This window comes from Salinicola endophyticus (assembly GCF_003206575.1).
Taxonomy (GTDB): Bacteria; Pseudomonadota; Gammaproteobacteria; order Pseudomonadales; family Halomonadaceae; genus Salinicola; species Salinicola endophyticus.
In genome coordinates, this window is the sequence record NZ_PZJO01000002.1 from 281,334 (window position 1) to 742,706 (window position 461,373).

Genomic DNA, 461,373 nt, shown 5'->3' on the forward strand with positions numbered 1-461,373 from the left:
CTGCTCTTCGAAGCCCGGGATGAAACGGTTGGAGCCCAGCTCCAGCTCGTGCCCTTCGGCTTCGCCACCTTCGAACGGCTCGTCGCCGAGGAAACCCTGGAAGTCGATCTTGACCTGATCGCCCATCTCGGCACCACGCTCGACCGGCTGGAACTCGGCGCGCTGGGTGCGCAGCGTCTCGATCATCTGATCGATGTCGGCTTCGGTGATCTCAGCCTGCGGACGCTCGACCTCGGTACCAGCGATGCTCTGAAGCTCGATCTCCGGATAGACTTCCAGCGTGGCCACGAACTCGAGATCCTTGCCGTCCTGGTTGACGGTCGGTTCGATCGAGGGATAGCCGGCCGGATTGAGGCTCTCTTCGGTGATGGCACGCACGTAGTGCTGGCGCATCAGCTCGCTGACCACCTCGTTGCGCACGTCCTGACCGAAACGCTGACGCACGACGGCCATCGGGATCTTGCCTTGACGAAAGCCATTCAGACGAACGCGCTTGGCGGTGTCTTGCAGACGAGCGGCGACGGCCTGATCGACCTCGCTCGCCGGCACCTGGACGGTGATGCGACGTTCGATCTGGGATGTCGTCTCAACGGAAACTTGCATAGATGATCCTCTACCGACGGGAGCGTTCTGTGATTGCAACTTCAAAAAATAAGGGAGAGATTCTATGAATCCCCATGCCTACTGGCAAGCAGACTTGCCGCCTACATTGGGCTGAAAAGCCCGAAAACCAAGGGGCAGCGACGAAAATAGCCAGAATAAAAGGACGACTCGTCGTCATCGACAGGCAAGCGTCGCCGCCAGACAGCCACGAAACCGGCGTGCGAGCCTCACGGTCACGACACGGACCACCCAAAGGCGTCGCCGTTCAGCCATCAGCGCTTACGTAGCGCAAACCCAAAGACAGCAGGAGCAAAACAGGAGAGGAAGAACCAGGAGGACATCCGAAGGGACAGAAATGGGGTGGATGATGGGGATCGAACCCACGACCACCGGAGCCACAATCCGGGGCTCTACCACTGAGCTACATCCACCATTTCTGAGTGCGTGTCGAAAGTGGGGTGGATGATGGGGATCGAACCCACGACCACCGGAGCCACAATCCGGGGCTCTACCACTGAGCTACATCCACCATCTCGACACTGACATCGCTTGGAACCACCACAACCCATTCAGCGTTTCACGACGTGAAAGCCATCCGGAGAGTGGCGCGCCCAGCAGGACTCGAACCTGCAACCTACGGCTTAGAAGGCCGTTGCTCTATCCGGTTGAGCTATAGGCGCATTCCAATACCGGCTGCCTGTTCATCGATCATCGACCTGCTGGTCGGGGTAGAGGGATTTGAACCCCCGACATCCTGCTCCCAAAGCAGGCGCGCTACCAGACTGCGCTATACCCCGTCGCCGGGCGACACGATCGATGACGCTACGAGCCCCTCGATGCGCTGCGTATTCTACGGATCATTTCTGTCGCGTCAAGCCCTTACGTGAATTTCAGACGATCCCGGGTCGCATCTGGCCTGCCCCACCGTCGCCCCAGTGACAGCCATCCTCAAAGCCTGCGTTGACTGGATCGGCTGGCGTGCGAAAATTGCCGCCTTCGCCGGTCTCTCTGGCNNGCCAGAGAGACCGGCCGCTATTTCCGCCACTCAGAAAGGACAGTCGATGACCGCTCAGTTGATCGACGGCAAACGCATTGCCGGCGCCATCCGCGAACAGGTGACCACCGAGGTGGCCGAGCGCCTCCAGCTGGGACGCCGGCGCCCGGGCCTGGCGGTGATTCTGGTGGGCCACGACCCCGCCTCCGAGATCTACGTGAGCCACAAGCACCGCGCCTGCGAGAACGCCGGCATTCTCTCGTTCAGCCATCGTCTCGATGCCGCCATCAGCCAGCAGGCACTGGAAGCGGTCATCGACGAGCTGAATGCGGACGAGACGGTCGACGGCATCCTGCTGCAGCTACCGCTACCCGAGCACCTGGACGCCAACCCCCTGCTCGAGCGTATCCGCCCGGACAAGGATGTCGACGGCTTCCACCCCTACAACCTGGGGCGCCTGGCCCAGCGCATGCCGTTGCTGCGCCCGTGTACGCCCAAGGGCATCATGACGCTGCTCGAGCAGAGCGGTATCGAACTGCGCGGCCTCGAGGCGACCGTGGTCGGCGCCTCCAATATCGTCGGTCGGCCCATGGCACTGGAGCTGCTGCTGGCAGGCTGCACCACCACCGTGTGCCACCGCTTCACCCGCAGCCTGGAGGAGAAGGTCCGCCAAGCCGATCTACTGGTGGTGGCCGTGGGCAAGCCGGGTCTCATCGACGGCAACTGGATCAAGCCGGGCGCAGTGGTGATCGATGTCGGCATGAACCGCCACGACGACGGCAAGCTGGTCGGCGATGTCGACTTCGCCAGCGCCGCCGAGCGTGCCAGCTTCATCACCCCGGTGCCCGGCGGGGTCGGCCCGATGACGGTCGCGACCCTGTTGCAGAACACCCTGCAGGCCGCCGAACTCCACGACGCCCACTGACCTTCGCCGCCACTCAAGGAATCCCGTGATGCAAACCATCGGCCTCATCGGCGCCATGGAGCAGGAAGTCACCCTGCTCGCCTCGCAGCTGGAAGACGCTCGCGTCGAACGTCACGCCGGCGCCACCTTTCACTGTGGCCGTCGCCACGGTGTCGAGATCGTGCTGCTGCAGTCGGGCATCGGCAAGGTCAATGCCGCTGTCGGCACTACCCAGATGATGAATCGCTTTCGCCCCGATGCGGTGATCAACACCGGCTCGGCAGGCGGCTTCGGCGCCGAGCTGGAAGTCGGCGATGTGGTCATCTCCAGCGAAGTGCGCCATCACGACGTCGATGTCACCGCCTTCGGCTACGCCCTGGGCCAGGTGCCGGGCATGCCGGCGGCGTTTACCCCCGCGCCCGAGCTGGTCAGCGCCGCGCGCGCAAGCATCGAGAGCCTCGGCGAGCTGCGCGTGTTCGAGGGCCTGATTTGCACCGGCGACAGCTTCATGTCCGACCCGGCCCGGGTCGAGGGACTGCGGGCACACTTTCCCGAGATGCTGGCGATCGAGATGGAAGCGGCGGCGATCGCCCAGACCTGCCACCTCTTCGACTGCCCGTTCGTGGTCATTCGCGCGCTCTCGGATATCGCTGGCAAGTCCTCGCATCTCTCCTTCGACGCCTTCCTGGAGCGGGCGGCCACCCACTCGGCGCGGATGGTCGATGCCATTGTCGCGCGACTGGCGGCGTGCTGACGCCACCGGAGAGAGCCAACCACTAAGCGCGGACTGTCGCGCATGAATCCCGGGGCCATGCGCCCTGGACGTGACGAGGCCTGAAGATGACACCGCCTGCACATGACAGGCCCTGAAAACGCAGAGGCCCCGNNCGGGGCCTCTGCGTTACGGGTGCGGCAATGGCGCTCAGCCGCCGGCCGTCTGCGGGTTAATCACCGGCCGTCTCCAGGCTCCAACGGGTGCCCTCACGGGAGTCCTTGAGCACGATACCCAGCGCCGCCAGCTCGTCGCGAATACGGTCGGCGGCGGCAAAATCGCGCTCGCGCTTGGCCTGTGCCCGCGCCTCGATACGCGCTTCGATCTCCGCCTCTGCCAGCGGCAGCGCCTGGGCGCCGGCCTTGAGAAATGCTGCCGGCTCGCGTTCGAGCAGACCCAGCATTCCGGCCAGCCGCTTGAGTTCGAACGCCAGCGCTGCGGCCCGCGGCATATCCGCATCACGCAGGCGATTGACCTCGCGCACCAGTTCGAACAGCACCGACAGCGCCTCGGGGGTGTTGAAGTCGTCGTTCATCGCCGCGCTGAAACGTGCCGCATAGTCCGGCTCGACTTCGCCCTGGCACGGTTCGATGCCATCCAGCGCGTGATAGAAGCGCTCCAGCGAGCGCCGCGCCTCGCCAAGGGAGGCCGGCGCGTAATTGATCGCGCTGCGATAGTGGCTGGCCACCAGCAAGTAGCGCACCACCTCCGCATCATGACTCTCGAGCACTTCGCGAATCGTGAAGAAGTTGCCCAGCGACTTGGACATCTTCTCCTGATCGACGCGCACCGCCCCGGCGTGCATCCACACATTGACATAGGGCTTGCCGGTGGCGGCCTCGCTCTGGGCGATCTCGTTCTCATGGTGGGGAAAGGTCAGATCCGGCCCGCCGCCATGAATGTCGAAGGTCTCGCCCAGGCAGCAGGTGGACATCGCCGAGCACTCGATGTGCCAGCCCGGACGCCCCTCGCTCCAGGGCGAGGGCCAACTTGCCTCGCCCGGCTTGGCCGCCTTCCACAGCACGAAGTCGAGCGGGTCCTCCTTGTGCGTATCGACCTCGACCCGCGCCCCGGCCCGCATCTCGTCCAGGTTGCGGTTGTTGAGCTTGCCGTAGGCGGCGAACCGACGCACGCGGTAGTAAACGTCACCGTTGTCCGCGGCATAGGCGTAACCGTTGTCGATCAGGCGCTGGATCATCGCCACGATCTCGCCGATATGGCCCGTGGCGCGGGGCTCCAGATCCGGGCGCAGTACGCCCAGGCGCGCCTCGTCTTCGTGCATTGCTGCGATCATGCGCTCGGTCAGTGCCGAGATCGGCTCGCCGTTCTCGTCGGCGCGCTTGAGAATCTTGTCGTCGATATCGGTGATATTGCGCACATAGGTCACGTCGAGCCCGGTCTGACGCAGCCAGCGGGTGATCACGTCGAAGGCCACCATCACCCGGGCGTGCCCCAGGTGGCAGTAGTCGTAGACCGTCATGCCGCAAACGTACATGCGCAGCTTGCCGGGCTCGATCGGTTCCAGCGGCGCCTTGCGCCGCGTCAGCGTGTTATAGACCTGCAGCTCGCTCATGCCGTCCCCTGCTGCTTCTGCTGAATCTTGGCCCAGGAGTCCTTGAGCCCGACCGTGCGATTGAACACCAGCTTGCCATCGCGACAAGCGTGGCGGTCGGCGCAGAAGTAGCCCACACGCTCGAACTGATAGCGCGCCTCGGGCGCCGCATCGGCCAGCGCCGGCTCGGCAATGCCGTGCACGGTGACCAGCGACTCGGGGTTGAGATGGTCGAGGAAGTCGGCATCCTTGTCGCGATCCGGCGCCTCGTCGAGAAACAGGTTGTCGTAGAGGCGCACTTCGACCGGCACGCCGTGCTCGGCGCTGACCCAGTGGATCACCCCTTTCACCTTGCGCCCCTCGGGATTCTTGCCCAGGGTCTCGAAGTCGACAGAGCAGTGCAGCGCCGTGATCTCGCCGCCATCGTCCTTGATCACTTCATCGCAGCGGATCACGTAGCCGTTGCGCAGACGCACTTCCTTGCCCGGCGCCAGCCGGAAGAACTTCTTCGGCGGCTCCTCCATGAAGTCGTCACGGTCGATCCAGATCTCGCGGGTCAGCGGCAGGCGCCGGGTCCCCATGTCATCGCGCGCAGGATGCCCCGGCACCTCGAACACCTCGCCATGGTCGGCGGCGACATTGGTCAGCACCACCTTGATCGGATTGAGCACGCACATCGCCCGCGGCGCGTTGTCCTCCAGGTCGGAGCGAATCGCAAAGTGCAGCATGGCGATATCGACCACATTGGCCGCCCGGCTGACCCCGGTCATGTCGCAGAACTTGCGCAGCGAGGCCGGCGTGTAACCGCGCCGGCGCAGCCCCGAGATGGTGGGCATGCGCGGATCGTCCCAGCCGTCCACCACCTGCTCGTCGACCAGCAGCTTGAGTTTGCGCTTGGAGGTCACGGTGTAGTTGACGTTCATCCGCGCGAACTCGGTCTGGCGCGGCTGCGAGGGCACCGGCAGGTGTGCCAGGAACCACTCGTAGAGCGGGCGGTGATCCTCGAACTCGAGCGTGCAAAGGGAGTGCGTGATGCCCTCGATCGCATCCGACTGCCCGTGGGCGAAGTCATAGGAGGGGTAGATCTTCCAGGCATCGCCGGTCTGATGGTGATGCGCGTGGCGGATACGATAGAGGATCGGATCACGCAGGTTGATGTTGGGCGCGGCCATGTCGATCTTGGCCCGCAGCACCTTGGCCCCCTCGGCGAACTCGCCCACCCGCATGCGCTCCAGCAGGTCGAGGTTCTCCTCCACCCCACGTTCTCGGTAGGGGCTCGGCCGGCCCGGCTCGGTCAGGGTGCCGCGGTACTCGCGGATCTCTTCCGGCGAGAGATCGTCGACATAGGCCAGACCTTCGCGCACCAGGTGCTGAGCCCAGGCATAGAGCTGGTCGAAGTAGCTAGAGGCATAGCGCACCTCACCGCTCCAGCGATAGCCGAGCCACTCGATATCCTCGCGAATGGCATCGATGTAGGCCTGCTCCTCCTTGGCCGGATTGGTGTCGTCGAAGCGCAGATGACAGTGGCCGCCGAACTGTTCCGCCAGACCGAAGTTGACCCAGATCGACTTGGCGTGGCCGATGTGCAGGAAGCCGTTGGGCTCCGGCGGGAAACGGGTCACGATCGTCTGGGCCTGCCCCGATTCGATCTCGTCACGAATCTGATTGCGCAGAAAATTCGGGGCTCCGTGCTGGGTATCGTCGTTCTCGACGCGACTCTCGACGCTCATGGAATGCAGACAACCTCTGTAATTCGTCGGACCGTGCAGTGACGGCGCTGGTGAAGGCAGGTTAACACGCGTGACGGGCGGTTTCTCCCGCCCGCGCAAAGCGGCTATTATAGCGCGACGCGCGGTCCCGGCGCCAAGCCAGCGCCGGCCCGGAACACGCCCTTTCGCTCAGGAAATATCATGATCGTTCTGCACACCAATCACGGCATCATCAAACTCGAGCTGGACGCCGACAAGGCGCCCAAGACGGCGGCCAATTTCGAGCAATACGTCCGCGACGGCCACTACGATGGCACCCTGTTCCACCGTGTGATCGATGGCTTCATGGTCCAGGGCGGCGGCTTCGACACCGATTTCGAGCAGAAAGCGACACGGGCGCCGATCGAGAACGAAGCCGATAACGGCCTCACCAACCAGAAGGGCAGCGTTGCCATGGCGCGTACCCAGGACCCGCACTCGGCCAGCGCGCAGTTCTTCATCAACGTCTCCGACAACGACTTCCTCAACCACCGCGACAAGAGCCTGCCGGGCTGGGGCTACTGCGTGTTCGGTCACGTCGTCGAAGGTATGGACGTGGTCGAGCGCATCCGTCAGGTGGCCACCGGGCGCCGCGGCATGCACAGCGACGTGCCGGTCGAAGATGTCATCATCGAACGCGCCGAAGTCGTCTGAACGGCCACCGTTCGCCGCCCCCTAACGCCTTACCGACCGCCACAGCCATCGAGTCCGCCATGCAACTGCTGATCGCCGACCTTCATCTGCAACCCGACCAGCCCGAGATCGCCCAGGGTTTCATCGACTACCTGCGCGGCCCCGCCCGCGAGGCGTCGGCGCTAACCATTCTCGGAGACCTGTTCGAAGCCTGGATCGGCGATGACTACCGCGGCGAGTTCGAGCAGCGCATCATCGCCGAACTGCGCGCCTGCCACGACGCCGGCACGCGACTCGCCTTCATGCACGGCAATCGTGACTTCCTGATCGGTGAAGCCTTCGCCGCCGACAGCGGCTGCGCCCTGCTCGAAGATCCCACCGTGATGGAACTGGGCGGCCAACGCGCGCTGCTGATGCACGGTGACAGCCTGTGCACCGGCGACAGCGCCTATATGGCCTTCCGCCGCCAGGCCCGCGACCCGGCGTGGCAAGCACAGATCCTGGCGCTGCCGGTGGAGGAGCGCCTGGCGCTGGCGCGCAAGCTGCGCCAGCAGTCCGGCGAGGCCAACTCCAACAAGGCCGAGGACATCATGGATGTGACCCCGGCGGCGGCGGTCGACACGCTGCGCGAGCATGAATCGCGGCTGCTGATCCACGGCCACACCCACCGTCCGGCGGTGCACGAGCTGGAGGTCGACGGCGAGCGCGCTCAGCGCTACGTCATCGGCGACTGGCGGCCGAATCAGGGCTGGCAGCTGAGAGTCGAGGGCGACAGCCTGACACTGGAGTCGTTTGCCCTGGCCTGAACCTGCCCTTCCCTCAAGCTGCCCCGCCTGAGCCCGCCCACGGGCGGCGGGGCCAGCGGTTCCCCAGCGCCAACTTCCTGGCGCACCGTTTATCCTGCGACGCCGCTGCCCATGCCGCGGAGCACCTGCCTAGCCCACTGTGTCACCTCCCCGGAGGCGCGTCTCTTGCCGGCCATCCGCGTATCAGCCATGCCGCGCCCGGGTCGAGGCGGCCCGGCGGCCACGTCGGGGGCGCTGCGGCGGACGCGCGTCGGCGCTGACGTTGTCCAGCAGCGTGCGCCAGCGAATCAGTACCGGCGCATCGGAGAGCGCGACCTCGCCCAGGCGATAGCGCAGCGCCTGCTGGCTCTCGGCATCGTCGGGGTTCACCAGCGTCAGCCACAGCGCCAGGCTGTGCAGTTCGAGGTGGGCACAGCTGGCTTCTTCCGCCCAGGTTCTCGCCTCGGCGATCAGCGCCTCGATCTCGGCCAGCGGCCGGCCCTGACGATGCTGGATCCGCGCCATCTGCAGCAGCAGCTGCGGCAGCATGGTCGAGCGGTTGTCACGGGCCTGCTCCAGACACGGCAGCAGGTAGTGCGCCGCACGCTCGAGCTGATCGAGCGCCAGACAGGCATCGCCGTACCATAGCGAGGCGCGCTGGTGGCGGGCCCGGCCGGTGAGTTCGATCAACCGCTCGACCCCCGCCTCGACCTGATCCAGCCCGGCCGTATCACCCGCCAGCGCCTGCCCCCAGCCGAGCACGCAGAGCGCCTCCAGATGCCAGCGCTGCAGATCCCGCGAGCGGGTCATCTCGAAGGCACGCTGGCCGCGCTCCAGGGCCAGATGGACATGCCCCAACTGACGGTAGAGAGAGGCGGCGAAGATCAGCGCCATGGCCAGCGACGCCGGGTGGCGAATGCTCTCCGCCAGCCGGATCGCCGCCTCCATCTGCTGTTCGGCGCGACGGTAATCGCCGCGCAGGCAGAGCGCCCAGCTCTGGTAGCAGCTGGCCGCCACCTGCGGGTGATCGGAGTAAGGCAGCCACTCGAGCACCATCGGCTGGTGCAGTGGATCGATCTGCTCCAGATGCTCGAAGGCCCGCCCTACCTGCCCGCTCCAGTACTCGCCATAGGCGCGGGCATAGAGCGCCAGGCGACGGTAGCGCGGGTCGTCGATCCGCTGCGCCAGCTCGCGCAGGTGCTCGGCCAGGGCGTCGGCATCGCGGTTGGCGTAACGCTGGCTGGCGCCGACCCAGAGCCCCCAGGTGACCAGGAAGGCCTGATCCTCGGCACCCTCCTCCTGGGCGGGGCCATCGCGCCACAGCTGCTGCGCCTCGATGAAGCACGCCTGGGCCGGACGCGAACCATGCCCTTCCAGCGCGTAGTAGGCCTGACCCTGCACCGTCAGCAGGCTGATACGCCTTTCGGCCGCACCGCCCACGCCACGCGCCAGACAGCCCAGTCCGGCTTCGGCCAAGCGCAGTGCGGTGCGATTGGCGCTGGCGCGCAGGGCGCCACGCGCCGCCATCTCGAAGTAGCGTGCGCCGCGCCCCGGGTCACCGCTGCGCTGCAGGTGTTCGGCGAAATCGCCGGGATGGCGGCTGATCCAGGCCGGGCGCTGGGACTCGATCAGCGCTACCAGGCGGCCGTGCAGGGTCACGCGCACATCCTGGGGGCAAGACAGATAGGCGGCCTCGTGCAACAGCGGGTGGGTGAACTGGAAATCGAAGGGGGCGGCCTCGCACGGCTCGATGATCTCAAGCCGGCGCATCTGCTCGAGTGCCGCCCGCAGCGCCGCATCAGTGGTGTCGAGACACGCCCTGAGCAGCGCGGTCTCGAACTGGCGTCCGCACACCGCCGCCATGTGCGCCACGCTGCGATCCTGATGCAGTTGATCGATACGACTGGCGAGCAAGCCGAGCAGCCCGCGCGGCAAGGCGGCGGCATCGAGGGTGCGCCCCTCCCGGCGATCGATCTCGAGCCAGCGGCAGATCTCCTGCAGATAGAGGGGCACGCCCTCGCAGCGCGCGATCAGCTGCTCGCGCAGTAACGGATCCAGCGTCAGGCAGTGGCGCCGGGCGAGCACGTCGAGCATCTCGGCCGACTGCTCGGCCCCCAGGCGACCGAGCGCGATCTGCTGGTCCCAGTTGAGCCGGATCGAGGGCATCTCGCGATTCTGATGCGAGGCCAGCAGCAGCAGCGAGGAGTGGATCGGCAAGCGCACCTGCAGGTTGTAAAGCACCTTGAGTGAAGGCTCGTCGAGCCACTGCAGATCGTCGATGATCATCACCAGCGGCCGGCGCGGCGCGGTCAACCGCAGGATCAACGACTGGGTCAGATGGCTGACCAGCTCCACCGCCTCCTCCGCCGCCTCGCGGCTGGTGACTTCACGCACCAGCACGTCGAGCAGCAGGCGGCGCCGCTCGGCGCCGATCTTGGCCAGGGTCGGCGTGGCATCGATCAACGCCTCCAGGCTGGCGAGCGCCGGCTCTGCGCCGAGATGCCAGCGCAGCAGCGACTGCACCACCGCATAGGGCGTCTGGCTCGACAGCCGTGTGGTCTGGCGCCAGAACAGCGCGACGTCCTCGTGCTGCAGACATTCGCGGAAACGAATCATCAGCGCCGACTTGCCGATCCCGGTATCGCCCAGCACCAGAAGGCTCTGACGCAGCCCCAGCGCAACCCGGGCCAGGGCATCACGCAGCTGGCGCAACTCGGCATCGCGCCCCAGCAGGCTCGGCACTCGGGCCACCCGTCCGCCGTCGCCGGACGCCAACGCCAGGGCGCGCCGCACGACCCGCCCATCGGCGCTCAGCAGACGCGGCGTCAGCCGCGCCTGCAGATCGAACGCCGGCGGCAGGTGCTGGCTGGCATTGAGCGAAATCATCAGCTCCCCCGGCTCGGCCATCGCCAGCATCGCCAGCGCGACCTGGGTGACGTCGCCGAGCGGATCGATGGTGCGGCGCTCCGGCAGCCAGATCACCCGGCCGCTATCCAGTCCCGCACAGAGGGTAAAGGCGGGCGGCGGCGCACCGCCCTCCCAGCACGCCGCGACCTGCGCCGAGAGCCCCTGCTGACAGTGATCGTAGAGCGCCACCAGCTCGGCCAATTGGTGTGTCGGGCCGTGGGTGGCGAAGCAGGCCAGCCCTACCCCGCTACCCACCGCCGCCTGCCAGAAGCCGCCGAGCTGATGACACTGGGTCTCCAACCAGCGGAACAGCTGATCCTGCAGGGTCAGGCAGGCCAGCGCCTGACCGATATCGTTGCCGCTCTCCGGTGGCTTGAGTGCGATCGCCATGATCGCCACTTGACGAAAGTCGATCTCTGCCGCCGAGTAGCCGGCCATCGGTGCCGCGGGAGCCGGCGGCGGCACCGCACGCTCCGCCGCCGGGGTGACGTCCGACCAGTCGCCGGCGAACTGCAGGAACCCGGCGCTGGGCTGCTCGCCGGAGAGCGCCAGCTGACGCAGCAGGGAGTGGAAGCACTCACGTGCGGCGGCCACCTGACCATGACCGGCGAGGCAGCGGATCAGTTGCTCCTGGAACGCCGCATGCTCGGGAAAGCGCGTCACCAGCACCCGCAGTAGCGCCTCGGGCAGCGTCCGTACCTTGGCCAGGGTGCGCTCGGCGTAATCGATTACCCGGTCACGCCAGTCGCCGCGCGCCTGCGTCAGCCAGTGGCTGAAGGCCTCGCACTGGGGCAGCGCCAGCTCCGCCACCAGCTCGCCGCGGTAGTCATTCAAGAGCTTCTCGAGCCGTGCGACATCCGGCACCAGCGCGAGCTCACGCTCGATCTCGCGCAGGTCCCATGCCACCGAGGTCGGCGGCACGCAGGCGATGGTCTGGCGGGTGACCGTCAGCGACGCCTCGCCACACTCGCCCAGGGCGTGACGCAGCGAGTGCAGCGCATGGCGCAGGTTGGTCCGCGCGGATTTGAGGCTCTGGTCCGGCCACAGCAGCGCCGCCAGCTGCGCGCGGCTGACCGGACCGTGCTGCAGCAGCAGATAGACCAGCAGCGCCTTGACCTTGTCGTAGCTGAACTGGGTCAGCGTAGTGGCATCCTGGCGCAGGCCGAACTGCCCGAACAGGGTCAGGGTCGTGGTAGCGGATGGCCGAGTCATGCATCTCCTCGAAGGGGCCCTGCGCCGCGCCCGCGGCTGGCGTCAGCCGCCGTCATACCGCGGCCGGCACTCCGCTATGGAAGCGAAAGTGGGTGTCCGTGTCCTCGATCAGGGCACGCTCATGGGCGGCGAAGCAGGCAATCCGTTCCGCCACCGCCGGCGCGCCGGCATAGCGCTGGGCAAGCCCGATATAGTCCTCGAAATGGCGCCCTTCCGAGCGCACCAGCGAGCGATAGAACTTGGCCAACTGCGCGTCGAGCCGCGGGATCAGCCGCGCAAAGCGCTCGCACGAGCGTGCCTCGATGAAGGCGCCGACGATCAGGATGTCGATCAGTCGCTGCGGCTCGTCGCGCGCCACGTGACGCCGCAGCCCCTCGGCGTAGCGTGACGCCTGCAGATGGCTATAGTCGACCCCCCGCTCCTGCATGATCGCCACCACCTGCTCGAAATGCAGGAGCTCCTCCCGCGCCAGCTGCGACATCTTGGTCAGCAGCTCCGGGCGATCGACATAGCGGAACATCAGGCTCATGGCGGTGGAGGCCGCCTTCTTCTCGCACTGGGCATGGTCGATCAGCAGCAGTGCCGGATTGGCGAGCGCCGCCTCGATCCAGCTCTCGGGGGTCGCGCAGGGCAGGAACTCGAGCAGTTCCCGCGGCAGCGTGGCGTCGGTCTCGGTAGCGGTATAAGCGGTCATGGCGATGTCGTCCGTGGGCAATCTCGGGCGGCCTCATGTTAGGGAAAGCCTGCGCAAATGTCTCCACGTACACCGTCGTCGACGCGGCGAGCCCCGTCACGGGCCGGCGCGTCACCCGCCGAGCGGCGCCATGGCGGGGCTTGCGCGCCTCGCCTTAACATTGTCGACAGTTTCACGTAGACTGCGCAGCGCCCACCGCAGCCGGTCGTTTGCCGCCGCCCTCCCCACCGCTCCCGGCGGGGCCGTCGCGCGCTGCCACCGCCGCTCTCGCTGCGGGCTCTGACATTAGATGAGGGTTCAACCGTGCTCGAAGCTTACCGCCAACATGTCGAGGAGCGCGCCCAGGAAGGCGTGCCGCCGAAACCGTTGACCGCCGAAATGACCGTCCAACTGGTCGAGCTGCTCAAGCAGCCGCCCGCCGGTGAAGAGGCATTTCTCCTCGAACTGATCACCGATCGCGTACCGCCCGGTGTCGACGAGGCCGCCTACGTCAAGGCCGGCTTCCTCACCGCCATCGCCAAGGGCGAGGCGACCTCGCCGCTGATCGACAAGATCCACGCGGTCAAGCTGCTGGGCACCATGCAGGGCGGCTACAACATCGCCACCCTGGTCGAGCTGCTCGACGACAGCGAGCTGGCCCAGGAAGTGGGCGAGCAGCTCAAGCACACCCTGCTGATGTTCGACGCCTTCCACGATGTCGCCGAGCGGGCCAAGAACGGCAACGCCGTGGCCCAGGGCGTGCTCGAGTCGTGGGCCGAGGCCGAGTGGTTCCTGGCCAAGCCGGCGCTGGCCGACAAGATCAGCATCGCGGTGTTCAAGGTGCCCGGCGAGACCAACACCGACGACCTGTCACCGGCGCCGGACGCCTGGTCGCGCCCCGATATCCCGCTGCACGCCAACGCCATGCTCAAGAACCCGCGCGACGGCATCGAGCCGGAAGTGCCGGGCAGCAAGGGCCCGCTGGCACAGATCGAAGCGGTCAAGGCCAAGGGCTTCCCGGTCGCCTACGTGGGCGACGTGGTGGGCACCGGTTCCTCGCGCAAGTCGGCGACCAATTCGGTGCTGTGGTTCTTCGGTGACGACATCCCCCACGTCCCCAACAAGCGGGCCGGCGGGTTCTGCTTCGGCGGCAAGATCGCACCGATCTTCTTCAACACCATGGAAGACGCAGGCGCCCTGCCGATCGAGATGGATGTCGACAAGCTCGAGATGGGTGACGTCATCGACGTCTATCCGTACGAGGGCAAGGTGACACGCCACGACAGCGATGAGGTCATCTCCACCTTCACGCTCAAGACCCAGGTGATCCTCGACGAAGTGCGTGCCGGCGGCCGCATTCCGCTGATCATCGGCCGCGGCCTTACCGAGAAGGCGCGCGACGAGCTCGGCCTACCCGCCTCCGACGTGTTCCGCAAGCCGGAGCAGCCGGTCGATACCGGCAAGGGTTTCACCCTGGCCCAGAAGATGGTCGGCAAGGCGTGCAACCTCGAGGGCGTGCGTCCGGGCATGTACTGCGAGCCGAAGATGACCACGGTCGGCTCCCAGGACACCACCGGTCCGATGACCCGCGACGAGCTCAAGGATCTGGCGTGTCTCGGCTTCCAGGCCGATCTGGTGATGCAGTCCTTCTGCCACACCGCCGCCTATCCCAAGCCGGTCGACGTCGAGACCCACCACACCCTGCCGGACTTCATCCAGAACCGCGGCGGCGTGTCGCTGCGTCCGGGTGACGGCATCATCCACTCCTGGCTCAACCGCATGCTGCTGCCCGACACCGTGGGCACCGGCGGCGACTCCCACACCCGCTTCCCGCTGGGCGTGTCGTTCCCGGCGGGCTCCGGCCTGGTCGCCTTCGCCGCGGCCACCGGGGTGATGCCTCTGGACATGCCAGAGTCGGTGCTGGTGCGCTTCAAGGGCAAGCGTCAGCCGGGTATCACCCTGCGTGACCTGGTCCATGCGATCCCCTACTACGCGATCCAGCAGGGGCACCTGACGGTCGCCAAGTCGGGCAAGAAGAACATCTTCTCCGGGCGCATTCTGGAGATCGAAGGTCTCGAGGATCTCACCGCCGAGCAGGCCTTCGAACTCTCCGACGCCTCCGCCGAGCGTAGCGCCGCAGGCTGTACCATCACCCTCTCCGAGGAGAGCGTGACCGAGTACCTGACCTCCAATATCACCCTGCTCAAGTGGATGATCAGCGCCGGCTACGGCGACGCCCGCACCCTGGAGCGTCGTATTCAGGGCATGGAAGCATGGCTGGCAGATCCCAGCCTGATGCGCGCCGACGCCGACGCCGAGTACGCCGCGGTGATCGAGATCGACATGAGCGAGCTCGACCAGCCGGTGCTCTGCGCCCCCAACGACCCGGACGACGCGCGTCTGCTCTCCGAGGTTGCCGGCGAGAAGATCGACGAGGTCTTCATCGGCTCGTGCATGACCAACATCGGCCACTTCCGCGCCGCCGGCAAGCTGCTCGAGAAGCAGCCTGCGGGGAGCCTGAAGACGCGCCTGTGGCTTGCGCCGCCGACCAAGATGGACCAACATCAACTGACCGAGGAGGGCTACTACGGCATCTACGGCAAAGCCGGTGCCCGCATGGAGATGCCGGGTTGCTCGCTGTGCATGGGTAACCAGGCACGTGTGGCGCCGAAGTCGACCGTGGTTTCCACCTCGACCCGTAACTTCCCCAACCGTCTCGGTGACGGCGCCGATGTCTATCTGGCATCGGCAGAGCTCGCGGCGATTGCCGCCGTCGAGGGCCGCCTGCCGACGGTCGAGGAGTACAAAGCGACCATGGGTGAGTTCGATGCGATGGCGGGCGAGATCTACCGCTATCTGAACTTCCATGAGATCGAGGACTTCCAGAAAGCGGCCGCTACCGTCATTCCGGTCGCCCAGGAAGCCTGATACGACTCTTCCGATGCTCGCAGCTTCATGAAGAGGCTACCGAAACGCCCCGCACCGCGCGGGGCGTTTTTTATGCGCAGTCGCCGCCGCCAAAGCGCAACCCCCGGTGCGTGATCAGGGCGTCAGCAGCCCTTCGATGCCGTGGCACCAGCGTGCCTGCCAGACGTGGGCAGCGGGTGCGGCGCGTTCGATCGCGCTGCGCTCCGCCGGTGTGGCGTAGACGAGGTAGTCGACCTCGAAGCGGTGGCACAGCGAGAACACCTCGCTGGGGTAATAGAGTCGCACGCCCTCGACCTCGGTGGCGTGCTGCCACGGCGCCTCGGTGACCATGGCGATCACCGCGTGAGTCGCGCTGAGGTCACGCAACCAGCCGTAGTGGCGTGACTCGCAACCACACAGCACGACACGCCGTGGGCGACGGCGGCCTGGCAGACGACCGGTGGCCAGGCATCGCAGCGTGTCGAGGGGGCGAAAGAAGTCGATGACGGCAGCGCCTCGTCGCGGGTGGATGACCGCCCCATTGTCACGCGCCCCCGCGCCGGCGACAAACCGGACGACGCAGGGCCGCACCGGGCTTGCGCCGGGACGGGTAGCAAATTAGAGTTTTTAGATAAAAGAACAGCGTTCATCAACGGGATGGAGATGGAAAACATGAAGATCAATACTTGGCTGGCACTCCCGCTGGCGCTGTCGCCGCTGCTGCTGGCGCCTGCCGCCCAGGCCGCCAACGCCGACGGCCTGTATGTCGGTATCGGCGGTGGCTACGGCAAGGTGACCAGTAGCGACAGCGATGTCGGCCACTTCACCGGTGCCAGCGGCGGCGGCTACCATGTGGACGACGACGACAGCGTCTACAAGGCGTTCGTGGGCTACGAGTACAACCCGTACTTTGCCACCGAGGCGTTCTACGCCGACCTGGGCAAACCCAACATCATCCGCGGCGGCAACGTGGTCGACCTCAAGACCCGCGCCTACGGCCTGAACCTGATCGGCAAATATCCGCTGCCCGCCGGCTTCGAGGTGTTCGCCAAGGCCGGTATGGCGAAGTGGAACGTCGATGCCCGGGGCGATCTAGGCACAGGCTCGAACCTCGACGACAACGACGGCATCGATCCGGTCTACGGCGCCGGTATCCAGTACCACTACCAGCATCTGCTGCTGCGTACCGAGTACGAGCGCTACGACTTCGACAGCGACTACAAGGTCGACGCCTACACCGCTTCGGTGGGCTGGCAGTTCTGACCCAGAGCCATTGCGCTACCGAGGCCGCCTGCGGGCGGCCTTGGCGTTTTCAGCGGATGACAATCCCTTTCGGACAGGGGAATCACCTGTGCGACTTGGGAACGCTGAATAAATCGCCGAACGAGATGAAGGGCAAGGCGCCCGGAGCGCAGACTCGCAGCAACGCGTAGAGAACGCCCGCAGGGCGGCCCGTCAGGGCAAGTTGCCGAAGGCAACGCGTCAAGCGAGACATAACATGGGGTTAGGCGAGCTTTCGACCGGGCTGGCGTCCCAGTACCGCGTAACGCAGCCATACGCTGGGGACGCCGAGTCCGTGCAGGCATTTATGCAGTGATTCCCTTGCGCCGATGACACTTTGAAGACAAGACTGACAGGGTCACAAGGAAGATGACCCCACACTGACCAGGACGTCGACGACCGCGACATGCTTGCCCCTCGCCCGCTGATCAAGGACATCACGCGCCAGATCGCCGTACACTGGCGCGCGCTCATCGCCTTTCATCTCTTTTTCACCCTGCTGGCCACTGCGCTCTGGGTGCCGCTCTCCGCAGGCACCCTGGCCGGACTGCTGAAGCGTATCGGTCAGCCGGTGCTCAGCAACGGCCAGATCGTCGATATCGCGCTCTCCGCCTGGGGCCTGTTATGGCTGCTGGCGGCCCTGGGCCTGAGCTTTCTGCTGATCTTCCTGCAGCAGGCGGGAATGATGCGCGTGGTCTCCAGCCGCCACGGCGGGCGCTATCGAGTCGCCATGGGCGCCCTCTGGCATGTGCTACGGCGCTTCCCGGCGCTGGCCGCGCTGGCCTTTCTCCAGGTCGGTGCGCATCTGCTGCTGGCGACCCCGTTCGCCCTCGGCGTGGCCCATCTCTATGCCTGGCTGCTGGGGGACACCGAGCCCTATGTACTGCTTCGCGTGCTGCCCGTGGCGCTGTGGCAGTTCCTCGCTCTGGCGCTGCCGCTGCTGCTGGTCTGGGCACTGCTCGCCGGTACGCTCTATCTGCGCTGGTTCCTCGCCCTGCCGGCACTGGTGCTGGAGGAGCTGGGGCCGATGGCGGCGCTCACCCGCAGCCGTCACTTGACCCGCCAGCGGCGCTGGCGCATGGCGCTGCTGGTGCTCGCCATGGCGCTATCGGTGGCAGTGATCCCGATCGCCTTCAGCCTGCTGTTCAACGCCCTCGGCGGACCGCTGCTGGGACACCTGCCCGAGCGTGCGAGCGTACTGATCCCCGCCATGCTCGCCTACCTGGCGCTCTATATCGTGGCCACCATCGCCCTCACCTTCCTCGGCGTCAGCGCCAACAGCCTGCTGGTCACCACCCTGTTCCAGCGCGCCAGCGGGCGCACGCCGGTACTCGACAGCGAACCCGCACCGCGCCGCTCGGGGGTGATCGCCTGGGGCGCGGAGATTCTGGTCCTGGCGTTCGCGCTGCTTCAGGCGGGATGGATTCTCCAGGGTTTCGAGATCAACGACACGGTCAGTATCACCGCCCATCGCGGCGCCTCGCATCAGGCCCCGGAGAACACCCTGGCAGCGCTGGAGGGGGCCATCGACGCCGGTGCCGACTACATGGAGCTGGACGTGCGCCTGAGCGGCGATGACCAGGTGATCGTCGCCCACGACGACAACCTGCGCCGACTCACCGGTATCGATCGCCGCTTGAGCGAGATGACCCTCGACGAGATTGCCCAGGTCGACGTCGGTGCCTGGTTCGGCGATGCCTTCATCGGCGAGCGCATCCCCACCTTTGCCGCGCTGCTGGCGCGCGCCCGCGGGCGTATCGATCTCTATGTCGAGCTCAAGCCGGCGCCGCGCAGCGCCGACGCCCTGGCCCGCCAGGTGATCGCCCAGCTCCGCGCCAGCGACATGGCCGATCACGTGGTGATCGCGTCGCTCTCGCCGTCGGTGGTAGCGCGGGTCAAGCAGCTGGCGCCGGACATCCGCACCACGCTGTTCCTGCAGTTCCTTCTGCCCGGGGCCCTGGCGGAGACCCCCGCCGACATCATCGGCCTGCGCCATACCCAGGCCAACCCCAGCCTGCTGCGGACGCTGCACGGCAGCGGCCGCGGCGTGGCAGTGTGGACGGTGAATAACCCCGGCGCCATGTCACGCTATATAGACATGGGGGTCGACAACATCATCACCGACCGCCCCGAAGCGCTCAGCGCTCTGCTCGCCGAGCGCCGCGACATGTCCGATGGCGAACTGCTGCTGGTCAAGCTGCGCAATTGGCTAAGATCTTGAAAAAGAAGATGCGTAAAAACACGCTCGTGAACGCCATGCGCGCATGAACGCAAAAAGCCGGTGCGATCTCTCGCACCGGCCTGGATGACGCCACCTCGCGCAGCGAGGTTTGGCCGACAATCAGCCGAGGGTTTCGCCGGCCAGCATGAACCAGGTCTCGAGCACCGCGTCCGGGTTGAGCGAGACCGAGTCGATGCCCTGCTCCATCAGCCACTTGGCCAGTTCGGGATGATCCGAGGGGCCCTGGCCGCAGATGCCGACGTACTTGCCCTGGGCCTTGCACGCCTGGATCGCCATCGACAGCAGCTTCTTCACCGCCGGGTCACGCTCGTCGAAGAGATGCGCAATGATGCCGGAGTCGCGGTCGAGCCCCAGGGTGAGCTGGGTCAGGTCGTTGGAACCGATCGAGAAGCCGTCGAAGTACTCGAGGAACTCGTCCGCCAGCAGCGCATTGGCCGGCAGCTCGCACATCATGATCACTTTAAGATGATTCTCGCCGCGCTTGAGACCGTTGGCCTCGAGCAGCTCGACCACCCCCTTGGCTTCGGCCGGGGTGCGCACGAACGGTACCATGATCTCGACGTTGTCCAGGCCCATCTCGTCACGTACTCGCTTGAGCGCCTGGCACTCCAGCTCGAAACAGGGGCGGAAGTCGTCGGAGAGATAGCGCGAGGCGCCGCGGAAGCCGAGCATCGGGTTCTCTTCGCCCGGCTCGTAGAGCTTGCCGCCGATCAGGTTTTCGTACTCGTTGGACTTGAAGTCCGACAGCCGCACGATCACCCGCTTGGGATAGAACGACGCTGCCAGCGTCGAGATGCCCTCGACCAGACGATCGACGTAGAAGCTGACCGGATCGGCATAGCCGGCGGTGCGCAGGTCGATGGTCTGCTTGAGATCGCTGGAGAGCTTGTCGTAATCCATCAACGCACGCGGGTGCACGCCGATCATGCGGTTGATGATGAACTCCAGCCGCGCCAGACCCACGCCCGCATTGGGCAGCCCGGCGAACGCGAAGGCGCGATCGGGGTTGCCCACGTTCATCATGATCTTGAACGGGATATCGGGCATGCTGTCGACGCTGGTGGCACGGCACTCGAACTCGAGCTTGCCGTTGTAGACGTGGCCCGTGTCGCCCTCGGCGCAGGAGACGGTGACCTCGAGCCCATCTTCGAGCAGCGCGGTGGCATCACCGCAACCCACCACTGCGGGGATTCCCAGCTCGCGGGCAATGATCGCCGCGTGGCAGGTGCGTCCGCCACGGTTGGTGACGATCGCCGAGGCGCGCTTCATGATCGGTTCCCAGTCGGGATCGGTCATGTCGGTCACCAGTACGTCGCCGTTCTGTACCTTGTGCATCTCTTCGGGTGACGCCACCAGCCGGACCTTGCCCTGGCCGATGCGCTGGCCGATGGCGCGGCCGTCGACCAGCACGCGCCCCTTCTCCTTGAGAGTGAAGCGCTCGAGGGTGCCGGCATCCTGGTTGGAGACCACGGTCTCGGGCCGCGCCTGGACGATATAGAGCCTGCCGTCGTCGCCGTCCCGGGCCCACTCGATGTCCATCGGACGGCCGTAGTGCTGCTCGATGGTCACGGCCTGGCGCGCCAGCGCCATCACATCGTCGTCGGAGAGACAGAAGCGCTGACGGTCGGCATGGGCGACATCGACCGTCTTGACCGAGCGGCCGGCGGCGGCGTCATCGGTGTAGACCATCTTGATCCGCTTGGAGCCCAGGGTACGCCGCAGCACCGCCGGCCGACCGGCCGCCAGGGTCGGTTTGTGCACGTAGAATTCGTCGGGGTTGACCGCCCCCTGCACCACGGTCTCGCCCAGCCCCCAGGCGCCGGTCACGAAGACCGCATCGCGGTAGCCGGACTCGGTGTCCAGCGTGAACATCACGCCGCTGGCTGCCGTCTCGGAGCGCACCATCTTCTGTACCCCGGCGGAGAGCGCCACGTTCTCGTGGGCGTAACCGCGGTGCACGCGATAGGAGATGGCACGGTCGTTGAACAGAGAGGCGAACACCTCGTGCACCGCGCGCTTGACGTTGTCGAAGCCGTCGATGTTGAGGAAGGTCTCCTGCTGACCGGCGAAGGAGGCATCGGGCAGATCCTCCGCGGTCGCCGAGGAGCGCACCGCCACCTTGAGCTGCGGGTAGCGCGCCTGCAGGGTCTGGTAGGCATCCGCCAGCGCTGCCTCGAAGGCCGGCGGCAGCGGCGTGTCGATCATCCAGCCGCGAATCTTCTCGCCGACCTTGGCCAGCGTCTCGGTGTCGTCGACGTCCAGCGTGGCGAGCTCGGCATTGATGCGGTCGTTGAGCCCTTCGTGCTTGAGGAATTCGCGGTAGGCGTGTGCGGTGGTGGCAAAGCCGCCCGGCACGGTGACACCGGCGTCGGCCAGATTCGAAATCATCTCGCCGAGGGAGGCGTTCTTGCCGCCCACCCGCTCGACATCGCCCATACCCAACTGATCGAAAGTGATGATGAAGGGTTCCAAGATCCTCTCCTGCTCGTTTCGGCTGACGTTGCGGCACGTCCTCTGCGCCTCGATGGAGCCAGAAGCTAACAGCCGTTCCCGCGCTTAGCCAGCAGTTTAAGGGCGTAGGGTTTGGAGTATTTCTACAAGAATCCGGCCTTTTCCCCGGTTCTTGTAGTCAGCCGACGAATTCGCCCTGGAACCGACACAAGTGGTTGCCCGGACAGGAAATCCGGGTCGACAATGGGCCATCGACGCCGAGGACCGCCCACCATGACACGCACCGCCTTCTTCATCTCGGATGGCACCGGGATCACCGCCGAGACCCTGGGACGCAGCCTGCTCTCGCAGTTCGAGAACACCGACTTCCACCTGGTCACCAAGCCCTATATCGACACCCTGGACAAGGCGCGCTCGCTGGTCGGCATGATCGAGGCCACCGCCGAGCGCGACGGCGCGCGCCCGATCGTCATCGACACGATCGTCGACCAATCGGTCCGTGCGATCGTCGCCGAGGCGCCAGCGTTCATGGTCGACATCTTCTCGACCTTCCTCGCGCCGCTGGAGGAGGAGCTGGCGACCCACTCCACCTACACCGTCGGCCGCGCCCACGCCATGGGGCGTGACGATGTCTACATGCACCGCATCGACGCGGTGAATTTCGCCCTCGACAACGATGACGGAGCGCGCACCCATCAGTACGAGGAGGCGGACATCATCCTGGTCGGCGTGTCACGCTGCGGCAAGACGCCCACCTCGCTCTATCTGGCGCTGCAGTTCGGCATCCGCGCTGCCAACTACCCGCTGACCGAGGACGATCTCGACGAGAACGGCATCCTCGCCCTGCCGGCATCGCTGGCCAAGCATCGCCACAAGCTGTTCGGGTTGACCATCGATGTCAGACGTCTGGCCGCGATCCGTACCGAACGCCGCCCCAACAGCCGCTACTGTTCAATGGATCAGTGCATGCAGGAGATCGAGCAGGCCGAAGCGCTCTACCGGCGCCAGAACATCCCGTTCATCGATACCACACGCTTCTCGATCGAAGAGATCTCCACGCGCATGATGAACGAGACGGGTCTGCAGCGACGCTTCAGCCCGCGCTAGAGAGTACGGCGACAGCGGTCTACGCTAGACAAAAGTGGCAGCAGTGGGCCGCGATGGGCAGAAGCGGCGGTAGCGGGCCGCCATGGACAGAGGCGGCAGCGGGCCGCAGCGCATGAGTTCGCTTCGAGCAGCGGTGCCTGACCGATCGACATGGGCGCGTTGGCCGTTGCCGATATCATTGACCGCCACCGGCCTTTAAAAATCCTCGACGAGCCCCATCTCATTAGCACGCAAACAGCCACTCCTTCTTATTAACCCCACCCATACCGACCGGTATGTGGGAAAGCCATCAGGCGACTGTAAGAGGAACTCACCGTGCCGCTATTACGTTTTGATGTGATCAAAGGACGCGACGAAAAAGCGCTCAAGGCCTTGCTGGATACCGCCCATGAGGCAATGCTGGAAGCCTTCGAGGTGCCGGCAACCGACCGCTATCAGATCGTGCACCAGCACGAGCCCAATGAACTGGTCGTCGAGGACACTGGCCTCGGGTTCAGTCGAAGTGACAACCTGGTGATGATCAGCATCGTCAGCAAAGCCAGGACACAGCCCCAGAAAGAGCGGCTCTACGCCCTGCTTGCCGAACGCCTGGAATCCCAGTGCGGTATTTCACCCCAGGACCTCATGGTCTCCATTACCGAGAATGGAGATGCTGACTGGAGCTTTGGCATGGGTGAAGCGCAATTCCTGACCGGCAAACTCTAAGTCTCCCCCTCATCATATCCCTCGATACGCTCTTCGCCCCAGGCTTTACCAGCGCGACGCGCCTGGCAGGGGCGCCGAAGAGAAGTGACCAGGCAAACAGAGGCAGCGCTACGCACCACGCTGCCTCTGTGTCGTTTACAGGTCCTTGGGCGCGAAGATACCGGGGGCGTTGCGCCAGTACCCCTTGTAATCCATGCCGAAGCCGAACACGTAGCGATCGACCACTTCCAGGCCACAATAGGTCGCCTTGAGGTCCGGCGAGGCCTTGCGATCATGCTGCTTGTCGACCAGCACTGCGGTGGAGAGACTCGCCGCACCTGCCTGACGACAGTAGTCGAGAATCGCCGCCAGGGTAGCGCCCTCGTCGAGAATGTCGTCGACGATCACCACATGGCGCCCAGCCATGGGAATCTCCGGCGACACCCGCCAGAACAGCTCTCCACCGCGGATCCCGCCGCGATAGCGGGTAGCATGGAGATAGTCGACCTCGAGCGGGAAGCCGAGACGGGGCAGCAGATGCCCGGTGGTGATCAGGCCGCCATTCATCACGCAGTAGAACACCGGGAGCTTGTCACCAAGATCATGGGTGATCGCTGCAGCCATCTGGTCGAGAGCCTGCTCTACCTGGGCCTGGTCGATCAGACAGTCGGCGTTGTCCATGACCTCCTGCATCGAATTGAGCGCGTCGGGGAGCGTAGATTGGGTCATCGTATTCCGTATCAATAGCAGCGGGCGGCCACCGGCAGCGCCGGCGCCGCCTCTGGACAGAGGGCGGATCACTCCGCCTCGTTGAGGGCTTCCAGACGGGCATGGGTGCGCCGCCAGCGCGAGATCACCGCCAGCGACTCGAGGCTCGGCCTGGCGCGGGCGTAACGCAGCTTGGCGATCCGCGGCGCCTGGCGTCCGCTGCAGGCATCCACCACTTCCCGCGCTGCCGCGGGATCGTTGCAGATCACCGCCATGTCACAGCCGGCGGCCCAGGCCGCCTCAGCGCGTGCCGCCGGGGTACCGGCAGCGTGGGCGGCGGCCATGGTCAGGTCATCGGAGAAGATCGCCCCCTTGAACCCGAGCTCTTCGCGCAGCAACCCCAGCCAGCTGGGCGAGAAGCCCGCGGGGCGCTCGTCGAAGGCGGGAAAGATCACATGGGCCGGCATCACCGCATCGAGCTTGCCTGCCAGCCGCGCAAAAGGCACCAGATCGTGCGCGCGCAGCGCCTCCAGCGAGCGCGAATCCCGGGCCACGGCGTGGTGCGAATCCTGACGCGCCCCGCCATGCCCGGGAAAGTGCTTGCCGATGGCGACCATGCCAGCGTCATGCAGACCATCGATGAAGGCGCCGGCCAGCGCCGCGACCACCTCCGGGTCGGGGGAGAAACTGCGCGAGCCGATCGCCGGCGACTGGTCATCGTCGAGGTCGAGCACCGGGGCGAAGGTCAGGTCGAAACCGCACGCTGCCATCTCCATGCCCAGCAGCCAGCCGGTATCCAGCGCCAGGGCCAGAGCCGCCTCCGGCGCCTCGGCGAACTGTCGCCCCAGGGTCGCCATCGGCGGCAGCCGGGTCACGCCCTGCTTGAGCCGCTGCACGCGACCGCCCTCCTGGTCGACGGCGACCAGAATGTCCGGTCGGCAGGCGCGAATCTCGCCGATCAGCGCCTGGGTGGTCCCCGCATCCGGGGTATTGCGCGCAAACAGAATGACGCCCCCGACCTCGGGGCGCGACAGCAGCCGCCGCTCTTCCTCGCGCAGTCGAGTGCCCTCGACGTCCAGCATTACCGGACCCAGCGGTTGTGTCATAGCCGTTACCTGAAACCGTGAAGCGCCCGATTCTAGACGACCCGTCGGCGTCATGACAGAGGGCGCTGCCGCTACCGTGTCAGGTCGCTGCTGGCTCAGGCGACTCCAGCGGTGCCAGCATGCCCGCCGCCACCACCGGCTTGAGCCGCCGGATCAGATCGCGCACGGTGACATGCTCGTGGTACTCGTTGTCGGCGATATCGCGCAGCGCATCCAACCCAGAGAGCGTGAACACCACGGTTCCAAGCATGAAGTGGAGGCGCCAGAAGCGCTCCGCCTCCGGCAGCTCCGGCGTGGCCAGCCGCAAGCAGGCGACGAAGCGGTGGAAGGTTTCGCCGTAGTGCGCCTGAATATAGCGCCGCAGATGCCCCTGGGCCTGGGTATAGGCCAGCCCAAGAAGCTTCATGAAGATCTTGAGACTGTGGCGCTCCGCCGGCACCTCGAGCACGCTTTCGGCGAGGCGTTCGAGCAGCACCTCGAGGGGAATGGTCTGCCCGCCATAGTGGCGTTCGAGCCCGTCGAGCGCGTGATTGAGACGCTCGGCGAAGGGGTCGAGGTAACGCGCGAAGACCGCCTGGATCAGTGCCTTCTTGGAGCCGAAATGGTAGTTGACCGCCGCCAGATTGACCTTGGCCCGGGTAGTGATGTTGCGCAGCGACGTTTCGGCGAACCCCTTCTCGGCGAACAGCACCTCGGCGGTGTCGAGAATGCGGGTCACGGTGTCGGATTGGGCCATGGACTACCTCTTTCCTGTCGACATCGGGGGCTGCTCGCTGACACCGAAGCTGCCGGCCGACGCCTGTCGAATCAGCTGAAAAACGCCTGTTTAAAACGCTTTTGAATCTAACCACTCCCGGCGCGGCGGCACAATCGCGGCAAACGTCGAAGGCACCCTGCCGCTCTCTTTTCCTTGCCCACCCTTTTCCCTTTGTCTACCCCTTTCCCTGCCCAGCAGGACTGGATACAATTCCAGACTGTATACATGACCAAGCCCTGACAGGCCCCGGGGAGACGCCCAATGTCGAGACCGCTCACCGCCCGGCAGCAGAACGTCTACGATTTCATCGTCAAGACGATGACCGAGTTCGGCTATCCACCCACCCGCGCCGAGATCGCCAAGGCGCTGGGATTCCGCTCCCCCAACGCCGCCGAGGAGCACCTGCGCGCGCTCGATCGCAAGGGCGTGATCCGCATGATTCCGGGGACCTCCCGCGGGATCCGCCTGCCCGCTGCGGCCGGCGCACCCGAGCCCGTCGAAGCCGTCGAGACGGGGCTGCCGATCGTGGGTAACGTCGCCGCCGGCAGCCCGATCCTCGCCGCCGAGCACATCGACCGCTACTGCCCGCTGCCGGCCGACTACTTCGCCCCCAGGGCCGACTACCTGCTGCGCGTACGCGGGCTGTCGATGAAGGACATCGGCATTCTCGATGGTGACCTGCTCGCCGTGCACCGTACCCAGGAGGTGCGCGACGGTCAGATCGTGGTCGCCCGACTCGACGACGAAGTCACGGTCAAGCGCTTCCAGCGGCACGGGCGCCGCGTCACCCTGCTGGCGGAGAACCCCGACTTCGCCCCCATCGAGGTCGACCTGGAGCATCAGCAGCTGGATATCGAGGGCCTCGGCGTCGGGATCATCCGCGGCGGCAATGGCCTGGGCCTGCAGTAGACGCCAACGGCCATGCGCAAGATCCTCCACGCGGACTGCGACTGCTTCTACGCCGCGGTGGAAATGCGCGACAACCCCGGGCTGCGCGACCTGCCGCTGGCGATCGGCGGCAGTGCCGACAAGCGCGGAGTCATCGCCACCTGCAACTACCCGGCCCGGCGCTATGGCATCCACTCGGCGATGCCCACCGCGCGCGCCCTGCGGCTATGCCCCGAGCTCAAGCTGCTGGCGCCGGACTTCGACCGCTACCGCCGCGTCTCGCATGACATCCAGGCGGTCTTCCACGAGCTGACCCCGCTGGTGGAACCGCTCTCCCTCGACGAAGCCTATCTCGACGTCAGTGAGGTCACCCGCTTCCAGGGCAGCGCGACCTGGATGGCGCACTGGCTCAAGCAGGAGGTGCTCGCGCGTACGGGCATCGTGGTCTCGGTGGGCGTGGCGCCCAACAAGTTTCTGGCCAAGATCGCCAGTGACTGGGACAAGCCGGATGGCCTGTTCGTGATTCCACCCACGCAGATGGCGAGCTTCATCGAGGGGCTGGCGGTCAACAAGCTGCACGGGGTCGGCCCCGCCACCGCGGCCAAGCTGGAGGGGCTGGGTATCGCTACCTGCGCCGAGCTGCGCGCACGGCCGCTGGAGCAGCTGATCGATGCCTTCGGCAAGTTCGGCCAGCGCCTGCACGAGCTGGCCCACGGCATCGATGACCGTCCGGTCAACGTCACCCGCGAACGCAAGTCGGTCAGCGTCGAGACCACCTACGACAGCGATCTGCCGGATCTCGCCCAGTGCCACCAGGCACTGGCACCGCTGATCGCCCGGCTCGACGAGCGCCTGGCCCGCCACGGCAACCCCGATATCGGCAAGCAGTTCGTCAAGGTGCGCTTCCACGACTTCACCAGCACCACCCAGGAGACCGGCGCCCGGGGCGTGATCCATGCACGCTTCCACGAACTGCTGGAGAGCGCCTGGCAGCGCGGCGGCCGCCCGGTGCGTCTGCTCGGGGTCGGCGTGCGCCTGGCCCCGGAGGCCGAGCATCGCCAGCTCAGCCTGTTCGACGGCGAGCAGCCGACCTGACGCCGCAGGCGAGAGGCCGACCACACCGGGGCAGAACTCAGGAGAAGACGACGGTCTTGTTGCCGTGGATCAGCACGCGGTCCTGCAGATGCCAGCGCAGGCCACGTGCGAGCACCGCCTTCTCCACGTCGCGCCCCAGCCGGACCAGGTCCTGGGGCGTATGGCAGTGCGACACCCGCTGGATGTCCTGCTCGATGATCGGCCCCGCGTCCAGCTCCTGAGTGACGTAGTGGCAGGTCGCACCGATCAGCTTGACCCCACGCTCGAACGCCTGGTGATAGGGCTTGGCACCGGCGAAGGAGGGCAAAAAGCTGTGGTGGATATTGATGATGCGACCGGCATAGCGCTCGCACAGCGCCGGCGGAAGGATCTGCATGTAGCGCGCCAGCACCACACTGTCGGCGTCAGCCGCAGCGATCAGCCGTTCGACCTCGGCGAATGCCGGCGCCTTGTCGGCGGGGTCGACGCTCACCCGATGGAAGGTGATGCCGTGCCACTCGACGAGCGCGCGCAGATCGTCGTGGTTGGAGATCACGCAGGGGATATCGCAATCGAGCTCCCCCGCCGACCAGCGGTAGAGCAGGTCGACCAGGCAGTGCGACTCGCGCGATACCATCAGCACCACCCGCTGACGCCGGCGGGCATCGCTGAGTCGCCAATCCATCGCGAACTCGCGGGCGATGCTCTCGAACTCGGCACGGAAGGCCGCGGCGCCGAGCGCCTCCGACTGAATGTCGTAGCGCATGAAAAAGCGCCCGTTATCCAGATCGGAATGCTGGTTGGCCTCGATGATGGAACCACCCTGGGCGGCGATGAAGCCCGAGACCCGGGACACGATCCCGACCCGATCGGGGCAGGAGACGATCAAACGATAATTGTGCGGCATAACTCACGCTGACAGGGTCGAAGAAACGAAAAGTCGCCGCGCAACTGCGGGCGCGACGACGCAACCTGCCTCGGCAGCGGCGGGACAATGCCCGCCGCGATCGGGGCTGCGGCATTGTACCCGATTCGCCGTGGCTGCGGCGCTCGCCTCGCCGGGCTCAGATCCCGGTTTGAGCGGGTCGAGAACGATGCCTTATAGTGAGTCGAGACTTTTCCCGTTAAGGAAGCCGATGTTTCGTCCGCGCGTGCACATTCGCCCCCGTACCTATCCGCCTCTGCTGTTTCATCCGTTGGGCGGTTGCGGTGAAATCGGCATGAACCTTTCGCTCTATGGCTACGACGATCACTGGATCGCGGTCGACTGCGGCATGATGATCCGCCAGGATCTACCCGACTCACCGCTGCAGATTCCCGACGTGGCCCATCTGGCCGCGGAGGGCATGATCCCCGAGGCGGTCTTCATCACCCATGGCCATGAAGACCATATCGGCGCCCTGGCCTGGATCTGGCCCCACTGGGGCTGTCCGGTCTATGCCACGCCGCTGGCGATCGAGATGCTGCGCGCCAAGTTCCTGGAACGCGGTCTGCGCACCGATGCGCTGTGCCCGGTGACGCCCGCCAGCAGCATCGAACAGACGCCCTTCACGGTCAGCTTCGTGGCGGTCACCCACTCCATTCCCGAGAGCTGCGCGCTGGCGATCGAGACGCCGGGGGCACGCGTGCTGCACACCGGCGACTGGAAGCTCGATCCGGCCCCGCTGATCGGTCCGCCGATCGACTCGCGCCCCTTCGAGCGCCTGGCGCCGGTGGACCTGGTGGTGGCCGACTCGACCAATGCCGACGTCGAGGGCCACTCGCGCAGCGAGTCGGAAGCCGGCGCCGCCCTCGAGGCGGTGATCCGCGAGTGCCGAGGACGGGTCGCGGTCAGTTGCTTTGCCAGCAATCTCGCGCGCATCCAGTCGCTGGGGCAGATCGCCGCGCGCTGTGGGCGTCGCGTGGCACTGCTGGGACGCTCGATGGAGCGCATGGTCGCCATCGCCCAGCAGCTCGGCTATCTCGAGGACTTTCCGCCCCCGGTACCAGCCTACGATCTCGGCTATCTGCCGCCCGAAGAAATCCTGATCATCGCCACCGGCAGCCAGGGGGAGCCGCGCTCGGCGCTGTCGCGACTCGCCCAGGGGCGCCACCCGTTGCTGGACCTGGAAGCGGGCGATCACGTCATCTTCTCGGCGCGCGCCATCCCCGGCAACGAGCGCCCTATCGAACGCCTCAAGAACGGCTTCAAACGCCTCGACGTTCACATCCACGACGAGCACTCCGACCCGGCACTGCACGCCTCCGGGCATCCCGCACGGGCCGAGCTGCGCCAGCTCTACGGCTGGCTCAAGCCACGACTGCTGCTGCCGGTGCACGGTGAGCTGACCCATCAGGAAGCCCACCGCGAGCTTGCCGAAACGCTCGGCATCGCAGTGCCCGAGCGGGTCGTGAACGGCGACCTGCTGGCGCTGGAGAACGGCACACTCAGCCCGCGCCGCCATTTCCATCTGCAGCCGACGCTGCTTTCGCCACGCACCCGCGCCGGCCGCCCCGGCGCAGCCACCACCCCTCGCCGCGCCGCCAGCTCGCTGTCGATCGCACTCACGCTGCTGCCGACCGAAACCGGCTGGACGCGTATCGGCAGACTGCTGTGGGATAGCGAGAGCGCGCTCGATCTGGACGAGGAGGCCTTGGCAGACTGGCTCGACCAGCGCATCGACGCCACCCCGGCGGAGTCCCTACTGCAGTTGCGTCAGCAGCTGTTCGCGCCGCTCAACGAGTGGCTGCAGGCACACCTGGCCAAGTTGCCGGAGCTGCATCTACAGCTGATGCCCGCCGACCCGCAGCCAGAACATGAAGTGCGCTCGGCCTCCGGCTGAGCGCTGACCCCGTTTGCGCGCCCCCACCGTCGCGCCGAGGCGAAACGCAGCCATGAAAAAACGCGCCGAGCAAAGCTCGGCGCGTTTCGAATCGACGGCAGTGACGGCTCAAAAGCCGATGACTCCCGCACATAACCGTTCAACGTCGTGATGTCGGCTGGCGAGGTTCCGCCGGGCTCGACGCCGCAGTGTGTTTCAGGAATCGCGGCACCGCTTACCGCTTACCGCACCCTGACGACATCAATCCCAAAGAATTTGCGACTCACCACCACCAACAGCTATCAGACGCTATCCCGCACCCGCCAACATCAACTCCCATCTACCCATCCCAGCACTCAGACTTTGCTGGCATTCTTGGGCGGACGTCCCCGGCGCTTGCGCGGCTGTTCGCCCACCAGGTCGTCCATCGACAGCCCGGCATCGTTCATCGCTTCACGAATCTCGGCGAGCTTGCGCTGCTTGTCGGCCTCTTCTTGCTGACGCTGGTGATCTTCATGCTGTTTCTGCTCGATCACCTCATTGATCACTTCGGACAACTTGTGCAGTTGCTCCATGCTCAGCTGACGAGCAGCAGCGCGCGCCACGTTTTTATTGCGCGCGATACGTTCCAAAGATTCCGTGGACATCGTCCCTCCTTACCATGCGCATTGCCGGCTTTGCGCCGAATCATTTCCAGAAAGTATATTCCCGAGGCATAGTTTGGCAAGGATTTAAATCAAAAAAAGGCCGGCACAAAGTGCAGACCTTTTAATAATCGCTGAAGCCTTTGCCGGGTAGCGAAGTCGATTAGCCTCCCGTCATATTCATGAACCTGACGACCTGTACATCCCCATCGGTAGTGAAGTGATGGCGCTCCGGCTTGAGCGCCATGGCCGCCACGATCTGCGCTTTCAACGGCTCGAGTTCACCGGGATAGCGGCGCAGCGTGTGACGCAAATCGACCGAGTGCTCGTTACCCAGACAGAGCAGCAGGCGCCCTTCCACGGTGACCCGAACACGGTTACAGGTGCTGCAGAAGTTATGGCTGTGGGGGGAGATGAAACCGATTCGGCTATCGCTGTCATGCATCCGAAAATAGCGCGAAGGCCCCAGCGAAGACTCGGCGGAGGGGAGCAGCGCATGCCGGGTTTCGATCCGCGCCTGAACATCGTCGCTGGAATAAAAGGTCTCGCCGCGAGAGTGATCGGAGACATCCCCCAGCGGCATTTCTTCGATAAAGCTGATGTCCAACCCTTCCGTCCTGGCGAAGTCGACCAGATCGAGAACTTCGTCGTCGTTACGCCCCTTGAGAATCACCGCATTGAGCTTGATACGCTCGAAGCCCGCATCCTGGGCGGCGTGAATACCGTCGATCACCTTGGCCAGATCACCGGTACGGGTAAGCCGACGGAAGCGCCCCGGATCGAGAGAATCGAGACTGATATTGAGTCGCGACAAGCCGCCGCGCTTGAGCGCGACCGCGTGCTTGCCCAGACTGGCACCGTTGGTGGTCATGGCCAGTTCGCGCAGGCCAGGCAGCCCGCCGATGCGTTCGACCAGACCGTCGATACCCTGGCGCACCAAGGGCTCGCCGCCGGTCAGGCGAATCTTCTCCACGCCCAGTTCGGTGAAGGCCCGCGCCACCTGCTCGAGCTCCTCGAGGGTGAGCACCTGAGCCCGTGGCAGAAAGGTCATCTCCTCGCTCATGCAGTAGACGCAGCGGAAATCGCAGCGATCGGTGACCGAGATGCGCACGTAGCGCACCCGGCGCGAGAAGTCGTCGATCAGTGCTGTCATGCTCGCTCCCAACGACCGGCATCGTCATGGTCGCTCTGTCGTTCAGAAACCCAGTAGTCCCCACTGGCCGTATGCTCTTTCTTCCAGAACGGGGCCCGCGTCTTCAGCCGATCCATGATGAAATCACAGGCCTCGAAGGCCGCCCGCCGATGCGCACTGGTCACCATCACCAGCACGATGGGATCTCCCGGTGCCAGCCGACCGACCCGATGGATCACGCCGACCCCGGTGAGCGGCCAGCGCGCCCCGGCATCACGAGCGATGGCCTCGAGCGCCTGCTCGGTCATGCCGGGGAAGTGCTCGAGGGTCAGCGCCTGGACGTCGGGACGCTCGTTGACATCGCGGACCAGGCCGGTGAAGCTCACCAGCGCGCCGATATCGCGGCGCCCGGCGGTCAGGCGCTGCTGCATGGCGGCGGCATCGAATGCCGCCTGCTGCACGCGAATGTCGATCTGCATATCTTGCTCCCCGGGCTGCTTTCCATCATGGCGCATGTCGCTAGCCGCCGGTCACGGGTGGAAAGAAGGCAACCTCATCCCCTGGCGCCACCGGCGTCGTATCCGAGGCCATGACCTGGTTGCAGGCCGCCAGTACCCGGCCTTCCCCGAGCAGGGCGTAGCGCGGATCGGCCGTCATCAGCGCACGCTTGACCCCGGCGATATCGGCCACCGCCAGCTGCGCCGGATCGAGTTCGGTCCCGGCTTCCCCCAGGCGCTCGCGCAGCTCGGCGAGAAAGCGCACCGCCACGATCGGCGTCTCGCCGAGGGATGCCCCTTCGTCAAGGACCGCCGGCGCCGTGTCCGCTGTCGCCTGGCGTGAGAAATCTCCCGAGCGTCCGCCACGCTTCTCCTCGAGCTGCACGCCGTCGATGATCATCGCTTTATCCACCGCCTTGCACATGTCGTAGAGCGTCAGACATGCCACCGATACCGCAGTGAGCGCCTCCATCTCCACTCCGGTGCGGCCATTGAGGCGGCAGAACGCTTCGACCCAGACGCAGTTCTGCGCGCTGTCGAGCTCGAAGTCGAGCGTCACCTTCGATAGCGCCAGAGCATGGCACAGCGGAATCAGCTCGTGGGTACGCTTGGCCGCCTGGATGCCAGCGATACGTGCCGTGGCCAGCACGTCGCCCTTGGGCAGGCCGCCCTCGGCCAGCAGCGCCAGCGTGGCCGGCTGCATGCGGATGCGTCCCCGCGCCCGCGCCTCCCGCCGGCTCTCCGGCTTGTCGGCCACGTCGACCATGTGGGCCTCGCCGCGCGCGTTGAGATGCGTCAAGGTCATGACAGGATTCGCCTCGCTTTCAAAGTCTTACGCCAAACCCTCAGCATAGTTAATTTTCCGGCGCTACGCCCGCTCGCCAGTTACCCCGAAGCGGGCCGCGGTCCAGACGCGAGCGACTCGACCCGGACACGCGCGCCGCGGGCCAGGCACAGGCAGGCCCGGCGATGCATCTCACACCGCGGTGCGGCGCTCGGCCCAGGCCAGAATCCAGGCCAGGATGGCCGTGGGGTCGTCGAGGTCGAGCAGCGTCACCCCCGGTGCCACGCGCTCACGCGCCGCGGCGATGGCGCTGGCCGGCTTGAGCGCCACCGCCTCGACCCAGGGATCGTCGATGGCCAGCAGCGGCTCGTCACGCTCGCCACGATAGAGCTCGAGCTTGGGCAGCGGCCACTGCTTGAACCCTTCGACCAGAATCAGCGCCGGACGCAGTGCGGACACCTGCCTCACCAGCGCAGGCAGGTCCGGCTCGTCGCGTCCCGGGGTCTCCATCATCAGCGCAAAGCGCCTGCCGGAGGCCACCAGCATGGGCGCGGCGCCAGCCTGGCGCAGGCGATGACTATCCTTGCCCGGCTGGTCGATATCGAAGGCGTGGTGGGCGTGCTTGATCACGGCCGCCGGCCAGCCGTGCTCGGCCAGCCGAGGCAGCAGCGCCTCGAGCAGCGTGGTCTTGCCGGTACCGCTCCACGCCACTAAACCGAGCAGCGGAATCCCACCGGCGCATGCGGCCAGCGATTCACTCATTTCTCACCCTCATCCCCCCAGGGGGCGCGTTCGGCGCGCTCGCGCTCCTGCGGCGTGTTGAGATTGGCAAAGCTTACGTGGCTGTCGGCGAAGTCGACCTGGCACCAGCGGTGACGCTGGTAGAAGTCGAGTACCCGCCCGGCGCCGCTCTCCAGCCAACCCGCCAGATCTTCTTCGAGCGAGGTACGCATCAGCGCCGTCAACGGTTGCGGCCGCTCGCCGTCATGCACCACGACGATATCGGCCTGCCCCGCCGCCTGTGCCAGCCGCCGGCAGAGATCGCGCGGCAGCCAGGGCGTATCCACCGGAGCCAGCAGCAGCCAGGGCGTGGAGGCAACACGCATGGCAGCCAGCGCGCCGGCCAGCGGGCCGGGAAAATCGGGCTCGCTATCCGCGACCACCGGTACGCCATAGCCACGATAGCGCGGCAGATGGCGATTGGCGCTGATCACCAGCGCCCCGACCTGGGGACGCAGGCGCGTCAGCACATGCTCGATCAACGGGCGCCGGGCCAGCTCCACCCAGCCCTTGTCCTCGCCGCCCATGCGCTGACCGCGCCCACCGGCCAGCACCACACCGGTGATCTCGGCAGCCGCGATCACCGGGTGCCGAAGATCTTGTCGCCGGCGTCACCCAGCCCGGGCACGATATAGCCGTGCTCGTCGAGCTTCTGGTCGACCGCCGCGGTGTAGATCTCGACCTCGGGGTGCGCCTGCTGCACCCGTTCGATGCCCTCCGGGGCCGCCACCAGCACGATCACCTTGATCTGCTGACAGCCGCGCGCCTTGAGCATGTCCAGCGTCGCCACCATGGAGCCGCCGGTGGCCAGCATGGGATCGATGACGATCGCCAGGCGCTCGTCGAGGGCACTGACGAACTTCTCGAAATAGGGCACCGGCTCCAGGGTCTCCTCGTTGCGATAGAGGCCGACCACGCTGATACGCGCGCTGGGAATGAGGTCGGTGACGCCGTCGAGCATGCCCAGCCCGGCGCGCAGAATGGGTACAATGGTGACCTTCTTGCCCTTGATCTGCTCCACCGCGATCGGCTCGCCGCTCCAGCCCTCGATGGTCGCCGGCTCCAGCTCCAGGTTCTGGGTCGCTTCGTAGGTCAGCAGCTTGGCCACTTCGCAGGCCAGCTCGCGAAAACTCTTGGTGCTGATATCGGCAGCCCGCATCAGTCCGAGCTTATGTTGAACCAGCGGATGGGCGATGGGATGAACACTCATGAATAGGCGCCTTCGTCAGCATTGAAAAACACGCCCATTGTACGCGACAAGCGCGCCCCACGGCGACGCGAACTCATCCCGCCGGCGTGGGCCTCAGCCGCCGGGCCGCGCGTGGGTGGCAGCGTCACTCACTCGGGTGTCGCCGGCAACTGCCAGTCGATGGGATCGCGCCCGCGGGCGGAGAGGAAGGCGTTGGCCTGGGAGAAGTGGCGCTGGCCGAAGAAACCGCGATGGGCGGAGAGCGGCGACGGGTGGACCGAGTGCAGCACCAGATGGCGCTGGCGATCGACGAAGCTGGCCTTCTTCTGGGCGTAGCTGCCCCAGAGCAGAAAGACCACGCCCTCGCACTGCTCGTTGACCACCTGGATGGCGCGGTCGGTGAAGCGCTCCCAACCGCGGTTGCGGTGCGAACCGGCGTTGCCCTGCTCCACTGTGAGCACGCTGTTGAGCAGCAGCACACCCTGGCGCGCCCAGTGCTCGAGGAAGCCATGAGAGACTGCCTCGGTACCGACGTCCTGGGCCAGCTCCTTGTAGATGTTCTGCAGCGAAGGCGGCGTGGGCACCCCCGGGCGCACCGAGAAGCACAGTCCGTGGGCCTGGTTGGGGCCGTGATAAGGGTCCTGGCCCAGGATCACCACCTTGACCTGCGACAGCGGGGTCAGCTCGAAAGCCCGGAACCAGTGCGAGGAGTGCGGATAGATCACCTTGTGCGCGGCCTTCTCGGCCGCCAGGAAGGCGCGCAGCTGATGCATGTAGTCGGCGTCGAACTCCGCCCCCAGCTGAGCATTCCAGCTGTCGGGCAGCGGCGTTTTCGCAGGCATGCCGGAGTCTCCCTAGGGGTGGATGGTGGGGGCGGTGCTGTGGTTCGCGGGCGCCGCGCTCACGGCTTGGGCGGGCGCACCTGATCGACCAGCGGCTCGACGTAGGCGTGGCCCAGATCCCAGGGGAACTGGATCCAGCAGTCCTGGGCCACCTCGGTGAGATACTGATCGACCAGCGGCCGCCCTTCCGGCTTGGCGTAGACCGTGACGAAGTGGGCCTTGGGCAGCATCTCACGCACCGCCCGCGCGGTCTTGCCGGTGTCGACCAGATCGTCCACCAGCAGCCAGCCGTCCCCGTCGTGCTCGACCCCTTTCATCACGTCGAGCTCGCCCTGGGACTGCTCGTCATAGCTCTTGATGCACACCGTATCGATCAGGCGCACGTTGAGTTCACGCGCGATCAGGGCGGCGGGGATGAGACCACCGCGGGTGATCGCGACGATCCCTTTGAAGTCACGCTCGACCAGATGGTGGCAGAGCGTGCGCACGTCCCGGTGGAGTTGATCCCAGGAGATCGTGAATAGCTGATGATAACGATTGGCGCTCATGCTCTTTGTCCCACCCGATGATGGCACCGCCGCCGGTGATCGGCGGCGGCGTGAATCACTCGTCTTCGTTGAAACTGCACACGGAGAAGACGCTGTAGCCCGCCTCGCGAATCTTGGCCGACCCACCCAGCTCCGGCAGATCGAGAATCGAAGCCAGCTCGACGATATGCCCACCGCTGCGGGCGATCAGCGAGGCCGCGGCCAGCATGGTGCCGCCGGTGGCGATCAGATCGTCGATGATCACGATACGGTCGTGCTCGCGGAAGGCATCCGAATGCAGCTCGACGGTGGACTCACCGTACTCCAGCGTGTAGGTCTCGCTGATCGTCTTGAACGGCAGTTTGCCCTTCTTGCGCACCGGCACGAAGCTGCAGCCCAGTTCGTAGGCCAGCGGCGCCCCGACGATGAAACCACGCGCATCGATCGCGGCAATGGCATCGACCTCGAGCTCCTGATAGCGGTGCACGAAACTGTCGATCAGCTTGCGGAAGGCGGCGCTGTTCTGCAGAAGCGGCGTGATGTCACGGAAGTTCACACCGGGCTGGGGCCAGTCCGGCACGGTACGGATGACCGACTTGATATAGTCGCCGTAGATACTGCTCATCTAAAGAAACTCCATTGGCCGGAATCGGCGCATCCTGGTGCGGGTCCCCGGGCCGCTGACTCGCGGGTACCGCCCCTCTGGTACTGACATTCTGGCACTGGCCACAGCACACGCCAGAAGACGAGGCACAAAGGCGCTTATGTTACCCAAGCCGCCGCGTCGACGCGACCCATGTGCCACCACCACCGGCGTGCTGGACGCAGGCACTAGCCCCGGGCGGCCAGCACGCGCTCCACCGTCTCGACAATCGCCTGGGTCTGCGGGTCGATCTCGATGTTGACCTGATCGCCGGGCAGGCGTTCGCCGATGGTGGTCCGCGCCAGCGTCTCCGGGATCAGATTGACGCAGAATCGCTCGCCGCGCACCTCGCCGATGGTCAGACTGATGCCGTCGATACCGATATAGCCCTTGTCGAACACGAAGCGCTCGAGCCCCGCGGGCAGCGCGAACCACAGCCGCCGATTGTTGGGCGCTTCGTCGATCTCGGTCAGCCGCGCCATGCCCATGATGTGCCCGGACATGGCATGGCCGCCGATCTCGTCGCCGAAGCGCGCGGCGCGCTCCAGGTTGACCCGATCACCGACCTTGAGCGCGCCGAGATTGGTCAAGCGCAGGGTCTCACGCATCAGATCGAAGCTGACGTGTTCGCCATCGATCGCGGTGACCGACAGACAGCAGCCGTTGTGGGCCACCGATGCGCCCAGCGCCAGCCCTTCGCGCATCGCCGGTGACATTGCCACCACGTGCGTGTGCAACTGCTCGCGTGGTTCGATGGCGACCACGCTGCCCATATCCTGGACGATCCCGGTGAACATCGCAGCGATCTCCTTTTCACAGTTGAAGCCCGCGGTCGAGCCAGCAGTCGAGAGTATATCGAGTGGAAAACCCCAGCCCGACGCCCCGTTTGCCGGACGCGGCCAGAGCGCGCGTAGGGTAGCACGCGAGCGAGCGCGCGACATTGACGCCCATCGCGGAGCCCGCCTACTATGACCGCCCCGTGACATGCCCCATCCCGAGAGGTGGCCAGCAGCGGTGATACGGCTCGTCACGGCGCCACGACATCTGCCCCCACGGGCCGCCTCTGTAACGAACGATAGCCATGAGTCAGCGTTGCAGCCCATGACCAGCTCCTCCCGCCCGGCCACAGCGCGGGCCCGCGCCAGCGAAGCACGACGCCAGACGATTCTCGACGCGGCGCTGTCGCTGTTCTCGCAGTTCGGCCTGCATGGCGCCAGCCTCGACGCCATCGCCGAACTCGCCGGCGTCTCCAAGACCAATCTGCTCTACCACTACGCCAGCAAAGAGACACTCTATCTGGCGGTGTTCGAGCGCATTCTGCAGAGCTGGCTGGTGCCGATGGACCTGATCTGCGCCACCACACCGCCCGAGACCGCCATCCGCCGCTATATCGAGCTCAAGCTCGAGCTCGCGCGGGATCAGCCGCAGGCCTCGCGCCTCTACTGCCTGGAGGTGATCCAGGGCGCACCGCTGCTGGGCAAGGTGCTGGCCGACCAGCGCCGCATGATGGCCGACAAGTCGCGTGCGGTGCAGCACTGGATCGACAGCGGCCAGCTCTCCCCGGTCGATCCCTACCACCTCATCTATCTGCTGTGGAGCACCACCCAGCACTACGCCGATTTCGCGGTGCAGATCCAGGCCATCTCCGGTCAGGATCTCTCCGATCCGGACTTCTTCGCTGCCAGCGTCGACAACGTCCAGCGCATCGTGCTCGGCGGATTGCTGCCGCGGGCAGGGGATGCGTGAGCCGTCATCGTCGGGCAGCCAGCCGCTGTCGCCCTGCCCTGGCCTGATCAGTATACTAGCGCGCTCGTCGACGCCGGGGCGGCCCCTTGGGCCACGCCCCACGGCGTCTTACGCCTCTATATGCACGCCCCCAGGGTAGCGATACGTTTCATGATCACACTTGAACGGGTTTCCAAGACCTACGGCAGCGGCGGCCGCGCGGTGCAGGCGCTGGAGGATATCGACCTCACGGTGCCCAAGGGCACCATCCACGGTGTCATCGGTCTCTCGGGCGCCGGCAAATCGACGCTGATCCGCTGCGTCAACCTGCTCGAGCGCCCCAGCGCCGGGCGCGTCTTCGTCGACGGCCAGGAGCTGACCGCACTCGATGCCGCCCAGCTGCGCCAGGCGCGCCACCAGTGCGGGATGATCTTCCAGCATTTCAACCTGCTGACCAACCGCAGCGTCTACGACAACGTGGCCCTGCCGCTGGAACTGATGCGCGAGTCGCGCGAGGCGATCCGCGAGCGGGTCATGCCGCTGCTCGAGCTCACCGGACTGGCCGACAAGGCGCGCCAGTACCCCGCCGAGCTCTCCGGCGGACAGAAGCAGCGCGTGGCGATCGCCCGTGCCCTGGCCAGCCGGCCCAAGGTGCTGCTGTGCGACGAGGCGACCTCGGCCCTCGACCCGCAGACCACCACGTCGATCCTTTCACTGCTGCAGGAGATCAACCAGCAGCTGGGGCTGACGATCCTGCTGATCACCCATGAGATGGAGGTGGTCAAGAGCATCTGCCACCGGGTCGGCCTGATCTCCGACGGCCGCCTGGTCGAGGAGGCCGACGTGGGGGACTTCTTCACCGCGCCGGCGACCCGCCTGGGACGCGAGTTCCTCAACGACTTCCTCGAACTCGAACCGCCCCAGGCGCTGGTCGAGCGACTGGAAGCCGAGGCAGGCCCGCACACCCACCCGGTAGTGCGCCTGACCTTCTCAGGCGACAGCGTCTCGACCCCGCTGATCTCGCGGCTGGCCCGCGAGCACGGCATCGATGTCAGCATCCTGCAGGCCAAGGTGGAGTCGATCCAGGGCCGCACCCTGGGGCTGATGATCGCCGAACTGATGGGCGGCGCCGAGCAGACACGCCAGGCGCTCGCCACGCTCGAATCCTTCGACCTGCATGTGGAGGTGCTCGGTCATGTCCAGCGCACTGATTGATCTCGTCTGGCAATCCACCCTGGAGACGCTCTACATGGTGGCGGTCTCCGGCCTGATCGCCGCCCTGCTGGGCGTACCGCTGGGGGTGCTGCTCTACGTCACCCGGCCGCGCCAGATCCTGGCCCAGCCGGTGATCAACACCCTGCTCGGGGTGATCACCAACGTCGGCCGTTCGATCCCGTTCATCATTCTGCTGGTGGCAATCATCCCCTTCACGCGGATGATCGTGGGCAGCTCGATCGGCACCAACGCCGCCGCGGTACCGCTGACCATTGCCGCTATCCCGTTCGTCGCCCGCCTGGTGGAGGGCGCGCTCAACGAGGTTTCACCGGGGCTGGTCGAGGCGGCGCAGTCGATGGGCGCCACGCCGCTGCAGATCATCCTCAAGGTACTGCTGCCGGAAGCCCGCGGCGGTATCATCAACGGCCTCACCATCACCGTGGTCGCGCTGGTGAGCTACTCCGCCATGGCCGGCGCGGTGGGCGGTGGCGGCCTCGGTGATCTCGGCATCCGCTACGGCTACAACCGCTTCAACCCCACCGTGATGCTGATCACCGTCGTGGTGCTGGTAGTGATGGTGCAGCTGTTCCAGAGCCTGGGCGACTATCTGGTGCGCAAGAGCGACCACAAGTGACCCCCGGGAGAGCGAGTCGCCCCGGCACACCGGGGCGATGACGTTCACCACCAGCCCTCATAACCAGAATGCATTACCAAGAGCACGGTTATTCCGTTATATTGTTTTGGTAACGTGCGGCCGGGCTGCCGGCCGCCATTCGCTTCATCGATCAGGGAGAGTTTCGTCAATGCCGATTTCACTCACGCGCGCACTCGGCGCCACCGTTCTCGGCCTGGGGCTGATCACCGGTACCGCTCACGCGGCTGACGACACCATCAAGGTGGGCACCATGGCCGGCCCGGAGAGCGATGTCATGCAGACCGCCAAGCAGGTGGCCAAGGAGAAGTACGGTCTCGACGTCGAGATCATCGAGTTCACCGACTACGTCACGCCCAATGCGGCGCTGGCCGACGGCAGCCTCGATGCCAACGCCTACCAGCACGAGCCCTACCTGCGCGCGATGATGAAGGATCGCGGCTACGACTTCGCCATCGCCGGCAAGACCTTCGTCTACCCGATCGGCGCCTACTCGGCCAAGTACGACAGCATCGACGACCTGCCCGACGGTGCCACCATCGCCCTGCCCAACGACCCCACCAACGAAGGGCGAGCGCTGATCCTGATGCACAACAAGGGGCTGATCAAACTCGACGATCCGAGCAATCTCGAGGCCACCCCGATCGATATCGTCGACAACCCCCACGACTACTCGTTCAAGGAGATCGAGGCCGCGCAGATGCCGCGCGTGCTGCCGGACGTCGACATGGCCTTCATCAACTCGACTTTCACCCAGCCGGCCGGCCTGACGCTGGACGACGCGCTGATCAAGGAGGGGGCAGAGTCGCCCTACGTCAACCTGATCGTGGTGCGTGACGGCCACCAGAACGACAAGGCGGTGCAGGAGCTGGTCAAGGCCTACCAGTCCGACGCGGTCGAGCAGAAAGCCGAAGCGATGTTCAAGGGCGGTGCCGTTCCCGGTTGGAAATGACCCCCGCGAACGCCATCTGAGAACCAGCGCCCCGGCGCTGGTTCTTTCGTTGCGGCGCCGCCTCAGGCCCGCCCACGCCTTCACTCACACCCAGGAGCGCCTGTTTGCATGTCCGCTCGAACCGATACCGACTACGCCAGCCTGGCACGCCAGCTACACGCCCTGCTCGATACCCGCGACTGGCTCACCAATGCCGCCCAGACCAGCGCCTTCCTGATGCAGGCGCTCGACGCGCTCAACTGGGTTGGCTTCTACCTGCAGCGCCAGCCGGAAACCCTGGTGCTGGGACCGTTCCAGGGCCAACCGGCGTGCAACCCGATCCCCTTCAGCCGCGGGGTGTGCGGTGCCGCGGCGCGTTCGCACACCACCCAGCGCGTCGATGACGTCCACGCCGTGCCGGACCATATCGCCTGCGACGCCGCCTCCCGCTCGGAGCTGGTGGTGCCGATCGTCGTCGCGGGCCGACTGTGGGGCGTACTCGACATCGACAGCCCCCAGGCGGCACGCTTCAGCGCCGCGGATCAGGCCGGTATCGAAAGTCTGTGTCGGATCTTCGTCGAGGCGAGCGATCTGGAAGAGTGAGCGCCGGGACGCCAGCGCTCGCGCTGGCCCCGGCTGTGGTCTTCAAGCCTTGCCGAGAAACACCTCGAGCTCGTCATCGGCGCGCAGGCTCGACACGCTCTCTTCGTAGAGTGCGAGGAGATCGAGGGCGAGCGGCCGGCGCACGTCGCGCGGCATCTCGCCCAGGGCGTGCTCCTCACGCTGACCGCTGGCGACGTCGCGATAGATGCCGATGGCGAGATGCACCGCGGCGGCGTAGGGCGAGAACGGCTCGGCCTCCAGCGGCGCACTCTGGTAGGTCAGCGCGCGGCAGATGGTCTCGGGAAAACGCCAGCGGCGCCCCAGCTCTGCCCCCACCTCGCTGAAGGTGTAGCCGAACTGGCTCGACTCCAGCTCGCTGCGCGGCGCGCCCTGGGCAACCAGGGTATCGATGCGCGCCATCACCTCGGGATGGGCGATATGCATCAACGCCGAGCCGACGTGGTGCAGAATGCCGCAGGTGAAGGCGGTCTCCGGTGAGAGCCCCCCGATCCGACTATGGCGCACGATCGCACGGGCCAGATTGGCGACCATGAACGAGGTCTTCCAGAAAGCCCGCCGATCCAGCCCCGGCACGTGCTCGATGACACCGACCATCCCCGACGCGATCACCAGCGTGCGCACACGCTCGAACCCCAGCAGCAGGATCGCATCGTCGATCGAGGCAACGTTGCGCCCGACACCATAGCGCACCGAATTGGCCGCGCGCAGCAGCTTGAGACTGAGCCCCGGGTCCTTGCGGATATTGGCCGATATCTGCTGAATGCTGGCGCGATCGTCGTCGAGACTGGCGATCAGCTCGGCCACCACGCCAGGGATGCTGGGCAGACGGTGAACATGCTCGAACAGCGGCTGATAGGTCATCGACGACTCTCCTCTTGGCCGGCATCGACGCAAGGCTCGCCACGAGACCCGCCCACGTTCGCCGACTTTTCGTGCAGAACCTCACCGCGTGGCTGCACCTGTGGGTGCCCGACCCGGGAAGACGGCGGTAACTCACAAAAAAGCCCGCCGGTTTGGGCGGGCCATGATAGCGTTGCTGGTCGTCGTCAGCGACCGTTTTCCGCGCTCAGCTCTCCTGCCACGACTTGACCATCTCGGCGTAGGGAACGGTCTTGCCCTGCGGCTTCTCGTTCTCGAGCTTGGGCTTGGGCGCGCCCGGCTGGTCGAGCCAGTACTGCGCATCACGCGGCTTGTTGAGCTTGGGCCCGCACTGCGGCTGGACATTGGCGCGTTCGAGACGCTCCATGATCCGGTCCTGGGCATCGGCCAGGCCATCGAGCGCATTCTGCACGCTGGTCTCGCCGCTGACCGCCCGCGAGATGTACTGCCACCACAGCTGCGCCAGCTTCGGATAGTCGGGCACGTTGGTCCCGGTCGGCGACCACTCCAGCCGCGCCGGGCTACGATAGAACTCCACCAGCCCACCCAGCTTGGGGGCGGCGTCGGTCATCGCCTGGGACTGGATGTCGGACTCGCGGATCGGGGTCAGCCCCACCAGCGTCTTCTTCAGCGATACCGTCTTGGAGGTCACGAACTGGGCATAGAGCCAGGCGGCCAGGCGGTTCTTCTCCGGGGTCGACTTCATGAAGGTCCACGAGCCCACGTCCTGGTAGCCCTTCTTCATGCCCTTCTCCCAGTATGGCCCCACCGGCGACGGCGCCATGCGCCACTTGGGCGTGCCATCGGCGTTGACCACCGGCAGCCCCGGCTTGGTCATGTCGGCGGTGAAGGCGGTGTACCAGAAGATCTGCTGCGCCACGCTGCCCTGGGCCGGCACCGGACCGGCTTCGGAGAAGGTCATGCCCTGCGCTTCCGGCGGCGCGTAGGCGTGCAGCCAGTCGATGTACTTCTCGGTGGCAAAGACCGCCGCCGGGCTGTTGGTACCGCCACCCCGCGACATGCTCGACCCCACCGGATGACACTGCTCGACGCGAATGCCCCACTCGTCGACCGGCAAGCCGTTGGGCAGGCCCTTGTCGCCCTCCCCGGCCATCGAGAACCAGGCATCGGTGAAGCGCCAGCCCAACGACGGATCCTTCTTGCCGTAGTCCATGTGGCCGTAGACGCGCTTGCCGTCGATCTCCTTGACGTCGTTGGTGAAGAAGTTGGCGATATCCTCGTAGGCCGACCAGTTGACCGGCACGCCGAGTTCGTAGCCATACTTCTGCTTGAACTTGGCCTTGAGGTCGGGGTTGTCGAACCAGTCGGCGCGGAACCAGTAGAGGTTGGCGAACTGCTGGTCGGGCAGCTGGTAGATCTTGCCGTCCGGGCCGGTGGTGAACGACAGCCCGATGAAGTCGTCGAGATCCAGCGTCGGCGAGGTCACCGCGGCAGCATCGCCCTTGATCATGTCGGAGATCGGGACGACCTTGCCGTAGCGCGAGTGGGTACCGATCAGATCCGAGTCGTTGACGTAGCCGTCATAGATGTTGCGACCCGACTGCATCTGGGTCTGCAACTTCTCGATCACATCGCCTTCCTGCAGCAGATCGTGATGCAGTTGAATCCCTGTGATCTCGCTGAACGCCTTGGCCAGCACCTCGGATTCATACTTGTGGGTGGTCAGCGTCTCCGACACCACGTTGATCTGCATGCCGCGGAACGGCTTGGCCGCATCGATGAACCACTGCAGCTCCGCCATCTGCTGCTCGGGACTCAGGGTCGAGGGGGTGAATTCATCCTGCAGCCAGCGCTTGGCCGCATCCTGGTATTGGTCGGCCTGGGCCGCACCGCTGGCGAGTATCAGGCTCAGCAGGCCGAGCGTGAGCGGCCGATAGCTGGCGTGGGCTTGTCTGAACATAGCGTTACCTCGGTTATTGTGTGGTTCTGCGCCCTGGCGGAGGCGGCGACGCGCTGCCGCGCGAGGACTCCGTCAGCGTGTGCTCCATGACATCCAGCTCGGTTTTGCGGTGTTTCACCCCCATTTCAGCAGTGCGATCAAACCCGCCACGCATACCAGCGTGACGATCCACAGCGGCCAGCCGGTCAGCGCCAGTGCCAGCAGATGGGCATAAGCGGCGATCAGCAGGCCGATGAACAGGCGATCACCGCGGGTGGTGGAGATCGGCAGGAACCCCTTGCGTTGGTGCCCCGGTGACACCGTCTGCCAGATCGACATCCCCACCAGCATCAGCGCGATGATCACGAAGAACGACGCCGTCGGCAGCGTCCAGGCCATCCAGCTCATCAGCGTTTCCCCCATAGGTTTTGCACTAAAACTGCCTTCGCTCGTCAATTTTTCATATAGCACCTAGGTGCTGTCTGAAAGTCGACGAGCGCAGGCCAGGCAAGGCAAAAATCGGCGAAAACGCGGAGTTTACGGGTTGTAAATGAGCATTTTGAGCCGATTTTTAACGCCGCATGGGCGAGCGCAGTACTTTTCAGACAGTGCCTAGGACGAAGGCTCGAATCGATTGCCATGACTCACACCCGCCCCAGGGCGAAGCCCTTGGCGACGTGGTTGCGCACGAAGTAGATCACCGCGATACCCGGCAGCAGCGCCACCACCCCGGCCGCCGCCAGTACGCCCCAGTCGATCCCGGAGGCGGAGACCGTACGGGTCATCTGCGCCACGATCGGCTTGGCATCGACCGAGGTCAGGGTGCGTGCCAGCAGCAGCTCGACCCACGAGAACATGAAGCAGAAGAACGCCGTCACACCGATCCCCGGACGGATCATCGGAATGAAGATGAACACGAAGAAGCGCGGGAAGCTGTAACCGTCGATATAGGCGGTCTCGTCGATCTCCTTGGGCACCCCGGACATGAAGCCCTCGAGAATCCACACCGCCAGCGGCACGTTGAACAGGCAGTGAGCCAGCGCCACCGCAATCGGGGTATCGAACAGCCCTACCGCAGAGTAGAGCTGGAAGAACGGCAGCAGGAACACCGCCGGCGGCGCCATGCGGTTGGTCAGCAGCCAGAAGAACATGTGCTTGTCGCCGAGGAAACGATAGCGCGAGAAAGCATAGGCCGCCGGCAGCGCCACCAGCAGCGAGATCGCCATGTTCATCGAGACATAGGTGAGCGAGTTGAGATAGCTGGTGTACCAGCTCGGCTCGGTGAAGATGACACGATAATTGTCCAGCGTCGGCGCCACCGGCCACAGTGTCAGCCCGCCCAGGATCTCCTGGTTCGACTTCAGCGACATGTTGATCAGCCAGTAGATCGGCACCAGGATGAACACCAGATAGAGCAACATCACCAGACTCTTGCGCACGTGCATGGCGTCTCACCCCTTGTCGTCGTTGTGGGTCATGGCGGTATAGAACACCCAGGTCACCAGCAGGATGATCAGGAAGTAGATCAGCGAGAACGCTGCGGCCCGGCCCAGGTCGAACTGCCCCAGCGCCATCTGGGTCAGGGTCTGGCTCAGGAAGGTGGTCGCCGTGCCCGGCCCACCACCGGTGAGCACGAAGGGCTCGGTGTAGATCATGAAACTGTCCATGAAGCGCAGCATCACCGCGATCAGCAGCACGTTCTTGAGCTTGGGTAGCTGGATGTAGCGGAACACCGCCCAGGAGGAGGCGCGATCGATGCGCGCCGCCTGATAGTAGACATCGGGGATCGAGCGCAGCCCCGAGTAGCACAGCAGTGCCACCAGCGACGTCCAGTGCCAGACATCCATGATCAGCACCGTGATCCAGGCATCCCGCGGGCTGGAGGCATAGTTGTAGTCGACCCCCAGACCGTTGAGCAGCGAGCCGTAGAGACCGATGTCCTCGCGCCCGATGATCTGCCAGATCGTGCCCACCACGTTCCACGGCACCAGCAGCGGCAGCGCCAGCAGAATCAGGCTGACCGGGACGCCCAGGCCACGCCGCGGCATCGACAGCGCCACGATGATGCCCAGCGGGATCTCGATCGCCAGCACGCAGAAGGAGTAGATGAACTGGCGCACCAGGGAGTCGTGCAGCCGCGGGTCGCTGAGAATCTCGCGATACCACTCGGTGCCGACGAAGTAGCGCGTACTCGGGTCGAAGATGTCCTGCACCGAGTAGTTGACCACGGTCATCATCGGGATGATGGCGCTGAAGGCGACCAGCACGAAGACCGGCAGTACCAGCCACCACGCCTTGTTGTTATACGGCTTCATCGGACATCTCCAGCAGCAGGTCGTTGGCGTAGAAGCGCATCCACGCCTCGGGCAGGTGCAGTCCCACCGTCTCCTCACCGAGGCTTTTGTACTCGTCCACCCGCACCTTGATGAGCTGGCTCGGGTCCGCCGTGAGTGCCACATCGACGATCTTGAACGACCCCTGATCCTGGATCAGATCGATCCGCCCGGTCAGGGTCGCCGAATCGGCCGGCACCAACTCGACGAACTCCGGACGGATGCCCAACTGCAACCGCGCGTTCTCCTGCGCCGCGAGGCGCGCGTGCCACGCCTCGGGTAGCGCCAGCTCGTTGCCGTGACAGTGGGCGCGCCCGGCCACGATCTCGAGGTCGAGCAGGTTCATCCCGGGGCTGCCGATGAAGTAGCCGACGAAGGTGTGGCGCGGCATCTCGAACAGCTCCCGCGGCGTGCCGAACTGCACGATCTGACCGCCGTACATCACCGCGATCTTGTCGGCGAAAGTGGCCGCCTCGAGCTGATCATGGGTGACATAGACCATGGTCACGTTGAAGCGCTGGTGGATCTCCTTGAGCTTGCGGCGCAGGCGCCACTTGAGCTGAGGGTCGATCACCGTGAGCGGCTCGTCGAACAGGATGGCGGCGACGTCGTCACGCACCAGACCGCGCCCCATCGACACCTTCTGCTTCTCATCCGCGGTGAGATTGCGCGCCTTGCGCGTCAGCAGCGGCTCGATCTCCAGCGCCGCCGCCACCTCGCGCACCCGCGCCTCGACGGTAGCCTTCGGCTTGCCCTGATTGCGCAGCGGGAAGGCCAGGTTGTCGAACACCGTCATGGTGTCGTAGACCACCGGGAACTGAAAAACCTGGGCGATGTTGCGCTGCTGCGGGCTCAGTGCATTGACCACCTTGCCGTCGAACAGCACCTCGCCCTCGGACGGCGCCAGCAGCCCGGACATGATATTGAGCAGCGTGCTTTTGCCGCATCCGGAGGGCCCCAGCAGCGCATAGGCGCCACCCTGCTCCCACACGTGCTCCATCCGGCGCAGGGCGTAATCCTCTGCCGCACTCGGATTGTCCTGGTAACTGTGCGCCAGCTGGGCCAAGCGAATCTCTGCCATGATCGTCTCCTCAGGCGCGCGCCGCGGTGGCGGGGGATGCCGGCGAGAGCAGCAGCTCCCCGTCCGGCTCGAACACGAACATCTCGGCGCACGGCAGATGGATCTCGAGCGCCTGATCCACCGCCAGCTCGTGAATACCGCCCAGATGCGCGACCAGATCGATCTCGTCGTGAGTCATGTGCAGGAAGGTCTCGGAACCGCCGATCTCGGCCACCCGCACCTGCACCGGCAGGCACAGCGCCTCCCCCGTGGCCAGCGGCGCGAGCGAGACGTGGTGCGGCCGCACGCCGAGACGGTAGTGGCCCTCCTCCAGACGCTGCCAGGCCGCCGGCAGCGGTAGTCGCTGGCGGCCGATCCGACACTCGCCCCCGGCGATCTCGGCCGCCAGCAGATTGATCGGTGGCTCGCCGAACAGGCTCGCCGCCTCCAGATTGCAGGGCTGACGGTAGACCGCCTCGCTGGGGCCGCTCTGAACGATACGCCCCTCCTTGAGCAGCACCGTGGTCCCGCCCAGGGCAAGTGCCTCGGCGGGCTCGGTGGTGGCGTAGACCGCCAGGGTGTCACGCGATGCGAACAGCTTGCGCATCTCCACCCGCAGCGACTCGCGCAGCTTGTAGTCGAGATTGACCAGCGGTTCGTCGAACAGCACGAGGTCCGCGTCTTTGACCAGCGCCCGCGCCATGGCCGTGCGCTGCTGCTGGCCGCCGGAGAGCGCCTGCGGATAGCGTCCGAGCAAATGGTCGATGCCCAGCATGTGGGCGGTCTCCTCGACCCGGCGCTGGATCTCGGCCCGCGCCACCTTGGCTTGCTTGAGCGGCGAGGCGATATTGTCGAAGACGTTCAGGGTGGGATAGTTTATGAACTGCTGATACACCATCGAGACGTTGCGCTGCCGCACCGGCACATCGGTCATGTCACGGCCGCCCAGCCACACGCGTCCGCGGGTGGGCGTGTCCAGCCCCGCCATCAGCCGCATCAGCGTGGTCTTGCCAGCCAGCGTATGACCGAGCAGAACGTTGAACGAGCCGCCGTCGAGCTGCAGATTGGCCTCGTCGATATAAGTCTCGCCACGTACCTTCAACGTCACGTTTTCGAGTTGTAATGACATCGGCCGGGAAACCCCTTTGTTTTCTTTTCCGAGCATCGTAAAACAGCCATTCGAAAAAGCCATAGGGCGCGCCAGGCGGTCCTGCCAAGCAATTTCTTAGCTTTTGATTAATAAGGAATTAAAGATCATTGAACCTTAGTATCAGCGACTATTGGACGATAGGAAAACCGCCCTTTTATTACGACTAAAGTCGTTATATCTGTTGGCTTTCGAAAGCCTTTGCTTTTCGAAAAATGACATGAATGGTGCAACGGATCCGTGTTTTATGGCGCCGGGAGCGGGAGAAAGGCGAGGGAAAGAGACGTGCAGAGGGACAGAATGAAGGAAAAGCGCCAAGGGGAAGAAAAAGCATGGCGGGAAAGAGTGAGACGACACAAACGCAAAACCCCAGGCCAAGGGCCTGGGGTTTCGAGATGGTAGGACCGAGCGGATTTGAACCGCTGACCTCCACGATGTCAACGTGGCGCTCTAACCAACTGAGCTACGGTCCTGCAAACGGTGGCAGTGCAAGGCGACTGGTAGGACCGAGCGGATTTGAACCGCTGACCTCCACGATGTCAACGTGGCGCTCTAACCAACTGAGCTACGGTCCTGCTGCTGTCGCTGTGGTGTCATCGACAGGCTTTTGCTGCCTTTGCACCTTGGTTATCCGGCCTGCCTCGCCGTGACAACGGAAGCGAATTCTACCCATGCCGCTGAAGATTGCAACCCTCTACGTATAAAAAAATTCGCCAAGCCGTTGTCTGCCCTGACTTTAATCACCCACGGTAAGCAGATGCTAGCCGCGTCGGGCACTCAACCCGCGGCGACGGCCGTCTCGTCATGGTGCATGACCCGGGCAATCGCATCGAGCCAGCCGGCGTAGAGCGTCTGCCGCGGCGCTTCTGCCATCCGCGGCTCGAAGGTGCGCTCGCACGCCCACAGCCGGCTGATCTCGTCGAGATCGGCGTACCAGCCGATCTGCAGCCCGGCCAGATACGCCGCACCCAGCGCAGTGGTCTCGAGAATCGTCGGCCGATCCACCGGCACCCCCAGCATATCGGCCAGGAACTGCATCACCCAGCTGTTGCAGACCATGCCGCCATCCACTCGCAGACGCTCGATGGGCGTGCCGATGTCGTCATCCATGCAGCGCTGCAGATCGCGAGTCTGATAGCACACCGCCTGCAGCCCCGCCGCCACGATCTCGCCGATGTCGGTATCCCGGGTCAGGCCGAAGATCGCCCCGCGCGCCTGGGGGTCCCAGTGCGGCGCGCCGAGGCCGGTGAAGGCCGGCACCAGATAGACCCCATGGCCGAGCCGGGTCTGCTCCGCCAGCGCCTCGGTGTCGGCGGCCGCCTCGAACAGCTTGAGTCCATCGCGCAGCCACTGCACCGTCGCCCCGGCGACGAAGATACTGCCCTCCATGGCATAGGTCGGCTTGCCATGGAGGCGGTAGGCCACCGTGGTCAGCAGTCGGTTGTGTGAGATCGCCGGCTCGGCACCGGTGTTCATGATCATGAAGCAGCCGGTGCCGTAGGTGCTCTTGCACATGCCCGGCGTGAACCCGGTCTGACCGACCAGCGCAGCCTGCTGATCCCCGGCGATGCCGGCGACGGGGATCTCGCCACCGAGCAGCGCCGCCTCGGTTGTGCCGAAGGGGGCGCTGGAGTCCATCACCTCCGGCATCAGTGAGGCGGGAATCTCGAACAGCGCGAGCAGCTCCTCGTCCCACTGCTGGGTATGGATGTTGAACAGGCAGGTGCGGCAGGCGTTGGTGGCATCGGTGGCATGCACCTTGCCGCCGGTCAGGCGCCACAGCAGAAAGCTGTCGACAGTACCGAAGGCGAGTTCACCACGCTCGGCACGCTGGCGCGCACCCTCGACGTTTTCCAGTACCCAGCGCAGCTTGGTGGCAGAAAAGTAGGGGTCGATGAGCAGCCCCGTGCGCGCCTGGATGAACGCCTCATGATCCTGCTGCATCAGTTCACGACAGTAGTCGCTGGTGCGACGGTCCTGCCACACGATGGCGTTATAGAGGGTTTCGCCGGTGTTGCGGTCCCACACCAGCGTGGTCTCGCGCTGATTGGTGATGCCGATACCGGCAACATCCGCAGCACTGACGCCTTGCTTGTCGATGACCTGACGGCAGGTGCTGAGTACCGTCGACCAGATATCCTCACTGGCATGCTCGACCCAACCGCCGTGCGGAAAGTGCTGAGCGAACGTTTCCTGAGCGACCGCAGCGACCTGCCCCTGGCGGTCGAACAGGATGGCTCGGGAGCTGGTGGTCCCTTGATCGATCGAGAGAATATAGGCAGCCATCGCTTCACTCCTTGCCTCTTCGGCTCGCGACAGACTCGCCCGCCGGGGTAATTGACATGGGCCCCAACCGTATTTTCATTTTCGCTTGGCAACAATATAAATTCGCTTTCCAACACTTAGACCATGGTCTAGCGCCTTGGGCCTCTAAAGGGGACGTCTTGGCCCCCTTTTGTGGCTGCGGGGAGGGCACCTTCTGATAATATTCGAATCACAACATTGGCCGCGCAGATCGCCGGCCATGGCAGGACAGCGCCATCCCCCGCTCGCGTCATGTCGGCACGGCGGCGGCGTTGTCACCGTGTCGCCAGCCGCATCAGGACCCAACATGACCCAGCAGGACCGCCACGACGCCATCATCGCCCTGGTCAAGCGCCAGGGCTACGCTGCCATCGAGCAGCTGGCGACGGAGTTCAACGTCACCCCGCAGACCATTCGTCGGGACCTCAACCAGCTCGCCGAAGAGGGCGCGGTGCGTCGCGTCCACGGGGGCGCCGGGCTGGAGTCGAGCACCGTCAACACCGCTTACCACACGCGCAAGACGCTCAATCTCGAGGCCAAGCGGCGCATTGCCGAGCTGCTGGTCACCCAGATCCCCGACTCGGCGTCGCTGTTCATCAACATCGGTACCAGCAACGAATTCATTGCCGAGGCGCTGTGCCAGCACAGCGGGCTCGAGGTGATCACCAACAATCTCAACGTCGCCGCCATCCTGCAGCACAAGACCGACTTCAACGTCATCGTCGCCGGCGGCCAGGTACGCTCCCGCGATGGTGGCATCATCGGTGAGGCGACGATCGACTTCATCAATCAGTTCAAGGTCGATTACGGCATCATCGGCATCAGCGGCATCGACCGTGACGGCTCGCTGCTGGAGTTCGACTATCAGGAAGTGCGCGTGGCCCAGGCGATCATCCGCAATTCGCGCCAGGTCTACCTGGCTGCCGACCACTCCAAGTTCCAGCGCAACGCCGTGGTACGCCAGGGCAACCTGAGTCAGGTCGACGCCTTCTTCACCGATCGCCAACCACCGGACACCCTGGTCCGCCTGATGCATGAGCACGGCGTCGAGCTGCATGTGGCCGACGACCCGGCAGCGGACCAACCGGCGTCAGCCTGAACCCGCGCCGGCGCCAGCCTCTCCCTGCCCCGAATCGCAGCGCGGCCGTGGCGCCGCCGCGCTCTGACACCACCCCAGGACACGGCTGCTGCCGAGCGTCATCTCACTAGACGCCACGCTGCCACCCTTCTCGATCCGCCTCGCTCCATCCCCCTCGGCATCCAACGCCCTGCCCACACGCGGCTGTCCCGTCTGCGACCAATGATCTAGTCAGAAACCCCGGTTTTCACCGCGAAACCGGTACCTGCCTATTGATGTTCGAAATTGATTGATCTATTTTCGTTTCCGAAAAGGGATCTCACACCACGCGGGGGAGACGGCATGAGTACGGTTGCTCACGACAAGACCTACGACATGATCGTCGTGGGCGGCGGCATCAATGGCACCGGTATCGCCAACGATGCCGCCGGCCGCGGCCTGTCGGTACTGCTGTGCGAGCAGGCCGACCTGGCCAGCGCGACGTCTTCCGCCAGCAGCAAGCTGATCCATGGCGGGCTGCGCTACCTCGAACACCGCGAGTTTCGGCTGGTGCGCGAAGCGCTGCGCGAGCGCGAAGTGATGCTGCGCAAGGCCCCCCATATCGTCTGGCCGATGCGCTTCATCCTGCCGCACCAGCCGCATCTGCGCCCCGCCTGGATGATCCGCGCCGGGCTTTTTCTCTATGACCACCTCAGTCACCGCGACAGCCTGCCCAATGCGCGCTCGCTCAAGTTCGCGGCTGACGACCCGCTGGTCCCGGAGATCAAACGCGGCTTCGAGTACTCCGACTGCTGGGTGGACGACGCCCGCCTGGTGCTGCTCAATGCGCTCCAAGCCCAGGACAAGGGCGCCGACATTCGTCTGCGCACGCGCTGCACTGCGGCAAGCGAGGAGAGTGGCGGCTGGCGGGTGAGCCTGGAAGACCGCCTCTCCGGCGAGCACTATCAGGTACGCGGCAAGGTGCTGGTCAACGCCAGCGGCCCGTGGGTGGAGTCCTTCGTCAAGGGCAGCGCCCAGCGTCAGTCGCGCTACGGCATCCGCATGATTCAGGGCAGCCATCTGGTCGTGCCACGGCTCAACCACGACGAGCGCGCCTACATCCTGCAGAACCAGGATGGGCGCATCGTCTTCGTGCTGCCCTACCAGCAGCACTACAGTCTGATCGGCACTACCGACCGCCGCTACCAGGGCGATCCGTCCCAGGTCGGCATCAGCGAGGAGGAGATCGGCTATCTGCTCGACGTGCTCAATGGTCACTTCCGGCGCCAGCTCGGTCGCGACGACGTCATCGCCACCTACTCCGGTGTGCGTCCGCTGTGCGACGACGAGTCGGAAAACCCCTCGGCGATGACCCGCGACTACACCCTGGATCTGGATACCCACGGAGCCCCCCTGCTGTCGATCTTCGGCGGCAAGATCACCACTTATCGCAAGCTCGCCGAGGCCGCCCTGCGCAAGCTGCAACCGCTGCTGCCGGAGATGCGCGCGGCCTGGACCGCCGAGGCTACCCTGCCCGGGGGCGACATCGTCGGCCGCGAGGCGTTCGCTGACCGCCTCCAGCGCGACTATCCGTATCTGCCGGCGGCGTGGGCGGAGCGCTTCGCCTCCAGTTACGGCAGCTTGTGTCTTCGGTTCTTGGATGGCGTCACCCGCCGCGAAGAGATGGGCGAGGAGTTCGGTGGCGGTCTGACCCGCGCCGAGGTCGACTATCTCATCGCCCATGAGTGGGCTCGCACCGCCGACGACATCCTGTGGCGGCGCACCAAGCTGGGGCTGGTGCTGACGCCGGCCCAGGTCGAGACGCTGAACGCCTATCTGGCAACCCACCCCCGCCTGGCGGCAGCCCGCCCTGCAGACGCCGTGGGCGCGACCTGAGCCTGGCAGACTAGCCCTACCGAGCGCCGTCTCCGGCGCCTTGGAAAAGCGGCGGTGTGATCCCTGCCCTCTGCTACGCTGGAGGCACCCGCCGCTCTTTTCCGAGGACCTCCGCTTTGCAACTCCTGTTCACGCTGCTGGGCTGCCTGGTGCTGATCGTGACTCTGGTGCCCTATCTGCGGATTCGGCACTGGAGCGTGAGAAGCTTCGACTTCCCCCTGCTGCAGCTCGCCTGTATCGCCACCGCGCTGGCGCTGCTCCAGCTCGCCTGCCAGCCGCACGCCTGGTGGCACTGGTGCGGACTCGGGGCCAGTCTGATCGCCGCCTGCGTCCAGTGGGCACGCATCTATCCCTGGACCCCACTGGCACGCTGTGCCGTGGTCAAGGCGCGCGAGCGAGAGGCCAACCGCGAGCTCACGCTCATGGTCTCCAACGTGCTCACCCCCAACCGCCAGGCCCACAAGCTGATCACCCAGGTCGAGCAACACCGACCCGATCTGCTGTTGACGCTGGAGTCCGATCGCTGGTGGGGAGACCGCCTCGACGAGGCGCTGGGCGAGCAGTACCCCGAAGCCGTACGTATCCCACTCGACAACCTCTACGGAATGCATCTCTACTCGCGTCTCGCCCTCGAAGAGGTCGAGGTGAAGTGGCTGATCCAGGATGACATTCCCTCGATCCACGCCTGGGTACGCCTGGACAGCGGTCAGCGCGTGCGTCTGCACGCACTCCATCCGCGCCCGCCCGCGCCCTCGGAGAGCGACGAGTCGCTGTGGCGAGATGCCGAGCTATTGCTGGTGGGCGAGGCGATCGCCGGTGACAAGCATGCGACGCTGGTGGCCGGCGACCTCAACGATGTCGCCTGGTCGCGCACCACCAAGCTGTTCTGCAAGGTCAGCGGCATGCTCGATCTACGCCGCGGCCGCGGTCAGTACAGCACCTTCCATGCCAAGTACCCGTTCCTGCGCTGGCCGCTGGATCACGTCTTCGTCTCCGAGCAGTTCACGCTGGTGGCGATGCGCCGCCTGAAGGAGATCGGCTCGGATCACTTCCCGATGCTGGTGACCCTGCGCCACGACCCCAGCCGCGCCGACGAGAACGAGCCGGAAGCCGCCGATGCCGAGGAGCGCCGCGACGCCGACGACACCATCGAAGAGGCCAAGGAGCGCCACGGCGAGGCGCCAGTATGAGCTGACGCCCCTTGACCGACACCTAAATCCCTGCCGATCCAGACACCAACGCCANNTGGCGTTGGTGTCTGCGTGTATGCCCGACGCCTATTCGGGAATCCCGCCCTCGGTCAGCTTGGCCGGGTCGAGCAGGCGTTCCAGCTCCTCGCGGGAGAGATCGGTCTCCTCCTCGGCCACATCGATGATCGGACGACTGGCCTGGTACGCCTTCTTGGCCACGGCAGCGGCGGCATCGTAGCCGATCACCGAGTTGAGCGCGGTGACCAGGATCGGATTCTTGGAGAGCGGCGTCTCGATATTGTCCCGGCGCACGTTGAAGGTGGCGATGGCGCGGTCCGCCAGCAGTCGGCTGACGTTGGCCAGCAGCCGGATCGAACCGAGCAGGTTGTGGGCGATCAGCGGCAGCATCACGTTGAGCTGGAAGTTGCCGCTCTGGCCCGCCACGGTGATCGCGGTATCGTTGCCGATCACCTGGGCCGCCACCTGGATCGCGGATTCGGGGATCACCGGATTGACCTTGCCCGGCATGATCGAGCTGCCCGGCTGCAGCGCTTCCAGCTCGATCTCGCCCAGCCCCGCCAGCGGCCCCGAGTTCATCCAGCGCAGGTCGTTGGCGATCTTCATCACCGCGCAGGCATAGGTGCGCAGATGCCCGGAGAGCTCCACCGCCGCGTCCTGGGAGGCGAGGCTGGCGAAGAAGCTGTCGTTGGGGCGGAACTCGAGATGGGTATCGCGGGCCAGACGCTCCGCCACCCGCAGGGCGAACTCGGGATGGGCATTGACCCCGGTCCCCACCGCGGTGCCGCCCAGCGCCAGGCGCATCACTCTCTTGAGACCATCCTCCAAGCGCTCGATCGCCTGGCCGATCTGGCTCGACCAGCCGCCCAGCTCCTGACTCATCCGCACCGGCATGGCGTCCATCAGGTGGGTGCGCCCGGTCTTGACCACGTCGTCGAGGGTCTGCGCCTTGTCGTCGATGCTCGAGCGCAGATAGTGCAGCGCCGGCAGCAGTCGCTCACGCACCTGGACCGCCGCGGCCAGATGGATCGCGGTGGGGATCACGTCGTTGCTCGACTGCCCCATGTTGACGTGATCGTTGGGCCCCACCGCGAGCGAGTCGCTGCTGGCCAGATGCGAGATCACCTCGTTGACGTTCATGTTGGTCGAGGTGCCGGAGCCGGTCTGGAACACATCCACCGGGAACTGATCGACATGCTCACCGGCGATGATCTCGTCGGCGGCGGCGATGATCGCCCGTGAGCGCGCCTCGTCGAGCAGCCCCAGCTCCTGGTTGACCTCGGCGGCGGCTCGCTTGATCCGCGCCACCGCGGCAATGAACTCACCCGGCAACGGCTGGCCGCTGACCGGGAAGTTGTTCACGGCGCGCTGGGTCTGGGCGCCGTAGCGCGCACTGGCGGGCACCTCGAGTTCGCCCATGCTGTCACGTTCGATACGCGGTTGAGTCATGACTTCCTCCTGACGATGGCGGATGAACGCCGGTGAAATGTGGCGCCGCCGCCTGGCGACGGCGCCAAAGGGACTCACTCAAGACTAGCAGGCCCTGCGCCGGTTGCTTCTGCCATCGCCCCCGCACGGCCGCCATAGCCCCAGGGCGGATGCCAGAGATCCGCGAGCGACCGCGCGCGCCCCATGAAACGACACCGCCCGCGCCGAGAGGGCGCGGGCGGTGGGGGTTCCAGCAGAGGGCGTGGCTGTGAGTCAATCGAAGTCGATGATCTGGCGGATCGCTTCGCCGCTGGCGAGACGATCGAAGCCGAGATTGATCTCGTCGAGGCGCAGCCGATGGGTGAGCAGCCGCTCCACCGGCAGCCGGCCGGCGCGGTAGAGTGCGATATACTCCGGCACGTCCAGCGACGGCACGTGCCCACCCAGATAGGAGCCCTTGAGGGTACGCTCCTCGGCGACCATCCGCGTGGGGCTGATGGCGAAGCGCACGTCCGGATGCGGTAGCCCCGAGGTCACGGTGGTGCCACCACGGGCGGTACACTCATAGGCGAACTCCAGCGCCTTGGAGACACCGGCGAACTCAGCGGCGATATCCACCCCGCCGCCGCTGATCTCGCGCACCTGGTCGATGGCGTCGGCATCGCCGCTATTGACCACATGGGTAGCCCCCATCGCCTTGGCGGTCTCCAGCTTGTCGGGGGCGATGTCGGCGGCGATCACATGGCGGGCGCCGCCCCCGGCAGCCCCCATCACCGCCGCCAGCCCGACCCCACCGAGCCCGACCACCAGCACCGACTGCCCCAGACGCAGGCCCGCGGTGTGGACCACCGCACCGACTCCGGTGAGCACCGCGCAGCCGAACAGCGCTGCGATATGGAACGGCAGATCGGCGTCGATCCGTGTCAGCGAACGCCGCGAGGCCACGGCATACTCGGCGAAGCCGGAGACGCCGATATGGTGATAGATCTTCTGCCCGCCCTTGTGCAGACGCATGCCGCCCCCCAGCAGATGCCCCGCGCCATTGGCCACCTGCCCCGGCGCGCACAGCGCCGCGCGTCCCGAGAGACACGAGGCGCAGCCCCCGCAGCTGGGCGCGAACGAGAACACCACGTGATCGCCGGGGGCGAGATCCTCGACGCCGTCGCCGACCTCGACCACCTCGCCGGCGGCCTCGTGCCCCAGCACCATCGGCAGCGGCCGCGGCCGATCGCCGTTGATGGTGGAGAGATCCGAGTGGCACAGCCCGGCAGCGCGCATGCGCACCAGTACCTCGCCGCGCCCGGGCGGATCGAGCTCGACCTCCTCGATCGACAGCGGCTGCGACTCCCGGTACGGGCGTGGCTTCTGCATCTCGTGGATCACGGCTGCATGCATTTTCATCGCGACTTCCCTATTCAGTGGATCGACCCGGCACGCCTCGGCACGCCGGGTACGATTGGCCTTCGTGTCTCAAGCGCTTCTCAGGCCCAGTGCTCAACGTTTCATGCATGGCCCAGTGCTCAACGTTTCATGCATAGTACTCGGGCGCGTGACGGAAGGTCGGCCACGCCTCCGGGTCGTGCCCGGTGACCACCAGCGCCCCGGTCTTCTCGGCCAGCGCGTGCAGCTTGCGCACAGAGCGCACCGTATCCACGGTCGAGGCAAGAAAGCCCGGCAGCGCCTTCTCATCCCAGTGATCGGTGGTGTAGGCCGCATCCACCGCCAGCAGCACCGGACCGGTTTCGGGGAGCTGGAGCAGAAAGCTGGCATGGCCGGGGGCATGCCCGGGGGTGAAGATGAAGCGGATGCTGCCGTCGCCGAAGACGTCATAGCCGTCGTCACCATCCTCCAGCAGATGCCACTTCAATCCGGGGCGATCGAAATCGGCACGGATATAGCCGCCGGCGGAAAACCAGTCCGGGGCCATCGCATACTCGTATTCGCACCGCCGCACGATATGCGTGGCGTTGGGAAAGCGCCCGGTGGCCCCGGTGTGATCCAGATGCAGGTGGCTGTGCAGGACATAGCGGACCTCCTCGGGCTCGATGCCGAAGGCCTTCAGTGCCTGAACGCACCCCTCCTTCTCCCGCATCACCGGCCAGTAGACCGCGGTGATATCGCCCCAGTGCTTCTCCGGATCGCTGGCGCACTCGACGGCACAGCCACCATCGATGACCACATGTCCCTGCGGATGCGTGATCAGATACCAGGGCACGGGGATCTCGTACTCATCCAGCCCCGCATTCATCTTGATATTGCACACCCGGCACTTGAGCGTGCCGGTCTGGAACATGTAAAGACGTGGGGTAGTCATGACGCACTCCTGGTTTGAACACACGGAGATGACATTGCCGCTGACTGCGGCACGCGTAGCGCGCAAGGTGCAACGACCGCGAGCGCCGTCGCTCCTCGCAGCCGGGCGACTGAACGTGTCAGAGTAGGACACGGCCAAACGGCATGAACAGCGGACTTTGGTCCCAGACATGCACTCTCTCAGAGGGTGTTTACAAATTCGGCGAGCGAAGGCAAGACAAGGCAAAATCGGTCGAAAAAGCGGAGTTTACATGGGGTAAATGAGCATTTTGAGGCCGATTTTAACGCCGTATTGCCGAGCGCAGGCATTTTGTAAACACTCTCCCAGCACACTCACGGAGACGTCTCAACCATGTGGCACCGTCAGCCATTCACGCTCTCCGCGCGCCCGCGCGGCTTTCATCTGGTCACCGACGAGATCCTGGCGGCCCTGCCACGGCTGGCCGAGATCCGTACCGGCCTGCTCCATCTCCAACTGATGCACACCTCGGCCTCGCTGACCCTGAACGAGAACGCCGATCCCGACGTGCGCCATGACATGGCACTGTTCGCCGCCAGGATCGCCCCCGAGCGCCTCGACGGCCTGCGTCATACCCTCGAAGGCCCCGATGACATGCCCGCCCACGTGTTGGCCAGCCTGTTCGGCACTCAGCTGACCCTGGCCGTGGACAACGGCCGCCTGCTCACCGGTACCTGGCAAGGCATCTGGCTCGGCGAGCACCGCCAGCACGGCGGCGCACGCCGGATCACCGCCACCCTGACGGGCGAGTGACCTCGACAGCCCCGACCGCGAATCCACCCGGAAAAGCGCTCACCGCTACACTCTGGAGCTATGCATGCCCAACATTCATATTCGCCCCGCCACCCCTGACGACGTGACGCAGATTCTCGCCTTCGTCCGCGAGCTCGCCATCTACGAGAAGAGTGAGCACGAAGTCGTGGCGACCGAAGAGAGCATCGCACGCTCGATCTTCGCCCCACAGGCCACGGCTCACGCCCTGATCTGCGAGCGCGACGGCCAGGCCATCGGATTCGCGGTGTACTTCTACAACTACTCCACCTGGCTGGCGAAGAACGGGCTCTTCCTGGAAGACCTGTATGTCACCCCGGAATCGCGCGGCACCGGAGCCGGCAAGTCGTTGCTCAAACATCTGGCGCAGATCGCGGTGGAGCGCGACTGCGGCCGCTTCGAGTGGAACGTTCTGGACTGGAACGAACCGGCCATCCAGTTCTATGAATCGATCGGCGCCAAACCGCAGAGTGAGTGGATCGGTTATCGCCTGACCGGCCAGGCGCTACAGGATCTCGCGGCATCCTGATCGCCCGCGGCCGGCGGAGCCGAAAGGTGGCACCCTCAAGGGCAACGGGCTTCCGACGCTGGCGTTCTCCCCCTGGCACTCTCCCTACCCACGGCGTTCAGTGCGAGTGCCGCGGCACCTCGGCGCCGCGGCAGCCGCGCAGGAAGTCGAAATCACAGCCCTCGTCGGCCTGCAGCACGTGCTCGATATAGAGCTGGCGATAGCCGCCGCTGCTGGCGATCTGGCTTGATGCCGCAGTGGGGTCGGCCACGGCCAGGCGTCGTGCGATCTCGGCGTCGTCGACCTCCAGCTCGAGCTTGCCGCTGTCGCAGTCCAGGCTGATCCAGTCGCCGTTCTCGACCGCCGCCAGCGGGCCGCCGGCAGCCGCTTCCGGGGCCACGTGCAGCACCACGGTGCCGTAGGCGGTGCCGCTCATGCGGGCATCCGAGATGCGCACCATGTCGGTGATACCCTGCTCGAGGATCTTCGGGGGCAGACCCATGTTGCCGACTTCGGCCATGCCGTGATAACCCCGCGGCCCACAGTGCTTCATCACCAGGATGTCGTCCGGCGAGACCTCCAGATCGGGATCGTTGATGCGCGCCTTGTAGTCATCGAAGTTCTCGAACACCACCGCCCGCCCGCGATGGGTCATCAGCGCCGCGGTCGCCGCCGAAGGCTTGAGCACCGCACCGTTGGGCGCCAGGTTGCCACGCAGGATGCAGATCCCCCCATCGTCGCGCAGCGGATTGTCGAGCGGTCGGATCACGTCGTCGTTGTAGAGCGGCGCCTCGCACACGTTCTGCCACAAGGTACGGCCATTGACCGTCAGCGCGTCCGGGTGCGGCAGGCGGTCGGCGTCGCCCAGGCGCTTGAGCACCGCCGGCAGGCCACCGGCGTAGTAGAACTCCTCCATCAGGTAGCGCCCGGAGGGCTGCAGATCGACGATCGTCGGCATGCCGCGCCCCATCCGGGTCCAGTCGTCGAGGGTCAGATCGACCCCGATACGCCCGGCGATCGCCTTGAGATGGATCACCGCATTGGTCGAGCCGCCAATGGCGGCATTGGTGCAGATGGCGTTCTCGAACGCCTCGCGGGTGAGGATCTTCGACAGCTTGAGATCCTCGCGGACCATTTCGACGATGCGATTACCGGAGAGGTGGGCGAGCACGTAGCGGCGCGAATCCACCGCCGGAATGGCGGCATTGTGGGGCAGCGACACCCCCAGCGACTCGGCCATGCAGGCCATCGTCGAGGCCGTGCCCATGGTGTTGCAGGTGCCGGCCGAGCGCGACATCCCCGCCTCCGCCGCCATGAAGTCGTGCATCGAGAGCTTGCCCGCCTTGACCTGTTCGGAGAGCTGCCACACCACCGTACCGGAGCCGATGTCCTTGCCCTGATGCTTGCCGTTGAGCATCGGCCCGCCGGTGACCACGAGCGCCGGAATGTCGCAACTCGCCGCCCCCATCAGCAGTGCCGGGGTGGTCTTGTCGCAGCCCACCAGCAGCACCACGCCGTCGATGGGATTGCCGCGGATCGCCTCCTCGACGTCCATGCTCGCCAGATTGCGGGTGAACATCGCCGTGGGGCGCAGGTTGGACTCGCCGTTGGAGAACACCGGGAACTCCACCGGATAGCCCCCCGCCTCGAGCACCCCCTGCTTGACGTGCTCGGCGAGCTTGCGAAAGTGCGCGTTGCAGGGCGTCAGCTCCGACCAGGTGTTGCAGATGCCGATGATCGGCTTGCCCTGGAACTCGTGATCGGGAATGCCCTGATTCTTCATCCAGCTACGGTACATGAAGCCGTTCTTGTCGGCCCGGCCGAACCACTCCGCAGAGCGCAGTCGCGGGGTCTTGTCAGATGTGTCGCCAGCATCGCTCATCTCGTCTCTCCTTGGTCCGCCGTGGCCGACAACGCGGCCCCGTAGCGTCTGGTTCGGGTCAGGGTCATGCCGGTACCAAGCCCCAGAGGGGACACCCCCGGAGCGGCGTGTACAGGCTCTGGCATGAACGCCTCCTTATGGGTCCTGGCGGTGAGCCGGTCATCCTGGCGTGTCAGCCTGCACATTACGGGCGAAACTCAATAACCAACTAATAGCAAATCAACCATGCATTGATACGCTTTTGAATATCATTTGTGTGACCCGGTCCACCCGCCTGGCGCGCCCCGGCGTCACCTGCGGACACCCTCAGACCAAAGTCGAACCACCAGAGACCAACGTCGTAGGCCGAGTCGTCGTCTCTCAGCCAGCCCGCCGCGACTGCTTCCAGCGGTCGAACATCACCGCCAGCAGCAGGATCGCGCCGCGCACCAGGTATTGATAGAAGGTCGGCACGTTGAGCAGCCCCATGGCGTTCTGCACGCAGCCCATGATCAGCACCCCTACCAGCACGCCGGTGATCGAAGCGACCCCGCCGGAGAGCGACACTCCGCCCAGCACGCAGGCCGAGATCACCGCTAGCTCCAGCCCCTGGGAGGTATTGGGATCCCCCAGCCCCATGCGCGAGGTGAGCAGGACGCCGGCGATCCCCGCCACCAGCCCCTGCAGCGCGAAGACGGTGATCTTGAGCCGGCGCACGTTGACCCCGGCCAGCGCCGCAGCCTCAGCGTTGCCGCCGGTGGCCAGGGTATTGCGGCCGAAGGCGGTCAGATTGAGCACCACGCCGAATACCACGAAGCAGGCGATCATGGTCCATACCGGCAAGGTCAGGCCGAGGAAAGCGGCACTGCCGAGATCGAAGAAGCCGGGTACGGTGATCATCACCGCATCGCCGCCGGAGGTGATGTAGGCCAGGCCGCGCACGAACTCCATCGCCGCCAGGGTGGCGATCAGCGAGTTGATACCGAAGCGCGCCACCACGAAGCCGTTGAAGGCGCCCACCGCGGTCCCGGCGGCGATCCCGACCAGCACGCCGACAGTCACGCTGCCGGTATTGGAGGTGACCATCGCCGCCACCACGCCGGCAAAGGCGACGATCGAGGCAACCGACAGGTCTACCTCACCCAGGGCCAGCACCATCATCATGGTGGTGGCGATGGTGCCGATCAGGGTCACCGAGAGCAGCAGGCCGACGATGTTGCGTCCGGTCAGGAAATCCGGCACCAGCACCGAGAGACCGATGAACAGCAGCACGAACACTGCGATCAGCCCCGAGGTATCGAGCAGGGTGCGCAGCGGCTTGGGCATCCCGCGCCGGCCCACCGCGGCCGGCGCTGCCTGGGAGACGAGTTTGTCACTGGACATGCGGGGTCATCCTCTGGAACGGAAAGGGTCGATGAAGATCGCCGGCGTCGAACTCGATCGGACAGCGGCTCACGCCGGCAGCGCCAGGCCGAGCAGCCGCTCGGGGGTGGCCTCCGCGCGCGGGACGACCTCGATCAGTTCGCCGTCGCGCATCACCCCGATGCGGTCGCAGATCGAACTCACCTCGGCGAGGTCGCTGGAGATCACCAGCACGCTCTTGCCCTGCTCGGCGAGATCGTAGAGCAGCGCATAGATATCACGGCGGGCGCCGACGTCGATGCCGCGGGTCGGCTCGTCCATCACGAACAGCTCGATCTGCTCGGCCAGCCAGCGCGCCAGGATCACCTTCTGCTGGTTGCCACCGGAGAGATTGGCAATCGGCGTGCGCGGACCGGGGGTCTTGATCCGCAGCTGGCGGATATAGTCGCGGGCGTTCTCGGTCTCGCGGGCGACATGGCGGAACACACCCCAGCGGCGGAAGAAGCGCCGGCAGCTGATATTGAGGTTGTCGGCGACGCTGGCGACCGGAAAGATCCCCTGGGACTTGCGGTCCTCCGGGCACATCGCGATGCCGGCACGAATCGCCGCCTGGGCACTGGCGAAACGCCGCGCCTCGCCGGCGAACACCACCTGCCCCGCCGAGGCCCGCTCGGCGCCGCAGACCAGCCGCATCAGCTCACTGCGCCCGGCGCCGACCAGCCCGAACAGCCCCAGCACCTCGCCGCGGTGGATCTCCAGCGATACCGGAGCACGCACGCCGCGGCCCTCGAGTCCTTCCAGGCGCATCAGCACCTCGCCCTGGCGGCGCGGGCGATAGCCGTAGACGTCCTCGATCTCGCGTCCCACCATCTCGCTGACCAGGGTGTCGTGATCGAGCCCGTCGAGGGTCGGATGGGTGCGAATATGGCGACCGTCACGGAATACCGTGACCGCATCGCACATCTCGAACACCTCCTCCATGCGATGAGTGACATAGAGCACCACCCGGCCCTCGTCGCGCAGCCGCGCCACGATCCGCTTGAGATGGCGCGTCTCCTGTACCGACAGCGAGCTGGTGGGTTCGTCGAAGGCGATGATGCGCGCATCGCGCAACAGCGCGCGGCCGATCTCGATCATCTGCTGCTGGCCGATGGAGAGCTCGCGCACCTTGGTCGCGGGGTGAATGGCGCCCTCGCCCAGCTCCTCGAGAATGGCCAGCGCGCGCTTGCGCAGGGCTCGCCGGTCGACCATGCCGTAGCGCACCGGCAGCTGGCCCAGCAGCAGGTTCTCGGCCACCGACAGGTTGGGTGACAGGGTCAACTCCTGGTAGATGATCGCCACACCGCGGGCGAGCGCCTCGCGGGCGTTGGTGAACACCTGGCGCTCGCCGTCGATCCACAGGGCGCCGTCGGTGACCTTGTTGACGCCACTGAGCACCTTGAGCAGGGTCGACTTGCCCGCGCCGTTCTCGCCCATCAGCGCGTGCACCTGGCCGCGATGCGCCTCGAAGCTGACCGCGTCGAGGGCCTTGACCCCGGGAAAGGTCACCGTGACGCCCTCGACGCGCAGATAGGCTGGGGAATTCGCCATCTCGACTCTCCTGGTCGCGGCCTTGAAGACCGCCGGGGTGAACACTGGGGAAATGCAGAGCGACCGATGAGACTGGCCACGGCGGCGCCTGGCGGCACCGCCGCGTCACGCGCTCAGAGCCCCAGGTCCTCGCGCACCTGCTGCCAGTTGTCGCGGGTCATCAGCGTGCCGGTGGTCTCGGTATTGGCCGGGGGTTTCTTGTCCTGGGTGATCCAGGTATAGAGATTGTCGGCGCTCTGACGCCCATGCATGGTCGAACTCACCGCCACGGTGCCGTAGAAGCCGGTCGGCTTCTGGCGCGAGAACTCGGCGAAGGCCGCTCCCGAACCGTTGATCCCCACGCCGATCACCTGATCCGGAGAGAGGCCGTACTGCTCGCTGGCCCGCACGCCGCCGAGCACGCTCTCCTCGTTGAGGGCATAGATCACCCAGTGCTCGAAACGCCCGTTCTTGGAGAACACCGGCGAGGCGGCGGCGAAGGCGCTGCTGGTGTCGGTATTCTGCTGCGGCGCATCGAAGATGTTCTGCTCGACGAAGCCGGCATCGAGCAGCGCATCGGTGGCGCCGTCGGTGCGCGCCTTGGCGGTGGGCAGCTCGTTGTTGCTGATCCGCAGCGCCGCGACCTGCTGCGGGTCCCAGCCGCGCCGCTGCATCTCGGCGGCGATCGCCTCGCCTACCTGACGCCCGATCTTGTAGCCCGACATGCCCAGATGGGGCACGTCCGCCATCGGCTTGCCATCGGCGCCCAGGAACTGGTCGTCCACGGTCACCACCTTCATGCCGTACTGCTTGGCGCGGTTGGCGATCGCCGGTCCCAGGCGCACGTCCGGCGGACAGATCACGAAGCCCTGCGCCCCCTGGGAATTGAGATTGTCGATCGCACTCAGCACCTGCTGACCATCCTCGCCGGACAGCCGCACCACCTTGAAGCCCTTCTCCTGGCCGAGCTTGGTCGCCGCATCCTGCTCATTGATGAACCACGCCTGCTCCGGCTTCTTGACGATAAAGCCGATCTTGACCTCGTCCTGCGCCAGCGCCGGCGTGAGACACAGGCTCAGGCTGACGCCCAGCGCCAGCAACGACGGTATGACCTTGCGATTCATGCGACTCTCCCCCTGCCCTCGTGGGCGCGTGGTTATCGTTATTGGCGCGCCGGGAGCCGGCGCCATACGCGCTCGACGATAAGCGCTGCCGCAATAACCAACTAATAACGAGGAGCCCAATTTGCGATACGCAAATGGATATCCAACGAGAGAGACCTGAGGTACAGCGCGGGGCCGCCACCGGTAGCGGCTCGATGGCGCCAGACTAAAGTCTTCCGAGACTTTCGTTAACAGCGTCAACTAACCCCGGAAAGCCCCGCCTCGGATGAGTCGCCGTTCCAGGCCGGACGAACCGGTGACACGGGACGCGAGGTGTCAGTCGGAAGCGGCGAGGCAGGAGAAGCGATAGCGGGTGCGCGAGCGATAGACCTCTCCCGGCTGCAGGATGGTGCCGGGGAAAGCGGGTTGATGGGGCGAATCGGGGAAGTGCTGGGTCTCCAGTGCCAGCCCGGCATGCCGCCGGTAGGGCTGGCCAGCCTTCCCTCTCAGCGTGCCATCGAGGGCGTTGCCAGCGTAGAACTGGATGCCCGGCTCGCTGGTGGCAACCTCGAGCACCCGGCCACTCTCGGCCTCGATCACCTGCGCAGCGACTCTGAGACCCTGGTTATCGGCCTCATCGCCATCGAGTACGAAATTGTGGTCATAGCCGCCGGCCCGAACCAACTGCGGGTGGTGATGCGCAAGCCGTGCACCGATCGCCGTCGGCGTGGTGAAATCGAAGGGTGTCCCGGCCACCGGCGCGATCTCGCCGCGGGGAATCAGCTGCTCATCGACCGGGGTAAAGGCGCTTGCCGCCAGCATCAGGCGGTGGTCGAGCACATCACCGCTGCCCTCGCCGCGCAGGTTGAAGTAGCTGTGCTGGGTCAGATTGACCGGGGTCGCTCGCGTGGTTTCGGCGTGATAGGCGATCTCGAGGCTGTCGTCATCGCCCAGCAGATAGCGGACCCGCACACTCAGCCGCCCCGGATAGCCCGCCTCGCCATCGTCGCTGACACGGCTCAGTATCAGGCCACTGCCGCGGGCTTCGACGAAGGTGTCAGCCTGCCACAGACAGCGGTCGAATCCCGGGTCGCCGCCATGCAGCGAGTTGGCGCCGTCATTGCTGGCCAGCCGGTAGCGCTGGCCCTCCAGACTGAACTCGGCGCCGCCGATACGATTGGCGTAGCGTCCGATCAGGGCACCAAAGTAGGGGTTGGCCTGACGGTAGGCCGGCGAGAGATAATCGGCCAGCGAATCGAAGCCGAGCACGATGTCGTCGAATCGCCCCTGGCGATCCGGTGTCTTCAGCGAGAGGATGATGCCGCCGTAGTCGGTCACCCGCAGCTCGATGCCGCTGGCATTGGTGATCCGATAGCAGCTGACCGGGCGCCCATCGGGCAGGGTGCCGAAATCACTGCGCTGGATGTTGGCAGGCAAGGACATGGGGACTGGGACTCTTTTGGCAGAGGGAATCCGCGGCGACCGGGGCCGCCAACGGGTTATCGCGCCGATTGAGCCTGTGCCAGACCGCGATCGCTATCGGTAAAACGTCGAATGGAGGCATCACCCAGCGCATGAAATCCCGACCCGAGGCCCCGCTGCCCGCCGACTGGTTCCTGAAAGCACGGCTCAAGTTCCGCCACCTGCAGCTGTTCGTGACGCTCGACGAGTGCCGCAACCTGCATCGCGCGGCGGCACAGCTGGGCATGAGCCAGCCCGCCGCCTCCAAGCTCCTGGGCGATATCGAAGGGCAGCTCGGGGTCAGTCTGTTCGAGCGCCACGCCCGCGGCGTGACGCCCAACTGGTACGGTGAGATCCTGATCCGCCACGCCCGCAGCATGTTCACCTCGCTGGCCCAGGCCGGCGACGAACTCAACGCCTTCAGCGCCGGCAACGCCGGTACGGTATCGGTGGGCACGGTGCTGGCACCGGCGGTCACCCTGCTCGCCAGCGCAGTCGAACGCGTACACCGTGACAGCCCGCACCTGCAGGTCAACATCGATGTCGACGTCAGCCACAATCTGGTGCCGCGACTGCGCGACGGCGAATTCGATTTCGCCATCGCGCGCATCCCCAGCACCCTGCCCGCCGGCGACTTCGTGTTCGAGGAGATCGGCGAGGAGGCGCTCTGCTTCATCTGCCGCCACGACCATCCGCTGACAAGAGTCGAGATACCGACCCTGACCGCCATGCGCGACTACCCCTGGGTGCTGCAGCCGACCGGCTCACTCATGCGCCAGCGGGTGGAACATCTGTTTCTGCACTTCGGCGTCGCGCCCCCCGAGCGCATCATCAACACGCCGGACATCTACATGGCACTGGCGATGGTCGACAAGTCGGAGGCGATCACGGTGACGACCCAGGAGGTCGCCGAGCTGCTCTGTGCCCAGCCGCGCTTCGCCACCCTGCCCTTGCCCGAGGCGCTGAGCGTCCAGCCCTACGGCCTGATCAGCCTGCGCGAGCGCCGTCTCTCCCCCGGCGCGGCAAGGCTGATGCACGTGCTGCACCGGATGATCCGCGACTACCGCAGCAACCCGGGCAAGCGCTGACAAGACCCGCGCTCGCTCAGGGACAGCGACTCAAAGGCGGTCGCTCAAAGGCGGTCACGCAGTCGATAAAAGGTCGTCGCCAGCGCCAGCAGCGGCACTCGCCAACGCTCGCCACCGGGGAAGTGGCGATGGCGGATGGCGGCGAAGTCGTCGAAACGTTCGAACTGCCCGCCGATCGCCTCGGCCAGGATCTGCCCGGCGAGGCCGGCCAGGGCCATGCCATGCCCGGAGTAGCCCTGGGCGTAGTAGAGATTGTGGCCGATCCGGCCCAGGTCGGGGGCACGATTCAGGGTGATGCCGACATCGCCGCCCCAGCGATAGTCGATGCCGACGCCGCGCAGCTCCGGAAACAGCGCCTGCATCTTGTCACGCATGCGCCGATCGAGCCCGCGCGGCTCGCGCCCGGTATAGCTCACCTCGCCGCCGTAGAGCAGGCGCCGGTCGGCGGAGAGGCTGTAGTAGTCGAGCACGAAGTTGGCATCCGAGACCGCGGCATCGGTGGGCAGCAGGCTCGCCGCGCGCGTCTCGCCCAGCGGCTCGGTGGCGATGATGTAGTTGGCCACCCGCATGATGCGTCCGGTCAGCGCCGGTACCAGGTTGCCCAGATAGGCATTGCCGGCGACCACCACCGCGTCGCAGCGCACCTCGCCAGCCGCGGTGGCGACCCGCGGCCTGTCGCCCTGGATCACGTCGAGGGCGCGGCTGCCGGGATGCAGCTCGGCCCCGGCGTCCTGAGCAGCGCGGGCCAGCCCCAGGGTGTAGTTGAGCGGGTGCAGGTGACCGCCACCGGCATCGTAAAGACCGCCCAGATAGCGCGGGGTGCGCACGTGGGCGGCCAGCGCCTCGCGATCGAGCCACTGCTCGCCGTGGTAGTCGAAGGTTCGCGCCATGTAGTCGGCGTGCTCGCGCATCGCACTCAGGTGGCGCGGCTTGACCGCCGCATGCACATAGCCCCAGCGCAGATCGCAGGGAATCGCGTGGGTCTCGATCAGTGTCTGGGTCAGACGCACCGCCTCGCAGCTCATCGCCCACAGCCGCCGCGCCGCATCGCGCCCCACCGCCTTGTCGATCACCGGCATCTCGGTACCGAAGCCAGGCAGAATCTGGCCGCCGCTGCGCCCCGACGCGCCATGACCGATCTCCCCCGCTTCGAGCAGCACCACCCGGTAGCCGCGCTCGGCCAGATGCAGCGCCGCCGAACAGCCGGTGACACCACCACCGATCACGCAGACATCCGCCTTGACCTCCCCCCGGAGCGGCGCGGCGGGGGCGAGATCGACCTGGCGACTCGCCCGGTAGTAGGAAAGCGGCGCCTGGGCCGTGGTCTGGGCTGTCATCGGGACATCGAACTCCACCAGTGGAAAGGGGTGCGGCCAGAGCCGCTACGCGATCCGGACACCGAAACCCATACAGGGGTTCGGGTGCAGGATGCACTTCTACTACACCACTCACGCCGGACACACGACTGAGTCCGGCGCATGAAAGATTAAGCTCGGCTTAAACGAAATGTTAAGATCGGATGAAATCGCGAGGCGTAAGGTAGCGTCGTCAGCCATCGACGATACCACGCTCCGCCCTTGCCACAAGTTAGAGAACGCCCGTGAAACGCTTCCTCTCCGCCGACGCCCGCCCCTACTTCGCCGCCAACGAGCTGACCGACTTCGACGCCCTCTGGTCGCTGTCGCTGACGCCGGTGGACGCCCCCAACCTGGAACGTGGGGGCCACTCGGAGGTGTGCCGCATGACGCTGCAAGCCCCCGGCCTGCCGCCGCGGGACTTCTTTCTCAAGCGCCAGACCAACCATCTCGGCCGCAGTCTGAGCCGCCCCTGGGGTGAGCCCACCTTTGCCCGCGAGGCGCGCAATATCGCCGCCTTTCACCGTCTCGGCATTCCGGCACTGGAGAGCGCCTACTTCGAAGAGCGCCGCCGCGACGGACGCTGGCAGGCGATCCTGGTAACCCCGGCGCTGAGCGGCTACACCGACATGATCGAGCATCACGCCCACTGGGAGACCCTCGAGCCAGCCACCCGGGACGCCATCGTCGACACCTGCGCCGACCTGCTCGGTACCCTGCACCGCCGCCGCTGGCGCCACGGCAGCCTCTACGCCAAGCACGTCTTCCTGCGCCCGTCGGCAGAGGCGGCCAGCGGCTTCGAAGCCCGCTTCATCGACCTGGAAAAGTCACGTCCGCTGCTCAATGCCAGACGCGAGAAGCGCCGCGATCTCGAGGTATTCGCCCGCCGCCTGCCGCAGTGGCGCAGTGCCACCTGGCGTCGCTTCCTCGGCCGCTATCTCGCGCGTCCGGCGGACAGCGCCGAGGTCGAGCGCTGGCTCGGTGCGCTGACGCTGCCCAACCGCTGAATCCCGGCCTGACCGTCAGCGCTGCCCGCAGACCGGGCAGGCCGGGTCCCGCGGCAGCGCGAAGTGGCGCCACTCGCCGTTCAACGCATCGAAGGTGGAGAGCCCGCGGTGCGGGCGGCCGGCGCCACTCAGCCACTTGAGCGCTTCCAGCGCCTGGAAGCTACCGATCACCCCGACCAGCGGTGCGATGACGCCGCTCTCGGCGCAGCTCAGCGCCTCGTCATCGCCCTGCTCGCCGTAGAGGCAGGCGTAGCAGGGGCTGTCGTCGGCCTGGTCGAACACTGCCAGCTGGCCCGAGAAGCGGATCGCGGCGCCACTGATCAGCGGCGTACGGCTCGCCACGCAGGCGCGGTTGATGGCGAAGCGGCTGCTGAAGCGGTCGGTGCAGTCGAGCACCAGGTCGGCCTCGGCGACCGCCGCGGCGAGCGTTTCGCCGCTCAACCGCGACGTCATCGGGACCGCCTCGCAGTCTGGATTGAGCGCGCGCGCCGCGGCGCACGCCGAATGCGCCTTGGACTCGCCCAGACTGGCCTGGGTATGCGCGATCTGACGCTGCAGGTTGGAGAGTTCGACGTGGTCGTCATCGGCGATGCTCAACCGCCCGACCCCGGCGCTGGCCAGGTAGAGCGCCGCCGGCGACCCCAGCCCGCCGGCCCCCACGATCAGCACATGGGCATCGAGCAGGCGCTGCTGCCCCTCGATGTCGATCTCGTCGAGCATGATATGGCGGCTGTAACGCAGCAGTGCTTCATCGTTCATCGTTCGTCCCTTGGCGCCCGTACCGCGCCAGCGGACGGGCTACTTCTCTTCCAGCCGGTCGAGGTCGGGGATCGGCAATGCCAGCTCCTCCTTGACCTCTTCCATGACCACGTAGCTCTTGGATTCTTTCACGCCGGGCAGGGTCAGCACCACATCGCCCAGCAACTGACGATAGGCCGACATCTCGGGAATACGGCACTTGAGAATGTAGTCGAACTGCCCGGAAACGAGATGACACTCCTGGATCTGCGGCAGCTTGGCCACCGCGCGGCGAAACTCGTCGAACACCGCGGGTGACTGCGTGTTCAGGCTGATCTCGACGAACACCAGCAGCTTGGCGCGCAGCGCGCCGGGGTCGAGCACCGCCTTGTAGCCGCGAATGATGCCCGCCTTCTCCAGACGTTTGACCCGCTCCAGGCAGGGCGTGGTGGAGAGCCCCACCTGGGCCGCCAGATCGACGTAGGAGATGCGCGCATTCTCCTGCAGGCAGCGCAGAATGTTGAGATCGATCCGATCCAGCGATCGTGATTTGGCTTTCATTTGCTGTCGTTGTTCCAAGCCGGTGGCAGTATGAGTGACGATTCCCCACCCGCCGCACACGGCGACAGCCAGCATGCCCAGCCATCCGAGATGGCAACGCCAGCCAACGGCGCTTACGGGTAAGGGGGCACTATTACTAACACGATGTCACATGCCAGCTCCAGGCGCGCGCAGGACTTGAGGAAACGCTGTATCAGCAGCGGTCGGAGATAGGTATAGGGAATGGAGAGTGGGGGAATGGCGAGTGGGGAATAGAGGCCGGGTGGATGGAGGTCGGGTGGATGGAGGTCGGGTGGATGGAGGTCGGGTGGATGGAGGCTGGCGCGTCCTCCCCGGCTTGCCGTCGGGTTTCAGCTCCAGCGGCCACCGCTGACCCGCTCGTGGCCACCCAGGTCGGTGAGCGACGTGATCTCGCCGTAGCCCGCGGCGCTGAGCAGCGCACGCACCGCGCCTGCCTGGGTATAGCCGTGCTCCAGCCAGAGCCAGCCACCGGGCTCAAGATGATCCGGGGCGCTCGCCACCAGTGCGCGCAGATCGGCCAGGCCGGCGTCGGCGGCAACCAGCGCCCGGCGCGGCTCGAAGCGCACATCATCCCGACCGAGATGGGGATCATCGGCATCGATATAGGGCGGATTGGAGACGATGATCGCGAAGCGCTCCCCGGCCAGCGCGTCAAACCAGTCGCTGGTGACGAAGCGCGCATTGTTCAGCCCCAGGCTCGCCGCATTGGCGCTGGCCAGCGCCACCGCCTGGGGCTCGACATCGGCCCCCAGAACCCGCCAATCGGGGCGCTCGCTGGCGAAGGCGAGCGCGATCGCGCCGGTACCGGTGCCGAGATCGAGCAGCGCGCCCTGCGCTGCCGTGGCCACCTCCAGCGCTGCCTCGACCAGTCGCTCGGTATCCGGACGCGGGATCAGCGTGGCCGGCGAGGTATCCAGCTCGAGGCCCCAGAATTCGCGCCGCCCGGTCAGATAGGCGACCGGCCAGCCCGCCGCGCGGCGTTCGACCAGCGCCTCGAAGCGCATCTTGCTCGCCGCCGGCAGCTCGCGATCTCCCCAGGTGTAGAGCCAGGTGCGATCCACCCCGTGGGCGTGCATCAGCAACACCTCGGCATCCAGGCGAGCGCTGGGCGAGGCGCTCAGGCGCTGGGCTGCCTGACGCAGCGCCTCGTCGGCGGTCACGCCTCGCCCTGCAGTGCCGCCAGCTGGTCGGCCTGATACTCGTTGACCAGCGGCTGCACCACCTCGTCGAGATCGCCCCCCATCACCTCGCCCAGCTTGTAGAGCGTCAGATTGATACGGTGGTCGGTGAGCCGCCCCTGGGGAAAGTTGTAGGTACGGATACGCTCGCTGCGATCCCCCGAGCCCACCAGCGAGCGCCGGGTATCGGCCTGCTGCTGGCGCTGGGAGTCGACCGCTGCCTGCTTGAGCCGGGCGGCCAGCAGCGACATCGCCTTGGCCCGGTTCTTGTGCTGACTGCGCTCTTCCTGGCACTCCACCACCAGCCCGGTGGGCAGGTGGGTGATGCGGATCGCCGAGTCGGTGGTGTTGACGTGCTGACCGCCGGCACCGCTGGAGCGAAAGGTATCCACGCGCAGATCGTTGGTGTTGATATCGACCTCACCGACCGCGTCGGCCTCCGGCATCACCGCCACGGTGCAGGCAGAGGTGTGGATGCGCCCCTGGGACTCGGTCGCCGGGACCCGCTGCACGCGGTGCGCGCCGGACTCGAACTTGAGCACAGCGTAGACGCTGTCGCCCTTGACCCGGGCGATCAGCTCCTTGTAACCGCCCTGCTCGCCGTGGCTGGCGCTGACCACCTCGATACGCCAGCCGCGGCGCTCGGCATAGCGCGAGTACATCCGGAACAGATCGCCGGCGAAGAGTGCGGCCTCGTCACCGCCGGTACCGGCACGGATCTCGAGGAAGACGTCGCTGCCATCGTCCGGATCCTTGGGCACCAGCAGGCGCTTGAGCGCCTCCTCCTGGGCGGAGAGGCTGGCACGGCCGGCGTGCCACTCCTCCTCGGCCAGCTCGCGCATCTCGGGGTCGCTGTCCTTGAGCATCTGCTCCGCCGCCTCGATATCGCCCTCGGTGCGGCAGTAGTCGCGCCAGGCCTCGACCAGCGGCTCGAGTTCGGCGTACTCGCGGGAGTAGTCGCGAAAGCGCGGCTGATCGGCGATCACGTCGGGCTCGGAGAGCAGCGCGGAGAGTTCTTCGAAACGTTCACGGAAGGCGTCCAGTCGTTCGCGCAAAGACGCTTTCATGCCCATCCCTGTATTTTCATACCGAGTCCTGTGTCGTGGCGGGGGCGCCGACGAGCAAGCTGTCGGCGGCCTGGATGATGTCGTGGCGGGACTGCCCGGAGGCTTCGCGCAGGCGCAGCGTGGGGCCGTGCATCAGCTTGTTGGCGAGCTGATGCGAGAGGCGCTTGATCACCGCTTCCGGGTCTTCACCGCGGGCCAGTTGGGCCAGCGCCTCGCGCTCGGCAGCCTCGCGCAGCGACTCGCCGTGCTGACGGTAGCGCCGGATCAGATCGCCGGCACCGCGCACCCGGCGCTCGTGCAGCCACTGCTCCACGCCGTGGTCGATCAGCGCCTCTGCCTGACGCGCCGCCACCTCCCGATGGCGCCGGTTCTCGGCGATCACCTGCTGCAGGTCGTCGACGCTGTAGAGGAAGACATCGGCGAGATCGCCCACTTCCGGCTCGATGTCGCGCGGCACCGCGATGTCGACCATGAACATGGGCCGGTGGCGCCGCACCTTGAGCGCGCGCTCGACCATGCCCTTGCCCAGAATCGGCAGCTCGCTGGCGGTGGAGGCGATGACGATGTCCGCCTGTTCCAGCGCATGGGGGATGTCGCTGAGCTCGATCGCCCGGGCACCGCAGGTCTCGGCCAGCGCCTGCGCCCGCGGCAGGGTGCGGTTGGCCACGGTCAGTCCCATGATGCCCGCCTCGCGCAGATGCCGCGCGACCAGCTCGATGGTCTCGCCGGCGCCGATCAGCAGCGCCCGGGCCCGGCCGAAGTCATCGAAGATGCGACTCGCCAGGCTGACCGCGGCGTAGGCCACCGACACCGGGTTCTCGCCGATCGAGGTCTCGGTCCGCACCTGTTTGGCAATCGAAAAGGTCTGCTGGAACAGCCGCTCCAGCTCGCTGCCGAGCCCGGCGTGCTGCCGTGCGATCTGATAGGCATCCTTGAGCTGGCCGAGAATCTGAGGCTCGCCCAGCACCATCGAATCGAGACCCGCAGCGACCCGCATCAGATGACGGGCGGCCTCGCGCTCATGGTAGTGGTAGGCGCAGCTCAACAGATCCTTCGCCGGCATGCCATGGAAGTCGCCGAGCCACTCCACCAGTTGACGCTCGCCGTCGTCCACGGTGATGCAGTAGAGCTCGGTGCGGTTGCAGGTCGACAACACCGCCGCTTCGCGCACGTCAGGCAGCGCCCGCAGCTGAGTCAGCGCGGATTCGAGCTGCGCCGGCGAAAAGGCAACGCGCTCGCGCACGTCGACAGCGGCGGTCTTGTGATTGATACCCAGAGCTAGCAGCGTCATGAAATCACGGTCAAAAATCTTGCAAGGGTCGAGGCGCCATCGCCACCTGTCGTCTCAGGCAAGCGGGCGGGTGAGCGGATCCGGCGATGTCAGGTCGCGGCCCGCGCGCTTACCGCACTGCGGCATATCCTGCCCACGGCCATCGACGGCCGCGCCATTTTAGCACAGCCTAAAGACACTTAGCAGGCAACCCGTCCGTGCGCCCCTGCGTCATTGCTGCACGCCCTCGCAACAGGGCGATGCGCCGAGATTGACCCGCGACCGCCAGCCGTTATGCTGAGTCGATCGACTGATCCCGAGGACGGCATGCCCAAACGTCTGTTATACGCCGCCGGCTGCGCGGCCCTGCTGGCCGGCTGTCAAAGCATGTCGGCCGACCCCGCCGCCCCCGCTGACGACCCCATGGCCTCGGCACCGCCGATCACCCGCGGTTTCGACGCCGCAGGTCTTTCGCAGGTGCTGCTGTCGGAGATGGCCGGGCAGCGCGGCGACTTCCATCGCGCGGCCACCGGTTATCTGGCCGCAGCCGAACGCTATCGCAGCGCGGCGCTGGCAGAGCGCGCCACGCTCGCCGCACGCTACACCGACGATACCGCCCTGCTCGCCACTACCGCCTCACTCTGGCAGCAGTACGCCCCTGACGACAGTGCCCCGGAAGAGCTCCTCTCGGGCATCGCCATCGATCGCGGAGACTGGACGGGGGCGCTGCGCCACCGCCTCGAGCTGGCCCGCGACGGTCAGCCGGCGCGCCTGCTCGAACTGATCGAGCTGGCGATCGAGGCGCGCACCCCGTTGGCACCGCTGCGCGACCAGTTGCAGACGTTTCTTGCCACGCACCCGACACAGCTCGACGCCCAGCTGGCCACCGCACGGCTGGAAGCCGCCAGCGGCGACGCCGATGTGGCCCAGCAACGTCTGGCCCGGCTGACCCGAACGCACGCCGCCGAACCGCTGCTGTGGCTGACCCGCGCCCAGATCGCCCTCGAAGCCGGCGACAATGCCCAGGCCGCGGATCTGGCCCGGCGCGGTCAGGCCCTGGCCCCGGACGACGCCCGCTTCGTGCTGGCCCTGGCCCAGGCCGAGATCGCCGCCGGCGATCTCGATGCCGCCGAGACTCAGGTGAACCGGCTGCTGGCCGAGCACGACGACGCCCCCAGCCTGCGTCTGGGGCTGGCTCAGCTCTATCTCGAGGCGGGCGCCCTCGACCCGGCGAAACGGCTACTGCTGCCGCTGCTCGACCGCGACGCCACGCCGCCGGCCGCCTATCTGCTGCTCGGCACCATCGCCGAATCCCAGGACGAGCCCGACAACGCCCTGCTCTACTATCGCCAGGTGCCGCCAGGGCCAGGCTTCGCCGAGTCCCGGGCGCTGGCGACACAGATGCTGGTCGCGGCCGGGCGCCTCGACGACGCCGAGGACTTCGTGCGCATCGAGAGCCTGCGCCATTCGCGTCAGCGTGCACTGCTGACCCAGATAGGCCTGCAGGCGCTGGACGCTGCCGGCGACGGCGAGCGCGCCGACGCCCTGCTCGCCGACAGTCTGAAACGCGATCCCGACAACAGTGACCTGCTCTACACTCGGGCGATGCGCGACTTCGCCCAGGGCGATGTGGATGCCATGATCGCTACCCTGCGCGGCATCATTGCCCGCGAGCCGGACAACGCCGCTGCGCTCAATGCCCTCGGCTATACGCTCGCCACCTCGAGCGATCGCTACGACGAGGCCTTCGGCCTGATCCAGCGTGCGCACCAGCTGGAACCGCAGAACCCGGCGATCCTCGACAGCCTCGGCTGGGTCCACTTCAAGCGCGGCGACACCGACAAGGCGCTGGGCTACCTGCGCCGCGCCTACGCCGGCCAGCCCGATCAGGAAGTCGCCGCCCACCTGGCCGAGGTGCTCGCCGCCAAGGGGCGCGACGACGAGGCAAGAGCGCTCGTCGCCCGCGCCATCGCCGCCAGCGACAGCCATCCGGCTATCGACGCGCTGCTCAGCCGCTACCCCCGTTTGACCCCTTCACCCGCTTCGGATTCGACAGGACGTCCCGATGACACCAGCGTTCCCGGCCACTGACCGGCCCAGAGCTTCACGTGCGACCCCGTTCACTCTCTCGGCGTTCGCGCCACGCCACTGGCGGCTGCTGGGCGCTGCCGCCCTGAGCCTGTGGCTGGCGGGCTGTGCCGGCCAGACCACCGCGCCCAGCGCGCCGCGCCAGGCCGACGACTGGCAGCGCCAGCAGGCCCGGCTCGAAGCGCTCGACACCTGGACCCTGGCAGGCAAGGTGGGCCTGCGCACGCCACGTGACAACACCGGCGCCAACCTCGACTGGACCCAGACGCCGCAGCACTATCGCATGCTCATCAGCGGCCCCTTCGGCACCGGACGCAGTGTGCTCGAGGGCCGCGCCGGGGCGGTCAAGCTGACCACCGGCGATGGCACCTTTCGCGCCAGCTCGCCGGAAGCGCTGATGCAGCAGCAGCTCGGCTGGTCGCTGCCGATCTCGGCGCTCGACTACTGGGTACGTGGCCTGCCGGCACCGGGTGCAGCCCACGACGAGACCCGCGATGACCTCGGCTTCCCGGCGCAGCTGCGTCAGGCCGGCTGGACCATCGCCTACCGCGACTGGACCTACGCCGGTGGGCTATGGCTGCCACGACGCCTGGTCATGACCTATGACGATATTCGCGCCCTGCTGGTAGTCAACGAATGGCAACCCGGGCAGGCGGACACCGCGCCATGACGCCCTGGGTCCTGCCGGCTCCGGCCAAGCTCAATCTGCTGCTGCGCATCACCGGACGGCGCGCCGACGGCTACCACGAGCTGCAGACGCTGTTCCAACTGCTCGACTACGGCGACACCCTCAGCTTCACCCCGCGCGACGACGGCGTCATCACCCTGGGCCCGGCGCTGACCGGGGTCGAGCTGGAGGAGAATCTGATCGTGCGCGCGGCGCGCCTGCTGCAGCGCGAGACCGGCTGCCGTGCCGGCGCCGACATCGTGCTCGACAAGCGCCTGCCGCTGGGCGGTGGGCTGGGTGGCGGCAGCTCCGATGCGGCCACCACCCTGGTTGCGCTGGATCGTCTGTGGCACCTGGATCTGGGGCACGAGCGCCTCGCCGCACTGGGGCTCAGCCTGGGCGCCGACGTGCCGGTGTTCGTGCGCGGCGACAGCGCCTGGGCCGAGGGCGTGGGAGAACGCCTGGTGCCGGTGGCACTGGCCGAGCGCTGGTTCGTGGTGATCCATCCGGGGGTGGCGGTCTCCACCGCGGCGGTCTTTGGCCATCCCGGTTTGACACGTGACAGCGCCACCATTAGTATGCGCCTCGCACTCGACGGGGCCACCCCCGAGACGGTGTGGCGCAACGACTGCGAAAGCGTCGTCCGCGCGCTCTATCCCGAGGTCGATCGCGCCCTCGCCTGGCTTTCCGGCCATGCTGATGCGCTCCTCACCGGGACCGGCGCCTGCGTCTTCTGCTCCTTCGCGGATGAAGCCTCGGCCGATGCGGTCATCGCCGATGCACCCGAAGGGTGGCAGATCTTCAAGGCCCGCGGCGTGGCTCGCTCACCGCTGCATCACGCCCTGGAGATCGCGACGGCCTGACGATGAAAGTCACGCGCCACGGTGCAGGGTTCTCATGCCCCAAGCGCCCATGAGCGTGGTTTTTTGTCCACGGCTAGCCAACGGTCGGCGCTTTTACGCATAATATGCGCTGCCGACGATTGCTGGGGTATCGCCAAGTGGTAAGGCACCGGTTTCTGGTACCGGCATTCCCAGGTTCGAATCCTGGTACCCCAGCCACTTCCTTGACTTTTTGCAAGCCTGCATACGGAACCCGGGACGCGATGGCCACTCTGCCCACACGACTTCCCTACCGGCGTTGCTGCTGCTTTTCCTGTCGTCTCGTGATTGCCGCCCTGCGCCTCCCGCGTCTGGTATCGGTGCTCGTGGCGTCATGCCGCCGGTTTCTCGGCACGCCCTGTCAGACCCCGTCTTCCCCCTGCGGTCTTGCCCGTCTCTGCTCCAATCGAATGTCCCAACTGACCTTCAAACAGCTCTCAAAGGTGGCCGCGCGTGTCTAAATTGATGGTTTTCACCGGTAACGCCAACGCTGCGCTGGCGGCGAAAGTGGCCGAGTGCCTCGACAACCGGCTCGGCCACGCCACGGTCGGCCAGTTCAGCGACGGTGAGATCGCCGTCGAGATCAATGAGAACGTACGCGGCAAGGACGTCTTCATCCTGCAGTCGACCTGCGCACCGACCAACGACAACCTGATGGAGCTGATTCTGATGGTCGACGCGCTGCGCCGCGCCTCGGCAACCCGAATCACCGCCGTCGTGCCCTACTTCGGCTATGCGCGCCAGGATCGCCGCGTGCGCTCGGCGCGCGTGCCGATCTCGGCCAAGGTGGTCGCCGACATGATGGTCAAGGCCGGCGTCGACCGCGTCATGACCATGGACCTGCACGCCGATCAGATCCAGGGCTTCTTCGACGTGCCGGTGGACAACGTCTACGGCTCGCCGATCCTGCTCGACGACATCGAGCGCCAGAACTACGACGACCTGGTGGTGGTCTCCCCCGACGTCGGCGGCGTGGTGCGCGCACGCGCCATCGCCAAGCAGCTCAACGTCGACCTGGCGATCATCGACAAGCGCCGCCCGCAGGCCAACCAGGCCCAGGTGATGCACATCATCGGTGATATCCAGGACCGCACCTGCGTGGTGGTCGACGACATGGTCGACACCGCCGGCACCCTGTGCAAGGCCGCCGAGGCGCTCAAGGGCCACGGTGCCCGTCGGGTGGTCGCCTATGCCACGCACCCGATCCTCTCGGGTCCCGCGGTCGACAATATTAGTGGCTCGGTGCTTGACGAACTCGTGGTTGCCGATACCATACCGCTCTCCGAACCTGCACGTCGCAGTGGCAAGATCCGTCAGCTGACGGTCGCCGGCCTGATCGCCGAAGCCATTCGCCGTGTCAGCAACGAGGAATCCGTCAGCGCGATGTTCCACTGAACCGGGTCATCCCGGGCGGGAACGCGCGCCGACACACAGGCGACTGCCGTGATGGCAGTCGCGCCAATGGAGACGGCACGGCCTGGTCGCGGGCGGTGCCGTACTCCTTTTCTATCGATAGAGGTGACAACTCATGTCCCATTACACCCTGACAGCCAATGTTCGTACGGAGCTGGGGAAAGGTGCGAGCCGCCGCCTGCGCCGCAAGAACGAACAGGTCGCCGCGATCATCTACGGTGGCGAAGCCGCCCCGCAGCCGATCACCATCGACAAGCCGGCCTTCTACAAGGCGATCGAAGACGAAGCCTTCTTCTCCTCGATCATCGATATCCAGATCGACGGCAAGAGCGAGCAGGTCGTCATCCGTGATCTCCAGCGCCACCCGTACAAGGCCCTGGTGACCCACGCTGACTTCATGCGCGTCGATGCGACCCACGAGCTGACCCTGAACGTCCCGCTGCACTTCCTCAACGAAGAGAACTGCAAGGGCGTCAAGGACGAAGGCGGCGTGATCCACGTGCTCAACAACGACGTCCAGATCAGCTGCCTGCCGTCCAAGCTGCCGGAATACCTCGAAGTCGACATCGCCAACCTGGGCCTCGGCGAGACCATCCACCTTTCCGACCTCAAGCTGCCGGAAGGTGTAACCCTGGTCGAGCTGAGCCACGGCGAAGAGCACGACTCCGGTGTGGTCAGCGTGACCCACCCGACCGTGGCGCGTGACGACGAAGTGGCCGGTGAAGGCGTCGACGAAGACGGCGAACCGAAAGGCGAAGCGTAAGCTTCACCGCAAGATCGGAGCAGGCGACGGCATGGGCGACGTGAAAGCGATCATCGGTCTCGGCAACCCCGGATCGGAGTACGAAGACACCCGCCACAATGCCGGCGCCTGGCTGGTCGAGCGCCTCGCACGGGACGCAGCACAGACGCTGCGTCCCGAGCGCAAGTTTCTGGGTCTCTATACCAAGATCCATCTGGGCAGGCACGATCTGCACCTGCTCAACCCCACCACCTTCATGAACCGCAGCGGTGCCTCCGTGGCCGCGCTGTGCCAGTTCTTCAAGATTGCCCCGGACGAGGTGATCGTGGCTCACGACGAGCTCGACATCGCCCCGGGTACGGCGCGCTACAAGACCGGCGGCGGTCATGGCGGCCACAATGGTCTACGCGACATCATCAGTGCATTCGGTAACCACAACGGCTTTCATCGACTACGGGTCGGCATCGGCCACCCGGGCAGCGCCAAGCTGGTGACCAACTATGTGCTCGGCCGCCCCGGCAAGGCGGAGCGCGACGCCATCGACGCAGCGCTCGACGAAATCGTCGTCACCCTGCCCGACGCCCTCGACGGCAACTGGGCCAGGGCGATGAATCGCCTGCACGCCTTTTCCGCCTGACCCCGGCCCCGCCAGCCCGCGCCACGCCACGCCACGCGCGTGTTATCGCCGGCGCCAAGGGTCGAGTAGAATAGCGATCTTTCACGCGTCACGAACTCTCTTTCCAGGAAGCGCTCATGGGATTCAACTGCGGCATCGTCGGTCTGCCCAACGTCGGCAAGTCGACGCTCTTCAACGCCTTGACACGCTCCGGCATCGACGCCGAGAACTTCCCCTTCTGCACCATCGAGCCGAACACCGGCATCGTGCCGATGCCCGACCCGCGGCTCGACAAGCTGGCCGAGATCGTCAAGCCGGAGAGGGTCGTACCCACGACCATGGAGTTCGTCGATATCGCCGGCCTGGTCGAGGGCGCCTCCAAGGGCGAGGGCCTGGGCAACCAGTTCCTGGCCAACATCCGCGAGACCGATGCGATCGCCCACGTGGTGCGCTGTTTCGACGATGACAACGTCATCCACGTCGCCAACCAGGTCGACCCCACCGCCGATATCGAGACCATCAATCTCGAGCTCGCGCTGGCCGATCTCGACGCGGTGGAGCGTTCGATCCAGCGTCTGACCCGGGTGGTCAAGGGCGGCGACAAGGAAGCGATCGCCACCAAGGCGATTCTCGATCGCATCCAGCCCCATCTCGCCGAGGGTCAGCCGCTGCGCAGCTTCGGCCTGGACGAGGATGAACAGCGTCAGCTGCGCAGTTTCGGATTCCTGACGCTCAAGCCGACGATGTACATCGCCAACGTCAACGAGGACGGTTTCGAAAACAACCCCCATCTCGATACGGTGCGCCAGATCGCCGCCGGCGAAAATGCCGTCGTGGTGCCGGTGTGCAACAAGCTGGAAGCGGAAATCGCCGAACTCGAGGACGAGGAACGGGCCATGTTCCTCGAAGAGATGGGCATGCAGGAGCCCGGACTCGATCGCGTCATTCGTGCCGGCTATGGCCTGCTGGGCCTGCAGACCTACTTCACCGCAGGCGTGAAGGAAGTGCGGGCGTGGACGGTCAAGGTCGGCGCCACCGCACCGCAGGCGGCAGGTGTGATCCACACCGATTTCGAGAAGGGGTTCATCCGCGCCGAAGTGGTCAGCTATGACGATTTCGTCTCCCTGGGCGGCGAGAACGGCGCCAAGGAAGCGGGCAAGTGGCGCCTGGAAGGCAAGGCCTACGTGGTCCAGGACGGCGACGTCATGCACTTCCGCTTCAACGTCTGAGCAAGACATCCAGCGGGGCGCCAGCAGCGCCCCGGCACCGCCCGACGGCCGGATTCGTGCAAAAAAAGCGTTGACGTTTCATCGGGTTATGCTAGTATTCGCCTCCGTTGTCACTCACCAAGCGTGACCGCGACGGCTACGTAGCTCAGCTGGTTAGAGCACATCACTCATAATGATGGGGTCCCCTGTTCGAATCAGGGCGTAGCCACCAGACAAGACGCCAAAGCCCANNTGGGCTTTGGCGTCTCTGTGTGCGCCGTTTTCGTATACGCCGCGGTATTGTCCATAGCGACACGGATAGACCGACTCAACCCCAGAGGGCCGGCGCCGCGGGATGCACCCCTGCGGCGTCGTAGCGCAGCCCCGGGTCGCGATCCCGGGCCAGCAGCAGAGGCCCGTCGAGATCGACGATCTCGGCGCCCTGGGCAACCAGCAGCGCCGGCGCCATCGCCAGCGAGCTGGCCACCATGCAGCCGACCATGATCCGCAGCCCCGCAGCGCTCGCCAGCTCACGCAAGGCCAGCGCCTCGGTCAAGCCGCCGCTCTTGTCGAGCTTGATGTTGATCATGTCGTAGCGCCCCTGTAGTGACGCCAGCGAACCGCGATCATGGCACGCCTCGTCGGCGCACACCGGCAGCGGCCGGGGAATCTCTGCCAAGGCCGCGTCATCGTCGGCAGGGAGCGGCTGCTCGACCATCTCGATGCCGAGCTCGCCCAGCATCGGCGCAAGCTGCCGATAGGTGGACAGATCCCAGCCTTCGTTGGCATCGACGATGATCCGCGCCTGCGGCGCGCCCTGGCGCACCGCGCGCAGCCGCTCGAGATCCCCCGCCCCACCCAGCTTGACCTTGAGCAGCGGGCGCTCGGCGTGGCGTGCGGCTTTCTCGCGCATCGCCGCCGGCGTATCCAGCGACAGCGTATAGGCGCACATCTGCGCCTGCGGCGGGGCCAGGCCGGCCAGCGCCCAGACCGGCATGCCGCGCTGCTTGGCTTCAAGGTCCCACAGTGCGCAGTCCAGCGCGTTGCGCGCCGCCCCAGCCGGCAGTCGCGTCTGCAGCGCATGGCGGTCGAGCCCAGCGGCCAGAGCCGTACGCAGAGACTCGACCTGGGCGATGACACTGGCGACCGACTCACCATAGCGAGCATAGGGCACACACTCGCCACGGCCGGCGTGGGTGCCATCGCTCAGACTCACCGTCACCACCCGCGCCTCGCAGCGCGCACCGCGCGAGATGGCGAAGCGCTCCGCCAGCGCGAAACGCACCTCCTGCACTGTGAGGATCGACATCTGTCAGGCTCTCCTTCGCTGCCACGCCCGTATCCCTGTCAGCCGGCGCGGCCGTTATCGGACAAGACCCAGGCTTTATCTGAGAAGTCGACGCGCGATGGCCTGGCCAGAACGCGTCGCCACGGCAAAAATCGGCGACCACGGGCCGAGCTGGCGCTCCCGCCGATTGCCAACGCCCCAAGGGCGAACACAGTCAGTGTCAGACACCGCCTAGTCGTCGTGCGCCGGGTCGAGCACCGCCCGATTGTAGAACGCGGTCAGCGCCCGGATCAGGTAGCCGGGATCGCGGGTACCGGCGGTCTCGCGGATCGAGTGCATGCCCCACTGCGGCACGCCGACATCGATCGTGGGCACACCCAGCTCGGTGGCGGTGATCGGTCCGATGGTGCTGCCGCAGCCCATGTCGGCACGGGTCACGAACTGCTGCACCGGCACGTCGGCCTCGCGACAGAGATCGTGGAACAGCGCCGCCGTGGCGCTGTTGGTGGCGTAGCGCTGGCTGGCGTTGACCTTGATCACCGGCCCTCCGTTGATCGCCGGACCATGATGCGGGTCGTGTTTGTCGGCGAAATTGGGGTGCAGCGCATGGGCGTTGTCGCAGGAGATCATCAGCGAGCGCTGGATCAGGCGCACGAAGCCCTCGTCGCCGGCCTCGCCCAGCGCCGCGTTGACCCGTCGCAGCACGTCGGCCAGAAACGGCCCCTGGGCGCCGCAGGCGCTGGCGCTGCCGACCTCCTCATGGTCGTTGGCGACGAACACCGCGCCCTGGCTGCCATCGCAACCGATCAGCGCCTCCAGGCCGATGAAGCAGGAGAGCAGATTGTCGAGCCGGGCGCTGGCCAGCAGTTCGCCCTCGATCCCGACCCGCGCCGGCGGCTGCACGTCGTGGAACCCCAGTTCGAAGTCGACGATCTCGGCGTCATTGATGCCGTGTTCGGCGGCGATCCACTGCTGCAGTAGACGCGTCACGTCCTCCGCCTGGCCCCCCTGCAGAAACACCGGCGCCATCTGTGTCTGGGCATTCATGGCGCGGCCGCTGTTGGCCTCGCGGTCGAGATGGATCGCCAGACTGGGGATGATCGCCACGGGTTGGGAAACATTGATCAATAACCCTTGCAGTCGGCCGTCGGCTCGACGAACATGCACCCGGCCAGAGAGCCCGAGATCACGGTCGAACCAAGGCGCCAACAGCGCCCCGCCGTAGACCTGCACGCCCAGTTGCAGCCAGCCCTTGTTGACCACCGCCGGCTGCGGCTTGAGCCTGAGCGCCGGACTGTCGGTGTGCGCGCCGACCATGCGCAGCGCCCGTAGTGGCGCGGTGGGCAGCTGCAGTGCGATCAGCGAGCTGTCGTTGCGCGTGACATAGACCTTGTCGCCCGGCACCAGCTGCCAGCTGTCGGTCTCGCGTAGCCGGCGGTAACCGGCGGCCTCCAGCTGGCTCGCGAGATTGGCCGTGGCATGCCAGGGCGAGGGCGAGCGGGCGAGGAAGTCGATCAGACGATCGATGACGGCGCTGTCGGAAATGGCATCGGCGGCGGCGGGGTCGGACATGAGGTTCCTCGAATGGCGGTCGGTAGGCAGTCGATACGACTGCTACAATGGATTTTGGACCTGAAAAAGATTCATGGATCCGGTGGTCTTAAAGGGAACAGCCGGTAGTCTTAAAGGGAACAGAGTGTACAGGAAACCGGGAGTGCTTCATTGATAACCCTGACTGTCGCCGCTCGGCACGCGGCCATGTGTTTGCTACTGCTGGCATGGAGCGTCGTGGCGCTGGCCGGTCCCACCCCAACCGATGCACAGCGCCAGGCGGCGACGGAAGTGGCGGAGGCGATCCAGTATGGCTCGTACGCCGAAGTCACCCTCGATGATGCCTGGTCGAAGCGCGCCTTCAAGCGCCTGCTCGACGTGCTCGACGACCAGCGCGCCTACCTGCTGCAGAGAGACGTCGACGATTTCAGCGATCTCGATACCACGCTCGACGACGCCGTCGAGGATGGCGATCTGGACCGCGTGTATGCCTTCTATTCACGTTACCAGGAGCGTGTCGAAGCACGCCTGCAGTGGCTGGTGTCACGCGTCGATCAGAGCATCGACTACACCTACACCGGTAACGAGCGCCTGGCGCTCGACCGCAAGGATTCGCCCTGGGCAGGCAGCGAGGAGGCCCTCGACGCGCTCTGGAGCAAGCGCCTCGAGAACGCCGCGCTGACCCTCTCGCTCAACGACCAGACGCCGAAGCAGATTCAGAAGACGCTGCACGACCGCTACACCAACCAGCTCAACCGGGTGCGCCAGACCAACGCCGAGGACGTGCTGGTGCTGCTGATGGCTGCGGTCACCGGCACCGTCGACCCGCATACCGAGTATCTCTCGCCGCAGCAGGGCGAGTCGTTCGACATCCAGATGCGGCTCTCGCTCGAAGGGATCGGCGCACTGCTGCAGAACGACGGCGAGTACGTCAAGGTCTCCAGCCTGGTGCCCGGCGGGCCGGCGGACAAGAGCGGCGTGCTGCAGCCGGCGGACCGTATCGTCGCAGTCGGCCAGGGCAACGACGGCGACATGGTCAACGTGGTCGGCATGCGTCTGGATCAGGTGGTCGAACTGATTCGCGGGCCCAAGGGCTCCACCGTGCGCCTCGACATCATTCCGGCCAAGGCGGTCGACGTCACCCGCACCCAGCAGGTCCAGATCACCCGCGACACGGTCAAGCTCGAGGATCAGGCCGCCCACAGCAAGGTCGAGGAGGTCCAGCGTGACGGTGAAACCCACAAGATCGGGATCATCACCGTCCCTGCCTTCTACGTCGACTTCGATGCCTGGCAGGCGGGCGAGACCGACTACCGCAGCACCACCCGCGACGTGGCCAAGGAGATCGCCAAGCTCAAGGCGCAGAACGTCGAGGGTATCGTGCTCGATCTGCGCAATGACGGCGGCGGCGCCCTGCAGGAAGCCAACTCGATGATCGGGCTGTTCATCGACCGCGGCCCCACGGTGCAGGTGCGCGATGCGCGTGGCCGCATCAACCTGTATGGCGATACCGATGCCGGCGTCGCCTATGACGGCCCGCTGGCGGTCCTGGTCAATCGCCTCTCCGCTTCGGCCTCGGAGATCTTCGCCGGCGCGATCCAGGATTACGGCCGCGGTCTGGTGATCGGCAGCCGCACCTTCGGCAAGGGGACGGTGCAGACCCTGAGCGACCTGAGCCACGGCCAGATCAAGCTCACCCGCGCCAAGTTCTACCGCATCTCCGGCGAGAGCACCCAGAACCGCGGCGTCGAGCCCGACATCCTCTTCCCCAGCCTGATCGACCCCGACGAGATCGGCGAGAGTGCGCTCGACAACGCCCTGCCCTGGGACCGCGTGCGTCCGGTGCAGTATCGGCTCTACGGCCAGCCCTGGCGCTACCTGGAGACACTGCAGGACCGCCATGACAAGCGCGTCGCCAATGATCCGGACTTCGTCTATCTGGAGAAGCAGGCGCAGTTGATCAAGCGTCTACGCGAGCAGCAGACCAGTATCAGCCTCAACGCCGAACAGCGTAAACGCGAGATGGACGCCCAGGAGACCGAGCAGCTGGCGCTGGAGAATCAGCGTCGCCGCGCGCTGGGTCTCGAGCCGCTGAAGAGCTGGGTCGATGCCCGTGACCGCTCCGCGAATAGCGACGCCGAAGCCGATACCAGTGACAAGGGCGACAAAGGCGGCAAGGAAGACAAAGGCGACAAGGCCGACGACGTCGAGCCGATCGATCGCGCCGAACTGCAGGAGACCTCACAGATCCTGCTCGACTACGCTCAGCTGATGCGCAAGCCTCCGACGAGCTGAGCAACCCGGCACCCGCTCTCCGGTCAGGATCGCCGTTCGGGTGAGCAGCGATGAACACCAGGCGCCCCATCACTGTATGGGGCGCCTGGCGTTTCGGCCCCCTTTGCGCCCTCTCCTCCCGCCACGCCTCGTCGCATGCCATTCAGGACTGAGATCTCTCGGCCCGGGGGCGGCGAAAACGCTGACATAAGCCAGCGTCAGATTCATGCGATCGGGTCATGCCCCGGGGCAACGCCGCCGCTAGAGTCAGAAGACCCCGCCGGCATCGCGTTCCCGCACGCTCATTACGGGCATCATCACGGGCATGCGCACACCGGCCCTGACACGCCGGATACGCCGCCATGTTCTTCCCCCAACGCACTTATCTGTTCCTGGAAGGCCCCGCCTCCCCATTCTTCGGCCAGTTGGCGCAGCGCCTGCTGGATGATGGGCACCGCGTGGTCAAGCTGCACTTCCATCTCGGTGAGCGCCTCTACTGGCACCATCCCGACGCGCTGACCTTCCGTCATCCCCTGGCGATGCTGCCCCACGTGCTCGGCGAGCTGTGGCGCCAGCACCACGTGACCGACCAGGTGCTGTTCCAGGCGCACTCGCCCGCACATGATCTGGCGGTCCCGCTCGCTCGGCGCTACGGCATCCGCAATCATCTTTTCGATCACGGCTATCTGGGGCCGGGGCGGGTCACGCTGGAGCGCGAAGGCAGCGGCGCGCGTTCGCTGCTGCCGCGGGACCCGTGGTGGTTCCACGCCGCCGCCGAGCGGCTCGACGAGCCGCCCGCACCGGGTGCCTGGCCGGCTCCCGGTGCCCTGGCGCCGCTGCTGCCGGCGCTCTATCGGCTGGGCGCGCAGCTGACCCCACGGCGTCCCCCCGCCAGCGTGGCGGCCAGCGCCGACTACCGCCTACCGCTCCGGCCCGCCATAACGCCGCAGGGGACGCGCGCCGCACGGGGCGCTGCCGACAGCCAAGCGCCCTTCTTCATTCTCTCTACCGGCGGCCAGTTGGGCCGTGACGACAACGCCCCTCAGCGCCGCCATCTCGAGCGCGTGATCGCCGGCTTCGTGCGGATCGCCCCGGCTCGCTGCCGTCTGCTGCTGCTGCCGACCGCTGCCGATCGCCATCGGCGCCCGCCGCGCCGCTGGGCGTCACGCCTGGCACGGCAGCTGGCTCTGGGAGAACGTCTCGGCTTTCTCTCCCCCACCCAGCTCGAGCGACTGCTTCCCCACGCCAGTGGCTGGGTCAGCCAAGGCGAACCCGAAGCCCACCTGGCCCTGGCCGAGGGCTGTCCGCTGTTCGCCCTCAGCGATGCCCACTACTGCTTGCCGGGGCTGGCGGTGAGCGACGACCTGGAGCTGTTCTGGCGCTATCCGCACGCGCCGGATGCCGATCTCTATCGCGCCTTCCGCCGGGTGCTGATCCACGCCACGCAGATCGAGGGCGACTTCCACGCCAGCGCCGGCCGTGATCGTGCGGTAATGGAGGCCACCGAACGGCTCACCGCGAACATCTCACCGATCGAGCGCCTGCTCCACGCCTCCCACGCCCGGGTTGCCTCCTGAACCGCCCCGGCGGCCTTGCGCACCGCTGCCTCCGAGCTGCCGCCCGGCCCTGGCATCCACCCTGACACTCAACCCTGACACTCAGCCCTGAAACGCCAACCGCCCGCCCGAATCTCCCCGGGCGGGCGGTCTCTTGTCGATGCCCCACTCAGCGCCAGCCGTGGCGTGTCAGCGCCGTGCCCACCAGAACGCCCGCGCATGTGCTGGGTCGCCTAGTTCACGCGCCTTGCGTGCGGCGCGGCGGGCCATCGCCCGCGCCTCGCCGGGCTGCTGTACCAGTCGCTGCACCGCCTCGCACCAGGCCACCTCGTCGTTCTCCACCAGCAATCCGTCGACACCATCCTCGACCACGTCGCGATAGGGCGAGCAGCGGCTGTAGATACCCACACTCCCCATCAGCGCGTTATCGAGAAACTTGATGTGCGACTTGCCGGCATTGAACGGCGTATCGACCATCGGCGTCAGTCCGATATCGGCGCTGTGCTGCCCTCGGTAGCGCTGGAAGGCGCGCCAGTTCAACGCCCGCGGCGTCTGTACCCGGGCCAGTCCCTGCAGTGCCCGCGGCGTGTGCTCGCCGAGCATGATCTCGAAGGAGAGATCGCGATGCCGCTGGTGCAGCGCCACCAGCGCCGGGGTGATCGCCTCGAGATCGCCCAGATGCGCGCGCGAGCCGTAGAAGCCGATCCGCGTCAGCGCCGGCGGCGGCGTGAACGCCACCGGCTCGCCGATCAATGGCGGTGTCAGCACCGCCACCGTGCGATGATGGCGGCGTAGTTGCTGGCCCAGCGCGGCGCTGCTGGCGATCACCTCGTCGGCCAGCGCGAACAGTCGCGGCTGCAGATGCGTGGCGACATGGCGCATGCGCCGCCGGTAGCTCGCCGGCAGGCGAGCATCTTCGGCCGCCGCCGGGATGTCGTCGTCGACCAGGTAGCGGATCGTCGCCAGCCGCCCCCGGTTGGCCTCCAGCCAGGAGAGCCAGTAAGTGTTGAGCGAACGGCAGACCAGGACATGGGCGTGGCGCATCTCGCCCACCAGCCACGGCATGCACATGATCGGCAGACGCCAGTAGCTGGTGTCGATACGCCTGACCTCGACGCCCCGAGCCTGCAGCCAGGGTGCCGCCGACCCCAGGAAATAGATGTCCTCGGTCGGGCAACTGCCGTCGCTCAGTACCACCCAGCGTGGATAGCGCATGATCGGGTCCCCTCTCGGATTGGCGGTGACGCTGCGAGTCCGGCAGCGGCCGCATGGCCGCGCCGATCGCGGTTCAGGCCGGCGGTGTGAGTAGCGCGCGGCCAATGTCCAGGCGCGGCTTGACCATCAACTTGGTGAAGGCCATCAGCACCATCTCGTCGATCCCCGCGCCCAGGTGGCGCTTGAGTTCGTCGTAATCCTTGAAGCTCGGCTCCGGCGCCACGCACATCTCGAAGAAGTGCTGGCGATTGACGTGCGGGTTGTCGAGGAAGAAGCGGCTCAGCCGGTTGTGCTTCTCCTGCTTGGCGGCGCTGGCGACGTAGTTGCCGATACGCGCGAAGAACTGCTCGACGTTGCGCAGCGGCAGGTGGTAGACGCACGCCTCCCACTCGCGGGCGAAGGCGGTCGCCTCGGCATCCGGCTCGAGCACGCTTTGATCGCTCTTGGCCATCAGCCAGTGGTAGCCCATGTGCAGGCGATGGGACTGGCGGTAGAGACACAGCGCCTTGGTATCCGATGCCTGCTCGCCCAGCGACCAGTACTCGGCATCCAGCAGTCGCCCGTGGAGATCGGGCTGGGGCGGGATCGGGGTCTTGCAGATCACGTTGATCCAGGGCACGCGGAAGTAGAACCGCTTGAGATTCTCCTCGCCGGGGAAGCGCTGGCAGAAGGCATCGAAGAACGCCTTCACCCCACGCCCGTGGTTGAAGGTCAGGAACTCGTCGGCGTCGAAGCCGTAGACCACGTTGTGGCAGTCACGCTTGAGATAGATCTCCAGCGCCCCCTGGATATAGTCGGCCTTGCGCTTGGAGAAGCCCTGCTCGTCCTCGATCTCGATGAAGCCGATCTCGCGGTCGGGGAACTGTGCCCGCAGCCGCGCCACGCATTCGCGCAGGAAGGTGTGCTCGACATGGCTGAGCACGACCAGACGGTCGAACCCCAGGCGCAGGTGGTGCAGGCAGGCGGCATAGACCACATCCTCCTCGCCTCTGACCATGGTGATGGCGGTGAACTCGGTATGCATGTTCGGCTTCCTGTCGTCAGGGTGGAAAGATCAGCGGTGACGACACCCGGGTCGACGTCGTCTCGGCGTGAAGAAGACACGGCATTCGCTCGCCTTCTCGGCCACGCTCGTGGCCATTTTCAGCGCAGCGAAAAATCCTCATGGGTCAGGGTCAGGTGCGGGTGGTAAGCCGGGTCCGTGAACAGACTCGCCCCCCAGCGGCGACGCATGTACTGGGCTTCGCTGGCCGCCCGCGCGCGCTTGGCCTGGGTGTCGTCGCTGCCGCGCGAGATCGACTCGTGGTGGTAGAGCTCGGCAAACGGCGTCCATAGATTGCGGTAACCGGCGTCGCGCACCCGCAGGCAGAAATCGACATCGTTGAACGCCACCGCCAGGTGGGCCGCGTCGAGACCGCCGACGGCAGTGAAGATCTCGCGGCGCACCACCAGGCAGGCGGCGGTCACCGCGGAGTAGTTCTGGGCCAGGTGCAGGCGCGAGAAGTAGCCCGGCTGATGCCCGCTGAAATACTTGTGCGCGTGCCCCGCCACACCGCCCACGCCGAGTACCACACCGGCGTGCTGGATGGTGCCGTTGGGGTAGTAGAGCTTGGCGCCGACGCAACCGATCTCGGGGCGACAGGCGTGGGTGACCATCTCCGTGAGCCACTCCGGATGCATCGGCTCGATGTCGTTGTTGACCAGAGCCAGCAGCGCCCCGCGGGCCCGCGCCGCACCGATATTGTTGAGCGCCGAGTAGTTGAACGGCCCCGGACAGCGCAGCACCCGCACCCGCGGGTCGGCGGCGATCGCGGCGAAGAAGTCGAGGGTGGCGGGATCGCGTGAATCGTTGTCGAGGATCAGCAGCTCAAGGTTGGGATAGTCAGTGTGCTCCAGCAGTGCCCTCACGCAGGGTTCGAGAATCTCGACCCGATCGCGGGTCGGCACCAGCAGGCTGACCAGCGGTGCCGGCTGTGGCAGCGGCCAGTGCACCCGATAGGTATTGGGGAAGCGTCCCGCCTCGACTCGCACCGCCGGGGTCTCGAGGGCCAGATGCTCGCGCACCGCGCGCAGCCCGGCGGCCCCGGTATAGGTCTTGGCCGCGGCCGCACCGGCGGTCGAGGTGCCGACAGCGCGCCAGTGATAGAGCACCTGGGGCACGTGGACGATGCGCCCAGCGCTCAGCCCACGAGTGCAGCGCAGTGCCAGGTCGTGGTCCTGGCTGCCCTCCAGGCCGAGGCGGAACCCGCCCAGCGCCCGCACCCGAGCGGTGCGGAACACGCTCAGATGCGACAGATAGTTCTGGCCCAGCAGCAGATCCGGGTTCCACGCCGGCTTGAAGTGGGGATCGAAGCGCTCGCCGCGCTCGTCGATCTTGTCCTCGTCGCTGTAGAGCACGTCGGCGTCGGGCTGGCGCTGCAGTGCTTCGGCGATATGGAAGAGCGCATCCCGGGCCAGCTCGTCGTCATGGTCGAGCAGCGCCACGAACTCGCCCTGGGCCAGCGCCAGGGCGCTGTTGCTGGCGGCACAGATATGCCCGTTGTGCTCCCGCTGTACCAGCGCGATGCGCGCCTCCGCGGCGGCGTAGCGCGACAGCGTCTGCATCACCTGCGGATCGCGCGAGGCGTCGTCGGCGATGCACAGCTGCCAGTGGGGGTAGCTCTGCGCGAGCACCGAGTCGAGACAGCGCTTCAGGTACGCGGGCTCGGTGTCATGCGTCGGCAGCAGCACCGAGATCGTCGGCCTCCAGGTGAAGGCAGCCAGACGCGCGGCGATCTCCGCCGCCGCCGGCGTGGGGTGGCGATCGAGCCAGGCCCGGTAGCTGGCGCTGGGGCAGGTCCGGGCGAAGGTCGCCTCGTACTGCGCCAGCGCCAGCTCGCGCCACGCCACCCCACGCTCGCTCGCACGCTGTTTGAGTGCCCCGATCAGCTGCTGCCGAGGGGTCTGCAGCCAGTCCGGGTGCAGGTTGGTCAACCGCTGGGCGAGCCGCTCATGGGCAAACCCTGGGGTCAGCCAGACCAGGCGCAGATGCTCGACGCTGAACTCCCCGGCGCTTTCCAGCGGATCGAAACGGATCGCACGCAGGGTCGGCGGGATATAGCACAGCCGCTTGGAGACGCGCCCGGCGCGCAGCGCCAGATAGAGGCTGTGCGCCTCGTCGAAGCCGTCGCCGGTATCGAAATAGAGCTTGACCGCGGCGCTGGCGCCATCGTGATCCAGACGTACTTCGAGCATGTGCCAGCCGGGCAGCGGCAGTTGGCGCCGCCACAGGAACTGGGGGTCATCGTCGAGCGCCCGCCAGGCGTGGCGCGACGCTGGTGCCAGTGCCTCGAGCCCGGACAGCGGCAGCAGCCGCGGCTGGCAGACCAGGCGCGTGGTGCGCTTGAGCCAGCCCCAGGAGGCCGGTACCGGCGCCAGCGGCGCGGGCGAGCTCAGCGGGCGCAGCATCACGGCGCCAGCGCCTGCGACAGGCGTTCGTCGACCGCGATCTGACAGCGCCCCAGCGACTGCCCGGTCAGCAGTACACGACACTCCACCCGGTCACCGGGGGCCGCCTTGAGCGGCAGATGAAAGCCGACCTGGGCGGCGCGCGGCGCGCCCCAGCGCAGGAAGCCCGGCCGCAGCCCGCTGGCCACGCAGCAGCCGACGCGCTCGTCGTTGACGCGCACCTCCACCTCGACCGGATAGTCATCGACCGCCCACCAGGCCCACCCCACCACCCGGTCCGGCTGACACTGCTGCACGCCGCCATGGGCGTAGGGCCGACCCTCGCGCCACAGCGCCAGACGCGTCTCGAACAGCGCCAGGGCCTGCTCATAGAGGCTGAAGTCGCTCGCGTTGAGCTCGCGTAGCGCGGCTTCGTCGGCGGGGTCGATGGGATAGACGTGGCTCACCGACGCGTGGCCCAGATTCTCCGCCAGACCCGGTATCTGCCAGCCGTAGCGGTCGTTGATCAGCGCCAGCGAGTCGGCGTAGCGCTCAGTGATGCCGACCATGCCCAGCGCTTCGAGCCGGGTCGACTCGAGAAAACGCGCCTGCCGGTTGATCATGTCCTGGCGCCGGTAGAAGGTCTGGAAGCTGTCGCGGTACTGGTGGTGGCGCACGAAGTGGTGATACTCCGAGGCGATACGCTGCAGCGGCTCGCGCACGAAGGTGAAACTGTCACGCAGGCCAGCCAGATGGCCGTACTTGTCCATGCCCACGTGGCCTGCCAGCAGGCGCACCTGGCGCTCGCGCAGACACTGCCACAGCTGCCAGTTGTCACGCCGCTGATGCGCCCACAGCGCCACCTCCGGAGCGGTCTCGCGCTGCTTCTCGCCGTAGTCGTGCCAGACGCCCTCGCTACCCAGCTGGTGGCGGGCACCGAGACGAAAGCTGGTGCCGGCGGTCTTGGGGATATGAACGAAGAAGCGCGGCGGCGGCGGCGGGGTCACCACCGGCAGCAGCAGGCGGGTCTCTTCGCGCAGGCGCGCCAGCAGCTCCGATGAGAAGCCCAGGGTCTCCTGGTTGAGGTCGTGGTTGCGGAAATACTGCATGTCGCGGGTGTTGCCGGCGGGCATGTTGGCACGCCCGCGGCTGAGCTTGGTGTCGATGAACTCCTGGCGCGACTTGATGTTGTAGTGATAGATCTTCAACGGAGACGCGATCACCTCCCGGGTCCGCCCCGAGCGCGGCTGATCGTCGAGGAACGCCACCGGATCGCCGCCGGCGCCGACGTAGCGATAGCCCGGCTCCAGGGTCGCCGCATGCGCGGTCATCGCCTTGACTCGCTGCGGCCTGACGATCGACTTGAAGTGGCAGTTGACGGCATGCGCCTCGTGGCTGGCCTGGGTGAAGCGCTCCAGCACGCCACCGGGCTGGCGTCGCTGCATGTGCGAAGAGCCGAAGATGCGCCAGTTGATCGCCACCGCCCCCACGTCCGCCGGCGCCAGCACCGCAGCGAGCCACTCCAGCGGCCGATCGCAATGCGGATGAACCAGGAACTCGTCGGCGTCGAGAAACGCCATGAACTCCGCCTCGCGCCCCCAGGTTTCCAGGACGTGCGCGTACCAGCTGGTCTGCGCCTTGTCCTCCGGCGTCCAGCGGCAGGTGGTCACCAGGCCCAGTCGCTGCCAGCTCGACAGCAGCAGATCGGTGCCGTCATCGCTGCCGTTGTCGGCGATATAGAAGTGCTCGAAGCCGATCATGCGGTGGTAGGCGACCCACTCGGGCAGGTACTCGCGCTCGTTCTTGACGATCGCCACCATCGCATGGCGGTAACTCATCGCCGGGTCTCTGCGTGCCATCATCTCAACCATGAACCTCCGTCCAGCGTCGCGCCGGGTCTCCCCGGTCCGCGGTCGTCACTCGCCGATGAAAGGGTTGCGACCGACTTCACTGATCAGCCGGCCCCACTTGAGGATCTCGCCCTCGTCCAGTGCCTCGTCACCGACCAGCACCTCGGGGAAGCCGAGTGCGCGCCACTTGTCGCGGGGGTGCAGGATATGGAAGGTCGTCAGGCCCAGGTCGCCCGGCATCTGAGCGTCCGCGACCACGTTGTCGCCGATGTGCAGATGGCGCTGGACACCCTCGGCGGCCAGGTCCTGCTTGACCTTGTGCCATAGACTGCCGTTGTCCTTGCGCGCCTGCTCCGCGCTCGACACCATCAGCCGGTAGGCCGCGGAAACGCCGGCCTTGCGCAGCATCAGGCCGACCTGATCGCGGGTGTAGTAGGTATCCGAAATCACCCACAGCACGTGCCCGGAGGCCGCCAGATGGTTGAACAGCTCGACCATCTCGTCCTTGGGCCGGATCATCTCCAGGTCGAGTTCGAACTCCTGACGCATCCACGCCTGGGCCTGGGCCGGCGAGACCTCCAGGCGCTCGGCGATTTCGTCGTAGATCGCCACGATGTCGACGTCGCCCTGGAAATTGGCGCGCTGGCGCAGGCTCGCCTCGGCCTCGTTGCGCAGCTTGACGAAGGCGCGTGCCGAGACGACCCGGCCCTGCTCGGCGAGCTGCTTGCCGAGCTTGAGCTTGGCGTAGTCGGCGACCATGTATTCGCGCCGCACCAGGGTGTCGAAGACATCGAAGCTGATGTAGGAGTGAGCCTGGATGCTCGCCAGGTGGTTACTCAGCCGCCCGTGATAGCTGGCGGTGATGTAGCCCGAATCGGTGGTGAACTGCCCGGTCGGGGGATAGAAGAAGAGCTGACGATAGCCCCGGTGCTCGACCAGCGGGCCGAGTACCCGCTCCAGCGCGTGCAGCATCGAGTTGTCGTTGGGCAGCGGCTCCGGCGGAAAATCGTCGTAGGACCAGCCGCGATCGATCACGCCACGCAGGGCCTGGGGGCGCGCCCAGAACATCCCGCCGGCGGGATAGCTGAGAAAATCGGGGATCGGCCCCAGCCCCAGCTCGCGCTGCCACGTCTGCATGAAACCCTTGTTCATGGTCTGGTGATTGACCCAGGCCGGCATCATCCAGAAGGTCGTCGGGTAGTAGAGCCCCAGACTCTCGTCTTCGGCGAAGGCGTTGAGCAGGCGCGTGATCACCGAGACATCGCGCAGCAGATACTCGATCAGATACTCCGCCCACTGGGTCTGCTCCTTGCCGGAGTAGAGCGACTTCTTCGAGTGCAGATGGCACAGCAGGTCGTACTCCCCCAACTGGGGGCCGAACTCCACCAGCATCGGGCCGAAGTTGCGCCCACGATTGGGCACCACCCGGGTGTGCAGCGACCGCACCCGCGGATGCTCGGCGAACGCCGCCTGGGCCTTCTCCTCGTGCTCCGCCGCCGCCAGCGTCAGGAACACGTCCACTTCGATCGGGAAGCGCGCGATCGCCTCGGCGAAGCGATCGAGGAAGTCGGCATAGAAGACATGCAGACACAGCGCCACCTTGAGCGTCGATGCCGCCTCTCCCAGCACCACGCTGGACGTCACGATCTGGCGCGGGTGCCAGCGCACCGTGGCCGGCGCGTGCTGCCGCCCCTCGCTGCGTCCGTGCAGCAGATAGTGCTGCAGCGGGCTCTGCTGGGCGTGGAACACGTCCATGTACATGCGGTGGTAGGTTTCGCTGTCGAAGCGTGGCGACGGGTTCACCGGGGCGAAGCGCGACTTGCGCAGATAGTCGTCGAAGGCTTCGCGCTGGGTGGCGAAGCGCAGGCCATAGGTGGCCTGGTACCACTTGGGATCGAACAGCCCGGTGCTCAGCGCATCGATGAAGGCCTGACTGATCAGCGCAGCGTGGCCATCGCCGCCGCCCGCCTGGCCCAGCGGCAACTCCTCATTGGCCGGCTGGCGCTCGCTCAGCGCTTCGGCATCCTCGGCGCTGGTGGCGGTCACCGCATCCACCGGGACCACATCGCCACTGACCATCGACGCGGCCATGTCGACCAGCGCCGGATCAGGCTCGAGCGCCGGCGCGTCGACCACCAGCTCCGGATCCTCGAGAGCAGGCCGCCGCCGGCGCGCGCGCCCCAGCAGATGCGCCTGGAACAGCCATGGCAACAGCGCCGTCACTTTTCCCTCTGGTTTCATGAGATGCCCCTTGCCCTGGTTCAGATCGCGAACATTTGCATCGGATTGATGATGCCGTTGCCGGTAATGTCGTCATCGACGCTGAACAGGTGCCAGACGTCGTGCGGGATGCAGTTGGGCCGCGTGGCGAAGACCTCGTAGAGGTCCTGCACGTCGCGCCGGGTGTAGCTCACCCCATGGCGGCGGCAGTCGATGACATGATCGATCGCGCCATCGAAGACCATCTTGAGATCCTGGAAGTGGCGCTGGGTGGCGGCCTCGCGGCCGTAGAAGTACTCGAAACCGCCGTCGTGCTTCTGGCGGATATCGACCATCTGGCCATGCGGCGCGGTCAGCAGTGACTCGAACAGCAGCGAGCGGTCGAGCATCACGCAACCGTTGCGCCAGCCCACGCCCTCGTGGAAGACCCCCTTCAGATGGGCGTGGTGCGTCCCCACCGCGGCGTCGCCAGGCTTGGTGGCGATGAAGTAGAGCCCCGAGGTGTCGCGCCCCAGGACATGCGTGAGCACCTTCTGGATCGTCCCCGAGTAGCCCAGGTCGAGCATCAGCGGGCGCATGTCGGGGTCGTCGAGCCCGCACTGCCTCAGGTAGGCGCGCAGCGCCTCGCGGGTCGGTTCCACCAGACGGGCCAGCGCCGCCATGTGCGGTGCCAGCCACTGCTGCACCAGCGCCTGGTCCCGCGGCAGCTCACAGGTGAAACGCAGCAGCTCGATCGGCAACGTGGAGAAGATCTCGTGCAGCTGCAGGCCGAAGCGCTTGCGCATCAGGTCGAGTACGCTGCCACTGAAATCGTTGCCCAGCGCCATCGGCATGATCGCCGGATCGCCGAGCATGGCGCGGAACAGCAGCGTGCGAGAGACGCGCAGGTAGATCGGCGCATGGGGCAGCGAGATCAGCGAGGCCCGCTCGAGGCGCTGCAGCAGCCGATAGAAGCACCAGCCCTCCCGCGCCAGACAGACCGGCAGGTGCCCCTCTGCCTCGGCCTCGATGGACTCCGCGTAGCAATGGAGTGCCGGACCGAGAAAGGTCGATCCGAAGTCGTGGAGTGCCCGACTCTTGGCTTGCATGAACTATCCCCTTGGCGTCGCCCGAATGGTGCGTCGTCGTTCGATCCCTGCCGGATCACTGGCCACAGCGTCACGGCGATGAGCTTCATCAAACTCTTGCTACTGGCTTTATTGATACTTTCAAGCGTTAAAACAGACAGCCTCTCTGCGCTAATAAAGACGGCTTTTCTGCACTGGAAGAGACAACCTGCCGCCACCCAGAAAGCCAAACTATCGGCGCCACGGCAGACGCCCAGCTTGCGACCAATCAGTCTCTTCAATCTTTCGACACAAACTCTCGACAATGACGTTACCGATATCGACACCCGCACGATCGAGGCGCACCGCCACCCCGAAAAGAATTGCCTTCGCGATGGAAAATAATCCAGGTCATTGTCATACGACATCTACGCAAAACAGCCGCCACAGATATCGAAGACTGGCATTGTCGCTGACCGTATTCCCGAAATTTCACTAATGATGAACGGCGCGATGGCCATGCTGTCACGGTGGCATCAGGCGCCCTCACTCGCTCACATCCACGCTGCAGGCCGTCACCACAGACTCAAAAATATTTTATTATTCAATGACTTATACACAAAACACAAACGACAGGCAAACGCCTGGCCACAACACACTGAGGGTGCCGTCATCGCTTCATATCTAGACTGTCATGCGGTGCTCACGCGCTTGCCGCCAGTTATCCCTGATAATCTTCAGCGGACTTTCCAGAAACCTTATAGATACCATTACCGAACATATGCTGGCCGCTAGCGCTGCAACACATCGGCCACTTCAGCAGAGAGCCACAACACCTTTCCGCTATCATGCCTCCCTACAACAACCATTCATGGCATGCTATGGGCTCAGGTAACACGCGATAATATCTAGTGCCAGCCATTCACCCAAGGTGGCATTTTCGCCATCAAGAAGAGGTGCTATTTCATGGCCTCCAGAATAATCTCGCCCCCGTTCGAGTAGAAGATGGTTTTACTCATCGATATGAGCGGAATGCGGATCAAGCGAACTCACACTCGTTAGATGAGAAGGCGCCGTTCGAACGGCGCTTTCCGACCTGGGGCCCGCCAGCGCGGGCCCCGCTCATGCCGTCACCTCGGCGAGGGTCTTACCGCGCCCGACCGCGTAGTAGTCGATACCCGCGGCACGCATGACCTCGGGTTCGTAGAGGTTGCGGCCATCGACCACCACCGGATGGCGCAGCTGGTCGCGAATCCAGGCCGCATCCAGGGTGCGGAACTCCTTCCACTCGGTGCAGATCACCAGCGCATCGGCCTTTCTGACCGCCTGCACCCGATCGGCGACCAGGATCAGGTCATCGCGCTCGCCGTAGATCCGCCGGCACTCGCGCATCGCCTCCGGGTCGTAGGCCTGTACCACCGCTCCGGACGACCACAGCGATTCCATCAGCGTGCGACTGGGCGCGTCGCGCATATCATCGGTCTCCGGCTTGAAGGCGAGCCCCCACAGGGCAATGGTCTTGCCCTGCAGATCGCCGCCGAACGCCGCGGAGAGCTTGTCGAACAGAGTCGTCTTCTGGCGTCGGTTGACCGCCTCCACCGCCTCCAGCAGCTCGGCGTTGTAGCCGACCTTGGCCGCGGTGCGCGACAGCGCCTGCACGTCCTTGGGGAAGCAGGAGCCCCCATAGCCGCAGCCGGGATAGATGAAGTGGTAGCCGATGCGCGGGTCGGAGCCGATGCCGCGGCGCACGTCCTCGATATCCGCCCCCAGGCGCTCGGCCAGATTGGCGATCTCGTTCATGAAGCTGATCTTGGTCGCCAGCATGGCGTTGGCGGCGTACTTGGTCAGCTCCGCCGCGCGCACGCTCATGAACATCATCTTCTCGTGGTTGCGGTTATAGGGGGCATAGCACTCGCGCATCAGCTCGTCGACTCGCGCCGCCGCCGACCCGACCACGATCCGCGCGCCGCGGGTGAAGTCCTCCAGCGCCGAGCCCTCTTTCAGGAACTCCGGATTGGAGCAGACGTCGAACGCCAGCTCGACGCCGCGCTCGGCAAGCACGCCGCTGATGCGCTCCTGTACGCGGTCGGCGGTACCCACCGGTACGGTCGACTTGTCGACCACCACCTTGTACTCCTCCATGTGGTGGCCAATGGTCGCAGCCACTGCCAGCACGTACTGCAGGTCGGCGCTGCCATCCTCATCCGGCGGCGTGCCCACGGCAATGAACTGCAGTACCCCGTGGCGCACTGCCTGGGCGGCATCGGTGGTGAAGGCGAGCCGCTCGGCTTCGACATTGCGCAGCACCATCGACTCCAGTCCGGGCTCGTAGATAGGGATCTCGCCGCGGCGCAGGCGCGCGATCTTGTCTTCGTCGATATCCACACAGACCACGCTGTGGCCCACGTCGGCGAGACAGGCGCCGGTCACCAGGCCAACGTAGCCGGTGCCGAATACGGTAATTTTCATCGACATGCATCCTCTTGGAAAAGTGCGCAAGGCGCGGGTAAGACGGTCAGCAGAGACTTTCGGGAAAGGCGTTCAGGAAAGACGTTCAGCAAAGATGTCCAGACCAGGCAGTCGTACAGGAGCCTCGGGAAATCGCCTCCCTGCCACCATGCCCACCCACCGCACCGGAGCGGTCCGCGTGATGGGCGGCGTGGTGAGGGCATAGAGGCGACCAGGGCCCCGCCGGATCAGGCGAAGGTGGGCACCTCGGCGAGCGAGCTGGCCTCGGCATCCTTGGCCGAGAGCACCGGCGCGGCCTCCACCAGCGGCCAGTCGATGGCCAGCGCCGGATCGTTCCAGGCCAGGCCATACTCGTCGCCGGGGGCGTAGTAGTCGGTACACTTGTACTGGAACTCCGCCACCTCGGTGGTGACGTAGAAGCCGTGGGCGAAGCCCGGCGGCACCCATAGCTGCTGCTTGTTGTCGGCGCTCAGCAGCGCCCCGACCCAGCGTCCGAAAGTGGGCGAGCTGCGGCGTAGATCCACCGCGACATCGAACACCTCGCCGCGGGTGACGCGGACCAGCTTGCCCTGCGGGTGCTCGAGCTGATAGTGCAGGCCGCGCAGGATGCCGCGGCCCGAGCAGCTGTGGTTGTCCTGCACGAAGCGGTAGTCGCCACAGTGGGTCACGAATTCGCTATGGCGGAAGGACTCGAGAAAGAAGCCGCGTGAGTCGCCAAATACCTGCGGCGTCATCAGCACGACATCGGGAATCGCCAGGCGCTCGTAGATCATGGTGCGCACTCCCCTCTTCTATATAGATGGCCATCGATGGATGGTGATCGGTGAACGACGCTCCGGCGCAGACCCCGCGATCGGCTCTCGGGTCCTGGGGCGCGGAACTCGGCATTCGGCTTTCGGTTGTCGGGAGCGGACCTGGCAACTAAGCCACCGAACCCGGCTGTGCGTCCTGTAGCCGCTGCATCAGATACTGGCCATAGCCGGTCTTCTTCAGCGCCTCGGCGCGCGCCGCCAGCTGGCGCTCGTCGATCCAGCCCTGGTTCCAGGCGATCTCCTCGAGACAGGCCACCTTCAGCCCCTGACGGTGTTCGATGGTCTGCACGTACTGCCCCGCTTCGAGCAGGCTGTCGTGGGTGCCGGTGTCGAGCCAGGCGAAGCCGCGGCCGAGACGCTCGACCTGCAGGTCTCCGCGCTCGAGATAGGCGTTGTTGACGCAGGTGATCTCGAGTTCGCCGCGGGCCGAGGGTTTGACGCTCTTGGCGATCTCGACGATGTCGTTGTCGTAGAAATAGAGACCGGTCACCGCGTAGGGCGAGCGCGGCCGGATCGGCTTCTCCTCGATCGATAGCGCCCGCCCGTCGGGGTCGAACTCGACCACGCCGAAGCGCTCCGGATCCTTGACCAGATAGCCGAATACGGTGGCTCCGCGCTCCCGCGCCGAGGCGCGCTTCAACTGATCCGAGAAGTGCTGACCGTGGAACAGGTTGTCGCCGAGCACCAGACACACCGGGTCGTTGCCGAGAAAGGTCTCGCCGATCAGGAACGCCTGCGCCAGGCCGTCCGGCGAGGGCTGCACGGCGTAGTCGAAGCGCACCCCGAACTGCTCGCCGTCCCCCAGTAGATGGCGGTACTGGGGCAGGTCGTCCGGGGTCGAGATGATCAGGATGTCGCGGATGCCGGCCAGCATCAGCACCGAGATCGGGTAGTAGATCATCGGCTTGTCGTAGACCGGCAACAGCTGCTTGGAGATGCCCTGCGTGATCGGGTGCAGCCGTGTGCCGGAACCGCCGGCGAGAATGATGCCCTTGCGTGCCATGGTAGAACTCCCTGTCGGTATGGCCGACGAATCGTTGGATCGCACCGTGACGCCGGTGCCAGCGTGACGCCGGGGTCAGCGGCATCGAAAAGAGCGGAAGGAAACGCGCGTCGCCTCAGCCCAGGCGCTCGTCGAGCGTCAGCGCCAGCTGCGTACGCCAGTCCGGCAGGCGCACGTCGAGGGCGCGCTCCAGCTTGTCGAGCGCCAGGCGAGAATTGAGCGGACGCGCCGCCGGGGTCGGATAGTCGGCGGTGGCGATGGCAGCCACCGCCTGGTCGTCGGCCAGCGCCAGGGGCACGCCGCGGGCGCGGGCCAGGGCGAAGATCTCGCGGGCGAAACCGTGCCAGCTGGTCTCGCCGCGGGTCGCCAGGTGGTAGACCCCGCCCGCCAGACGCCCTGCCCGGCGCGCCCGCAGCGCCAGCAGCGACAGCGTGGCGATCAGCCGTGCCGGCGTCGGTGCCCCGATCTGGTCGGCGACCACGCCGAGCCGCTCGCGCTCGGCGCCCAGGCGCAGCATGGTGTCGAGGAAGTTGCGCCCACGTGCGGCGTAGACCCAACTGGTGCGCAGGATCAACGCCTCCGGTGCGGTGGTCAGCAGCGCCTCGTCACCGGCCAGCTTGGTCGCGCCGTAGTGTCCGAGCGGGCCGGTGGCACTGCTCTCCTGCCAGGGGGCCTCGCCGCTGCCGGGATAGACGTAGTCGGAGCTGTAGTGCAGCAGTTCGCAGCCACCGCCGGCGGCGAAGTCCGCCAGCTGCGCCGGCAGCTCGGCATTGAGCCGCTGCGCCGCGTCGCGCTCTTTTTCGGCGGCGTCGACCGCGGTCCAGGCGGCGGCATTGACGATCACCGTCGGCCGCAGGGTATCGAGGGCCGCAGCCACCTTGGCCGCGCTCATCAGGTCGAGCTCGGCCCGGCTAGGGGCGACGATCTCGCCCAGCGGAGCCAGCTGCCGACGCAGCTCGAAACCGACCTGGCCACTGCCCCCCAGGATCAGCAGTGTCATGCGGTCTCCCCCAGGCGTTCGCCCTGATAGCTGCCGTTCTGGACCCGCCGCCACCAGATTTCGTTGTCGAGGAACCAGCGCACCGTCTTGCGCAGCCCGCTGTCGAAGGTCTCGCGGGGCTGCCAACCCAGCTCACGCTGGATCTTGCTGGCATCGATGGCGTAGCGCTGGTCGTGGCCGGGGCGATCGCTGACGAAGGTGATCAGATCCGCGTAGTGCGCCACCCCCGCCGGTTTGGTCGGTGCCAGCTCCTCGAGCAGCGCGCAGATCGTGCGCACCACCTCGATGTTGGTCTTCTCGTTGTGCCCGCCGATGTTGTAGGTCTCGCCCACCACCCCTTCGGTCGCGACCTGGATCAGCGCCCGCGCGTGGTCCTCGACGTAGAGCCAGTCGCGCACCTGCAGGCCATCGCCATAGACCGGCAGCGGCCGTCCAGCGAGGGCGTTGAGAATGGTCAGTGGGATCAGCTTCTCGGGGAAGTGATAGGGCCCGTAGTTGTTGGAGCAGTTGGTGACCAGCGTGGGCAGGTCGAAGGTGCGCTGCCACGCCCGCACCAGGTGGTCGGAGCTCGCCTTGCTGGCCGAGTAGGGCGAGCTCGGCGCATAGGGGGTGCACTCGGTGAACAGGTCGTCGACGCCGTGGAGATCGCCGTAGACCTCATCGGTGGAGATATGGTGGAAGCGGAATGCCGCCGCCTTGTCCGGGTCACGCCCCTTGAGCTCCTTCCAGTACTGGCGCGCCGTCTCCAGCAGCGTGTAGGTGCCCACCACGTTGGTCTCGATGAACGCCGCCGGGCCATCGATGGAGCGGTCGACATGGCTCTCCGCGGCCAGATGCATGACCACGTCCGGGGCCAGCTCGCGGAACAGCCGCGCCATCACCTTGGCATCGCAGATATCGCCGAGCCGAAACTCGTAGCGCTCGCTGTCATCGATCGGCGCCAGCGACTCCGGGTTGCCGGCGTAGGTCAGCTTGTCGACGTTGACCACGCGGTGCGGCGTTGCGCGGATCAGCTCACGGATCACCGCGGAGCCGATGAAGCCCGCGCCGCCGGTGACCAGGAATGTCTTGGCGGAGGTGGTATCGGTGGATTCGTTCATGGTCGTGTTCTCGTTCTCATGGGCGCGCCGGGGCGCCGTTTAGGTGCCTGGGGGTGCGTGACGCCCGCCGGCGGAATCCGCCGGGAGCGCACACGGCATCAGTCGCGATGGTCTTTCACGATCAGAATCAGCATGTTGAGAATCAAAGTGAGGAACAGGGCGATCACCGCGAACACCACCGAGTTGTAGAGCCGCTCGGGCTGTTCGGGGTACTCCGGCAGGGTCGGCTCCTGCAGCACCGAAACCTGCTTGAGCTTGCGTGCCGCTTCGATGCGCGTGTTCTCCAGCGCCGCCAGCGCACCCGAGTAGCTGTCCTGGGCGAACTGCGCCTTGAGCAGCAGGGTCTGGTACTCAGAGGAGATACGGTTGAGGGCATTGCCGGACTGACGCGCCAGGCGTTCACGCTCCTGCACGATCTGGTTGTCGAGCGCAGAGATCTCGCTCTCGATGCGCACCATCTCCGGCGAACGGGTGCTCTGATAGCTGGCCAGCGCCCGCTTGCGCGCCTTGGCGATGGCCAGTTGCCCCTCCAGCCCCGAGACCACCGATTCCAGGCTCTCTACGGTGCCGGTGGGCGACACCAGACCATTGGCGTTCTGGTAGTCGAGCAGGTCATTACGGGTTTGCTGGAACTGCTTCTCGAGCACGGTCACCTGCTTCTCCAGGAACTTGACCTGCTCCTGGGCCAGCCGCTGCCCCATCTCGTTCATGTGACGCTCACCATCTTTCAGCAGCAGCTCGGCGATACGGTGCGCCTCCTGCGGGGTGAACGCCTCGACGTCGATGCGCAGGACCCCGGCATAGTCGTCGAGCTCCACCGAGACCCGCTTGAGGTAGTAGTCATGGAGCTCCTCCAGCGGCGCGTTCTCGTCGTCCAGGGCGCTGAAGTAGTCGGCGCCGGCGTTGGCGTAGTGCTGGCGAAAGTCGGCCTGGGTGATCAGCAGCTTGAGCATGTCCACCGAGCGCAGGTAGTCACGCAGCAGCAGCATGTCGGCGGTGTTGCCGGCGCTGCTGCCGCTGAGCAGCGAGCTGAAGCTGAGCGTGGGGGCGGCTATCTGCGGGCTCTCGAGCACCACGTTGGCGTGGGAGACATAGCGGTCGCTGGCCCATAGCGCCCAGTAGGCGGAGACCACGGCGATCGCCACGAAGCACAGGATCCAGTGCAGGTATTTGCGTACAGAGAGCGGCTTCTTCATGACCGTTTCGCCTTTGCTGAGGTCTTGTCGTGGGAGGTGTTCTTCGGCGGCCTGTCCGGGCCCCGAGCTGCACGCTTGCGCCCTTTGCGGGCGGTGAACTGCTGCACCTGGCGACGCGCCTCATGAACGCGTTCGCGGGCATCGTCGAGCCGCCAGCGCAGGGTCTCCTCGGGGGGGTCCGCCGTCCCCGCGGCGCTGTCGCCGGCGGCATCGAGGGCTTCCCGGGCGGCGTCGAAGCGCGCATTGGCCTCGGCCAGCGCCTGCTTGGCCTCCTCCAGATTGCGGACTGTGGCCAGCCGCGGCGGGACGTAGCCGTCACCGGCGCTGTGGTAGGCCTCGATCGCGTCCTCTATCTCGTCGAACCAGAACGCGCGGCCGCGGTCGAGCAGAATCCCGGCCTGGCAGAACTCACGCAGCACGCCCTCGCCGTGAGAAACCATGATCAGGCTGGCCCGGCCGATGCGCGCCTTGAACGCCTCGCTCGCCTTCTGCTTGAAGTGGCGGTCGCCCACCGCCGTGGCCTCGTCGGAGAGATAGACATCGAAGTCGAAGGCCAGCGACAGCCCGAAGGCGAGCCGCGAGCGCATCCCCGATGAGTAGGTCTTGATCGGCTCGTCGAAGGCGCGGCCGATGTCGGCGAAGCTCTCCACCGCCGCGATGATCTCCTCGATCTCGTCATCGGCACCGTGGATCCGGGCGACGAACTTGACGTTCTGGCGCCCGGTCATCGAGCCCTGGAAGCCGCCGGCCAGACCGATCGGCCAGGAGACCCGGCTGGCGCGCACGATCTCGCCGCGATCCGGGGTGTCCATGCCGCCGATCAGCCGCAGCAGGGTCGACTTGCCGGCACCGTTGCGCCCCAGCAGGCCGACGCTGACCCCGGCGGGAATGCTCAGGTTGATGTCCTCGAGCACCCACTGGCTGCCATGGTGGTTGTGATAGCGCTTGTAGAGATGACGGATATCGATCATGGCTCGCTCCTCCGCGCTAGTGCGCTTTCAACTTGGCGGCGAAACGGATGTGCAGCAGCAGACCCAGCGCCAGCAGCGACAGCGCCCAGAACCAGAGGTAGGTCATGTCGATATCGTCGAGGGTGTGATAGCCGGGGAAGAACGCGACCCGCATGCTCTCCAGACCGTGGACCAGCGGATTCCACAGCAGGTAGTCGCGGTAGGGGTAAGGCACGTACATCACCGGCAGGATCACGCCCGAGAGCAGCAGCAGCGGCAGGTTGAGGATGCGCACCACGCGGCCGAACTCCGGCACCAGGTCGCCGAGCACCGAGACCGTCAGCCCCGCGCCCCACCCCAGCGCCCACAGCGACAGCCAGTCGAGCAGCACACCGAGGGGGTGGTCCGGCATCAGCTCGAACTGGAGCAGGTTGCCGATCAGCATGAACATCAGGAACAGGAAGGACTTGAGCATGCCCTCCAGGAAGCAGCGCACCAGCACGGTATCGACTGGCTTGACCTGGCGGTAGGCGAACAACCCCTTGTTGGCGTCGATCGCCCCCAGCGCACGCATCATGTTCTCGCGGAACAGCCCGAAGCCCATCAGCCCGACGATCATCCACGGCACGTGGTCGGCGCCGGAGATCTCGCTGCCCGACATGAACAGTCCGCGGATCGAGACCATCACGCCGATGATCGCCAGCGGTTCGAAGATCATCCAGAACCAGCCCATGCGGTCGGCCATGGTGCGCGAGATCGCCTCGCGCATGAACATCGCGAACCACACGCTGCGGGCCACCCGCCAGGCACCGCGGCGGCGCGCTCCGGCGACCGGAAGTAGGGAGTCAGCCATGCGCCCGCCCTCCTCTCGCGGCGGCGCTCATAGATCGAGCGCCACTTTGGTCGCCACCGCGACCTGGTAGAGGATCTGGGTGATGCTCGCCGCCAGCTCGATGTTGCTGGTCGGCGCCGCGGGCAGCACGATGATCTCGTCGCCGGCGCGCATGCGGGTCTGGTCGGCGTGCATCACCGCACCGTTGCGATGCACCACCAGCACCTGGTCCTCGTCGGCACGTGGGGTGAAGCCACCGGCCAGACGGATATAGTCGTCGGCGCTCATCCCGGAGGTGAACACCAGCGCCTGCGGAATCACCACCTCACCGCTGAGCAGCACCGAATCGGTGCTCTCGGGGATGGTGACGATATCGCCATCCTGCAGGCGGATATCGGCGACCCCGCTGTCGCGCGCCACCACCAGCCGGCCGTTGGGCTTGACCTGCGCCGCCTTCTGCACGAAGCGCTCGATCAGCTCTGCCTGGCGCACCTGGATTTCGCCCTCCTTGGCGGTACGCGAGGGGTAACCGAGATAGGTGGTCTCGAGCCGGCGCAGGCTCTCCTTGAGTGACGCCGCCTGCTGGCGGGCGACGCTGATCCGCCGGATCGAGACATCGCGATAGCTGGTCATGTCCCGCGGCACGCTGATCGCGTTGAGCAGCTCGCCCAGCTTGGCATTGCGCGGCAGCGCATAGCGCGAGGGGCCGTAGTAACTGCCTTCGACCTGCACCACGATGGTCTCGTCGCGCTGATCGGCGCTGAACAGCACCTCGTCACCACGCCGAACCTGGGCGGCGCGGAAGGCGGCCAGCGGCAGGTAGCGCGATAACGGCCCCTCGGGGCGGCTCCCGCGCAGCAGCACATGCGAGACGCCGGCCTTGAGCCGCGCCAGGTCGAGCACGTCCTGCCCGGTCAGGCTGTCGCCCACCAGCTCGTAGCGATAGTTCTTCTGCACGTCCCCGACCACACTGATCGCCGGACCCCGCGCCTCCACCACCAGGGTGTCGCCATCGCGGAACTGGGGCCGTGCGATCTCGCCGTTGAGCAGGAAGTCATACAGATCGACCACGTCGATCACCCGGCTGCCGCGCTTGATCAGCACCCGGCGATAACTGCCCAGCGCCTGGTCGATGCCGCCGGCCTGATCGAGGAAGTAGAGTACCGAGTCGTTGGGCGTCCCGGCGTAGCGGCCCGGGCTGTTGACATAGCCGGTCACGAACACGCCCACCGGCTGCACGCCCTGCAGATTGGTATAGACGCTGACGTTCTCGGGATAGACCGACTTGACCGCGCCGCGCACCTTGGCGTTGAGCTGGGCATTGGAGATGCCCTGGACCTGCAGCGGCCCGATCCGCGGCAGGAAGATGTTGCCCTGGGCGTCCACCACCAGCACCCGGTCGAGTTCCACCCCACCCCATACCCGAATGGTGATATGGTCACCCGGCTTGATCAGGTAGGCCGGGTTGAGGCCATCGGCCATGGTGCCGCGGAAGCCACCGGTGAACAGGTTCGCGCCGAACGGCGGCAGCGACTCCGGGTCGACCGGCACCTGGGTGCGCGGATCGATCGGCCCATAGGTGCCACTGTCCCAGTCGGCCCGCGGAATCTCTTCGCCGCTGGCCGCGCCCGAATCGGACGCGGTCAGCGGCTGCGCCTCGGCATCACTGCCGAGCAGCGAACTGCTGTCGACGCCGATCGACTGCGCGTGTGCCGCGCCGGCGTTCAGCCACGCTACCGCCACCAGGCACATTGCCCGGGAAATCCATGCTGCGCGCTTCATGTTGTGTTCCTGCCCTAGACTCGTTGTCGGCCGGCGCGGGGGCTCAAGGCGCCCGGCTGCGGCTCGGTTATTGGCCGCGCAGCGTGACCGCGGCCCGTAGCGGCGGCTCGCTGCGGCGGCGGCGCTGGCTAGCGCACCACCTCGGTCACCAGCCGCTGGGTGTACCAGCCGCGGGCGGCGACCCGGCAGGCCACCTCGCCGCTGCCCAGCGCCGCCGGTACCGCCCCGCGACTCACATCGAGCCGCAGGCACTCATGGCCGCTGGCGGCGAAGTAGCGCTCACGCGCGTAGACGGTGACGTTGCCGCCCCAGGGCGACGCCGCCAGCGTGGTCACGGCGCCATCCGGCGCGCGCTCGAGAAAGGCGCTCAGGGCGGGCCCTGCCGGCGTGGCATCCGCCATCGCCAGGGTGTCGGTGGCGCCGGAACGGCCGCCCGGCGCAGCACAGCCGGCCAGGCCGGTGGCCAGCACCAGGGCGGCGGCCAGCCACACCGGTGGTTGTCTGCGGCCTCGCGTCTGGCTGCGGGCTCGCGTCTGGGGTCTGCGTACGCGCTTCGGGTGCTGCATGCGGGTTATCCTCCTGCTTGTCCTGCCTGGCCCGCCGGCCGCCCGGCCAGCGGGAACACATCGAACAACGGTTCAAATGACGCCCTCGCGCCGCAACGCGGCGATCAGCCCGGCGACCGTCAGCGCCAGGTCATCGTGCGAGGTATCGATCTCGAGCTCGGGGTGCTGGGGCGCTTCGTAGGGTGAGCTGATGCCGGTGAACTGGGCGATCTCCCCTGCCCGTGCGCGGCGATAGAGCCCCTTGGGGTCACGTCGCTCGCACACCTCGAGCGGGGTATTGACGAACACTTCGATGAACTCGCCCGGCGCCATCCGCTCGCGCACCCGCTGGCGCTCCTGGCGGAAGGGGGAGATCAGCGCGACCAGCACGATCATTCCGGCGTCGACCATCAGCCGAGCCACCTCGCCGACCCGGCGCATGTTTTCCAGGCGCTCGTGGTCGCCGAAGCCCAGATCGCTGCACAGGCCGTGGCGCAGGTTGTCGCCATCGAGCAGATAGGTGCTGTGGCCCATGCCGAAGAGCTGGCGCTCGAGCGCATCGGCGACACTCGACTTGCCGGCCCCGGAGAGTCCGGTGAACCACACCACGCAAGGCTTCTGACGGTGACGCTCGGCGCGGCGACGCTGGGTCACCGCCATGTCGTGCCACACCAGATTGGCCGCGCTCAGGGTGTCGACGACCATGCCGGCGGCGACGGTCAGGTGGTTGAAGCGATCGATCAGCACGAAGGCGCCGGTGCCCGGGGAGCGCTGATAGCTGTCCAGCACCAGCGGCTGATCCACCTCGATCTGGCAGCGCGCGATCCCGTTGAGCGCGAGCTGCTGCGTGGGCATGTGCGCCAGGGTGTCGACGTCGACCTGATGCTGCAGTCGCACCACCCGCGCGCAGACGCTACGGGTCGCCGCCTTGAGCTCGTACTCGTGGCCCAGCGCCAGCGGCGTCTCGTGCAGCCACACCAGATCCGCGCTGAAGGCGCTGCACGGCGTCAGCTCCGACGCTTCCGCCACCAGCATGTCACCGCGCGAGACGTCGACCTCGGCGTCGAGGGTCACGGTGATCGACTGGCCTGGATAGGCGATCTCGAGATCACCATCGGTGGTGACGAGGCGCGCCACCCTGGCGCGCCGCCGCGACGGCAGCACGCGCACCGCATCCCCCGGACGCAGGGTGCCGGCGGCCAGGGTGCCGCAGTAGCCACGGAAGTGGGGGTTGGGACGATTGACGTACTGCACCGGAAAGCGCAGCGCCTCGAACGGCGCCGGGGTGGTGATATCGATCTGCTCGAGCAGCGGCAGCAACGCCGGGCCACGCTGGCCACCGAGCTGATACCACGGCATGCGCTCGCTGGGGTCGACGACGTTGTCACCCTCCAGCGCGGAGAGCGGCACGAAACGGATATCCGTGGCCGCCAGCCTAGTAGCGAAGTGGCGGTACGCCTCGACGATCTCCTCGAAACGTTCGCGGGAGTAGCCAACCAGATCCATCTTGTTGACCGCCACCACCAGATGGCGGATGCCCAGCAGGTCGCACAGAAAGCTGTGCCGACGGGTCTGCGCCTGCACCCCAAGGCGGGCATCGATCAGGATCACCGCCAGGTCTGCGGTGGAAGCCCCGGTGACCATGTTGCGGGTGTACTGCTCGTGTCCCGGGGTGTCGGCGATGATGAACTTGCGCTTGTCGGTGGAGAAGAAACGGTAGGCGACATCGATGGTGATGCCCTGCTCGCGCTCCGCCTGCAGGCCGTCGACCAGCAGCGCCAGGTCCATGCGCTCACCGGTGGTGCCACAGCGCTTGGAGTCCCGCGCCACCGCCGCCAGTTGGTCCTCGAAAATCATCCTGGCGTCGTGCAGCAGGCGACCGATCAGGGTCGACTTGCCATCGTCGACGCTGCCGCAGGTGATGAAGCGCAGGAGCCCCTTGCGCTCGTGCACCCTCAGGTAGGCCTCGATGTTGTCGGTGATCATCGCTGATGCGTGTGACACGGTGTTCCCTCTCGGTGGCAGGTAGCGCCCGGGCGCCGGCCGGCACGGCTTGGTTGGCTCAAAGATGGTTGGTTCGAACATGGCCGGTTCAGACATGGCCGGTTCAGAAGTAGCCTTCGCGTTTTTTCTTCTCCATCGAGCCCGCCTGATCGTGGTCGATGGCGCGTCCGAAACGTTCGCTGGTGCGGGTCAGCAGCATCTCCTGGATGATCGCGGGCAGCGTCGCCGCGTGGGACGCCACCGCGCCGGTGAGCGGGTAGCAGCCGAGGGTGCGAAAACGCACCCAGCGCTCCTCGGGGACCTCGCCCGGGGCCAGCGGCAGCCGCGCGTCGTCGACCATGATCAGCCGGCCGTCGCGCGCCACCACCGGACGCGGCGCGGCGTAATAGAGCGGCACGATGGGAATCGACTCGAGGTGGATGTATTGCCAGATATCCAGCTCGGTCCAGTTGGAGAGCGGGAACACGCGGATCGACTCGCCCGAGCCGATCCTGCCGTTGTAGAGATTCCACAGTTCCGGGCGCTGGTTCTTGGGATCCCAGCGATGGTGCCTGTCGCGGAACGAGTAGACCCGCTCCTTGGCCCGCGAGGCCTCCTCGTCGCGCCGCGCGCCACCGAAGGCGGCATCGAAGCCGTACTTGTCCAGCGCCTGCTTGAGGGCCTGGGTCTTCATGATGTCGGTGTACTTGGCGCTGCCGTGGTCGAAAGGGTTGATGCCCGCGACTCGCCCCTCTTCATTGATGTGCTCGATCAGTGGCATGCCGACCTGGGCCACCATGCGATCGCGGAAGGCGATCATCTCCTTGAACTTCCAGGTGGTGTTGACGTGCATCAGCGGGAACGGCGGCGAGCCCGGATAGAACGCCTTACGCGCCAGATGAAGCATCACCGAGGAGTCCTTGCCGATGGAGTAGAGCATCACCGGGTGGCGGAACTCGGCCACGACCTCGCGGATGATGTGCATCGACTCCGCCTCGAGCTGCCTGAGGTGGGTCTGCCACAACGTCGTCAGCACGCTCATCCGCGTGCCTCCGGCCGATACCAAGGTGGCGCAGCAGCACCGACGCCCGTGCTAACGCCTGCGGGGATGCCTGGGGACTCAAAGTCATGTACACCGCTGATGCTGGCAGACGCAGACATGTCAATTCCTGTAATCACGGGCCACTCCGGCGCCAGCCGGATCGTGTTGACGTTTCGCTACACGGCAGCGAAAGAGGCAGTCATCAGTGCTATCGCCGGCTCTCTTAAAGTGGCGACCTCGCGCTCTTTTTCGGTGAAACCCTTCGACGAGTCAAACTTCATAAAACCATATTGTTTCTTTTTGTAATTGCAAAAAATCGATTAATGACATGACTCTATCAAGTTCTCGATCAACAAATTAATCGCAAGAATTGAGATTTTCTAAACGAATTCAAGAGACTGTTTTTTATAGCATTTTTAGAAAAAAACAAAAATTGAAGGGGCGTTCCTTGAACACCAGACATGCACTTTCCCCGGTGGTGAATGGGCACCATCCTCTGCGATTCATGAGAAAGCCAGACATCGACGCCAGAACGGCCATGAAAGAAAACGGAGAGCAAGACACCTCAATACATGAAGGCTCTCATACTCGTGCGGTTCGCCTTTTCCATGAGAAAACCTTGATTACATTTACGCCTTCGATTAGCGCGTTAATCGATACACATTGAAACGCCAGCCATCGCCTCCCTTGCTGCAGCGATCTGACGACTGAAAACGCCCCAAATCCAACCCTCGATGCGCTACACTGCGCGCACTCTGCCGCCCGCACACCGGCAATTGCCTAATGCAGGGAAGTTGCGTAGCGTAGCGATCCATTTCGATGACGGTCTGGCCTTTTTCTCGCAATATGAACAACGATCCGACAGTCTCGTCGTCTTCTTCAGTCGGGGCCGATGGGGGCCGCGTGGCCGGCTATCTCTCCCGTGGTCTGGCGCGCTGGCACATCGTGGGGTGTCTGCTGCCGGAGTATCCGCAGCTCAAGCATGTCGGCCCGCGCAGCCGGCGCCCGCTCGATGCGGTCGTCGGCTGGGGGCTCAAGCCCACCGCGGCCCGGGCGCGTCGCCTCGCCGCCCGACGTGACCTGCCCTACGTGGCGATCGAAGACGGTTTCCTGCGCTCGCTGGGACTGGGGGTCGACCACGCCCAGCCGCACAGCCTGGTGGTCGATTTCAGCGGCATCTATTACGACGCCACCCGGCCCTCCGATCTCGAGCGCTGGCTCAACCACGCCGAGTTCGACGCCGCCGAACTCGCCCGCGCGGCATGCGCCATGCAGCGTCTGCGCGAGCTGCGTCTGTCCAAGTACAACCACGCGCCGGACCGCCCCCTGCCTCCGGCCGAGTGCCCGCGCGTGCTGGTGGTGGACCAGACCCGTGACGACGCCTCGATTACCCACGGCATGGCCGACGCTGCCGCCTTCACGCGGATGCTCGAACAGGCGCTGGCCGACCACCCCGAGGCCGAGATACTGATCAAGACCCATCCCGATGTGATCGCCGGGCGCAAGCGCGGCTATCTCACCGAGGCGGCGGCGCGGCCGCGCTGCCGCCTGATGGGCGAAGACATCAACCCCTGGGCGCTGATGGATGCGGTGGAAGCGGTCTACGTGGTCACCAGTCAGCTCGGGTTCGAAGCGCTGATGGCGGGCAAGCCGGTGCACTGCTTCGGTGTCCCCTTCTACGCCGGCTGGGGCCTGACCCGGGACGCGCAGTCATGCCCACGGCGGCAGCGACGGCGCACGCTGGAGGAGCTGTTCGCGGCGGCCTATCTGCGCTACTGCCGCTACGCCAACCCCTACACCGTGACGCCCTCGACCCTGGAGGAGACCCTCGACCTGCTCGCCGACCAGAAACGCCAGCGCGACCGTCTGGCAGGTCACTGGCTGGCATTGGGTTTCTCCAACTGGAAGCGCAGCTTCGTCAGAGATTTCCTGGGTCCGGCGGCGACGGTGCAGTTCAGCCACGAGAAGACGCCGCTGGCGGCGCAACTCGCAGCCTGCGACAGCCTGGTGGTGTGGGGGCAAAAGCTCACCCCGGAGATCAGGGCGCTGTGCCAAGCGCACGGCGTACGCCTGTGGCGCATGGAGGATGGCTTCGTGCGCTCGGTGGGCCTCGGGGTCGATCTGACCCGGCCACTTTCGCTCGCCTTCGATGCCCAGGGTCTCTATTACGACGCCAATCACACCAGCGATCTCGAGCAGCTGCTCGAACACACCACCTTCGATGCCGCCCTGCTGGCCCGGGCGGCGCGTCTGCGCGAACGGCTGATCGAACTCAAGCTGTCGAAGTACAACGTCGTTGGGCGCAGCCACCCGGCGCTGCCGCGCGAAGCCATCGGCACCCGGCCGATCGTGCTGGTGCCGGGCCAGGTCGAGACCGACGCCTCGATCGCCCAGGGCTCGCCGGAGATCAAGACCAATCAGCAGCTGCTGACCGCCGTACGCGAACGCCGCCCGGATGCCTTCATCATCTACAAGCCGCATCCGGACGTGACCTCGGGGGCGCGGATCGGGCTGGTCGACCGTCAGGCCCAGGGTCTGTTCGACCTCGAGCTGGTCGACTGCGACATCATCGATCTCATCGACCTGGCCGACGAGATTCACACCATGTGTTCGCTGACTGGCTTCGAGGGGCTGATGCGCGGAGTCGCGGTACACACCTACGGCTTGCCGTTCTACGCCGGCTGGGGGCTGACCCATGATCGTCTGCACAGTCCACGGCGCACGCGCCGCCTGGATCTCGACGAGCTGATCGCCGGGGCGCTGCTGCTCTACCCGACCTATGTCGATCCGCAGAGCGGCGACTACTGCAATGCCGACACCGCCATCGAATTGATGCGCCAGCAGCGCAGCAAGCGCCGTGGGCTCTCCCTGCGCACCCGCGCCTATCGCCTCTACCGCAACCTGTTTTCCAAAAGGCAATGAGTTGACGACGTCCCGCAAGTGTTTTCTGCTGCTTCAAGGTGTCTGCTCGCCGTTCTTCGACCGGCTCGGCGAGCAGCTCCTTGCGGCAGGGCATCGCGTGATCAAGGTCAACTTCACCGTCGGTGACAGTCTCTACTGGCACCACGGCAATACCTACGCCTACCGCGGCCATGCCGAACGAATCCCTGACTACCTGGCCCGGATCTGGGAGCGTCACGCGGTGACCGACCAGGTGGTGTTCGGCGATCGCCGCCCGGTGCATCGCCGCGCGATTCTCGCCGCGCGTGAACGCGGCATCCGCAACCACGTATTCGAAGAGGGCTACTTCCGCCCCTACTGGGTCACCCTGGAACGCGAAGGCGTCAACGCCCACTCGCTGCTGCCGCGGGACCCGGAGTGGTATCTCGAGGCGGGTCGACGCCTGCCCAGCGCCGGCAAGCCCAAGCCGTTCCCCAACCAGTTCAGCACCCGCGCTCGCCACGACGTGCTCTACCACCTGGCCGGGGTGGCCAACCCGTTCTTGCATCCGCACTACCGCAACCACGCCCTGGTCACCGCGCCGGTGGAGTATGCCGGGTTTCTGCTGCGCAAGGCGCGCATGCCCTACCTCGCGCGACGCGACGACGAGCGCATGCACGCGCTGCTGACCGAGAATCGCCCCTTCTTTCTGTTGCCGCTGCAGCTCAAGAGTGATGCCCAGATTCGCTATCACTCCGACTTCAAGAACATGCAGGAGGTGATCGGCAAGGTGGTGGCCTCGTTCGCCTATCACGCACCCGCCGGCGCTCGCCTGGTGATCAAGAACCACCCGCTGGACATGGGCCTGGCCCACTACGCCCGGATGATCAAGGTGCTGATGAAGGAGTACGATCTGGCGGATCGCCTGGTCTATCTCGAGGGCGGCAATCTGGAGGCCCTGCTCAAGCGCGCCGACGGGCTGGTCACCGTCAACAGTACCGCCGGCAACGTCTCACTCGGCTTCGGCTGCCCCACCCACACTCTGGCCTCACCGATCTACGACATGCCCGGGCTCACCCATCAGGGCAAGCTGGACGATTTCTGGCAGAATAGGCCGCAGCCGGATGCGGCACTGTTTCGGGCCTATCGCCGAACCGTGGCGCAGACGGTCCAGATCAACGGCGGGTTCTACTGCCGCCCGGGTATCGAGCTGGCGGCCGGGCATGCCCTGCAGGTCATGGAACGTGACCGCTCGCCGCTGCAACAACTCAAGGACGAGATTGCTTCATGAGACGTATCGTCATCACCGGAGCCACCGGTGCCATTGGCGCCGCCCTGGCCAAGTACTACGCCGAAGCGCATGCCAAGGGCTGCCGGCTGGAACTGCACGGGCGGCGCAGCGACGTGCTCGAGGAAGTCGCCGACGCCTGCCGGCGACTGGGTGCCGAGGTCGAGACCAGCCGCGTCGACCTCAACGACGACGACGCCCTGTTCGCCTGGCTCGAATCGCTGTGCACGCCGACACCGCCCGACCTGGTCATCGTCAATGCCGGCATGAACATCGATATCGGCACCGACAATCAGGGCGAAGCCTGGGACGACGCCAGCCGCCTGCTCGCGATCAACCTGCGCGTACCCATGGCGATGGGCAACTTCCTGGGCAAGCGCATGCGCGCCGCGGGGCGCGGCCAGCTGGTCTTCATGAGTTCGCTGGCCGCCTACCACGGGCTGCCGGTGACGCCCAGCTACAGCGCCAGCAAGGCCGGCGTGAAGGCCTACGGTGAGGCGCTGCGCGGTTGGCTGGCGCCCTATGGCGTCGGTGTCAGCGTAATCATGCCGGGCTACGTCAGCTCGCAGATGTGCCATGACATGCCCGGACCCAAGCCGTTCCTGTGGCAGCCTGAGCGGGCCGCCCGGCGCATCGCCACGGGCGTGGCGCGCAATCGCGCACGCGTGAGCTTTCCCTTCCCGCTCGACTTCGGCTGCTGGTGGCTGGCCGTGCTGCCGGCGGCGATCTCCCAGCGCCTGCTCAAGTGGCTCGACTACGCCGAGGGCTCGAAGTCATGAGTGCCGGTATCGCTCACACCCTCGGCGCTGTGATGACCACGCTGCTGCTCACCTCGCTGTTCGAGCTGCTGCTCAAGCCGCGCCCGCGCCCGCTGTGGCAGCGTCCCGCGGCGGTGATCGGCGTGCACGCGGCCACTACGCTGCTGCACTTCACGCTGTGGCTGCTGATCGTGCAGCGGCCGTGGTTCGCGGTGGTGATCGCCGGTTCGCTGCAGATGGTGATCGTCCAGGTCAACAACACCAAGTCGGCGTCGCTGCGCGAGCCCTTCCTGTGCCAGGACTTCGAGTACTTCGTCGATGCGGTCAAGCATCCACGTCTCTATATCCCGTTCTTCGGTATCGGCTTGACCATTGCCGCCAGCAGCGCCGGCGCCCTGGCCATCGCCGCCGGCTTCTGGCTCGAACCCTCACTGTTCGCACGCCCCGATGCCCCCTGGAGCCTGTTCGCCACCCTGGCGCTGAGTGCCGCCAGCGCGATCGCCCTGTGGCTATGCCTGTCGCGCCTGCCGGCCTGCACGCTCGAGCCCAACCGCGATTTGGTCGAGCTGGGGCTCTACCCCTACCTGTGGGCCTATGGCAGGCTGCTGCGCCAACCGCTGGCAGCGGGCGGCAACGCTGCGGCCTTCCCCGAACCGGCGACACCGCCCGCCAGCAACACCCTGCCGCACCTGGTACTGGTACAGAGCGAGTCGTTCTTCGATCCGCGCACTTGGTACCCCAGCGTACGTATGGAGATTCTGCGCGAGTATGATGCCCTGGGTGATGAAGCGCTGGCCACGGGTCGTCTCGAGGTCCCCGCCTGGGGTGCCAACACCGTGCGCACCGAGTGTGCGGTGCTCACCGGCCTGACCCCGGAAACCCTTGGCGGCCACCGCTTCAATCCCTACCATCAGCTGGCGCGGATGCCGGTGCGCAACCTCGCCGGTGCACTCAAGGCACTGGGCTATCGTACGGTCTGCGTACACCCCTATCCGGCCAGCTTCTATCTGCGCGATCGGGTCTATCCGCAGCTCGGGTTCGACGACTTCATCGATATCACCGCCTTCGACGAGGCCGACCGCGATGGTCAGTACACCGGCGATCTGGCCCTCGCCGAGAAGGTGCGCGAGCTGCTCGCCGCGGACGCGGGGCAGCCGCTGTTCGTGTTCGTGATCAGCATGGAGAACCATGGCCCGCTGCATCTGGAGACGCCCGACCCCAGGGTGGCCGCCGACTGGATCGAGGGCGAGCTGCCTGCCGGTTACGGTGATCTCGCGGTCTATCTGCGCCACCTCAACAACTGCGACAAGATGCTCGCGCGTCTCAGGGAGCTCCTGACGACAGCCGACAGGCCCGGCATGCTGGCGTTCTACGGCGATCACGTACCGATCATGCCGGGGGTCTATGCCGATCACGGCGAGCCGGATGGTTTGACGAACTATTTCATCTGGCAGACCGACGCCGGGCCAAGCGATAAGATGCGCATGACACTCTCAGCGGATAAGCTGGGCACCACCATTTACCAGACCATCATCGAGCGCACGTAAGCAGGCAATCGACGGGCAAGCATGGCGGCGAGACGCCTGAGCACGTGCACAGGCCGTGAACGTACCAGGCGATGTCGACGCCACGTGGGCGCAGCGCTGCGCCAAGGACCTGGATGCCCCAAGGGACGCTGTCTCCGCCTATCGCACACACGGCGATAGCGCAAACAGCGCCCCGGCGATGACGCAACAATAGCAAGGCGTAGCCCAGGCTACGGAGAAAGGAGTCCCAATGACCCAACGCGTTGCCATCATCGGCGCGGCTCATCGTTTCCCGAGCGCCCCGACTTCAGAACGTTTCTGGCAAGCGCTCAAGAGCGGCGAAGACCTGGTCACCACGGTCGCCGCGGACCGCTGGGACCATGAGGTCTATCGCCACCCCGACAAGCACCATCCCGGCACCAGCTATACTTTTGCCGCCGGCAGTCTGGGCGACATTTCCGGCTTCGATGCGGCTTTCTTCGGCATCTCCCCGCGCGAGGCGGCGCAAATGGACCCGCAGCAGCGCCTGCTGCTGGAGATGACCTGGGAAGCGATGGAGGATGCCGGCATCCCCCCGCAGCGCCTGCGTGGCAGTCAGTGCGGAGTGTTCATGGGCGTCGCCAGTCTCGACTACTCCTATCGCATGGCCGACGACATGTCGGCGATCGATACCTCCACCGCCACCGGCAATACTTCGAGCATCGCCTCCAACCGCATCTCCTATCTGTTCGACCTCCACGGGCCGAGCATGTCGATGGATACCGCGTGCTCGTCGTCGCTGGTCGCTTTCCACCAGGCGTGCCAGTCGATCCGCAGCGGCGAAACCGAGATGGCCCTGGCCGGCGGGATCAGCCTGCACCTGCACCCGTTCGGCTTCATCATCTTCTCCAAGGCGAGTATGCTCTCGCCCACCGGGCGCTGCCAGGTGTTCGACGCCGACGGCGATGGCTACGTGCGCTCCGAGGGCGGCGGCGTCTTCCTGCTCAAGGATTATGACAAGGCGGTAGCCGACGGCGATCGCATCCTCGCCGTGGTCGCTGGCAGCGGGGTCAATACCGACGGCTACAAGAAAGGCCTGACCGTGCCCAATGCCGACGCCCAGGTGGCACTGATGCGTCAGACCCTGGCGCGCGCCGGCCTCACCCCGGACGATATCGACTACCTCGAAGCCCACGGCACCGGCACCGCGGTCGGCGACCCGCTGGAAACCCGCGCCATCGGTGCAGCGATCGGCCAGCAGCGACGCCAGCCGCTGCCCATCGGCTCGGTCAAGTCGAACCTCGGCCACCTGGAGACCGCCTCGGGGGTCGCCGGCCTGGCCAAGGCGATCTACGCCCTGCGCGAGCGCGAGGTTCCGGCGACCATCGGTATCCGCAAGGTCAACCCGCGCATCGATCTCGACGGCTGGAATCTGGAGATCGTCGACAAACCCCGCCGCCTCAAGGCCGAAGGCACACTGACCATCGGCGTCAACTCGTTCGGCTTCGGTGGCGCCAATGCCCATGTGCTGCTGCAGTCGGCACCGGCGATGGCGCAGCCCGCGGCCGCTGATGCCGACCGCCAGCTACCGCTGTGCCTGAGTGCGCGCAGCCCGGAAGCACTGCGCGAATTCTCCAGCCGCCTGAGCGCCACCCTGGCCAGCCACCCCGAAGCCTTCTACGACACCGCCTATAGCCTGGCTTTCCGCCGCGAGGCCCACCCCCACGCCGCGGTGCTGTTCAGCACCAGCGCGGGGGATGCGATCGCGCGCCTGGACGCCCTGGCCGCCGGCGAGAGCGTCCCCGGCAGCGCCAGCGCCGAGCGTGTCGCCGACGACCACGGCCCGGTGTTCGTGTATACCGGCAACGGCTGTCAATGGGAGCGCATGGGGCAGACCCTACTGGCGGAGTCGGCGGTATTCGCCGCCGCCATCGACGAAGTGGATGTGCTGTTCCAGCGCCATGCCGACTTCTCCCTGCGCGATGAGCTGAACGGCACCAATCAGGCCCGCGATGAGTCGGGAGAAGATCGCCTGGCGCGCACCGAAATCGCCCAGCCGGCGCTGTTCGCGCTGCAGGTGGGGTTGACCCGGCTGCTGGCCGCCGAGGGCGTGCGCCCGGCGGCGGTCACCGGGCATAGCGTGGGCGAGGTCGCCGCTGCCTGGGCCTGTGGTGCGCTGACGCTGGAGACCGCGGTCAGCGTGATCTTCCACCGTAGCGCCGGCCAGGGCCGCACCCGCGGCAGCGGCGAGATGAGCGCCGTGGGCCTGGGCGCAGAGGCGATGCAGGGCTGGCTCGACGCGCCCGAGTACGCCGAGATCGTGATCGCCGGGGTCAACAGCGCCAAGGGCGTGACCCTGGCCGGCCCGGCCGAAGCGCTGACGCGTCTGGAGAGCGCGCTCACCGCCGAGCGTATCTTCGCCAAGCGACTGCCCCTCGACTACGCCTTCCACAGCCCGGCGATGGACCCGATTCGCGCCCCATTGATCGACGCCCTTGGCCCCCTTGCCCCGGGCGACGGCGAGCTGCCCTTCTACTCCACCGTCTCCGGCACACGCCTGCCCGGTCGCGAGCTGGGCGCCGACTACTGGTGGCGCAACATCCGCGAGCCGGTGCAGTTCGCCCCCGCTATCGACGCCCTGATCACGGCAGGCGCCCGCACCTTCGTCGAGATCGGCGCGCAGCCGATCCTGCGCCGCTATCTCAGCGACGCCCTCGCCGCCGACGCCCAGCCGGGCTGCGTACTCGGCACCCTGGCCCGCAGCGATGATGGTCTCACTGCCGTCGAAACCAGCCTCGCCGGCCTGCTCGCCAGCGGCAGCGTGTCACCGCGCCACTGGTTCCCGGTAGTCGGCCGCTTCGTCGACCTGCCCCACTACCCCTGGCAGCGCGAAAGCTACTGGGTCAGCCCCACCGGCGATACCCAGGGGCTGATGGCGCGCCACTACGAACATCCGCTGCTCGGCTACCGTCTCGCCCGCCAGGGCTGGGCCTGGGAGAGTCAGCTCGATAGCCGGCGCTTGCCGTGGCTGGCCGACCACCGCGTCGGCGATGCCACCGTGTTCCCGGGGGCCGGTTTCGCCGAGCTGGCGCTGGCCGCCGCCAGCGCCTGGAAGGCCAGCCCACTGCTCGATATCGAGGCACTCGAGATCCTGAGCCCGCTGCTGCTCGACGCCAGCCACGGCAAGAAGCTGCTGCTCGAGCTGCAGGAGGCCGATGGCAGCCTCACCATGCAGACCCGCGAGCCGGCCAGCGACGATGCCTGGACCCTCAACGCCCGCGCCCGCATCGCCGCCCAGACCCGCGGCCTGCTGTTGAGCCGGCGCAGCGCCGGCTTGCCCCAGCGCGCCCCTGACATCAGCCGCGAACGCCACCTGGCGATGGCGGCCCACGTCGGGCTCGACTACGGCCCCGGCTTCCAGGCCATCGACGCCATCTGGGTCGAGGATGACCGCGCCCTGGGGCGCATCGACCTGCCGCCAGCGATAGCCGAGGGGCAGCGCGACTGTCTGCTCGCCCCGGGCATTCTCGACAGCGCCTTCCAACTGTTCATCCCGCTGCTGGCCGATGAGCTCGCCGCCGCCGGCGGGATGGCCTTCGTGCCGGTGCGTCTGGAGCGGCTGCAGCTGCGTCTCGACGCCGCACCGCCGGCGTGGATGGAGGTCCGCCTCACCAGCCGTGCGCCCCACTCGCTGTGCGCCGAGGTGGCGCTCTACGCCGCCGACGGCCAGGCCATCGCGGTGGTCGAGGGCGCCCGGTTCAAGGCTGCACGCCTGCGCCACGCCCCCCAGCACCGGCTGAGCTATCTCGACCACCGCCTGGTGCCGGCACCGCGCGAGGCCGCCAGCCTGCCGCTGGACGACGCCAGCGCCGAGCTCGCCCTGAGCGAGCTGCAGACGCGCTACCGCGAAGTGACCGGTGGCCGCTACGCAGACGAGGTCGCGCCGCTGCTCGACACCTTGGTCGCGACCTTCCTCGATCAGGCGCTGCGCCCGCATGCCGATGCCGACGGCCAAATGCCGCAGGCCCGCTTCGACAGCGGCGCGGCCGATCTGCGCCAGCGCCGACAGCGGGTGATCGAGCTTGCCATGGCCAGTGGCGTGGTCAGTCAGACCGATGCCGGCTGGCAGCTGCGCGAAGCGGAAGAGATCGACGCCGCCACGATCTGGAACCTGCTGATCCGCGACTACCCCGACTACGCCGCTCTGACCCACAGCGTCGGCCGACTCGGCCTGCACCTGGCCGAGTGGCTCGACGGCCAGCTCGATGCCGAGAGCCTGGGGCTGGACAGCGCGCGCATGACCCGGCTGATCCAGGCCAGCGTGGGTGAGCGCGGCTGGTTCGCGCTGGCCGACACCTGGCAGGCGCAGTACCAGCTCTCGTTGCAGCTGCTGCCGCCGCAGCAGCGGCTGATCCTGCTCGAGGCAGCGGCATCGCGGCCGCAGTTGGGTGAACGCCTGCTCCAGGGCATTCCCGGTGACCGCGCGGCGTTCCGCTTTCTTCCACTGCGCGATAGTGCACGCCAGGAAGCCGAGGCGCTGGCCGAGCAGGATGCGCGTGTCGAGCTGATCGCCACCGACGCGGCCGATGCGGATATCGGGGCGACGGTCGCGCTGATCACCCTCGACGGCACCCGCGAAGAGACCGCCGCGCTACTGCGCACGCTGCCGCAGCAACTCGACGAGGAGGCGCAGATCGCGCTGCTGGCCCAGGGCGACAGCGACTGGCGCAGCTTCCTGTCGCTGGCCCTGGCGGACGACACCCTGCCCGCGGCGCTCAATGAGGTGCGCGAGCAGCTCGAGATGCTCGGCTACCGCGGGATCGCCGAGCATGCCCTGGAGAGCGACCATGGCGGGTTGGTACTGCTGACAGCCCAGCCGCCGCTGGCCAGCGCCACGCCGGGCGATGATAACGACGAGCGTGCCGAGACCGCACCGGCACACTGGCTGATCCTGGCCGACGCCGCCTCTCAGCCCCTCGCAAACGCGCTGGAAGCGCGCCTGAACGCCCTCGAAGAGACGGTCTCGCGGCGCAACGATGGTGAACCGGCGGCACTGCTCGCCGAGGTCGCAGCGACCCAGGTGGTCGACCTGCGCGGCCTCGGCAGCGACGCCGAAACACGCTGCGTGCTCGCCATGCAGTGGTTGCAGAGTCTCGAAGCCAGTGGCAGTGAGGCGTCACTGTGGCTGATTACCCAGGGCGTCGGCCCCACCCTGGGCGCGATGGATATCCTGAGCGCCACACCGCCCGAAGACGCGGCCTTGTGGGGCTTCGGCCGCTCCCTGCAGAACGAGGCCGGCAGCCGCCAGGTGCGGCTGCTCGATCTGCCGCCAAACGCAGCGACCAACGAGGCGCTGCTGGACGCCCTGCTGTTCGAGCTGGAGATGCCGGATGCCGAGAGCGAGGTCGTGCTCGACGCCGAGGGCGCGCGCTGGGTGCCGCGTCTCGGGCTCGAGCCAGCGCCGGGCAGCGTCAACGAAGCCGAGCAGCGCGAGATCGGCGCCGGCCACGCGGTCAGCCTGGGCTTCGAGCTGCCCGGTCAGCTGCGCCATCTGCGTTGGCAGCCCCATACGCTGGCCGCGCCTCAGGCGGGGCAGGTCGAGGTGGCGGTCAAGGCCACCGGGCTCAACTTCCGCGACGTGATGTATGCCCTCGGCCTGCTCTCGGACGAGGCGATCGAGAACGGTTTCGCCGGCCCCACCCTGGGGCTGGAGTTCGCCGGTGAAGTGGTGCGGGTCGGCGATGCCGACAGCCCGCTCAAACCCGGCGATGCCGTGGTCGGTTTCGGCCCGGCGAGCTTCAGCGACCGCCTGATCGCCGATGCCAACGCCGTCGCCGCGATTCCGGCGGAGATCGGCTACGCCGCCGCGGCCACCATCCCCACGACCTTTTTCACCGTCTACTACTCGCTCAAGCATCTGGCCCGCCTGCAGCCGGGTGAGCGGTTGCTGATCCACGGTGCCGCCGGCGGCGTGGGCCTGGCCGCGATCCAGATCGGCCGCTGGCTGGGCGCCGAGATCTACGCCACGGTCGGCTCCGCGGAAAAACGCGACTTCCTGCGCCTGATGGGCGTGGAGCGGCTCTATGATTCACGCAGCCTGACCTTCGCCGAAGAGATTCTGCACGATCTCTCGGTGGACAACGGCGGTGACGGCCGCGGGGTCGACGTGGTGCTCAACTCGCTGGCCGGCGAGGCGATCAACCAGAACCTGCGTGTGCTCAATCCGTTCGGCCGCTTCATCGAACTGGGCAAACGCGACTTCTACGAGAACACCAAGGTCGGGCTACGTCCGTTCCGTAATAACCTGAGCTATTTCGGGGTCGACTCCGACCAGCTGATGCGCGAGCTGCCGCGCCTGACCGGCGAACTGTTCGGCGAGATGATGGCGCTGTTCGCCGACGGCACCCTGGCACCGCTACCCTACACCGCCTTCGGCAGCGATCGGGTGGTCGAGGCCTTCCGCTACATGCAGCAGGCACGCCAGATCGGCAAGGTGGTGGTCACCTACGAGCGTCCGCCGCAGATCGCACCGACGCCCAGTGACGATCTCACTCTCACCCTGGATGCCGCCGCGACCTACGTGGTTACCGGCGGGCTGGGCGGTTTCGGCCTCGCCACCGCCGAATGGCTGGCCGCCAAGGGTGCCCGCAAGCTGCTGCTGCTGGGACGCCGCGGCGCCACCACCGAAGAGGCCCGGGCCGGCGTGGCACGGCTGCAGGCCGCGGGTGTGAGCGTGCATGCCGAAGCCTGCGACGTGACCGATGCCGAGGCCCTGCGCGCGGTACTCGACACCGCCCGCGATGCCCTGGGTCCGCTCAAGGGCATCGTGCACGCCGCCACGGTGATCGACGATGGCCTGATCCGCAATCTCGACGCCGAGCGGGTGCGCCGCGCGATGGCGCCCAAGCTCGACGGTGCGCGCCATCTGGATGCGTTGACCGCGAACGACCCGCTCGATTTTTTCGTGGTCTACTCCTCCGCGACCACGCTCTTCGGCAACCCCGGCCAGGCCAGCTATGTGGCCGCCAATCACTGGCTGGAAGCCTTCGGTGCGCAGCGACGCGCCCAGGGTCGCCCCGCCACCGTGGTGCGCTGGGGGGCGATCGAGGATGTCGGTTTCCTCGCGCGGCATACCCAGACCCGCGACAGCCTGCAGGAGCGCCTGGGCGGCGAAGCACTGACCTCCCGCGATGCCCTCGAGGTGCTCGAGCGCATGCTGGTGGCCAATGTCGCCTCGCTCGGCGTGCTCGAGCTGGAGTGGCGCGCGCTGGCGCGCTTCCTGCCCACGGCGGAGACGCCGCGCTACCGAGAGATCGCCCGCAGCGCCAGCGACGACGGCAGCAGCGAAGGCGACGAGGACCTGCAGCAGCTGCTGGCAAGTCTGGAGCCGGAGGCGCTCTACGACACCCTGATCGGGGTCCTCAGCAAGGAACTCGCCAAGATTCTGCTGATCGATGAAGAGAAGATCGACATTCACAAGTCGGTCTACGACATGGGCTTCGATTCGCTGATGGGGGTCGAGCTGGTCACCGCGCTGGAGTCGCGCCTGGGTATCCAGGTCCCGGTGATGGTGCTCAGCGAGGCCGGCACCCTGGCCAAGCTGTGCGACTATCTGATGCACAAGCTGCGTGGCGACGGTGGCGACAGCGATAACGAAGACGAATCGATCAGCAGTCTCGCAGCCCGCCACGGGGTCAGCGAGCTGCAGGATGGGCAAGTCCCCGGAGAGAGCAAACCGTGAGTCAGTCCGATACGCTCAAGCAGCGTCTGCTCGACCAGGCCCGCCAACGGCGCCAGCAGCGCCCGGCGGGCGATGCCCCCAGCCCGCGCCCCGCAGGCGCCGGCGTGGACGAACGCTTTACCCGTTTCGACCGCCACCCTGGCTATCAGCAGTTGAAGCTGATGCGCGAAGGTGGCCAACGGCTAGGTATCCCCGACCCCTTCTTCAAGGTCCACGAAGGCACCGCCGGGGCCACCACCACCATCGGTGGGCGCGAGTGCATCAACTTCGCCAGCTACAACTATCTCGGGCTGGCTCACCACCCCAAGGTGATCCAGGCCGGCATCGAGGCGCTAAAGCGCTACGGCAGCTCGGTCTCGGCGAGCCGACCGGTCTCCGGCGAGCGCCCCATCCACCACGAGCTGGAGCGCGCCATCGCCGAGACCTACGAGGTCGAGGACGCGGTGGTGTTCGTCAGCGGCCACGCCACCAACGTCTCGACCCTGGGCTACCTGCTCGGACCCAAGGATCTGGTGCTGCACGACGAGTACATCCACAACAGCACCCTGGTGGGGGCCCAGCTCTCCGGCGCGCGGCGGATGAGCTTCGCCCACAACGACCCGGCGGCACTCGAGGCCCTGCTGGCGCGCCACCGTGGGCAGTTCGAACGCGTGCTGGTGGTGATCGAGGGGCTCTACAGCATGGATGGGGACGCCCCCGATCTGAAGCGCTTCGTCGAGATCAAGCAGCGCCACCAGGCGTGGCTGATGGTCGATGAGGCGCACTCCTTCGCGGTGATGGGCGACACCGGCCTGGGGCTGCGCGAGCACTGTCAGGTGGCGGCCACCGACGTCGATATCTGGATGGGTACGCTCTCCAAGACGATGTCCGGCTGCGGTGGCTATATCGCCGGCTGCCGCGAACTGGTCGAGATGCTGCGCTACTTTGCGCCGGGCTTTCTCTACAGCGTGGGCATGCCGGCCCAGGTCGCCGCCCCGTCACTCGCCGCGCTCGCGGTGATGAAAGAGGAACCGCAGCGCCTGCGCGACCTGCACACCATCTCGAGCTACTTCCTCGAACAGGCCAAGGCGCGCGGCTTCGACATCGGCGACAGCATCGGCGTTGCGGTGGTACCGATCATCGTCGGCAGCTCGGTGCTCGCCGCCGGCCTCTCGGACGCCCTGCTCCAGCACGACATCAACGTACAACCGATCCTGCACCCCGCGGTGCCGGAAAAGAGCGCCCGTCTACGCTTCTTCCTCAACTGCGAGCACACCCGCGAGCAGATCGACCGCACCCTGGACGTCCTTCAGGTCGAGTGGCAGGCCCGCATCCAGTAAGCAGGCCAATCGCTCCCGCGACCGCGGCGCCACGCCGCGGTCTTCCCTCAGCGCGTATTCCCCCTCGTAGGTGGGGCCAACGCTAGACGCGAACTTTACCCGCAAAGAACAAACCGGCAGCCTTGCCTTTACCGCCTCAATCTCCGAGCAAGCCCCCTCTCCTCGCGTCGAGTCGCCTCACTACATTAGAGCCACCTTGTATTTTATTTCTCGTCCGTCATGCTGAACTCTGCCCCTTATTTGCCGATGACAAAACTCATATAACCGACAGGGAACAGCAGCGATGCGGATCGACATCAAGGCGGCCGTACTCGGCTTGAGTACGCTTACCGCTTGCCCCAACGTGGCCGCCGCCGGCTTCGGTCTGGCAGAGCTGATTCAAATTGGCCAGGCACTGCCCGATGTGCAGAACCAGGATGCCCTCTCGATAGACGCTACTCAGGCCAGCCTGAAACTGAACAACGGCCGTGAATTCACTATCAGCTCGCCCGACGGCCAGACCTCGCTGGCCGACCTGGTCAAGGGAGACAGCGTGGCGCTGGATGTGAACGGCAATCGGGTCAACGTCACGACCACGGCTGCAAGCCTCGAAGCGGGTTATGACAAGGGCGATCAAGCGGCGGTCTACTCGATCTCCAGCGTGGTCGACACCCGGCCGCTGACCCTGAGCTGGGAGGGTACACCTGATTCGATCGCCACAGCCAATCGCCTCTCCGCCACCCTCAACGGCCAGCCCGTCACGCTGGTTCTCCCCGAGGGCCAGACGCTGGACGATTTCAAGGGGTCGACGCCGATCACCCTATTGGACGCCAACGGCAATCCGCTGGTCGAGGAGCGGTCACTCAACGCGCTCTCGCCGAGCCGCCTGCTGCAACTGGCCGCTCGTCTGGGCATGCTCGATACCGACATGGCGCTACGCGGCGCCCAGAAGCAGGCGATGGCGCAGAACTTCGGCATTCTCTCCAGTCAGATCGACAGCGCCATGCAGCCCGGGCGGGCGCGCTCGAATGCCCCGCGCCAGGGCCAGCGCTTTGCCGCGGGTCGTGGCTTCAACGTCTGGGTGGCCAGCGAAGCGAGCGATCTGGAGGGGCGTGCCAACACCACCGCCTATGACGGCGACGGCAAGGCAGCGTTCGTCGGCATCGACTGGAAGCGCAACGACTGGCTGCTGGGAATCGCCACCGGGCACAGCTCAGTCGATATCACCACCACCAACCGGGTCGCGCGTGTCGATCTCGGCGGTGACGTGATCGCCCCCTACGCCGCCGTGGCCGTCGACAATGGCCGCTGGGTGTTCGATGCGGTTGGACTCTATCAGTCGCTGGATGGCCGCAGTCGCAACCGCTATCTGGACGGCGATGTGGATCTCGATGGCGAGCGCTGGGGCGCGCGCGGCTCGACGACCTACTATCTTCCACGCCTGGATCAATGGCAGGTCGGGGTGACCGCCGGCGGCGCCTATCTCAATGACAAGCTGCAGGGGCGCTATCTCGGCACCCAGAGCGATTACGGGGTCGAGCTCGGTGAGCTCTTCGGCGGGCTCAAGCTGGGCTACGATCTGCCCCACGGGCAGCTCTACGCCAGCGTGCTGCACTATCACAACATCACCGCCCACGTGGACAGTCGGGTCAATCTCATCGAGGAGGATGACCCCAGCCGGGAGCAGTTGGGCGTGGGACTGTCACATCAGTTGGGGCAGCGCTGGAATGTCGACTTTGCCGGTGTAGCCGTCGTCGGCAGCAGCGACACCCGCTATCGCAAGGTGCAGGCGACCCTGGCCTACCGTCTCTAGGTACCCTTGCCTAGCGTTTCCAGGGACGGTGCTGAAAAAGACATGCGCTCGCCGAGAGCGGGGATCAGATCACGCCGATATGCTGATCCGGGCGACTCTGCAGGGTCTGGGCGATATCGCCCAGGGCCACCGCCAGCGACTGGCGGCTGATGGCGCCGCCCAGACAGACGCGCACGGCCTCCGGCGGCTGTCCGGAGACGGTGAAGGCGTCGCTGGGTACGACACTGATGTCGAAGTTGCCCAGACGATGGGCAAAGGCCGCCCGGCTCCAGTGGGATGCCAGGGGTATCCAGATATGGAAGGCGTCCGGCTGTCCGCGGAAACTGCCCTGGGGCAGCCACTCGCCGACCAGCGCGTAGCGGGCACGGGTCTCGCTGCGTATCGCTTCCAGCCAGCGCGCCGCGATGCCACTCTCGATCCACTCGGTGGCCAGTGCGGCATTCAACGGCGATGCCATCACCGTGGTCGCGCGCATGGCACCGGCCAGACGCCGCGCCTCGGCCTGCCCCGGCGCCACCACATAGGCGAGCCGCAGCCCCGCGCCCAGACACTTGGCCAGCCCGGCAATATAGTAGGTCGATTCCGGCGCATAGCTCGCCAACGGTGCCACCGGCTGACGCGGCAGCGCGGCGTAGGCATCGTCTTCGATGATCGGCACGCCGTAGCGCCGCGCCACCTCGGCGATCGCCTCGCGCCGGGCGGGCGTCATCGTCCCCGCGGTGGGATTGTGCAGGGTCGGATTGCAGTAGAGCGCGCGCGGCGAGTAGCGGGCGCAGGCGGCGGCGAAAGCTTCGGGATCTATGCCCGCCTCGTCGATCGGCAAGCCGACCAGTCGGATACCCAGCTGCCCGGCCACGGCGCGTAGACCGGGATAGGTGAGCGCGGCACAGCACACCACGGCATCCGGCTCGGTCGCTTTCAGCAGGGTCAAGATAGAGAGCAGCGCACTCTGCGCGCCGGGGCAGACAAGTAACCTCGCCGCCGGCACGTCAGGCCAGTGCCGCGATAGCCAGCCCGCGCCGGCCTCGCGGTCGCGCGTGGAACCGCCGAACTCCTGATAGCGCAGCAGCTCCGGCAGCCGCGGCTGCAGGGCGGCCAGGCCGGCCTGCATCTGCGCCGCCAGCTCGGTGTCGGTCGGCTCCGGCGGCAGGTTCATGCTCATGTCCGCGCCGCGCCGAACCTCCGGCGGCGGCAGCGGCGTAGCCACCTTGGCGGGCCGCGCCTCGCCAAGCACGTAGCTGCCACTACCGACCCGCCCCTCGATCAGACCACGCTCCCGCGCCTCGTTGTAGGCTCGGGTCACGGTGGTGAAGTTGATCCCGAGATGCTCGGCGAGCTGACGCTGGGTCGGCAACTGCTGATTCGGCGCGAGGCGGCCGCTGGCGATATCCTCGGCGATCGCATCGGCAATGGCACGATAGAGCGGACGCGTCGCCAGCGAGAGTCGCGGCACCCACGGCATGACATCTTCGGCCCAGACCGGCATCAGGCGAGATACCGATTGAGGCGGCCGATGCGATAGAGATCGTGCAGGTAGAGATCCAGCTTGGCCACCGCGTGGGTCAACAGGATCACCAGCACCAGCAGCACCAGGATCACCACCGGGTCGTTCATCCAGGCAAAGGTCGCGCCGGGCACTTCGTAAGCAACGGTATAAAGGCTCAGGCCGCCCAGAAACATGGCGATCAGGCAGTCGACAAGCACCACGATCAGCAGGGCCTTGCGCCAGTCATGCGCCACCGGACGGCCGGTCCACAGCGACAGATAGCGAATTTTCACCCCCTGCTCCAGCACGATGCTCTTGCGCCGGCGCAGCAGCGGCTCAGGGTTACGCGACAGCGTCTCGTCACGCTGTGCCGCGCTCACCAACCGCTCGGGAAAGACCCCGCGCAGCGCCGCAAACGCACTCTCTGCCGCGGAAACACGGCTCGCCCCTTCACGCATCGCCAGCGCTTCGTCGTCGCCGACGTTCTGCGCATAGTAGATGTCGTAAACCTGATAGACGGCGAATGCCACCCCCACAAAGATCACCGCCAGCACCAGTATTGTCTGGATCATACCCCGCCCCCCATGATTTCCATCGCACCATCGCTCTTCCCGAGGGCATCGGCGCTATACGCCGCCCCGGGTTCCCGTAGACGCAAGAATATTAGCAGCCATACAAAAACCATTCAATACAGGTATCGATGCATGCATTTATGTATTGTATGCATTCCTGTTTATTGCCTGCACCTGGCCTCGCGCCTGCGCCCCTCTGCTGACGTGGGCATCTTTGCTCGCGAAGGCTTTCCCTCCGCCATGGCATATAGGCAAACATCAGACAACAAAAGAGCCTTTCCCGTACCGGGTCTGCACCCGGCCGGGAAAGGCTCTCGGCAAAGAGGATCCATGGACGCCGACCGCCAGCCTCAACCCGTGATCAGCTTGCCCCTGACCGGCGCAGTGCATCGCGACTGGTATCGCTCATGGCATACGCTACTGCCTGATGCGCCGGATCTGCATGAAGACCTCGGCCGCTTCCAGACCATGGACGGCACCATTGTGCCGCGCCAGATCCAGCAGATGAGGGATACTCCTCGAGTGCGGGAACGCCCGCATTTCGAGGGCATAGGCCTGCAAGGCAGCTTCTTTGATCGCCAGATAGTATGAGATATCGACAGCGTAACTGGGAAGGAAAGGCACCACGCCCGGACTATTCCATTCCGTGCTGGACATCACCTGAAAGGCATAGATCTCTTTCACACTGGCATGCGGCTGCGGGCGGCAGGCGGTCAAGACCGCCTGGTGCGCCACCCGGTGATCCACATTCAAGTCGCCATAGTGGTGCGTGTAGATGATATTGGGCCGCAGCTCTTCGATCACGGCTTCCAGCGGCTGCACCACCTCGATCAATGGCAGGCTGTCCAGGCGATTATCCGGCAGGTCGAGATAGTAATATTTCTCGACACCCAATAGTTGCCGGGCCGACTCCGCCGCCTGCTGGCGCCGCTCCTGATCCGCAGGGTCAGCGCCGGCTCGCGAACTGGTTCCATCGGCCAGAAACAGCGCATAGACGGTGTCCCCTTCCGCCACATGCCGCGCCATGGTACCGCCGCAGCCGAGCGCTTCATCATCGGAATGCGCCGCCACCACCAGGACGATATTACTCATCGATCAAGTCCCAGGACGTGGCCATGCCCCGCTCGACGCGCTGCTTGACGCGCCTGCCGATGAGCTGGTCGAAGTATTTGGGGGCCAACCCGAAGCCCGGCCTGATGCGGCGAATATGGTCAGCGGTAATCCTCTCTCCAGCCTCCAGATCCTTGACGAAATAGAGGGATCGTCTGAAGTGCCGGTTCCCCGCTTCCGAGGGCTGCCGGTCAAAACCGCGCGCCCCCAGGGCTGACCAGGCATCGAAAGACGCCTGACAAAGTTGCTTCAGCTCATCGGGTTCGATGGAGAATTCACTGTCCGGGCCCTTGTCGTTTCGACTCAACGTGAAGTGTTTTTCGATCACGCAGGCACCGAGCGCAACCGCGGCCACCGAAGCGGTCGTACCCAGGGTATGGTCGGAAAGACCGGGGATGGTCCCGAACCGCTCCGTCAACGCTGGCATCTGACGCAGGTTGGCCTGATCCATCGGCGCCGGATAGCTGCTGATGCAGTGCAGCAGCACCAGGTTTTCACAGCCACCTTCCCGGGCGACGGCGACCGCCTCGGCGATTTCCGATTCGGAACACATCCCGGTAGACATGATGATCGGCTTGCCTTTGCTGGCAATGTAACGGATCAGCGGAAGATCGGTCGCCTCGAACGAGGCAATCTTGTAAGCGGGCGTATTCAATGATTCCAGCAGATCCACCGCTGACTCATCGAACGGGGTCGAAAAGACCGTGATGCCCATGCTGGCCGCGTACTCGAATATCGCCTGATGCCACTCGAAGGGCGTCTCGGCCCACCGATAAAGATCGTAGAGCTTGTAACCGCCCCACAGGCCGCCCTGAATCATGAAGTCATCACGATCACAGTCGATGGTCATCGTATCAGCGGTGTAGGTCTGTATCTTCACCGCGTGGGCGCCGTTGTCATGGGCCGTCTTGATCGTCTCGAGCGCCCGCTCCAGAGAGCCATTATGGTTGGCCGACACCTCGGCGATGATATAAGGCGGGTGACCTTCACCGATCTTACGGCCATCAATTATCGCTGCCATCATTGGCCTCACTCGGTCGTTGATACAGGGTGACGGCAGCCGTCAGCTGAGTGCCATGGTGCTGCGCGTCTCTCAATTCGAGTCTGAACTCACCGTAATCCAAAAAGGCATGGGGATAACCGTCAGCGTCCAGCATCCTGATAAAGTCATAGAGACTACCCAGCTCCAGGGCCTTGGGGATTCGGCTCTGTGCCGGCGTCCGGCGCTGGAAAAGGGTCGGCTCACCGGTCTGGGGCGTCGGCGCTGGCCCGGTCGATATCATCCAGAGCATGATATCCACGCTCAAGGCGCCCGCTCTCAGATAAATCTGCTGCGCGGTGCCGGACAATGACAGATCCCTTTTCGCATAGACCGGGCCGGCGTCCATCTCACCCTCCATACGCAAGGCGCTCAGCTTGGTATGACGATGCCCAGCCATAATCAGATTCTGTAACGGGCTCCCGCCGCGACCGTAGGGCACATCGGTCATGTGGAAGCAGACACACTCGTGGCGGTTCCAGATGGATCGCGGAACGATCCAGCTCCAGTGAAGGAAAAAAATATACCGGGGCGTGATCCGGGTTAATGTCTCCACCAGCGACTCCGGGGAGGAGACCCAGATCCAGTGGGCGTCGGCATCCTCGGACAAGGCGTCGAAATAGGGCCGATGCCAGGTCTTGCAGCTGGCAAATAGATAAGTGGTCTCGTTAGCCTGGCCAAACGACATGTTACCCCTCTGCCTTATGGATCTGCAGCGTGTAGACCTGCCCCTCGATCTCGAAGTAAGCCGGGTATCGCTCGTTGTCGACCACTCTCAACAGATCGAACTGCTCGCGTAGTGGCCTATCGATATCCAGGCGACTGTCGCCGGGGCCGCGGCGAGGGTACCAGGAGGGCTCGCCCTGCTGCCGGTGCGGCGTCAGCTCGTCATATCGATCCACGAACCTCAGACACATCTCCAGCGTCTTATCGCCCTGTCGTGCCCGCCACTCAGCGCACAGTTCATTGCCCTTGAGCTCGATGACATCTTCGATCCAGATATCGCCGGCATCGGGTGCTGCGACGGCTTCGATCAGGCAGACGGGGATGCGATTCTTACCTCCCAGTATCTGCCAGGTCATGGGTGCAAAGCCGCGCCCTTGAGGCAGGCGACTCTCATGCACGACCAGGTTGTGCCGGTTTTTCTGCAACACCTCTTCAGCGACGAGCTTGGTGCAGCCGAGCATGAAGTTGATCCAGCCTGGCCGAATGGCCTCGATGCGCTCACAGAAGGCCGCGTCAAACCCTTTCGCCGTGAGTCTATCGACCAGTCTCATGGCATAAGGTGTAATCCAAGACTCATTGTCGACCAGCACGGTTATCGAACTATTTTTCATGCATTAACTTCCCCAAGCGCTGGGCACCCAACCCATCGCCAATCGAAGCGGCCTTTTCGGACATCTCAGCGAGGTATTCGGGCACGGATAAACAGCGACGGATAACGTCATTCAACTGGGTTTCCCCATGTCCGTCTTGCATACGGATGGCCACAGCAGCGCCGGATCTATCCAGCATGGCCGAGATGAAGCGCTGATTCTCGGCGATCACCAGCAGAATGCTCGGCAGGCCCAGACAGCAGCGCTCCCACGATGTGCTGCCGGCAGCCCCAATCGCCAGATCAGCCTCGGCCATGCGCCGCGCCATGTCGCTCACGTTGGTGACGACCTCGGTAGGTTGCTCGAGGCTCTGCGCCAGCCGGCTCACCTCATCGGTCCATGGCGCAGTGGCGCCCATCACCACCGTGATCCGGCACGTTGCGGGCAGTCCGGCATCGCGCAGGACCCGAAGGACATCCGCGGTGACGTTGTCTTTGTCCACCCCGCCCAGACTGACCAGCAACTGTGACAGCCCTGGCCGGGTGGCGCGCCTTTCCAGACTCGGCTGGCGCCACTCGGCGAACTCCGGGCGCAGCAGCGCATAGTCGGGGCCGACCATCAGGCGGCAGTCTGGCGGCACCAGTCCCGCGTAATCCCCGGCGCGCCGTCCCAGATTCTGATCCAGCAGCAGGTCGGCGATGTGCTCACGATCGGCGAGATCATCGATGACCAGCAGCCGCGTACCCGGCGGACGCACTGCCGACTCCCAGCGCGCGTCCAACGCATAGTGATCCACCACCAGCCAGTCTGGAGCGAGCGACGCTAGTATCGCGGTACTCTCCCGAGCGTCCAACGGCCAGTCGACACCCAACCAGGCCGCGTGGGCAGGCCCCTCAATGGCCCCATCCGAGGGCGGTGCCTCGGCGACCGCGGGCGCCGCTAGCCGAAACACCTCGAACCCCTCGGCTTCGATACGCGCGATCAGATGTCCGGGAAGCTCACGACACAGGAAACAGCACCGCGCCGCGTGATGCTCGCGCAACGCCGCAGCCAGCGTCACGCAACGCATGACGTGCCCGGTACCGATTTCCAGCGAGGCATCGACGCGAAAGGCGATGTCAATCAAAACCTTAACACTCTCTGCTGCTGGAATTTTGAGAAAAAAACGTTCTCGCTAGTGCCAGATCGTCTCCATCATCAATATCCACAGCACTGGCTAGAGAAATAGGCTCAAAAGCATGATTCGGACCATAAAAATCACCACACTCAATTAGCTTTGGTGCTTTGGCCAGCCAGATCGCCCCAGTAGGACAGTAAAGTTCAGGCAGATCTTGGGAACGCGAGGCAGCATACTCTTTAAACAAACGGCTTGGCTGTCCGTCCTCACTTAAAGTAGCCGCCCACCATGGATTCATCCAACCAAACTTAAAACAGCTGATTTGAAAGTCACGCCCTTTTTCCATAAAGCTTTCAATAGAAAGTTGAATATCTATAGAAGAGCGCAGAGGACAATTTGCCATGAGCTGCGCTACAATGCCATAGCTCTCGCCCCAATAGTCCATAGCTTGCCGAAGTGCTACAGTTGTCGCCATACTGACTGGTGAATAGTCATCCGCACAATTCACACGTAAAAAAGGCACCTCGGCGCCATATTCTTTAGCAACCTGAGCAATATCCTCATCATCTGTCGAGACCAACACCCGATCAAAGACACCCGATTGCAAAGCCGCTTCAATTGTCCAGCCAATCATTGGCTGACCCATGAAGTCAATAATATTTTTACCAGGAATACGTTTGGACCCAGCACGAGCAGGTATGATGGCAATATGTTTGCTGGCTACCATAAACACCATCCTCCATCGGCCATAATAGTTTGGCCCGTAATTGCAACATTACCGTCTTGAATCATACTCTCCAAAGGCCCTGCCAGATCAGCCTCTCTTAACATACGCCTGGACGGAGACAAGGCCGCATAGCGTTTTTCGAACTCAGTATCAACTCGCCCTTTCACTCCTCCATAGGCAATGCAATTCACTCGAACCTGTTTCTCAGAAAAGCGAACGGCAAGTTCTTTGGTCAAATGCATCAACGCGGCCTTGGCCACTCCATATTGTATTGGCGACTGGTGAGGATATGCGTCGTACAAGTCTGGATTGGCTGCCACGGCGCCATATTGAGATCCAATATTGGTAATGGTTTTAAGATCATTCGACTGAGAATTGTAAAGCGCCACTGAAAGCTCGTAAGGAACGATGACATCCAACAAATATTCCTGTTGAAATTCTTCGCGATCCGTTTGCCCCATTCCGTTAGTCGATAGAGAACTCAGACTTCGCGCATTGTTGACCAAGTGATTGACAATATGACCGGCATCATGCACCTGCTCAATCAGCTTTATTGCCGCATTTTTTTCCGTTAGATCAACAACGAAGCCTGTCAACTCACCCTCGCCTTGATAATTGGCGATCAGTAAATCGGCTCGACTGCGGCTGGTCGAGGTAAAAAGGACATTCCAACCTCGTTCAACGAAGTGGGAGACAAAAACGCGGCCAAACTTTCCCGTACCGCCCGTAATCAAGATTGTCTGGGTCATGATCTACCTTGTTCAATAAGCGATACAACTCTCGAGTGGTGCTCCTTAGGTGACTGCACCGTATTGTTTTCGATCCCCCTCACAAAGTCTTCAAGCGCCTTTTTGAACGCCGGGAAGGCATCCGTAAAAAGGAGTTCTTTCCACCCCTTCGTTCCGTGCAGCCTTATCGATATCGGGGCCACGGCGTCACCAGTTGCTACAAAACTTGTTTGGATGCCGCTTTTCCATAAGACCGACAGCATGGCACCTGTGGTTCCATGGTCGCCACTCACGCGAGAAGAAGTTTCGGGTACATCTTCACTCGGCAAAAATCGTAAACTCGGCTCTATAACATGGACAGCATACTTATCCCAAGATTTTGGCGTCGTAGCAATAATGCTTCGAATTTCGCCCAACGCCAACGATTCCTCAGCACTCAATCTTAACTCATCGCCATAAGAGAGTGCAGAACAGCTAAATATCTGACCAGGGTATTGTTCCAGATCGTAGAGATAGCCCAAGTCATTCAAACTCAATGCTATCGGCTTATCTATATAGACAGGAACTCCCGCCTTGAGAAATGGCGCGGCATATTTGTAATGATTCTCTGCATCGTCTCTTGCCAGCAACAGGCCATCAACCATACCGATCATGTCATTGGGATGACTCACCACTGTTGGTATTCTGGCTGCACTGGCCACTTTATTAGACAGATTTTGGTCCTGAGTCCAGATCGAAGTCACCCTAGCAGAAGATAGCTGGCTTTCCGGCCAAGTCTGACGCTCAAGATAACGAGGTATGACAGGGAACCCACAGGCTTCCATGGCCGCTTTATCGTAACCATTAAAGATCGCCCCCCAAGAATAAGGGTGGCCATTTCCACTCGACAAACCAATCATGCCCAGGTTAAGCATTACAACTTCCACATAGACGGATTAATCAGAGCTTCATCGTGTGAACACAGAGATGCCGGAGGTTTTATTTGATGAGAACATATGCTGGCAAGAATATCTTCAAGCTGGTTTTGGCAAGTCACACCGACGACGACCTTATCTATTTGAGGTCGTTGAACGAGACAACCCAAGCAAGCTTCCAACAGTGATATATTCTCATCACGGCACCATTCTTCGATGCGTAAAAATAGATCAGACCATGGCTTGAAAAATGCAGGCCTATCGTCTTTGCGCATTAAAAGCAACCCTTGCAGGAACGCCGATCGAATATGGACTTCAACCCCTGAGTGCTTCAGCTTATCTAACCACCCGGACTCGCGCATGCGCTGGTCGATAATATTCATCGGCGCCTGCACCATATCAAAATCATATCTTGAAAAAAGTTTCTCCAGCTCTTCTGGCCCGTATACAGAAATACCTATCTTTTTGACAACTCCACGCGCCTTGAAATCACAAAGCGCATTATAGACGTCCTGCCCATTACGCTCCATAAGATCCAAAGGGCGGTGAAGCAAGAGGCCATAGAGGCTAGATCGATTCAACTTCCTCAGAGAATTCTGTATATGGGTAGCCACCCATTCCCCGGCGTTGCTATCGTGAAAATCTCTAGGTGGTAGCTTAGATACCACATCAAAATTCTTGGTACCAACTCGCCCTAACAGAGACTCACTTTCACCATAACTGACCGCGGTATCCAGAGTCGTCACGCCAGCCCCATGCGCAATATCTAAAATGCGCCTCACATCTTGTAACCTCACCTTACCAGCGCTATTAGCAACGCCATAATTCATGCCAAACTGTACGGTTCCGAGCGCTATTTTCATTTCCCCAGCACCTCTGATAGCGCGCGAATTACTGCGTCCTGCTGCGACTCACTCAGGGTCGGGAACAGCGGCAGGCTAATCGCCTCGGCGTAGTAGCGCTCCGCCTGGGGGAAGTCTCCGTCGCCAAAACCGAGCGCTCGGTAATAGGGCTGGGTATGCACCGGGATATAGTGCAGATTGACACCGACACCACGCGAGCGCAGCGCCTCGAACACCTCTCGGTGAGAGGCCGACATCCGCTCCAGTTCGAGACGAACGACATAGAGATGTCGGCCGGAGTAGCCATCCGGATGCTGCCAGGGTGTCACCACTGGCAAATCGGCCAACGCCGTGTCATAGCGCGTCGCCAGGCGATGTCGCTCGGCCACGTAGGCATCCAACCGCTCAGCCTGGGAAACACCCAGCGCGGCCTGAAGTTCGGTCATGCGGTAGTTGAAGCCCAGCGCGATCTGCTGGTAGTACCAGGGGCCGTCGACCTCATGAGTCATGGCGGCCGGATCGCGCGTAATCCCGTGGCTGCGCAATAGCGTCATTCTCTCGGCCAGACTATCGTCGTTGGTCAGTGCCATGCCCCCTTCCGCGGTGGTGATGATCTTGACCGGATGAAAGCTGAACACGGTGATATCGCTGTAGCGACCGCTGCCGATGAACTCCCCCTGATACTTGCCGCCGACCGCGTGCGAAGCGTCTTCAATGATCCGGAAGCCGAAGCGCTTACCCAGGGCATGGATCGCCTGCATCTCGCAGGGCTGGCCGCACAGATGCACGGCAACCACCACCTTGGGCAACCGCCCCTGGCGCTCTGCCTCTAGCAGCTTGGCCTCCAGCGCCTTGGGGCAAAGGTTGTAGGTTCTGGGATCGATATCGACGAAATCGACACTGGCACCGCAATAGCGGCCGCAGTTGGCGGAGGCCACGAAGGTCACCGGGCTGGTCCAGAGCCAATCGCCCTCCCCCAGGCCCAGTGCCAGACAAGCGATATGCAGCGCCGAGGTGGCACTGTTGACCGCCAGCGCATGCCGGGCGCCCACGTGGGCCGCGAGGGTGCGCTCGAACCGCGGCACCTGTGGCCCCTGGGTCAGAAAGTCGGACTGCAACACCTTGAGAACGGCATCGATATCCGCCTGATCGATCTCCTGTCGGCCATAAGGAATCATCAGATGGCTCCGATCTTGTCCCAGTTGCGCTCGATCCATGCTTGCAACTGCGCATCGGTCATCCACTCGGCGTTGTTATGGCTCGAGTAGTTGAATTTCTCCGCCACCCGGGTTCCCCCCTTGATACGATTCACATCCTGATCCCACTTGTTGATTGCGGGCAATATCTTGAAATGATCAGGATACTCGTAGGTGTGAAGCGCATCCTCCTCCCCGATCATCTGCTCGTGCAGCTTCTCGCCGGGCCGGATGCCGACGATCTCCTGCCGGGCGTCAGGCGCCACCACCCGCGCCAGATCGGTCACCTTCATTGACGGGATCTTCTTGACGTAGATCTCGCCACCTTCCATATCCTCGAAGGCGTGCCAGACCAGCTCGACCCCCTCCTCCAACGAGATCATGAAACGGGTCATTCGCGGATCGGTGATCGGCAGCACGCCCTTGTCCCGCATCGAAAGGAAGAACGAAATGACCGACCCCCGGGACCCCATGACGTTACCGTAGCGCACCACGGAGAAGCGCGTCTCGTGGCCGCCGGCATAGGAGTTACCCGCGACGAACAGCTTGTCTGAGGTCAGCTTGGTCGCCCCGTAGAGGTTCACCGGGCTGCTCGCCTTGTCCGTGGAGAGCGCCACCACCCGCTTCACGCCCTTATCGATACAGGCATCGATCAGGTTCATGGCGCCCAGGACGTTCGTCTTGACGCACTCGAAGGGGTTGTACTCGGCGGTAGGCACGATCTTGGTGGCGGCCGCATGGACGACGTAGTCCACCCCATCCAGGGCGCGATAGATGCGGTCTCGGTCTCTGACATCACCGATGAAGAAGCGCACCCGCTCATCACCCGCGAACAGCTTGGCCATCTCCCACTGCTTCATCTCGTCACGCGAATAGACGATGACCTTGCGGGGGTTGTACTGGCTCAGCACCATGTGCAGGAACTTGTGACCGAAGGAGCCGGTGCCACCCGTAACCAGGATCACAGAATCATTGAACATCCTTTTTTACCTCGGGCCGCTTCGCCACACGCCGCCCCACTCACGCAGGTATCGGCATCCTGCGCTCATGCTACTGCCTGGCCCCGCGTTCAAAGCGGCAAACAAACCACCCTCAGGGGAACAAACCCACCTTTCGCGCCCGAGTGACGCCTTCCACCACACCCTCTCCACCGAAATCCCCCCTGCAAGAGCGGGCTTCGCTCGCGAGGGATGGGCCCATCAGGCCGGGCGGTATCCAGAACGCAGAACAAAAAAGAGCCTTTCCGGTGCCGGGTCTCCCCGGTCGTGAAAGGCTCTTTCGGCGGTTTCTCGACGACTGCTTACCACCGAAAACCCCAGGTTTCGGGCTGGCGACGACTCAGATGCGCTTGCGCGGGATCACGTGCCAAGAGGAGCGCCCCCCCTTGGCCGCGGCCCGGGCATCTTCCTTGAGACGCATGCGCTGGAGCACGCGATACTGCAGCCGGTTGAAGTAGTCGAACCCCAGCCCCGGTAGCGGTACGAAAGGATTGGTTCGGCTCATGCCCCATAGCGCCAGGCGCGAACTGCCGGGCTCGGCCTCGCCCCGCGCATGAATGCCGAAGGTGTTGGCGATCAGCAGTGTGTTGCCCTTGACCCGGAACGCCTGCGGCCCGCGATTACCCAGGCGCTGCGCCTCTTCGGCACTGACCCGGAACGAGCCCCGTGCGGTGTAGCTATCCGCGTGTTGGCGCGCACGCACGCTCATCTCATACTCCCACTTCAGCCGCTCCCGGTGCGGCCGGTTGGACCCAGGAACGAACACGAAAGGCCCATTGTGGTCGGTGACATCTTCTAGGTAGAGCCAGAATTTCATGGTCGGCTGGAAGGTATCTACGTGCAGGTTCTTCTGCGGGTCGCGCTTGTGCTCCTCGGGGCGATCTCCATTGTGCACGTTCTCGATATGGCAGATCGGCAGGCGTGCATGCCCTGCGCAGTAGCGGAACAGCCGCTTCAAGGCCGGGTCTTCCAACACCGCCTTCACCTCCGGCAACTGCGCGACCACCTCCGGCGCCAGCAGAATGCGGTGGGTGTCGGTATCGCCCTGGCAGCACTCGCGGATTTCCCCCTCATAGGCGCGCACCGCCGCCACCAGCGACTCGAACTGTGCCGGCGGCAGATAGTTCTCCTTGAGTACATAGCCCTCGCGCTGGAACGCGACCCGATCTACCTTGGGCACGCCGGGCGCGAACATCGCCATGCGCAGGCGCGAAATCCAGTAGGCCAGCCACACCCTGGCCGCGTGCAGGCCCCAGCGGTTGAGCCGCTCACTGCCGAGCACCGGGTTGCCCTTGAACGACTTGGCGCCGGTGAAGAGCTCACCGAGCCAGAGGGGATACCGCAAGACTCGTTTCATGAAGGCGCCCTCCCTGGGCAACACGGTGGTTTATGCAGCGTACCAACTGCTCGGCATCAAGCAGATTGAGAAGATCGAGCTGCAGAGAAGTGATTCAGCACTACTTACTGGGACATCGTCTGCATGACACGGCGATAGCCTGCTTCGGACTTGAACACATCTGCCTTGCCCTGAGCCGTGAGTATGCGATCGGCCAGATGCCGCAAGGCACCCGCCCCTCCCAGCACGGGCAGCACGCCGCTGGCCGCGCTGGCGACATAGTCCGGCGCATCGCTCACCGTATAACTCAGGCCGCAGGCGGCGAAAGCTGGCAGGTCGATGGTGTCGTCCCCCAGGCACACCGTCTGCTCAGACGAAACACCCGCTTGCGCCTGCAATTGACGACAGGCGGCTGCCTTATCCTTGATGCCATATAGCCCCAGTTCGATCCCCAGATCGGCGGCGCGCTTGCGCAAGGTGGCAGAATCTCGGCCCGAGAGAAACGCAACCTGCACCCCACAGGCAATCAGCATCCGAATACCCAGACCGTCGCGCACGTGGAACTGCTTGGCGGACTCGCCGGCTTCGGTGTAGTGCAGCCGGCCGTCAGTGAGGATGCCATCGATATCGGTAATCACCAGCTTGACCTGGGCCAACGGATCGGCGGGCTGATAGGGTTGGCCAAGGAAGTACGCGCGGACACGCTCCAGACACTCGGGGGTATCTACCCCCGGCCCGGTCGGCTCAACAGTCACCGCCCGGATCGTCATGCCGGCGTGCAGTAGTCGAAGCTGCTCCAGCACTTCAGCCCGCTCCACCATCGGTGAAGTCAGACGGCCGTAGGCCTCGAGCACCTCACGCCGATAAGCGTAAACACCAACGTGTTTGAGATAGCTCGCCTCATCGGCCTCGCGGGGGAACGGGATCGGCGAGCGACTGAAGTAGAGCGCGTCGCCGTTTTCCCGTAGTACCACTTTCACGCAGTTGGGGCTCTGCGCCTCTTCCGCCGATACTGGGTGGCACAGCGTGCCCACATGAACCTCAGGGCCAACTCCGGCCATCTCGGCGGCCAGGCGCTCGAGATCCGCCGGGCGCACCAGCGGCTCATCGCCCTGAACGTTGATGTAGAGATCGGCTTCGACCTCGCGCATCACCTCGACCAGGCGATCCGTCCCCGACACATGGTCGGCGGACGTCATGATCGCCCTGCCGCCAAAGCCGGCGACACACTCCACCACCCGCTGGTCGTCGGTCGCAACCCACACGGCATCGACGTTGCTCACCTCACTGGCACGCTCGTAGACGTGCTGGATCATGGGCTTCCCGGCGATCTCTGCCAGCGGCTTGCCCGGCAGACGGCTGGAGCCATAGCGAGCGGGAATGACAATGACGGTTTTCACAAGGCGCCCCCGGCTCAATCGATCTGCAGCTTGGGCAGCGACTTGACCGTGTCGTCGATCGCTTTGATATGAGTCAGGAACGGCTCCAACAGATGCAGCGGCAAGGCACTCGGCCCGTCACACTTGGCGTTGTCCGGGTCCGGGTGGGATTCCAGGAACAGACCGGCGAGCCCCGTTGCCATACCGGCACTGGCCAGCTCGACCACCTGCTGGCGACGCCCTCCCGATGCGGCGCCGCCCGGATCGCGCTGCTGCAGTGCATGGGTCACATCGAAGATGATCGGTAGATCCCCGGAAACCTTCTTCATCACGCCGAAACCCAGCATATCGACCACGAGGTTGTCGTAACCGAAGCAAGTTCCCCGGTCGCACAGCATCAGCTGCGAGTTGCCCGCTTCATTGAACTTCTCGACAATGTTGAGCATCTGCGAAGGACTCAGGAACTGCGGCTTCTTGATATTGACCGGTTTACCGGTCTTGGCCATGGCAACCACCAGGTCCGTTTGCCGCGCCAGAAACGCCGGTAGCTGAAGAATATCGGCCACTTCTGCCACCGGGGCCGCCTGCCAGGTTTCGTGGATATCGGTAATGACCGGCACGCCGAACTCAGACTTGATCGCCTCGAAAATCTTCAGCCCCTCTTCCATACCCGGCCCGCGGTAGGAGTGGATAGATGAGCGGTTAGCTTTATCGAAGCTTGCCTTGAAGACGTAGGGAATCGACAGCTTGTTCGTCACCTCGACGTAGTGCTCACAAGCCTTGAGCGCCATATCGCGGGACTCGAGGACGTTGACACCACCTAGGAGAGTGAAAGGGGTAGAGTTTTTAATTTGCAAATTCATATTACGACCTCAAGACCAAGCAATATTTGAATGAATGATGCCAGCGTAAGCTGCGTATTGAGCTTGCTGAAAATGCTGTTTATCTTTGGTTTGAAATGGTTTGCGAACATCCAAACATGGAATATTCAAGACGGCAGAATGCCCAAAAAGGCGCTGATACTCTTTGGTTCGCGCAACTCTTGACCGATCTCCCGCGTACGTATTGTATGGAAAATTAATAAAGACGAATTTGCTTTTGGGAGCAATAGAAACAAACAAGCTCACCACTTTTTCCATATAATAAGCACCCTCTTCCGGGGCCAAATACTCACCAAGGCTAAAATCTTTAAAGGTATCACCCCAGCCATGAAGAGCAATAAAAAAAGGATCAGGAAAACCAGATGACTCAGAGAAGGCAAGCCTCGCAGCCAAATCCATATAATTGTCCATTACAACCAGATCCGGCTGTGAGCCAAGGGCGTCAAACAATTGCATCCCATTGCTCAGACGGTGTTGACCTACTTTTTCTTTAGTTTGATTTTCAAGAATACGCTTTATATTAGCATCAGCTTTTGCTTTGGATAAATCCAGGCTATCAGTTCTTTGTATTAAATTATTGAGACCATCAAAACCCATTTCTTTCGAAGCAAATCTTTTATAGAAGACATCTGAGCGATTGTGATAAACGCTACTTATAACCTTTCCACCAAAAATTTTTACGTAGTTACCTGCCGTGTATCTTGAAAGACAAGAACCAAAAGTCACGACGTTCATATCTGCCCCCCTAAAGCAAAGACATTCCAGAAGCGAATTTTAACACATTATAGATCAATGGCAGCTGCCGACATCATAGCCGCACCTCTTAACAAATCAAACATCACACGCTCATTACAACGTGTTCCGTTTCGATCAGCCATCAGAGAGTAAGAAATCAAACAGACACGGCAGAGCAATTTCGTTGACTAGAAATATAGTCAATTAAGTCTTCGATTTCACATGCAACTTCTTTTCGCGGATCGCAATAGCGGGAGAGCTCTATGTAAGCAACATGGAATATTTCCACTACGCTTCGCTCTCTCTTTCGGCGTTCAACTACAACCTTATCTGTGGTGACTCCCCAGTTTGAATAAAAAGGAGCTCCGTAACAACGCACCTCTTTGCCCGACATTAGAGCCTCAAACCCAAGACCCGAGGTAACTACGAAGACTTCGTCTACAGCATCCAACAGGCTGTAAGGATTAATATCATAATCGATTAAATAAACATTGCTCATATGCTTAGTGAAGGCCAAAGACTCATTATTGTAATAACTACCTTTACCTCCACCAATTGAATCAGGGTGCTGCTTTATAATTATATCACAGTTCGAACGATCATTAATTGCATCCAGTAACATCTGATTAAAGCTTGTCTCATTAGCCAAGCCTTTCTCGACTGACTGATCGCCTTTTCTTTGGTCAACCAATAGAACTTTCTTTCTTCCTGGTGTTCCTATCGAGAACGGTACAATTGGAGCATGGTTATATTTCGAGATGCGCTCTCGCACTATTCTTCCGATAACTTCCTCAGCTCTTTGCCTTTGTGGCTCTGTAAGCTCAAGGGTTGAATTCAACAATCTTTCCATTCTGGATGCTTGAGTTGCATCGTAGTAACTCGTTGTATCATCCAAAATCAAAGAGAGGCCTGGCTCTCCTTTCAACCCTATGTTAACCGAGCGAATAAAGCCATCCTCGATATAGGCCATTTGACGACCTAACGCATTCTTCACTTGTCTCTGACGCTTTTTAGTATTAGCAGGTGAGATACCCCACTGCAAAAATAGATCAACGCTAGCAAGTTGCAGAATACTTTTCATTCCATGGCCACTAAAAACCCTTTGATTTGCATTTACAAGCTGGGGTAAATATTTCTGTATAGTACTCCAAGAATTTTCCGGAGAGTGTATACCAACAAGGTCAATACGCTCTCTATTGAACAGCTTTTCAAGGGAAGTGCTTTGCATAGAAAAGTCTTCTTTGTTTTCCACAAAACACTTCAAATAATCCTTAATTCTGACGCTCGACAAGCCATCAAAACTGCCATTTGAGAATTGCTTGGAGGCCCATTTTAACCCTTCACTATCAGCCTCAAACCCATTTACCAAATAATCCTCAAGTGTAAGCACAACCTGCTCGTGATTCCGTACGATAGGAAATTTACACTTCTCCCATATTTGCTTGAACTCCACATACTTAGTGGATATTGGCATACGCCCCATTAAAAGCCCCTCAAACAGCATGGTGCTATTAACTGAAGCAACCACTTCAGTGTGATTAAGGGCATCTTCTGGAGACACTAAGTAGCAAACAGCATCATCAACAGCCGCGAAATTTGCTTGGATTATTTTTTGATAAAGCTCGTGGCCGAGAATATCATCCTTCGATGGTGGCAAACGAACGATAAGTTGCATAGACAGCTCTTCAGCTGCTTTCAACAAATCCGATATAGATTGTCGTTGTGATTCTCTAGCCAAACGAGTGTTGAGCTGCGAATCTAGAGGTTGGGAGGCGTAAAGTATCGTTTTTTTGCCTGGGCTCAGCCCAAATAAACGATAGAACTGAGAACGACTAAGCTTGGACCGGTAGTTGATATATTTATCGAACTTGGGGGCACCTACTGCGCGATATCTGTCTTCAGGAAACCCTCTTTCTAGAAAAATACCTTTTTGAAGATCCCCCCACCCTAAAACAACATCAGCAATGGGTTGCGAGGCGAAAGATTTAGGATCCCAATAATATTTATCCCGGCTAACAAATACAGATTCATGGGGTATTAGAATTCTTGGAATTGAAAGCTCTTCACAAAGATAAGAAATAATCCTCATCACAGGCGGCCAGTCGAACGTGAATACAATACCTGCCACTCTATCCATTATCGGCACTAATCGTTTCGCGATCATTTTTCTATACAACTCAGGGTTTTCACGAGCAAACCACAGTACAGATCGACGATTGGAACTAAGATCTCTTATAAAATCAAGCGGGGCTAGCGCATAGTGATAATCACCACCCACAGCATTTATCAACGCATTAGAATGTTCGGTGATCCAAGGAATGTAGAGTATAACAGGCTTACCACTATTAAGCGCATTACGAAGTTCTATGCCCGGATCAGAGCGAAACCATTCTGGAATCTCAATGGACTTCTTGGCTACCGAGTTATTACTTACAGCAGCTTTTGCGCTTGGTTTTTTAGGGGTGTTGGATGCTGAATTTTTATTTTGCCGAGCCAGCTTTTTCTTTTTTGCATCTTTGAAAAACAAAACCGGGTGTTTGAAGAACTTTGTAACTTTACTCATTGTGATCCTCGCTTACGCGTCAAAACTCTTGATAACACCAACTGGCTCATTTTGAAAATCGACAACGATTAACGATGTCAGTCGCTTTTCACGCATTAAATTCTCGCATTCATACATATTAGTACCAACTGGAACTACGGTAGGCATCCTGCCCATAATTTGTTCGGCAATCAAAGCATCGGTGGAATGGTACTTTTCAATAGCACGACGGAGATCACCGTCCGTTATAACCCCGACAAAATTATCGGAGTCCGACCGAACACAAACAATACCAACGCCGCCCTCATTAATTTCGTGGACAACATCTGAAAAGTTAATCTTATCGGAAACCACTGGTATCGGATGCATAAGCTCCTGGACTTTCGTCAACAACTTCCTTCCTAAGGAACCACCAGGATGAAATTTGGCGAAGTCCAATGGCATAAATCCGCGAAGATTCATGAGCGCAATTGCCAAAGAATCACCCATCACAAGAGTTGCTGTAGTGGATGTGGTAGGAGCCAAGTTATTTGGACAGGCTTCACGTTCAACAGAAACATCCAAATGGACATCGGCAGAAACAGCCAGCGTAGATTGACTGTTCCCGGTAATTGCTATACTTTTTGCTTCAATATGTTTTAAATAAGGCAACAACTTGACTACTTCATCTGTTTCACCGCTATAAGATATCAAAACCACTAAATCATCTGGCCCTATCATACCTAGGTCACCATGATAAGCTTCCCCAGGGTGCACAAAAAAACTCGGCGTCCCAGTAGATGCTAAAGTAGCCGCTATCTTTCGACCTATGATGCCTGATTTCCCCATGCCCGAGACAATTACCTTCCCGGAACAATCATGCATCAATTTGACTGCTTCGGAAACTTCTACATTTAGAGAGTCACCAATCACACGCAACGCATCAGCCTGATCATAAAATACATTGCGCGCGGCTTCTAAAGCTTCATCAGGGGTTAAGGACGCTTCGACTTCCATGTTAACCTCAATTTTAATCTCGATGATCTTTAACTATGAGCACGATCATATTTGCGATCAATGCCAAGAATATTGATATCACCGAAAAAACCACAATGTTGTACAACCTCTCAGGTTGCTCCGGATATTGAGGCAGCGTGGGCGATTGCAAAGTTGACAATTGTTTCAATTTCCTTGCAGCTTCAACTTGGGTGTTTTGCAAGGCAGAAAGTGCACCAGAATAACTTTCCTCTGCAAATTTTGCCTGCAATTGCAAACGTTGATATTCGGACGAAACGGCATTAAGCGCATCACCAGATTGCGCTGCGAGACGTTGTTTTTCCTGTCTTATCTGATTTTCAAGAGCGGAAATTTGGCTATTGATTTTTATGATTTCAGGAGAGGTTGCGCTCTGAAAACTGGCAAGAGCAGTGCGCTGCGCCTTCAACCCAGCTAGTTGACCTTCCAATCGAGCCACGACCCCACTCAAACTTTCCACAGTCCCGGTAGGTGAGACTAAACCATTTTCGTTCTGATATGACAAAAGCGCCTGTCTAGTTTCCTGAAACTTGACTTGCAACTGATCCACCTGCTGCTGTAAAAATTTTACTTGTTCTTCAGCTAGACGTCGCCCCATGTCATTCATATGTTCTTCGCCGCGTTCAAGCAACAGCTTGGCAATGAGATTTGCCTCTTGCGGAGTAAATGCTTCAACGTCAATTCTCAATACTCCAGCGTACTCATCCAACTCCACTGAGACTCGCTTCAGATAATAGTCATGCAGCTCCTCCAACGGCGCATCTTCGCTCTGTAAGCGGCTAAAGTAATCACCATTGCTTGCATAATGTCGTCTAAAGCCCGCGTGGTCTACCAAGTACTGAAGCATATCTACGGAACGCAAATAGTCTCTCAATAGCAACATGTCAGAATTGCTGTTAGCGCCACCGCTAAGTAAAGAACTAAAACTCAAGCTAGGTGCGGAGATCTGGGGGCTCTCTAACACAACGTGAGCATGAGAAACATATCTATCACTTGCCCAAACTGCCCAATAAAAAGCAACAAGAATTATGGCCAGGAAGCACAAGAACCAATGCAAGTGTTTTTTACACTTATTGAATAAGTCTAATTTCATGAGCCTTACTTCTTTACTCCAGAAATGGCAAACCGAAAAGAGCAGCTTTAACTATTTCTCATCAAGCTCGGCTTTCAAGCTTCTAAGAGCGTGATGGCGACGCTTAACCTCGCGACGATTCCTTTTCAATGTCACACGCTCAGCTTCAAGATCACGTTTAGAGCTCGGACTTGACTCTGACTCAAGAAGGTAGTCAACAATTATTTGTCGCTTGTATATCTTTGCGCTTTCTCGTCTGAGAGATTTTAGCTGCTCATCCACTGAGGCTAGGTCTGTTGGCAATGCGAAATCGTCTTCGAGATCATAATCGTCATCCTCATCCGCAACGTCCGTTACTAAACCACTTGATTGGTGATATGCGGTTATTGCATCATCAATTTTATCATACCAAGTTGCACTTCCTTCGTTAACAAATATCCCAGCCTCACACATTTGACGAAGACTGCCTTCACCATGAGACACCATGATCAAGCTTGCATGATCGATTCTTTTTTGGAATGCTTCGCGAGCTTTGGCTTTAAAGGCACGATCGCCTACCGCAGTAGCCTCATCAGAAATATAGATATCAAAATCAAAAGCTAACGATAAGCCAAAAGCTAATCGCGAGCGCATCCCCGAAGAGTATGTATTTACTGGATCATCAAAAGCCTTCCCAATCTCAGCAAAACTTTCAACTTCTTTAATAAGACTAGCAACGCTTTTCTTTATTCCATGAATACGCGCCACAAATTTTACGTTCTGACGCCCTGTCATGGAGCCTTTAAATCCTCCCGCAAGACCAATGGGCCATGATACCCGACCACGTCTAACTACACGCCCCCGGTCAGGAACATCCATCCCACCGATTAGTCTTAAAAGAGTAGACTTTCCAGCGCCATTTTTTCCTACAACCCCCACACTTACACCATCAGGGATGATAATATTTACATCTTTTAATACCCACCCCCCACCAAACGGACCATGGTAGCGCTTATATAAATTCTGAATCTCAATCACTTATTCACCTTGCTTTTAGTTTCCAGGCGAAGCGAACATGCATGATAAGGCCTAGCGACAAGGAAGTTAGCGCCCAGAGCCAAAGGTAGATCATGTCGATACCAGGTATCGTATGATAGCTATCAAAAAAACTTAAACGCATACTTTCGAGGCCATGAACAATAGGATTCCACAAAAGATACTCTTGGTATTGCGCAGGCACGTAAGTCACAGGAAAAATGACACCAGATATCAGAAGAAGCGGCAATGTGACTATACGTACAACCCTACCAACTTCGGAAACTAATCCAGAAGCAACTGACAGCAAAACTCCCAAACCAACACCAAGCATCCAGAGACCTATCCAGTCCAACATTACTCCAAAGCCGTGATCTGGAATCAAATCAATTTTGAGAAGAGATCCAACAAGGATAAAAACCAGGAACACAAAAGTACGAATCATACCCTCCACGAAACATCGCACAATAACTGGATCAATTGGCAATATCTGTCGATATGTAAACAGCCCTCTGTTTGCGTCCACAGCCCCCATAGGCCGCATCATTGTTTCTCTAAATAAATAAAAACCCATCAAGCCTACCACCATCCAAGGTACAAAATCAGCTCCAGCAATGTGTTTGCCACCTCGAATGTAGGTGCGGATAAAAATCATTACCGCAATAGTTGCGACGGGTTCAAAGATCATCCAGAACCAAGCCATCCGATCAGACATGGTTCTCGACACCATCTCCCTCAAATACATTGCTGTCCAGACATCCCAGGTGACGCGTAAGGGATGGCGTGGAGAATTCGGAATCTGTTCCGTCTTGGTTGCCATTTAACGATCCTACGCCCGCCGACATACTGTCGCGCGGGCGGTCATCCATTACTTGAATAGAGGTTTATAGATCCAGCGCGACCTTGGTCGCCACGGCCACTTGATAGAGGATCTGAGTGATGCTGCTGGCCAGCTCGATATTGCTGGTCGGTGCGGCAGGCAGCACCATGATCTCGTCACCGGCACGGATCTTGGTATCGCCGGCGTGAACCACGGCACCGTTCTTGTGCACCACCAATACCTGGTCGTCATCCGCGCGCGGGGTAAAGCCACCCGCCTGCTGGATGTAATCGTTGGCGCTCATGCCGGGGGTAAAGACCATCGCCTGCGGAATGGTGACTTCGCCGCTCAGCAGTACGGAGTCGGAGATCTCGGGGATGGTGATCACATCGCCATCCTGCAGGCGCACATCGGCGATGTTATCGCCGCGGGCCACGACCAGGCGCCCGGTGGGCTGGGTCTGGCGCGCCTTCTGCACGAACTTCTGTATCAGCTCGGCCTGGCGAACCTGAATCTCACCCTCTTTCGCGGTGCGCGAGGGGTAGCCAAGATAGGTCTGCTCGAGCCGGTCGAGGCTTTCGTTGAGCGACTCTTTCTGCTGCTCCTTGACGCTCTCGCGGCGGATCGAGATGTCCTTGTAGCTGGTCATGCTCTTGGGCACGCTGATCGCGTTGAGGAACTCACCCAGGTGAGCGTCACGCGGCAGTACGTAGCGCGAGGGGCCGTAGTAGCTGCCCTCTACCTGCACAACGATGCTTTCGGCGCGCTGATCGGCGCTGTAAAGCACCTCGTCGCCCTTCTCGACGTTGGCTTCGCGGAACTCGCTCAGCGTCAGATAGCGCGCGATGGGGCCGCTGGGGCGGCTGCCGCGCAGCAGCACATGAGAGACGCCGGCGCGCAGGCGCGCGAGGTTGGTCACATCACCGCCGGTGAGCTGCTCACCCGCCAGCTCGTAGCGGAACGGCTTCTCAACGTCACCGACCACGGCAACTGCCGGGCCGCGCTGCTCCACTACCACGGTGTCGCCATCGCGGAACTGAGTGTGTGGCATGTTCCCGTTGATCAGGAAGTCATAGAGATCGACCGTTTCGATCGCGCGGCCGTTACGCTTGACCACGATCTGGCGGTAGCTGCCCAGCGCCTGTTCGATACCGCCGGCCTGATCGAGGAAGTAGAGGATGGAGTCGCTGGGGGTGCCGGAGTAGCGGCCGGGATTCTTGACATAGCCGGTCACGAACACGCCCACCGGCTGCACGCCCTGCAGGTTGGTATAGACCTGCACGTTTTCCGGGTAGACGGACTTGATTGCCGAGGTGACCCGCTTGTTGAGCTCGCTGTTGGAGGTGCCCTGAACGTTGAGCGGGCCGATACCCGGCAGGAAAACATTGCCCTGGGAGTCGACCGTCAGCACCTGCTGCATCTCTACCCCGCCCCAGACGCGCAGATTGATCTGGTCGCCAGGCTTGATCGTGTAGGCAGGGTTGAGCCCGTCGGCCATCACACCGCGGAAGCCACCGCTGAAGAGATTGGCGCCGAAGGGCGGCAGCATATTGGGGTCGATCTGCGCCTGGTTGGGATCGAACGGGCCGTACTGGTCACTGTTCCAGTTGGCACGCGGGGTGTCATCCACCGCCTGCTGGGCGTTCTGGCCGTTGGCTCCTTGCTGGCCGTTGGCCCCCTGGGGCTGCATGGTCATGGACTGGGCCTGCTGGCCCTGCGGGAGGATATCGCTACCCGATTCGAAGGATTGCGCGCTCGCCAGGTTGGCGTTCAGGCACGCTACCGCCACCAGGCACCCGGCCCGGAAAAACGATGCTGCACGTTTCATGCAAGACTTCCTGTGGTGTTCGTGCGGCTTCCGCGCCGCCTATATCGTCTTCGACGATACTCGGCTCGTTGGGCGCGGTTGCAGCGGATTTTTGTTACTGATTGCTGGTTGCGGGCAGCACTTGTGTCACCAGGCGCTGCGAGAACCAGCCATTATCCTTGACCAGACAGGCGACTTCGGCCTGATGCAGCGCCGCCCCGCTCTCGCGGGCGATATCCAGGTGCGCGCAGAGCCTGCCGCTGGCAGCGAAGTAGCGTTCCTGAACGATCACTGAGACGTTCGAGCCCCACGGGCTCTTGGGGAAGGCGGCGATGCTGCCGGGCGTGGCGTTATCGAGAAAGGTGGATATCTCGGGGCCGAGCGCGGCACCACCACGCATGTTCTGCACGTTGTGAATGCCCTGCTGGCTCTGTGTGGCACATCCGGCGATGGCGACAGAGAGCACCCCCAGCTGGAAGAATTTCCCGAGCCGGCTAGCGCGGCGGGACACCCCATGGAAAGCGTTTGACATGTTTTGTGATCAACCCGATTGACTAAGACGCCGAGCCTCACCGCACGGGCATATGCCCGATACGCGCGATGGCATCGGCCGGAGGGAATGGATTAGGCCCAAAGCATCAGGGCAGTCCAAAAAAATAACCGGTGGCAAAATCCCTGCCCTCGAACACATTGATACATTTAGTAGGCCGAATCCATGGCCCTTGAGCCACACGATTGTATTGGGCCGGGCCCGATTTGCCTACCGCGAAGGCGAATTCCTCGTATCTGTCATGGCAAGCTCTCCTTCATGAGCAGCGCTCGCTCCTGCAGCTGGCCTGCGTGGGCGCCTGGTCAAGCCAGCGCCGGCGGCCGATCCCTCACGGGCAGTGCTAGCTCCTGAAGGTGGGCCAACCAAACCCAGATGATGGTGACCAGGCCGGGGATGCCTTCTATCCATAAATGCTGATATTTACGCCGTCGTTAGAAGTGCCAGATCAGCGGTATCAGTGTGACGCTGACCACACCGACAATCAGGCTGAGCGGCACGCCTAGCTTGAGATAGTCATGCATGCGATAGCCGCCGGGGCCCATCACCATCAGGTTGGTCTGGTAGCCCAGCGCGGTCATGAAACTGGCCGACGCGGCAATGGTGACGGCGATGACGAACGGCATGAAATCGACCCCGAGTTGGTCGGAGACCGCCATGGCGATGGGGAACATCAACACCGCGGCGGCGTTGTTGGTGATCATCTCGGTGAACAGCACCGTCATCACATAGACGAAGAGCAGCGCCAGCCAGGGGGTGTGGATCTGCCCTACCACCTGCTCGGCGATGGCCTGAGCGGCGCCGGACTCACTCATCGCGGTACCCAGGGAGAACGAAGCGGCTATCACGATCAGCACGGAGAGATCGATATAGCGGCGCGCCTTGCCCATGGTCAGGCAGCCGCTCACCAGCATGGCGCCGGCAGCGAGAAAGGCCGCTTCGAGGATCGAGGTCAGGTTGGTGGCACTGAGCAACACCATGACCCCAAGGATGCCCAGCGAGAGCGGCGCCTTCTGAAAATTGGGCGGTGTGGAGTCGTTGAGCTGGCTGACCAGCAGGAAGTCCTTGCGGTAGCGGTACTGCTCGACGAACTGCTGCCCGGTCTCCAGCAGCAGAGTGTCGCCGACCTGGAACTCGACATCGCCGAGCTTGCCCTCCAGCCGCCGCCCATGACGGGAGATGGAGAGAATCACCGCCTGGAAGCGCGAGCGGAAACGCGATTCACGCACGCTCTGGCCGATCGCGGTGAAGTCAGGGCTGATCACCGCCTCGACCAGGCATCGCCGATGGTGGGCGATCTCCAGCTTCTGCACGTTGCCGTTGGTCGGCACCAGGCCACGCACCTCGCGCAGCTCACGGGCACACTCGGGCGCGCCGACGAAGATCAAGGTGTCATCCGCTTGTAGCCGGGTTTCCGGTGGGACCGCGGCCATCAGCTCGTCGCCGCGCTGGATGTCGGTAAGATAGCCGAACTGCAGGTTGCGCAGCCCCGCTTCGGCGATACTTCGACCCACCAGCGGCCCGCCCGGCTTCACGTCGACCTCGACGCTGTACTCGCGGATCTGGTCGAGCTGCGAGCTGGTGCCGTCACGCTGGGGCAGCAGCCAGCCGGCGAACAGCAGTATGAAGCCCCCGCCCACGATCAGGATCGGCAGACCTACCCAGGTGAGTTCGAACATGCCCAGCGAGATGCCTTGGCGGCTTTGCAGCAGGCCATCGACCACCAGGTTGGTGCTGGTGCCGATCAGGGTGCAGGTCCCGCCGAGAATGGAGATATAGCTGAGTGGCAGCAGCAGCTTGGAAGGTGGAAGGCGCAGGCGACCGGACCAGTCCTGGATCGCGGGAATGAACATCGCTACCACGGTGGTGTTGTTCATGAACGCGCTCAGCACCGATGCCGGCAGCATCACCCGCCACTGGGCCCGGCGCAGCGTGCTCGGCTGGCCGAGCAGCATGCTGGCGATCCACTTGATCGCCCCGGTCTCCTTGAGCGCTGCCGCCACCACGTAGAGCGCGGCAATGGTCATCACCCCGGTATTGGCGAAGCCCGCCAGCGCCTGCTGCGGCGTGAGCACATCGGTGAAGATCAGAAACGCCATGGCGCCGACCAGAATGGCGTCCGGTGCGATACGCGTGAAGACCAGTGTGCCCAGGACCGCCACCACGGCCGCGATGCTCAACCAGGCATCGATACCCATGCCAATTCCCCATCTTTACCGTTATCGATGCTGAAACTCACGGCGTGACTCGAGCGTCATCTCGCCGAATTAACATCATTGAGTTATGACGTTATACCGAATTCAATGAATCCATTTCCTATTTCAATCGAACCGCGATTCTAGGCATACGATTGTGATAACGCTACGTAAAGTGTTCAACCGTGAGTGAATAAAGCGTCAGGATTTGTCTTGTGACTGTCCGCGAAGCGCGACAGGTTCCGCTGTTCACCATTAGCGCCTTTACCGCTGGTGCGCGCGATGGCGGGTTCTATGGATTGGTTCCAGGACGTGGTTCCAAGGCTTAGCTCCAAGGCGAGGTTCTATGGCTTGATCCCATACGTCGCCGGAGAGGCGCTGCCCCGTGAGCGCTATCTCGCTCACGCTTAGGGGGGGCCGCCTCGCTGTGCCGGGTGATCATGCCGGATCAACAAAGACTGGCCGGAGCGTCGCTCCGGCCAGAATACTCATTTACCTCCTGTCAACGCTGCTTGCTCTCAGTGATGGCGTTCAATCAATGCCGGGCTCGAGTGTCAGGATCTGCATCGCGAACGACTCGGGCGTGACAGGATTGCCGGCCAGGTCCGTGAAATGCAGATAGACGCCCGTGCACTGCCGGCGCGTTCCCGAGTTGTTGACGTAGCCGTCCACGTAGCTCCAGCCGTCGAAGCGCACGCCGCGGTCCTCTACCGACACCTGGATGAGAGGGTTGTCGATCACGTACGGGAACACGAGCTTGACGACGCCTTGCTGGGAGACGTCATGCGATTGCAGTGCCCCGAGACCGCGGGAGAGCCCATCCTGACGCCACAGGAAATGCTGCGGGATGCCGGTAATGGCGCGTTTGGTCTCGCCACCGACCACCACGTCGGAGAGCCCCGTCAGGCCGGCAGTGCGCTGGCCGCGCACGTTCTGCGCCAGGGTGAAGCGCTCTTCCAGGTTATCGCCCTTGTCGAACACCAGGGCGCCACTGAAGCCGTTTTCCGCGTCGTCCTCGAGACGCAGCGGCCCACCGCCAGAGCGCAGCGTCATGCCCGGGCGTCCGGTGCTATTGTAATTGGCATCAATGACAAACGGCCCCAGGCCAGCATGGGATGCGCATTCACGGAAAATGCCGGTATCGGTGATACGCACAGCCCGGCCGGTACTATCGCGCACCACAACATCACCGTCGTTGAGAGACACACCGCCCATCTTGCCAGCGTGATTGTCCGTGGCGAACACATCTTCCCAGCCGTAGGACATGCTGTTGCTCGAGGCAAAGCAGCGCATCATCTGCTGGTTTTTCAGCGTGCGGACACAAGGGTAGCCAGCGCCTTCTGCTTGAGAGGCATTGCCGAATGGGGATTCCGTGCCATCCGGGCGGCGCTTCTCCCACCAGTTGCCCACGAAAGTGCCGTTGTAGATGAGCGCGGCCACGATCGCATCGCCACTCATGTACTCGAAAATATTGTCGATGAAAGACGGCCCCTTGAGGTCGCGATCATATACGACGCCATTACCGCAGTTGTTGAATTCGTTGCGGACGAAGCGGGTAGTCGTCGAGACGTCGTTGTTGACGTCGCGGCAGCGCAGCCCAGTGCCGGTCATGATGAAACGGCAGTCCACCACCGAAAAATGCACGGTGATTTTTTCGATGTCGATGGCCGTGCCAATCTGGTCAAAACGCACATTGTGGAACAGGCCGTTATAACCCCGGGCGGCGAAGGCGGTGATGCCACGTTTCTCGCCACCGCCGTAGATGTGCAGATCAGAGATCACAGCGCCCTGATTGGTGAACATCGGGCCGTCGATGTTGCCGGCAGGTCGCAGACGAGAGGCGCCACCATCGCGGTTGCGCGCCAGCCCCCGCATGCTTTTGCCCTTCAGATCAACGGTCTGGGCGATGACATAATCGCCATCGGGGACGAAGACTGTGCCACTGTCAGCAGCGTCGGCCATCGCCTGAAACGCAGCAGCGCTGTTCTGCTTGCCAGAAGGATCGGCACCATAGTCGATAACGGTTTTCAGGTCAGACATTTCATTCTCCTTGGGTTGTACCGCGAGACAATGCTGGCACGGAGTCTGATGTCGTCACCATGAGATGGCGTCGTGATATCGCCCTATACAACGGGCATGGAAAATCCATGAAAAAACACCACCACACGCCCGAATGGGATAACCCAAGACGAACTTTAAACGGCACGTTGATTGGCGGGGACGCCACAGGGACTGAGGGAATTACTCCATAGGCTTACGGGAGCGCCATATGGATTTACGAGATCACCACAGGGATCTAAGAGCACGTTAGGCGGGCAATCAATCAGTGATGCTTTCGCCCTGAACGGGCAAGGTCGCACCTACAGGGGGCCACTTCTGACTCTGGACGGCGATGGCTGGGGTGCTGCCGTTGGGCGGGAGAGCTGCTGGAAGCGCTGGGCCAGGTAGGAGGCGTCCGCACTGCCGATGAAGTCGGCCTGGCGTAGGGCCAGGGAAAGATATGTGAAGAGGCTCCAGCCCAGGCGTAGCTGCCGTGAGCCGCCGATCCAGGCTTCGGCCTGACGCGGCGGTACCCCGAGCAGCAGCCTGGCCAGATCGGCACCGAGAGGCAGCAGGCCGGCGTTGTCCCAGTCGATCAACAGCGGCCGCCCACTGCCCGCTTCGACGATGACATTCTCCCGGTGCAGATCACCATGGGAGAAGACTCGCGGCAGCCCGCCGGCGCTCCACAGCATGGCCAGGATCAGCCGCAGATCGCCACCACGCCGCCCCACCAGCAATTGGCGCCAGCTGCGCGCGATCAGGCGGTCGGCGTGGGTGCGTTCCCGCAGCTGCGACACCAGCGCCGGGGTCGGCTTCAGATCGTTGAGGCGCTTGGCCCACTCGATGGTCGTGCGCATGGCTCGCGTATCGGTCAGCACGTGCTTGTCCAGGGTGATGCCGGCGACATAGTCGGCACACAGCATGATGCCCCCCGCGGCATCGACCCGCAGCGAGATCGCCGGGCAGGCGATCCGGTGAGGTGCCAGCAGCTCCCGGTAGAGACGCGCCTGGCGCCGGGCACGTGCCGCAGGCATGCCCATGGGAACCACCGTGCGCCCGTCAGGCGTCTGCAAGGCCATGGCGGCCAGCTTACCGGTCTGACCGAACAGCGGGCGGAAGGCTTCGATCTTGAACCGGGTGCGCAGCGGCTCGAGCAGCTGGCGATAGGCATCCAGCCCACCGTAGGGCGTCAGCGGCATGAAGCCCGAGTCGTTGGCGCGGCCGCGCAGCGGCTCATCGCCGATCACCGCCACGCCGTTCTGCAGCATGTGGCCGCCGAGACCGAAGCGCACGCGCACCAGATCGCCCGGCTTCAGCGTGAGCGGCGCGCGAAAGCCCACGTGGGGGTCACGCGCGGCCCCAGCGCGTACCACGTCGGGCCTGGGGTCCTGGCAGAAGGCGCTGAAGCGGTCGATATCGTTGACCGAGATCACCACCACGCGGGATGCCCAGCGCCCTCTTCCCGGCAGCGGCTGGGTTCCCCTGCCGACACACCAGCCGGCTACGCCACCGGCATCGATATGGTCCACGAAACCGAACATGTTGCCCCCGCCGATCCGCTGTCATTTCGGGGCAATCTAGCGCGCAGTGCAGCCGCGATCAGGAACCATTTTCGAGATCCATTACCGCGGGGGAGGCCCTCCGTCATGTCGGGTATTAAGAAGTTGAAGCGTTCGTCTTCGCAAATGCATGCGTCTTCACAAAACAGGTGGCCCGGGCAGTAGGTCACGAATGGCAGGTCTACGGATGACAGGTCACTAATAGCAGGTCTACGGGCGCGGGGATCACGGCGGTCATCGAGACGGGAGGTAGACGAGAAAAAACCAGCCCCGGGATCGCCGGGGCCAGGGTAAAACGCGGATCACGCGGTGTCGCGGCGGGCAGCCAGTCTCAGCCGAACTGGTTCATGGTGTTGAGCGTACCGCCAGCCTTGAGCGCAGAGGCGCCGGAGAAATACTCCTTGTGATCGTCGCCGATATTGGAGCCGGCCATGTCCTGATGCTTGACCGACGCCATGCCACGGCGAATCTCCTGGCGCTGCACCCCGGCCACGTAGGCGAGCATGCCCGCCTCGCCGAAATAACCCTGGGCCAGTTCATCGGTAGAGAGCGCTGCCGTGTGGTAGGTCGGCAGTGTGATCAGGTGATGGAACACACCGGCCTGCCGGGAGGCATCGCGCTGGAAGTTCTGCACCCAGCGGTCCGCTTCCGCCGCCAGCTCGGAGTCGTCGTACTCGGCGCTCATCAGCTGGGCACGGTCGTAGGCGGAGAGATCCTGCCCCTCGCTCTCCCAGCGGTCGAAGACCTGCTGCCGAAAGTTGAGCGTCCAGTTGAACGACGGCGAGTTGTTGTAGACCAGCTTGGCATCCGGCACCACCGCGCGGATTCGGTCGACCATGCCGGCGATCTGGCCGATATGCGGCTTCTCGGTCTCGATCCACAGAAGGTCTGCTCCGTTCTGCAGCGCGTTGATGCAGTCCAGCACGACCCGGTCTTCGCCGGTGTCAGAGCGGAAGCGGTAGAGGCCGTTGGCCAGCCGCAGCGGTTTGCGCAGGTCACCGTCGAGCTTGATCACGCTATCACCCTCGTCGAGATCGTCGGCGCTGCAGATCGGCACGGTGTAGAGGAAGCTGTTGTACTGATGGGCCAGATCGCCCGGCTCCTTGCTCACCGGCAGTTTCTGGGTCAGACCGGCGCCCAGTGAGTCGGTACGCGCGACGATCACCCCATCATCGACCCCCAGCTCCAGGAAGGCGTGGCGCACGGCGTTGATCTTGGCGACGAAGTCCTCGTGCGGCACGGTGACCTTACCGTCCTGATGGCCGCACTGCTTGGCGTCGGAGACCTGATTCTCGAGCTGGATGCAGCAGGCACCGGCTTCGATCATCTTCTTGGCCAGCAGGTAGGTGGCCTCCTCGTTGCCAAAGCCGGCATCGATATCGGCAATGATCGGCACGACATGGGTTTCGAAGTTGTCGATTTTCTCGAGGACACCCCGCGCTGCAACTTCGTTGCCCTGCTTGCGCGCCTGATCCAGTTCACGGAAAAGGTGCGTCAGTTCCCGCGCATCGGCCTGACGCAGGAAGGTGTAAAGCTCCTCGATCAGCGCCGGCACAGAGGTCTTTTCATGCATAGACTGATCCGGCAAGGGGCCGAATTCCGAGCGCAGGGCGGCGATCATCCACCCGGAGAGGTAGAGGTAGCGCCCGCGGGTGGTGCCGTGGTGCTTCTTGATCGAGATCATCTTCTGCTGACCGATGAAACCGTGCCAGCAGCCCAGGGACTGGGTGTAGCGGGACGGGTCGCGGTCGTACTCCTGCATGTCCCGGCGCATGATCGAGGCGGTGTAGCGGGCGATATCCAGCCCGGTACGGAAGCGGTTCTGCGCCCGCATACGCGCCACCGATTCGGGGTTGATATTGTCCCAGCGTCCTTCCTGCTCTCGGCACAATCGATTCAATGCATCGAGGTCACTCTGGTAGATAGACATGCTGTACTCCTTGAGGCGTCGGCTTCGTGACTATCGCTGCCGAAATTTTGACGACGAAAAACGCGCGTTTTAATTCGATCAATGCCGCATCAATCGTCGTTCGGCAAGGTCACTATGGAAGCCAGAGGGACAGCATAACAATCAGTACTTCGGTGGCGTGGGGGTAAGGCTTTTACCGAAAAACGCCCGTTTAGGCGGTTTTTGTAGTCATGTATGACGTATGACCCTGGGCCAACCACGAGCGTGAAAATCCGTTCCGGAAACGCCGCAAGTTGGGTGTGACACCACTCGGCGCATGAAAACAAGCGTTTTATCATGACCTTGTGCGCGTGTAGCCCGGATATCCGCGCAGCGGCGAGCGATCCCGACCGGCCATGAAGGCGACAACACCTCTACGACCTTGGTCGAGAGGGAGCTAGCCGATTTTCAAGCGTCGTGACGGAATTTTCCTACGCTGTGGCGCGATATCGCCCTGCCGGCCACGCCTTGGGGCCAACATCGGCACGATATGGGTGACGACATGGGTTAACTGCGGGCGCGAGCATCGTGTGAGAAGAGTCTCTAGCGGCGGGAGAGCGCCCCTCGGCCTGCCTGTCGAGGGGCGCTGGCAGGGGTCAGGTATCAGAAGTGGCGATCTCGAGCCCTTCCCGGGTGACTTCGGCCACCAGTTCCAGCTCCTCGTCGCTGATCACATAGGGGGGCATCCAGTAGATGACATTGCCCAGCGGGCGCAGCATCACGCCGCGCGAGATGGCGTGGCGGAAGACCCGCAGACCGCGCCGCTCGCGGAAGTCGTAGGGGGTGAGGCTGGACTTCTCCTTGACCATCTCGATCGCCAGTACCATGCCGGTCTGGCGCACATCGCCGACATGCGGGTGGTCACGCAGCGGCTCCGCCAGGCGACCCATCAGCGCTGCCTTGCCACGGTTGGCGGCAATCACGTCGTCCTGCTCGAAGATATCGAGGGTGGCCAGGGCGGCGGCACAGGCAAGCGGGTTGCCGGTGTAGCTGTGGGAGTGCAGAAACGCCTTGAGCGTGTCGTAGTCGTCGTAGAAGGCGGCATAGATCTCGTCGGTGGTCATGACGACCGAGAGCGGCAGGTAACCGCCGGTCAGCGCCTTGGAGAGACACAGGAAGTCCGGCCGCACGCCGGCCTGCTCGCAGGCGAAGAGCGTACCGGTACGCCCGAAGCCGACCGCGATCTCGTCGAAGATCAGATGCACACCATGGCGGTCGCAGGCCTCGCGCAGCCAGGTGAGATACTCCGGCGGGTACATGCGCATGCCACCGGCGCACTGGATCAGCGGCTCGACGATCACCGCCGCCAGCTCGTCGGCGTGGCGCGCTAGTGCCTGTTCCATCTCGGCGAAACGCGCCCTGGCCTGCTCGACCCACTGCTCCCTCGGCAGCCCGAAGCCATCCGGTGCGGCCACCTTGATCACATCCAGCAGCAGCGAGCGGTAGGTATCGGTGTAGAGCCCGACATCCCCCACCGCCAGCGCGCCCAGGGTCTCGCCGTGGTAGCCGTTGGTGATGGTGAGAAAGCGCCGCTTCTGCGGCTGCCCGACGTTGCGCCAGTAGTGGTAGCTCATCTTGAGCGCCACCTCGATCGCCGAGGAGCCGTTGTCGGCGTAGAAGCAGTGCCCCAGCCCTTCGGGGGCGAGCCGACCCAGGCGCTCGGAGAGTTCGATCACCGGCTGATGGGTGAAGCCGGAGAGAATCACGTGCTCGAGCTCGTCGAGCTGTGACTTGATGCGCGCGTTGATGCGCGGGTTGGCGTGGCCGAAGACGTTGACCCACCAGGAGCTGACGATATCGAGATAGCGCTGCCCCTCGAAATCCTCCAGCCATACGCCCCTGCCGCGCCGGATCGGCACCACGGGCAGCGTCTCGTGGTCTTTCATCTGCGTGCACGGGTGCCAGAGGCTGGCCAGATCCCGCTGCATCCAATCGCTGTTACGGTTCATGTGTCTTCTCTTGCGGAGTGAAGCCTTGCCGCCCCCGCCCACGCCGTTCGCTCAGCTCAGGCTGCCGAGCAGCGCGTCGAGGTCGAGCAGGTCGGCGGTGGTCTCGGCGTCCGGGCTCTCCAGCCAGGGCACCACGCCCAGACAGGGAGCGCCGCCGTACTCGCCGAGCCAGTGCGCCAGCGCATCGAGGTTCTCCTCCATGCGCGGGGTATCGGGTTCGAGAATGTTGGCGACCCAGCCGGCCACCTTCACGCCATCGCGCTGGATCGCCTCCAGCGTCAGCCGGGCGTGGTTGATCGCGCCCAGACGCACGCCGACCACCAGCACCACGGGCAGATCCAGCGCGATCACCAGGTCGGAGATCGACTCGCGCTCGTTGAGCGGCACCCGCCAGCCGCCGGCCCCTTCGATGATGGTGACATCGGCGCCGCGGTCGAGCAGCGCTCGCATCGGCTCGGCCAGCATCGAGACGCCCAGTGCGATACCCGCCTCACGGGCGGCGATATGCGGGGCAATCGCCGGCGCCAGGGCGACCGGGTTGACGCTGTCGTAGTCGAGCGCCGGGCTGCACTCGGCCAGGATGGTGGTGGCGTCGCTGTTCCTGAGCCCTTCGCTGGTCTGGTCGCAGCCGGAGGCGACCGGTTTGCCGCCGATGACGCTCAGGCCACGCCGGCGTGCGGCGGCCATCAGGCCGGCGGTAATGAAGGTCTTGCCGACTTCGGTATCGGTACCGGTGACGAATAGTGCTTGCATGGGGTCTTCCTCCGCTTCAACGCTGCATCACGACAGTTGCCACACGATAACTGATCGGGATGCCGGCCGGTCTTCGGTATTCTTCGAATGCGGCCTCGAGCCGGGCCAGGCGCTCACGCCCGGTCAGTCCGCGGGGTGGTGTGTGAGCGGAGGGAGCGGTCTCGGCGATCACCGTGTTGGCGCCAATCGCCTTGAGCGCCTGTCGCGCCGCGGCCAGATCGGGATACCAGCAGCGTCGGGTGGTGACGTCATGCAGCCGGCAGCGCCAGCCGGGGCGGGCCAGCGTCTCGGCCAGCGTCTCCTCCGGCAGGAAGCGGTTGACGTGGGCGCGCCCATCGACCGCCCGCCAGGCCCCCTGCCACTCATGCAGGCTGCCGTGGCACAGGGTAGTGAAGGCGAGATGACCGCCGGGACGCAGCACCCGCCAGGCCTCGTCGAGCGCCGCCGCCAGCGAGTCGCACCACTGCAGGGCGAGGCTGGAGGCGATCAGATCGACACTGCCCGCCGCCAGCGGCAGCCGTTCGGCGGCGCCCGCGAGCCAGCGGATCGCCAGCTCAGGGAGGCTGGCCCGCGCGGTGGAGAGCATCCCAGGGGCCAGATCCAGCCCCAGGGTGGTAGTGCCAAAGCGCCGCGCCAGGGCAGCGGTGACATAGCCGGTGCCGCACCCGATATCGAGCACCGTCGTCAGACGGCTCTCCGCGGGCAATTGCGCCAGCAGCGCGTCGGCCACCTCGCGCTGCAGCCCCGCCGCGGCGTCGTAACTACTCGCGGCGCGGGAAAAACCACTGGCGATACGCCGCTGGCGCGCCAGTCTGGGGGCATCCACCAGCGCACTCATGGCTGGCCCCCGGCATCGGCGCGTTCGGCCCGACTCGAGGTGATGAAGGTCGCGATCCGCTCGGCAGTCTCGGTGGCACGCGCCAGCGGGAAGGCGTGGCCCGCCGCCGCGATCCGCTCGGCACGGCCAGACGCCGGCAGGCATTCAGCGACGGCATCGCAGGCGCCACAGGGCACCAGCGCATCATCGGCCGCGAACAGGTGCAGCTGGGGCACGCTCAGTTGCCCCAGTCGCGCGCGCAGATCCAGCGCCTCGAGCAGCGCAAGCCCTGCCAGTGCCTGATCTGGCGGCGTCTGCGCACCGGCGGCGGCGAGCTCGCGGGCCGAGCGGACACGCCGCGGCCGTTGGGTCTCACCGCCCTGGACGACCAGTTGGGCAAAGCGCCCGAGGGTCCGGGCCGGCGCCTGCTGATAACCCTGGCGGAAGGCGTCGAAGGTCTCCATCGCCATCGCGGTTTGCCAGCCCGGCCGCGCCACGAAGCAGGCGTTGGCAGCGAGCGAAATCAGCCCGGGCTTACGCGCACCACGCCTTGCGGCCAGCGCGGTGGCGAGCATGCCGCCCAGTGACCAGCCGCACAGCCAGGCGCCATCCGGCAGCGCACGCTCGAGCGCGGCAAGCCAGGCATCGACGTCGTGACCAGCCAGCCGCCCACCCTCGGGGGCCTCAAGCATGGCGTAGTCGAGCAGCGTGATCTCCCAGCCGGGCAGACGCTGACCCAGTGCGCTCGCCAGCGGCTCGAGCGGCGTTACGCCCAGCGCCCAGCCGGGCAGAATCACCAGCTGCCGGGAATCGTACCGATCGGCTGCCTGCGGGTCAGTCAGACCCGAGTCGTTAAAGTTAGAAGCGCTGGGGTTCGAATCACTGGGATTCGAATCAGAGAGATGTTGAACAGCACACTGGCGGGCCGCGAGCGTCATGCCGGTGCCCTCTGCGGCATCGCCGCCCCACCCTGCCCGATGACCTGACGCCCGGCGTCGTAGAGCGCCTCGCACAGGCGGTCGACATCGGCCAGCTCATGGGCCGCGCTCAGGGTGATGCGCAGGCGCGCGCTACCCACCGGTACCGTCGGCGGGCGAATCGCGCTGCACCAGATAGCGCGCGCTTCCAGCGCCTGGGCCAACGCCAGCGCCGTGGCCTCGTTGGCCCCCTCGCCGTGCTGCGTGATCAGCAGCGGCTGGATCGGTGTCATCGACGGCATGGGCGACAGACCGACCTCGGCAAGCCCGGCGCCGTGCTGGCGAAAGCGCGCGACCAGTGCCTGCAGATGGTCACGGCGCTCCGGCTCGTCGCGCACGATGTCCAGGCTGGTCAAGGTGGCCCAGGCCAGGGCTGGCGAGAGACTGGTGGTGTAGACATAGGGCCGGGCGAACTGGATCAGCGCCTCGATCAGCGTCTCGCTACCGGCGACGAAGGCGCCATGGGTACCCAGCGCCTTGCCCAGGGTGCCGACCAGGATCGGCACTCGCCCCGGTGCCAGCCCCTGGGCGTCGCAGGTCCCCGCCCCGCGCTCGCCCAGCACGCCGAGGCCGTGGGCATCGTCGATCATCAGCCAGGCGTCGTGACGCTCGCAGTGGGTCGCCAGCGCGCTCAGGTCGGCGCAGTCGCCATCCATACTGAAGACGCCGTCGCTGATCACCAGCCGGCGGCGCTCACTGTCGAGCACTGCCAGACGCGTCTCGCAGGCCGCAGTATCGCCATGCGCGAAGCGTTCTAGCCGGGCCCCGGCGAGGCGCGTGCCATCGAGCAGCGAGGCGTGATTCAGGCGGTCATGCAGGGCGATGTCGCCGCGCCCCAGCAGCGCCGAGATCACACCGAGATTGGCCTGATAGCCGCTGGAGAAGAGCAGCGCCCGCTCGCAGCCGGTCCAGGCCGCCAGCCGCCGCTCCAGCATCTCGTGGGCCTCGCTATGGCCACACACCAAATGCGATGCGCCGCCGCCGACGCCGAAGCGCCGGCCCCCTTCCGCCAGCGCGTCGGCCAGCCGCGGGTCGCCGGCCAGCCCCAGGTAGTCGTTGCTGCAGACGTTGAGCCAGTCGCGGCCGTCGCGATGTACCCGCGGCCCCACACCTCGGGTGGTGTGACGCTGGCGATAGCGCACGCGGGCGCGCTGCTCGGCCAGACGCGGCACCAGCGCCGCTTCGAGTGACTCGGCGCCGCGCATCAGACGTCCGCGGCCGCGCCGCTGGCGGCACGCCGAGGCGCGCTGGCATCCGTGGTCAGTGCATCCAGCCGGGCACGCGTTATTTGCGCTTGCAGCGCTGCCTCCTGGGCGGCGTCATCGACCTCTTCACGCTGTTCTGGGTGAAGCCCGAGCCGAGCGAACAGCTGCTTGTCATGACTCGCCTGCGGGTTCTGGGCGGTGAGCAGACGCTCGCCGTAGAAGATCGAGTTGGCGCCGGCGAAGAAGGCCATCGCCTGGGTCTCATCGCTCATCAGCTCGCGCCCCGCCGCCAGGCGCACGTGGGAGCGCGGCATCAGGATGCGCGCCACCGCGATGGTGCGGATGAAATCGAGCGGATCGAGATCCTCCACGTGTTCCAGCGGCGTCCCCTGGATGCGGATCAGCATGTTGATCGGCACGCTCTCCGGGTGGGTCGGCAGATTGGCCAACTGCTGCAGCAGGCCGGCGCGGTCGTTGACGCTCTCGCCCATGCCGAGAATGCCACCGCTGCAGATCTTCATGCCTGCCTGGCGCACGTGATCCAGCGTCTCCAGACGATCGGCGTAGGTGCGGGTGGTGATGATCTCGCCGTAGTACTCCGGCGAGGTGTCCAGATTGTGGTTGTAGTAGTCGAGACCGGCATCATTGAGCTGCTCGGCCTGCTCACGGCTGAGCATGCCCAACGTCATGCAGGTCTCCAGCCCCAGCGCACGCACGCCCTTGACCATCTCCAGCACGTAGGGCATGTCCTTGGCGCTGGGGTGCTTCCACGCCGCACCCATGCAGAAGCGGCTGGCGCCTACCGTCTTGGCCCGGCGCGCCTGTTCGAGCACCGCCTCGACCTGGAGCAGCTTCTCGCGCTCCAGCCCGGTGTTGTAGTGGCCGGACTGCGGGCAGTACTTGCAGTCTTCGGGGCAGGCGCCGGTCTTGATCGAGAGCAGCGTGGAAATCTGCACCGCGTTGGGATCGAAGTGCTCGCGGTGCACGCCCTGCGCTCGGAACAGCAGATCGTTGAACGGCAGCGCCAGCAGCGCTTCGATCTCGCTTCGCTGCCAGTCGTGGCGGGTCGCGGAAGCCGCAGACGCGGTGCGGGTATCTGGGGTGGCAGTCATCGGTGTCAACTCATCCATACCTCACGGGTTGACAGAATGGTGCCACGGCCCATGGTCAACCTCAAGCCAAGACCAAGTTGACCGCGTGTACTTTCCCCCTCCGCGAGCGGCGTTCGTTCCTATGATTTGTCTGAAAAATGCCTGGCGCGCTTCAGCGCTGCCACAGCACCCGTGGCTCCTCCAGCGGTAGCACCACGGCGGCGTGCCAGGGCCTGGCCCGGATGGTGTACGCCTCAGCCGGCCGGTTGGACTCGATCTCGACGACGAACTCGCAGGCGTCCGGTGTCGCCCCGGGCACGGCGTGCATCTCGTGGCAGGCGGCTGGCTGATCAGCGCCGGCATCGGCGTAGAGTTCGACACGCACATCCTCCGGGGTGAGCCCGCCCAGATGCAGCCAGGTCTGAAAACGGTGACCGCCCGCGTGGGTGTCGACATGGCTGGCGCCGAAACGCAGCGCCGGCCAGGCCTGCTCGATGGCGTGGTGCCAGGCGGCGATCTCGCGCCCCAGCTCACCGGCGCCAGCGGCACGCTGCCGATAAGCCTCGGCCGCCGGCCGGTAGTAGCGCTGGTAGTAGTCGCGCAGGGTGCGGCTGACCGAAAAGCGCGGGGTCAGGCTGCTCATGCTGGCGCGCATGCGTTCGACCCAGGCCTGGGGGATGCCCTGCTCGTCACGCTCGAAGAAGGTCGGCACGATCGCCTGTTCGAGCAGATCGTAGAGCGCCAGCGCCTGGGTCGCATCCCAGCCGGGATCGTCACCGTGCTCCTGCTCGTCGCCCAGCGCCCAGCCCACTTCCGGGCGGTAGGCCTCGACCCACCAGCCGTCGAGTTCGGAGAGATTGAGCCCGCCGTTGACCAGGATTTTCATGCCGCTGGTGCCGCACGCCTCCCACGGCCGGCGCGGAGTGTTGATCCATACATCCACGCCGCGCACCAGCTCCTGGGTCAGACGCATGTCGTAGTCGGCCAGGAAGATGACCCGGCCGCGCACGTCGTCGCGGCGCGAGAACGCCACCCACTGCTGGATCATCGCCTGGCCCTCGCGATCCGCGGGGTGGGCCTTGCCGGCCACCAGCAGCTGCACCGGCCGCACCGGGTCGGCAAGCAGCCGCGCCAGCCGCTCGGGGTCGTGCAGCAGCAGGTTGGGTCGCTTGTAGGTGGCAAAGCGCCGGGCGAAGCCCAGGGTCAGCGCATGGGGGTCGAGCACGTGCCGCGCGCGCTCGGTGAGCTCGGCGCTGCCGCCGGAGACTGCCACCTGGCGCGCCAGCAGCTCACGGGCGTAGCTCACCAACTGGGCGCTGGAGGTCTTGCGCAGTTGCCACAGCCGCGCTGCCGGCACCTTGGCCATGGCGCTGCTGAGCTCGCCTTCGCCAGCCAGCCAGTGGGGCTGACCGCAGAAGTGGGTCCACAACGCCTCCGCCGCCGGTGACGCCCAGGTCGGCATATGCACCCCGTTGGTGACGTGCCCGATCGGCACCTCGGATGTTGGCCAGCGCGCAAACAGCGGGCGAAAGATCTCCCGCGAGACCTGCTCGTGGAGCAGACTCACCGCGTTGACCGCATGACAGCCGCGGCACGCCAGATAGGCCATATTGAAGCGCTCGCCGGCGTCCTGGGGGTTGCTGCGCCCCAGCGCCAGCAGCGCCTCGATGCCGATGCCCAGGCGCTGCTCGGCGTAGGCTTCGAGATAGCGCACGATCAGATTGGGTGAAAAGCGATCGAAGCCCGCCTCTACCGCGGTATGGGTGGTGAACAGATTGCCCGCACGGGTGATGGCGAAGGCGACCTCGAACGGCTCGCCGGTGCGCTCCATGCGAGCCCGCGCGCGTTCGAGCACCACCAGCGCGGCGTGGCCTTCGTTGAGATGGCACACCTGCGGCGTGATCCCCAGCCGCTCCAGCAGCTGCCAGCCGCCGATGCCGAGCAGCATCTCCTGGCGCAGGCGCATCTCCTCGTCGCCGCCGTAGAGCTCGCTGGTGATACCGCGGTAGGCGGGATAGTTGGCGATGTCGTTGCTGTCGAGCAGATAGAGCTTGGTGTTCCCCACCCGCGCTTCCCATACCTGCAGCCAGATCGCGTAGCCCGGCAGCGAGACTTCGATACGCAGCCACTCGCCGTCGGCGGTGCGTACCGGCGAAATCGGCAGCTGGCCCGGGTCGTTGTAGGGATAGAGCGCCTGCTGCCGGCCCTGGGCATCGAGGGTCTGGCGGAAGTAGCCGCGCTGATAGAGCAGCCCGATGCCGACCACCGGCAGATGGAAATCGCTGGCCGCCTTGAGCTGGTCACCGGCGACGTTGCCAAGCCCGCCGGAGTAGATCGGCAGCGCTTCGCTGAGCATGAACTCCATGCTGAAGTAGGCAATGGTGAAGGGATCGCTATCACTGCCCAGGGGCGAGGCGGCGTGATGGGTCGCCTGACGGTGCCGCGCCTCGATCAGCGCCTGCAGCTGCTGGGCATTCTCGGCGTTGGAAAGAAAGGTGCGCAGGCGTTCGAGCGAGGCCGCCTGGAGCACTGCCCAGGGGTTGTGGGTCAGCTCCCACAGCCGCCGGTCCAGCGCACGCCAGATCCAGTCGGTCTCCTGGTGCCAGGTGCAGCTCAGGTCGAGCGCCAGTTCGGCGAGATGGGCGTAGCCGGGCACGCCGCGCGCGGCGGCATCGTCACGGGAGGACATCGCATTACCTCGTGGCAGGCATTGACGAAAAACGCGGGCACCCAGCGGCGGCCGGGTACGTGACCCACAGGCAGCATATACCCAAATCGCCGGGGGCAGGAACGTCGCATGCCGCCCCCCGGCCACCCTCCCACCGGCACCGGCACCGGCGCGACATCGATGGCACTATCCGCTGCGCCATATCGATACGGGTCGCACCTGTTCTGCGCGATGACGCACCTGAAACAGTCGTCGCGGCGTTCGCGCTTACGATGACTCGACAACCAACACCATCGAGCGATACGCCCATGAGCTACACCGTTGCGATCGTCTTAAGCCTCGTCGGCTATTTTCTGATCGGCCACTGGGCCGGGCGCCGCGTCAAGCATCTCGACGACTATCTCGTCGCCGGCCGCAATGCGCCCACTTTCCTGATCCTCGGCACCCTGGTGGCGAGCTATCTCAGTACCAGTGCCTTTCTCGGCGAGACCGGCTTCGCCTATGCGGGCTACCCCTTCGTGATGCTGATCTTCGCCGCCATCAGCACCTCGGGCTGCCTGCTGGGTGCGCTGGCCTTCGGCCGCTATCTGCGCCGCAGCGAAGCGCTCACGGTGCCGGAGTTTTTCGGCAAGCGCTTCGCCTCGCGCCGGGTGCAGCGTATCGCCGGGCTCACCACGGTGATCGGCCTGGGTGCCTATCTGCTCGGCGTCATGCAGGGCGCGGGGATCATGTTCGAGGAGCTGACCGGGCTGCCCTACTGGCTCGGCCTACTGCTGGTCTGGCTCACCTTCACCGGCTTCATTCTCTACTCGGGCTCGCCCGGCGTGGTGCTCACCGATACCGTGATGTTCGTGATCTTCTCGCTGGCCGCGGTCGGTGGCTCGCTCTATATCATCACCGACCTGGGCGGCTGGCAGGGAGTGATCGGCGGGCTGCTGGCGCAGACCGACAAGCCGGGTATCGCCCTGTGGCACGGCATGCTCCAGGGCGATGATGCCGCCTTCGCGACCCCGGGCGAGTCCGCCACCTGGGGCATCACCCTGGGGCTGGTGTGGGCCGCAGTGCTGGCCGCGAGCCCGTGGCAGTCCAGCCGCTATCTGATGGCGCGCAACGAGCACGTGGTGATGCGTTCGGCGATGCTCACCGCCGTGGCGCTGGCGATCTTCTATGCGCTGATGATGCTCACCGGCGCGGCGATCAACCTCTACACGCCGACGCTCGACGCCGAGCGTTCGATGGTGTGGGCGGCGCTCAACGTGCTGCCGATGTGGCTGGGCATGGTCATCCTGACCGGCGTCTTCGCCGCCGGCCTCTCCTCCTGCTCGACCTTTCTCTCGATCATCGGCTTCAGTATCGCCAACGATATCCTCCCCGCCTCGCGCAGCGGCGCTGCCGCCATGCGCACCAGCCGCATCGCGGTGCTCGTCTCGGGGCTGATGACCCTGGTGCTGGCACTGTTCCAGCCGCCCGCGGTGATGGCGGTGGTGTGGTTCGCGGCGACGCTGTTCGCCTCCTCCTGGGGGCCGGTGGCGCTGATGAGCATCTGGAGCCGGCGCATCACCGCCGCCGGCGCGGCCTGGGGGCTGAGCGTCGGCTTTCTCGGCAACCTGCTGCTCTCGCTGGCGCTGCAGGCAGAGTGGCTCACGCTGCCGGTCTATCTGCATCCGGTGGTCGTCAGCACCGTGGCCGCCCTGGTCGCGATCGTGATCGCCTCGCGCCTGACGCAGGTCAGTCAGGCGGAGCGGGAGTATCTGGCCAGCCTGCACCAGCCTGGCGAGACGCCCGCGCCGAGCACCGAGTCGGGCACCCGTGGCATCGCCATCGTCACCATGCTGGCGGGGGTGGCGATCGGCGCCTTCCTGTGGCTGCAATACGCCGACACCCTCGCCGGCTATGCCGCCGACTACGGCCTCTCGCGCTCGGCCACACTGGGCGCCTACGCGCTGGCCCTGGGCTGCGGTGCCATGCTGCTGGTGGCCGGCGCGGTGGGATATCGGGTCGCCGGGGTGCACGGCAGCGCACGCCTGGCCGCCGCCCAAGGCAACGCCTAGCCGGGCAGGCGATACCCGACGACGTCAGGGAGCCCGAGCATGATGGTCGGGCGGATCACTCAAGGAGAGAACAGCATGGTGACTTGGGCCCCTCAGGGGCATGCCCGCGGCGTGGCACTGGCCTTCGGCGGCATCGTGGTACTCAGCTTCGACAGCCTGCTGGTACGCCTGGCCGATAGCGATGGCTGGAATATCGCGTTCTGGCGCGGGGCACTGATGGCCCTGGTGGTGGGGCTGTGTTACTGCCAGCGCCGGCGCCTGGCCACGCTCAACGCCCATCGCGGTGCTGCGCTGGTCTCTTCGGCGCTGCTCGCCGCCATCTCGCTGCTGTTCGTGATGGCGGTGGTGCACACGCGGGTGGCCAACGTGGTGGTGATCCTGAGCACCGCGCCACTCTTCGCCGCCCTGCTGACACGCTTCGTGCTGCGCGAACCAGTGGCAGGGCGCACCTGGCTGGCGATCGGCCTGGCGATGCTCGGCCTGGTGATCGTCTTCGCCGGCTCCCTCGGCGGCGACGGCCTGCTGGGCGATCTCTACGCCCTCGCCTCGGCACTGGCGGTGGGTGCCAACCTGACCCTGCTGCGCCGCTACCCCACCCTCGACCGGCTGCCGCTGATCGCCGGCGGCGGCGTGCTCACCGCCCTGGCCGCCTGGCCAATGGCAACGCCGCTGGCACTGGATACCCAGAGCTACGTGGTGCTCGGGCTCATGGGGCTGTTGCAGATGCCGCTGGCCACGGCGCTGATCAATATCGCCACCCGCTACCTGCCCTCCGCCGAGGTGGCGCTGTTCTATCTGGTCGAGGCGATTCTCGGCACCCTCTGGGTCTGGTGGCTGCTCGGCGAAGATCCGCCCAGCGCCACGCTCTACGGCGGCACGCTCACCATCCTTACCCTGATGGCCAACGCCTGGCTGGGCATGCGTGCCCGGCCCGCCCGCCGATGTCGCTGAAAAACGCCGCGATCAAGAGCGCCGCTAGAGCGCCTGGCGGATGCCCGGACGCCCCAACTGCGCCACCATCCACGGGCTGAACACGCAGGGCGTGGCGGCCTGGGCGGCGATCAGATCCTCCGCCGACACCCACTGCCACGCCATCACCTCATCGGGATTGGGCGCCAGCGGCGAGCTGGCGCGAGCCCGGAACACCGGGCAGTACTCGTTCTCGACCACCCCGCTGTCGTCGCAGGCACGATAGCGGAACTCGCTATCCAGCAGCACGATCTCGGTCAGCGTCACGCCCAGCTCGAAGTGGCCTCGCCTTGCCACCGCGGCCTCCAGCGCCTCGCCGGGTAGCGGATGTCCACAGAAGGCGTTGGACCAGACGCCGGGCCAGGCGCGCTTGGTCAGCGCCCGACGGGTGATCAGCACCCGCCCCTCGGCATCGAGCAGGTAGCAGGAGAAGCCCAGGTGCAGTGGCGTATCGGCGTCATGCACGAGCGCCTTGTCGCGGCTGCCGATGGGGCGGTGCGCTTCGTCCAGCAGAACGACCTCTTCGACAGGCATAGGGGGCTCCCGCACGGATGATGATTGATAACGGAGAAAACAGATCGAACACGCCAGGCCCGGCGGCACGAAGGAGTCGAAACATCTTGCCTCAGCGCAGGACGATAGCGCCCGGCATCAACGCTCAAGGGCCAGAAAAAGGCACAAAAAAAAGAGTCTGACGTAAACATCAGAACTCTTGAGATCAGCTATGCCAGACGTGCTGTCGTCTACGGTCTTCGCACCCCGTAAGTCCCTGGCTGCAGCCTTCCCGGCTGCCTTCCCTGCGACACCCCTATCCTTGGGGTGCGCTCACGGTACGCGCTATTCGAAGCGATAGATAGCGAAAACCAAATTATATTTCGATGACACCTGCGATGGCATCCGAGCGAGCCTGCCCACGGCTGCACGAGGCGCAACCGATGGTCGCATCCAGCGCCTGGCGTGGCCTCAGCGAGACACTGAACAAAGCCATCGCCGCCGCTCATGACGCGCGACAGCAATACCGTTCAGTGCCATCGCCAGCTAGGACAGGATCATCGAAAAATAGCCCCCGATCAGGGCCAACACCGTCGTCAGCGCGTAACTCACGGGATAAGGCACAGCCGCCACCGAGCTCCCCGACTCCTCGATGATCGCGTTCAGCCCGGGCGTGCTGTTTCGCCCACCCGTGGCAGCACCGTCGGCGATAATCGAATTGAGTCCGAAAAACTTGAACCCGACCCAGAAGGCAATCAACGGAGGAATCAAGGCCCCCAGCGTGCCGATGAGCGCCAGCCAGACCAAGGTGTCGCCACCCAGTGCGGTGATGACTTTAGGCCCGACGTTCGCGGATAACACCACGACGAAGGCATTCAGCCCGAAGTCCTGGAGAAAACTGCGAGCCCCCTCATGGACCGGCCCGCCGAACTCTGGGTTGCGACTGCGGAAGTAGCTGACGCCCACGCCAGCCAGAATGCACCCTGCCGACGTCCCCAATGAGAATGGGATACCCGAGATGGTCACACTCACAATGCCCACCAGATACCCTACCAGCATGGCCAGCGAGAGATAGAGAACCTCGGATTTCAGGGTCGGCAGGATCGCACGTCCGCCCAGGGTCTTGGCCGCCGCCTTGATCGCCACGTCAGGCCCGGTCAGACGTATCACGTCACCGAACAGCACGACGCTAGCCGGCCCCAGCGGTAGTTCATTACCGGCCCTGAACAGCGCCTGTACCGTCACCCCGCCCGTTCCGCGACTCTCCAGCTCCTGCAGTGTCTTCCCGGAGAGCGCATGGGAGCCGACGTGGATATCGGCCACTTCCAGAGGCACATTGCGGGCCAGCGCTTCATCGGCCTCCGGGCCTATCAACTCCCCCTCTTCAAGGATCAAGTCGTGCACATTCCCACGCACCGTCACGATATCGTTCTTCTCGAGCACCAGATCATCAGATAACTCTAGAACCTGATGGTCTCTCACGACACGCAGAATCGGTACCTGAGGATACTCCTTGGCAAGTTGCGCAAGACTCCGCCCGATGAGCTGCTGGTGAGTCACATAGAAGGCACGAAGATCGTAGGGGGAGAATCCCATGACCAGTGCGCCTGGCGCGCCTGGAACAGGATGGGTAGCACCGCCACTATATTCCCTCTCGGCCTGCTTCGCGTCTGCCTTGGCATCGCGCCCAAAGATCCGCGGCAGATACCGAATCAGCAGGATGATCCCGACGCTCGACAATACGTAGCTAATGGCATAAGCCGCCGCCATATTGGCGCCCACCTGCTCCACTGTCATACCGGCAGGGGGCGTATAGGCACCGCTCGACAGCGCGCTCTGGCCAACGCCGAGAATGGCCGTAATGGTATAGCTACCTGAAATCAATCCTGTCGCATACCCGGGTGCCAACCCGACCCAGGATGCGCCGAAGTAGCAAATGACCCAATTCAGCACCCAGACGATGACACCGACACCGACGAAGGCCAGCCCACCTTTTCGCAGACCCGAAAAAAATTGCGGCCCCACCTTCAAGCCCAGTGCATACATGAACAACAAGAGCATGAAGGATGAGAGAACTCCGGGAATGGAGTAGGTAATGCCATAGACGGCTTCGGCCACCATCGAGATGATGACACCGACCAGCAATGAACCGGCTGTCGAGCCCAGAGAGACGCCCTTGACATCGAGCTTTCCGATCAGATTCCCCAGCGCCAGGGCGAGAAGAATAAACGCGATTGGCTGGTGTCCGAGCAGCGCGAAAAAACCGTGGATTCCACTTTCAGCAGTGGGCCTTACGCTATCGATGATGTGACCTACGGCGTGCCCTCCAGCGGAGGGCGCGCTTTCCTGGGCAACGGCGGTTTCGGTGAAAAGAAGGGCCAACAGGCCTGCGTAGCGAGTCAGGATGCCTGGCGACGTTCGTCCGCGATGAGATGTCTCAACCATGGTGGAACCCCGGTTTGGCCGTCGAATGGGGTACCGGGTTGTCCGATAGATGCTTGATCGCGCGCTTCATATCGTCGAGAAGCAGACGTGCCAGATCGCGACTCACCCCATGTCGGATCAAGATGCGCTGAACGACGGTTTCCTGACGATGCGAAGGCAGCGGATAAGAGGCTATCTGCCAACCGCGCATCCGCAAACGCTCCGACAGGTCATAGAGATTGAAGCCATGATCGGCATCGGTCAGCTTGTAAGCGACCGCCGGCAGTCCGCCATGGCCGTCGTAAACCATGTCGAAAGGCCCCAGCTTGGCGAGTGCCTTGCCCAACCACTGTGCCGTATCGGCGCAGGCTTGCTGAATCGCCGTATAACCATCGCGTCCCAGGCGCAGGAAGTTATAGTACTGTGCGATGATTTCCCCACCGGGACGAGAGAAATTGAGCGCAAATGTCGGCATATTGCCGCCAAGGTAGTCGACGTAGAAAATCAGGTCTTCGGGCAGATCTTCTTTTGAGGCCCAGATGATCCAACCCACGCCGAGTGGGGCCAGTCCATATTTGTGGCCCGAGGCATTGATGGAGCGCACCCGTTCGATCTGAAAATCCCATACAAGGTCACGCTGGATGAACGGCGCGATAAAACCGCCGGATGCCGCATCGACATGAATCGGAATATCCAAACCCAGGTCGCGTTCGATGGCATCGAGCTCGCGCGCCAGGGCCTCGACGGGTTCGTAGACACCGGTGAACGTCACACCGAGCGTTGCCACAACCCCTATCGTGTTCTCATCACAGTATTGTCTAAGATCCGCCGGCTGTAGACCCAGCGCATCGCCTTCAAGCGGGACCTCTCTGATCTCGACGTCGAAGTACCGCGCGAACTTCTTCCAGCAAATTTGAACGGGGCCGGTCACGATATTGGGCTTGCTCGCGTCCTGCCCTGCGGCTTCACGCCGCTGGCGCCATTTCCATTTGAACGCAAGCCCACCCAGCATGGCCGCTTCACTGGATCCTGTGGTCGAACAACCTACCGTTTCCCAAGATTTCTGGGCGTGCCATAAATCGGCCAAAATATGGACGCAGCGATTCTCGATCTCCGCCGTCTGGGGATACTCGTCTTTGTCGATCATGTTTTTATCGACAGCATCCGACATCAACTGCTTGACCTCGTCCTCGACCCAGGTGGTACAGAAGGTCGCGAGGTTCTGACGGGCGTTGCCATCGAGCAGCAGCTCGTCTCTGACGAGAGAGTACGCAGCGTGGGGCTCGGTTCGGCCCTGCGGAATGCGAAATTTAGGCAGGCTTGCTTGCGATGTGTCGGTGGTATAAATATCGCCGATGATCGATTGGTCATCTGAGCCAAGATGATGAATGGGCATACAGTTATCCTCGCGGTAGGTGAAAGATTCCCCTAAACGACCGCGTTCCGACGCCCCATCAGGCCCTTTATTGTTATCGATCTTAAGTTTCGTTAGCTAGAAAAGCCCGTATCCAGCCGGAGGACTCAAAGTCTACTTTGCCGTCAAACATCGCCCTGCGACGCTTAGTAAACTTAGCCGAGCTGCTGAAAATGCTCACTCCTTGGCGTGCACACGCGGTCAATGAGCATATTATCATTTATTGACTAATAGCCGATCAATTAGTTTGCTAATTATAATTAGATGCTGCACGCCCTTCTTGAAGGCCAAAGCCACGATCGTCACCTCTCGAAACGCTCACGCAGCGCAACTTCGGTCAGGCGCCAGATGGCGTCGGCTGCCGTGCATTGATATTTCGAGACGACCGGTCTAAATTGGGCCGCATGCAGACGCCAACGACCCCCAGCAAACGCCGCGGGCGACCACCAAAGGTTCCCCGCGCCAACCCGGACACTCGGGACGCCCTGATTCGGTGTGGTATCGAAGTGCTCACCGAGCAGGGATTCGTCTCGACCGGGATCGACGGCGTGCTGAAACGGGTCGGCGTGCCGAAGGGGTCGTTCTATCACTACTTCGACAGCAAGGAGGCGTTCGGTCACGCCGTGTTGTCGCGATATGCCGATTATTTCGCGCGCAAGCTCGACCGCTGGCTGCTCTCTTCCGAACTGCCGCCCCTCGAAAGACTCCGCCGGTTCACCCAGGATGCCCAAGAGGGCATGGCGCGCCACCACTATCGGCGCGGCTGCCTGGTGGGCAATCTGGGCCAGGAGGTCACGCTGCTACCCGCCGGATTCGATGAACGGCTGGAAGCCATTCTTCAGGACTGGCAGCGCCGGGTCGCCGACTGCCTACAGCTGGCCCAGGCGCAGGGTGAACTGGCCGCCGATACGGATTGCGACATCCTGGCCGCTTTCTTCTGGATCGGTTGGGAAGGTGCCGTACAGCGAGCCCGCCTGACACGCGAGCCGACGCCTCTGGTGCTCTTCAGCCAGGAATTCTTCGCTCGGTTATCCCGCTGATATCGATCCGACGATCGCCCCCCCCCCCTCTCCGACTCATCGTTCAATGCTCAGGAGGTTCACGTGTTCAACGCCATTCTCGTACAGCAGGCCGAAGCCGATCAGCGGAGTCACGCCGCGCTGACGCAGCTCGACACCGACTCACTTCCCCAGGGCGACGTCCTGGTTCGCGTCGAATGGAGCACGCTCAATTACAAGGATGCGCTGGCGATCACCGGTAAAGGGGCCGTCGTGCGCCGCTTCCCCATGGTGCCGGGCATCGATCTTGCCGGTGTCGTCGAGCAGAGTGAACATTCGGCATGGGCGCCGGGCGATCGCGTCCTGCTCAACGGCTGGGGCGTCGGCGAGGAGCACTGGGGCGGCCTGGCACAGCGCGCTCGGGTCAAAGGCGAGTGGCTTACCCGACTGCCCCCCTCTCTCAACACGCATCAGGCCATGGCCATCGGCACCGCCGGCTATACCGCCATGTTGAGCGTGCTGGCGCTGGAGCGCCATGGCCTGACGCCGGACTGCGGCGAGGTACTGGTGACCGGCGCCAACGGGGGCGTCGGCAGCTACGCCATTGCCGCACTGGCGGCACGCGGCTACCGCGTTATTGCGGCCACCGGGCGCCCTCGAGAATCGGCCTTCCTGGAGCGCCTGGGCGCCGCCGAGATCATTGATCGCAGCGAACTGTCAGACCCCGGCAAGCCTCTGGCCAAGGCCCGGTGGTTTGCCGCCATCGACTCGGTGGGCAGCCACACGCTGGCCAACGTCTGCGCACACACCTGCCCGGATGGCCTGGTCGCCGCTTGCGGCCTCGCCCAGGGCATGGACTTCCCCACCACTGTGGCCCCCTTCATCCTGCGCGGCGTCAGCCTGCTCGGGATCAACAGCGTCACCCGCCCCGCTGAGGAGCGTCAGCAAGCCTGGGCCCGGCTGGCCGAGGACATCGATCCCGCCCTGCTCGACGAGATCTCGCACGACATCCGCTTAGGCGACACGCTGGAGGCGGCCGAACGACTCCTGGCAGGGGAAATACGCGGCCGGCTCGTGGTAGACGTCAACGCCTGATTACACACTGGTTGACGAGACGATGACGAGAAAGCGATCAGCCGAGTCACACCAGTCTGAATGCAACTGCATATAGGGCAGGCCCATGGATCCAGCGCTGCCCACTCTCAGTGGAGCAGCATCTTGCGATCCAGCATGTGCTCGGTTCGCATCCCGGGTGAGCCCAATAGCGGGCTCCGTCTCAGACATGCCATTACGTCCTCGGCACTCGGCTGGTACAGCGCTTTGTCAGCAATCCCGTGAGGCACGAACTTGTAAGACTTTTCGCTATTCAAGACCGCAACAACAGGCACTCCCAAGGCACTCGCGATATGCATGGGCCCAGTGTCGGGTGTGATCAGCGTGATGACATGAGTCAGCGCCGCTGCAAAATCACGCAACGGCAGTAGCGGCAAGATCCGGCCCTGGGCGCCACAGGCCTTCGTCAACGCCGAGCGGTGCTGCTCCTCTTCAGGCCCCAACATGACGAGATAGCGCTCACGACTCTCGTTAAGCGACTCGAGCAGGGAAAGCCAGAAATTCAGTGGAAGCCGCTTGTCCAGGTGGCCACCGACAAAAAGACCAACGACCCCACCGCGCGTGGCGCTCGGCAAGAGAGTTTCCACATGGGTGGCCTCGTCTTTCGTCACGAGCATCCAAGGCAGCCGCTGACATGTCAGACCCAGGGCCCGGGCAATGTTTCCTGATAAATCATAAGCATGCCGGGTGGTGTCATCCAGCAACCAGTCATAGGTATGCTGTAAACGCCCAGGCTGACCGAGCAGCCGGTTGGCACCACATAGCTGCAGGAAAAGCCAACTGGTGAGGGAACCTTCTCCTACCTGTATTGCCAGATCGTATCGATTGCGGCGAAGCGCCAGGATCAATCTAATCAGTGCCCAGAGGCGCCAGGAAAAACTACGGCTGTGCGCGTAATAGCGCTTTAAAGGCATATGTTTGAACAGCTGGCTCGTGGTATCCGTACCCAGATAATCGATGGCGATATCCGGCCGGGACGACGCAAAGGCCTCGATCAACCGAGCCCCGATCACCGCGTTGCCCAGGCGAAAATTCGGCCTGACCAGCAGTACACGATGTACGTTCTGCAATGTCTCCGGCGAGACGGCCTGCGATTCTCGCGAAAAACGTGCCAGCAGGCTGTATGCCATCGATTTGCAGCGCCGCTCCAGGCGCTTGCCCAAGCGTCGCATCCCATCGTGACGTCTAACCTGGGTGAGAACGGCACTCATATCGAACTCCAGAGAGAGGTAAACGCCGCCTACCACCGCAGCCAAAGCTTAACGCAGCATTGTCGAAGCAGCATCAGAACGAAAGCGTGACCGTCGTTTCTACCGCAGAGCCCACGAGATGCCGTACCGTATCGGTGCTCGGCATCAATTCTCTTGCTGACACTCTCGAAAATCCAACGGCAGGCGTGTGCAGGGCTCTGTTAGCTCTCTATGTCGTTCTTTTTGTATCGTTCTTCTCTGTGTCGCTTTTCTCTGAATAGCTCTCATCCGTTCAGCTATATACGCCTCGCCTGTGAGTTCTCTTTTACGGAGCGATCCACTTGGAATTTCGTTTTCACGCAGGTGCTGGGCCCAGGCAATAGCCTACGCCGCGGACCGTGAGGATGGCATCTCGGTGGGTCATTTTTCGAAGCGCGTGAATGAATACCTGTATCGTGTTCGACTTGGCACAAAAGCCGGCACCATACAATATCTGTTCCAGCTGAGCTTTCGTGAACACGCGATAAGGTTGAGAGGCCAGTGCCTTCAGAATCAATAGTTCCTTGGCGGAGGGATGGATCGGATGCTCCTGCCACCTCACTTCCATCGTTGTCATGTCTATCCTCAAGCCGCAGGCAGAGATGACTCGACCCGGAGGTTTGTCGGAACGTCTACATTTGCAGCGCACCCGAGCAAGGACTTCCCTGGCATCGGTATCAGCCGTCAGGAAATCGTCCGCACCCGCGTCCAGAAACCGGGCCGCGTGTAATGAACTCATGGCATCGACAATGACGAGAATGGGGAGTTCTAGAAACTCTCGAAGATAACTCAGCGTCTTCAGGCTATCGCTGATATCAGCACCGCCGACCACAAGGATCAGGGCGTTGACATCGCCCGCTTCCACCGCCGGCATCGCCTGCTCGACGCGATGAAACAGCGTGACTCGTTGACAAAGCCGTGCCAGGCAGCGGCGCCACAGTTCAAGAGAGAGGGCACCTTCTCCATGAATCAAAAGATGCAATTCGATCACCCCGAAACCACGGATTGTTATGATTAAATATCAGCAAAACATCTAGATGACTAACCACAATGAAGCGACAGCCAGTTACTTCATCGAGATCATTATATTAAAAAATATCTTATTTTGAGTTCAACGACATCCCCACCACCTGTTATTAAAAATCATTCCCATATCTGGCGCCCGGCAGCTAGTCTTCTCCGCACATAATGTTTTCCTAAGACTGTCTGGGCAAGCTGACGGCAAAATCCAATGAGCGGCCTGCTTCACATGCATAGATTCCCTCTGCCTCGCTGGCTCATGGCTCCTCCCCGCGGAGACATGCTAGTCATCGCTCTCCTGTGGCTGTTGACGGTCACCAGCGCCCTCTCCCGCTCTTTCCTTCCCATCGATGAAACGCGCTACGTATCCGTCGCGTGGGAGATGTGGCACACCCACTCATTCTGGGTGCCGCACATGAATGGCGAAACTTACGCCGACAAGCCTCCGCTGCTGTTTTGGCTGATACATGCGGGTTGGGCCATTTTCGGCGTCACCGAGTGGTGGCCAAAGCTCATCGGACCACTGGCATCGCTGCTCGCATTGGGGCAGCTCTACCGCATCGCGAGGCAACTGGGGTACGCACAGACATCGGCGAGTCTGGCACCACTCGCACTCATGGCGATGCTGATGTGGAATCTCTACAGCGGCGCGCTGATGTTCGACATTCTGCTGACCGCCTGCTTACTGGGAGCCCTCAGCCCACTCGTCTCCGATCACTTCACCTTGCGCAAGGCACTGGTCAGTGGGATATGGCTGGGGCTGGCCCTGCTGGCCAAGGGGCCGGCGGTATTCGTCACGCTGCTGCCGATCGTGGCCAGCATACCCTGGTGGCGCTCGGCACCGCTCGGCGGAGCCGGCTGGCGCCGGCTAGCGCTCTCCCTGCTCATTGGCAGCGCCCTGCTCGCAAGCTGGGCGCTCTCCGCCGCCTGGCTGGGCGGCAGGGATTACGCCCAGGATCTGCTATGGGGTCAGAGCGTCAATCGACTACAGAACTCCATGGCTCATGCCCGCCCTTTCTGGTGGTACTTCCCGCTGTTGCCGCTGCTGACATTTCCGTGGCTGCTGTGGCGCCCCGCTTGGCCCTTGCGCCCACGTCAATCACGCCAGCGACTCTTCTGGATATGGATGATCACCCCCTTCGCCATTTTCTGCTTCATCAGTGGCAAACAGATTCATTACCTCATGCCTATGCTCCCGGCTTTGGCACTGCTCATCATGGATCGACTGGCCAGCAGCCCGACAGCGCCCAATACTGTCGTCCGAACGCGCCTCCCCTCGCTCGCCATCGCCGTTCTGGGCATCGTTGGCTGCGGCTTGAGTCTATTCGGCAAGGGGGCCGTGGGTCCGGATAACCTGTCGACAACGGGCGCCGTCGCACTCGTCCTACTGGCAGTGGGGATATGGCGACAGCGCTGGCCAGATGGCGCTTCTGCCGCACGCGGGCTCGCCGTGGGTACCGCTATCGCGATCTTTGTGGCGACCCAGTGGATGATGGGGCCATTCTGGAGTCGGTATGACGTGAGGGCCCCAGGCGAGCTGCTGGGAACACTGGAGTCGAGGCAACTGCCGGTGGCTTACAATGGTGGCGGCTACCAGGCGACGTTCCAGTTCGCGGGGCGGCTGACTCGCCCCCTGATGACCCTGGACAATGCCGCCGAGGCTCTGTGCCGATACCGTCTCGCCTATCCCGACGGTTGGCTGGTCACGCGCCATCGGGATATCGATCAACTCACCGTAGACGAGGGTGCCGTTCATCACTTCGACTATCGAAGCGGGCAGTTGGACATCCTTCCCATCAGCGCCATACGGCCCGAGGCATTCGATCCAGACTGCGTCGCCCCCGCTGACAGAGCAGAAAAGAAACATCCCATGGATTGATGAGCGAGCGTGCGGCGCCTTCGGCGAGGGCTGGTGTCGAAACCTTCGCCGATTCCGCGGGGCAATGCGGCGAAGAAGAACAACATGATCGACTCACCGGATAACAAGACGCGCCTTATCTCAGGGCGCGTATCTACTTACTTCACTAGACATCATCCATCGATAACCTTCACGAGATTTCGCTTTTTTCGGCAGTAGCGATCAGTTTGTCATAAGTCTTGTGACTCACACTGAAATGGCTCCCTAAAAAAGGGATGCCACCCACAGTGAGGACATCATGACTACACCATCACTATCCGCTGAACGTCGACCAAGCTGGACGAACAAGGTACCAGAAGTCACGCTGGTCTTCTGGCTCATCAAGATGATGTCGACGACCGTAGGAGAAACGGGCGCCGATTTTCTCAACTTCAATCTCGGCTTCGGGTTGACTGCCACCTCGATATTGACCGGGATACTGCTGGCCTTGTTCCTGGCAGCCCAGCTCAAGGCCAAACGTTATATCCCCTGGCTTTACTGGAGCAACGTGCTCTTGGTCAGCGTGTTCGGCACCTTGGTGACCGATAATCTGACTGATCAGCTACATGTTCCTCTGATAGATTCGACACTGGTCTTTTCGACACTACTAATCGCTGTCTTCATCGTCTGGAAACGAACCGAAAGAACGCTCTCCATACATTCGATCACGACCTTGCGGCGCGAACTGTTCTACTGGACTGCCATTCTCGTCACTTTCGCACTGGGCACCGCAGCCGGCGACCTGGTTGCCGAAGATTTTGGCCTCGGTTACCTGCATGCGCTGCTCCTGTTTGGCTCATTGATCGCGCTCACCGCGTTTTCCTGGATCTTCCTGAAGGCCAACGCCATTGTCGCTTTCTGGATCGCCTATATCTTGACCCGCCCGCTGGGTGCCTCTCTGGGCGACCTCCTGACGCAGCCTGGCACCAACGGTGGGCTTGGCCTGGGTAGCACGGGGACCAATGTCCTCTTCATGTGCACCATCATCGCCCTGGTCGGCTATCTTTCTCGACGGGAAAGGCGCGCAAGAGCGCTGGAAACGGCATCATGAGCTGAACGCAATTCTTTCCCGATCTCCCTGTCCCCAGCGACAGGCATACCATGCCTCGAACCTGGGATNNATCCCAGGTTCGAGGTTGAGAGCTCCTCATTTTCCATGGCAAGGCTATCCAGACCACACTGTCCAGACTCGCTACCCAAGCCACCCCACCGAATAACAGAATCGGCAAACAGCTACCGCCGCCGTGAACCAAAGCGGGATGAAGACGGCGGCGGCGAGATGGCTGACAGGGCGCTCGACGCGTTCGTCCGCCAGGCGACGAGTGATCTCAACTCGACTGCACTACGGCAGCAACGCCACCACCGGCGCAGGCGCTCATGACACGCCATCTTTCTGCTCCATACTTCACTTGCAAGGGGAGCCCAAGTCTTGCGCAGCCGTAAGCCAAAGTGCCGTTGCCTCGCTGGAGGTGACCCGATGCGCAGACAGGCCAGCGGATTGACGCAGCAGTCTCCTGGCCAACACCCCACTGGCGTCGCGAGAAGACGGAATGTCGCGCTCCAGCGCTACTACTCCCAGCAGACTATCTCGTTGCTGCCATCTCAATGAGGCGATCCAGAGCGGCTGAGGCGATGGCTGACAGGTACCCGTGAGCGTGAAGTCAGAGGGCCAGACGTACAGGACCAGGCGCCTGCGCGCCCTCCCCGGCATGGCGTAGGTAGCAATCAGCGACGGGGGCCGCCCCTCGTTGAGTCGCGGCAGCGCCGGCAGTGCCTTGTCGGGACTGGCGGGATTCAGCCAGTGCAGGGAACTCATCGCGGTCCAGGGAGTGTCGACCTGCCAACCGGCATCATTCAGACTTCGGCGCAGCGCCCCTAGCCCTCCCGCCCACTGCATGACCATGGGTTCTTCTCTGTCACCGCCCAGATCGATGCGACGCTGCGGCAATTGCTGATACCCACCCTTGGACCAGGAACTCCATGTCATCCGCTGGATGTCAGGTTGCGGGGTATAACGAGCACGATCAGCGGCCAAGTTCTGGTAGAGGTGATACGGCCACACCACGGCCAACGTTAGCAGAACCACCGCGAGCACTCCTCTTGCTTCGGCTGGTGGGGCATGGCGACGCTGATGACTGATCGCCAGCAGAATCACCCATGCCGTACCGATGGCCATCCCCGCGAGGACATCGGCCAGCCAATGCGCCCCAAGATAGAGGCGAGAGAGCGCGATCCACATGACGGTCATCATCGCCGCGCCGATCACCCAGCCACGCTGTCTTGCCGGCAAGCCTCGAGCGACGAGATAAGCCAGAAAGCCATACAGAACGGTATTGATGGTGGCGTGACCACTGGGAAAGGAAAAGGCTTCCCAACCGCTGTAAAGCCCGGCAGTAGGACGCGGCCAATGCACCATCGCCTTGATCACCGGCGTGAATAGCGCAGCTCCCCCTACCGCTGCCAACCAATAGAGCGCCCCGTGCCAAGCGCGGCGAAGCAATAGCCAAGCCGCCACTGCGATGGTGAGGCTGGTGGTCACGAAGCCATCTCCCAGCTCGGTGATCGCCAACATCACGGTGTCACTCCAGTGGGTCCGCAGCGCCTGCATCGCGTGAAAGACCGCCTGATTGGCCCTCACCAGCGGATCTCCCGCCATCAAATTCTCGAGAAGAGCCGTAAACATCCATAGGCAGCCGAGCAGCATGGCAATCGCAGCGACCAGCATGAGCCCTTCACCGCTCAGGCTATTCATCAACCGATAGATGGTGCGCTGAAGTAACGTCGAACGCGGTCTGCACCACTCTGCCAGTCGCCCACTACCAGCTTTCAGCCACGTGACGCCGTGGGGCAGCATCACTCGGCGCGTCATCCACACGACAAGCCAGCTCAACAGCAATAAAAGCCCCAGCATCAGCACCAGCCTGATCGCGACCTGGGCTATGACCTGCAGCGACGCCCCCAGCGCGACACCGGCCAGCACGTGAGTGGCGGCCCACAAGACCGCCGAAGCAACGTTGAAGACGTAGAAACGCCCAGGCGACATCCCGCTCATGCCAGCGGTAAGAGGTACGAAAGCCCGCGGCCCCTGGATGAAACGTGCCAGAAACACCCCTTTACCCCCGTGGCGCTGGAAAAACACTTCGGCTCGCGCGAGCCAACGCGGGTAACGACTGAACGGCCAGTAACCCGCGAGGCGGGCACCGTAGTGATGACCCAGCCAGAAGGAGATCCCGTCGCCGGTGATCGCTCCGAACAGGGCAGCGAGAATCAGTGGTGCACTCGCTAGCGCACCGGTGCTGGCCAGGGCACTGATACCCACGATCAACATGGAACCCGGCACCAGGGTGCCGACGACCGGCAACGCCTCAGCCATGGCGGCCACACCGACCAGGGAGTAAGCCATCAGAGCATGCTGTGCGGCCAGTCGAGTGACCTCGGTAACGATGGCATCCAGCATCGGCGACTGCTCCGGAATCGAGGGCGTGAAACGTTCATGTCCATGGACACGCCACCCTGTCAGCACGACGTTAAGAGCGCCTTATGGCCTTGTTCGGATAGGCAAGAGTGCGCGAATCACCCGGCGCCAGACAGCAGGGAACTCATCGAGACCTTGAGCCCTCTGTGGGTAGCCTCTGATGGGGTAACGGGTAGGAAATAGCTGGGATGTGCTGGAGCTCAACCACTGGAGGTCATGACGCCTTGGGGGAAGGCACCCATCCGGAGAGGATCGAGACCAAGAGCGTTTCATCGCTCATGAGGTCTGACAGCCAATATTACACAAACAGGAAGGGACTTTTACTGGATACCGCTAGCGAGAAGGAATAGCGCCAATCGCAAACTCACTTGTGAGCGATGGCTCCCCGAACAGGACTCGAACCTGTGACCCAATGATTAACAGTCAGTTGGGCAGTTCGGGAGCTAAAATCGCCCTGAATCAGCGACTTAGCGAAAAAGCTTCGGGCTATGTAGTGCGTGTCACGCCTGCACTACATTGGCATGATAAATACTGTAGGGCGGATCCACGCTTGTCAACCTCCAAATCTACTCTCTTCATCCGACTCTGACTTCAAAGGCTCCGGCGGCCATTGAGCGCTTTGCGCATCGCGTCGACACTCGGATGAACGTACTCCATCGTCGTGCGCATGCTGGAGTGGTCGAGAACCATCTGGGTCACACGAATATTACGGTCAGGATCCTCCATCAATTCGGTTCCAAGGGTGTGTCGGAAACGATGAGGGGTAACTCTCGCCCCACAGAAGCCTGACAAGCGCTTGAAGAAATGCTCGATCTGATTGATGTCCATCACATCTCTGCGATGGCGTTTCGAGAAGCGATTGACATTGAACAACTGATCCTCACGCCTGAAACCTTGCCTGTGAGCCTCTAAAAGCAGCTTGCCTATGTAGGGATACAACCCGTCAGCAATGGGTATGACCGACTCAGAGTAGGTTTTTGAGCCCTCCCACGACGTCACTATGATCATTCGCTTCAGATCGACATCCTTTGCCTTGACGTGCAACAGCTGGCTCAGACGCATTCCCGTATAGTAGAAAGTCTCGACAACCGCTTCCCAAAACCAGGCGGGATGCAGCTTAGACGCATCGTCCTGCGCGCATTCAAATCGCTTGCAGACATCCATCACCTCACGTACATACCTCATGGTAAGCGGCATTATCGTTTTTTTTGGCTTTCTAGGCTCCCTTACTCGCACTTTCACGAAAGGGTTATCCTCTCGCATAATCAACTGGTGCCTGATGCCGAAATTATAGAGGGCGGACAAATGTCTCACGTAGTTGTTCCAGCTCACCTCAACGATCCCAGCTGGGTTGTCACGCGTCCGTAGAATGGCCCCGCGCCACTCGCACACCATCTCTCGACTCACCATGCTTGGATAGCATTGTTTTCCAAAATAACGTCGAGCGGCTCGCACAGCCCCTGCGTAACTCGCAATCGACTTTTCCCGCAAGTGCGTATCGGCACAATAGCGGCTTAGCAGCTCCGCGAAGGACACATCAAACATCTCCCACCCTCCCCTCTTCTTTTTCGAGTGTCAGAACCCAATTATCAGGCGGCACCGCCTGTGTCAGCTCACGGGGACTTTTGAGCAGATACCCCATTAAGTACGTCGTTTTATTGGGACCTGCAACAACCACCTTTTGGATATTAACCCCATGGGTTTTGACATGATGACCCAACTTCTGAAATCCACTCTGGACCTCTTTCCAGCGCCTGGTACCACCAAGCTCAGCGCTGGCGAATCTTTTAAAAATGCCGGGACTTACCAGAAAATAGGTACCGGACACGGTGTGCACAACTGCATTGCTATCGTTGACGATAATAGACCGGCTTTCCAACCCCTGCTGGAGCCAGCCCCAAAACCGCTCACCCATTCCTTTCGCCTCGCCAACCTCCCCAGGGGCATCAGGCTCATCTTTATTATCCTGAACATCGAATGTCTCGGAATTCGATTCATCGCCAACTTCCACCTTGTTCTCGAACAGAGAGATAAGCTCGTCATCCAAAGCTGACTCGAGATCGACGCCCGCTTTTCCATCAGACCCACCTGCATCAGAAGAGTCTTTATTTTTCGCAGGCAATGGAGTATTTTCATCAGCACCCACTTCATTAGCCGCAACCTCATCATTTGAGACTGAAGCGGCATCAGCGTTAGATTCAGAACCAAGCGTATCGCAACCTTTCGTTTCAATTTTGCCTTTAAAGGGCTCTGGCTTTGTACCTGTTCCCCAGATCAATGTCGGCGAAATTCTGATCATGCTCAGTGACTGAGACCAATCCCCTTCAGAGACCTCGCACTTCCATACTGACTTTCCCTCACTCACTTCTTCAATCAAACCATGTGCTTGCAACTCCCCATATAACCGTCCAAGGTCGGCGGGTATACTTTTTACTCCTTGAGCATAGAGGTGGGCCTTAAGTTCGTTTATCGCCCTAGGAGATACCAACCAAAGCGCTTCCTTTGTGAGCCAGGCCACGCCCCCTCGTTGGTTAAGCTGAAACTGCTCCTTGACCATGTAGCGCAGCCCGTCAGCGAGCTTGCGTTGGAGCGATTCGACGGGCGCAGCGAGCGCCTGCAGTGGATCACCTCCCATCGCCTTTGAGACGCTAGCGCGATCCGCCTGGTGCACGATTTCCGCAATGATGCCGCCGCGGTCTGTGTGACCAGAGATGGTATAGGTGAGTAGCCCGAACAGGCGGGGCTGCGACAGGAGCCAGTCAAGCACGTGCGGGCCCAGCACTTGCTGACATAGGATCGGGTTTAGCGCGGCGTGCAGGTGGTAGTCTCGACCCGCCCGGTATCGAACTCTGTAAGGACCGGGAATCGGGCCGTGCCAGAGCTTCCAATTCCGTCCATCCTCTAGATGAATCTCGATATCGACGAGCGTCTTCGCCACGTCATGCATCAATGCGGCATAGATGATCGCCGCACTCCATAACTCTCCCGAAGAACTTTGATCTTCGGGCTTGCCCCCCGGGGGTAGCAGGTGACGCTGACGTAGCTTCAGCCCGTAGCACGCCATCTCTAACGCGTGATCGAGCATGCCTCCGGCGTAAGAGTGGTGATGAGACTCCGAGGCGGGAAGCTGCTGCACCAGCTCCGCATAGCGCTGAATCGGTGCAAGGATGTAGTCGTCGAAAGCCTCTTGGGTCAGCGATGTCGTGTCCCAGAGCATTTTGAGCATCTGCTGACGACGCGGTAAGGCGAGGAGTTCTGGTCCACTACGCGGGTACTCCAGCCCCTCCCCCTGCCCCTTCACCGAACGCGCGCGGCCCCACCAGCGAAGTCGCTCAAGCAGCATCGATTTCCCCTCACAGCCGAGTGTTCTCGCGATGAAGCCTTTTTGCTGCAGCAGTGAGAAGGAGAAATGTTAACTCGTCTCGACACGTATTCAGCGCTACATGGGTCACTGGGCTCTATAGACTCTTGCCAAGACCTAGCCAGCTGCTACTACAAGACTCGAAAGCAGCCAGCTCGCCGCGCGCACCGGGTCTGAGCACATCATGACCGACTACGTCTTTGGTCAGCAGCTCCTGTACTTGTATATCGTTCAGCCGACTTAACTATCGCACCAGCGACGCGGAGTGTGGTCAAACCACGGCCGACCTAGCGTCCTCGGTTAGCAAGGTAAACGAAGACCGGTTCAATATGCACTGTGACAGAACGCTCAACGCAGAGGCCTACCAGTACGTGTCTATCCAAAGTCGACCTCCCCATGAGTACTCCACGACCATCCCCGGTAGTACGTGTCGATCTCTACACTACCAACTGTTACATGTAGGATACTCACGGCATTCAGATCTGCATTTAAAATGCAGAATCTATTCCAACGCCGGGCCAAGAAGAATCTTTTGAGCACTAGGGAGTTCAAGCAAAAACGGCACATACCAAGGTTACGGTCAGCGGCAGATTCTAAGCCGACGGCAATGCATAAATCACCACAAGTGAAAAGCGAAAAAAGACAAAAAGCTGCAGGAAGAGAAAAACCTAGCCGCAGCCAACTCTACCTCGCTCAACAGCGGCCGCCTTTGATTGCACGCCACGGCGCAATCTCTGTGAAAGGATACGCCCCGGTGAAAGGTTCAATACCACCTAAAATAGTACGCAGAAAATTAGCTCGATTGAGGTGACAATGACATGCCCAGCGAAGTACTCTGCAGACGACCAATTCCGCTGACCCCCTTCCCTAATACAAACTTAAGTGCGATGAAAATGGCTCAATCTTCAAGCGTATCATTCCGCAGTTCCACTTAGTGCAAGTAGGAGCCGAAGCTGCTCATCATGTGCACTATCAATGTACCGGATAGAATTGAGAGGAGAGCCTCCTAGCTCCGCCCAGCCTACTACTGCCCAAGCACAACTCTGATACTCTGCAGCTCGCCCAAATCTCCGACGACACCAGAATAAGCTGCCACTAGACAGCATAATGCGTAGCGACTCACGCATGACATCGCGAGCGCCTTTATCGATTGCGGGATTTTACTCGGCCGAGTAGCTGTGACAACTAAGTCTTGAAAATCGAAGTCTGAGCACCGCCTCTGCAGTCCATTTGAGACAACGACTGCCCTTCCAGAGGTACCTCACACGTCTGCGCCGTGTAGAGGCAAATGCGTTTCATGAAACGAATAGCATATTTTTTTACGATGTATTTGCAGATAAAAATATTCATTTTTAGAATGAAAGCCTGTGCTGAGGGCAAGGACTTTTTCGATGATCACTTTCAAGCAGCTCGACGCGATCTACTGGGTCAGTGAGCTGGGCAGTTTCGAAGCCGCAGCCAACAAGCTGCACACTACCCAGTCGGCGATCTCAAAACGCATACAGGAGCTCGAGGAAACGTTTGGCGTGGCGCTGTTCGACCGCAGCCGGCGTTCGGCGCGCCTGACCGATAAGGGAGCCGAGCTGCTGACGCTCTCGCGGGAACTGCTGGAGCGACGCGATCACCTGCTCGAGCGAATCAGCGACGAGTCGGTGATCCAGAGCCACTTTCGTATCGGCGTGACCGAACTTACCGGTCTGACCTGGCTTCCCCAAGTGATCGAGAGCATTCGCGGGCGCTTCCCTCGGCTCAACATCGAACCGTCCATCGAGCTCAGCAGCGATCTGTTCGCCAAGCTCGAACAAGACAAGCTGGACATGATCGTGGTGCCCGACGTGTTCTCGGATACGCGCTTCGTATCACAGCCATTGAAGAGCGTGGAGAACGCCTGGATGGCGGCACCCGGCACGGTGGCGGCGGACCATACCCTAACTCTGGCGGAACTCGCCGAGTTCACCGTGCTCTCCCAGGGCAGCCACTCCGGCACCGGCCTGATCTACGAGCGCTGGTTCTCCCAGCATGGAGTGCGGCTGCGCAACACCCTCGTCAGCGACTATCTGCTGGCACAGGTGGGCCTGACCCTGGCCGGAGTGGGCATCAGCTATCTACCCCGTCACTGTCTGCAGTTTCTGATAGACCGCAGGATGCTCCAGGTGCTGAACACCGCGCCCGGGCTGCCTCGCGTGCGGTATTGCGCGCTCTACCGCGCTGATCGCCAGGCCAATCTCAACGACGCGATCGTCGAGCTGGCGAAACAGGCCTGCTGCTTCGACCAGCTCTATTTCAACGCTTACTGACGTCGTTGCTGGCGGATGCCCTCTTCAGGAGGCACCGTCGGCAGGATGCGGGGCGGCCACCGGCGACGCCGCCAGCTGCGTGTCCAGCAGGCGTTCGCTCTTCGCCACCAGCAGCGCGCCGATCACGTCCCCGGAAACGTTGAGCGTGGTGTGTCCCATGTCGACGATGCGATAGATGCCGGCGATCACGCCGACCAGCTCGAACGGCAGGTTCATCAGTTGCAGTATCAACGTACCCATGACGATTCCACCGCCGGGAATGCCCGGCGCCGCCATCGACAGGATGGTACCGATGAAGATCACGTTCACCATCTGCGACAGACTCAACGGAAGGTCGTAGAAGCCCGCGGCGAACACCACCAGCACCGATAGGTAGGCCGCCGCCCCCATCAGGTTGATCGTGGCGCCCAGCGGCAGCATGAACGAGCACAACCATTGCGGCACGCCGAGGCCCTGATTGGTGACCTTCATCGTCACCGGCAACGTGGCGTTGCTGCTGGTGGTCGACAGGGTCATCAGCCAGATCGGCACCATCTTGCGCACGAAGCGCGCATAGGATATCCGTGTGAACAGCACCAGCAGGATCGAGGCAACCACCCAGACCGCCAGCAGCGAGGCGTAGTCCGCCAGCACGAACTTGCCGATCTGGCCGAAGATATCAATGCCGTAGTTGGCGACCGCGTAGGCCATCAGGGCGAAGATGCCGAGCGGAGAGACGGCCATGATCATGTCGAGGATACGGAACGAGACCGCCGCGCCCTCGTCGAACAGTGCGCGCAGCCTGGCGGCACGCTCCCCCAGCATGACCATCGCCACACCGACCAGGATGGTAAACACGATCAACTGGATGACGTTGCCGCTGGCCATCGCCTCGACCGGATTGCTGGGAATCATCTTCAGCAGGAACTGGCCGATGTCCAGGCCCGCCGGCGCGGCACCGGCGGGGGCGCTCGCCGTGAGCTCGAGCCCGTGCCCCGGCTGGATGAGAGAGGCCACCGCAAGACCGATGGCGCCCGCAACAACAGTCATCACCGTATAGACGACCAGCGTCTTGCCGCCTACCCGCTTGAGTTGCTGGACATCGCCCATGTTGGCGATGCCGCCGGCAACCGAGAAGAAGATGATCGGCACGATGAGCATCTTGATTCCACTGATGAAGGCATCGCCCAATGGCTTGATCGCCAGGGAGAAATCAGCGAACAGCAAACCGCAAGCGATCCCCAGCACGAAACCGATGAAAATGCGCGCAGGAAGGCCCCGCGCTCCTCGTATGGCGATTCTCATAAGAACCTCGTTGTCATCATTGTGAATTGTTAGATCGTTGCCGCCAGAGGTAGCTGGAGTCAGCGCAGCGCCCGACACGCCTCCCCGAGCCGCCGACACCCTTCCTGGATCGCCGCTTCACCGATGGCGAAGGAGAGTCGGACATAGGGAGACAGGCCGTAGGCCCTGCCGCTAACCCCAGCCACGCCGACCGATTCGAGCCAGTAGAGCACCACGTCGTCGTCACTCTGGAGCCGCTGCCCCGTCGGCGTCTCTCGCCCGATCAGCCCCTCGACATCGAGATAGACGTAGAAGGCACCCGATGGTGCGAAAGCACTCACCCCGATCACCGACTGGAGCCCTTCCAGCATCAGCTGACGCCGTTCGGCGTAGCGAGTGGCCATCTCTCGCACCGGCGCCTGATCGCCGGCGAAGGCCGCCACCGCGGCGGCCTGGCTGAGAGAACTCGGGCAGGTCGTCGTCTGCGAGATCAGCTTGACGATCGCCCGGACCAGATCGCGCGGCCCGGCGCCGAAACCGATGCGCCAGCCGGTCATGGCGTAACCCTTGGAAGCGCCGTTGACGATCAGCGTGCGTGCCTTGAGATCCGGCGCGACGTTGACCAGAGAGAGATGGCGGGCCGGCGCATAGACGAAGTGCTCGTAGATCTCGTCGGAGATCACCCCGACCCGAGGATGTTCACGCAGCACAACGGCCAGCGCCTGAAGTTCCGCCTCGCTGTAGACCGCACCAGTGGGATTGGACGGCGTATTGAGCACCAGCCAGCGCGTTCTAGGGGTGATCGCCCCGGCCAGCGTCCTCGCGGTGAGCTTGAAGCCAGACGAAGCATCGCAGGCGACGATGCGCGGCACGCCTTCGTTGAGCGCGATGAGATCGGGATAGGAGACCCAATAGGGCGCTGGCACGATCACTTCGTCGCCGGGGTTCAGCGTCGCCGCCAGGGCGTGATAGAGGATGTGCTTGCCACCGGCACCGATCACCACTTCGTCGCGGGTGTAGTCGAGACCATTGTCACGTGCGAGCTTGTCGGCGACTGCCTGACGTAGCGCCGGCGTGCCCGCCGACGGCGTGTAGTGGGTATCGCCCGCTTTCAGCGCCGCGACCGCCGCTTCGGCGATGTGTGCCGGCGTGTCGAAGTCGGGTTCACCGATGGTGAAGTTGACGATGTCCCTGCCCTGTGCGCGCAGTTCGACGACACGGGCATTGGCTTCAACACTGGGTGACGGCTGGATGCGCGCCAGGCGATCGGCAAACGGCTGGCTCATGCGGACGCCCTGCCATAGTCGAGTCCCTGCGCCGACAGCACTGCGTCGAGCCAGCGCTGGTGGTGCGCACCGGTGGCGATCTCCTCCATGATGCCGGCCTCCTTGCGCGCGCTGGCGCGGGCCGCCGCGATCAGTGACTCCGCCTCCGCCTGTGGAAACGTGACCAGGCCATCCGCATCACCGACGACGATGTCGCCCGGATTGACTACCTGGCCACCGACCGAGACCGGCACGTTGAGCGCGCCGGGGCCGTGCTTGTACGGGCCGCGATGCACGGCGCCCCGGGCGTAGCACGGAAGGCTGTCGCCGGCGAACGCCTCGACGTCGCGAATGGCGCCGTCGACCACGAACCCCGCACAGCCGCGCTGCTGGGCGTAAAGCTTGATCAGTTCGCCGATCAGCGCGTTATCGAGATGTCCCCCGCCTTCGAGCACCAGGACATGCCCGGGACGGATCAGCGTCAGTGCCTGGTATACATAGAGGTTGTCACCGGGACGGCACCTGACCGTGAAAGCGGTGCCGACCAGCTTCTTACCATCGTGGAAGGACGTGAGCCCGCGGATGCCGCTCAAGCGGTCGAGATTGTCGCTCAGATGCGGTGTGACGATGTCCTGAAGCGCCTCGACGAGTGCGGGATCGGCCAGGTCGGGGACGCAGGGCGCTAGGGAGGGTGGGTTCATGTCAGACTCCAGGCTTGCGGTTTCGATCACGGTAAGCGGCGGTCACAGACTCAAAAAAGCGATATTTTTGTATCTTTAAACATTCTTTTTGAGAATATGTTGCTCGCACTGTCACGCGAACAGGTTGATGAACAGCGTAATGATCAGTGGATTGAAGATGTTGATGAACACCACGGTGATGATCGGCAATACGAACCAGGCCCGTGGGGCGGGCCCACGATCCTCGATGACCGCGGACATGTTCGCCAGCGCGTTGGGTGTCTGGCCCAGTCCCACACCGCAATGCCCCGCCGCCATCACGGCCGCATCGTAGTCACGTCCCATGCAGCGGAAGGTGACGACATAGGCGTAGAGCGCCATAACCGTCATCTGCGTCAGCAGAATGAGCACCATAGGTAGCGCCAGCCCGATCAACGCCGCGATATTGAGGCTCATGAGCGTGATCGACAGAAAGAGGTTGAGCGCAATGTCGCCGATCACATCGATCTCGGGCATGCGCAGAGGAAACTTGCCGGTATCGGCGAGGTTGCGTACCAGCGCGCCGCCGAACAGGCAACCGACGTAATAAGGGAACTGGATCCCGGTAAAATTGAGCAGCCAGGAAATCACGGTCCCGATGGCGGCGGCGATCAGAATGACTAGGGTCGAGCGGAAAAGCCCAGTGCCGGTCAATGGTGCCGGCACCTCCACCGGCCGGGCGGAATGGCGCTCCTTTCCCTCCGAGCGCAGGCCATGCCGATCGATCAGGCGTTTGGCAACGGGGCCACCGATGAGACTGCCCATCAGCAACCCGAAGGTCGCCGCGGCGATGCCGACCGTCGTCGCGCCAGCTGCACCGGCGGCTTCCAGCGTGGGCCCGAACGCTGCGCCCGAACCGACACCACCGGACATCGAGATGGAGCCCATGGCGACGCCCAGCAACTCATTGATGCCCAGAAATCGGCTCAATCCCACGCCAACGAGGTTCTGGATCACCAGAAAAGCCACCGCGATGACGGCGAGCAGCGCGCCCTGCCGGCCACTGGAGCGAATCAACGCGGCACTCACCGTGAACCCCACGCAGGTGAAGAACAGGTTCATGAAAAAATTCTGCAGGGTCTTGTCGAAATGCACCTCGACCCCGCCCCCTTGGGACATCGCAAACAACAGCACGCTGACGACAAGCCCGCCGATGACCGGTGCCGGAATGAAAAAGCGTCGAAGTACCACCACACGATGCTTCACCGACATTCCGAAAAAATAGACCACCGCCGCGACGCCCGCGGTCTGGATGACATCTAACGTAACGACCATTATCGCTCTCCTCTCGATTTTCGATTAACACGACTCCGGGTGATAGCCGTGCAGTCGAGCGAATTATCGGAGGAAAAATCACAGCAACGATACTGAACTTAAGTATTTGATTGTGCGAGATTTTTTTTGAAAAAAAGGCTCTATTATACACCGCCTTCTCTGTTTATTATGGCGAATTTTATTCTTATAAAAGCATGACTTTTATCGATGATAGCCACTCCACACCTCATAAACATTTGCAACGGTAGACCCCGAGCGAAATATTTATTGAATCACAGAGGCCCTCTAAGTAATCGACAAACTTTAAAATTCTTAGCCTGCCTGGAGACAGATCATCATTTATGAATAAGCGCGCATAGTGATTGCAGACCACTTCGGCACAAGACAATATATATCAATCATCAATTTCACGAATCGTATAGACTTACCTATTTATCCGCACACGCCTGAAAAACCATACTTTTTATAACGACACCGCCATGAAAATCAGAAATAAACTATTTATTTTTATTAGAATATTAACCTTCAGGATTTTCCGCCTGCCTCTGCCACTAAAAAGAATTACCGAACTCTAGCACAGCACAACAATGCCTTTCAGATTTCTCTGTTCAATTAAAACCATCAAGCCGCCTCGCTCTAGCTCATTGGTCATTGGTGACTTCGTCGATCAGATCACATTCCTACAAAGACGTAGAAACAATCCCCACAGGTGCAGCTGCAAGTAATATTTACGATCCAAACAACATGGAGGCAACCAACAATTAAAGCTAGCAGTTTAGATAGGGGACGCCCCCAGCTCTAACAAACCATCGCAGACATACGAGCAGCGTCGGTAACCTGTGTAATGGAGAAACCCTTCAAGACGCATCAAACAGGCTATTAGATGCTGACCACAAGGCTCACCAAACTGACCAAGAATTCAAGAAAATACCTTATTAGCAGTACATTTCGAACCCTCAAATCAAGCCTGATTGAGCAACCTCGCCAGGTGTTGGATTGCCCTGGACCGGTTATAGAAACAGTTCCCGCACCATATACTAGAGATCAGGTATCACCTTGCAACAAGGACGCCGCAATAGCTACTCGTTAGCATCATCGTGGATTAATGCGGCCCTAGCTGACTCTTTGGTAGAGTACACGACGGCCTGCCCCCCCAGTCAAACACTCCATCTTAACTTTCAAAATCTTGTTCTAAGCCTGGATATTCGAATTCTGCTTATGGCGTCCCACAGACCTAAAGCTGATAGAAAATGTAGTTGTGAAAGACAAATGGGACGAACAATTTCACAACAAAAAGCCTCTCTCTTTAATTTCTAAATCAAACATCTTGACAAAGCAGGCACGGCTCGTAGACCCTCATCAACCCCCTTGGCGCTAGGCTTTGAAAAACATACAACCCGAGGGTGGTGCAGTCTCATGGCTTATCAAATCACACCACGGGATTCAAAGTCGTTTATCACCTCATTACAGAAACCTAGCTCCCTCAACAACTTCACGCTGTGCTCGCCCAAAGAAGGAACTCCGCCCATCTGCGGCGTATAGGCATTATTGCGACCAGGGGGAAGTAGCGCCGGCAATGGGCCTGCTGCGGAGGGCACCTCGACCCAGCGGTGGCGGGCCTCGAGCTGCGGGTGCTGCCACACGCCATGCATGTCGTTGACGTGGGCATTGGCGATTTTGGCTTGATCAAGTCGAGCGATGACCTGCTCGGCACTAAGTGCCGCGAAGGTCGTGCAGATTAGCGCGCGCAGTTCCTCACGATTGGCCGAGCGCTTGGCATTGCTGGAAAAGCGTGCATCGCCGGCCAGTGACACATCCTGCAGCACGACCTCACAGAAGGCCTGCCACTCGCGCTCATTCTGTAATCCCAGGATCACCGTCTCTCCATCCCCCGCCGGGAAGGGGCCATAGGGATAAATCGTCGAGTGGGAGGCGCCAGCGCGTGCTGGGGGCTGGGCGCCGTTATAGGCGTAGTACATCGGATAGCTCATCCATTCGGCTAAGCTCTCCAGCATAGAGACATCAATGTGGCTGCCCACACCACTCCGCTCTCGATGGATCAGTGCGGAGAGGACATTAGTGTAGGCGTACATGCCGGCCGCTATATCGGCGATAGAACACCCCGCTTTAGCCATGCCACCCTCACCGGGAAACCCCGTAGTGGATAGGAAACCAGCCTCGCTCTGGATCAGCAGATCGTATGCCTTCTTGTCCCGGTAGGGGCCATCACCACCGTACCCTGAAATGTCACAGACGATCAGCCGCGGAAAGCGTTCGTGGAGGGCCTCGAACGACAGGCCCAGCCGGGCAGAGGCACCAGGCGCAAGATTCTGGACCAGTACATCGGCGTCCTGAAGCAGCCGCTGCATGATATCGTCGGCTTCATCGGCCTTGACGTTCAGCGTCAGACTTTCCTTGGAGCGATTCGTCCAAACGAAATGTGACGCCAGTCCCTCGACGCGCTCGTCGTAGCCGCGAGCAAAGTCGCCGACTTCGGGTCTTTCCACCTTGATTACTCGAGCACCAAGGTCGGCCAATTGACGAGTACAGAAAGGAGCCGCGATGGCATGCTCCAGGCTGACGACCGTGATGCCGTCCAAAGGACGGGATGAGGATGAGCCTTGCATAGTCACTCCTTTTGTCAAGCATTGGCCGAAGAATCTAGGTATTAAGCTCCGCTATCTAGGGCCAACTTTCAGAGCTGCTCGATATTATTAAAAAACTCCCGCCGGCTAAGCCGGCAATTTCCCATTGAGAGCGCGATTGACGCCGACCCGAGAGACACACCGACGGGAGAAAACTCGACTCAGAAAAATCAAGTCATGCGATCAACTATTTCGATAATGGGAACCAACCCAGTTCGTCACGTAGGCGCGCCCTGTCACTGGCCGGACCAAATATGCTGATATTCGTGGCTTAGTATGGGGTAGATGGTTTCCGTAAAGTTCGGCAGGTCCGCCAGCAAGGTCTTGCCCTCGGGGCTGGCGAGCGACGCGTTCAACGCTTCTTCGGAGCGGAACCAGAGTTCAGAAAAACCGTCGTAACCGAACTCGGGAAACTGTTCGCGGCTAACAAGGTTCACCGAATAACGCAACATGCCGGGCAACTGCTTGCAAAGATCCGCATGCACGGTTAGCCAGTGTTTCTCGAACGCCTCCTGTGACATGCCGGACTTTTTGACGACGAGCCCGAGACGTTTGACGCATTGATAAGACATGGTATTCCTCTCTCCGTGATGATGTTTTCGCCCCACCGCCATTGGCCGGCAATGGCCTGTCTGACGGGCTATCGGGGGCGACCTCGCGCAATGACTCAACGATCGGTAAGTGCCGAGCCCCTCTTCAAATCCTGCTGGCCGATGCCGGTGTTGCCTGCCTCCATTTCCCAGGATGTCGGATCCAGATCGAGTCTAGGGTGTTTCCTGACATCGAATATTGGCTGGTCGATGCCCTTTCGTACCTGGTCGTCATAATCCCTGAGGATGGCCAGGCCAGGCTTGAACAGCAAAATCAGAGCGACAAGGTTGGCGACCGCTAGCAGCCCCATGGTCACGTCGGCGAAGCCGAATACCGAACTCAGGTCGCGAGTTGCACTCCAGCCCACCAGTATCACCACGAACCCCCGATAGAGCGTCGTCAGCAAGCGATTGTTGGGGCTGAAGTAATACAGACTGTTCTCGCCTAGATAATAGTTGTAGAGAATTGAGCTGAAGACGAACAACAGCAGCGAAATGCTAACGAATGACCTGCCCCAGGCGCCGACATGCTCGGCCATCGCCGCCTGGGTAAGGGCCACGACACTCAGATCGCTGTCCATGCCGGGGGCATAGACCCCACTGAGAAGGATCAGAAAGGCGGTACAGGAACAGATAAGCAGGGTGTCGATGAAGACCGAGAAGGCCTGCACGATGCCCTGGTTGACCGGGTGGGGGACATAGGCCACCGCGGCCACGTTGGGAGCACTGCCCAGCCCCGCCTCGTTGGAGAAGAGCCCCCGCTTGAGCCCCATCATGATGGCAGCACCGATGCCGCCGCCCACCGCCGATTCGAGACCGAAGGCGCTATGGAAGATCAGTGCGATCACGCCGGGCAGCTTGTCGACGTTCATAACGAGCACGACCAGCGTCACCAGCAGGTAGCCCACAGCCATCACCGGCACCACTACGTCGGAGATACGGACGATGCGCTTGATACCACCAAAGATGATCAGTCCGACGATCACGGCGAGCGTGATGCCTGAGGCCAGGACCGGAAAGCCGAAGGCGTCTGCCAGGGAGGTGGCCGCAGCGTAGGACTGCACCCCGGTGAAGGCGAGGCCAAACGTGAGCAGCAGCAGCACAGCATAGACGTTTGCTAGCCACTTCCAGCGCCGACCGAGCCCTCGGGTGATGTAGTACGCCGGCCCGCCGCGGTAGGTGCCGTCACCCTCGGCTTGCTTGTAGGTCTGGGCGAGGGTGCACTCCAGGAAACTGGTGGCCATGCCCATCAGGCCGACCAGCCACATCCAGAAGATAGCCCCTGGCCCGCCCAAGGTAATCGCCACCGCGACACCAGCGATGTTGCCGCCGCCGACGCGGCCGGCGACGGACAGCACCAGCGCCTGGAAGGAGCTGAGGTGTCCGTTCTGTTCGCGCTTAAAGGCCTGGCCCGAGCCGAGCACGCGAAACATTCGACCGAAGTAGCGAAACTGGACGCCGCGAGAGGCGACAGTAAAGCCGATGCCGACGGCGACCAATAGCACCAGCAGCAGTTTGCCCCAAAGCAACTCGTTGAGCAGATCGAGCATGTGACATCTCCGTTATTATTGTCTTGAAAGGAACGCATCGTCTCTTCTACTGCTGTTGGCGATCTACGACCTGATGGCGATGATGGCCTCGATTTCGACGACCACGCCCAGCGGCAGCGACCCCATACCGACAGCCGAGCGGGCATGGAAACCGGCCTCGCCCAGGACCTCGGTGAACAGATCCGAGCAGCCATTGATCACCTTGGCATGATCACGGAAATTAGGATCGGCGTTGACCATGCCGGTCACCTTGACGATCTCGATGCGCGCCAAGTCGTCGACCACCGACTTGGCAACCGCCAGCAGCTGAAGGCCGACGTTGCGCGCCGCCGCATACCCGTCGTCGATCGAGGTGTCCTGGCCCATCCGGCCGGTGACGAGTGTGCCATCGGCATTGCGGGGGACCTGACCGGACAGGTACAACATGTCGCCCACCTGTTTGACCGGGCGGTACTGCGCCAACGGTTCGGGGGCTGCTGGCAGAACGAGTCCCAACGAATCCAGTTTCTGTTCCGGTGTCATGTTCACTCCTTGCTATCGATGATGGATGGCTCGCGGAGCACGCGAGTGTCTCCGGAGACGCGAATGCTGGCACCCCGCTCTGGCGGGATGCCGGCTTCCAGGCAGGAAGGCACGCCCATGTCCTCCCCCTGACGAATGACGATGGCGCCCTCGTGCGGCCAGTCGAGATCGCGCAGGTAGCCGGCCAGTGCGGCCGCCGCCGCCCCGGTGGCCGGGTCCTCGTAGACGCCACCGAACGGGAACGGATTACGGGCGTGGAAGTGACGTGCGGTATCGGCATAGACCAAGTTGAAGGTAACGAGCCCCTCGCGGGCGGCCAGTACGCGCCCCTGATCGAGGTCATACTGCATCGCCCGCAACCGCTCCCGAGAGTTCAGCGCCAGGATCAGATGGTCGCCGCCGCCATGGGCGATCGCCGCGGGTATCCTCGGGTCGAGATCGTCCGGGCTCAGCCCGAAGAGCGCCAGCGCCTCCTCGAGAAGCAGCGCCGACGCCGGGCCGCTGCGGGTTGACGGCGACTGCAGGGAGGCTCCCCACCGCGTTGCCGAAAGATGGCCCTCGACTGTGATATTGGCCTTGTTGAGTTCGAGCGGAAACAGCCCCGGCCCCTGTTGCCGGGCGAGCGCGGCACCCAGCGCGATCGTGGCGTGACCACAGAAATCGACCTCGACGCCGGGCGCGAAGTAGCGCACCCGCCAGCCATTACCGGTGGGAGCGGCGAATACCGTCTCCGAGTAACCGACCTCTGCAGCCAGTGCCTGCATCCGCTCGGCGGCGGGCAGGTCGTCGCACAGGACTACCCCCGCCGGATTGCCACCACGCCCCTCGGCGGAGAAGGCAGCGATATGCTGTAGCTTCATCGTTCCACGTTTCCTTTCAGGTCATTGACGCCGAACCGCTCCGCACTCTTAACCAGCAGCGTCAGGGTGCGGTTGAGGGGGACAGCGATATCATGCCGGGCGGCGCGCACGACGACCTCCCCGTTGAGGAAATCGATCTCCGTGGGCTTGCCGTTCATCAGGTCCTGGGCTGTCGACGAGTACTGCCCGGCCATCGACGTAGGAATAGCGCGAATAGCATCAAATACCCCATCCGGCACGACAATGCCCTCCGCCTGAGCGACGGCGATCGCCTCGCCGGCGATCTCTTCCATCAGTTGCGGTATGCCGTCCTGCTCCACCATCCGGCCGTAGGGCATGCGGGTAATAGCCGAAAGCGGGTTGATGGCACAGTTCACCACCAACTTGGCCCACAGAGACGCCATGGCGTCTTCGCTGACTTGAGTCTCGACTCCGGCCGCGTTAAGAATGCCCGCCACCTCGTCCGCTCGCTCTCCGGACAGCTCCAGCTCCCCACGCCCTTCGTGGTGCACCACGCCGGCCCCGTTCATGCGGCTGGCCACATAGACCACAACCGGCATCACAGGCCGGCCGAGAAGTGCCTCCAGCGTTCCGGCATTGGAGACACCATTCTGCAGGCTGAGCACGATGCAGGACGGACTCAGATGCGGAGCCATTTCCCGCCCGGCGCGCTCGGTGTCGCCGGACTTCACGCAGACCATCGCCAGTTCGGCCCCCGCGATTGCCGCCGGGTCGCTGCTGGCCTCTGCCGAGGCGACCCGGCGCTCGCCGTGCTTCTCCAGGATCAGACCGTTGCGGGCCACCGCCTCGACGAGGGCCGCACGTCCCAACAGCACGACCTGGTGCCCGGCCAGCGCCAGCATGGCGCCGTAATAGCAGCCGACCGCACCGGCCCCCACGATGGCGACTTTCATGGTCTTTCTCCTCTATGCGTCATTCCAGCTTCGCCCGGCCACTGGCCATCGACTTGCCGGATACACCGTCACCCGTAGTGGTTGACGACCGTCTTGATTCTCGAAAACTCCTGCAGGGCGACAAATCCTTTCTCGCGCCCATGGCCCGATTTCCGCACGCCGCCGAAAGGCAACTCGACGCCCCCTGCAGCACCATAGTTGTTGATGAACACCTGACCACAGTGGAGCGCCTTGGCGACTCGCTTCTGGCGTGCACCGTCACGGGTCCAGAGCGCAGCCACCAGGCCGTAGTCGGTGCCATTGGCGATGGTGATCGCCTCTTCCTCGTCATCAAAGGGGATGACACAGAGGACCGGCCCGAAGACCTCCTCCTGAGCGATGGTAGAAGCCGGATCGCACGGCCCGAACACTACCGGTGCGACATAGAAACCCTCCGCCGGCGCCGCCGAGCCGATCCGCCCCCGGGCGATCACCGGTGCGTCGGCCTCGGCGATGTAACGTTCGACCCGCTGCTTCTGCTTGGCAGAGATGAGGGGCCCCATGATTACCGACTCGTCGGAAGGTCCGACCTCTATCGCCTCGAAGCGCGTTTTCAGTTCCTCCACAACACGATCGTAGATCGAGCGCTGCACCAGCACGCGACTGCCCGCCGAACAGGTTTGCCCCGCATTCTGAACCAGGGCATTGACGAGCACCGGGAGCGCTACCGATAGATCCGCGTCCTCGAACACCAGCTGGGGAGATTTACCCCCAAGCTCCAGAGTACAGCCCACATAGTTCCTAGCCGCCGCGATCTGCACCAAGGTGCCAACCTCCGGCGAGCCGGTGAACGAGAGGAAGTCGACGCCGCGATGCTCGGATAGCGCCTTGCCGACGATCTCTCCACGGCCCGTCACGACGTTGAATACCCCCGCGGGGAAACCGACCTCTATCGCCAGCTGGGCGATGCGAAGGCCGCTCAGGCAGGCATCTTCCGAGGGCTTGAGCACCACGGTATTACCCATGGCCAGCGCCGGCGCCACCGAGCGCCCGATCTGCTGGGCCGGATAGTTCCAAGGCAGGATGACACCCACGATGCCATGGGGCTCGCGGTACATCGCGACGTCGTACCCCTCCAGAAAGGGGATGAGTTCGCCATGGAACTTGTCCGCCGCCCCGCCATAGAACTCGAAGTAACGCGCCAGGATCGTCATGTCGGCGCGCGACTGCTTGATCGGCTTGCCGTTGTCTCTGGTCTCCAGCCGCGCCAACGGCTCCGCCTCTTCGAGAATCCGCGCGGCGAGCCGAGCCAGCAGTCGCCCGCGTTCCGCCGCCGACAGCTTCGCCCAGGGGCCTTCGGTGAACGCCGCTCTCGCTGAGGCCACCGCAGATTCGATGTCCTCGGAATCGCTGTCGGCGATCTGCGCGAACTGTTCCCCGTCGATTGGGGAGACGACGGGCATCAGCCGGCCGCTTCGCGAGGGCACCCACTCTCCTGAGATCAGGTTCAACGGCTCGGGGATGCGCAGCCCGTCCATTGAGGTCATGTCGTTCATGTGTGACTCCTTTTGATATCCTGGTGGCCGCTGCCGGACGACGGCAGCGGTCGAATGTCATTCCGCTCAGCCATTCACCTTTCGCGCATCGACGCTCAGGAGGCCGGCATTGTCGGCACCGAAGGCGCTGCCCGCCCGCTGCCTTGGCCGCTGGCCATTGAAGCGCAACGGGCTGGCCAGCAAGCGCATGTCCGGACGTGAAGAATGTGGGACCTCGGAAATCATCTCGACCTCCTGAACGAACGGATTGTCCAGCGCTTCTTTCACCGTGTAGATCGGTGCGATCGGCAGGATGCCCTCGAAGACCTTGAGCCAGTGCTTGGTGGGCTGACTGGCAAACTCCTGGTCAAGAATCGGAGTCAACTCGTCACGATGGCGGGAGCGCAGGTTCTGATCGGCGAAACGCGAGTCCTCGGCCAGATCCTGGCGGTCCAGTTTCTCCAGCATGAGCTGCCAGAATTGCTCGGTCATGCACATCACGTAGATCCAGCCGTCGGCGGAGGTGAACGTCTGCACCGGCGAAACGGACATGTGGGAGCCGCGGGGCACCCGATTGGACTCAACCCCCTCGTTGAGATACCAGGTTCCAACGTATCCGAGCTGATGCAGTGCAACATCGAACAGGCTGACGTCGACGTCACTGCCCTCACCTGACGTACGGGCCTTGAGCACCCCAGCGAGGAGCCCAGTGACGCCGAGCGTGCCGGTCATAAAGTCGATGATCGACACGCCGAAACGGGTTGGGTCGGCGCTGGGGTCACCAGTCAAGTGCATCAGCCCGGCCTCCGCTTGCATCAGGTAGTCGTAGCCAGGCCAGGCGGCGCGCGAATTGTTGCGGCCGTAAGCGGAGATATGCAGGCAGACCAGTTCCGGGTTCAGGTGCTTGAGGCTGGCGTAATCGAGTCCGATCCTGCCCGGCTGGTCGCCGCGCAGGTTGTTCATAACCGCATCGGCGGTACGAACCACGCTCTCGAAGGCCCGACGGTCTTCCGGGTCTTTGAGATCCAGGGCCAAGCTCTGCTTGCAGGTATTCCAACCCTGGAAGACCAGGCTGTCGTTATTGCCCAGGAAGTGCGGCCCAAGACGCCTTGCCGGGTCGCCGCCGGTCTTGACGTTTTCCACCTTGATCACCGTTGCCCCCAGATCGGCCAGCAACATCGATCCGTAAGGTCCGGCGGCAAAATGCTCGACAGTCACGATCTTCAATCCTTCAAGCGGCTTCATGAGGCCTCCGGCGTGTTTTGGGTAGAGCTGAAATCGGGTGTTTCCTTGGCGAAGAAAGCGCGCACGCCCTCCCGGCAGTCGGCGGAGGTAAACACGGCGTCACTGGACTCCAGCGATCGCGCGATTAGCTCCGGTAAGGACAACCGGGTGGCCTCGTCGATCAGCGGCTTGCACAACGCGAACGCCAGCGCCGGGCGCTTAGCCATCTCTGCCGCCAGCGCCAGCCCGGCTTCCAGCGACTCTCCCTTGGCGGCAATACGGTCGATCAACCCCCACTGCAGTGCAGTATCGGCATCCACCGATTCCGTCAGAAAGATCAGTTGCTTGGTCCGGCCTTCTCCGATCCGACGCACAGCCCGGTATGGCCCGCCGCTGCTAGGGAACACCCCCAGACGCATCTCGGGCAGCGCGAATCGGCTGTCGCTTTCGGCAACGATGAGATCGCAACACAGGGCGATTTCCAGGCCGCCACCAAAGGCGAGGCCGTGAATGGCAGCTACTACCGGTTTGGGAAAGGTATCCAGTTTCTGGAATACCGCGTTCTGGCGGCGCAATTTGCGCTCGATGACCTGCCCGGGCCGATGAAAGTGCTCGAATTCGGCGATATCGGAGCCGGCACAAAACGCCTTGCCAGAACCGGTCAGCACGATTGCACGCACGCTGTCGTCTTGGCGCAGCTTCTCAAGAACGGCCTCGAGCTGTCCGGTCATCTCAATCTTGAAGAGGTTGAGCGGCGGGTTCTGCAACGTAATCGTTGCAATTTGGCCGCTGACTTCACACGCGATATAGGTTTCGGTCATCTCGTTTTCCCTCTCAAGCCGCTGACGGCAACGCATGCGCCAAGGTAAAACGCCTTGCATAGCGATGTTATGGCGTCGCCATATTTCAAACAAACTTGATATTCTTATAAACTGTTTGAAATTTCTTAACAGTCTTCGTAAACGCTTCCTCACGCGCCTGCTTACGGTGCAGGCACGCCGGATGTCGACTCGTTTTAAGGCTTTTTAAGCGGCGCCTTCTGAAGCAGGGCCACTTGCTCAGGCATGAAGGCGCCTCCATCACCACGCTCGACTAGCGCTCCCAGGGTCTCGCGAATAGCCCGGGCCACCAGGCGAGACGCACCAGACTCCTCGGCCATTTGGTCGTAGTAGTCGGCATCTTTGTGGGCATTTTGGATGGTGAAACGCAGCAGGTCGGCATTACCTTCTAGGATGTAGGGCGCGACCCGCTCTAGTGCCGCGCCCCCGGCCCCACCTTTTCTCAAACAATCCACCATGGCTTCCACATCCATACCATCCTTTATGGCGCAAGCGGCCACCTCCGCGATCAAGGTAACGGAGCCCAGCGAGACCATGTTGTGAACCAGTTTCAACTGGTGGCCGCTGCCGACGCCCCCAGCAACGAAGATGTTTTCCGAGAAACTCTCCAGCAGCGGTCGAATACGCTGTATGACCGTTGTCTCTCCCCCAACCAGAAGGTTGAGCCGCCCCTCCTCAGCCTCTTTCGGAGTTCTCGTCATTGCGGCGTCGACAAATTCACAGCCTTCCTCCTTGACCCTATCGGCCAGCACTCGTGTCGAGCTCGGAATCGCTGTTGAACAATCGACTACGATCGCGCCGGACTTCAGCGAAGCCAGTGCGCCACCGCTCCCCACAAGCACATCCTCAACCTGAGGTGTGCCAGTTACGCATAGGACCAATACATCGCAAATGGCTGCCACATCGGTCGCATTGGGCCAGGGAGTGGCGCCTCTCTCGATTAAGTCGACGGTCGGCTGGTTGCCTTGCTGGTCAAGAAAGTGTAGATCCCAGCCTTTCTCGACAATATTCTTGGCAATTCCGTGGCCCATTAATCCGACACCAATAATGCCAATCTTCTTCATTACGCAATCTCTCTAATATGGCGAATTGCAAACTTCATCCCATTATTCCGGCACAACGTCCGGCCAAACCGCCGCAGGCGAAGGTCAGGGCGTCCCGGTAAACCATTCAACCGGGGTCAGGGTGATAGCCGGCACGTAGGTAATGACCATCAGGCTGATAAATACCGCCATCACGAACCAAACCAGCTGCGAAATAATCTTATCGACTGGTATCTTGGCGACGGCGCAGGCGGCAAAGAGATTGACACCGAGCGGCGGCGTGACCATCCCGAGTGCCAGGTTGACGACCACTATCAGCCCGAAATGCACGGGATCCACACCGTAAGCCACCGCCACCGGCGTCAGAATGGGCGCGAGAATCAAAATGGCCGCAGACGTTTCGACGAACATCCCTACTACCAGCAGCAATAAGTTGATCGCTAGCAGGAAGGTTAGCTTCGAGTCGAAGGCGCCATAGAACAGCTCGGCGATATGCGAGGTCAGCCCCGACCTGGCGATCAGGAAAGAAAACAGCGCCGCCGCCGAGATGATCAGCATGATCGAGGTAGTGGAAATGACCGTCGCACGCAGAATGGTTGGCACATCACCCAGGTTCAAGTCGCGGTAGACGAATCGGCCGACCACCAAGGCGGCAGCGACGGCGACGGCGGACGCTTCGGTCGGCGTGAAGATGCCGCTGTAGATCCCGCCGAGGATGACCACGGGAACCGCCAGCGCCGGCACGGCGGCCAGCAATGCCCGGCCGAGCGAAAGCCGGTCCGCGCCGTCGTCGATCCCCACACCGCGCAATCGGCAGAGCGTGTAGACCGTCAGCAGCAGCGCCAGGGAAATCAGGATTCCCGGACCGAAGCCCCCGATGAAGAGCTGCCCCACCGAGGTCTCCGTCGCCACCCCGAACAGGATCAGCGGAATCGAAGGTGGTATGAGGACTCCGAGCTCTGCCGATGTCGCTTGGATCGAGGCAGCCATCGGCGTCGGATATCCATTCTTCACCATGGCCGGAATCAAGATGGCACCGATCGCGAACGTCGTCGCCACCGAGGAACCGGAGACGGCTGCGAACATCAAGCAGGTGATGACACAGGCGGCACCCAAACCGCCTTGGAAGCCGCCCACCAGCGCCTTGGCAAGATTGACCAGTCGCAGCGATATGCCACCCTGGGCCATCAGATTGCCTGCCAGAATGAACAGCGGAACCGCCATCAGCGGAAAGCTGTCCAGACCCGCGAACAGACGCTGGGGAACGATGAGCAGCGGTAGATTGCCATAGACCAGTATGCCAACTATCGACGCCATGCCGATGGAAACGGCGATGGGCACGCTGGCGAGGAGCAGGACCAGCAACGATGCTAAGAGCGCGATATTCATGACTGCCTCTCCTCACCACCAGCGGCTGCGTCCCGCGACGCCTGGGGAGCGTTTGATCGCACCAACTCGGCGATCAGCGAGATGACCGCAAAGCCCGAACCGACGGGAATTGCGGCATAGGCCCACCCGATCGAGACGTTCAGCGACGACAACAACTGTGATGAGACGCGATCAATCAGCATTGCCCCGTAGACGACCAGCACACTGAAAAAGATCAGACTCAGAAGCCGCGTGAGGTTGGCGATGAGGCGGGCATGGCGTTGCGGGAGGGCGCGCTGCACCACGTCCACGGCGATCATGCTGCCGCTGCGGATGGTGGCGGAGACGCCGAGAAAGACGGCCCAAATGATGGACGTACGAGCCGCCGCCTCGGACCAGGAAGAGGGATCGCCAAAGGCGAATCGAGTGACGACCTGGTAGATCGTCAGCCCCGTGGCGAGCGCGAGGAAAGACACCGCCGCCCGGGTCGCGATTTTCGAGGTTATAGCTTCGATAGATAGTATCAGGTTCATGGATAACGCTACCATCGATGGGTTGGTGCACGTCGGCGGGCGCGTGGGGGCCGGTTTACTGTCACCACCACGCACCCTATCCCCGCCGCCGGCCGCGATTACTCGGCAGCTTTGATCTGGTCGATCAGCTCGGTACCGAACGGATCGGTATAGAGCTCGTAAGAAGCCGCTTCGGCGGCCTTGGCGAAGGCAGCCCGGTCGATATTGGTGGTCACCGTCATGCCATGCGTTTTCAACATCTCTACGCCCGCAGCCTCCAGCCGCGTGACCTCCGCCCGAGTGGCCGCCACTGAGGCCTGGGCGGCTTCCCGAAACCAGTGCTTTTCCTCGTCGGAGAGGCCGTCGTAGAGTGAAGGAGAAGCGAGAATGATGGCGGGCGAATAGACATGCCGCGTCGCAGAGAAGTATTTCTGTACCTCCCACATACGTGAAGAGGTAATGACGGTAAGAGGATTCTCCTGTCCATCGACCACGCCTTGCTGTAGCGCCGGGATGAGCTCGTTGAACGCCATCGGCGTGGGCGACGCCCCCATACCGGCAAAGGCCGCCATCTGCAGCCGATTTTCCATGGTGCGAATCTTAAGACCCACCAGATCCGCAGGCTCGGAAACGGCATGCTTCGAGTTGGTCAGATTACGAAAGCCGTTCTCAGACCAGGCCAGCGCATGCAAACCATGCCCGTCGACTTTCTTGAGCAGCTCGTCGCCGATCTCACCATCGAGTACGGTTCTGGCATGCTCGTAGTCCTTGAACAGAAAAGGCAGATCGAAAATCGAGATTTCAGGCACGAAATTGGCCAGAGGAGCAGACGCCACGATGGCGAGGTCGACGGAGCCGATCTGCAAGCCTTCGATCAAATCGCGCTCGCCACCAAGCTGCCCCGCAGGTGCCTCGGTGACCTGGTACTTGCCGTTCGACAGTTCGTTCAGTTTTTCAGCGAAGGCCTTGACACCCAGCCCGTAGTGAGACGTGGATGACAAGGTGTGAGCCATGACGACATTCTGCGCCGTGGCGGCTGTCGCCCACAGGGATAAGACAGCAATCGGTATCCATCTGAGTATCGGCATTACGCCCCCCACAGTTATCCTTGTTATTGGCAAGGCAGAACCAACGGTGCGTTGGCAGCGCCCCTCCATCATGTATATCGAGCTGGCGTCGTGGCAGGCGGCTGGAATACCGCCAGGTAACCCGTGGGCGACCCGGCCACTGGACGAAACTTAAACGGGGGTGAGCATTACAACAATCTGATTAATCTTAAAGATTGATCAGAAAACCTGATAACGCCTCGAAGCCTGCCCGCGAGCCGGGCGGAAAAGGCAAAAGCGGAAATACTTCCAGTCGCCTGGTGGCATCAGCCATCGGGATGCCAACTCGATGGTCGCTTCACCGGCCTTGCGAGCCCCCCTTGACGTCGCCGGGGTTGAGCCGTTTCTCGAATATCTCGGCCAGAGCCGTTGACGGCTCGCTCAGGATTTCCTCCTTGAGTGTCGCGATCCCGATGTCCCTGACGACCCGAGGCTCGACGAGCTTGAGCATACGCATACCCGGTGGCATCTCCGGCGGTACCGCCAGCCTCGGCACGATTCCGATGCCCAGGCCAGACTCGGCGAGATCCACCAGCGTCGCGGCCTGCCTGACGCTGCAGGCGATATGGAGGGGCCGGCGAGCGCCCTTCAGATACTCGGTCAGCAGCATCTGCGACTCCCTGCCATCATGCAGGGTGATGATAGGCATGCCTTGCATCACCAGCAGCGGCAGGCGGGCCAGCTGTTCCAGCGTCAAGGCCTCGGGCAGATCCCGAAAATGCTCGCTGGAGGCCAGCGCGACGAGCGGTTCGCGGAGCAGTCGCCGGAAGGCCATGTCAGACCTGGCCTGCACGAAGGGAGTGACGCCGAAATCGATCTCGCGATCGCGCACGGCGGCCAGAAGATCGCTTGAGGTCACCTCCCTGATATGGATGGAAACCTGCGGAAAACGCTGGCGGAACTCCGCTAGCACTGCGGCGAGCAGATTGGCCGAAACCGTAGGGGCGCAGCCGAAGGCCACCCTCCCTCGCCTGCGCTCGGCGGATTCGTGTGTCTCGAGAATCCCCTCCTCGAGTCGCCTAATGGAGTCCTGGACCCGCTCCAACAGAAAGGTTCCATCGGGTGTCGTGGTGACACTCCGAGTGGTGCGCTCGAGGAGTTTAAGGCCCATCTGCCCCTCGAGTTCGGCGATCTGCATACTGATTGCGGAGGGGGTACGGCCCAACTCCTCCGCCGCACGACTGAAGCTACGCAATTGAGCCACGCGTGCAAAGGTGTGCATGAGTTTCAAGTTAACGTTCATCGCGCACTCCCCTCAACTTCTTCATGCGCCGCCCCCCAGTCGCGCATGGCGGTGATCAGAGGCACCAGCGTCTCTCCGAGAGGTGCCAGCGAGTACTCCACCTTGGGCGGTACTTCCCGGTAGACCTCCCGGTGAATGATGTCATCCGCCTCCAGCTCGCGAAGCTGTAGCGTCAGCATGCGCTGGGTTATCTCGGGCATCAGCCGCCGAAGCTGATTGAAGCGCCGAGTCTCCGACATCAGGTGAAAGAGAATCAGCGCCTTCCACTTTCCCCCTATCACATCGACCGTAAAGGTCACGGGGCAAGCAAATGCCTCCGCCTCGCCGTGAGGAATGCCAAGCTTCATATCTTCTCCCAGGTATAAAAAATGTGCCTACCATACAAAACTGTGCGTACTTACAAAAATCACGTGCAGAGATTAGCATCGATTCCACGCTAAACCCATGGAGTCTCGATATGAGCTTGTTGCTATCCCCGTTCGAATTCAAAGGTCTCAAACTGCGCAACCGCGTGGTCATGTCGCCGATGTGCATGCACAGCGCGGAAGAAGATGGCTTTGTCACGGATTGGCATCGCGTGCATTACGGTGCTCGAGCCCAGGGGCAGGTCGGACTCGTTTTCCCGGAGACGCTTGCGGTGGAAGCCGATGCTCGCATTGGAAAAGGCGATCTCGGCATCTGGAGTGATGCCCATGTCGCCGGGCTGAAAGAGCTGGTGGCGCTACTGCACGGCTTTGGAGCCAAGGTCGGCGCGCAGATAGGTCATGCTGGCCGCAACGCGGACCTGCCCAATGTCACTCGGGTCGCTCCCTCCGCCATTCCTTTCACCGAGGAGTCCCCTGTTCCCCATGCGCTGGAACCCGACGAGATCGCCAGGATCGTGGAAGCGTTCGGCCAGGCCGCAAAACGCGCTGTCGAAGCCGGATTCGACATACTGGAAATCCACACGGCCCACGGTTATCTACTCAACGAGTTCCTGTCGCCACTGGCCAATACCCGTGATGACGAATATGGCGGCGATGCTCAACGCCGGTACCGAATCGTGCGGGAAGTCATCGACGAGGTGAAGAAGTATTGGGGAGAGCGCCCTCTCTTCGTGCGCATTTCCAGTACCGATCATGCCGCGGGCGGGAATACTCCCGAAGCCTTCCTCGAGTACGGCCGCTGGATGAAGGAACAAGGTGTAGACCTGATCGACTGCAGTTCGGGGGGGATCAAGATGGTGAAAGTCGAGTCCTATCCGAACTACCAGGTACCCGCAGCGGAAATGCTGCGCAAGCACCTGGACATCGCCACTGGCGCGGTCGGCCTCATTCAGAATGGGCGTCAAGCCGAGGAAATACTGCAGAATGGCAGGGCCGACTTGGTCTTCATCGGACGCCAGATGCTAAGGGATCCCTTTTGGGTACGCAGCGCGGCGGACGACCTACAGGAGTCCATCGACATTCCCAAGCCCTTCACTCGATATGGCGCTGTTTGGCTGAACACTAAGACCACTGCCTGAATTCATTACTCGGAGAGAGCGGCCCGGGCCCAGTTACTGGGCCGCTGCCACATCCACCGAAAATTTAAGGCTATGTACCTTTGGTATTCTCTCGTGTACGGCCGATCACCGAGACTATTGATCTAACGCAGCGATTCTCCGACCGTTTATCTACAACGGCGAGGTCACCCAAGATCGCCACCTTACGGCCAAAAGCGAAGAGTCGTCATCAAAATCCAGACTTTCTTGCAACATACCTGCCCTCAGCCTCTAATTCTTTAGAAATTCATGCCTAGTTAGCCAATTCGTCCAGGCGCAGGTGGAGCTCCCCCTCTCGGATGGCGATCTCCACCGTGGCTAGATACTGCCCCTGGCATGGCCCCGACACGCAGAACCCGTCTTCCGGCCGGAACAGGGCACCGTGGCCGAAGCAGGTAATATGTCGACCATCGCTACTCATGAATCGGTCCTTCTTCCAGGCCATGCGTGCCCCCGCCACATGCGGGCACGCATTCTGATAGGCCACCACGGAGGCTTCACCCGTCCGGACCACGAATAAGCTGTCCCGTCCTTCGCCGTGCAGATCGAACCCCTTCGATTCTCCGACGGGGATCTCGTCCAGCCTGGCGAGATGCTGCCAGCGTGGCGCCATCGACTTCATTTCCTATTGCCTGGAGGCGGACCTCCCATCGGAGCCCATTTGGGCGTGCTCTGGAACAGGAATAGCTGGGACGTCTCGGCGTTGGAAGGGGCTTCACGCGCCGTCCAGCGCTCGTCGTGCTTGTCCATGTCGGCGTCGTACTCGACATGCACACCCATTGGCGAGTTGAAGTACCAGAACCAGTTGGAGCCGAACTTGTGCTTGCCCGGCCCCCAGAAGCTTTCGTAGCCCTTGTTGATCATGCGGGTACCGGCCAACATCAGTTCGGATGGCCCCTGCATATGGAACGCCACGTGCTCCAGCCCCTGCATGTAATCCGGCGTCTGCAGCAGGAACAGCACATGGTGATCGTCGTTGGCTTGGGGGCGCAGGAACGGGCCGGTGTTGGTGAAGTGATCGGTGACCACGAAGCCCAGCCGGTCGATGTAGAAACGCTGCATACGCTCCATGTCCGGGGTGAAGTACACCACGTGAGACAGCGTCCTCGGTAACGCCGGGGCCGTCTCGTCGGCGCCGATCTGATTGGCGCCCCGCCCCGGTGCCGCGCCTGGCGAGTTGATCCGTTCGGGCGGCAGGTCGAGCTGGCGCCGTACCGTGACCTGGAAGGCAATCTCGAAGCCCGCGTCGTCCTGGCAGCCAATTCCGCCCCCCGGCAGGGCACGCACCTCGCGGTCTCGCGAGAGCTCCTCGGCGATGGTGTCCAGCGCCGCCTGATCCTCCACGCCCCATACCGTCTGGCGCAGGCTGTTGGCGGTCGGCAGCGGAGCGGGTAGCCCCTGCGCCTCTCGATGATGAATGCGGATGGCGGTGCCATCCAGCGCGGCGAAACGCAGGCTGCCGTCAGCTTGCCGCTGTTCCTCCAGTCCGAAATCCACCAGGAAGGTTCTCGACGCTTCGACATCGTCGACGCCAAACACGACCTCGTCGGGTCCCATGATTCGCATAGCTGCCTCGTCGGCTGAGTTGTTGATGTTATGGGATGCCGAGCATCCATTGTCTCGATGAGGTAACGCTAGAGGGAATGGCGGCACGTGAAAAATGGTTCCGCGTGATTAGACCAATGGATCATGTGAATGAATGACTGCTAACTCACCCATTCATGATATCCATTAATTCATTCATGAAATCCATTTCACAGAGCTTTGCTATCCGAGGCATAAATGATTCACATAATTACGATAACGACTTCCGTGACACGCCATGCACTTCAATAAGTTGGATCTCAATCTGCTGGTGGCACTCGATCACATGCTGACGCTCAAGTCCGTGAGCCGGGCGGCCGAACGCATGAATCTGACCCAGTCAGCGATGTCGAACGCCCTCACTCGGCTCAGGAGCTACTTCGACGACCCCTTGCTGGTCCAGGTCGGTCGACGGATGGAACTGACGCCTCGCGCGCAAGCCATCAAGCACTCGGTACGCGATATTCTGGTTCGTATCGAGGCAACAGTCGCCACCGATCTCACCTTCGATCCCAGCCAGTCGACGCGCGATTTCCGCATCATCCTGTCGGACTTCACCATGTCGACCCTGATGCCGAAGGTGCTTGAACTGGCCGACAACGAGTCTTCTAGCATCCGCTTCCAGCTCCTGCCACAGATCGAGTCTCCCTACCGAGCCATCGAAAAGGGTGAGGCCGACGTGCTGATAGCCCCCGGAGCGCTGACTTCTGCCGATCACCCCAGCGAGCATCTGTTCAGCGAAGAGTATGTCTGCATCACCTGCGCCCATAGCCGTCACCACGGCAGGCTCATGACCATGGAGCGCTACACCGAGTCACGCCATGTACAGATGGTGCCAACGAGAGGTGGGGCAACGTTCGAGCAGCAGTGGCTGGCACAGCGTGGCATCCATCGAGACATCGCGCTGACCAGCTACACCTTCGCCTCGCTCCCTCAGCTCATCAGCGGCAGTGAGCGAGTGGCGACCGTGCACAAGCATCTGGCACTACGCTACCGCGATCATGTCGCCATCGACATCCACCCGCTCCCCTTCGACATGCCGCTGCTCGAAGAGCGTATCCAGTGGCATGCCTACCGAGACCAGGATCCCGGTATCCGCTGGCTGACCGATCTGATGCATCGCGCCGCATCATCGATGTCGTCGGGCCTGTCATCAGTGACGTGAATACCAGCAATGGGAAGCCTCAATTTTTATCGCAACCGCTAGCTCACTAGGGTCGCCTTGGGAGGTAATTGATATGACACAAGAAAAGATTCTCGTAGTCGGTGGTGGTATCGGCGGCTTGACGGCTTCCATCGCGCTGCGCCGCCAGGGCTTTGCGGTAACGCTGGTAGAGAAGACCCCCCACTGGCCCGCCAGCGGTGTGGGTATCATTCAACAGTTCAACGTTCTGCGCGCCATGCAGGAGATAGGCGTCCTCGAGGACTACTTGGCGCAGTCCTATGGTTTCGACACCACGCAGGGCTTCGGACCGCAGGGAGATCCGCTGTTTGCCTTTACGGCCCCCCGGCTGGCAGGGGAACACCTGCCGTCGAACGTGGGCATCCGGCGCACCTCACTACAGAGCATCCTGGCCGGCAAGGCCCACGAACTGGGAACCGACATCCACCTGGGGATCGTCGTCGAACAGTGGGAAGACAGTGGGGACGCAGTCGAGGTCACCCTAAGCGATGGGAGCCGCGATTCCTTCCATCTGATGGTGGGGGCCGACGGCATCTTCTCTCAGACTCGCCAGACGCTGTTCCCGCAGGCGCCGAAGCCGCGCTATACCGGCCAATGGGTGTGGCGCTACAACATGCCGCGTCCCGCGGACGTAACCGGCATTCAGCTCTTCTACGGCCGCGTCAATGGCGGCCTCACGCCGCTCTCCAAGGAGTTGATGTACTTGTTCATGCTCAGCGAGGAGCCTGACGACTTCCGGCTGGAGCACGAGCAGGCCCATGCACTGATGCATAAGCGCGCCATCCATGCGGCACCGCAGATCCAGAAGCTGATGGACAACGTGACCGATAGTGCCGGCATCGTCGCCAAGCCCCTCGAGGTGGTCTTTCTGGAAGACGAATGGCACAGGGGCCGGGTGGTGCTGCTGGGCGATGCCGTCCACGCCTCGACTCCCCATCTCGCTCAGGGCGCCGGTATGGCGATCGAGGACGCTCTGGTGCTGGCCGACGAATTGGCAAGCGGCGATGCCCTGGAGCCTTCACTGTGCCGCTATCGCGAACGGCGCATCGAGCGATGCCGCTTCGTCAACCTCAACTCGCTGGCGATCGGCGACATGCAGATGGGCAAACGCCGCGACGTGGATCCGGCCGAGATCAACCGACAATGCGTGTCGCTCATGGCCGAGCTGCTTTGAATCCCTTCACTCTTCAGCAAGGAGCCGTTTCGTATGGCACTGTTCAACTATTTCCCCAACTATGTCTGGAATCTCTCCGTCGCCATCGCCATGGAGAGCGGCGCCAAGCTCGGCGAGATCATGGATATGTGTCAGCCGCTTCTCGAGGCTTCCCGAGAAGGGGAGGACATCGGCACCCAGGCTTTCCTGCAGGCCTGGGTGCGCAAGGCCGACCAGCTGGTGTCGCTGGCATACGAGGACAGCGCCTCAGGGCGCGGCTTCTCGGCCAGCGACAAGCTGCACCGCGCCTCCCTGTATTACCTGATCGCCGAACGCATGCAGGCCCAGGGATCCGAGAACCGGCTGGCAACTTTCCAAAAGGGGCGCAAGAGCTTCGACGATGGTGCACGGCTGGGCACGTTGAACGTGGCGAGATACGAGATTCCTTATGGCGACAAGCGAATCGCCGTTCTCTTCAGCCAAGCCCAGGGGGTCGAGGGGCCCGCCCCGGCCGTGGTCTTTCTCAACGGGCTGGATAGCTGCAAGGAACTGCTGTGGTGGTCCCGCTTGCCGGAAGAGCTCGCGCGTCGGGGCATCAGCTGCCTATGCGTGGATCAACCGGGCACCGGAGAGAGTCTGCGCCTACAAGATCTGCGCGCTACCTGGCAAGCCGAACTGTGGGGAACACCGGTCTACGAATGGCTCGCGGCCCAACCCCGGGTCGATGCCAACCGCATCGGCATCACCGGCATTTCCCTGGGCGGCTACTATGCCCCTCGTATCTGCGCCATGGAGCCCCGATTTGCATCGGGGGCGGTGTGGGGTGCCAACCACAACTGGGCGGAAGTACAGCAAAAACGGCTGCAGCGCGAGGGGGAGAACCCTGTTCCCCATTACTGGAATCACGTCCAGTGGGTGTTCGGCGCCAGCGATCGCGACGATTTCTTCCGTCGCGCAGCAGGCATGACACTGGATGGTGTCATGGGCCGTATCCAAGTTCCCTTCCTGATAACCCACGGCGCCAAGGATCGCCAGATTAGCCTCGACTACGCCCACCAATCGTATGAACAATTAATTAACTGCCCGCGCCGCGAGTTAAAGGTATTTACGGAAAGGGAAGGCGGCATTGAACATGTCGGCGCGGATAACATGAGCTTCGGAAAACACTACATCGCCGATTGGTTTGCCGAAACACTAGGCGGCCTAACTGCCTAACTGCCTAACTGCCTAACACCCCCCTTCCGAACAAACCCGGAAGGGCTTTACTGTCTATTTAAAACACATTCACTGCATCAATAACTGGCATCGGCAAAAGTGTTTTTTCAAAGCACATCGTGAGCCTTAAGGTATTGAACAGCCATTCGCCACACGCCTTTCAAAGCCCTTAAAAAAAAGCATCTCGAATATCATTTCGATACAATAACTATAGAGAGCTCACGATGTCCAAGAAGATCAACCTCACGGGGGTCACTGCGATCTCCCTTCTCATAGCTCAGCCAGCCCTAGCCCTGACACAGCCCTCGCACACTCACGGGGCCGAGCAGCCTCAGTTACCTCGACTTTCCCAGGGGGCGCGCTCACTGATCAATCTCGGCGACGCCGGGCTGCTGCACCCCTTCTTCTCAAACGAAAAGTTTGGCCAGGCGCAGTCGCGGATGGGGGCGGCACGCTTTGCCTATGGCGCCAAGGACGGTAATCCAACACTCGATGATTTCCGTGAGGATCATGATGTCCTGATTACTCCTCTCAATGTGATGATCGAGCTGCCTGCTTCTTCCGGGGCCAGCTTTCTGCGCATCAATGGGGAGTATACGTACGGCAGTTCCGAACCCCATGCGCTGGACCTGGAGGACGAACTTTATCACGGCACCATCGAATTTCTGCATTTACCCAACGAAAATATCATGTGGGGTGTCGGGCTGATTACCAATAATTTCGAGAGCGAAGACCAGCTTAGCGGAACCAAGGTGATCCGGGATAGCCGAGGCCTGCGTCTCGACTACCTGCAGAAGTTCAACGACCACTGGGGCATTGCCACACGCGGACTGTACCTGTGGGGGGAAACCGAGAATCGCGTCTACGACGTTCCCACCCCCTATGGGGCCGCCAATCTCCGCCAGAAGCAGGATGACGATCGCTACTATCTACAGGCAGATCTGGTCGGCTCCTGGCTCGGAGACGAGACCAGCTGGCTGCCGGACGGCACGCTGGCCCATCCCCGTTTCGGGGTGCTCTACCACCACAGTGACCTGGGTCGAACCACCCCCCGCCTCGGCGACATCGACCTTCCGGAAGTCACCGGAGTCAACGGCGCCAACGAGGACTTCGGCCTGGCCTGGGCGCACTTCACGCTGCAACGGGCGCCGCGTCAGACATTTGGCTTGCAATGGCTGCCCAGCGCCACGATCGGTATCGAACAGGAATACGCGAATACGCTGAACGAGCTCAACGACGAATCCACCTACGCCGTGATCGGAGCAGGCCTCACCGCGTCCATGTATGGCCAGGGCGTCTTTTTCGACTACAAGCGCTATCAGGGCGTGGACAGCGACAAGATCGACGACGTCTTCGTCACCGGGGTCACGCTCTCATTCTGAGGCGCCCGGTCCTTCCCTCGCGGCGCGGACCGCCAAAGCGCTCAGTATTTCGACAACGTCAGCCTCACTATGGAGACCATCATGCTGACCCAAGGCAAGATATTGATAGACCTGGCGGTAAGTCTCACCGCCGGCATCGCCTCGGACCCGCCCGGCCTGGGGCCGCAGATAGACTATATCGATCATGACCAGGGCGCCCGTGACTTCGAGGAGATCTTCGGCATCGGCGTTGATCAGCAACTGGAGGGCAAGGGCGCAGCCGTCGAACGCTGCATGATGAGCACCCACGCTGGCACCCACATGGACGCTCCCTGGCACTATCACCCCACCATGGACGGCGGCAAACCGGCGATGACCATCGACGAGGTACCGCTGGAGTGGTGTATCGGCCCCGGCGTCAAGCTCGACTTCCGGGCGTTCCCGGACGGGCACCGGTTGAGTGCCGCCGAGGTCGCTGCCGAGCTCGAACGTATCGGCCACGAACTGAGCCCCGGAGACATCGTGCTCGTCAACACCCGGGCCGGCGAACGCTATGGCCAGGACGACTACGTGGCGTCGGGGTGCGGTTTCGGCCGCGAAGCCACGCTCTATCTGACCCAACGTGGAGTGAAAATTGCCGGCACGGATGCATGGAGCTGGGATCCGCCCCTGGCCAGTCAGGTGGCGCGCGTGCGCGAAACTGGCGATGCCTCGCTGTTCTGGGAGGGCCACAAGGCGGGAGCGGAAACCGTGTTTTGCCATATGGAGAAGTTGGGCAACCTCCATCGGCTGCCCGCCACCGGCTTCGAGGTCATGTGTCTGCCGGTGAAGATCGCCCGTGCCTCGGCCGGCTGGTGCCGGCCGGTCGCGTTGGTGCCCACCCAACCAAGGAGTGAATGATGCGATTCGCGACGCTTGCCAATGGCCATCCTGATGGCCGCCTGCATCTGGTCTGCCGCCGCAACGCCATAACGGTGCCGTCGGAAGCAGCCTCGACGCTACAGGAGGCCCTGGAGCGCTGGGAGGCAGTGGCACCGCACCTTGAGGCGCAGTACCACCGACTCAATGAAGGCTGCCTGGACGATGCCCGGCCCTTCGATCCTGCCGAGGCCATGGCGCCGCTGCCTCGGGCCTGGCAGTGGCTGGACGGCTCGGCCTTCGACAGCCATGGCGAACTGATGGAGCAGGTCTTCAAGCTGGAGGCACGCCATGCGCTGGGACGACCGCTGATGTATCAGGGCATTTCCGACCGTTTCCAGTCATCAGTTGAGCCCAGTGCGTTCCCCTCGGTGCAGGACAACATCGATTTCGAGGGTGAGTTCGCGGTAATCACCGGGGCAGTCGGGATGTCCGCTGATGCTGAGACCGGCATGGAGGCGATACGCCTGATTGTCCAGGTCAACGATTGGAGCCTGCGCTACCTGGGACCGATCGAGATGAAAAGCGGATTCGGCATGCTCCAGTGCAAGCCGCGCTGCTCGATGGCACCGGTTGCCGTGACACCCGATGAGCTGGGCGCCAGCTGGCGGGAGGGGCGTGTCGCACTGGACCTAAGAATCTCCGTCAACGACGCGCCGTTTGGACACCCCAACGGCGCTGCCATGGCGGTGGGCTTTCACGAACTGGTCGCCCACGCGGCCTACTCCCGCGATCTGCCGGCGGGCACGGTGATCGGTTCGGGCACCGTGTCGAATCCCGATTTTCGCCAGGTGGGCTCCGCCTGCATTGCCGAGCGTCGCGCGGCGGAAATCTTCGACTTGGGTGAAGCACGCACGCCTTTCCTGCAGGCTGGTGACCGGGTCCACATGGAGGCGCGCCAAGCCGATGACACGCCGCTGTTCGGTGTCATTCGCCAGCAGGTGATGGTTCATCAATAGAACCGAGAGACACGGGAATGACAACCACACAACAACCCAGCGAGAACGCCATGACTCACGAACTGAAGCGCGCCATCAGAAAGGAGGCAGCGATCGCCGCCGTAATCAGTGCCCTGATCAGCGCCGCCTTCGTGTTCGCCCTGTTCGGCGATAGCCACCCGGCACCGCTGTGGGGGCCCAGGGGCGCCGCCGTCGACTTTCTGCCGCAGACCTTCATGCTGTCGTTGATGAGCGCGCTGTTGCCTGCGTTGACGACACGCCGCAAGTTAGCGCGAGGGCAACTGGACGCGGTGGCCGGCAGGACCTGGCGACTGCCGCGTCATCCATTCGCGCGCAGCCTGCTGATTGCCCTGCTGACGACCCTGGCGGGTAGTCCTTGCGGCACTGTCCTCTTGTGGGCCATTGCCGGGGCCAACATCGACTTTGCCGTGTTACTGGCGGCCAAGATGGCCTACGGCGCGCTGGTTGCGACCTGGGTGGCACACGCTAGCATCCAGGTCACTCTGGCCTATGCGAGACAGCGAGCCCTTATAGCTCAACCTTAACTGGACCCCAAAGAGGATCAACATGATTTTGGCGCCGCGACACTTAGAAGACTAATTCAGGAATATTCCTGAATCGAAATGGCAAGCGTGGGCCCTAGAGAATAGCGACTTCAGGTGCGGCTAATGCCGTTCTCATGAAACTCTATGACAATACGAATGCGCTTTGTGATGGAAGCGAGCTTAAGGCATGCCCCTGAAAAGGCCTCGCTCCTTATGGAGCGAGGTCAGATAGCAAGATTTTTGGATTGGTTCAGTCGGGCACGAATTCCCCCTGGTAGGGGTCGTACCGCAGCGTCTCGCGATCCTCACGGATCGGCGTGTGCCCTGCCTTGTAGATGTTGAGCAGATAGCGATCCCGATAAGCGACAGCCTCTTTCGCGGCATCTGCAGGAATACCCTCCTCGATGAAGTAATCGACCAGCTCTTCGTCGGACGACACCTCGTCGTTGGACAGCACATCTTCGATGTTGCAAAGCTGCTGTTCCGAAAGGTCTGCAAACACAGCCGGGTTGGGTTCTTGATTCATGTCCATGATGCTCTCCAGGGGTGGAGGGACGAGTCGCCCCCATCGGGGCGGCTTCGTCCCTAGGGGGTTAACTGAATCTGAGTTAGGCCGCTGCCACAGCTGAATAGATCCAGGTCTGTGTCGCGGTATCGAGTTCATAGCCGAGCTGCTTCAGCCGATAGATCTGGGCACGCAAGCTGCCCCGATCGACGGTGGAGTCCAGCTTTACGCTGTCGCCCAGTGGCCACTGGTGCCCGAACAGCTCGATGTCTTGATCATCCGCCTGGGGCCGACGCGTCGGCTTGGCTTCGGCGCTCGCCTTGATCGGTTGATCGGTCGATGCCTGCGGGCGGTTTTCCTGATGAACCTGCTTCAGGAATTCCGCTGCCAGGCGCGCCGCGCCGGAGGCGCGAAAGATAGCCTTCTTGTCCGACTGCAACACCTCGATCCAACTGGCGATGTAGGCGGCATCAAAGGCCTCGTTACGAATCCCGAAGTGCCCGCACAAAAAGGCTGAGCCCATCTGCGCGACCAGCTCCTCGAAGGCGTATTGCGGCGAACCGAAGTCATCGAACTCGGTGATACCAGGACGCGCCAGCCGTGACTCATGGCCGGTGGCGTGGGTGAGTTCGTGCAGAGCCACGCTGTAGTAGCTCTCCGAGCTGTGGAATCGCGACTTCACGGGTAGCAGCACCCGATCTTGCCTTGGGAGGTAACCCGCCTCGTCTCGATCCAGCGAGTGCGTAACCTTGATGCCACAGCCCGAGATGAAATCGTCCAACGTCTCGAAGCCGTCGAAAGCCTCGCCACCAGCCGGCGGTGGATTGGTGATCGCATCGGGAAGCCCGTCGCACTGGTCGACGTTGAAGAGGTTGAACCCTCGAAGAATCGCGAAGCTCTTCTCCTTGGGATTGCCCTCCTCGTCCAGCACCGGATCGCCGGCGTCATCAAGGATCTGGCGCTTCATGGGTTTGTAGAAACAGGCCAGCGTGCTCCGCTCTCCCTTGCGCACCGAACCGCCCGCCTCCTTGGCTTGGCGAAAGGTGAGCCACCGGTCCTGCGAATACTTACGCTTGTCGGCCATGCCCCATAGCAGCGGCACGTTGATGCCCTGGTATTGCCGCCCGGAGACAGCGTTGCAGGGAATGAGTGGCGTCCGGCTGGACGGGTCCCAAGGATTGCCAATGCCTGGCAGGTATCCCGCTTCGAGACTGTCCAGAATCTGGTTGGTGATCGCTTGGTAGATATCAGACATCGTCAGCACCTCAAGCTGACGACCGGGATTCTCGCCCGCCGGGAGAGGATCCCGGTCGGGGTGGAGGGAAAAGCCCGGCGAACCGGGCTCATTGGGTTAGAGATCAGGCGGCGAGGCGGTCTCGCCCTCGAAGCGAGAACACCAGCACGTGCTTGTCGTAGAGACGTTCGATCTCGGCGTGCACCTCGACGCCTAGGGGCAACAGCAGTGCCCCCGAGCGGTGAGGCGCGCATACCTCGAAGTCGAACGCGCGCGCCCCTGAGGGGGCGTCAGCGAGCTTCTGGCGAGCCTCGGTCAGGAAGGCGTCCAGGCGCTCTATCCAGTGCAGCTGATCCAGCGCAGGATGAAGCGATGCCGCTGAGTCGAAGAGCGCGGCCACCTCGTTGATGAGTGGCTGCTCCATCTGCACCATCACGTCGTGACGTTCAGGGCAAAGTCCTAGGCGTTGCGCTTTGGCAGTGAGGTCGATGCGGATAGTGGCATTGGATTGCATGAGAACTTCTCCTCAAAAAATGGGGAAGTCCTCGCCCCATGGGGAAGGAAACTTCCCCATGGGATGGATGCTGCTTGAGTGGATCAGCCGACGACCGTCGCCCGCCAGGTGTTGCGGTGAGTGCGGACCTTGCGGTGCCCTACCACGACGCCATGGACGTTGCGGACCGGCTCGGAGACGTCGACAGGGGTTTTCCCGATAAACTCCAGGATCACCCGCTGTCCGACTTCCAAGTTGGTTTCACGCGCCACGCGGCGCAGATCGACGCCCCACACGGTACGTTCCTGGCCTCGATCGTCGCGCAGGGTGATGTAGAAGCTCAGGCGGTTACCCGACTTGAACTCGTAAGGGGCGCTGCCCAGGGCGACGATAGTCCCATCATCACGACGCTCCGAGTTGGAGCCGGCAGACGTATGGCTTTGCGTCCGAGTGGAGCGCTTAGGCCGAGGTTCGACGGTCGAGCGACCGAGAAGATCCGCGGGCGCGGCAGCGGCGACCCGGAGCAGCCAGAAAGCACTGACTGGGCTCCAGAAGCTGTTCGGCAAGGTACGACCGAGCAGACCGATCTTGACGATACCGAGTGCGTTGAGCCACCACAGCGACACGAACGTCAGCCACGTCCACCGCAGTGGCTCGGGGATGACATCGGGCAGCATGATGACCAGCAGCGCGGAAAGGTTGAGGAACTGATGGAGTTTCATGGTGTGGCTCCTGAAGTGAGGATTCAGGAGATACACCAGCCCCATCGGGGAGGTGTTCCCCTGATGGGTAGTAACAAGCGATGGGAGTAGGAGGCTAGGAGAACACCTTCAGCAACGTCATGACGATGCTGAGAACGCCAACCGAAGCTGCGATCATGCCGCCAAGGCGAACAGTGAGCCGCGTCTCCAACTGACTGATCTCCTGCTTCAGATCCTGCTTGGTGGCAACTAGATCATGCTTAGTCGCAAGGCTCTGATTCATCTCGCTCTCCAAGGCGTTGACGACATCTAACGCCTTCTCGTCCGATATGTTCACAGACCGCAAGGCGTTGTACAGAGCAATACCGATTTGCATAGGGAATCTCCTGATTTCAAAGGGAGATTCCCCGCCAGGGAGATCTCCCTGGGAGGGTGAGTTGCATCCGGCTCACGAGGAGCGCCGTCTCTCGGGATGCGTTACGGCTTCGGGATTGCCCGAAGGCAAAGGGCGTCACTGATAACCGTCAGTGACCAGCGGCTTACGAGCTGAGGATAGCTGGAGTGGATGATGAGCTGCAAGAGCCGCCTGTCAGACCGGCACTGCCCTGTCCTCGCTGAACGCCAAACGCGGCCTCAAGCTACTGCGATAGTCTAAATGGGTGGAACTTGAGAGAACATTAATTTACATTCGCAGAATACAGTCGTGAGAATAGGATGCGCTAGCCCGCCCCATGCTCACGGGTTGATATCCCGATGGGATGGGCCGCTTTCGACCCTGAGCGGACATCTCGGCGAAAGCGGCATGCTGGTTCAGCCGTGTTGTACACGCCGCCACGATGATTGATGCCATGCAGCCTAACCATACCTAACTTCTTTTAATTCCAGAGGGATAGATAGAACATGGCATGCGACATGACACAAATGAACGTGCGAGCGCGTTCAAGTCAATATACGAGCTGGCAGCCTAATATCCATTAAGTGCGACAAGGACATGTAGTGGAAAATAAGTATGTAACTTGGGCGGCTTTAGCTGTTTCAATCTGTGCATTAGGCTCATCTATGGAGAGTTGTTCAGTTTCTCGGGAAGCGTTGAAAATACAACATGAACAATATATTTCTCAGTCAAAAACGATTTGGGAAGCAACTATAAATGAAGAAAACAACGCAGTTGCAATAACACCTTCGAATAAAAAGGTTTCTCTTCTAAGGGCTAAGATACACTACCCGACAGAAATATCAGACACCGACTGGCCAATTGAACCTCCTAAATATAGGTTCTATCTAACGACTCCATTTTACAACCTTAAAGAAATGCTTGAGGCAAAAATACCAAAGGAAAAACATCATGTGGCATTATACATCTCAAGCATTCCCGTCATTATAGAGAGCTATTACACTATTAATGGTGAGAGCCATTATGAGAAAGCATTATACAGCCTTGAATACAGCGCATATATATCAGATAAAGAGTGGGAGCAGCCATCAATTACAGTTAAAGGTTTACTCTTCGTGAAGAGACTTGCTCAAGAGATTAAACCAAGACAATATTTAGATAATCTTGCGGACAATTAACACTTAACAGGGCGCGGCACCTGACCCATAAAGGTAAACACTTCTTGTGTTTCGCTGCGACTAACCACACACGAATACGCGCTACGCCTTGTGGCGAGATGAGCTTAGCATTAAAGAGAGTGATGACATGGAAAATTGGTTAGCAACTATCAATCGTAATATTCATAACAAAAATGACGAAATCGTTTCTCAAGTATATTCAAGGATGCTTCAGCTTATAGTTAAAACCAAGAATAAAGGCGCTTGCCATAACACATCTGCCGTTCTACATGTTATATTGAATGAGCTTGGTATTAATAATTCACTTTGTATCGGTGAAGTGAAAACGGGTGAGAAATATTTCGACCATTCGTGGATAGAGATTGATGGCAAGATCTATGATGCTGCGATTTGCATGCCATTAGATGGTGGTCGCTATCATCCTCCAGTGTTTGCTTCCATAGATTTGGATAGCGAAACTAAAACCGAGCTGGGTTATGGTATCCCTTCTCCAGGAGGGTTGGATGATCCAGCTAAGAGCATAGCGAAAACAAGCTTAGGTGACTATGCATTACGAACCCCCATTGCTAATCGCTTGTGGCTTATGGCAGAACAGCTTGCTTCAGAGTTAGGGTATAAACTAGATGCAGAAAAATTGGAGCATAAATACGCTTCAAAGTTTCGTGTATTACGTCCGGACTCTCTCTAACCGGGCGTTATGCTTCTTCAAGCCGGCATTGTGCCTCTTCTAAGTGAAGTATTTCGATGGTTAGAAAGAGCGCCGTTCCTCCGGATGAGTTACAGCTTCAGGATTGCCCAAGGGCGAAGAGCGCCACTGATGACCGTCAGTAACCAGCGGCTTACGAGCTGAGGATAGCTGGGTTGGATGATGTGCTGCAAGAGTAACCAATATGACCGGCACTCCTTCTTCTTCTCTGAACACCAAGCGCAGCCTTGAACTGCTGCGATAGTCTAAATGGGTGGAACTTGAGAGAACATTAATTTACATTCGAAGAATACAGCCGCGAGCATAGGACTAGCTGATCCGCCCCATGCTCACTGGTTCATATGCCGATAGGATGGACCGCTTTCGGCCTAAGCGGACAGTCCATCACAGACAAAAGCCTGTTCCTATATCCGACGTGGGTGTGAGCATCGAGCAGGTGGTGAGTTGCCGGAGATGCCTTACGCAACTAGTTTAAATTGAAGGGAAGCGAGATGCTTAAAAGGTTCCAGCTTGAGTCGAAAAGTCGCTACGAGAAGCTGGTTATTGCTCAACGTTTGTCTGACATGCTTGATAAGTTTCTGGACGGGCGCATTGCCCCGTTACGCATTGGCGCAGAGCAAGGCGGTATCGCCGATTGGGACGATGTGGTCATTCACCATAACGACGAGCACTGGGAACACCTGCAGATCAAACGGCAAACTAGCTGCTTCAGTGACAAGCATATAGATAAAGCCGAGTATCTAGCATCTTACAAGCCCCGAAACACCTTGAAAGACATTGGAGCTGCGACAGAAACTTCCTCTGAGGAAAAGCGCAAGCCTCCTTCTGAGGATAAGTTCGACTCCGAGTTGGAAAAGGTGTTAAAGAGTCTGGCAGTTTGGCAGCCCTCTGTGCCAGGGGTAAAACCCTCAAAGCGCACCTTTTCGCTGACTCTGCCCGGACCTGAGGTTGCGATCAAAGGTAAGGCCAAAGAAATTATCACAATCAACCAGCTGCGCGATGTCTGGAATCTTTGTTGCAAGGATGGTGTTGATACCGATGCGCTCTCCCAGCGCAGGCATAAGCCCACTCAGAATGTCTACACATGGCTAACGACATGGTGTGGGTTCAAAGACTGGGATCATGTTGTGGAAAAGATGCAAGTGCTTGAGATCCACTGCATCGGCGATGAAAGCACACTGGAAACGAGAGCGATTGATTCGCTCGGCAGGCATTTCAAGGATCCAGCAATTACTTTAAGTGTGTTGCTAGATTATATTTCGGACAGTACGACCGACACCAATGCTGTGAGTTGCCATACTGCCGTAAAGCATCTTCAAAAGCTGCTCCGAACAGATGTTAAAACTTGGACGCAATACTTGGTTAGTCCTATACCATGCCAAGGCTGGATAGTCACTGGTACTCACGATTTGGGTAGTACGCCGACCGTGGCTCCTTGCCATCCTGCATCACAAATTGTTACTCATTACTGGGCGGACACCGTTCCTAACAGGAATCTTCTACTCCATGCTGACTACGTCCGCCCCGTTGCCCAAACCACCTCCCTGATCTCAGCCATCCTTCGACTTGCATTGCATCTGAAAACGGGCAGTAATTCCTTGCTTCTTGGTATGCTTGCGTGGCGCCAAGGTGCAAACAATGAATTAGGTAGTACGCTCGGGGTCAAGGAAAACGATATTGACGACCTCCCATGGTTTGATAATACCGAGGCACTTTCCTGTGCAATGGGGCGCGAGCTGTTATCGCCCGTCGGTACCAAAGACGAGTCAGATGCGCTTCACAGCGCGATGGATGCCCTGGTATGGCAACAGCTCCAGTATTGCATCGAAAAAAAGCTGAACGAGATTGCCGACTACGATCTGTCAGCTGCCATGGCAGAAAAGTGGCAGATCTGGCGAGGCGATTTAGATTCAGATCCGGATGCCCGCCTTCTTTTTTTTGAGCAGATGATGTACCCCCAAACCGAAGGCATAAATACCAAGCACGCCTTGCGCATTGGACCCCGCACTGTGGAGCTGATGGAGACCGCGATCGTCATGCTGTTATTGACGTGCGTGGGCCTCGATATCGCCGGCGCTCATTGGCGTTCGATCCCGACGATTGGCGATGTGCTTAGCATCGCTGTACGCTATTGGTCTGGCGAAGCGTCCGACCATGCCGGGCCCCGGCTATTGAGTGAAGACAGTCTGCGGCAGGTGTTAGGCCAATCCCCGCCCTGTGTAGTTATCTTGTCAGGCGTTGATGCATCTGCGACAGATCTGCTTGGGGCAGGTATGGCAGAGGATTTTGAAGTAGGCCATAGCATGGCAGCCGAACGACAACCCCGCCTACTTGTTACCCGATTCCAGGTTTATAGGCAGCTACGAGCAGGGTCGCTGGTCACACTGCAAGCACATTTTCAAAAGCACTGGAACGCTTGGCGTCTGGCTCGCGAAGCGGCAATAGAAGCTTGTGGAAAAGGATACTGATCATGATGACGCTCCAACAATTGGCTGCGGCGATAAGTCAGCGTGCTGAAGGACGATATGAAGTACACGTCGCCAATGCGATGGATTTACCTGGGGTTGAACAAACCTCAGAGATCTTGCGGCTTAAACGCTCCTGTATAGACAAGGCAGGCTGGCGAACCGTTTTATTGATCGAGCTTCAATCGAGCGCAGTACAAGAGGCCCACCAATGGGCCGCGGACGTACGTGACGTCTTGCCGGAACCGGAAACCTCCGATTTGTACATGTTTCTTCTGATCAGCGACGTCACAAATGACGCAGCAATGCGCATCGAGACAGACGACCGATTCTGTCGAAAGATCGTGGCGCGGCAGTCTGAAGATGTGATGGATTTTCTTGACCGCACTTTCCTGGCTGCACTCGATCCACCGGGGAACGTTGAAACTCTTAGCGATCCTTTGGTATCGGCGTTGAAGTCGCTTTCCGATGATCTCCCATGGACTGTCCCTTATATCAGTGCGTGGAAAACGGAACTTCTCTCTAATACAAGCGGCGCGGATGTCGTCCGAGCCCTGAGCGATTCGCTGCGCAGCCGCGAGGACCAGCGATGAGCAAGTTAGATTCGATCAGCCTGTCGAACATGCGCAAGTTCGGGCCAGATGTCACCATTGAGCTGAGTCCAGGAGCAACGATTTTGCTCGCGCCTAATGGGACGGGAAAAACCACAGTCTTTGAAGCCATCGAATTTGGCCTTACTGGGGAGATCGCCCGCCTGAGCGACGACATTCTGCATGTGATTCGTGATGATCAGGAATTTGCCAAAGTCAGTTTGAATTTTACCGGCATTACCGCGACATCCCAGGTGACAGCAGCTGGGGAGGTTAGTCGGCATGGAGATCTGACCGCGCTTTTCCCCGGCATTCCTGAGAAAGACGTCCCATTCTTGCTTCGGCTGACGCATCTACTTGATCAACGAGAGAATGAGTGGATCGTTAAGGCCGAAGAAAAGGAAGCTGGCTCACAACTCGCCCGACTTCCGATTGGCCGTGACGGTTCCCGTGCCCGCACGACGCTTGCTGCGGTTCGACGGTCATTGAATGATCAGAAAGCTCGTGAGGAAGAGGTGTTAATTGATTTTGAGAAAGAACTGAATGAATGGAACCGCCTGATTCAAGAGCGTGATGCCGCTGCCACTGGGGCAGTCGGCGCTCTGCGTCCGCGGGATCAACTTGTCAGGGCGATCTCTCAAGCCGCGACACAGACGCAGTGCCTCGATCAGATACCAATCGCTTTACTCTCAGAGCCAGTGAGTCAGAACACATTGACTCTCGCCCATTCCGCTCTCGTCGAAATTTTGCATGCCAAAATCGAGCGTGTGAGAGTGCTGATCACAAATCTAGCTAAGGCAGACGATTTGGTCGAGAACTTCAGTTCCGTTAGTTCTTGGCTTGAGAAGCTGAATGCCCAGCTCGTTTCAACGAAAAAAACTCGCGATGCACACTCGAAAGTCCAGTCTGAAAGCGCCGCTCTACTACAGGAGCATCAGGCTAACATCCTTCTCGCGCGGCAAGAACGTATCAGTGTGGGGCAAGAGCTGGAGCGTTTGGTTAATGAAGCCAGCGCCCGACAACAGATAGATCATCGCAATGAAGCGTTGGCTGAGGCAGCTAACGCCGTTGGTCTAGCAGAAGATCGTTGCCGGCATCTGCGAGAGCAGTATGAGCGCCATCAGCAGGTTCGCAACCAACATGCTGAGGTCGACAGTCAGCTTCAATCGCTTGATCAGTCCGAGAAACGGATGCACGAAGGCCAGCGATTGGTCGTCGAATGGGAGGCTACCGAAGAACGGTTAAGGGAAAACCGCAGAGAATCAGATCTTCTTGAAGAGGTTCTGGAGCATTCGGGCGCGATTTTAGCTGAAAAGCGCGCGGCACAGGAGGCTTGTAAGACCTCTGAATCCGCTGCCAAAATTCACTATCAAGCGTTGAGTTCTTCCACTGACGCGATTCGCCAGGCGGTGGCCTCTATTGCAGAGCATCTACCGCCAGACCAAGATAGTTGTCCGCTTTGTTTGCAGCCTCATGGCGTAGCAACGCTGCAAGAACGTGTTGCCAAGGCGTTGCAGGCGATAAATCCTAATCTCACATCCGCCGAGCAGCAATTGAGAGCTGCTTCAGAGGCGTTGATTGCAAGTGAGGCCGAAGTGGCTTCTGCCCTCGAAGCGGTACAGCATTGCCAGGCAAAGCGCGGTGAATTGGATGGCAATCGTCAGAACTTAGAGCGACAGATTTTAGAGTTACGGATCGATCCGATTCTGGCTAGTGATTCCGTGCTATTGGCTAAAGAGTCTCTCAGGGTGCAGTTGGAGGGAATCACAGCGATCCGGCGGAACCTTATAGATCGGCGCTCTTCGCTGCAGCCTCTAATAGCCCCCGAGGTCCTAGTGCAGTACCAGTATGCTTACGAAGGGGCGGTAAATACGCTCGATCAGACTCGGGTGCAGCATAGCGAAGCCTTGACCCGACTTGATCAAGCAGTCAAAACGTTATCTGATCTAACGTCCAGCGCTCCACATGCTCGGACTCTCGAAGAGCTGACGATACAAAGAAATCAACTTGACCAGCGAATTAGAAATCTCAATGGAAAAGTGGATGCTGTTCAGTCAGAGTTGGACGCTCAACAAACTCAGCTGTTGGAATTCAACAGCACTATTCGAAGCACAGAAGGAGAGATCAGGCAAGCTCAGTCTCAGCTCGCCTCGCTTCGAGCTGACTGGCAAGGGCTTGCACTGACAGGAGATCCGCTCGCTGAGACTGCCCAGGCCAAGGCTAGTGCGTTGGCCGTAACTTTGTCTGATCTTGAGAACCACCTTGGGGCGTTAGAAATTATCGGCATAGAGATATCCGCTTGGGCCAAACTGAATGAGTCGCAACTGGCACAACGGCTTATCGATGCACAGAGACTTGATCGTTCGGAAGAGAGTTTTTTTGCCTATATCAATGACAGAATCGTTGTCTCTCGGCGAAAGCTATCCTATTTAACCAAGCTGTCAGATGCCATGGGTTCGCTGGATAGCTTCCTCAAGCGGGAGATAGGAAACGTCCAAAAGCATGTCAGCAAGGTTGTTCCGCGCTGGCAGGCGCTCCTAAAGCGAGTCGTTCGAGAGTCAAGGTTCCACGAAGCAAGCCTCAAGTTTTTCAATGCCTATAACAAGGACCGGGCCGAGGTCTCGGTGCCTCTGGGCAGTAAGTCGGCGCCGGTACCAGACGTTGCGAGTGAGGCCCAGCTGACGGATCTTCAGTTGACCTTCCTACTTTCAATGGCCCTGAGTCATCAATGGTCACCTTGGAAAGCGCTTCTGCTCGACGACCCGACCCAGCACCATGACCTAGTGCACGCGTCTGCTGTTTTTGACGTGCTGCGCGACTATATCGTCGATCATGGATTCCAAATCGTCATCGCTACCCACGATGCTTTGCAAGCGCGTTATTTCCTGCGCAAGCTCCAAAATGATGGCATAGACGCGAAAATTTGGAAACTCGTGCCGACCGAGCATGGGGTTACCGCAGAGGAAGGGCATTGGAAGCAGCGCATAAGATGAGGTGAATCTTCCCTAGTTTTGTAGCCACTTCAAAGTGGCTACTTTTGGCTGAAAGCTGAATTTACCGGGGAGCAGATCTACACCGGCGAGTCCAAACTAGAACGCACTCAGCGGCTAGTCCCGGAGGGGCTACCCTTTTGCCCTTTCCCTCGTCCGGCCCTTTGGGGTTTCCCTGTCCAAACAACCGGATAACCCCCTTCCCCTTACTCCCCCTTCCCTTCACCCCTTTTGGCCTGGCCCTTTACCCCTTTCCCACCGAGGGATACTCGCTCATGGCTGGCTCACAACATTGACCGCGGTAACCCCCTGGTTCCAGATCATCTCAAGGTGGGAGGATTGCACGATCGAGTGAACAGGTCGCGGGCTCATAAGTCCCCAGCACACCGCACCCTGCTGCCTAACGGATGGATACCTCATGCCAGGCATTTTCTGGTCGCTGGCCGCGGCGCCCAGCGCACGACTGGCGGTATAGTCGTCCGGGGCAAAAATGGGATCGTCCAGCGGTAACTGACAGAGGTCCAGAAGATTGGCTTCAGAGAACTCGCAGATCAGCTCACGGAACACGAAACGGTCAAAGCCCAGATCAGGGACGTTGTGCCAATAAGCCTCTTGGTGGTGGCGAACTTCGGCGATGGCCGTATCCAGGCAATCAGCCAGGTACAGCACTCCAAAGCTCCCGCAGCTGAATTGCGAGCCGCTGGTATTGAGGTGGGTGAAGGCCGCGACCGCGTATGTGCAGCCCGGTATGCCGAATGGAATGTCTGCCCGCTCGATGAGTGCTAGGTCGCCTGCTTCAGCCAGCGGCCGAGGGTTGGTAAGCGCCTGGAGCTGATGCAGCGCGTCGAACTCTTCCTCGTCGGCCACTTCCACCTCAGTGGATAAGGGAGGACATCGGGCAGCATGATGACCAGCAGCGCGGAGAGGTTGAGGAACTGATGGAGTTTCATGGTGTGGCTCCTGAAGTGAGGACTCAGGAGATACACCGGCCCCATCGGGGAGGTGTTCCCCTGATGGATAAGGTCCAGAGAACGCCGCAGCGACGAGGGCTAGATCGCGATCAGTTGAAGAACTTGATCGCTGAGAGGAAACCGACAGCGGCGACCAACATGCCACCGAGACGAATCGTGAGCGTTTGCGTGATGCGCTGCTCGAAATCCCTCAGGTCTTGCTTGCTGGCGATATCCCGCATGTCATCCTCCAGGGCGTCAATCACATTCCTGGCCTTATCGGCTGGAACATCGATCGCGCGGAGCGCGTCGTAGAGGCTTATCGAGTGCTTCATGGGAATCTCCTGAATTTAAAGGGAGATTCCCCGCCAGGGAGATCTCCCTGGGAGGGTGAGTTGCATCCAGCTCGCGAGGAGCGCCGTCTTTCGGAATGCGTTACGGCTTCGGGATTGCCCAAGGGCAAAGGGCGTCACTGATGACCGTCAGTCACCAGCGGCTTACGAGCTGAGGATAGCTGGAGTGGATGATGAGCTACAAGAGCCCCGGCACTGCCCTGTCCTCGCTGAACACCAGAAGCGGCCTCGAGCTACTGCGATAGTCTAAATGGGTGGTACTTGAGAGAACATTAATTTACATTCGTAGAATACAACCGCGAACATAGGATGAGCTGATCTACCCCATGGTCACGGGTTGACATGTCGATAGGGTGGGTCGCTTTCGACTCGAAACAGACATGGTGGGAACCCTAAGCTCCATTAGTAATATCAAGTAGCTTAGGTGTATTATTGGAAATATGTCTAATTAGACACACCCACAGATTTTAATAGCATGGACAATTAAGCTTTTGAGCTTAGCCTCATCAATCACCACCCCATATTTTAAAACAGCGAACCAATGAAAGCCATTAATTTAAAAGAAGTCAGAATATCCAATTATAGAAGCATCAGAGATGAGCAGATCCTTCTCATTGGTGATGAATCCACCTTTATCGGGCCAAACAATGCCGGCAAAACTAACGCATTGCGAGCAATATCTATTTTGTTTGGTGGGTATGATAATTTATATGGTTATGATCGAGATGAAGATATACCCTTTGACCGCCAGTCAAAGAAGACTTCAATTATAGGAAATTTCGAGATTGCCGAATCGGAAAAATGGTTCTGGGAGTCAATAGATCGACTCCACGAACTTCAAGGTACAACAAGAGAAACAAATGAAATTTCGCTCTACCTGTATTTTACAGACACTAGCACGCCAGTATATAACTTTTTCACCAACGTTAAACGACCTCAAGATAAAAAGGCAGATTATAGTAGGATTCTAAGGGGGCTGGTGAATGAATTTGTCTCAAAATTTCAAGTTGTCTATATACCTAGCGAAAAAAGTATAAGCGATCTCTATAAAACCTTGCTAGCACCAAGGCTTAGTTCAAAAGCTGCGGCCATCCTCAGCAGTGCAATGAAAGAGCTCAATGAAGAATTGGACTCTATAAATAAATCTATAAACGAGACTCTTCGAGCATCGAATATCAATAAGGCTAAGGTTCAGATTGAGGTTCCAGGCGGCAGCTTGGAGAATATTATTGGTCAATTTAGCCTTGCCGTTACAGATGAAGTAAAAACATCATACTTAAGCAAAGGACGTGGACTACAAGCTGCTATATTCTATGCCAGCCTCCATTGGATCGATGAACGAATCAAGGAATCTGGTCAGCATCCTGTCTGGCTGATAGAAGAACCGGAAAGTTATATGCACCCTGAGCTAGCCAATAGCAGCAAGGATATGGTTCGAGACCTATCGAAAAAAAGCATTTCAATTGTAAGTACGCATTCGATGCAGTTTATGCCTAAGACAGCTGAGGGAATTCATGGCTTTAGCATCTCTTCCGGAAGCACCAGAGTTGATCGATACATGAAGTTTGAGGATGCTTGTAATACTCTCAAGAGATCGCTAGGCATTCGCTTTAGTGATTATTATGGTTTAGCAGATAGCAACATTTTTGTTGAGGGGAAGTGGGACGTATACATTATCAAGCAGTGCGGAAGAAAAATACAAGAGCTCTCCGGGCATCCTCTTCCTTTACTCCTAGATTCTCTTGTTATAGATAAAGAGGGTACTACCGGTTTATCTGGATTCATCAAGGCCGTATACGAGCACGTACGTAAGGAAGTTGCGGCTGTTACATTGCTAGATGGCGACCCGGCAGGTGTAAAGGCACGTAGGGAATTACAAGGTTTTTTCTCTGGAAGAGGAGAGTTTGTCTCTAATAGAGATTTCGTTTCTGTTAGAACGGGGTATGAAATGGAAGGGGTTTTCCCAGATGAATGGATTAAAGAATGTTATTCAGAACATGAAGGCTGGTTCGATGATTGGAGCGTAGATGCAAGTGATGCGGTTGAGCCATTCTCTATAAAGGACAGCAAAAAAGAAAACTATGCTAAATATATGTGCTCTAAACTTCATGCGATCGAAGTGGGTGATGATATATCTAGTGAATTAGAGGAGCGCCTATTTAACCTTTTTTATGTGTTAGAGGATGCTTTGTCCGCGCAAAGTAAGAGGCTATAGCAAATGAATCAAATATCTCCGCGAAAGCGTCGCACTAATTCATTCGTGTAATGCGCTAGTAAATTCGGACGTTAGATCTTCGAGGTAGAATGCTATGCCTACTTTTATAAAAAGCATCGACGAACTAAAGCTTCATTTCTCAAAATATAAGAGTGGATATTTGTTCCGTGGACAAGTAAAGCATTATATAGATTCTGACGGACGCGCGAGTATTCCTACATCTTTCAGCAGGCATGGCTGTATTCCTGATGTTATGTTCAAGTGGACCCATTATGCTAAAGCCATGATTCGTGGGTTCTCTGGCATGGACTACTTCGACATGGGTTTAGAGTTGCCTCAGGCAATACTGCAACACTACGGTTGGCGATCATTTTATGTGGATTTAACTAAATCTTCCTCGATTGCATGTTGGTTTGCATCAAATGCTTATGAGGAATCTAAGTCTATTCACATGAGTGAAGATATACAAGAGAATCCTTTGTGGCTGGTTCACAAAGACGCAAAGCACAGCCAGCCTGAAGGAACAGGACATATTTATATTATAGATTGCTTGGCATTAGAAACCCTTGGTGTAAAGATTCACGACCTCACTTCACTTCAAGGCGATGAAGGTAGGCTAAGATTTCACGCTCAACAAGCCTGTTTAGTGGGTAATTTGAACGACCGGCTGCCCCCTCAAGTTATCACTTCACATATCGAAGTCCCGAGTAGCGTGCTAAAAGAATACTGTGACATACATCAAATAAACGATGTCTCAGATGTTTTCCCACCAAGCAAAGAAGACTTTATTTTAAGAACGCTTCTAAGTTTACCGTGGGAGAGAATGCGTATAGATAGTCTAATGCCCACATACCGGAGAGGCTTGGAGATTCCGGATTACGAAGATAACTTTATAAAGCGTCTCCCTCCACATATAACGCTGTACAATAACTTCTGGCTTTCTGATAACAGGCACAACCCGGAGAACCCATTTAAGAACTTGGTTTTTTACAAACTCCCACAATTAGCATATTACGCCAATACCGATCAGCCTTTTGATATAAGCCTTGTTAGTGAAGCTCTGGAAAGGCATGGAGATTTCGTGGTTGAGATAGATGGTTTGGTGAAAATAGTGGAATCGCAAGAGGAATATATTTACGAAAAGGGAATACATGTTTCTGTTAATTGGGAAGGGTATGTTTCGGTATCAGGGTTGATCGTCTCTCATCCAAGCAATATTGTTGAAGGCGTGGGTACAACAGTTGCTTGGATTTATAAAGAAAGAAACAATATCTGGGAGCGAGTTGACCACCATGACCAATGCCCTTGCAACAACATACTAAGACATCAGTTGCAGTTTTCATTGCTCAGAGTGCTCAATGAAGCGATAAAGAACGAAGAGTTTGTTACAGAGAACTCTTGCTCTTACAGGCATAAAGATCTCTAACCAGCCTAACAAGTCAAGGCTGTCGGACACTTCGCGCCGCAGCTTGGAAAGTTAACCATATAGTCTAAACCATGGAGTTCCATGTTGCGAAAAAATCATGAGCAATCAATAATTGATGGTTTTTTTGACCATTTTAAAAACATTGCAGATCAACATGGAGAAAACCTTACCAGGTGCTCATCTGACGGACAAGACAAACTCTTAGGTGGAGATTATATATTCACAAATCATACAAGATTTGTTTTAGCGGAGTTCAAGTACGAGGAAAAAGATATAAAATCGGAGAAAAAAAAGACAGGAAGACTAAATCTATGTAAAAATCTTGACAGGCATGAGCGCAGATTACAGCAAAGCATTAGTTGCCACTTTATTGGCTGGTCTACTCGTCAACATGATCGGTCGGTCGAGTTTAACAAATACTACCATGAAGTTTGCAATACATTTATTTTTCCTCAAACAAAAGCCCTTAGACAAAAAGCACCAAACTATAATGAACGAAGAAAGGCTGACATGTTGATAAAAGACTTCCTTGATGGAAATATAGGTGCCACCTATAAGGCTTTTGAATTATATATTGAATGGCTACTTAAGTTAGAAGGCGGAGGCACTAACAGTGTTGAGCTTCTAACTCGAGACCCTACTAGCAAATCAATGAGGATGATTGACTTCAACTCGGTTAAAGAATTAAAAATATGGCTCGACTATATCAGACCTAGCCAGGCAAGAAAAAACAACCCGGGAAATTCATTCAATCTATAGAGCTAAAAAAAGAGCAAGTATAAGACTTACTAATCGCTTAGGCTCTTTTTTGGCTGCTGTTAAAGCCTTATATCTACCCTGGCTTAACGTCAGCTTCTGGCCGAAAGCTGGCTATAAATGGGAGCCTATGTCATCCGGCGAGTCCAAACTAGAACGCACTCAGCGGCTAGTGCCTGAGGGGCTACCCTTTTGCCCTTTCCCTCGCCCGGCCCTTTGGGGTTGCCCTGGTCTTTCAACCGGATAACCCCCTTCCCCTTATTCCCCCTTCCCTTCTCTCCCTTTGACTATGCCCTTTCCCCTTTCCGTGGGGCCTTATTCCCAGGAGCTGGGGTCACGTGGTAGCTGTCCACGCGGGTCGAATACGCTCAAGCTGTCCTGGCTGGTCAGGGCTTCTGTGAAAAGCACCAGGTTGATGCCCTCGGGCCTTGCCTGTGAGGGAAAGAGGATACCTCGGGCGCCGACCTCCAGAGCCATATCACCCAGAAGCCAGGTCGGTGGCTCAACGCGCTCGTTAAACCACATCCGCCGCCAGTCACAGTAGAGTTCCTGCCACAGTGGATCCCAAGCACCGCTATAACCCGCGCGGAAGTCAATTACGGAGGCAACGTCCACTTCGTAGCTGACGATCAGTCCCGGCGGCATGAGCGCAGACAGCTGCTTGTATTCCGCCATGGCGGTCGCTTCATCGAGGGAGAGATAGAGAGCAGGCACCCCCACCCTATTCAAGCGTCCGCCGTGGTCTCCCGCCCCTGCACCACTCGTCGGCATGAACGCCCACTTGGGATCATGGACGCGATAGGCAGCCGAGGCGAAGTGTGGAAGCTCGATCACCCGACGACGCCCGCCTGCAGGGCTCGAATATATCGCAGCAGGTCCTCACTGCGCCCATCGCTGACCAACTGCTCGGCGGTCTGATAGTCGAACGTGCTGATGGGCTCGTTGCGGAACCAGAAAAGGGCATCGTGAAAGCTACCGTTGATATCCGTCGCGGCAGCCAGCACCCGTATGGCATCGCGCAGAAAGCTTTGCAGTTTCTCCGCACCCGCGGCGCGGTTGATGGTCGTGCGGTGGACATGAGCGCGGCTGGCCAGCACTTGGATGTCCATACTGAGTGCACTGGCAAACAGGCGGGGGTTGATAATAGGCTGCCCACCCGGCCGTGCCGCTGTCCTCAGATCCTGGACGAAACGATCGAAGCTATCTGGTACACGGTAGTTGCTCGGCTCGATAGGCTGACGAAGGGCTTCGGTGGCCATGGTGCGCTCCTTGATGCTTTATGCATCCTATATGCCTCATAAAAGCATCATAGCAGCTTCACGCGTGGTGCACAGCCTCGCAGCCGCTGCGGGCCAAAGGGGGAGATCCACAGCAAAGTGGCGGACACTCATCACTGGCCGTCTCCTAGGGCGTTGATATGATCGAATGTCTTTTGCATCCCCTTCAGCCCCTCAAGCGCCATTGACTCCAAGGGAGTTCGGCCGCGGAAGCCAGGATTGTGATTGGGCATGGTGATGTAGCCGTAGACGTTAGCCGGATTCTCGAACAGCGCCCTCAGGGCTGCGTGGATATTCAACACCAAACTGACCCGTGTCATCTGATCGGAATTGAGGCTCACCTGCCGATCCTGGTCGGCGCCGATGGCACGGCTGTATGTGTCACTGGAGATCTGTAGCAGGTCGACACGCTGCTGTGGTGTAGCCCCCCACTTCTCCAAGATCTTCACCGCGGCGCGTAGCCCTATGATGTGCGTATCCCTGTCACCGGCCGATGCTTCTACGGTTGCCATGCTCGTCTCCAGTTTCATGGATACCAAAGTCGCTATATCGTGTTCTGAGATTAAGAATACTTATGCATCCAGTGCTCCCTTAGTTCACTAACAATTTCTCTGTTCCAGTAATCACCACGATCTATGTCCAAGGGGCATGAGCTACCCCTGAGGTCCCAACCATGCCGGCGAATTGGTGCGTGCGCATATGGGTATAGATCTATTCGGAAGAATTGGGAAAGAGAGGTTGCCGTGCCGCAATACTCTGTGTAGGCTCCAGATACAATCCGTAACAGTGCAAAGGTAATGCTGACTCCTGCAAGGTCAGTGGAGTGTGCCACGCGGCCTTGTGGCAATTCAACACCCTCTTAAATTAGTAATCCTGCGACAACAACTGGGGTCTAACTCGAACCGGAGAGAACAATGAACCTTACGATACGAAAGACTATCTGGCTAATGCTCGCCGTCATTTTTTCGGTTCTTATCGTCGCGTGTGGCGGGGAAGATACAAGGCCTTCAGAAGACAAAGTTAAGCTCGACCTCCAAGACAGGCTGGATGCTAATTTTAAAGGCCTCGTGCACTTAGAGAAACTCGACATCACGAAGCGAGACGTTCTCGCTGAAGATCGCGTCAATCTTGGTATCACGATGACCCTCACGGTCAATGAGTCTGAAGTCGACCAAGCGATTCAGCAATATTGGGCACGTCAGCAAATCATGAGGTCGTATAACAGCCCACCGAATAAAGAACGGCTGATGGCAATGAACAAAAAGCAGGAAAAAGCTACCATCCAGTATCGAAAGCAAGCTGGTAATGTTTGGGCGCTCTCTGGCCTCGTGCCGCGTTAACAACGCTGCATCCAGGCTTCTCAACGTCGCTCTGGCTCGATCAGGTACAGCACCAATGTCTTGAGATCGAGCCGGAGGCGGCGTGCCGCTCGCTTTGCTCACGGCCAGCAGCATCCCCAACCCGCGTCTTCATAGCCACCTCGAGCCCCTTAGGTCGCTGTCTCAGCACCCTGGGTTGACAAGTTGCAGAAAATGATTTTTGGGTTGCCGTCGTCTCTCGATAGCGGTAGTCTGAAGTCACACTCCGTAACAGTGCATGGGAGATCCCCCCATGAAGCTCGCCAGTCTCCTTACCGAAGAGCGTCGCCAAGCTGCCAAGAAAGCGGCCCGTAAGACGATGAAAGGCTCCGTCGCCTTCACGTCGGCCCTGCTGTGCGGCACCAACGAGTCCCAAGGGCTGCTCCGGACGCTGGGTCAGGCTTCTGCCGAGGCAGGCAAGAAAGTCTGGGACGCTCTGCCTGAAAGGAATTACGAAGAAGAACGGCGACGAGAAAATGAGTACGGCTATCGCTACGGAAACGAGGGATATGGATATTATATGAATGGCTACAAAGTCGAAGACTGAACTGTGCTACAGAAAATTTCTGGTAGCACAGTTCGCGAGTTGCGATGATCAACTTGCTCAAACTTTTCCTCCTGATGCCTTTGACTGAGCAAGATCCCCACCTTTCTGACCAGCCGTTTTTGTTTCCCCTCCTGCCTTGGTAATCCCGCTTGAAATGGCATTCCCAGCCCCAGCGCCTGCCCATCCCAATACAGCGACCCAAATACTCGGCAGGACAAGGAACATCATCCCGTTCACGAACATTATGACGATCTTGTCGTTGCCGTTTTCGATCGCCGCCACCCAACTCAATTTTGCCGCATCGCTGCTATAGAGCAGGTCGATCAAGTGGTCATCCAGCCATCGGGCCAGCTCCCACCAGAACGTGAGGAAGAACACGCCGAAAAGCCCGAACGTGGCGAGTCCGGCGACCTTCATCGAGTAGGCGGAAGCCACGGAGACGAAGGGCAGGCAGATGATGATCGCCATCAGCAACATGCCCTGAATCATCGGTAAGGACTGCTTGAGGCTATCCATGCCGGCCAGGAACGGGATGGCCGCGAGCAGGTTGCCCACCATCGCCGCCGAGGATGACACGCCAGCGGCGAGCCCACCGTCGAGACTACGGTAGCCAATCGAGGCCTGATCCGTGTTGCCGTTCGCTGCGCCAGAGCGCGGGCTGACCATACGACGGATCATGTAGTCGTCGGCGTTGGGCGTGGATGGGAAAATGCTCTGCACGCGCGCCCAGAAGGAGGGTTTGACCTGGGCTTTGAGCCGCGCCTTGAGCCCCGCGGTGCCATCACTCCACCACTCATTGCAGGTTGGGTAGCCGGGGCGACCGGGGCCGGTGCTCGGGCGCGCGCTGTCCCGGGCGGCCTGGTAAGGGAAGCCAGGCATGGGCCGGTTCGAGTAAAAGCTGTCGTAATAGCCGGGCGTGTTGAGGAAGAACTTGGACCCGATCCAGTCCACGTCTTGGCTTTCCGTGGGCGTCAGGCTCGCGCCCGTCTGGAACAGCTTGTTGCGCGAGGGGCCGAAGCAGGCCAGCTGGAACTCCCCCACTTCGCGCTGGAGCCCGGGATCGGTGATCGAGCTGAGGTCCAGCGCTGTCCTAACCGACTGGTAGTCAGTCGAGCAAGGGATCTTCGACACCGCGGCGTTGGTGATCCCCTTCGAGATGGCGTGGGTGATCGCCCACCACATGGGCACGCGCGCTTGATGCCCATCGATCGCGGTCAGCGTCGACTCCCCCCACTTGCCCGATGACAGCATGACCGTCCCGCACTGGTCCGCATGTTCTTTGCTCACATTCACCGGGTTCACGCCGAAGGTGAAGACAGGCACGCAGGTGAACACGAGCACCAGGATCATGGCGTAGAGGCGCGACTCGATGCGATTCAGAGACAGCACCCCCTTGTTCCCCTCGTCGTCACCCTCCTGCCGCGCTCGGAACCATTCGCCGGCGACCAGCGCGATGAACGGAGCCGACGCGACCCCAGTCGAGGATAGCGTCTCCCAGATGCCGTTGTTGATGATCCACCCGAGGGTGATCAGTGTGCCCTCCATGTAGTCATTCACCACGAACGTCGCCATGTCAGGCCCCCCACCAGGTGATCAGGTTGTAGGTTTCGATCAGCCCTAAGGCGATCAACACCATGCGCTCGAGCTTGCGCAGCAGTAGGCGCGCCTGCGCGCCGCCATCCTTGTCGTCGGCGACGCTGCGCAGCAGGCGCGGGCGGCCGTAGCGGATCCAGAAATACGCCACCGCGCCGTAGAGCACGGCTCTCCACAGCAGCATGACGTCGCGGTTCTCCCCCAGGGCGGCACGGTACTCTTGCATCCCGCCGAACAGACGCGCTCCGATCGAGGCGATGATGCCGGCGAGCACAAACGACGCCACGAGGCCCAACAGCCCCATCAGCAGGGGGTGGCGCTTGAGAAAGGTCATCGGTGGTTCCCTTAGTTGCTGTCGACGGGGGCGCCATTTGCATCGAGCTGGCTGCGTGGTGACGTGTACTCGTCCTGGACGGATCCCGCAGCGCGGATGGCAGCGCGATGCAGCGCCGAGCTGGCTGCGTTGCTGGCCAGCGATTTGCGAATATCCATCTCGCTTTGCAGCAGCTCGATGTCCCGGTTGAAGGCGTCGATCTTGCGATCGAGAGCACTCATCCCCTCTGCGTTGTTCTCGATGCCGGGGTCGCTGGTTCCGGCGATCAGCGCGCGGCGCGCCCACATGGCTTTGGTCAGGGTGCGTGCCAGCGCCATCTCGCTGGCCAGGCGCTGGGCCAGCAGCGGCGCCTGGGGATCGGTGCGAAGCGCTTCGATGACGCCGCGGGAAACCGCGAGGCCGTTCCCCGCCGAGACGTCATTGAGCTTGGCCGGAGTGATCGCGCCGCCGTTGATCATTTCCACCAAGGACTGGTGGATCTTGTTCTGCTCCGTCTCGAGTTCGCGGATAAGGCCGGTACCGGCAACCGACTCGGCCTTCTCGCACCCCTCGCAGGAGCGAAGCTCGGTGTCGCCCACCACCTTGCGGGTCCACTCGGCGGCTTCCTTGGGACTGCCCCAGACCGTACACATGCCGCCCTGGCAGTCACGGCCGCTACCGCCGATACCGCCACCCGTTCCGCCGGAGCCGCCGGCGATGCCACCGCCGCCAACCCAGTCCCCACTGGAGGTAGCCACCGAGCCCCAACCGCCACCGCCGCCGGAGACCGGCGCCTCGCTGGTGGGGTCCGAGCGCCCGTAGAGCAGGTTGTAGCCGGCCGTAGTGGTGTCTTCGACGACCCGCATCGGGGCCTGGCCACTGCCTCCGCGCTTCTGACCACCGACCCAGGTGCGGCCGGCGTTGCCGGCTTGGCGCTCCGCCTGCGCTTCCGCGGACACCGCATCGGTGTTGCGGGCAGCGATGTCCTTCCAGTTTTCGGCAACGGCGGCCTGCTGCATGCGCCCACCGAGGGTGGCGTCGGCTAGTTGCTCGGACATGCGCTGGCAGGAGAGCTTCGATTTGTCGAAGTCGAGCCGGCCCTGCATGACCCCATTGGTCAGCAGGTCGTAGAGGGCGGGGTTGGAGCGCTGGATGATCATCGCCGGCAGGCTGGCGACCGCACCGGTGGCGTTGGAGACCACCCGACTCATCATGTTCTGGAAGCCCTGAGTGACGCCGTTGAGCTGGTTGCTGACGGTGGCGCCCAGATCGAAGTTGCCGCAGGTGGCGTCGACGTTCCAGCGCACGCCCAGCCCGGTCAGACGCGGGCTATGGCTCAGCCCCGCCGAGGCGCCGAAGGGTGAGGCGCCTCCGATGTCGTAATACAGGCTGTCTGCGGACTGCGCCTGAGCGACCAGCGACAAGGCCAGCATCACCGAGAGTGTCAGGGGTAAAACGGTGCGCTTCATAGGGCTAGCCTCCGGTGAAATAGAGCAGCTTCTGACCACGACGCTTGCAGCAGCGATAGGGTCGCCACAGCGCCCACACGTAGTCACCGGGCTGCTGCAGGGCAGCGTTCTGACCGCCGTCGGGGAAGATCGAGCAAGACATGGAGCGGTTCGGCTGCAGGCGCTGCCAACGATGTGTCGAGCGCTCCCCCTCCTTCACCGGATCCGGCCCCCAAATGCCCCTGCTTGGCGACTGAGGCGCGACCAGCGATTGATAGACATGGGGCTGGCCTGAGCGAGTCACGATGTCGGCGGCGCGCTGCGCCGTCGTCGCGGCGACCTTGTAGTCGTGGGTCTGGGAGACGAAACCGCTGCGCGGATAGATCGGGCTCCACAGATCTCCGGGCGCACCCATCTCACGCATCCCCGGCACCAGCGCTTCGGGATAGGCCATCTCGGGCACGCCCGAGCGCCACGCCAGCGCATCCAGAGTCGAGATGAAGTAGGGATTGAACGGCACTGCTTTGCTGTGGCACATAAAGCCGAAGCCGCCGGCGAATTCGTAGAACAGCTTCGAGGGATGTCCGATGGCGTCGACATTCTTGAAGTGAGTATTGAGATGCTGCGGTGCGATGTTCTCGTGGCTCGAGCCGCCGCCTAGCGCGTTCCCCAGCGGCGGAGAGAGCAGCGCGATCTCACGCCAGGGATTGTCGCCGGTGTTCTCGTAGCTGCTGACGACCAGCTCCGGGATGTAGTGCTTGACCCGAATCGACGTGCGCACGGTACAGCCCCAAAACGAGCAGTGGAGCCAGGCGCAGATGCCGATCACCTTGTAGTCCAGGCAGGAGGGACTGAGTGAGGAGGCCATGATCTCGGGGGTGGTGATGGCCTCGACCCGCGGCGCCTGTGCCAGGCTGGCCAGCCCGACGAACAGCGCGAGCGCGACACCGGCCACGAAGGCTTTCAGTCGCCGGATCACTGTCCTGCCCTCGCCTGCCGGATCTCCTGCAGCGCCGCGCCCACATCGGCTTGCCCGTACACCACATAGCGGCTGTCAACGACCACCGCGGGCAACTTCTCGACGCCCAGCATCCAGGCTCGGGCCAGCCCCTGATAGAGCTGGCCGTACTTCTGCAGGGTCTGCTGCCACCCCGGCTTGCTCATGCGTGCCTTGAGGATTTGCTCGGCCCGCTTCGGATCCGCCGGCAGGTCTTGCGAGATGCGGGCATCCAGTCGCGCGGGGGCGTCGAGTTCGATGACGGCAGCGTCGCTAGGGACATTGATGACCGGCTCGTCAGCGGTGGTGAACACCTCAACGCCGGCGATGGCGGCATGGCTCCAGACGAGCAGGCAGAGTGACAGTAGCGCGGCGTGTGGTCGCGGCCGACAGGCGCAGAACATTGGGGGGTCTCCACGGCGTTATCAGCCGTCAGGTGTACCGCGTCCCTGTCGGCCGGGCAGTAGAGAACGTTAAACGCATCTGATAGGTTTTTTCGCGGCGACGCTCCCTGGGCCCTTTAGCTAGACCACCTAATGAATCCGCGAGAACCCACATGCCGAAACTCAAACGCCAGATCATCTCTATCGAAGGCTTTGCCGATGGCTTGCTGCCATTTTTGAACTATTTCCTAGTGACCACGACCGCTATGTCCGGGAGTCTATTAATGATAGCACTAGTGCCGAACAGGATCGTTATTGCTCCCGCCTCCCTGATTCTACTATTCGCCTTGATGGGAATGCTGATAAACAACTATAGATTTGTTAAAATGATTTTTCCAAACCCACCACCGGAGGTTTTGAAGCCTTACTTGGAGGCGAAAGGCCCAAAATCACCAGGCTGGTTCATGGGTATTTACCGAGAGCTCAAAAAGGAGCCGAGATATGTCTTAACCGTAATAGCAACTTTAGCCATCACGGAGATACTCCTAGCGGCCGGATTCATAAGCATGGCTACTCAGATAAAAACCGCATTATAGGCGCATCGTCCAAATCAGCGCTACTGACTGCTTGGTTAAGCTGCTCTGCGGGAAAAAGCCCTGCCCCACCCCTTTAGGGCTGCGCGACCGAGGCCATCTCCTCGCCCCCGAAACGCTGGCCCAGCTGAAAACGTTCGTCGCCGACAGACTGGCAACACTGTGTGGCTTGGCTAGTCAGCGTCTCGCTCTGGAAGACGCGGGGATACACTGGCTACCCAACGGCTTTAGAACATGGATGCTCCCTAAGTGCTCAGCCTACCGTACTTCCCTGTTTGACGAGCAGTGGAGAATGTTCAATGGATGCGATAGGGTTTTCCGTGAATCCATATCGGCGCTAGATCTCCGTGACGACCATCACCCATGCCTTCTGTTTAGAGCTTGATCGTATCGTCACTGTTGACGAGGCGCGATTCGAATTCCTCTCCTTGAGTGCGGCAAAGCGTAATCGGTTCAACTACCTCTGCACGAACCTAGACTGTCGTCAGGCAGGTGTACGGGTATTTGGCGTGAATGATCACCGCCCACTGGAAGACACCGAGGTTTACAAGGATCCTCACTTTCGTAAGTCTCGGGACACCCATGCCCCCGGCTGCCCATGGGAGACCGAGGCAATTACTCCCATCCAGGGGGACGATGAGCCGGAAGAAGAGTTCCTCCAAAGGGCTGCCAAGGCCAAGATAAGCGACTTCATTGAAAGGTTTACGCCACCCAGCGCTAAGGGAGCCAAGGATCAAGCAGGTAACGGTGATGGCAAGGATGTGTCATCTGTGACATCCCAGCCACCTAATTCCCGAAATCCAGGCGAACGGCACAACGAGCCAGGAATGCGCTCAACAACGGTATTGGATCGACTCGTCACCTCGTACCGACAGGCTCTGAAGCGGCTGTCTTCCGAGGAGCTTCGTTCACTACAACTTCAGGTTGTCGGTGTCGGTCGCATGCGCCTAGTGGACTATTTCAAGGCTATCCGTTACTGCTCGCTTGAGACCGACCAGAGAGTCATTTTCGGGGGAGCGAGATTTATCCACCGCTTTGGAAAAGGCGTTAAATTCGAATTTTACGACAAACTCAAGCATTACAAGGAGGGGGTGGAAATTGGACGTTACCCAGTCACGTTGTACATTTCCCCACGCCTTGTGGAGGCAGCCCGACATCGTAACTATTTCGAAGAGATCCTGAAAGAACCCGAAAAGCGCCGCTATTTTACCATCTATGCGCTGGGCCATTTGACCTTTAGCGATAAGCACGAGTCTTTCTCTTTGGTCGTGGACGACCTCAAGAGTCTTTCTCTACTGAGAGGCCCCGACAAAGAACCATAGCTGAGCGGTATATTCAGTTCATGTGAAATTAGAGAGGAAAGGTAGTAGGCATCAACGGCATCGACAGTCTCAATGAACGGGTCGCTATGAATGGACTCAGGGAGCCTTAGACGGCCGGTGATCGCAATCGTCAATCCAAGCTCTTGATTTGCTGCGATCAGGTCGAGAGCCACATACTGCTCACTGGCACGATAGGTCCACAGGTGCCCAATATGGAAAGGCCCCTCGTTATCCATGATCTCGCGCTGACTAGCCAACCAGGTATCCAGAGACGACGAGCTTTGAACAGCCCCACTCGAGCAAGCATGGATTGAGGGATGGTCAGGCCGCTCAGGGTGCCTCAGCTCAACGGGAATCGAATACTCAGGCCATTCTCTACCGAGGGCATCCCAGTCCCCTTCAAGCCATAGCCGCAAAAATGTAGCTGGTTCATCGTCGCCGGACGCAAACCGCATGGCGTCTGTGAAGATCTCTCGCTGTCGCATCACATTCATGGCTGGGCTCCCCTGACTACCTGAATCAACTGCTCCGCTGGCACGTAGCCTTCCCCGATCTCACCATCGGGCAACACGATCGTGGGCGTACCCTTCACCCCAAAGCGCTGCCCCAGCTGGAAACCATCATCGACGGCAGTCTGGCAACGCTGGGTGGGCTGGTCCGTCAGCGCCTCGCCTTGGAAAGCGCGGTCCATGGCCTCGGTGGGTGATTCCGCGCAGAGGACCTGAGCCAGCTGACGAGCGGCTGGTGACTGACTGCCGGCGCGCGGGAACGGCACGTAGCGAACGGCGACCCCGGCCGCCGTCAGCTGATCGATCTCCTGATGCAGCTTCTCGCAGTAGGGGCACGTCGTGTCAGTGAAGACGGTTATCTGCCCTACCTCCTCGCCCTGGGCCGGGAAGCTCACGGTGCTCTCCGCCGGCAATGCCTTCAGCTGTGCCAGACGATCCTGACGGCTGTGCTGCTCAGTGACGTCGGTGAGGCCATCGGGCGCGTTATCGTAGAGCGTGCCGACGATCATCCGCCGACCCTGGGCATCGCTGTAGAAGATCTCGCCACTACGCAGCCGGACCTCATAGAGCGGCCCCTGGATCTCTACGGGACGAACCGAGTCGGGGGTGACCGAGTTGCCGTTGATCACCAGCGCCCTCAGCGCGGAGGGGATCTGCGTACCCGCAGCCCCGGTACTGGCGAGCAAAGGCATAGGCGCCAAAAGCGCTAGCAACGGCAGGCTGGCCAGCATCGCTTTCATCTCAGGGCCTCCAGGCTCTTGACCGCAGACTCGCCACCATAGGTGGCCACCGTCCAGCAGTCCCCCAGCGTCACCGCGGGTAGCGCCAGGGATTCATGGATCGTGACCAGCCGCCAACCGCCCCGCAGCACCTCCACCACATGCGCGCGCCGAGTCGGGGAGATTCCACGCTGTGTGAGCCGCGAGAAGCGGTTCCGGCCGATCTCAGGGGTGGAGTGGGTGTCAGCGGCATACCCGCTCTGCTGCCACCAGTTACCGATGTCCATCGACCAGGTACGGCCCGGCCCCGCATCGAAGGTGAGGTCGAACTGATGGGTGACCTCGATGCGCCCCGGCGCCATGCCGGCCGCTTCGACGGTCCAGCGAAAAACCACGTCACCGCCCTTCAGCCCTTCGGGCAGCTCGACGAAGTGCCCCAGGCGGCACTCATCGGAGCCGCCGACGAAGTAGAGTGGGTTCGGGTACGGCTGGACGACACGCCAACCGTTTTCAGGAACGATCGGCACCTCGCGCCAGCTCGCCGTGACGGACAGCGTGATGTTTTGAGCCAGAACCTGATCGAACGGGTCGATCTGCAGCACGGGCAGCAGATGAAGTGTGCACCGGCGAGCATCCAGCGCCACGACGTTGTTGGTTGTCATTCAGATGATCCTTCAAGCTGAAGCGGTGAGGTGCCCAGGCATGTCTTCAGGCGATCGCGAATCGCCTCGGGGTCATAGCGCCCCTGTACGGGAAATCGCAGCAGCGGCACGCCCGCGGAGGCGAAGGCGTCATCCACGAAGCGATCGCGGCGGCGGCGATCACGGCGCAGGTGGCTACGATCATCCAGCTCTATCGCTGCGAGAATCCGTCCGCCCAGTGGCTCGCACAGCACGATGTCGACGTGCTTGGAACTGATCAGTCGGAAGTACCGCCACCAGCGTTGATCGCGCGGGTGACGCTTACGAAGGCGAACCTGAAGGACGTCGGCGATGCGGACCTTGCAGGCGATCATCGCGTCCGAGCCCACGGCGCGGGTCACGGCAAGGAGGAAGACCTGCTCAGCCGCGCTGTTGAGCTGCGGCTGTGCAGCGTAAGGCAGCGAGCGCCGTCCGCCGGCGAAGCGTTCAAGAAGGTCGACCAAGCGGAAGCGACCATGCGATGCATTGAGCAATAGCTGCTGCAGCTGGTTCCGATAGTCGTTGGAGACGATGATGTCGAGAGTGGAAAAAGCGGTACGAGAAATGATCCGGTCAAGATCGACCAGCTCTGTCGCCCCCACCAGGGGCGGGCTGTGACAGTTCGTAGTAAGAAGAGAGGGTTGGCTGAGTGTCCAGGTCTATGAGGAGAACCCGGAGACCCGCGTCAGCCAGAAGGCCACCGAGGTTGGCTGTCGTGGTGGTCTTGCCGACACCGCCTTTAGAACAAACCGTTGCTGAAACGCGCATAACTGCACCTCATCCGACGGAATGTGGGATGAATGCAGAGGTGGCGCTACTTAGCGGAAATCTTCTTGCCTATCGATGGCTCCCCGAACAGGACTCGAACCTGTGACCCAATGATTAACAGTCATTTGCTCTACCAACTGAGCTATCGGGGATCGATATCTTACCGGCAATGTGGGGCGATGATGGCTCCCCGAACAGGACTCGAACCTGTGACCCAATGATTAACAGTCATTTGCTCTACCAACTGAGCTATCGGGGATCGGATTCATCGCGTGCTGGCTGTTGGCTCCCCGAACAGGACTCGAACCTGTGACCCAATGATTAACAGTCATTTGCTCTACCAACTGAGCTATCGGGGAACATCTGTCAGCACGCGGCGTAGTATACGGACTGGATTCGAGGCGTCAAGGGTGAATCGCACATCGGGTGAGAATTCCTGGCGCTGAATTTCTCAACGCAATCAATGTGCTGGGCACGCGACCGAAGAGAGCGCCCACCTCGACACGCCCCGCCGAGGGGCCTCCCGCCCTGCCCCGGCTACCTCCGCCTTGCCCGCCGCAGACGAGGCGGTGAGCGGGCACTATCGCGCACACTACCCCTGCTCGTCGCGTTGACACCCCTGCCCATCCGGCTTAGCGTCTATTCATTATAATCAATAGCGCTCCCCGACCGGCCGCGAGGCACCGACATACAGCCCGGCGGAGAGCGACGACAACAACAAGATCTCTCAGGAGGTGCCCATGACGGCACGCGATACCTCGACCCGCAAGCCCTGGTACCAGCGCATTCCGCACCCAGCCATTCTGATCTTCTGCCTGCTCTGCGCGGTCTGGCTGCTGACACAGATCATCCCTGCCGGCACCTACGAGCGCCATGAGGTCAATGGGCGCAGCGCGGTGATCCCCGGCACATTTCATCTGATCGACCAGCCAGCGCCCTCGGTGCTGCAGATATTTCACGCCATCCCGCTGGGCATGATCGCCGCGGCCAGCGTCATCGTGATCGTGTTCATCGGTGGCGGGCTGTTTCGGGTGATGGAGGCGACCGGCGCGCTGGAGAATCTGGTCGGCACCCTGGTCCGGCGCCTGGGTCGCGAGCGCCCCAGCGCCCTGGTGTGGCTGATGACCTTCGTCTTCGGCGCACTCGGCGTGGCCGTGGGCTATGAGAACAACATTGCGCTGATCCCCCTGGCGGTGCTGCTCGGCCTGGCCATGGGCGGCGACCGCCTGGTCGGCACCGCCATCGCGCTCGGGGGTGTGGGGATCGGTTTCGCCACCTCGCCGATCAACGTCTACACCGTCGGCGTCTCGGATCAGATCGCACAGCTGCCACTGTTCTCCGGCGCCGGGCTGCGCAGCGTGCTCTGTGTGGGCGCGCTGGCACTGCTGGCGCATCACACCAGCCGCTATCTGAAACGCGTGCGTGCGGACGCCGAGTCCTCGCTGCTCGACCGCGACGATCGCTCAGGCAGCCTGGACAAGCCGGTCGACACCTATCGGCTGAGTGCTGCCGATATCCGCGTCCTCGCCACCTTCGTCGTCGGCCTGGCGATCATGCTCTACGGCGTCTTTGCCCATGGCTGGTACATCAACGAGATCTCCGGCGTGTTCGTGGCCATGGCGCTGGCCATCGGCGCCATGGCCAAGCTCTCCCCCTCACGCATCAACCAGTACTTCTTCGAGGGGGCGGCCTCGGTGACCAGTGGCGCACTGCTGGTGGGCTTGGCCCGCGCGCTGCAGGTGATGATCGAGCAAGGCCATATCGGCGACACCATCGTCCATGGCCTGGCCGAGCCCCTGGCCAGCCTGCCGGTGCTGGTCTCGACCCTGGCGATGACCCTGGTGCACTCGGTGATCAACGTCTTCATCCCCTCCGGCAGCGGCCAGGCCATGGCTACCATGCCGATCATGATCCCGCTCTCCGACCTCATCGGCATGACCCGCCAGACCGCGATCCTGGCCTTTCAGGTCGGCGACGGACTGACCAACATGGTAGTACCCACCTCCGGCGGCACCCTGGCGATGCTGGCGATCGCCCGTGTGCCCTACGACCGCTGGGTACGCTTCTTTTTCCCGCTGCTGATCCAGGTATTCCTGCTCAGCTGGCTGGTGCTCGCCTTCGCGGTGGCGATCGGCTGGGGGCCTGCGTGAGCCGAAAACGGTCGGACCAGATCGCCGAGGGGCTGCGCCAGCGCATTCTCTCCGGCGAGCTGCCACCTGGCGCCCGGCTGGAGAGCGAGGCCGCCTTGAGCGCGCGCCTGGCCACCAGCAAATGGACCCTGCGCGAAGCGCTGAAGTCGCTCGAGACCCAGGGCCTGATCCGGATCCGCAGCGGTCCCGGTGGCGGTGCCAGTATCACCGAGGTGAGTGCATCCACCGCCAATGAGCTTTTGTGGAACTTCTGCTTCAGCCGCGACCTGTCGGTGGCGGACATCTACGCCCTGCGCAAACTGCTGGAGCCGATGCTCGCCCGCGAAGTCACCCCGCTGCTCGACGCGCCCACCCTGGCTCGTCTGAGCGCCACCGCCGGGCGCTGCTGCAGCCAGCGCCAGGCGGGCCGTGGTGTCGCCGAACGCGAGGACGAGCTCGATTTTCACAACCTGCTCGCCGCGGTCTCGCCCAACCCGCTGCTGCGGTTTCTGATCGAGTTCCTCAACGGCCTGTTGCTGAAGGTGGTGGCAGCCCAGCACCACGACCCGGCGCTGGCGGGGGTCGATATCAACTACCACGGCCACGACTATCATCTGGAACTGATCGACGCTTTTCACGCCCGCGACGCCGAGCGCGCCGAGGCCGTGATGTATGCCCATATGCAGGCCGCCGAGCGCTACATGGGCGAACTGACTGCGCTCAGCCAGCGCGCCGGCGGCCACCAGAACGAGGAGACGAGAGACCCATGACGACACCTTCCGAGCGCACCAACCACGCCCCCCGTACCCACTACACCGCGACCGAGATGCTCGCCGAGCTGGTCGCCTTCGATACCGTCTCACGCCACTCCAACCTGGCGCTGATCGAGTTCATCGAGCGTTATCTCACCGCCCACGGCGTAGAGAGCTGGCGCGTGGAGAACGACGACGGCAGCAAGTCCAACCTGCTCGCGCGTATCGGCCCGGCGGTCGAGGGCGGCGTGGTGCTCTCCGGGCATACCGACGTGGTGCCGGTGGATGGCCAGCCGTGGAGCACTGACCCATTCACCCTGACTGCCCGTGACGGCAAGCTCTACGCCCGCGGCAGTTGCGACATGAAGGGATTCATCGCCTGCGCCCTGGCAGCGGTGCCACAGTGGACGGCAACAGAGCTGTCCAAGCCGGTATGGTTGGCATTCTCCTACGACGAGGAGATCGGCTGCCTCGGCGCACCGCGCATGATCGAGCGCCTGGTGGCGGACTTCCCGCGACCGGCAGTGGTGATAGTCGGCGAGCCGACGCTGATGCAGCCGGTGACGCAGCAGAAAGGCATCACCTCGCTAAAGACCGTGGTGCACGGTGTGGAGTCCCACTCCAGCCAGGTCGATCAGGGCATCTCGGCGATCCATGTCGCGGCCCGCCTGGTCACGCGGATCGAAGAGATCATGGCCGAGATGGTCAGCGAGGGAGAGACCAACGCCAACTTCAACGTCGCCCACTCGAGCCTCCACGTCGGCCGTATCCAGGGCGGCACCGCGATCAACATCATGGCCCGGGAGTGCAGCTTCGAGTGGGAGATCCGCCACCTGCCCGAGCAGGGCTTCGATGCGGTGTTCGCGCGCTTCGACGCCTTCAGCCAAAGCCTGGAGCAGGAGCTGAAGGCTCGCGACTCACGCTTCGCCATCGAGACCACACCGCTGACGCACACCGTGCCCGGCCTCGCCGGCAGCGACAACCGCGATGCCATCGCCCTCTGCCAGCGCCTGCTGGGCGAGCGGGAGACGCAAGCGGTGGCCTACGCTACCGAAGCGGGCCAGTTCCAGAACGCCGGGCTCGAGGCGCTCATCTGCGGCCCGGGCAGCATTACCCAGGCACACCAGCCGGACGAATTCATCAGTGAAGAGCAGCTCGCCCAGGGTGAGGCATTCATGCAGCGGCTGGGGGAGTGCTTGCAGGCGTGAAGCGCGAGCCGCCGGCGTGCCGACATCGGCTCGCGAGGCGGCCCTGGGCCATCGCTTCCCGTCGAGATCAGGCGCACGGGAAGCGAAAACCCACGACGGCCAGTCGGCGGACACAAGACAACCGCGATCCTCACGGCAGCGTTACGGCACTAGCGGCGCAGCAGCGTCAGACTGTGATGACCGGAGATCAGGGATCAACGGACTGAAGTGACCGACGGACTGAAGTGACCGACGAGCGGACACAGGACAGGCGAGCGGACACGATCCAGACATCGTGACCCAAAACGACAACGATAAGTACAGAGGGGGAAATCGAATACCGCGAGAGGGAGTTGGTGGCTACGCCCTGATTCGAACAGGGGACCCCATCATTATGAGTGATGTGCTCTAACCAGCTGAGCTACGTAGCCATCCGAGGTGGTTGCCGTAAGGCAACGGTGGCGCACTATACCGGTGTCGAACCGAGACCGCAAGCCCTTGATCGCAAACCCTTGACCGGGTGGCAACCGTTCCCGAACCGCAGCGGTCCGGGAACGAGGTCATCAGCCGCGCGGGCTCAGAGTCCCAGCGACTGCTTGACCGCCGGCAGGCCCGGTTGGCCGTCCACTGTGGTGACACCTTCGAGCCATGCCGTCAGAGTGTCCGGATGCGCCTTGAGCCAGGCTCGGGCCGCGTCTTTCTCGTTCTTGCCATCGTCCATGATCGCGCCCATCACCTGGTTCTCCATCGCCAGGGTGAAGCTCAGGTTGTTCAGCAGCTGACCGACGTTGGTGCACTCGTCAGAGTAGCCGGCGCGGGTATTGGTGTAGACCGTGGCCCCACCGTAATCAGGCCCGAAGTAGTCATCGGCCCCCGACAGATAGCCCATATCGAAGTTGGTGTTCATCGGGTGCGGCTCCCAGCCGAGGAACACCATCCACTCCTTGCTCCGGGTGCGCGCCTTCAGCTCGGCGAGCATGCCGGCCTCGCTGGAGTCCACCAGCTGCCAGTCGCCCAGGCCGTAGGCGTCGTCGTCGATCATCTTCTGGATGATCATGTTGCCGTCGTTGCCGGCCTCGATGCCGAACAGCTTGTGACCGAACTGATCCGCGTGGGCATCCAGATCCTTGACCGAGGTAACCCCGGCATCGAGCACATACTGCGGTACCGCCAGGGTGTACTTGGCCCCCTCCAGATTGGCCCGCGGTCGCTCGACCTCGCCGCGCTCGATGTAGGGGTCACTGATCGACGCCATCGACGGCATCCAGTTGCCCAGGAAGACATCGAAATCGCCGTTCTTCATGCCGGCATAGGCGACCGGAACGGAGACGGTGTCGGAATACGGCTCATAGCCCAGCCCCTCCAGCACCACGCTGGTGAGCGCAGTGGTGGCCTGGATATCGGTCCAGCCGACCTCGGCGAAGTGCACGCTCTGGCAGCTTTCCGGCACCGCCGCCTGGGAAGCGGCGCTGAGGCTCAGGCTGGCACCGGCAAGGGCCAGCAGTAGCGACTGTCGTTTCATGCAATATCTCCCTGATACGAAAATGCCGCCCGGCCAGACGCGGAATCCCCATCGCGCGCTGCGGCCACGACCCAGCACTGGCCTGCGGCCAAGCCATGCCCCGCTGTTGCCGGACGACTTTTCTGCTGTTGTATGTCTACTGTCGATGATCGCCGGCATTGATAACCCGCAATTATCGAATGATGCCATTTTCATTCCAGACTGCAATAGCGTACTTTTTATTGATTGACCGTTCAATAAAAAAATCGCATAATGCCGCTATCCTGATGTCGAAAGCGCGCCTCAGCGCCATCTTCGAGTATCCGCCGTTTCAGACTGCAGTAGGAGAGCCCTATGCCGAAAGTCGGTATGCAGCCCATTCGTCGCCGGCAGTTGATCGAAGCGACGCTCGAGGCGATCGACGAGGTCGGCCTGGCGGATGCCACGATTGCCCGTATCGCCAGGCACGCCGGCGTCTCCACCGGCATCATCAGTCACTATTTCGACGGCAAGGATGGGCTGCTGGAAGCCAGCATGCGCCACATCCTCGGCGATCTCGGCAGCGCCGTGAGCGAGCGTCGCCGCGCGCTGGGCGAGGCGCCGGCCCAGGCCCATCTGCACGCGATCATCGATGGCAACTTCGATCGCAGTCAGACCAGCCGCTCGGTGATGAAGACCTGGCTGGCGTTCTGGGCCAGCAGCATGCACCACACCAATCTGCAGCGGCTGCAGCGGGTCAACGACCGCCGTCTATATTCAAATCTGAGCAGCCAATTCCGCCGTGTGCTGCCCAAGCGCCAGGCGCGCGATGCGGCCCGCGGGCTGGCGGCACTGATCGACGGGCTGTGGTTGCGTGGCGCGCTGGCCCAGGAGGGGCTCGACGTGGAGCGCGCCCGGCAGCTGGCCTATGACTACGTGCGTGAGCAGCTCGACACACCATAGCGCCGCACCACCGACTACGCCTGAGCCAGGCCGTCGATACCCGATTTCGATTTCACACCAGACATTCGCACCAGACATTCGCCTGCGAAGGGAGACCACCATGGCACGACTCGAGACGCAGACACTCTACATCGACGGGCGTCGCACGCCGGCCAGCGGCGAGACCACCTTCGACGCCGTCAACCCGGCCACCGGCGAGGTGATCGCCAGCGTCCAGCAGGCCAGCGCCGCGGACGTCGACAAGGCCGTCGCCAGCGCCGCCCGCGCCCAGCGTGAATGGGCCGCCATGACCGGCATGGAGCGCTCGCGCATCCTGCTCAAGGCGGTGGCTCTGCTGCGCGAGCGCAACGATGAGCTGGCCGAGCTGGAGACCCTCAACACCGGCAAACCGATCAGCGAGACCGCCAGCGTCGATGTGGTCACCGGCGCCGATGCGCTGGAGTACTTCGCCGGCCTGGCCCCCGCTATCGAAGGCAACCAGATCCCCCTGCGCGAGGACTCCTTCGTCTACACCCGGCGCGAGCCGCTGGGCGTGATCGGTGCCATCGGCGCCTGGAACTATCCGATCCAGATCGCCTGCTGGAAAGCCGCGCCGGCGCTGGCCGCCGGTAACGCGGTGGTGTTCAAGCCGAGCGAGGTGACACCGCTGACCGCGATGAAACTGGCCGAGATCTTCACCGAAGCCGGCCTGCCCGATGGCCTGTTCAACGTCGTGCACGGCGACGGCAGCGTCGGCGCGATGCTGACCGAGCACACCGGCATCGCCAAGATCAGCTTCACCGGCGAAGTCGGCACCGGCAAGAAGGTGATGTCGGCCGCCGCCGGTTCCACGCTCAAGGACGTCACCATGGAGCTGGGTGGCAAGTCGCCGCTGATCGTGTTCGAAGATGCCGATCTCGACCGCGCCGCCGACGGCGCCATGATGGCCAACTTCTACTCCAGCGGTCAGGTCTGTACCAACGGCACCCGGGTGTTCGTGCAGCGTTCGGTGAAGGAGGCCTTCGAGGCCAAGATCGTCGAGCGCGTCGAGCGCATCAAGGCCGGTGATCCGCTCGACCCGCAGACCAATTTCGGCCCGCTGGTGAGCTTCGAGCACCTGGAGAAGGTGGTCAGCTATCTCGATATCGCCAAGCAGGACGGCGCCCGGCTGCTGATCGGCGGTTCGCGCCTGAGCGATGGCGACTTCGCCCAGGGTGCCTGGGTGGCGCCCACGGTCTACACCGACTGCGGCGACGAGATGCGCATCGTGCGCGAAGAGATCTTCGGCCCGCTGATGTCGATCCTGGCCTTCGATGACGAGGAAGAGGTGATCCGCCGCGCCAACGATACCGAGTACGGCCTGGCCGCCGGCCTCTTCACCGAGGGGCTCAACCGCGCTCACCGGGTGATCCATCGCCTCGAGGCGGGCATCTGCTGGGTCAACACCTGGGGCGACTCCCCGGCAGAGATGCCGGTGGGCGGCTACAAGCAGTCCGGCATCGGCCGTGAGAACGGCGTCGAGACGCTGGCGCACTATACTCAAACGAAGTCGGTGCAGATCGAGATGGGGCCCTTCGCCTCCGTGTTCTGAGCACGACGTTCCCAGTACGACGTTGTGGACAACACGGGACGACGTCCAGGCGACGATCCAGGCGATGAAAAGGCGGGCCATCACGGCCCGCCCTCTCCCACCACCTGCCCCCGCGGCTTCTCTCATCCCTTCGCTGACTCAAGGAGCGTGTGTATGCAACAGGCTCGCGAATTCGACTACATCATCATCGGCGCCGGTTCCGCCGGTAACGTGCTGGCCACCCGGCTGACCGAAGACCCCGAGGTCAAGGTCCTGCTGCTCGAGGCCGGCGGCCCCGACTATCGCTTCGACTTCCGCACCCAGATGCCGGCGGCACTGGCCTTCCCGCTGCAGGGCAAGCGCTACAACTGGGCGTTCGAGACCGATCCGGAGCCGCACATGGACAACCGCCGCATGGAGTGCGGCCGCGGCAAGGGCCTGGGGGGCTCGTCGCTGATCAACGGCATGTGCTACATCCGCGGCAACGCCCTCGATCTCGACAGCTGGGCCAAGCGCCCGGGGCTCGAGGCGTGGCGCTATCTCGACTGCCTGCCCTACTACAAGAAGGCGGAGACCCGCGATATCGGTGCCAACGACTTCCATGGTGGCGATGGCCCGCTCTCGGTGGCCACGCCCAAGGCCGGCAACAACCCGCTCTACCAGGCCTTCATCGAGGCGGGCGTGGAGGCGGGCTATCCGCGTACCGACGATCTCAACGGCTACCAGCAGGAGGGCTTCGGTCCGATGGACCGGACGACCACGCCCAACGGGCGGCGCTCGTCCACCGCGCGGGGCTATCTCGATATTGCCAAGCAGCGTGACAACCTGACCATCGTCACCCACGCCACCACCGATCGCATCCTGTTCGAGGACAAGCGGGCGGTCGGGGTCAACTATCTGCGCAAGAACCAGCCACAGCAGGCGCTGGCGCGCCGTGAGGTGCTGCTGTGTGGCGGTGCGATCGCCTCGCCGCAGATCCTGCAGCGCTCCGGCGTGGGCAACCCGGCACTGCTCGAAAAGCATGGCATCGAGGTGGTCCACGACCTCAAGGGCGTCGGCGAGAATCTGCAGGATCACCTGGAGATGTACATCCAGTACGAGTGCAAGAAGCCGATCTCGCTCTACCCGGCGCTCAAGTGGTACAACCAGCCCAAGATCGGGGCGGAATGGATGTTCCTGGGCCAGGGTGTGGGCGCCAGCAATCAGTTCGAGGCCGGTGCCTTCATCCGCACCGACGACAGCGAGCCGTGGCCCAACCTGCAGTACCACTTCCTGCCCATCGCGATCAGCTACAACGGCAAGAGCGCGGTGGAGGCCCACGGCTTCCAGGCGCATGTCGGCTCGATGCGCTCGGAGAGCCGCGGCCGCGTGCAGCTCACCGACCGTGACCCCAGGAGCGCGCCCAGCATCCTGTTCAACTACATGTCCACCGAGCGCGACTGGGAAGAGTTCCGCGCCGCGATCCGGGTGACCCGCGAGATCATCAACCAGCCGGCGATGGACGAGTTCCGCGGCCGCGAGATCGCCCCCGGCCCTGACGTGCAGAGCGACGCCGAGCTCGATGCCTTCGTGCGCGAGCACGCCGAGACCGCCTACCACCCTTGCGGCACCTGCCGCATGGGCACCGGCGACGACGCCGTGGTGGATGCCGAAGGCCGCGTGCATGGCCTGGAGGGGCTGCGGGTGATCGACGCCTCGATCATGCCGATCATCGTCACCGGCAACCTCAACGCCACCACCATCATGATCGCGGAGAAGCTGGCCGACCGCGTGCGCGGCAAAACGCCGCTGCCGCCGGCCGAGGTCGACTACTATGTCGCCGATGGCGCCCCGGCGCGCAAGACGCCGGCACGCGCATCCTGATATCGCCGCGAGCCGGCTGCCCTGCCCCAAATCCCTACCCCAAAGCCCGGCCACGATGGCCGGGCTTTTTTGTGGCCGCAGGATCGCTGTGCCGAGGATTCTGTCAGCGTCGTCAGGTTGCGCATTTCGTGAACACTGTTCCGTTAGACTGCGAATCTGTTTAGCCTGTCACGGTTTGCGTCTACGCTTCTGGCGCATGCTCGTCACGAACGCCGTCCAAGGATTGCCGCCGCCCATGTCGTCTTCGCCTACCCACCGCTCTCGCCATCCGCTGCGCTGGTTGCTGCTGCTTCTGCTGCTGGTCGTGCTCGCCGGGATCGCCTATCGCCTGTTCCTGAGCCCGGCGGACAAGGCCAACCCAGCCGCCGGCGCAGGCGCCCCCGCCACCGCGGTGTCGGCGATCAGCGCCAGCCGCGGTGACCTGCCGCTGCGCCTCAGCGCCCTGGGTACGGTGCGCGCGCTCAATAGCGTCGATATCCGCACCCGGGTCGAGGGCGAGCTGACCGAGGTGGCATTCGACGAGGGCGATCGGGTGGAAAAAGGCCAACTGCTGGCGCGGATCGATCCGCGCGACTACCAGGCGGCGCTGGCCCAGGCCCAGGGCGACCTGCGCCAGAACCAGGCCCAACTGGCCTCGGCGCGGGAGGACCTGGCGCGCTACCAGAAGCTGATCTCCACCAACTATGTCTCGCGCCAGGAGCTCGAGCAGCAGCGCCAACTGGTACGCCAGTACGAAGGCACCGTGGCCGCCGACCAGGCGGCGGTCGACAGCGCCCAGGTGCAGTTGGACTACACCCGCATCACCGCCCCCTTCAGCGGCGTGGTGGGGATTCGCAACGTCGACCCCGGCAATATCGTGCAACTGGGTGACAGCGAGCCCATCGTCACCCTGACCCAGCTCGATCCGATCTCGGTGATCTTCTCGCTGCCCAGCCGCTACGTCGACACCATCCGCGCGCGCCTGGCAGCCGGCGAGCGTCCGGCGGTCAGCGTGACCGGCCCCGACGGCCAGGTCGTCAACGGCCACCTGACCAGCATCGACAGCCGCATCGACAGCGCCACCGGTACCATTCGCCTGCGCGCCACCCTGGACAATCCCAGTGGCGGGCTCTATCCCAACGGCTATGTCGATGTCAGCCTGGTCTCGCAGACCCTGCGCGATCGCGTGATCGTGCCCGAACCAGCCATCCAGACCGGTCAGAACGGCGACTACGTCTATGTGGTCAACGATGACGACAGCGTCAGCCGCCGCGACGTCGAGGTGAGCGCCAGCGAGGGGCACCAGAGCGCCATCGCCAGCGGTCTTGAGGCCGGCGAGCGCGTGGTGGTGGATGGCGTCGACAGCCTGCGCGACGGCGCCAAGGTACGCGTGGTCAGCGACGCCCTGCCGGGAGAGCCCACCGACGACAGCGAGAGCGGTGCGGCTATTGGCGGAGACAGCGACGGAGCGAGTGGCGGAGATCGTGACGAAGATAGTGGCGAAGATCGTGGTGATAGCGGAGGAGACAGCGCCGACACCAGCGCCACCCAGGCCGAGGCGGCCAAGGCCGCTCAGGCAGGAGGCGCGGACGGCAGTCGCTCATGAACCCCTCTCGCCTGTTCATTCTGCGTCCGGTCGCCACCTCGCTGATCATGCTGGCGATCCTGATCGCCGGCGCCCTGGCCTATCGGCTGCTGCCGATCTCGTCGCTGCCGGAGGTGGACTTCCCCACCATCCAGGTGACCACGCTCTACCCCGGCGCCGGACCGGACGTGATGCTCTCCCACGTCACCTCGCCGCTGGAGGATCAACTGGGCGAGATCGCCGGGCTCGAAGACATGAGCTCGACCAGCACCGGCGGCGCCTCGCTGATCACCCTGCGCTTCGGCCTCGATTCGGATCTGGGGGTCGCCGAGCAGGAGGTCCAGGCCGCGCTCAGCCAGGCCGAAACCCTGCTGCCGGACGATCTGCCGCGCCCGCCCAGCTACAGCAAGGTCAATCCCGCCGACGTGCCGATCATGACCCTGGCGGTGAGCTCCCAGAGCCTGCCGCTGACCCGGGTCTACGATCTGGTCGATACGCGCATGGCGCAGAAGATCGCCCAGATCAGCGGCGTGGGTCAGGTCAAGCTCGCCGGCGGCCATCAGCCGGCGATCCGGGTCAGCGTCGACGCGCGCCAGCTCGCCGCCCACGACCTCGATCTGGCCGCGGTGCGCAGCGCCATCGCCGCAGCCAACGTCAATCAGGCCAAGGGCACCCTCTACGGTCCTTACCGCGCCTATACCATCGACGCCAACGACCAGTTGCTCTCCGCCGCCGGTTACCGCGATCTGGTGCTCAAGAGCGACGCCAACGGCGTGCTGCGGCTAGGCGACGTCGCCGAGGTCGAAGAAGGGGCTGAAAACGCCTATCTCTCGGCGCGTGCCAACCAGGACGGCGCCATCCTGATCGACGTGCTGCGCCAGCCCGGGGCCAACGTGGTCGCCGTCGCCGACAGCATCAAGCGCGCCCTGCCGCAGCTCGAACGTACCCTGCCCGGCAGTGTCGACGTGCGCGTGCTCACCGACCGCACCACCACCATCCGCGCCGCGGTCAAGGACGTGCAGTTCGAGCTGATGCTGGCGATCGCCCTGGTGGTCATGGTCACCTTCCTGTTCCTGCGCAATCTGCCGGCCACGCTGATCCCCAGCCTCGCGGTACCGCTGTCGCTGGTAGGCACCTTCGGCGCCATGCAGCTGGCCGGTTTCAGTCTCAACAACCTCACCCTGATGGCGCTGACCATCGCCACCGGCTTCGTCATCGACGACGCCATCGTGGTGCTGGAGAACATCACCCGCTACATCGAGAAGGGGGAACGGCCGCTGGCCGCCGCCCTCAAGGGCTCGCGCCAGATCGCCTTCACCATTCTCTCGCTGACGGTATCGCTGCTGGCGGTGCTGATCCCGCTGGTCTTCATGAGCGGCGTGGTCGGGGTTCTGTTCCGCGAGTTCGCACTGACTTTGGCGATCTCGATCGTGATCTCGGCCTTCGTCTCGCTGACGCTGACCCCGATGCTCTGCGCGCGCTGGCTCAAGCATCGCCCGGAGGCCGTCGCGGAGAGCAACGACGAGGCGCTGGTCCGCGGCCGCCAGGGGCTGTTCGGGCGGGTGACACGCGGCTATGAGCATGCCCTCGACTGGGTGCTGCGCCACCAGCGCCTCACCCTCGGCGTGGCCGTGGCCACCCTGGCGGTGACCGCGCTGCTGTTCGCGTTCACGCCCAAGGGGCTGTTTCCGGTTCAGGACACCGGGGTGATCCGCGGCATCACCACCGCCACCCAGTCGACCTCTTTCCACGCCATGTCGACGCGCCAGCAGCAGCTGATCGACCGGCTGCTGGCCGATCCGGCGGTGGCGAGCCTCTCCTCGAGCATCGGCATCGACGGCACCAACACCACCCTCAACAGCGGCCGGGTGACGATCAACCTGAAGCCGCTGGGAGCACGCGACGACCTCGACACCGTGCTCACCCGGCTGCGCCAGGCGAGCCGCGGCATCCCCGGGCTGACAGTGGCACTGCAGCCGGTCCAGGATCTGACCCTGGAAGACACCATCAGCCGCTATCCCTATCAGTTCGCGCTGACCCAGGGCGACCGCGCCACCCTCGATGCCGACGCTGCCAAGCTGCTCGCCCGGCTGCGTCAGGCGCCGGCGCTGGCCGGCGTCTCCAGCGACGTGCAGAACGCCGGGCGCAAGCTCCAGGTGACCATCGATCGCGGCCGCGCCGGACGTCTCGGGGTCAGCGTCGCCGATATCGACGACGCCCTCTACGACGCCTTCGGCCAGCGCCTGGTCTCGACCATCTTCACCCAGGCCAGCCAGTACCGGGTGGTGCTCGCCGCCAACCACGCCGACAGCGACGGCCCGGAGGCGCTCTCGAGGCTCTACGTGATCAACGACGACGGTGAGCGCATTCCGCTGACCACTCTGGTCAGCCTGCACGAGACCACCACCCCGCTCTCGCTGCAACGTCAGAACCAGTTCCCCTCGGCGCTGATGTCGTTCGCGGTGGCCGACGGCTACTCGCTGTCGCAGGCCTTCGCCGCGGTCGATGCCGCGGCAAGCGAGGACCTGAGCGCGCAGACCACGCTCAGCTATCGCGGCGCGGCGCTGGCCTACAACGACTCCACCGGGGACACCCTGTGGCTGATCCTGGCCGCCATCGTCACCATGTATATCGTGCTGGGGATTCTCTACGAGAGCTTCATCCACCCGTTGACGATCCTCTCGACGCTGCCCTCGGCGGCGATCGGCGCCCTGCTCGCACTGCAGCTGAGCGGCGGCGCCCTGGGCCTGGTCGCGGTGATCGGCATCATCCTGCTGATCGGCATCGTCAAGAAGAACGCGATCATGATGATCGACTTCGCCCTCGAGGCGCAGCGTGAACGCGGCATGGCCCCGGCGCAGGCGATCCACACCGCGGCGCTGCTGCGCTTCCGGCCGATCATGATGACCACCTGTGCGGCACTGCTCGGGGCACTGCCGCTGATGTTCGCCAGCGGCTACGGTGCCGAGCTGCGTCAGCCGTTGGGGCTGACCATGGTCGGCGGTCTGCTCTTCAGCCAGCTGCTGACGCTGTTCACGACGCCGGTGGTGTATCTGTTCTTCGACCGCCAGGCGGCGCGCTGGCGGCGTGACGCGCCGGCCACGGCAGACGACGAGGGCGCGGCATGAGTCTCTCGGCGCCCTTCGTCCGCCGCCCGGTGGCCACGCTGCTGCTGGCACTGGCGGTGGTGATGCTGGGCTCGCTGGCCTATCAGCGGCTGCCGGTGGCGCCGCTGCCCAATGTCTCCTTCCCCACCATTCTGGTGATCGCCAACCTGACCGGTGCCAACCCAGAGACCATGGCGTCGAGTGTGGCGACCCCGCTGGAGCGTTCGCTGGGGCGTATCCCCGGCATCACCCAGATGACCTCCAGCAGCAGCAACGGGTCGAGCCGAATCATCGTCCAGTTCGATCTCGACAAGGACATCAACGTCGCCGCCCAGGAGGTGCAGGCGGCAATCAACGATGCCCAGCCGCTGCTGCCCAGCGCCATGACCAGCCGTCCCCGCTACCGCAAGCTCAACCCTTCGGCAGCACCGGTGCTGATTCTTTCGGTCACCTCCAACACCCTGCCCACCGGCGAGCTCTACCGCCTCGCCGATACCCAGATCGCCCCGCCCATCGCCCAGGTCCAGGGCGTCGGCGACGTCAGCGTCGGCGGCAGTTCATCGCCGGCGGTACGGGTGGCCCTCGACCCGCGTCGACTCAACCACGCCGGCATCACCCTTGACGCGGTGGCCGGGGCGCTGCGCGCCGCGACCACCCAGTCGCCCACCGGCTTCGTCCAGAACATCGACCACCGCTGGGAGATCGATACCCACTCCCAGCTGCTCGAAGCCAGTGACTATGACCAGGTGGTGATCAAACGCGGCGCGGACGGCGCCACGGTGCGCCTGGGCGATGTCGCCAAGATCCGCGACGGGGTCGAGGATCGCTACAACGTCGGCTTCCAGAACGACCGCCCGGCGGTGCTACTGGTGATCAGTGCGGCCAGCGGGGCCAATATCATCGAGACCATCGCCGGGGTGCGCGAACGGCTCGACAGTATCCGCGCGGCGCTGCCGGGCGACGTCGATCTCAGCGTCGAGCTCGACCGCGCACCGGGTATCCAGGCTTCACTGCACGAGACCCAGCTGACGCTGCTGCTGGCGGTGGTACTGGTGGTGCTGGTGGTGTTCGCTTTCCTGCGCAACGCCCGCGCCACCATCATTCCCAGCGTGGTGATCCCAGTCTCGCTGGTGGGCACCTTCGCCATGATGCGGGTGTTCGACTTCTCCCTCGACACCCTGTCGCTGATGGCGCTGATCGTCTCGATCGGCTTCCTGGTCGACGACGCCATCGTGGTGGTGGAGAACATCGCCCGCCACATCGAGCGCGGCGCACCGCCACTACAGGCGGCACTGGATGGCGCCCGCGAGGTGGGCTTCACGGTCACCGCCATGAGCGTCTCGCTGGTGGCGGTGTTCATCCCCCTGCTGCTGCTGGGCGGCTTCATCGGGCGACTGTTCCACGAGTTCGCGGTCACGCTGTCGCTGGCCATCGCGGTATCGCTGCTGGTCTCGCTGACGCTGACGCCGATGCTCTGCGCACGCTGGCTCAAGCCAGACCGCGGCCGCGAGCCACGCTGGTCGCGCGCGCTCGCCGGGTTCGGCCGGCGCTGTCTCGATCTCTACGCGCGCACCCTGGATATCGCGCTCAAGCACCGCCGCCTGACGCTGCTGTCGCTGCTCGGGGTGATCGTGCTCAACGGCTACCTCTACGTCGCGGTCGACAAGGGCTTCGTGCCGGAGCAGGACACCGGGCGCCTGCTCGGCACCATGCGCGTCGACCAGGCGCTGTCGTTCGACGCCGCCTCGGATAAGCTGCGCCAGGTGCGCGAACGTCTCAGCGCCGACCCCGCGGTGGCCAGCGTGCTCGGCTTCATGGGCAGCCGCGGCCCCGGACGCGGCGGCGCCTCGGCGACGCTCTTCATCACCCTCAAGCCACAGCGAACGCAGTCGACCCAGGCCATCGGCAATCGCCTGATGGCCGGGCTGCAGGGGATGCCCGGGGTCAGCACCTTCATGTTTCCGCTGCAGGACATCCGCGTCGGCGGCCGCTCGACCAGTGCCTCGCAGTACGAGATCACGCTCAAGAGCGACGACCTGAATCTGCTCGGCCAGTGGTCTAAGAAGGTACAGACGGCGATGGAAGGGGTCGACGGCATCACCGCGATCGACAGCGACAATCGCGGCGAGGGGCAGTCGGCCAAGCTGGTGGTGGATCGCGCCCTGGCTGCGCGCCTGGGTGTCGACATGCGCAGCATCGACACCGCCCTGGGCCAGGCCTTCGCCCAGAGCAAGATCGCCAGCCTCTACGACGCCGACGAACAGCGCTACGTGGTGATGGAGGTGGCGGCACCCTATCGCCAGGGGCCGGCGGCAATCGGTGAACTCTATGTCGGCGGCAAGGACGACACCTTGGTGCCGATCTCCGCGTTCAGCCATGTCGAGCGCAGCACCACGCCGGTCAGCGTTAACCACCAGGGGCAGTTCGCCGCCGCGACGATCTCGTTCAACCTGGAGGATGGAGTCTCCCTCGGCGAGGCCACCGCTCGCATTCGCTCCGCCGTCGACGCGCTGCGCCCGCCCACCGCGATCCAGGTCGACTTCGAGGGCAGTGCCGGCACCTTCCAGAGCGGCATCGAGGCGATGCCGTGGCTGATCCTGGCCGCGCTGGTCACCGTCTATCTGGTGCTGGGCATTCTCTACGAGAGCTATATTCACCCGCTGACGATCCTGTCGACGCTGCCCTCGGCGGGGGTCGGCGCGCTGCTCGCCCTGATCGCGCTGGATACGCCGTTCACCCTGATCGCGCTGATCGGCATCATCCTGCTGATCGGGGTGGTCAAGAAGAACGCCATCATGCTGATCGACTTCGCCGTGATCTGCGAACGCGAGCAGGGCATGAGCCCGCTGGAGGCGATTCGCCACGCCGCCCTGGTACGCTTCCGCCCGATCATGATGACCACCCTGGCGGCGATTCTCGGCGCCCTGCCGCTGCTGCTGGGCACCGACGAGAATGCCGCTCTGCGCGCCCCGCTGGGTATCACCATCATCGGCGGTCTGGTGGTCAGCCAGCTGCTCACCCTCTACACCACGCCGGTGGTCTATCTCTATCTCGACCGCCTGCACCGGCGCCTGCGCCCACGGCGTCTCGGCCACGAGCAGCACGCCTGACACGGCGCTGTCCCGCCCCACCCCGGAGGGCGGGATAGCGACTAGCCCAAAAGGATAAGGCTCGCCACGCTAGCCAGCCGGCCCGGGATCCGCTAGTCTGAAAACCAAATTCAAACGCTCGTCTGAATTTGTGGGAGCGCCATTGGCCGCGTCACCCGAGGCCGGCACTCCTGACGTCTTCTCCTGCGGAGTTCGCCATGATCACACTGCTGCTTCTCGTTGCCGCCATCATCGGCTGTCTGGTCGTCATGCGCCGCGAGGCCGGTGCCCTGCCGGCCGTCGTGGTGCTCGCCGTTCTCGGCGTGCTGGGGCTGGTTTTCGATGCCGAGATCATCGGCGTCCTGCTGCTGATCGCCGCCGTCGGCGTCGCCGTCTGCGGGCTCAAGCCGCTGCGTCGGCTGTGGCTCTCGCCGCGCCTGTTCGGCGTGTTCAAGAAGATCGCGCCCAAGGTCTCGGAGACCGAGCGCGTGGCGCTGGACGCCGGCACCGTCGCCTGGGATGGCGAGCTGTTCAGCGGCCGCCCCGACTGGAAACGCCTGCTGGCGTTCGACAACCCCGGCCTGAGTGACGAGGAGCAAGCCTTCGTCGATCACCAGTGCGCGGTCGCCGCCGGCATGTGCAACGCCTGGGAGATCGCCCGCGAGCGCGCCGACATGCCCCCCGAGCTGTGGGAGTATCTGAAGAAGGAGCGCTTCTTCGGCATGATCATTCCCAAGGCCTACGGTGGTCTCGAGTTCTCGGCCAAGGCGCAGTCGGCGGTACTGCAGAAGCTCGCCTTCAACGAGACCCTGATGAGCACCGTCGGCGTGCCCAACTCGCTCGGCCCGGGCGAGCTGCTGCTCAAGTACGGTACCGAAGAGCAGAAGAATCACTACCTGCCGCGCCTGGCCGATGGCCGCGACATCCCCTGCTTTGCGCTGACCGGGCCGCGCGCCGGCAGCGACGCGACCTCGATCCCCGACGTGGGTATCGTCTGCCGCGGCATGCACGAAGGCAAGGAAGTGCTCGGCCTCAGGCTCACCTTCGAGAAGCGCTGGATCACCCTGGCGCCGATCGCCACCGTGGTCGGCCTGGCCTTCCGTATGTTCGACCCGGACAACCTGCTCGAACGCGGCGAGAGCGATATCGGCATCAGCTGTGCGCTGATCCCGCGTGAGACCGAAGGCATGCAGATCGGCCGCCGTCACCATCCGATCGGCAGCCCGTTCATGAATGGTCCGATCCGCGGCAAGGACGTGTTCATCCCGCTCGACTACCTGATCGGCGGTCTGGAAATGGCCGGCCAGGGCTGGCGCATGCTGGTCGAGTGCCTCTCCGTGGGGCGCTGCATCACCCTGCCCTCCGGCGCCGCCGGCACCGGGCGCTACGCGGTGGGCTGGACCGGCGGCTTCGCGCGTATCCGGCGCCAGTTCAACATCGCGGTGGCCGACATGGAGGGGGTGCAGGAGCCGCTGGCGCGTCTCGCGGCCAAGGCCTACATCTCCCAGGCCGCCGTGATGCAGACCGCCAACACCATCGACCATGGGGTCAAGCCGGCGGTGCCCTCGGCGATCCTCAAGAGCCAGCTGACCGAATTCCAGCGCGAGATGATGATCGACGCCATGGACGTGCATGGCGGCCGTACCGTGACCCTGGGTCCGCGCAACTACCTGGGGATCGGTTTCAGCGCCACGCCGGTGTCGATCACCGTCGAGGGCGCCAACATCATGACCCGCAACCTGATGATCTTCGGTCAAGGCGCCATCCGCTGCCATCCCTACGTGCTCGATGAGCTGGCGGCCAAGGACAGCAACGACTTCGCGGCCTTCGACAAGCTCTTCTTCCGCCACACCGGGCTGATCTTCGGCAATGCCGCGCGCGCCTTCACCCAGGCGCTGGGGCTGGGCCGCGCCGAGGTGCCGTTCGACTCCCTGGCCAAGCCCTATGCGCAGGAGGTGGCACGCCTCTCCTCCGCCTTCGGCCTGTGTGCCGACGCCGCCATGGCCAGCCTGGGCGCCAAGCTCAAGCAGCGCGAGATGATCTCGGCCCGCCTGGGCGACGTGCTCTCCAACCTCTATCTGCTCTCGATGGTGCTCAAGCAGTGGCACGACAGCGACCGGGTCGACGGCGAAGCCGCCCTGTTCCACTACAGCTGCCGCTTCCTGCTCAACCGCGCCGAGCAGGCGCTGGTGGAGCTCTACGAGAACCTCCCCAATCGCGCCCTGGCCCATCTGCTCGCCGGCGTGACGATGCCGCTGGGACGCCGCTGGCACAAGCCGCAGGACAGCCTGACCCGCGACATCGCCAAGGCGATCTCCACCGACACCGCGCTGCGTCACAAGCTCACCCGCAACACCTGGGACAGCTGGGAAGAGGGTCAGCAGGAGAACCCGCTGGCGCGCTACAACGCGCTGCTGGCCAACGCCGAGCGCGCCGAGAAGATCTACCGCACGCTGGCCAAGGCGCGGGCCAAGCGCGAACTGCCGGAAGCCGCGCTGCACCCCGAGCAGTGGATCGAGGCGGGTCTCGAGGCGGGCTTGCTGAGCGAAGAGGACGCCGCCTTCATGCGCGCCCACGAGGCCGAGGTGCTGGAGATGCTGACGGTCGACGACTTCGACTTCGATGCCTTCACCAACCAGCAGCCGAACGCCAGCCACGAGCGCCAGACCCACACCACGCCGGCGTGAACGTGCGCCGGGGGCGTCGCCCCCGGCACGCCTCACACATCAAGGCCGCGGCCCCGNNCGGGGCCGCGGCCTTTTTGCGTTCTGGGGACTGGGAGCAGGCAGAACGGGGTGACAGCGGATCTCGGCCGGCTACGGCTCCAGCACCTGCAGCTGGACTTCGGCGGTGCCGTCGTCGATCAGCCCGAGCTTCTCGGCAGCCCGCTGCGACAGGTCGATGATCCGCCCGGCGAGGAAGGGCCCGCGGTCGTTGATGCGCACGATGGCGCTGTCACCGGTGCTCAGATGCGTCACCTTGACCCGGGTGCCGAACGGCAGCGTCTTGTGCGCCGCGGTCATCGCCTGGCCGTCGTAGGGTTCACCACTGGCGGTCGGCCGCCCTTCGAAATAGGACGCGTAGTAGGTCGCTTCGCCGACCCGGCGGCGCTGGTGGGGCACCGGCTGAGGCTCACCCGCGTCTGTCATCACCGGACCCGGACCCTTGCGCTTGCCAGCAGCCTTGCCGGCAGCGCTGGTTGCCGCCGGTGCGGCATCCGACTGGGTGCCCTGGGGTGTGGCACAGCCCGCCAGCAGCAGGCCCACAGCGAGCGCGGCGAGTACAGCCCGCAATCCGAGCACGGCCCGGGACGTCGGCGGCACAGAAGAGCGTGATGAGTGAGCACGTGATGAGTGAGCGCGGGATGAGTTCGCGCAGCCTGGATGACCGCGAACTGCGCCGTCCGCGCGGGCGCGCACCAGGGAAACGGGACTAATGACCATGGGATGCGAGTCTCTCGGCAAGCGGGTCGCGAGGGTGGATCGCGATACGGCACGGATGACGGAAGCGGCGCTCATCATAACGGCCAAATAAGCAAAATCAGAGGAATGGCGGTCAGTGTGACCACCGCCGACAGCGGCAGCCCCAGCTTCCAGTAGTCGCGGAAACGATAGCCTCCCGGGCCCATGACCAGGGTATTGGACTGATGCCCGATCGGGGTGAGAAAAGCGCAAGAGGCACTCACCGCCACCGCCATCAGGAACGGGTCGAGGGAGACCTGCATGCCGCTGGCCAGATTGGCTGCGATCGGCGCCATCAATAGCGCCGCAGCGGCATTGTTGATGATGTTCGAGAGCAGCAGGGTGAGCACGAACAGCGCCGCCAGGGTAACCACCGGCGGCCAGCCGCTGCCCGCGGACATCATGCCATCGGCGATCATCTGCGCCCCGCCGCTGGTCTCCAGCGCCTTGCCCACCGGCAGCATCGCCGCCAGCAGCACGATCACCGACCCCTCGATCGCGTCGTAGCCTTCGCGCAGGGGCAGCACCCCCAGCGCCAGGGTGACCAGCGCCGCCAGCGACATGGCGATGGCCGCGGGCAGCAGATCGAACACCATGGCGACGATGGCCAGCGCGAAGATGCCCACCGACAGCCAGAGCTGACGCGGCTGCCCCAGCGCCAGCTTGCGACTGGCCAGCGGCAGGCAGCCCAGCGTCGACAGGCTCTCGCTCAGGTTGTTCTCGTCGCCCTGCAGCAGCAGGACATCGCCGGGCTGGAAGCGCACCTCGCGCAGGCGCTGCTTGAGCCGGGTACCGTCGCGGGATACCGCCACCAGATGCAGGCCGTGCTGGTTGAGCAAGCGCAGCTGGGAGACGGTGCGATTGATCATCATCGAGTCGTTGCGCACCACCACCTCGACCAGTTGCAGCTCATCGGCATCGAGCCGCGGCCGTTCGGCATCATCGTCATCGTCGCCGCTGGCGCTGATACTCAACCCCGCCTTGTCCTCGAGCAGCTTGAGGTCATCCGGGCCCGCCTCCAGCAGCAGGATGTCGCCGGCGGCCAGGGGGCCGAAGAAGCGGTGGCCGGAGTAGCGCTCGTCGCCGCGCAGCACCGCCAGCACCGGCACCGGGTCGCCGCACACCTCCTGCAGCTCGCGCAGGCGCCAACCCACCGCCTTGGCGTCCTCGTTGACGTGCAGCTCGCTGAGATAGGCCGAGGTCTCGAACAGCTCGTCGGCGGAGGCCTGGCCCTGACGCTGCGGGGTCAGCCGCCCGCCCAGCAGGATCATGAAGGCGAACCCCGCCAGCGCCACCGCGCCCCCCACCGGGGCGAAGTCGAACATGCTGAAAGGGCCCTCGCCCTGCCCCGCGCGGAAGGCACTGATGATGATATTGGGCGGCGTGCCGATGAGCGTGATCAGCCCGCCCAGCAGCGAGCCGAAAGCCAGCGGCATCAGCAATAAAGACGGCGAGGTGTCGTGTTCGCGGGCGACGCGCACCGCCACCGGCAGCAGCAGCGCCAGCGCCCCGACATTGTTCATCATCGCCGAGAGCAGGATCACCGTCGCGGTGAGTACCGTCAGTTGCCAGATCGGACGGCTGCCGGCCCTGAGCGTCTTCTCGGCGATCCAGTCGACCACGCCGGCATGCTCGAAGCCGCGGCTCAGGATCAGCACTGCGGCGACGGTGATCACCGCCGGATGGCCGAAGCCGGAGAACGCCTCGTCGGCGGGCACCAGCCCCAGCAGCACGCTCACCAGCAGCGCCGCCATGGCCACCATGTCGTAACGAAAGCGCCCCCAGACGAAGGCGACCAGGGTCAGAAAGAGTACCGCGAAGACCCAGTAAGCATCCTGCATGGGTATGACTCCTTGTCGTGCACTGCTGCCCTCCCGGCACCAGGCTTGGCAGGCAAACTACCTGCCGAGCCCGCCTGCAGCAGCGAAAAAGCCGGCAGCGCCCAGAGGCGCCGCCGGCTTTTGCATCATACGACAATGTCACGTCGGCGACCGCTCGCCAACGATCGCGACACGGCTCAGGGGATCAGAATGGTCGACCCCGTGGTACGCCGCGCAGCCAGCGCCTCCTGGGCCTTGCCCGCGTCGGCCAGGTCGAAACGCTGGGCGATATCCACCTTGACCTTGCCACTCTCGAGCAGGTCGAACAGATCCAGGCTCATCTCCTCCAGCCGCTCGCGGGTATCGGTGTAGCCATGGAGGCTGGGCCGGGTCAGGTAGAGCGACCCCTTCTGGTTGAGAATGCCGATATTGACCCCCTCGACCGCGCCGGAGGCGTTGCCGAAACTCACCATCAGCCCGCGCGGGGCGAGGCAGTCGAGCGACGTGGTGAAGGTATCCTTGCCCACCGAGTCGTAGACCACCGGCACCATGGCCCCATCGGTCAGCTCGCGCACCCGCTCGGCCACGTTCTCCTCGCGGTAGTTGATCGTGGCCCAGGCGCCGTTGCGCTTGGCCAGCTCGGCCTTCTCGGCGGAGCCCACGGTACCGATCACCTTGACGTTGAGCGCCTTGGCCCACTGGCAGGCGATCGAGCCGACACCGCCGGCGGCGGCATGGAACAGGATCGTCTCGCCCCCCTCGAGCGGGAAGGTCTGACGCAGCAGGTACTGCACCGTCAGCCCCTTGAGCATCGACGCCGCGGCGATCTCGAAGGAGATATCCTCGGGCAGCTTGACCACTTTCTCCGCCGGCAGCACGTGCAGCTGCGCATAGGCGCCGAGGGGCCCCTGGGCATAGGCGACGCGATCACCGACGGCGACATGGGTCACCCCCTCGCCCACCGCCTCGACCACGCCGGCACCCTCGATACCCAGGCTCGACGGCAGTGAAGGCGCCGGATAGAGCCCGTTACGGAAGTAGATATCGATGAAGTTGAGACCAATGGCACGGTTCTCGATGCGCACCTCGCCAGCCTGGGGCGCCGCCGGTTCGAAATCGACGTACTCGAGTACCTCGGGCCCGCCGGTGCGGGAAAACTGAATGCGCTTGGCCATGGGCTGTCCTTGTCGGAAATTGAATTGAGCGTGGCGTCGTATCAGGCACTGTCCAGGTCCTGTCGAGGGCAGCACGTTTCGGACAGAGCCTAACACGTCATCCAAGCGCCATTCGTCGGCCGGGTCAAGCCATGCACCGTCGAAGATGCCGCTATGGAGCCCAGTACCTGCACGCCTGCGCGTCTCGGGGCGGTCAGATCACACTCTGGGGAAACCGCTCGAGGGCGGCGACGAAGCGCTGCTTGTAGGACTCGAAGGTCTCCGGATCGGCCTTGAAGGTCTTGACGATACCTTCGCCATCGAAGCGCACCACGCCGGGCAGTTTCCCCGCCTGCGGCTCCGGATGCCGCGGCGCGAGACCGACACGCATGCCGCCCTCGGCATCGATCCAGCGAGTGATGCCGCAGTCACGGAAGAAGCGTTCCGCGTCGGCGTCGCTGGCGAGCACGCGCAGCGGTGCCTTCTCGGCGAGCAGACGGATCAGGCGCGCGCTGTGCTCGCTGTGACCGTCACCCTGGGGCGTCGAGACCATCGCCAACTCCATGCTGCGCCCCTCGGTGTCGGCGGAGACCAGCGCCAGGCTCAGCACCTGGCGGTCATCGTCGGTCAGGGCGAACAGACGTGCGGCTTCCTGCTCGAACAGCACGCCCAGGGTCCCGGCAAAGGTGACCAGCGGTGCCAGCCCCGCCTCACGGCCATAGACATTGGCGCACAGCTGGGCCAGGCACGCCTCGCGGCTCTCGGGATTCTTCACATGAACGACTTTCATCGGACTCTCCGCACGCATCGACTCGGTCCTGCCCGGGCTGACGAGAACGTCAGCGGATAGACACGCCGCTGCGCTGGCGTGCCGCTGGACGCGGGCAGGCAAAAGCGCGCAGCCTAGCATATTCCATCGCCGCGGGCGCGCCGCCACCGCTACCCTCGACCTCAACTCCGGGGGCGCGCGCGGCTCAAGGGGCAGGACTGGCAGTAGGCCACCGGGCAGGCGGCACGGTAATAGAGGCAGCAGCTGCGCCGATAGCGCACTTCGACGCCATCCGCGCGGCGGGTCTTGGCGTGATGGAAACGCGCCAGCGGGTTGACATCGATGCCGAACAGCTCGGGGTCGGCATCGAGCAGGAAACGGTAGTCCGCCTCGCAGCGCTGGCGTGCCGCGGCGTCGACCTGCGTGCCGTCGAGCTCGACCAGGCGGCGTTCGTAGAGCGAGTAGACCCGCACCGCCAGGTTCTCCCACAGCATGCGGGGCGGCACCCCACCCACCTCGCGCAGGGTCTGCCACAGCGGCGTGATCAGCCCGGCGAACAGCTGCGTCAGCAACTGCCGACGCGAGCGCTCCCGCGCCGCCGGCGACCAGGTCTGCAGTCGCAGCGAGCGCAGCGGCAGTGTCGAACGCCACGCCTGTCCGTCGTGACGGACATCGACCAGGCAGTTGGCCGGCGCCAGATCGAGCCCACGATCACACACCGATAGCAGATAGAGCGGCGCGCCGGTGAACAGAAAACCCAGGCGCTTCGACAGCAGCGAGGCGGTGGTCCGCCGGTCGGGGGAACCGAGAGTCGGCCCCAGACGTGCCAGCAGTTCATTGCAGCGCAGGGGATCGGAGAACGCCGCCACCGACAGGGCCGCCGCCCCCGCGGCATCCGCCGACTCGAGGCACAGGGCCCCATGCAGATAGTGGCGGTGCTCGGCCTCCACCGACGCGCACTCCAGGTGTCCCAGCGGGTCCCGCGCCGCTGCCGGCATCATCACGCCGCCCCCTTGCCGAATGGAATGCATAGCGGCGTATGGAAGAACGGATCCTCGATCACCCGACATTCGAGCTGAAATATCTCCTTGACCCGTTCCCGGGTAATCACCGCCTGAGGCCGACCCTGGGCATGAACGCGGCCCTCGCGAATCGCCACGATATGGTCGGCATAGCGGCACGCCAGATTGAGATCGTGCAAGACCATGACAATGGTCTTGCCGGCATCGCGGTTGAGGCTGACGAGCAACTCCAGCACCTCCATCTGATGGGTCAGATCGAGAAACGAGGTGGGCTCATCGAGCAGCATCAGCGGCGTGTCCTGGGCCACCGCCATGGCGATCCAGGCACGCTGACGCTGGCCACCGGAGAGCGTCTCGACGCGCTGCTCGGAGAGGTCATCGAGGCCGGTTCTCAACAGCGCCTGCTCGACGGCGCGTTCATCGCCTTCGGACCACTGCGCCAGCCAGCTCTGATGCGGATGACGCCCCAGCCCCACCAGTTGACGCACGCTGATGCCCTCCGGTGCCACCGGGTGCTGCGGCAGTAGCGACAAGGTCCTGGCCACCGCCTTGGTCGGCCGCTGCCGAATGTCCTCGCCCTCGAGAGCGACCTGACCCTGCCACGGCGTCAGCAGCCGAGCCAATGCTTTCAATAGCGTACTCTTGCCGCAGCCGTTGCTGCCGACCAGCACCGAGATGCGCCCTTCCGGCAGCTCGAGCGACAGCTCGCGCAGGATGGCCTGACGCTGGTAACCCAGCGTGAGTCGGTTCGCAGAGAGAGTCGCCATGGCGTCAGCGTGCCTGCTTCATCATCAACCCCAGAAAGAACGGCGCCCCGATGGCCGCCACGAAGAGTCCCGCGGGCAGATCCAGCGGCGGAAACAGCAGCCGCCCGGCAAGATCTGCCGCCATCGTCATGCTAGCGCCGACCACGATCGCCATCGCGATCTGCGCCGCCCCCGGCTGGCGCAACAGACGTCTCGCCACATGCGGCGCCACCAGTCCGACGAACGCCATCGCCCCGCCCCAGGCCACCGCGATACCCGCCAACCCGGCTGCCAGCAGGATCAGCAGCGTGCGTGTCCACTGTACCCGCACCCCGATACCCACCGCCAAGCCGTCGTCCAGCGGTGCCAGCAAGGCAAGACGCACCAATGGCATCAGCGCCACGAGTGCCACGCCGAAGCAAGCCGCCAGCCACCCGACATCGGACCAGTTGCCGCCATAAACACTGCCGGTCAGCCATACATAGGCCGACAGTGTGGTCGTGAGCGGACTGGACACCAGCACGAACGTCGTCACGGCACTCAGCAACGTCGATAGTCCGATGCCCATCAGCACCAGCCGCAGCGGCGTCGTGCCTCCCCGCCAGGCTGCCAGCATGACCAGCAGCACCGCGAGCAGCGCCCCCAGGGCCGCCGCCAGCGGCATCCAGGCGCTGCCGACATCGGCGGCCAGGAATACCAGATAGCCGACCGCCAAGGTCGCTGCGCCGGCGGTCACGCCCAGGGTGTCCGGCGAAGCCAGCGGATTGCGCATGACCTGCTGCAGCAACCAGCCGGAGAGCGCCAGGGCCGCCCCCACCAGCGCGCCCAACAGCGTCCGCGGCAGGCGCAGCTGCCACAGGATCAGGCCAGCGCCGCTACCGGGCGAGCGCAGTGCCGCCAGCCACTGCGGCGCAGACAGGGCGGCCTCGCCGAGAGCCAGCGAGGCCAGCAGAATCAGCAGCGCCACCAGCAGTGCCACCGCCACCCGACGCCACGCTCGCCAGACGACGACCCGTGACAAGCGGCCAAGACGCAGCACGCGAGCCTCACCCATGGCGGCCCCCCTGGCGACGCACCAGTGCCATGAATACCGGCGCCCCGAGTAGCGCCGTCATCACGCCGATGGGCACCTCCCGGGGCGGGATGAGGGTTCGCGACATCACGTCCGCGACGAGCAGCAGCGCAGCCCCCAGCAGCGCCGCCAGGGGCAGCCAGTGGCGATGATCCGGCCCTGCCAGACGTCGCGCCAGGTGCGGCACGATCAGCCCGATGAAGACGATATTGCCCGCCATCGCCACCGCCGCGCCCGCCAGCAGCACCACACACACGACCGAGATCAGCTGCAGACGCCACACCGAGATCCCGGCGCCGAGCGCCACCGCCTCGCCCGCCGCCAGCAAGTTCCACTGCCGCAGGCAGGGCCAGCACGCCAGCAGCACCGCCAGCGTGACCAACATCAGCGGCCAGACCTGCGTCAACGGCCGGGCCGCGACCGACCCCGCCAGCCAGAACAGCATCGCATCCAGCCCCTGCTGATCGATCACCAGCAGCGCCTGACTGAAAGCATGGAACAGCGCACTCAACGCGGCACCGGCCAGGATCAGTCGCAGCGGCCCACTCGGGGCCGCTGGACGCATGGCAATCGCCCAGACCGCCAAAGCCGCCAGGGCCGCGCCCGCGAAGGCCCCGCCGCTCGCCAGCCACCCTGGCAAGCCGCTACCCAATGTGGCCAGACAGACCACCACCAGCAGCGCACCGGCGTTGACGCCGAGCAGCCCGGGCGAAGCCAGGGGATTGCGGGTCAGGGTCTGCATGATACCGCCGGCCACGCCCAACCCTGCGCCTACCGTCAGCGCCACCAGGGTGCGGGTCATACGGGTGGTGCGAATGAGCAGGTCATCGACATCGGTCGGCGACGGCGACCACAGCGCGTGCCATACCTGCAGCGGGCTGGACCAGTGACCACCCGCCATCAGGCTCACCACCACGGCGATGGCCAGCCCGGCGACAGCAAGCATCGTGCGCGGGCTCATGCCGAGGCCTCGCTGGTATCCAGCCAGGCATCCAGGTCGTCGAGCATGCCGAATACGCCCAGGATGCCTCCGGAGAGACTCCAGGCTACCGGATCGACCTGCCAGACACGTCCCTGACGCACCGCCGCCAGCCGCTGCCAAAGTGGATGCGCACGCAGGCGCCCATAGTGCTCGCGCGCGGGCCGGTCGCGCGGCTGCAGCAGGAAGAAGACATCGGCATCGATCGCCGGCAGACTCTCCACGCCGCCCAGTCTCAGCACCACCCCGGGCTGCTCCTCGACCTGTCGGGGCCAGCGAAACCCGAGCTGGGTCAGCACCGAGCCGCCAAAGCTCGGCGCCAGGTAGCTGCGAATCTCACCGGCCCTGATATCGAGCAGCGCCACCGTCAACGGCCAGCGCGCGCCGAAACGCTGCTGCAGTCGTGCGCGCAGTGCCGCCATGCGCGATGCCAGTACCCGCTGCAGGTACTCGCCCCGGGCCTGGCGATCGAGTGCCTGCGCCATCGTCTCGAGGGTATGTCGATAGTGGTAGATATCCTCCAGCATCGTCAGCGGAGCCAGCGCCGACAGCAGCGGAGCGATGCGCTGATGACGGAAACGCGAGGCGACGATCAGATCCGGTTCCAGCAGTGCGATCCGCTCCAGGTTCGGCTGCGTCTCCAGCCCCAGGAGCGAAGCCTGGGCCAGCGCCGAGCGCAGGTAGGGGTAGATCGGTGGGTCCTGCCATGACAGCACGACCCCGACCGGTACCACGCCGAGCGCCACCGCGGTATCGGTGGCCCCCTGGAACAGCGTGACGATCCGCTGCGGACGGCGCGGCCTGCGTGCCTCTTGCTGGCGCGCCATGCCGGCTCGTGCCAGCGTCGGCATGGCGCCCAGTGCCAGCGCCCGGGCCATGAAGTCACGACGTTTCATCGCGAATCCGCATTATCACTCGGCACGCCACCGTGGCTGATAGGGGTCGGCATCAAAAGTCCACGCTATAGCCCAGGGTCAGAGTCCGCCCTCGCCCGGCGAAGTAGCGTTCGTTCATATAGTCTGCATTGGGACTGTCCAGCGCACTCTGCGAGTAGTAGGTGATGTACTGCTTGTCGAACAGGTTGGCCACGGCGAGATTCAACTGCCCCACCGGTAGCCGGTAGCCGACGGCGGCATCGACCAGGGTGTAGCCATCGAAGTCGGTGTCCCAGCCATTGCGACTGCTGTCGAAATCCTTGTCGAAGGCGTGATCGATCTGTACGAACGACGTCCAGCGCGGAGACCAACGGGCACTCCAGCTCGCGACCAGCCGGTCCGGCGCCACGTTTAGCCCATTCAACTTGGCATCCAGGGTGCCATTGTCGTCACTGTCATAACGCCCCTTCATGTGGGAGTAGGCAAGGCGTGCGCTGTGCCGGTCGTTGAATCGATAGCCGACAGACGCCTCGACGCCCTCGATCTCGGTCTTCTCTCGCTGCATCACGAAAGCGTCGTTACGGGTCGTCAGGCGCGTGCCATAGTCGGAAGACGACACGTAATAGCTCAGCTCGGCGTTGAGGCGGCCATCGTCATAGCGCACCCCGGTCTCGATATTGTCGGTCACGATCGGGCGCAGATTCTCGAAGCTGTCGACCGACTGTCCGGGCGTGTCGATACCGCGCAGCACGCGGCCGACATCGGGAATGGCAAACCCTTCGGAATAGCTGGTGAACAGGCTCCAGTGCTTCACCGGTCGCCATACCACACCGGCGTTGTAGAGCGTCTCGTCGAAATCGGGGGAGCCGCCGTCGACACGTACGCCATTGTTGGCGGCCACCGTGCGGTAACTGTCGATATCGAGCTTGGCGTATTCGTAACGCGCCCCCGCCGAGAAGGTCAGCGACTCGATCGGGCTGAAGTCGATCTGGGCGAACGGTGATAGATCGGTGTATTTCACCTTCGGCACGTAGGTGCGATCGGTGCCCCACAGATACTGCTCGGTATCGTCGCGCATGGCGTCGAAGCCGAAGGTGAGCTTGACCCGGTCATCCCACAGCCCCTCCTTGGTCAGCGAGGTCTTGATGCCGTACTTGGTGGTCTCGGCCATGGTCTGGTCGTAGAGCGTTCCGACCGGCGCAATCGCGGGATCCTGGAAGGTGCCGGAGTTGGTCGCCCCGAACAGTGACTCGTAATCCTGATAGAAGCCCAGCACATTGAGATGCATGCCGGCGAGATCGTAATCGTCCCAGGTGACGCCGGTGGTCCAGACACTGTTGAAGGGCGCCGAGCCTTCTGGATCGCCGCGGCGCGAGGTCGTGGGGACACCGGCGTTGCGATCGCCCAGCACGCCGACATAATCGTTCTGCCCCTCGATGCGATAGCGATTGACACTCAACTGCAGGCGCCGGTCGTCATCGAACCAGTAGGCGATCTTCCCGAATACATCGTAGGCACGGGAGTTCATCAGATCGCCCTGGGTGTTGTCGACGCCGATAGCGTTCCCCTTCCCATCCAGGAACAGCCCCTGATCCTCGTAGCTCAGCGAGAACAGGTAGTCGACCGGCCCGCGATTGCCGCTGACACCGTAGTTGGTGCGGTAGCTGTTGGTATCGCCATCCAGCTTGGAGGTCGGCGTGGTGAGCTGGGCCTCGAAGTGCTGATTGAGCGAGCCCGGCTCGGGGCGTTTGGTGATCAGGTTGATCACCCCGCCGGCGGCGCCCAGACCGTTGGTGGCGTTGGCCCCCTTGATCACCTCGATATGATCGATCATCGAGAAGTCGATGGTATGCAGCTCGCGCCCCGTGGGGCGCAGCGGGTTGGACTGCGGTATGCCATCGATCATCACCAGCGGCGTACGTCCGCGCAGGGTCTCGCCACTTCCGCTCATCTTCTGGCGCGGCGGTGAATAGTCCGGCAGCAGGTTGCTGAGTATCTCGGAGGAGTCGGAAGTGATGCGTCGCTGCTGCTCCAGCTCCTGGCGTGAAATCACCCGGATCACCTGCGGGGAGTCCTGCTGTTCGGTACCCGAGCGCGTGGCTGTGACCACCATCGGTTGCTGATCGGTACTGTCTGCCATCACCCCCGGCGACGTCACCAGTGTCGCTAGTGCGCCCCAGGTCATGACGGTTCCCTTTGATCTCATGTCTCGCCTCTTGTTGTCGATCTTGTCGAGTCGCCAGGTGCTCCCGCCAGCACCCCGCCGTGAACGCCGGCGGATTATTGCAAATGAAATGCATAACTATCAACGAATAAGAATCATTTGTTTTTGAGCGAGCCGACATCACCCTCTCCGGCTGTGTGAGCGAGCAACGCGAAAGACCGCCCGGAAATAATCCGCGCGCCGTCTTGACGCCGGCCGCGGCGTGGACGAAGGTCAAGCCTGATTTCGGGACGCGGCCCTGGTGCCTGCACCCGCCCCGCCGGTCGGCCACCGCCCACCTCTCACCGGAGACCCTAGACGCATGACACAGAGTTCGTCCCCTCAGCCCACGCCGGGCGATGGACCCCGCTATATCGCGCACCGTGGCCTCTCCGCACGGGCGCCGGAAAACACGCTGGCGGCGGTGCAGGCCGCACATGCGGCCGGATGCCGGTGGGTAGAGCTGGACGTTCAACTGCTCGGCGATGGCACCCCGGTGCTGTGGCACGACGCCGGGGTCAAACGCTGCTCCAATGGCCGCGGCAAGCTGTTCCGCTTCGATGCCGCCAGCGCTGCGCGGCTCGACGTGGGCGCCTGGTTCAGCGAGCAGTTCCGCGGCGAACGCATGGCCACGCTCGAGGCGATGCTGGCGCTGCTCAAGCGTCTCGACATGGGACTCAACCTGGAGCTCAAGGTGACCCGCGGACGCAACGCGATCGAGCTGGTCAAGGCGGCACTGCCGCCGACCCTGGAAGCCCTGGCGCCGGAGAAGCTGATCGTCTCCTCGTTCGACCGTCACGCCCTCACCGCGGCGCGTGCGCTGGAGACGAACCCGGATCGCCTGCGCCTGGGGGTGCTCGACGACAAGGCACCCAAGCGCTGGTGGCGCGAGACCGAGCGTCTCTCCGCCTACAGCCTGCACCTGGACTGGCGCAAGCTGAAGGTCAAGCGCGCCCGCGAGATCGCCGACGAGGAGATCAAGCTGTTCTGCTACACCGCCAACGACCCGGTGGCCTTCGACAAGCTGTGGGAGTGGGGCGTGGACGGCGTGATCAGCGACGACCCGGTGCGCTTCATCGAGCACGCCGGCCAGCAGCAGGCCCACGCCGCCCCGAGTCGGGCCAGCGTCTGATACAGCGTCAGAAAAGCGCCCGTTAGTCGCGTCAGTTAGCGTCTTTGATGCCCATCGCCACGGGCTATGATGCCAATCTGCCCGTTTCCAGGTTGCGAGCCGTCCATGAATCCCTCCACCCTCATCGGCATGGTTGCCAGTGCGCTGCTGCTGATGACCGTCGTGCTCTTCACCGCTCAGGCCCCGAGCAGCTTCTTCAATCTGCCGGGGCTGGCGATCGTGCTCACCGGCACCCTGGCCGCCAGCTTCATCAGCTATCCCCTCGCCGAGATGCAGCGCCTGTGCCGCCAGATCGCGGTGGTCTTCCGGCGCGAATCCCAGCAGAGCGAGCTCGACGCCGATCTCGATCAGCTGGTCGAGATGTCGCGCCACTGGAGCCGCGGCAACATCCGCGCCATCGAGAGCGCCCTGGAAGGCGTCACCAACCCCTTTCTGCGCACCGGCATGCAGATGGTGATCGCCAACAGCCGCGAGGAGGAGATTCGTGAGATGCTGCGCTGGCGCATGGTGCGGGTGAAGGCGCGCGAGCGCACCGAGGCTCAGATCCTGCGCACCATGGCGATCTACGCCCCGGCGTTCGGCATGCTCGGCACGCTGGTCGGGCTGATCAACATGCTCGAGGTGATCCAGGCCGGCGATCTGGCGATCATCGGCCCGCGGCTGGCAGTGGCCCTGATGTCCACCTTCTACGGCATCCTGCTCGCCAACCTGGTGTTCAAGCCGGTGGCAGTGAAGCTGGAGCGGCGCACCGAAGCACGGCTGATGGCGATGACGGTGATCCTCGAAGGCATCATGATGGTCAGCAAGCGCCGCTTGCCCGCCTTCATCGAAGAAGCCCTCAACACCTACCGCATCGAACATCGCGACGAGATGCGTGACCCGCGCCAGGCCGCGGCCACGGATCTCTCGTCCCCGACCTCATGAACGGCAGCACGGACTACACCGAACGGGGGCCCTTCGCCGAGCTGCTGTTCGACGATGACGCCCTGGCCGAGGGAGGTCGCGGCAGCGAGAGCGACTCCTGGCTGATGAGCTATCTCGACCTGCTGCTGCTGCTGGTCACCTTCTTCGTGCTGATGCTGGCGCTCTATGGCGGGCAGCTGTCGACCCCCGAGCAAACCGCGCTGCCCAAGGTCGCGCTGGCGCTCAAGGTGCCGGCACCGGCACCGCCGAAAGCCGCCCCGAGCCCCGCCCAGCTCGGTTTCTATCGTCCGCCGCGCCAGCTGACAGCCGCCCCCGTGGCCAGCGATGTCGGTTTCTACGCACCGCGACCGGCGCCCCCGCCGCTGGTGCCGATGACACCGCTACTGTTCGCGGTGCCACTGTTCGACCTGCCCGACCCGGTGGACGAGACGCTGCCGCAGATCGACGGGGTACAGGTGACCGCGATCCCGCATGGTTTCAATCTGCGCATCCAGGACCACCTGCTGTTCGACTCCAGCGCCGTGGGCGTCAGCGACAGCGGCCGCGCGCTGATCGAAAAGATGATCCCGCTGCTGCAGGAGTTCAAGGGCACCATCTCGGTCGAGGGGCACACCGACAGCGTGCCGATCTCCACTCAGCAGTTCCCCTCCAACTGGGAGCTCTCAGCGGCCCGTGCCGCCGCCGTGGTGCGCGCCCTGCGGCTGGACGGCATCGACGGCGACCGTCTGCGCGCCATCGGCTACGCCTCCACCGAGCCGCTGGCCGACAACGACACCCCCGCAGGCCGGGCACGCAACCGCCGGGTGGAACTGGTACTGCAGGAGACCGACAGAGGCGATTCGTGAACGGCGCGCTTTCCCTGGCCACGAAGGCGCGCTTTCCCTGGCCACAAGGAAGCTGCGACAATCCGCGCGTCGAGAGCGACGTGTTCGGGAAACGGGTGAGAGCCCCGTACTGCCCCCGCAACGGTAATCGCGTCAGACATCGGTGGACTTTCTGTGTCCAGCCACTGTGAGCAGCGGCGCCCACTTTTGCGGCGCGCCATCCACTCATGGGAAGGCCCGGTGTCGGGTGATCGAAGATCACCGCGCGTAAGTCCGGAGACCGGCGTCGTTCTCTTCACTGGTTGATGCGGAGGGCTCGAACCAGTGACGACATCGTTCGTCGGCCGCCCAAGGTGGCCGGCACATTCGTCACGCCATTCCCTCCCATCGCGTCATCGCAACACGAGGAACCGCCCGCGACGCCTTCGGCGCCGCGCCCAAGAACGGTTCCGATACGCGTTTGGGGATCATCTTTCATGGGTTACCGTCCTACCACCATGGCCCACGGCGTCGCCGTGGCCCTGCTGCTGCAAAGCGTCGGCGCCGCAGCCCAGCAGCTCGACGACGTGCAGGTCACCGCCAACCGGCTGCCACAGTCGCAGGCCGACGTGCTCGCCAGCACCACCATCATCGACCGCGCGGAGATCGAACGCAGCCAGGCCGACAGCGTGATCGACCTGCTGCAGAATCGCGCCGGCATCGAGATCACGCAGAACGGCGCACCCGGCACGACCACCAGTCTGTTCATGCGCGGAACCGAATCCGACCACACCCTGGTGCTGGTCGACGGCGTGCGCATCAATGCCGCCACCAGCGGCGGTGCCAGTCTGGAGTTCCTGCCGGTCGAGGCGATCCAGCGCATCGAGATCGTGCGCGGCCCGCGCGCCGCCGCCTACGGCGCCGATGCCATCGGCGGCGTGATCCAGATCTTCACCCGGCGCGGCGGCGAGGGTACCCAGGCAGCCTTGTCCCTGCGTGCCGGCGACCAGCACACCCAGAAGCAGAACCTGTTCGTCTCCACCGGCGATGCCGAGACCCGCCTCAACGCCAGCCTGTTCCGGCGCGACGGCGACGGCTTCAACACCCTCGCCAGCGACACCAGCGGTGAACGCGATGGCTTCCAGCGCGGCGGCGGCCAGTTGGGGCTGTCGCACCGCTTCGGCCCGCATGCCAGCCTGAGCCTCAATGCGCTGCGCCAGGATACCGACGCCGACTATGACGACTGTTTCCCGCTGAATGCCACCGCTGCCAGCAACGACTGTCGTACCGACGGCTATCTGCAGACCTTCGGCGGCCGCTACGATCTGGCCCTGGCCCCCGACTGGGACATGGCGATCACCGCCGGGCACTTCGACGAGCGCCGCGAGGAGCGCTACGCCGGCGAACGCTACAGCGTCACCGAATCGCACCGCAACGAGCTGGGCATCCAGCACAGCTTCACCCGCGCCAATGGCGTCGACACCCTGGGGGTGGACTACCGCCAGGAGCATGTCGACTTCGACTCGGCCAGCCCGTTCGCCGGCCGCTACGCCAAGGATAGCCGCGAGAACTACGGCCTCTACGGCATGCTGCAGCGCGAGTACGGGCGCCACGAGCTGAGCGGCTCGCTGCGCTACGACGACGACTCGCGCTTCGGTGACGAGACCACCGGCAGTGCCGGTTACGCCTATCATCTGACGCCGGCCCAGCGCCTCGGGGTGGTCTACTCGACCGCGTTCAAGGCCCCCAACCTGATCGACCTCTACGGCCCCTACGGCAGCAACCCCGACCTCGACGCCGAGACCTCGCGCAACCTGGAAGCGTTCTGGGCCATCGAGCATGACGCCTGGAACGCGCGCGTCACCGCCTTCGAGAATCGCATCGACGATCTGATCGCCTTCGATCCGGCCTTCGTGCCCTATAACGTCGATCGTGCGCGTATCCGCGGCGTCGAGCTGAGCGGTGGCTGGCACTCCGCCGGTCTCTCGCTGCGCGCCAGCCTGACCCACCAGAACCCGGAGGACAGCGACAGCGGCGAGCGCCTGAAGCGTCGGGCCAGGACCTTCGGCCGCGTGGACGCCGATTACACCCTCGGCGACTGGCGCTACGGCGCCACCCTGCGCGCCGCCGGCGACCGTCGTGACACCCGCTACACCGCCCCGTACGGCGACACCACCGTCGGCGGTTACGGCATCGTGGATCTGCGCACGGCGTGGCAGGTGACGCCGCAGGTCGAACTCTCGGCCAAGCTGGATAACGCCTTCGACCGGGATTACACCCTAATCGAGGGCTACAACACCCAGGGCCGCTACGTCGAGGCCGGCGTCAAGCTGACGCTTTAACAGCCCATCCCGATGGCACCCTTATCCGTTGGCGGCCACTGCCAGGTACGGGTGTGCTGAAGCCACGACCCGTGCTTTGCGTCGTGACGACCCCGTGATACTGTATGTTTGAACAGCACCCAATCACGGAGTCGTCATGTCGTCTCCCACCCCACCGCGCGATCCCTACGCCGCATCACCGGGCCCGCTCAAGGGCCGCGGCGCGACCTTCAATCCACACAACCGTTTTCAACCGAGCCATACCGAAGCCTTCGACGATGGCTGGTGGCAGGAAGCGCTGCCCCAACGTATCCCCACCCAGATCCAGCACGAGACGCCGCGCAGCGCGCTCTCCTGGAACCACTCCCCGGACCTGGGATTCGACCGCTCGCTCAATCCTTATCGCGGCTGCGAGCACGGCTGCATCTACTGCTATGCCCGTCCCAGCCACGCCTACTGGGATCTGTCACCGGGAATCGACTTCGAGACCCGGCTGATCGCCAAGCAGGGGATGGCGGCGCGACTGCGCGAGGAGCTGTGCAAACCCGGCTACCGCTGCCAGCCGATCAACCTCTCCGGCAACACCGACTGCTATCAGCCGATCGAGGCCGAGTACGGTACGACCCGTGAGCTGCTGACGCTGCTGCTCGAGTGCCACCATCCGGTCACTCTGGTGACCAAGAGCGCACTGATCCTGCGGGATCGCGAACTGCTGGCGGCGCTGGCGGAAAAGCGCCTGGTTCGGGTCTTCATCAGCCTCACCAGCCTGGACAACGAGCTCAAGCGTACGCTGGAGCCGCGAACCGCCTCGCCGGCGGCCCGGCTCAAGACCCTGCGTGAACTCGCCGCCGCGGGCATTCCGGTGGGGGCACTGCTAGCGCCGGTGATTCCGGCGATCAACGACCACGAGATCGAAACGCTGCTGGAGCGCGCCGCCGACGTTGGCGCCACCAGCGCCAGCTGGACCCTGCTGCGCCTGCCGCATGAAGTGGCGCCACTGTTCGAGGCGTGGCTCGAGGCACACTACCCGGAACGCGCCGGCAAGGTGATGAGTCTGATTCGCCAGTCGCGTGGTGGCACCAGCAACGACAGCCGCTTCGGCCATCGCATGCGCGGCGAAGGGATCTTCGTCGATATGATCGAGCAGCGCTTCCGCCGCGCCGCCAGCCGCCTGGGACTGCAGCGGCGCCCCGATCAGGGGCTCGACACTCGCCTCTTCCGCCCGCCCCATCGGCAACAGGATCTTTTTCTTTGAGTTCCTCATTGAGCTTCTAATAACGCCGCCACTTTGGCACGATGAACCATCCGCTTTAAGTTTCCTTTAAGACGCGCTCGCCATCATGCCCCCATGCGACATTCGGTGGCGGCGCATGTGGCGCCATCGTTTGCTTTTTCATCGCGCGCCTTTCATAAAGGGCGGATCTCCAGCGCACGATCGGCGTGCCCTCCTGCCAGGAGCGGCAGGCGTGACGTGACGGAGCGTCCAATAAAAGTCCCATCGCCAGGAACTCAGCGTCAATGCATTCGCCACAGCTCTCGATTCTCATTCCCGCCAAGGACGAAGTCGGCAATCTGCCGGGTCTACTCGACGAAATCTCCCGCGCCCTGCAGGAGGTCGAGCACGAGGTGATCGTGGTCGACGACGCCTCGAGCGACGGCTCCTGGGAGATGCTGACACGCCGTGCCGCGGCCGATTCGCGCCTGCGTCCGCTGCGTCATGCGCAGAGCGCCGGCCAGAGCACGTCGGTCTGGCAGGCGGCCTGGGCCGCCCGCGGCACCTGGCTGGCAACCCTAGACGGCGACGGCCAGAACGATCCTGCCGATCTGCCGCGACTGTTCGAACGCGCCTCCCGGGGCGATGTGGTGATGGTCGCCGGCCACCGTACCAATCGCCGCGACGACTGGCTCAAGCGGGTTTCGTCGAAGGTCGCCAACCGGGTTCGTTCAGCGCTGCTCAACGATGCCACCCCGGATACCGGCTGCGGCCTCAAGATCGTGCGCCGCGATGCCTTCCTCAACCTGCCCTACTTCGATCACATGCACCGCTTCCTGCCGGCGCTGGTGCGATCCCAGGGCGGCGAGTGCGTGTCGCTGCCGGTCAACCATCGCCCGCGTGGCACTGGCGCCTCGCACTACGGCCTCAACAACCGCCTGTGGGTCGGTCTGGTCGATATGGTCGGGGTGATGTGGCTGCGCCGGCGCAGCCGCCTGCCCGCAGCGGTCGAGCCGCTGGCCGTGGCCGAGCGCCCGGCACCGGAGGCGGTGCATTCACCGATCGACGGGGAGGCCCGCGCATGAGTGCCGAGTGGGTGTGGGTAGCGATCGGGTTCGTCGGTCAGGCGCTGTTTTCGGCGCGCTTCATCGTCCAGTGGCTGGCCAGCGAGCGCGCCCGTCGCAGCATCGTGCCGGTCGCCTTCTGGTTCTTCAGTCTGGGCGGTGGTGCTACCCTGCTCGCCTATGCTCTCTATCGGCGCGATCCGGTGTTCATCGCGGGCCAAGGCGCCGGGCTGATCATCTATATCCGCAACCTGATGCTGATTCGACGCGAGAAGCGCGAAAGCGCCACACCCAGCCACCCCTCGTCCTGAGCGGATGCCCAAGGCCATGCGATCTTTCCTCGACGACCCCTCCCAGGCGCACTATCGGCGTGCCTGGCTGCTGCTTTTATTGCTGGCGATCGTGCTGCTGGGTATCGGTATCGGGCTGCGCGATCCCTGGCCCGCCGACGAGCCACGCTTCGCCCTCAACGCGCTGGAGATGCTGCGTACCGGCCAGTTCTGGTTCCCCCATCGCGGCGGCGAGCTCTACCCCGACAAGCCACCGGTGTTCATGTGGGCCTCGGCGCTCTCGATCTGGCTGACCGGCTCGGTACGCCTGGGCTTTCTGATCCCGACCACGCTCAGCGCCCTTGGCGCCCTGGTGCTGGTGGTCGATCTCGGCCGGCGCCTGCATGGGCGGCGGGTCGCCCTGCTCTCGGGCCTGGCACTACTGACCGCGTTCCAGTTCGTACTGCAGGCCAAGACCGCGCAGATCGACATGATGCTGACCTTCTTCACCACCCTCGGCGCCTACGGGCTGCTGCGCCATGCCCTGCTCGGGCCGGCCCGACGCTGGTGGCTGATCGGCTGGGCGGCGATGGGTATCGGGGTGATCACCAAGGGCGTGGGTATCCTGCCGCTGGCGCTGCTGCCGGCATGGCTATGGTTCGGCTATCGCGGCCGTGCGGTGCGGCTGAGCCTCAAGGAGCTGCTGCTGGGGCTGGGGGTGATGCTCGCCTGCATCGCCGCCTGGGCCATCCCGATGATGCTGATGGCCAGCTTCAGCGGCGATCCGGCACTCGCCGCCTACCGCGACAATATCCTGTTCAAGCAGACCGGACAGCGCTACGCCGACTCCTGGACCCATCTGGAGCCGTGGTACTACTACGTCGTCAAGGTACTGCCGTGGGCCTGGATGCCACTGGTGCTGGCGCTGCCGTGGGCACTGCCGGCCTGGTGGCATCGCCTCAAGCGTAGTGATGCACGGGTCTGGATGCCACTCAGCGCGGTCATCCTGATCGTGGTGTTCTTCTCGCTCTCGCCGGGCAAGCGCGGCGTCTACATGCTGCCCACGCTGCCGCTGCTGGTGATGGCGCTGGCGCCGCTGCTGCCCGGGCTGATCCGCCGCCGCGGCCTGCACCGCGCCGCCTTCGTGGTGCTGGCACTGCTCGCCGGTGTGCTCCTGCTCGCCGGCGCCCTGGGGGCGTTCGGCCTGCCGGCCCTGGCGCGGGTAGCGGCACGCCATCAGGTCGACCCCTGGGCCTGGTGGATCGTGATCGGGGCGCTGGGGATCGGGCTGCTGGCCTGGACCCGCCCGGCCCGCGGGCTGTGGGCACTGAGCGGCTGGCTGGCGCTGTTCTGGCTCAGCTGGTCCACCTGGGGCTATGCGCTGCAGGATCACGCCCGCTCGCCGCGCGACATGATGACCCAGGTCGCTGAGATCACCGGGCCCCAGGCATGGCTGGCCCTGCCCGACTTCGACGAGGAGTTCCTGCTCCAGGCGCGTCAGCCCAGCGTCCAGTTCGGTGACAAGACCCCGACGAGCGATCAGTTCCGGCGCGCCTTCGCCTGGCTCAAGCAGGGCGATGACCGCTGGCTGTTCGCCATGGAGCATCAGGCCAAGGACTATTCGTGTATCGCGCGTGACCAGATCACCGACATGGGCGTACAGAACGGTGACGACTGGTGGCTGATCCCGGCCCGCGCTGCGGCCCAGTGCCAGGGCGATCCCAACGCCGCCCCACTGTTCGTCGCCCCTACCACCCTGCCCGATCCCAGCGGCAAGGCCCCGCGTCTGTGAGACTCGCTCCCCGGCCAATGGCCGGGGAGATCATCCGAGACAGCTAACGGATGCACGGCGACCCAAGTCGCACCGGCCAGCACCACCCGAATTCGCTCCCTGTAGGAACGAGCTCGCTCACGAAGGCAACGACCACCGAGATAGCCCCGCCACCTCAGCCCGAATTCACCCCTGTAGGAGCGAGCTTGCTCGCGAAGGCAACGGCCAACATATCAGCCTCCGCCACAGTGTCTTTTCTCACACCATATCCGGCGTGGGAGGCGCGAGCACCGGGCGATTCCAGACCAGCCGTACCTCCAGACCGCCCTCGGGCCGGTTGGCCAGCGTCATCTTCAACTGCTGACGCTCGGCGATCTCGACCGCGATGGAGAGCCCCAGGCCACTGCCGCTGATGCGCTGGTCGGCGGCGCGTTGGAAGCGTTGGGTCACCGCCTGGAGCAGCGACTCGGGGATCCCCGGTCCGCTGTCGCGTATCGATAGCCACGGCCGGCGCTCCGCGGTCTGACCCATCGCCACCTCGACCCGGCCCCCCTCCGGGGTATAGCGCAGGGCGTTGTCGAGCAAGTTGCGGATGAGGATCCCCAGCTCGGTGACATTGCCCTCGAGACGCAGCGTCGGGCTATCGACGATCTCCAGCGTCTGCTGCTGCGACTCCGCCAGCGGCCATAGCTCGGCGGCAAGATCTAGCACCAGCGCCGATAGCTCTACCGATTCCGGCACACCGCCCTGCTCGTCGAGCTCCAGGCGGGCCAGCAGCAGCAGCTGTTCGACCACCCGCTGCAGCCGCTCGATACCGTTGTAGGCCTTGTCCAACGCACTGGGTTCGCCGAAACGCGCGTTATCGAGATGAATCTTCAGCGCCGCCAGCGGGGTGCGCAGTTCGTGGGCCGCATCGGCGGTGAAGCGGCGCTCGCGCTCCAGGGTCTGCCCTAGCCGTTCGATGAAGTCGTTGAGCGCCCCGCGCAGCGCCTGCAGCTCCTGGGGTACCGCGACCCGGATCGGGCGCAGATCCTTTTCGTCCCGCGCCTCGACCTGACGCGATAGCTCACCGATCGGCGCCAGCCCGCGTCGGATCAGACGTGCCATCAGCCACAGCAGGATCGGCAGCGTCAGCAGCAGCGGCACGAAATTACCCAGCGCGACCTTGTTGAACAGCTCGCTCTGGAAGGCTTCGCGCAGGCCGATACTGAGCCAGCGTCCGCCGGCGATCGGCATGCTGAAAGTGCGCCAGCGGTGGTCCTGGTAGCTGACCCAGCGATGCCCCTCCTTGGCGGGCGCAGGGAAACTGCTGCTGTCGCCATCGTCGTACCAGCGCGCGCCCATCAGGATGGGCCGGCCACTGTCGCTCCACACCCCCAGCGAGAGCATCTTCTCCTCGTGGTCGTAGAGCGCCGGCGCGGCCAGGTCGGTGAGCAGATTGCCGGTGCTGCCGTACCAGCGCGCGAAGTGGCCCGGCTGGGAGAGCTGTGCAGCGATCTTGGCGTACTCGTCCGCGGTGGTGCGATCGGTCACCAGACCGGCGACGATTCGCGCCTGCAGGCTCAGCTGAGCGTCGAAGATCTCTTCCATCTCGTGGCGAGTGACGAAGTAGGCTGCGGTCACCGCCAGCGACATCACCACCAGCAGCAACGTGGCCAGGGCCCAGTTCAGGTAACGCCGAATCGATGTCATGCCACGCGGCTGTCCAACCGATAGCCGATGCCGCGCACGGTGGTGATCAGCTGCTTGTCGAGCTTGCGCCGCAGGTGATGCACGTGCACTTCCAGCGCATTGGAGCCGACCTCTTCACCCCAGCCGTAGAGCAGGCTTTCCAGCTTGGGCCGCGACATCACCTTGTCGCGATGGCGCGCCAGCTCGAGCAGCAGCGCGAATTCGCGCCGGCCCAGGATCACCGGCTCGCCCTTCCAGGTAACCTCGTGCTGGGACTCGTCGATGGAGAGCCGCCCGATGGTCAGCAGTTGGGTCGAGCGCCCCTCGGCGCGCCGGGTCACCACGCGCATGCGGGCGAGCAGCTCCTGCAGGTCGAAGGGCTTGAGCACGTAGTCGTCGGCGCCTGCGTCGAGGCCCTCGATCCGCTGCTCGACGGCGTCCCGGGCGGTCAGGATCAGCACCGGCAGCGCGGATTGACGACGGATCTCCTTGAGCACCGCCAGGCCGTCGATATCCGGCAGGCCCAGGTCGAGCACCACCAGTGAGAACGGCTCGATCTTGACCGCCTCGAGTGCCTCACGCCCGCGGGTGAGCCAGTCCACCACGTAGCCTTCGCGAATCAGGGCCGTGCGAATGCCGTCCCCCAACAGCGGATCGTCCTCCACCAACAGTACGCGCATCGTCGTCCCATTCCTTTACGTTGTCTGGCGAGCGTTGTCCGCCCGGCGTGCCGCACGAACTCGCGCCAGCGAACCGATGGCAGGCTCCTGGCGACGCTATCACACACCCAGGAATCACTGCATAAATGCCTGCACGAGCGAATCGCTGCGTTGCGTGGTACTCGAGCACTCGCCTAACCCCTGGTTATGTCTCGTGCTCTGCGTTCCAGGCGCCTTGCGCTTCATCTCGCTCGGCGATTTATTCAGCGTTTCCCTCATTGAGTCACAGCCAGCTTAACGCTTCCTTAGCCTGCCGGCTGACCCCGCCCAGGTGCCAGAACCTCGCTACAGTAATATTGCGTTAAGACTCAGCGTACACAGTAGCCGCCGAGTCAGGTAGAGAGCCCAGAGCCGTGATGACGACCTTGAAAAAAAGCCTAAGCCTTCCCGCCCTGTGCTGGGATGCCCGCTACCGCGATACGCTGGCCATCGCCCTGTTATGGGCGCTGGCCGTCATCGGCGCGCTGTCGCGTCCGCTGATGCCGATCGACGAGACCCGCTACGTGTCGGTGGCCTGGGAAATGTGGCACGCCCACTCCTGGGTGCTGCCATTGATGAACGGCGAGCCCTACTCGGACAAGCCACCGCTGCTGTTCTGGCTGATCCAGGCCGGCTGGGGAGTGTTCGGCGTCAACGCCTGGTGGCCCAAGCTGATCGCGCCGCTGGCGACGCTGGTGGCAATGCAGCACCTCTACCGCATCGCCCGGCGTCTGGGCTATGCCGGCAGCCGCGCGCGGGTGGCGCCGATGGTGCTGATGGCGATGCTGATGTGGAATCTCTACAGCGGCGCGCTGATGTTCGACATCCTGCTCACCGCCTGCCTGCTGGGCGCGATCAGTCCGCTGGTGAGCGGCGCCATGACACGCCGGCGTGCGCTGCAGTGCGGCGTCTGGCTGGGCCTGGCCCTGCTCGCCAAGGGCCCGGCGGTGTTCGTCACCTTCGCCCCGATCCTGCTCAGCCTGCGCTGGTGGCGCGCCGAGCCGCTGGGCGCAGGCGGCCGCCGGCGTCTGCTGCTGGCCCTGGCCCTGGGCATCGCCATGCTCGCCGCCTGGGCGCTGAGCGCCGCAGTGCTCGGCGGACACGCCTACGCCCGCGAGCTGCTGTGGGGCCAGAGTGTCGACCGCCTGCACGACTCCATGGCCCATGCCCGCCCGCTGTGGTGGTATCTGCCATGGCTGCCGGTGCTGCTGTTCCCGTGGTCGCTGTGGCCGACAGCCTGGCCACGCCGCCCGCGCCAGCGTCACCAGCGGCTGATGTGGATCTGGGCGCTGGTCCCCTTCGTGCTGTTCTCGCTGATCAGCGGCAAGCAGATCCACTACCTGATGCCGCTGCTGCCGGCACTGGCGTTGATGGTGATGGATCGCCTGGCACAACCCGAGGAGGAGCGCCCGCGCCGGGTGCGCGCGGTGGCAGCCGCGATCATCGCCCTGGGAACGCTGGGGCTGGGGCTTTCGCTGTTCGGCCATGGCGTCCTCGATGCCACCACGCTGTCGCTCTTCGGCAGCCTGGCGCTGATCGCCTGGGGTGCGATCGTGTGGCGCTGGCGACCCGCCAAGCGCAGCATCGCCGCACGCGGGCTGGCACTGGGCAGCGGCGTCGCGCTGCTGATCCTGGCCCAGCTGATGCTGGCACCCCTGTGGCAGCGCTATGACGTCACCCGCCCCGGCGAGCTGATCGCCCAGCTGCAGCTGGACGCCAAGCCGGTGGCCTTCGACGGCAACTACCAGGCCACCTTCCAGTTCGCCGGACGCCTGGAGCATCCGCTCGCCACCCTCGGCTCGCCCGAGGACGCCTGCGCGCTCCACCAGGCTCATCCGGATGCCTGGATCGTCGGCCGCGACCGTGACTGGCGGCGCTATATCGCCGACGCCAGCGCAGTGCACAGCTTCGACTACCGCGGCGGCACGCTGGATATCCTGCCGACCCGGGCACTCTTCCCCGCCGGCCAGTCGACCCTCTGTGGCGCCACCACGCCGGCGCCCTGAGCGCCGGCGTGTCCAGCCGCCTTTTTCAGGACCCCGCATGAAAATTCTCGTCACCGGCGCCGCCGGCTTCATCGGCTTCCACCTTGCCCTGCGCCTCGCTGCCGAGGGCCACAGCGTGGTCGCTCTGGACAATCTCAACGACTACTACGCGGTGGCGCTCAAGCAGGCGCGCCTCGAACGCCTGGGCCAGCTCCCCTTCGTCCGCCTGGATATCGCCGATCTCGCCGCGCTGGAGGCGCTGTTCACGCGGGAGCGCTTCACCCATGTGATGCATCTGGCGGCCCAGGCCGGGGTACGCTACTCGGTCAGCCACCCGCACCAGTACGGCCACAGCAACCTCACCGGCTTTCTCAATCTGCTCGACGTGTGCCAGCGCCACGCGGTCGAGCATCTGCTCTATGCCTCCTCCAGTTCGGTCTACGGGCGTCAACAGCGGCTGCCGTTCCGCGAGAGCGACCCGGTCGATACGCCGGCGTCGCTCTACGCCGCGACCAAGCGCGCCAACGAGATGATGGCCTACAGCTACGCCGACCTGCACCGCCTGCCCGCCACCGGCTTGCGCTTCTTCACCGTCTACGGCCCCTGGGGGCGTCCGGACATGGCACCGTGCCTGTTCGCGGCGCGCCTGCTGCGCGGTGATCCCATCGCGGTCTTCAACCATGGCCGCATGGCGCGGGATTTCACCTATATCGACGATATCGTCGAGAGCCTGGTGCGGCTGCTGCCCCGCGCTCCCGCCGGCGACACCGGCGCCCCACACGCGCTCTACAACGTCGGCCGCGGCGACCCGGTGGCCCTGCTCGACTTCATCGACACCCTGGAAAGCGCCCTGGACGCCCGCGCCCCACGCGACTTCCAGCCGATGCAGCCGGGCGATATCGAACGCACCTGGGCCAACACCACGCGCCTGCGCGAGGCCACCGGCCATGTGCCGCAGGTCTCGCTGGAGAGCGGCATCGAGCGCTTCGCCGCCTGGTACCGCGAGCAGCGCCCGCTGATGCAGCAGGTGATGGCGGGCTGAGCCCACCGCGGCGGGCTCGTCGCCGCCGCGCTCATATCGTAGGATGAACGCACAACCCGCAGCCAGAGCCCTGCGCATGTCGCTCAGCAAGACCCGTACCAGCTTCTACCGCCGTCTCTACGTCGCCTATCTGATCGACTCGGGGCTTGCCACCAACGTGCCGGCGCTGGTGGCAGCCACCGGCATGCCACGGCGTACCGCCCAGGACACCCTCGCCGCCCTGAGCGAGCTCGATATCCACTGCGAGTTCGAGCAGACGCCCGGCGCACGCCACCTCAGTGGCCGCTACGTGATCCACGACTGGGGCCCGCTGTCGGCCGAGTGGATCGCCACCCACGCCGCCGCCCTGGCCCAGACCCTGGGCTATCCGCCGCCGCCTGCCGAGTAGACGCGACCGCGCCCGTTCGCCCAAGCCGCCAAGCCCAGGGACGCGGGCCGTTTTCGTCTGCGCTCCAGCCTATCCGGCCGAGAGCCAGACCAGACCAGACCAGACCAGACCAGACCAGGAGTCAGCATGACCGACCGCCAGCAGCGCCATCAGCGCGCGATGCAGAAGCTCAAGGCCCATGTCGACGACAAGGTCGCCGCCGCCGACCAGCAGCGCGGCCTGCTGCTGGTGTTCACCGGTAATGGCAAGGGCAAGACCACCGCCGCCTGGGGCACGGTGACCCGCGCCCTGGGCTACGGCTATCGGGTCGGTGTGGTGCAGTTCATCAAGGGGCTGTGGGAGTGCGGCGAGCGCGAACGACTGGCCGCGGATACCAATCTCGAGGTGTCGATCATGGCCACCGGCTTCACCTGGGAGACCCAGAACCGGGAGAGCGACACCGCCGCCTGCCAGGCGGTGTGGCAGGACGCCGCGCGCCTGCTCGCCGACCCCGAGGTCTATCTGGTGGTACTCGACGAGATCACCTACATGCTCAAGTTCGGCTATCTCGACATCGACACCGTGCGCCAGGCGATCGCCGACCGACCACCGGAGCAGAGCGTGATCGTCACCGGACGCAACGCCCATCGCGAGCTGATCGAGATGGCGGACACGGTGAGCGAGATGCAGGACGTCAAGCACGCCTTCGATGCCGGCATCCAGGCCCGCCGTGGTATCGACTATTGATCAAAGCATCGACTATTGATCACAGCATCGATGAGGGACCGCCGCGACGACGGATCGTGTCGCCTACTGATCCTGCCCCTCACTGGGGCTGGAGGATGCCAGCCGCGCGGCGGCGTCGGCCAGATCCGCGCACATCTGGCGTGCGGCCTGCGCCAGCCGCGGCCCGGGGCGGCTGATCGCATCGGGGTCGAGGCTGTAGAGGGTGCCGGCAGCCACCGCCGGCAGCGCCGTGTGCCCGGCCCAGAACGCCTGCCAGGCGTCGTCTTTGGCAGCGGCGAGAATCACCTGGGGTCGCGCCAGCAGCAGCGACTCCCAGCCGATCTCCGGCACCAGCACCGGGGCCTGGGCGAACAGCGGCTCGCCGCCACAGTGGCGGATCACCCGGGTCACGATCTGACCGTCGGCCAGCGTGGTCAGCGGCGCCTGTCCTAACTGATAGAACACCCGGGGCGCCGGCGTGAGCTGCTGACGACTCTCCAGCAGCGCACGCTCGAAGCGCGCCGCGGCACGCTCCCCCGCCGCCGGATGGCCGCTCAGCAGGCCGATGTCGCGCAGGTTGCCGGCAACATCGGCCAGCCGCCGGGGCTCACTGCGGTAGACCGGAATCCCCAATGCCAGGAGCTGGCGCACCAGGTCATCCGGGGTGCCACTCCCCCACGCCAGCACCAGATCCGGCTGCGCCGAGACCACCGCCTCCAGCGCAATGCCGCGATAGCTACCAACCCGGGGCAGCTCGCGGGCCGCCGCCGGGTAGTCGCTGCCGGCGATCACTCCGACCAGCTGCGCGCCGGCCCCGGCGGCAAAGGCGTCCTCGACCAGATGCGGCGCCAGCGCGACGATGCGCTGGGCAGGCGCGGCCAGCGTCAGCGCTTCGCCATGATCGTCGACCACCCGGATCTCGGCCTGGGCCGGGAGCGCCATCGGGTTCAGCGCGACCAGGCTGAGTAGCGCAAGGCTCAGCGCCACGCGCGGCAAGCTCCGGGCCAGGCATGGACTTCGTGAACGAGATAGACGTTGCGCCTGACACGGGCCGCCGAGCCAGCGCAGATCGCTAGCGATACGCCGAATGATTAGGGAAAAAGCGCGCATGGAAGCCCTTCTCGCTTGGGACATGGGCATTGGCGAGCATAGCATGAGGGTCCAAGCCCAGCGTGCGTCGGCAATGGCAGCTGCTGCCACCGGCCCCGTGAGCGCTGCAAGTCAAACGCTGGAAGTCAGCAACGACAGTAAGGAAACGCCATGATTCGCTACCGCCCGACCGCCGCCCGCCCGTTCACGCGTCGCCTGCCGCACACCCTCGGCCTGGGTGCCGTCGGCCTGCTGGCGAGCCTGAGCCTGGCCACCCCGGCGCTGGCCGACAAGAGCCCGCATGAACTGCGCGTCCAGGCCAATACCACCCTGAGCGTCGCCCCCGACACCGCGACCCTCGATGCCCGGCTGTGGGAGCGCACCCCGGCACAGGCCCAGGGCAGCGAGACCAGCGGCGACGCCGCCGCGCTCAAGCAGGCCCGTGAGCGGCTCGAGCAGCGCACCGGCGAGCTGATCCGCACGCTGGAGAAGGCCGGCATCCCGCGTGATGCCATCCGCGCCGGCTCGCTCAGCGTGCGCCCTGACTATATTGCGTCGCCGCAGCGTGGCGACGACGCCCAGCCGCCACAGGTGCGCACCCAGCTGGAGCGCCCGATCACCCTCACCCTGGACGATCTGGACCGTCTGCCGCGGGTACTCGATGCCCTCACCACGGCCGGGGTCGATGCCCTCGATGGCGTCACCTACGGCCTCAAGGACAGCGACGCCGCCGACGACCGGGCGCTGGCACAGGCCCTCGAACGCGCCCGGGACAAGGCCAAGCTGATGGCCAAGACCCTGGATGTGGACCTCGGCGATGTGATCAGCGTCGAGGAGACCACCGCGCCCAGCTTCAAGCCACAGATGATGACGATGCGCGCCGCTGCCGAGAATAGCGCCGGCAGCGCACCGGAGTACCGCAGCGGCGAGATCGACATCGACGCCGGGGTCAATGTGACCTGGTCGATCGACGACTGACAGCGCCGGTCGAGCCCACCCTCTGCGCCGCGAGCCCTCCGCGGCGCAGAGGGCTTCTCAAGAAGCCCGCCTCAAACGATCTGTCTCAAGACGCCTGACGCTGGGTCGCGCGTCCCAGCACGATCTCGCCGATCAACGCCACCAGCAGGATCGCCGCGACCCAGCGCAGGTCGAAGCCGGCGCCCAGCCAGCCCAGCGCATCCAGGAACACCACCAGGATCGCCAGCGGGCTGACATAGCGGATCACGAACTGCCACAGCGCGAATGCCCCGCCGGGTAGCCCCAGCTCCTCGCGCACCACTTCACGCCGCAGCACGAAACCGGCCAGCAGCGCCGTGCCCAGCCCACCGAGCGGCATCATCAGGCGTGAGGTGAGGAAGTCGAGCCAGTCGAACACGGTCTTGCCCGCCAGGGTCCAGTCGGCGCCGATGTTGAACGACAGCATCGCCAGCGTGCTCACCAGCCACAGCACGATCCCCACGCCCCAGGCGGCCTGCCGCCGAGCGATGCCATGGCTCTGGTTGAGCCAGGCCACGGTCGCCTCGATCATCGAGATCGCCGAGGTCAGCGCCGCCACCGCCAGCATCAGGAAGAACACCACTTCCACCACGCCACCGAAGGGCATCTGCGCGAACGCCAGCGGCAGACTCATGAAGATCAGGCCAGGGCCGGAGGCCGGGTCCATGCCGTTGGCGAAGATCACCGGGAAGATCGCCAGCCCCGCCATCAGCGCGACCAGGGTGTCGCACAGCGCCACCGTCAGGGTGGTGCGGCCGATCGACTGCTGCGCCGGCAGGTAGGCGCCGTAGGTCAGGATCGCCCCGGAGGCCAGCGACAGGGTGAAGAAGGCGTGCCCCATGGCGGCCAGCACCGCAGGGCCGGTCAGCTTCTGCGGATCGAACGCGAAGAGAAAGTGGAAGCCCGCGCCGAAACCGCCGCTGAACAGCGCATAGACGATCATGATCGCCAGCATCACCACCAGCCCCGGCATCATCCAGCGCACGCTGCGCTCGATCCCCGCCTGCACGCCCTTGCCGACGATCGCCATGGTGGCGATCGTCACCAGGGTGCTCCAGAAGCCCAGGTTCCAGGGGTTGGCGTTGTTGTCCGCGAAGATCGCTGCCATGCCGTCGACGCTGTCCGCCTGCAGCCCACCGGTGACCGCCTTCCACAGATAAGCGACCGACCAGCCGGCCACCACCACGTAGAACGACAGCACCATGAAGCCGCACAGCATCGCCATCCAGCCGAAGGCCGACCACAGCCCGCTGCGCCCCGACTCCCGCGCCACCCGGCGGATCGCGTCCACCGGGCTGCCGCGACCACGGCGGCCGAGGGCGATCTCGGCCATCATCACCGGCACGCCGATGGCGGCAATGCACAGCAGATAGACCAGCACGAAGGCGCCGCCGCCGTACTCGCCGGTCATGTAGGGGAATTTCCAGATATTGCCCAGGCCCACGGAGGAGCCGGTGGCGGCGAGCACGAAACCCCAGCGGCCGAGCCAGAGGGTCTTGGGTGGTGCGGTGTCGGTCATGATTCCTCGAACGCAAAGCGCGCCTGACGGACCAGGCAGCGAATGGAGCGCGATGACACGGTCCCGATGGCCGCGCCTGCGAAAATGCGGCGGGAATTGTACCGTCGGCCCGGAGACGATGCGACAGCCACGCGCCCCGGCCCGCCGTGGTGCGTGTCGCGGTTTGGCCGATGCCGCGGCTTGTGCCAAGCTGCGTGTCTGCGTCCGCACCGTGGCGGGCGATACGAGGAGTGATCGATGTCGCGGCAATTCGCCATTCTCGGCCTGGGCTATTTCGGCAGTACCGTGGCCCGCGAGCTCAAGCGTCACCAGAACCAGATTCTCGGCGTCGACCGCGACGAGTCGCGGGTCGATGCCCTCTCGGACCTGCTCGATCACGCCGTGATCGCCGATCTCACCGACGAGAAGGCGCTGGCCGAGCTGTCGCTGGAGACCTACGACGCGGTAGTGATCGATGTCGACGGCAACCTCGAGGCGAGCGTGATCTGCACCCTGCACGTCAAGGAGCTGGGAGCCAAGGAGATCTGGGCCAAGGCGCACAGTGACGCCCACTACAAGCTGCTCAAGCGTCTCGGCGCCGACCGCGTCATCTACCCCGAGTACGATGCCGGCATACGGGTGGCAGAGAGCCTCAACTACCACGCCATGGTCGACTTCATCCGCCTCGGCGAGCGCCAGTTCATCGTCGAGGTCGAGACCACCGAACGGCTGGTCGACAACTGCAAGAGCGTGGCCAAGCTGGCGATCGACCGGGACTCGCTGTTCCTGGTGGCGATCAAGCGCGGTGAGGAGGTGATCCAGAATCCTTCAGACGACACCACGCTGCAGGCCGGCGACAACCTAGTACTGATGGGCGATCTCGACGCCCTGCGCGAAATCGGCAAGCAGATATGAGTGGCGTGCCGCGGGCTGCCGCTCGCCACACGGGGTCACGCCGATGAGACGCTGGCAACGCCTGGTCAAACCGCTGCGTCGGGCGCCCCACGGCAGCGTCCTGCGCCTGTCACCGCCCGAGGTGCTGCTGATCGGCTTCGCCCTGCTGTGCGCGCTGGGGGCGCTGCTGCTGTGGTTGCCGGGCAGCGCGGTGCGCCCGCTGGCGTGGCACGAGGCGCTGTTCACCGCGACCTCGGCGGTCACCGTGACCGGTCTCAGCGTGATCGATGTCGGCCACGACCTCACCTTCACCGGCCAGGCGGTGCTGCTGGTCCTGATCCAGATCGGTGGACTCGGCTTCATGACCTTCGCCGCGCTGACGGTACTGCTGATCGGCGCGCGCCTGCCGATCCAGCAGCAGAACCTGGTGCGCGAGGCCCTCGGCGAGATCGCCTTCAGCGACGTGCGCCATCTGGTCAGCCTGGTGATCCTGTTCGCCATGCTGGTGGAGGGCCTGGGCACCGCGCTGCTGGCAGCCCACTGGGTACCCGAGTACGGCTGGCGCCTGGGCCTGTGGAACAGCCTGTTCCACGCCATCTCGGCATTCAACAACGCCGGCTTCTCGACCTGGTCCGACAGTCTCATGGGCGAGGTCGATGACCCACTGGTCAACGGCGTGATCACGCTGCTGTTCATCGTTGGCGGGCTGGGCTTCGTGGTGGTCAGCGATCTCTATCGCCAGCGCCGCTGGTCGCGCCTGGCCATGCAGACCAAGGTGGTGCTGCTGGCGACGCTGTGGCTCAACCTGATCGCCACCGCCATTCTGCTCGGGCTGGAGTGGTCGAATCCCAAGACGCTGGGCGCCATCGGCGACATCTTCGGCCGTGTCCAGGCCGCCTGGTTCCAGGCGGTCACGCCGCGTACCGCAGGTTTCAACACCCTCGACACCAGTGCGCTCACCAACGCCTCGACCCTGCTGACCATGGTGCTGATGTTCATCGGCGCCGGCTCCAGCTCCACCGCCAGCGGGATCAAGATCACCACCTTCGTGGTGCTGCTGCTGACCGCCCGCGCCTTCTACCGCAACACCGAGCAGCCAACCGCATTCGGTCGTTCGATCCCCCAGGAGACGGTGATCAAGGCGATCACCGTGGCCCTGGCCGGGGTGCTGCTGGTGGTGCTGACGCTGTTCGGGCTGACCATCACCGATCCCGACAAGCGCTTCCTCGACCTCGCCTTCGAGAGCGTCTCCGCCTTCGGCACCGTGGGGCTGTCACGCGGCGTCACCAGCGATATCTCGCTGCCGGGGCAACTGCTGCTCGGGATCACCATGCTGCTGGGACGCGTGGGGCCACTCTCGGTGGGCTATTTCCTGGCCACGCGACGGGCCCGCGGCGTGCGCTATGCCCGCGGCGACATCCAGATCGGTTGAGGCCTGGCAGCGCTCGACGCCGTGTCGACGCCGCCGGTGCGGGCCTGGCCCGCATCAATCGCGGCGTCAGCCCAGCGCCAGATGCAGCGCCACCCACAGCATCACCAGCGCCACGCCAAGCTCGATACCGCGCCACCAGCGCGGGTCGCGCAGGCGTGGCGCCAACCACTGCGCCAGCCCCACCAGGCCGAAGAACCAGATGAGCGAGGCCAGCGCGGCCCCGGCGACGAAGGCCGGCGGGCTCGCCTGCTGACTGCCGATCAGCCCCAGCATCACCAGGGTGTCGAGGTAGACGTGGGGGTTGAGCAGGGTCACGCCGAGGGTCGCCAGGACCACCCGCCGCGCGCTGGCCCCGCCGCCCGCCGCTGGCGCCAGCGCCTGCGGGCGACGTGCCCGCCCCAGCGCCAGCCACGCCTGCCAGCAGAGCCACACGACCCCACCCCAGCGCGCCGCCTGCATCAACAGCGGGCTCGATGCCAGCAGCGGCGCGAACCCGGCCACGCCGACGGCGATCAACGCCAGGTCGCACAGCGCACAGATCGCCGCCACCCGCAGTGCATACTCCCGGCGCAGCCCCTGACGCAGGACGAAGGCATTCTGGGCACCGATCGCCACGATCAACCCGGCGCCGATCACCAGTCCTTGCAGTAGCGAGACGAGCAGCGGCGCGCTGGCGAGCACGCCAGAGTCGAGGGAGAGGTTCATGCGACGGGTCCTGGGCTGAGCGAAGGGCCGCAGAATGGCGTGCTATGCTCTATTAATTGAAGTTAAAACCCCTAATGGATCATTAGGATCTCTAATGCTCGACTACAAGCTACTCGAAGCCCTGGCGGCGATCGTCGACCAGGGCGGGTTCGAACGCGGGGCGCAGCAGCTCAATCTGACCCAGTCGGCGGTGTCGCAACGCATCAAGCTACTCGAAGCGCGCCTGGGTCAGCCGGTCGTGGTGCGTACGCCACGCCTGCTGCCCACGCCGCTGGGGCAGCGGCTGCTCAATCACGCCCAGCAGGTGCGCCTGCTCGAGCACGATCTGCTCGACCGCATCCCCGCCCTCGGCGAAGGTACCCAGCGCCTGCGCCTGGCGATCAACGCCGACAGCCTGGCGACCTGGTGGGCGCCGACCATCGGCGACTTCTGCCACCGCCGCGGGGTGCTGCTCGACCTGGTGGTCGACGATCAGGAGGTGGCACTGCGGCGCATGCGCGACGGCGAGGTCGCCGGCTGCATCTGCGCCACCGCGCGCCCGGTTCAAGGCGCCCGCGCGCGGGCGCTGGGTCGCATGCGCTACCGGGTCGCCGCCAGCCCCGGCTTCGCCGACCGCTACTTCGTCGAGGGCGTCTCGACCCAGGCGCTGGCGCGGGCACCGGCCATTCTCTACGGCCCCGATGACCGCCTGCAGCAGCGCTACCTCGACAGCCAGGGGTTCAAGGAGCCCTTCCCCCACCACCTGTGTCCGTCGTCGGAGGGAGTGCTGCACATGGTGCTGGCGGGCATCGGCTATGCGCTGATCCCGGAGTGTCAGGCGCAGGCCGCCTTCGAACGCGGCGAACTGGTCGATCTCGACCCCAGTCGACCACTCGACGTGCCGCTTTACTGGCACTTCTGGCGGCACGGCGGCGAGCTGCTGGACGCGCTCACCGTGCATCTGTTCTCCGCCAGCGACGACTGGCTGCTGCCCATGGAGACATCGGCAAGCGCCGGCGCATGATCGGCACACTCCCGCGACGCTTCGAGTGTCGCCATTTGGCAACGTTTTTCGAGACTTTCCAGGCACTTGCGTAGATGGCGCCAGCTTCTAGACTCAACCTTAGCGATACCCGGATGGGTATCGACACTTTATGCACAAGGAGAATGTGACATGGCCTTTCCGACCCTCGACAAACGTCTGCTGATCGCCCTCGCCGCCAGCCTCTCGCTGACCGCCCTGGCCGGCTGCGCCAGCGACAGCAGCTCGCTGGAGAAGGACAGCTCGCAGTACGTGGTCACCGGCCTCGGCGACGATCAGGACGAGGCGCTGGAGAACGCCAAGGAGCGAGCCCTGGAGCAGTGCGAGTCCGAAGATCGCGAAGAGTTCGTGATCGTCAAGCAGCAGATCCTCGGGCCCAACGACGATGCCCGCAAGGCCGCCGAGGCCAATGCCCAGATGGAGGGTGCCACGGTCAACGAAGATACCGAACTGCAGGCAGCCACCCAGGAAGGCGACGGCTACAAGGCGACCTGGACCATCCGCTGCCGCTGAGCCGCGAGTGATAGGTCAGCCCCCGGCCCCGGGCACTCGCCCCGGGGCCGATTTTTTGTTCGAAGCCAATTCTTGTCCTGGGCTGAACCTCCGCCCAGGCCCAGCCTCTGTACGCCGCCAGCGCGGAGGCGCCGTCGGTGGGTAAAACGCGTGCTACCCCTGCGACGGGCGCAGGCGCGCCTCGACGCTCGCTACCTTGTCATCCATCCCCTGCTCGCGATCAGTACGGGTACCCAGCTTCAGCGTGGTGGTGATGCGCGGCGCACCCATGGCGTGAACCCGCTCGTGGCATGCCTTGACCACCGCCATCACTGCGTCCCAGGGCCCTTCGATATTGGTACCGTAGGCGTGCATACGGTAGCCGAGCCCCGAGGCATCGATCACCCGCTGGCACGCCGCCACATACTCGGATACCGAGACCCCGACGCCCAGGGGCACCACGCAGAGATCCACGATCACCTGCAAGGACTCGGCTCTCTCGTCATTCACATCGTCTTTCACATCGCTGCTCATATCGTCGTTCATCCGAATGTACTGATGTCACCGGTCGCGGCCGGCCCGCTCAGCCTGAGCCTAGCACTGCCGCGGTCACCGCGTCGGCCCCATGCTCAGGGAGGGCTCGCCCGCCGAGTGACAAATCTGCCCCATCCCTCTGGAATAATCCCGTAGTCGCGCTAGGATTAACAAAAGACACAAAGCCGTTAGCACGCAATGCAATTGGTGTCGCGAAAACGCAATGGCTGTCGAGAAGCAGCCCCACCGCTGTGGCATTCGCAGGCAACAGCGCGCGCGCAGCGGCGATTGACTTCGTCATCGTTCGATCAATCGGGGCGTTTTAGGTGAGTCGGGAAACCGGCTGGCAAGTGCCGTCACTGGTCTTGTTTCAAGCCTTTCCAGCGCAGGTTTCATCACATGCACGCTCCGCTCTCGTCGTGCGGCCAAGCCGCGCAGTCTGACCTTTGCCAGGAACGATCATGACCAGCAATGCGCCCATCGCCCCCGTCTCACTACCCGATACGCGTGCCCGCCATACCATCGAAAAGATGCTCGAAGGCTCCGGCGTCACCCTCAATGGCGGCCAGCCCTGGGACATTCGCGTCCATCACCCCGATCTGTTCTCACGCATCGTGCGTCAGGGGTCGATCGGCTTCGGCGAGGCCTACATGGATGGCTGGTGGGAGTGCGACCGCATCGACGAGATGATGCACCGACTGCTGCACCACGGTCTCGGCGATGCCGCCCACACCCCCGCCGGGAGGCTGCTCTACCGACTGCGCTCGAGCTTCATGAACCTGCAGAGCAAGGCGCGCGCCTATATCGTCGGCCGCGAGCACTACGATCTCGGCAACGACCTGTTCACACGCATGCTCGATGCCACTCTGTGCTACTCCTGCGCCTACTGGAAACAGGCGACCACGCTGCACCAGGCCCAGGTGGCCAAGCTCGACCTGGCCTGCCGCAAGCTGGCACTCGAACCCGGCATGCGGGTCCTCGACATCGGCTGCGGCTGGGGTAGCTTCGCCGAACACGCCGCGAGCCACTATGGCGTCGAGGTGACCGGCATCACCATCTCCGAAGAGCAGGCCAAGCTCGCCCGCGAGCGCTGCGCGGCACTACCGGTGGAGATTCTGCTGGAGGATTACCGCGATCTCGACGGCGAGTTCGACCGCATCGTCTCGATCGGCATGTTCGAGCACGTCGGCCAGCGCAACTACGCCACCTACTTCGACACCGTCGAGCGCCTGCTCAAGCCGGGTGGGCTGTTCATGCTGCACACCATCGGCTCCAACACCAACGAGGTGAGCGCCGACCCGTGGATCAACAAGTACATCTTCCCCAATGGCGTGCTGCCCTCGGTGCAGCAGATCAGTGATGCCAGCGAGGGCAAGCTGGTGATGGAGGATTGGCAGAACTTCGGCCCGGACTACGACACCACCCTGATGGCCTGGCAGGAGAACCTGCTCGCCCACTGGCACGAGATCGCGCAGCACTACAACGAGCACATCAAGCGCATGTTCCTCTACTATCTGGGCGCCTGCGCCGGGGCTTTCCGCGCCCGCGAGCTGCAGCTGTGGCAGGTGGTGTTCTCGCACTCGCGCCAGGGCCGCTACGACGCCCCGCGCTGATCCGCCGAGTGGCTCGCAGCGCGGCCCAACGAGGCCGCGCAGTACCTAGGCACCGTCGACGCTACTCCGCGGTCGCCGGGGTCACGTGAATGCCGAACAGGCTCGCCTCGCCGCTGCCGCGCCCGGCCTCCTCGGGCGCGACCTGGCGCCCGTCACGCACGATGACGTGTCCGCCCTGCCCCTGCTGGCCGCCGATCACGCTACCCACCAGATAGGTGGGGAAGATGCTCGGGTCGTTCTCGTAGTTGGGGTTGTGGATCAACCCGATCATCTGGAAACGCCCGCGGGTGTTGCGCAGCGACTCCAGCGAGTCCTGGATCAGGCGACGATGGGAGAGCTTGGAGAACAGCCCGTCGAGCAGAATCACACTCTCGCGACTGGCCCGGGCGCGGCGCTTCTGAGTTCCCGGCAGTTCGCGCAGCTCGCGCTCGATGGCGAACTCCGAGAGCTTGACCAGCCACATCAGCGACACCGCCTCACGCTGCCCTTCCGACATATCCTCGTTGAGCGAGAACAGCCGTCCATGCGGGCGGATGGCATCGTGCTTGATGCGAATGCTCACCGTCTGGAACAGGCCGCGATAGATGCGCCGGCGGATCTGCCGGGTCAGCTCGTCGTCGCGCCCGCCCTTGTTCTGGGCAGTCTCGCCGGACTGCTCCAGGCGCCGCCGCTGCACCGCCAGATGGGCATCGATATCCGCCAGCAGCTGCTGGATCAGCTCGCGCACGGCGTCGTCGGCGATCAGCGCCGCCTTGACCTCGAAGTAGGCACCGCCATCGCTCGAGCGGCTCGCCACCCGCTTGAGGATCTCGAGGTTGCCGGCGGCATCGATGATGATCGAGCTCAGGCGCTCGACCAGGGTGTCCTCGATCTGCTCACGCGAGGTGTGCAACCGGGCCACCCGGGTGCGGTGCTCGTCGAGCTGCCCCTGCAACTGACGGTGGAGACCACGCAACGACTCCAACGCCTCGTGGCTGACCCCTTCCAGGGTGCCCAGACGAGCGCGCTCGGATTCGTTGAATAGCCGGCTGGCGCTCGCCGCCTCCAGCGACAGTGCCAGCGCCTTCTCGCGGGCGGTGACATCGCGGGCCTGGCGCTCGCGGTTACGCGCGCGCTCGCCCAGATTGAGCCCGCCCAGCCCATCGAGCAGGGTCTGCTGGCAGGTCTCGAACGCCGCCGGGTCGAAGGCATCGCTATCTTCAGGGTCGAGGGAGGCCTGCGCCCAGCGCCGCCAGTCGGCCAGGGCAGCATCGAGGCGTTCGGCCTCGGCGTGGTCCGCCGGCCAGCCGGCGCCGGCATCGGCCAGGGCGCGCTCGGCCCAGCCCTCGGGCAGCTGGCGCAGCACCTCGAGCCAGGCCACGGCGAGCTGGTCGGTGATATTGAGCGCCTGCTGATGGCGCATCAGACGGCTCTCCAGTCCCTCCTGCTCGCGGCCGTTGTGGCGGCGCTTGTCGCGGGTCTCCTTGAGCGTCTGCTTGAGCCGCCCGATGTCGCGCTCCAGGGTGCGGTTGCCGCCCTTCTCATCGCGCACGTCGAGGAAGGCACGAATGCGCTCGAAATCGAAGTCGGCGCGTCGGCTGGCGGCGGTCAGGGCTGCCTGCAGCGCCGCCTCGCGTTGCTCGGCCTGCTGCATGAAAGCCGGGCCCGCGTCGGCCACGAACGCCGCCAACCGGCGCAGCCGCTCGCGCTCGCCGTCGGCGAACAGCTGGCGCAGCTGCTCGCGGTGGCTCTCGCGGCGTGCGTCCAGCGCCTCACTCTCCAGCGTCAGCTCGGCCAGCGTCTCCTCGAGTTCCGCCGCTTCCTCGGCCACCGCGGCGAGGCTCGCATCGATCTCCTCCAGGCGCTCGACGCCACCGGCGCTGGCGAAACGCTCCGCGGCCAGCCACGCCTCGCCATGGCTCTCGAACTCCCGCGCCAGACGTTCGCGCTCGGGGGTGTACTCGGCGAGCCGCTGCTCGACCTGGACACGCGCCTGGCGCGCCGCGGTGAGTGCCGCCTCGCCTCCCTCTTCGAGGAAGCGCTGGTAGTCATCGATCGACTTCAGCGCCGCCTCGCCGAGGCGTGGCGTCAGCGCCGCCTGTTCAGCGGCGAGCCGGGTCTCGCGCTCCTCGACGGCTGCCAGTTCCACCTCTGCCTCGCGGCTCACCGCCTCGGCCGCGCGCAGCGCCAGCGCGAAGCGCTCGCCGTGCGGGTCGAGACGCTCGATCTCCGCGCTCAGCGCCAACAGCCGCTGGCGGTCGACCTCGAGGCGCTGCTGGGTCTCGTCGCGCAGCGCGGTGAGATAGGCCGGGTCGAGGGCGGCCTTGACCGCCAGCGTCTCCACGCCCTGGATCGCGCCCAGCGGCAGCTCGCCGCGGGCCAGCGTGGTACGCAGCCGCTCCCCTTCGAGGACCGGCACCCCGCAGCCGGCGTCGATCAAGCACTGCGCGGCGTCTCGCGCCTGCGCCTCGCCCTCGACCACCGGCGCGAACAGCTGCCCGGCGGCCTGGGCCAGCCACTCCCGGCGTACCTGGGTGTCGGCCTCGACCGCGGCCAGTACCTCGTGCAGCGGCTGGAAAGCGATCTCGCTTGCCGTCAGCAGGCGCTGCGCATCGCTCTCCGCCGCCAGCCGCGCCAGCGGGTCCCCACTCAGGCTCTCCAGATAGCGCTCGCGGGCCTCGATCGCACCGTCGAGGCCATCGCGCTCGCGCAGCAGCCGCGGATAGCGCGCCTTGGCATCCTTGAGCCACGCCTCCGGCGACTGCTCGCTGCAGTCGCCGAAGTCCGCCTGCGCCTGGACCAGGCGCTCGAGCTCGCTGCGCTGCTGGCTCAGTTCATGCCGTCGGTCCTGACACTCCCGCGACTGGCGGTAGAGGGTGTCGCGCAGGTGTACCGGGGCAGCGTCGGCGTGCCAGTGGCAGTAGCGTTCGGCGGCGTCCTCCAGTGGCGCCAGGCGTTCGAGGCGGGCATCGATATCGGCCAGCTCGCGCCGCGCATCGGCCAGGATCTGCTCGTGTTCGCTCAGCGCACTACGCCGCGCACTCCAGAAGCCGATCGCCGAGTGCTCCGGCCACTGCGCATTGAACGCCTGCCACGCCTGGCGTCCGGCGGCCAGCGGCGCCAGTTCGCCCTCGAGTCGCTGGCGCTGCTCGCGCCGCGCCTGCAGCGCCGCGAGGGTACGCTCGCGCTGAGCGTTGAGATTGGCGGCCTGGGCATCCCATTCGCCGAGCTCCGCCTCCAGCGTCTCCTGGCGTTCCTGCTTGAGGGCCAGCACCGCTTCCGGCGTGGTGTCAGGGTGCTCGCGTTCGAAAGCCGCATACCACTGCGCCGGCTGCTTGAGTTCGCCCATGCGCCCGAGGTGTTCGGCATGTTCGCGGCGCGCCTGTTCGAGAGCTTCGCGGGCGGCATCACGGGTCGCTTCGGGAGTCTCCAGCTCGGCTTCGCTGAACAGCCCCTCGGCGAGCGCCTGGGTGTAGACGCTCTGGTTGTCGATGAAGTCGCGCTGGCGCGACTCCAGCTGTTCGCGCTCCTGCTCAAGGCGCTCCAGAGACTCGTCGAGCTGCTCGGCATCCAGACGCAGCGAGCGGCGATATTCGCGGTCGGCGATCACCTCTTCGCGGAAGCGGTTGCCGTCGAGCCCCTCGAACGCCTCGGCGGCTTCGTCGAGCACACCCAGGGCGCGGTAGCGCGCGGCGTCATCAGCGAAGGCGTGGCTGTCGGCGAGCCAGGCACGCGCCTGGTCGAAGGCGACATGGCCGATGTCCCGCGCCACGATCCAGCTCGCCTGGGGCAGATGCACCAGGCGGCGGTGGGTGTCGACCCGCGCCCCGCGCTCGGAGAGTGCCAGCCGCACATTGCGCTCGGCCTGCCGACTCAGCTTGGCCAGCAGCCAGGTGGAGACCCGCGGACGTTCGGTGTCGCCGATCGCCCAGGCCAGCCCGGTGGTCGCCTCGGCGACCCCGGCTTCCAGCGTCTCGGTGCCATCGCGCTGGCCTGGCAGCCCCGGCAGCGGCGCCAGCGCCTGGCCACCGAGCAGACGCTCGGCCTCGAGCAGCGAGGCGTCGAGCGCGGCCAACTGACGCCGCGACTCGAGCAGGCTCTCGCCCTCCTCGTTGAGGGTGGCGAGACGCTCGACCTTGTCGTCGGCGCGCTGCTGGTCGCTCTCGGCCTCGGCCAGGCGGTGACGCAGCTCGGTGATACGAGTGCCGGAGTTGAGGATGACGTCCTCGATCAGATCCTCTTCCTCGTCGGTCTCGCCACGGGTGGCCCCGGAGAGGATCTGCGGCGCCAGCACCTCGTAGAAGAACGCCTGATCGGCCTTTTCGCCGGCCCGCGGCTTGATCGCGTTGAAGATCTGGCTCTTGTCGGCCCCGCCCTCCTTCTGGAACGCCGCCAGCTGGGCCAGCTCGCGCCGTGAGATGTGCACTCCGACCGCCTCCAGCCACTCTTCGCGGTTGGTGGCGCGGGTGACCCCGTGGGCGCGCATCAGGCTCTGGAAATCGGCGTTGGCGTAGAGCGCCAGCTTGCCGTCGCGGGTGATATGGTGCACCGGCACGTCGGAGAGCTGACCCGGATAGTGGTAGAACACCAGCCCGCTGCCGTCGCTGTAGCCGTACATGCCGAAGACGAAGGTCTCGCCGGCGACCTCCTCGCCGGCCACCGCGAGCATGTCGTCCTGCTGAGTGCTGCCCTGCTGGGCACGGAACTCGACCCGCAAATGGGTCCAGCTGCGCGCTTCGCCGGCGACCTTGGAGGGCGAGCACTTGCGCCGCGTGCGGGTGAGCAGCTGGCGGTCACGCGAGAGCATGCCGATCAGCGCCTCGGCCATGGTGGTCTTGCCGAAACCGTTCTCCATGCTGATCGCGCTCGACTGCCCGCGCAGGTCGATCAGCAGGTGGCGCATCTTGGCTTCCCACGGCGAGGCGATGTCGCCGTGCTTGTTGAGCAGGTTGGCGATCTCGATGCGATGAATGACGCTCATGCGCGCGGCTCCTCGTCTTCCTCGGCGCGGGGGGCGTCATCTTCCGCCCCGGTGGCCGCGCCCTGCTGTTCCGCAGCGCTCGGCTGCGGTGTCTGCTCGGCGTCGGGCTGCTGGGCCTGCGCGTCGCTCGGCGGCGGTGTTTCTTCGCCACTGGGCTGGTGGGCTGCCTCGGCGTCGGGCGTCTGCGCCAGCAAGCGCTCGCCGTCGCTGCCCTCGGCGGAGGTCAGCTCGATCAGGTGGGTCAGGTGGTGCACGCCGATCTGCTCGGCTTCGAGGGCCCCGAGCAGGGTCTGCTGCCACACGTCCTCGTCGCCGGACTCGCGCACCAGGTCGAGATGCCCGGCCCGCACCAGCAGATCGATGAACGCCTTGACCCGGCGCGGGATATCCTCACCACGCTCATCGAGCAGCACCCGGCTGTTCTCCGGGGCACGCTCGCCCAGCCCGCGCAGGATCTCGAGCTGATCGCGCACCAGCTCGACCAGCTCGCGGGTGACGAAGGTCGCCTCCTGATAGCGGCTGACATCGGAGAGCGCACGGTTCAAGCGGGTATAGATCAGGGTGTGCAGCAGCAGCCACAGCTGCAGATACCACAGCGCCAGCTCGGCGCGGCTCTCCTGGCGCAGCTTGAGCGCCTCGAACACCGCATCGCGGGTATAGAGCGGTGGCTGCTCCAGCTCCGGGTCCGGCAGCAGCGCGAAGAAGCGCGAGCCCGGCGCGATGCCGGGATAGTCCCCGGCCTCGAACACCTTGAGCCGCATGCCCTGGCCGGCGAGGAAGTCGCGCAGCGCCTCGCGCTCGCTCTCCTGGGCATCGTCGATCAGCGCACAGACGTCGCGCTCGGAGAGCTGGCCATCGCGCGCGGCGCGGCGCTTGCGGCCGCCGCTGGGGACGCGCTCGGCGGTGCGATAGCGCAGCAGATAGGCGACCACCTCGCCCATTTCCATCATGTTCATAGTCAAACGTCCTGGTCTGGCACCGTCGTCTCGCGCACGCGCAGCGACGGTGTGACGGCGCCTTCGATCCGGCGCCCGTCGGGCAATTCGATGGTGAAGGGAGTGTCGTCGATCCCCACGCTGAGATGCTCGTCGAGCAGCTGGGTGTCGACGAAGGTGTTGAGCAGCTGGGGCAGGCAGTCGAGCGCTTCGTCATCGAAGCGGTGCCAGCCCTCGCGCAGCGCCTCGGGCAACGACAGCGGCGCTTCGCGCAGACGCTGGCGCAGCGCCGGGCCCCGCGCCTTGAGATAGCGCGCCAGCAGCGGATCGGCACCGGGCCGGTCGCCGGCCTCGTCGAACACCAGCGCGGCACCGCTGCGCTCGGCGCGGCGGGTCTCCACCAGCGGCAGCAGCGTCTCCACCCGGGGTATCGCCACCCGCGTGCCCAGCGGCATCATGCGCGCCACCACCGCGTCCTGCAGGCGCTGTGGTGGCGGCGCCAGCAGCAGGCGCTGGGCCAGACCGGCGAAGTCGATCACCCCCATCGACTGGATACGCCCCTCGGCGATATCGGAGAGCAGTTCGGAGAGACGCCGTGACAGGTTCTCGATGGCGTTGAGCACGCGTCCGATCGCCCCCGAGAGCATGCGCAGGTCCCACTCCGTCTCCTGCTGCTCGGCCCAGTGGGCGAAGTGCTCGGCGACCCCGGGGGCAGAGAGCTGAGCACGGGCGCTGAGCAGAGTGTTCTGGATCGTGCTCAGGGCGTTGTGGTAGTGGCGCTCGTTCTCCTCCAGCGCCGCCAGCTTGCCCTCATGGGTGGGGTTCTCGCGTACCCGGCGCAGCTCCTGAGTCAGTGCGCGGATCGCCATCAGGATCTGCTGGGTGATATCGGGCACCCGGGCGTAGTCGCCCCGCGACAGCGCCGCCATCACCTTGGCCGCGTCGTACTCGGAATAGAGCAGGTCCTCGACCTGGCTGGCCAGGGTCACCGCCTGCCGTCCGCTCGGGGTGAGGCGCACCTGGCCGGTCTGGCCCTGCTTCTCGATCAGCGCGGTGCGCTTGGTGCTGCGCCCGCTGCGCTCGCCCGGCGCCAGCTCGTTATCGGCGGGGCCGGCCTGCCACTCGCGGTAGTGGATCTCGCTGGGGGTGGCGAGCAGATTGATCACGAAGCTCAGATCGTCCGCCGGCAGCGCCGGGTACTCGCCGCGCAGATGCGAAAGGCAGCGGCGCTGGGTGACGAAGGCACTGTTGGTGGCGAAATCCACCTCGAGCAGGTAGTCGAGCAGCAGACAGCCCAGGTCGAGCCAGTAGCCGTCACGCAGGCCGCGCCGCTGCTCCTGATTGACCTGGACGAAGGGCGAACCCGGCTCATGGGCGCTGTCATGCAGATCGAGCAGCCGCGTCGTCGCGACCAGCAGCTTGTTCCAGGCGGTCATGTCGACTCCAGACAGGAAAAACCGCACCCGCCCATGGCGCTGCCGCGGGTGCTCGTGAAGCGCCGCATTATGCCAAGGTTACGGTTTCAGGTCATGACGATCCGGGTAACAGCGAGACACCTGCGGCAAGTCGACGGCACGCTCGGCGCGGGATCTGACGTCGTGCGCCGCGCAACCTCGGCCCCCAGCGCTACGCCCGACGCCCTGATCGCCCTAGTGCTGGCCGGCCTGAATCTTGACGGGACTACGTCTCGGCCGACGCACGCCGCAATTTGTTCACCGCCGCCTCGATGGAGCGTTCGTAGCTGACCAGCGGTGGGCGCACGCCATTGGCGAACAGCATCCGCCGCATGTCACTGTGGGTGCCGGTCAGCGCAATGCGGATACCGGCACGCCGCGAGGCGCTCAGCATGCCCTCCAGGGCGCGGGCGGCACTGACATCGATGAAGGGCACCTCGGTGAAGTCGAGAATCAGCCCGCGGTGGCGATCGGACACCCGCGCCAGGATCGACTCGATCGAGGTGGCGGCCCCGAAGAACCAGGCGCCGGAGAGCCGATAGACCACCAGCTCGGGATCGGCGGGTGAAAGCCCTGTGTCACGGTAGTCGAAGCTCGTATCCGCCACATCCTCCGGCACCCAGGGCATCTGCGCCGCCCCCACGGTGCGCGACATGCGCTGGATGAACAGCAGCGCGCCCAGCAGCGTGCCGGCCAGAATCCCCTCGGTCAGATCGCGGAAGACCGTCAGTAACAGCGTGATCAACAGTACCGCGGCATCGCCCCGCGACGCCCGCAGCAGACTGACGAAAGCGTGCTTCTCGATCATGTTCCAGGCCACCACCGCCAGCACCCCGGCCAGGCTCGCCAGCGGGATATAGTCCAGCAGCGGGGCCGCCAACAGAATGAACAGCAATAACAACAGCGCATGCAGCATGCCGGCGATCGGGCTCGCGGCGCCGGCCCGCACGTTGGTGGCCGTGCGCGCAATGGTGCCGGTGACACAGATACCGCCGAACAGTGCCGAGGCGACGTTGGCCACCCCCTGAGCCACCAGCTCGCAGTTGGCGCGGTGGCGGCGCCCGCTCATGCCGTCCGCCACCACCGCCGACAGCAGCGATTCGATCGCCCCCAGCAGCGTGAAGGCCACGGCGCTGGGCAGGACCTCGATGACCTTGTTCCAGGAGAGCGCCGGCAGCGATGGCATCGGCAGGGTTTCCGGAATGCCGCCGAAAGCGGAGCCGATGGTCGCCACCGGCAGATCCAGCAGCGCCGTCGCCCCCGCGGTCACCGCTATCGCCACCAGCATGCCCGGCCAGCGCGGTCGTAAGCGCTTGACCAGTACGATGGTGGCGATGGTCGCCAGGGCCAGCGCCATGGTGACAGGGCTGGCCGTGGGCAGCGCCTGCCAGATCGCCGGCAACTTCTCCAGCAGCGGGCCGGGCTCCTGCCCGGCGAAGGTCAGCCCCAGCAGCGGCTTGAGCTGGCTGGCGAAGATGATCAGCGCGATCCCGGCGGTAAAACCGACCGTCACCGGATAGGGGATCAGGCGGATCAGGCTGCCCAGCCGCAGCCAGCCGATCAGTGTCAGCATTACCCCCGAGAGCAGAGTGGCGAGTAGCAGCCCTGCCATGCCGTGAGCCTGCACGGTCGCCGCCACCAAGACGATGAAGGCGCCCGCCGGACCGCCGATCTGGAAGCGGCTGCCGCCCAGCAGCGATACCAGAAAGCCACCGATGATGGAGGTATAAAGTCCCTGGGCGGGAGAGGCGCCGGAGGCCATCGCAATGGCCATCGACAGCGGCAGCGCGACGACGGCCACGGTCAGCCCGGCGATCAGATCGGCGCGCAGTTTGGCGAGCCCATACCCTTCGCGCAGGACGGTCACCAGCTTGGGGGTGAAGAGCGCCGCGAAACCCGGCGCATTGGCGGTGCGGACATGCTTCATGACGAGCGAGGCCTTTCGAGTCGAGTGTGGGCGGTGATATCGGCGGCGTTACGACTTGCCGGGCGCCGTCTTGAGACGCACTCCGCGCCCGGTGGCCTGGCTGATCGCCTCATCGCCGATCAGCTCGACACCGGCGCGCTCCAGCGCCTCCACGACCTTGGTCAGGCTGTCGATGACGCCGCGCACGGTGCCAGGGCTGGCTTCCATACGCTGAATGGTGGGTACCGAGACGCCCGCCAGCGCCGCCAGGGCGCGCTGATCGATGCCCAGCAGGGCGCGGGCGGCACGCATTTGAGGACCAGTGATCATTTCACGCTCCACCAGGTGAGACTTGGCACCCACTCAGTCTAAAGCATCGATAGTCGTTTCTAAACATCTCAAGTGATATCTCAGATATCAAAATAGATATTTTCAAATATCACCCAAGGGGCAAGAAGCGCCCGCGCAGGCAGCCGCCGAGCGCGTCTCGCGCGGCGTTCCCTACGCTACCTGCTAAGTTAGAAGGCGTACGCTCATTCTCGGGAGTCGCATCATGCAACTACGTCGCCTCGGCCAGACCGGGCTCAAGGTCTCTCCGCTGTGTCTCGGCACCATGACCTACGGCACGCCGCGCTGGCGCGACTGGGTGCTCGACGAGGCGCAGAGCCGCCCCTTCATCCAGCAGGCACTGGAGGCCGGGATCAACTTCTTCGATACCGCCGACATGTACTCCGACGGCGAGTCCGAGCGCGTGGTGGGACAGGCGCTCAACGACTTCGCCCGGCGCGAGGAGGTCGTGGTGGCGACCAAGGTCTACAACCCCACCGGCAACCGCTCGCCCAACGAGCGCGGGCTCTCGCGCAAGCATATCCACCACGCCATCGATGCCTCGCTCGGCCGGCTGGGAATGGAGTATGTCGATCTCTATCAGACCCATCGCTGGGACTACGACACCCCTATCGAAGAGACCATGGAAGCGCTGCATGAGGTGGTCAAGGCGGGCAAGGCTCGCTATATCGGCGCCTCCAGCATGCACGCCTGGCAGTTCGCCAAGGCCCAGCACGTCGCCGAGCGCAATGGCTGGACACGCTTCGTCACCATGCAGCCGATGGTCAACCTGATCTATCGCGAGGAGGAGCGCGAGATGCTGCCGCTGTGCCGCGACCAGGGGGTCGGCGTGATCCCGTGGAGCCCGCTGGCACGTGGCATTCTCGCCGGCAGCAAGGCAGTGGACAGCGAGGGCACCACCACCCGCGCGCGCAGCGACGAGCAGATGCGCGCCTGGAACCTGGGCCAGGATCGAGACGCCCCGGTGATCGAGGCGCTGGGCCAGGTGGCCAAGGCCCGCGGCGTGTCGCCGGCGCAGATCGCCCTGGCGTGGCTGTTGCACAAGCCCGGTATCACCGCCCCGATCGTCGGCGCCAGCAAGGCACATCATCTCGACCAGGCGCTGGGCGCGCTCGATATCACCCTGAGCGAAGACGAGATCGCCACGCTGGAAGCTCCCTACGTGCCCCACGAGGTGGTCGGCTTCAACTGAGCCGGAGTGCTGGCGGCGCCCGATGCGGGCCGCACCGGCGAGCGCTCCAGGCAGCGCCAGCGAGTGGCGCGGGCGCAGGCGCGGTGGCATCATGAAGCCTGGCGGCCCGCGGGGCCGCCGAACCAGACCAGAGTTTGTGAGACACGCCAGGCCGGGCGACAGCGCGATGCGCAGAGACGTTAGCGTGTCGCGCCCGGCCTACCACCATGGCCGCCAGAATCGACGAGGTAGTGCACGCCAATGTTTGAGAAGATCGAGCGCGTTCCCGGGGATGCCATTCTCGGGCTGATCGAAGCCTACAACCAGGATAGCAATCCGCAGAAGGTCGATCTCGGCGTCGGCGTCTACCGCGATGCCCACGGCCACACGCCGATCATGCGCGCCGTGAAGCAGGCCGAGGCGTATCTGCTGGAGCACGAGCAGACCAAGAGCTACATCGGCTCCCACGGCGATCCGCGCTACGGCAAGGTGCTGCTGCCGCTGGTGCTGGGCGCCGACTCTGCGGTCCTGGCGGCCGACCGTGCCAGCGCCACCCAGTCACCGGGCGGCACCGGCGCGCTGCGGCTGGCGGCGGACTTCATCAAGTCGAACCTGCCGGGCAAGCGCATCTGGCTCTCCGACCCGACCTGGCCCAACCATCTGGGCATCTTCGACGCCGCCGGCATCGAGATGCGCAAGTACCCCTACGTCAGCGCCGACAACCGCCTCGACTTCGACGCCATGCTGGCGACGCTCAAGGAAGTACCGCAGGGTGACGTGGTGCTGCTGCACGCCTGCTGTCACAACCCGTCGGGCTTCGATCTCGACCGCGAGCAGTGGCAACAGGTGCTGGAAGTGGTCAAGTCGCGCGGCCTGCTGCCGCTGGTGGACTTCGCCTACCAGGGCTTCGGCGAGGGACTGGAAGCGGACGCCTACGGGGTGCGGCTGATGGCCGAGAACCTCGACGAGGTGCTGATCACCAGCTCCTGCTCGAAGAACTTCGGCCTCTACCGCGAGCGTACCGGCTGTCTGATCGTGATCGCCAAGAATGCCGAACAGATGCAGAACGTGCGCTCGCAGATGGCGATCGTGGCGCGCGAGAACTACTCCAACCCGCCCTCCCACGGCGCTGCCATCGTCACCGAGATCCTCGAGTCGGCGGAGCTGGCACGGGTGTGGCGCGAGGAGCTGACCGAGATGTGCGACCGCATCAACGGTCTGCGCAGCGACCTGGTCAGTGCGCTTGCGCCCTACGGCCTCGATAAGCGCTTCGCCCACGTCGCCGCCCAGCGCGGCATGTTCTCCTACACCGGGTTGAGCGCCGAGCAGGTCAAGCGCCTGCGCGACGAGTTCAGCATCTACATGGTCGGCTCCGGCCGCGCCAACGTGGCCGGCTTCACCAGCGAGAACCTGCCCTACGTGGCCAAGGCGATCGCTGCCGTGGTCGACTGACGGGGCTGAGATAGCAGCGCTACCGACAGCGCATTGACGCAAAACGCCCGGCCACTGGCCGGGCGTTTTACGTAGACGATACGGCAACCGTTTGGCGAGTTACTCCGAGGGCGCGAGGGTATCCGAGCCCATCGCCTCGCGAAAGCGCTGGTGGGTGATGCCGCCGGACTCGGGGTCGGCGAGCCGCTCGAACAGCGCCTGCTGCTTGGCACTGACCGCTTCGTCACGGTCGATGACCCCATCGCCGTTGACGTCGAGCTGGTCGAAGCTCAGCGCGTTGGGGCGCTGATCCACCGGCGTCTGGGCACCACCGTCGGTGAAGGCGGCGTTGTCGCGCCCCACCCCGCCGGACTTCTCGATCGACTCACGGTCGACCTGGGAGGCGTTGGCCGGCGGCTGCGGCTGGCCGCTATCGGCCTTGACCGTCAGGCTCGAGTCGTCGCCGTCCGCGGCGCCATCGGCCGTCTGTGCCAGGGCGGGCAGCGCACTGCCCGCAGCCAGCAAACCGATACCCAGACGCAGAGCCCAGGGACGTGTCCAAGAACGCATGGCAGATCCTCTCAAGACGATGTGCTCTTGAGACCGCTGCCGAGCAAAAAAATTCGCGCAGCGACACTCCCTCGGGCCCAGCGGCCCGAGGGAGTGTCGCTGTCCAAGGTGAACTTACTCGTCCCAGATCGGGGCAAAATCAGGATCGGCGATACGCTCGCCGCGGTCGAGCCCATCGATCTCGGCGATCTCGGCGTCGCTCAAGCGAATCTCCAGCGCTTCGAGATTGGCCTTCTGGTGTTCCGGCTTGGTCGACGACGGAATGACGATGATATCGCGGGCGGCGACCCAGGCCAGCGCGATCTGCGCCGGGGTCACCGCGTGATGCTCGGCGATGCGCTTGAGCACGGCATCCTCCATCACCCGCCCCACCGCCAGCGGCATGTAGGCGGTCACCTCGAGCCCCTTGGCTTGGCAGTGCTCGACCAGCGCACGGTTGGCCAGGAACGGATGGACCTCGATCTGGTTGGTCACCAGATGCTCGCCGCCGGGCAGCGCCAGCGCCTGGTCGATCTGCGCGATGGTGAAGTTGGAGACGCCGATATGCCGGGTCAGGCCGCGCTGGCGGCAGGCGTCGAGCGCACCCAGATAGTCAGCCATGGGCACCTCGTCGTTGGGCGAGGGCCAGTGGATCAGGGCGAGATCGACCTGCTCGAGGCCAAACGCGTCGAGGCTCTGCTCCAGGCTGGCGGTGAGCGCCGCCGGCTCGAGCTGATCCCACCAGATCTTGGTGGTGATGAAAAGCTCGTCGCGGGCGATACCGCTCTGGCGCACCGCCTTGCCCACCGCGGCCTCGTTGCCGTACATCTGGGCGCTATCGAGGTGGCGGTAGCCGAGGTCGAGCGCCGAGGTCACCGAGTCGATGACCGCCTGCTCCTTGAGACGATAGGTACCCAGGCCCGGCTGCGGCAGAAGATGACGTGACATGAAGCGGCTCCTCGATCGTGCGGAGAGGTGAAAAAAACCGTACCGATAGGCAGCGCCCGCCTCCCCGCGCTCGGGCGCCGCCCCTGTCCATGCTAGACTCAAGTTCGATTTTCTGCCCGGATCGAGGCATGTCAGACGCCACGCCCTCCCCGCACCGCCAGCAGCTACTTCTCGTCGGCAACGGCGATGCCCACCTGCATGTCGCCAGCCACGCCCGCCAGCTGGCGCAGGCGGGTATCGACGTCACCCTGATCACACCCCAGCCGTTCGCCTTCGCCGACTGGCTCGGCGGTATGCTCGGCGGCGAGTGGCAACTCGACGACGTGCATCTGCCCGCATCACGCATTACCGCCCACGGCGCCACCCATGTGGCCGCCAGCGTGGTCGCCGCCGACCGCAGCAATCGCCGAGTGACCCTGGACAACGGCCAGCGCCTCGACTACGACTGGCTGTCGATCGATCTGCCACCGGTGGTCGACGCCCAGGCCATTCCCGGCTTCTACACCGCCCAGGGCATCTATGGCGCCAGCGCCGATTCCCTGTGGGCGCTGCGCCAGCAGCTCGAGAGCGAGCTGGCCGACCCCGCCCGACGCCTGTCCAACGTGGCGGTGCTGGGCGGCGGCGCCCTGGGGGTGGAGCTGGCAGCCAACCTGCTGGCGCTGGGGGAACGCTACGGCCGCCCGCTGCCGGTGGCGCTGATCGGCAACGAGCGCCAGCCGCTGCCCGACGCCTGCCGTCGCGCCAACCGCTGGCTCACCCGGCGGCTGCAGCGGCGCGGCCTGCGCCTGGAACTGGTGGCCACGGCAGCGCGCTACGAGCGCGACAGCCTGATCCTCGACGACGGTACCGCCGTCGACGCCGACCTGCTGCTGGTGGTCGAAGCGCTGCGCCCGCCGCCGGCCTTCGACGTCTTCGGGCTGGCCCATGACGCCCAGGGGCGGGTCGAGGTCGACCCGCGCCAGCGCTGCCGCGAAGATCCACGGGTGTTCGTCAACCAGCCCAGCGCCCCCGGAAAGACCACGCGTCGCGCCACCCGTGAGCGTGCCACCGGCCTGCTCTCAGCGCTGCTGGCGCTGGGCGATGCCCCCACCCCGGCCAGGACCCACGATAGCCACTGGAAGGCGCTCAATCTCGGCGACCTGCGCGATATCGCATGGCGCGGCTCGCTATGGTGCCGCGGGCGCTGGGTACGCCGGCTCAAGCATCGCCGCGACCGCCGTGAGGTGGCACGCTACCTGGACGACACCTGACCTAACCCACGCCCACGCACGTCGGCGTGCACAAAAACGCGACCCCGGCACCCGGCCGGGGTCGCGTCGCTAGCGCACACAACCGCCGCGCGTCAGCGCGGCGGTACGGCACTACTGGCGGATGCCTTCGAGTACCACGTAGAGATCCACGCTGTGCATCGGCGCCGGGAACTGACTCATGTCGATGTCGAAGTCGGCCAGATCCAGGGTCGTGGTCGCTTCGAAGCCCTGACGATAGCCACCCCAGGGGTCGTCGCCGCCGCCGATGTGATCGACGTCGAAGGTCACCTTGCGTGTCACCCCGTGCAGGGTCAGCTCCCCGGTCATCTCTCCCTCTTCGCCGTCGTCGTCGATCTGGAAGCCGGTGGACTTGAAGCTCGCCTGCGGATACTTGCTGGCGTCGAGGAAGTCACCGCTCAGGATGTGCTTGTCGCGCTCGGCGTGATTGCTGTCGAGGCTGTCGACGTCGACCTTGACCGCGACGCTGGACTCCTCGGGCGCCTCGGGGTCGTAGCTGAAGTCGCCACTGAACTGCTTGAAGTCACCCAGAATATAGGAGTAGCCGAGGTGGCTGATCTTGAACTGGATGAAGGCGTGCTGGCCTTCGCTGTCGATCTTGTAGTCGGCGGCCTGGGCCTGGGTCAGCGGCAGCGCGGCGGCGACCAGGGCAGCCAGGGCGGTCTTCTTCAGCAGCATGCGAAACTCCTCGTGGATTGAGCTCTTGGGGGGCGCGAGCACCGGTGGCGGCCAGCGCTCGGAAACACTCAGCGACGCCGCGCGGCGCGCGTCGTCAGCATTCGGGTCAAGGTGTCCTGACGGTCGAGCCAGTGGTGCTTGAGCGCGGCCAGGGTGTGGCCACAGGCGAGAATCACCAGCGCCCAGGCGGCATACCAGTGCACGCTACCCGCCACCACCGCCTGGTCCGGCAGCCCCGAGACCAGCGCCGGCACGCTGAACCAGCCGAAGACGCTGATGCCCTGGCCCTCGGCGGTAGAGATCAGATAGCCCGAGAACAGCACCACGAACATTAGCAGATACAGAAGCCCATGGCCGGCATGGGCGGCACGCCGCTCGAGCACGCTGCCGTGGGCGCGCGGGGTGGGCTGGGTCAGGCGCCAGGCCACCCGCGCCAGACTCGCCGCCAGCAGCAGGATACCGATCGACTTGTGCCACCAAGGCGCCAGATGGTACCAGGTGTCGTAGTAGCCCAGGCCGGTCATCCACCAGCCCAGCGCGAACAGGCCGAACACCGCCAGCGCGCTCAACCAGTGCAGCGCGATGCTGATCCTGCCCCAGCCGCTGTGAGAATTGCGCCACATCACCCTGCCCCTGTTCCCGTTTCACCTCAGCATACGGATAACGGACGGCGGCGACAGCCAGGGTGGTGGAAATCGATTAGTGACGAAAAGGAAATAATAGAGACGAAAAAGCCCGCCTGAGCGGGCTTTTCGGTCAACCGAGACAGATACTTCACATGAGGGTATCGAGGCCCCGGGCCAGATCCGCCTGCAGGTCCTCCAGCGTCTCCAGCCCTACCGCAAGACGGATCAGACCGTCGCTGATCCCCGCCGAGGCGCGCTGAGCGTCGCTCAGACGGCCGTGGGTGGTGGTCCCCGGATGGGTGATGGTGGTCTTGACGTCACCCAGGTTGCCAGTGATCGACATCACCCGGGTGTGGTCGATCACATGCCAGGCAGCCTCGCGCCCACCGGCGATCTCGACCCCCATCACCGCGCCGAAGCCAAGCTGCTGGCGCTGGGCCAGGGCGTGCTGGGGATGGCTGGCAAGGCCACTGTAGTGGACCCGCGCCACCGCCGGCTGCTGCTCCAGCCACTCGGCCAGGGCCTGGGCATTGCGACTGTGCGCGTGCATGCGCAGGCTCAGCGTCTCCAGCCCCTTGAGGAAGATCCAGGCATTGAATGGACTCATGCAGGGGCCGCAGGTGCGCACCACGCCGAACAGCTGCTCCAGCTCCTGATCGCGGCCGACCACGGCGCCGCCGATCGCCCGCCCCTGGCCATCGAGATACTTGGTCGCCGAGTGGATCACCAGGTCGGCGCCCAGCGCCAGCGGGCGCTGCAGTGCCGGAGTCAGGAAGCAGTTGTCGATCGCCAGCCAGGCACCGTGGCGGTGGGCCAGGTCCGCCAGCGCGGCAATGTCGACCAGCTCGTTGAGCGGGTTGGAGGGCGTCTCGGCGAACAGCAGCTTGGTCTTGGGCGTGATCGCCGCTTCCCAGCCGGCGAGATCGTTGAGTTCCACATAGCGCGGCACCACGCCGAACTTGGCCAGGTACTTGTCGAACAGCGCGATGGTGGAGCCGAACACCGAGCGCGATACGATCACCTCGTCACCGGCCTGCAGCAGCGCCAGCACGGTCGAGAGGATCGCCGCCATGCCCGAGCTGGTGGCGACGCAGCGCTCACCGCCCTCGAGCGCGGCCAGGCGCTGCTCGAAGTTGCGTACGGTGGGGTTGGTGAAGCGCGAGTAGACGTTGCCCGGCTCCTCGCCCTTGAACTTGCGCGCGGCCTCGGCGGCGCTGCCATAGACGAAGCTAGAGGTGGGGAAGATCGGCTCGCCGTGCTCCTGCTCATGGGTGCGCTCATGGCCGGCACGGATCGCCAGGGTCTCGAGACCGAGCGAGAGATCGTCGTCTAGGGGCATGCGGGTACACTCCTGAATATCGTCTAGGCTATGCACGAAAAATCCCTGCGCTCGGCAATACGGCGTTAAAAATCGGCTGGAGCGCCAGCCCGGTCAAAAATGGTCATTTACACACCGTAAACTGGAACGCCAGCCCGGTCCGTTTTCACCGATTTTTACCTTAGCTACGCGCCCCGGTCTTTCCTTCGCTCGCTGACTTTTCGTACAAAGCCCAAGTCCAGACTGAGGCGGCCCCGCCGGCGGCGGGGCGCACCGGCTCAGTCGTCCGAGCTGTCGTTGTGCAGGTCGACCACGGCATTGACCCGCTCGCGCCCCTCTTTGGCCGCATCGCTGCGAGCGGCCTCGAGCGCAGCGAGATAGGCCTCGTCGATGTCGCCGGTGACGTAGCTGCCATCGAACACCGAGCAGTCGAAGTCGTCGAGGGCCGGATTGACCTCGCGGCAGGCCGCCTTGAGATCCTCCAGGTCCTGATAGATCAAACGGTCGGCGCCGATCAGCTCACCCACCTCGGCGTCGCTGCGGCCATGGGCGATCAATTCGGATGCCACCGGCATGTCGATGCCGTAGACGTTGGGGTAACGCACGGCGGGGGCAGCAGAGGCGAAGTAGACCTTGTTGGCGCCGGCGTCCCGGGCCATCTGGATGATCTGCTTGCAGGTGGTGCCGCGCACGATCGAGTCGTCCACCAGCAGCACGTTCTTGCCGGCAAACTCGCTGCCGATAGCGTTGAGCTTCTGACGCACCGACTTCTTGCGCTGGGTCTGCCCCGGCATGATGAAGGTACGGCCGATGTAGTGGTTCTTCATGAACCCTTCACGGAAGGTCACCCCGATGTGCTGCGCCAGCTCCAGCGCCGTGGTGCGCGAAGTGTCGGGGATCGGGATCACCACGTCGATGTCGTGCTCCGGCCATTCGCGCTGGATGCGGTCGCCGAGCTTGCGCCCCATCTGCATGCGGGTGCCGTAGACGTAGGCACCGTCGAGCTTGGAGTCGGGGCGCGCCAGGTAGACGTGCTCGAAGATGCACGAGGTCAGGCTGGGGCGATCGGCACACTGCTGGGTGTGCACGTTCTTGTGCATGTCGACGAAGATCGCCTCGCCCGGGGCCAGATCGCGCACCAGTTCGAAGCCGCTGACATCGAGCGCCACCGACTCGGAGGCGATCATCACCTCCTGCCCCGGGCGCCCCTCGGCATCGACGCCCTCGCGGGTGCCGTAGACCACCGGGCGGATACCGTGGGGGTCGCGGAAGGCGACCAGCCCGAAGCCGCTGATGATGGCGACCGCGGCGTAGCCGCCGCGGCAGCGCCGATGCACCCGGCGCACCGCGTCGAAGATGTCCTCGGGGGTGAGGTAGAGCCCCTGCTTGCCCAGTTCGTGGGCAAACACGTTGAGCAGGACCTCCGAGTCGGAGCTGGTGTTGATATGGCGCAGATCGGAGGAGAACAGCTCCTGCTTGAGCTGGTCGGAATTGGTCAGGTTGCCGTTGTGCGCCAGCGTGATGCCGTAGGGCGAGTTGACGTAGAACGGCTGCGACTCCGCCTCGCTCGCCGATCCCGCGGTGGGATAGCGCACGTGGCCGATCCCCAGGTTGCCCTGGAGACGCTTCATGTGGCGGGTGTGGAAGACATCCCGCACCAGCCCGTTGTTCTTGCGCAGCAGAAACCGACCGTCATCCCAGGTCATCATGCCGGCGGCGTCCTGTCCGCGGTGTTGTAAAACCGTCAGCGCGTCATAGATCGACTGATTGACCGCTTCATTGGCCATGAGGCCCACGATACCGCACATGCCGCCTTACCTCGCTTGATTGCGCCCCTCAGGGCGCCGGTTGCGCGGCCGCTGCGCCACCCGGGGGTGGCGCGGCACGGCCGCTCTGCTCGACTGTCGAAGTCGTCGTACCCGGCAGCGTCAACGGCAGACGCCGCATGGCGTCCTCCGCCTGCGATGCGTCCACGTTCCAGTCCTCGAGCTGGACCACCGCCCAGGCCCGCAGCGACTCGAAGGCGGGACGCAGCTGCGCCTGCTGCCAGGCGCTCAACTGGGCCAGGGGCGTCAGCCCGATCACCACCGTGGCGATCACCAGGATCGCCGCCCCCCGGGCCAGACCGAAGCAGGCGCCGGCGACCCGGTTGAAAAACCCCATGCCGACCCACTCGATCGCCGCGTTGAGCAGCCGGATGACGAAGCCGCACACCATCACCACGACGAAGATCACCAGGACGAAGCCGAGCACCAGGCGTGCGTCCGGGTGTGAGATGTAGGGCTCGAGCATTTCGCCCAACGGCTGGGCGAAGACCCGCGCCGCGAGCAGCGCGACGATCCACGCCCCCAGGCCCAGCGCCTCGCGTACCAGGCCGCGCATGAAACCTGCCAGCATCGAGATCGTCAAGACCAGCAGGAAGGCGTAGTCGAGCCAGGTGAGAGTCATCAGCTACCCGGTTTGCGAATCAAGAGTCCCGACAGGTTGGCGGACTGCTTGAGTTCGGCACGCGCCTTCTCGCCCGCCTCCGAGGAAGCGAAAGGCCCGACATAGACCGAGGTCAGGTTGTTGTCCCGCGGCTGCGAATAAGCAGCGAAACCTTGGTTCTTGAGCTTGGCCGCGAGCCGCGTGGCGTTGTCCTTCTGGCCGAAGCTGCCGACCTGCACCACCCAGCCGCCATCTTTGCTGGCCGCGGTACGCGTGGGGGTGCTGGGCGCCGGCTCGGGCTTGGCCGGGGCTGCCTGAGACGCCGGCGCCTGGCGCTTGGCCGGCTGGCTGGTATCCGACTGGGCCAGTTCGGCGATCGGGTCGGTGCGTGGCTGGGTCGCCTGGGAGTTGCCGCTCTTCTCCTCGCTGGTGCTCCCCGCTCCTTGACCGAAGCTCTCGCCACCACCGCCCAGCTGGGCCGAGGTATCGGGCTCGGGCACTGCGCTGGTGTTGCCGCCACTGTCGCGCTGGGCCACCGAGGCCGGCGGCTGCGGCGCTTCGATGATGCGCTGGCGCGCCTCGCCCCCGCCTACCGGCTGCTCGATCACCATCACCGGCTCCGGCCCCTGCTGACGCGGCTCGGGGTCGTCGAACAGCATCGGCACGAAGATCGCCCCCAGGGCCACCAGAATGACCGCACCACTGATCCGTTCACGCCATCCGTACTTCATAAGACCTCCTCAAGCGGGCCTGTTCGAACCCCGGTCATCCATTGGCCGGGGCGATGAAAAATGCCGATTCGATGCATCGCACCTGTCAGACGGCCGCCGCCGTCAGCGCCTCGAGCGCCCCGGCGACGGTCAGGAAGGAGCCGCACACCAGCACCTCCTCGTCGGCACCGAGCCGCTCGCGCAGCCACGCCACGCCGGCCGCCGGCGAGTCGCAGCTGGCCAGCAGCGACGCCCCGGCGGCCTCGATCGATTCGCCCAGCGCAGCCGCCGAACGCCCGCGGGGGCCGTCGAGCCCCACCGCCACCCAGGCGTCGACCGCCGGGCCCAGCGCGGCGATCAGCGCCCCGGCGTCCTTGTCGCCGAGCACGCCGAGCAGGCCGATGCGCCGCGTGGGTCGCGGGCGGGCCGCCAGCCGCTCGGCCACGTAGGCCGCCGCATGGGGGTTGTGGGCCACGTCCAGACACCAGTTGTCCAGCCACTGCAGGCGCCCGGGCAGCGCCACCGTGGCGAGGGCCTCGCGCACCGCCTCGAGTTGCGGGGTGATGCCCAGCAGCGTCAATACCTGCAGCGCCACCGCGGCATTGTCCAGCGGCAGGCCCGGATCGGGCAAGCTATCGAGTTCATAGCGCGCCCCCTGGGCGTCGCTGCCCTGCCATTGCCAACTGCCGCCCTGGTCCTGGGGCGCGAACGCCTGTCCCAGCCAGTAGGCCGGCGCTGCCAGCGCGCCGAGACGGGCCGAGACACTGGCGGGCAACTGGCGGCTGCCGAGCACCGCCGGACGCGCCGGGCGCAGGATGCCCGCCTTCTCGAAGCCGATGCCGTCGAGATCGTCGCCGAGGAAGTCGGCATGGTCATGGGCGATGGTGGTGATCACCGCGATATCGGGGTCGATCACATTGACCGCATCGAGGCGCCCACCCAGCCCGACCTCCAGAATCGCCAGCTGTGGTTGGCGCTCGGCGATCGCCCACAGCGCCGCCAGGGTGCCCGCCTCGAAGTAGGTGAGACTCACCGCCTCACCCGCCAGGCGCGCCGCCTCGACCCGCTCGAAGCCTTCGACCAGCAGCGCATCCTCCGCCGGCTGGCCGTCGAGGCGCAGGCGCTCGTTGTAGCGCAGCAGATGGGGAGAGGTATAGCAGGCGGTGGAGAGGCCGTGGCACGCGGCCAGGCGCTCGAGCAGCGCCACCGTCGAGCCCTTGCCGTTGGTGCCGGCCACGGTGACCACCTGCCCCGCCAGCGGCCGCTCACTCAGCCCCAGGCGGGTCGCCACCGTGGCGACCCGCTCGAGGCCGAGCTCGATGGCGACGGGATGCTGGCGCTCGAGTCGCGCCAGCCACGCATCCAGCGCCGCGGACATCTCAGCGCGACGCCTGGGAAGCGTCGGCCTCGTCCGGCAGCGGCGAGAAGTCCGCCTCGGCTTCGTCAGCGAGTGACGGCTGATGGGTGAGAATACGCAGCACATTGCCCAGCCGCGTCCGCAGCTCGGGACGCGCGACGATCATGTCGACGGTGCCGTGCTCGAGCAGGAACTCGCTGCGCTGGAACCCTTCCGGCAGTTTCTCGCGCACGGTCTGCTCGATCACCCGCGGGCCGGCGAAGCCGATCAGCGCGTTGGGCTCGGCGACATTGAGATCGCCGAGCATCGCCAGCGATGCCGAGACGCCACCGAACACCGGATCGGTCAGCACCGAGATGTAGGGCACCCCGGCCTGCTTGAGCTTCTCCAGTGCGGCGGAGGTCTTGGCCATCTGCATCAGCGAGAACAGCGCCTCCTGCATGCGCGCGCCGCCGGAGGCGGCGAAGCACACCAGCGGGATCTCCTGCTCCAGCGCGAGGCTCGCCGCGCGCACGAACTTCTCGCCGACGATCGCGCCCATCGAACCGCCCATGAACGAGAATTCGAACGCCACCGCGACCACCGGCAGACCGTCGAGGGTGCCGCGCATGGCGATCAGGGCGTCGTTCTCGTCGGTCGCCTTCTGCGCCGCCGAGAGGCGATCCTTGTACTTCTTAGAATCGCGGAACTTGAGCCGATCGCTCGGCTGCAGGTCGGCAGCGATCTCCTCGCGCCCTTCGGCGTCGAGGAACCAGTTGAGCCGCTTGCGTGCCGTGAGTCGCAGGTGGTGCTGGCACTTGGGGCAGACGTTCTGGTGTTTCTCCAGCTCGGGGAGATAGAGCACCGAATCGCAACTCGGGCACTTGCGCCACAGGCCGTCGGGCACGCTGGCGCGGCGGTCGTTACGCTGGGTGCGGCTCATCGACGGGACGATCTTGTCTAGCCAGCTCATGTCGGGAGAGATTCCATCAGTTTAAGGAAACGGGTCCGCGCCGGCGGTCAGCCACATGCCGGCGCGACACGGAAAGCGCAGATGATACCAGAATGCCCCGCGCGGCTCAGGCGCGCGCATCTCGGTCCAGCGCCGTGCGCATCTCGCCGAGGATCTCGCGCAGCGCCTGCGGGATCGTCTCGGGGGCATCGGCGCGCTCGGCGATACGCCCCACCAGGGCGCTGCCGACGATGACGCCGTCGGCGACACGGCCGATGGCCGCCGCCGTGGCGCCATCACGGATGCCGAAGCCGACGCACAGCGGCAGCTCGGTGAGCGCACGCAGGCTCGCCAACTGCGACCCCACGGCTTCGGCATCGAGGGTCGCCGCGCCGGTGACGCCCTTGAGCGAGACGTAGTAGAGATAGCCCTGGCCGTGGTGACAGATCGTCGTCGCGCGCTGCTCGGAGGTGGTCGGCGCGAGCAGGAAGATCGACTGCAGACCGTGGTCGGCGAACAGCGCCGCGTTCTCGCCCATCTCCTCCGGCGGCATGTCGACCGCGAGCACGCCATCGACGCCGGCATCCCGGGCCTGGCGGGCGAAGGCAGCATAGCCCATGCGCTCGATCGGGTTGAGGTAGCCCATCAGCACCACCGGGGTCTCGGCATCGCGCTCGCGGAACGCCGCCACCATCTCCAGCACGTGGCTCAGCCGGGTGCCGTGGAGGAGCGCGCGCTCGCACGCCTTCTGGATCACCGGGCCGTCGGCCATGGGATCGGAGAACGGTACGCCCAGCTCGATCACGTCGGCCCCCGCCTCGACGCAGGCGTGCATGAAGTCGACGGTGTGGGCCGGGGCCGGATCACCGGCGGTGATGTAGGGAATCAGCGCCTTGCGCCCCGCTGCCTTGAGCGCGGCGAAGCGCCGGTCGATACGATTCGCGTGTTGGTTCATGTCGGTCCCCGCCGTCAGAATTCGATGCCGTCGATCTTGGCCACGGTATGGATGTCCTTGTCGCCACGCCCGGACAGGTTGACCACGATGTGCTTGTCCCGCGGCAGGCTGGCCGCCAGCTTCTTGGCATGGGCCAGTGCGTGGGCTGACTCCAGCGCCGGCATGATGCCCTCGACCCGGGTCAGCTCGCGGAAGGCGGCAAGCACCTCGTGGTCGTCGGCGGCCACGTACTCGACCCGCCCGACATCCTTCCACAGCGCGTGCTCCGGGCCCACGCCAGGGTAGTCCAGGCCCGCCGAGACCGAGTGGGTATCGGCGATCTGGCCGCCCTCGTCGGACATCAGATAGGTGCGGTTGCCGTGGAGCACGCCACGCGGCGCGTTGGCGGTCAGCGGCGCGGCATGACGGCCGGTAGCCAGGCCATCGCCGCCGGCTTCGACGCCGTACATCGCCACCTCGTCATCCTCGACGAAGGGATAGAACAGGCCCATGGCGTTGGAGCCACCGCCGACGCAGGCGACCAGCGCATCCGGCAAGCGCCCGATCTGCTCCAGCGACTGGCGCCGCGCTTCGCGGCCGGCCACGGCATTGAAGTCGCGCACCAGCATCGGATAGGGGTGCGGCCCGGCCACGGTACCGATGATGTAGAAGGTATTGTCGACGTTGGTGACCCAGTCACGCAGCGCCTCGTTCATGGCGTCCTTGAGGGTGCGCGAGCCCGACTCCACCGGCACCACCTTGGCCCCGAGCAGACGCATGCGATAGACGTTGAGCTTCTGGCGCTCGACGTCCTCGGCGCCCATGTAGACCTCGCACTCGAGCCCCAGACGCGCGGCCACCGTGGCGGTGGCGACACCATGCTGGCCGGCGCCGGTCTCGGCGATCACCCTCGGCTTGCCCGAGCGCTTGGCCAGCAACGCCTGGCCGATGGTGTTGTTCACCTTGTGCGCGCCGGTGTGGTTGAGATCCTCGCGCTTGAGCCAGATCTGGGCACCGCCGATCTCCCGCGACCAGCGCTCGGCATGGTAGAGCGGCGACGGCCGGCCCACGTAGTGGGTCAGGTCACGATCGAACTCGGCCTGAAAATCGGGATCGTGCTTGAGGCTCGCGTAGATCTTGTCGAGCTCTTCCAGCGCGAAGCTCAGCGTCTCGGAGACGAAACGCCCTCCGTAAGGGCCGAAGTGGCCGCTCGCATCGGGCAGTTGCGTCAGGTCAAAGAATCGGCTCACGAGTGGACCCTCATGGTGTCGCTGCGTGGATGGTGGTGGCGCCGGCGGCGCGGACATGATGGCAGAAGGCGCGCAGGCGCGCGGGATCCTTGATGCCATGGCGCAGCGCGCCGCCGTCCGCACGGGCCTCGACACCACCGGAGACGTCGACCGCATAGGGCGCGACGCGGGCGATGGCGGTGGCGACGTTGTCTGGCGTCAGACCACCGGCAAGAATAACAGGTTTGCCCAGGTCACCGGGAATGCGCGACCAGTCGAAGGTCTCGCCGGTGCCACCCGGGACGCCGGGGCGGTAGGCATCGAGCAGCAGCGCGCCGGCGCCGGCGTAGCGCCGGACGGCCTGCTCAAGGTCGAGGCCGTCACGCATGCGCAGCGCCTTGATCCAGGGTTTGGCAAAGCGCGCGCAGAACTCGGGCGACTCATCGCCATGGAACTGCAGCAGGTCGAGATAGGGCAGCGCCGCCTCGACGCTGGCCGCATCGGCATCGACGAACAGCCCCACCCGGGTGACGAAGGGAGCCACCTCGGCGCTGAGCGCGGCCAGCCTTGCCGGTTCGATCGCCCGGCCACTGCCCGGCCACAGCACGAACCCCAGGGCGTCGGCGCCGCACGCCACCGCCGCGTGGATATCCTCGCGCCGGGTCATGCCGCAGATCTTGATTCTCACCTGGCTCATGGGGTCATCTCTCCTGGCGCCCCGGACAGGGCGTCTCTACCGCCGGTCGCGCCGCTGATGTCACGGTACGGATTCGGCCGCGCGGGCGTCGGGGTGGGTATCGACCACGTTGCCATCGGCGTCGATCCATTTCGGCCATACCCGCCGCCGGCGCATCAAGGGGGTATCGGGAATCAGGTCACGGTCGCCGGTCCAGTCGCCGCGGAACGCCAGCATCTGCGGGCCCAGCGGCTCTTCGGGCAGGGCGAAGCGCTCGTCGAAACGCACGTCGACGAAGTGCAGCCCGCAGGCCGGCGCGGTGACGTTACCCAGGGTCCGATCCTTGAGCGCCAGCAGCTCGGCAGGATAGGACTCCGACTTGTCGCCGCGCCCCACCGCCACCAGCACCCCGGCAATGTTGCGGATCATATGGTGCAGGAAGGCGTTGGCCTGCACGTCGATCACCACCAGGGTCCCGTAACGGCACACCTCGATGGCGTGCAGATGGCGGATCGGGGTCTTCGACTGGCAACCCGCCGCGCGGTAGCTGGAGAAGTCGTGCTCCCCCACCAGCACCTGGGCGGCACGATGCATGCGCTCGGCGTCCAGTGGCTCGCGGCACCAGGTGGCGTGGTGGCGCTCCATCACCGGGCGCGTCGGCTGATTGAGGATGACATAGCGATAGCGCCGGGCCAGCGCCGAGAAGCGGGCGTGGAAATCGTCGTTCACCGGTACCAGCCAGCGCACCGCGATATCCCGCGGCAGGGTCGCGTTGGCGCCGAACAGCCACGCCTTCTGGGTGCGCGCCGCGGGCGCATCGAAGTGCACGATCTGGCGCGTGGCATGAACGCCGCTGTCGGTACGACCGCTGCACAGCACCTTGACCGGAGCCGCGGCGATCCGTGACAACGCAGCCTCCAGGGTGCCCTGGACCGACTCGGCGTGGCTCAGGCGCTGCCAGCCGCAGTAGCGGGTACCGTCATACTCCACGCCGAGGGCCAGGCGGCCACTCAGCGTCTGGGTATCGTCCTGCCGGGTAAAAAACGCCATCGAAACCTGCAACGCGGGGAAACTTAGGGCCGACCATTATCCCGATGCGGCGGCTCGAATTCCACCTCCTCGACCTCCCAGCCGACGGGAATCCCACGCTGCAGCGAGGTGTCCCCCGGGGAGACGGGATGCTGAGGCGACGCGTTTCCAGATGAGGTGTGTCCAGGCGAGGTATTCCCCGGAGACGCATTTTCAGAAGACGTGTTTGCGGCAGCCGTGCTTCCCGATGCGCTGCTTGGCGCAGACGCGCTGTCTGGAGAGGCCAAACCCACGCTCTGGTGAGGCGTCTCGGCGGACACCGGCTCGCCCATCGGGCGCCAGGTGCGCGCATCGAGGTCGAGTGGCGGCATCTCGATCTCGGACGAAGCGTCGCTCAGCGGCACCGTGGGCGACGGTGTCGCGTCATCGAGCTCCAGCGTCGGCGGCTGGTAGTCGATACGCAGCGCCTGCGGCGCCGGATCATCGGGAAAGGCCAGCGGCGCGGCGGTCGCGTCGTCGCGCTCCCAGGGTCGCGCGCGGCGCTCTTGCGGGGGCTCGGCGGCGGCTGCCTCGCCCTGCTGCGTCCCGGTTTCCGATTTTTCTCCCGCTTCCAATTTTTCTTCCGCTTCCGATCCACGCGCATGCGCACCAGACGACCGATGCTCGTCAGGTCCGGCATCATCCCGATGCGCCGTGGCTGACGGACCCGCACCCAGCGTCTCCGGGGCCACATCGAATGCATGAGGCAAGGGTTCGAGCGCCAGCGTCGGCGCGGCATCGGGCGGTGTCTCGGTGTCCTCTACCTCGGCGCCGTCCATGGTGCGCGGCGCCGAGGCCCCCCCAGTGGACACCGACTCGGACGAAGGCGTCTTTTCAGGCGCTGGCGTCGTGTCGGACCAGGATGGCGCTGCGGACGAGGACGAAGTGTCAGGCAGCGGTGACTGGGGCAAGGGCGCCGCCTCGCCACCCAGCGCGGCATCGAACAGCGCATCCACATCCTCGACCCGCGCCAGAGAGAGCGCCCCCTCGTCCTCCGCCAGCAGAGTCGCCGCGGCGGTGTCGGCTGCCGCGGCCTCTGCGTGATCGGTGGCAACGGCCCAGCTCTCATCGACATAGCGGGCGCGGTAGTCAGCGACCAGGGCTTCCGCGGTGCGCCGTTGTTCGCGGCTGGCACTGTCGTCGAACCCGGCCAGCACCTGCTCCATGGCCTCGATCTCGCGCAGCTCACCCAGGGCTCGGATCAGGCTCAGCCGATGGCGCGGATCTTCCTCCAGCCGCGGTTCGAGCCAGTCACGGGCGGCAGCATAACGGCCATAAGCGATATAGATATCGGCCTGACTGATCGCCGCGGCCCCCATCTCGACCTCAACAGGGTCGCGCCGCGCGCCGCGGCGTTTCACACCTCTCTTCAGACACTTTAAGAGCCCCCTCGGCGCCCGGCGGCGGGGCTTGCGCGGGGCCTGGTCCGGCGCACCGGGGCGGCCGTCACTCGACTCGTCATGGACAGTAATCTGGGCCTGCTCCCGGGAACGGCGACGTTGCCGCAGCAGGGCCCAGAGCAGGCCGAGCAGCGCCAGGGCGCCGAGCAGCGGCGACCAGGACACGGCACGCTGCCATAGGGACGGCGCAGCAGCGCTGCCGTTTTTCGCGGCGGATACCTTGAGCGTGGAGGACGCCGATTTGGGCAGCGGCGTGGACTTGTCCAGCGGCGTCGCCTGCGCCGTCGACGAGGCCGCGGCCGCCGTGGAGGCAGCTGGCGTGGTATCGCCAGCCGACGTCACGGGGCCGGCGAGTGTCGATCCAGAAGCCGCAATCCCATCACCCACGGCCGATGAGTCGGCGGCCGTCGAGGTCGAGCCAGTCGAAATCGATGAAGTCGTAGGCGAGGAAGTCGAGGCGTCACCGGGCGGCGCCGATGCCCCCAGGGCCGCCACCACGGCGGACTTGCTCACACCACCGCTCGGGTCGGAGGCCGACACGTCGCCCTTGTCGATCGGCGTTGCGCCTGCGGCGAGCGCCGCCCGCAGCCGCTCGCGCTGGTCCTCGAGCTCGGCAATGGTCGCCTGCTGACGCTGGGTCTGCTGCGTCAGGGCTGCCACCTGCCGCGCCAGCGCCGCGCTGTCCGCCGCCCCCGACACCGAGGCAGATGACACCTGCCCCGCGCGCCCATGTGCGGCTGCCCCCTCGACATCGGCGCCATTGGCGGCGTTGCGCAATGTCCGCAGTGCAGCCGGGGCCTGATCGGCCAGCGCCGCGACCGTAGCCACCGGCGGCACCTCCAGGCGCACGCCGGCGCGCAGCCGATCGATATTGCCGGCCACGAAGGCACTGCGATTGGCGCGATAGAGCGCCAACATGGCCGCCGCCAGGGAGACACCCTGGTGCGGCGGCAACGATGCCGCCAGAGTCGAGAGCGTGGAACCGGGGGCGACCGTGAGCGCCTGCGGCCAGCCGGCAGCGGCAGTCGGATACGCAGAGGTCGAGACGGATGAGGGCGAAGCGGCAGTGGACGCCGAGTGCGGCGTCGAGTGCGGCGTCGAGTCAGCGGCTGCCAGCAGCGGCTGCGTCGCAGCGTAATCGGGCGGATCGAAAAGCAGCGAGACCTCACGCTGCCACTGCCCCTGAGGCCAGTTTATCTTCAGCAGCAGATCAAGAAAGGGTTCACGCACACGCCGGTCGCTGTCGAGCACGATGGCGAGCCCACCGCGGCGCTTCTCGACTCGCGCGGTGATGCCATCGCCAAGGGCATCCGGCGTCAGTCCGGCACGCCGGTAGGCCGCCGCGTCGGCCAGCGTCACCGAGACCTGCGCAGGCTCCAGCCTGGCGCTCTCGGTCAGCGGCAGCACCACATGCAGCGGCCGGTTGAGCGGTGACACCGTCAGCGGCTCACCCACCCCCAGCGCCTGGACCCGAGTAGCCAGCAGCAGCCCGCAACCGCCGATGAAGAGCGTGACCCATGACCGCATGCTGTCCCCAACTGCGCGATGTATTCGCAAGCATGATCGGCCGTTACGACACAATCTTTAACATCAGGTTACAGAAAGCGCCATGAACTCGCGCGCCGGAGTGGCATGCGCCCCCACGCAAGAACCCCGCCGGCGCAGGCGCGGGCGGGGTTCTTGGGCCGCGCGGCTGACGCGCGGCAGTCAGTGTCAGCGTGTGACCTCAGGCGTGTTCGCGCACGATCCGCAGCATGCGCTTGAGCGGCTCGGCGGCCCCCCACAGCAGCTGGTCACCGACGCTGAAGGCGGTCAGATATTCGCCGCCCATGGCGAGCTTGCGCAGCCGCCCCACCGGGATGCTCAGGGTGCCGCTGATCGCCGCCGGCGTGAGCTGCTCGATCGTCTGATCCTTGTCATTGGGCACGACCTTGACCCACTCGTTGTGCTTGGCCAGACGATCCTCGATCTCGTCGAGCGGCACGTCCTGGCGCAACTTGATGGTGAACGCCTGGCTGTGCGAGCGCATGGCGCCGATACGCACACAGAGGCCGTCGATCGGGATCGGCTGGCTGCCGGTGGCGAGGATCTTGTTGGTCTCCACGCCGCCCTTCCACTCCTCCTTGCTCTGCCCGTTCTCCATCGCCTTGTCGATCCACGGCAGCAGGCTACCGGCGAGCGGCGCCCCGAAGTTGTCGGTGGGGAAAGCGCTGCTGCGCAGGGTCGCGGTGACCTCGCGGTCGATGTCCAGAATCGCGCTGGAGGGAGTCGCCAGCTCCTGGGCCACGGCACCGTTGAGCGCCCCCATCTGGGCCAGCAGCTCGCGCATGTGCTTGGCGCCGGAGCCGGAAGCCGCCTGATAGGTCATGGAGGTCATCCACTCGACCATATTGGCCTCGAACAGCCCGCCCAGGCCCATCAGCATCAGGCTGACGGTGCAGTTGCCACCGACGAAGGTGCGGGTACCCTTGGCCAGCTGGGCGTCGACCACGTGACGGTTGACCGGATCGAGCACGATGACCGAATCGTCGGCCATGCGCAGGGTGCTGGCGGCGTCGATCCAGTAGCCCTTCCAGCCCGCTTCGCGTAGCGGCTGGTAGACGGCGGTGGTGTAGTCACCACCCTGGCAGGTCACGATCACGTCCATCGCCTTGAGTTCGGCGATATCGTTGGCGTCCTTGAGTGCCGGCACGTCCATGCCGATGTCCGGCCCCGGCTGCCCGGTCTGGGAGGTGGAGAAGAAGACCGGCTCGAGACCGGCGAAATCGTTGTCATCCAGCATGCGCTGCATCAGCACGGAACCGACCATACCGCGCCAACCGACGAATCCGACTTTCAACATAGATTGGTTACCCCGAAGGTGGAGGAAGCCACAGCCGACCAAGGCGGTTATCTCCCGGCCGGCACGGCTCCGCTTCCATGAACGTCTGCCGTGACGCGCGCGTCACGGCCCCCTCAAAAGCGTGTCAGTCTAGCAGCCCGCCGAGGCCGGCGCCGATCTCCTGCCGGGCGCGTGACACTCGCTCATCGGCGGACGGCTGGCGCCTCAGACGTCGGCGAACGCTGCCACGACGGCATCGCCCATCTCCGCGGTGGAGACCTGGCGGGTGCCGGGATAGGCGATGTCCGCCGTGCGCAGACCGGCATCCAGCACCTGTCCCACGGCGCGTTCGATGCGCTCGGCCAGCGCGCTCTCGCCGAGCGAGTAACGCAGCATCATCGCCACCGACAGAATGGTCGCCAGCGGATTGGCCAGCCCTTGACCGGCGATATCCGGCGCACTGCCGTGACACGGCTCGTACATACCCTGCTGGCGCTCGTTGAGCGACGCCGAGGGCAACATGCCGATGGAGCCGGTGAGCATCGCCGCCGCGTCGGAGAGAATGTCGCCGAACATGTTGCCGGTGACCACCACGTCGAACTGCTTGGGCGCGCGCACCAGTTGCATGGCGGCATTGTCGACGTACATGTGCGACAGCTCGACGTCGGGATACTCGGGCGCCAGCCGGTTCATCACCTCGCGCCAGAGGATGGTGACCTCGAGCACGTTGGCCTTGTCCACCGAGCAGAGCTTGCCACCGCGCTTCTGCGCCATCTCGAAGGCGACCCGGCCGATGCGCTCGATCTCCGACTCCGAATAGACGTAGGTGTTGTAGCCCACGCGCTCGCCGTCACGCGTCTCGATGCCCCGCGGCTGACCGAAGTAGATCCCCCCGGTCAGCTCGCGCACGATCATGATGTCGAGCCCGGAAACCACTTCCGGCTTCAGCGTCGAGGCCTCGGCGAGCTGCGGGTAGAGCAGCGCCGGACGCAGGTTGGCGAACAGGTTGAGGTGCTTGCGCAGCCCCAGCAGGCCCTTCTCGGGGCGCTTGGTGAGATCCTCCAGCGTATCCCACTTGGGGCCACCCACCGCGCCCAGCAGAATGGCGTCGGCGGCCTTGGCCTTGGCCAGGGTCGACTCAGGCAGCGGATGCCCTTCGGCGTCGTAACCCGCGCCACCGACCAGCCCCTCTTCGAGCTCGGCGTCGAGCCCGGCGGCGCGGCAGGCGTCGAGCACCTTGACCGCTTCGGCGGTGATTTCCGGCCCGATACCGTCACCGGGCAATACCAGAATCTTCTTGCTCATGCGTAATCCTTGAAAACCCGCCTGGAGAGCGGTGTCGATACGGGTATCAGCGACTCAAACGTCGCGGAACAGCCACGGCTGCGCCTGGCGATGACGGCGTTCGAAGTCGCTGATCGCCCCCGACTGCGCAAGCGTCAGGCCGATGTCGTCGAGCCCTTCCAGCAGGCAGTGCTTGCGGAACGGGTCGACCTCGAAGGCGATCGTCTCGCCGCTCGGCGTGGTCAGCTGCTGGCGCTCGAGGTCGACGTCGAGACGGTAGCCTTCGGTCGCCTCGGTCTCCTGGAACAGGCGCTCGACGGTCTCCTCGTCGAGGGGGATCAGCAGAATGCCGTTCTTGAACGAGTTGTTGTAGAAGATATCGGCAAAGCTGGGCGCGATCACCACGCGGAAGCCGAAGTCATCCAGAGCCCAGGGCGCGTGCTCACGCGAGCTGCCACAGCCGAAGTTGCGCCGCGCCAGCAGCACCTGGGCGCCGTGGTAGCGCGGCTGGTTGAGGACGAAATCGGGGTTGAGCGGACGGCTGGAGGCGTCCTGGCCCGGATAGCCCTCGTCGAGATAGCGCAGCTCGTCGAACAGGTTGGGGCCGAAGCCGGTGCGCTTGATCGATTTCAGGAACTGCTTGGGAATGATCAGGTCGGTGTCGACATTGGCCCGATCGAGCGGCGCCACCAATCCCTGCAGGTGTTCGAATTTCTTCATCGTCGTCACTCCTCGTGAAGGGGGCCGGGGCTCAAGCGCTGAGCGCGTCGTCACGATCCCGCGCGCTGCCCGGGTCGTAGTCGCGCACGTCGACGAAGTGCCCTTCGATGGCGGCGGCGGCGGCCATCGCCGGACTCACCAGATGGGTGCGCCCGCCGTAGCCCTGGCGCCCCTCGAAGTTGCGGTTCGAGGTCGAGGCGCAGCGCTCGCCAGCGCCCAGTTTGTCGGCATTCATCGCCAGACACATGGAGCAGCCCGGCTCGCGCCACTCGAAGCCGGCCTCGACGAAGATCTTGTCGAGCCCTTCGGCCTCGGCCAGACGCTTCACCAGACCGGAGCCCGGCACCACCATGGCGAGCTGGATATTGTCGGCGACCTTGCGCCCCTGGGCCACCTTGGCCGCCTCGCGCAGGTCTTCGATCCGCGAATTGGTGCAGGAGCCGATGAACACCTTGTCGAGGCGGATATCGGTGATCTTCTGCCCCGCCTCGAGCCCCATGTACTCGAGCGCGCGCTGCATACCGCGCGCCACCGTCTCGTCGTCGGCGGTGGCCGGGTCGGGCACCGCGGCGGAGACATTGACCACCATCTCGGGACTGGTGCCCCAGGTCACCTGGGGCTCGATGGCCGCGGCGTCGAGTTCGACCACCTTGTCGAAGTGGGCGTCGTCGTCGGAGACCAGTTCACGCCACGCCTCGACCGCCGCCGGCCACTGCTCGGCACTGGGGGCGAAGGGGCGGCCGCGCAGGTACTCGATGGTGTGGTCGTCGACCGCCACCAGACCGACCCGGGCACCGGCCTCGATCGCCATGTTGCAGATGGTCATGCGACCTTCCATCGACAGCTCGCGAATCGCACTCCCGGCGAACTCGATGGCGTAGCCGGTACCGCCGGCGGTGCCGATACGGCCGATGATCGCCAGCACGATATCCTTGGCGGTGACGCCGAGACCCAGCTGGCCCTCGACGCGCACCTGCATGTTCTTCATCTTCTGCGCGATCAGGCACTGGGTGGCGAGCACGTGCTCGACCTCGGAGGTGCCGATACCGTGGGAGAGCGCGGCGAAGGCGCCGTGGGTGGCGGTGTGCGAGTCGCCGCAGACCACGGTCATGCCGGGCAGCGTGGCGCCCTGCTCCGGCCCCACCACATGGACGATGCCCTGACGCTCGTCATTGATGCGAAACTCCTCGATATCGAAGCTCTCGCAGTTGGCGTCGAGGGTCTCGACCTGGATGCGCGAGACGTCATCGACGATGCCCGCGTTGCCGGCACTGCGCTCCTTGATCGTGGTCGGCACGTTGTGGTCCGGCGTGGCCAGGTTGGCATCGCGGCGCCACGGCTTGCGCCCGGCCAGACGCAGCCCCTCGAACGCCTGCGGCGAGGTGACTTCGTGCAGCAGATGACGGTCGATGTAGATCAACGCCGAGCCGTCATCGCGGCTGGTCACCAGATGCTGCGCCCACAGCTTGTCGTAGAGCGTTTGGCCTGCCATGTCTCGATCTCCTCCGTCGCCCGTCTCGACGCGGTTGCGCGACGCTGTCGGTATGCCGCGAGGGGCCCGGCCACGGGCCTCTCGAGCTTGGGAGAGCCAAGATACGCCCGGGGCATGCATAAAAGCAATTCATCTTGATTATGCTTTGGATTCCACACCAGAATAGATGAATTCATCAGCCCCGCCGCGAGGGCCACACCATGGACACCCAGAGCCTGCAGGCCTTCATCGCCGTTGCCGATACCGCCTCCTTCTCGCTGGCCGGCGAGCGCCTGCACCTGACACAGCCGGCGATCAGCAAGCGCATCGCCGCGCTCGAGGCGCAGACAGACGCCAAGCTGTTCGACCGCATCAACCGCCGCGTCAGCCTCACCGAGGCCGGCCGCCTGCTGCTGCCCCAGGCGCGCCGGATCCTGCAGCTTGTCGAGGAGAGCCGACGCCAGCTGCACGACCTCAGCGGGCAGGTCGCCGGCAGTCTGACGCTGGCCACCAGCCACCATGTCGGCCTGCACCGCCTGCCCCCGGTGCTCAAGGCCTACACCCGGCGCTACCCCGGGGTCGATCTCGATCTGCGCTTCCTCGACTCCGAACAGGCCTATCAGGGGGTGGTCTCGGGGGCAATCGAACTGGCCGTGGTGACCCTGGCACCACGCCCCAACCCGCAGGTGGAGTCGGTGCCGGTATGGACCGACCACCTGCGCTTCGTCGCGGCCCCCGAGCACCCGCTGGCCGGCGCCAGTCGCATCTCGCTCGGCGAGCTGGCCCGCCATCCGGCGGTGCTCCCCGGCCCGCTCACCTTCACCCGCGACATCGTGGTCGACGCCTTCTCCCGCAGCGGCCTCACGATCGGCGTGGCACTCTCCACCAACTATCTGGAGACCCTCAAGATGATGGCCGGCATCGGCCTGGGCTGGAGCGTGCTGCCGGAGAGCATGATCGACGACGAGGTGACGGTCCTGGCCGTCGAGCACCCGCCCCTGCTGCGCCGCCTGGGCTATCTGGTGCATCGCGAACGCACCCTCTCCAATGCCGGCCGCGCAATGCTCGCCCAGCTCGAGTCGATGCGCGCCGACCTCGTCGAGACGCCGGATCGTGCCTAGGCTAGAGCGAGCCACCCCAGGCAGAGCGAGACACGAGGAGCACACGACATGGCCTCGCCAGCGTCATCCGCGCCCCAAAAGGGCGCGACCGAGCCAGAACAGGAAAGCCGTGGTGACAACGCCAGCGAGCGCGAACCCAGCCGCCCAGCGCAGCGCCTGGGCCTGATCCCCGCCCCGGAGCTGCCCGAACGCATCGCCGCCGGGCTCGCCGAGGAGCTGCCGACACTGCTCTCGCGCCACACCGACGACCGCCACGCCTGGCGGGTCGAGTGCGTCACCGACCCACTGATCGGTGCCGACGGCACCGGTGCCGAACTCATTCAGCAGGCCGCCCGCCTCAAACGCGAGCACGGCTGGGACTACGTGCTGTGCATCACCGATCTGCCGCTGTTCCGCGACGGCCGTCTGACCGTGGCCGAGGCCAGCGAGGCGTGTGGTGTGGCGGTGATCTCGCAGCCGGCACTGGGCGCCTCGCCGCTGCACGACCGGCTGCGCGAAGCCACGCTGCACCTGATCAACGAGATGCACCACGGCAGCGACCCCGACGACCGCGAGCGCCAGCAGGCGCATGTCGACCGCAGCCGCCGGACGCGCCGCGCCCACGGTATCCGCAACGGCAGCGCGCGCCAGTTGATGGGCTCGCGTCTCGCCGAGTGGCTGACGCCGATCCGCCGGATCACGCCGGACGACCGCCAGGAACACGAGGGCGATGAGGAGAGCGGCGAGGAAAGTGAGGGAAAACGTCGCGAGGAGATCGAGACGAGGTGTCAGGCAGCGTCCGCTGAGACGTGCGATACGGCGCCTGAGGCGTCAGATGCCACCCGCCCTGCCGGCGATGGTGACGACAGCCGCGGTGACGACGACAGCGACAGCCAGAGCGGCGAGCGTCAGCCGGTGGTCGATGTGCGCTTCGTCTCCGCCGCCCCTGTGCGCGCCCATCTACGCCTGCTGGCGGGGATGGTGCGCGCCAACCGGCCGTGGACCATTCTGCCCGCCTTCCGGCGTATCGTCGCGGTGGCCTTCGCCACCGGCGCCTACGGTCTGATCTTCCCCACCCTGTGGCGCCTCAGCGCGGCCTACGAGGTCTATCGCTTCGTGCTGCTGATGATCGCCGCGATCGCCGCCATGGTGATCTGGCTGATTCTCGATCATGGCTTGTGGGAGCCGCAGCGCTATACCGGCTCGCCGCGCCTGACCCGGCTCTACAATCTGACCACGCTGATGACCCTGCTGTTGGGGGTGGGCTGCTACTACGCCATTCTCTTCGCGCTGTTTCTGGTGGCGGTGATCCTGTTCGTCCCCGCCAGTCTGCTCGAAGCCACGGTGGAGTCCTCCATCGGCTGGTGGAACTTCCCCGCCCTGGCGTGGCTGGCGACCTCGGTGGCGACCGTGGCCGGCGCCCTGGGCTCGAGCCTGGAGAGCGACGAGACCATCCGCGGCGCCACCTACGGCTACCGCCAGCAGCTCCGCCAGCGCAAGGTCAAGGAGCGCCAGCAGCAGGCGCGTGAGGAGCGCCAAGACGGCGCCAACAAGGGCGGCGCAGAGACACGCGGCACGGACAAGGGAAGTGACAACGGAAATGGTGGGAATAAAGACTACGAGAGTGGCGGTGACCCAGCCGAGGGTGGCAAGGCAGGCCGTGGCGGGCCCCCTGGCGACGAATGATCGCCGCCAGGGTTGAAGCCGGCGTCTAGCGCTGGCCCAGGCGCGGGGTCTCTACCCGCACATCGGCATTCTGGCCGCGGTGGCGCAACCAGTGATCCATCAGCGTCAAGGCCATCATCGCCTCGGCGATCGGCGTGGCGCGGATTCCCACGCAGGGATCGTGACGCCCCTTGGTGATCACCTCCACCGGCGCCCCATGGACATCGATCGAATGCCCGGGCTGGGTGATGCTGGAGGTCGGCTTGAGCGCCAGATGCGCCACCAGCGGCTGGCCAGTGGAGATACCGCCGAGCACGCCGCCGGCGTGATTGGAGAGGAACCCTTCCGGGGTCAGCTCGTCGCGATGTTCGCTGCCGCGGCTGGCGACCACACCGAAACCGTCACCGATCTCGACCCCCTTGACCGCATTGATGCCCATCAGGGCATGGGCCAGGTCGGCGTCCAGGCGATCGAAGACCGGCTCGCCCAACCCCACCGGCACGCCCTCGGCAATCACCGTGATCTTGGCGCCGACGCTGTCCTGATCGCGACGCAGTTGATCCATGTAGGCCTCGAGCTCGGGCAGCTTGTCCGGATCGGGGCAGAAGAACGGGTTGTCGTCGATCCCGTCCCAGCTTTTGAAATCGATCTCGATGGGGCCGAGCTGGCTCATGTAGCCGCGCACGCGTACGCCCTGCTGCGCCAGCCAGGCCTTGGCGATGGCCCCGGCGGCGACGCGCATCGCGGTCTCACGCGCGCTGGAACGGCCACCGCCGCGGTAGTCGCGAATGCCGTACTTGTGGTGATAGGTGTAGTCGGCATGCGCGGGGCGGAACTGCTCCTTGATCTTGGAGTAGTCCTTGGAGCGCTGGTCGGTGTTCTCGATCGCCAGCCCGATCGGGGTGCCGGTGGAGCGCCCCTCGAACACCCCGGAGAGGATCTTCACCTGGTCCGGTTCGCGGCGCTGGGTGGTATGGCGCGACGAGCCCGGGCGCCGACGGTCGAGATCGCGCTGCAGATCCGCCTCGCTGAGCGCGAGCCCCGGCGGGCAGCCATCGACGATGGCGCCCAGCGCCGGGCCGTGACTCTCACCGAAGGTGGTGACGGTGAACAGTTTGCCGAAGGTGTTGCCGGACATGCGGGTTCCTCGGAGAAAAGGGAGCGAAAGCGAAGCGGTCAGGCGGCGGCGAACCGAGCCGCATGAGCGTCGAGAGTCTCGGCGTCGAGCACGAAGACGCCCTCGCCGCCGCGCTCGAAGTCGAGCCACAGGAACGGCACCTCGGGGAAGGCGGCCTCGAGGTGGCGCTGGGAGTTACCGACCTCGACCACCAGGATGCCGTCGTCGCTGAGATAGCCACGCGCCTCGCGCAGGATGCGGCGCACGATATCGAGCCCGTCGCTACCCGCGCCCAGCGCCAGGTCGGGCTCGTGGCGGTACTCTGCCGGCATCGCCGCCAAGTCACGGCTGTCGACATACGGCGGGTTGCTGACGATCAGGTCGTAGGTCTGCCCGGCGACGCCGTCGAACAGGTCGGAGGCCACCGCACGCACCCGGCGACCGACGTCGTGACGCACGATATTGGCCTTGGCCACCGCCAGCGCCTCGGGGCTGATATCGACCAGATCCACCGCACAGGTGGGCAGGGTCAGCGCAGTGGCGATGCCGATGCAGCCGGAGCCGGTGCACAGGTCGAGCACCCGTGCCGGCGGCGCGGCTTCGAACCAGGGCGCGAAGCCCGCCTCGATCAGCTCGGCGATCGGCGAGCGCGGAATCAGCACACGCTCGTCGACCTCGAACGGATAGCCGGCGAAGAACGCCTCCCCCAGCAGGTAGGGCAGCGGTCGCCGGGTTTCGATGCGCTGCCGCGCCAGGCCCACGATCCGGGAACGCTCGACGCCGAGCAGTCGCGCGTCGAGTATCGCCGGGTCAGCGTCCCACGGCAGGTGCAGCGCCCCGAGCACCAGCGCCACCGCCTCGTCCCAGGCGCTGTCGGTACCGTGGCCGAAATGCAGGCGATGGGCGAGAAATTCACTGGTGGCCCAGCGCAGGCAGTCGCGAACGCTGATCAGCTCGCTGGCGAGGGCGTGATCGGTGAGCGTCAGGGTCGTCGACGGACTGGACATGGGTCGGGCTCGCAAATAGCTGAAAAACGGACGACGATTGTACCCGCAAGGGTCAGCGCTTCACAGCCGGGCATGCTTCCGCGGCGACAATCCTTTACCCTGGCGCCCCCGGAGCGGGTCCGCCAGACGCGGCCCGATGGCACACCCCCGGCCGGCACGAACGAAGGCGGCAAACAGAGGCAGAGCGGCATGACGCAGATTTCGGGCGACGATCCGTCAGGTGGTGACGACACCGATCTCGGCGCCTTTCGTCAGGCGCTGGAGGCGGCCGGCGTGAAACGGCTCAAGCTCAACCGCGCCGATACCGGACGTCGCCGCCAGCACACGCTCAACGCCAAGGCGCGCCGCGAGGCCGCCGAGCAGGCGCCACCCCAGGCGCTCTCCTCCCTCTCCGACGGCGGCGTCGAGGCGGTCACCCCGCATCAGTCGCTGGCGTTCGCGATCCCCGATCTGCCGCCGCGCACCTTCGCGCAGCTCAAGCGCGGCCGCATCCCCTGGGAAGGCGGGCTCGACCTGCACGGCTACACCCTGGACGAAGCGCGCCTGGAACTCGAATCGTTCATCGACGACGCCGTCGCCAACCGCCTGCGCTGCGTCCTGGTGGTCCACGGCAAGGCCCGCGGCACCAGCGCCGGCGGTGGCACCTATCCGGTGATCAAGAGTCACGTCAACACCTGGCTCAGGAACTGGTCGCGGGTGCTCGCCTTCTGCTCCGCCAGCGAGATCGACGGTGGCACCGGCGCGCTCTACGTGCTGCTGCGTACCCGCGGCGGCGAGCCGGAGTGAGTCTCATGGCGTTCACGCCTGACGCCCACGTCTGGACATCATGCCTGACACTGACGCCTGGCACTCACTCCTGGCGCTTGGGCGACGACAGCGGCAGCGGCATGTCGACCCGGGGTAGCCCGCTGCTGCGCGGATGCCGGCGTGCATCGACCGGCTCGCCGCTGGCCCAGGTGTGATCGCGCTGCGCCTCGTAGCGATCCAGCGCCTGGGCGGCGAGATAGCGGCCGAGTTCGATCAACGCCTCGGCACGGTGGAACTCGTAGGCACCGCAGACGCTCTTGGGCACCTCGATCAGGACGTCCGGCGGATAGCCGGCGATCTTGTACTTGGCCAGCGCCGCCTGGGTGATATCGAACGACGCCAGCATCATGTCGAGCTTGCTCCAGGCGCGCTCGGTCTGGCTCGACCAGGTGTCGCCGGTGCCCTCCTCCTCATCGCTGAAGGAGGAGATCATGCCCTGGACACGGTTGCGCACGCCCCCCAGCCAGCCACTGAAACTCTTGCCTGCGGCCTCGCGTTCACGCTCGCGTTGCTCCTCCTCGGCGGCACGCTCCGCCGGCAGCAGCGCCTCCAGGCTGATCGGGCGTGGCGTCTGCGCCGTGGCGTTGACCGCGAGCACGATATCCGCGGACACCGATACCGTAGGGATGATCGGCAGCGGGTTGAGCAACCCGCCATCGACCAGCACCTGGCCGTGCTCCTGCACCGGCGTGATGATCCCGGGCACGGCGATGGAGGCTCGGATCGCGCGCAGCAGCGAGCCGCTCTGGAACCACACCTCGCGCTGGCGGGTCAGGTCGGTGGCCACCGCGGTGAACGGCAGCGGCAGCGATTCGATCTGGATATCGCCGACCAGCGCCTTCAGCTTGGTCATCACCTTGCCGGCGCGCATCGCGCCCATCGCGCTCCAGGTGATATCGACCAGCCGCAGCACATCGAAGTAGTCGAGCTGACACACCCAGTCGCGGTAGCCCTCGAGCTGGCCGGCGGCGTGGATGCCGCCGATCAGCGCGCCCATCGAGCAGCCGGAGATCGAGACGATCTCGTAGCCGCGCGCCTCGAGCTCCTCGATCACGCCGATATGGGCGTAGCCGCGGGCACCACCGCTGCCCAGCACCAGTGAAACACGTGGTTTCATCGTCCCCTTCTCCTGCCTGTCGCTTGCACGTCCTGCTCCGTCATGCCCTTGCCCACTGCCGCTGTCCGCACCGGCCGCTCACTCGCTCACCGCGGCGGCGCCCAATTGGGTGAAGCGTACGACCTCCGCCGCCACCTGCGCCACCCGCGTGCGCTCGAGATGCAGATGGTGGCCGCCACTCATCACCCGTCGCTGCAGCCGGCGCACCCGCCGGCAGCTCTCGGCCAGTTGCTCACGTTCGCCCAGCACCCCGGCGGTGGCCTGAATCAGCAACGTCGGCGCGACGATCTCATCGAGCATGGCCAGCATCTGCTCCGGGCTCAGACGCAGCAGCGAGGGCCAGACCAGGCGCCGGTCGCTGCGCCAATAGAGCAGGCCATCCTCGCCACGCCGCAGCGCGCGCTCGACGATCGGCCGTGCGGTGTCGGCATCCAGTCGCGTGCGGCCGCCATTGACCCGGGCATCGAGCGCCGCTTCCAGGGTGGCGTATCCGCGTTCGCCACGCCGCGGCCGTCGGCGCGCGCGCAGTCCCAGCCGCAACTGATCCGCGACCTGTTGCGGCGTGGTGGTCAGCGGGGCGAGACCATCGAGCAGCACCAGCCGAGCCACCCGCTCCGGCAGCGCGGCGGCGAGCAGGCTCGCCACCCCCGCGCCCATGGAGTGGCCGAGCAGTGTCAGCGGCGCCGGCCCCAGCGTCTCGACCACCTCGACCAGCTCGGGCAGATAGCTCCAGGGTGAGTAATCGCCCCCCTCCCCGCGATGCGGTGAGCGGCCGTGGCCGGGCAGGTCCAGCGCCACCACCCGGATGCCCAGCGCCTCGACCAGCAGCGGCGCCAGGCGCGAGAAGGTCGCGGCGTTGTCGAGCCAGCCGTGCAGCGCCAGCCACACCGGGGCCTCCGCCGAGCCCCACACCTGCGCCGCCAGCCCCGCCTCGCCGAGCGTCGTCTCGATCGCCCCCTCGCTTGCCTTATCGCTCAACGACATGCTGCCCCTCCCGCATCCGGTCGAGCGCAGCGAGCAGCGCCGCCCGGGTCGCCTCGGGGTGCTCGAACGGGAACATGTGGCCGCCGGGCACGCAGCCGAGAGTGACCCCGGCCCGTGCGAGCTGGCGCCGCCGGGCGGCGGTCAGCAGGGTCGACGTCTCGCCGGCGATCACCGTGAGCGGCACCTCGAGACGCTTGAGCACACCGGAGAGGTGGTCGGGCAGATGCCGAAACACCGCGGCTTCATGGCGTGGGGCGAACAGCAGACGGGCCGCCCCCTGCTCGTCGAGCCGGGTGGCACCGCTGACATAGTCCGCCAGCGCCGCCTCGGTGAAGCCCTTGAACAGTGTGCGCTGGCGCAGCGAGTGGTGCATCGCCTCGCGGCTCGGCCAGTGCTCGCGCCGCTTGAGGGTCTTGCCGGCCGGGGTGATACGGTAGATGACACCGGTCAGCTTGGCCAGCTTGAGCATCCACGCATCGCGCCCGATCAGCAGCGGCGGGTCGAGGGCGATCACCGCGCGGAAGTGTTCCGGCGCGCGGCAGGCGCCCATGATCGAGAGCACCCCACCCATCGAGTGGCCCACCGCGATCACCGGCCGGCCCACCGCGCGGACCGCATCGAGGTACTCGTCGCAGAGCGAATGCCAGTTGCGGTCGACCGGAAAATCGGGATGGTGAGCCAGACGCTCCAGGGGGTGAAGCTCGAAGCGCTCGCCCAGCGGCGCCAGCAGGGTACGGTAGCTGGCACCGGTAAAGCCGTTGGCGTGGGCAAAGACCAGGGGTTGAAGCAGCATCGATTGTCGGATTCCCGTAAACTGTCGCCTTTTCGTCGCACGTCCCCGCCTCGGGGCCGCTACGGCGCACCCCGGCACGTACCTGTTCGAGCGCTGCCGCGGGCCGACGTTTGGACTCGCGCTGACTGCGCGAGTTCTCGTTTTCTACACAAGCTCGGGGCCTCTCGACAAGCGCTGGTCGTCTACACCGCTTCCGCTTGTCGACGCAGCCCCTCGCTTCCACACCGCTCTCGTTGTCTAAAAAAGGATTGTACCGTGTCCCGCAAAGGTTCCCATCGCGACACTCGACTGAGAAATCGGCTGTTCTGGGCCGTCATCGTCGCCGCCCTGGTGGTCGGCTTCTGGCTGGTTCGCGGCGGAGAGTGACCCATGGGCCTGCTGGCGGCATTTACCCATACCCTCGAAATCACCCTGCCGGTCTTTCTGATGGTGTTCCTCGGCCTGGGCCTCAAGCGCCTGGGCTGGATCGATGCCGCCTTCATCAATACCGCCTCATCGCTGGTATTCCGGGTGACCATGCCGACGCTTCTGTTCCTCAGCATCATCCAGGCGGACCTCGACAGTGCCCTGCAGCCACGGCTGATCCTCTACTTCGTCGGCTTCACCCTGGCGAGCTTCGGCCTCGCCTGGCTGTGGGCGATCTGGCGTCACCCCTACGTCGAGCGCGGGATCTTCACCCAGGGCGCCTGCCGCGCCAACAACGGCATCGTCGGTCTGGCGCTGGCGGCCAGCCAGTACGGTGACTATGGGCTGTCGGTGGGCGGCATCATGGCCGGCGCGGTGATCGTGGTCTACAACGTGGTCTCGGTGATCGTGCTCTCGGTCTACAGCCAGGACGTGCCCACCGACCTGCGCTCGCTGGCACGCAACCTGGCCAAGAATCCGCTGATCCTGAGCGTGGTGCTGGCGATCCCGGTGGCGCTGCTGGGGCTCGATCTCCCCGCCTGGCTGCTCACCTCCGGCGGCTATCTGGGCTCGATGTCGCTGCCGCTGGGCCTGATCTGCATCGGCGGCACGCTATCGGTCACAGCGTTCAAACGCGGCAGCACCATCGCCCTGGATGCCAGCCTGTGGAAGCTGGCATGGGTCCCCCTACTGGGTGTCCTCGGCGCCCTGGCGCTGGGCATCCGCGGGCCGGCCCTGGGCATCCTGTTCCTGTTCCTGGGCAGCCCCGGCGCAGCCGCCTCCTTCGTCATGGCCAAGGCGTTCAAGGCCAACGACAAGCTGGCCGCCAACATCATCGTGATCACCACCTTCGGCTCGATGTTCAGCCTGAGCCTGGGGTTGATCGTGCTGAAGTGGCTGGGACTGGTGTAGATACTAGACACCCGGACACCCATCGAGCCCCACTGGGGAAACGCCGAGGGCCGCGCGAAGGCGGCCCTCGGGTGTCGCTACGTCAAGCTGACTGCGCTCAGTGCTCGCGCTGGCCGTCGACCAGGCGCGAGAGCGCCAGCGGATTGCTCTCCTCGAGCGCCCGCGGGCGCAGCGCATCGGGCAGGTTCTGATAGCACACCGGGCGCAGGAAGCGCTGGATCGCCGCACTGCCCACGGAGGTGGTGCGGGCATCCGAGGTGGCCGGAAAGGGGCCACCGTGGACCATCGCATCGCACACCTCGACCCCGGTGGGCCAGCCGTTGGCCATGATGCGCCCGGCCTTGCGCTCCAGCGTCGGCAGCAGCGCACGCGCCGCGTCGACGTCGGCGTCATCCATCTGCAGGGTGGCGGTGAGCTGCCCTTCCAGCGCCTCGGCAACCCGCTTGACCTCGGCGGCGTCGCGACAAGCGACCACCAGCCCCGCAGCGCCGAAGATCTCGCCCTGCAGCGCGGCATCATCGAGCAGCGCTTCGCCACGGGTCATGAAGAGCGCGCTGATACAGCGGTTGGGCTGACCCTCGGCGGCTACCCCGCGGGCCACTTCGTGCACCTGTGGATGCGCCGAGAGCGTCGCCACACCGTGGGTGTAGGCGTCATGGATGCCCGGCGTCAGCATGGTCTGGGGCTGGCTCTCCTCGACCGCCGTGGCGGCCGCCTCGACGAAGGCATCCAGCTCGGGGCCTTCGACCGCGATCACCAACCCAGGGTTGGTGCAGAACTGCCCGGCACCCAGGGTGAGCGAGCCAACGAACGCCGCGCCCAGCTCGCGGCCCCGGGCGGCAAGCGCCGCCGGCAGCAGGAATACCGGATTGGTGCTGCTCATCTCGGCATAGAACGGGATCGGCTCGGGGCGCTGCTGAGCAATCTGCTGCAGTGCCAGCCCGCCCTTGCGCGAGCCGGTGAAACCGCCGGCCTTGATGCGCGGGTCGGCGACCAGTGCCTGCCCCACTTCCAGCCCCGAATCGTGGAGCAGCGAGAATACGCCCTCGGGCAGGCCGCAGCGCGCCACCGCCGCCTGCACCGCACGCCCCACCAGTTCGCAGGTGCCCGGGTGGGCCGGGTGCGCCTTGACCACCACAGGGCAGCCGGCAGCGAGAGCCGAGGCGGTATCGCCGCCGGCGACCGAGAACGCCAGCGGGAAGTTGCTGGCGCCGAACACCGCCACCGGCCCCAGTGCGATATGACGCTGACGCAGGTCCGCCCGCGGCAGCGGCTCGCGCTGGGGCAGCGCCGGATCGACGCGCACGTCCAGCCACTCGCCATCACGCACCACCCGCGCGAACAGGCGCAGCTGACCGCAGGTGCGACCGCGCTCGCCCTCGATGCGCGCCCGCGGCAGGCCGCTCTCGGCCACCGCCCGGTCGATCAGCGGCTCGCCGATGGCTTCGATCTCCTCGGCGATCGCTTCCAGAAAGGCGGCACGCGCCTCACTGGCAGTCTCGCGATAGCTATCGAAAGCGGCGCCAGCCAGTTCGCAGGCGCGGGCGACGTCCTCGACGCTGCCACCCTGGAATTCGGTCGGCAGACGCTCTCCGCTGGCCGGGTCGATGGCCACGATGGGATCGCGACTGCCCTTGATCGCCTGCTGCCCAATCAACAATTCGCCAGTCAACTTCACGTTGCCTCCTGCACCGATGGTCGGATGTGATAACGCCGAGCGGCGCGCCCCCTCGGGGCAGCGTCGACTCGGCGCGGGTGGAGATCGTCGGCCGCGGGCAGGTGACGCCACGGCCGCGGGGCGGCGGTGTCAGCCGCTGGGGCGATCCAGATAGACGGCGTAGTTATCGTACGCGCGCTGGAGATGTCGCAGCATGGCGTCGCGCGCCGCTGCCGGCTGACCCGCCACGATGGCCTCGAGCACGTCGGCGTGCTCCCGCGCCACTCGCTCAAGGTAGTGGGTCATGGCTGCCGGGTCGAGTTCCACCGCCACCAGCTTGGTGCGCGGGATGGCCCCTTCGTGCAGCTGATCGTACAGAGTGACGAAGAAGGGATTGTGGCTGGCCTCGACGATGGCGCGGTGGAAGCGATAATCCTCCTGGCGCGCCTGGCCGCCTTCACGGCTGGCGGCGACCAGCGCCTCGTGGGCCCGCGTCAACGCCTCGATGTCGGCATCACTGCGCCGTTCGGCGGCCAGCGACGCGGCTTGCGAATCCAGCGCCAGGCGCAGTTCGAGCACATGGAGAATGTCCTCCACCGTGGTGGCGCTGATGCGGCGCGCCGGGAAGGCACTGGCCGGCGCCGAGCGCAGCACCCGGGTACCGATGCCGCGACGTGTCTCCACCAGCCCCATCGACTTGAGATGGGCGATCGCCTCGCGCACCGCGGTACGGCTGACCCCGAACATGTCGCACAGCTTGCTCTCGGTCGGCAGCTTGTCGCCCACCGGGATCTTGCCCTCGGTGATCAGGGCTTCGAGCTGGCGCGCGATCTGGCGCGACAGGCTCTCCTGCATCGAGATGCGCTGCACGCTGAAGGCCTGGGTCTGCTCCATCGTTTCCTCTACCTCTGCTGTGCCGGATATCGCCGTGGCATGTCACCACCCCGTGGCCCGCTGGCGTGGCCGCGGCCTGACTGTCGCTGGCCGCTAGCATACCAGCTCGCCCGACAAGCGCGTCATTCACCCCTCGTCGGGGTGCCCCAGGGCAACGAACTTGCCGCCCTGGAAGCGCACCGCCGGGTCACCCGGGTCGAGACGGCCGTCGGCAGCCTCGACCGCCTCGCGCCAGGGCGCCGAGCTCTGACGCGGGCGCCAGCCGAGGAATTGCGCATGGCAGTTGTCCCACCACTGCTCGGCGTTGTCGGAAGCGCCGTAGACCACGGTGTGCCCCAGGTGGCGCGCGGCGAAGGCGCGCCCCAGCAGGTCGACGAGATCCTCCACCCCGAGCCAGGTCGCCAGCATGCGGGTGTCCTTGGGCTGAGGGAAACAGGAGCCGATGCGCAGGCTGAGCGTCTCGATGCCGAACTTGTCGTGATAGAGGCTGGCGAGATCCTCGCCGAAACACTTGGAGACGCCATAGAGCGAATCGGGCCGGTGCGGCACCTGGCTGTCGAGGCGTGTGGTGCGCGGATAGAAGCCGATGGTGTGATTGGAGCTGGCGAAGACCACCCGTGGCCGGCCTTGCTGGCGCACCGCTTCATAGAGATTGTAGACGCCGACGATATTGGCCTGGAGGATCTCGGCCCACGGCTTCTCCACCGAGATGCCGCCGAGGTGGATCACTCCGTCGCAGCCCTCGACCAGCCGCGCCACCGCCGCGGCATCCGCAAGATCGCAGGTGACGATCTCCTCGTGGGCGGCGGCCGCCCCCGGATCGACGATATCGGAAAGCCGAACCTGGTGTGCCAGCCCCGCGAGATGGGGGCGAATCGCCTGCCCCACGCCACCGGCGGCACCGGTCACCAGTAATCGATTCAGCATGGCGTAACTCCCTCTTGTTCGATGGCAAAGCGGAGAGTGCCCGGCCTACCGGGCACGGGTTCACTGCAGTAGATGGGGCAGCGTCAGCGAGACCGCCGGCACATAGGTGACCAGCATCAGCACCGCGAACAGCGCTAGATAGAACGGCCAGATGGTCTTCACCGTCTGCTCGATCTTGATCCCGCCGATCGCGCTGCCCACGAACAGGCAGCCCCCCACCGGTGGCGTGCAGAGCCCGATCCCCAGATTCATCATCATCAGGATGCCGAACTGGGTCGGGTCCATGCCGAACTGCTGTGCCACCGGCAGAAAGATCGGGGTACAGATCAGGATCAGCGGCGCCATGTCCATGATCATGCCCAGCACCAGCAGCAGCAGGTTGAGCATCAGCAGCACCACGACCGGATTGTCGGAGACCGAGGTCAGACCGTTGGCGAGCATTTCGGGCACGCTGTAGAGCGCCAGCAGATAGGAGAACGCCGAGGCGCAGCCGACCAGGATCATCACCAGCGCCGTGGTCTTGACCGCCTGATAGACCGCGGTCTTGAACGCCGCCCAGCGCAGCTCGCGGTAGACCAGCCCGGTGACCACGATGGCGTAGATCGCGCCGAAGGCGCCGGACTCGGTCACCGTGAGAACCCCGGAGAGCACGCCGCCGACGATGATCACCGCAGTGAGCAGGCCCGGCAGCGAGGCGAAGAAGCTGATCACCAGTGCGGCCCAGCCGGGGAAAGGTTCGCCGCCGTAGCCGCGCTTCACCGCCACCACGTAGGCAGCCACCGCCAGTGCCAGACACATCAGGATGCCCGGCACGATCCCGGCCACGAACAGCTGGGTGACCGAGATGCCGCCACCCGCGGCCACCGCATAGAGAATCATGTTGTGGCTGGGCGGGATCACCACCCCGGCAATCGACGAGGTGACCGTGACATTGACCGCGTAGTCGGTGTCGTAGCCCTTCTCCTTCATCACCGGAATCAGGATCGACCCCAGTGCCGAGGTGTCCGCCACCGCCGAGCCGGAGATACCGCCGAACAGCATCGACGAGGTGACATTGACCATGCCCAGGCCGCCGCGCATGCGCCCGACCGCCGCCGAGGCGAAGCGCACCAGTCGCCGTGAGATACCGCCGTGGAGCATCAGCTCACCGGCGAAGATGAAGAACGGGATCGCCAGCAGCGAGAACACCGAGATCCCCGAGACGATGCGCTGGAAGCCGACGAACAGCGGCAGCCCCTCGTAGAGAAAGGTCACCACCGCCGACAGCCCCACCGCGAAGGCGATCGGCGCGCCCACGATCAGGCCCAGCGCGAAGACTCCGAACAGAATGATCAGCCCCATGGTCAGCGCCCCTTGCGTGTCGACATCGCGCGTTGGATCAGATCCGCGCCGGTAAAGATCACCAGCAGCACCCCGCAGGCCACCAATGGCGCCGAGCGCCAGCTCTCCGACAGGCCCAGCATGGGAATCGGACGGTCGGCGTTGTTGACCATCATCAGCCACCCCTGCCAGGCCATGACGCTGCCGAAGGCGATCACGAAGGCGTCGGCAATCAGCTGCATCAGCAGGCGCAGCGGGCGCGGCGCACCCTCGCGCAGGAAGTCGATGCTCAGATGGGAGTGGAATCTCACCCCGGCGGCAGCCCCCAGACAGGTGATGTAGACCACGATCAACAGCGACGACTGCTCGATCCAGGTCGGGGTGTCGTTGAGCACGTAGCGGCCGAAGACCAGCCAGCCGAAGGAGAAGATCAAAAACACCAGCAGCACGCCAGCAACGATCAGGCAGAGTCGAGCCAACGCATCGAGCACCTTGTCACACGCCGAGGTGCCAGCGGCCATGGGCGGCTGAGAGTCGTTCACGGTGAGATCCTGTCAACTGCGGCGAAGAGGCGGCCGGCGCGCCTCCCGGCGGAGACGCGCCGACCTCGCGAGGGCAATCAGGGGGTCTGACGAATCTCTTCGATCAGTGAGGCAAGCTCGGGATGCTTGTCGGTGAACGCCTGGTAGATCGGCTCCATGCGCTGCTGGAAAGCGGCCTTGTCCTTCACTTGGTTGATCTTCACCCCCGCCTTCTCGACGATCGCACGGCTCTTCGCCACCCGCTCCGCCCACAGCTGGCGCTGCTCCTGAGCGGCATTCTCGGCGGCGGTGCGCACGGCGCGCTGATCGGCGTCGGAGAGCGCCTCCCAGCTCGACTTGGCCACGCACAGGCACTCGGGAATGATCAGGTGCTCGGTGAGCGAGTAGTACTTGGCCACTTCGTAGTGGTTGCTCGACTCGAACGAAGGGAAGTTGTTCTCGGCACCGTCGATGACCCCGGTCTTGAGCGACTGGAACACCTCGCTGTAGGCCATCGGCGTGGCGTTGCCGCCCAGGGCATCGACCATCTGCACGTAGAGATCGTTGTTCATCACCCGCAGCTTGAGCCCCTTGACGTCGTCGGGGGTCTCGATGGGTCGCTTGGTGTCGTAGAAGCTGCGCGCGCCGGAGCCGAACCAGGAGAGCGCGATCAGATTCTTCTCGGCCAGGGCGGCGGCGAAGCGCTTGCCGATGTCACCATCCATGACCCGATACATCTGCTCGACGTTCTTGAACAGAAACGGCAGCGAGAGCACGTCGGTCTCCGGCACCACCGGGCCCATCGGCCCCATGTTGAAGTTACCGAAGTCGAGCGCGCCGCTGCGGGCCTGTTCGATCGCATCCGGCTGATCGCCGAGAACCCCATTGTTGTAGACCTTGGGCTCGACGCGGCCATCGGTGGTCTTGGCGACCTCCTCGGCGAACGATTTCAGCGCCAGCGAGTTGGGGTAGCCATCGGGGTGCACGTTCCACCCGCGCCAGGTCGCCGCCTGGGCACTCAGGCTGGCGCCCAGCAGCACGCCGGCCGCCGCCAGGGAGAGACAGGTACGCGAGACTCGCGGAGAGAAGAGAGAGGTCATGACGCGCTCCATGTTGAATGGGCGCAGCCTTCGAGGGCGTCGCCTGGCATTTCCACCAGACCGATCGCGACGCCGTGCAGGCCGCAATGTTGTTGTCGCCAGCAACATTGCCATACATCATACTTATCCAGACATTAGACTTTGGCATTCTCGATACACCGTGCCAAGCCCCCACGCTGCCGGCGTCTGCGCTCACTGGCGCCTTTCGTCTGGCGTGGCTGCGTCACCGCCCACGCTGCGCGGCGCGTGGCGGGTGCCCGGCCCGGCCGGCGCCTGCTGCAGGCAGGGCTCGACCGAGGCCGAATAGATCGCCACCGTACTGCGCCCGCCGCGCTTGGCACAGTAGAGCGCTTCGTCGGCCAGTCGCAGCAGGCCGTCGGGGCTTGCACTGTGCATCGGGTAGCTGGCAATACCGGCCGAGAAAGTGACGCGCCCCAGGCACACTTCGCCACGCGTGATCGGCGTCGCACAGAGCCGCCCCAGCAGCCGTTCGAGACGCGCGGCCAGCGCCGCCGGCGAGGTGTGGGAGAACAGCGCAAACTCCTCGCCACCCAGGCGGCAGACGCTCTCACCGGTGTTCTGGTGCGCCTTGAGCAGCCCGGCCAGGGTCACCAGCACGCTGTCGCCGGCGTCATGTCCGAAGCGGTCGTTGATACGCTTGAAGTGGTCGAGATCGAGAATCGCCAGCGTCAGACACTCGCCACGGGATACCGCCCGCCGGCACGCCTGGGCGTAGGCGGCATCGAAGTGACGCCGGTTGTAGAGCCCGGTCAGCGCATCGCGATAGGACAACCCCTCGAGTTCCTCGACCAGTTGCGCCAGCTCCGCGGTGCGCAGCGCCACCTGGTGCTCCAGCGTGTCGTGGGAGCGTGCCAGCTCGCGATGGACCCGATGGTAGCGGTGCAGCGAGATCGCCACACAGGAGAGCGAGAAAGCCAACGAGCCGAAGCTAAGGGGTATCGGTTGCCACGGGAGGAAGCCATGGGCCACCAGCATATCGGCCAGCAGCAGCGGCGCGAACACCGCGAAGCAGAGTACAACGGTACGCTGGGAACCATCCAGGGCGCGCCACTGCCATAGCGCCAGTGCCAGCATCGCCGGCAGCGTTGCCACCAGCAGCCCATCGAAGATGGGAAAGGTCAGCGACAGGTTGATCACGCCACCCTGCACCAGCCCCACCACCAACACCACATAGCCGAGATGCAGCGCCCACAGCCGCCGCATCCAGCGCCGCGCGCTCCCCTTGAGCCAGTGGGCCAGGATCAGCCCGGTCGCCACCGGCAGCATGTAGTAGCTGAAGGCCCGCAGCAGATCCCACCCCAGCGGATTGTCGGCGATCAACTGCCGCGCCGGCGCCTCCGCCAGCAGCATCAGTCCCGAGGCACCGCCGAACAGCGCAATGGCACCGAAGCTGCGCCGCTCGACCCCGCTGACGGCGAAGATCGCGGCGAATACCGCGAGCGCCAGGGCCAGCGCGCTCACCGCCACGTCCCAGGCCGAGCGTCGGATGATCTGACTGTAGGCCTCCCCGCGATCAATCAGGCGTACCTGGCCCCACAGGCCGATGCTGGTGTAATCGGAGAAGACACGCAGACAGAGGGTCTTGCCGGCGAAGTCGCGGGGCAGCGCGATCATGTGCCAGGGCCAGCCGGCAAAGGCGATCCTGTCACCCGCGTCGAAGTCGCCGTACTGGTAGATCAGCCGGCCACCGAGATAGACCTGGGCGATCAGATCGATGCTGGGGATGAACAGCACCGGATCGTGCCATTGATTGTCCGGCAGGCGCAGGCGAAACCACACCTTGTCGCGGCCGTCACGGTCCGGCGGATTGGCCGGAAACGCAATCGGCTGCCACCCGGAGCCAGCAGCGTGTAGCCAGACCGGCAGCCCGTCGCTATCCAGCGGCGAATCGCCCCAGCGATACTCCCAGCCGCGGGGCTCGACGCTCGGTACCCCGCCCTCGGGTTCGCGCATGGTCCAGTTCCAGGCCACGAACATGCCGATCAGCAGTACGCACAGGCCGGTCAAGGCACCGATCACGCGCATGATGAGCTCCCCCTCGCTCAAGGAAGCTCATAGTGTCATGAAACCAAGTGTCAAGATAAGTATCCAAAGGTGATTTAACTAGTCTATTGCTGCTCCTCCGGTGCCCTATTCTGACTTCCTGGTCATGCCCCCTTATGCCACCTGATGCCCCATCCTGCTGACGCCTCCTAGGTCATGCACGCCTCGCGGCGGGTGCTCGCCCGCCGCTCGCCGTCACGCCCGGCTCAGCGCACCAGTGCCGGACGCTTGGGGTCGAAGCGCCAGCCGTCGATCAGATACTGCATCGCCATGGCGTCGTTGCGGCTGCGCACATCGAGGGAGCGGTAGAGCGCGTGGGCCTGCTCGAGCTGCGCCATATCCAGCTCGACGCCCAGCCCCGGCGTGGTGGGCACACGCAGCTTGCCATCGCGGATCGCCAACGGCTCGCGGGTGAGGCGCTGGCCATCCTGCCAGATCCAGTGGGTATCGATGGCGGTGATCTCCCCCGGGCAGGCGGCGGCGACATGGGTCATCATCGCCAGTGAGATATCGAAGTGGTTGTTGGAGTGCGAGCCCCAGGTCATGCCCCACTCGTGACACAGCTCGCCGACCATCACCGCCCCTTGCATTGTCCAGAAGTGGCAATCCGCCAGCGGAATGTCGACCGCGTTGAGCGCCACCGCGTACTGCAGCTGCTTGAAGTCGGTGGCGATCATGTTGGTGGCGGTCTTCAGGCCAGTGCGTTTCTTGAACTCGGCCATGGTCTCGCGGCCGGACCAGCCCGCCTCCTGACCACAGGGGTCCTCGGCGTAGCTGAGCAGATGCTTGATCGGCTCGAGCACGTGCACCGCTTCGTCGAGCGTCCAGGCGCCGTTGGGGTCGAGGGTCAGCCGGGCCTCGGGGAAGGCGTCGTGCAGCGCGCGAATACACTCCGCCTCCTCCTCGCCGCGCAGCACACCCCCCTTGAGTTTGAAATCCTTGAAGCCATAGCGGGCATGGGCAGCCTTGGCCAGATCGGCGACCGCCTCCGGCGTCAGCGCCTCGCGGCGTCGCACTTCGTCCCAGGCGTCCACCGGGTTGTCGGCTTTCGGGTAGGGCAGATCGGTCTTGGCCGGATCGCCGAGCAGGAACAGATAGCCCAGCGCCTCGACCTCGTCGCGCTGGCGGCCGAAACGCCCCAGCAGATCCGCCACCGGCTGGCCCAGCGCCTGCCCGTAGAGATCGTAGAGCGCCGACTCGATGGCCGTCAGTACGTGCACCGCCACGCGCAGATCGAAGGTCTGCTGCCCGCGCTCCTCACGGCCGTTACTGGCCAGTGCCAGCCGCGCCTGGTTGAGGACCCGCTTGACCTGGTCGATCCGCGCCCCCTCGACCAGCGCCCGGCACGTTTCCAGCCCCTGGAGAATGCCCTCGCTGGAGGGGATCTCCCCCACCCCGCGCTGGCCGCTGTCATCCTCCAGGATCAGCACACAGCGAATGAACCAGGGCGCATGGCCGCCGCTCAGATTGAGCAGGAAACTGTCATAGCCGGCCACCGGCACGACCGACATCTTGGTGATCTTGGGAAAACTCATCTCGCACTCCTCGATATGTGATCGTTGCGGGGACGCTGAAGGCACCGGCGAGCAAGATGAAGCTCAAGGCGCCCGGCGCACAGGATCCGGAGCCTATGGGGTATAGGTGAGGATTCCGCGCACCGGGCAACGCAGCGATTCATCTGCGCAGCCATTGATTCAGTGTTTCCTAGCCGCGTTTGCCGAATTCTGCGCTATCCACTGTCCACTGGCGTGCCTGCTCGGTCAGGGTGAAGCCGAGCCCCGGGCGGTCCGGCACCAGCATGCGCCCATCGCGGGTCTCGAGACGTTCGTTGAACAGCGGCTCCAGCCAGTCGAAGTGCTCGACCCAGGGTTCGCTGGGATAGGTCGCCGCCAGGTGCAGGTGAATCTCCATGGCGAAGTGCGGCGCCAGCTGCAGGCCGGCGCTGCTGGCCAGGGTGGCCAGCTTCAGAAACGGCGTGATGCCGCCGATGCGCGGCGCATCCGGCTGGATGATGTCGGCACTGCGATGCTCGATCAGCGCGCGGTGCTCGGCGACGCTGGCGAGCATCTCGCCGGTGGCGATGGGCGTATCCAGGGCGCTGGCCAGCGCGGCGTGCCCTTCGACGTCGTAGGCGTCGAGGGGCTCCTCGATCCACACCAGGTGGTAGGGCTCCATGGCACGGCCGAAACGCAGTGCGGTGGCGCGATCCCACTGCTGGTTGGCGTCGATCATCAGCGGCACGTCGTCACCCAGGTGGCGGCGCACCGCCTCGACGCGCTGCAGGTCGGCCTTCATGTCGGGCTGGCCGACCTTGATCTTGACCCCCTTGATCCCGTTCTCCAGCGACCGGCTGGCGTTCTCCTTGACCTCCTCTATCGGCGTATGCAGGAAGCCCCCGGAGGTGTTGTAGCACTGCACCGAGTCGCGATGGGCACCGATCAGCTTGGCCAGCGGCAGCCCCGCGCGCTTGGCCTTGAGATCCCACAGGCCGACGTCGACGGCGGCGATGGTCTGGGTCGAGAGGCCACTGCGCCCTACCGAGGCGCCGGCCCACACCAGCTTGTGCCACAGCTTGTCGGTGTCGTTGGGGTCCTCGCCGAGGATCGCCGGCGCGATCTCCTTGGCATGGGCGAACTGGCCGTAGCCCCCGGCCCGCTTGGAATAGCTGAAGCCGATTCCACGATGGCCATCACGGGTCTCGATCTCGGCGAACAGAAAAGACACCTCGGTCATCGGCTTCTGGCGCCCGGTCAGCACCTTGGCATCGCTGATCGGCGTCGCCAGGGGCAACAGCACATGGGAGAAACGGATCCAGCTGATGGCGTCGTTGTTCATCGCGTCACCTTGTCTTGTGGCATCGTCGCAGGCCAAGAACAGGGCCGCGGCGGGATTTATCGGGGTCATCGAAACCAGCAATGATTGCGCTATCATTCAGGCGCCGTCAGAGGTCACTGGCCAAGGATAGTAGCGCGGCACATTTGTATGACAAAGATGGCAGAGGGTAAATTACGACCAAAGCACTAGGTGATGCTCCGGACACGAGACGCGCCTGCAACGTCCCCGTTAGGTGATGGATTCCCGCGGTTATCGGCCCAGCGAGCGCTCAGGTGGTGGCACGATCGACCAGGCTGAAGCCGACGTCCTCCACCGCCCCGCTACGCTCGAACTGGGGCCGCGCCATGCGTTCGAGCAGCTGCTCGGCGGCGCGGCGGCCGATGGTGGCGCCATCGATGCGCACCGTGCTCAGGGCGGGGAAGCTGGCCGCGGCGTAGCTGCTGTCGCCGAACCCCATGATGGCCAGATCATGGGGGATCGATAGCCCCCGACTCTGGGCCTCGGCGATCACCCCCAAGGCGAGGATGTCGGAGCTGCAGACGATCGCCTCGAGGGCGTGATGATCGAGCAGCTCGGCCGCCATCTCGCGCCCCCAGGGCATGCTCGAGGGAGTCCCCACCCGGCGCAGCGGCAGCGCCTCCTGCCCTGCCTCCGCCAGGCGCTCGCGCAGGCCGTCGATGCGCCGCTCGGCGCGGGCGTCGTCTGCGCTGATCACCCCCAGCCGACGATAGCCGCGGGCGAGCAGATGTTCGGCCACGGCGCGCCCCACCGCGTGATGGGAGAAGCCCACCAGCATGTCGATGGGCGCCTCGTGCATGTCCCAGATCTCGACCAGCGGCACCCGACTGGCCGCCAGGCGCTGATGGGTCAGGGCCGAGTGGTGGCAGCCGGTGAGCACGATACCGTCCGGGCGGCGGCTGAGCACCGTCTCGATCACCCCCTCCTCCTCGGTCGGGGTGTAGCCGACCAGCCCCAGCAGCACCTGGTAGCCACGCGGCACCAGAACGCCCATGACCGTCTGCACGACTTCGGCGAACAGCGCGTGGGCCACCGTCGGCACCAGCAGTGCGACCACCCGGCTGCGGCTGGAGGCCAGCGCGCCGGCGACCTGATTGGGCACGTAACCGGTCTCGCGCACCGCACGACGCACCCGCTCCCGGGTGGCCTCGCTGACCAGCTCGGGGCGATTGAGCGCCCGCGACACCGTCATCGGCGCCACGCCAGCGACCCGCGCCACATCGGTCAGACGGGCACTGCCGGTGGCGCGGGCCGAGCGCGGCTTGGCGTCATGATCACTCACTGCGGGGTGTGCGCCTCAGCCATGGGGAGGTGCGACGAAGGCGCCGAGCCTGGCGCAGCCCGCCGCCCACACCTCGGCTTCGAGCAGCGCCACGCCGGCGGTGGGGAAGCCCATGGCGGCAAGCGGCCCGCCATCGACCAGACGCCCGGCCAGGGTGCCGACCAGCGGCATGTGACTGACCAGGATCAGCGGCGCCGGCGAGGCGCCCAGGGCACTGAGTCGCTCGATCAAGGCGTCGACGTCATCCTCCGGGGTCATGCCATCAGCGGTATCGAGGGCGATGCCGAGCGCCGCGGCGACCGGCATCGCGGTCTGCTGGGCGCGCCGGAACGGGCTCGCCCACAGGGTCGCCGCGGCCAGCTCCGGGCGGCCGGCGAGCCAGCGCGCCGCCGACTGCGCCTCAAGCTCGCCTTGGGCGGTCAGGCTGCGTTCGGCGTCGGGCATGCCGGGCCCCGCCTCACCGTGTCGAACGATCGCCAGCCAGCTCATGCGTCACCGTCCGGCGCCAACTGATGCGCCTGCGACACCGCCTCGCGCGAGAGCATGAACTCGACGTCGCTGCTCTGCTCGTTCTCCATCAGCGCCCGCGCCATGTCACGTGCCGGCACGTCGTCGAACATCACGTGGTGGAGCCCCTGGGCCAGCGGCATGTAGATCCCCTCCTCACGCGCCTTGGCACACACCAGCTTGACCGTGTTGACGCCCTCGGCGACCTGGCCCAGAGCCTCGATCGCTTCGTCGAGGTTGGCCCCCTCGCCCAGCGCATAGCCCACCCGGTAGTTGCGCGAGAGCTGGGAGGAGCAGGTCACGATCAGATCGCCGACGCCCGAGAGCCCGAGGAAGGTCATGGGGTTGGCGCCGAGGGCCACCGCGAAGCGACTCATCTCCGCCAGCGCCCGGGTCATCAGCATGGCACGGGTGTTCTCGCCCATGCCCAGCGCCGCCGCCATACCCGCGGCGATGGCATAGATGTTCTTGAGCGAGCCGCCCAGCTCGGCGCCGTAGCGGTCGTTGCCGGCATAGACGCGGAAGTAGCCGCACCCCAGCGCGGCCTGGACATAGGCGCGGGTGACCGCGTCGTCGCTGGCGATCACCGTCGCGGTGAGTTGCTTCTGGGCGATCTCCGCGGCCAGGTTGGGCCCCGAGAGTACACCGATGTGCGACGAGCCGGTCTCCTCCTCGATCAGCTGGCTCATCAGCTTGAAGCCTTCGGCCTGGATCCCCTTGGTGGTGGTCACCAGGATCTGCTCCGGGCGCAGATGCTCGCGCGCCTGCTCGAGCACGCCACGAAATGCCTTGGAGGGGATGGCGATGAACACCACCGCGGCCTCGGCCACGGTCGCGGCCAGGTCGGTGGAGGCCACCACCGCCGGGTTGATCGGGTAGTCGGGTAGATAGCGGCCGTTGCGGTGCTCGTGATTGATCTGGTCGACCAGCGCCGCATCTCGCAGCCACTGGCGTACCGTGGCGCCGTTGTCGGCGGCGATGCTGGCGATGGCGGTACCGAAACTGCCGCCGCCGAGCACGGCGACCCGCATGGGCTCCGAAGAGCGGGAATCTGACTGCGAGGGGGATTCTGGCATGGTCGATCCGTGGACACTGAGCGATGGGCACAGTGTAGCGAAAATCGCCCCGGACGGGGGTGCCGTCACGGGGCGAAATGCGCTCGGATCAGGGTCACGCGCTGCGCGGCCTCAGTCGATCATCGGCACCAGGGCGTCGATGCTGCCACGGGCGTCGCCGTAGAGCATGCGCGTGTTCTCCTTGAAGAACAGCGGATTCTCGATGCCCGAGTAGCCGGTGCCCTGACCGCGCTTGCACACGAACACCTGCTTGGCTTCCCACACCTTGAGTACCGGCATGCCGGCGATCGGGCTGCCCGGGTCCTCCTGGGCCGCGGGATTGACGATATCGTTGGAGCCGATGACGATCACCACGTCGGTGCTGGCGAAGTCGTCGTTGATCTCGTCCATCTCCATGACGATGTCATAGGGCACCCGCGCCTCCGCCAGCAGCACGTTCATGTGGCCGGGCAGACGCCCCGCCACCGGGTGGATGCCGAAACGCACGTTCTTGCCCGCGCCGCGCAGCTTGCGCACCAGCTCGCTCACCGCATTCTGCGCCTGGGCCACCGCCATGCCGTAGCCCGGCACGATGATCACGCTGTCGGCATCGTTGAGCGCACTGGCGACACCACCGGTGTCGATCGACACCTGCTCGCCCTCGATCTCCGCGGCCTCACTCTGGGTCGCGCCGAAGCCGCCCAGGATCACGCTGACGAAATTGCGATTCATCGCCTTGCACATGATGTAGGAGAGAATCGCGCCGGAGGAGCCGACCAGCGCCCCGGTGACGATCAGCAGGTCATTGGAGAGGGTGAAGCCGATCGCCGCCGCGGCCCAGCCCGAATAGCTGTTGAGCATCGACACCACCACCGGCATGTCGGCGCCGCCGATGCCCATGATCAGGTGCCAGCCGATGAAGAAGGCGAGCAGCGCCAGCAGGACCAGGGTCCAGGCCCCGGCGCCGTTGAAGTAGCCCACCGCCAGCAGTACGCAGAGCAGCGCGGCGCCGGCGTTGAGCAGGTGCCCGCCCGGCAGCTTGTGCGGCTTGCCGCCGATCTTGCCGGCCAGCTTGCCGAACGCCACCACCGAACCGGTGAAGGTCACCGCGCCGATGAACACCCCCAGCACCACCTCGATCTGCAGGAAGGTCAGCTCGAGCGGGGTCTTGTGGGCCAGGGTCGCGGCGAACGCCGAGAACCCCTCGACGTCGATCCCGGCGACGCGGGTGGCCACCACCCGGGCGCGCTCCATCTCGGCGTTGAAGCCGATGAACACCGCCGCCAGGCCGACCACGCTGTGCAGCGCGGCGACCAGCTGCGGCATCTCGGTCATCTCGACCTTGCGTGCCAGCCAGGCGCCGGCCAGCCCGCCGATCAGCATCAGCGGAATCAGCCAGCCGAGCCCGCCGACGCCGGGTCCGAGGGCGGTGAACACCACCGCGATCGCCATTCCCACGATGCCGTACCAGACCGCACGTTTGGCCTTCTCCTGATTGCTCAGCCCGCCCAGCGACAGGATGAACAGCACACTCGCCGCGATCGCCGCGGCGGAAACGAACTCGTGTTGCAACATCATCTCTCTCCGCGGGTCAGGATTTCTGGAACATGGCGAGCATGCGTCGGGTGACCAGGAAGCCCCCGACGATATTGATCGAGGCGATCAGCACCGAGATGCCGGCCAGCAGTCCGACCAGCCAACTGCCCGAGCCGATCTGCAGGATCGCCCCCAGGATGACGATCCCCGAGATCGCATTGGTCACCGCCATCAGCGGCGTGTGCAGCGAGTGGCTGACGTTCCAGATCACCTGGAAGCCGACGAAGCAGGCCAGCGCGAAGACGATGAAGTGCTGCATGAACGAGGCCGGCGCGACCATGCCCAAAAGCCACATCAGCACGCCACCGGCCGCCAGCAGGCCGACCTGGCGCTTGGTCTGGGCGAGGAAGGAGGCGTGCTCGGCGGCGCGCTTCTCCTCCGGCGTCGGCTCCTTGGGCTTCGCCTTGGGCTTGGCCGCACCGATCGCCTTCACCTTGGGCGGCGGCGGCGGGAAGGTGATCTCGCCGGCATGGGTGGCGGTGGCGCCGCGGATCACGTCATCCTCCATGTCATGGACGATGACGCCATCCTTCTCCGGGGTCAGATCGGTGAGCATATGGCGGATGTTGGTGGCGTAGAGCAAGGATGCCTGGGTCGCCATGCGCGAAGGGAAGTCGGTATAACCCACCACGATCACACCGTTGTCGGTGACGATCCGCTCGTCCATCACCGTCAGGTCGCAGTTGCCGCCCTTTTCGGCGGCGAGATCGACGATCACCGAGCCCGGCTTCATCGCTGCCACCATCTCCTCGAGCCACAGCTTGGGGGCCGGGCGTCCGGGGATCAGCGCGGTGGTGATGACGATATCGATCTCGGGAGCCTGCTCGCGGAACAGCGCCAGCTGCTTCTCGCGGAACTCCGGGCTCGAGGGCGACGCGTAGCCACCGCTGCCCGAACCGTCCTGACTCTCGTCGAAGTCGAGGAACAGGAACTCGGCGCCCATCGACTCGATCTGCTCGGCGACTTCCGGGCGCACGTCGAAAGCGCGCACCACCGCACCCAGGCTGGTAGCGGTACCGATCGCCGCAAGCCCGGCGACCCCGGCGCCGAGCACCAGCACCTTGGCCGGCGGCACCTTGCCGGCGGCGGTGACCTGCCCGGTGAAGAAGCGCCCGAACTGGTTGCCCGCCTCGATCACCGCCCGGTAGCCGGCAATATTCGCGGTACTCGAGAGCGCGTCCATCTTCTGCGCCCGCGAGATACGCGGCACCATGTCCATCGCCACCACGGTAGCGCCCTTCTCGCGGCAACGCGCCAGCCGCGCTTCGTTCTGCGCCGGCCAGAAGAAGGCGATCAGCGTCTGCCCTTCCCGCAACAGCTCGATCTCGGCGTCGAGGGGCTCGCGCACCTTGATCACCACCTCGGCGGTTTCCCACAGCGCCTCGGCATCGTCGACCAGGGTCACTCCGGCCGCCTGATAGGCGTCGTCGCTGAAGCCTGCGGCGACACCTGCGCCACGCTCGAGCAGGCACTCGTGCCCGAGCTTCTGGATCTGCTGCGCGCTCTCCGGGGTCAGTGCGACCCGCGCCTCGCCCTTGGCGATCTCTCTGGGGGCTCCAATCCTCATGCCGCCACCTCGCGCATCGACGGCGCGACGCCGCCGGTCAGGTAGGACTCGGCCAAGACGCGCGGGGCTAGCCCCGCGCACCGCCAAAACGGACACGGCATCGCTCGATCGGCCATGCGTCGATTCTCCTGTGGGGTCGAGATAAGGGCGCCCTCCCCCGCACCACTGGACGGCNNGCCGTCCAGTGGTGCCACCTGCGCGAGGGAGAGCGCCTGAGTGTGCTCAAGTGTTCGATAAAGCCGACGGCGGGATCAAGACGAACGGAGAAAAACCAACCCGATCAATATTTTATGATGACCATAACTGAATCGTTATGCTCAAAAACATGCCCAACCCTTTGATTCAAAAGGAAAAAAATAGACATTCAGCATGGGTTATCGATGCCATAACGCATCCCTTATTCGCCTTGTGAGCGGCGTTTTGCACGCCTTCACCGCAGCGTGAGGGATTCGGGCTGACGCGCCGGGGTGAGAAGCCTGCACCAGCACGTGCCGCCAGCCCCAGCGGGGCGTGGCGGACACAGGCTCAATGCGGGCTCAGGAGAGAGTGACTCAAGAGGAGCAGGAGAGGCATACCGGCGGTGCGCTGGCGGCGGGCGCCTCGGCCCAGGCCGCCATGCCCGGGCGCGCTTCGAACGGCGACGCCAGCAGGTCGCGGAAGGTACGCAGCGGCTCGGCATCGCCGGCCTGGGCCGCCTCGATCACCTGCTGCGCCAGGTGGGTACGCAGCACGTAGAGCGGGTTGACCCGGCGCATCGCCGCCAGTCGCTCGGTCTCGCCCCGCGACTCATGCTCGAGACGCGCGCGGTAGCGCGTAAGCCAGGCGTCGAGCTGGGAGTCAGCGATCTCCTCGGCGAGCACCAGGCCGCCGGCGACATCGCTCTCGGACAGGGCACGGAAGCTACGGTGGAAATCCGCCTGCGCCCTCCCCAGCATCTCCAGCCAGTCGTCGATCAACGCCCCGTCCTCCTCGCGCTCGATCTCCAGCCCCAGCCGCGCGCGCATCAGGATGGCATAGGCCGCCTGCAGCGTCGGCTCGTAGCTGTCGAGGATCTCGCGCAGACGCTCGGGATCGATCAGCGGCGTCAGACACTGGGCCAGCACGGTGAGGTTCCACAGTGCGACCCCGGGCTGCTGGTCGAAGGCGTAGCGCCCGCTGGCATCGGTGTGATTGGGGGTGAGCTGGGGGTCGAAGCGATCCATGAAGGCGTAGGGGCCGTAGTCCAGCGTCAGCCCCAGGATCGACATGTTGTCGGTGTTCATCACCGCGTGCACGAAGCCGTAGGCCTGCCAACGCGCGATCAGCTCAGCGGTGCGTGTCACCACATCCTGATAGAGCGCCTCCAGCGGCGCCGGCTGGGTCGCGAGCTGCGGTCGATGACGCTCGATCACGTGGTGCATCAGATGTTCGATGTCGTCGCTGCGCTTCTGCTGGTAGAGCCACTCGAAGTGGCCGAAGCGCACGTGGCTCTCGGCCACACGCAGCAGGGTGGCACCGGGCTCGACACGCTCGCGCATCACCTTCTCGCCATTGACCGCGACCGCCAGCGCCAGGGTGGTGGGAATGCGTAGACCGGCCATCGCCTCGCCGGCGAGATACTCGCGGATCGACGAGCGCAGCACCGCGCGGCCGTCGCCGAAACGCGAATACGGCGTCTGGCCGGCGCCCTTGAGATGCAGATCGCAGGGCCCCTGCGGGGTCAGCGCCTCACCCAGCAGCAGCCCGCGGCCGTCGCCCAGTGCCGGATTGTAGGTGCCGAACTGGTGCCCGGTGTACTTCTGTGCCAGCGGGTCCATGCCCGGCAGCATGGTCGCACCGCTCATCAGCGCAGTGAGCCGATCGCGGTCGATCGCCTCAGGGTCGAGGCCGAGCCGCAGCGCCGCGGTGGGGCTCAGATCGAGCAGTCGCGTCTCGGCCCACACGCTGGGCGTGACCCGGGTAAAGAAATCCTCCGGGAAACGCGACCAGACGTTATCGAAAACCAGCGCGTCGAGACCGTTGTCAGCCGTCATGCCGTCCTCCTCGAAGCGGGGTAAGGGGGTAAGGTAGTGGCGAGTATCGTGGCGGGGATGACTCTCTAGATTACACCCTCACCCCGCGGCCCTGCACACCATGTCATACACACCAGCGTGCATCGCAGACGGCCCTCGCTGGGCGCTGCCCGAAGGCAGGCGCGAGGCGTGGCATGAGAGGTCGGGAGAGGTGGTCTCAGGCCGGGCTGGCGTTGCTGTCGCCGGCATCCAGGCCGTGGTCGCGGATCAGCTCGCCATTGGTGCGCAGCAGCGCCAGCAGCTGTTGCTGGTAGTCGGGCGAGGTGGAGTAGTTGTGCAGCTTGCCGATCAGCCGCTCGGCCGAGATCGAGCGCCCGCGCGTGGCCAGCGTCATGCGCTCCTGGCGCAGCTGGCTATAGGCACGGTGGGTATTGAGATTGTGCAGATAGGCACGCACCCCATCGCGCACGCTGTCGAACACCTGGAAGCGCCGCGAGGTGCCGTTCTGGGCGATGCCACAACCGGGCGAGAAGCAGCGCATGCCGAACAGGTTGTTGCTCTCACGGGCGATACGCGAGGTGCCCCAGCCAGACTCCTCGACGGCCTGGATCACCACCATCTCCAGCGGAATGGTATTGACCCGGCTGAGCAGCTCCTGGCTCACCTGGCCCGGCTTGCAGCTCACCCCGTAGGCGTCGCACAGCTGCGCCAAGCGCGCCTTTTCATCGTCGCGCAGCGGATTGACCCGGGTACTGATCGCGAACAGCCAGTTGCGGTCGCGCTGGATCTGCGCATTCTCGGCCTGGACCAGCGGCACCAGCAGCCCGAGGAAGGCAGCCTTGCGCTTGGCGCCGGCCTTGTATTCGCGCAGGTCCGGCAGTTGGCTGACCGGATCCAGTGCTGGCTGGGTGACGCTACTGTAGAGGGTGGGCGCAGTTTCGGATGTCGGTTCGGCGTGAGCCGCCATCGGAAACGGTGCTTGCGCCAGGGTCAGTACCGCAGTCAGGGCCAGGGCGGTGGTACGACGGCTGAACCCCGGCCCGCGGGTCGATCGACCGCCGGCCGGGGGGAAGGATCGCGACATAGTGGCGCTCCTCGTCAAGTAAGATGGCAGCAGGCTAACAGCAATTCGCCGCCAAGTTGAGTAAATAACGTGCAAAATCGTCATCAAGGGTGTGACTTTTCCGGTCCCGAAAAGCACTCGGCCGGCCCCGTGACGGAGCCGGCCGAGCCAGCGGGAGCGACACCGAGCGAACTCGGCGCCGAAGGGATCAAGCGCTCAGCAGCGCATTGAGCCGCTTGACGTAGGCAGCCGGATCATCGAGATGGCCGCCCTCGGCGATCACCGCCTGATCGAGCAGGATGCGCGACAGATCGCTGAAGCGTTCGCCATCGGCGGACTCCAGCCGGGTGACCAGCGCATGCGCCGGGTTGAGCTCGAGAATCGGCTTGACCTCGGGCAGGGTCTGACCCGCGGCCTCCATCAGCCGGCGCATCTGGAAGCCCATCTCGTGCTCGGGCAGCACCACGCAGGCCGGCGAGTCGGTCAGACGATGGGTCACGCGAACCTCCTGGACATCCTCGCCCAGCGCCTCCTTGACCCGCTTGACCAGATCTTCCTTGGCCTTGGCGGTCTCCTCCTGGGCCTGCTTCTCGGCCTCGTCGGCCATGTCGTCGAGGTCCAGATCGCCCTTGGCCACATCCGCCAGGGACTTGCCGTCGAACTCGGTGAGATGGCTCATCAGCCACTCGTCGATCCGATCGTGCAGCAGCACCACCTCGATGCCCTTCTTGCGGAAGATCTCCAGGTGCGGGCTGTGACGCGCAGCGTTGAAGCTGTCGGCGACGATGTAGTAGATCTTCTGCTGACCGGCCTTCATGCGCTCGACGTAGTCCGCCAGCGACTGGTCCTGCACGCTGCTGTCGGTATGGGTGGTCGAGAAGCGCAGCAGCTCGGCGATCTTGTCGCGATTGGCGTAGTCCTCCGCCGGCCCTTCCTTGAGCACGCTGCCGAAGGTGTTCCAGAAGGTCTGATAGGCCTCCTTGTCCTTGGCCAGCTTCTTGAGCATGTCCAGTGCGCGCTTGGTCAGCGCCGACTTCATCGAGTCGACCTGAGGCGACTTCTGCAACAGCTCCCGCGAGACGTTGAGCGGCAGATCCTTGGAGTCGAGCACGCCCTTGACGAAGCGCAGATAGAGCGGCAGGAAGGCTTCGGCGTCGTCCATGATGAAGACGCGCTGCACATAGAGCTTGAGCCCGCGCACGCCGTCACGCTGATAGAGGTCGAACGGGGCGCGCTCCGGCACGTAGAGCAGGCTGGTGTACTCGAGCTTGCCCTCGACCTTGTTGTGGCTCCAGGTCAGCGGGTCGCTGAAGTCATGGGCGATGTGCTGGTAGAACGCCTTGTACTCGTCGTCGCTGATCTCGGCCTTGGGCCGCACCCAGAGCGCGGTCGCCTCGTTGACCGTTTCCCAGCTGACGGTCTCGCTGCCTTCGATCTCGTTTCCCTCTTCGTCACGGGCCTTCTCGACCTTGGGCATGCGCACCGGCACATCGATATGGTCGGAGTACTTGCGCACCAGATTCTTGAGGCGGAAGTCGTCGGCGAACTCCTTGGCATCCTCCTTGAGGTGCAGCACGATCTCGGTGCCGCGCTCGGGGCGCTCGATATCGGCGATGGTGAACTCGCCCTCGCCCTTGGAGCGCCACTCCACACCCTGCTCGCTGTCGGCACGGCGGGTACGCACCACCATCTCGTCGGCAACGATGAAGCCGGAGTAGAACCCGACCCCGAACTGCCCGATCAGCTTGGCATCCTTCTGCTTCTCGCCGGAGAGCTGCTTGAGGAATTCGGCGGTGCCGCTCTTGGCGATGGTGCCGAGGTTCTGGATCACCTCGTCGCGGCTCATGCCGATGCCGGTATCGCGCACGGTGACGGTGCCGGCGCCGGCATCGTGTTCGATCTCGATCCTGAGTTCCGGGTCCTGACCGTAGAGCGCGTCGTTCTCCAGCGCTTCGTAACGCAGCTTGTCGCAGGCGTCGGCTGCGTTGGAGATCAGCTCACGCAGGAAGATCTCCCGATTGGAGTAGAGGGAGTGGATCATCAAGTGCAACAGCTGCTTGACCTCGGTCTGGAAACCGAGCGTTTCTTCTTGAGTGGCAGTGGTCATCGGTGAGCCTCTTGACACGGTTGCGAAGTAAAAAGACCAAGGAAATGAAGACGATCAGCGATATGAGGGTGGGCGGCGGCTTTTCAACCACCGCCGCCTCAAGCCCCGCTCTCCGGTGCGGCGGGACCATCGTCCCAGCCCTTCCAGCGCCGGTAGTCATCGAGCGCGTGATCGACCCGGGTGAGTAGCCAGCCGACGATGAAGACGTCGTCGACCAGGCCGATCACCATCAGAAAGTCGGGGATCAGGTCGAGCGGCGAGACCAGGTAGACCAGCGCCGCGGCCATCCAGGCGAAAGCCGCCCACGGCACCGGGCGGTAGCGCCCGCGCACCACGTCAGCGGTCATCGGGCCGAAGACCCGAAAGGCCCGGCCGATACGTGCCAGCGCGCCGCCGCGCTGTCTGAGACGCGAGAGTTGAGTCAACCAACGCCAAGGTGTCATACGCCCGGCCTCCTTCGGAAAAGCGACGCTTATCGGTCGATGGGCAATGGCGCCCTGAGGGTATACATGGTTACGATTGTGCCTGGATTCAACGCCGGGGACGGTGGCGCGGCCATGCCGCCCCGGCGCACGACATCCATGCCGGCGGTGCGCCCCGGCGTGAGATGGACCGACCCGACGAGAGAGTTCGCGATGCCCGCATTCCTTCAGTGTAGTCCCTGCAAGCGCCAACGCTGGCTGCGCCGCTGTTTCGCCGGCGCCCTGGGCCTGACCCTGGCCGCCCCGGCGCTGGCCGCCACACCGAGCGACGACCTGGTGATGAAGCAGGCCCTGGACGCCGCACGCGATCAGCGCTGGGACGCGATCGACCAGGCCGCGATCCAGGATCACGTGCTCGCCGGCTACGTCGAGTATCACCGCCTGCGCGCGCGCCTGAGCACCGCCTCCGCCGCCGAGGTCAACGACTTCATCACCCGCTACGGCGACTCGCCGCTGGCGGGATGGATGCGCGGTACGGCGCAGACGCGCTTCGGTCAGCTGGGCCGTTTCGCCGACCTGCTCGCGATCAGCGACGGCGAGCCCGACGGGGCCATTCGTCAGTGCTACTACTATACCGCCCTGCTCGACCGTGACCCCGCCCGCGCCGCGGCCGGCGGCGAGAAGCTGTGGCATGTCGGCGCCTCCCAGCCGGACGCCTGCGACACCCTGTTTGCCACCCTGACCCAGCGCGGCGTGCTCACCGACGAGGACACCTGGGAGCGCATGATGCTGGCCTGGGAGAACGGCCAGAGCGGCCTGGTGAGCTATCTCGAGCGGAGTCTGGGAGATGCCTGGCAGCCCGCCATCACCCAGTTCGAGCGCGTCAGTGCCAACTACGCTGCGGTCACCCAGATCCCCCAGGACCTGGGCCCTGGGAAAGGTGCCGCCGGCGCGCTGACCGCGGCCACCATGCACGCTTTCACCCGCGCCGACACCGAGGCCGCACTGGAGGCATGGCGCAAGATCGCGCCCCACGCCGCGCTGAGCGACGCGCAGCGTGAGCGCGTCGAGCACGATCTGGCGTTCTACTCCATGGTCCGCGATGTCGCCAACAATCAGGGCTGGGTCGACGCCAACCTGCCGCGGCTCGCCGATGCCGACCTGATCGAACTGCGCATCCGCAATGCGGTGACCGCGGGCCATTGGCAGAACGTGGTGCGCTGGACCCAGGCGCTGCCCGACACGGCGCGCAGCGACGCCCACTGGCAATACTGGCTGGGGCGCGCCCAGGCGGCACTGGGCAACGACGAGGCCGCGCGCCGTGCCTATGCGAGCGCAGCCAGCGAGCGCAGCTTCTTCGGCTTCGCCGCCGCCGACCGCCTGGGCCAGCCCTACCATCTGCAGATGAGCGACACCCGTGTCACCACCCTGCAGCAGGAGCTGACCAACATGCTGCCGGTGGTCCAGCGCACCGAGGCGCTGATGCGCATCGGCGAGGAGGGGCTGGCGCGCAGCGAGTGGTACACCGCCGCCGCCCGCGACACCCCGGAACAGGCCGCGGCCCTGGCCGACTACGCCATCCGCCAGGGCTGGTACGCCATGGCGGTGCAGACCACCATCGCCGCCAAGCAGTGGGACGCCCTGCCGTGGCGCTTCCCAGCCGCCTATCGCGAGTCGTTCCTGCACTGGGGCGAGCACCAGCAGGTCGACCCCTTCTTGCTGATGGGCATCGCCCGCCGCGAGAGCGCCTTCAACCCCGAGGCGATGTCGCCGGTGGGCGCCCGCGGGCTGATGCAGCTGATGCCGGGTACCGCCGACCATGTCGCCCGCCAGCTGGGGATCGCCGCCCCCAGCAAGGCCGAGCTGTTCCAGCCGCAGACCAATATCCGCCTCGGCAGCAGCTATATCCGCAGCATGCTGGAGCGCTATCGTGGCAACCGTATTGCCGCCACCGCCGCCTACAACGCCGGGCCCCAGCGGGTCGACCGCTGGCTGACCAGCGCCCCGCAGGAGTTCGACCGCTTCGTCGAGAGCATCCCGTTCCGCGAGACCCGCGACTACGTGCAGGCGGTGCTCGCCTATCGAGTGATCTTCGAAAGTCTGGCCAAGCAGGGCGATACCCAGGGCGTGGCCATGCTGACGCCGGCCGAACGCCAGGGGCGCTACGATCCGACCCTGATCGCCCGCAACTGAGGGGCTTGTCGCTCTCTGAAGGAGGCTCTGCCGGACCCCGCGCGTCGCACGCAGTCCGGCAGAGAGTGTCGAGGGCCCCGGCCTTGNNCAAGGCCGGGGCCCTGGATGAAGGAATTACAGCAGCCAGATACCCAGCCCGATGCCTCCGCCGAGGGTGATCAACAGCCCCAGCAGCATCATCAGGCCGTCACCGGCGGTCAGCCCCAGCGCCATCACCACGATCACCAGCGCCGGCAGCGCGGCCGCGAACGGCAACAACTCCAGCGGCATCATCGACAGCCCCAACAGCATCATCAGCAGCGCCAGCAGGCGCTGGGTCAGCGTGCCCAGCAGCCACGTCAGACGCGGCTGCAGCAGGCGGTCGATGCGCTGGGTCCAGGGTTTGGCACGTGCGGTAATGCGATGCCAGCGCGCATGGCTGACGCCGCGCTGGGCGAGCCGCCGGGGCAGCCATGGCGAGCGCCGCCCGAATACCAGCTGGATCGCCATCAGCGCGATGAAGATCCCGCACAGGCTGGGCACCCCCGGCACGCCACCGGTGGGCAGCAGCGCGATCAGCCCGGGAATCAGCACCACCGGGCCGAAGCCGCGGGCGTTGAAGGTTTCGACGATGTCCCCGAGGGTGATGGTGTCATCCTCGACGCGCTCGTCGAGGGTTTCGAAGATAGCGGTGAGCTTCAGCCGCTCCGCCATGCGTCACCTCCCTGTGACGTTGAAAAGATCTGCGGCCGCGGCGACGGAGTCAGAGGCCGCGGCGCGCGTGCTTGAGCGAGATCTGGTCGTTGAGGGTCCAGAAATCGTAGAGCACGCCAAGCAGGAAGAAGCCACCGGTCACCAGATAGAGCAGACCGGTTAGCCACTTGCCCATGTACATGCGGTGGATGCCGAAGACACCCAGAAAGGTGAGCAGGATCCACGCCAGGGTGTAGCTGATCGGGCCCGCACGGAAGCGCAGATCCGCCTGCCGATCCATGGCCGGAATCAGGAACAGATCGATCAACCAACCGATCCCGAGCAGCCCCAGCGTCAGAAACCATAGGGTACCGGTCACCGGCTTGCCATAATAGAAGCGGTGAGAACCGGTGAAACCGAAGATCCACAGCAGGTAGCCGATGACCTTGCTGTGGGTATCGTTGAGTGCGACTTCGCCTCGTGCCACGGAAACAACTCCTGAACTGTCCAAACACAGATGACGCGAGCCAGGCCCGCGGTGAGCGATAGCTTACCCGAGGGCCCTGGACTCATGCACCCTGCGTGTGGCTAGAACGCTGGCAAGGTTCAATTGGCGGCGGGTGACGGACAGTCGATTCCTCTACCCTCCTGCAACCCGTGACATCCAATCGTCATATGCATATGGGCAACTTCTTAAAAAGGGTTAAGAAAACCATACCCGGTGCCGCGATCCCCCCGGAAAAAAGGCGCGGGGAGCCTGTAGACGTGCACGTTTTTTCCATCTATGGTGCTTTAGCGGGGCATGGAAATCACACGACCAAAGTCAAGCCGGCAGCGCTTGACGGTCCGGATGACCCCCATGCATCATCCGCTGCGTAGGTTTGCAGGTAGAATGTCGTCAGTTGTCAGTCGCTCGTCGAACTCCTCTTGCGCATTCCCCCCTAGTCTTACCACGCATTTCGAGCTGCCCGTGGGGGGTGCTCGGCTTCACTACTAGCAAGTTAAGGAAATCGACAATGGCAACCGGCACTGTCAAATGGTTTAACGACACCAAAGGCTACGGGTTCATCTCTCCCGATGACGGCGGCGATGACCTGTTCGCGCACTTCTCCGAAATTCAGGCAGAAGGCTTCAAAACCCTGCAAGACGGCCAGAAGGTCACCTTCGACGTCACCCAGGGCAAGAAAGGCCTTCAGGCCGCCAACATCAAGGTCAGCGGCTGAGTCGCGCCACCCTTGAGAAGAAAGCCCACCCGAGCGGTGGGCTTTTTTATGCGCGCCGTTTTGATGGGCGCCGCTGTCATCGGCCCTCTTGAGATAGGAGCGTCGATTCCGGTGGGGCTATAGAGGGGCGTCTGTAAAAGGGGCGTCTATGGTGGGACGTCTATAGATGGATGTTTATAGAAAGACGCCGCCAGAATCCAGCCGCTTCAGCTCTCGCCGATATCCTCGTTCCAGACCTCCGGGTTGGCATCGATGAAACTCGCCATCAGCTCGCGACACGTGGCGTCGTCGAGCACCTCGACGCTGACACCGCGCTCGCGCAGCAGCGCCTCCTCGCCGAGGAAGGTGCGGTTCTCCCCCACCACCACCCGCGGAATGCCATAGAGCAGGATCGCCCCGCTGCACATCGCGCAGGGTGACAGTGTGGTGTAGAGCACACTCTCGCGATAGACACTGGCGGGCTGTCGGCCGGCGTTCTCCAGCGCATCCATTTCGCCGTGCAGCACGGCGCTGCCGCGCTGCTGACGCTGATTGTGGCCACGACCGATGATTCGGCCGTCGTGCACCAGCACCGAACCGATCGGCACGCCCCCTTGTTCCAGACCTTGGCGTGCCTGTTCGATGGCCGCCTGCATGAAGCTATCCACGTCGTGTTCTCCTGACAGCTGTGATAATAACCGCGACCTCGCGTCCGCTCAGCGGGTGTCGCTCAGCAGCGGGCAGCGTGACGGCACCACCAGCGGCAGCGCCTCACTCTCCAGCGAGGCGCGGAAACGGCGGTAGCGGCGCGGCTCGCCGTCGAGATTGAGCGGAAAGGCGCCGTCGCTATCGAACTCCACCCACGGCACCCGCAGATAGCGCACGAACTGACCGTCGTTGGGCAGGTTTTCCAGCTCATCGATGATGCGCTTGAGTTCGCCGAGCGAATTGAAATGGCGTACGAACAGCAGCTCCAGCAGGCCATCGTCGATTCGGGCCGAGGGCGCCAGCCGCTGACCGCCGCCGGCCTGGGCGCCGTTGCCGATCGCCAGCATGAACAACGGTACCCGCGCCTCGCCCTCGGGCCAGCGCAGATGCCCCTCGAACGGCTGGTAGTTCCACGCCTTGAGCATCCCCATCAGCGAGTAGGCCCCGCCGCCGAGCAGGCGTTTGAGCCCGACCGGGGTCGAGGTGGTGATCTCGGCACCGAAGCCCCCGGAAGCGACGTTGATGAACGCCTCGTCGTCGAGCATGCCGACATCCACGCGCCGGGTATCGCCGGTCAGCGCCAGCTCGAGCGCGGCCGCCGGGGTCATCGGCAGTTCGAGACCGTGGGCGAAGTCGTTGGCGCTGCCCAGCGGCAGGATACCCAGCGCCGGACGCTGCTCGACCGGATGGCGCATCAGCCCGGCGACCGTCTCGTTGATCGAGCCATCGCCGCCGCCGGCGATCACCCGGGCGGCGCCCGCCGCTACCGCCTCGTCGACCAGGCGGGTGCCGTCACCGCCCTCCCAGGTAACGCGCACCGCCAGGTCGTGCCCCCGCTCGCGCAGATGCGTCACCGCGCTGCGAATGTCCGGCTGCTGCGCGGACTTGCCGTTGATTATCAACCACGTAGTGCCCTCGCCATGACTGGCCATACCGATCGAATCCTTTCCTTGGGGCCGACGCTTGCGCCGCGCCTTGATCTTCCGCTGTCACTGGGATGCAGTCTAGGCCTTGTCCGCAAAACTGCCTTCGCTCGTCGACTTTTCGTACAAAGTCTAGCAGCCCGCCGCCCCGGCGGCGGCTCGCCTCGGATGCGCTCGGCCGCCTTCAGCCCCAGCGCCGCGCCAGGCCCCACAGCAACAGCCCACCACCGGTGCACAGCGCGGTGAGCGTGAACTGGGGTGCCAGCGGCGTCATCAAGGCCAGGGTGGCGACGATGGCACCGCCGCCCAGCTGGATCGCCCCGAGCAGCGCAGCAGCGGTGCCGGCGCGCTCGGGAAACGGCTCCAGCGCCAGGCTGGCAGCAGAACCCAGTATCATCGAGAAGCCCACCGAGAGTAGCGCCACCGGTGCCATGAAAGTGGCCACCGAGAGCGGCACGCCCAGGTAGAGCGCGGAGACCAGCACGCCCCCGCCAACCACCACCACCAGTCCGCGTTTTACCGTGGCCCGACGCCCCCAGCGATGCATCAGGCGTGGCACGAAAAAGAATGCCAGGGTGCTCACCAGCGCGTTGGCGCCGAACCAGAGACTGAACACCCACTCGGGCTGCCCCAGCCGATCCATCACGATCACCGGGGCGGCCGAAACATAGACCAGTATCGCCGCCATCATCGTGCTCACCACCAGCGCATAATAGAGGAAGCGCGGGTGCCCCAGCACCGGACGATAACGTGACCAGCGGTAGAGCCGGCGCTCGATGGGCGTATCGGCCGGCCGCGTCTCGCCGAAGCGCCACCAGGCACCGAGACAGAGCAGCGCGGCAAAGGCCATCATGAAAGCGAAGTTGCTGCGCCAGCCGAAAGCCACGGTGAGCGCGCCACCGATCACCGGGGCGAGCGAGGGTACCAGCGTCAGCGAGCCATTGAGATAGCTGTAGAGCTTGGCCCCGGTCTCCGGCGGATAGCTGTCGCGCACCGCGGCGAAAGCCACCGTGACCGTGGCGCAGGCGCCCAGCCCCTGCAATACGCGGGCGGCATAGAGCCACTCCAGGGTTGCGGCACTCAGCCCCATCAGCGCCCCGGCGAAGTAGGTCAGGGAACCGCCGAGCAGCACCGGCCGGCGGCCGAAGCGGTCGGCCAGCGGTCCTACCAGTACCTGCCCGACACCCGCGCTGAGCAGGAACAGGGTGATGGTCACCTGGAGCGCCGCGAACGGACGCTCGAACTCGCGCGCCATCGCGGTCAGGGCAGGCAGATAGATATCGATGGCCAGGGGCGACAGCATGACTGCGCCCATCAGTACCCAAAACGGCGGACGTCCTCTGCCCTGCATCGCAACCTCGTCATCCCGGCAAGAGCGCCCACTCTAGCGACTGGCACGAGGATGACAAGCATTCTCGTCACCGCCGGACAGCGACAGGGTGGACGCCATGCACGGCGGTCAGCCATCGCCGGCAGGTGTCAGCTGGAACTCGCGCAACGCCGACAGCCCGCGCAGATGCGCGGCCAGTGGCCCCAGGTGGCCCCGATGGTGAGTGCGCAGCAGCAGGCGATACTCGAACTGGGCGCCATCGTCACGGGTGCGGTAGCTCAGGCTCTCGACATGCAGGCCGTAACCCTGGACCAGCGCCAGGATGTCACCCTCACCGGGCACCTCGGCGCTGGCGTAGCGCAGCGTGCAGCGGGCATAGAGCCTGCCGGGCAGACGCGCCTCGACCCGACGAAACAGCGACAGCGTCAGCAGCGTGATCAATGTGGCGGCAATCCCCGGGAACAGAAAACCGATGCCGTAGAGAATACCCAGCGCCGAGGTCATCCAGATCGAGGCGGCGGTGGTCAGCCCGCGCACGGTCAACCCCTCCTTGAAAATCACCCCCGCGCCGAGAAAGCCGATCCCGGTCATGATGCCCTGGGCCATGCGCGTAGGGTCGGTGCGCACGGTGGCCTCGGGCACCGCGTCCCCCAGCCACTGCCACTGATAGACCGTCACCATCATCAGCAGCGCCGAGGCCACGCACACCAGGGCATGCGTGCGAAACCCCGCCGGGCGGCCATGGAAGGTGCGCTCCAGGCCGATCAGGCTACCCGCCAGCCAGGCCATACCCAGATGGGTCAGAATGGTCAGGGTTGCTGCCGACATTCGTGCCTATCTCCTTGTCGCATTTACCGCTATCGTTTCAGCATCAGATACAGTCAAGCATAACCGCTGCCGCGGCCATCGCCAGATCACCGGCGGCGGCTAGGCCGTGCGGCACCGCCCATCGCTCGGAAGGATCCGACCTTGAACAAACGTCACGACTTGACCCCGCCCAGCCGCGTCCGCAATGAAGAGGAGGAGCACGACCTGCAGCTCGATGGCGAGAACCTCCCCTCGCGCGCCGCCGCGGTACACGAGAAGATCCGCGAAGAGGGCGAGAAGGAGCTCAACCGCACCGTCTCGGCGCTGGCGTGGTCGGCGGTGGCCGCCGGCCTCTCGATGAGCTTTTCGATGCTCGCCAAGGGACTGCTGCGAGCCCACCTGCCGGATACCGACGTCGGCTTCCTGGTCGAGTCGTTCGGCTACACCATCGGCTTTCTGGTGGTGATCATGGCACGCCAGCAGCTGTTCACCGAGAACACCGTCACCGCGGTACTGCCGGTGATGAGCCAGCCGCGCGTGAGCAAGTTCCTGTGTCTGCTGCGACTGTGGGGCGTGGTGCTGATCGGCAACCTGGTCGGGGTGGCGATCTCGGCCTGGGCGATCCTCGCCTTGCCGATCTTCTCCGCCGAGACGCATCAGGCGTTCCTCACCCTGGGCGAGCACATCCTGGAGAACACCCCGATGCAGATGTTCGCCAAGGGCATCGTCGCCGGCTGGATGATCGCCACCATGGTGTGGCTGCTGCCCAGCGCCGGCAGCGCCAAGATCTGGGTGATCCTGATCGTGACCTATCTGGTGGCGATCGGCGAGTTCACCCATATCATCGTCGGCTCCACCGAGGTGATGTATCTGGTCTTCTCCGGCCACGCCAGCTGGTCCGAGTACCTCTTCCACTTTGGCCTGCCGACGCTGCTGGGCAACGTCTTCGGCGGCACCTTCATCTTCGCGCTGATCAGTCATGCGCAGATCCGCAGCGACGGCGAACGCTAGGCGCTGTCAGGCAAGCACTACGCTCGCCTGACGCGGTTTTCTCCGGCCGCGCTCAAGCCGAGCGCGTGCCCGCCGATACTCTCCGAGAGCCACACACATAAAGACGCCCCGGCGATCGGACAGGAACTCTCTACACATGTCATGGAAACCTTGGGTGCTGCTCTGCGGCCTGCCACTGCTGAGCGGCTGCTTCGGCGTCAACACCTCCCAGGCCCCGCTGGCCACCACCTACCCGGCGACCACCCAGCAGCGCATGCAGGCCGCCTATCACTGGGAGGTGCTGGCGCAGCACGAGGCCAAGGCCATCATGGCCGACCGCAGGCTCGACCGGCGCGCGCTCTACATCAAGCCCCCCGAGACCGAAACCGCCTTCAGCCGCGGCTTTCGCTCGCTGCTGACCAGCGAGCTGGTGAAACAGGGCGCCACGGTCAGAACCTCCGATCTCGGCGCGGCCACCGTCACCTTCGACGTTCAGGTCGTGGCGCACCAGGATCGCCAGCCGATCCGCCCACCCCAGGGCGCACTGACCGCGCTGGCGGCAGGCATCGCGGTGGCGACGATTCCGTTCAACCACTGGCGTGAGCCGGCGCTGGCACTGATCCCGGCTGCCGGGCTGGTCGACCTGTTCAGCGGCAGCTGGACCTCGGAGAGCGACGAGGAGGTGATCATCACGGTTCAGGCCGACGAGTATCAGACCCTGCTCTACTCCTCCTCCAATCTCTACTACATCAACCCCGGCGATAGCGGCCAGTACGGCCGTGCGCCGGCCGCCTCCACCGAACGGGGCCAGCTCAAGGTATCGTCGCAATGGTAAAGCGCAGCAGAGAGAGTTCCGCCATGTCCGTATCTTCCTGCGCTCGGCTTGTGCTGCTCATGCTGCTGCTGGCCGCACTGGCAGGCTGCTCGATGCTCGACCCCAACGGCCGTCCACATCAGCCGACCACCCTGGAGCGGGTCGACGCGGCGGCCAAGGCGCTGATCGAGAATAGCCGGGGGCGGCTCGATGACACTGCCCCGCTGGTCGCCACCACTTTCGTCGATGTCGACCACCTCGGCCAATCCTCGACCCTGGGTCGCACCCTGAGCGAGATGTTCGTCTCGCGGCTGGTCGAATCGGGCCAGAAGGTGATCGAGGTCAAGCTGCGCAACAGCCTCTACATCGAAGAGAACACCGGCGAGCTGATCCTGTCGCGCAACGTGCAGCGACTGAGTCAGGATTACGACGCCAGCGCGGTGCTGGTGGGCACCTACGCCCAGGCCCAGGACCGGCTGTTCATCAATGCCCGGGTGGTGCGTATCGCCGATCGCGCCATCCTCGGCGCAACCAGCTTCGAGCTGCCGCTCAACAACGATCTGCGTACGCTGCTGCCCCCCAGCTATCCCTGAATCAGGCCGATAGCACCAGGATGGCAAACGCAGAAGGGCGCCCCTGGGGGCGCCCTTCTCGTCTTGCGTCGCGGATGTCGGCCTCGAATTCAGTCGACGGTGGTCACGCCGGCGTCGGCCATCTGCGGCGCCCGCTGCGCCTCGGCCAGATTGATCCCGGAGAGGATCGCCTTGAGCGAGGCACTGACGGTATCGCTGTCTTCGGCCACCGCGCAGATGCGCTGGCCGCCGACATTGAGCTGGACGAAGGCGATGGCGTTGGCGTCACTGTCACCGCCCAGCGAGTGCTCGCTGTAGTCGACGATTCCCACGCTGGTGCCGGTATGACGCTGCCAGGCATCAGTGAAGGAGGACATCGCACCGTTGCCCTTGCCCGACAGGCGCAGGGTCTCGGCACCCTGCCACAGGGTCACCTCGATGCCCTCCTCCTGCCCCTTGGAGAGGCGGTAGTCGGCCAGCGACAGCGGCGCTTCGCGCTGGAAGTTGTCGAACATCACCTGACGAATGATCTCGCTGGAGAGTTCGCTGGCGCGCACCTCGCTCTCCTTTTGCACGTGAGGTGCCAGCGCCAGCATCATCCAGCGCGGCAGGCTGATGCCATAGTCGCGCTCGAGCAGGAACGCCATGCCGCCCTTGCCGGACTGACTGTTGACGCGGATCACCGCCTGGTAGTCGCGGCCGATGTCGCGCGGATCGATGGGCAGATAGGCTACCTGCCACGGCTCATCGGGGCGCTGCTTCTTGAGCGACTTGCGGATGGCGTCCTGGTGGCTGCCGGAGAAGGCGGTGTAGACCATCTCGCCGACCCAGGGGTGGCGCGGATGCATCGCGATACCGGTGCACTCCTGCACCACCTGGATGATCTCGTCCGGGTTGGAGAGATCGAGTTCGGGATCGATACCCTGGCTGTAGAGATTCATCGCCAGGGTGACGATATCCATGTTGCCGGTACGCTCGCCGTTGCCCAGCAGGGTCCCCTCGACGCGCTCGGCGCCCGCCAGCAGCGCGAGCTCGGCAGAGGCCGCTGCCCCACCGCGGTCGTTGTGGGTGTGCACCGAGATGATCACGCTGTCGCGATTCTTGATGTGCTGGCAGAAGTACTCGATCTGATCGGCGTGGTGGTGAGGCCCGGCGACCTCGACCGTGGTCGGCAGGTTGAGGATGCACTTGTTGTCCGGGGTCGGCTGCCAGACGTCCATCACCGCCTCGCAGATCTCCAGCGAGAAGTCGATCTCGGTGCTGGAGAAGCTCTCCGGGGTGTACTCGAAGCACCACTCGATCTCCGGATAGCGCGCAGCGTAGGTCTTGACCCAGGTCGCCCCCTGCACCGCGATATCGACGATCCCTGCGCGGTCCATCTCGAACACCCGCTCGCGCTGGGTGGTGGAGGTGGAGTTGTAGAGGTGAACGATCGCCCGCCTGGCACCGACCAGCGATGCGAAGGTCTTCTCGATCAGATGTTCACGGCACTGCACCAGCACCGCGATGGTGACATCCTCGGGGATCTGATCCTCTTCGATCAGCCAGCGCACGAAGTCGTAATCCGGCTGGCTCGCCGAGGGGAAGCCGACCATCACTTCCTTGATCCCGACCTTGACGATCTGGTGCCAGAAACGCTGCTTCTGAGCCACGCTCATCGGCTCGAGCAGAGCCTGGTTGCCATCGCGTAGGTCTTCGCTGACCCAGATCGGGGCGTGATCGAGATCACGATCCGGCCACTGGCGGTCGAAGGCGGGTACCCGGGGGGCCGGGCGGTACTTGCGATGATCGAAGGCAGACATGGCAACCATCCTGACGAGGTAAAAGAGCCGACGGATTGTGAGGCGCACCGTTGGGGCGAGCCCCGCTGTTGAGCCACCGCGGATCGCGGCGGAAACGGGGGCCGGACCCCGGATGCGGGAGCCGGCCCGAAGCTGCTTGTGGCAGCAGAGACAGTGTAAGGCTTTTGCGCCGACAGGACATTGCGAAGATCGATCTTTCTCGACGTCAGATGGCATAATCTGCCAACCCTGAACAAACAAGAGATAGATACTGCCAATGAAGCCGCCACAACCCCTTTCGCTCGATCGCTACGACCAACGCATTCTCGAACTGATCCAGCAGGAGGGCCGGATCAGCAACCAGGAACTGGCCGAGCGCATCGGGCTTTCGCCCTCGCCCTGCCTGCGCCGCCTGCGCGCGCTGGAGGAGAGCGGCCTGATCCTCGGCTATCGTGCCCTGGTCGACGCACGACAGCTGGGCTACCGGTTGATGGCGCTGGTGCACATCTCCATGGATCGCCACACCCCGGAGCGCTTCGCCAACTTCGAGCGCCAGGTGGCGGCACTGCCCCAGGTACAGGAGTGCCTGATGATCACCGGCCAGGAGGTCGACTATCAGCTCAAGATCCGGGTCGAGGACATGGACGGCTACCAGCAGCTTCTGCTGCAGCACATCACGCCGATCGAGGGCGTCTCCGGCGTCCACTCCAACTTCGTGCTGCGACCGGTGTTCGAAAATCGCGGCGTGCCGGTGGCGCCCTGACCCCCTATTCGGCAATCACGGCTGCCCCATTGGCGGTGACTGGCCACCTCTGCGCCGGGCATGCTGGAATGAGTTGAGCGCGTTCCCACGCGATGTACGAATTAGACCATACTCATGCATGACAACACGCGACCGATCACAACACAGGAAAATGCCATGTCTTTTCGCCGTACCCTGCTCGCCTCGCTGCTGCCGCTGGCCGCCGCCATCCTGACCCCGGCGCAGGCTCAACAGCCGAGCGCACCGCAGGTCGATACCCAGCAGTTCCAGTCCTGGGAAGTGCGCTGCCCCAAGGGCGGGGAGGGCCAGAGCTGCGTGATGAGCCAGGTGGTCAACAACCCCGACAGCAACGATCCGCTGATGCGCGCCATGGTCGGTCATCCGGCCCAGGCCGACGGCCCGGTCATGGTCTTCCTGCTGCCGCTGGGCGTGCGCCTGGCGCCGGGTATTCAACTGCAGGTGGACGACAACAAGCCGGTGGGCATGCCCTATCAGGTCTGCCTGCAGCAAGGCTGCCGCGCCAATCTGGCGCTGTCGCCACAACTGCTCGCCCAGCTCCGCGGCGGCACCAAGGCCACCGTCAGCGCCATCGCCCCGGATGGCAAGCGGCTCAACATGGATCTGTCACTGATGGGCTTCACCAGCGCCAGCCAGCGCATCGCCTCGCAGTAAAGAGCCCTCTCCCACACTCGAGATGCCAGGTCCGGCGCCGCGCGCCGGACCGATCTCGGCGGCGCCCGCCAGGGCGCCTGCCACTGGCAGGCCCGCGCTTTTACCCACCCTCTTAGACGTTGGCGCAATTGTGCCCCCTTCGAGCGCTTGATATGACTTTGTGTGCAAAAGTCATCTCACCCCGTTCCGCGCCGGCACGCCGCCAGCGCCCGAGAGATCCCCGAGAGGTTCCATGAACGTCAAGCGCACCTTGAAGCTCCTGCTCGCCGCCGCCGTGGTGGCCTCCCCGGCGGCCTGGGCGGAATATCCCGACAAGCCCATCACCCTGATCGTGCCCTGGGCCGCCGGTGGCGGCACCGATGCCACCGCACGAATCATCGCCAGCGTGCTGGAGCAGGAGCTGGGGCAGACGATCAACGTGGTCAACCGCACCGGCGGCAGCGGCGTGGTCGGCCACACCGCCATCGCCAACGCCCGCCCGGATGGCTATACCCTGGGCCTGGCCACGGTGGAGCTGGACATGATGCACTGGCAGGGGCTCACCAGCCTGACCTACCAGGACTTCACCCCGATCGGCCAGATCAACTTCGACTCGGCCAGCCTCTCGGTGGGCGAGGACTCCCCGTTCAAGGACCTCGAGGATTTCGTGGCCCAGGTCAAGTCGCACCCGGCGGGGACCTACACCGCCTCGGGCACCGGTCTCGGCGGCATCTGGCACGTGGCCCTGAACGGTTTTCTGATGGATCAGGGCATCGCCGCCGGCAAGCTGACCTGGATTCCCAGCCAGGGGTCGGCACCGGCGATGACCGAGCTCGCCTCCGGCAGCATCGACGTGGTCGCCTCCTCGCTACCGGAAGCTCGCGCCATGATCGAGGCCGGCGAGATTCGTAGCCTCGGCGTGATGACGCCGGAGCGCCTGAGCGGCTTCCCCGATATCCCCACCTTCCACGAGCAGCTGGGCAGCGACTTCAGTCTCGGCGCCTGGCGCGGCGTCGTCGGCCCCAAGGGGCTCGACGAGGCGGTGGTGAACCGGCTGGAAACGGCGCTGAAGACAGCCTATGACAGCGATGCCTACCAGAGCTTCATGGCCAAGCAGGGCTATGGTGTGGTGTGGCGTGATGCCGACGACTTCGAAACGCTGATGGCCGAGGACGATGCCAAGTTCGGCGAGATCATGAAACAGATGGGGCTGGCCCACTGACGCCACCATAATGCCACCGGCGTCGCGAGACGCCGGATCACCAAGGACCGATACGCATGCAGCTCCCGCACAATCCGTTTCAGGCCGCGCTGGATGGACAGACCCGCTATGGTTGCTGGGCCGGCTTCGGCACCGGCTATGCCACCGAGATACTCGCCACCACCGGCTTCGACTGGCTGCTGATCGATGGCGAGCACGCTCCCAATACCGTGCCCAGCATCCTGGCGCAGCTGCAGGCGGTGGCACCCTACGCCTGTGCGCCGGTGGTGCGCTGTGTCAATCACGACCCGGCGCTGCTCAAGCAGCTCCTCGATATCGGTACCCAGACGCTGATGGTGCCGATGGTCGACACCGCCGAGCAGGCAGCGCAGCTGGTCGCGGCGACCCGCTATCCGCCCCGAGGCTTCCGTGGCGTAGGCGGCGGGCTCACCCGTGCCACGCGCTGGGACGCGATTCCCGACTATCTCGCCCGGGCCCACGAGACGCTCTGCCTGATCGTTCAGGTCGAATCCCGCGCCGGGGTCGACAACGCCGCAGCGATCGCCGCCACCGAAGGTGTGGATGCGATCTTCGTCGGGCCGATCGACCTCTCCACCGGCGTCGGCCATGTCGGCAACCCCAACCATCCCGACGTCCAGGCGATGATCCGCCACACCTTGGAGGTCACCAAGGCCGCGGGCAAGGCGGCCGGCATCCTGGCGCCGGCCGAAGCGGACGCCAAGCGCTACGCCGAGTGGGGGTTCGATTTCATCGCCGTGGGTATCGATATCAGCCTGCTGCGTCAGGCAGCACTCGAGACGGTGTCGCGTTATAAAGAGGACGTCTCCCCGACGCCCTCGAGTCTGGGATATTGATGCCACGCCAGGTGAAAGATAAAACGCCCCAAAGCGAAAAAGCCCCGGCCACACCAAGTGGCCGGGGCTTCGCTAAGCGAGCGTTTCTCCACAATATCGACACACTCGCGGCGCGGCTTCCGGCGCCTCGGCGACCGAGGCTTTCCGCGTATCGGCGGTTGCCGGCGCCGGCGGTGCGCCGCACTTTATCTCCGTGCTGACTGGCACGATCGTGCCCTGTTCTGCGCGCAGGCCGATATCCCGCAGCATGTGGGCATTGAGATGGGAGAGCGCACGCCAGTCCTGCCGGCGGCGACGGGCGAGAGCCAGGCGGGCCTTGAGCGCATCGATGAGAGTCGTCAGTTTCATACTTGTCCACTCCGTCAGTCGGAGGCCGGACAAGTATCGCGATGATGGCGGGTAAGACTTTCCACTCTCTATCGGCCGCGATACTCGTCGCGGCCGATAACGATCTGTTACCCCAGGCGCACGACGTGACGACGAACTCGATTATTGTGCTGGCGCACATGGATCGAGAACATCGAAAAGGTCGGGCGATGGAATAGGGTCATGATCGCGTCCAGGGAAAATACCGATATCGGCAGAAATGCCGGCGTGTCTGAATGACACTTGCGGCCCTTTCGATTAAAGCGAGAGCCATTAGACGCGTCAATATGCTTATCGAAAAAAGTGCTCGATATCACGCAATCGTGCGACAGCAAAAAACCGCAACCCCAGATCATCTATCGCCAGGGTCACGGTTCGGTAGCGCTGCAGGACAAGACGACATAGATTCATCGTCGCAGCACTTTCATCGCTTTCAGCATCTTGGCGTCGTCACACGCTCAAGGGCCGACCACCGGCCTCGGCCGAGTGACGACCGCATCGTTTCTCAGGCGTAGGTGTTGATCTGGGTGCCGACAGTACCGGTGGCGGCCAGCTTGGGCTCCGGGGCCATCGAGTCCATCAGCTGCGCGACCTGCGCGGACTGATTGTCGAGCGAGCGCTTGAGCAGCGACGCCTGCATGTCCTGATCCTGATTGAACTGCTGCAGCGCGACTCCGGCACCGACGACAGCATTGACTGCACTATCCATAGGAGACTCCCTATTTCCTGTTCTCGGTTGAGAGGGATTACCCTCAGATCTTCTATCGGCGGCTGTCACCTCAGGCTTTAGCTTATAGACTGCCGGTTCGACACTCGGCACGCCACTGCCCATCCCCACGCGGAGATGATACTTCGATGATTCAGTTTTCACGATCGATGTGCAAGCGCATCCCGATGCGCCTCGCTGTGACCTTGGCCGCGACGGGGGCCACGGCGCTGCTGGCCGGCTGTCAGTCCCAGCCACAGGACGCCGCCGCCGGCAGCCGCGAGGCGCAACGCACCTTCCATAGCGCCGAGGCCGGCGTGACCCTCACCTACCCGGCGACGCTCGAGCGCATCGACGGCAATGCTGACACACAGGCGATCCAGGGCTACTTCGACAACGGCAGCTGGAAGCTCGACGCCTCGGCGCCCGGCGAGGCCTTGATCACCCTCGCCCTGCCCGGCTCGGATGCCATCACCACCGGACTCTGGCGCCTGGGCATCAGCCGCGACCCGGAAGCGGTACGCCAGTGCCAGCGCCCGCCCGCCAACGCCCAGCGCGAGTCGAGCCCGAGCACCCTCGATGGCCACGCTGTCGTCGTCTTCACCCAGAGCGATGCCGGCATGAATCACTTCCGCGAGGTCGAGAGCTATCGCAGCGTGATCGCGGCAACCTGCTACGCCATCGACCTGATCGTCGAGGGCAGCAACGGTGAAGTCTATGATCCGCCACGTCAGGCCCCCTTCTCGCGTGAAGCAGCGCATCAGGCACTACGCGAGATCAACGCCGGCCTGCACCTGGACGGATGAGCGGCAGCGGAAAGCCGCCGGCGCTGGCGGCTGCTAAACTCGAGGCCCCGCGACACACGACGAGTGACGAATAGAGAAGCCATGAAGACCATAGGAGCGCACGTCAGCGCCGCAGGCGGCGTCGATCAGGCGGTGATCCGCGCCACCGAGATCGGCGCCAACGCCTTTGCCCTGTTCACCAAGAACCAGCGCCAGTGGCAGGCCAAGCCGCTGGAGGCGAAGACCATCGAGGCGTTCAAGCGCGCCTGTGACACCCACGGCTTCGGTCCCGGCCAGATCCTGCCCCACGACAGCTACCTGATCAATCTGGGCCACCCCGAGCCGGAGGGCCTGGCCAAGTCCCGCGCCGCCTTTGTCGACGAGTGTCAGCGCTGCGAGCAGCTGGGGCTCGAGCTTCTGAACTTTCACCCCGGCAGCCATCTCAACAAGATCAGCGAGTCCGAGTGCCTGGCGCGGATCGCCGAGTCGATCAACCAGGCCCATGCGGCCACCGAGTTCGTCGTCGCAGTGATCGAGAACACCGCCGGCCAGGGCACCAATCTGGGCTTTCGCTTCGAGCATCTGGCCGAGATCATCGACCAGGTCGAGGACAAGTCCCGGGTCGGCGCCTGCATCGATACCTGCCACGCCTTCGCCGCCGGCTACGAGTTACGCAGCGCCGCCGACGCCACCACCATGCTCGATACTTTCGAGCGCGTGGTGGGACGGCGCTATCTGCGTGGCATGCATCTCAACGACGCCAAGAGCACCTTCGCCAGCCGCGTCGACCGCCACCACAGTCTGGGCCAGGGCAATATCGGCAGCGAGGGCTTTGCCGCGCTGATGCGTGACCCGCGCACCGACGATATCCCGCTGATTCTGGAGACCATCGAGCCGGCAATCTGGCCGCAGGAGATCCAGTGGCTGCGCGATCAGCAGCTCGGCGCCTGACCCTTACGCTTGGCGCGGCACCCGAGGTGCGGCGCCCCTGAATAGGATAATGACCCCATGGATGGATTCTTTCACTGGCTCGGCGATGCCATCGGTCGCGTCATCCGTAGCGTCGTCGGCCTGCTCGACAGCCTGTTCGGCGGCCTGTGGCGGGCGATGGACGGCTTCGTCGACGGCCTCACTCAGGCCCTGGGCATCAGCGACTCGGTCTTCAGCCTCGGCGTGCTGGTGATCGGCGTGCTGCTGCTGATCAGCGGCGTGCGCGCCCTGCTGCGCGGCGGCGTGGTCGGCGGTGTGATCGGCCTGCTGCTGGGGCTGCTGGTGCTTGGCTGGCTGATCCAGTAGGAGCGGCACCGTCGGCATTATCCTGCTGCCGGCGTGCCCGATCCTGTGACGCTTTGGGGGTGCGGCTTGTCAGCCCGCCCCACCTCTACCACCTTGAGAGTCCGGACATATGAGGCGGCGCCCGCGGGCGCCGCAGGACCGACAAGGAGGCGTCAAGCATGACCCAGTCAATGAAGTCATCCCACGAAGGTGTCGATCTCTACAACCAGTTCATCGACGGTGAGTGGACCACCGGCGGTGGCGAGCCCCTGGACGTGCTCAACCCGGCCACCGGCGAGCTCATCGCTCGTGTCTCCCTGGCCGACGAGGCCCTGGCCAACCGTGCGCTGGAGGCCGCTCAGCGTGCCTTCCCGGCTTGGTCGCGCAAGACCGCGGTGGAGCGCGCCGACCATCTCTACCGGCTCGTCGAGCTGATCCTTGAGCAGCGCCAGCGCCTGGCGCGACTGATCACTACCGAGCAGGGCAAGCCGCTGGACGAAGCCGACGCCGATGTCGGCATGTGCGCCAATCTGATCCGCTTCGCCGCCGAGAACACCCGCCGGCTGGAGGGCGACATCATCCCCGCGGACGATCCCGACGAGCAGATCTGGATCCAGAAGGTGCCCCACGGCGTGGTGGTCGGCATCACCGCCTGGAACTTCCCCGCCGCGCTGATTGGCCGCAAGCTCGGCCCGGCGCTGGCCGCGGGCAACACCATCGTGCTCAAGCCTTCGGAAGAGACGCCGCTGACCGCGCTCGAGATCGTCGAGCTGGCGCGCCAGGCGGGCATTCCCCCGGGGGTGGTCAATCTGGTCAATGGCCGCGGACGCGATATCGGCAATCAGTTGATCACCAGTCCGATCACCCAACTGGTGAGCATGACCGGCAGCGTGCGCGGGGGTCGCGAGATCAACAAGGCGGCCGCCGAGCATCTCAAGATCGTGCGCCTGGAACTGGGCGGCAAGGCCCCCTTCATCGTGCTCGACGACGCCGATCTCGATCCGGCGGTGGATGCCGCCATCGCCTCGCGCTTCGACAACTGTGGCCAGGTGTGTACCTGCAACGAGCGCATGTACGTCCAATCCGGCATCTACGACCGCTTCCTCGAGCGCTTCAAGCAGCGCGTCGAGGCGCTCAAGGTGGGCAACCCGCTGACCGACGAAGACGTCGATATGGGGCCCAAGATCAACGCCGCCGAACTCGACAAGATCCACGCCATGGTCGAGCAGGCCCAGCGTGACGGTGCACAGCTGCTCACCGGCGGCAAGCGCCTGAGTGGTGGCGACTACGACAAGGGCAACTACTACGCCCCGACCATTCTCACCGGCGTCGACAACGACATGCAGATCATGAAGGAGGAGATCTTCGGGCCGGTGGTGCCGATCATGAAGGTCGACGACTTCGAACAGGCGATGGCCTACGCCAACGCCTCCGAGTATGGCCTCTCTGCCTATGTGTTCACCCAGAACGTGCGCCATCTGATGGCACTGACCCGAGAGCTCGACTTCGGCGAGATCTATGTCAACCGCGGGGCCGGCGAATCCGTCCAGGGCTTCCACAAGGGCTACCGCAACAGCGGGCTCGGCGGCGAGGATGGCAAGTACGGGCTGGAGGCCTACGTCAAGAGCAAGACGATGTACGTGCACTATTCCTGACCCAAGACGCCTGACCCGCATCGCCTGACAGCCATCGGCGTGGCCTCACGGTCGCGCCATGGTCGCAGCGCATAAAAACGGCCGCTCGATGAGCGGCCGTTTTCTGTTGCAGCGTCGCCGGATCAGGCATCCGCCAGCGCGCGCTCCACCATCTCGTAGACATTGGGCGAGAGCTTCTCGCCGCGAATGCGTTCGAGCTCGGCCTTCATCAGCACCTGACGCTCCTCGTCGAAGCGCTGCCAGCGGGTCAGCGGGGTGATGATGCGCGCCGCGATCTCCGGATTGAGACGGTTCAGCTCGATCACCACGTCCGCCAGCAGCTTGTAGCCCTGGCCATCCAGACGGTGGAAGTTGACCCGGTTCTGGGCGAAGGCGCCGATCAGCGCGCGCACCTTGTTCGGGTTCTTGAGCGAGAACGCCGGATGCTCCATCAGGAAACGCACCCGCTCGATCACATCGGGCTGGGGACGGGTGACCTGGATGGTGAACCACTGATCCATCACCAGCGGGTCGTGGGCCCACTGCTCGCCGAACGCCTTGAGCGCCGGCTCGGCCAGATCGCTGCGATCGCTGTGGGCGAGCAGCGTCAGCGCGGCACGCACGTCGGTCATGTTGCCACTGTTCTTGAACTGCGCCTGGGTCAGGCCGATCGCCTCGTCGTCGGCGATGCTCATCAGATAGGCCAGCGCGACGTTCTTGAGCTTGCGCCGACCGATCTGCTCGGGCGTCGGCGCATAGGGCTCGTCGTTCTGGTTGTCGCGGTAGACCGCGAGGAAGGCGTCACGCAGCTGCCAGGCCAGCGACTGACGCACGAACTCGCGCGCGGCATGGATGGCGTCGACATCGACCACCGGCTGCTGCTCGGCGATATAGGCTTCCGACGGCAGCGTCAGCATCTCCGCCAGCACCGCCTGGTCGTCACCGGGCTCGTCGAGCAGGCTGCGGTAGGCCTCGACCAGGCGCACGTCCATGACCTTCTCGACCCCGTTGCGGTGCGCGGCGATGAGATCGTCCAGCGCCAGCATGGTCAGGCGCTGGCCGGCATCCCAGCGGTTGAAGCCGTCACTGTCGTGGGTCAACAGGAAGGCCAGCTCCTCCCGCGAGTAGGGGTAGCGCAGCTTGACCGGGGCCGAGAAACCGCGCAGCAGCGACGGCACCGGCGCCTCCTCGACATCCTGGAAGACGAAGGTCTGTTCCGCCTCGCGCAGATGGATCACCGCATCCTTGCCCAGGGTCTCGCTACCGCCCGCGGCGTCGGCGAGCTTGAGGGTCAGATCATGCCCCGACTTGGTCCCCACCAGGCCCAGGCGGATCGGCACGTGGAGCGGCAGCTTCTCGCTCTGACCCGGGGTCGCCGGGGTACGCTGGGAGAGACGCAGATGGTACTCGCCGGTGGCGTAGTCATACTCGCCGTGGGCATCGATCTCCGGGGTGCCGGCCTGGGCGTACCAGCGCATGAACTGGTCGAGATCGAGCCCCGAGACCTCCGCCATGCAGGCGACGAAATCCTCGATGCGTACTGCCTGGCCATCGAAGCGTGCGAAGTAGAGATCACTGCCGCGGCGGAAATCCTCCCAACCGAGCAGATGGCGCAGCATGCGCACTACCTCGGCGCCCTTCTCGTAGATGGTCAGGGTGTAGAAGTTGGAGATCTCGATGTAGTGATCCGGGCGCACCGGGTGGGCGGTGGGACCGGCATCCTCGGCGAACTGGGCGGTCCGGAAGAAGGAGACGTCTTCGATACGCTTGACCGGCGCCGAGTTGACGTCGGCGGAGAAAGTCTGGTCGCGGAAGACGGTGAAGCCCTCCTTGAGCGAGAGCTGGAACCAGTCGCGGCAGGTCACCCGGTTGCCCGACCAGTTGTGGAAGTACTCGTGGGCGACGATCCCCTCGACCCGCTGGAAAGCGGCATCGGTGGCGGTCTGCGGATGGGTCAGCACCGCCGCCGAGTTGAAGATGTTGAGCCCCTTGTTCTCCATCGCGCCCATGTTGAAGTCATTGACGGCCACGATCATGAAGCGGTCGAGGTCGTACTCGCGGCCGTAGGTCTCCTCGTCCCAGCGCATCGCACGCTTGAGCGATGCCATGGCATGGTCGGTCTTGTCGAGATTCTCCGGCTCGACCCAGATCTGCAACAGCACCTCGCGGCCGCTCTGGGTGGTGAAGTGGTCTTCCACCTTCTCCAGACTGCCGGCGACCAGCGCGAACAGATAGCTCGGCTTGGGGTGCGGGTCCTCCCAGGTGACGAAGTGACGCTGGTCGGGAAGCTCGCCCTGCTCTACCGGATTGCCGTTGGAGAGCAGTACCGGCAGCGACTCGCGGTCACCGATCACCGTGGTCGAGAAGGTCGCCATCACGTCGGGGCGGTCGGGATAGAAGGTGATGCGGCGAAAGCCTTCCGGCTCGCACTGGGTGCAGTACATGCCGTTGGAGCGGTAGAGCCCCTCCAGCGCGGTGTTGGTGTCCGGCGCGATCTCCACCTCGGTATCCAGGCGGAAGCGCTCGGGCACCCGGGCGATGGTGAGGCTGTGAGCGTCGGCCTCGAACTCATCGGCCTCGAGGGGCTGACCGTCGATGGCGACCTGCTTCAGCGTCAGGCCCTCGCCGTCGAGCACCAGCGGCAGCCCCGCCTCGCGCTCCGGGTGACGCTCCAGATGCAAGCGCGCCTTCACTCGCGTCGCCGTCGGATCGAGATCGAAGGTGAGCTCGGTGTGGGTCACGCGATACGCCGGCGGCAGATAATCCTTGAGATAGGTCGCTTGCATCTCAGACATGGCAACGCTCCTGGTCGAAAAAGGCAATCCGTGAACCGATGTCGCAACCGCACATCGGCCGGGATGACACTAGACGAAAAAATGAACAGGCCCGGCACGAAAAGTCGACGCGTGAAGCCGTTTTCGTGCACAGCCTGGGGAACGCTGGCCGCGTCCCGCACTGGCCCCATTCTAACCAGTTGGACCAAGCGATATCGAATCGATGCCGTTAGCGCGGAGAAAGCCCACAGGCGAGACAGCCTCGACCGTCGCCGGTACCGGGTCATGGCGGGCGGGGCCGTAGACGATCGTCGAGTGATCAGAGAGAGCGAATGACGGCAACACATGCCGGGAGAGGCAACGAGTCACGCCAGAGGAAACGAATGCCAACAGAGGAGGCGAATGTCTAGGAAGGCATGAACCCCGCACGCCGAGCGCGGCGGCAGCCTGTCAGCGGCGTTCGGAGATCGACTTCTCCTCCCACAGCTCGCGCACCGGGCACTGCAGACTCGGCAGCGGGCGCGTGACGATCCACGCCGCCAGCGCCACCAGGCCGAGAATCAGCCCGACCTTCAGCGCCAGCAGTGACACCGTGAAGGCGATGATCACACAGGAGACCGTCAGCATGATCACGGCCATGATCTTGGCGTGCTTGGGGATGGCGCGCTCGCGCTCCCAGGAGAGGATCGGCGGGCCGAAGCGCGGGTGGTGACGAATCCAGTCGGCGAACCGCGGCGAGCCCTTGGAGGCGAGCCAGACCGCCGCCAGCATGAAACAGGTGGTAGGCATGACCGGCAGGAACAGCCCGATGACGCCAAGCGCAAAGCTGATAGCGGCAAGAGTGACGAAAATGGCGTTGCGCATGCCGGACATCCCCAAGGTCGGCGAACTCGGGACCTCAGGGTTACGTGGGAAGCGTCGCCTTGCGAAGGCACTGCACACCCGCGGACCGAGGCCAGATCGATCACTAGTGTAAACCAGGCGGCCCGACTCGCTCCAATCCGCCGCCATGGAAAACACCAATGCCTCTGATAGCACCGCACGAGCAGCGAGCCCTCGATGGCGTCGAGATCGATACTGTCGAGATCGATACTGGGGCGCGATCAATGATGACAGCGTGGAAACACGCCATTGGCCCAGAGACGGCTAGTGCCGGCGGCGCATCGGCGTAGGCTGGAAAGCGACACCAACACCCCGACCATGCCACGCGCCGAGAGGAGCCTGCCCATGCCCACCGCCCCGATTCTCTATCTTTCCCACGGCGCTCCGGATCTGGCGCTGAGCGCCCACCCGGCCCGCGACTTCCTGCGCCAGTTGGGCCAGCGCCTGCCCCGCCCGCGTGGCGCAATGGTGATCTCCGCCCACTTCGAGACCCAGGAGCTCACCCTGAGCACGGCGCCGACGCCCGCCACCTGGCACGATTTCCACGGTTTCCCCGATGAACTCTACGCAATGCGCTATCCGGCCCGCGGGCTGCCAGAAGTCGCCGCGGCGATCGCCGAGACGCTGCGCACAGAGGGCCACTCGGTCGCGCTCGACCCCGCCCGGCCCCTCGACCACGGTATCTGGTCGCCGCTGTCACTGCTGTGGCCGGACGCCGAGGTCGCGCTGATCCCGGTCAGCGTGCCGCTGGCCGTGGACACCCGCACCCAGCTCGCGCTGGGGGCGGCCCTGGCCCGCGCCGCCGCCGACCACGACCTGATGTTGATCGGCTCCGGCGCCGCCACCCACAACCTGGGCGACAGGCACCCGCGCCACGATAGGCCGGACGCCTGGGCGCGCGAATTCCAGGCTTGGGTGATCGACATCGCCGCCCGCGGCGACCTGGCCAGCCTCGCCCGCTGGCACGAGCAGGCGCCGAACGCGCGCCACGCCCACCCCACACCTGAGCACTTCCTGCCGCTGCTGATGTGCCTCGGGGCCGCCGCGGGCCGGCCGCTCTCGCGCCTGCACGACAGCTTCATGTACGGCAATCTGAGCATGCTGGCGCTGGGCAGCGGTGCGCTCGCCGAGCTGACAGAGCCCCACTGATCGGCGTGGTGGGACGGGCGCTGCCCGGCGTATTCAGTCGCGGAAGTTGTTGTACTGCAACGCCAGGTCCGGGCCGCTCTCGCCCTTGAGCAGCGCGATGGCCTGCTGCAGGTCGTCGCGCTTCTTGCCGCTGACACGCACCTTGTCGCCCTGAATGGCGGCCTGCACCTTGAGCTTGGCGTCCTTGAGCTGCTTGACGATCGCCTTGGCGTCAGCCTGCTCCAGTCCCTGCTTGAGCTTGATCTGCTGACGCGCCTTGACCCCCGAGGTCTGGGCCTCCTCGATCTCCATGCAGCGCGGATCGATGCCGCGGGCGATCAGCTTCGCGCGCAGCACGTCGATCATCTGCTGCAGCTGGAACTCGGCGTCCGCTTCCAGCGCCACGCTCTCGCCCTCCAGGGTGAAGCTGGCATCCACGCCGCGGAAGTCGAAGCGGGTCTGGATTTCACGGTTGGCCTGATCGACCGCATTGGTCGCTTCGTGACGGTCGAACTCGGAAACGATATCGAAAGACGGCATAGCTACTCCTCACCAACAGAAAAGGCGGCATGTCGTGACACGCCGGTGGTCATCAGGTCTGCGACTCGGCGGCGCTTGCCGGCGCCGCGAGATCCTTGTCCATGCGCCAGGCGGCACAGCCGTCGGCGTAGTAATCGTCGATCCAGTGGTGGGCCATGAACCCCATGCGCCGGTAGAGCCCCATGGCGACCCGGTTGTCCGCGCGCACCTCCAGCACCAGGCGCGTGCATTCGCGCTCGCGGGCAGCGACCTCGAGTGCCTCCAGCAGCTCGCGGCCGAGGCCGCTGCCGCGTGCCTCGGGGTCGACACAGAAGGAGTAGAGTCGCGCCATGCGGCTGTTGCGCCGGAACAGCAGCGTGCCGTAGCCGATCACCTGCTCGGACTCGCTCACCGCGAGCAGCGAGAGGGCATTGGCTCGGGTCAACAAATGGGCGAGCTGGCGACGACTGAAGCGGTCGCCCTCGAAGCAGCGCTCTTCCAGGCGGAAGAGCGCATCGCGATCGGTGGCACGCCCGGGGCGGAGGGTGCGAAGCATGATGGCACTCGAATCGAAGAGAATGGGCGAACCTGGCGGGACGACGTGACGTTCGCCCCCCGGATGACACCCGCCACCTCAGGGTCGCGGGCGGCGTCCGTCGCGCCCGGGGAGACCCCGGGGCGCGGCGACGCTATGATGAAATTATTTCACGCTGGCAACGACTTGTCGCCATGACTCGCGCACCGCATGCTGAGCGCCCACCAGCGGGTCAGACGTCTCTTGGCCACATCGCCGCCCGGCCCCACCCTGCCCTCCAGCCATCGAGGAGTTTCCGATTCATGTCACGCCTGCGCATCGTCGTCGACCGGCTGGCCGACTGGCAGCCCTACTACCCTTCCGAGGATCTGATCAGCGCCGAGGACTTTCTCGCCCTGGACGCCGCCGCCAGCGCGGACGACGCCACGCACGTGATCAACCTGTGCGCCAATCTCGACTATCTCGAGACCGGCTACTACGTCTCGCTGCTGGCCCAGGCCCGAGCCCAGCGAGTGCTACCCAGCGTCGAGACGCTCAACCAGCTCTCGCGCAAGGCACTGATCGACATGCAGCTGACCGCTCTAGACCCGCTGCTGGCGGAGCTCGACAAGCGCGGCGCCCTGGCCGGTGACAGCCTGACCCTGCGTGTCTTCTTCGGCGAATGTCAGACGCCGGAGCTGGCCCGGCTGGCGCGGCGGCTGTTCGAGCGCCTGCCCCACCCACTGCTGGAGGCCCGTTTCGACAAGCGCCACGGCAGCTGGCGCCTGGCGCGGCTCAAGCCGCTGGCGCTGACCGCGCTCAAGAGCGGCGAAGAGGATACCTTCGCCAGCGCCCTCAACCGCCACTCGACCAAGGTATGGCGCACGCCGCGGGCGCGTCGCCGCTATCGCTTCGATCTGGCCATTCTGGTCGACCCGCAGGAGCAGTTGCCGCCGAGCAACCGCGGCGCGATCAAGCGCTTCATCCGCGCCGGCCGCCGCCTGGGCATCGATGTCAGCCTGATCACCCACCGCGACGCCGGGCGTCTGGCGGAGTTCGACGCCCTGTTCATCCGCGAGACCACACGACTCGACCACCACACCTACCGCATGGCCAAGAAGGCCGAGCACGAGGGCCTGGTGGTGATCGACGACCCGCAGTCGATCCTGCGCTGCACCAACAAAATCTACCTGCACGCCCTGCTCGGCACCCACAAGATCCCGGCCCCGCGGGGCCAGCTGCTGCACCGCAGCGATCTCGAGCGCCTCGACGACAAGCTCGCCAACCTGAGCTATCCGCTGGTGCTCAAGGTGCCGGACGGCGCCTTCTCCAAGGGGGTGGTCAAGATTCGCTCACGCGAGGAGCTGGCCGAGGAGGCCCCGCGCCTGTTCGCCTCCTCGGCGCTGCTGCTGTTGCAGGAGTGGCTGCCGACGGAGTTCGACTGGCGCATCGGCGTGCTCGACGGCCAGGTGCTGTTCGCCAGCCGCTACTACATGGCGCGGGGCCACTGGCAGATCTATGACCACTCCAGCGGCAAGACCCGCAGCGGCGGCTTCACCACCCACGACCCGTCGGAGGTGCCCGTCGCCGTGGTCAAGGCGGCGCTCCGCGCCACCAAGCTGATCGGCGACGGCCTCTATGGCGTCGATCTCAAGCAGATCGGCGATCGCGTGGTGGTGATCGAGGTCAACGACAACCCCAACCTGGACGTCGGGGTCGAGGACGTGGTGCTCAAGGATGCGCTCTACGAACGGGTGATGGCGGTCTTTCTGAAGCGCATGGAGCAACGGCTCGAGCACCGGCCGCGCCGCTGAGCGCGGCGGGCTCGCTTTTTCAGAAGGCGTTTACAGATTCGACGACCGCAGCCGTCTCTGTAAACGCCCGCTCAGGCGGCGTCCACGGTGACCTGATAGCCGGCGAACTTGCGCAGGTTGATCACGCCGCTGTCGAGCATCAGATACTGCCCCTTGATGCCGGTCAGGGTGCCCTCGACCAGCGCCTGCTTGTCTAGGTTGAACGACTGGATCTTGCGCGGCCAGCTCAGCACCGGATAGTCGATCGAGACCACGTCGGGGCGTTCCAAAGTGCGGATCGCCTCGGCGCCATGGGTCGCGCGCAGAGCGTCGAGCCCCGGCGCCACCGTGTCCAGCAGACGGTCGCGTTCGGCCACCAGATCGAGCGGTTCGACCTCGCCCTTGAGCATGGCGCGCCAGTTGGTGCGGTCGGAGACGTGCGCCTTGAACAGCGTCTCCACCAGCCCCGACTGCTGGCGCGTGGCCACCTCGAGGATCGGCAGCGCCTGGATCGCGCCCTGATCGAGCCAGCGCGTCGGGGTATTGGTCCCCCGGGTGATACCGACCTTGAGCCCGGAGGCATTGGCCAGATAGACGATATGCGGGCGGAAACAGTGCTGCTCGCCCCACTCGGGCTCGCGACAGGTGCCCTGGAAGTAGTGGCAGGTCTCCGGTCGCACCAGACAGAGATCGCACTGGGCGAGCGTGCTGAAACAGGGGTAGCAGTAGCCCTGGCCAAAGCTCTTGCGGGTGTGCCGACCACAGTGGACACAGTGAATCGCCCCGGCGTAGTGCAGGCGCAGCCGCTGCCCCAGCCGCGCATTGAGCGCCAGCCCCGCCTCCCCCGCCCGCAGGCGATAGTCGGCCAGCCCCGTCTCGGGCAGCCGCACGTCCAGCTTGCGCAGTTGCCCGCTGACCCGTGCGTCGCCCTCGGTGAGGATCAGTTGATCCATTTGAGCGCCGCTTCCTCGGCCGTGTCGTGGCCGCCCGAGGCGCACTCGTTGCGTTCCAGATAGCCCACACGCTGCGCCTCGGGCACCGCGTGAATCACCTCGTACTTGATCACCGCCTCCAGGCACAGCTCGGTCTGCTCGGCGCTCAGGGGGCGGCCGTCGGGCCACTTGCGCAGCTGGATCGCCTGCTTGAAGTTCTCGTACATCTCAGGGGTCATCTGCGCGACCATGCGGTCGAAGTTCATCTCGTTCATGCCTGCCTCGTCTTGGCGCCTCACGCCTGTCTCTATCCTGGGTCGCTGATTCGTGCCCGCTACCGGCCCCACCGCTGAGCCGCGGTTGCTCGCGCGGCCCGGGTCAGCCGGCGCGCCGTGTCAGCCTTGCGGCGACGGCCCCCATCAGCAGCCCCGCCAGCAGCCCGCCCAGGTGGGCTTCGTTGGCGACGTTGCCGAAGCCGATCGCATCGGCCAGCCCGGTCATGGTAAAGACCATCCAGCCGAGCATGAAGACCACCAGCATCTGCGGCACGAAGTAGCCCTGCTCCGGACGCAGCCGCGACATCAGCCAGACGTAGCCGAGCAGCGCATAGTCGACGCCGGACATGCCGCCGAACAGCAGCGTGCCGGTGAAGTACTGCGCCAGGTTGGAGACCACCGCGGCGATCACCACGATCACCGCCAGCCAGCGCGAGCCCTGGAGTGCCTCGACCTGACGCCCGAAATACCACAGCCACAGCATGTTGAAGATCAGATGCATCCAGCCAAAGTGCAGCAGCGCCGGGGTGACCAGGCGCCAGATCTGCCCGCTGGCGAGGGCATCGCCCAGGGTGCCGGCGACCAGCCCCTGGCCGGAGGGGTGCACCGGCACGATGATCAGCGCGCGCAGGACCGCATCGCCGAACACGCTCATGCCGAGGAAGATCGCCACGCACAGTGCGATCAGCCCCGCCGCCAGCGGCGCCTGTCCGAACGCCTGGCCGGTGACGCTGGGGCGCCGTCGGCGCGGCGCGGCAGCGGCTTCGGCGAGATCGCCGCGCTGCCAGCGCTCGATCAGCCGCACCGCCTCGTCACGCTGCTCGGGGTCGGCCAGCCACAGAATCTGCTGATCCTCCTGCTGGGTGAAGCGGTGCCCGATATGCTGCTGCCACAGCGCCTGACGCAGGGGACGCGTATCCAGATCGCGGGGCATGGCGAGAAGTCTGTACATGCAACCTTCCGAACCACGGGTGGGGGGAGTCATACACCGCGCCCTGGGGCCGGCGCAGAGCGCCATTCTACCCTGCCCGAGATGATCTGGGGATGAATGCCGCCGCGGACGACGCTCGTCGACGTATCGCGCAAGCCGAAGACATGCCCCGCCGCGGTCAGCACCGGGGTCAGACGGGAGGCGTAGGGTACAAAAAGAAAAATCCGGCGGGAGGGCCGCCGGATAAGAGCAAGGGATCATTCAAGGGAACACTTACTCAGAGTGGTGGCGCCGGCGGGAGTTCCCCGGGTGGGGCAAAAAAATGCGATTTTTCTCCCCACACGGTGCGCAGGCGCCAAAAAACCCAGGAAAATCAACCGTCAGCCCCACCGAAGGAGTCGCAAAAAAATCGCAGAGAAAGGGACGACACCTCACCGCAAACCGTGATCGCAAACAGCGGCCCAGGCTTCGACTGAAAAGCCGGCGAGAGACGGCAGCTGTCGTGCAACGCCTAATCGGCGATACCTTCGCGCGCGACATCCACCCACACGAAGCGATCGGCATCGAGCTGCCTCTCGCCATCCCAGCGGTAGGCCACCAGCCGCCCGTATTTCACCGCGCTGTAGTCGAGGCAGGCGATGTTGGCGCGTGGCAGCGCCGGCACGCCCTTGCACCAGTAGTGGCCGACGAACAGCGGCGGCGCTGACTCCGGGTACCAGGTCAGACGATCGCGCTCGGCGTCGCTGAGCGCTCGGTCCTCGAGCCCATCGGGCAGATTGTCCGGCTGGAACACCACGTCGCCATAGGTGGCCGGCTCGCGACACCAGAAGTGGGTGCGGAAGGCGCGACGGGTGAAGCCATCTCCCGAGCGGATCTCCACTCCCGGCGGTAGCGGCATCTGGGTACCGCGGGTGAGCCGGTCCATCACCCGCTGGGCGAAGGTGCCGGGCTGGGTCGACTCGATCAGGAAATCGTGATCGATGCGGCCATCGGGGCAGTGCGCCAGGAAGGCGTCGATCAGCGCCTCGTCCCAGCAGGCGTGCACCACCCGCATGCCGTCGAGTTCAAGACACAGCGGCATGTCGAGAAACCACTCGAGGCAGCGCTCCCACTCCAGCGGATGCTGGTGGTACTGGGCCAGGGTACGCTCGATGATGCGGTTGTTGCGGGGCGAGTGAGAACGCAGCCACGCCTGGGTACTCCCCGGTGGTGACGGGTGGCAGTAGGCCAGTGCGTTGTACTCGTGATTGCCCATCACGATGTGCGCCTCGCCGGCCTCGACCATGCGCTTGGCCACCGATACCGCCAGCCGGATCCGCGGCCCGCGATCGATCAGATCACCCAGAAACACCACCCGGCGGCGCGGATGGCGATAGACACCGGCTTCCTCGCGGTAACCCAGCTTCTCCAGCAGCCGCACCAGGGTGCGGCCGCAGCCGTGCACGTCGCCGATCAGATCGTAGCCGTCCACCGCGTCGCCCAGCGCCATGTCAGTCTCCCAGCCTGCTGCTCCAACCCAGCTTCGAGCGGCACGCCTCGAAGAAGCTGTGCCCGCGCGGGTGGATCAGGGTCAGGCGCTCGGCCTTGCGGCGCACATAGAGAATGTCACCGGGCTTGCACACCACACGGGTCTGGCCGTCACAGCTGACATGCGGGTAGGCCTGGTTGATATCACCGATATGCACCCGAATCTCGCTCGCCGCGTCGATCACGATCGGCCGGCTCGAGAGGGTGTGCGGGAACATCGGCACCAGGGTGATCGCCTCCAGCCCCGGGTGGACGATGGGGCCTCCGCCGGAGAGCGCATAGGCGGTAGAGCCGGTGGGCGTGGCCATGATCAGGCCGTCGGAGCGCTGGGAGTAGACGAAGCGGTCATCGATGAACAGTTCGAACTCGATCATCCGCGCCGCCTTGCCCGGGTGCACCACCACGTCGTTGAGACTGGTGCCGGCGCCGATCAGACGCTCGCCGCGATAGAGTTCGGCGTCGAGCAGGAAGCGCCGTTCGCTGTCGTACTGGCCGTCGAGCACCTCGGCCACCTTCTGCTCGACCTCGTCGGGGGAGATGTCGGTGAGAAAGCCGAGCCGCCCGCGATTGATCCCGAGCACCGGCGTGGCGCTGGTGCACAGGGCCCGGGCCGCGCCCAGCAGGCTGCCGTCACCGCCGACCACGATCACCAGGTCGCACAGGGTGCCCAACTCGCGCCGCCGCGCCTCGCGCTGGCCGTGGGCCTCCAGCAGCGCTGCCGTGCGATCCTCGATCACGATCTCGCAGTCGCGGCGCTCGAGAAAGATCAGCAGACGCTTGAGGGTCTCGACGACCTTGTCGCTGCCCAGGCGGCCGATCAGGCCGATGGTGTTGAACGCACTCATGCAACGGATCTCTGACGGCGTATCGGCCGGCCATTATGAGGGCTGCCCGAAGAGGCGGCAAACCGCACGCCCTTCGGATGCCGCCAACCCGGCAGCGTGCGTAAAAAAACGAACATGGCGACGCCCGACACGTTAAAATTGCCTACCCTGTCGACAGGGACCACCACGCCTATCGACGGGGTACCGTCCCCACAAGGGAAGACCGCAAGGGAAATCCGCAGAGGGAACACCTCAGGGAAGGCAGGGCGCGTTCCGTCATCGCCTTTATCGGTGCGTCGCCACGCTCAGCGGCCACGCCGCCGTTCGGCAAGGCGCGCCTGACTTCGCCATACAGGGAGATAGGGCAACATGCCATCATCGCAATCCAAACCACTCGGCGCCATCGTGCTGCTGCTGGCCTCGCTCGTCGGCGCGGCAGTCGCCGGTTACGCCTATGTCACCCCGCTGACCGGCGTCAACGGCTCGCTCGGCGCGCTGGTCGTCATCTTCGCCTGCCTCGCGCTGGCGCTGATGGCGCTGATCCTGATGCCGCTCAAGCATCGTGGCGGCCGCATCTTCTGGCGTCTGCTGGCCCTCGTCGGGCTGATCGGCACCGGCTTCGCCGGCCTGCTGCTGCACCAGTGGGGCATCGCTGCCGCCATGGTGCTGGGCCTGATCGGGCTGATCCTCGATCTGCGCCGCCCCACCGCCACCCGCCGCGCCGCACACGCTTGAGGAGCCGTCTTATGCCGACTTTCGGAATCACCCCACAACGCCTCGGCACGGCGACCGCTCTGGCCCTGATGCTGGCGCCGCTGCCGCTGCTGGCCCAGGACGCTGACAGCGCCCAGGCCCCCGCCGCGAGCCAGACCCAGGACGCGGCCCAGAGCCAGGATAGCGTCCAGGCCCAGGACAACGACCAGAGCCAGGATGCCGCTCAGTCTCAGGACACGGCCCAGACTCAGGACACGGCCCAGGCCCAGCGCGCCGATATCCCGCTGGTCCCGACAAAGCCGACCTGGAACACCTTCCACGGTCAGAACAACGCCCAGAAGTACAGCCCGCTCGACCAGATCAACGTCGACAACGTCGGCCAACTGGAGAAGGTCTGGGAAGTGCACACCGGTGACGTCTCCGACGGCTCCGGCGACATTCCCGCCACGGTGTGGTCGGCGACGCCGATTTTCGCCAACGACACCCTCTACATCGGTACGCCCTTCTACCGCCTGCTGGCGCTGGACCCGGCTACCGGCGAGCAGAAGTGGAGCTTCGATACCCACTCCAAGCTCGAAGCCCTGACCCAACCGGTGCTCAAGAACCGCGGCGTGGCCTACTGGGAAGCCAAGGATCCAGAGCCCGGTCAGGCGTGCCAGAAGATCGTCTACATGGGCACCATGGACGCACAGCTGTTCGCGCTCGACGCCGACACCGGCAAGCCGTGTCAGGACTTCGCCGACAACGGTGTACTCGACGTCAATCAGTGGAACACCACCCACGCCAAGTGGCCGCTCTCGATCCTGCAGCCGCCGACCGTGGTCGGCGACCACCTGATCTTCGGCTGGGCCGGCAAGGACTGGGCCTTCGAGACCGCGCCTCCGGGCACCGTGTTCTCGATCGACGCGCGCACCGGCAAGCGTGAGTGGACCTTCGAGGCACTGTCGCCGGAGATGCGTGAGAAGAGCGGCACCGCCAACGTCTGGACCCAGATGTCGGTGGACGAGGCTCACGGCCTGATCTATCTGCCGGTCTCCTCGCCCTCTCCCAACTACTGGGGCGGCAACCGCACCGAATCGGCCCCGCTGGCGACCTCGACCACCGCGCTCGACGTCGACACCGGCAAGGTCGTGTGGTCGCGCCAGTGGGTGCATCACGATGTCTGGGACTACGACATCAATGCCGCGCCCACGCTGATGGACATCACTGTCGACGGCAAGCAGATTCCGGCGCTGATCCAGGCCACCAAGATGGGCTTTCTGTTCGTGGTCAACCGCCTCACCGGCGAGGACGTATGGCCGATCGAGGAGCGCCCGGTACCCCAGGGCGACGGCTCGGTGAAGGGCGAGGTCTACGCCAAGACCCAACCGTTCCCGACCAAGCCGGCACCGCTGCTCGACCAGTCGAAGAAACCCAAGATCTGGGAACTCGCCGACATGGTCGGTGGCGGTCAGTGTTCGCGGCTGTGGGACAACCTCTACTACGAGGGCATGTACACCCCGCCGACCACCCAAGGCGAAGGCACCCTGGCCTACCCGGACAGCGCCGGCGGCGTGCAGTGGGGCGGCGTCGCCTTCGATCCGCAGAGCCAGACCGCGATCGTCAACGTCTCGCACATCGTGCAGACGATCAAACTCTACGACCGCGAGGCTTACAAGAAGGCGGACAGCGGCTCCGGCAACGAGAGCGGGTTCTCGCCGCAGGAAGGCGCGCCCTACGGCATGCGTCTGAACGTCGCCAGCAACTGGCTCGGCATGCCGTGCTGGGAGCCGCCGTTCGGTGAACTGGTGGCGCTGGACATGCACACCGGTGACGTCAAGTGGCGGCGTCCGGTCGGCGCCTCGCAGCAGTACGGCTTCTTCATGCCGGAACGCTGGGGTTCGCCGACCATCGGCGGGCCGGCAGTCACCGCCGGCGGGCTGATCTTCATCGGCGCCTCGATGGATGCCAAGCTGCGCGCCTACTCGCTGGAGAGCGGCAAGGAGCTGTGGTCCGACCAGGCCCAGGCACCGGCCGTCGCCAACCCGGCGGTATACGAGTACAAGGGACGTGAATACGTCGCCTTCGTCGCCGGTGGCAACACCATCCTCAAGGATCAGGTGGGCGACCAGGTCGTGGTCTACGCACTGCCGCAAGACAAGCAGTAAGCGTTAGCCACACCGCGGGATACGGGGGGAGCTCAATGCTCCCCCTTTTTGTGTCTGCCATCCCTGGCAGGCCCCCTTCGGGCCGCCTGCGGCGTCCAAAATCGCTCCCGACGATTTTTGGTACCCCACATACCCCGATCTCCTCCCTATCACCCTATTTTCCACGCTATCTGCCAACCGCTGTCACCACTGATTGCGGCTCGGACTGTCCTCATTCGCCCTTCGTCGCATCTTAAAAATCAGAACACCCGCCGACTTTCATTAGATCACCCTCTGTTCCGATACTCGATCAGGCTTCTGCGACACACCCGAGGTGTGAGTGCGCGGATGCGCCCCATCCAATAACAACGAGGTCGCGGCCATGTCTCTACACCGACTGCTCGACTGGCGCCTGCATCTGATCGTGGTCATCGTGTCCCTGATCAGCGAGGCGATCGGTATTCTCAAGATTCCGCTGGGTCCCGGCACCCTGCTGCTGCTACCGCTGTTCTACGCCTTCATTCTCGGCGTGCTGCTCAACCCGCACCTGTTCACCGCCACCCGGCGCTACGTACCGGAGAGCGTCAGTCAGGCGGCCACGCCGCTGATTTTGATCTCGATCATGCCGTTCATCGCGCGCTTCGGCTCGACCATCGGCCCGGCGATCGACCAGATCATCAGTGCCGGCCCGGCGCTGATCCTGCAAGAGCTGGGCAACCTCGGCACCATGCTGGTGGCGCTGCCGGTGGCAGTCGTGGTGCTGAAGATGGGCCGCGAGGCGGTGGGCGCCACCTACTCGATCGCCCGTGAGCCGAATATCGCGATCATCTCCGACAAGTATGGTCTCAAGGGGCCGGAGGGTGTCGGCGTGATGGGGGTCTACGTGGTTGGTACCATGTTCGGCACCCTGTGGTTCGCGCTGATGGCGGGCTATCTCGCCTCGCTCGGCGTGTTCGATCCGCGTGCCCTGGCCATGGCTTGCGGCGTCGGCAGTGGCAGCATGGTCGCAGCCTGCTCCGGCGCCCTCGCCGGCGCCCTGCCGGGTATGGCCGACGACCTGCTCGCCTTCGCCGGGGCCAGCAATCTGCTGACCTACGCTACCGGGCTCTATGTCTCGCTGTTCATCGCCCTGCCGGTGGCAGAGTGGCTCTACCGGCGTCTGGCCGGCAAGCGCCGCGGCGCCGCTGAGGCGCCCCCGGATGCCGGGATGACCGCTGCCGACGTCGCCCCCGACGAGCGCCCCGAACAGCACCTGGGCAAGACCGCCGCGGTGCTGGCGGTAGCCTGTGCGGTGGGCTGGATCGCCAACACCGTCAACGGCAGTTCGCTGCTGACCGCCCTGCCGGGCATGGCGATTCTCTACGTGATGACCCTGATCGGTCTGGTGCTGACCCGCATCGTGCCCTTCTACCTGCCCGGCGTGGCCTGGGTCTCGCTGGTCAGCATCGTGATGACGCTGCCGTTCTTCCCCGGCAGCGGCTGGATCGTCGAGCGCCTGGCAGCCGTCAACTTCCTCGCCATCGTCACTCCGGTGCTGGCCTATGCCGGCCTGGCCCTGAGCCGGCGTGAGTTCAGCATGTTCCGGCGCACCGGCTGGAAGCTGATACTCATCTCGCTGCTGGTCTTCACCGGTACCTACGTGGGCTCCGCGGTCGTCGCGCAAGTCCTGCTCTGAGCCGCACCGCCATCAGCCCCATGCGCCGGCTCGCGGCTTCGCGCCGGCGCCTGCAACCCGCCACAGGAGATGCGCATGAACCAGCCAGTCGCCTTTCCCGACGCCGCCACCTTGAAGGCCTGGCGTCACGACTTCCACCGCCACCCCGAGATCGCCTTCGAGGAGCACCGCACCCACGACCGGATCGTCGCCATCCTGCGCGAGCACGGCCTCGAGCCGGTCACCGGCCTGGGCGGCGGTACCGGCGTGGTGGTGACCATCGAGGGCCGCCGCGGCCCCGGCCCCAGCATCGGCCTGCGCGCCGACATCGATGCGCTGCCGATCGAGGAGACCAACGCCCTCGACTACCGCTCGACGATCCCCGGACGCATGCACGCCTGCGGCCACGACGGCCACACCACCATGCTGCTGGGCGCCGCCTGCGCCCTGGCCCGTGATCCGGATTTCGCCGGCACCCTGCACTGCATCTTCCAGCCCGCCGAGGAGAACGAGGGCGGCGCCCGGGTCATGGTCGAGGAGGGGCTGTTCACGCGCTTCCCCATGGACGCGGTCTATGGTCTGCACAACTGGCCCGGGTTGCCGGTGGGTGAAGCCGCGGTACACGACGGCGCGGTGATGGCTGCCTTCGACGTCTTCACGCTGACGCTCAAGGGCCGTGGCTGCCATGCCGCCATGCCCCACCTGGGCGACGATACCCTGCTCGCCGCCTGCCAGCTGGCGACCCAGCTACAGGGCGTGATCAGTCGCGAAACCCCGGCCCACCAGTCCGCGGTGCTCAGCATCACCCAGTTCCACGCCGGCGATGCCTTCAACGTGGTGCCCGGCACGGTGGAGCTGCGCGGCACCGTGCGCTGCTTCGACGCCGCGCTCAAGGCGCGCCTGGAGCAGCGTCTGCGCGATGCCGTGGCGGCCTGCGCAACCTTCCACGGCCTCACCGCCGAGCTCGACTACCAGGCGCGCTACCCGGCCACGCTCAACGCCCCCGAGCACGCCGCGCGCTGTGCCGAGGTGCTGGAAGGCCTGCCACAGATCACCCGGGTCCACCGCGATCTGCCGCCGAGCATGGGCTCGGAGGATTTCGCCTTCATGCTGGCCGAACGCCCAGGCGCCTATATCTGGCTCGGCAACGGCGACAGTGCCGCGCTGCACAACCCGGCCTACGACTTCAACGACGCCCTGGCGCCGCTCGGCGTGGCCTATTGGCAGGCCCTGGCTCGGGCGCTGCTCGCCAGCTGAACCCCATCCGCACAGACCATCCCGAGCGCAGCCCGGCGGCAGCGCTCGGCGCAGGAGACCTGCGCTCCGTGTCACCGCGACAAGAGGTTATCGATATGAAAATCACCGTCATCGGCCTCGGCCAGATGGGCGGCAACATGGCCCTGACTCTGCACAAGGCCGGCTTCGACGTCACCGGCAGCGATGTTTTCGACTCTGCACGTGAGCGCCTGGCGGGCCTGGGGCTGGCAGTGGCCGCCCCCACCGAGCTGCCCGCCAGCGACGTCTACCTGCTGTCGCTGCCGACCTCCGCGCAGGTGCGCGAGGTGATCGAGCAGACCCCCAACCTGCTCGCCACAGCGCCCCGTGGCAGCGTCATCGTCGACACCTCCACCAGCGATCCGGTGATCAGCCGCGAGCTCGCCGCCAAGGTGCTCGAAGCCGGCCTCGAATGGCTCGATGCCCCGGTCAGCGGCGGCCCCAAGGGGGCGGCCAGCGGCCGACTCGGCATGCTGCTGGGCGGAGACCCGGCAACGGTGGCACGCCTGGAACCAATGCTCGCGGCGATGTCGGCCAAGCGTACCCATGTCGGTGGCCCAGGCAGCGGCCACGTGGTCAAGCTGGCCAACAACTATCTCTGCGCCACCAACCTGCTCGCCACCGCCGAGGCGGTGACGCTGGCCGCCAAGGCCGGGGTCGATCCGGCGGCCTGCCTGGCCGGACTCAACAGCGGCTCCGGGCGTAGTGCGGTGAGCGAGGTCAACTTCCCGGAGTGGATTCTCTCCGGGCGCTTCGACTCCGGCTTCACCAGCGGTCTGATGCGCAAGGATCTGCGCCTGGCCAGCGATGCCGCCGCCGGTCTGGCACTCGATCTCGGCCTGCTCGAACAGGTGGTCGCCGGCTGGCATGCCGACCCCGAGCACCCCGCAGACAGTGACGACTTCAACCACATCGCCTCCCCCCTGCTGGCGCAGGCGGGACTCGATTTCACCACCTCTGACCCGCGCGAGGAGCCTGCCCGATGAATGCCCTGGAGACCCAAGCTCGTGAACGCCTGGCCGATCTGCTGATGCGCTTCGGCCTGTCACTGGAGCGCGGCGACACCCCCTGCAGCAACTGGATCGATGGCGAGCTGGTCAGCGGCGAGGGCGAATCCATCGCCCTGCTCCACCCTGCCACCGGCGGCGCGCTGATCGACTACCGGGATGCCGACGCGGCGCTGGTGGACCAGGCCGTCGCCGCCGCAACCCGGGCCCAGACCGAATGGATGGCGCTGACGGCCAGCGAGCGCGGCCGCCGCATGCTGACTGCCGTAAGCCGGCTGGAGGGCCACGAGGAGTCGCTGGCCCAGCTCGAGAGCGTGGTCGCCGGCAAGCCGATCCGCGACTGCCGCGGCGAGGTGGGCAAGGTGCGCGAGATGTTCGAGTACTACGCCGGCTGGTGCGACAAGCAGCATGGCGAGGTGATCCCGGTACCCACCAGCCATCTTAACTACGTGCGCCACGTGCCGTTCGGCGTGGTGGGTCAGATCACGCCGTGGAACGCGCCGATGTTCACCTGCGCCTGGCAGCTGGCACCGGCGCTCGCGGCGGGCAACGGTGTGGTACTCAAGCCCTCGGAGCTGACCCCGTTCTCGTCGGTGGTGATCGCACGCCTGCTCGAGTCCGGCGGCCTGCCGCGGGGGCTGATCAATATCGTCAACGGTCTCGGTCCCACCACTGGCGCGGCGCTCACCGGGCACGAGGGTATCAGCAAGCTGGTGTTCGTCGGTTCGCCCGCCAGCGGCCGGGTTATCGCCGAGGCCGGCGCCCGGCGCCTGGTACCCAGCGTGCTCGAACTGGGGGGCAAGTCGGCCAATATCGTGTTCGCCGACGCCAGGCTCGACGACGCCGTGGCCGGCGCCCAGGCGGCGATCTTTGCAGCTGCCGGACAGAGCTGCGTGGCCGGTTCGCGCCTGCTGATCCAGCGCGAGATCTACGAAGAGGTGGTCGAGCGGGTGGCCCGCGCCGCCAGCCAGATCGCGGTCGGCCTGCCGGAAGACGAGGCCACCCGCATGGGGCCGCTGCAGAACGCGCGCCAGTTCGAGCATGTCAGCGCCATGCTCGAACGCGCCCGTGCCGCCGGCGCCCGAGTGGTCACCGGCGGCACGCGGCCGGCCGGGCTACCCGCGGGTGCCGACGGCTACTATCTGGCGCCGACCCTGCTCGCCGACGTCACCCCCGAGATGGAGATCGCCTGCGAAGAGGTGTTCGGCCCGGTACTGGTGGCCCTGCCCTTCGACGACGAGGCCGATGCCATCCGCCTGGCCAACGCCACCCGCTTCGGCCTGGCCGGCGCGGTCTGGACCCAGGACCCGGCCCGCGCGCATCGCGTCGCCGCGCAGCTGCGCGCCGGCACGGTCTGGATCAACAGCTACAAGGCGATCAACGTGATGTCGCCGTTCGGCGGCTTCCGTGACAGTGGCTTCGGCCGCTCCAGCGGACTCGATGGTCTGCGCGAATACAGCGTGCCACAGAGCGTCTGGGTCGAGACCGCCAGTGAAGCCAGCGTCGCCATGGGCTACGGCGACGGCAAGGGGTGAGCGCTGCACACGCGGGGCACCGCCTCGGCCCAGCGTGTGCCCGGATCCTGACCTCGGGCGGCGGAGATACCCCGCGCGAAACGCCAGCGGCATCTCACCAGGCGCTGGCGCCGCTCACGTTTCCACGGCAGGATATCTCGACACCCCGAGCCACCGCTGGAGCCCCGTGATGCGCGCCGAACTTCGCTATCTCAACAACGCCTCGGTGGGCCTCACCAGCCCCGGGGTCTCGGCGCGGCTGCGCGACTGGCTCGAGGCAGAGGCGGCGGCCTGGCCACAGCAGCGGGTCGAGAGCGCGGACTGGGACCTGCAGACGACCCGCGAGCGCGCCGGTGCGCTGATCGGCGCACCGGCGACGCAGCTGGCGCTCGCCGAGAGCACCTCGCTGGCGATGGCACGCGCCCTCGCCACCCTCTCTCTGCGCGGCAAGCGCGTGCTCGTCGCACCGGGGACCTGGGCCTCCGATATCGTCATGCTCAGACGCCTCGGCGGCGAACCGCCGCGGGCACTGGAGCTGCTCGCCACCCATGCCGACGGTAGCCTCGATCTCACCGCGATCAGCACCCAGCTGGGCGAGGACGTGGCGGCGATTCTCACTCCGCTGGTGACCAGTATCGAAGGCCGACGCTACGACGTGGAGGGCCTGGGCGCGCTATCGCGTCCGGACCACTGCGCGCTGATCGTCGACGCCGCCCAGGGGCTGGGGCAGACCCCGATCGATGTGCGTCGGCTCGGCTGCGACGTGCTGGTGGCGACCACACGCAAGTGGCTGCGCGGCCCACGCGGCATGGCGCTGGCCTATTTCAGCCAGGCGACGCTGGCGTCGATGCGCCCCAACCCGCTGGCCGAACTGGCCGGCTTGCGTCTCGACGCCCCCAGCCAGCGCTTTATCGATCAGCCCCAGGCGCGCCGCTTCGACGCCTCCGACGTCTCACTCCTCAATCAGTTGAGCCTGACCGCAGCGATCGAGGAGCTGGCAGCGATCGGCGTGACGCGCCTGCGTGAGCACGTGCTGGGGCTCGCCGGGCTGGCCTACGAACTGGCCCGCGCACAGGGGCTGACACCGCTGCTGGCGACCCCCGAGAGCGGCATCGCCACCCTGCACCTGCCCGAGGCCCAGCCGCTAGCGGTGGCGCAGCGCCTGAGCGCCGCCGGTATCGCCGCCAAGGTGTGCAACATTGCCGCCGAGCCGCTCAACGTGCGCCTGCCGACGAGCGGCGCCCTGGTGCGGCTGGCGCCGCACTGGCACAACGACGCCGACGATATCCGCGCCGCCCTGGCTGCGCTGGCGGGTACGCGCCCGGACACCGCGGCCGCCGCGGCGCAGCCGGCATCGCTGCCGTGAACGGCGTATACCGGGGCAAAGCCGGGTATACTCGCGCCATCACCGCCCCCTCTTGCCGTCACCCTGGCCAGCACAGGAGTCCGCCATGAGCTTCGGTATCGATCACCCGCTCCTCGCCGTCAGCGATCTCGACCATGCCGCGGCTGCCGCGCGCAAGCTCGGCTTCAACGTCAATGCACGCCACCAACACCCCTGGGGCACCGACAACCACCTGCTCTTCTTCAGCAATAACTTCATCGAGCTGATCGGTATCGGCCGGCCCGAGTGCCTCGACTATCAGGACGACAACGGCTTTCAGTTCGGCCGCCTGATCGAGGCGCGGCTCACCAGCATCGGCGACGGCATCGCCATGCTCGCCCTCGACAGCGACAGCATCCAGCGCGACCACGCCCTGGTCGCCTCGCGCGGCTTCGACGAGGCGCGCCCGATCATCTTCCGACGCCAGGCGCGCCTGCCGAGCGGACATGATACGGAGGTGAGCGTCGCGCTGGATATCCTGCACGATGTCGAGCGGCCTTTTCTGACCCAGTTCCTGTGCCAGCAACTGCGCCCGGAGCTGTTTCGCATCGATCCGACGCTGGAGAGCCACCCCAACGGCGCCACCTCGATCACCGATGTCTGGTACGTCAGCGACGATCCCGAGCACGACATCGGCCACTTCGCGCGCATTCACGGCTGCGCGGCGATTCGCGGTGACGCCCGCCACTACATCATCCATACCCACAAGGGCGACTGCCATCTGCTCGACCCGGCCACGCTGATGACGACCTTTCCGCTACTGGGCGAAATCGACGCCGAGCCACCCCGCGCCGTGGCGTTGACCCTGGCCTGCCGCGATCTCGCCGCGACGCAGGCTGCGTGGGACGCGGCCGGGGTCGAGTACCACGTCCACGACGCCAGTCAGGCCGACATCGCGCCCCAGGCGATGGGCACGCTGCTGCGATTTGCCCAGCAGTGAGGGCGACGCTGGGTAGCGTAAGGAACCTGGCGCTTCAGCGCCGCGCTTCGTCGTGACGAAAGGCGTGCATCCAGGCGCTCAGATGGCGCAGCAGCTTGAGACTCGCCAGTGGTTGGCGCCGCCCGACCCGGGTGATCATGTGCGCCTGGGAGTGCTGGAACGACGCGCAGGCGACCCGCCGCGCGACCACGCTCTGGCTGCCGAGCTCATCCGCCACCGCGAAGCTGGGCAGCAGGGTGATCGCCATGCCGGCCACCACCGCACGCCGCAGTACCGCCATGGAGTTGGTCTCCATCGCCACCCGCGGGCGCAGCTGTGCCTGATGGAAGGCTTCGTCGACCAGCCGTCGCACGCCATGCCCGACTTTCCACAGCGCCATCGGCGCCTCGCTCAGGGTCTCCAGCGAGAGCGGCTCGGGATAGGTGGCCAGCGCGTGGTCGCGGGGACAGATCGCCAGCAGTGGTTGGCCACTGGAGACCCAGAAACGGATCTGAGGGTGAACCCGCTCGTGGAACATCAGCCCGATATGCGCGCGGTCCTCCACCACCGACTCGATGATCTCGTCGGTCCCGGCCTGCTGGATATCCAGGCGCACACCGCGGTAGCGCTCGGCGAAGGCCTTGAGCGGGGCCGCGATCAGATCGTCGATGAAGCCCTCTCCCACCACCAGTGAGATGGTGCCGGTCTCCAGGCGTTGATGCGCCTCCAGACTGGCGATGAACTGCTCGTCCAGCGCGCCGCGCTGGCGGCAGTAGTCGAGGACCATGTCACCCACTGCGGTGGGCCGTATCCCGCGCGGCGTGCGCTCGAGCAGCGGCGCCTCGAAGGCGGTCTCGAGCAGCGCGATCTGGCGGCTCACCGCCGACGGTGCGATATCGAGCCGCGCCGCGGCCTTGCGCAGGGAGCCGGATTCGACCGTGACACGAAAATAGACCAGTCGCTGATGGGGAATATCCATGGCGTGTCAGTGGCGCCGGGCGCGCCGTTCACCTCGTAAGACGGAAATGACGAAATCAGTGTTGCGTCGATTAGGGCACCCGACGGCATCATTCGTCAACGCACTAGCTCCTGCCAGCGCCGGATCGGGCACATCTCGCTTTTCACGCAGACTGCTGGCATGGTGAACGTTGTCGTCGTCAGGTCGATCGGGCCGGACGCAGCGCGCGCTTTTCATCACTCGCGCCGCTGACCTTTACCCCCCGTTTTCCGCATGGAGCCACGCATCCGATGTTCATCGCCATGAACCGTTTCCGCGTCAACCCCGAGCGCACCGAGGAGTTCGAGACCCTGTGGCTCGAACGCGAAACCCATCTGCAGGGGCTGCCGGGGTTCGTCGAGTTCCACATGCTGCGTGGCCCCGCCGAAGAGGATCACGTGCTCTACGCCTCCCATACCATCTGGCGCTCGCGGGCCGACTTCGAGGCCTGGACCCACTCGGAAGCGTTCCGCGCCGCCCACGCCAACGCCGGCCAGAGCCGCCGCGAGGGGCTCTATCTGGGGCCGCCCAAGTTCGAGGGCTTCGAGGTGATCCAGACCCTCGGCGCCGACGCCGGCTAACGCCTGCGGTCATCGATGCGCATGTCGTCATCATTGGCCACGTGCCGAGGTCTGGCCCAGGCACTCATGCCACGCGTCTGGGTGCTGGCGCTGGTTATCCTGCTCGGCATGATCGCCCCCACCGCCACGCTGCTGGCCGCCGAGCCGCCAACGGCCCAGCGCGCGCTCGACAAGGCCGAACAGCTGGAGCAACGGGTGGTCGATAACGAGCGCGCCAGCCCGGCACCGCCGGCACTGCGGGTGACGCCCGAGGGGGCGCGTGCGGTCGATCCGCGCGGCCAGGCCCCGCTGGATGACGCGCTCACCTGCCTGGCGCGTTCGATCTACTGGGAGGCCAAGGGTGCAGGCGTGGTAGAGATGGAGGCGGTGGCCAACGTGGTGATGAACCGGCTGGGCAACCCGGCCTTCCCGCCGACCCTGTGCGGCGTGGTCCAGCAGGGTTCGGAAACCGGCAGTTGCCAGTTCTCATGGTGGTGCGACGGCCGACCCGACGAAGTGCGCGAGCCGCTGGAGTATGCCGCGGCGCGAGAAATCGCACGCCGCGCGCTCAACGGCACGCTCAAGGATCGCACCCACGGCGCGGTGTTCTTCCACCAGCGCAGCATCACCCCATCCTGGGCCTCGCACATGGTCAAGACGGTGCAGACCCGCGAGTTCGATTTCTACCGTCTCCCCGGTTGATACCGGCAAGTCCGACAAGGAGCGCGCATGCCCGCGGCCTGGACGCAACTGAGCAGTGACACCCTGTGGCCGACGCTGGTCGAGTCCGCACGCAGCGCTGCCAGACGCCATCCACTGCTGACATCGCTCTACCGCCGCTGCCTGCTCGAGGTCGACGACCTCGCCGGCGCGCTGGTGGAGATCGTCAGCGAAGACCTCGCTACCGCCGAAGTGCCCTTCGCCGAGTGCCACGCCACGGTAGCGGCCTGCCTCGCCGCTCATCCCGAGATCGCTGCGGCCGCGGCGCGCGACCTGCTGGTGCTGCTGCGCGAGGATGCCGCGATTCCCGAGCCCTTCACGCCACTGCTGTTCTTTCCCGGCTATCGTGCACTGCAGTGCCATCGCGTCGCCCACGCCTGGTGGCGGGCCGGCCTCACCGATCTCGCCAGCTTCGCCCAGTATCGGGCCGCGCACTGCTTCGCCGCGGACATCCACCCGGCGGCGCAGCTCGGCGCTGGGCTGTTCATCGACCACGGGGCGGGGATCGTGATCGGCGAGACCGCCGTGGTCGAGGACGACGTCACCCTGTTCCATGGCGTCACTCTGGGCGGCACCGGCAAGTTGAGCGGGGACCGCCACCCCAAGATTCGCCGCGGCGCCTTTCTCGGCGCAGGCTGCTGTGTACTCGGTAACATCGAGATAGGCGCACGGGCACGCATCGGTGCCGGTGCCGTGGTCACCCGCCCGGTGGCTGCCGACAGCACGGTGCTGGGGCCACGTGCCCAGCCGCGCTGAGCCCGCTCCGGTGGCGCCCACCGATCCGACCTGGGCGCTGCAAGCCTGCACGCCAGCGCTGCGCGAGGATCTGGCCTGCCTGAGCGCGCCCTGGCTGCGTGATATCGCCTGGCTGCTGCACGCCCCGGACATGGCACGGCTGGGCGTGGCCGGCCGCCCCACCCTTGACGAGCTCGGCCTCGCGGACGACGCCTTCCGGCGGCGCTGGCTGGCGTCCCTGGCACCGCGACGGCAGGCCTTTCTGCAGCATCTCGATCAGCGCCGTTCGCAGCGCCTGGGGATCTATCACGAAGCGCTGTGGCAGTGGATCCTGGGCGAAGCGCCGCGCAGCGCACTGCTCGGCCACAACCTGACCCTGCGCGAGGGCAAGCGAATCACGGGTGAGCTCGATCTGCTCTACCGCTATCGCGGCGTCGAGCCTGCGACGATCGAGCACGCCGAACTGGCAATCAAGTTCTTCCTCGGGCTGGAGCAGGGGCCGGGGGATCGCCACGCCGCCGCCCGCTGGATCGGCACCGGCAGCTTCGACTCCCTGGCGATCAAGTGCCATCGACTGGCGCAGCGCCAGCTGCCCGCCGCCCGCGACGAGCCCGGGCAGGCCGTGCGCGAGACAGTGACACCGGGCGCCGCGCTACACCAGCGCATCATCATGCCGGGGTTTCTCTACCACCCCTGGCACCAGCGCCTGGCACTGCCGGATCTGGCCAATCCGGATGTCTACCAGGGCCTGTGGTGCCATCACCGGGCGTGGCCGGCGCTCTGCGCGGCGCTACCAACGGCGACCCGCGGCCAGGTGCTGCGTAAACCGCACTGGCTGGCACCGCCACGCGGCGCCGGCCCCCCCATGGTGGCACTAGGTGAGCTGCTGGAGCGCCACTTTGCGGCCACCCCATCACCGCTGCATCTGCGCCTGACGCTGCCGGACGGCCGCGGCTGCCGCCTGTTCGTGGTCACGGATGGCTGGCCGCCGGCGCTGCCGTTACCGCCCCTCGACGCGCCCAGCGCGCGTTGAGCCACAGCGTGGCGAGCAGGATCGCCGCCCCCGCGCCCAGGCGCAGCAAATCGGCATCGCGGTTCCAGATCACCAGATTGACCACCAGCCCGGCCGGAATCAGCGCGTTGTTCATGATCGCCAGGGTGCCGGCATCGACCCGACAGGCGCCCTTGTTCCACAGAAAGTAACCGAGCCCCGACGCCACGATCCCGAGCCAGCCGAGCACGCCCCATTGCAGCCCGCTGGTCGGCAGCTTTTGCCCATCACCGAGCAGCAAGAACGCCGGCAGCGCCACACATAGCGCGCCGAGGTAGAACCAGCCGAAGAGATGGCGATGGGCGACGCCGGCAGGTAGCCCCCGGGCCAGATGGCGATAGCCGACCTGTCCCAGCGCGAAGCAGAGATTGGCACCCTGCACCACCAGAAAGCCCATCCAGTAGCCGGCATTGACGCCGTCGTAGCGGATCACCGCCGCCCCGGCCACGGCCAGCGCCGCCATCAGCAGATAACGCGGTGAGAAGCGCCTCGCCAGCAGATCGTCGATCAGGGTGATATAGAGCGGCGTGAAGATGGTGAAGAGCAGCACCTCGGGCACGCTCAGAAGCAGGAAAGCGTGATAGAAGAACAGATACATCACACCGAGCTGCAGCGCACCGACAGTCATCAGACCGAGACGGCTGGCAGGGGAAATCGCCCGCGGGCGCAGCAGCGGCAGAAAGATCAGCGTCGCCAGCACGATCCGAGTGGCCACCGCAAAATAGCTATCCACTTGCCCCGACAGGTAGACACCGATCAGACTGAACGAGAAGGCCCACAGCAGCGTGACGCCGACGAGATACGACATTTAAGGTCAACCTTTTGATGACAGACGAGTTGACAGCCATTATACGGTTGCAGACCCTGCTGCCCCAAGTCACGCGTTTCGCGTTCACCGCCGAGGCCGGCGCCGGCTCGCGCACGGGCTGGTCCGGACACGGTCAAGGCAGTGTGCAGGCGGTCGCAAATGGGGACGAGATACGCTTTCACGAGAGCGGCCACTTCACCCTGGCCGGACAGCAGCCGGTAGAGATGCGCAACCTGTACTGCTGGCGCCTGCAGCCCGAGCGCGTGGCGCTCGCCCACGAACGCCGCGGCCGCGATGCGGCGGTGGCACTGTTCGACCTGGTTGCCGCCGACAGCGACACCCTGGTGAGCGAGCACCACCATCAGTGTGCCGCCGATGCCTACAGCGCCCGTCTGCACTTGCTACCGGACGGTTTCGATCTCGCCTGGCGCATTCTGGGCCCACGCAAGGATGAGACCCTGCACTACCACTATCGGCTGGCGTGACCCGGGTGCCCAGCGCTCACGCCACACCCACAAAGCGCCTATCAAGACCCCATGAACGACAGAGGGCCGGTCTAAACCGGCCCTCTGCTCTCATCTGTGCTTTCTCATCGCGACTCAGCGCGTGGCGATGATCCAGACCGCATGGATGATACCCGGGATATAACCCAGCAGCGTCAGCACGATGTTGATCCAGAACTGCAGCCCCAGGCCCACCTGCAGGAATACACCCACCGGGGGGAGAATGATGGCGAAGATGATACGGATGATATCCATGTAGCCTCCTTTGCTGCGGCCACGTTCGCGTTTTCCAGCGCCAACGCCCGCCTTGATAGAACAGTCCCTTGCGGCGCCTCTTCATCACCGCCATCGTCACCGAAGCCGACCGACACGCAACGGCGCCTTGACGCTAGCATGGCCGACGCCTTCGGCGTCGATCCGCTCGGCTGCTCACCAGCATAGCTGGACTTGCGCAATCCTGCTGTCTAGCGTCGGTGATGTGGCGCAGATCCCTCGTCATCTCCGGTCTTGCCGGTGCTCGGCTCGGTCTCGTCACCCTCACCATCACGCGGCCTGTGCTTGCCCTGGATCTCGGCAGCACCACTGGCCAGCGCCTCGTGATAGCGTTCCCAATCCTCCCAATCGTGCGGCGTGCCGCTACGCGGGCCATGTTCGGCGGCTTCACGCGCCCGGGCCCAGGCTTTCTCCTCGAGCGACTGCGGCTTGTCCTCCTCCTTGTCCAGCGCAATACCCTGCTTGGCCAGATAGTCGCGCGCATTCATGACACTCTCCTGCCCTCTCGGGCGTTGTCCAACCGGGTACTCTCTACTGACTCGCTTCAAGCCACGACACTGTTGGAACGCCCAGCGTTCTTCAACCAGCCTCGTACTCGAACGTCTACCGTGTTCGATCCACTAGTATAGATGACGCCACGGCGGGGCGAGTTCAAGTATTGTCCCGCGCTCGACCGCTTCCAGGAGGGCTCATTGGCGGACGAGACGCCTTGGATGAGACACCGGACAAGGCGTGATGCGAGTTCAAGTATTGTCCCGCGCTCGACCGCTTCCAGGAGGGCTCATTGGCGGACGAGACGCCTTGGATGAGACACCGGACAAGGCGTGATCGCAGCGGCGGCTGAAAACATGCCCAAAGCTACGTCTTATATGCCGAATGGTCTGCTCATCGCGCGCCGTTCAACCTGACGCGCTTGCAAACCGGCTACAGTGTAATCAGGCGTAGCGCGCTAGCTACTGCCCTCGACTCCCTCAGCACAAAAGGAATTTGTCATGAGAACATCACTCGCGACCGTCGCTTTCGCCGCTGCCCTGACCCTGGGCCTCGCTGGTACCGCGCTCGCCGATAGCGCCGCACTCAAGGACGCACATCAGGCCAATCAGGAGCCGCTGGCAACGGGTTCCGGCGTCACTGCCAGCGGTGAGAAGGATACTTCCTCCTTCTCCGGCGGCAGTGATGCAACCAACCAGTCGCTCGACGCGATGGAGTCGGAAACCGACGGTGCGACCAACATCGAAGACTCGAAGTCACTCGACGAGATCAACGCCGAAGGCCACAGTGTCGAAGCCGGCGACGCTATCAAGAGCCAGTGATATTCGCCGCCCGGCGGTGACAAAAAGGGGCCCTGTGGCCCCTTTTTCGTGGCCGCCATGAGCTACTGGCGGCGCAGGCGACGGCATCGCGTCAAGGCCAAGCGAACGGCGAAACACCAGCATGCGCGCTATCGATCGTGTAAAGACGGCAGCTCCGCTACCCCCAACGCGCTGACGATCGCCCAGCCCATCAGCACCAGCTCGCCCCGGCACGGCACGGCACGGCACGGCACGGCACGGCACGGCACGGCACGGCACGGCGCAATGTGGCCGCTTTACCACAGGCCGCATCGCCCTCTATACTGTATATAAATACACGTACTCGAGTGAGAGACGTCATGATTCTCGCTTTTCCTTCGCCCTACGAGCGGCTATCCCGCCGGGTCTCGCGCGCCATTCAGGCCGCGGTCCAGCATCGGCGTCAGCAACTGGTGATCGTGCGCCAGCCTGGCGAAGCCCAGGACGACTGGTCCCGACTGATGACCCGCCTGGCGGGCGAGGCGGCCATGCGCGTCATCTCGATCACCGCCGACGATGTGCTGCTGAGCTGGCGCGCTCAGGCCACGGAGATCGCCTGAGCGCGACTTGGTGAGGATGCGCGCCCGCAGACGCTACCTGCCAGCCTGGCACGACGATGCCTGAACCAGACGAAGTCTCCGTCAGATGATGCGTGAGGCCGACGAGGGAGCGCTGCCATGGATACCGCAACGCCGCCAAGACGCAGACGTCAGGCCAGCGAAACATACGTGACTGCAGAACAGTGTGATGACGGGGGTAAGGCAGGACATCAAGAGGGGCAATCTGGAGCGGGTGAAGGGAATCGAACCCTCGTCTTAAGCTTGGGAAGCTTCTGCTCTACCATTGAGCTACACCCGCAGGCTTTCAATAATAATTCCAATCACTTAGGTTTGGCAAGCGGAGAGCGCAAGAAAGCACGTGCAGCGGCCGGCGGCGGCCTCCGACAGCGGCATGGCAGATGCACCTGCGGCCCGCCCGGCACTGCCCACCGCCCCCTCGCTAGCCCTGAGACACATCCACCCGCGACTCGATATAGATGGCACGCTGAGGTCGGTGGCGGTCGCAGTTGGCCATGATCATGATTGGCCAACATCCAGCAAGCAAAAGCCCTCGCGTGGCGCACTCGGTCTTTCCCTCATCCTGCCTCTATCCTGCCGAAAGACTGCGGCAACTCCGGCCCCTGGTATCGTCATCCGTGATCGGTATCAAGCTTCCTCCCTGCGGGCAAAGGACAACGATAGTATCTCATTTCGCCCAACCTGATTTTGATAGGTCTCTATAAAACAGATGAGATCTGGACATCTCTATCATTGATCGCGGCATCGTCACGGCCAAAAAAGGCCCGATCATGCATTTGGCCTTACTCGCGTGGAAACCGCCCCTTGCCTGTCGAAAACCTCCTCCCACCTCGTCCTGATGGAGCCTCCCGCTCCTCGATGTGAACGGACGATTTCAGCCTCCATAGCGCTAGGCTAGCTCCGAATTATAGGTCATAATAAAAAGTGTAACTGAATGTAAATACAATTATATAGCAACAATAATATTAGCAGAGAATGGCGTATACCGCATCGACTGACAACTACTACGTCGGCCTCCGAGCGCCAGGGTAGCCAAACGAAAGCGATTTAAACACGACCTTTGATGCACACAGAGGACACGCCATGTTCAAGCAGATGAAAGTCTCTCGGCAACTTTCTTCATTGGTGGGGCTATTCTCCCTCGCCTTGATAGGGATCGGATTCTTCGGGATGTACGAGACGAAGATGACCCTGCAAAGTCTCAAGACCGTCTATGAGGATCGGGTGGTACCACTACGCCAGCTCTCAACTATCGCCGATCAATATGCCGTCAATATCGTCGATACCTCCCACAAGGTACGCAACGGTAACATCAGCTGGGCCGAGGGCGCGCACAACGTGGCCGAGGCGCGCGAGACCAGCCATAAAACCTGGTCGGCGTATCTGGGGACTTCCCTGGTCGAGCGGGAAAAACGTCTCATCGCCGAGCTGAAGCCGCTGTTGCAGAGCGCCGATGCCACGGTGGATCAGCTCCAGACCATCCTGAGTCAGCAAGATGCCGCAGCTCTGGAGAACTTCACCGTCAATTCGCTTTACCAGCATATCGATCCGGTCTCCCAGGCCTTGGGGAAACTGATGGCGCTGCAGCTCGACGTGGCCGATGCCGAATATCGCCAAGGCACTCAAGACTATGCAGATATGCGTGTCCTCTTCATCGCCATCATCAGCGTGGTGCTGCTGCTGGGCATACTGCTCTCTTGGTACATCATCGCTGGCATTACCCGAAGCCTGGGCGCGGAACCGCGACGTGTCGCCGAGATTGCCCATCAGGTCGCCGAGCGAAACCTCGACATCCACATCGAGACTCGACCCAACGATGGCCATAGCTTGCTGTTCGCCATGCGACGCATGGTGGAGCAGCTCTCCGGCGTGATCGCCGGCGTACGCGATAGCAGTGGTTCGATCCATATCGGCTCCCACGAGATCGCCGCCGGCAATGCTGATCTCTCCTCACGTACCGAGCAACAGGCTGCCGCTCTGGAGCAGACCGCCTCTAGCCTGGAAGAGCTGACCGCTACCGTGAAGCTGAATGCCGACAATGCCCACGAGACCAGCCGCCTGGCGCAAGATGCCTCCTCCACCGCCGAGCGCGGGAGCGAGATGATGGAGCGTATGGTCAAGACCATGCATGGCATCGCCGCCAGCTCGCAGCAGGTTGCCGATATCATAGGGCTGATCGATTCCATCGCCTTCCAGACGAATATCCTGGCACTCAACGCCTCGGTGGAGGCGGCCCGTGCCGGTGAGCAGGGGCGAGGGTTCGCCGTGGTGGCCGGAGAAGTGCGCCAATTGGCTACCCGCAGTGCCGATGCCGCGGGTGAGATCAAGGCGCTGATCGAGGGCTCGGTGGCGCAGATGCAGGAAGGCTCTACCCTGGCGGAGGAGGCTGGCAGTACCATACGGGAGGTGGTGGTCGCCATCCGACGCGTCACCGATATCATGGACGATATCTCCGCTGCCTCTCAGGAGCAGAGCGAGGGGATCGAGCAGGTTTCTCAGGCGGTCGGCCAGATAGATCAGGTGACCCAGCAGAATGCAGCTTTGGTGGAGGAGGTCTCTGCAGCTGCGGCCTCCTTGGAACAACAGGCCAGCCGCCTGGAGCAGGCAGTGAAGATCTTCACGCTCGCCGAGCGCCCAGACCATCGCGCTGCAGGCGAGTCGACCTGGCAGGAAGGCACCGCACATCCAGCGTCAGGCGCCGAGTCGCGCAAGGCCACGCGATCCCGGGCGCTGCTCCGGAAGCCTGTCGGCGAAGCCGAGTTGGAAGCGTTCTGAGCGACAACCTGGCGCCATACATCGCCGGCGCGCGTTAGCCCCGGAGGCAAATCCTGTCGCTGCACGATGCCGATGCCGATGCCCCATCGAGCTCGGCCGCGTTCGCCATCGAACTTAGCCACGATTGACCGCAGTCGCGATTGACCATGATAGCGATTGAATGACATCAAAATAAGAGAAAGCCCGAGCGCGCTGCGATAGCGCTCGGGCTTTCAATCAGCATGCGCCTATCCTGCTGAAAGACAGCGGTTACTCCGCCTCCCTGGCAATATCATCCGTGATCGATTCCAAGCCACATCCCTGCCCACAGAGAATAACGTCGATATCTAATACTGTCTAATCTAATTACAACAAGTCTTTATAACCAGATAAGATATAGATGTTTGTATTATTGATGCCGCTATCATCAGGTACAAAAAAGGCCCGATCCTGAGATCGGGCCGACTAGCGCTGACTCCCTTCCGTGCCTACCGGAGGCCTCCTGCCCCCGCATCCCTGGCGGGGCCTCCCTGCCCGGCTCCCGGAGATCCATCCTGATCTCGTCTTCACCATCTTGCGCGCATCTGCGCGCAGACGAATTCAATCCAGGTTAAATAAGCTGGCGCTGAAACGTAGTATTTTGTTAATCGGCATGTACGCATTTCGCTCTGTCGCGCACAGACCGACAAGATGACGCGGGGAGAGAATCCCGGCATGAGCTGGATAGCGTCGGGCATAAAAAATCCCCGGCCAAGAGACCGGGGACCAAGGATCTACAACGAGTATCTATTTTATCAATTCACGAATGACGAATATAGGTCGATATCGCCCAATTTTTTGTAAGATATTTCTTACAAATCAAGGCAGTCCACGCGACACCGACAGGGCTCGATACCCGGTCTGACGCTACCGCGTGACACGATGACGCCACCTTCACGCGGCTGGCAGACGACGGGGGTCACCTAAGGAAACGTTCGACAGCAAGATACGCTTCTGGAGTCGACTTGGCAGGGTCCACTGGAGCACCAAGCCTCGGTTACAGAAGCCACCGGCGCCTGGGTCGGCGACCGACAAAATAGAAGTTAAAAAAACCCCGGCCCGAAGGCCGGGTAAGTACGCAGGGGATGTCCCCACGCCATTATCGACTTCCGTGACAAAAACAAGGGACTGAATTCACTACCGAAAGAGTGCCAGATCGTCGCCTGGGATAGCTTGCGGCACGTTAACGCGTCGAGTACATCGCGGCTAGCGGCTCTCGCCGGCCAGCAGCGCCTTGATCTGTCCACGGAGCCAGCGGCGGAGACGATCTTCGTGGGTTCGCTGGTGCCAGGTCTGGATCACCGCCACGTCATCCAGTGCCAATGGGCAGGGATGCACCGCCAACCCCGGGATATGCGTCTCGGCGTGCCGCCCAACGCTCTCCAGGCAGGTCAGCAGCAGATCACTGCCGACGACCGACAATGGCGGCGCGAGAAAGCTCGACAGCCCTGCCACCACCCGTCGCGAGCGCCCCATCTCTCGCAGCCGCCGATCGACGAGCCCATCCAGATCACCGGTCAAGGTCGTGACCAGGTGCTCGCACGCCAGATAGCTGTCGAGATCCAGCCCCGCGTCGAGGCGCGGATTATCGGCCGCCGCCAGCACCACGAACCCCTCGGCATGAATCCGCTGCTGATAGTAGCTGGCCGGCAGATCCGCATAGAAGCCGGCGATGGCGATATCGCACTCGCCGTTCTCCAGTTCTGCGCGGGGCAGACGCCCACGGGTATTGTGGGTCACCAGCTGCAGGCGCGGCGCCTCACGCCGGACCAGCGGCAACAGTCGCGGCAGCAGCAACTGCTCCATATAGTCGGTGGTGTAGAGATGCACCCGGTCGTTTCGGGAAAGGAAGTCACTGCCCTCGCAGAAGTCGAAGAAGCTCTCCAGCCCCGCCACCAGCTGATGCACCCGCGGGGCCAGCTCATGGGCCCGCGGTGTGGGAGTCAGTCCGCGCGGCGCGCGCACGAACAGCGCATCGCCGAAGTCGTGGCGCAGCCGCGCCAGCTTGTGGCTGAGCGCCGGCTGGCTGAGCCCCAGGCGCACCGCGGCCGCAGAGACGCTGCGCTCGGTGTAGAGCACGTGAAAGGTGAGCAGCAGGTTCAGATCCTTGCCCGCAATATTCATCTCACGAATACCTGATATCGATAAACGGCATTTCTCGAATATTACGCCAATACCTACCTTTGTACCCAGTGGTCGCCGCGTGCGCGACGGCGCCAGACTAGAATGAGCCGAGAGACCTTTCAGCCATCCGCAAGGAGACCTTCATGTCCCCGCGTATTCTCATCGTTTTGACCTCTCACGATCGCCTCGGCGATACGGGTGAAAAGACCGGCTTCTGGCTCGAGGAGCTGGCCGCGCCCTACTACGTCCTCAAGGATGCCGGGATCGAGCTCACCCTCGCCTCACCCAAGGGTGGTCAGCCGCCGCTCGACCCCAAGAGCGATGCCGAGGAGAGCCAGACAGAAGCGACCCGCCGCTTCAAGCAGGACGACGCGGCCAAGGCACAGCTCGCCCATACGCAGCGCCTCTCCGAAGTGAGCGCCGATGACTTCGATGCCGTCTTCTATCCGGGTGGCCACGGCCCGCTGTGGGACCTGGTCGACGACGCCGACTCGATCCGACTGATCGAGGCCTTCTGGGCCCAGGAGAAGCCGGTGGCGGCGGTGTGCCACGCGCCCATCGTGCTGATCCATGCCAAGGATGCCGACGGCCAGCCGCTGGTCAAGAATCGTGAGGTGACCGGCTTTACCAACGGCGAGGAGGACGCAGTCGGGCTGACCGAAATCGTGCCGCACCTGGTCGAGGAGGCACTGATCGCCAGCGGCGGGCGCTACTCCAAGGCCGACGACTTCGCCCCCTATACCCGCCAGGATGGACGTCTGATCACCGGTCAGAACCCGCCCTCCTCGGAGCCCGTCGCCCAGTGCCTGCTCGAGGCGCTGCGTCGCTGATGTCAGCCGCCGTCCTGGCGACGGCGATACGTTCATCACCAACCGTCATCCTGGACGCAACACCAAGAGACCGGCCTCGAGCCGGTCTTTTCGTGTGTGGCAGTTAGCCCTGGATGTCAGCAGCCCACGTCTTGCCGATGCGTCTCTTTACAGATCGGTGAATGCCGGTCAGGTGAGTCGTGGCTACACCTCAGATAGCCAAAAGGAATAGATAGCATGAAAAACATGAATTTTATTCATTGAAAGTTTCTCCTTAAGCTCTGCCAGGAGCTTGCCGTTATAGCTCGCCCCCTCCTAGCCCCCTTCCATCACCGGAGACGACGATGCCAGGATCCGCCGCAGCCTGGAAAACCAACCTATGGGTCACGGGGTTGGGCTCTTTCATCAATATCGTCGCCATGACGATCATGCTGCCCTTCCTGCCCCACTATCTGGCTAGCCTCGACGGTGACGCGGGCGCGGAGACATGGATCTGGTCCAGCCTGATCTATGTCTCGACCTTTGTCAGCGCTGCCCTGTTCGCGCCTGTCTGGGGGCATTTATCTGATCGCTATGGCTGCAAGATCAACTTGGTACGCGCCAGTGTCGGGATGCTGATCTGCATGACCCTGATGGGACTGGCCACTCATGCCTGGCAAATGGTGATACTCCGCTTCCTGGCAGGCATCGCCGGCGGCTACACCTCGGGCGCGACGATTCTGATGGCGAAGGAAGCGCCCGAGTCGCGCGCGGGGCAGGCTCAGGGCGTGCTGTTCGCCTGCCTGTTGGGCGGCAGTCTGGCGGGCCCGCTGCTGGGTGGATTCCTCGCCGCCCACGTCGGCATGCGCGAGGTGTTCTTCCTCTCCGGCGGCATGATTCTGATCAATGTCGTCTCGACACTGCTGCTGGTCACGGAAGTGCATGATTCACCGAGATCGCGCGCTGAGCCAGCAACAGCCGCGGCCCCTTTCGACTTCCAGATCTGGGCCTTGCTGATCGCGACCACGGGGCTGCTGGTGGCCAACCTGTCGATCGAACCCATCATCTACAGCATCGTTGGCGGCATGCATCACCAGCCATTCGAGACGGCCTCGGCAGCGGGCATGGTGTTGTCCGTCACCGCGCTGGGAAGCCTGATCTCCTCGCTGACGCTCGGCCGCCTGGCTGACCGCTACGGCGCCGGACGCGTTGCCGCCTCAGGCTTCGCCTTGGGTGCCTTGTTGATCGTGCCGCAGGCCTTCGTGAACCATGTCTATCTGCTGATGCTGCTGCGCTTCGCGATGGGCTTGGCCCTGGGCGGTGTGCTGCCTTGCCTGAAATCTGCGCTCAAGCACGCCTATCGCGATGCCCGGGGTCTGGGACGAGTCATGGGGCTATCGACCTCTTTCCAGTACGTGGGCCAGGTCGTGGGCCCCTTGATGGGAGGCCTCGTGGCGGCCAGTTGGGGCGCCAGCTATACCTTCCATGTCACGGCTGCCGTGGCCCTGGCCTGCGCGCTTCTGATGACCTTGGCCGCAAATTCCGAGAGCAACACCTGACCGATCGGTAAGGTGTTGTGTCCAGGTCATTTTATGATCACTGCATCGAGGAACCTGCGCCCGCGAAAGCGCTTCGATTTCCAGTATCCCATTGAAACGATGAGCGAGCAGATGGCGCAGCCCCATGAGGCTCCGTCATCAACGCATTGAGGGCACTGCACGCAGAAACGGCATCCGCCCTTCGCACTGCCAGAAAACCACGAAAGTGGTATAAAAATCGGATCTCAGAGGGGCCTCCATGCTGGGGAGCCACATCAGCTTGTGCAGCGCTCCGCCAACGTCATAGAGTCCAGCCGCCCCTATGACTCTCTCCTTGCAACTTACCTATTCTCACCCCTTCTGGACTCATGGGCGCTCCTGATGCCCCAGGGTCTGATGCTTGGGCTGGGTGTCTCCTGCCTTCAATCGGGGGCGGTCGTCATCAATGTCGGCCAGAGGTTCGCAACGTTCCAGCGCGTCCCGGCAGCGCTCGGTAAGGCGCTGATATTCCCGCGTACCCTGCTGCTTCCATGCCACTTCCTGATCGCTCAGTGCACGCTTCACCTTGGCCGGCGCCCCCATTACCAGCGATTGAGGCGGGCACTCGAACCCCGTCTTGACGAAGGCCGCTTCAGCGACAATGGAACGCTCACCAATGATTGCGCCATCCATCACCACGGCGTTCATGCCCACCATGGCATTTTCACCTACCACACAACCGTGCAGCACGGCGCCATGGCCAATGTGACCTTCCTTTGCCACCCGGGTGATGGCGCCGGGAAAACCATGCATGACGCAGGTGTCCTGAAGGTTGGCCCCCTCCTCCATCACCAACTGGCCAAAGTCACCGCGCATCACCGCGCCAGGGCCCACATAGCAACCAGGCCCGACGATGACATCACCGATCAACACGGCAATGGGATGCACGTAAGCAGTCGGATGTACAACGGGGGTCACCCCTTCGAGTCGATAGCATGGCATGGGCGTCTCCCTCAGTCGGATAGAACATGGCGGCGGCTCTGGACGACCACGAAGCGTGGCGCCACAAAGGCCTGGTCACACAGTGAGGCATTGGCCGCCGGGTTTCCCCCGGTAGCATGGAAATCGCTAAAGGCAGCGGACTGATTGACCATGACGTCGCTAGTCAGGTTGAGCGAGAGAGGCACCGCCACGTCCATCGCCAACGCCTCGAAGCGCAGGGCCACGTCATCGTCGGTGGTGTAACCGCCAAAGGTAATGGCCCCCTTGTCACCAATGAGCTTACGCGCCAGCTCGATACTGTGATCGGTGCTGTCAGTCGCGATCACGAAACCGATGGGGCCAAAGCGCTCCTCACCTATCGAAGAGGCCGGCCTACTGCCGGAGGGTGCCCTTCAGCTGATCATCGGCGGCACCGGCGATCTCCTCGACCGGCTGGAGGAGCAGGATCTCGTCACCTTCACCGGCTCTGCCAGCACCGCGCTCACACTGAAGAGCCATCCCAATATCCTCGCCAAGAGCATCCCCTTCAACGCCGAAGCGGATTCTCTCAACAGCGCCATCCTGGCGCCTGATGTCACACCGGACGACGAGGAGTTCGATATCTTTGCCAGGGAGGTGGTCAAGGAGATGACCGCCAAGGCAGGCCAGAAGTGCACGGCCATCCGCCGCGTCCTGGTGCCGGCCAAGAGACTCGATGCCGTGGCAGAGCGCATCCAGCAGCGCCTGAGCAAGATCAGCTTCGGCAATCCGGCCGCGGAAGGTGTGCGCATGGGCGCGCTCGCCTCCTCTGCGACGCGGCGAGCGATCCCATGGCTCCGCGCTCACTGCGCCTGCAGGTGCGCCAGAGCTGGCAGCTCGACGAGCTGGCCGGATACTATCAGCGCTTCCTCGAGCAGTTCCGTCCGCTGTGGAGTCAACTGCGCGATGACGACCGCCTGGATGAACAGGAGTGCTTCATCGCCCGTACCCTGCTGATCCATGAGTACCGCAAGGTGCAGCTGCGTGCCCCCCAGCTCCCTGATGCGCTACTGCCCACCTCCTGGGAAGGGCATCACGCCCATCAGCTGTGTCGTAACATCTATCGTGTGATTCACCGTCGCGCCGAGCGCTGGCTCGACCGCCACCTGGAGACCGCGGGGGGGGGGGGGCCGCTACCGGCACCCGGCCCGAGCTTATACCAGCGCTTCGGCAGTCTGGACTGAATCACACGGCGCGCCCGCCCCGAACACGCTATGCCTGACAAAAAAACCGGCCCTTGGGCCGGTTTTGTCGCCTGCACAACCATGATGGGGTCACTTCAATCGCGATACCCCTCAATGCTCAGGTCGGCAGGTACTCCTCGCTCCAGCTCTCCGACACGACGCCGTCCTCTATCAAGCGCTCGATCTCCTCGGTGGAGTGGCCGAGTTCCTCGAGCACGCTGCGCGTCGACGCACCATACTTTTCAGCTGACACCAGGGGGTAGATCCTCCCGCGCTTGGGACGAATCGCATAGGGGTCTAGCTGAGTGATCACATGCCCGCTGGGGTGATCCTCGTAGACCGAGAAGGAGTAGCTGCCGCGACTGATGCCGGTGCTCCCATCCGCCGGATGGGCATTGTAGGAACGAAGCGTCTCGAGGTTTTCGCAGACGGCAGCGGCGATGTCGGCTGCCTGCAAGCGCTCTACCCAGTCCTGGGCACGCATGGTCAGGAAACGGGGCGCCAGGAAGGCGGCACGTTCACCCAGCGGTACCTCGACCAGACCTTCCAGGCCCTCGACATTGGCGAATTTGGGCAGGTCATACTCGTAGGCACTGATCAGCAGGATGCCGTCAGACGCGGAATAGAAACGCGACAGGTCACCGTAACCGTTCACTTCGCGACCCGCCGGCTCGTCGAACAGCCCGCGGCGCTCATAGTCGTAACAGAACGGCAGCTGAGCCAGGCCGCTCAGGGCGGACAGCGAGGTCTTGACCCGGTCGACCCGGCCGGTCTTGAGCTTCTGATACAGGGCCGTCGCAATACCGAGCGAAGCCCCGAAGCCGCACATCACATCGATGGTGCCGACGTGGGCGTGCTCTTCCGGCGTGTCCATGCTGCCGCCGAAGCGCAGCATGATGCCGGTGGTGGCCTGCACCAGGTCGTCGTAACCGAGATAATTGGTGCGCGGGCCCGGCAGCACACCGCTGAAACAGTCCAGCTGACAGAAGATGGCCTGGGGATTCAGGCGCTTCATGCCCTCTTCGGTCAGCCCCATGCGCTCCACCTGCTTGTCGGTGGCATTCCAGACCACCACATCGCTCTGGCGGATGAGCTCGTCGAGAATCTCCCGGCCCCTCGGCTGGGTGATATCGGTCAGCACCGACCGTTTGGAGCGCATGTGAGAGAGGCCAAAGATGACCGTATTCCAGCAGTCATAGAAGGGCTTGGCCGGATCGATCTTGATGATTTCCGCCCCGAAACGCGCCAGATACGCCACGGAATGCGGCCCGGCGATCACGTTGCACAGGTCGAGCACACGCACCCCTTCCAGCCAGCCATCGCGGGCATTCTTGGCGCGCACCCGCGGCAGTTTGGTCTCGATGCTGAGCAGTGCGTTCAACGCATCCTGATAGCCGACCCAGCGGCGTGGCGTCGGCGTCAGCATTTCCGTGCCACTACCCTGCAGCCACAGCATGGGGCCGGGCTGGGTCATGAGTCCAAATTCCGGATCGTTAACCTCGACCATCAGGCCCGCCGTCTCGGCATGGTCATCGTGGATCCACTCTTGCAACCAGCGCTGGGGGGCACCAGGGAACTTGCCACGACCGAAGATCTTCTCCCACTCCTTGGAGGTGCGGGTCATGAAGACCTCTTTCATGCGTGCGGCGATATGGTCGGCCCAGTGCTTGGGTAGCGGATAGACCCCGAGCGACATGTCGGAAGACCATTCGCTGGTCGGCCGATAGGTGTCGGGCTCCTCGTTCATCCCTTCGGCGATCAGCTCGTCGTAGATGCCCAGCACCTTCAGGCAGCGTTTGGCATGCTGATTGTGGCTCGGACAGACCACATAGAACATGCGGCCATCCTTGCACTTGTAGCTGCGATAAAAGGGATCCAGCAGCTCCTGGAGCTCATCGTAACTGAGGTTCATGGGCAGGCCTTCGATACGCCGGCGCTCGATCTCCTTCTCACGCTGGGTCTTGTAGCGCTCCGGCAAGCCATCGATCTTGATCGAGTTGTAGGTCAGCCCTTCCATCAAGGCGCAGACCAGCGGCACTTCGATCTCATCCCCCAGCCCCGTACGTTCACGCCCCTGCAGGGCCAGTACGACCGAAGAGGCCGCCAGCATGGTGCCGTAGGCAGAGCCCAGCGGCAGCGGTGAGAACGACGGATTGATCCCCATCAAGACCCGGTTGAGACCCATATCCGTGAAGACGCCGGAATTGGCCGCAATGACGCTTTCGAAGGCATGCCAGTCGCGTCGTAGCTCATCATTGGAGGCAAATCCGGGAATCGACAGGGTGATCAGTTCCGGGCGTTCCTCACGCAAGGCCGTGAAGTCGATACCGAGACGCGTCATCACGCCGGGACGGAAACTCTCGATAACGATATCGGCTTCCTCGATCAGCGCCAGGGCCTGCTCGCGCCCCTCCTCATGCTTGAGGTCGATGGAGATGATCAGCTTGTTGCGATTGAGAGTGGCATTGGCCGGTGACTTCCAAAGAGACCCACCCGGGGGATCGACATGAATGACGGTGGCGCCCAGATCCGCCAGGATCATGGCCACCGCAGGGCCGGCAATGAACTGGCCAAAGTCGATGACCTTGACATCTTTCAATGGCAAGTTCGAATGGGGATTTAATGCCATGATGGGTTTCCTTATGACGCCGATTTACGTTTGTCTCATCAGGAGACATCCCTGTCTCCTGACATGATCCATTACTTGTGGTGATCTTCGATGACCAGGTGAGGCTCCATGACCTTCTTGGCAAAGTCCTGACGCAGCCAGCGGATGAGGGACCAAGCCAGAATCACCAATACCGGGATCATCGGCAGAGCCACCACGATGGTCGACGTCTGGACCGCCTTGAGCCCACCCAACTGGATCAGGGCAACCCCGACGCCTGAGATCAGGAAGGCCCAGGTCAGACGAATGGAACGCTTGGGTTCCTGATAGCCGGACAGCTTTCGAGAAGTCACCGAGGCCAGCACATAGGCGGAGCTATCCAGGGTCGTGGCCAGGAAGATGAAACAGAGCAGGATGAACACGCCGGTCACCAGACCAGACATGGGCAGCGTATTGAGAATGGCCTGAACGGCTGACGGTATGCCGCCATCATTAAGGATAGCGGCCACATCCAGTGTACCCTTGACCTGCAGTTCGAGCGCATAGCCTCCCCAGACGGCGAAGAAGACCCAGCACCCCAACGAACCGAACACCATCTCCGCAATGATGAGTTCACGGATGGTTCGCCCACGAGAGATACGCGCCACGAACAGTCCCATCATGGGGGCGTAGGCGATCCACCAGGCCCAATAGAAGACCGTCCAGTCCTTCCAGAAGGTCGAACCACCGACCGGATCGGTCCACAGGCTCATCTCTACAAAATGAGAGACCATCTTGCCAAGACTGTTCACCCAACCTTCGACCATGAACAGAGAGTCTCCCACCAGGAAGGTGAAGCCCAGGAGGAAGATGGCCAGCCAGACGTTGATGTCGGACAGGATACGAATCCCCTTGGCCAGACCAAACCAGACGCTGGCAGAGAAGATCGCGGTCCAGATCAGCAATACACCGATATCCAGCATGAAGGATGGCTCGATGCCAAACAGCCCACTGGAAAGTTGAGACACCAGGGGCACCGCCAGACCCAGAGAGGTACCCACGCCGCCGACGATGCCGAAGACGACGACAGCATCCAGGATGACACCTAGCCAGCCATCGGCATAACGCCCCAGAAGCCCACGAGAAGCGACCGAGAGCCTGACACCGGGCCGATTGTGGACGTACATCGAATAGGCAATGGGAATGGCCGGCAAGCAGTAGAAGGCCCAGGGCGTGAAGCCCCAATGGAACTGGCCATAAGTGAGAGCCCATTCAGCCGCGGCATCACTCGCCGGTTTTACATCGAAAGGGGGGCCCATGAAGTAGTAAATGGGCTCTACCCACGCCCAGTTGACGATCGCGATACCGATCCCGCCGGCAAAGATCATCGCGACCCAGCTGAAGTACGAAAACTCAGGCTTGTCATCCGGGCCACCCAGACGCACATTTCCGTACCGGCTCACTGCCAGTCCTACGAGAAACAAGACCACACTAAGCCCAGCTATCATATACAGCCAGCCGAACTTGCCAGTCGCGAATGCGAAGGCAGCATTGACCAAGGCAGTTCCCGATTCCGGAAACAGGATAAGCGGTAACACCAGCCCGGCAATCACGAGAACCGAGGGTATGAAAACCCTCAGATCCAGACTGTCACCCGATTGTTTTGGCGTGCTCATAGCGTTCACCTACTGGTTGTTGACGTTATTTTTTTCGTAAAGCGACGAAGACGGTGCAGGCGGCATCTAGCGATGACGGAAGACCGGCGCACGCTTCATGACGAAGGCGTTCATGCCCTCTTTCTGCCCCTCGGTGGCGAAGGCCGCCTGAAACAGTAGACGCTCCTGACGCAGGCCTTCGGCGAGCGGGGTCTCGAACGCCGCATTGACGGCTGTCTTGGCCATCTTCACGGCTGGTTGGTTATAGCCGGCGATGGTATGGGCCGCCTCGAGCGCATGTTGCATCAGCTCAGCCCTGGGCACCACCCGGGCCACCAGACCAATCTCCTTGGCTTCCTGGGCGCCGATATTACGGCCGGTCAGCACCAGGTCCATGGTCATCGCCTTGCCGATCGAACGCGCCAGACGCTGCGAGCCACCGATACCCGGCAGAATACCCAGCTTGATTTCCGGCTGGCCGAACTGGGCATCGTCCGCGGCGATGATAAAATCGCACAACAGGGCCAGCTCACAGCCACCACCGAGTGCGAACCCACCCACTGCTGCAATGATCGGTTTGGAGATCTGGCGCACCTGATCCCAGGGCGACAGGAAGTCATCCATGTAAAAATCGGCGAAGGACTTATCGGCCATCTCCTCGATATCCGCACCGGCCGCGAAGGCCCTGGGATTGCCGGTGATGACGATGGCACCAATGCCCGGATCCGCATCCATTTCGCGAAGCGCGGCGAGTGTTTCTTCGGCCAGTTGCCGGTTGAGGGCATTCAGGCTCTTTGGACGGTTGAGGATGATGAGGCCTACCCGTTCGCGCCGCTCGACGACGATCATCTCGGGGCCACTGTTGTTCGGCTCGTCAGAAGCGGAGGGCTCGGTGTCCTTCGGTTGCGCTTCCATTTTCTTATCCATCTTCCATCTCCCATTCATGCTTGGCGGTCTACTTGGCGTTGCAGCCAATAGAGAGCAAAGACCTGGTGGCAACTATGTGAACTCGATGGCGCCCTCACCCGGTCAACCGCTCGGCAACGGCGCCTGTCGATCCCTGTCATCAGTCAACAATGCGATCCATACTGGGCCGCAAAATCTTCCTTTAGCATCACGAGCCGCGACCATTTATATCGTGGCTTACGCCCATCATTTGACGCGATTCATTCTGGGTCGCGCTTGCGCGCTCTTCTTCGCCGGCTCGTCACTCGAACGGCGGGGCCGAGATTCCTGCACGGCAGCGGGACGAAAGTCCTTGGTGGCCAGGTCCATTTCAGATGTCCCGGAGGGCGAGCCGTTTGCATCCGGCGACTTCGGCAGGTGGTAGGAGCCGTGACGCGCCATCAGCTCGGCCAGAATGGCTTCTCGATGTTGGCCAAGGCCCGGCGCCCTGGCGGGGATATCACGATCGAAATCCTTGCGCCCGGTCAGCTTGATCGGGTTGCCCGCGGTCCTGAAGGGCTTGCCGCTTTTACCCTGAACCTGGACGATCATGTTGCGCGCTTTCAACTGCGGATGATCGAACAGCTTGTCGATGGTATTGATCGGCGAACAGGGAACCCCCTCCTCGTTCAGCAGATCCACCCAATGCTGCACGGGTTGCTCGAGCAGGATCTTTTCCATCTCGGCGACCAGCTCGGGACGGTTCTGGCAGCGCAGGTCGTTGTTGATGAACCTGGGGTCGAAGGCGAGTCTCGCCGCACCGATGGCATCGGCCATCAAGAGGAAGAGCGTATCGTTGCCGGCCGCGATGACGAGCTTGCCATCCTTGGCATTGAAGCTTTCGAAAGGCGCCAGTGAGGGGTGGCAGTCGCCTGTCCGATTGGGGACTTTCTTCTCTATGTCATAGCGAGCCAGTGCGGTTTCCATCAGTGCCGCCTGGCAATCGAGCATGCCGATATCGACACGGGTACCCTGCGCGTCCTTGGTCCGGCTGTAGAGCGACGCGATGATACCGATGGCCGCGAAGAGCGCCGCACTCAGGTCGCCGAAACTGGTTCCCACGCGGGCCGGCTCGCCGTCGGGCCATCCGGTGAGGCTCATGATGCCGCCCATGGCCTGCACCACCATGTCGTAGCCGGGTAACTCGCTGAAGGGGCCGGTATGACCGAAGCCGGAGATCGAGGAGTAGATCAGGTGGGGATGCGTTCTGGCCAGGCGATCCGGCCCATATCCCAGACGATCCATCACGCCGGGCCGAAAGTTTTCGACCAGCACATCGGACTCGTCCAGCAGTCGTTCCAGCAGCTCACGGTCGCGCGGCGACTTGATATCCAGAACGATGCTCTCCTTGTTCCGGTTGAAACAGCTGAAATACGCGCTCTCGCCCTCGACGAACGGCCCGAACTCCCGTGTGTCATCACCGGTCCCGATCTTTTCGACCTTGATGACGCGGGCGCCGAGATCGGCCAGCACCATGGTGCAATAGGGCCCGGCAAGCACCCGAGAAAAATCGAGCACGGTAATGCCGTCGAGCGGCCCCTTCTTGGGCTCCATTTGCGTTGACGTGGCCATCGGTGTCCTCCCCCAGTGCCTGTAGGATCTATTGTGATGCCAGGATCCAGCCCGCAGCCTTCTCGGCGATCATCAGTGTCGGTGAGTTGGTATTGCCGCTGGTGATGGTCGGCATGATGCTGGCATCCACCACGCGCAGACCGCTCACCCCTCGGACCCGCAGGTGGGAATCCACCACCGCCATGGGGTCGTCGTCGCGTCCCATCTTGGCGGTACCCACCGGATGGAAGATGGTGGTACCGATATCGCCGGCCAGTCGTGCCAGGTCGTCGTCGCTCTGGTACTGAACCCCCGGCTTGAACTCCTCGGGTTCGTACTTGGCAAAGGCCGGCTGAGCGGCGATATGGCGCGTCACCCGCAGCGAGTCGGCGGCGACCTGGCGATCCTCGGGCGTGCTCAGGTAGTTGGGAGAGATGGCCGGCGCCTGACGGGGGTCGCGACTCTTGATGCGCACCGTGCCCCGACTGGTCGGGTTGAGGTTGCACACGCTTGCCGTAATGGCCGGAAAATCATGCAGCGGCTGGCCGAAGGCCTCGAGGCTCAGCGGCTGGACGTGGTATTCGAGGTTGGGATGCTTGTAGTCTGAGGAACTGCGGGTGAAGGCGCACAGCTGGGATGGCGCCATGCTCATCGGTCCGGAGCGTTTCAACGCGTACTCCAGCCCGATCCTGGCCTTGCCCACCAGCGAGTTGGCCATGGTGTTGAGGGTCTTGGCACCCTTGACCTTGTAGATCGAGCGGATCTGCAGGTGGTCCTGCAGGTTCTCGCCTACGCCGGGCAGATCTGACACCACCGGGATGTCATGCTCGGCCAGTAGCGATGCCGGACCGACGCCCGAGACTTGCAGCAGCTGCGGCGAGCCGATGGCACCGGCGGAGAGCACGACCTCACGACTGGCCGTCGCCACGACCTCCTGCCCCTCACGCTCGACTGTGACGCCACGACAGCGGGGCTCGCTGCCCTCGCTCGATTCGAAGTCGAGCTTCAGTACCTGGGTGGAGTGCCAGACCGTCAAGTTACCGCGCTGCTTGATACCGCGCAGGAACGCCTTGGAGGCATTCCACCGCCAGCCCGAGCGCTGGTTGACCTCGAAAGCGTCCACCCCCTCGTTGTCACCGCGGTTGAAGTCTCGGGTGCGGGGGATGCCGGACTCCACCGCGGCGGTGGCGAAGTCAGCCAGCACCTGCCACTTCAGGCGCTGCTTCTCGACGCGCCACTCGCCACCATGGCCATGGAACTTATGGTGCTCAGGGTCGGCGTCGCCGCCTTCATCCAGGCGATAATGATCCTCGTGGCGCATGAAGTCGGGCAGGCAGTTGTCCCAGCGCCAGGCGTCGTCACCGGTCAGCTCGGCCCAGCCGTCATAGTCGCGGGCCTGGCCGCGCAGATAGAGCATGCCATTGATGCTGGAGCAGCCACCGAGGGTCTTGCCCCGCGGATAGATCAGCGAGCGACCGTTCAAGCCGGGATCGGGCTCGGTGCGGAAGCGCCAGTCGGTCCGCGGGTTATTGATGCAGTACAAATAGCCCACCGGAATGTGGATCCAGTGATAGTTGTCTCGCCCGCCGGCCTCGATCAGCAGCACCCGGTTGGCCGGGTCCGCACTGAGACGATTGGCGAGCAGGCAGCCGGCGGTGCCGGCGCCCACCACGATATAGTCGAAGGCATGGGTGTTGTTGGTCTGATCAGCCATGGCGTGCTCTCGCTGGGTATGCCGGCCCGCTCATGGGCGACCTCCGATCGGGGGATCACCCCGATCGGCCGGCATACCGGTCAGTCAGTGGAGGGGGGATTATTTGGCCGTCGGCATGGCGAACTCGGGGCCCGCGTCGATGGAATCCGACCAACGCTGCATGATCGACTTCTGCTTGGTGTAGAAGCGCACCCCTTCCTCGCCATAGGCATGGGTATCGCCGAACATCGAACGCTTCCAGCCACCGAAGCCGTGCCAGGCCATCGGCACCGGGATCGGCACGTTGATGCCCACCATGCCGACCTGAATGCGCCGACCGAACTCACGGGCCACGCTGCCGCTTTCGGTGAAGCAGCTGACGCCGTTGCCGAACTCGTGATCGTTGATCAGTTGAACCGCGGTGGCCACGTCCGGCACGCGCACGCAGGCCAGTACCGGGCCGAAGATCTCTTCCCGATAAATGGTCATCTCCGGAGTAACGTTGTCGAACAGGGTGCCGCCCATCCAGAAGCCGTCGGCGCAGCCTTCACCGGTGGTGGACGAATCGAACTCGCGGCCATCGACGATCATGTCAGCGCCTTCGGCCACGCCCTTCTCGATGTAGCCAGTGATGCGCTGATGCGCCTGAGCGGTAACGATCGGGCCCATCTCGGCATCGAGCTCCAGGCCATTCTTGACCTTCAGGTCACGCGCTCGCTCGGCCAGGCGCGGTACGATCTTGTCGGCCACGTCACCGACCAGCACCGCCACGCTGATCGCCATGCAGCGCTCGCCAGCGGAGCCATAGGCCGCACCGATCAGGGCATCGACGGCCTTGTCCAGGTTGGCATCCGGCATCACGACCATATGGTTCTTGGCACCACCCAGCGCCTGAACGCGCTTGCCGTTACGCGCGCCCCGCTCGTAGATCAGATTGGCGATGGGGGTGGAACCGACGAAGGAGAGCGCCTGGACGTCGGGGTGGTCGATCAATGCTTCCACCGAATCCTTGTCACCCTGCACCACATTGAAGACGCCATCCGGCAGGCCGGCCTGCTTGAGTAGATCGGCGATCATCAGCGATGCGCTGGGATCCAGCGGGCTCGGCTTGAGCACGAAGCTGTTGCCGGCGGCAATCGCTACCGGGAACATCCACATCGGTACCATCACCGGGAAGTTGAACGGCGTGATACCGGCGACCACGCCCAGCGGCTGGCGGGTCGTCCAGTTGTCGATACCGGTGCTGACCTGCTCGGTGTAGTCACCCTTGAGCAGTTGCGGAATGCCACAGGCGAACTCGACGATATCGATGCCGCGCGCCACTTCGCCCTGGGCATCGGTGAACACCTTGCCATGCTCACGGGTGATCGCTTCGGCCAGCTCGTCCTTGTGCGCGTTGAGCAGCTCGAGGAACTTGAACATCACTCGGGCACGGCGAATCGCCGGTGTGTCAGCCCACTTCGGGAAGGCTGCCTTGGCGGCGGCCACGGCGCTGTCCACGTCGCCCTGGGAGGCCAGCGCGACCTGCCCCGTTACCTGGCCGGTGGCCGGGTTGGTGACGTCCTGATAGCGGTCGGACCCTCCATTAGTCTTATAGCCATTGATATAATGCTCGATGCGTTCAGTCGTCATGCCGGCCTCCCATCTGATGTGGTGCTTCACACTGTACGGCCCATTCTGACGGGCCAGGTTAGGCCCCAAACTAACTCAAGCCGACGTGGAATCAATTGAGAAAGCCAAAATCAAGCTATAAGATTTACAAATAACTTATCGCTCACCGCAGCGGCCGCTCCAGGGGAGGCATGCATGCATGACATCAAGGCGCTACGCGCCTTCGTGGCTGTGGCTCATCAGGGAAGCGTGTCCCGCGCTGCCGCGGAGCTGCACCTGACCCAGCCCGCCGTCAGCCTCAAGCTCAAGCAGTTGCAGGACACCCTCGGCCTCACGCTCTTCCAGCGCCACGCCCAAGGCCTCTCACTGACCACCGATGGTTACGCCCTGCTGCCATCCGCAGAATCGGCGCTCGCGGCACTGCTGGCCTTCAGCATCAGCGCTCAGTCGATGCACGAGACGCTGCGCGGGCGTCTGCGCATCGGCACCATCGTCGACCCGGAGTTCATTCGCCTGGGCGCCCTGCTGCATCAGCTGGTTCAGCGTATCCCTCAGGTCGAGACGGAGTTGCATCACGGCACCAGCGGCTTCGTGCTCGAGGCACTACTGCGGCGCGAGCTGGATGTCGGTTTCTATCTGGAATCCCCGGGCCAGATGCCGAACACAGGGGAAGGCGCGCCGGCAGTGGAGATGATCGAACTGACCCAGTTCGCCTATCACGTCATCGCCCCGGCCGGCTGGGCATCCCGCCTGGCCCGTACCGACTGGCCCAGCCTGGCCGCCCTGCCCTGGATCGTCACCCCGCCGCGCTCCGTTCACTACCGGCTACTTGCCCAACGCCTGTTGACCCATGGCCTGACGCCGAACCGCGTGGCCCAGGTCGATCAGGAGCCCTGCATGATCGACCTGGTGCGTGCCGGCGTCGGCCTGGCGCTGGCCCGGGATGCCAATGCCCTGCAGGAGCGCCAGGAGCGCGGCCTGATCATTGCCCAAGGTATCAGCCTGCCCTGTGCACTGAGCTTCGTCTGGCTCGCGGAACGCCGCGACGAGCCGATCATCGCCGCCGTGCGCGGCGTGCTGGCCGATATCTGGTCGTCCTGAGGGGCATTCGAGCCAGCCGGTACGCCTTCGTGGCGAGGATGGAGGGAATGCCAGGCATGAAAAAACCGGCTACGGAGAGCCGGTTCTTTTCAATTCGTGGCGGAGGGGGAGGGATTATCGGCTCGCTTCGCGAGGCCGCTTGTCGGCGCTCGAACACCAAAACCGCGAGCGCCTCGGTGCGAACCGGAGGGTTCTCATCCACTCCCCCTAACCAATGCCTAATTCCAGGCATAAAAAAACCGGCTACTGAGAGCCGGTTCTTTTCAATTCGTGGCGGAGGGGGAGGGATTCGAACCCTCGAAGCCTTTCGACTTACACACTTTCCAGGCGTGCTCCTTCGACCACTCGGACACCCCTCCGCATTGTCATTCTTCCCGTTTCGGCTTTGCCGCTTCGTTCAGAACGGCGCACATCATATCGACCTAAGCCCGTGATCGCAAGCCATTTTTTCCATCACTTGGCTTTTTCTACCTCAGCGCCAACGCTCGACATAATCCTGCGGATCGCGCGCCGGCGGCTGGGGGTAACGGCCACCCGGCTGGCCGAGATAGAGATAGCCGATCAGCTCTTCGTGCTCATCCAGCCCAAGACCGCGCCACACGCTCTTGTCATGGGCATAGGTACCGGTGCGCCACATGGCTCCCAGCCCTTGCGCGAAAGCCGCGTAGAGCATCGCATGCGCGGCGCAACCTGCGGAGATGACCTGCTCCACCGGCGGCACCTTGGGCAGATCCGGTGTGATGCGCGCGATCACCGCGATGATCATCGGCGCTCGCTTGGGTTTCTTGCGCGCAGCATCGAGATTGCCGTCGTCGATATGCGGGTTGGCCTGATAATCGGATCGGGCGAACAGTTCACCCAGCCGATCGAGTCCTTCACCACTGAACTCGATGAAGCGGTACGGGGTCATTTCCTTATGATCCGGCGCCCGCAGTGCCGCACGGTAGATGGCGTCGAGCTGCTCGGCGGTGGGCGCCGGACCGGCCAGCTTGCCCATCGAGCGACGCTGATGCAGTAGCGTCATGGCATCCATGTCTGACTCCTCTGAGACATCGTTGGTAACACGCAAAGGATCGCTCGACTCTACGTCAAAAGCGCTACTGCCGCAGCAGACGTGGAGGCAACGCCGGCGTCCAACCCGGCGTGGCACGCCACGGGTTGATGTCGAGCCCGCCACGGCGCACATAGCGCGCCATGACCAGCAGTCGCTCGGGGCGGCAGCGCGCCATCAGATCGACGAAGATATGCTCGACACAATGCTCGTGAAAATCCTGATGCTGGCGATAGGAGACGATGTAGCGCAGCAGCGCGGCCCGATCGAGTCGCGGCCCGCGATAGGCGATCAGCACACTCCCCCAGTCCGGCTGCCCGGTGACCGGACAATTGGACTTGAGCAGATGCGAGTGCAGCGTCTCTTCGACGATATCGCCCTCGTCGCAGGCGAGCAGCTCGGGGGCCGGCGTGTAGCGATCGATAGCGACATCGAGTTCGTCGATGCCATCACCCGGCAGCGGCGCCGGTGCGAGCGCGGGATCATCGACACCGAACAGCTCGACAGTGACCGGGGCACCGGCAGCGGCACTCAAGTCCCGCTGCAGCAGTTCGATCACCGCGTCACGGTCGGCGAACGTCGTCTGATTGAAGCCGTTGAGATAGAGCTTCCAGGATTTGGATTCGATCAGATAGGGCGAATCCGCCGGCAGCCGGAAGCGCGACACCGCGACCACCGGCTTGCCACGCGGATCGAGCCAGGAGAGTTCGAAGGCCCACCACTCGTCACCACCGACGAACGGCAGTGACGCCGCCTCGATCCCCAGCGGCGCCCGGTTGGCGGCACGCTCGATGGGAAACAGCAACGCTGCGTCGTAGCGCTCGGGGTAAGCGGATTCGCGACCCAGCGGCGCATCAGCGAGGGTCTCCGGGCGCGGCGTGGTCATGAGCGAATCCCCTTGCCGCGATTGAGCATCCACAGCGCCAGGCACCAGAAGGCGACGATGAAGGCGGCGATGGCGATCAGCGCCCCGCTCACCGGAATGTCGGAAATGCCCAGAATGCCGTAGCGGAAAGCGTTAACCATGTAGAGGATCGGGTTGATCATGGTCACCTTCTGCCAGAACTCGGGCAGCAGGTCGATCGAGTAGAACACGCCCCCCAGGTAGGTCAGCGGCGTTAGCACGAAGATCGGGATGATCGAGATGTCATCGAACTTCTTGGCCAGCAGCGCATTGATGAAGCCGCCGATCGAAAACAGCAAGGCGGTCATCACCACCACCATCAGGGTCAGGAACGGATGATGCAGGTCGAGATGGGTGAAGAACAACGAGACCACCGTCACGATCAGCCCGACGCCGAGCCCGCGTGCGGCGCCGCCGATGACGAAGCCGGCCAGGATGACCCAGTTGGGCATCGGCGAGACCATCATCTCCTCCACGCTGCGCTGGAACTTGTTGGAGAAGAACGATGACGCCACGTTGGAGTAGCTGTTGGTGATCACCGACATCATGATCAGGCCCGGCACGATGTAGGACATGTAAGAGATGCCGTGCATCTCGCCCACACGTGACCCGATCAGGTTGCCGAAGATGATGAAATACATCGTCATGGTGATGGAGGGCGGCACCAGGGTCTGGGGCCAGATGCGCACGAAGCGGCGCACCTCTTTCACCACCATGGTCCAGAGCGAAATCAGCAGTTGCCGGGTATTCAAGATGCCGTCTCCTTGGCCGGTGTCGAGGTGGCGCTGTCGATGCCGCTACCGGCATCCGGCTGCGAGGTCATCGAGACGAACAGCTCTTCCAGACGATTGGCACGGTTACGCATGGAGAGCACGCGCACGCCCTGGCGAGTCAATTGCTGGAAGGCATCGTTGAGATCGGAGCCCTTGCGCACGGAGAGTGCCAGCTGGTGCGAGTCGACCCGCTCGACCTCGAAGCCCTCCACCTGGGGTGCGGCCTCCAGTGGCTCGGCCAGATCGAGCAGGAAGGTTTCGGTGTCCAGCTCGGTCAGCAGGCCGCGCATCGAGGTATTCTTGATGATCTCGCCCCGATTGATGATGGCGATATTGCGGCACAGGCTCTCGGCTTCCTCGAGATAGTGCGTGGTCAGGATGATCGAGGTGCCCTCCTCCTCGTTGATCCGGCGCATGTACTCCCACATGCTGCGACGCAGCTCGATATCGACCCCGGCGGTGGGCTCGTCGAGGATCAGCAGACGCGGACGGTGGATCAAGGCACGCGCGATCATCAGCCGCCGTTTCATGCCACCGGAGAGCATGCGCGCGGCGCCGTTGCGCTTGTCCCACAGGCCGAGATCCTTGAGCAGGCGCTCACAGCGCGGCTTGGCCTCCTTCATCGGCATGCCGTAGTAGCCCGCCTGGGTGAGGATGATGTCCTCGACCTTCTCGAACTGGCTGAAGTTGAACTCCTGCGGGACCACGCCGAGGTTGTATTTCGCCTTGGCGAAGTCACGGTCGATATCGATACCGAAGATCTTCACCTGGCCCGCGCTCTTCTGCACCAGTGAGCAGACGATGCCAAGGGTGGTGGACTTGCCCGCGCCGTTGGGGCCGAGCAGCGCGAAGAAATCGCCCTGCTCGACATCGAGGTCGATGCCTTTGAGGGCTTCGAATCCATTACCGTAGACTTTGGCCAGCCCGCGGATGGACAGTGCCGGTTCTGCCATCAGGGATTCCTGTCGAGTACATAGAAGAAGAAGTGCCGCCACATATGGGGGCCGATCGATGGAAAATCAATCTTTAGCAGACGAACAAAATCTATCGTCATCGCGTGCGTCACTATCGCCGGCGTCACCGACGCTACCGTGTCAGCGTAGTCGGGAAGCCAGCCAGCGGCAGCGAGGGCGGGATCGTGGTACGCGATGCGTAGCGGGAAGACACACCCGACGCAATACCGCCAGGCCGAGGAAGATGGCAACAGACGACGACATCTCGACACCTCGGACGAGGTTAGGAGAGCTATCGATTACGTGTCAGACACCACGAAATTGGAGCGGGAAAGGAGATTGATCGGACCGGCGTTCCGGCTCACGACCCTCGACCACGCTTCAAGTACCACTAATTTGGAGCGGGAAAGGAGATTCGAACTCCCGACCCTCGCCTTGGCAAGGCGATGCTCTACCACTGAGCTATTCCCGCTTGTCGGTCGAAGACTGGCTTCGACAGGATGATCGAGCGATCATCGAAGTGGCGTCCCATAGGGGGTTCGAACCCCTGTTACCGCCGTGAAAGGGCGGTGTCCTGGACCACTAGACGAATGGGACGCAGGACCGGCGCGTGACAGCCAGGCGGAGCCTTCGATCACCTGCCGGGTACCACAAAACTGGAGCGGGAAAGGAGATCGATCGGACCGGCGTTCCGGCTCACGACCCTCGATCACGCTTCAGATACCACAAAACTGGAGCGGGAAAGGAGATTCGAACTCCCGACCCTCGCCTTGGCAAGGCGATGCTCTACCACTGAGCTATTCCCGCTTGTCGTGTCGAAGTCTGGCTTCGACGGGATGATCGAGCGATCATCGAAGTGGCGTCCCATAGGGGGTTCGAACCCCTGTTACCGCCGTGAAAGGGCGGTGTCCTAGACCACTAGACGAATGGGACGCATTGCTGGAGCGGGAAAAGGAGATCGATCGGACCGGCGTTCCGGCTCACGACCCTAGACCACGCTTCAATAACCACTAAATTGGAGCGGGAAAGGAGATTCGAACTCCCGACCCTCGCCTTGGCAAGGCGATGCTCTACCACTGAGCTATTCCCGCATCCTGACTGACGAACCGAACCGGCTTCGACAGTATCTTCGAAAGAGTCGAGTGGCGTCCCATAGGGGGTTCGAACCCCTGTTACCGCCGTGAAAGGGCGGTGTCCTAGACCACTAGACGAATGGGACGCAATGTCTCGTCTCCGTCGAGATGGCGCGCATGTTACTGAGGGTGCCCGAAGCTGTCAAGCAATTGATTTCACCGATGTTCATCGCCACCTAAAACGCACTGGCCAGAGCGCCGCAAATGGCCTGTAATGCAGACAGGTGACGAGGCACGAGGAGACCCGCCATGAGTAGAATCAAGAAGAGCGACGCCGAGTGGCGCGAACAGCTGACCCCGGAGCAGTACCACGTCACTCGGGAAAAAGGCACCGAGCCACCTTTCAGCGGCGACTACCAGGTGGAGCCGGTCCAGGGCATCTATCACTGCGTCTGCTGTGGCGCCCCGCTATTCGAGAACGAGCACAAGTTCGAAGCACACTGCGGCTGGCCCAGCTTCGACCGCCCGCTGGCCGCCGCCTCGGTGGAAGAGCACACGGACACCAGCCACGGCATGCGCCGCATCGAGGTGACCTGCCGCCGCTGCGACGCCCATCTGGGCCATGTCTTCCCCGACGGCCCGACGGAGACCACCGGCCAGCGCTACTGCATCAACTCGGTGGCCATCACCTTCCATGCCGGCGAATGATTGCGCCCGTGGCAAGCCCCCAAGGCCACGCTGCACTGGGTCAGGGTAGCGCCAGGACCCTGGTTCCAAGACTGTAGCGCCAGGACGGTAGCGCCGAGACATGGGTTCCAAGACATGGGTTCCAAGACATGGGCACCAGGACAGCAACGTCGAAACGAAAGCCCCGCACACTCCCAACACGCCAGCGCCCCGACCTCGGTCGGGGCGCTGTCATTGTGACTGTCGCCGCTTATCCGACCAGGCTCAGCTGCCGCGGTAGGTAGAATAAGCGTAGGGGCTCAGCAGCAGCGGGATATGGTAGTGCTGCTGCGTGTCGACGACGTCGAACGGGACGGTGATTTCGGGAAAGAAGGTCTCGGTGCCGCGGTCACGGTACCAGTC

387 protein-coding genes, 20 tRNA genes, 2 pseudogenes and 1 riboswitch (2 of these 410 running past the window's edge) are annotated in these 461,373 nt (G+C 64.2%); of the genes and pseudogenes, 144 read left to right on the forward strand and 265 right to left on the reverse strand.

What is annotated here, in order from left to right:
- From tig to DOM66_RS03960, 5 genes are all read right to left on the reverse strand, one after another.
- A protein-coding gene (gene tig / locus DOM66_RS03940; protein ID WP_110677515.1) for a trigger factor crosses the window boundary here: on the reverse strand, nucleotides 1-603 show its start. It extends 753 nt beyond the left edge of the window; 603 of the gene's 1,356 nt are visible here — the first part of the coding sequence; it begins with the start codon at nucleotides 601-603; its stop codon lies beyond the left edge, outside the window.
- Between the two features lie 356 nt (nucleotides 604-959).
- Nucleotides 960-1,034: transfer RNA gene (locus tag DOM66_RS03945), tRNA-His, on the reverse strand.
- 23 nt (nucleotides 1,035-1,057) lie between these two features.
- Nucleotides 1,058-1,132: transfer RNA gene (locus DOM66_RS03950), tRNA-His, on the reverse strand.
- A 74-nt stretch (nucleotides 1,133-1,206) separates the two neighbouring features.
- Nucleotides 1,207-1,283 (reverse strand) — tRNA-Arg (locus tag DOM66_RS03955).
- Nucleotides 1,284-1,323: 40 nt separating this feature from the next.
- Nucleotides 1,324-1,400, reverse strand: a tRNA-Pro gene (locus tag DOM66_RS03960).
- A gap of 264 nt (nucleotides 1,401-1,664) precedes the next feature.
- Between DOM66_RS03960 and folD the strand changes: the two genes are divergently transcribed.
- Entirely contained in the window at nucleotides 1,665-2,522 is an 858-nt protein-coding gene (gene folD / locus DOM66_RS03965; protein ID WP_110689309.1) for a bifunctional methylenetetrahydrofolate dehydrogenase/methenyltetrahydrofolate cyclohydrolase FolD, read from the forward strand.
- A gap of 28 nt (nucleotides 2,523-2,550) precedes the next feature.
- Complete coding sequence (gene mtnN, locus DOM66_RS03970) at nucleotides 2,551-3,255, forward strand: 5'-methylthioadenosine/S-adenosylhomocysteine nucleosidase (RefSeq protein ID WP_110689310.1); 705 nt, start codon at nucleotides 2,551-2,553, stop codon at nucleotides 3,253-3,255.
- A 190-nt stretch (nucleotides 3,256-3,445) separates the two neighbouring features.
- Here mtnN and cysS read toward each other — a convergent pair whose 3' ends face one another.
- Together cysS and DOM66_RS03980 are read right to left on the reverse strand one after the other, a co-directional pair.
- Nucleotides 3,446-4,837, reverse strand: a complete 1,392-nt coding sequence (gene cysS, locus DOM66_RS03975) for a cysteine--tRNA ligase (RefSeq protein ID WP_110689606.1) — start codon at nucleotides 4,835-4,837, stop codon at nucleotides 3,446-3,448.
- A 5-nt stretch (nucleotides 4,838-4,842) separates the two neighbouring features.
- Nucleotides 4,843-6,555, reverse strand: coding sequence for a glutamine--tRNA ligase/YqeY domain fusion protein (locus tag DOM66_RS03980; protein WP_110689311.1), 1,713 nt, complete (start codon nucleotides 6,553-6,555; stop codon nucleotides 4,843-4,845).
- Between the two features lie 180 nt (nucleotides 6,556-6,735).
- On the opposite strand from DOM66_RS03980, the gene DOM66_RS03985 reads away from it, so the two are divergent.
- Both DOM66_RS03985 and DOM66_RS03990 read left to right on the forward strand, forming a co-directional pair.
- Nucleotides 6,736-7,227, forward strand: a complete 492-nt coding sequence (locus DOM66_RS03985; protein WP_110677506.1) for a peptidylprolyl isomerase — start codon at nucleotides 6,736-6,738, stop codon at nucleotides 7,225-7,227.
- A gap of 59 nt (nucleotides 7,228-7,286) precedes the next feature.
- Nucleotides 7,287-8,012, forward strand: a complete 726-nt coding sequence (locus DOM66_RS03990; protein ID WP_110689312.1) for a UDP-2,3-diacylglucosamine diphosphatase — start codon at nucleotides 7,287-7,289, stop codon at nucleotides 8,010-8,012.
- Nucleotides 8,013-8,195: 183 nt separating this feature from the next.
- On the opposite strand, the gene DOM66_RS03995 is transcribed toward DOM66_RS03990, so the two are convergent.
- Entirely contained in the window at nucleotides 8,196-12,110 is a 3,915-nt protein-coding gene (locus DOM66_RS03995) for an AAA family ATPase (protein ID WP_110689313.1), read from the reverse strand.
- A gap of 52 nt (nucleotides 12,111-12,162) precedes the next feature.
- A complete protein-coding gene (gene miaE, locus DOM66_RS04000) occupies nucleotides 12,163-12,804 on the reverse strand; it encodes a tRNA-(ms[2]io[6]A)-hydroxylase (RefSeq protein WP_110689607.1) in 642 nt (213 codons plus the stop codon).
- Between the two features lie 303 nt (nucleotides 12,805-13,107).
- Between miaE and acnB the strand changes: the two genes are divergently transcribed.
- Entirely contained in the window at nucleotides 13,108-15,711 is a 2,604-nt protein-coding gene (gene acnB, locus DOM66_RS04005) for a bifunctional aconitate hydratase 2/2-methylisocitrate dehydratase (protein WP_110689314.1), read from the forward strand.
- A 114-nt stretch (nucleotides 15,712-15,825) separates the two neighbouring features.
- On the opposite strand, the gene DOM66_RS04010 is transcribed toward acnB, so the two are convergent.
- Nucleotides 15,826-16,113: a hypothetical protein gene (locus DOM66_RS04010; RefSeq protein WP_157958877.1), complete on the reverse strand. Its 288-nt coding sequence runs from the start codon at nucleotides 16,111-16,113 to the stop codon at nucleotides 15,826-15,828.
- 249 nt (nucleotides 16,114-16,362) lie between these two features.
- On the opposite strand from DOM66_RS04010, the gene DOM66_RS04015 reads away from it, so the two are divergent.
- Nucleotides 16,363-16,953 carry an outer membrane beta-barrel protein gene (locus tag DOM66_RS04015; RefSeq protein WP_110689608.1) on the forward strand — a complete coding sequence of 197 codons (591 nt, stop codon included), beginning with the start codon at nucleotides 16,363-16,365 and terminating at the stop codon, nucleotides 16,951-16,953.
- Between the two features lie 424 nt (nucleotides 16,954-17,377).
- On the forward strand, nucleotides 17,378-19,192 hold the full coding sequence (locus DOM66_RS04020) for a glycerophosphodiester phosphodiesterase (RefSeq protein ID WP_110677493.1): 1,815 nt from the start codon (nucleotides 17,378-17,380) through the stop codon (nucleotides 19,190-19,192).
- Between the two features lie 120 nt (nucleotides 19,193-19,312).
- Here DOM66_RS04020 and ppsA read toward each other — a convergent pair whose 3' ends face one another.
- Nucleotides 19,313-21,685, reverse strand: a complete 2,373-nt coding sequence (gene ppsA / locus DOM66_RS04025; RefSeq protein ID WP_110689316.1) for a phosphoenolpyruvate synthase — start codon at nucleotides 21,683-21,685, stop codon at nucleotides 19,313-19,315.
- 252 nt (nucleotides 21,686-21,937) lie between these two features.
- Between ppsA and ppsR the strand changes: the two genes are divergently transcribed.
- Together ppsR and DOM66_RS04035 are read left to right on the forward strand one after the other, a co-directional pair.
- On the forward strand, nucleotides 21,938-22,771 hold the full coding sequence (gene ppsR / locus DOM66_RS04030) for a posphoenolpyruvate synthetase regulatory kinase/phosphorylase PpsR (RefSeq protein WP_110677489.1): 834 nt from the start codon (nucleotides 21,938-21,940) through the stop codon (nucleotides 22,769-22,771).
- Nucleotides 22,772-23,086: 315 nt separating this feature from the next.
- Entirely contained in the window at nucleotides 23,087-23,476 is a 390-nt protein-coding gene (locus DOM66_RS04035; protein ID WP_110677487.1) for a tautomerase family protein, read from the forward strand.
- A 135-nt stretch (nucleotides 23,477-23,611) separates the two neighbouring features.
- On the opposite strand, the gene DOM66_RS04040 is transcribed toward DOM66_RS04035, so the two are convergent.
- The 3 genes from DOM66_RS04040 to DOM66_RS04050 form a co-directional block, all read right to left on the reverse strand.
- On the reverse strand, nucleotides 23,612-24,184 hold the full coding sequence (locus DOM66_RS04040) for a hypoxanthine-guanine phosphoribosyltransferase (protein ID WP_110677485.1): 573 nt from the start codon (nucleotides 24,182-24,184) through the stop codon (nucleotides 23,612-23,614).
- A 68-nt stretch (nucleotides 24,185-24,252) separates the two neighbouring features.
- Complete coding sequence (gene nagZ / locus DOM66_RS04045) at nucleotides 24,253-25,269, reverse strand: beta-N-acetylhexosaminidase (RefSeq protein ID WP_110677483.1); 1,017 nt, start codon at nucleotides 25,267-25,269, stop codon at nucleotides 24,253-24,255.
- 79 nt (nucleotides 25,270-25,348) lie between these two features.
- Nucleotides 25,349-26,005 (reverse strand): TetR/AcrR family transcriptional regulator, encoded by a 657-nt coding sequence (locus DOM66_RS04050; RefSeq protein WP_110677481.1) that lies wholly within the window; start codon nucleotides 26,003-26,005, stop codon nucleotides 25,349-25,351.
- A 282-nt stretch (nucleotides 26,006-26,287) separates the two neighbouring features.
- Here DOM66_RS04050 and lexA point away from each other — a divergent pair, with 282 nt between their 5' ends.
- Nucleotides 26,288-26,935: a transcriptional repressor LexA gene (gene lexA / locus DOM66_RS04055; RefSeq protein ID WP_110677479.1), complete on the forward strand. Its 648-nt coding sequence runs from the start codon at nucleotides 26,288-26,290 to the stop codon at nucleotides 26,933-26,935.
- A 12-nt stretch (nucleotides 26,936-26,947) separates the two neighbouring features.
- Entirely contained in the window at nucleotides 26,948-28,009 is a 1,062-nt protein-coding gene (dinB, locus tag DOM66_RS04060) for a DNA polymerase IV (protein WP_110689317.1), read from the forward strand.
- 37 nt (nucleotides 28,010-28,046) lie between these two features.
- Here dinB and purU read toward each other — a convergent pair whose 3' ends face one another.
- Nucleotides 28,047-28,895, reverse strand: a complete 849-nt coding sequence (gene purU / locus DOM66_RS04065; RefSeq protein ID WP_110689318.1) for a formyltetrahydrofolate deformylase — start codon at nucleotides 28,893-28,895, stop codon at nucleotides 28,047-28,049.
- 313 nt (nucleotides 28,896-29,208) lie between these two features.
- Between purU and DOM66_RS04070 the strand changes: the two genes are divergently transcribed.
- A complete protein-coding gene (locus DOM66_RS04070; protein ID WP_110689609.1) occupies nucleotides 29,209-30,810 on the forward strand; it encodes a ribonuclease J in 1,602 nt (533 codons plus the stop codon).
- A gap of 335 nt (nucleotides 30,811-31,145) precedes the next feature.
- On the opposite strand, the gene DOM66_RS04075 is transcribed toward DOM66_RS04070, so the two are convergent.
- The 11 genes from DOM66_RS04075 to DOM66_RS04125 all read right to left on the reverse strand — a co-directional run bounded on the left by DOM66_RS04075 (nucleotide 31,146) and on the right by DOM66_RS04125 (nucleotide 38,624).
- The gene (locus DOM66_RS04075; protein WP_110677473.1) at nucleotides 31,146-31,436 is read right to left on the reverse strand and encodes an H-NS family histone-like protein; all 291 of its coding nucleotides are present in this window, start codon (nucleotides 31,434-31,436) and stop codon (nucleotides 31,146-31,148) included.
- 160 nt (nucleotides 31,437-31,596) lie between these two features.
- Nucleotides 31,597-32,586 carry a GTP 3',8-cyclase MoaA gene (gene moaA, locus DOM66_RS04080; protein ID WP_110677470.1) on the reverse strand — a complete coding sequence of 330 codons (990 nt, stop codon included), beginning with the start codon at nucleotides 32,584-32,586 and terminating at the stop codon, nucleotides 31,597-31,599.
- Entirely contained in the window at nucleotides 32,583-33,044 is a 462-nt protein-coding gene (gene moaE, locus DOM66_RS04085) for a molybdopterin synthase catalytic subunit MoaE (RefSeq protein WP_110689319.1), read from the reverse strand. Before moaE ends, moaA begins: the two co-directional genes overlap by 4 nt.
- A gap of 40 nt (nucleotides 33,045-33,084) precedes the next feature.
- Nucleotides 33,085-33,867, reverse strand: a complete 783-nt coding sequence (gene moaC, locus DOM66_RS04090; protein ID WP_110677466.1) for a cyclic pyranopterin monophosphate synthase MoaC — start codon at nucleotides 33,865-33,867, stop codon at nucleotides 33,085-33,087.
- A gap of 171 nt (nucleotides 33,868-34,038) precedes the next feature.
- Complete coding sequence (gene mobB / locus DOM66_RS04095) at nucleotides 34,039-34,608, reverse strand: molybdopterin-guanine dinucleotide biosynthesis protein B (RefSeq protein WP_110677464.1); 570 nt, start codon at nucleotides 34,606-34,608, stop codon at nucleotides 34,039-34,041.
- Nucleotides 34,605-35,210, reverse strand: coding sequence for a molybdenum cofactor guanylyltransferase MobA (gene mobA, locus DOM66_RS04100; protein ID WP_110689320.1), 606 nt, complete (start codon nucleotides 35,208-35,210; stop codon nucleotides 34,605-34,607). Before mobA ends, mobB begins: the two co-directional genes overlap by 4 nt.
- Nucleotides 35,207-35,836 carry a uracil phosphoribosyltransferase gene (gene upp, locus DOM66_RS04105; RefSeq protein ID WP_110677461.1) on the reverse strand — a complete coding sequence of 210 codons (630 nt, stop codon included), beginning with the start codon at nucleotides 35,834-35,836 and terminating at the stop codon, nucleotides 35,207-35,209. The genes mobA and upp overlap by 4 nt, the downstream gene beginning before the upstream one ends.
- Nucleotides 35,837-35,964: 128 nt before the next feature.
- Nucleotides 35,965-36,657, reverse strand: coding sequence for a uracil-DNA glycosylase (ung, locus tag DOM66_RS04110; protein WP_110689321.1), 693 nt, complete (start codon nucleotides 36,655-36,657; stop codon nucleotides 35,965-35,967).
- Nucleotides 36,658-36,716: 59 nt separating this feature from the next.
- Entirely contained in the window at nucleotides 36,717-37,205 is a 489-nt protein-coding gene (gene gpt / locus DOM66_RS04115) for a xanthine phosphoribosyltransferase (RefSeq protein WP_110677459.1), read from the reverse strand.
- 55 nt (nucleotides 37,206-37,260) lie between these two features.
- On the reverse strand, nucleotides 37,261-37,809 hold the full coding sequence (locus DOM66_RS04120; protein ID WP_110677454.1) for an adenine phosphoribosyltransferase: 549 nt from the start codon (nucleotides 37,807-37,809) through the stop codon (nucleotides 37,261-37,263).
- Nucleotides 37,810-38,015: 206 nt separating this feature from the next.
- Nucleotides 38,016-38,624: a riboflavin synthase subunit alpha gene (locus DOM66_RS04125; RefSeq protein ID WP_110677452.1), complete on the reverse strand. Its 609-nt coding sequence runs from the start codon at nucleotides 38,622-38,624 to the stop codon at nucleotides 38,016-38,018.
- A 304-nt stretch (nucleotides 38,625-38,928) separates the two neighbouring features.
- On the opposite strand from DOM66_RS04125, the gene rutR reads away from it, so the two are divergent.
- The 5 genes from rutR to DOM66_RS04150 all read left to right on the forward strand — a co-directional run bounded on the left by rutR (nucleotide 38,929) and on the right by DOM66_RS04150 (nucleotide 42,953).
- Complete coding sequence (rutR, locus tag DOM66_RS04130) at nucleotides 38,929-39,573, forward strand: HTH-type transcriptional regulator RutR (protein WP_110689610.1); 645 nt, start codon at nucleotides 38,929-38,931, stop codon at nucleotides 39,571-39,573.
- A gap of 150 nt (nucleotides 39,574-39,723) precedes the next feature.
- Nucleotides 39,724-40,767, forward strand: a complete 1,044-nt coding sequence (locus DOM66_RS04135; RefSeq protein WP_110689322.1) for a methionine ABC transporter ATP-binding protein — start codon at nucleotides 39,724-39,726, stop codon at nucleotides 40,765-40,767.
- Nucleotides 40,748-41,401: a methionine ABC transporter permease gene (locus DOM66_RS04140; RefSeq protein ID WP_110689323.1), complete on the forward strand. Its 654-nt coding sequence runs from the start codon at nucleotides 40,748-40,750 to the stop codon at nucleotides 41,399-41,401. Before DOM66_RS04135 ends, DOM66_RS04140 begins: the two co-directional genes overlap by 20 nt.
- 169 nt (nucleotides 41,402-41,570) lie before the next feature.
- Nucleotides 41,571-42,371: a MetQ/NlpA family ABC transporter substrate-binding protein gene (locus DOM66_RS04145; protein WP_110689324.1), complete on the forward strand. Its 801-nt coding sequence runs from the start codon at nucleotides 41,571-41,573 to the stop codon at nucleotides 42,369-42,371.
- A 108-nt stretch (nucleotides 42,372-42,479) separates the two neighbouring features.
- Nucleotides 42,480-42,953 (forward strand): GAF domain-containing protein, encoded by a 474-nt coding sequence (locus tag DOM66_RS04150; RefSeq protein ID WP_110677444.1) that lies wholly within the window; start codon nucleotides 42,480-42,482, stop codon nucleotides 42,951-42,953.
- A 42-nt stretch (nucleotides 42,954-42,995) separates the two neighbouring features.
- On the opposite strand, the gene DOM66_RS04155 is transcribed toward DOM66_RS04150, so the two are convergent.
- The 10 genes from DOM66_RS04155 to glpK form a co-directional block, all read right to left on the reverse strand.
- Nucleotides 42,996-43,835, reverse strand: a complete 840-nt coding sequence (locus DOM66_RS04155) for an HDOD domain-containing protein (protein WP_110677440.1) — start codon at nucleotides 43,833-43,835, stop codon at nucleotides 42,996-42,998.
- Nucleotides 43,836-44,040: 205 nt separating this feature from the next.
- Nucleotides 44,041-45,774, reverse strand: coding sequence for an ABC transporter substrate-binding protein (locus DOM66_RS04160; protein ID WP_110677436.1), 1,734 nt, complete (start codon nucleotides 45,772-45,774; stop codon nucleotides 44,041-44,043).
- Nucleotides 45,775-45,888: 114 nt separating this feature from the next.
- Nucleotides 45,889-46,161 (reverse strand): DUF2160 domain-containing protein, encoded by a 273-nt coding sequence (locus DOM66_RS04165; protein WP_110677435.1) that lies wholly within the window; start codon nucleotides 46,159-46,161, stop codon nucleotides 45,889-45,891.
- 236 nt (nucleotides 46,162-46,397) lie between these two features.
- Nucleotides 46,398-47,198 (reverse strand): carbohydrate ABC transporter permease, encoded by an 801-nt coding sequence (locus DOM66_RS04170; protein WP_035471598.1) that lies wholly within the window; start codon nucleotides 47,196-47,198, stop codon nucleotides 46,398-46,400.
- 6 nt (nucleotides 47,199-47,204) lie between these two features.
- The gene (locus DOM66_RS04175) at nucleotides 47,205-48,068 is read right to left on the reverse strand and encodes a carbohydrate ABC transporter permease (protein WP_110677434.1); all 864 of its coding nucleotides are present in this window, start codon (nucleotides 48,066-48,068) and stop codon (nucleotides 47,205-47,207) included.
- Nucleotides 48,055-49,167 carry an ABC transporter ATP-binding protein gene (locus DOM66_RS04180; RefSeq protein WP_110689325.1) on the reverse strand — a complete coding sequence of 371 codons (1,113 nt, stop codon included), beginning with the start codon at nucleotides 49,165-49,167 and terminating at the stop codon, nucleotides 48,055-48,057. Before DOM66_RS04180 ends, DOM66_RS04175 begins: the two co-directional genes overlap by 14 nt.
- Nucleotides 49,168-49,177: 10 nt before the next feature.
- Nucleotides 49,178-50,275: an ABC transporter ATP-binding protein gene (locus DOM66_RS04185; protein WP_110689326.1), complete on the reverse strand. Its 1,098-nt coding sequence runs from the start codon at nucleotides 50,273-50,275 to the stop codon at nucleotides 49,178-49,180.
- 414 nt (nucleotides 50,276-50,689) lie between these two features.
- Nucleotides 50,690-50,766 (reverse strand) — tRNA-Val (locus tag DOM66_RS04190).
- A gap of 25 nt (nucleotides 50,767-50,791) precedes the next feature.
- Nucleotides 50,792-50,868, reverse strand: a tRNA-Val gene (locus DOM66_RS04195).
- Nucleotides 50,869-51,070: 202 nt separating this feature from the next.
- Entirely contained in the window at nucleotides 51,071-52,579 is a 1,509-nt protein-coding gene (gene glpK / locus DOM66_RS04200; RefSeq protein WP_110689327.1) for a glycerol kinase GlpK, read from the reverse strand.
- Nucleotides 52,580-52,904: 325 nt separating this feature from the next.
- Between glpK and DOM66_RS04205 the strand changes: the two genes are divergently transcribed.
- From DOM66_RS04205 to DOM66_RS04215, 3 genes are all read left to right on the forward strand, one after another.
- Complete coding sequence (locus tag DOM66_RS04205) at nucleotides 52,905-53,696, forward strand: DeoR/GlpR family transcriptional regulator (protein WP_110677428.1); 792 nt, start codon at nucleotides 52,905-52,907, stop codon at nucleotides 53,694-53,696.
- Nucleotides 53,697-54,017: 321 nt separating this feature from the next.
- Entirely contained in the window at nucleotides 54,018-55,550 is a 1,533-nt protein-coding gene (glpD, locus tag DOM66_RS04210; protein ID WP_110689328.1) for a glycerol-3-phosphate dehydrogenase, read from the forward strand.
- 116 nt (nucleotides 55,551-55,666) lie between these two features.
- Nucleotides 55,667-56,740: an endonuclease/exonuclease/phosphatase family protein gene (locus DOM66_RS04215; RefSeq protein WP_110677424.1), complete on the forward strand. Its 1,074-nt coding sequence runs from the start codon at nucleotides 55,667-55,669 to the stop codon at nucleotides 56,738-56,740.
- Nucleotides 56,741-56,827: 87 nt separating this feature from the next.
- Here DOM66_RS04215 and DOM66_RS04220 read toward each other — a convergent pair whose 3' ends face one another.
- The 3 genes from DOM66_RS04220 to attM form a co-directional block, all read right to left on the reverse strand.
- Entirely contained in the window at nucleotides 56,828-58,207 is a 1,380-nt protein-coding gene (locus DOM66_RS04220) for a class II fumarate hydratase (RefSeq protein WP_110689329.1), read from the reverse strand.
- Nucleotides 58,208-58,459: 252 nt separating this feature from the next.
- Nucleotides 58,460-59,587, reverse strand: coding sequence for a zinc-dependent alcohol dehydrogenase family protein (locus DOM66_RS04225; protein ID WP_110689330.1), 1,128 nt, complete (start codon nucleotides 59,585-59,587; stop codon nucleotides 58,460-58,462).
- Between the two features lie 127 nt (nucleotides 59,588-59,714).
- Nucleotides 59,715-60,500 (reverse strand): AttM family quorum-quenching N-acyl homoserine lactonase, encoded by a 786-nt coding sequence (gene attM / locus DOM66_RS04230; RefSeq protein ID WP_110689331.1) that lies wholly within the window; start codon nucleotides 60,498-60,500, stop codon nucleotides 59,715-59,717.
- A 351-nt stretch (nucleotides 60,501-60,851) separates the two neighbouring features.
- Here attM and DOM66_RS04235 point away from each other — a divergent pair, with 351 nt between their 5' ends.
- Nucleotides 60,852-61,271: a secondary thiamine-phosphate synthase enzyme YjbQ gene (locus tag DOM66_RS04235; protein WP_110677417.1), complete on the forward strand. Its 420-nt coding sequence runs from the start codon at nucleotides 60,852-60,854 to the stop codon at nucleotides 61,269-61,271.
- A gap of 64 nt (nucleotides 61,272-61,335) precedes the next feature.
- Nucleotides 61,336-61,818 carry a GNAT family N-acetyltransferase gene (locus DOM66_RS04240; protein ID WP_110677415.1) on the forward strand — a complete coding sequence of 161 codons (483 nt, stop codon included), beginning with the start codon at nucleotides 61,336-61,338 and terminating at the stop codon, nucleotides 61,816-61,818.
- Nucleotides 61,819-61,915: 97 nt separating this feature from the next.
- On the opposite strand, the gene DOM66_RS04245 is transcribed toward DOM66_RS04240, so the two are convergent.
- The 5 genes from DOM66_RS04245 to DOM66_RS04270 all read right to left on the reverse strand — a co-directional run bounded on the left by DOM66_RS04245 (nucleotide 61,916) and on the right by DOM66_RS04270 (nucleotide 69,135).
- Nucleotides 61,916-63,679: an IlvD/Edd family dehydratase gene (locus tag DOM66_RS04245; RefSeq protein ID WP_110689332.1), complete on the reverse strand. Its 1,764-nt coding sequence runs from the start codon at nucleotides 63,677-63,679 to the stop codon at nucleotides 61,916-61,918.
- Nucleotides 63,680-64,039: 360 nt separating this feature from the next.
- Nucleotides 64,040-65,041 (reverse strand): L-arabinose ABC transporter permease AraH, encoded by a 1,002-nt coding sequence (gene araH / locus DOM66_RS04255; RefSeq protein ID WP_110689334.1) that lies wholly within the window; start codon nucleotides 65,039-65,041, stop codon nucleotides 64,040-64,042.
- A 69-nt stretch (nucleotides 65,042-65,110) separates the two neighbouring features.
- Complete coding sequence (araG, locus tag DOM66_RS04260; protein ID WP_110677410.1) at nucleotides 65,111-66,610, reverse strand: L-arabinose ABC transporter ATP-binding protein AraG; 1,500 nt, start codon at nucleotides 66,608-66,610, stop codon at nucleotides 65,111-65,113.
- A gap of 113 nt (nucleotides 66,611-66,723) precedes the next feature.
- A complete protein-coding gene (locus DOM66_RS04265) occupies nucleotides 66,724-67,713 on the reverse strand; it encodes an arabinose ABC transporter substrate-binding protein (protein WP_110677408.1) in 990 nt (329 codons plus the stop codon).
- Nucleotides 67,714-68,028: 315 nt separating this feature from the next.
- A complete protein-coding gene (locus tag DOM66_RS04270; RefSeq protein WP_110689335.1) occupies nucleotides 68,029-69,135 on the reverse strand; it encodes an aldose epimerase family protein in 1,107 nt (368 codons plus the stop codon).
- Between the two features lie 131 nt (nucleotides 69,136-69,266).
- Between DOM66_RS04270 and DOM66_RS04275 the strand changes: the two genes are divergently transcribed.
- A complete protein-coding gene (locus DOM66_RS04275; protein WP_110689336.1) occupies nucleotides 69,267-70,241 on the forward strand; it encodes a LysR family transcriptional regulator in 975 nt (324 codons plus the stop codon).
- A 44-nt stretch (nucleotides 70,242-70,285) separates the two neighbouring features.
- On the opposite strand, the gene DOM66_RS04280 is transcribed toward DOM66_RS04275, so the two are convergent.
- On the reverse strand, nucleotides 70,286-71,578 hold the full coding sequence (locus DOM66_RS04280; RefSeq protein WP_110689337.1) for an NAD(P)/FAD-dependent oxidoreductase: 1,293 nt from the start codon (nucleotides 71,576-71,578) through the stop codon (nucleotides 70,286-70,288).
- A 263-nt stretch (nucleotides 71,579-71,841) separates the two neighbouring features.
- On the opposite strand from DOM66_RS04280, the gene DOM66_RS04285 reads away from it, so the two are divergent.
- Nucleotides 71,842-72,603 carry a lipopolysaccharide kinase InaA family protein gene (locus DOM66_RS04285; RefSeq protein WP_110689338.1) on the forward strand — a complete coding sequence of 254 codons (762 nt, stop codon included), beginning with the start codon at nucleotides 71,842-71,844 and terminating at the stop codon, nucleotides 72,601-72,603.
- Nucleotides 72,604-72,618: 15 nt separating this feature from the next.
- Here the strand turns inward: DOM66_RS04285 and DOM66_RS04290 are convergent, their stop codons facing one another.
- From DOM66_RS04290 to hemA, 5 genes are all read right to left on the reverse strand, one after another.
- The gene (locus DOM66_RS04290; RefSeq protein ID WP_110689339.1) at nucleotides 72,619-73,362 is read right to left on the reverse strand and encodes a HesA/MoeB/ThiF family protein; all 744 of its coding nucleotides are present in this window, start codon (nucleotides 73,360-73,362) and stop codon (nucleotides 72,619-72,621) included.
- Nucleotides 73,363-73,401: 39 nt separating this feature from the next.
- Entirely contained in the window at nucleotides 73,402-73,902 is a 501-nt protein-coding gene (locus tag DOM66_RS04295) for an Lrp/AsnC ligand binding domain-containing protein (RefSeq protein WP_110677396.1), read from the reverse strand.
- A gap of 350 nt (nucleotides 73,903-74,252) precedes the next feature.
- The gene (gene prmC, locus DOM66_RS04300; protein WP_110689340.1) at nucleotides 74,253-75,083 is read right to left on the reverse strand and encodes a peptide chain release factor N(5)-glutamine methyltransferase; all 831 of its coding nucleotides are present in this window, start codon (nucleotides 75,081-75,083) and stop codon (nucleotides 74,253-74,255) included.
- On the reverse strand, nucleotides 75,080-76,168 hold the full coding sequence (gene prfA / locus DOM66_RS04305) for a peptide chain release factor 1 (RefSeq protein ID WP_110677989.1): 1,089 nt from the start codon (nucleotides 76,166-76,168) through the stop codon (nucleotides 75,080-75,082). Before prfA ends, prmC begins: the two co-directional genes overlap by 4 nt.
- A gap of 16 nt (nucleotides 76,169-76,184) precedes the next feature.
- Nucleotides 76,185-77,459, reverse strand: a complete 1,275-nt coding sequence (gene hemA, locus DOM66_RS04310) for a glutamyl-tRNA reductase (RefSeq protein WP_110689341.1) — start codon at nucleotides 77,457-77,459, stop codon at nucleotides 76,185-76,187.
- Nucleotides 77,460-77,765: 306 nt separating this feature from the next.
- On the opposite strand from hemA, the gene DOM66_RS04315 reads away from it, so the two are divergent.
- The 9 genes from DOM66_RS04315 (at nucleotide 77,766) to DOM66_RS04355 (ending at nucleotide 85,285) form a co-directional block, all read left to right on the forward strand.
- Nucleotides 77,766-79,529, forward strand: coding sequence for a tetratricopeptide repeat protein (locus tag DOM66_RS04315; RefSeq protein ID WP_110689342.1), 1,764 nt, complete (start codon nucleotides 77,766-77,768; stop codon nucleotides 79,527-79,529).
- Complete coding sequence (lolB, locus tag DOM66_RS04320) at nucleotides 79,504-80,196, forward strand: lipoprotein insertase outer membrane protein LolB (RefSeq protein ID WP_110689343.1); 693 nt, start codon at nucleotides 79,504-79,506, stop codon at nucleotides 80,194-80,196. Before DOM66_RS04315 ends, lolB begins: the two co-directional genes overlap by 26 nt.
- The gene (gene ispE, locus DOM66_RS04325; RefSeq protein WP_110677382.1) at nucleotides 80,193-81,056 is read left to right on the forward strand and encodes a 4-(cytidine 5'-diphospho)-2-C-methyl-D-erythritol kinase; all 864 of its coding nucleotides are present in this window, start codon (nucleotides 80,193-80,195) and stop codon (nucleotides 81,054-81,056) included. Before lolB ends, ispE begins: the two co-directional genes overlap by 4 nt.
- A gap of 123 nt (nucleotides 81,057-81,179) precedes the next feature.
- Nucleotides 81,180-81,254 (forward strand) — tRNA-Gln (locus DOM66_RS04330).
- 273 nt (nucleotides 81,255-81,527) lie between these two features.
- Complete coding sequence (locus tag DOM66_RS04335; protein WP_188115131.1) at nucleotides 81,528-82,469, forward strand: ribose-phosphate pyrophosphokinase; 942 nt, start codon at nucleotides 81,528-81,530, stop codon at nucleotides 82,467-82,469.
- A gap of 133 nt (nucleotides 82,470-82,602) precedes the next feature.
- A complete protein-coding gene (locus DOM66_RS04340) occupies nucleotides 82,603-83,250 on the forward strand; it encodes a 50S ribosomal protein L25/general stress protein Ctc (protein WP_110689344.1) in 648 nt (215 codons plus the stop codon).
- A 31-nt stretch (nucleotides 83,251-83,281) separates the two neighbouring features.
- A complete protein-coding gene (gene pth / locus DOM66_RS04345; RefSeq protein ID WP_110677373.1) occupies nucleotides 83,282-83,866 on the forward strand; it encodes an aminoacyl-tRNA hydrolase in 585 nt (194 codons plus the stop codon).
- Between the two features lie 116 nt (nucleotides 83,867-83,982).
- On the forward strand, nucleotides 83,983-85,074 hold the full coding sequence (gene ychF / locus DOM66_RS04350; protein WP_110677371.1) for a redox-regulated ATPase YchF: 1,092 nt from the start codon (nucleotides 83,983-83,985) through the stop codon (nucleotides 85,072-85,074).
- Between the two features lie 134 nt (nucleotides 85,075-85,208).
- Nucleotides 85,209-85,285 (forward strand) — tRNA-Met (locus DOM66_RS04355).
- A gap of 96 nt (nucleotides 85,286-85,381) precedes the next feature.
- Here DOM66_RS04355 and dgcA read toward each other — a convergent pair.
- Together dgcA and DOM66_RS04365 are read right to left on the reverse strand one after the other, a co-directional pair.
- Nucleotides 85,382-86,362, reverse strand: coding sequence for an N-acetyl-D-Glu racemase DgcA (gene dgcA / locus DOM66_RS04360; protein WP_110689345.1), 981 nt, complete (start codon nucleotides 86,360-86,362; stop codon nucleotides 85,382-85,384).
- Between the two features lie 210 nt (nucleotides 86,363-86,572).
- Nucleotides 86,573-87,913, reverse strand: coding sequence for a M18 family aminopeptidase (locus DOM66_RS04365; RefSeq protein WP_110689346.1), 1,341 nt, complete (start codon nucleotides 87,911-87,913; stop codon nucleotides 86,573-86,575).
- A 186-nt stretch (nucleotides 87,914-88,099) separates the two neighbouring features.
- Between DOM66_RS04365 and DOM66_RS04370 the strand changes: the two genes are divergently transcribed.
- Both DOM66_RS04370 and DOM66_RS04375 read left to right on the forward strand, forming a co-directional pair.
- Nucleotides 88,100-90,187 carry a carboxy terminal-processing peptidase gene (locus DOM66_RS04370; protein ID WP_110689347.1) on the forward strand — a complete coding sequence of 696 codons (2,088 nt, stop codon included), beginning with the start codon at nucleotides 88,100-88,102 and terminating at the stop codon, nucleotides 90,185-90,187.
- A 341-nt stretch (nucleotides 90,188-90,528) separates the two neighbouring features.
- Entirely contained in the window at nucleotides 90,529-91,743 is a 1,215-nt protein-coding gene (locus DOM66_RS04375; RefSeq protein WP_110689348.1) for a capsular polysaccharide export protein, LipB/KpsS family, read from the forward strand.
- 168 nt (nucleotides 91,744-91,911) lie between these two features.
- On the opposite strand, the gene DOM66_RS04380 is transcribed toward DOM66_RS04375, so the two are convergent.
- The 6 genes from DOM66_RS04380 to DOM66_RS04405 all read right to left on the reverse strand — a co-directional run bounded on the left by DOM66_RS04380 (nucleotide 91,912) and on the right by DOM66_RS04405 (nucleotide 101,521).
- On the reverse strand, nucleotides 91,912-92,937 hold the full coding sequence (locus tag DOM66_RS04380) for a glycosyltransferase family protein (RefSeq protein ID WP_110677361.1): 1,026 nt from the start codon (nucleotides 92,935-92,937) through the stop codon (nucleotides 91,912-91,914).
- A gap of 73 nt (nucleotides 92,938-93,010) precedes the next feature.
- Nucleotides 93,011-93,961 (reverse strand): glycosyltransferase family 2 protein, encoded by a 951-nt coding sequence (locus DOM66_RS04385; RefSeq protein ID WP_110689349.1) that lies wholly within the window; start codon nucleotides 93,959-93,961, stop codon nucleotides 93,011-93,013.
- A 119-nt stretch (nucleotides 93,962-94,080) separates the two neighbouring features.
- Nucleotides 94,081-96,384 carry a glycosyltransferase family 2 protein gene (locus tag DOM66_RS04390; protein WP_110689350.1) on the reverse strand — a complete coding sequence of 768 codons (2,304 nt, stop codon included), beginning with the start codon at nucleotides 96,382-96,384 and terminating at the stop codon, nucleotides 94,081-94,083.
- Nucleotides 96,384-98,201: a glycosyltransferase family 2 protein gene (locus DOM66_RS04395; protein WP_188115132.1), complete on the reverse strand. Its 1,818-nt coding sequence runs from the start codon at nucleotides 98,199-98,201 to the stop codon at nucleotides 96,384-96,386. Before DOM66_RS04395 ends, DOM66_RS04390 begins: the two co-directional genes overlap by 1 nt.
- Before the next feature lie 78 nt (nucleotides 98,202-98,279).
- Nucleotides 98,280-100,454, reverse strand: a complete 2,175-nt coding sequence (locus DOM66_RS04400) for a rhamnan synthesis F family protein (RefSeq protein WP_110689352.1) — start codon at nucleotides 100,452-100,454, stop codon at nucleotides 98,280-98,282.
- Between the two features lie 20 nt (nucleotides 100,455-100,474).
- A complete protein-coding gene (locus DOM66_RS04405; RefSeq protein ID WP_110677351.1) occupies nucleotides 100,475-101,521 on the reverse strand; it encodes an HAD family hydrolase in 1,047 nt (348 codons plus the stop codon).
- Here DOM66_RS04405 and DOM66_RS19470 point away from each other — a divergent pair.
- Nucleotides 101,516-101,884 (forward strand): hypothetical protein, encoded by a 369-nt coding sequence (locus tag DOM66_RS19470; RefSeq protein ID WP_157958983.1) that lies wholly within the window; start codon nucleotides 101,516-101,518, stop codon nucleotides 101,882-101,884. The genes DOM66_RS04405 and DOM66_RS19470 overlap by 6 nt on opposite strands.
- Before the next feature lie 717 nt (nucleotides 101,885-102,601).
- Here the strand turns inward: DOM66_RS19470 and DOM66_RS04410 are convergent.
- The 12 genes from DOM66_RS04410 to cysD all read right to left on the reverse strand — a co-directional run bounded on the left by DOM66_RS04410 (nucleotide 102,602) and on the right by cysD (nucleotide 116,193).
- Nucleotides 102,602-103,948 carry a UDP-glucose dehydrogenase family protein gene (locus DOM66_RS04410; RefSeq protein WP_110689611.1) on the reverse strand — a complete coding sequence of 449 codons (1,347 nt, stop codon included), beginning with the start codon at nucleotides 103,946-103,948 and terminating at the stop codon, nucleotides 102,602-102,604.
- A 227-nt stretch (nucleotides 103,949-104,175) separates the two neighbouring features.
- Nucleotides 104,176-104,721: a dTDP-4-dehydrorhamnose 3,5-epimerase gene (rfbC, locus tag DOM66_RS04415; protein WP_110689353.1), complete on the reverse strand. Its 546-nt coding sequence runs from the start codon at nucleotides 104,719-104,721 to the stop codon at nucleotides 104,176-104,178.
- 148 nt (nucleotides 104,722-104,869) lie between these two features.
- Nucleotides 104,870-105,763 (reverse strand): glucose-1-phosphate thymidylyltransferase RfbA, encoded by an 894-nt coding sequence (rfbA, locus tag DOM66_RS04420; RefSeq protein ID WP_110689354.1) that lies wholly within the window; start codon nucleotides 105,761-105,763, stop codon nucleotides 104,870-104,872.
- A 115-nt stretch (nucleotides 105,764-105,878) separates the two neighbouring features.
- Nucleotides 105,879-106,763 carry a dTDP-4-dehydrorhamnose reductase gene (gene rfbD / locus DOM66_RS04425; protein ID WP_110677343.1) on the reverse strand — a complete coding sequence of 295 codons (885 nt, stop codon included), beginning with the start codon at nucleotides 106,761-106,763 and terminating at the stop codon, nucleotides 105,879-105,881.
- Complete coding sequence (gene rfbB, locus DOM66_RS04430) at nucleotides 106,760-107,863, reverse strand: dTDP-glucose 4,6-dehydratase (protein WP_110677341.1); 1,104 nt, start codon at nucleotides 107,861-107,863, stop codon at nucleotides 106,760-106,762. Before rfbB ends, rfbD begins: the two co-directional genes overlap by 4 nt.
- Nucleotides 107,864-107,961: 98 nt before the next feature.
- Nucleotides 107,962-109,059 (reverse strand): chain-length determining protein, encoded by a 1,098-nt coding sequence (locus DOM66_RS04435; RefSeq protein WP_110689355.1) that lies wholly within the window; start codon nucleotides 109,057-109,059, stop codon nucleotides 107,962-107,964.
- Nucleotides 109,056-110,030 carry an ABC transporter ATP-binding protein gene (locus tag DOM66_RS04440; RefSeq protein WP_110689356.1) on the reverse strand — a complete coding sequence of 325 codons (975 nt, stop codon included), beginning with the start codon at nucleotides 110,028-110,030 and terminating at the stop codon, nucleotides 109,056-109,058. The genes DOM66_RS04435 and DOM66_RS04440 overlap by 4 nt, the downstream gene beginning before the upstream one ends.
- Nucleotides 110,031-110,046: 16 nt before the next feature.
- Entirely contained in the window at nucleotides 110,047-110,862 is an 816-nt protein-coding gene (locus DOM66_RS04445) for an ABC transporter permease (RefSeq protein WP_188115133.1), read from the reverse strand.
- Nucleotides 110,863-110,889: 27 nt separating this feature from the next.
- Complete coding sequence (locus tag DOM66_RS04450; protein ID WP_110689357.1) at nucleotides 110,890-112,623, reverse strand: polysaccharide biosynthesis/export family protein; 1,734 nt, start codon at nucleotides 112,621-112,623, stop codon at nucleotides 110,890-110,892.
- A 128-nt stretch (nucleotides 112,624-112,751) separates the two neighbouring features.
- Complete coding sequence (locus tag DOM66_RS04455; RefSeq protein WP_110677335.1) at nucleotides 112,752-113,189, reverse strand: DVU3141 family protein; 438 nt, start codon at nucleotides 113,187-113,189, stop codon at nucleotides 112,752-112,754.
- 72 nt (nucleotides 113,190-113,261) lie between these two features.
- Nucleotides 113,262-115,172 carry a sulfate adenylyltransferase subunit CysN gene (cysN, locus tag DOM66_RS04460; RefSeq protein ID WP_110677334.1) on the reverse strand — a complete coding sequence of 637 codons (1,911 nt, stop codon included), beginning with the start codon at nucleotides 115,170-115,172 and terminating at the stop codon, nucleotides 113,262-113,264.
- A 103-nt stretch (nucleotides 115,173-115,275) separates the two neighbouring features.
- Nucleotides 115,276-116,193 (reverse strand): sulfate adenylyltransferase subunit CysD, encoded by a 918-nt coding sequence (gene cysD / locus DOM66_RS04465; RefSeq protein WP_188115134.1) that lies wholly within the window; start codon nucleotides 116,191-116,193, stop codon nucleotides 115,276-115,278.
- 903 nt (nucleotides 116,194-117,096) lie between these two features.
- Between cysD and DOM66_RS04470 the strand changes: the two genes are divergently transcribed.
- The 7 genes from DOM66_RS04470 (at nucleotide 117,097) to DOM66_RS04505 (ending at nucleotide 133,476) form a co-directional block, all read left to right on the forward strand.
- On the forward strand, nucleotides 117,097-119,115 hold the full coding sequence (locus DOM66_RS04470; protein WP_342588183.1) for a capsular polysaccharide biosynthesis protein: 2,019 nt from the start codon (nucleotides 117,097-117,099) through the stop codon (nucleotides 119,113-119,115).
- Between the two features lies 1 nt (nucleotide 119,116).
- On the forward strand, nucleotides 119,117-120,364 hold the full coding sequence (locus DOM66_RS04475) for a capsule biosynthesis protein (RefSeq protein WP_110689358.1): 1,248 nt from the start codon (nucleotides 119,117-119,119) through the stop codon (nucleotides 120,362-120,364).
- On the forward strand, nucleotides 120,361-121,140 hold the full coding sequence (locus DOM66_RS04480) for an SDR family NAD(P)-dependent oxidoreductase (RefSeq protein WP_110689359.1): 780 nt from the start codon (nucleotides 120,361-120,363) through the stop codon (nucleotides 121,138-121,140). Before DOM66_RS04475 ends, DOM66_RS04480 begins: the two co-directional genes overlap by 4 nt.
- On the forward strand, nucleotides 121,137-122,666 hold the full coding sequence (locus tag DOM66_RS04485; protein ID WP_110689360.1) for an LTA synthase family protein: 1,530 nt from the start codon (nucleotides 121,137-121,139) through the stop codon (nucleotides 122,664-122,666). Before DOM66_RS04480 ends, DOM66_RS04485 begins: the two co-directional genes overlap by 4 nt.
- 229 nt (nucleotides 122,667-122,895) lie before the next feature.
- On the forward strand, nucleotides 122,896-130,365 hold the full coding sequence (locus tag DOM66_RS19870; protein WP_245392354.1) for a type I polyketide synthase: 7,470 nt from the start codon (nucleotides 122,896-122,898) through the stop codon (nucleotides 130,363-130,365).
- Nucleotides 130,362-131,684 carry an aminotransferase class I/II-fold pyridoxal phosphate-dependent enzyme gene (locus DOM66_RS04500; RefSeq protein WP_110677326.1) on the forward strand — a complete coding sequence of 441 codons (1,323 nt, stop codon included), beginning with the start codon at nucleotides 130,362-130,364 and terminating at the stop codon, nucleotides 131,682-131,684. Before DOM66_RS19870 ends, DOM66_RS04500 begins: the two co-directional genes overlap by 4 nt.
- Before the next feature lie 283 nt (nucleotides 131,685-131,967).
- Entirely contained in the window at nucleotides 131,968-133,476 is a 1,509-nt protein-coding gene (locus DOM66_RS04505; RefSeq protein WP_110689361.1) for an autotransporter outer membrane beta-barrel domain-containing protein, read from the forward strand.
- 64 nt (nucleotides 133,477-133,540) lie between these two features.
- Here the strand turns inward: DOM66_RS04505 and DOM66_RS04510 are convergent, their stop codons facing one another.
- The 35 genes from DOM66_RS04510 to glgP all read right to left on the reverse strand — a co-directional run bounded on the left by DOM66_RS04510 (nucleotide 133,541) and on the right by glgP (nucleotide 175,894).
- A complete protein-coding gene (locus DOM66_RS04510; RefSeq protein ID WP_223161894.1) occupies nucleotides 133,541-134,938 on the reverse strand; it encodes an aminotransferase-like domain-containing protein in 1,398 nt (465 codons plus the stop codon).
- 23 nt (nucleotides 134,939-134,961) lie between these two features.
- Nucleotides 134,962-135,534 carry a hypothetical protein gene (locus DOM66_RS04515; RefSeq protein WP_110689363.1) on the reverse strand — a complete coding sequence of 191 codons (573 nt, stop codon included), beginning with the start codon at nucleotides 135,532-135,534 and terminating at the stop codon, nucleotides 134,962-134,964.
- Nucleotides 135,535-135,951: 417 nt separating this feature from the next.
- Nucleotides 135,952-136,626 (reverse strand): PIG-L deacetylase family protein, encoded by a 675-nt coding sequence (locus DOM66_RS04520; RefSeq protein ID WP_110689364.1) that lies wholly within the window; start codon nucleotides 136,624-136,626, stop codon nucleotides 135,952-135,954.
- Nucleotides 136,619-137,668 carry a pseudaminic acid synthase gene (gene pseI / locus DOM66_RS04525; protein ID WP_188115135.1) on the reverse strand — a complete coding sequence of 350 codons (1,050 nt, stop codon included), beginning with the start codon at nucleotides 137,666-137,668 and terminating at the stop codon, nucleotides 136,619-136,621. Before pseI ends, DOM66_RS04520 begins: the two co-directional genes overlap by 8 nt.
- Complete coding sequence (locus DOM66_RS04530; protein ID WP_110689366.1) at nucleotides 137,649-138,371, reverse strand: methionyl-tRNA formyltransferase; 723 nt, start codon at nucleotides 138,369-138,371, stop codon at nucleotides 137,649-137,651. The genes pseI and DOM66_RS04530 overlap by 20 nt, the downstream gene beginning before the upstream one ends.
- Before the next feature lies 1 nt (nucleotide 138,372).
- Nucleotides 138,373-139,020, reverse strand: coding sequence for a hypothetical protein (locus DOM66_RS04535; RefSeq protein WP_223161896.1), 648 nt, complete (start codon nucleotides 139,018-139,020; stop codon nucleotides 138,373-138,375).
- Nucleotides 139,010-140,125, reverse strand: a complete 1,116-nt coding sequence (pseG, locus tag DOM66_RS04540) for a UDP-2,4-diacetamido-2,4,6-trideoxy-beta-L-altropyranose hydrolase (RefSeq protein ID WP_223161898.1) — start codon at nucleotides 140,123-140,125, stop codon at nucleotides 139,010-139,012. The genes DOM66_RS04535 and pseG overlap by 11 nt, the downstream gene beginning before the upstream one ends.
- A 4-nt stretch (nucleotides 140,126-140,129) precedes the next feature.
- Entirely contained in the window at nucleotides 140,130-140,843 is a 714-nt protein-coding gene (locus DOM66_RS04545) for an acylneuraminate cytidylyltransferase family protein (protein ID WP_223161900.1), read from the reverse strand.
- Nucleotides 140,837-141,592: an SDR family oxidoreductase gene (locus DOM66_RS04550; RefSeq protein ID WP_110689368.1), complete on the reverse strand. Its 756-nt coding sequence runs from the start codon at nucleotides 141,590-141,592 to the stop codon at nucleotides 140,837-140,839. Before DOM66_RS04550 ends, DOM66_RS04545 begins: the two co-directional genes overlap by 7 nt.
- Nucleotides 141,589-142,485: a Gfo/Idh/MocA family oxidoreductase gene (locus DOM66_RS04555; protein WP_110689369.1), complete on the reverse strand. Its 897-nt coding sequence runs from the start codon at nucleotides 142,483-142,485 to the stop codon at nucleotides 141,589-141,591. The genes DOM66_RS04550 and DOM66_RS04555 overlap by 4 nt, the downstream gene beginning before the upstream one ends.
- Nucleotides 142,485-143,348: an aldo/keto reductase gene (locus tag DOM66_RS04560; protein WP_110689370.1), complete on the reverse strand. Its 864-nt coding sequence runs from the start codon at nucleotides 143,346-143,348 to the stop codon at nucleotides 142,485-142,487. Before DOM66_RS04560 ends, DOM66_RS04555 begins: the two co-directional genes overlap by 1 nt.
- Nucleotides 143,345-144,505 (reverse strand): UDP-4-amino-4,6-dideoxy-N-acetyl-beta-L-altrosamine transaminase, encoded by a 1,161-nt coding sequence (pseC, locus tag DOM66_RS04565; protein WP_110689371.1) that lies wholly within the window; start codon nucleotides 144,503-144,505, stop codon nucleotides 143,345-143,347. The genes DOM66_RS04560 and pseC overlap by 4 nt, the downstream gene beginning before the upstream one ends.
- Entirely contained in the window at nucleotides 144,505-145,503 is a 999-nt protein-coding gene (gene pseB / locus DOM66_RS04570; protein WP_110689372.1) for a UDP-N-acetylglucosamine 4,6-dehydratase (inverting), read from the reverse strand. Before pseB ends, pseC begins: the two co-directional genes overlap by 1 nt.
- 358 nt (nucleotides 145,504-145,861) lie before the next feature.
- Nucleotides 145,862-146,878: a phytanoyl-CoA dioxygenase family protein gene (locus tag DOM66_RS04575; RefSeq protein ID WP_110689373.1), complete on the reverse strand. Its 1,017-nt coding sequence runs from the start codon at nucleotides 146,876-146,878 to the stop codon at nucleotides 145,862-145,864.
- Nucleotides 146,879-146,982: 104 nt separating this feature from the next.
- Nucleotides 146,983-148,257, reverse strand: coding sequence for a 3-deoxy-manno-octulosonate cytidylyltransferase (gene kdsB / locus DOM66_RS04580; RefSeq protein ID WP_110689374.1), 1,275 nt, complete (start codon nucleotides 148,255-148,257; stop codon nucleotides 146,983-146,985).
- Nucleotides 148,258-148,271: 14 nt separating this feature from the next.
- Entirely contained in the window at nucleotides 148,272-149,099 is an 828-nt protein-coding gene (gene kdsA, locus DOM66_RS04585; RefSeq protein WP_110689375.1) for a 3-deoxy-8-phosphooctulonate synthase, read from the reverse strand.
- A gap of 9 nt (nucleotides 149,100-149,108) precedes the next feature.
- On the reverse strand, nucleotides 149,109-149,852 hold the full coding sequence (locus DOM66_RS19475; protein WP_157958984.1) for a hypothetical protein: 744 nt from the start codon (nucleotides 149,850-149,852) through the stop codon (nucleotides 149,109-149,111).
- 157 nt (nucleotides 149,853-150,009) lie between these two features.
- On the reverse strand, nucleotides 150,010-152,415 hold the full coding sequence (locus tag DOM66_RS04590; RefSeq protein ID WP_110689376.1) for a capsular polysaccharide export protein, LipB/KpsS family: 2,406 nt from the start codon (nucleotides 152,413-152,415) through the stop codon (nucleotides 150,010-150,012).
- 12 nt (nucleotides 152,416-152,427) lie between these two features.
- Nucleotides 152,428-153,390 carry a KpsF/GutQ family sugar-phosphate isomerase gene (locus tag DOM66_RS04595; RefSeq protein ID WP_110689377.1) on the reverse strand — a complete coding sequence of 321 codons (963 nt, stop codon included), beginning with the start codon at nucleotides 153,388-153,390 and terminating at the stop codon, nucleotides 152,428-152,430.
- A 13-nt stretch (nucleotides 153,391-153,403) separates the two neighbouring features.
- Nucleotides 153,404-154,501 carry a chain-length determining protein gene (locus tag DOM66_RS04600; RefSeq protein WP_110689378.1) on the reverse strand — a complete coding sequence of 366 codons (1,098 nt, stop codon included), beginning with the start codon at nucleotides 154,499-154,501 and terminating at the stop codon, nucleotides 153,404-153,406.
- 51 nt (nucleotides 154,502-154,552) lie between these two features.
- Nucleotides 154,553-155,497: an ABC transporter ATP-binding protein gene (locus DOM66_RS04605; protein WP_110689379.1), complete on the reverse strand. Its 945-nt coding sequence runs from the start codon at nucleotides 155,495-155,497 to the stop codon at nucleotides 154,553-154,555.
- A gap of 4 nt (nucleotides 155,498-155,501) precedes the next feature.
- Entirely contained in the window at nucleotides 155,502-156,314 is an 813-nt protein-coding gene (locus DOM66_RS04610; RefSeq protein ID WP_188115136.1) for an ABC transporter permease, read from the reverse strand.
- Between the two features lie 64 nt (nucleotides 156,315-156,378).
- The gene (locus tag DOM66_RS04615) at nucleotides 156,379-158,142 is read right to left on the reverse strand and encodes a polysaccharide biosynthesis/export family protein (protein ID WP_110689381.1); all 1,764 of its coding nucleotides are present in this window, start codon (nucleotides 158,140-158,142) and stop codon (nucleotides 156,379-156,381) included.
- 94 nt (nucleotides 158,143-158,236) lie between these two features.
- On the reverse strand, nucleotides 158,237-158,653 hold the full coding sequence (locus DOM66_RS04620) for a DVU3141 family protein (protein ID WP_110689382.1): 417 nt from the start codon (nucleotides 158,651-158,653) through the stop codon (nucleotides 158,237-158,239).
- Between the two features lie 449 nt (nucleotides 158,654-159,102).
- Nucleotides 159,103-160,866 (reverse strand): SLC13 family permease, encoded by a 1,764-nt coding sequence (locus tag DOM66_RS04625; RefSeq protein ID WP_110689383.1) that lies wholly within the window; start codon nucleotides 160,864-160,866, stop codon nucleotides 159,103-159,105.
- Nucleotides 160,867-161,394: 528 nt separating this feature from the next.
- On the reverse strand, nucleotides 161,395-162,903 hold the full coding sequence (locus tag DOM66_RS04630) for a hypothetical protein (RefSeq protein ID WP_110674178.1): 1,509 nt from the start codon (nucleotides 162,901-162,903) through the stop codon (nucleotides 161,395-161,397).
- 320 nt (nucleotides 162,904-163,223) lie between these two features.
- The gene (locus tag DOM66_RS04635) at nucleotides 163,224-164,447 is read right to left on the reverse strand and encodes an aminoglycoside phosphotransferase family protein (RefSeq protein ID WP_110689384.1); all 1,224 of its coding nucleotides are present in this window, start codon (nucleotides 164,445-164,447) and stop codon (nucleotides 163,224-163,226) included.
- Nucleotides 164,448-164,796: 349 nt separating this feature from the next.
- Nucleotides 164,797-166,395, reverse strand: a complete 1,599-nt coding sequence (locus tag DOM66_RS04640) for an isocitrate lyase (protein ID WP_110689385.1) — start codon at nucleotides 166,393-166,395, stop codon at nucleotides 164,797-164,799.
- 614 nt (nucleotides 166,396-167,009) lie between these two features.
- Nucleotides 167,010-168,362 carry an adenosylmethionine--8-amino-7-oxononanoate transaminase gene (locus DOM66_RS04645; protein WP_110689386.1) on the reverse strand — a complete coding sequence of 451 codons (1,353 nt, stop codon included), beginning with the start codon at nucleotides 168,360-168,362 and terminating at the stop codon, nucleotides 167,010-167,012.
- A gap of 51 nt (nucleotides 168,363-168,413) precedes the next feature.
- Entirely contained in the window at nucleotides 168,414-169,115 is a 702-nt protein-coding gene (gene bioD, locus DOM66_RS04650; protein WP_110689387.1) for a dethiobiotin synthase, read from the reverse strand.
- A 16-nt stretch (nucleotides 169,116-169,131) separates the two neighbouring features.
- On the reverse strand, nucleotides 169,132-169,953 hold the full coding sequence (bioC, locus tag DOM66_RS04655) for a malonyl-ACP O-methyltransferase BioC (RefSeq protein WP_110689388.1): 822 nt from the start codon (nucleotides 169,951-169,953) through the stop codon (nucleotides 169,132-169,134).
- Nucleotides 169,950-170,729: an alpha/beta fold hydrolase gene (locus DOM66_RS04660; RefSeq protein WP_157958985.1), complete on the reverse strand. Its 780-nt coding sequence runs from the start codon at nucleotides 170,727-170,729 to the stop codon at nucleotides 169,950-169,952. The genes bioC and DOM66_RS04660 overlap by 4 nt, the downstream gene beginning before the upstream one ends.
- 137 nt (nucleotides 170,730-170,866) lie before the next feature.
- Nucleotides 170,867-172,114 carry an 8-amino-7-oxononanoate synthase gene (gene bioF, locus DOM66_RS04665; protein ID WP_110689390.1) on the reverse strand — a complete coding sequence of 416 codons (1,248 nt, stop codon included), beginning with the start codon at nucleotides 172,112-172,114 and terminating at the stop codon, nucleotides 170,867-170,869.
- The gene (bioB, locus tag DOM66_RS04670; protein WP_110689391.1) at nucleotides 172,114-173,226 is read right to left on the reverse strand and encodes a biotin synthase BioB; all 1,113 of its coding nucleotides are present in this window, start codon (nucleotides 173,224-173,226) and stop codon (nucleotides 172,114-172,116) included. Before bioB ends, bioF begins: the two co-directional genes overlap by 1 nt.
- Nucleotides 173,227-173,377: 151 nt before the next feature.
- The gene (gene glgP / locus DOM66_RS04675; RefSeq protein WP_110689392.1) at nucleotides 173,378-175,894 is read right to left on the reverse strand and encodes an alpha-glucan family phosphorylase; all 2,517 of its coding nucleotides are present in this window, start codon (nucleotides 175,892-175,894) and stop codon (nucleotides 173,378-173,380) included.
- Nucleotides 175,895-176,181: 287 nt separating this feature from the next.
- Between glgP and DOM66_RS04680 the strand changes: the two genes are divergently transcribed.
- Nucleotides 176,182-177,924, forward strand: a complete 1,743-nt coding sequence (locus DOM66_RS04680) for a sodium:solute symporter family protein (protein ID WP_110689393.1) — start codon at nucleotides 176,182-176,184, stop codon at nucleotides 177,922-177,924.
- 75 nt (nucleotides 177,925-177,999) lie between these two features.
- Complete coding sequence (locus DOM66_RS04685) at nucleotides 178,000-178,875, forward strand: DMT family transporter (RefSeq protein WP_110689394.1); 876 nt, start codon at nucleotides 178,000-178,002, stop codon at nucleotides 178,873-178,875.
- Nucleotides 178,876-178,899: 24 nt separating this feature from the next.
- Here the strand turns inward: DOM66_RS04685 and idi are convergent, their stop codons facing one another.
- The 3 genes from idi to DOM66_RS04700 form a co-directional block, all read right to left on the reverse strand.
- Nucleotides 178,900-179,427: an isopentenyl-diphosphate Delta-isomerase gene (gene idi / locus DOM66_RS04690; protein WP_110689395.1), complete on the reverse strand. Its 528-nt coding sequence runs from the start codon at nucleotides 179,425-179,427 to the stop codon at nucleotides 178,900-178,902.
- Between the two features lie 504 nt (nucleotides 179,428-179,931).
- Entirely contained in the window at nucleotides 179,932-181,830 is a 1,899-nt protein-coding gene (locus DOM66_RS04695) for an aspartate:alanine exchanger family transporter (protein WP_110689396.1), read from the reverse strand.
- Complete coding sequence (locus DOM66_RS04700; RefSeq protein WP_110689397.1) at nucleotides 181,823-183,205, reverse strand: glutamate decarboxylase; 1,383 nt, start codon at nucleotides 183,203-183,205, stop codon at nucleotides 181,823-181,825. Before DOM66_RS04700 ends, DOM66_RS04695 begins: the two co-directional genes overlap by 8 nt.
- Before the next feature lie 422 nt (nucleotides 183,206-183,627).
- Here DOM66_RS04700 and acuR point away from each other — a divergent pair, with 422 nt between their 5' ends.
- Nucleotides 183,628-184,263 (forward strand): acrylate utilization transcriptional regulator AcuR, encoded by a 636-nt coding sequence (acuR, locus tag DOM66_RS04705; protein ID WP_110689398.1) that lies wholly within the window; start codon nucleotides 183,628-183,630, stop codon nucleotides 184,261-184,263.
- Between the two features lie 63 nt (nucleotides 184,264-184,326).
- On the forward strand, nucleotides 184,327-185,316 hold the full coding sequence (gene acuI, locus DOM66_RS04710) for an acrylyl-CoA reductase (NADPH) (protein WP_110689399.1): 990 nt from the start codon (nucleotides 184,327-184,329) through the stop codon (nucleotides 185,314-185,316).
- A 107-nt stretch (nucleotides 185,317-185,423) separates the two neighbouring features.
- Here the strand turns inward: acuI and DOM66_RS04715 are convergent, their stop codons facing one another.
- Both DOM66_RS04715 and DOM66_RS04720 read right to left on the reverse strand, forming a co-directional pair.
- On the reverse strand, nucleotides 185,424-186,545 hold the full coding sequence (locus DOM66_RS04715) for a glycosyltransferase family 9 protein (RefSeq protein WP_110689400.1): 1,122 nt from the start codon (nucleotides 186,543-186,545) through the stop codon (nucleotides 185,424-185,426).
- 334 nt (nucleotides 186,546-186,879) lie between these two features.
- Nucleotides 186,880-187,554 (reverse strand): response regulator transcription factor, encoded by a 675-nt coding sequence (locus tag DOM66_RS04720; RefSeq protein ID WP_157958774.1) that lies wholly within the window; start codon nucleotides 187,552-187,554, stop codon nucleotides 186,880-186,882.
- 309 nt (nucleotides 187,555-187,863) lie between these two features.
- Here DOM66_RS04720 and DOM66_RS04725 point away from each other — a divergent pair, with 309 nt between their 5' ends.
- Nucleotides 187,864-189,462, forward strand: a complete 1,599-nt coding sequence (locus tag DOM66_RS04725; protein WP_157958775.1) for an ArnT family glycosyltransferase — start codon at nucleotides 187,864-187,866, stop codon at nucleotides 189,460-189,462.
- 277 nt (nucleotides 189,463-189,739) lie between these two features.
- The gene (locus DOM66_RS04730; protein WP_110674198.1) at nucleotides 189,740-190,531 is read left to right on the forward strand and encodes a COG4705 family protein; all 792 of its coding nucleotides are present in this window, start codon (nucleotides 189,740-189,742) and stop codon (nucleotides 190,529-190,531) included.
- Nucleotides 190,532-190,885: 354 nt separating this feature from the next.
- On the opposite strand, the gene DOM66_RS04735 is transcribed toward DOM66_RS04730, so the two are convergent.
- The 3 genes from DOM66_RS04735 to mobH form a co-directional block, all read right to left on the reverse strand.
- Nucleotides 190,886-192,937, reverse strand: coding sequence for a bifunctional DedA family/phosphatase PAP2 family protein (locus DOM66_RS04735; protein WP_110689401.1), 2,052 nt, complete (start codon nucleotides 192,935-192,937; stop codon nucleotides 190,886-190,888).
- A 609-nt stretch (nucleotides 192,938-193,546) separates the two neighbouring features.
- Entirely contained in the window at nucleotides 193,547-194,500 is a 954-nt protein-coding gene (locus DOM66_RS04740; RefSeq protein ID WP_110674200.1) for a tyrosine-type recombinase/integrase, read from the reverse strand.
- Entirely contained in the window at nucleotides 194,493-196,298 is a 1,806-nt protein-coding gene (gene mobH, locus DOM66_RS04745) for a MobH family relaxase (RefSeq protein ID WP_110689402.1), read from the reverse strand. The genes DOM66_RS04740 and mobH overlap by 8 nt, the downstream gene beginning before the upstream one ends.
- A gap of 1,409 nt (nucleotides 196,299-197,707) precedes the next feature.
- Here mobH and DOM66_RS04750 point away from each other — a divergent pair.
- Nucleotides 197,708-198,613, forward strand: coding sequence for a LysR family transcriptional regulator (locus DOM66_RS04750; protein ID WP_110689403.1), 906 nt, complete (start codon nucleotides 197,708-197,710; stop codon nucleotides 198,611-198,613).
- A gap of 24 nt (nucleotides 198,614-198,637) precedes the next feature.
- Here the strand turns inward: DOM66_RS04750 and DOM66_RS04755 are convergent, their stop codons facing one another.
- From DOM66_RS04755 to DOM66_RS04845, 19 genes are all read right to left on the reverse strand, one after another.
- On the reverse strand, nucleotides 198,638-199,996 hold the full coding sequence (locus DOM66_RS04755) for a dicarboxylate/amino acid:cation symporter (RefSeq protein WP_157958986.1): 1,359 nt from the start codon (nucleotides 199,994-199,996) through the stop codon (nucleotides 198,638-198,640).
- Complete coding sequence (locus tag DOM66_RS04760) at nucleotides 199,957-201,162, reverse strand: pyridoxal phosphate-dependent aminotransferase (RefSeq protein ID WP_110689404.1); 1,206 nt, start codon at nucleotides 201,160-201,162, stop codon at nucleotides 199,957-199,959. The genes DOM66_RS04755 and DOM66_RS04760 overlap by 40 nt, the downstream gene beginning before the upstream one ends.
- On the reverse strand, nucleotides 201,159-201,842 hold the full coding sequence (locus tag DOM66_RS04765; protein ID WP_110674205.1) for an RraA family protein: 684 nt from the start codon (nucleotides 201,840-201,842) through the stop codon (nucleotides 201,159-201,161). The genes DOM66_RS04760 and DOM66_RS04765 overlap by 4 nt, the downstream gene beginning before the upstream one ends.
- A gap of 111 nt (nucleotides 201,843-201,953) precedes the next feature.
- On the reverse strand, nucleotides 201,954-203,135 hold the full coding sequence (gltS, locus tag DOM66_RS04770; RefSeq protein WP_110689405.1) for a sodium/glutamate symporter: 1,182 nt from the start codon (nucleotides 203,133-203,135) through the stop codon (nucleotides 201,954-201,956).
- Between the two features lie 1,424 nt (nucleotides 203,136-204,559).
- Entirely contained in the window at nucleotides 204,560-205,762 is a 1,203-nt protein-coding gene (locus DOM66_RS04775) for a CaiB/BaiF CoA transferase family protein (protein ID WP_110689406.1), read from the reverse strand.
- Between the two features lie 254 nt (nucleotides 205,763-206,016).
- Nucleotides 206,017-206,352: an EthD family reductase gene (locus tag DOM66_RS04780; protein WP_110674208.1), complete on the reverse strand. Its 336-nt coding sequence runs from the start codon at nucleotides 206,350-206,352 to the stop codon at nucleotides 206,017-206,019.
- Between the two features lie 95 nt (nucleotides 206,353-206,447).
- Entirely contained in the window at nucleotides 206,448-207,920 is a 1,473-nt protein-coding gene (locus DOM66_RS04785) for an alanine/glycine:cation symporter family protein (RefSeq protein WP_110674209.1), read from the reverse strand.
- 63 nt (nucleotides 207,921-207,983) lie between these two features.
- Entirely contained in the window at nucleotides 207,984-208,442 is a 459-nt protein-coding gene (locus tag DOM66_RS04790; RefSeq protein WP_110674210.1) for a RidA family protein, read from the reverse strand.
- Nucleotides 208,443-208,444: 2 nt separating this feature from the next.
- Nucleotides 208,445-209,302 (reverse strand): PhzF family phenazine biosynthesis protein, encoded by an 858-nt coding sequence (locus DOM66_RS04795; protein ID WP_110689407.1) that lies wholly within the window; start codon nucleotides 209,300-209,302, stop codon nucleotides 208,445-208,447.
- The gene (locus DOM66_RS04800; protein ID WP_110674212.1) at nucleotides 209,299-210,216 is read right to left on the reverse strand and encodes a ketopantoate reductase family protein; all 918 of its coding nucleotides are present in this window, start codon (nucleotides 210,214-210,216) and stop codon (nucleotides 209,299-209,301) included. The genes DOM66_RS04795 and DOM66_RS04800 overlap by 4 nt, the downstream gene beginning before the upstream one ends.
- Nucleotides 210,217-210,284: 68 nt before the next feature.
- Complete coding sequence (locus DOM66_RS04805; RefSeq protein WP_232825116.1) at nucleotides 210,285-211,751, reverse strand: aldehyde dehydrogenase family protein; 1,467 nt, start codon at nucleotides 211,749-211,751, stop codon at nucleotides 210,285-210,287.
- A 66-nt stretch (nucleotides 211,752-211,817) separates the two neighbouring features.
- Nucleotides 211,818-212,975 (reverse strand): CaiB/BaiF CoA transferase family protein, encoded by a 1,158-nt coding sequence (locus DOM66_RS04810; RefSeq protein WP_110674213.1) that lies wholly within the window; start codon nucleotides 212,973-212,975, stop codon nucleotides 211,818-211,820.
- Nucleotides 212,972-213,775, reverse strand: a complete 804-nt coding sequence (locus DOM66_RS04815; protein WP_110674214.1) for an enoyl-CoA hydratase/isomerase family protein — start codon at nucleotides 213,773-213,775, stop codon at nucleotides 212,972-212,974. The genes DOM66_RS04810 and DOM66_RS04815 overlap by 4 nt, the downstream gene beginning before the upstream one ends.
- 194 nt (nucleotides 213,776-213,969) lie before the next feature.
- Complete coding sequence (locus DOM66_RS04820) at nucleotides 213,970-214,857, reverse strand: NAD(P)-dependent oxidoreductase (protein WP_110674215.1); 888 nt, start codon at nucleotides 214,855-214,857, stop codon at nucleotides 213,970-213,972.
- Between the two features lie 84 nt (nucleotides 214,858-214,941).
- Nucleotides 214,942-216,225, reverse strand: coding sequence for a TRAP transporter large permease (locus tag DOM66_RS04825; RefSeq protein WP_110689408.1), 1,284 nt, complete (start codon nucleotides 216,223-216,225; stop codon nucleotides 214,942-214,944).
- Nucleotides 216,222-216,737, reverse strand: coding sequence for a TRAP transporter small permease (locus DOM66_RS04830; RefSeq protein ID WP_157958777.1), 516 nt, complete (start codon nucleotides 216,735-216,737; stop codon nucleotides 216,222-216,224). The genes DOM66_RS04825 and DOM66_RS04830 overlap by 4 nt, the downstream gene beginning before the upstream one ends.
- 98 nt (nucleotides 216,738-216,835) lie before the next feature.
- On the reverse strand, nucleotides 216,836-217,729 hold the full coding sequence (locus tag DOM66_RS04835; RefSeq protein WP_245392355.1) for a TRAP transporter substrate-binding protein: 894 nt from the start codon (nucleotides 217,727-217,729) through the stop codon (nucleotides 216,836-216,838).
- 391 nt (nucleotides 217,730-218,120) lie between these two features.
- The gene (locus tag DOM66_RS04840) at nucleotides 218,121-219,065 is read right to left on the reverse strand and encodes a LysR family transcriptional regulator (RefSeq protein WP_110674219.1); all 945 of its coding nucleotides are present in this window, start codon (nucleotides 219,063-219,065) and stop codon (nucleotides 218,121-218,123) included.
- On the reverse strand, nucleotides 219,062-219,412 hold the full coding sequence (locus DOM66_RS04845) for a winged helix-turn-helix transcriptional regulator (RefSeq protein WP_110689410.1): 351 nt from the start codon (nucleotides 219,410-219,412) through the stop codon (nucleotides 219,062-219,064). The genes DOM66_RS04840 and DOM66_RS04845 overlap by 4 nt, the downstream gene beginning before the upstream one ends.
- A gap of 110 nt (nucleotides 219,413-219,522) precedes the next feature.
- Here DOM66_RS04845 and namA point away from each other — a divergent pair, with 110 nt between their 5' ends.
- A complete protein-coding gene (gene namA / locus DOM66_RS04850) occupies nucleotides 219,523-220,569 on the forward strand; it encodes an NADPH dehydrogenase NamA (protein WP_110689411.1) in 1,047 nt (348 codons plus the stop codon).
- Nucleotides 220,570-220,840: 271 nt separating this feature from the next.
- On the opposite strand, the gene DOM66_RS04855 is transcribed toward namA, so the two are convergent.
- On the reverse strand, nucleotides 220,841-221,200 hold the full coding sequence (locus DOM66_RS04855; RefSeq protein WP_198651707.1) for a Rieske (2Fe-2S) protein: 360 nt from the start codon (nucleotides 221,198-221,200) through the stop codon (nucleotides 220,841-220,843).
- 5 nt (nucleotides 221,201-221,205) lie between these two features.
- A complete protein-coding gene (locus tag DOM66_RS04860; RefSeq protein WP_110689412.1) occupies nucleotides 221,206-222,153 on the reverse strand; it encodes a VOC family protein in 948 nt (315 codons plus the stop codon).
- 256 nt (nucleotides 222,154-222,409) lie between these two features.
- On the opposite strand from DOM66_RS04860, the gene DOM66_RS04865 reads away from it, so the two are divergent.
- The 7 genes from DOM66_RS04865 (at nucleotide 222,410) to DOM66_RS04895 (ending at nucleotide 229,505) form a co-directional block, all read left to right on the forward strand.
- A complete protein-coding gene (locus tag DOM66_RS04865; protein WP_110674224.1) occupies nucleotides 222,410-223,336 on the forward strand; it encodes a LysR family transcriptional regulator in 927 nt (308 codons plus the stop codon).
- Nucleotides 223,337-223,409: 73 nt separating this feature from the next.
- Nucleotides 223,410-224,528 carry an FAD-dependent monooxygenase gene (locus DOM66_RS04870; protein WP_110674225.1) on the forward strand — a complete coding sequence of 373 codons (1,119 nt, stop codon included), beginning with the start codon at nucleotides 223,410-223,412 and terminating at the stop codon, nucleotides 224,526-224,528.
- 33 nt (nucleotides 224,529-224,561) lie between these two features.
- Entirely contained in the window at nucleotides 224,562-225,722 is a 1,161-nt protein-coding gene (locus tag DOM66_RS04875; protein ID WP_110674226.1) for an alpha/beta hydrolase family protein, read from the forward strand.
- A gap of 224 nt (nucleotides 225,723-225,946) precedes the next feature.
- Nucleotides 225,947-227,104 carry a hypothetical protein gene (locus tag DOM66_RS04880; protein ID WP_157958987.1) on the forward strand — a complete coding sequence of 386 codons (1,158 nt, stop codon included), beginning with the start codon at nucleotides 225,947-225,949 and terminating at the stop codon, nucleotides 227,102-227,104.
- 81 nt (nucleotides 227,105-227,185) lie between these two features.
- Complete coding sequence (locus DOM66_RS04885; RefSeq protein ID WP_110674228.1) at nucleotides 227,186-227,983, forward strand: cyclase family protein; 798 nt, start codon at nucleotides 227,186-227,188, stop codon at nucleotides 227,981-227,983.
- Nucleotides 227,983-228,960, forward strand: coding sequence for a fumarylacetoacetate hydrolase family protein (locus tag DOM66_RS04890; RefSeq protein ID WP_110674229.1), 978 nt, complete (start codon nucleotides 227,983-227,985; stop codon nucleotides 228,958-228,960). Before DOM66_RS04885 ends, DOM66_RS04890 begins: the two co-directional genes overlap by 1 nt.
- Before the next feature lie 50 nt (nucleotides 228,961-229,010).
- Nucleotides 229,011-229,505: a hypothetical protein gene (locus DOM66_RS04895; RefSeq protein WP_110674230.1), complete on the forward strand. Its 495-nt coding sequence runs from the start codon at nucleotides 229,011-229,013 to the stop codon at nucleotides 229,503-229,505.
- A 250-nt stretch (nucleotides 229,506-229,755) separates the two neighbouring features.
- Here DOM66_RS04895 and DOM66_RS04900 read toward each other — a convergent pair whose 3' ends face one another.
- The 5 genes from DOM66_RS04900 to DOM66_RS04920 all read right to left on the reverse strand — a co-directional run bounded on the left by DOM66_RS04900 (nucleotide 229,756) and on the right by DOM66_RS04920 (nucleotide 232,814).
- The gene (locus DOM66_RS04900; RefSeq protein ID WP_245392356.1) at nucleotides 229,756-230,037 is read right to left on the reverse strand and encodes a hypothetical protein; all 282 of its coding nucleotides are present in this window, start codon (nucleotides 230,035-230,037) and stop codon (nucleotides 229,756-229,758) included.
- A gap of 76 nt (nucleotides 230,038-230,113) precedes the next feature.
- Nucleotides 230,114-231,265, reverse strand: coding sequence for a DUF3275 family protein (locus tag DOM66_RS04905; RefSeq protein ID WP_110689413.1), 1,152 nt, complete (start codon nucleotides 231,263-231,265; stop codon nucleotides 230,114-230,116).
- Nucleotides 231,266-231,368: 103 nt separating this feature from the next.
- A complete protein-coding gene (locus DOM66_RS04910; protein ID WP_110689414.1) occupies nucleotides 231,369-231,758 on the reverse strand; it encodes a hypothetical protein in 390 nt (129 codons plus the stop codon).
- A gap of 83 nt (nucleotides 231,759-231,841) precedes the next feature.
- Nucleotides 231,842-232,459 (reverse strand): hypothetical protein, encoded by a 618-nt coding sequence (locus tag DOM66_RS04915; RefSeq protein ID WP_110689415.1) that lies wholly within the window; start codon nucleotides 232,457-232,459, stop codon nucleotides 231,842-231,844.
- A gap of 94 nt (nucleotides 232,460-232,553) precedes the next feature.
- Nucleotides 232,554-232,814, reverse strand: coding sequence for a hypothetical protein (locus tag DOM66_RS04920; protein ID WP_110689416.1), 261 nt, complete (start codon nucleotides 232,812-232,814; stop codon nucleotides 232,554-232,556).
- A gap of 620 nt (nucleotides 232,815-233,434) precedes the next feature.
- On the opposite strand from DOM66_RS04920, the gene DOM66_RS19480 reads away from it, so the two are divergent.
- The 5 genes from DOM66_RS19480 to DOM66_RS19490 all read left to right on the forward strand — a co-directional run bounded on the left by DOM66_RS19480 (nucleotide 233,435) and on the right by DOM66_RS19490 (nucleotide 240,764).
- Nucleotides 233,435-234,010, forward strand: coding sequence for a hypothetical protein (locus DOM66_RS19480; RefSeq protein WP_157958988.1), 576 nt, complete (start codon nucleotides 233,435-233,437; stop codon nucleotides 234,008-234,010).
- Nucleotides 234,011-234,137: 127 nt separating this feature from the next.
- Entirely contained in the window at nucleotides 234,138-234,698 is a 561-nt protein-coding gene (locus DOM66_RS04925) for a lasso peptide biosynthesis protein (protein WP_110689417.1), read from the forward strand.
- 509 nt (nucleotides 234,699-235,207) lie between these two features.
- Nucleotides 235,208-237,184, forward strand: a complete 1,977-nt coding sequence (locus tag DOM66_RS19485; RefSeq protein WP_157958989.1) for an ABC-three component system protein — start codon at nucleotides 235,208-235,210, stop codon at nucleotides 237,182-237,184.
- Between the two features lie 2 nt (nucleotides 237,185-237,186).
- On the forward strand, nucleotides 237,187-237,774 hold the full coding sequence (locus DOM66_RS04935; protein WP_110689419.1) for an ABC-three component system middle component 1: 588 nt from the start codon (nucleotides 237,187-237,189) through the stop codon (nucleotides 237,772-237,774).
- Nucleotides 237,771-240,764, forward strand: coding sequence for an AAA family ATPase (locus tag DOM66_RS19490; protein WP_157958990.1), 2,994 nt, complete (start codon nucleotides 237,771-237,773; stop codon nucleotides 240,762-240,764). Before DOM66_RS04935 ends, DOM66_RS19490 begins: the two co-directional genes overlap by 4 nt.
- Before the next feature lie 270 nt (nucleotides 240,765-241,034).
- Here the strand turns inward: DOM66_RS19490 and DOM66_RS04945 are convergent, their stop codons facing one another.
- Together DOM66_RS04945 and DOM66_RS04950 are read right to left on the reverse strand one after the other, a co-directional pair.
- Nucleotides 241,035-241,628, reverse strand: a complete 594-nt coding sequence (locus tag DOM66_RS04945) for an RES family NAD+ phosphorylase (RefSeq protein ID WP_245392357.1) — start codon at nucleotides 241,626-241,628, stop codon at nucleotides 241,035-241,037.
- A 193-nt stretch (nucleotides 241,629-241,821) separates the two neighbouring features.
- Nucleotides 241,822-242,046, reverse strand: a complete 225-nt coding sequence (locus tag DOM66_RS04950) for a hypothetical protein (RefSeq protein WP_110689422.1) — start codon at nucleotides 242,044-242,046, stop codon at nucleotides 241,822-241,824.
- Nucleotides 242,047-242,605: 559 nt separating this feature from the next.
- Here DOM66_RS04950 and DOM66_RS04955 point away from each other — a divergent pair.
- The 3 genes from DOM66_RS04955 to DOM66_RS19500 all read left to right on the forward strand — a co-directional run bounded on the left by DOM66_RS04955 (nucleotide 242,606) and on the right by DOM66_RS19500 (nucleotide 246,464).
- The gene (locus DOM66_RS04955; protein ID WP_110689423.1) at nucleotides 242,606-244,279 is read left to right on the forward strand and encodes an ATP-dependent nuclease; all 1,674 of its coding nucleotides are present in this window, start codon (nucleotides 242,606-242,608) and stop codon (nucleotides 244,277-244,279) included.
- A gap of 94 nt (nucleotides 244,280-244,373) precedes the next feature.
- Nucleotides 244,374-245,705, forward strand: coding sequence for a hypothetical protein (locus DOM66_RS19495; protein WP_157958991.1), 1,332 nt, complete (start codon nucleotides 244,374-244,376; stop codon nucleotides 245,703-245,705).
- Nucleotides 245,706-245,786: 81 nt separating this feature from the next.
- Nucleotides 245,787-246,464, forward strand: a complete 678-nt coding sequence (locus tag DOM66_RS19500) for a hypothetical protein (protein WP_157958992.1) — start codon at nucleotides 245,787-245,789, stop codon at nucleotides 246,462-246,464.
- Nucleotides 246,465-246,776: 312 nt separating this feature from the next.
- On the opposite strand, the gene DOM66_RS04960 is transcribed toward DOM66_RS19500, so the two are convergent.
- The 3 genes from DOM66_RS04960 to DOM66_RS04970 form a co-directional block, all read right to left on the reverse strand.
- Complete coding sequence (locus DOM66_RS04960; protein ID WP_110689424.1) at nucleotides 246,777-247,295, reverse strand: RES family NAD+ phosphorylase; 519 nt, start codon at nucleotides 247,293-247,295, stop codon at nucleotides 246,777-246,779.
- A complete protein-coding gene (locus DOM66_RS04965; RefSeq protein ID WP_110689425.1) occupies nucleotides 247,292-247,720 on the reverse strand; it encodes a DUF2384 domain-containing protein in 429 nt (142 codons plus the stop codon). The genes DOM66_RS04960 and DOM66_RS04965 overlap by 4 nt, the downstream gene beginning before the upstream one ends.
- Nucleotides 247,721-247,851: 131 nt before the next feature.
- Nucleotides 247,852-248,250, reverse strand: coding sequence for a hypothetical protein (locus DOM66_RS04970; RefSeq protein ID WP_110689426.1), 399 nt, complete (start codon nucleotides 248,248-248,250; stop codon nucleotides 247,852-247,854).
- A 402-nt stretch (nucleotides 248,251-248,652) separates the two neighbouring features.
- On the opposite strand from DOM66_RS04970, the gene DOM66_RS04975 reads away from it, so the two are divergent.
- Both DOM66_RS04975 and DOM66_RS04980 read left to right on the forward strand, forming a co-directional pair.
- A complete protein-coding gene (locus DOM66_RS04975) occupies nucleotides 248,653-249,078 on the forward strand; it encodes a hypothetical protein (protein ID WP_110689427.1) in 426 nt (141 codons plus the stop codon).
- A 271-nt stretch (nucleotides 249,079-249,349) separates the two neighbouring features.
- The gene (locus DOM66_RS04980; protein WP_110689428.1) at nucleotides 249,350-249,643 is read left to right on the forward strand and encodes a hypothetical protein; all 294 of its coding nucleotides are present in this window, start codon (nucleotides 249,350-249,352) and stop codon (nucleotides 249,641-249,643) included.
- 57 nt (nucleotides 249,644-249,700) lie between these two features.
- Here the strand turns inward: DOM66_RS04980 and DOM66_RS04985 are convergent, their stop codons facing one another.
- Genes DOM66_RS04985 through DOM66_RS05005 form a run of 5 tightly spaced genes read right to left on the reverse strand, consistent with a single transcriptional unit; the run spans nucleotide 249,701 to nucleotide 254,398 of the window.
- Nucleotides 249,701-251,215 carry a conjugal transfer protein TraG N-terminal domain-containing protein gene (locus tag DOM66_RS04985; protein ID WP_110689429.1) on the reverse strand — a complete coding sequence of 505 codons (1,515 nt, stop codon included), beginning with the start codon at nucleotides 251,213-251,215 and terminating at the stop codon, nucleotides 249,701-249,703.
- A 1-nt stretch (nucleotide 251,216) separates the two neighbouring features.
- Nucleotides 251,217-251,570 (reverse strand): hypothetical protein, encoded by a 354-nt coding sequence (locus DOM66_RS04990; protein WP_110689430.1) that lies wholly within the window; start codon nucleotides 251,568-251,570, stop codon nucleotides 251,217-251,219.
- A gap of 11 nt (nucleotides 251,571-251,581) precedes the next feature.
- Nucleotides 251,582-253,018, reverse strand: coding sequence for a hypothetical protein (locus DOM66_RS04995; RefSeq protein WP_110689431.1), 1,437 nt, complete (start codon nucleotides 253,016-253,018; stop codon nucleotides 251,582-251,584).
- Between the two features lie 4 nt (nucleotides 253,019-253,022).
- Nucleotides 253,023-253,976, reverse strand: a complete 954-nt coding sequence (locus tag DOM66_RS05000; RefSeq protein WP_110689432.1) for a TIGR03756 family integrating conjugative element protein — start codon at nucleotides 253,974-253,976, stop codon at nucleotides 253,023-253,025.
- Entirely contained in the window at nucleotides 253,973-254,398 is a 426-nt protein-coding gene (locus DOM66_RS05005) for a TIGR03757 family integrating conjugative element protein (protein WP_110689433.1), read from the reverse strand. Before DOM66_RS05005 ends, DOM66_RS05000 begins: the two co-directional genes overlap by 4 nt.
- Nucleotides 254,399-254,550: 152 nt before the next feature.
- Between DOM66_RS05005 and DOM66_RS05010 the strand changes: the two genes are divergently transcribed.
- Both DOM66_RS05010 and DOM66_RS19505 read left to right on the forward strand, forming a co-directional pair.
- The gene (locus DOM66_RS05010) at nucleotides 254,551-254,973 is read left to right on the forward strand and encodes a hypothetical protein (RefSeq protein ID WP_110689434.1); all 423 of its coding nucleotides are present in this window, start codon (nucleotides 254,551-254,553) and stop codon (nucleotides 254,971-254,973) included.
- Nucleotides 254,974-255,317: 344 nt separating this feature from the next.
- Nucleotides 255,318-256,292 carry a hypothetical protein gene (locus tag DOM66_RS19505; protein ID WP_157958993.1) on the forward strand — a complete coding sequence of 325 codons (975 nt, stop codon included), beginning with the start codon at nucleotides 255,318-255,320 and terminating at the stop codon, nucleotides 256,290-256,292.
- Nucleotides 256,293-256,782: 490 nt separating this feature from the next.
- Here the strand turns inward: DOM66_RS19505 and DOM66_RS05025 are convergent, their stop codons facing one another.
- The 7 genes from DOM66_RS05025 to DOM66_RS05050 form a co-directional block, all read right to left on the reverse strand.
- Nucleotides 256,783-257,541 (reverse strand): DsbC family protein, encoded by a 759-nt coding sequence (locus DOM66_RS05025; RefSeq protein WP_110689437.1) that lies wholly within the window; start codon nucleotides 257,539-257,541, stop codon nucleotides 256,783-256,785.
- Nucleotides 257,538-258,182: a hypothetical protein gene (locus DOM66_RS05030; RefSeq protein WP_110689438.1), complete on the reverse strand. Its 645-nt coding sequence runs from the start codon at nucleotides 258,180-258,182 to the stop codon at nucleotides 257,538-257,540. The genes DOM66_RS05025 and DOM66_RS05030 overlap by 4 nt, the downstream gene beginning before the upstream one ends.
- Nucleotides 258,179-258,802, reverse strand: coding sequence for a DUF2726 domain-containing protein (locus DOM66_RS19730; RefSeq protein WP_188115137.1), 624 nt, complete (start codon nucleotides 258,800-258,802; stop codon nucleotides 258,179-258,181). Before DOM66_RS19730 ends, DOM66_RS05030 begins: the two co-directional genes overlap by 4 nt.
- Entirely contained in the window at nucleotides 258,774-258,968 is a 195-nt protein-coding gene (locus DOM66_RS20110; RefSeq protein WP_188115138.1) for a ParA family protein, read from the reverse strand. Before DOM66_RS20110 ends, DOM66_RS19730 begins: the two co-directional genes overlap by 29 nt.
- 76 nt (nucleotides 258,969-259,044) lie before the next feature.
- A tRNA-Asn gene (locus DOM66_RS05040) sits at nucleotides 259,045-259,120 on the reverse strand.
- Nucleotides 259,121-259,151: 31 nt separating this feature from the next.
- Nucleotides 259,152-259,227 (reverse strand) — tRNA-Asn (locus DOM66_RS05045).
- A 24-nt stretch (nucleotides 259,228-259,251) separates the two neighbouring features.
- A tRNA-Asn gene (locus DOM66_RS05050) sits at nucleotides 259,252-259,327 on the reverse strand.
- A gap of 381 nt (nucleotides 259,328-259,708) precedes the next feature.
- Here DOM66_RS05050 and DOM66_RS05055 point away from each other — a divergent pair.
- Genes DOM66_RS05055 through argE form a run of 3 tightly spaced genes read left to right on the forward strand, consistent with a single transcriptional unit; the run spans nucleotide 259,709 to nucleotide 263,057 of the window.
- Nucleotides 259,709-261,118 carry a YfcC family protein gene (locus DOM66_RS05055; protein WP_110689439.1) on the forward strand — a complete coding sequence of 470 codons (1,410 nt, stop codon included), beginning with the start codon at nucleotides 259,709-259,711 and terminating at the stop codon, nucleotides 261,116-261,118.
- The gene (locus DOM66_RS05060) at nucleotides 261,115-261,867 is read left to right on the forward strand and encodes a FadR/GntR family transcriptional regulator (RefSeq protein WP_110674252.1); all 753 of its coding nucleotides are present in this window, start codon (nucleotides 261,115-261,117) and stop codon (nucleotides 261,865-261,867) included. Before DOM66_RS05055 ends, DOM66_RS05060 begins: the two co-directional genes overlap by 4 nt.
- Entirely contained in the window at nucleotides 261,864-263,057 is a 1,194-nt protein-coding gene (argE, locus tag DOM66_RS05065; RefSeq protein WP_110689440.1) for an acetylornithine deacetylase, read from the forward strand. The genes DOM66_RS05060 and argE overlap by 4 nt, the downstream gene beginning before the upstream one ends.
- A gap of 333 nt (nucleotides 263,058-263,390) precedes the next feature.
- On the opposite strand, the gene DOM66_RS05070 is transcribed toward argE, so the two are convergent.
- Nucleotides 263,391-263,467: transfer RNA gene (locus DOM66_RS05070), tRNA-Met, on the reverse strand.
- Between the two features lie 146 nt (nucleotides 263,468-263,613).
- Entirely contained in the window at nucleotides 263,614-264,558 is a 945-nt protein-coding gene (locus DOM66_RS05075) for a choline ABC transporter substrate-binding protein (RefSeq protein ID WP_110674254.1), read from the reverse strand.
- Here DOM66_RS05075 and DOM66_RS19510 point away from each other — a divergent pair.
- The 8 genes from DOM66_RS19510 (at nucleotide 264,557) to DOM66_RS05110 (ending at nucleotide 279,338) form a co-directional block, all read left to right on the forward strand.
- A complete protein-coding gene (locus tag DOM66_RS19510; protein WP_157958994.1) occupies nucleotides 264,557-264,787 on the forward strand; it encodes a hypothetical protein in 231 nt (76 codons plus the stop codon). The genes DOM66_RS05075 and DOM66_RS19510 overlap by 2 nt on opposite strands.
- Before the next feature lie 104 nt (nucleotides 264,788-264,891).
- A complete protein-coding gene (betI, locus tag DOM66_RS05080) occupies nucleotides 264,892-265,479 on the forward strand; it encodes a transcriptional regulator BetI (protein WP_110689441.1) in 588 nt (195 codons plus the stop codon).
- Between the two features lie 100 nt (nucleotides 265,480-265,579).
- A complete protein-coding gene (gene betB, locus DOM66_RS05085; RefSeq protein WP_110689442.1) occupies nucleotides 265,580-267,049 on the forward strand; it encodes a betaine-aldehyde dehydrogenase in 1,470 nt (489 codons plus the stop codon).
- A gap of 153 nt (nucleotides 267,050-267,202) precedes the next feature.
- Entirely contained in the window at nucleotides 267,203-268,891 is a 1,689-nt protein-coding gene (betA, locus tag DOM66_RS05090; protein WP_110689443.1) for a choline dehydrogenase, read from the forward strand.
- A gap of 235 nt (nucleotides 268,892-269,126) precedes the next feature.
- Nucleotides 269,127-270,476, forward strand: a complete 1,350-nt coding sequence (locus DOM66_RS05095; RefSeq protein ID WP_157958995.1) for an efflux RND transporter periplasmic adaptor subunit — start codon at nucleotides 269,127-269,129, stop codon at nucleotides 270,474-270,476.
- The gene (locus tag DOM66_RS05100; protein WP_110689445.1) at nucleotides 270,473-273,583 is read left to right on the forward strand and encodes an efflux RND transporter permease subunit; all 3,111 of its coding nucleotides are present in this window, start codon (nucleotides 270,473-270,475) and stop codon (nucleotides 273,581-273,583) included. The genes DOM66_RS05095 and DOM66_RS05100 overlap by 4 nt, the downstream gene beginning before the upstream one ends.
- A complete protein-coding gene (locus DOM66_RS05105) occupies nucleotides 273,580-276,672 on the forward strand; it encodes an efflux RND transporter permease subunit (RefSeq protein WP_110689446.1) in 3,093 nt (1,030 codons plus the stop codon). Before DOM66_RS05100 ends, DOM66_RS05105 begins: the two co-directional genes overlap by 4 nt.
- Before the next feature lie 197 nt (nucleotides 276,673-276,869).
- Nucleotides 276,870-279,338 (forward strand): acyl-CoA dehydrogenase, encoded by a 2,469-nt coding sequence (locus DOM66_RS05110; protein WP_110689447.1) that lies wholly within the window; start codon nucleotides 276,870-276,872, stop codon nucleotides 279,336-279,338.
- A gap of 129 nt (nucleotides 279,339-279,467) precedes the next feature.
- On the opposite strand, the gene DOM66_RS05115 is transcribed toward DOM66_RS05110, so the two are convergent.
- The 10 genes from DOM66_RS05115 to DOM66_RS05160 all read right to left on the reverse strand — a co-directional run bounded on the left by DOM66_RS05115 (nucleotide 279,468) and on the right by DOM66_RS05160 (nucleotide 290,755).
- Nucleotides 279,468-279,953 (reverse strand): septal ring lytic transglycosylase RlpA family protein, encoded by a 486-nt coding sequence (locus tag DOM66_RS05115; RefSeq protein WP_245392358.1) that lies wholly within the window; start codon nucleotides 279,951-279,953, stop codon nucleotides 279,468-279,470.
- Between the two features lie 215 nt (nucleotides 279,954-280,168).
- Nucleotides 280,169-281,953 (reverse strand): SLC13 family permease, encoded by a 1,785-nt coding sequence (locus DOM66_RS05120; RefSeq protein WP_110689448.1) that lies wholly within the window; start codon nucleotides 281,951-281,953, stop codon nucleotides 280,169-280,171.
- A gap of 176 nt (nucleotides 281,954-282,129) precedes the next feature.
- Complete coding sequence (locus tag DOM66_RS05125) at nucleotides 282,130-283,107, reverse strand: NADPH:quinone reductase (protein ID WP_110689449.1); 978 nt, start codon at nucleotides 283,105-283,107, stop codon at nucleotides 282,130-282,132.
- Nucleotides 283,108-283,300: 193 nt separating this feature from the next.
- Nucleotides 283,301-283,876 (reverse strand): hypothetical protein, encoded by a 576-nt coding sequence (locus tag DOM66_RS05130; protein WP_157958996.1) that lies wholly within the window; start codon nucleotides 283,874-283,876, stop codon nucleotides 283,301-283,303.
- 161 nt (nucleotides 283,877-284,037) lie between these two features.
- The gene (locus tag DOM66_RS05135; RefSeq protein WP_157958997.1) at nucleotides 284,038-284,856 is read right to left on the reverse strand and encodes an IucA/IucC family C-terminal-domain containing protein; all 819 of its coding nucleotides are present in this window, start codon (nucleotides 284,854-284,856) and stop codon (nucleotides 284,038-284,040) included.
- Nucleotides 284,856-285,644, reverse strand: coding sequence for an ABC transporter ATP-binding protein (locus DOM66_RS05140; RefSeq protein WP_110674266.1), 789 nt, complete (start codon nucleotides 285,642-285,644; stop codon nucleotides 284,856-284,858). The genes DOM66_RS05135 and DOM66_RS05140 overlap by 1 nt, the downstream gene beginning before the upstream one ends.
- 4 nt (nucleotides 285,645-285,648) lie before the next feature.
- Nucleotides 285,649-286,677 (reverse strand): FecCD family ABC transporter permease, encoded by a 1,029-nt coding sequence (locus tag DOM66_RS05145; protein WP_110689452.1) that lies wholly within the window; start codon nucleotides 286,675-286,677, stop codon nucleotides 285,649-285,651.
- Complete coding sequence (locus DOM66_RS05150; RefSeq protein ID WP_110689453.1) at nucleotides 286,670-287,656, reverse strand: FecCD family ABC transporter permease; 987 nt, start codon at nucleotides 287,654-287,656, stop codon at nucleotides 286,670-286,672. The genes DOM66_RS05145 and DOM66_RS05150 overlap by 8 nt, the downstream gene beginning before the upstream one ends.
- On the reverse strand, nucleotides 287,653-288,570 hold the full coding sequence (locus DOM66_RS05155) for an ABC transporter substrate-binding protein (RefSeq protein WP_223161903.1): 918 nt from the start codon (nucleotides 288,568-288,570) through the stop codon (nucleotides 287,653-287,655). Before DOM66_RS05155 ends, DOM66_RS05150 begins: the two co-directional genes overlap by 4 nt.
- A 52-nt stretch (nucleotides 288,571-288,622) precedes the next feature.
- On the reverse strand, nucleotides 288,623-290,755 hold the full coding sequence (locus tag DOM66_RS05160; protein WP_198651713.1) for a TonB-dependent receptor: 2,133 nt from the start codon (nucleotides 290,753-290,755) through the stop codon (nucleotides 288,623-288,625).
- A 319-nt stretch (nucleotides 290,756-291,074) separates the two neighbouring features.
- Between DOM66_RS05160 and DOM66_RS05165 the strand changes: the two genes are divergently transcribed.
- The 8 genes from DOM66_RS05165 (at nucleotide 291,075) to DOM66_RS05200 (ending at nucleotide 300,270) form a co-directional block, all read left to right on the forward strand.
- On the forward strand, nucleotides 291,075-291,884 hold the full coding sequence (locus DOM66_RS05165) for a glycerophosphodiester phosphodiesterase family protein (RefSeq protein WP_110689454.1): 810 nt from the start codon (nucleotides 291,075-291,077) through the stop codon (nucleotides 291,882-291,884).
- A gap of 105 nt (nucleotides 291,885-291,989) precedes the next feature.
- Nucleotides 291,990-292,808 (forward strand): motility protein A, encoded by an 819-nt coding sequence (locus tag DOM66_RS05170; protein ID WP_110674270.1) that lies wholly within the window; start codon nucleotides 291,990-291,992, stop codon nucleotides 292,806-292,808.
- Entirely contained in the window at nucleotides 292,805-293,653 is an 849-nt protein-coding gene (locus tag DOM66_RS05175) for an OmpA/MotB family protein (protein ID WP_110674271.1), read from the forward strand. Before DOM66_RS05170 ends, DOM66_RS05175 begins: the two co-directional genes overlap by 4 nt.
- A gap of 61 nt (nucleotides 293,654-293,714) precedes the next feature.
- Nucleotides 293,715-293,935, forward strand: a riboswitch (cobalamin riboswitch).
- A 173-nt stretch (nucleotides 293,936-294,108) separates the two neighbouring features.
- Nucleotides 294,109-295,953: a TonB-dependent receptor domain-containing protein gene (locus DOM66_RS05180; RefSeq protein ID WP_188115139.1), complete on the forward strand. Its 1,845-nt coding sequence runs from the start codon at nucleotides 294,109-294,111 to the stop codon at nucleotides 295,951-295,953.
- A 136-nt stretch (nucleotides 295,954-296,089) separates the two neighbouring features.
- Nucleotides 296,090-297,187, forward strand: a complete 1,098-nt coding sequence (locus DOM66_RS05185) for a PA0069 family radical SAM protein (protein ID WP_110689455.1) — start codon at nucleotides 296,090-296,092, stop codon at nucleotides 297,185-297,187.
- A 263-nt stretch (nucleotides 297,188-297,450) separates the two neighbouring features.
- A complete protein-coding gene (locus tag DOM66_RS05190) occupies nucleotides 297,451-298,230 on the forward strand; it encodes a glycosyltransferase family 2 protein (protein WP_110689456.1) in 780 nt (259 codons plus the stop codon).
- The gene (locus DOM66_RS05195; RefSeq protein ID WP_110674275.1) at nucleotides 298,227-298,520 is read left to right on the forward strand and encodes a lipid-A-disaccharide synthase N-terminal domain-containing protein; all 294 of its coding nucleotides are present in this window, start codon (nucleotides 298,227-298,229) and stop codon (nucleotides 298,518-298,520) included. Before DOM66_RS05190 ends, DOM66_RS05195 begins: the two co-directional genes overlap by 4 nt.
- Nucleotides 298,521-298,536: 16 nt before the next feature.
- Nucleotides 298,537-300,270 (forward strand): ArnT family glycosyltransferase, encoded by a 1,734-nt coding sequence (locus tag DOM66_RS05200; RefSeq protein WP_188115140.1) that lies wholly within the window; start codon nucleotides 298,537-298,539, stop codon nucleotides 300,268-300,270.
- A 237-nt stretch (nucleotides 300,271-300,507) separates the two neighbouring features.
- Here the strand turns inward: DOM66_RS05200 and DOM66_RS05205 are convergent, their stop codons facing one another.
- Together DOM66_RS05205 and DOM66_RS05210 are read right to left on the reverse strand one after the other, a co-directional pair.
- Nucleotides 300,508-301,941, reverse strand: coding sequence for an ATP-binding protein (locus DOM66_RS05205; RefSeq protein WP_110689458.1), 1,434 nt, complete (start codon nucleotides 301,939-301,941; stop codon nucleotides 300,508-300,510).
- Entirely contained in the window at nucleotides 301,938-302,600 is a 663-nt protein-coding gene (locus tag DOM66_RS05210) for a response regulator (protein WP_110674278.1), read from the reverse strand. Before DOM66_RS05210 ends, DOM66_RS05205 begins: the two co-directional genes overlap by 4 nt.
- 404 nt (nucleotides 302,601-303,004) lie before the next feature.
- Here DOM66_RS05210 and DOM66_RS05220 point away from each other — a divergent pair, with 404 nt between their 5' ends.
- From DOM66_RS05220 to cobO, 4 genes are all read left to right on the forward strand, one after another.
- Nucleotides 303,005-304,624: an ArnT family glycosyltransferase gene (locus DOM66_RS05220; RefSeq protein ID WP_157958998.1), complete on the forward strand. Its 1,620-nt coding sequence runs from the start codon at nucleotides 303,005-303,007 to the stop codon at nucleotides 304,622-304,624.
- Between the two features lie 37 nt (nucleotides 304,625-304,661).
- Nucleotides 304,662-305,645, forward strand: a complete 984-nt coding sequence (locus DOM66_RS05225; protein WP_110689460.1) for an SDR family NAD(P)-dependent oxidoreductase — start codon at nucleotides 304,662-304,664, stop codon at nucleotides 305,643-305,645.
- A 76-nt stretch (nucleotides 305,646-305,721) separates the two neighbouring features.
- The gene (locus tag DOM66_RS05230; protein ID WP_110689461.1) at nucleotides 305,722-306,033 is read left to right on the forward strand and encodes a winged helix-turn-helix domain-containing protein; all 312 of its coding nucleotides are present in this window, start codon (nucleotides 305,722-305,724) and stop codon (nucleotides 306,031-306,033) included.
- 126 nt (nucleotides 306,034-306,159) lie between these two features.
- Entirely contained in the window at nucleotides 306,160-306,759 is a 600-nt protein-coding gene (gene cobO, locus DOM66_RS05235; RefSeq protein WP_110689462.1) for a cob(I)yrinic acid a,c-diamide adenosyltransferase, read from the forward strand.
- A gap of 63 nt (nucleotides 306,760-306,822) precedes the next feature.
- Here cobO and DOM66_RS05240 read toward each other — a convergent pair whose 3' ends face one another.
- Complete coding sequence (locus tag DOM66_RS05240) at nucleotides 306,823-307,725, reverse strand: cobalamin-binding protein (RefSeq protein ID WP_157958785.1); 903 nt, start codon at nucleotides 307,723-307,725, stop codon at nucleotides 306,823-306,825.
- 273 nt (nucleotides 307,726-307,998) lie between these two features.
- Between DOM66_RS05240 and DOM66_RS05245 the strand changes: the two genes are divergently transcribed.
- Nucleotides 307,999-308,805 carry an SIMPL domain-containing protein gene (locus DOM66_RS05245; protein WP_110689463.1) on the forward strand — a complete coding sequence of 269 codons (807 nt, stop codon included), beginning with the start codon at nucleotides 307,999-308,001 and terminating at the stop codon, nucleotides 308,803-308,805.
- A gap of 85 nt (nucleotides 308,806-308,890) precedes the next feature.
- Here the strand turns inward: DOM66_RS05245 and DOM66_RS05250 are convergent, their stop codons facing one another.
- Nucleotides 308,891-310,342, reverse strand: a complete 1,452-nt coding sequence (locus DOM66_RS05250) for a sodium-dependent transporter (protein WP_110689464.1) — start codon at nucleotides 310,340-310,342, stop codon at nucleotides 308,891-308,893.
- Nucleotides 310,343-310,579: 237 nt separating this feature from the next.
- Here DOM66_RS05250 and DOM66_RS05255 point away from each other — a divergent pair, with 237 nt between their 5' ends.
- Together DOM66_RS05255 and DOM66_RS05260 are read left to right on the forward strand one after the other, a co-directional pair.
- Nucleotides 310,580-311,236 carry a potassium channel family protein gene (locus DOM66_RS05255; RefSeq protein ID WP_110674286.1) on the forward strand — a complete coding sequence of 219 codons (657 nt, stop codon included), beginning with the start codon at nucleotides 310,580-310,582 and terminating at the stop codon, nucleotides 311,234-311,236.
- 43 nt (nucleotides 311,237-311,279) lie between these two features.
- Nucleotides 311,280-312,647 carry a TrkH family potassium uptake protein gene (locus DOM66_RS05260; protein ID WP_110674287.1) on the forward strand — a complete coding sequence of 456 codons (1,368 nt, stop codon included), beginning with the start codon at nucleotides 311,280-311,282 and terminating at the stop codon, nucleotides 312,645-312,647.
- A gap of 66 nt (nucleotides 312,648-312,713) precedes the next feature.
- On the opposite strand, the gene DOM66_RS05265 is transcribed toward DOM66_RS05260, so the two are convergent.
- On the reverse strand, nucleotides 312,714-313,352 hold the full coding sequence (locus DOM66_RS05265) for a LysE/ArgO family amino acid transporter (protein ID WP_188115141.1): 639 nt from the start codon (nucleotides 313,350-313,352) through the stop codon (nucleotides 312,714-312,716).
- Between the two features lie 94 nt (nucleotides 313,353-313,446).
- Between DOM66_RS05265 and DOM66_RS05270 the strand changes: the two genes are divergently transcribed.
- Together DOM66_RS05270 and DOM66_RS05275 are read left to right on the forward strand one after the other, a co-directional pair.
- Nucleotides 313,447-314,355, forward strand: coding sequence for a LysR family transcriptional regulator ArgP (locus tag DOM66_RS05270; RefSeq protein WP_110689465.1), 909 nt, complete (start codon nucleotides 313,447-313,449; stop codon nucleotides 314,353-314,355).
- 150 nt (nucleotides 314,356-314,505) lie between these two features.
- The gene (locus DOM66_RS05275) at nucleotides 314,506-314,886 is read left to right on the forward strand and encodes a YgdI/YgdR family lipoprotein (protein WP_110674289.1); all 381 of its coding nucleotides are present in this window, start codon (nucleotides 314,506-314,508) and stop codon (nucleotides 314,884-314,886) included.
- A gap of 153 nt (nucleotides 314,887-315,039) precedes the next feature.
- On the opposite strand, the gene DOM66_RS05280 is transcribed toward DOM66_RS05275, so the two are convergent.
- Entirely contained in the window at nucleotides 315,040-315,351 is a 312-nt protein-coding gene (locus DOM66_RS05280; protein WP_198651720.1) for an MTH1187 family thiamine-binding protein, read from the reverse strand.
- Nucleotides 315,352-315,860: 509 nt separating this feature from the next.
- On the opposite strand from DOM66_RS05280, the gene cfa reads away from it, so the two are divergent.
- Nucleotides 315,861-317,012 carry a cyclopropane fatty acyl phospholipid synthase gene (gene cfa / locus DOM66_RS05285; RefSeq protein ID WP_110689466.1) on the forward strand — a complete coding sequence of 384 codons (1,152 nt, stop codon included), beginning with the start codon at nucleotides 315,861-315,863 and terminating at the stop codon, nucleotides 317,010-317,012.
- 61 nt (nucleotides 317,013-317,073) lie between these two features.
- On the opposite strand, the gene DOM66_RS05290 is transcribed toward cfa, so the two are convergent.
- The 5 genes from DOM66_RS05290 to DOM66_RS05310 form a co-directional block, all read right to left on the reverse strand.
- Complete coding sequence (locus DOM66_RS05290; protein WP_110689467.1) at nucleotides 317,074-321,972, reverse strand: coiled-coil domain-containing protein; 4,899 nt, start codon at nucleotides 321,970-321,972, stop codon at nucleotides 317,074-317,076.
- Nucleotides 321,969-322,928, reverse strand: coding sequence for a hypothetical protein (locus tag DOM66_RS05295; RefSeq protein WP_245392359.1), 960 nt, complete (start codon nucleotides 322,926-322,928; stop codon nucleotides 321,969-321,971). Before DOM66_RS05295 ends, DOM66_RS05290 begins: the two co-directional genes overlap by 4 nt.
- A 2-nt stretch (nucleotides 322,929-322,930) precedes the next feature.
- On the reverse strand, nucleotides 322,931-324,343 hold the full coding sequence (locus DOM66_RS05300; RefSeq protein ID WP_110689468.1) for a hypothetical protein: 1,413 nt from the start codon (nucleotides 324,341-324,343) through the stop codon (nucleotides 322,931-322,933).
- Between the two features lie 244 nt (nucleotides 324,344-324,587).
- The gene (locus DOM66_RS05305) at nucleotides 324,588-326,288 is read right to left on the reverse strand and encodes a SulP family inorganic anion transporter (RefSeq protein WP_110689469.1); all 1,701 of its coding nucleotides are present in this window, start codon (nucleotides 326,286-326,288) and stop codon (nucleotides 324,588-324,590) included.
- Between the two features lie 48 nt (nucleotides 326,289-326,336).
- Nucleotides 326,337-326,597: a helix-turn-helix domain-containing protein gene (locus DOM66_RS05310; RefSeq protein WP_110689470.1), complete on the reverse strand. Its 261-nt coding sequence runs from the start codon at nucleotides 326,595-326,597 to the stop codon at nucleotides 326,337-326,339.
- A gap of 223 nt (nucleotides 326,598-326,820) precedes the next feature.
- Between DOM66_RS05310 and DOM66_RS05315 the strand changes: the two genes are divergently transcribed.
- Both DOM66_RS05315 and DOM66_RS05320 read left to right on the forward strand, forming a co-directional pair.
- Nucleotides 326,821-327,807 (forward strand): aldo/keto reductase, encoded by a 987-nt coding sequence (locus DOM66_RS05315; RefSeq protein ID WP_110689471.1) that lies wholly within the window; start codon nucleotides 326,821-326,823, stop codon nucleotides 327,805-327,807.
- Nucleotides 327,808-328,047: 240 nt separating this feature from the next.
- Nucleotides 328,048-329,238, forward strand: a complete 1,191-nt coding sequence (locus DOM66_RS05320) for an amino acid aminotransferase (RefSeq protein ID WP_110689472.1) — start codon at nucleotides 328,048-328,050, stop codon at nucleotides 329,236-329,238.
- Between the two features lie 99 nt (nucleotides 329,239-329,337).
- On the opposite strand, the gene DOM66_RS05325 is transcribed toward DOM66_RS05320, so the two are convergent.
- Nucleotides 329,338-329,787: an EF-hand domain-containing protein gene (locus DOM66_RS05325; RefSeq protein ID WP_110674298.1), complete on the reverse strand. Its 450-nt coding sequence runs from the start codon at nucleotides 329,785-329,787 to the stop codon at nucleotides 329,338-329,340.
- Nucleotides 329,788-329,901: 114 nt separating this feature from the next.
- Nucleotides 329,902-330,714, reverse strand: coding sequence for a 2,5-didehydrogluconate reductase DkgB (gene dkgB, locus DOM66_RS05330; RefSeq protein ID WP_110689473.1), 813 nt, complete (start codon nucleotides 330,712-330,714; stop codon nucleotides 329,902-329,904).
- A 128-nt stretch (nucleotides 330,715-330,842) separates the two neighbouring features.
- Here dkgB and DOM66_RS05335 point away from each other — a divergent pair, with 128 nt between their 5' ends.
- The gene (locus tag DOM66_RS05335; RefSeq protein ID WP_157958999.1) at nucleotides 330,843-331,964 is read left to right on the forward strand and encodes an NAD(P)/FAD-dependent oxidoreductase; all 1,122 of its coding nucleotides are present in this window, start codon (nucleotides 330,843-330,845) and stop codon (nucleotides 331,962-331,964) included.
- 111 nt (nucleotides 331,965-332,075) lie between these two features.
- Here the strand turns inward: DOM66_RS05335 and DOM66_RS05340 are convergent, their stop codons facing one another.
- The 17 genes from DOM66_RS05340 to leuC all read right to left on the reverse strand — a co-directional run bounded on the left by DOM66_RS05340 (nucleotide 332,076) and on the right by leuC (nucleotide 351,653).
- A complete protein-coding gene (locus DOM66_RS05340) occupies nucleotides 332,076-332,657 on the reverse strand; it encodes a YceI family protein (protein WP_110674351.1) in 582 nt (193 codons plus the stop codon).
- 71 nt (nucleotides 332,658-332,728) lie between these two features.
- Nucleotides 332,729-333,283: a cytochrome b gene (locus DOM66_RS05345; protein WP_110689475.1), complete on the reverse strand. Its 555-nt coding sequence runs from the start codon at nucleotides 333,281-333,283 to the stop codon at nucleotides 332,729-332,731.
- A 151-nt stretch (nucleotides 333,284-333,434) separates the two neighbouring features.
- A complete protein-coding gene (locus DOM66_RS05350; protein WP_110689476.1) occupies nucleotides 333,435-334,625 on the reverse strand; it encodes an O-succinylhomoserine sulfhydrylase in 1,191 nt (396 codons plus the stop codon).
- Between the two features lie 257 nt (nucleotides 334,626-334,882).
- Nucleotides 334,883-336,412 (reverse strand): amidophosphoribosyltransferase, encoded by a 1,530-nt coding sequence (purF, locus tag DOM66_RS05355; RefSeq protein WP_110674303.1) that lies wholly within the window; start codon nucleotides 336,410-336,412, stop codon nucleotides 334,883-334,885.
- A gap of 28 nt (nucleotides 336,413-336,440) precedes the next feature.
- Nucleotides 336,441-337,052, reverse strand: a complete 612-nt coding sequence (locus tag DOM66_RS05360; protein ID WP_110674304.1) for a CvpA family protein — start codon at nucleotides 337,050-337,052, stop codon at nucleotides 336,441-336,443.
- Nucleotides 337,052-337,762: an SPOR domain-containing protein gene (locus DOM66_RS05365; RefSeq protein ID WP_110689477.1), complete on the reverse strand. Its 711-nt coding sequence runs from the start codon at nucleotides 337,760-337,762 to the stop codon at nucleotides 337,052-337,054. Before DOM66_RS05365 ends, DOM66_RS05360 begins: the two co-directional genes overlap by 1 nt.
- 85 nt (nucleotides 337,763-337,847) lie before the next feature.
- Complete coding sequence (locus DOM66_RS05370; protein ID WP_110689478.1) at nucleotides 337,848-339,119, reverse strand: bifunctional folylpolyglutamate synthase/dihydrofolate synthase; 1,272 nt, start codon at nucleotides 339,117-339,119, stop codon at nucleotides 337,848-337,850.
- 1 nt (nucleotide 339,120) lies between these two features.
- Nucleotides 339,121-340,050, reverse strand: coding sequence for an acetyl-CoA carboxylase, carboxyltransferase subunit beta (gene accD / locus DOM66_RS05375; RefSeq protein ID WP_110674307.1), 930 nt, complete (start codon nucleotides 340,048-340,050; stop codon nucleotides 339,121-339,123).
- A gap of 106 nt (nucleotides 340,051-340,156) precedes the next feature.
- Nucleotides 340,157-340,984 carry a tryptophan synthase subunit alpha gene (trpA, locus tag DOM66_RS05380; RefSeq protein WP_110674308.1) on the reverse strand — a complete coding sequence of 276 codons (828 nt, stop codon included), beginning with the start codon at nucleotides 340,982-340,984 and terminating at the stop codon, nucleotides 340,157-340,159.
- Between the two features lie 14 nt (nucleotides 340,985-340,998).
- Complete coding sequence (gene trpB / locus DOM66_RS05385) at nucleotides 340,999-342,270, reverse strand: tryptophan synthase subunit beta (protein ID WP_110674309.1); 1,272 nt, start codon at nucleotides 342,268-342,270, stop codon at nucleotides 340,999-341,001.
- Complete coding sequence (locus DOM66_RS05390; RefSeq protein ID WP_110689479.1) at nucleotides 342,224-342,889, reverse strand: phosphoribosylanthranilate isomerase; 666 nt, start codon at nucleotides 342,887-342,889, stop codon at nucleotides 342,224-342,226. Before DOM66_RS05390 ends, trpB begins: the two co-directional genes overlap by 47 nt.
- Nucleotides 342,890-342,949: 60 nt before the next feature.
- Entirely contained in the window at nucleotides 342,950-343,918 is a 969-nt protein-coding gene (gene truA / locus DOM66_RS05395; RefSeq protein ID WP_110689480.1) for a tRNA pseudouridine(38-40) synthase TruA, read from the reverse strand.
- Between the two features lie 23 nt (nucleotides 343,919-343,941).
- The gene (locus tag DOM66_RS05400; RefSeq protein ID WP_110689481.1) at nucleotides 343,942-346,863 is read right to left on the reverse strand and encodes a FimV/HubP family polar landmark protein; all 2,922 of its coding nucleotides are present in this window, start codon (nucleotides 346,861-346,863) and stop codon (nucleotides 343,942-343,944) included.
- Nucleotides 346,864-347,062: 199 nt separating this feature from the next.
- Complete coding sequence (gene asd, locus DOM66_RS05405) at nucleotides 347,063-348,178, reverse strand: aspartate-semialdehyde dehydrogenase (RefSeq protein WP_110689482.1); 1,116 nt, start codon at nucleotides 348,176-348,178, stop codon at nucleotides 347,063-347,065.
- Between the two features lie 204 nt (nucleotides 348,179-348,382).
- Nucleotides 348,383-349,462, reverse strand: coding sequence for a 3-isopropylmalate dehydrogenase (gene leuB, locus DOM66_RS05410; protein ID WP_110674314.1), 1,080 nt, complete (start codon nucleotides 349,460-349,462; stop codon nucleotides 348,383-348,385).
- Between the two features lie 54 nt (nucleotides 349,463-349,516).
- Nucleotides 349,517-350,161, reverse strand: coding sequence for a 3-isopropylmalate dehydratase small subunit (leuD, locus tag DOM66_RS05415; protein ID WP_110674315.1), 645 nt, complete (start codon nucleotides 350,159-350,161; stop codon nucleotides 349,517-349,519).
- Nucleotides 350,162-350,192: 31 nt separating this feature from the next.
- Entirely contained in the window at nucleotides 350,193-351,653 is a 1,461-nt protein-coding gene (gene leuC, locus DOM66_RS05420; protein WP_110674316.1) for a 3-isopropylmalate dehydratase large subunit, read from the reverse strand.
- Nucleotides 351,654-351,853: 200 nt separating this feature from the next.
- On the opposite strand from leuC, the gene DOM66_RS05425 reads away from it, so the two are divergent.
- Together DOM66_RS05425 and DOM66_RS05430 are read left to right on the forward strand one after the other, a co-directional pair.
- Nucleotides 351,854-352,753, forward strand: coding sequence for a LysR family transcriptional regulator (locus tag DOM66_RS05425; protein ID WP_110674317.1), 900 nt, complete (start codon nucleotides 351,854-351,856; stop codon nucleotides 352,751-352,753).
- A gap of 48 nt (nucleotides 352,754-352,801) precedes the next feature.
- Nucleotides 352,802-354,418, forward strand: coding sequence for a hypothetical protein (locus tag DOM66_RS05430; protein ID WP_110689483.1), 1,617 nt, complete (start codon nucleotides 352,802-352,804; stop codon nucleotides 354,416-354,418).
- 25 nt (nucleotides 354,419-354,443) lie between these two features.
- Here the strand turns inward: DOM66_RS05430 and aroC are convergent, their stop codons facing one another.
- Entirely contained in the window at nucleotides 354,444-355,535 is a 1,092-nt protein-coding gene (gene aroC, locus DOM66_RS05435; protein ID WP_110689484.1) for a chorismate synthase, read from the reverse strand.
- Between the two features lie 38 nt (nucleotides 355,536-355,573).
- Complete coding sequence (gene prmB / locus DOM66_RS05440; RefSeq protein ID WP_110689485.1) at nucleotides 355,574-356,521, reverse strand: 50S ribosomal protein L3 N(5)-glutamine methyltransferase; 948 nt, start codon at nucleotides 356,519-356,521, stop codon at nucleotides 355,574-355,576.
- A gap of 189 nt (nucleotides 356,522-356,710) precedes the next feature.
- On the opposite strand from prmB, the gene DOM66_RS05445 reads away from it, so the two are divergent.
- Nucleotides 356,711-357,307: a Smr/MutS family protein gene (locus DOM66_RS05445; protein WP_110689486.1), complete on the forward strand. Its 597-nt coding sequence runs from the start codon at nucleotides 356,711-356,713 to the stop codon at nucleotides 357,305-357,307.
- A 64-nt stretch (nucleotides 357,308-357,371) separates the two neighbouring features.
- Here the strand turns inward: DOM66_RS05445 and DOM66_RS05450 are convergent, their stop codons facing one another.
- The 3 genes from DOM66_RS05450 to DOM66_RS05460 all read right to left on the reverse strand — a co-directional run bounded on the left by DOM66_RS05450 (nucleotide 357,372) and on the right by DOM66_RS05460 (nucleotide 360,222).
- Nucleotides 357,372-358,445 (reverse strand): patatin-like phospholipase family protein, encoded by a 1,074-nt coding sequence (locus DOM66_RS05450; protein WP_110689487.1) that lies wholly within the window; start codon nucleotides 358,443-358,445, stop codon nucleotides 357,372-357,374.
- Between the two features lie 78 nt (nucleotides 358,446-358,523).
- The gene (locus DOM66_RS05455) at nucleotides 358,524-359,429 is read right to left on the reverse strand and encodes an alpha/beta hydrolase (RefSeq protein ID WP_110689488.1); all 906 of its coding nucleotides are present in this window, start codon (nucleotides 359,427-359,429) and stop codon (nucleotides 358,524-358,526) included.
- Entirely contained in the window at nucleotides 359,413-360,222 is an 810-nt protein-coding gene (locus DOM66_RS05460) for an alpha/beta fold hydrolase (protein WP_110689489.1), read from the reverse strand. The genes DOM66_RS05455 and DOM66_RS05460 overlap by 17 nt, the downstream gene beginning before the upstream one ends.
- Before the next feature lie 369 nt (nucleotides 360,223-360,591).
- Between DOM66_RS05460 and DOM66_RS05465 the strand changes: the two genes are divergently transcribed.
- Nucleotides 360,592-361,539 (forward strand): AEC family transporter, encoded by a 948-nt coding sequence (locus DOM66_RS05465; RefSeq protein WP_188115142.1) that lies wholly within the window; start codon nucleotides 360,592-360,594, stop codon nucleotides 361,537-361,539.
- A 97-nt stretch (nucleotides 361,540-361,636) separates the two neighbouring features.
- Here DOM66_RS05465 and DOM66_RS05470 read toward each other — a convergent pair whose 3' ends face one another.
- From DOM66_RS05470 to DOM66_RS05555, 18 genes are all read right to left on the reverse strand, one after another.
- Entirely contained in the window at nucleotides 361,637-363,217 is a 1,581-nt protein-coding gene (locus DOM66_RS05470; RefSeq protein WP_110674325.1) for an aldehyde dehydrogenase (NADP(+)), read from the reverse strand.
- Nucleotides 363,218-363,346: 129 nt separating this feature from the next.
- Nucleotides 363,347-364,090 carry a FadR/GntR family transcriptional regulator gene (locus DOM66_RS05475; RefSeq protein ID WP_110689490.1) on the reverse strand — a complete coding sequence of 248 codons (744 nt, stop codon included), beginning with the start codon at nucleotides 364,088-364,090 and terminating at the stop codon, nucleotides 363,347-363,349.
- Nucleotides 364,091-364,216: 126 nt separating this feature from the next.
- Nucleotides 364,217-365,017, reverse strand: a complete 801-nt coding sequence (locus tag DOM66_RS05480; protein WP_110689491.1) for an NAD-dependent epimerase/dehydratase family protein — start codon at nucleotides 365,015-365,017, stop codon at nucleotides 364,217-364,219.
- Nucleotides 365,018-365,077: 60 nt separating this feature from the next.
- The gene (locus tag DOM66_RS05485; RefSeq protein WP_110674328.1) at nucleotides 365,078-366,358 is read right to left on the reverse strand and encodes a TRAP transporter large permease; all 1,281 of its coding nucleotides are present in this window, start codon (nucleotides 366,356-366,358) and stop codon (nucleotides 365,078-365,080) included.
- Between the two features lie 2 nt (nucleotides 366,359-366,360).
- Complete coding sequence (locus DOM66_RS05490) at nucleotides 366,361-366,879, reverse strand: TRAP transporter small permease (RefSeq protein WP_232825122.1); 519 nt, start codon at nucleotides 366,877-366,879, stop codon at nucleotides 366,361-366,363.
- A 77-nt stretch (nucleotides 366,880-366,956) separates the two neighbouring features.
- On the reverse strand, nucleotides 366,957-367,958 hold the full coding sequence (locus DOM66_RS05495) for a TRAP transporter substrate-binding protein (RefSeq protein ID WP_110674329.1): 1,002 nt from the start codon (nucleotides 367,956-367,958) through the stop codon (nucleotides 366,957-366,959).
- 192 nt (nucleotides 367,959-368,150) lie between these two features.
- Nucleotides 368,151-370,004: a GGDEF domain-containing protein gene (locus tag DOM66_RS05500; protein WP_110689492.1), complete on the reverse strand. Its 1,854-nt coding sequence runs from the start codon at nucleotides 370,002-370,004 to the stop codon at nucleotides 368,151-368,153.
- Nucleotides 370,005-370,228: 224 nt separating this feature from the next.
- Nucleotides 370,229-371,557, reverse strand: coding sequence for an enolase C-terminal domain-like protein (locus tag DOM66_RS05505; protein WP_110689493.1), 1,329 nt, complete (start codon nucleotides 371,555-371,557; stop codon nucleotides 370,229-370,231).
- Between the two features lie 169 nt (nucleotides 371,558-371,726).
- Nucleotides 371,727-372,857, reverse strand: a complete 1,131-nt coding sequence (locus DOM66_RS05510) for an L-talarate/galactarate dehydratase (protein WP_188115143.1) — start codon at nucleotides 372,855-372,857, stop codon at nucleotides 371,727-371,729.
- Nucleotides 372,858-373,125: 268 nt separating this feature from the next.
- Nucleotides 373,126-374,157 carry a LacI family DNA-binding transcriptional regulator gene (locus tag DOM66_RS05515; RefSeq protein ID WP_198651717.1) on the reverse strand — a complete coding sequence of 344 codons (1,032 nt, stop codon included), beginning with the start codon at nucleotides 374,155-374,157 and terminating at the stop codon, nucleotides 373,126-373,128.
- A gap of 15 nt (nucleotides 374,158-374,172) precedes the next feature.
- Nucleotides 374,173-374,646 (reverse strand): phosphohistidine phosphatase SixA, encoded by a 474-nt coding sequence (gene sixA, locus DOM66_RS05520; protein WP_110674333.1) that lies wholly within the window; start codon nucleotides 374,644-374,646, stop codon nucleotides 374,173-374,175.
- Complete coding sequence (locus DOM66_RS05525) at nucleotides 374,643-375,740, reverse strand: NAD(P)H-dependent glycerol-3-phosphate dehydrogenase (protein WP_245392360.1); 1,098 nt, start codon at nucleotides 375,738-375,740, stop codon at nucleotides 374,643-374,645. Before DOM66_RS05525 ends, sixA begins: the two co-directional genes overlap by 4 nt.
- A 111-nt stretch (nucleotides 375,741-375,851) precedes the next feature.
- A complete protein-coding gene (locus DOM66_RS05530) occupies nucleotides 375,852-377,294 on the reverse strand; it encodes an NAD(P)(+) transhydrogenase (Re/Si-specific) subunit beta (RefSeq protein WP_110674335.1) in 1,443 nt (480 codons plus the stop codon).
- Nucleotides 377,295-377,310: 16 nt separating this feature from the next.
- On the reverse strand, nucleotides 377,311-378,882 hold the full coding sequence (locus DOM66_RS05535) for a Re/Si-specific NAD(P)(+) transhydrogenase subunit alpha (RefSeq protein ID WP_110674336.1): 1,572 nt from the start codon (nucleotides 378,880-378,882) through the stop codon (nucleotides 377,311-377,313).
- Between the two features lie 551 nt (nucleotides 378,883-379,433).
- Complete coding sequence (locus DOM66_RS05540) at nucleotides 379,434-380,894, reverse strand: protein adenylyltransferase SelO (protein WP_110689495.1); 1,461 nt, start codon at nucleotides 380,892-380,894, stop codon at nucleotides 379,434-379,436.
- A 196-nt stretch (nucleotides 380,895-381,090) separates the two neighbouring features.
- On the reverse strand, nucleotides 381,091-381,957 hold the full coding sequence (locus DOM66_RS05545; protein ID WP_245392361.1) for a glucosaminidase domain-containing protein: 867 nt from the start codon (nucleotides 381,955-381,957) through the stop codon (nucleotides 381,091-381,093).
- A 187-nt stretch (nucleotides 381,958-382,144) separates the two neighbouring features.
- Nucleotides 382,145-384,043, reverse strand: coding sequence for a molecular chaperone HtpG (htpG, locus tag DOM66_RS05550; protein WP_110689496.1), 1,899 nt, complete (start codon nucleotides 384,041-384,043; stop codon nucleotides 382,145-382,147).
- Nucleotides 384,044-384,141: 98 nt separating this feature from the next.
- Entirely contained in the window at nucleotides 384,142-384,486 is a 345-nt protein-coding gene (locus DOM66_RS05555) for a YkvA family protein (protein ID WP_188115144.1), read from the reverse strand.
- A 192-nt stretch (nucleotides 384,487-384,678) separates the two neighbouring features.
- On the opposite strand from DOM66_RS05555, the gene DOM66_RS05560 reads away from it, so the two are divergent.
- A complete protein-coding gene (locus DOM66_RS05560; RefSeq protein ID WP_110689497.1) occupies nucleotides 384,679-386,658 on the forward strand; it encodes a transglycosylase SLT domain-containing protein in 1,980 nt (659 codons plus the stop codon).
- A 114-nt stretch (nucleotides 386,659-386,772) separates the two neighbouring features.
- Here DOM66_RS05560 and DOM66_RS05565 read toward each other — a convergent pair whose 3' ends face one another.
- Together DOM66_RS05565 and DOM66_RS05570 are read right to left on the reverse strand one after the other, a co-directional pair.
- On the reverse strand, nucleotides 386,773-387,351 hold the full coding sequence (locus DOM66_RS05565; protein WP_110689498.1) for an exopolysaccharide biosynthesis protein: 579 nt from the start codon (nucleotides 387,349-387,351) through the stop codon (nucleotides 386,773-386,775).
- A gap of 49 nt (nucleotides 387,352-387,400) precedes the next feature.
- Nucleotides 387,401-387,817, reverse strand: coding sequence for an NINE protein (locus DOM66_RS05570; protein WP_110674341.1), 417 nt, complete (start codon nucleotides 387,815-387,817; stop codon nucleotides 387,401-387,403).
- A 529-nt stretch (nucleotides 387,818-388,346) separates the two neighbouring features.
- Between DOM66_RS05570 and DOM66_RS05575 the strand changes: the two genes are divergently transcribed.
- The gene (locus DOM66_RS05575) at nucleotides 388,347-388,553 is read left to right on the forward strand and encodes a cold-shock protein (RefSeq protein ID WP_035471072.1); all 207 of its coding nucleotides are present in this window, start codon (nucleotides 388,347-388,349) and stop codon (nucleotides 388,551-388,553) included.
- 206 nt (nucleotides 388,554-388,759) lie between these two features.
- Here the strand turns inward: DOM66_RS05575 and DOM66_RS05580 are convergent, their stop codons facing one another.
- The 4 genes from DOM66_RS05580 to DOM66_RS05595 form a co-directional block, all read right to left on the reverse strand.
- Nucleotides 388,760-389,200: a nucleoside deaminase gene (locus DOM66_RS05580; RefSeq protein WP_110689499.1), complete on the reverse strand. Its 441-nt coding sequence runs from the start codon at nucleotides 389,198-389,200 to the stop codon at nucleotides 388,760-388,762.
- A 48-nt stretch (nucleotides 389,201-389,248) separates the two neighbouring features.
- Complete coding sequence (gene yegS, locus DOM66_RS05585) at nucleotides 389,249-390,172, reverse strand: lipid kinase YegS (RefSeq protein WP_110689500.1); 924 nt, start codon at nucleotides 390,170-390,172, stop codon at nucleotides 389,249-389,251.
- Between the two features lie 175 nt (nucleotides 390,173-390,347).
- Nucleotides 390,348-391,514 carry a multidrug effflux MFS transporter gene (locus tag DOM66_RS05590; RefSeq protein WP_198651727.1) on the reverse strand — a complete coding sequence of 389 codons (1,167 nt, stop codon included), beginning with the start codon at nucleotides 391,512-391,514 and terminating at the stop codon, nucleotides 390,348-390,350.
- A gap of 108 nt (nucleotides 391,515-391,622) precedes the next feature.
- The gene (locus DOM66_RS05595; RefSeq protein WP_110689501.1) at nucleotides 391,623-392,321 is read right to left on the reverse strand and encodes an MgtC/SapB family protein; all 699 of its coding nucleotides are present in this window, start codon (nucleotides 392,319-392,321) and stop codon (nucleotides 391,623-391,625) included.
- 141 nt (nucleotides 392,322-392,462) lie between these two features.
- On the opposite strand from DOM66_RS05595, the gene DOM66_RS05600 reads away from it, so the two are divergent.
- From DOM66_RS05600 to DOM66_RS05610, 3 genes are all read left to right on the forward strand, one after another.
- The gene (locus DOM66_RS05600; protein WP_110674524.1) at nucleotides 392,463-393,311 is read left to right on the forward strand and encodes a formate/nitrite transporter family protein; all 849 of its coding nucleotides are present in this window, start codon (nucleotides 392,463-392,465) and stop codon (nucleotides 393,309-393,311) included.
- A 136-nt stretch (nucleotides 393,312-393,447) separates the two neighbouring features.
- Nucleotides 393,448-394,125: a hypothetical protein gene (locus DOM66_RS05605; RefSeq protein ID WP_110674523.1), complete on the forward strand. Its 678-nt coding sequence runs from the start codon at nucleotides 393,448-393,450 to the stop codon at nucleotides 394,123-394,125.
- 23 nt (nucleotides 394,126-394,148) lie between these two features.
- The gene (locus tag DOM66_RS05610; RefSeq protein ID WP_110689502.1) at nucleotides 394,149-394,697 is read left to right on the forward strand and encodes a FlgO family outer membrane protein; all 549 of its coding nucleotides are present in this window, start codon (nucleotides 394,149-394,151) and stop codon (nucleotides 394,695-394,697) included.
- An 89-nt stretch (nucleotides 394,698-394,786) separates the two neighbouring features.
- On the opposite strand, the gene DOM66_RS05615 is transcribed toward DOM66_RS05610, so the two are convergent.
- Nucleotides 394,787-396,478 carry a 2-isopropylmalate synthase gene (locus tag DOM66_RS05615; protein WP_110689503.1) on the reverse strand — a complete coding sequence of 564 codons (1,692 nt, stop codon included), beginning with the start codon at nucleotides 396,476-396,478 and terminating at the stop codon, nucleotides 394,787-394,789.
- Between the two features lie 256 nt (nucleotides 396,479-396,734).
- Between DOM66_RS05615 and DOM66_RS05620 the strand changes: the two genes are divergently transcribed.
- The 4 genes from DOM66_RS05620 (at nucleotide 396,735) to DOM66_RS05635 (ending at nucleotide 399,947) form a co-directional block, all read left to right on the forward strand.
- The gene (locus DOM66_RS05620) at nucleotides 396,735-397,220 is read left to right on the forward strand and encodes an Lrp/AsnC family transcriptional regulator (RefSeq protein ID WP_110674520.1); all 486 of its coding nucleotides are present in this window, start codon (nucleotides 396,735-396,737) and stop codon (nucleotides 397,218-397,220) included.
- 156 nt (nucleotides 397,221-397,376) lie between these two features.
- The gene (locus DOM66_RS05625; protein WP_110674519.1) at nucleotides 397,377-397,892 is read left to right on the forward strand and encodes an invasion associated locus B family protein; all 516 of its coding nucleotides are present in this window, start codon (nucleotides 397,377-397,379) and stop codon (nucleotides 397,890-397,892) included.
- Nucleotides 397,893-398,124: 232 nt separating this feature from the next.
- Nucleotides 398,125-399,093 carry a tripartite tricarboxylate transporter substrate binding protein gene (locus DOM66_RS05630; protein ID WP_110689504.1) on the forward strand — a complete coding sequence of 323 codons (969 nt, stop codon included), beginning with the start codon at nucleotides 398,125-398,127 and terminating at the stop codon, nucleotides 399,091-399,093.
- 56 nt (nucleotides 399,094-399,149) lie between these two features.
- A complete protein-coding gene (locus DOM66_RS05635) occupies nucleotides 399,150-399,947 on the forward strand; it encodes an HpcH/HpaI aldolase family protein (protein ID WP_110674517.1) in 798 nt (265 codons plus the stop codon).
- Between the two features lie 72 nt (nucleotides 399,948-400,019).
- Here DOM66_RS05635 and DOM66_RS05640 read toward each other — a convergent pair whose 3' ends face one another.
- Together DOM66_RS05640 and DOM66_RS05645 are read right to left on the reverse strand one after the other, a co-directional pair.
- Nucleotides 400,020-400,295: a DUF1127 domain-containing protein gene (locus tag DOM66_RS05640; protein ID WP_110689505.1), complete on the reverse strand. Its 276-nt coding sequence runs from the start codon at nucleotides 400,293-400,295 to the stop codon at nucleotides 400,020-400,022.
- 523 nt (nucleotides 400,296-400,818) lie between these two features.
- A complete protein-coding gene (locus tag DOM66_RS05645; RefSeq protein WP_035471105.1) occupies nucleotides 400,819-401,022 on the reverse strand; it encodes a putative motility protein in 204 nt (67 codons plus the stop codon).
- Nucleotides 401,023-401,168: 146 nt separating this feature from the next.
- On the opposite strand from DOM66_RS05645, the gene DOM66_RS05650 reads away from it, so the two are divergent.
- The 4 genes from DOM66_RS05650 (at nucleotide 401,169) to aldA (ending at nucleotide 404,734) form a co-directional block, all read left to right on the forward strand.
- Nucleotides 401,169-401,825, forward strand: coding sequence for a hypothetical protein (locus tag DOM66_RS05650; RefSeq protein WP_110689506.1), 657 nt, complete (start codon nucleotides 401,169-401,171; stop codon nucleotides 401,823-401,825).
- Between the two features lie 81 nt (nucleotides 401,826-401,906).
- Entirely contained in the window at nucleotides 401,907-402,755 is an 849-nt protein-coding gene (gene nfo, locus DOM66_RS05655; RefSeq protein ID WP_110689507.1) for a deoxyribonuclease IV, read from the forward strand.
- Between the two features lie 57 nt (nucleotides 402,756-402,812).
- Nucleotides 402,813-403,100 (forward strand): hypothetical protein, encoded by a 288-nt coding sequence (locus DOM66_RS05660; protein ID WP_110674512.1) that lies wholly within the window; start codon nucleotides 402,813-402,815, stop codon nucleotides 403,098-403,100.
- A gap of 158 nt (nucleotides 403,101-403,258) precedes the next feature.
- Nucleotides 403,259-404,734: an aldehyde dehydrogenase gene (aldA, locus tag DOM66_RS05665; RefSeq protein WP_245392362.1), complete on the forward strand. Its 1,476-nt coding sequence runs from the start codon at nucleotides 403,259-403,261 to the stop codon at nucleotides 404,732-404,734.
- Between the two features lie 122 nt (nucleotides 404,735-404,856).
- Here aldA and pepN read toward each other — a convergent pair whose 3' ends face one another.
- Both pepN and DOM66_RS05675 read right to left on the reverse strand, forming a co-directional pair.
- Nucleotides 404,857-407,508 carry an aminopeptidase N gene (pepN, locus tag DOM66_RS05670; protein WP_110674509.1) on the reverse strand — a complete coding sequence of 884 codons (2,652 nt, stop codon included), beginning with the start codon at nucleotides 407,506-407,508 and terminating at the stop codon, nucleotides 404,857-404,859.
- Nucleotides 407,509-407,937: 429 nt separating this feature from the next.
- On the reverse strand, nucleotides 407,938-408,351 hold the full coding sequence (locus DOM66_RS05675) for a YbaN family protein (RefSeq protein WP_342588185.1): 414 nt from the start codon (nucleotides 408,349-408,351) through the stop codon (nucleotides 407,938-407,940).
- A gap of 363 nt (nucleotides 408,352-408,714) precedes the next feature.
- Here DOM66_RS05675 and DOM66_RS05680 point away from each other — a divergent pair, with 363 nt between their 5' ends.
- On the forward strand, nucleotides 408,715-409,518 hold the full coding sequence (locus DOM66_RS05680; protein WP_157959001.1) for a DODA-type extradiol aromatic ring-opening family dioxygenase: 804 nt from the start codon (nucleotides 408,715-408,717) through the stop codon (nucleotides 409,516-409,518).
- Nucleotides 409,519-409,551: 33 nt separating this feature from the next.
- Here the strand turns inward: DOM66_RS05680 and DOM66_RS05685 are convergent, their stop codons facing one another.
- Nucleotides 409,552-410,037, reverse strand: coding sequence for a YajQ family cyclic di-GMP-binding protein (locus DOM66_RS05685; RefSeq protein WP_110674507.1), 486 nt, complete (start codon nucleotides 410,035-410,037; stop codon nucleotides 409,552-409,554).
- A 52-nt stretch (nucleotides 410,038-410,089) separates the two neighbouring features.
- Nucleotides 410,090-410,572 (reverse strand): GNAT family N-acetyltransferase, encoded by a 483-nt coding sequence (locus tag DOM66_RS05690; protein WP_110674506.1) that lies wholly within the window; start codon nucleotides 410,570-410,572, stop codon nucleotides 410,090-410,092.
- Between the two features lie 281 nt (nucleotides 410,573-410,853).
- Here DOM66_RS05690 and DOM66_RS20075 point away from each other — a divergent pair.
- Nucleotides 410,854-411,321, forward strand: a pseudogene (locus DOM66_RS20075) (RimK-like ATPgrasp N-terminal domain-containing protein); the annotation flags it as partial.
- A gap of 18 nt (nucleotides 411,322-411,339) precedes the next feature.
- Complete coding sequence (locus DOM66_RS05695) at nucleotides 411,340-412,344, forward strand: ATP-grasp domain-containing protein (RefSeq protein WP_407071976.1); 1,005 nt, start codon at nucleotides 411,340-411,342, stop codon at nucleotides 412,342-412,344.
- 71 nt (nucleotides 412,345-412,415) lie between these two features.
- Here DOM66_RS05695 and DOM66_RS05700 read toward each other — a convergent pair whose 3' ends face one another.
- The 5 genes from DOM66_RS05700 to DOM66_RS05720 form a co-directional block, all read right to left on the reverse strand.
- Nucleotides 412,416-413,276, reverse strand: a complete 861-nt coding sequence (locus DOM66_RS05700) for a DUF2797 domain-containing protein (RefSeq protein WP_110689510.1) — start codon at nucleotides 413,274-413,276, stop codon at nucleotides 412,416-412,418.
- On the reverse strand, nucleotides 413,264-413,530 hold the full coding sequence (locus tag DOM66_RS05705; protein ID WP_110674503.1) for a YeaC family protein: 267 nt from the start codon (nucleotides 413,528-413,530) through the stop codon (nucleotides 413,264-413,266). Before DOM66_RS05705 ends, DOM66_RS05700 begins: the two co-directional genes overlap by 13 nt.
- 103 nt (nucleotides 413,531-413,633) lie before the next feature.
- Nucleotides 413,634-414,482 carry a rhomboid family intramembrane serine protease gene (locus DOM66_RS05710; protein WP_110689511.1) on the reverse strand — a complete coding sequence of 283 codons (849 nt, stop codon included), beginning with the start codon at nucleotides 414,480-414,482 and terminating at the stop codon, nucleotides 413,634-413,636.
- Nucleotides 414,483-414,972: 490 nt separating this feature from the next.
- Nucleotides 414,973-415,950, reverse strand: a complete 978-nt coding sequence (locus tag DOM66_RS05715) for a metallophosphoesterase (protein ID WP_188115145.1) — start codon at nucleotides 415,948-415,950, stop codon at nucleotides 414,973-414,975.
- 1 nt (nucleotide 415,951) lies between these two features.
- Complete coding sequence (locus DOM66_RS05720; protein WP_110674501.1) at nucleotides 415,952-416,833, reverse strand: NAD(+) kinase; 882 nt, start codon at nucleotides 416,831-416,833, stop codon at nucleotides 415,952-415,954.
- 348 nt (nucleotides 416,834-417,181) lie between these two features.
- Between DOM66_RS05720 and DOM66_RS05725 the strand changes: the two genes are divergently transcribed.
- The 8 genes from DOM66_RS05725 (at nucleotide 417,182) to DOM66_RS05760 (ending at nucleotide 427,426) form a co-directional block, all read left to right on the forward strand.
- A complete protein-coding gene (locus DOM66_RS05725) occupies nucleotides 417,182-417,547 on the forward strand; it encodes a hypothetical protein (protein ID WP_110674500.1) in 366 nt (121 codons plus the stop codon).
- Nucleotides 417,548-417,558: 11 nt separating this feature from the next.
- Complete coding sequence (locus DOM66_RS05730) at nucleotides 417,559-419,673, forward strand: pyrroloquinoline quinone-dependent dehydrogenase (protein ID WP_110689512.1); 2,115 nt, start codon at nucleotides 417,559-417,561, stop codon at nucleotides 419,671-419,673.
- Nucleotides 419,674-420,034: 361 nt separating this feature from the next.
- The gene (locus DOM66_RS05735; protein ID WP_110689513.1) at nucleotides 420,035-421,327 is read left to right on the forward strand and encodes a DUF3100 domain-containing protein; all 1,293 of its coding nucleotides are present in this window, start codon (nucleotides 420,035-420,037) and stop codon (nucleotides 421,325-421,327) included.
- A gap of 75 nt (nucleotides 421,328-421,402) precedes the next feature.
- On the forward strand, nucleotides 421,403-422,563 hold the full coding sequence (locus DOM66_RS05740; RefSeq protein WP_110689514.1) for a M20 aminoacylase family protein: 1,161 nt from the start codon (nucleotides 421,403-421,405) through the stop codon (nucleotides 422,561-422,563).
- Nucleotides 422,564-422,631: 68 nt separating this feature from the next.
- Nucleotides 422,632-423,567, forward strand: coding sequence for an NAD(P)-dependent oxidoreductase (locus DOM66_RS05745; RefSeq protein WP_280951251.1), 936 nt, complete (start codon nucleotides 422,632-422,634; stop codon nucleotides 423,565-423,567).
- Complete coding sequence (locus DOM66_RS05750) at nucleotides 423,564-425,123, forward strand: aldehyde dehydrogenase family protein (RefSeq protein ID WP_110689516.1); 1,560 nt, start codon at nucleotides 423,564-423,566, stop codon at nucleotides 425,121-425,123. The genes DOM66_RS05745 and DOM66_RS05750 overlap by 4 nt, the downstream gene beginning before the upstream one ends.
- 169 nt (nucleotides 425,124-425,292) lie before the next feature.
- Nucleotides 425,293-426,468, forward strand: coding sequence for an aminotransferase class V-fold PLP-dependent enzyme (locus tag DOM66_RS05755; RefSeq protein WP_157959002.1), 1,176 nt, complete (start codon nucleotides 425,293-425,295; stop codon nucleotides 426,466-426,468).
- An 85-nt stretch (nucleotides 426,469-426,553) separates the two neighbouring features.
- Complete coding sequence (locus DOM66_RS05760) at nucleotides 426,554-427,426, forward strand: VOC family protein (protein ID WP_110689518.1); 873 nt, start codon at nucleotides 426,554-426,556, stop codon at nucleotides 427,424-427,426.
- Nucleotides 427,427-427,460: 34 nt separating this feature from the next.
- Here DOM66_RS05760 and DOM66_RS05765 read toward each other — a convergent pair whose 3' ends face one another.
- Nucleotides 427,461-428,384 (reverse strand): LysR family transcriptional regulator, encoded by a 924-nt coding sequence (locus DOM66_RS05765; protein ID WP_110689519.1) that lies wholly within the window; start codon nucleotides 428,382-428,384, stop codon nucleotides 427,461-427,463.
- A 269-nt stretch (nucleotides 428,385-428,653) separates the two neighbouring features.
- On the opposite strand from DOM66_RS05765, the gene DOM66_RS05770 reads away from it, so the two are divergent.
- The 4 genes from DOM66_RS05770 to DOM66_RS05785 all read left to right on the forward strand — a co-directional run bounded on the left by DOM66_RS05770 (nucleotide 428,654) and on the right by DOM66_RS05785 (nucleotide 431,450).
- Entirely contained in the window at nucleotides 428,654-428,983 is a 330-nt protein-coding gene (locus DOM66_RS05770) for an antibiotic biosynthesis monooxygenase family protein (RefSeq protein WP_110674491.1), read from the forward strand.
- Nucleotides 428,984-429,049: 66 nt separating this feature from the next.
- Complete coding sequence (locus tag DOM66_RS05775; protein ID WP_110689520.1) at nucleotides 429,050-429,664, forward strand: cell wall hydrolase; 615 nt, start codon at nucleotides 429,050-429,052, stop codon at nucleotides 429,662-429,664.
- A gap of 27 nt (nucleotides 429,665-429,691) precedes the next feature.
- Nucleotides 429,692-430,438, forward strand: coding sequence for a serine O-acetyltransferase EpsC (gene epsC / locus DOM66_RS05780; protein ID WP_110689521.1), 747 nt, complete (start codon nucleotides 429,692-429,694; stop codon nucleotides 430,436-430,438).
- Nucleotides 430,422-431,450, forward strand: coding sequence for a DUF1853 family protein (locus tag DOM66_RS05785; RefSeq protein WP_157959003.1), 1,029 nt, complete (start codon nucleotides 430,422-430,424; stop codon nucleotides 431,448-431,450). The genes epsC and DOM66_RS05785 overlap by 17 nt, the downstream gene beginning before the upstream one ends.
- Here the strand turns inward: DOM66_RS05785 and DOM66_RS05790 are convergent.
- Complete coding sequence (locus tag DOM66_RS05790; protein ID WP_110674488.1) at nucleotides 431,389-432,276, reverse strand: EamA family transporter; 888 nt, start codon at nucleotides 432,274-432,276, stop codon at nucleotides 431,389-431,391. The two genes, DOM66_RS05785 and DOM66_RS05790, sit on opposite strands and share 62 nt — an antisense overlap.
- A 29-nt stretch (nucleotides 432,277-432,305) precedes the next feature.
- On the opposite strand from DOM66_RS05790, the gene DOM66_RS05795 reads away from it, so the two are divergent.
- Nucleotides 432,306-432,761 (forward strand): DUF6314 family protein, encoded by a 456-nt coding sequence (locus tag DOM66_RS05795; RefSeq protein WP_157959004.1) that lies wholly within the window; start codon nucleotides 432,306-432,308, stop codon nucleotides 432,759-432,761.
- A gap of 114 nt (nucleotides 432,762-432,875) precedes the next feature.
- On the opposite strand, the gene DOM66_RS05800 is transcribed toward DOM66_RS05795, so the two are convergent.
- Together DOM66_RS05800 and DOM66_RS05805 are read right to left on the reverse strand one after the other, a co-directional pair.
- A complete protein-coding gene (locus DOM66_RS05800) occupies nucleotides 432,876-433,034 on the reverse strand; it encodes a YqaE/Pmp3 family membrane protein (protein ID WP_035471155.1) in 159 nt (52 codons plus the stop codon).
- 209 nt (nucleotides 433,035-433,243) lie between these two features.
- The gene (locus tag DOM66_RS05805; protein WP_110689524.1) at nucleotides 433,244-433,540 is read right to left on the reverse strand and encodes a hypothetical protein; all 297 of its coding nucleotides are present in this window, start codon (nucleotides 433,538-433,540) and stop codon (nucleotides 433,244-433,246) included.
- A 504-nt stretch (nucleotides 433,541-434,044) separates the two neighbouring features.
- Between DOM66_RS05805 and DOM66_RS05810 the strand changes: the two genes are divergently transcribed.
- Entirely contained in the window at nucleotides 434,045-434,365 is a 321-nt protein-coding gene (locus DOM66_RS05810; protein ID WP_110674485.1) for a hypothetical protein, read from the forward strand.
- A gap of 338 nt (nucleotides 434,366-434,703) precedes the next feature.
- Nucleotides 434,704-434,943, forward strand: coding sequence for a DUF1654 domain-containing protein (locus DOM66_RS05815; protein ID WP_110674484.1), 240 nt, complete (start codon nucleotides 434,704-434,706; stop codon nucleotides 434,941-434,943).
- 224 nt (nucleotides 434,944-435,167) lie between these two features.
- On the opposite strand, the gene DOM66_RS05820 is transcribed toward DOM66_RS05815, so the two are convergent.
- Nucleotides 435,168-435,241, reverse strand: a tRNA-Gly gene (locus DOM66_RS05820).
- A gap of 803 nt (nucleotides 435,242-436,044) precedes the next feature.
- On the opposite strand from DOM66_RS05820, the gene DOM66_RS05825 reads away from it, so the two are divergent.
- Nucleotides 436,045-437,736 carry a methyl-accepting chemotaxis protein gene (locus DOM66_RS05825; protein ID WP_110689525.1) on the forward strand — a complete coding sequence of 564 codons (1,692 nt, stop codon included), beginning with the start codon at nucleotides 436,045-436,047 and terminating at the stop codon, nucleotides 437,734-437,736.
- A 1,224-nt stretch (nucleotides 437,737-438,960) separates the two neighbouring features.
- Here the strand turns inward: DOM66_RS05825 and DOM66_RS05830 are convergent.
- Entirely contained in the window at nucleotides 438,961-439,878 is a 918-nt protein-coding gene (locus tag DOM66_RS05830) for a LysR family transcriptional regulator (RefSeq protein WP_110674483.1), read from the reverse strand.
- Between the two features lie 143 nt (nucleotides 439,879-440,021).
- Here DOM66_RS05830 and DOM66_RS05835 point away from each other — a divergent pair, with 143 nt between their 5' ends.
- Together DOM66_RS05835 and DOM66_RS05840 are read left to right on the forward strand one after the other, a co-directional pair.
- Entirely contained in the window at nucleotides 440,022-440,708 is a 687-nt protein-coding gene (locus tag DOM66_RS05835) for a type 1 glutamine amidotransferase domain-containing protein (RefSeq protein ID WP_110689526.1), read from the forward strand.
- Nucleotides 440,709-441,031: 323 nt separating this feature from the next.
- The gene (locus tag DOM66_RS05840) at nucleotides 441,032-442,225 is read left to right on the forward strand and encodes an MFS transporter (RefSeq protein ID WP_110689527.1); all 1,194 of its coding nucleotides are present in this window, start codon (nucleotides 441,032-441,034) and stop codon (nucleotides 442,223-442,225) included.
- Nucleotides 442,226-442,570: 345 nt separating this feature from the next.
- Here the strand turns inward: DOM66_RS05840 and paaY are convergent, their stop codons facing one another.
- Nucleotides 442,571-443,185 (reverse strand): phenylacetic acid degradation protein PaaY, encoded by a 615-nt coding sequence (paaY, locus tag DOM66_RS05845; RefSeq protein ID WP_110689528.1) that lies wholly within the window; start codon nucleotides 443,183-443,185, stop codon nucleotides 442,571-442,573.
- Nucleotides 443,186-443,196: 11 nt separating this feature from the next.
- Complete coding sequence (locus tag DOM66_RS05850) at nucleotides 443,197-443,511, reverse strand: hypothetical protein (RefSeq protein WP_245392363.1); 315 nt, start codon at nucleotides 443,509-443,511, stop codon at nucleotides 443,197-443,199.
- A 31-nt stretch (nucleotides 443,512-443,542) separates the two neighbouring features.
- On the opposite strand from DOM66_RS05850, the pseudogene DOM66_RS05855 reads away from it, so the two are divergent.
- Nucleotides 443,543-443,992, forward strand: a pseudogene (locus DOM66_RS05855) (aldehyde dehydrogenase family protein); the annotation flags it as partial.
- A 2-nt stretch (nucleotides 443,993-443,994) separates the two neighbouring features.
- Nucleotides 443,995-444,387: a PaaX family transcriptional regulator C-terminal domain-containing protein gene (locus tag DOM66_RS05860; RefSeq protein WP_110689529.1), complete on the forward strand. Its 393-nt coding sequence runs from the start codon at nucleotides 443,995-443,997 to the stop codon at nucleotides 444,385-444,387.
- A 118-nt stretch (nucleotides 444,388-444,505) separates the two neighbouring features.
- Here the strand turns inward: DOM66_RS05860 and DOM66_RS05865 are convergent, their stop codons facing one another.
- From DOM66_RS05865 to DOM66_RS05890, 6 genes are all read right to left on the reverse strand, one after another.
- The gene (locus tag DOM66_RS05865) at nucleotides 444,506-447,016 is read right to left on the reverse strand and encodes a CoA transferase (RefSeq protein WP_110674478.1); all 2,511 of its coding nucleotides are present in this window, start codon (nucleotides 447,014-447,016) and stop codon (nucleotides 444,506-444,508) included.
- 71 nt (nucleotides 447,017-447,087) lie between these two features.
- On the reverse strand, nucleotides 447,088-448,650 hold the full coding sequence (locus DOM66_RS05870) for a BCCT family transporter (protein ID WP_110674477.1): 1,563 nt from the start codon (nucleotides 448,648-448,650) through the stop codon (nucleotides 447,088-447,090).
- Nucleotides 448,651-448,716: 66 nt separating this feature from the next.
- A complete protein-coding gene (locus DOM66_RS05875; protein WP_110689530.1) occupies nucleotides 448,717-449,556 on the reverse strand; it encodes an enoyl-CoA hydratase-related protein in 840 nt (279 codons plus the stop codon).
- A gap of 225 nt (nucleotides 449,557-449,781) precedes the next feature.
- A complete protein-coding gene (locus DOM66_RS05880; protein ID WP_110689531.1) occupies nucleotides 449,782-451,146 on the reverse strand; it encodes a CaiB/BaiF CoA transferase family protein in 1,365 nt (454 codons plus the stop codon).
- Between the two features lie 28 nt (nucleotides 451,147-451,174).
- Nucleotides 451,175-452,839 carry a GMC family oxidoreductase gene (locus tag DOM66_RS05885; protein ID WP_110689532.1) on the reverse strand — a complete coding sequence of 555 codons (1,665 nt, stop codon included), beginning with the start codon at nucleotides 452,837-452,839 and terminating at the stop codon, nucleotides 451,175-451,177.
- Nucleotides 452,840-452,938: 99 nt separating this feature from the next.
- The gene (locus DOM66_RS05890; RefSeq protein ID WP_110674473.1) at nucleotides 452,939-454,450 is read right to left on the reverse strand and encodes a CoA-acylating methylmalonate-semialdehyde dehydrogenase; all 1,512 of its coding nucleotides are present in this window, start codon (nucleotides 454,448-454,450) and stop codon (nucleotides 452,939-452,941) included.
- Nucleotides 454,451-454,624: 174 nt separating this feature from the next.
- Between DOM66_RS05890 and DOM66_RS05895 the strand changes: the two genes are divergently transcribed.
- Complete coding sequence (locus DOM66_RS05895) at nucleotides 454,625-455,530, forward strand: LysR family transcriptional regulator (protein WP_110674472.1); 906 nt, start codon at nucleotides 454,625-454,627, stop codon at nucleotides 455,528-455,530.
- A gap of 271 nt (nucleotides 455,531-455,801) precedes the next feature.
- Here DOM66_RS05895 and DOM66_RS05900 read toward each other — a convergent pair.
- From DOM66_RS05900 to DOM66_RS05950, 11 genes are all read right to left on the reverse strand, one after another.
- Nucleotides 455,802-455,889 (reverse strand) — tRNA-Ser (locus DOM66_RS05900).
- A gap of 113 nt (nucleotides 455,890-456,002) precedes the next feature.
- Complete coding sequence (locus tag DOM66_RS05905) at nucleotides 456,003-456,563, reverse strand: nitroreductase family protein (protein WP_110674471.1); 561 nt, start codon at nucleotides 456,561-456,563, stop codon at nucleotides 456,003-456,005.
- 64 nt (nucleotides 456,564-456,627) lie between these two features.
- Nucleotides 456,628-457,467 carry an NADPH-dependent 7-cyano-7-deazaguanine reductase QueF gene (gene queF / locus DOM66_RS05910; RefSeq protein WP_110689533.1) on the reverse strand — a complete coding sequence of 280 codons (840 nt, stop codon included), beginning with the start codon at nucleotides 457,465-457,467 and terminating at the stop codon, nucleotides 456,628-456,630.
- Nucleotides 457,464-458,237, reverse strand: coding sequence for an ABC transporter permease (locus tag DOM66_RS05915; protein ID WP_110600815.1), 774 nt, complete (start codon nucleotides 458,235-458,237; stop codon nucleotides 457,464-457,466). Before DOM66_RS05915 ends, queF begins: the two co-directional genes overlap by 4 nt.
- Nucleotides 458,234-459,211 (reverse strand): ABC transporter ATP-binding protein, encoded by a 978-nt coding sequence (locus tag DOM66_RS05920; RefSeq protein WP_110689534.1) that lies wholly within the window; start codon nucleotides 459,209-459,211, stop codon nucleotides 458,234-458,236. The genes DOM66_RS05915 and DOM66_RS05920 overlap by 4 nt, the downstream gene beginning before the upstream one ends.
- Before the next feature lie 397 nt (nucleotides 459,212-459,608).
- Nucleotides 459,609-459,683, reverse strand: a tRNA-Gly gene (locus DOM66_RS05925).
- Between the two features lie 49 nt (nucleotides 459,684-459,732).
- A tRNA-Glu gene (locus DOM66_RS05930) sits at nucleotides 459,733-459,808 on the reverse strand.
- Between the two features lie 135 nt (nucleotides 459,809-459,943).
- Nucleotides 459,944-460,018 (reverse strand) — tRNA-Gly (locus DOM66_RS05935).
- Between the two features lie 50 nt (nucleotides 460,019-460,068).
- Nucleotides 460,069-460,144, reverse strand: a tRNA-Glu gene (locus DOM66_RS05940).
- Nucleotides 460,145-460,227: 83 nt separating this feature from the next.
- Nucleotides 460,228-460,302: transfer RNA gene (locus DOM66_RS05945), tRNA-Gly, on the reverse strand.
- A 52-nt stretch (nucleotides 460,303-460,354) separates the two neighbouring features.
- A tRNA-Glu gene (locus DOM66_RS05950) sits at nucleotides 460,355-460,430 on the reverse strand.
- Between the two features lie 163 nt (nucleotides 460,431-460,593).
- Between DOM66_RS05950 and msrB the strand changes: the two genes are divergently transcribed.
- Entirely contained in the window at nucleotides 460,594-460,992 is a 399-nt protein-coding gene (gene msrB / locus DOM66_RS05955) for a peptide-methionine (R)-S-oxide reductase MsrB (protein ID WP_106419889.1), read from the forward strand.
- A 243-nt stretch (nucleotides 460,993-461,235) separates the two neighbouring features.
- On the opposite strand, the gene uraH is transcribed toward msrB, so the two are convergent.
- Nucleotides 461,236-461,373, reverse strand: partial view of a hydroxyisourate hydrolase gene (gene uraH, locus DOM66_RS05960; protein WP_110689535.1) — the end only. The gene runs 273 nt beyond the window's last position; the window shows 138 of its 411 coding nt (coding positions 274-411); the start codon falls outside the window, past its right edge; it ends in the stop codon at nucleotides 461,236-461,238.

Bases quoted from the DNA above. Each gene is read 5' to 3' on its own strand.
- folD (WP_110689309.1), top strand. From the start codon at position 1,665: ATGACCGCTCAGTTGATCGACGGCAAACGCATTGCCGGCGCCATCCGC.
- mtnN (WP_110689310.1), top strand. From the start codon at position 2,551: ATGCAAACCATCGGCCTCATCGGCGCCATGGAGCAGGAAGTCACCCTG.
- DOM66_RS03980 (WP_110689311.1), bottom strand. From the start codon at position 6,555: ATGAGCGTCGAGAGTCGCGTCGAGAACGACGATACCCAGCACGGAGCC.
- DOM66_RS03985 (WP_110677506.1), top strand. From the start codon at position 6,736: ATGATCGTTCTGCACACCAATCACGGCATCATCAAACTCGAGCTGGAC.
- DOM66_RS03990 (WP_110689312.1), top strand. From the start codon at position 7,287: ATGCAACTGCTGATCGCCGACCTTCATCTGCAACCCGACCAGCCCGAG.
- DOM66_RS03995 (WP_110689313.1), bottom strand. From the start codon at position 12,110: ATGACTCGGCCATCCGCTACCACGACCCTGACCCTGTTCGGGCAGTTC.
- miaE (WP_110689607.1), bottom strand. From the start codon at position 12,804: ATGACCGCTTATACCGCTACCGAGACCGACGCCACGCTGCCGCGGGAA.
- DOM66_RS04015 (WP_110689608.1), top strand. From the start codon at position 16,363: ATGAAGATCAATACTTGGCTGGCACTCCCGCTGGCGCTGTCGCCGCTG.
- DOM66_RS04020 (WP_110677493.1), top strand. From the start codon at position 17,378: ATGCTTGCCCCTCGCCCGCTGATCAAGGACATCACGCGCCAGATCGCC.
- ppsR (WP_110677489.1), top strand. From the start codon at position 21,938: ATGACACGCACCGCCTTCTTCATCTCGGATGGCACCGGGATCACCGCC.
- DOM66_RS04040 (WP_110677485.1), bottom strand. From the start codon at position 24,184: ATGACCCAATCTACGCTCCCCGACGCGCTCAATTCGATGCAGGAGGTC.
- nagZ (WP_110677483.1), bottom strand. From the start codon at position 25,269: ATGACACAACCGCTGGGTCCGGTAATGCTGGACGTCGAGGGCACTCGA.
- DOM66_RS04050 (WP_110677481.1), bottom strand. From the start codon at position 26,005: ATGGCCCAATCCGACACCGTGACCCGCATTCTCGACACCGCCGAGGTG.
- lexA (WP_110677479.1), top strand. From the start codon at position 26,288: ATGTCGAGACCGCTCACCGCCCGGCAGCAGAACGTCTACGATTTCATC.
- dinB (WP_110689317.1), top strand. From the start codon at position 26,948: ATGCGCAAGATCCTCCACGCGGACTGCGACTGCTTCTACGCCGCGGTG.
- purU (WP_110689318.1), bottom strand. From the start codon at position 28,895: ATGCCGCACAATTATCGTTTGATCGTCTCCTGCCCCGATCGGGTCGGG.
- DOM66_RS04070 (WP_110689609.1), top strand. From the start codon at position 29,209: ATGAACCTTTCGCTCTATGGCTACGACGATCACTGGATCGCGGTCGAC.
- DOM66_RS04075 (WP_110677473.1), bottom strand. From the start codon at position 31,436: ATGTCCACGGAATCTTTGGAACGTATCGCGCGCAATAAAAACGTGGCG.
- moaA (WP_110677470.1), bottom strand. From the start codon at position 32,586: ATGACAGCACTGATCGACGACTTCTCGCGCCGGGTGCGCTACGTGCGC.
- moaE (WP_110689319.1), bottom strand. From the start codon at position 33,044: ATGCAGATCGACATTCGCGTGCAGCAGGCGGCATTCGATGCCGCCGCC.
- moaC (WP_110677466.1), bottom strand. From the start codon at position 33,867: ATGACCTTGACGCATCTCAACGCGCGCGGCGAGGCCCACATGGTCGAC.
- mobB (WP_110677464.1), bottom strand. From the start codon at position 34,608: ATGAGTGAATCGCTGGCCGCATGCGCCGGTGGGATTCCGCTGCTCGGT.
- upp (WP_110677461.1), bottom strand. From the start codon at position 35,836: ATGAGTGTTCATCCCATCGCCCATCCGCTGGTTCAACATAAGCTCGGA.
- ung (WP_110689321.1), bottom strand. From the start codon at position 36,657: ATGCCTGCGAAAACGCCGCTGCCCGACAGCTGGAATGCTCAGCTGGGG.
- gpt (WP_110677459.1), bottom strand. From the start codon at position 37,205: ATGAGCGCCAATCGTTATCATCAGCTATTCACGATCTCCTGGGATCAA.
- DOM66_RS04120 (WP_110677454.1), bottom strand. From the start codon at position 37,809: ATGAGCAGTATCTACGGCGACTATATCAAGTCGGTCATCCGTACCGTG.
- DOM66_RS04125 (WP_110677452.1), bottom strand. From the start codon at position 38,624: ATGTTCACCGGGATCGTCCAGGATATGGGCAGCGTGGTCGCCATCGAA.
- rutR (WP_110689610.1), top strand. From the start codon at position 38,929: ATGACCAGCTCCTCCCGCCCGGCCACAGCGCGGGCCCGCGCCAGCGAA.
- DOM66_RS04135 (WP_110689322.1), top strand. From the start codon at position 39,724: ATGATCACACTTGAACGGGTTTCCAAGACCTACGGCAGCGGCGGCCGC.
- DOM66_RS04140 (WP_110689323.1), top strand. From the start codon at position 40,748: ATGTCCAGCGCACTGATTGATCTCGTCTGGCAATCCACCCTGGAGACG.
- DOM66_RS04145 (WP_110689324.1), top strand. From the start codon at position 41,571: ATGCCGATTTCACTCACGCGCGCACTCGGCGCCACCGTTCTCGGCCTG.
- DOM66_RS04150 (WP_110677444.1), top strand. From the start codon at position 42,480: ATGTCCGCTCGAACCGATACCGACTACGCCAGCCTGGCACGCCAGCTA.
- DOM66_RS04155 (WP_110677440.1), bottom strand. From the start codon at position 43,835: ATGACCTATCAGCCGCTGTTCGAGCATGTTCACCGTCTGCCCAGCATC.
- DOM66_RS04160 (WP_110677436.1), bottom strand. From the start codon at position 45,774: ATGTTCAGACAAGCCCACGCCAGCTATCGGCCGCTCACGCTCGGCCTG.
- DOM66_RS04165 (WP_110677435.1), bottom strand. From the start codon at position 46,161: ATGAGCTGGATGGCCTGGACGCTGCCGACGGCGTCGTTCTTCGTGATC.
- DOM66_RS04170 (WP_035471598.1), bottom strand. From the start codon at position 47,198: ATGCACGTGCGCAAGAGTCTGGTGATGTTGCTCTATCTGGTGTTCATC.
- DOM66_RS04175 (WP_110677434.1), bottom strand. From the start codon at position 48,068: ATGAAGCCGTATAACAACAAGGCGTGGTGGCTGGTACTGCCGGTCTTC.
- DOM66_RS04180 (WP_110689325.1), bottom strand. From the start codon at position 49,167: ATGGCAGAGATTCGCTTGGCCCAGCTGGCGCACAGTTACCAGGACAAT.
- DOM66_RS04185 (WP_110689326.1), bottom strand. From the start codon at position 50,275: ATGTCATTACAACTCGAAAACGTGACGTTGAAGGTACGTGGCGAGACT.
- glpK (WP_110689327.1), bottom strand. From the start codon at position 52,579: ATGGCTGCCTATATTCTCTCGATCGATCAAGGGACCACCAGCTCCCGA.
- DOM66_RS04205 (WP_110677428.1), top strand. From the start codon at position 52,905: ATGACCCAGCAGGACCGCCACGACGCCATCATCGCCCTGGTCAAGCGC.
- glpD (WP_110689328.1), top strand. From the start codon at position 54,018: ATGAGTACGGTTGCTCACGACAAGACCTACGACATGATCGTCGTGGGC.
- DOM66_RS04220 (WP_110689329.1), bottom strand. From the start codon at position 58,207: ATGACTCAACCGCGTATCGAACGTGACAGCATGGGCGAACTCGAGGTG.
- DOM66_RS04225 (WP_110689330.1), bottom strand. From the start codon at position 59,587: ATGAAAATGCATGCAGCCGTGATCCACGAGATGCAGAAGCCACGCCCG.
- attM (WP_110689331.1), bottom strand. From the start codon at position 60,500: ATGACTACCCCACGTCTTTACATGTTCCAGACCGGCACGCTCAAGTGC.
- DOM66_RS04235 (WP_110677417.1), top strand. From the start codon at position 60,852: ATGTGGCACCGTCAGCCATTCACGCTCTCCGCGCGCCCGCGCGGCTTT.
- DOM66_RS04240 (WP_110677415.1), top strand. From the start codon at position 61,336: ATGCCCAACATTCATATTCGCCCCGCCACCCCTGACGACGTGACGCAG.
- DOM66_RS04245 (WP_110689332.1), bottom strand. From the start codon at position 63,679: ATGAGCGATGCTGGCGACACATCTGACAAGACCCCGCGACTGCGCTCT.
- araH (WP_110689334.1), bottom strand. From the start codon at position 65,041: ATGTCCAGTGACAAACTCGTCTCCCAGGCAGCGCCGGCCGCGGTGGGC.
- araG (WP_110677410.1), bottom strand. From the start codon at position 66,610: ATGGCGAATTCCCCAGCCTATCTGCGCGTCGAGGGCGTCACGGTGACC.
- DOM66_RS04265 (WP_110677408.1), bottom strand. From the start codon at position 67,713: ATGAATCGCAAGGTCATACCGTCGTTGCTGGCGCTGGGCGTCAGCCTG.
- DOM66_RS04270 (WP_110689335.1), bottom strand. From the start codon at position 69,135: ATGTCCTTGCCTGCCAACATCCAGCGCAGTGATTTCGGCACCCTGCCC.
- DOM66_RS04275 (WP_110689336.1), top strand. From the start codon at position 69,267: ATGAAATCCCGACCCGAGGCCCCGCTGCCCGCCGACTGGTTCCTGAAA.
- DOM66_RS04280 (WP_110689337.1), bottom strand. From the start codon at position 71,578: ATGACAGCCCAGACCACGGCCCAGGCGCCGCTTTCCTACTACCGGGCG.
- DOM66_RS04290 (WP_110689339.1), bottom strand. From the start codon at position 73,362: ATGAACGATGAAGCACTGCTGCGTTACAGCCGCCATATCATGCTCGAC.
- DOM66_RS04295 (WP_110677396.1), bottom strand. From the start codon at position 73,902: ATGAAAGCCAAATCACGATCGCTGGATCGGATCGATCTCAACATTCTG.
- prfA (WP_110677989.1), bottom strand. From the start codon at position 76,168: ATGAAAGCGTCTTTGCGCGAACGACTGGACGCCTTCCGTGAACGTTTC.
- hemA (WP_110689341.1), bottom strand. From the start codon at position 77,459: ATGACGCTGCTAGCTCTGGGTATCAATCACAAGACCGCCGCTGTCGAC.
- DOM66_RS04315 (WP_110689342.1), top strand. From the start codon at position 77,766: ATGCCCAAACGTCTGTTATACGCCGCCGGCTGCGCGGCCCTGCTGGCC.
- lolB (WP_110689343.1), top strand. From the start codon at position 79,504: ATGACACCAGCGTTCCCGGCCACTGACCGGCCCAGAGCTTCACGTGCG.
- ispE (WP_110677382.1), top strand. From the start codon at position 80,193: ATGACGCCCTGGGTCCTGCCGGCTCCGGCCAAGCTCAATCTGCTGCTG.
- DOM66_RS04340 (WP_110689344.1), top strand. From the start codon at position 82,603: ATGTCCCATTACACCCTGACAGCCAATGTTCGTACGGAGCTGGGGAAA.
- pth (WP_110677373.1), top strand. From the start codon at position 83,282: ATGGGCGACGTGAAAGCGATCATCGGTCTCGGCAACCCCGGATCGGAG.
- ychF (WP_110677371.1), top strand. From the start codon at position 83,983: ATGGGATTCAACTGCGGCATCGTCGGTCTGCCCAACGTCGGCAAGTCG.
- dgcA (WP_110689345.1), bottom strand. From the start codon at position 86,362: ATGTCGATCCTCACAGTGCAGGAGGTGCGTTTCGCGCTGGCGGAGCGC.
- DOM66_RS04365 (WP_110689346.1), bottom strand. From the start codon at position 87,913: ATGTCCGACCCCGCCGCCGCCGATGCCATTTCCGACAGCGCCGTCATC.
- DOM66_RS04370 (WP_110689347.1), top strand. From the start codon at position 88,100: ATGTGTTTGCTACTGCTGGCATGGAGCGTCGTGGCGCTGGCCGGTCCC.
- DOM66_RS04375 (WP_110689348.1), top strand. From the start codon at position 90,529: ATGTTCTTCCCCCAACGCACTTATCTGTTCCTGGAAGGCCCCGCCTCC.
- DOM66_RS04380 (WP_110677361.1), bottom strand. From the start codon at position 92,937: ATGCGCTATCCACGCTGGGTGGTACTGAGCGACGGCAGTTGCCCGACC.
- DOM66_RS04385 (WP_110689349.1), bottom strand. From the start codon at position 93,961: ATGCATACCGAGTTCACCGCCATCACCATGGTCAGAGGCGAGGAGGAT.
- DOM66_RS04390 (WP_110689350.1), bottom strand. From the start codon at position 96,384: ATGCTGCGCCCGCTGAGCTCGCCCGCGCCGCTGGCGCCGGTACCGGCC.
- DOM66_RS04395 (WP_188115132.1), bottom strand. From the start codon at position 98,201: ATGAGTTACCGCCATGCGATGGTGGCGATCGTCAAGAACGAGCGCGAG.
- DOM66_RS04400 (WP_110689352.1), bottom strand. From the start codon at position 100,454: ATGAAACCAGAGGGAAAAGTGACGGCGCTGTTGCCATGGCTGTTCCAG.
- DOM66_RS04405 (WP_110677351.1), bottom strand. From the start codon at position 101,521: ATGCAAGCCAAGAGTCGGGCACTCCACGACTTCGGATCGACCTTTCTC.
- DOM66_RS04410 (WP_110689611.1), bottom strand. From the start codon at position 103,948: ATGAAAATTACCGTATTCGGCACCGGCTACGTTGGCCTGGTGACCGGC.
- rfbC (WP_110689353.1), bottom strand. From the start codon at position 104,721: ATGATCTACGAGCGCCTGGCGATTCCCGATGTCGTGCTGATGACGCCG.
- rfbA (WP_110689354.1), bottom strand. From the start codon at position 105,763: ATGGCACGCAAGGGCATCATTCTCGCCGGCGGTTCCGGCACACGGCTG.
- rfbD (WP_110677343.1), bottom strand. From the start codon at position 106,763: ATGACACTGCTGATCCTGGGGGGCAGTGGCCAGGTCGGTTTCGAGCTG.
- rfbB (WP_110677341.1), bottom strand. From the start codon at position 107,863: ATGAACGAATCCACCGATACCACCTCCGCCAAGACATTCCTGGTCACC.
- DOM66_RS04435 (WP_110689355.1), bottom strand. From the start codon at position 109,059: ATGAAGAAGCCGCTCTCTGTACGCAAATACCTGCACTGGATCCTGTGC.
- DOM66_RS04440 (WP_110689356.1), bottom strand. From the start codon at position 110,030: ATGATCGATATCCGTCATCTCTACAAGCGCTATCACAACCACCATGGC.
- DOM66_RS04445 (WP_188115133.1), bottom strand. From the start codon at position 110,862: ATGGCTGACTCCCTACTTCCGGTCGCCGGAGCGCGCCGCCGCGGTGCC.
- DOM66_RS04450 (WP_110689357.1), bottom strand. From the start codon at position 112,623: ATGAAGCGCGCAGCATGGATTTCCCGGGCAATGTGCCTGGTGGCGGTA.
- DOM66_RS04455 (WP_110677335.1), bottom strand. From the start codon at position 113,189: ATGCAGCACCCGAAGCGCGTACGCAGACCCCAGACGCGAGCCCGCAGC.
- cysD (WP_188115134.1), bottom strand. From the start codon at position 116,193: ATGAGCGTGCTGACGACGTTGTGGCAGACCCACCTCAGGCAGCTCGAG.
- DOM66_RS04480 (WP_110689359.1), top strand. From the start codon at position 120,361: ATGAGACGTATCGTCATCACCGGAGCCACCGGTGCCATTGGCGCCGCC.
- DOM66_RS04485 (WP_110689360.1), top strand. From the start codon at position 121,137: ATGAGTGCCGGTATCGCTCACACCCTCGGCGCTGTGATGACCACGCTG.
- DOM66_RS19870 (WP_245392354.1), top strand. From the start codon at position 122,896: ATGACCCAACGCGTTGCCATCATCGGCGCGGCTCATCGTTTCCCGAGC.
- DOM66_RS04505 (WP_110689361.1), top strand. From the start codon at position 131,968: ATGCGGATCGACATCAAGGCGGCCGTACTCGGCTTGAGTACGCTTACC.
- DOM66_RS04510 (WP_223161894.1), bottom strand. From the start codon at position 134,938: ATGCCGTGGGTGCCGCGACTCTCGCTGGCGACGCGTCCGCTCTATCGT.
- DOM66_RS04515 (WP_110689363.1), bottom strand. From the start codon at position 135,534: ATGATCCAGACAATACTGGTGCTGGCGGTGATCTTTGTGGGGGTGGCA.
- DOM66_RS04520 (WP_110689364.1), bottom strand. From the start codon at position 136,626: ATGAGTAATATCGTCCTGGTGGTGGCGGCGCATTCCGATGATGAAGCG.
- pseI (WP_188115135.1), bottom strand. From the start codon at position 137,668: ATGATGGCAGCGATAATTGATGGCCGTAAGATCGGTGAAGGTCACCCG.
- DOM66_RS04530 (WP_110689366.1), bottom strand. From the start codon at position 138,371: ATGTCGTTTGGCCAGGCTAACGAGACCACTTATCTATTTGCCAGCTGC.
- DOM66_RS04535 (WP_223161896.1), bottom strand. From the start codon at position 139,020: ATGAAAAATAGTTCGATAACCGTGCTGGTCGACAATGAGTCTTGGATT.
- DOM66_RS04545 (WP_223161900.1), bottom strand. From the start codon at position 140,843: ATGGTAGCCAGCAAACATATTGCCATCATACCTGCTCGTGCTGGGTCC.
- DOM66_RS04550 (WP_110689368.1), bottom strand. From the start codon at position 141,592: ATGACCCAGACAATCTTGATTACGGGCGGTACGGGAAAGTTTGGCCGC.
- DOM66_RS04555 (WP_110689369.1), bottom strand. From the start codon at position 142,485: ATGCTTAACCTGGGCATGATTGGTTTGTCGAGTGGAAATGGCCACCCT.
- DOM66_RS04560 (WP_110689370.1), bottom strand. From the start codon at position 143,348: ATGAAAATAGCGCTCGGAACCGTACAGTTTGGCATGAATTATGGCGTT.
- pseC (WP_110689371.1), bottom strand. From the start codon at position 144,505: ATGATTCCTTATGGCCGACAGGAGATCGATCAGGCGGATATCGATGCC.
- pseB (WP_110689372.1), bottom strand. From the start codon at position 145,503: ATGTTCAATGATTCTGTGATCCTGGTTACGGGTGGCACCGGCTCCTTC.
- DOM66_RS04575 (WP_110689373.1), bottom strand. From the start codon at position 146,878: ATGAAACGAGTCTTGCGGTATCCCCTCTGGCTCGGTGAGCTCTTCACC.
- kdsA (WP_110689375.1), bottom strand. From the start codon at position 149,099: ATGAATTTGCAAATTAAAAACTCTACCCCTTTCACTCTCCTAGGTGGT.
- DOM66_RS19475 (WP_157958984.1), bottom strand. From the start codon at position 149,852: ATGAACGTCGTGACTTTTGGTTCTTGTCTTTCAAGATACACGGCAGGT.
- DOM66_RS04590 (WP_110689376.1), bottom strand. From the start codon at position 152,415: ATGAGTAAAGTTACAAAGTTCTTCAAACACCCGGTTTTGTTTTTCAAA.
- DOM66_RS04595 (WP_110689377.1), bottom strand. From the start codon at position 153,390: ATGGAAGTCGAAGCGTCCTTAACCCCTGATGAAGCTTTAGAAGCCGCG.
- DOM66_RS04600 (WP_110689378.1), bottom strand. From the start codon at position 154,501: ATGAAATTAGACTTATTCAATAAGTGTAAAAAACACTTGCATTGGTTC.
- DOM66_RS04610 (WP_188115136.1), bottom strand. From the start codon at position 156,314: ATGGCAACCAAGACGGAACAGATTCCGAATTCTCCACGCCATCCCTTA.
- DOM66_RS04615 (WP_110689381.1), bottom strand. From the start codon at position 158,142: ATGAAACGTGCAGCATCGTTTTTCCGGGCCGGGTGCCTGGTGGCGGTA.
- DOM66_RS04620 (WP_110689382.1), bottom strand. From the start codon at position 158,653: ATGTCAAACGCTTTCCATGGGGTGTCCCGCCGCGCTAGCCGGCTCGGG.
- DOM66_RS04625 (WP_110689383.1), bottom strand. From the start codon at position 160,866: ATGGGTATCGATGCCTGGTTGAGCATCGCGGCCGTGGTGGCGGTCCTG.
- DOM66_RS04630 (WP_110674178.1), bottom strand. From the start codon at position 162,903: ATGTCTGACCTGAAAACCGTTATCGACTATGGTGCCGATCCTTCTGGC.
- DOM66_RS04635 (WP_110689384.1), bottom strand. From the start codon at position 164,447: ATGTTCGGTTTCGTGGACCATATCGATGCCGGTGGCGTAGCCGGCTGG.
- DOM66_RS04640 (WP_110689385.1), bottom strand. From the start codon at position 166,395: ATGTCTATCTACCAGAGTGACCTCGATGCATTGAATCGATTGTGCCGA.
- DOM66_RS04645 (WP_110689386.1), bottom strand. From the start codon at position 168,362: ATGAACCGTAACAGCGATTGGATGCAGCGGGATCTGGCCAGCCTCTGG.
- bioD (WP_110689387.1), bottom strand. From the start codon at position 169,115: ATGCAAGCACTATTCGTCACCGGTACCGATACCGAAGTCGGCAAGACC.
- bioC (WP_110689388.1), bottom strand. From the start codon at position 169,953: ATGAGTGCGCTGGTGGATGCCCCCAGACTGGCGCGCCAGCGGCGTATC.
- bioF (WP_110689390.1), bottom strand. From the start codon at position 172,114: ATGCGCGGCGCCGAGTCACTCGAAGCGGCGCTGGTGCCGCGTCTGGCC.
- bioB (WP_110689391.1), bottom strand. From the start codon at position 173,226: ATGACTGCCACCCCAGATACCCGCACCGCGTCTGCGGCTTCCGCGACC.
- glgP (WP_110689392.1), bottom strand. From the start codon at position 175,894: ATGTCCTCCCGTGACGATGCCGCCGCGCGCGGCGTGCCCGGCTACGCC.
- DOM66_RS04680 (WP_110689393.1), top strand. From the start codon at position 176,182: ATGAGCTACACCGTTGCGATCGTCTTAAGCCTCGTCGGCTATTTTCTG.
- DOM66_RS04685 (WP_110689394.1), top strand. From the start codon at position 178,000: ATGGTGACTTGGGCCCCTCAGGGGCATGCCCGCGGCGTGGCACTGGCC.
- idi (WP_110689395.1), bottom strand. From the start codon at position 179,427: ATGCCTGTCGAAGAGGTCGTTCTGCTGGACGAAGCGCACCGCCCCATC.
- DOM66_RS04695 (WP_110689396.1), bottom strand. From the start codon at position 181,830: ATGGTTGAGACATCTCATCGCGGACGAACGTCGCCAGGCATCCTGACT.
- DOM66_RS04700 (WP_110689397.1), bottom strand. From the start codon at position 183,205: ATGCCCATTCATCATCTTGGCTCAGATGACCAATCGATCATCGGCGAT.
- acuR (WP_110689398.1), top strand. From the start codon at position 183,628: ATGCAGACGCCAACGACCCCCAGCAAACGCCGCGGGCGACCACCAAAG.
- DOM66_RS04715 (WP_110689400.1), bottom strand. From the start codon at position 186,545: ATGAGTGCCGTTCTCACCCAGGTTAGACGTCACGATGGGATGCGACGC.
- DOM66_RS04725 (WP_157958775.1), top strand. From the start codon at position 187,864: ATGCTAGTCATCGCTCTCCTGTGGCTGTTGACGGTCACCAGCGCCCTC.
- DOM66_RS04730 (WP_110674198.1), top strand. From the start codon at position 189,740: ATGACTACACCATCACTATCCGCTGAACGTCGACCAAGCTGGACGAAC.
- DOM66_RS04735 (WP_110689401.1), bottom strand. From the start codon at position 192,937: ATGCTGGATGCCATCGTTACCGAGGTCACTCGACTGGCCGCACAGCAT.
- DOM66_RS04740 (WP_110674200.1), bottom strand. From the start codon at position 194,500: ATGTTTGATGTGTCCTTCGCGGAGCTGCTAAGCCGCTATTGTGCCGAT.
- mobH (WP_110689402.1), bottom strand. From the start codon at position 196,298: ATGCTGCTTGAGCGACTTCGCTGGTGGGGCCGCGCGCGTTCGGTGAAG.
- DOM66_RS04750 (WP_110689403.1), top strand. From the start codon at position 197,708: ATGATCACTTTCAAGCAGCTCGACGCGATCTACTGGGTCAGTGAGCTG.
- DOM66_RS04760 (WP_110689404.1), bottom strand. From the start codon at position 201,162: ATGAGCCAGCCGTTTGCCGATCGCCTGGCGCGCATCCAGCCGTCACCC.
- DOM66_RS04765 (WP_110674205.1), bottom strand. From the start codon at position 201,842: ATGAACCCACCCTCCCTAGCGCCCTGCGTCCCCGACCTGGCCGATCCC.
- gltS (WP_110689405.1), bottom strand. From the start codon at position 203,135: ATGGTCGTTACGTTAGATGTCATCCAGACCGCGGGCGTCGCGGCGGTG.
- DOM66_RS04775 (WP_110689406.1), bottom strand. From the start codon at position 205,762: ATGCAAGGCTCATCCTCATCCCGTCCTTTGGACGGCATCACGGTCGTC.
- DOM66_RS04780 (WP_110674208.1), bottom strand. From the start codon at position 206,352: ATGTCTTATCAATGCGTCAAACGTCTCGGGCTCGTCGTCAAAAAGTCC.
- DOM66_RS04785 (WP_110674209.1), bottom strand. From the start codon at position 207,920: ATGCTCGATCTGCTCAACGAGTTGCTTTGGGGCAAACTGCTGCTGGTG.
- DOM66_RS04790 (WP_110674210.1), bottom strand. From the start codon at position 208,442: ATGACACCGGAACAGAAACTGGATTCGTTGGGACTCGTTCTGCCAGCA.
- DOM66_RS04795 (WP_110689407.1), bottom strand. From the start codon at position 209,302: ATGAAGCTACAGCATATCGCTGCCTTCTCCGCCGAGGGGCGTGGTGGC.
- DOM66_RS04800 (WP_110674212.1), bottom strand. From the start codon at position 210,216: ATGAAAGTCGCCATCGTGGGGGCCGGTGCGGTCGGCTGCTATTACGGC.
- DOM66_RS04805 (WP_232825116.1), bottom strand. From the start codon at position 211,751: ATGAACGACATGACCTCAATGGACGGGCTGCGCATCCCCGAGCCGTTG.
- DOM66_RS04810 (WP_110674213.1), bottom strand. From the start codon at position 212,975: ATGAAGCCGCTTGAAGGATTGAAGATCGTGACTGTCGAGCATTTTGCC.
- DOM66_RS04815 (WP_110674214.1), bottom strand. From the start codon at position 213,775: ATGACCGAAACCTATATCGCGTGTGAAGTCAGCGGCCAAATTGCAACG.
- DOM66_RS04820 (WP_110674215.1), bottom strand. From the start codon at position 214,857: ATGAAGAAGATTGGCATTATTGGTGTCGGATTAATGGGCCACGGAATT.
- DOM66_RS04825 (WP_110689408.1), bottom strand. From the start codon at position 216,225: ATGAATATCGCGCTCTTAGCATCGTTGCTGGTCCTGCTCCTCGCCAGC.
- DOM66_RS04830 (WP_157958777.1), bottom strand. From the start codon at position 216,737: ATGAACCTGATACTATCTATCGAAGCTATAACCTCGAAAATCGCGACC.
- DOM66_RS04835 (WP_245392355.1), bottom strand. From the start codon at position 217,729: ATGGCTCACACCTTGTCATCCACGTCTCACTACGGGCTGGGTGTCAAG.
- DOM66_RS04840 (WP_110674219.1), bottom strand. From the start codon at position 219,065: ATGAACGTTAACTTGAAACTCATGCACACCTTTGCACGCGTGGCTCAA.
- DOM66_RS04845 (WP_110689410.1), bottom strand. From the start codon at position 219,412: ATGAAGCTTGGCATTCCTCACGGCGAGGCGGAGGCATTTGCTTGCCCC.
- namA (WP_110689411.1), top strand. From the start codon at position 219,523: ATGAGCTTGTTGCTATCCCCGTTCGAATTCAAAGGTCTCAAACTGCGC.
- DOM66_RS04855 (WP_198651707.1), bottom strand. From the start codon at position 221,200: ATGGCGCCACGCTGGCAGCATCTCGCCAGGCTGGACGAGATCCCCGTC.
- DOM66_RS04860 (WP_110689412.1), bottom strand. From the start codon at position 222,153: ATGCGAATCATGGGACCCGACGAGGTCGTGTTTGGCGTCGACGATGTC.
- DOM66_RS04865 (WP_110674224.1), top strand. From the start codon at position 222,410: ATGCACTTCAATAAGTTGGATCTCAATCTGCTGGTGGCACTCGATCAC.
- DOM66_RS04870 (WP_110674225.1), top strand. From the start codon at position 223,410: ATGACACAAGAAAAGATTCTCGTAGTCGGTGGTGGTATCGGCGGCTTG.
- DOM66_RS04875 (WP_110674226.1), top strand. From the start codon at position 224,562: ATGGCACTGTTCAACTATTTCCCCAACTATGTCTGGAATCTCTCCGTC.
- DOM66_RS04880 (WP_157958987.1), top strand. From the start codon at position 225,947: ATGTCCAAGAAGATCAACCTCACGGGGGTCACTGCGATCTCCCTTCTC.
- DOM66_RS04885 (WP_110674228.1), top strand. From the start codon at position 227,186: ATGCTGACCCAAGGCAAGATATTGATAGACCTGGCGGTAAGTCTCACC.
- DOM66_RS04890 (WP_110674229.1), top strand. From the start codon at position 227,983: ATGCGATTCGCGACGCTTGCCAATGGCCATCCTGATGGCCGCCTGCAT.
- DOM66_RS04895 (WP_110674230.1), top strand. From the start codon at position 229,011: ATGACTCACGAACTGAAGCGCGCCATCAGAAAGGAGGCAGCGATCGCC.
- DOM66_RS04900 (WP_245392356.1), bottom strand. From the start codon at position 230,037: ATGGACATGAATCAAGAACCCAACCCGGCTGTGTTTGCAGACCTTTCG.
- DOM66_RS04905 (WP_110689413.1), bottom strand. From the start codon at position 231,265: ATGTCTGATATCTACCAAGCGATCACCAACCAGATTCTGGACAGTCTC.
- DOM66_RS04910 (WP_110689414.1), bottom strand. From the start codon at position 231,758: ATGCAATCCAATGCCACTATCCGCATCGACCTCACTGCCAAAGCGCAA.
- DOM66_RS04915 (WP_110689415.1), bottom strand. From the start codon at position 232,459: ATGAAACTCCATCAGTTCCTCAACCTTTCCGCGCTGCTGGTCATCATG.
- DOM66_RS04920 (WP_110689416.1), bottom strand. From the start codon at position 232,814: ATGCAAATCGGTATTGCTCTGTACAACGCCTTGCGGTCTGTGAACATA.
- DOM66_RS04925 (WP_110689417.1), top strand. From the start codon at position 234,138: ATGGAAAATTGGTTAGCAACTATCAATCGTAATATTCATAACAAAAAT.
- DOM66_RS19485 (WP_157958989.1), top strand. From the start codon at position 235,208: ATGCTTAAAAGGTTCCAGCTTGAGTCGAAAAGTCGCTACGAGAAGCTG.
- DOM66_RS04935 (WP_110689419.1), top strand. From the start codon at position 237,187: ATGATGACGCTCCAACAATTGGCTGCGGCGATAAGTCAGCGTGCTGAA.
- DOM66_RS19490 (WP_157958990.1), top strand. From the start codon at position 237,771: ATGAGCAAGTTAGATTCGATCAGCCTGTCGAACATGCGCAAGTTCGGG.
- DOM66_RS04950 (WP_110689422.1), bottom strand. From the start codon at position 242,046: ATGAAGCACTCGATAAGCCTCTACGACGCGCTCCGCGCGATCGATGTT.
- DOM66_RS04955 (WP_110689423.1), top strand. From the start codon at position 242,606: ATGAAAGCCATTAATTTAAAAGAAGTCAGAATATCCAATTATAGAAGC.
- DOM66_RS19495 (WP_157958991.1), top strand. From the start codon at position 244,374: ATGCCTACTTTTATAAAAAGCATCGACGAACTAAAGCTTCATTTCTCA.
- DOM66_RS19500 (WP_157958992.1), top strand. From the start codon at position 245,787: ATGTTGCGAAAAAATCATGAGCAATCAATAATTGATGGTTTTTTTGAC.
- DOM66_RS04965 (WP_110689425.1), bottom strand. From the start codon at position 247,720: ATGGCCACCGAAGCCCTTCGTCAGCCTATCGAGCCGAGCAACTACCGT.
- DOM66_RS04970 (WP_110689426.1), bottom strand. From the start codon at position 248,250: ATGGCAACCGTAGAAGCATCGGCCGGTGACAGGGATACGCACATCATA.
- DOM66_RS04975 (WP_110689427.1), top strand. From the start codon at position 248,653: ATGAACCTTACGATACGAAAGACTATCTGGCTAATGCTCGCCGTCATT.
- DOM66_RS04980 (WP_110689428.1), top strand. From the start codon at position 249,350: ATGAAGCTCGCCAGTCTCCTTACCGAAGAGCGTCGCCAAGCTGCCAAG.
- DOM66_RS04985 (WP_110689429.1), bottom strand. From the start codon at position 251,215: ATGGCGACGTTCGTGGTGAATGACTACATGGAGGGCACACTGATCACC.
- DOM66_RS04990 (WP_110689430.1), bottom strand. From the start codon at position 251,570: ATGACCTTTCTCAAGCGCCACCCCCTGCTGATGGGGCTGTTGGGCCTC.
- DOM66_RS04995 (WP_110689431.1), bottom strand. From the start codon at position 253,018: ATGAAGCGCACCGTTTTACCCCTGACACTCTCGGTGATGCTGGCCTTG.
- DOM66_RS05005 (WP_110689433.1), bottom strand. From the start codon at position 254,398: ATGTTCTGCGCCTGTCGGCCGCGACCACACGCCGCGCTACTGTCACTC.
- DOM66_RS05010 (WP_110689434.1), top strand. From the start codon at position 254,551: ATGCCGAAACTCAAACGCCAGATCATCTCTATCGAAGGCTTTGCCGAT.
- DOM66_RS05025 (WP_110689437.1), bottom strand. From the start codon at position 257,541: ATGAAAGCGATGCTGGCCAGCCTGCCGTTGCTAGCGCTTTTGGCGCCT.
- DOM66_RS05030 (WP_110689438.1), bottom strand. From the start codon at position 258,182: ATGACAACCAACAACGTCGTGGCGCTGGATGCTCGCCGGTGCACACTT.
- DOM66_RS20110 (WP_188115138.1), bottom strand. From the start codon at position 258,968: ATGCGCGTTTCAGCAACGGTTTGTTCTAAAGGCGGTGTCGGCAAGACC.
- DOM66_RS05055 (WP_110689439.1), top strand. From the start codon at position 259,709: ATGACGGCACGCGATACCTCGACCCGCAAGCCCTGGTACCAGCGCATT.
- argE (WP_110689440.1), top strand. From the start codon at position 261,864: ATGACGACACCTTCCGAGCGCACCAACCACGCCCCCCGTACCCACTAC.
- DOM66_RS19510 (WP_157958994.1), top strand. From the start codon at position 264,557: ATGCAATATCTCCCTGATACGAAAATGCCGCCCGGCCAGACGCGGAAT.
- DOM66_RS05075 (WP_110674254.1), bottom strand. From the start codon at position 264,558: ATGAAACGACAGTCGCTACTGCTGGCCCTTGCCGGTGCCAGCCTGAGC.
- betI (WP_110689441.1), top strand. From the start codon at position 264,892: ATGCCGAAAGTCGGTATGCAGCCCATTCGTCGCCGGCAGTTGATCGAA.
- betB (WP_110689442.1), top strand. From the start codon at position 265,580: ATGGCACGACTCGAGACGCAGACACTCTACATCGACGGGCGTCGCACG.
- betA (WP_110689443.1), top strand. From the start codon at position 267,203: ATGCAACAGGCTCGCGAATTCGACTACATCATCATCGGCGCCGGTTCC.
- DOM66_RS05095 (WP_157958995.1), top strand. From the start codon at position 269,127: ATGTCGTCTTCGCCTACCCACCGCTCTCGCCATCCGCTGCGCTGGTTG.
- DOM66_RS05100 (WP_110689445.1), top strand. From the start codon at position 270,473: ATGAACCCCTCTCGCCTGTTCATTCTGCGTCCGGTCGCCACCTCGCTG.
- DOM66_RS05105 (WP_110689446.1), top strand. From the start codon at position 273,580: ATGAGTCTCTCGGCGCCCTTCGTCCGCCGCCCGGTGGCCACGCTGCTG.
- DOM66_RS05110 (WP_110689447.1), top strand. From the start codon at position 276,870: ATGATCACACTGCTGCTTCTCGTTGCCGCCATCATCGGCTGTCTGGTC.
- DOM66_RS05120 (WP_110689448.1), bottom strand. From the start codon at position 281,953: ATGCAGGATGCTTACTGGGTCTTCGCGGTACTCTTTCTGACCCTGGTC.
- DOM66_RS05125 (WP_110689449.1), bottom strand. From the start codon at position 283,107: ATGGCCAAGCGCATTCAGTTTTCCCGCACCGGCGGGCCCGAGGTACTC.
- DOM66_RS05130 (WP_157958996.1), bottom strand. From the start codon at position 283,876: ATGAAAGTCGTTCATGTGAAGAATCCCGAGAGCCGCGAGGCGTGCCTG.
- DOM66_RS05135 (WP_157958997.1), bottom strand. From the start codon at position 284,856: ATGATGCCGGCAGCGGCGCGGGACCCGCTGGGACACCTGGAGTGCGCG.
- DOM66_RS05140 (WP_110674266.1), bottom strand. From the start codon at position 285,644: ATGGCGACTCTCTCTGCGAACCGACTCACGCTGGGTTACCAGCGTCAG.
- DOM66_RS05145 (WP_110689452.1), bottom strand. From the start codon at position 286,677: ATGGGTGAGGCTCGCGTGCTGCGTCTTGGCCGCTTGTCACGGGTCGTC.
- DOM66_RS05150 (WP_110689453.1), bottom strand. From the start codon at position 287,656: ATGAGCCCGCGCACGATGCTTGCTGTCGCCGGGCTGGCCATCGCCGTG.
- DOM66_RS05155 (WP_223161903.1), bottom strand. From the start codon at position 288,570: ATGAAACGTCGTGACTTCATGGCCCGGGCGCTGGCACTGGGCGCCATG.
- DOM66_RS05160 (WP_198651713.1), bottom strand. From the start codon at position 290,755: ATGAGATCAAAGGGAACCGTCATGACCTGGGGCGCACTAGCGACACTG.
- DOM66_RS05165 (WP_110689454.1), top strand. From the start codon at position 291,075: ATGACACAGAGTTCGTCCCCTCAGCCCACGCCGGGCGATGGACCCCGC.
- DOM66_RS05170 (WP_110674270.1), top strand. From the start codon at position 291,990: ATGAATCCCTCCACCCTCATCGGCATGGTTGCCAGTGCGCTGCTGCTG.
- DOM66_RS05175 (WP_110674271.1), top strand. From the start codon at position 292,805: ATGAACGGCAGCACGGACTACACCGAACGGGGGCCCTTCGCCGAGCTG.
- DOM66_RS05180 (WP_188115139.1), top strand. From the start codon at position 294,109: ATGGGTTACCGTCCTACCACCATGGCCCACGGCGTCGCCGTGGCCCTG.
- DOM66_RS05185 (WP_110689455.1), top strand. From the start codon at position 296,090: ATGTCGTCTCCCACCCCACCGCGCGATCCCTACGCCGCATCACCGGGC.
- DOM66_RS05190 (WP_110689456.1), top strand. From the start codon at position 297,451: ATGCATTCGCCACAGCTCTCGATTCTCATTCCCGCCAAGGACGAAGTC.
- DOM66_RS05195 (WP_110674275.1), top strand. From the start codon at position 298,227: ATGAGTGCCGAGTGGGTGTGGGTAGCGATCGGGTTCGTCGGTCAGGCG.
- DOM66_RS05200 (WP_188115140.1), top strand. From the start codon at position 298,537: ATGCGATCTTTCCTCGACGACCCCTCCCAGGCGCACTATCGGCGTGCC.
- DOM66_RS05205 (WP_110689458.1), bottom strand. From the start codon at position 301,941: ATGACATCGATTCGGCGTTACCTGAACTGGGCCCTGGCCACGTTGCTG.
- DOM66_RS05210 (WP_110674278.1), bottom strand. From the start codon at position 302,600: ATGCGCGTACTGTTGGTGGAGGACGATCCGCTGTTGGGGGACGGCATT.
- DOM66_RS05225 (WP_110689460.1), top strand. From the start codon at position 304,662: ATGAAAATTCTCGTCACCGGCGCCGCCGGCTTCATCGGCTTCCACCTT.
- DOM66_RS05230 (WP_110689461.1), top strand. From the start codon at position 305,722: ATGTCGCTCAGCAAGACCCGTACCAGCTTCTACCGCCGTCTCTACGTC.
- cobO (WP_110689462.1), top strand. From the start codon at position 306,160: ATGACCGACCGCCAGCAGCGCCATCAGCGCGCGATGCAGAAGCTCAAG.
- DOM66_RS05245 (WP_110689463.1), top strand. From the start codon at position 307,999: ATGATTCGCTACCGCCCGACCGCCGCCCGCCCGTTCACGCGTCGCCTG.
- DOM66_RS05250 (WP_110689464.1), bottom strand. From the start codon at position 310,342: ATGACCGACACCGCACCACCCAAGACCCTCTGGCTCGGCCGCTGGGGT.
- DOM66_RS05255 (WP_110674286.1), top strand. From the start codon at position 310,580: ATGTCGCGGCAATTCGCCATTCTCGGCCTGGGCTATTTCGGCAGTACC.
- DOM66_RS05260 (WP_110674287.1), top strand. From the start codon at position 311,280: ATGAGACGCTGGCAACGCCTGGTCAAACCGCTGCGTCGGGCGCCCCAC.
- DOM66_RS05265 (WP_188115141.1), bottom strand. From the start codon at position 313,352: ATGAACCTCTCCCTCGACTCTGGCGTGCTCGCCAGCGCGCCGCTGCTC.
- DOM66_RS05270 (WP_110689465.1), top strand. From the start codon at position 313,447: ATGCTCGACTACAAGCTACTCGAAGCCCTGGCGGCGATCGTCGACCAG.
- DOM66_RS05275 (WP_110674289.1), top strand. From the start codon at position 314,506: ATGGCCTTTCCGACCCTCGACAAACGTCTGCTGATCGCCCTCGCCGCC.
- cfa (WP_110689466.1), top strand. From the start codon at position 315,861: ATGACCAGCAATGCGCCCATCGCCCCCGTCTCACTACCCGATACGCGT.
- DOM66_RS05290 (WP_110689467.1), bottom strand. From the start codon at position 321,972: ATGAGCGTCATTCATCGCATCGAGATCGCCAACCTGCTCAACAAGCAC.
- DOM66_RS05295 (WP_245392359.1), bottom strand. From the start codon at position 322,928: ATGAACATGATGGAAATGGGCGAGGTGGTCGCCTATCTGCTGCGCTAT.
- DOM66_RS05300 (WP_110689468.1), bottom strand. From the start codon at position 324,343: ATGACCGCCTGGAACAAGCTGCTGGTCGCGACGACGCGGCTGCTCGAT.
- DOM66_RS05305 (WP_110689469.1), bottom strand. From the start codon at position 326,288: ATGAAGCATGTCCGCACCGCCAATGCGCCGGGTTTCGCGGCGCTCTTC.
- DOM66_RS05310 (WP_110689470.1), bottom strand. From the start codon at position 326,597: ATGATCACTGGTCCTCAAATGCGTGCCGCCCGCGCCCTGCTGGGCATC.
- DOM66_RS05315 (WP_110689471.1), top strand. From the start codon at position 326,821: ATGCAACTACGTCGCCTCGGCCAGACCGGGCTCAAGGTCTCTCCGCTG.
- DOM66_RS05320 (WP_110689472.1), top strand. From the start codon at position 328,048: ATGTTTGAGAAGATCGAGCGCGTTCCCGGGGATGCCATTCTCGGGCTG.
- DOM66_RS05325 (WP_110674298.1), bottom strand. From the start codon at position 329,787: ATGCGTTCTTGGACACGTCCCTGGGCTCTGCGTCTGGGTATCGGTTTG.
- dkgB (WP_110689473.1), bottom strand. From the start codon at position 330,714: ATGTCACGTCATCTTCTGCCGCAGCCGGGCCTGGGTACCTATCGTCTC.
- DOM66_RS05335 (WP_157958999.1), top strand. From the start codon at position 330,843: ATGTCAGACGCCACGCCCTCCCCGCACCGCCAGCAGCTACTTCTCGTC.
- DOM66_RS05345 (WP_110689475.1), bottom strand. From the start codon at position 333,283: ATGTGGCGCAATTCTCACAGCGGCTGGGGCAGGATCAGCATCGCGCTG.
- DOM66_RS05350 (WP_110689476.1), bottom strand. From the start codon at position 334,625: ATGCCCCTAGACGACGATCTCTCGCTCGGTCTCGAGACCCTGGCGATC.
- purF (WP_110674303.1), bottom strand. From the start codon at position 336,412: ATGTGCGGTATCGTGGGCCTCATGGCCAATGAAGCGGTCAATCAGTCG.
- DOM66_RS05360 (WP_110674304.1), bottom strand. From the start codon at position 337,052: ATGACTCTCACCTGGCTCGACTACGCCTTCCTGCTGGTCTTGACGATC.
- DOM66_RS05365 (WP_110689477.1), bottom strand. From the start codon at position 337,762: ATGAAGTACGGATGGCGTGAACGGATCAGTGGTGCGGTCATTCTGGTG.
- DOM66_RS05370 (WP_110689478.1), bottom strand. From the start codon at position 339,119: ATGTCCGCGGCGCTGGATGCGTGGCTGGCGCGACTCGAGCGCCAGCAT.
- accD (WP_110674307.1), bottom strand. From the start codon at position 340,050: ATGAGCTGGCTAGACAAGATCGTCCCGTCGATGAGCCGCACCCAGCGT.
- trpA (WP_110674308.1), bottom strand. From the start codon at position 340,984: ATGAACCAACACGCGAATCGTATCGACCGGCGCTTCGCCGCGCTCAAG.
- trpB (WP_110674309.1), bottom strand. From the start codon at position 342,270: ATGTCCGCGCCGCCGGCGCCACCACCATCCACGCAGCGACACCATGAG.
- DOM66_RS05390 (WP_110689479.1), bottom strand. From the start codon at position 342,889: ATGAGCCAGGTGAGAATCAAGATCTGCGGCATGACCCGGCGCGAGGAT.
- truA (WP_110689480.1), bottom strand. From the start codon at position 343,918: ATGGCGTTTTTTACCCGGCAGGACGATACCCAGACGCTGAGTGGCCGC.
- DOM66_RS05400 (WP_110689481.1), bottom strand. From the start codon at position 346,863: ATGCGGTCATGGGTCACGCTCTTCATCGGCGGTTGCGGGCTGCTGCTG.
- asd (WP_110689482.1), bottom strand. From the start codon at position 348,178: ATGTTGAAAGTCGGATTCGTCGGTTGGCGCGGTATGGTCGGTTCCGTG.
- leuB (WP_110674314.1), bottom strand. From the start codon at position 349,462: ATGAGCAAGAAGATTCTGGTATTGCCCGGTGACGGTATCGGGCCGGAA.
- leuD (WP_110674315.1), bottom strand. From the start codon at position 350,161: ATGAAGAAATTCGAACACCTGCAGGGATTGGTGGCGCCGCTCGATCGG.
- leuC (WP_110674316.1), bottom strand. From the start codon at position 351,653: ATGGCAGGCCAAACGCTCTACGACAAGCTGTGGGCGCAGCATCTGGTG.
- DOM66_RS05425 (WP_110674317.1), top strand. From the start codon at position 351,854: ATGGACACCCAGAGCCTGCAGGCCTTCATCGCCGTTGCCGATACCGCC.
- DOM66_RS05430 (WP_110689483.1), top strand. From the start codon at position 352,802: ATGGCCTCGCCAGCGTCATCCGCGCCCCAAAAGGGCGCGACCGAGCCA.
- aroC (WP_110689484.1), bottom strand. From the start codon at position 355,535: ATGTCCGGCAACACCTTCGGCAAACTGTTCACCGTCACCACCTTCGGT.
- prmB (WP_110689485.1), bottom strand. From the start codon at position 356,521: ATGTCCAGTCCGTCGACGACCCTGACGCTCACCGATCACGCCCTCGCC.
- DOM66_RS05445 (WP_110689486.1), top strand. From the start codon at position 356,711: ATGACGCAGATTTCGGGCGACGATCCGTCAGGTGGTGACGACACCGAT.
- DOM66_RS05450 (WP_110689487.1), bottom strand. From the start codon at position 358,445: ATGAAACCACGTGTTTCACTGGTGCTGGGCAGCGGTGGTGCCCGCGGC.
- DOM66_RS05455 (WP_110689488.1), bottom strand. From the start codon at position 359,429: ATGTCGTTGAGCGATAAGGCAAGCGAGGGGGCGATCGAGACGACGCTC.
- DOM66_RS05460 (WP_110689489.1), bottom strand. From the start codon at position 360,222: ATGCTGCTTCAACCCCTGGTCTTTGCCCACGCCAACGGCTTTACCGGT.
- DOM66_RS05465 (WP_188115142.1), top strand. From the start codon at position 360,592: ATGGGCCTGCTGGCGGCATTTACCCATACCCTCGAAATCACCCTGCCG.
- DOM66_RS05475 (WP_110689490.1), bottom strand. From the start codon at position 364,090: ATGGAGCAGACCCAGGCCTTCAGCGTGCAGCGCATCTCGATGCAGGAG.
- DOM66_RS05480 (WP_110689491.1), bottom strand. From the start codon at position 365,017: ATGCTGAATCGATTACTGGTGACCGGTGCCGCCGGTGGCGTGGGGCAG.
- DOM66_RS05485 (WP_110674328.1), bottom strand. From the start codon at position 366,358: ATGGGGCTGATCATTCTGTTCGGAGTCTTCGCGCTGGGCCTGATCGTG.
- DOM66_RS05495 (WP_110674329.1), bottom strand. From the start codon at position 367,958: ATGACCTCTCTCTTCTCTCCGCGAGTCTCGCGTACCTGTCTCTCCCTG.
- DOM66_RS05500 (WP_110689492.1), bottom strand. From the start codon at position 370,004: ATGCGCGTGATCGGTGCCTTGACCGGCCTGTGCGTACTGCTGATCGGC.
- DOM66_RS05505 (WP_110689493.1), bottom strand. From the start codon at position 371,557: ATGAGTTTTCCCAAGATCACCAAGATGTCGGTCGTGCCGGTGGCCGGC.
- DOM66_RS05510 (WP_188115143.1), bottom strand. From the start codon at position 372,857: ATGAACAACGACGCCATCAGCTGGATCCGTTTCTCCCATGTGCTGTTG.
- sixA (WP_110674333.1), bottom strand. From the start codon at position 374,646: ATGAGCTGGCTGGCGATCGTTCGACACGGTGAGGCGGGGCCCGGCATG.
- DOM66_RS05525 (WP_245392360.1), bottom strand. From the start codon at position 375,740: ATGCCAGAATCCCCCTCGCAGTCAGATTCCCGCTCTTCGGAGCCCATG.
- DOM66_RS05530 (WP_110674335.1), bottom strand. From the start codon at position 377,294: ATGTTGCAACACGAGTTCGTTTCCGCCGCGGCGATCGCGGCGAGTGTG.
- DOM66_RS05535 (WP_110674336.1), bottom strand. From the start codon at position 378,882: ATGAGGATTGGAGCCCCCAGAGAGATCGCCAAGGGCGAGGCGCGGGTC.
- DOM66_RS05540 (WP_110689495.1), bottom strand. From the start codon at position 380,894: ATGACGGCTGACAACGGTCTCGACGCGCTGGTTTTCGATAACGTCTGG.
- DOM66_RS05545 (WP_245392361.1), bottom strand. From the start codon at position 381,957: ATGTCGCGATCCTTCCCCCCGGCCGGCGGTCGATCGACCCGCGGGCCG.
- htpG (WP_110689496.1), bottom strand. From the start codon at position 384,043: ATGACCACTGCCACTCAAGAAGAAACGCTCGGTTTCCAGACCGAGGTC.
- DOM66_RS05555 (WP_188115144.1), bottom strand. From the start codon at position 384,486: ATGACACCTTGGCGTTGGTTGACTCAACTCTCGCGTCTCAGACAGCGC.
- DOM66_RS05560 (WP_110689497.1), top strand. From the start codon at position 384,679: ATGCCCGCATTCCTTCAGTGTAGTCCCTGCAAGCGCCAACGCTGGCTG.
- DOM66_RS05565 (WP_110689498.1), bottom strand. From the start codon at position 387,351: ATGGCGGAGCGGCTGAAGCTCACCGCTATCTTCGAAACCCTCGACGAG.
- DOM66_RS05575 (WP_035471072.1), top strand. From the start codon at position 388,347: ATGGCAACCGGCACTGTCAAATGGTTTAACGACACCAAAGGCTACGGG.
- yegS (WP_110689500.1), bottom strand. From the start codon at position 390,172: ATGGCCAGTCATGGCGAGGGCACTACGTGGTTGATAATCAACGGCAAG.
- DOM66_RS05590 (WP_198651727.1), bottom strand. From the start codon at position 391,514: ATGCAGGGCAGAGGACGTCCGCCGTTTTGGGTACTGATGGGCGCAGTC.
- DOM66_RS05595 (WP_110689501.1), bottom strand. From the start codon at position 392,321: ATGTCGGCAGCAACCCTGACCATTCTGACCCATCTGGGTATGGCCTGG.
- DOM66_RS05605 (WP_110674523.1), top strand. From the start codon at position 393,448: ATGTCATGGAAACCTTGGGTGCTGCTCTGCGGCCTGCCACTGCTGAGC.
- DOM66_RS05610 (WP_110689502.1), top strand. From the start codon at position 394,149: ATGTCCGTATCTTCCTGCGCTCGGCTTGTGCTGCTCATGCTGCTGCTG.
- DOM66_RS05615 (WP_110689503.1), bottom strand. From the start codon at position 396,478: ATGTCTGCCTTCGATCATCGCAAGTACCGCCCGGCCCCCCGGGTACCC.
- DOM66_RS05620 (WP_110674520.1), top strand. From the start codon at position 396,735: ATGAAGCCGCCACAACCCCTTTCGCTCGATCGCTACGACCAACGCATT.
- DOM66_RS05625 (WP_110674519.1), top strand. From the start codon at position 397,377: ATGTCTTTTCGCCGTACCCTGCTCGCCTCGCTGCTGCCGCTGGCCGCC.
- DOM66_RS05630 (WP_110689504.1), top strand. From the start codon at position 398,125: ATGAACGTCAAGCGCACCTTGAAGCTCCTGCTCGCCGCCGCCGTGGTG.
- DOM66_RS05635 (WP_110674517.1), top strand. From the start codon at position 399,150: ATGCAGCTCCCGCACAATCCGTTTCAGGCCGCGCTGGATGGACAGACC.
- DOM66_RS05640 (WP_110689505.1), bottom strand. From the start codon at position 400,295: ATGAAACTGACGACTCTCATCGATGCGCTCAAGGCCCGCCTGGCTCTC.
- DOM66_RS05645 (WP_035471105.1), bottom strand. From the start codon at position 401,022: ATGGATAGTGCAGTCAATGCTGTCGTCGGTGCCGGAGTCGCGCTGCAG.
- DOM66_RS05650 (WP_110689506.1), top strand. From the start codon at position 401,169: ATGATTCAGTTTTCACGATCGATGTGCAAGCGCATCCCGATGCGCCTC.
- nfo (WP_110689507.1), top strand. From the start codon at position 401,907: ATGAAGACCATAGGAGCGCACGTCAGCGCCGCAGGCGGCGTCGATCAG.
- DOM66_RS05660 (WP_110674512.1), top strand. From the start codon at position 402,813: ATGGATGGATTCTTTCACTGGCTCGGCGATGCCATCGGTCGCGTCATC.
- aldA (WP_245392362.1), top strand. From the start codon at position 403,259: ATGACCCAGTCAATGAAGTCATCCCACGAAGGTGTCGATCTCTACAAC.
- pepN (WP_110674509.1), bottom strand. From the start codon at position 407,508: ATGTCTGAGATGCAAGCGACCTATCTCAAGGATTATCTGCCGCCGGCG.
- DOM66_RS05675 (WP_342588185.1), bottom strand. From the start codon at position 408,351: ATGCGCAACGCCATTTTCGTCACTCTTGCCGCTATCAGCTTTGCGCTT.
- DOM66_RS05680 (WP_157959001.1), top strand. From the start codon at position 408,715: ATGCCCACCGCCCCGATTCTCTATCTTTCCCACGGCGCTCCGGATCTG.
- DOM66_RS05685 (WP_110674507.1), bottom strand. From the start codon at position 410,037: ATGCCGTCTTTCGATATCGTTTCCGAGTTCGACCGTCACGAAGCGACC.
- DOM66_RS05690 (WP_110674506.1), bottom strand. From the start codon at position 410,572: ATGCTTCGCACCCTCCGCCCCGGGCGTGCCACCGATCGCGATGCGCTC.
- DOM66_RS05700 (WP_110689510.1), bottom strand. From the start codon at position 413,276: ATGGATCAACTGATCCTCACCGAGGGCGACGCACGGGTCAGCGGGCAA.
- DOM66_RS05705 (WP_110674503.1), bottom strand. From the start codon at position 413,530: ATGAACGAGATGAACTTCGACCGCATGGTCGCGCAGATGACCCCTGAG.
- DOM66_RS05710 (WP_110689511.1), bottom strand. From the start codon at position 414,482: ATGTACAGACTTCTCGCCATGCCCCGCGATCTGGATACGCGTCCCCTG.
- DOM66_RS05715 (WP_188115145.1), bottom strand. From the start codon at position 415,950: ATGGCGCTGGGCGACGCGGTGGACGGCTACGATCTGATCGGCGACGTG.
- DOM66_RS05720 (WP_110674501.1), bottom strand. From the start codon at position 416,833: ATGAGTGCGTTCAACACCATCGGCCTGATCGGCCGCCTGGGCAGCGAC.
- DOM66_RS05725 (WP_110674500.1), top strand. From the start codon at position 417,182: ATGCCATCATCGCAATCCAAACCACTCGGCGCCATCGTGCTGCTGCTG.
- DOM66_RS05730 (WP_110689512.1), top strand. From the start codon at position 417,559: ATGCCGACTTTCGGAATCACCCCACAACGCCTCGGCACGGCGACCGCT.
- DOM66_RS05735 (WP_110689513.1), top strand. From the start codon at position 420,035: ATGTCTCTACACCGACTGCTCGACTGGCGCCTGCATCTGATCGTGGTC.
- DOM66_RS05740 (WP_110689514.1), top strand. From the start codon at position 421,403: ATGAACCAGCCAGTCGCCTTTCCCGACGCCGCCACCTTGAAGGCCTGG.
- DOM66_RS05750 (WP_110689516.1), top strand. From the start codon at position 423,564: ATGAATGCCCTGGAGACCCAAGCTCGTGAACGCCTGGCCGATCTGCTG.
- DOM66_RS05755 (WP_157959002.1), top strand. From the start codon at position 425,293: ATGCGCGCCGAACTTCGCTATCTCAACAACGCCTCGGTGGGCCTCACC.
- DOM66_RS05760 (WP_110689518.1), top strand. From the start codon at position 426,554: ATGAGCTTCGGTATCGATCACCCGCTCCTCGCCGTCAGCGATCTCGAC.
- DOM66_RS05765 (WP_110689519.1), bottom strand. From the start codon at position 428,384: ATGGATATTCCCCATCAGCGACTGGTCTATTTTCGTGTCACGGTCGAA.
- DOM66_RS05770 (WP_110674491.1), top strand. From the start codon at position 428,654: ATGTTCATCGCCATGAACCGTTTCCGCGTCAACCCCGAGCGCACCGAG.
- DOM66_RS05775 (WP_110689520.1), top strand. From the start codon at position 429,050: ATGCCACGCGTCTGGGTGCTGGCGCTGGTTATCCTGCTCGGCATGATC.
- epsC (WP_110689521.1), top strand. From the start codon at position 429,692: ATGCCCGCGGCCTGGACGCAACTGAGCAGTGACACCCTGTGGCCGACG.
- DOM66_RS05790 (WP_110674488.1), bottom strand. From the start codon at position 432,276: ATGTCGTATCTCGTCGGCGTCACGCTGCTGTGGGCCTTCTCGTTCAGT.
- DOM66_RS05800 (WP_035471155.1), bottom strand. From the start codon at position 433,034: ATGGATATCATCCGTATCATCTTCGCCATCATTCTCCCCCCGGTGGGT.
- DOM66_RS05805 (WP_110689524.1), bottom strand. From the start codon at position 433,540: ATGAATGCGCGCGACTATCTGGCCAAGCAGGGTATTGCGCTGGACAAG.
- DOM66_RS05810 (WP_110674485.1), top strand. From the start codon at position 434,045: ATGAGAACATCACTCGCGACCGTCGCTTTCGCCGCTGCCCTGACCCTG.
- DOM66_RS05815 (WP_110674484.1), top strand. From the start codon at position 434,704: ATGATTCTCGCTTTTCCTTCGCCCTACGAGCGGCTATCCCGCCGGGTC.
- DOM66_RS05825 (WP_110689525.1), top strand. From the start codon at position 436,045: ATGTTCAAGCAGATGAAAGTCTCTCGGCAACTTTCTTCATTGGTGGGG.
- DOM66_RS05830 (WP_110674483.1), bottom strand. From the start codon at position 439,878: ATGAATATTGCGGGCAAGGATCTGAACCTGCTGCTCACCTTTCACGTG.
- DOM66_RS05835 (WP_110689526.1), top strand. From the start codon at position 440,022: ATGTCCCCGCGTATTCTCATCGTTTTGACCTCTCACGATCGCCTCGGC.
- DOM66_RS05840 (WP_110689527.1), top strand. From the start codon at position 441,032: ATGCCAGGATCCGCCGCAGCCTGGAAAACCAACCTATGGGTCACGGGG.
- paaY (WP_110689528.1), bottom strand. From the start codon at position 443,185: ATGCCATGCTATCGACTCGAAGGGGTGACCCCCGTTGTACATCCGACT.
- DOM66_RS05860 (WP_110689529.1), top strand. From the start codon at position 443,995: ATGGCTCCGCGCTCACTGCGCCTGCAGGTGCGCCAGAGCTGGCAGCTC.
- DOM66_RS05865 (WP_110674478.1), bottom strand. From the start codon at position 447,016: ATGGCATTAAATCCCCATTCGAACTTGCCATTGAAAGATGTCAAGGTC.
- DOM66_RS05870 (WP_110674477.1), bottom strand. From the start codon at position 448,650: ATGAGCACGCCAAAACAATCGGGTGACAGTCTGGATCTGAGGGTTTTC.
- DOM66_RS05875 (WP_110689530.1), bottom strand. From the start codon at position 449,556: ATGGATAAGAAAATGGAAGCGCAACCGAAGGACACCGAGCCCTCCGCT.
- DOM66_RS05880 (WP_110689531.1), bottom strand. From the start codon at position 451,146: ATGGCCACGTCAACGCAAATGGAGCCCAAGAAGGGGCCGCTCGACGGC.
- DOM66_RS05885 (WP_110689532.1), bottom strand. From the start codon at position 452,839: ATGGCTGATCAGACCAACAACACCCATGCCTTCGACTATATCGTGGTG.
- DOM66_RS05890 (WP_110674473.1), bottom strand. From the start codon at position 454,450: ATGACGACTGAACGCATCGAGCATTATATCAATGGCTATAAGACTAAT.
- DOM66_RS05895 (WP_110674472.1), top strand. From the start codon at position 454,625: ATGCATGACATCAAGGCGCTACGCGCCTTCGTGGCTGTGGCTCATCAG.
- DOM66_RS05905 (WP_110674471.1), bottom strand. From the start codon at position 456,563: ATGGATGCCATGACGCTACTGCATCAGCGTCGCTCGATGGGCAAGCTG.
- queF (WP_110689533.1), bottom strand. From the start codon at position 457,467: ATGACCACGCCGCGCCCGGAGACCCTCGCTGATGCGCCGCTGGGTCGC.
- DOM66_RS05920 (WP_110689534.1), bottom strand. From the start codon at position 459,211: ATGGCAGAACCGGCACTGTCCATCCGCGGGCTGGCCAAAGTCTACGGT.
- msrB (WP_106419889.1), top strand. From the start codon at position 460,594: ATGAGTAGAATCAAGAAGAGCGACGCCGAGTGGCGCGAACAGCTGACC.